The organism is Bacillus spizizenii TU-B-10 (assembly GCF_000227465.1).
Taxonomy (GTDB): Bacteria; Bacillota; Bacilli; order Bacillales; family Bacillaceae; genus Bacillus; species Bacillus spizizenii.
The window spans coordinates 72,532-533,904 of the sequence record NC_016047.1; the positions used below are offsets into that span (position 1 = coordinate 72,532).

General features: G+C 44.1%; 444 protein-coding genes, 26 tRNA genes, 15 rRNA genes, 13 pseudogenes and 3 other annotated features (2 of these 501 cut by a window edge). Of the genes and pseudogenes, 396 read left to right on the forward strand and 102 right to left on the reverse strand.

What is annotated here, in order from left to right; genetic code table 11:
• The 106 genes and pseudogenes from spoIIE to salA all read left to right on the forward strand — a co-directional run.
• A protein-coding gene (gene spoIIE, locus GYO_RS21950) for a stage II sporulation protein E (protein WP_041520825.1) crosses the window boundary here: on the forward strand, nt 1-566 show its 3' end. It extends 1,918 nt beyond the left edge of the window; the window shows 566 of its 2,484 coding nt (coding positions 1,919-2,484); its start codon lies off the left edge, out of view; it ends in the stop codon at nt 564-566.
• Between the two features lie 84 nt (nt 567-650).
• On the forward strand, nt 651-1,388 hold the full coding sequence (locus tag GYO_RS21955) for a vWA domain-containing protein (protein WP_014112311.1): 738 nt from the start codon (nt 651-653) through the stop codon (nt 1,386-1,388).
• On the forward strand, nt 1,354-2,370 hold the full coding sequence (gene prkT / locus GYO_RS21960) for a serine/threonine protein kinase PrkT (RefSeq protein WP_014112312.1): 1,017 nt from the start codon (nt 1,354-1,356) through the stop codon (nt 2,368-2,370). Before GYO_RS21955 ends, prkT begins: the two co-directional genes overlap by 35 nt.
• Nucleotides 2,371-2,473: 103 nt before the next feature.
• Entirely contained in the window at nt 2,474-3,892 is a 1,419-nt protein-coding gene (gene tilS, locus GYO_RS21965) for a tRNA lysidine(34) synthetase TilS (protein ID WP_014112313.1), read from the forward strand.
• Nucleotides 3,889-4,431 carry a hypoxanthine phosphoribosyltransferase gene (gene hpt, locus GYO_RS21970; protein WP_019713025.1) on the forward strand — a complete coding sequence of 181 codons (543 nt, stop codon included), beginning with the start codon at nt 3,889-3,891 and terminating at the stop codon, nt 4,429-4,431. The genes tilS and hpt overlap by 4 nt, the downstream gene beginning before the upstream one ends.
• A 97-nt stretch (nt 4,432-4,528) precedes the next feature.
• On the forward strand, nt 4,529-6,442 hold the full coding sequence (ftsH, locus tag GYO_RS21975; RefSeq protein WP_003218392.1) for an ATP-dependent zinc metalloprotease FtsH: 1,914 nt from the start codon (nt 4,529-4,531) through the stop codon (nt 6,440-6,442).
• Between the two features lie 193 nt (nt 6,443-6,635).
• Entirely contained in the window at nt 6,636-7,412 is a 777-nt protein-coding gene (locus tag GYO_RS21980) for a type III pantothenate kinase (RefSeq protein ID WP_014112315.1), read from the forward strand.
• Nucleotides 7,413-7,423: 11 nt separating this feature from the next.
• Nucleotides 7,424-8,299 carry a redox-regulated molecular chaperone HslO gene (gene hslO, locus GYO_RS21985; protein ID WP_041520828.1) on the forward strand — a complete coding sequence of 292 codons (876 nt, stop codon included), beginning with the start codon at nt 7,424-7,426 and terminating at the stop codon, nt 8,297-8,299.
• Nucleotides 8,300-8,346: 47 nt separating this feature from the next.
• Nucleotides 8,347-9,240 (forward strand): peptidyl-prolyl cis-trans isomerase, encoded by an 894-nt coding sequence (locus tag GYO_RS21990; RefSeq protein ID WP_014112317.1) that lies wholly within the window; start codon nt 8,347-8,349, stop codon nt 9,238-9,240.
• Between the two features lie 75 nt (nt 9,241-9,315).
• Nucleotides 9,316-10,242, forward strand: a complete 927-nt coding sequence (cysK, locus tag GYO_RS21995) for a cysteine synthase A (protein WP_014112318.1) — start codon at nt 9,316-9,318, stop codon at nt 10,240-10,242.
• A gap of 164 nt (nt 10,243-10,406) precedes the next feature.
• A pseudogene (locus tag GYO_RS22000) lies at nt 10,407-11,817 on the forward strand (anthranilate synthase component I family protein).
• A 13-nt stretch (nt 11,818-11,830) separates the two neighbouring features.
• Nucleotides 11,831-12,415, forward strand: coding sequence for an aminodeoxychorismate/anthranilate synthase component II (gene pabA / locus GYO_RS22005; protein ID WP_014112319.1), 585 nt, complete (start codon nt 11,831-11,833; stop codon nt 12,413-12,415).
• Entirely contained in the window at nt 12,415-13,296 is an 882-nt protein-coding gene (gene pabC / locus GYO_RS22010; RefSeq protein WP_014112320.1) for an aminodeoxychorismate lyase, read from the forward strand. Before pabA ends, pabC begins: the two co-directional genes overlap by 1 nt.
• Nucleotides 13,278-14,135, forward strand: coding sequence for a dihydropteroate synthase (folP, locus tag GYO_RS22015; RefSeq protein WP_003218403.1), 858 nt, complete (start codon nt 13,278-13,280; stop codon nt 14,133-14,135). The genes pabC and folP overlap by 19 nt, the downstream gene beginning before the upstream one ends.
• Entirely contained in the window at nt 14,128-14,490 is a 363-nt protein-coding gene (gene folB / locus GYO_RS22020; RefSeq protein ID WP_014112322.1) for a dihydroneopterin aldolase, read from the forward strand. Before folP ends, folB begins: the two co-directional genes overlap by 8 nt.
• Entirely contained in the window at nt 14,487-14,990 is a 504-nt protein-coding gene (gene folK, locus GYO_RS22025) for a 2-amino-4-hydroxy-6-hydroxymethyldihydropteridine diphosphokinase (RefSeq protein WP_014112323.1), read from the forward strand. The genes folB and folK overlap by 4 nt, the downstream gene beginning before the upstream one ends.
• On the forward strand, nt 14,942-15,160 hold the full coding sequence (locus GYO_RS22030; RefSeq protein WP_014112324.1) for a helix-turn-helix domain-containing protein: 219 nt from the start codon (nt 14,942-14,944) through the stop codon (nt 15,158-15,160). Before folK ends, GYO_RS22030 begins: the two co-directional genes overlap by 49 nt.
• Nucleotides 15,161-15,173: 13 nt before the next feature.
• Entirely contained in the window at nt 15,174-16,175 is a 1,002-nt protein-coding gene (dusB, locus tag GYO_RS22035) for a tRNA dihydrouridine synthase DusB (protein ID WP_014112325.1), read from the forward strand.
• Nucleotides 16,176-16,266: 91 nt separating this feature from the next.
• Nucleotides 16,267-17,766 carry a lysine--tRNA ligase gene (lysS, locus tag GYO_RS22040; RefSeq protein ID WP_014112326.1) on the forward strand — a complete coding sequence of 500 codons (1,500 nt, stop codon included), beginning with the start codon at nt 16,267-16,269 and terminating at the stop codon, nt 17,764-17,766.
• A gap of 311 nt (nt 17,767-18,077) precedes the next feature.
• Nucleotides 18,078-19,627: ribosomal RNA gene (locus GYO_RS22045) — 16S ribosomal RNA — on the forward strand.
• Between the two features lie 169 nt (nt 19,628-19,796).
• Nucleotides 19,797-22,724 (forward strand): 23S ribosomal RNA (locus GYO_RS22050).
• A gap of 54 nt (nt 22,725-22,778) precedes the next feature.
• Nucleotides 22,779-22,894, forward strand: a 5S ribosomal RNA gene (gene rrf, locus GYO_RS22055).
• 22 nt (nt 22,895-22,916) lie between these two features.
• A tRNA-Val gene (locus tag GYO_RS22060) sits at nt 22,917-22,992 on the forward strand.
• A gap of 4 nt (nt 22,993-22,996) precedes the next feature.
• Nucleotides 22,997-23,072, forward strand: a tRNA-Thr gene (locus tag GYO_RS22065).
• Nucleotides 23,073-23,109: 37 nt separating this feature from the next.
• Nucleotides 23,110-23,185, forward strand: a tRNA-Lys gene (locus GYO_RS22070).
• 6 nt (nt 23,186-23,191) lie between these two features.
• Nucleotides 23,192-23,274: transfer RNA gene (locus tag GYO_RS22075), tRNA-Leu, on the forward strand.
• 40 nt (nt 23,275-23,314) lie between these two features.
• Nucleotides 23,315-23,389: transfer RNA gene (locus GYO_RS22080), tRNA-Gly, on the forward strand.
• 14 nt (nt 23,390-23,403) lie between these two features.
• Nucleotides 23,404-23,489, forward strand: a tRNA-Leu gene (locus GYO_RS22085).
• Between the two features lie 9 nt (nt 23,490-23,498).
• Nucleotides 23,499-23,575: transfer RNA gene (locus GYO_RS22090), tRNA-Arg, on the forward strand.
• 26 nt (nt 23,576-23,601) lie between these two features.
• Nucleotides 23,602-23,678, forward strand: a tRNA-Pro gene (locus GYO_RS22095).
• Nucleotides 23,679-23,685: 7 nt separating this feature from the next.
• A tRNA-Ala gene (locus tag GYO_RS22100) sits at nt 23,686-23,761 on the forward strand.
• A gap of 173 nt (nt 23,762-23,934) precedes the next feature.
• Nucleotides 23,935-25,484: ribosomal RNA gene (locus tag GYO_RS22105) — 16S ribosomal RNA — on the forward strand.
• Between the two features lie 169 nt (nt 25,485-25,653).
• A 23S ribosomal RNA gene (locus tag GYO_RS22110) occupies nt 25,654-28,581 on the forward strand.
• 54 nt (nt 28,582-28,635) lie between these two features.
• Nucleotides 28,636-28,751 (forward strand): 5S ribosomal RNA (rrf, locus tag GYO_RS22115).
• Together the 16S, 23S and 5S rRNA genes with 9 tRNA genes alongside form the textbook arrangement of a ribosomal RNA operon.
• A 245-nt stretch (nt 28,752-28,996) precedes the next feature.
• Complete coding sequence (gene ctsR, locus GYO_RS22125) at nt 28,997-29,461, forward strand: transcriptional regulator CtsR (protein WP_014112327.1); 465 nt, start codon at nt 28,997-28,999, stop codon at nt 29,459-29,461.
• A 13-nt stretch (nt 29,462-29,474) separates the two neighbouring features.
• Nucleotides 29,475-30,032: a protein-arginine kinase activator protein McsA gene (gene mcsA, locus GYO_RS22130; protein ID WP_014112328.1), complete on the forward strand. Its 558-nt coding sequence runs from the start codon at nt 29,475-29,477 to the stop codon at nt 30,030-30,032.
• Nucleotides 30,032-31,123: a protein-arginine kinase McsB gene (gene mcsB / locus GYO_RS22135; RefSeq protein WP_014112329.1), complete on the forward strand. Its 1,092-nt coding sequence runs from the start codon at nt 30,032-30,034 to the stop codon at nt 31,121-31,123. Before mcsA ends, mcsB begins: the two co-directional genes overlap by 1 nt.
• Nucleotides 31,120-33,552, forward strand: coding sequence for an ATP-dependent protease ATP-binding subunit ClpC (gene clpC / locus GYO_RS22140; protein WP_003225731.1), 2,433 nt, complete (start codon nt 31,120-31,122; stop codon nt 33,550-33,552). Before mcsB ends, clpC begins: the two co-directional genes overlap by 4 nt.
• A 91-nt stretch (nt 33,553-33,643) precedes the next feature.
• On the forward strand, nt 33,644-35,020 hold the full coding sequence (radA, locus tag GYO_RS22145; RefSeq protein WP_014112330.1) for a DNA repair protein RadA: 1,377 nt from the start codon (nt 33,644-33,646) through the stop codon (nt 35,018-35,020).
• 3 nt (nt 35,021-35,023) lie between these two features.
• Nucleotides 35,024-36,106, forward strand: a complete 1,083-nt coding sequence (gene disA, locus GYO_RS22150) for a DNA integrity scanning diadenylate cyclase DisA (RefSeq protein ID WP_014112331.1) — start codon at nt 35,024-35,026, stop codon at nt 36,104-36,106.
• A 114-nt stretch (nt 36,107-36,220) separates the two neighbouring features.
• Nucleotides 36,221-37,321 carry a PIN/TRAM domain-containing protein gene (locus GYO_RS22155; RefSeq protein WP_014112332.1) on the forward strand — a complete coding sequence of 367 codons (1,101 nt, stop codon included), beginning with the start codon at nt 36,221-36,223 and terminating at the stop codon, nt 37,319-37,321.
• 13 nt (nt 37,322-37,334) lie between these two features.
• Entirely contained in the window at nt 37,335-38,033 is a 699-nt protein-coding gene (ispD, locus tag GYO_RS22160; RefSeq protein ID WP_014112333.1) for a 2-C-methyl-D-erythritol 4-phosphate cytidylyltransferase, read from the forward strand.
• Nucleotides 38,026-38,502, forward strand: coding sequence for a 2-C-methyl-D-erythritol 2,4-cyclodiphosphate synthase (gene ispF / locus GYO_RS22165; protein WP_014112334.1), 477 nt, complete (start codon nt 38,026-38,028; stop codon nt 38,500-38,502). The genes ispD and ispF overlap by 8 nt, the downstream gene beginning before the upstream one ends.
• Before the next feature lie 90 nt (nt 38,503-38,592).
• Nucleotides 38,593-40,044, forward strand: coding sequence for a glutamate--tRNA ligase (gene gltX, locus GYO_RS22170; RefSeq protein WP_014112335.1), 1,452 nt, complete (start codon nt 38,593-38,595; stop codon nt 40,042-40,044).
• A 2-nt stretch (nt 40,045-40,046) separates the two neighbouring features.
• Nucleotides 40,047-40,277: a binding site (T-box leader), on the forward strand.
• 70 nt (nt 40,278-40,347) lie between these two features.
• Entirely contained in the window at nt 40,348-41,001 is a 654-nt protein-coding gene (gene cysE / locus GYO_RS22180) for a serine O-acetyltransferase (RefSeq protein WP_014112338.1), read from the forward strand.
• The gene (gene cysS, locus GYO_RS22185; protein ID WP_014112339.1) at nt 40,998-42,398 is read left to right on the forward strand and encodes a cysteine--tRNA ligase; all 1,401 of its coding nucleotides are present in this window, start codon (nt 40,998-41,000) and stop codon (nt 42,396-42,398) included. Before cysE ends, cysS begins: the two co-directional genes overlap by 4 nt.
• Nucleotides 42,399-42,401: 3 nt before the next feature.
• The gene (locus GYO_RS22190) at nt 42,402-42,833 is read left to right on the forward strand and encodes a mini-ribonuclease 3 (RefSeq protein ID WP_003242030.1); all 432 of its coding nucleotides are present in this window, start codon (nt 42,402-42,404) and stop codon (nt 42,831-42,833) included.
• A complete protein-coding gene (gene rlmB, locus GYO_RS22195) occupies nt 42,817-43,566 on the forward strand; it encodes a 23S rRNA (guanosine(2251)-2'-O)-methyltransferase RlmB (protein WP_003225755.1) in 750 nt (249 codons plus the stop codon). Before GYO_RS22190 ends, rlmB begins: the two co-directional genes overlap by 17 nt.
• A gap of 6 nt (nt 43,567-43,572) precedes the next feature.
• Nucleotides 43,573-44,085 carry a ribosome-dependent mRNA decay endonuclease Rae1/YacP gene (gene rae1, locus GYO_RS22200; protein WP_003225756.1) on the forward strand — a complete coding sequence of 171 codons (513 nt, stop codon included), beginning with the start codon at nt 43,573-43,575 and terminating at the stop codon, nt 44,083-44,085.
• Nucleotides 44,086-44,147: 62 nt separating this feature from the next.
• A complete protein-coding gene (sigH, locus tag GYO_RS22205; protein WP_003225758.1) occupies nt 44,148-44,804 on the forward strand; it encodes an RNA polymerase sporulation sigma factor SigH in 657 nt (218 codons plus the stop codon).
• A gap of 92 nt (nt 44,805-44,896) precedes the next feature.
• Entirely contained in the window at nt 44,897-45,046 is a 150-nt protein-coding gene (gene rpmG / locus GYO_RS22210; RefSeq protein WP_003156421.1) for a 50S ribosomal protein L33, read from the forward strand.
• Between the two features lie 33 nt (nt 45,047-45,079).
• Entirely contained in the window at nt 45,080-45,259 is a 180-nt protein-coding gene (gene secE, locus GYO_RS22215; protein ID WP_010327716.1) for a preprotein translocase subunit SecE, read from the forward strand.
• 179 nt (nt 45,260-45,438) lie between these two features.
• Nucleotides 45,439-45,972, forward strand: coding sequence for a transcription termination/antitermination protein NusG (gene nusG / locus GYO_RS22220; protein WP_003225764.1), 534 nt, complete (start codon nt 45,439-45,441; stop codon nt 45,970-45,972).
• 167 nt (nt 45,973-46,139) lie between these two features.
• Nucleotides 46,140-46,565, forward strand: a complete 426-nt coding sequence (rplK, locus tag GYO_RS22225) for a 50S ribosomal protein L11 (protein WP_003156430.1) — start codon at nt 46,140-46,142, stop codon at nt 46,563-46,565.
• 94 nt (nt 46,566-46,659) lie between these two features.
• Nucleotides 46,660-47,358, forward strand: a complete 699-nt coding sequence (rplA, locus tag GYO_RS22230; RefSeq protein ID WP_003235040.1) for a 50S ribosomal protein L1 — start codon at nt 46,660-46,662, stop codon at nt 47,356-47,358.
• A 45-nt stretch (nt 47,359-47,403) separates the two neighbouring features.
• Nucleotides 47,404-47,544: a sequence feature (ribosomal protein L10 leader region), on the forward strand.
• Nucleotides 47,545-47,609: 65 nt separating this feature from the next.
• Nucleotides 47,610-48,110, forward strand: a complete 501-nt coding sequence (rplJ, locus tag GYO_RS22235) for a 50S ribosomal protein L10 (protein WP_014112340.1) — start codon at nt 47,610-47,612, stop codon at nt 48,108-48,110.
• Between the two features lie 45 nt (nt 48,111-48,155).
• Nucleotides 48,156-48,527 (forward strand): 50S ribosomal protein L7/L12, encoded by a 372-nt coding sequence (gene rplL / locus GYO_RS22240; protein ID WP_003156436.1) that lies wholly within the window; start codon nt 48,156-48,158, stop codon nt 48,525-48,527.
• Nucleotides 48,528-48,616: 89 nt separating this feature from the next.
• Nucleotides 48,617-49,222, forward strand: coding sequence for a class I SAM-dependent methyltransferase (locus tag GYO_RS22245; protein WP_014112341.1), 606 nt, complete (start codon nt 48,617-48,619; stop codon nt 49,220-49,222).
• 246 nt (nt 49,223-49,468) lie between these two features.
• On the forward strand, nt 49,469-53,050 hold the full coding sequence (rpoB, locus tag GYO_RS22250; protein ID WP_014112342.1) for a DNA-directed RNA polymerase subunit beta: 3,582 nt from the start codon (nt 49,469-49,471) through the stop codon (nt 53,048-53,050).
• A gap of 62 nt (nt 53,051-53,112) precedes the next feature.
• On the forward strand, nt 53,113-56,712 hold the full coding sequence (rpoC, locus tag GYO_RS22255) for a DNA-directed RNA polymerase subunit beta' (protein WP_014112343.1): 3,600 nt from the start codon (nt 53,113-53,115) through the stop codon (nt 56,710-56,712).
• 175 nt (nt 56,713-56,887) lie between these two features.
• Entirely contained in the window at nt 56,888-57,136 is a 249-nt protein-coding gene (locus GYO_RS22260) for a 50S ribosomal protein L7ae-like protein (protein WP_003225778.1), read from the forward strand.
• A 113-nt stretch (nt 57,137-57,249) separates the two neighbouring features.
• Entirely contained in the window at nt 57,250-57,666 is a 417-nt protein-coding gene (gene rpsL, locus GYO_RS22265) for a 30S ribosomal protein S12 (protein ID WP_003225781.1), read from the forward strand.
• A gap of 41 nt (nt 57,667-57,707) precedes the next feature.
• A complete protein-coding gene (gene rpsG, locus GYO_RS22270) occupies nt 57,708-58,178 on the forward strand; it encodes a 30S ribosomal protein S7 (RefSeq protein WP_003225784.1) in 471 nt (156 codons plus the stop codon).
• Between the two features lie 52 nt (nt 58,179-58,230).
• A complete protein-coding gene (gene fusA, locus GYO_RS22275) occupies nt 58,231-60,309 on the forward strand; it encodes an elongation factor G (protein WP_041520830.1) in 2,079 nt (692 codons plus the stop codon).
• 119 nt (nt 60,310-60,428) lie between these two features.
• Entirely contained in the window at nt 60,429-61,619 is a 1,191-nt protein-coding gene (gene tuf / locus GYO_RS22280; RefSeq protein WP_003225787.1) for an elongation factor Tu, read from the forward strand.
• A gap of 100 nt (nt 61,620-61,719) precedes the next feature.
• On the forward strand, nt 61,720-62,676 hold the full coding sequence (locus GYO_RS22285) for an alpha/beta fold hydrolase (RefSeq protein WP_014112345.1): 957 nt from the start codon (nt 61,720-61,722) through the stop codon (nt 62,674-62,676).
• A 237-nt stretch (nt 62,677-62,913) separates the two neighbouring features.
• On the forward strand, nt 62,914-63,222 hold the full coding sequence (rpsJ, locus tag GYO_RS22290; RefSeq protein WP_003156464.1) for a 30S ribosomal protein S10: 309 nt from the start codon (nt 62,914-62,916) through the stop codon (nt 63,220-63,222).
• 39 nt (nt 63,223-63,261) lie between these two features.
• Nucleotides 63,262-63,891, forward strand: coding sequence for a 50S ribosomal protein L3 (gene rplC / locus GYO_RS22295; RefSeq protein WP_003225791.1), 630 nt, complete (start codon nt 63,262-63,264; stop codon nt 63,889-63,891).
• Nucleotides 63,892-63,918: 27 nt separating this feature from the next.
• Nucleotides 63,919-64,542: a 50S ribosomal protein L4 gene (gene rplD, locus GYO_RS22300; protein WP_003225792.1), complete on the forward strand. Its 624-nt coding sequence runs from the start codon at nt 63,919-63,921 to the stop codon at nt 64,540-64,542.
• Entirely contained in the window at nt 64,542-64,829 is a 288-nt protein-coding gene (rplW, locus tag GYO_RS22305) for a 50S ribosomal protein L23 (protein ID WP_003225793.1), read from the forward strand. Before rplD ends, rplW begins: the two co-directional genes overlap by 1 nt.
• Before the next feature lie 31 nt (nt 64,830-64,860).
• Nucleotides 64,861-65,694 carry a 50S ribosomal protein L2 gene (gene rplB / locus GYO_RS22310; RefSeq protein WP_003225795.1) on the forward strand — a complete coding sequence of 278 codons (834 nt, stop codon included), beginning with the start codon at nt 64,861-64,863 and terminating at the stop codon, nt 65,692-65,694.
• Between the two features lie 57 nt (nt 65,695-65,751).
• Complete coding sequence (gene rpsS, locus GYO_RS22315; protein WP_003156472.1) at nt 65,752-66,030, forward strand: 30S ribosomal protein S19; 279 nt, start codon at nt 65,752-65,754, stop codon at nt 66,028-66,030.
• 16 nt (nt 66,031-66,046) lie between these two features.
• Nucleotides 66,047-66,388, forward strand: coding sequence for a 50S ribosomal protein L22 (gene rplV / locus GYO_RS22320; protein ID WP_003156475.1), 342 nt, complete (start codon nt 66,047-66,049; stop codon nt 66,386-66,388).
• A gap of 3 nt (nt 66,389-66,391) precedes the next feature.
• Nucleotides 66,392-67,048, forward strand: a complete 657-nt coding sequence (rpsC, locus tag GYO_RS22325) for a 30S ribosomal protein S3 (RefSeq protein ID WP_003242001.1) — start codon at nt 66,392-66,394, stop codon at nt 67,046-67,048.
• A gap of 1 nt (nt 67,049) precedes the next feature.
• Nucleotides 67,050-67,484 carry a 50S ribosomal protein L16 gene (gene rplP, locus GYO_RS22330; RefSeq protein WP_003225801.1) on the forward strand — a complete coding sequence of 145 codons (435 nt, stop codon included), beginning with the start codon at nt 67,050-67,052 and terminating at the stop codon, nt 67,482-67,484.
• Entirely contained in the window at nt 67,474-67,674 is a 201-nt protein-coding gene (rpmC, locus tag GYO_RS22335; protein ID WP_003225802.1) for a 50S ribosomal protein L29, read from the forward strand. Before rplP ends, rpmC begins: the two co-directional genes overlap by 11 nt.
• A gap of 22 nt (nt 67,675-67,696) precedes the next feature.
• Nucleotides 67,697-67,960 (forward strand): 30S ribosomal protein S17, encoded by a 264-nt coding sequence (gene rpsQ / locus GYO_RS22340; protein WP_014112346.1) that lies wholly within the window; start codon nt 67,697-67,699, stop codon nt 67,958-67,960.
• A gap of 40 nt (nt 67,961-68,000) precedes the next feature.
• Nucleotides 68,001-68,369, forward strand: a complete 369-nt coding sequence (gene rplN / locus GYO_RS22345; RefSeq protein WP_003225805.1) for a 50S ribosomal protein L14 — start codon at nt 68,001-68,003, stop codon at nt 68,367-68,369.
• A gap of 36 nt (nt 68,370-68,405) precedes the next feature.
• On the forward strand, nt 68,406-68,717 hold the full coding sequence (gene rplX / locus GYO_RS22350; RefSeq protein ID WP_003156486.1) for a 50S ribosomal protein L24: 312 nt from the start codon (nt 68,406-68,408) through the stop codon (nt 68,715-68,717).
• Between the two features lie 26 nt (nt 68,718-68,743).
• Entirely contained in the window at nt 68,744-69,283 is a 540-nt protein-coding gene (gene rplE, locus GYO_RS22355; RefSeq protein ID WP_003225809.1) for a 50S ribosomal protein L5, read from the forward strand.
• A gap of 22 nt (nt 69,284-69,305) precedes the next feature.
• Nucleotides 69,306-69,491 (forward strand): 30S ribosomal protein S14, encoded by a 186-nt coding sequence (rpsN, locus tag GYO_RS22360; RefSeq protein WP_003156488.1) that lies wholly within the window; start codon nt 69,306-69,308, stop codon nt 69,489-69,491.
• Between the two features lie 31 nt (nt 69,492-69,522).
• Nucleotides 69,523-69,921: a 30S ribosomal protein S8 gene (rpsH, locus tag GYO_RS22365; protein ID WP_003241998.1), complete on the forward strand. Its 399-nt coding sequence runs from the start codon at nt 69,523-69,525 to the stop codon at nt 69,919-69,921.
• Between the two features lie 29 nt (nt 69,922-69,950).
• On the forward strand, nt 69,951-70,490 hold the full coding sequence (gene rplF, locus GYO_RS22370; protein ID WP_003225814.1) for a 50S ribosomal protein L6: 540 nt from the start codon (nt 69,951-69,953) through the stop codon (nt 70,488-70,490).
• A 32-nt stretch (nt 70,491-70,522) separates the two neighbouring features.
• Nucleotides 70,523-70,885, forward strand: coding sequence for a 50S ribosomal protein L18 (gene rplR, locus GYO_RS22375; RefSeq protein ID WP_014112347.1), 363 nt, complete (start codon nt 70,523-70,525; stop codon nt 70,883-70,885).
• A 24-nt stretch (nt 70,886-70,909) separates the two neighbouring features.
• Nucleotides 70,910-71,410, forward strand: a complete 501-nt coding sequence (gene rpsE, locus GYO_RS22380) for a 30S ribosomal protein S5 (RefSeq protein ID WP_003156493.1) — start codon at nt 70,910-70,912, stop codon at nt 71,408-71,410.
• 13 nt (nt 71,411-71,423) lie between these two features.
• On the forward strand, nt 71,424-71,603 hold the full coding sequence (gene rpmD, locus GYO_RS22385) for a 50S ribosomal protein L30 (protein ID WP_003156497.1): 180 nt from the start codon (nt 71,424-71,426) through the stop codon (nt 71,601-71,603).
• A 30-nt stretch (nt 71,604-71,633) separates the two neighbouring features.
• Entirely contained in the window at nt 71,634-72,074 is a 441-nt protein-coding gene (gene rplO / locus GYO_RS22390) for a 50S ribosomal protein L15 (RefSeq protein WP_003225819.1), read from the forward strand.
• A 1-nt stretch (nt 72,075) separates the two neighbouring features.
• Nucleotides 72,076-73,371 (forward strand): preprotein translocase subunit SecY, encoded by a 1,296-nt coding sequence (gene secY / locus GYO_RS22395; RefSeq protein ID WP_014112348.1) that lies wholly within the window; start codon nt 72,076-72,078, stop codon nt 73,369-73,371.
• A 54-nt stretch (nt 73,372-73,425) separates the two neighbouring features.
• Nucleotides 73,426-74,079 (forward strand): adenylate kinase, encoded by a 654-nt coding sequence (locus GYO_RS22400; protein ID WP_003225823.1) that lies wholly within the window; start codon nt 73,426-73,428, stop codon nt 74,077-74,079.
• Nucleotides 74,076-74,822: a type I methionyl aminopeptidase gene (gene map, locus GYO_RS22405; protein ID WP_003225828.1), complete on the forward strand. Its 747-nt coding sequence runs from the start codon at nt 74,076-74,078 to the stop codon at nt 74,820-74,822. The genes GYO_RS22400 and map overlap by 4 nt, the downstream gene beginning before the upstream one ends.
• Nucleotides 74,823-75,132: 310 nt before the next feature.
• Complete coding sequence (gene infA, locus GYO_RS22415; RefSeq protein WP_003156508.1) at nt 75,133-75,351, forward strand: translation initiation factor IF-1; 219 nt, start codon at nt 75,133-75,135, stop codon at nt 75,349-75,351.
• 33 nt (nt 75,352-75,384) lie between these two features.
• The gene (rpmJ, locus tag GYO_RS22420) at nt 75,385-75,498 is read left to right on the forward strand and encodes a 50S ribosomal protein L36 (protein ID WP_003156543.1); all 114 of its coding nucleotides are present in this window, start codon (nt 75,385-75,387) and stop codon (nt 75,496-75,498) included.
• A 22-nt stretch (nt 75,499-75,520) separates the two neighbouring features.
• Complete coding sequence (gene rpsM, locus GYO_RS22425; RefSeq protein ID WP_003235095.1) at nt 75,521-75,886, forward strand: 30S ribosomal protein S13; 366 nt, start codon at nt 75,521-75,523, stop codon at nt 75,884-75,886.
• A 20-nt stretch (nt 75,887-75,906) separates the two neighbouring features.
• A complete protein-coding gene (gene rpsK, locus GYO_RS22430) occupies nt 75,907-76,302 on the forward strand; it encodes a 30S ribosomal protein S11 (protein ID WP_009966385.1) in 396 nt (131 codons plus the stop codon).
• A 176-nt stretch (nt 76,303-76,478) separates the two neighbouring features.
• Complete coding sequence (locus GYO_RS22435) at nt 76,479-77,423, forward strand: DNA-directed RNA polymerase subunit alpha (protein ID WP_003225835.1); 945 nt, start codon at nt 76,479-76,481, stop codon at nt 77,421-77,423.
• A gap of 77 nt (nt 77,424-77,500) precedes the next feature.
• Nucleotides 77,501-77,863 (forward strand): 50S ribosomal protein L17, encoded by a 363-nt coding sequence (gene rplQ / locus GYO_RS22440; RefSeq protein WP_003225836.1) that lies wholly within the window; start codon nt 77,501-77,503, stop codon nt 77,861-77,863.
• Between the two features lie 129 nt (nt 77,864-77,992).
• Nucleotides 77,993-78,838 carry an energy-coupling factor ABC transporter ATP-binding protein gene (locus GYO_RS22445; protein ID WP_014112350.1) on the forward strand — a complete coding sequence of 282 codons (846 nt, stop codon included), beginning with the start codon at nt 77,993-77,995 and terminating at the stop codon, nt 78,836-78,838.
• Nucleotides 78,814-79,686, forward strand: a pseudogene (locus GYO_RS22450) (energy-coupling factor ABC transporter ATP-binding protein). The gene GYO_RS22445 and the pseudogene GYO_RS22450 overlap by 25 nt, the downstream one beginning before the upstream one ends.
• Complete coding sequence (locus GYO_RS22455; protein ID WP_014112351.1) at nt 79,683-80,480, forward strand: energy-coupling factor transporter transmembrane component T family protein; 798 nt, start codon at nt 79,683-79,685, stop codon at nt 80,478-80,480. The pseudogene GYO_RS22450 and the gene GYO_RS22455 overlap by 4 nt, the downstream one beginning before the upstream one ends.
• 9 nt (nt 80,481-80,489) lie before the next feature.
• Nucleotides 80,490-81,233: a tRNA pseudouridine(38-40) synthase TruA gene (gene truA / locus GYO_RS22460; protein ID WP_014112352.1), complete on the forward strand. Its 744-nt coding sequence runs from the start codon at nt 80,490-80,492 to the stop codon at nt 81,231-81,233.
• Nucleotides 81,234-81,394: 161 nt separating this feature from the next.
• Nucleotides 81,395-81,832, forward strand: a complete 438-nt coding sequence (gene rplM / locus GYO_RS22465; RefSeq protein WP_003241966.1) for a 50S ribosomal protein L13 — start codon at nt 81,395-81,397, stop codon at nt 81,830-81,832.
• A 20-nt stretch (nt 81,833-81,852) separates the two neighbouring features.
• Nucleotides 81,853-82,245, forward strand: a complete 393-nt coding sequence (gene rpsI / locus GYO_RS22470) for a 30S ribosomal protein S9 (RefSeq protein WP_004399691.1) — start codon at nt 81,853-81,855, stop codon at nt 82,243-82,245.
• Nucleotides 82,246-82,720: 475 nt separating this feature from the next.
• Nucleotides 82,721-83,488, forward strand: a complete 768-nt coding sequence (locus tag GYO_RS22475) for a class I SAM-dependent methyltransferase (protein WP_014112354.1) — start codon at nt 82,721-82,723, stop codon at nt 83,486-83,488.
• 195 nt (nt 83,489-83,683) lie between these two features.
• Nucleotides 83,684-84,127 (forward strand): YbaK family protein, encoded by a 444-nt coding sequence (locus GYO_RS22480; RefSeq protein WP_014112355.1) that lies wholly within the window; start codon nt 83,684-83,686, stop codon nt 84,125-84,127.
• Nucleotides 84,128-84,186: 59 nt separating this feature from the next.
• The gene (gene cwlD / locus GYO_RS22485) at nt 84,187-84,900 is read left to right on the forward strand and encodes an N-acetylmuramoyl-L-alanine amidase CwlD (RefSeq protein ID WP_014112356.1); all 714 of its coding nucleotides are present in this window, start codon (nt 84,187-84,189) and stop codon (nt 84,898-84,900) included.
• A 94-nt stretch (nt 84,901-84,994) separates the two neighbouring features.
• Nucleotides 84,995-86,053, forward strand: coding sequence for an iron-sulfur carrier protein/transcriptional regulator SalA (salA, locus tag GYO_RS22490; RefSeq protein WP_014112357.1), 1,059 nt, complete (start codon nt 84,995-84,997; stop codon nt 86,051-86,053).
• A 37-nt stretch (nt 86,054-86,090) separates the two neighbouring features.
• On the opposite strand, the gene gerD is transcribed toward salA, so the two are convergent.
• Nucleotides 86,091-86,648 (reverse strand): spore germination lipoprotein GerD, encoded by a 558-nt coding sequence (gerD, locus tag GYO_RS22495; RefSeq protein ID WP_014112358.1) that lies wholly within the window; start codon nt 86,646-86,648, stop codon nt 86,091-86,093.
• Nucleotides 86,649-86,757: 109 nt separating this feature from the next.
• Here gerD and kbaA point away from each other — a divergent pair, with 109 nt between their 5' ends.
• Nucleotides 86,758-87,354: a KinB-signaling pathway activation protein gene (kbaA, locus tag GYO_RS22500; protein WP_014112359.1), complete on the forward strand. Its 597-nt coding sequence runs from the start codon at nt 86,758-86,760 to the stop codon at nt 87,352-87,354.
• On the opposite strand, the gene pdaB is transcribed toward kbaA, so the two are convergent.
• Nucleotides 87,355-88,119 (reverse strand): polysaccharide deacetylase family sporulation protein PdaB, encoded by a 765-nt coding sequence (gene pdaB, locus GYO_RS22505; RefSeq protein ID WP_014112360.1) that lies wholly within the window; start codon nt 88,117-88,119, stop codon nt 87,355-87,357.
• 353 nt (nt 88,120-88,472) lie between these two features.
• On the opposite strand from pdaB, the gene GYO_RS22515 reads away from it, so the two are divergent.
• The 5 genes from GYO_RS22515 to GYO_RS22535 all read left to right on the forward strand — a co-directional run bounded on the left by GYO_RS22515 (nt 88,473) and on the right by GYO_RS22535 (nt 93,483).
• Nucleotides 88,473-90,022, forward strand: a 16S ribosomal RNA gene (locus GYO_RS22515).
• 169 nt (nt 90,023-90,191) lie between these two features.
• Nucleotides 90,192-93,119, forward strand: a 23S ribosomal RNA gene (locus GYO_RS22520).
• Between the two features lie 54 nt (nt 93,120-93,173).
• Nucleotides 93,174-93,289, forward strand: a 5S ribosomal RNA gene (gene rrf, locus GYO_RS22525).
• 44 nt (nt 93,290-93,333) lie between these two features.
• Nucleotides 93,334-93,408 (forward strand) — tRNA-Asn (locus tag GYO_RS22530).
• 2 nt (nt 93,409-93,410) lie between these two features.
• Nucleotides 93,411-93,483 (forward strand) — tRNA-Thr (locus GYO_RS22535).
• 106 nt (nt 93,484-93,589) lie between these two features.
• Here GYO_RS22535 and GYO_RS22540 read toward each other — a convergent pair.
• The 4 genes from GYO_RS22540 to GYO_RS22555 all read right to left on the reverse strand — a co-directional run bounded on the left by GYO_RS22540 (nt 93,590) and on the right by GYO_RS22555 (nt 96,621).
• The gene (locus tag GYO_RS22540) at nt 93,590-94,774 is read right to left on the reverse strand and encodes a tyrosine-type recombinase/integrase (RefSeq protein ID WP_014112362.1); all 1,185 of its coding nucleotides are present in this window, start codon (nt 94,772-94,774) and stop codon (nt 93,590-93,592) included.
• Complete coding sequence (locus GYO_RS22545; RefSeq protein ID WP_014112363.1) at nt 94,761-95,294, reverse strand: ImmA/IrrE family metallo-endopeptidase; 534 nt, start codon at nt 95,292-95,294, stop codon at nt 94,761-94,763. The genes GYO_RS22540 and GYO_RS22545 overlap by 14 nt, the downstream gene beginning before the upstream one ends.
• Before the next feature lie 86 nt (nt 95,295-95,380).
• A complete protein-coding gene (locus GYO_RS22550) occupies nt 95,381-96,046 on the reverse strand; it encodes a hypothetical protein (RefSeq protein ID WP_014112364.1) in 666 nt (221 codons plus the stop codon).
• A 245-nt stretch (nt 96,047-96,291) separates the two neighbouring features.
• Complete coding sequence (locus GYO_RS22555; protein ID WP_017696738.1) at nt 96,292-96,621, reverse strand: helix-turn-helix domain-containing protein; 330 nt, start codon at nt 96,619-96,621, stop codon at nt 96,292-96,294.
• 160 nt (nt 96,622-96,781) lie between these two features.
• Here GYO_RS22555 and GYO_RS22560 point away from each other — a divergent pair, with 160 nt between their 5' ends.
• The 20 genes from GYO_RS22560 to GYO_RS22655 all read left to right on the forward strand — a co-directional run bounded on the left by GYO_RS22560 (nt 96,782) and on the right by GYO_RS22655 (nt 109,088).
• A complete protein-coding gene (locus GYO_RS22560) occupies nt 96,782-97,015 on the forward strand; it encodes a helix-turn-helix domain-containing protein (RefSeq protein WP_014112366.1) in 234 nt (77 codons plus the stop codon).
• A 12-nt stretch (nt 97,016-97,027) separates the two neighbouring features.
• Entirely contained in the window at nt 97,028-97,219 is a 192-nt protein-coding gene (locus GYO_RS22565) for a helix-turn-helix domain-containing protein (protein ID WP_017696740.1), read from the forward strand.
• A 64-nt stretch (nt 97,220-97,283) separates the two neighbouring features.
• Nucleotides 97,284-97,817, forward strand: coding sequence for a helix-turn-helix domain-containing protein (locus GYO_RS22570; protein ID WP_014112367.1), 534 nt, complete (start codon nt 97,284-97,286; stop codon nt 97,815-97,817).
• Nucleotides 97,807-98,067, forward strand: a complete 261-nt coding sequence (locus GYO_RS22575) for a hypothetical protein (RefSeq protein ID WP_014112368.1) — start codon at nt 97,807-97,809, stop codon at nt 98,065-98,067. Before GYO_RS22570 ends, GYO_RS22575 begins: the two co-directional genes overlap by 11 nt.
• Complete coding sequence (locus tag GYO_RS43925; protein WP_014112369.1) at nt 98,068-98,232, forward strand: hypothetical protein; 165 nt, start codon at nt 98,068-98,070, stop codon at nt 98,230-98,232.
• A gap of 419 nt (nt 98,233-98,651) precedes the next feature.
• Nucleotides 98,652-98,837, forward strand: coding sequence for a YjzJ family protein (locus GYO_RS22580; protein ID WP_041520831.1), 186 nt, complete (start codon nt 98,652-98,654; stop codon nt 98,835-98,837).
• Nucleotides 98,834-100,807 (forward strand): coiled-coil domain-containing protein, encoded by a 1,974-nt coding sequence (locus GYO_RS22585; RefSeq protein WP_014112370.1) that lies wholly within the window; start codon nt 98,834-98,836, stop codon nt 100,805-100,807. Before GYO_RS22580 ends, GYO_RS22585 begins: the two co-directional genes overlap by 4 nt.
• Nucleotides 100,808-100,849: 42 nt before the next feature.
• Nucleotides 100,850-101,608: a phage recombination protein Bet gene (gene bet / locus GYO_RS22590; protein WP_014112371.1), complete on the forward strand. Its 759-nt coding sequence runs from the start codon at nt 100,850-100,852 to the stop codon at nt 101,606-101,608.
• Nucleotides 101,605-102,306, forward strand: coding sequence for an MBL fold metallo-hydrolase (locus tag GYO_RS22595; RefSeq protein WP_041520832.1), 702 nt, complete (start codon nt 101,605-101,607; stop codon nt 102,304-102,306). Before bet (GYO_RS22590) ends, GYO_RS22595 begins: the two co-directional genes overlap by 4 nt.
• 198 nt (nt 102,307-102,504) lie before the next feature.
• Complete coding sequence (locus GYO_RS22600) at nt 102,505-103,260, forward strand: hypothetical protein (RefSeq protein ID WP_014112373.1); 756 nt, start codon at nt 102,505-102,507, stop codon at nt 103,258-103,260.
• 8 nt (nt 103,261-103,268) lie between these two features.
• Complete coding sequence (locus GYO_RS22605; protein WP_374188608.1) at nt 103,269-103,559, forward strand: replicative helicase loader/inhibitor; 291 nt, start codon at nt 103,269-103,271, stop codon at nt 103,557-103,559.
• Nucleotides 103,534-104,835, forward strand: coding sequence for a replicative DNA helicase (gene dnaB / locus GYO_RS22610; protein WP_014112375.1), 1,302 nt, complete (start codon nt 103,534-103,536; stop codon nt 104,833-104,835). Before GYO_RS22605 ends, dnaB (GYO_RS22610) begins: the two co-directional genes overlap by 26 nt.
• Nucleotides 104,836-105,148: 313 nt before the next feature.
• Nucleotides 105,149-105,604, forward strand: coding sequence for a RusA family crossover junction endodeoxyribonuclease (locus GYO_RS22620; protein ID WP_014112376.1), 456 nt, complete (start codon nt 105,149-105,151; stop codon nt 105,602-105,604).
• A 207-nt stretch (nt 105,605-105,811) separates the two neighbouring features.
• A complete protein-coding gene (locus GYO_RS22625) occupies nt 105,812-105,991 on the forward strand; it encodes a hypothetical protein (protein WP_041520834.1) in 180 nt (59 codons plus the stop codon).
• Nucleotides 105,992-106,060: 69 nt separating this feature from the next.
• On the forward strand, nt 106,061-106,264 hold the full coding sequence (locus GYO_RS22630) for an XtrA/YqaO family protein (RefSeq protein WP_014112378.1): 204 nt from the start codon (nt 106,061-106,063) through the stop codon (nt 106,262-106,264).
• 41 nt (nt 106,265-106,305) lie between these two features.
• Nucleotides 106,306-106,593 carry a hypothetical protein gene (locus GYO_RS22635; protein WP_014112379.1) on the forward strand — a complete coding sequence of 96 codons (288 nt, stop codon included), beginning with the start codon at nt 106,306-106,308 and terminating at the stop codon, nt 106,591-106,593.
• Complete coding sequence (locus GYO_RS22640; protein WP_014112380.1) at nt 106,590-106,811, forward strand: hypothetical protein; 222 nt, start codon at nt 106,590-106,592, stop codon at nt 106,809-106,811. Before GYO_RS22635 ends, GYO_RS22640 begins: the two co-directional genes overlap by 4 nt.
• Nucleotides 106,812-106,887: 76 nt before the next feature.
• Nucleotides 106,888-107,343, forward strand: a complete 456-nt coding sequence (locus GYO_RS22645) for a hypothetical protein (protein WP_014112381.1) — start codon at nt 106,888-106,890, stop codon at nt 107,341-107,343.
• 72 nt (nt 107,344-107,415) lie between these two features.
• A complete protein-coding gene (locus tag GYO_RS22650) occupies nt 107,416-107,802 on the forward strand; it encodes an ArpU family phage packaging/lysis transcriptional regulator (RefSeq protein ID WP_014112382.1) in 387 nt (128 codons plus the stop codon).
• 239 nt (nt 107,803-108,041) lie between these two features.
• A complete protein-coding gene (locus tag GYO_RS22655; protein WP_014112383.1) occupies nt 108,042-109,088 on the forward strand; it encodes an NADH:flavin oxidoreductase/NADH oxidase in 1,047 nt (348 codons plus the stop codon).
• A gap of 77 nt (nt 109,089-109,165) precedes the next feature.
• On the opposite strand, the gene GYO_RS22660 is transcribed toward GYO_RS22655, so the two are convergent.
• Both GYO_RS22660 and GYO_RS22665 read right to left on the reverse strand, forming a co-directional pair.
• Nucleotides 109,166-109,699 (reverse strand): VOC family protein, encoded by a 534-nt coding sequence (locus GYO_RS22660; RefSeq protein ID WP_014112384.1) that lies wholly within the window; start codon nt 109,697-109,699, stop codon nt 109,166-109,168.
• Nucleotides 109,700-109,730: 31 nt separating this feature from the next.
• Nucleotides 109,731-110,135 carry a DoxX family protein gene (locus tag GYO_RS22665; RefSeq protein ID WP_041520835.1) on the reverse strand — a complete coding sequence of 135 codons (405 nt, stop codon included), beginning with the start codon at nt 110,133-110,135 and terminating at the stop codon, nt 109,731-109,733.
• Nucleotides 110,136-110,439: 304 nt separating this feature from the next.
• Here GYO_RS22665 and GYO_RS22670 point away from each other — a divergent pair, with 304 nt between their 5' ends.
• The 39 genes from GYO_RS22670 to GYO_RS22865 all read left to right on the forward strand — a co-directional run bounded on the left by GYO_RS22670 (nt 110,440) and on the right by GYO_RS22865 (nt 142,586).
• Nucleotides 110,440-110,853: a MarR family winged helix-turn-helix transcriptional regulator gene (locus tag GYO_RS22670; RefSeq protein ID WP_044059163.1), complete on the forward strand. Its 414-nt coding sequence runs from the start codon at nt 110,440-110,442 to the stop codon at nt 110,851-110,853.
• A 607-nt stretch (nt 110,854-111,460) separates the two neighbouring features.
• On the forward strand, nt 111,461-111,628 hold the full coding sequence (locus GYO_RS43930) for a hypothetical protein (RefSeq protein WP_014112388.1): 168 nt from the start codon (nt 111,461-111,463) through the stop codon (nt 111,626-111,628).
• A 94-nt stretch (nt 111,629-111,722) separates the two neighbouring features.
• A complete protein-coding gene (locus GYO_RS22685; protein ID WP_014112389.1) occupies nt 111,723-112,067 on the forward strand; it encodes a hypothetical protein in 345 nt (114 codons plus the stop codon).
• Between the two features lie 67 nt (nt 112,068-112,134).
• Entirely contained in the window at nt 112,135-112,593 is a 459-nt protein-coding gene (locus GYO_RS22690) for a hypothetical protein (protein ID WP_014112390.1), read from the forward strand.
• Between the two features lie 55 nt (nt 112,594-112,648).
• Entirely contained in the window at nt 112,649-113,170 is a 522-nt protein-coding gene (locus GYO_RS22695) for a ParB N-terminal domain-containing protein (protein ID WP_014112391.1), read from the forward strand.
• 10 nt (nt 113,171-113,180) lie between these two features.
• Nucleotides 113,181-114,200, forward strand: coding sequence for a DNA cytosine methyltransferase (locus GYO_RS22700; RefSeq protein WP_014112392.1), 1,020 nt, complete (start codon nt 113,181-113,183; stop codon nt 114,198-114,200).
• Nucleotides 114,201-114,346: 146 nt separating this feature from the next.
• On the forward strand, nt 114,347-115,018 hold the full coding sequence (locus GYO_RS22705; protein ID WP_014112393.1) for a DUF4145 domain-containing protein: 672 nt from the start codon (nt 114,347-114,349) through the stop codon (nt 115,016-115,018).
• 154 nt (nt 115,019-115,172) lie between these two features.
• A complete protein-coding gene (locus GYO_RS22710; RefSeq protein ID WP_019712754.1) occupies nt 115,173-115,421 on the forward strand; it encodes a hypothetical protein in 249 nt (82 codons plus the stop codon).
• A gap of 47 nt (nt 115,422-115,468) precedes the next feature.
• Nucleotides 115,469-116,347 carry a phage terminase small subunit gene (gene terS, locus GYO_RS22715; protein WP_014112394.1) on the forward strand — a complete coding sequence of 293 codons (879 nt, stop codon included), beginning with the start codon at nt 115,469-115,471 and terminating at the stop codon, nt 116,345-116,347.
• Entirely contained in the window at nt 116,344-117,669 is a 1,326-nt protein-coding gene (locus GYO_RS22720; RefSeq protein ID WP_014112395.1) for a PBSX family phage terminase large subunit, read from the forward strand. The genes terS (GYO_RS22715) and GYO_RS22720 overlap by 4 nt, the downstream gene beginning before the upstream one ends.
• On the forward strand, nt 117,662-119,194 hold the full coding sequence (locus GYO_RS22725; protein ID WP_014112396.1) for a phage portal protein: 1,533 nt from the start codon (nt 117,662-117,664) through the stop codon (nt 119,192-119,194). Before GYO_RS22720 ends, GYO_RS22725 begins: the two co-directional genes overlap by 8 nt.
• On the forward strand, nt 119,191-120,108 hold the full coding sequence (locus GYO_RS22730) for a phage head morphogenesis protein (RefSeq protein WP_014112397.1): 918 nt from the start codon (nt 119,191-119,193) through the stop codon (nt 120,106-120,108). Before GYO_RS22725 ends, GYO_RS22730 begins: the two co-directional genes overlap by 4 nt.
• Nucleotides 120,109-120,151: 43 nt before the next feature.
• Nucleotides 120,152-120,796 carry a hypothetical protein gene (locus GYO_RS22735; protein WP_014112398.1) on the forward strand — a complete coding sequence of 215 codons (645 nt, stop codon included), beginning with the start codon at nt 120,152-120,154 and terminating at the stop codon, nt 120,794-120,796.
• Nucleotides 120,797-120,824: 28 nt separating this feature from the next.
• Nucleotides 120,825-122,006: an XkdF-like putative serine protease domain-containing protein gene (locus tag GYO_RS22740; protein WP_014112399.1), complete on the forward strand. Its 1,182-nt coding sequence runs from the start codon at nt 120,825-120,827 to the stop codon at nt 122,004-122,006.
• A 31-nt stretch (nt 122,007-122,037) separates the two neighbouring features.
• Complete coding sequence (locus GYO_RS22745; protein WP_014112400.1) at nt 122,038-122,973, forward strand: phage major capsid protein; 936 nt, start codon at nt 122,038-122,040, stop codon at nt 122,971-122,973.
• Nucleotides 122,974-122,983: 10 nt separating this feature from the next.
• A complete protein-coding gene (locus GYO_RS22750; RefSeq protein ID WP_010330132.1) occupies nt 122,984-123,301 on the forward strand; it encodes a YqbF domain-containing protein in 318 nt (105 codons plus the stop codon).
• Between the two features lie 5 nt (nt 123,302-123,306).
• Nucleotides 123,307-123,699, forward strand: coding sequence for a protein YqbG (gene yqbG, locus GYO_RS22755; RefSeq protein WP_010330131.1), 393 nt, complete (start codon nt 123,307-123,309; stop codon nt 123,697-123,699).
• Entirely contained in the window at nt 123,696-124,058 is a 363-nt protein-coding gene (locus tag GYO_RS22760; RefSeq protein ID WP_014112401.1) for a YqbH/XkdH family protein, read from the forward strand. The genes yqbG (GYO_RS22755) and GYO_RS22760 overlap by 4 nt, the downstream gene beginning before the upstream one ends.
• The gene (locus GYO_RS22765) at nt 124,055-124,558 is read left to right on the forward strand and encodes an HK97 gp10 family phage protein (RefSeq protein ID WP_014112402.1); all 504 of its coding nucleotides are present in this window, start codon (nt 124,055-124,057) and stop codon (nt 124,556-124,558) included. The genes GYO_RS22760 and GYO_RS22765 overlap by 4 nt, the downstream gene beginning before the upstream one ends.
• Before the next feature lie 12 nt (nt 124,559-124,570).
• Nucleotides 124,571-125,008: a phage tail terminator family protein gene (locus tag GYO_RS22770; RefSeq protein ID WP_014112403.1), complete on the forward strand. Its 438-nt coding sequence runs from the start codon at nt 124,571-124,573 to the stop codon at nt 125,006-125,008.
• Nucleotides 125,005-125,196, forward strand: a complete 192-nt coding sequence (locus tag GYO_RS22775; protein ID WP_080010045.1) for a YqzN/YkzM domain-containing protein — start codon at nt 125,005-125,007, stop codon at nt 125,194-125,196. The genes GYO_RS22770 and GYO_RS22775 overlap by 4 nt, the downstream gene beginning before the upstream one ends.
• Nucleotides 125,197-126,597, forward strand: a complete 1,401-nt coding sequence (locus GYO_RS22780) for a phage tail sheath family protein (RefSeq protein WP_014112405.1) — start codon at nt 125,197-125,199, stop codon at nt 126,595-126,597.
• A gap of 1 nt (nt 126,598) precedes the next feature.
• Nucleotides 126,599-127,042 carry a phage tail tube protein gene (locus GYO_RS22785; protein ID WP_014112406.1) on the forward strand — a complete coding sequence of 148 codons (444 nt, stop codon included), beginning with the start codon at nt 126,599-126,601 and terminating at the stop codon, nt 127,040-127,042.
• A 622-nt stretch (nt 127,043-127,664) separates the two neighbouring features.
• Nucleotides 127,665-128,114: a phage tail assembly chaperone gene (locus GYO_RS22790; protein WP_014112407.1), complete on the forward strand. Its 450-nt coding sequence runs from the start codon at nt 127,665-127,667 to the stop codon at nt 128,112-128,114.
• A gap of 41 nt (nt 128,115-128,155) precedes the next feature.
• Nucleotides 128,156-128,293 carry a hypothetical protein gene (locus tag GYO_RS22795; RefSeq protein WP_014112408.1) on the forward strand — a complete coding sequence of 46 codons (138 nt, stop codon included), beginning with the start codon at nt 128,156-128,158 and terminating at the stop codon, nt 128,291-128,293.
• Nucleotides 128,294-128,295: 2 nt separating this feature from the next.
• Nucleotides 128,296-133,638 carry a phage tail tape measure protein gene (locus GYO_RS22800; protein ID WP_014112409.1) on the forward strand — a complete coding sequence of 1,781 codons (5,343 nt, stop codon included), beginning with the start codon at nt 128,296-128,298 and terminating at the stop codon, nt 133,636-133,638.
• Nucleotides 133,631-134,290: a LysM peptidoglycan-binding domain-containing protein gene (locus GYO_RS22805; protein WP_014112410.1), complete on the forward strand. Its 660-nt coding sequence runs from the start codon at nt 133,631-133,633 to the stop codon at nt 134,288-134,290. The genes GYO_RS22800 and GYO_RS22805 overlap by 8 nt, the downstream gene beginning before the upstream one ends.
• Before the next feature lie 12 nt (nt 134,291-134,302).
• Nucleotides 134,303-135,283, forward strand: a complete 981-nt coding sequence (locus GYO_RS22810) for an XkdQ/YqbQ family protein (RefSeq protein ID WP_014112411.1) — start codon at nt 134,303-134,305, stop codon at nt 135,281-135,283.
• On the forward strand, nt 135,280-135,546 hold the full coding sequence (locus tag GYO_RS22815) for a DUF2577 family protein (RefSeq protein WP_014112412.1): 267 nt from the start codon (nt 135,280-135,282) through the stop codon (nt 135,544-135,546). Before GYO_RS22810 ends, GYO_RS22815 begins: the two co-directional genes overlap by 4 nt.
• Nucleotides 135,547-135,558: 12 nt before the next feature.
• Nucleotides 135,559-135,984, forward strand: a complete 426-nt coding sequence (locus GYO_RS22820; protein WP_014112413.1) for a DUF2634 domain-containing protein — start codon at nt 135,559-135,561, stop codon at nt 135,982-135,984.
• The gene (locus GYO_RS22825; RefSeq protein WP_014112414.1) at nt 135,977-137,023 is read left to right on the forward strand and encodes a baseplate J/gp47 family protein; all 1,047 of its coding nucleotides are present in this window, start codon (nt 135,977-135,979) and stop codon (nt 137,021-137,023) included. The genes GYO_RS22820 and GYO_RS22825 overlap by 8 nt, the downstream gene beginning before the upstream one ends.
• Complete coding sequence (locus tag GYO_RS22830) at nt 137,007-137,585, forward strand: YmfQ family protein (RefSeq protein ID WP_014112415.1); 579 nt, start codon at nt 137,007-137,009, stop codon at nt 137,583-137,585. The genes GYO_RS22825 and GYO_RS22830 overlap by 17 nt, the downstream gene beginning before the upstream one ends.
• Nucleotides 137,582-137,854 (forward strand): hypothetical protein, encoded by a 273-nt coding sequence (locus tag GYO_RS22835; protein WP_014112416.1) that lies wholly within the window; start codon nt 137,582-137,584, stop codon nt 137,852-137,854. Before GYO_RS22830 ends, GYO_RS22835 begins: the two co-directional genes overlap by 4 nt.
• 3 nt (nt 137,855-137,857) lie before the next feature.
• A complete protein-coding gene (locus GYO_RS22840; protein ID WP_014112417.1) occupies nt 137,858-139,612 on the forward strand; it encodes an XkdV family phage structural protein in 1,755 nt (584 codons plus the stop codon).
• A gap of 11 nt (nt 139,613-139,623) precedes the next feature.
• Nucleotides 139,624-139,953, forward strand: coding sequence for an XkdW family protein (locus GYO_RS22845; protein ID WP_014112418.1), 330 nt, complete (start codon nt 139,624-139,626; stop codon nt 139,951-139,953).
• Entirely contained in the window at nt 139,950-140,114 is a 165-nt protein-coding gene (locus GYO_RS22850; RefSeq protein WP_010330111.1) for an XkdX family protein, read from the forward strand. The genes GYO_RS22845 and GYO_RS22850 overlap by 4 nt, the downstream gene beginning before the upstream one ends.
• Nucleotides 140,115-140,205: 91 nt before the next feature.
• Nucleotides 140,206-141,099 (forward strand): phage-like element PBSX protein XepA, encoded by an 894-nt coding sequence (gene xepA / locus GYO_RS22855; RefSeq protein ID WP_014112419.1) that lies wholly within the window; start codon nt 140,206-140,208, stop codon nt 141,097-141,099.
• Between the two features lie 45 nt (nt 141,100-141,144).
• Nucleotides 141,145-141,567 (forward strand): phage holin family protein, encoded by a 423-nt coding sequence (locus GYO_RS22860; protein WP_041520837.1) that lies wholly within the window; start codon nt 141,145-141,147, stop codon nt 141,565-141,567.
• A gap of 44 nt (nt 141,568-141,611) precedes the next feature.
• Nucleotides 141,612-142,586, forward strand: a complete 975-nt coding sequence (locus GYO_RS22865; protein WP_014112421.1) for an N-acetylmuramoyl-L-alanine amidase — start codon at nt 141,612-141,614, stop codon at nt 142,584-142,586.
• A gap of 38 nt (nt 142,587-142,624) precedes the next feature.
• On the opposite strand, the gene GYO_RS22870 is transcribed toward GYO_RS22865, so the two are convergent.
• Together GYO_RS22870 and GYO_RS22875 are read right to left on the reverse strand one after the other, a co-directional pair.
• On the reverse strand, nt 142,625-142,909 hold the full coding sequence (locus GYO_RS22870) for a hypothetical protein (protein ID WP_014112422.1): 285 nt from the start codon (nt 142,907-142,909) through the stop codon (nt 142,625-142,627).
• A gap of 5 nt (nt 142,910-142,914) precedes the next feature.
• Nucleotides 142,915-144,627, reverse strand: coding sequence for a ribonuclease YeeF family protein (locus GYO_RS22875; RefSeq protein WP_014112423.1), 1,713 nt, complete (start codon nt 144,625-144,627; stop codon nt 142,915-142,917).
• Between the two features lie 266 nt (nt 144,628-144,893).
• Here GYO_RS22875 and GYO_RS22880 point away from each other — a divergent pair, with 266 nt between their 5' ends.
• Together GYO_RS22880 and GYO_RS43855 are read left to right on the forward strand one after the other, a co-directional pair.
• Nucleotides 144,894-145,970, forward strand: coding sequence for a tetratricopeptide repeat protein (locus tag GYO_RS22880; protein WP_371864119.1), 1,077 nt, complete (start codon nt 144,894-144,896; stop codon nt 145,968-145,970).
• Nucleotides 145,960-146,118, forward strand: a complete 159-nt coding sequence (locus GYO_RS43855) for a hypothetical protein (protein ID WP_014112425.1) — start codon at nt 145,960-145,962, stop codon at nt 146,116-146,118. The genes GYO_RS22880 and GYO_RS43855 overlap by 11 nt, the downstream gene beginning before the upstream one ends.
• Nucleotides 146,119-146,149: 31 nt before the next feature.
• Here GYO_RS43855 and GYO_RS43165 read toward each other — a convergent pair whose 3' ends face one another.
• Together GYO_RS43165 and GYO_RS22885 are read right to left on the reverse strand one after the other, a co-directional pair.
• Complete coding sequence (locus GYO_RS43165; protein WP_014112426.1) at nt 146,150-146,323, reverse strand: YolD-like family protein; 174 nt, start codon at nt 146,321-146,323, stop codon at nt 146,150-146,152.
• Nucleotides 146,324-146,544: 221 nt separating this feature from the next.
• Nucleotides 146,545-147,600: a glycoside hydrolase family 113 protein gene (locus GYO_RS22885; protein ID WP_014112427.1), complete on the reverse strand. Its 1,056-nt coding sequence runs from the start codon at nt 147,598-147,600 to the stop codon at nt 146,545-146,547.
• A gap of 399 nt (nt 147,601-147,999) precedes the next feature.
• Between GYO_RS22885 and GYO_RS44015 the strand changes: the two genes are divergently transcribed.
• From GYO_RS44015 to GYO_RS22930, 10 genes are all read left to right on the forward strand, one after another.
• Nucleotides 148,000-148,065: a hypothetical protein gene (locus GYO_RS44015; protein ID WP_238528870.1), complete on the forward strand. Its 66-nt coding sequence runs from the start codon at nt 148,000-148,002 to the stop codon at nt 148,063-148,065.
• Between the two features lie 341 nt (nt 148,066-148,406).
• Nucleotides 148,407-148,481, forward strand: a tRNA-Gly gene (locus GYO_RS22890).
• Nucleotides 148,482-148,513: 32 nt separating this feature from the next.
• Nucleotides 148,514-148,590: transfer RNA gene (locus GYO_RS22895), tRNA-Arg, on the forward strand.
• A 26-nt stretch (nt 148,591-148,616) separates the two neighbouring features.
• A tRNA-Pro gene (locus tag GYO_RS22900) sits at nt 148,617-148,693 on the forward strand.
• Between the two features lie 7 nt (nt 148,694-148,700).
• Nucleotides 148,701-148,776, forward strand: a tRNA-Ala gene (locus GYO_RS22905).
• 173 nt (nt 148,777-148,949) lie between these two features.
• Nucleotides 148,950-150,499 (forward strand): 16S ribosomal RNA (locus tag GYO_RS22910).
• A gap of 169 nt (nt 150,500-150,668) precedes the next feature.
• Nucleotides 150,669-153,596, forward strand: a 23S ribosomal RNA gene (locus GYO_RS22915).
• Nucleotides 153,597-153,650: 54 nt separating this feature from the next.
• Nucleotides 153,651-153,766, forward strand: a 5S ribosomal RNA gene (gene rrf / locus GYO_RS22920).
• A gap of 44 nt (nt 153,767-153,810) precedes the next feature.
• Nucleotides 153,811-153,885, forward strand: a tRNA-Asn gene (locus tag GYO_RS22925).
• Nucleotides 153,886-153,887: 2 nt separating this feature from the next.
• Nucleotides 153,888-153,960 (forward strand) — tRNA-Thr (locus tag GYO_RS22930).
• Between the two features lie 106 nt (nt 153,961-154,066).
• On the opposite strand, the gene GYO_RS22935 is transcribed toward GYO_RS22930, so the two are convergent.
• The 4 genes from GYO_RS22935 to GYO_RS22950 all read right to left on the reverse strand — a co-directional run bounded on the left by GYO_RS22935 (nt 154,067) and on the right by GYO_RS22950 (nt 157,098).
• Nucleotides 154,067-155,251, reverse strand: a complete 1,185-nt coding sequence (locus GYO_RS22935; RefSeq protein WP_014112362.1) for a tyrosine-type recombinase/integrase — start codon at nt 155,249-155,251, stop codon at nt 154,067-154,069.
• Nucleotides 155,238-155,771: an ImmA/IrrE family metallo-endopeptidase gene (locus GYO_RS22940; protein WP_014112363.1), complete on the reverse strand. Its 534-nt coding sequence runs from the start codon at nt 155,769-155,771 to the stop codon at nt 155,238-155,240. Before GYO_RS22940 ends, GYO_RS22935 begins: the two co-directional genes overlap by 14 nt.
• 86 nt (nt 155,772-155,857) lie before the next feature.
• Nucleotides 155,858-156,523: a hypothetical protein gene (locus GYO_RS22945; RefSeq protein WP_014112364.1), complete on the reverse strand. Its 666-nt coding sequence runs from the start codon at nt 156,521-156,523 to the stop codon at nt 155,858-155,860.
• A 245-nt stretch (nt 156,524-156,768) separates the two neighbouring features.
• Complete coding sequence (locus GYO_RS22950) at nt 156,769-157,098, reverse strand: helix-turn-helix domain-containing protein (protein ID WP_017696738.1); 330 nt, start codon at nt 157,096-157,098, stop codon at nt 156,769-156,771.
• Nucleotides 157,099-157,258: 160 nt separating this feature from the next.
• Between GYO_RS22950 and GYO_RS22955 the strand changes: the two genes are divergently transcribed.
• The 20 genes from GYO_RS22955 (at nt 157,259) to GYO_RS23050 (ending at nt 169,565) form a co-directional block, all read left to right on the forward strand.
• A complete protein-coding gene (locus GYO_RS22955; RefSeq protein ID WP_014112366.1) occupies nt 157,259-157,492 on the forward strand; it encodes a helix-turn-helix domain-containing protein in 234 nt (77 codons plus the stop codon).
• Nucleotides 157,493-157,504: 12 nt separating this feature from the next.
• The gene (locus tag GYO_RS22960) at nt 157,505-157,696 is read left to right on the forward strand and encodes a helix-turn-helix domain-containing protein (protein WP_017696740.1); all 192 of its coding nucleotides are present in this window, start codon (nt 157,505-157,507) and stop codon (nt 157,694-157,696) included.
• A gap of 64 nt (nt 157,697-157,760) precedes the next feature.
• A complete protein-coding gene (locus GYO_RS22965) occupies nt 157,761-158,294 on the forward strand; it encodes a helix-turn-helix domain-containing protein (protein WP_014112367.1) in 534 nt (177 codons plus the stop codon).
• Nucleotides 158,284-158,544, forward strand: a complete 261-nt coding sequence (locus GYO_RS22970; protein WP_014112368.1) for a hypothetical protein — start codon at nt 158,284-158,286, stop codon at nt 158,542-158,544. Before GYO_RS22965 ends, GYO_RS22970 begins: the two co-directional genes overlap by 11 nt.
• On the forward strand, nt 158,545-158,709 hold the full coding sequence (locus GYO_RS43935; protein WP_014112369.1) for a hypothetical protein: 165 nt from the start codon (nt 158,545-158,547) through the stop codon (nt 158,707-158,709).
• A gap of 419 nt (nt 158,710-159,128) precedes the next feature.
• On the forward strand, nt 159,129-159,314 hold the full coding sequence (locus tag GYO_RS22975; RefSeq protein ID WP_041520831.1) for a YjzJ family protein: 186 nt from the start codon (nt 159,129-159,131) through the stop codon (nt 159,312-159,314).
• Nucleotides 159,311-161,284: a coiled-coil domain-containing protein gene (locus GYO_RS22980; protein WP_014112370.1), complete on the forward strand. Its 1,974-nt coding sequence runs from the start codon at nt 159,311-159,313 to the stop codon at nt 161,282-161,284. The genes GYO_RS22975 and GYO_RS22980 overlap by 4 nt, the downstream gene beginning before the upstream one ends.
• A 42-nt stretch (nt 161,285-161,326) precedes the next feature.
• On the forward strand, nt 161,327-162,085 hold the full coding sequence (bet, locus tag GYO_RS22985) for a phage recombination protein Bet (protein WP_014112371.1): 759 nt from the start codon (nt 161,327-161,329) through the stop codon (nt 162,083-162,085).
• A complete protein-coding gene (locus GYO_RS22990) occupies nt 162,082-162,783 on the forward strand; it encodes an MBL fold metallo-hydrolase (RefSeq protein WP_041520832.1) in 702 nt (233 codons plus the stop codon). Before bet (GYO_RS22985) ends, GYO_RS22990 begins: the two co-directional genes overlap by 4 nt.
• Nucleotides 162,784-162,981: 198 nt before the next feature.
• The gene (locus GYO_RS22995; RefSeq protein WP_014112373.1) at nt 162,982-163,737 is read left to right on the forward strand and encodes a hypothetical protein; all 756 of its coding nucleotides are present in this window, start codon (nt 162,982-162,984) and stop codon (nt 163,735-163,737) included.
• A gap of 8 nt (nt 163,738-163,745) precedes the next feature.
• Nucleotides 163,746-164,036 (forward strand): replicative helicase loader/inhibitor, encoded by a 291-nt coding sequence (locus GYO_RS23000; protein WP_374188608.1) that lies wholly within the window; start codon nt 163,746-163,748, stop codon nt 164,034-164,036.
• Nucleotides 164,011-165,312 (forward strand): replicative DNA helicase, encoded by a 1,302-nt coding sequence (gene dnaB, locus GYO_RS23005; protein WP_014112375.1) that lies wholly within the window; start codon nt 164,011-164,013, stop codon nt 165,310-165,312. Before GYO_RS23000 ends, dnaB (GYO_RS23005) begins: the two co-directional genes overlap by 26 nt.
• A gap of 313 nt (nt 165,313-165,625) precedes the next feature.
• Nucleotides 165,626-166,081 carry a RusA family crossover junction endodeoxyribonuclease gene (locus tag GYO_RS23015; RefSeq protein WP_014112376.1) on the forward strand — a complete coding sequence of 152 codons (456 nt, stop codon included), beginning with the start codon at nt 165,626-165,628 and terminating at the stop codon, nt 166,079-166,081.
• A 207-nt stretch (nt 166,082-166,288) separates the two neighbouring features.
• The gene (locus tag GYO_RS23020) at nt 166,289-166,468 is read left to right on the forward strand and encodes a hypothetical protein (RefSeq protein ID WP_041520834.1); all 180 of its coding nucleotides are present in this window, start codon (nt 166,289-166,291) and stop codon (nt 166,466-166,468) included.
• 69 nt (nt 166,469-166,537) lie between these two features.
• A complete protein-coding gene (locus tag GYO_RS23025) occupies nt 166,538-166,741 on the forward strand; it encodes an XtrA/YqaO family protein (RefSeq protein ID WP_014112378.1) in 204 nt (67 codons plus the stop codon).
• A gap of 41 nt (nt 166,742-166,782) precedes the next feature.
• Nucleotides 166,783-167,070 carry a hypothetical protein gene (locus GYO_RS23030; RefSeq protein ID WP_014112379.1) on the forward strand — a complete coding sequence of 96 codons (288 nt, stop codon included), beginning with the start codon at nt 166,783-166,785 and terminating at the stop codon, nt 167,068-167,070.
• Complete coding sequence (locus tag GYO_RS23035) at nt 167,067-167,288, forward strand: hypothetical protein (protein WP_014112380.1); 222 nt, start codon at nt 167,067-167,069, stop codon at nt 167,286-167,288. The genes GYO_RS23030 and GYO_RS23035 overlap by 4 nt, the downstream gene beginning before the upstream one ends.
• A 76-nt stretch (nt 167,289-167,364) precedes the next feature.
• Nucleotides 167,365-167,820 (forward strand): hypothetical protein, encoded by a 456-nt coding sequence (locus tag GYO_RS23040; protein WP_014112381.1) that lies wholly within the window; start codon nt 167,365-167,367, stop codon nt 167,818-167,820.
• A gap of 72 nt (nt 167,821-167,892) precedes the next feature.
• On the forward strand, nt 167,893-168,279 hold the full coding sequence (locus GYO_RS23045; protein ID WP_014112382.1) for an ArpU family phage packaging/lysis transcriptional regulator: 387 nt from the start codon (nt 167,893-167,895) through the stop codon (nt 168,277-168,279).
• A 239-nt stretch (nt 168,280-168,518) separates the two neighbouring features.
• The gene (locus GYO_RS23050; RefSeq protein WP_014112383.1) at nt 168,519-169,565 is read left to right on the forward strand and encodes an NADH:flavin oxidoreductase/NADH oxidase; all 1,047 of its coding nucleotides are present in this window, start codon (nt 168,519-168,521) and stop codon (nt 169,563-169,565) included.
• A gap of 77 nt (nt 169,566-169,642) precedes the next feature.
• Here the strand turns inward: GYO_RS23050 and GYO_RS23055 are convergent, their stop codons facing one another.
• Entirely contained in the window at nt 169,643-170,176 is a 534-nt protein-coding gene (locus GYO_RS23055; RefSeq protein ID WP_014112384.1) for a VOC family protein, read from the reverse strand.
• A 31-nt stretch (nt 170,177-170,207) separates the two neighbouring features.
• Nucleotides 170,208-170,612, reverse strand: coding sequence for a DoxX family protein (locus GYO_RS23060; RefSeq protein ID WP_041520835.1), 405 nt, complete (start codon nt 170,610-170,612; stop codon nt 170,208-170,210).
• 304 nt (nt 170,613-170,916) lie between these two features.
• Between GYO_RS23060 and GYO_RS23065 the strand changes: the two genes are divergently transcribed.
• From GYO_RS23065 to GYO_RS23260, 39 genes are all read left to right on the forward strand, one after another.
• Nucleotides 170,917-171,330 (forward strand): MarR family winged helix-turn-helix transcriptional regulator, encoded by a 414-nt coding sequence (locus GYO_RS23065; protein ID WP_044059163.1) that lies wholly within the window; start codon nt 170,917-170,919, stop codon nt 171,328-171,330.
• Between the two features lie 607 nt (nt 171,331-171,937).
• Nucleotides 171,938-172,105, forward strand: a complete 168-nt coding sequence (locus GYO_RS43940; RefSeq protein ID WP_014112388.1) for a hypothetical protein — start codon at nt 171,938-171,940, stop codon at nt 172,103-172,105.
• A 94-nt stretch (nt 172,106-172,199) separates the two neighbouring features.
• Nucleotides 172,200-172,544 (forward strand): hypothetical protein, encoded by a 345-nt coding sequence (locus GYO_RS23080; protein WP_014112389.1) that lies wholly within the window; start codon nt 172,200-172,202, stop codon nt 172,542-172,544.
• A 67-nt stretch (nt 172,545-172,611) separates the two neighbouring features.
• Nucleotides 172,612-173,070: a hypothetical protein gene (locus GYO_RS23085; protein ID WP_014112390.1), complete on the forward strand. Its 459-nt coding sequence runs from the start codon at nt 172,612-172,614 to the stop codon at nt 173,068-173,070.
• Between the two features lie 55 nt (nt 173,071-173,125).
• A complete protein-coding gene (locus GYO_RS23090; RefSeq protein WP_014112391.1) occupies nt 173,126-173,647 on the forward strand; it encodes a ParB N-terminal domain-containing protein in 522 nt (173 codons plus the stop codon).
• A gap of 10 nt (nt 173,648-173,657) precedes the next feature.
• The gene (locus tag GYO_RS23095; protein ID WP_014112392.1) at nt 173,658-174,677 is read left to right on the forward strand and encodes a DNA cytosine methyltransferase; all 1,020 of its coding nucleotides are present in this window, start codon (nt 173,658-173,660) and stop codon (nt 174,675-174,677) included.
• Nucleotides 174,678-174,823: 146 nt separating this feature from the next.
• Entirely contained in the window at nt 174,824-175,495 is a 672-nt protein-coding gene (locus tag GYO_RS23100; RefSeq protein WP_014112393.1) for a DUF4145 domain-containing protein, read from the forward strand.
• A gap of 154 nt (nt 175,496-175,649) precedes the next feature.
• Entirely contained in the window at nt 175,650-175,898 is a 249-nt protein-coding gene (locus GYO_RS23105) for a hypothetical protein (RefSeq protein ID WP_019712754.1), read from the forward strand.
• A gap of 47 nt (nt 175,899-175,945) precedes the next feature.
• Nucleotides 175,946-176,824 carry a phage terminase small subunit gene (gene terS, locus GYO_RS23110; protein ID WP_014112394.1) on the forward strand — a complete coding sequence of 293 codons (879 nt, stop codon included), beginning with the start codon at nt 175,946-175,948 and terminating at the stop codon, nt 176,822-176,824.
• Nucleotides 176,821-178,146, forward strand: a complete 1,326-nt coding sequence (locus GYO_RS23115) for a PBSX family phage terminase large subunit (RefSeq protein WP_014112395.1) — start codon at nt 176,821-176,823, stop codon at nt 178,144-178,146. The genes terS (GYO_RS23110) and GYO_RS23115 overlap by 4 nt, the downstream gene beginning before the upstream one ends.
• Nucleotides 178,139-179,671: a phage portal protein gene (locus tag GYO_RS23120; protein WP_014112396.1), complete on the forward strand. Its 1,533-nt coding sequence runs from the start codon at nt 178,139-178,141 to the stop codon at nt 179,669-179,671. The genes GYO_RS23115 and GYO_RS23120 overlap by 8 nt, the downstream gene beginning before the upstream one ends.
• Nucleotides 179,668-180,585: a phage head morphogenesis protein gene (locus GYO_RS23125; protein WP_014112397.1), complete on the forward strand. Its 918-nt coding sequence runs from the start codon at nt 179,668-179,670 to the stop codon at nt 180,583-180,585. The genes GYO_RS23120 and GYO_RS23125 overlap by 4 nt, the downstream gene beginning before the upstream one ends.
• Nucleotides 180,586-180,628: 43 nt before the next feature.
• Entirely contained in the window at nt 180,629-181,273 is a 645-nt protein-coding gene (locus GYO_RS23130; protein WP_014112398.1) for a hypothetical protein, read from the forward strand.
• Between the two features lie 28 nt (nt 181,274-181,301).
• The gene (locus GYO_RS23135) at nt 181,302-182,483 is read left to right on the forward strand and encodes an XkdF-like putative serine protease domain-containing protein (protein ID WP_014112399.1); all 1,182 of its coding nucleotides are present in this window, start codon (nt 181,302-181,304) and stop codon (nt 182,481-182,483) included.
• A 31-nt stretch (nt 182,484-182,514) separates the two neighbouring features.
• A complete protein-coding gene (locus tag GYO_RS23140; RefSeq protein ID WP_014112400.1) occupies nt 182,515-183,450 on the forward strand; it encodes a phage major capsid protein in 936 nt (311 codons plus the stop codon).
• 10 nt (nt 183,451-183,460) lie between these two features.
• A complete protein-coding gene (locus GYO_RS23145; RefSeq protein ID WP_010330132.1) occupies nt 183,461-183,778 on the forward strand; it encodes a YqbF domain-containing protein in 318 nt (105 codons plus the stop codon).
• Between the two features lie 5 nt (nt 183,779-183,783).
• On the forward strand, nt 183,784-184,176 hold the full coding sequence (gene yqbG, locus GYO_RS23150) for a protein YqbG (RefSeq protein WP_010330131.1): 393 nt from the start codon (nt 183,784-183,786) through the stop codon (nt 184,174-184,176).
• On the forward strand, nt 184,173-184,535 hold the full coding sequence (locus tag GYO_RS23155; RefSeq protein ID WP_014112401.1) for a YqbH/XkdH family protein: 363 nt from the start codon (nt 184,173-184,175) through the stop codon (nt 184,533-184,535). The genes yqbG (GYO_RS23150) and GYO_RS23155 overlap by 4 nt, the downstream gene beginning before the upstream one ends.
• Nucleotides 184,532-185,035 (forward strand): HK97 gp10 family phage protein, encoded by a 504-nt coding sequence (locus GYO_RS23160; RefSeq protein WP_014112402.1) that lies wholly within the window; start codon nt 184,532-184,534, stop codon nt 185,033-185,035. The genes GYO_RS23155 and GYO_RS23160 overlap by 4 nt, the downstream gene beginning before the upstream one ends.
• Nucleotides 185,036-185,047: 12 nt before the next feature.
• Entirely contained in the window at nt 185,048-185,485 is a 438-nt protein-coding gene (locus GYO_RS23165) for a phage tail terminator family protein (RefSeq protein ID WP_014112403.1), read from the forward strand.
• Entirely contained in the window at nt 185,482-185,673 is a 192-nt protein-coding gene (locus GYO_RS23170; protein ID WP_080010045.1) for a YqzN/YkzM domain-containing protein, read from the forward strand. The genes GYO_RS23165 and GYO_RS23170 overlap by 4 nt, the downstream gene beginning before the upstream one ends.
• Nucleotides 185,674-187,074 (forward strand): phage tail sheath family protein, encoded by a 1,401-nt coding sequence (locus GYO_RS23175; RefSeq protein WP_014112405.1) that lies wholly within the window; start codon nt 185,674-185,676, stop codon nt 187,072-187,074. It begins immediately after the preceding gene.
• A 1-nt stretch (nt 187,075) separates the two neighbouring features.
• Nucleotides 187,076-187,519, forward strand: coding sequence for a phage tail tube protein (locus tag GYO_RS23180; RefSeq protein ID WP_014112406.1), 444 nt, complete (start codon nt 187,076-187,078; stop codon nt 187,517-187,519).
• A 622-nt stretch (nt 187,520-188,141) separates the two neighbouring features.
• Entirely contained in the window at nt 188,142-188,591 is a 450-nt protein-coding gene (locus GYO_RS23185; RefSeq protein ID WP_014112407.1) for a phage tail assembly chaperone, read from the forward strand.
• 41 nt (nt 188,592-188,632) lie between these two features.
• The gene (locus tag GYO_RS23190; protein ID WP_014112408.1) at nt 188,633-188,770 is read left to right on the forward strand and encodes a hypothetical protein; all 138 of its coding nucleotides are present in this window, start codon (nt 188,633-188,635) and stop codon (nt 188,768-188,770) included.
• Between the two features lie 2 nt (nt 188,771-188,772).
• On the forward strand, nt 188,773-194,115 hold the full coding sequence (locus GYO_RS23195) for a phage tail tape measure protein (protein WP_014112409.1): 5,343 nt from the start codon (nt 188,773-188,775) through the stop codon (nt 194,113-194,115).
• Nucleotides 194,108-194,767, forward strand: a complete 660-nt coding sequence (locus GYO_RS23200) for a LysM peptidoglycan-binding domain-containing protein (protein WP_014112410.1) — start codon at nt 194,108-194,110, stop codon at nt 194,765-194,767. The genes GYO_RS23195 and GYO_RS23200 overlap by 8 nt, the downstream gene beginning before the upstream one ends.
• A 12-nt stretch (nt 194,768-194,779) precedes the next feature.
• Entirely contained in the window at nt 194,780-195,760 is a 981-nt protein-coding gene (locus GYO_RS23205; RefSeq protein ID WP_014112411.1) for an XkdQ/YqbQ family protein, read from the forward strand.
• Nucleotides 195,757-196,023: a DUF2577 family protein gene (locus GYO_RS23210; protein ID WP_014112412.1), complete on the forward strand. Its 267-nt coding sequence runs from the start codon at nt 195,757-195,759 to the stop codon at nt 196,021-196,023. Before GYO_RS23205 ends, GYO_RS23210 begins: the two co-directional genes overlap by 4 nt.
• Nucleotides 196,024-196,035: 12 nt before the next feature.
• On the forward strand, nt 196,036-196,461 hold the full coding sequence (locus tag GYO_RS23215) for a DUF2634 domain-containing protein (protein ID WP_014112413.1): 426 nt from the start codon (nt 196,036-196,038) through the stop codon (nt 196,459-196,461).
• Entirely contained in the window at nt 196,454-197,500 is a 1,047-nt protein-coding gene (locus tag GYO_RS23220; RefSeq protein ID WP_014112414.1) for a baseplate J/gp47 family protein, read from the forward strand. Before GYO_RS23215 ends, GYO_RS23220 begins: the two co-directional genes overlap by 8 nt.
• A complete protein-coding gene (locus GYO_RS23225; protein WP_014112415.1) occupies nt 197,484-198,062 on the forward strand; it encodes a YmfQ family protein in 579 nt (192 codons plus the stop codon). The genes GYO_RS23220 and GYO_RS23225 overlap by 17 nt, the downstream gene beginning before the upstream one ends.
• Nucleotides 198,059-198,331 (forward strand): hypothetical protein, encoded by a 273-nt coding sequence (locus GYO_RS23230; RefSeq protein WP_014112416.1) that lies wholly within the window; start codon nt 198,059-198,061, stop codon nt 198,329-198,331. The genes GYO_RS23225 and GYO_RS23230 overlap by 4 nt, the downstream gene beginning before the upstream one ends.
• 3 nt (nt 198,332-198,334) lie before the next feature.
• Entirely contained in the window at nt 198,335-200,089 is a 1,755-nt protein-coding gene (locus tag GYO_RS23235; protein WP_014112417.1) for an XkdV family phage structural protein, read from the forward strand.
• A gap of 11 nt (nt 200,090-200,100) precedes the next feature.
• Nucleotides 200,101-200,430: an XkdW family protein gene (locus GYO_RS23240; RefSeq protein WP_014112418.1), complete on the forward strand. Its 330-nt coding sequence runs from the start codon at nt 200,101-200,103 to the stop codon at nt 200,428-200,430.
• Nucleotides 200,427-200,591, forward strand: coding sequence for an XkdX family protein (locus GYO_RS23245; RefSeq protein ID WP_010330111.1), 165 nt, complete (start codon nt 200,427-200,429; stop codon nt 200,589-200,591). The genes GYO_RS23240 and GYO_RS23245 overlap by 4 nt, the downstream gene beginning before the upstream one ends.
• Before the next feature lie 91 nt (nt 200,592-200,682).
• Complete coding sequence (gene xepA / locus GYO_RS23250; RefSeq protein ID WP_014112419.1) at nt 200,683-201,576, forward strand: phage-like element PBSX protein XepA; 894 nt, start codon at nt 200,683-200,685, stop codon at nt 201,574-201,576.
• Nucleotides 201,577-201,621: 45 nt separating this feature from the next.
• Complete coding sequence (locus GYO_RS23255; RefSeq protein WP_041520837.1) at nt 201,622-202,044, forward strand: phage holin family protein; 423 nt, start codon at nt 201,622-201,624, stop codon at nt 202,042-202,044.
• 44 nt (nt 202,045-202,088) lie between these two features.
• Entirely contained in the window at nt 202,089-203,063 is a 975-nt protein-coding gene (locus GYO_RS23260) for an N-acetylmuramoyl-L-alanine amidase (RefSeq protein ID WP_014112421.1), read from the forward strand.
• Nucleotides 203,064-203,101: 38 nt separating this feature from the next.
• On the opposite strand, the gene GYO_RS23265 is transcribed toward GYO_RS23260, so the two are convergent.
• Nucleotides 203,102-203,386, reverse strand: coding sequence for a hypothetical protein (locus GYO_RS23265; protein ID WP_014112422.1), 285 nt, complete (start codon nt 203,384-203,386; stop codon nt 203,102-203,104).
• Between the two features lie 5 nt (nt 203,387-203,391).
• Nucleotides 203,392-205,104: a ribonuclease YeeF family protein gene (locus tag GYO_RS23270; protein ID WP_014112423.1), complete on the reverse strand. Its 1,713-nt coding sequence runs from the start codon at nt 205,102-205,104 to the stop codon at nt 203,392-203,394.
• A gap of 266 nt (nt 205,105-205,370) precedes the next feature.
• Between GYO_RS23270 and GYO_RS23275 the strand changes: the two genes are divergently transcribed.
• Nucleotides 205,371-206,447 carry a tetratricopeptide repeat protein gene (locus GYO_RS23275; protein WP_371864119.1) on the forward strand — a complete coding sequence of 359 codons (1,077 nt, stop codon included), beginning with the start codon at nt 205,371-205,373 and terminating at the stop codon, nt 206,445-206,447.
• Nucleotides 206,437-206,595: a hypothetical protein gene (locus GYO_RS43860; protein ID WP_014112425.1), complete on the forward strand. Its 159-nt coding sequence runs from the start codon at nt 206,437-206,439 to the stop codon at nt 206,593-206,595. Before GYO_RS23275 ends, GYO_RS43860 begins: the two co-directional genes overlap by 11 nt.
• A gap of 31 nt (nt 206,596-206,626) precedes the next feature.
• On the opposite strand, the gene GYO_RS43185 is transcribed toward GYO_RS43860, so the two are convergent.
• Nucleotides 206,627-206,800: a YolD-like family protein gene (locus GYO_RS43185; RefSeq protein ID WP_014112426.1), complete on the reverse strand. Its 174-nt coding sequence runs from the start codon at nt 206,798-206,800 to the stop codon at nt 206,627-206,629.
• 221 nt (nt 206,801-207,021) lie between these two features.
• Complete coding sequence (locus GYO_RS23280) at nt 207,022-208,077, reverse strand: glycoside hydrolase family 113 protein (protein ID WP_014112427.1); 1,056 nt, start codon at nt 208,075-208,077, stop codon at nt 207,022-207,024.
• Nucleotides 208,078-208,476: 399 nt separating this feature from the next.
• Between GYO_RS23280 and GYO_RS44020 the strand changes: the two genes are divergently transcribed.
• The 8 genes from GYO_RS44020 to rrf (GYO_RS23315) all read left to right on the forward strand — a co-directional run bounded on the left by GYO_RS44020 (nt 208,477) and on the right by rrf (GYO_RS23315) (nt 214,243).
• A complete protein-coding gene (locus tag GYO_RS44020; RefSeq protein WP_238528870.1) occupies nt 208,477-208,542 on the forward strand; it encodes a hypothetical protein in 66 nt (21 codons plus the stop codon).
• A gap of 341 nt (nt 208,543-208,883) precedes the next feature.
• Nucleotides 208,884-208,958 (forward strand) — tRNA-Gly (locus GYO_RS23285).
• Nucleotides 208,959-208,990: 32 nt separating this feature from the next.
• Nucleotides 208,991-209,067: transfer RNA gene (locus tag GYO_RS23290), tRNA-Arg, on the forward strand.
• 26 nt (nt 209,068-209,093) lie between these two features.
• Nucleotides 209,094-209,170: transfer RNA gene (locus GYO_RS23295), tRNA-Pro, on the forward strand.
• Nucleotides 209,171-209,177: 7 nt separating this feature from the next.
• Nucleotides 209,178-209,253: transfer RNA gene (locus GYO_RS23300), tRNA-Ala, on the forward strand.
• 173 nt (nt 209,254-209,426) lie between these two features.
• Nucleotides 209,427-210,976, forward strand: a 16S ribosomal RNA gene (locus GYO_RS23305).
• 169 nt (nt 210,977-211,145) lie between these two features.
• Nucleotides 211,146-214,073: ribosomal RNA gene (locus tag GYO_RS23310) — 23S ribosomal RNA — on the forward strand.
• Nucleotides 214,074-214,127: 54 nt separating this feature from the next.
• Nucleotides 214,128-214,243: ribosomal RNA gene (gene rrf, locus GYO_RS23315) — 5S ribosomal RNA — on the forward strand.
• Between the two features lie 88 nt (nt 214,244-214,331).
• Here rrf (GYO_RS23315) and GYO_RS23320 read toward each other — a convergent pair.
• The gene (locus tag GYO_RS23320) at nt 214,332-215,555 is read right to left on the reverse strand and encodes an MFS transporter (RefSeq protein ID WP_014112428.1); all 1,224 of its coding nucleotides are present in this window, start codon (nt 215,553-215,555) and stop codon (nt 214,332-214,334) included.
• 272 nt (nt 215,556-215,827) lie between these two features.
• On the opposite strand from GYO_RS23320, the gene GYO_RS23325 reads away from it, so the two are divergent.
• From GYO_RS23325 to GYO_RS23345, 5 genes are all read left to right on the forward strand, one after another.
• Complete coding sequence (locus tag GYO_RS23325; protein ID WP_014112429.1) at nt 215,828-217,096, forward strand: aspartate aminotransferase family protein; 1,269 nt, start codon at nt 215,828-215,830, stop codon at nt 217,094-217,096.
• A complete protein-coding gene (locus GYO_RS23330) occupies nt 217,093-218,043 on the forward strand; it encodes an inositol monophosphatase family protein (RefSeq protein WP_014112430.1) in 951 nt (316 codons plus the stop codon). Before GYO_RS23325 ends, GYO_RS23330 begins: the two co-directional genes overlap by 4 nt.
• Nucleotides 218,018-219,064: a zinc-dependent alcohol dehydrogenase gene (locus GYO_RS23335; protein ID WP_014112431.1), complete on the forward strand. Its 1,047-nt coding sequence runs from the start codon at nt 218,018-218,020 to the stop codon at nt 219,062-219,064. The genes GYO_RS23330 and GYO_RS23335 overlap by 26 nt, the downstream gene beginning before the upstream one ends.
• Nucleotides 219,065-219,302: 238 nt before the next feature.
• Nucleotides 219,303-220,739 carry a SulP family inorganic anion transporter gene (locus GYO_RS23340; RefSeq protein ID WP_014112432.1) on the forward strand — a complete coding sequence of 479 codons (1,437 nt, stop codon included), beginning with the start codon at nt 219,303-219,305 and terminating at the stop codon, nt 220,737-220,739.
• 143 nt (nt 220,740-220,882) lie between these two features.
• Complete coding sequence (locus GYO_RS23345) at nt 220,883-221,803, forward strand: bile acid:sodium symporter family protein (protein WP_072181801.1); 921 nt, start codon at nt 220,883-220,885, stop codon at nt 221,801-221,803.
• 15 nt (nt 221,804-221,818) lie between these two features.
• On the opposite strand, the gene GYO_RS23350 is transcribed toward GYO_RS23345, so the two are convergent.
• The 13 genes from GYO_RS23350 to GYO_RS23410 all read right to left on the reverse strand — a co-directional run bounded on the left by GYO_RS23350 (nt 221,819) and on the right by GYO_RS23410 (nt 236,243).
• Nucleotides 221,819-222,565, reverse strand: a complete 747-nt coding sequence (locus tag GYO_RS23350; RefSeq protein WP_014112434.1) for an alpha/beta hydrolase — start codon at nt 222,563-222,565, stop codon at nt 221,819-221,821.
• A complete protein-coding gene (feuC, locus tag GYO_RS23355; protein ID WP_014112435.1) occupies nt 222,562-223,572 on the reverse strand; it encodes an iron ABC transporter permease FeuC in 1,011 nt (336 codons plus the stop codon). The genes GYO_RS23350 and feuC overlap by 4 nt, the downstream gene beginning before the upstream one ends.
• Nucleotides 223,565-224,569: a FecCD family ABC transporter permease gene (locus GYO_RS23360; protein ID WP_014112436.1), complete on the reverse strand. Its 1,005-nt coding sequence runs from the start codon at nt 224,567-224,569 to the stop codon at nt 223,565-223,567. Before GYO_RS23360 ends, feuC begins: the two co-directional genes overlap by 8 nt.
• A gap of 18 nt (nt 224,570-224,587) precedes the next feature.
• Nucleotides 224,588-225,541, reverse strand: a complete 954-nt coding sequence (gene feuA, locus GYO_RS23365) for an iron ABC transporter substrate-binding protein FeuA (RefSeq protein ID WP_014112437.1) — start codon at nt 225,539-225,541, stop codon at nt 224,588-224,590.
• Nucleotides 225,542-225,631: 90 nt separating this feature from the next.
• Nucleotides 225,632-227,221: a bacillibactin transport transcriptional regulator Btr gene (gene btr / locus GYO_RS23370; protein ID WP_014112438.1), complete on the reverse strand. Its 1,590-nt coding sequence runs from the start codon at nt 227,219-227,221 to the stop codon at nt 225,632-225,634.
• Nucleotides 227,222-227,410: 189 nt separating this feature from the next.
• Nucleotides 227,411-228,655 carry an exo-beta-N-acetylmuramidase NamZ family protein gene (locus GYO_RS23375; protein WP_014112440.1) on the reverse strand — a complete coding sequence of 415 codons (1,245 nt, stop codon included), beginning with the start codon at nt 228,653-228,655 and terminating at the stop codon, nt 227,411-227,413.
• Nucleotides 228,656-228,668: 13 nt separating this feature from the next.
• Entirely contained in the window at nt 228,669-230,597 is a 1,929-nt protein-coding gene (locus GYO_RS23380; RefSeq protein ID WP_014112441.1) for a glycoside hydrolase family 3 protein, read from the reverse strand.
• Between the two features lie 27 nt (nt 230,598-230,624).
• Nucleotides 230,625-231,950, reverse strand: a complete 1,326-nt coding sequence (gene amiE / locus GYO_RS23385; protein WP_014112442.1) for an N-acetylmuramoyl-L-alanine amidase — start codon at nt 231,948-231,950, stop codon at nt 230,625-230,627.
• 55 nt (nt 231,951-232,005) lie between these two features.
• Nucleotides 232,006-233,373 carry a PTS transporter subunit EIIC gene (locus GYO_RS23390; RefSeq protein WP_014112443.1) on the reverse strand — a complete coding sequence of 456 codons (1,368 nt, stop codon included), beginning with the start codon at nt 233,371-233,373 and terminating at the stop codon, nt 232,006-232,008.
• 25 nt (nt 233,374-233,398) lie between these two features.
• Nucleotides 233,399-234,250, reverse strand: a complete 852-nt coding sequence (locus tag GYO_RS23395) for a MurR/RpiR family transcriptional regulator (RefSeq protein ID WP_014112444.1) — start codon at nt 234,248-234,250, stop codon at nt 233,399-233,401.
• Nucleotides 234,251-234,263: 13 nt separating this feature from the next.
• Nucleotides 234,264-235,181 carry an N-acetylmuramic acid 6-phosphate etherase gene (murQ, locus tag GYO_RS23400; protein ID WP_014112445.1) on the reverse strand — a complete coding sequence of 306 codons (918 nt, stop codon included), beginning with the start codon at nt 235,179-235,181 and terminating at the stop codon, nt 234,264-234,266.
• A 110-nt stretch (nt 235,182-235,291) separates the two neighbouring features.
• On the reverse strand, nt 235,292-235,774 hold the full coding sequence (locus GYO_RS23405) for a GNAT family N-acetyltransferase (RefSeq protein ID WP_003223640.1): 483 nt from the start codon (nt 235,772-235,774) through the stop codon (nt 235,292-235,294).
• Between the two features lie 13 nt (nt 235,775-235,787).
• Entirely contained in the window at nt 235,788-236,243 is a 456-nt protein-coding gene (locus tag GYO_RS23410; RefSeq protein WP_014112446.1) for a 2-thiouracil desulfurase family protein, read from the reverse strand.
• Nucleotides 236,244-236,423: 180 nt separating this feature from the next.
• Here GYO_RS23410 and GYO_RS23415 point away from each other — a divergent pair.
• The 20 genes and pseudogenes from GYO_RS23415 (at nt 236,424) to GYO_RS23505 (ending at nt 254,049) form a co-directional block, all read left to right on the forward strand.
• A tRNA-Glu gene (locus GYO_RS23415) sits at nt 236,424-236,498 on the forward strand.
• A 3-nt stretch (nt 236,499-236,501) separates the two neighbouring features.
• Nucleotides 236,502-236,577 (forward strand) — tRNA-Val (locus GYO_RS23420).
• 4 nt (nt 236,578-236,581) lie between these two features.
• Nucleotides 236,582-236,654, forward strand: a tRNA-Thr gene (locus GYO_RS23425).
• Between the two features lie 20 nt (nt 236,655-236,674).
• Nucleotides 236,675-236,759, forward strand: a tRNA-Tyr gene (locus tag GYO_RS23430).
• Nucleotides 236,760-236,763: 4 nt separating this feature from the next.
• Nucleotides 236,764-236,835, forward strand: a tRNA-Gln gene (locus GYO_RS23435).
• 228 nt (nt 236,836-237,063) lie between these two features.
• Nucleotides 237,064-237,627 carry an RNA polymerase sigma factor SigW gene (sigW, locus tag GYO_RS23440; protein ID WP_003223646.1) on the forward strand — a complete coding sequence of 188 codons (564 nt, stop codon included), beginning with the start codon at nt 237,064-237,066 and terminating at the stop codon, nt 237,625-237,627.
• Nucleotides 237,628-237,640: 13 nt separating this feature from the next.
• Nucleotides 237,641-238,267: an anti-sigma-W factor RsiW gene (gene rsiW, locus GYO_RS23445; protein ID WP_014112447.1), complete on the forward strand. Its 627-nt coding sequence runs from the start codon at nt 237,641-237,643 to the stop codon at nt 238,265-238,267.
• Nucleotides 238,268-238,427: 160 nt separating this feature from the next.
• A complete protein-coding gene (gene cdaA / locus GYO_RS23450; protein WP_003223651.1) occupies nt 238,428-239,249 on the forward strand; it encodes a diadenylate cyclase CdaA in 822 nt (273 codons plus the stop codon).
• Nucleotides 239,242-240,696, forward strand: a complete 1,455-nt coding sequence (gene cdaR / locus GYO_RS23455) for a CdaA regulatory protein CdaR (protein WP_014112448.1) — start codon at nt 239,242-239,244, stop codon at nt 240,694-240,696. The genes cdaA and cdaR overlap by 8 nt, the downstream gene beginning before the upstream one ends.
• Before the next feature lie 18 nt (nt 240,697-240,714).
• Nucleotides 240,715-242,061 carry a phosphoglucosamine mutase gene (glmM, locus tag GYO_RS23460; protein WP_014112449.1) on the forward strand — a complete coding sequence of 449 codons (1,347 nt, stop codon included), beginning with the start codon at nt 240,715-240,717 and terminating at the stop codon, nt 242,059-242,061.
• Between the two features lie 431 nt (nt 242,062-242,492).
• Entirely contained in the window at nt 242,493-244,295 is a 1,803-nt protein-coding gene (gene glmS / locus GYO_RS23465; RefSeq protein ID WP_014112450.1) for a glutamine--fructose-6-phosphate transaminase (isomerizing), read from the forward strand.
• Nucleotides 244,296-245,219: 924 nt separating this feature from the next.
• A complete protein-coding gene (locus GYO_RS23470) occupies nt 245,220-246,737 on the forward strand; it encodes an NADH dehydrogenase subunit 5 (RefSeq protein WP_014112451.1) in 1,518 nt (505 codons plus the stop codon).
• Between the two features lie 14 nt (nt 246,738-246,751).
• Complete coding sequence (locus GYO_RS23475; RefSeq protein ID WP_014112452.1) at nt 246,752-249,376, forward strand: DUF2309 domain-containing protein; 2,625 nt, start codon at nt 246,752-246,754, stop codon at nt 249,374-249,376.
• A gap of 54 nt (nt 249,377-249,430) precedes the next feature.
• A pseudogene (locus tag GYO_RS23480) lies at nt 249,431-249,965 on the forward strand (carbonic anhydrase).
• Nucleotides 249,966-250,019: 54 nt separating this feature from the next.
• A complete protein-coding gene (locus tag GYO_RS23485; protein WP_014112454.1) occupies nt 250,020-250,310 on the forward strand; it encodes a DUF6407 family protein in 291 nt (96 codons plus the stop codon).
• 55 nt (nt 250,311-250,365) lie between these two features.
• Nucleotides 250,366-250,740 (forward strand): Na-translocating system protein MpsC family protein, encoded by a 375-nt coding sequence (locus GYO_RS23490; RefSeq protein ID WP_014112455.1) that lies wholly within the window; start codon nt 250,366-250,368, stop codon nt 250,738-250,740.
• A gap of 568 nt (nt 250,741-251,308) precedes the next feature.
• Nucleotides 251,309-251,611, forward strand: coding sequence for an ArsR/SmtB family transcription factor (locus tag GYO_RS23495; protein WP_014112457.1), 303 nt, complete (start codon nt 251,309-251,311; stop codon nt 251,609-251,611).
• 130 nt (nt 251,612-251,741) lie between these two features.
• A complete protein-coding gene (locus tag GYO_RS23500; RefSeq protein WP_014112458.1) occupies nt 251,742-252,914 on the forward strand; it encodes an MFS transporter in 1,173 nt (390 codons plus the stop codon).
• 218 nt (nt 252,915-253,132) lie between these two features.
• Nucleotides 253,133-253,276: pseudogene (locus GYO_RS44025) on the forward strand (hypothetical protein); the annotation flags it as partial.
• Nucleotides 253,277-253,533: 257 nt separating this feature from the next.
• Nucleotides 253,534-254,049 (forward strand): HEAT repeat domain-containing protein, encoded by a 516-nt coding sequence (locus tag GYO_RS23505; protein WP_014112459.1) that lies wholly within the window; start codon nt 253,534-253,536, stop codon nt 254,047-254,049.
• A gap of 208 nt (nt 254,050-254,257) precedes the next feature.
• Here GYO_RS23505 and GYO_RS23510 read toward each other — a convergent pair whose 3' ends face one another.
• A complete protein-coding gene (locus GYO_RS23510; protein WP_014112460.1) occupies nt 254,258-255,265 on the reverse strand; it encodes a serine hydrolase domain-containing protein in 1,008 nt (335 codons plus the stop codon).
• A 5-nt stretch (nt 255,266-255,270) separates the two neighbouring features.
• Complete coding sequence (locus GYO_RS23515; RefSeq protein WP_014112461.1) at nt 255,271-256,101, reverse strand: MerR family transcriptional regulator; 831 nt, start codon at nt 256,099-256,101, stop codon at nt 255,271-255,273.
• A 135-nt stretch (nt 256,102-256,236) separates the two neighbouring features.
• Between GYO_RS23515 and GYO_RS23520 the strand changes: the two genes are divergently transcribed.
• Genes GYO_RS23520 through GYO_RS23535 form a run of 4 tightly spaced genes read left to right on the forward strand, consistent with a single transcriptional unit; the run spans nt 256,237 to nt 259,192 of the window.
• The gene (locus GYO_RS23520) at nt 256,237-257,214 is read left to right on the forward strand and encodes an alpha/beta hydrolase (RefSeq protein WP_014112462.1); all 978 of its coding nucleotides are present in this window, start codon (nt 256,237-256,239) and stop codon (nt 257,212-257,214) included.
• A gap of 1 nt (nt 257,215) precedes the next feature.
• Entirely contained in the window at nt 257,216-257,887 is a 672-nt protein-coding gene (gene ybdJ / locus GYO_RS23525; RefSeq protein ID WP_014112463.1) for a two-component system response regulator YbdJ, read from the forward strand.
• Nucleotides 257,884-258,870 (forward strand): two-component system sensor histidine kinase YbdK, encoded by a 987-nt coding sequence (gene ybdK, locus GYO_RS23530; protein WP_014112464.1) that lies wholly within the window; start codon nt 257,884-257,886, stop codon nt 258,868-258,870. Before ybdJ ends, ybdK begins: the two co-directional genes overlap by 4 nt.
• 58 nt (nt 258,871-258,928) lie before the next feature.
• Complete coding sequence (locus GYO_RS23535) at nt 258,929-259,192, forward strand: hypothetical protein (RefSeq protein WP_041520838.1); 264 nt, start codon at nt 258,929-258,931, stop codon at nt 259,190-259,192.
• Here GYO_RS23535 and GYO_RS23540 read toward each other — a convergent pair.
• A complete protein-coding gene (locus GYO_RS23540; RefSeq protein ID WP_014112467.1) occupies nt 259,177-259,947 on the reverse strand; it encodes a serine/threonine protein kinase in 771 nt (256 codons plus the stop codon). The genes GYO_RS23535 and GYO_RS23540 overlap by 16 nt on opposite strands.
• 108 nt (nt 259,948-260,055) lie before the next feature.
• The gene (locus tag GYO_RS23545) at nt 260,056-260,913 is read right to left on the reverse strand and encodes a hypothetical protein (protein ID WP_014112468.1); all 858 of its coding nucleotides are present in this window, start codon (nt 260,911-260,913) and stop codon (nt 260,056-260,058) included.
• 131 nt (nt 260,914-261,044) lie between these two features.
• Here GYO_RS23545 and GYO_RS23550 point away from each other — a divergent pair, with 131 nt between their 5' ends.
• From GYO_RS23550 to GYO_RS23565, 4 genes are all read left to right on the forward strand, one after another.
• Nucleotides 261,045-262,229, forward strand: a complete 1,185-nt coding sequence (locus tag GYO_RS23550) for a DUF4885 domain-containing protein (RefSeq protein ID WP_014112469.1) — start codon at nt 261,045-261,047, stop codon at nt 262,227-262,229.
• Nucleotides 262,230-262,552: 323 nt separating this feature from the next.
• The gene (locus GYO_RS23555) at nt 262,553-263,941 is read left to right on the forward strand and encodes an amino acid permease (protein WP_014112470.1); all 1,389 of its coding nucleotides are present in this window, start codon (nt 262,553-262,555) and stop codon (nt 263,939-263,941) included.
• A gap of 112 nt (nt 263,942-264,053) precedes the next feature.
• Nucleotides 264,054-264,302 carry a sigma-G-dependent sporulation-specific acid-soluble spore protein CsgA gene (gene csgA / locus GYO_RS23560; protein WP_014112471.1) on the forward strand — a complete coding sequence of 83 codons (249 nt, stop codon included), beginning with the start codon at nt 264,054-264,056 and terminating at the stop codon, nt 264,300-264,302.
• A 14-nt stretch (nt 264,303-264,316) separates the two neighbouring features.
• Nucleotides 264,317-264,508: a DUF5370 family protein gene (locus GYO_RS23565; protein WP_041521120.1), complete on the forward strand. Its 192-nt coding sequence runs from the start codon at nt 264,317-264,319 to the stop codon at nt 264,506-264,508.
• A 23-nt stretch (nt 264,509-264,531) separates the two neighbouring features.
• On the opposite strand, the gene blaOXA is transcribed toward GYO_RS23565, so the two are convergent.
• The gene (blaOXA, locus tag GYO_RS23570) at nt 264,532-265,335 is read right to left on the reverse strand and encodes a class D beta-lactamase (RefSeq protein ID WP_014112473.1); all 804 of its coding nucleotides are present in this window, start codon (nt 265,333-265,335) and stop codon (nt 264,532-264,534) included.
• Between the two features lie 171 nt (nt 265,336-265,506).
• On the opposite strand from blaOXA, the gene cypC reads away from it, so the two are divergent.
• Complete coding sequence (cypC, locus tag GYO_RS23575) at nt 265,507-266,760, forward strand: CYP152 family fatty-acid peroxygenase CypC (RefSeq protein WP_014112475.1); 1,254 nt, start codon at nt 265,507-265,509, stop codon at nt 266,758-266,760.
• 39 nt (nt 266,761-266,799) lie between these two features.
• Here the strand turns inward: cypC and GYO_RS23580 are convergent, their stop codons facing one another.
• Nucleotides 266,800-267,060, reverse strand: a complete 261-nt coding sequence (locus GYO_RS23580; protein WP_014112476.1) for a YbyB family protein — start codon at nt 267,058-267,060, stop codon at nt 266,800-266,802.
• Nucleotides 267,061-267,432: 372 nt separating this feature from the next.
• Between GYO_RS23580 and GYO_RS23585 the strand changes: the two genes are divergently transcribed.
• Nucleotides 267,433-269,061 (forward strand): Na/Pi cotransporter family protein, encoded by a 1,629-nt coding sequence (locus GYO_RS23585; protein WP_014112477.1) that lies wholly within the window; start codon nt 267,433-267,435, stop codon nt 269,059-269,061.
• Nucleotides 269,062-269,086: 25 nt separating this feature from the next.
• Here GYO_RS23585 and GYO_RS23590 read toward each other — a convergent pair whose 3' ends face one another.
• Together GYO_RS23590 and glpT are read right to left on the reverse strand one after the other, a co-directional pair.
• The gene (locus tag GYO_RS23590; protein ID WP_014112478.1) at nt 269,087-269,977 is read right to left on the reverse strand and encodes a glycerophosphodiester phosphodiesterase; all 891 of its coding nucleotides are present in this window, start codon (nt 269,975-269,977) and stop codon (nt 269,087-269,089) included.
• Nucleotides 269,978-270,075: 98 nt separating this feature from the next.
• Nucleotides 270,076-271,410 carry a glycerol-3-phosphate transporter gene (gene glpT / locus GYO_RS23595; RefSeq protein WP_014112479.1) on the reverse strand — a complete coding sequence of 445 codons (1,335 nt, stop codon included), beginning with the start codon at nt 271,408-271,410 and terminating at the stop codon, nt 270,076-270,078.
• A gap of 294 nt (nt 271,411-271,704) precedes the next feature.
• Between glpT and GYO_RS23600 the strand changes: the two genes are divergently transcribed.
• The 3 genes from GYO_RS23600 to GYO_RS23610 all read left to right on the forward strand — a co-directional run bounded on the left by GYO_RS23600 (nt 271,705) and on the right by GYO_RS23610 (nt 274,213).
• Nucleotides 271,705-271,953, forward strand: coding sequence for a YbeF family protein (locus GYO_RS23600; RefSeq protein ID WP_014112481.1), 249 nt, complete (start codon nt 271,705-271,707; stop codon nt 271,951-271,953).
• 92 nt (nt 271,954-272,045) lie between these two features.
• Nucleotides 272,046-272,963 (forward strand): bifunctional helix-turn-helix transcriptional regulator/GNAT family N-acetyltransferase, encoded by a 918-nt coding sequence (locus tag GYO_RS23605; protein WP_014112482.1) that lies wholly within the window; start codon nt 272,046-272,048, stop codon nt 272,961-272,963.
• Nucleotides 272,960-274,213 (forward strand): MFS transporter, encoded by a 1,254-nt coding sequence (locus GYO_RS23610; protein ID WP_014112483.1) that lies wholly within the window; start codon nt 272,960-272,962, stop codon nt 274,211-274,213. Before GYO_RS23605 ends, GYO_RS23610 begins: the two co-directional genes overlap by 4 nt.
• A 31-nt stretch (nt 274,214-274,244) precedes the next feature.
• Here the strand turns inward: GYO_RS23610 and GYO_RS23615 are convergent, their stop codons facing one another.
• The 5 genes and pseudogenes from GYO_RS23615 to GYO_RS43865 form a co-directional block, all read right to left on the reverse strand.
• Entirely contained in the window at nt 274,245-274,673 is a 429-nt protein-coding gene (locus tag GYO_RS23615; RefSeq protein ID WP_014112484.1) for a hypothetical protein, read from the reverse strand.
• A 63-nt stretch (nt 274,674-274,736) separates the two neighbouring features.
• Entirely contained in the window at nt 274,737-276,917 is a 2,181-nt protein-coding gene (locus GYO_RS23620; protein WP_014112485.1) for a glycoside hydrolase domain-containing protein, read from the reverse strand.
• A 73-nt stretch (nt 276,918-276,990) separates the two neighbouring features.
• A pseudogene (locus GYO_RS23625) lies at nt 276,991-277,910 on the reverse strand (DMT family transporter).
• Entirely contained in the window at nt 277,907-278,734 is an 828-nt protein-coding gene (locus GYO_RS23630; protein WP_014112486.1) for an AraC family ligand binding domain-containing protein, read from the reverse strand. Before GYO_RS23630 ends, GYO_RS23625 begins: the two are co-directional and overlap by 4 nt.
• A gap of 634 nt (nt 278,735-279,368) precedes the next feature.
• A complete protein-coding gene (locus GYO_RS43865) occupies nt 279,369-279,509 on the reverse strand; it encodes a hypothetical protein (RefSeq protein ID WP_014112487.1) in 141 nt (46 codons plus the stop codon).
• A gap of 474 nt (nt 279,510-279,983) precedes the next feature.
• Here GYO_RS43865 and GYO_RS23635 point away from each other — a divergent pair, with 474 nt between their 5' ends.
• From GYO_RS23635 to GYO_RS43100, 3 genes are all read left to right on the forward strand, one after another.
• Nucleotides 279,984-280,415, forward strand: coding sequence for a hypothetical protein (locus tag GYO_RS23635; RefSeq protein ID WP_014112488.1), 432 nt, complete (start codon nt 279,984-279,986; stop codon nt 280,413-280,415).
• A 179-nt stretch (nt 280,416-280,594) separates the two neighbouring features.
• A complete protein-coding gene (locus GYO_RS23640; protein WP_041520842.1) occupies nt 280,595-280,840 on the forward strand; it encodes a phage holin in 246 nt (81 codons plus the stop codon).
• 413 nt (nt 280,841-281,253) lie between these two features.
• Nucleotides 281,254-283,104 carry a LysM peptidoglycan-binding domain-containing protein gene (locus tag GYO_RS43100; protein WP_052303541.1) on the forward strand — a complete coding sequence of 617 codons (1,851 nt, stop codon included), beginning with the start codon at nt 281,254-281,256 and terminating at the stop codon, nt 283,102-283,104.
• A gap of 108 nt (nt 283,105-283,212) precedes the next feature.
• Here GYO_RS43100 and GYO_RS23655 read toward each other — a convergent pair whose 3' ends face one another.
• Nucleotides 283,213-284,034: a YdeJ family lipoprotein gene (locus GYO_RS23655; RefSeq protein ID WP_014112491.1), complete on the reverse strand. Its 822-nt coding sequence runs from the start codon at nt 284,032-284,034 to the stop codon at nt 283,213-283,215.
• Nucleotides 284,035-285,203: 1,169 nt separating this feature from the next.
• Between GYO_RS23655 and purT the strand changes: the two genes are divergently transcribed.
• From purT to trhO, 10 genes are all read left to right on the forward strand, one after another.
• Nucleotides 285,204-286,358 (forward strand): phosphoribosylglycinamide formyltransferase 2, encoded by a 1,155-nt coding sequence (gene purT / locus GYO_RS23660; protein ID WP_014112495.1) that lies wholly within the window; start codon nt 285,204-285,206, stop codon nt 286,356-286,358.
• A 142-nt stretch (nt 286,359-286,500) separates the two neighbouring features.
• Nucleotides 286,501-287,439 (forward strand): extracellular metalloprotease Mpr, encoded by a 939-nt coding sequence (gene mpr / locus GYO_RS23665; RefSeq protein ID WP_014112496.1) that lies wholly within the window; start codon nt 286,501-286,503, stop codon nt 287,437-287,439.
• On the forward strand, nt 287,402-287,800 hold the full coding sequence (locus GYO_RS23670) for a YbfJ family protein (protein WP_014112497.1): 399 nt from the start codon (nt 287,402-287,404) through the stop codon (nt 287,798-287,800). Before mpr ends, GYO_RS23670 begins: the two co-directional genes overlap by 38 nt.
• A gap of 172 nt (nt 287,801-287,972) precedes the next feature.
• Nucleotides 287,973-288,857, forward strand: coding sequence for an enantioselective carboxylesterase CesB (cesB, locus tag GYO_RS23675; RefSeq protein ID WP_014112498.1), 885 nt, complete (start codon nt 287,973-287,975; stop codon nt 288,855-288,857).
• A 198-nt stretch (nt 288,858-289,055) separates the two neighbouring features.
• Entirely contained in the window at nt 289,056-289,589 is a 534-nt protein-coding gene (gene pssA / locus GYO_RS23680) for a CDP-diacylglycerol--serine O-phosphatidyltransferase (protein WP_041520843.1), read from the forward strand.
• Nucleotides 289,580-290,068, forward strand: a complete 489-nt coding sequence (locus tag GYO_RS23685) for a DedA family protein (protein ID WP_041520844.1) — start codon at nt 289,580-289,582, stop codon at nt 290,066-290,068. The genes pssA and GYO_RS23685 overlap by 10 nt, the downstream gene beginning before the upstream one ends.
• Entirely contained in the window at nt 290,061-290,852 is a 792-nt protein-coding gene (locus tag GYO_RS23690; RefSeq protein WP_014112500.1) for a phosphatidylserine decarboxylase, read from the forward strand. The genes GYO_RS23685 and GYO_RS23690 overlap by 8 nt, the downstream gene beginning before the upstream one ends.
• Nucleotides 290,853-290,907: 55 nt before the next feature.
• Nucleotides 290,908-291,186, forward strand: a complete 279-nt coding sequence (locus tag GYO_RS23695) for a hypothetical protein (RefSeq protein ID WP_014112501.1) — start codon at nt 290,908-290,910, stop codon at nt 291,184-291,186.
• A 104-nt stretch (nt 291,187-291,290) separates the two neighbouring features.
• Nucleotides 291,291-292,628 carry an erythromycin esterase family protein gene (locus GYO_RS23700; RefSeq protein ID WP_014112502.1) on the forward strand — a complete coding sequence of 446 codons (1,338 nt, stop codon included), beginning with the start codon at nt 291,291-291,293 and terminating at the stop codon, nt 292,626-292,628.
• A gap of 252 nt (nt 292,629-292,880) precedes the next feature.
• A complete protein-coding gene (trhO, locus tag GYO_RS23705) occupies nt 292,881-293,849 on the forward strand; it encodes an oxygen-dependent tRNA uridine(34) hydroxylase TrhO (protein WP_003223769.1) in 969 nt (322 codons plus the stop codon).
• A 35-nt stretch (nt 293,850-293,884) separates the two neighbouring features.
• Here the strand turns inward: trhO and gltP are convergent, their stop codons facing one another.
• The 3 genes from gltP to nagB all read right to left on the reverse strand — a co-directional run bounded on the left by gltP (nt 293,885) and on the right by nagB (nt 297,937).
• A complete protein-coding gene (gene gltP, locus GYO_RS23710; protein WP_014112503.1) occupies nt 293,885-295,129 on the reverse strand; it encodes a glutamate-aspartate/proton symporter GltP in 1,245 nt (414 codons plus the stop codon).
• Nucleotides 295,130-295,271: 142 nt separating this feature from the next.
• A complete protein-coding gene (gene ptsG / locus GYO_RS23715; protein ID WP_014112504.1) occupies nt 295,272-297,167 on the reverse strand; it encodes a glucose-specific PTS transporter subunit IIBC in 1,896 nt (631 codons plus the stop codon).
• A 20-nt stretch (nt 297,168-297,187) separates the two neighbouring features.
• Nucleotides 297,188-297,937, reverse strand: coding sequence for a glucosamine-6-phosphate deaminase (gene nagB, locus GYO_RS23720; RefSeq protein WP_014112505.1), 750 nt, complete (start codon nt 297,935-297,937; stop codon nt 297,188-297,190).
• A 217-nt stretch (nt 297,938-298,154) separates the two neighbouring features.
• Between nagB and gamR the strand changes: the two genes are divergently transcribed.
• From gamR to GYO_RS23735, 3 genes are all read left to right on the forward strand, one after another.
• The gene (gamR, locus tag GYO_RS23725; RefSeq protein ID WP_014112506.1) at nt 298,155-298,862 is read left to right on the forward strand and encodes a transcriptional regulator GamR; all 708 of its coding nucleotides are present in this window, start codon (nt 298,155-298,157) and stop codon (nt 298,860-298,862) included.
• Nucleotides 298,863-298,895: 33 nt separating this feature from the next.
• Nucleotides 298,896-299,171 carry a DUF1648 domain-containing protein gene (locus GYO_RS23730; RefSeq protein ID WP_014112507.1) on the forward strand — a complete coding sequence of 92 codons (276 nt, stop codon included), beginning with the start codon at nt 298,896-298,898 and terminating at the stop codon, nt 299,169-299,171.
• A gap of 213 nt (nt 299,172-299,384) precedes the next feature.
• A complete protein-coding gene (locus GYO_RS23735) occupies nt 299,385-300,452 on the forward strand; it encodes a branched-chain amino acid aminotransferase (protein WP_041520845.1) in 1,068 nt (355 codons plus the stop codon).
• Between the two features lie 36 nt (nt 300,453-300,488).
• On the opposite strand, the gene mmuP is transcribed toward GYO_RS23735, so the two are convergent.
• The 4 genes from mmuP to GYO_RS23760 form a co-directional block, all read right to left on the reverse strand.
• A complete protein-coding gene (gene mmuP, locus GYO_RS23740) occupies nt 300,489-301,901 on the reverse strand; it encodes an S-methylmethionine permease (RefSeq protein ID WP_014112509.1) in 1,413 nt (470 codons plus the stop codon).
• Nucleotides 301,902-302,021: 120 nt separating this feature from the next.
• Complete coding sequence (gene mmuM, locus GYO_RS23745) at nt 302,022-302,969, reverse strand: homocysteine S-methyltransferase (protein WP_041520846.1); 948 nt, start codon at nt 302,967-302,969, stop codon at nt 302,022-302,024.
• A 127-nt stretch (nt 302,970-303,096) separates the two neighbouring features.
• Complete coding sequence (locus tag GYO_RS23755; RefSeq protein WP_014112511.1) at nt 303,097-304,533, reverse strand: alanine/glycine:cation symporter family protein; 1,437 nt, start codon at nt 304,531-304,533, stop codon at nt 303,097-303,099.
• 21 nt (nt 304,534-304,554) lie between these two features.
• A complete protein-coding gene (locus tag GYO_RS23760) occupies nt 304,555-305,538 on the reverse strand; it encodes a glutaminase (protein ID WP_041520847.1) in 984 nt (327 codons plus the stop codon).
• 300 nt (nt 305,539-305,838) lie between these two features.
• On the opposite strand from GYO_RS23760, the gene glnK reads away from it, so the two are divergent.
• The 15 genes from glnK (at nt 305,839) to GYO_RS23835 (ending at nt 322,081) form a co-directional block, all read left to right on the forward strand.
• Nucleotides 305,839-307,071, forward strand: a complete 1,233-nt coding sequence (glnK, locus tag GYO_RS23765) for a two-component system sensor histidine kinase GlnK (protein ID WP_044059170.1) — start codon at nt 305,839-305,841, stop codon at nt 307,069-307,071.
• 10 nt (nt 307,072-307,081) lie between these two features.
• Complete coding sequence (gene glnL, locus GYO_RS23770) at nt 307,082-308,026, forward strand: glutamine utilization two-component system response regulator GlnL (RefSeq protein ID WP_014112513.1); 945 nt, start codon at nt 307,082-307,084, stop codon at nt 308,024-308,026.
• 228 nt (nt 308,027-308,254) lie between these two features.
• A complete protein-coding gene (gene kdgD / locus GYO_RS23775) occupies nt 308,255-309,181 on the forward strand; it encodes a 5-dehydro-4-deoxyglucarate dehydratase (RefSeq protein WP_014112515.1) in 927 nt (308 codons plus the stop codon).
• A 32-nt stretch (nt 309,182-309,213) separates the two neighbouring features.
• Entirely contained in the window at nt 309,214-310,680 is a 1,467-nt protein-coding gene (gene gucD, locus GYO_RS23780; RefSeq protein ID WP_014112516.1) for an alpha-ketoglutaric semialdehyde dehydrogenase GucD, read from the forward strand.
• Nucleotides 310,681-310,764: 84 nt separating this feature from the next.
• On the forward strand, nt 310,765-312,132 hold the full coding sequence (gene gudP, locus GYO_RS23785) for a glucarate transporter GudP (RefSeq protein WP_014112517.1): 1,368 nt from the start codon (nt 310,765-310,767) through the stop codon (nt 312,130-312,132).
• A 36-nt stretch (nt 312,133-312,168) separates the two neighbouring features.
• A complete protein-coding gene (gene gudD, locus GYO_RS23790; protein WP_014112518.1) occupies nt 312,169-313,536 on the forward strand; it encodes a glucarate dehydratase in 1,368 nt (455 codons plus the stop codon).
• Between the two features lie 69 nt (nt 313,537-313,605).
• Nucleotides 313,606-314,307: a FadR/GntR family transcriptional regulator gene (locus tag GYO_RS23795; RefSeq protein WP_014112519.1), complete on the forward strand. Its 702-nt coding sequence runs from the start codon at nt 313,606-313,608 to the stop codon at nt 314,305-314,307.
• A gap of 91 nt (nt 314,308-314,398) precedes the next feature.
• Nucleotides 314,399-315,931: a galactarate dehydratase gene (gene garD / locus GYO_RS23800; RefSeq protein ID WP_041520848.1), complete on the forward strand. Its 1,533-nt coding sequence runs from the start codon at nt 314,399-314,401 to the stop codon at nt 315,929-315,931.
• Between the two features lie 275 nt (nt 315,932-316,206).
• Nucleotides 316,207-317,127: a macrolide 2'-phosphotransferase MphK gene (gene mphK / locus GYO_RS23805; RefSeq protein WP_014112521.1), complete on the forward strand. Its 921-nt coding sequence runs from the start codon at nt 316,207-316,209 to the stop codon at nt 317,125-317,127.
• A gap of 56 nt (nt 317,128-317,183) precedes the next feature.
• Nucleotides 317,184-317,431, forward strand: a binding site (T-box leader).
• A gap of 95 nt (nt 317,432-317,526) precedes the next feature.
• Complete coding sequence (gene rtpA / locus GYO_RS23810; RefSeq protein WP_014112522.1) at nt 317,527-317,688, forward strand: anti-TRAP regulator; 162 nt, start codon at nt 317,527-317,529, stop codon at nt 317,686-317,688.
• A gap of 20 nt (nt 317,689-317,708) precedes the next feature.
• Nucleotides 317,709-318,647: a DMT family transporter gene (locus GYO_RS23815; RefSeq protein ID WP_014112523.1), complete on the forward strand. Its 939-nt coding sequence runs from the start codon at nt 317,709-317,711 to the stop codon at nt 318,645-318,647.
• A 96-nt stretch (nt 318,648-318,743) separates the two neighbouring features.
• The gene (gene ycbL, locus GYO_RS23820) at nt 318,744-319,424 is read left to right on the forward strand and encodes a two-component system response regulator YcbL (protein WP_079288281.1); all 681 of its coding nucleotides are present in this window, start codon (nt 318,744-318,746) and stop codon (nt 319,422-319,424) included.
• 1 nt (nt 319,425) lies between these two features.
• Nucleotides 319,426-320,358 carry a HAMP domain-containing histidine kinase gene (locus tag GYO_RS23825; protein WP_014112525.1) on the forward strand — a complete coding sequence of 311 codons (933 nt, stop codon included), beginning with the start codon at nt 319,426-319,428 and terminating at the stop codon, nt 320,356-320,358.
• A 94-nt stretch (nt 320,359-320,452) separates the two neighbouring features.
• Nucleotides 320,453-321,376, forward strand: coding sequence for an ABC transporter ATP-binding protein (locus GYO_RS23830; RefSeq protein WP_014112526.1), 924 nt, complete (start codon nt 320,453-320,455; stop codon nt 321,374-321,376).
• Between the two features lie 18 nt (nt 321,377-321,394).
• Nucleotides 321,395-322,081, forward strand: coding sequence for an ABC transporter permease (locus GYO_RS23835; RefSeq protein ID WP_080010112.1), 687 nt, complete (start codon nt 321,395-321,397; stop codon nt 322,079-322,081).
• 20 nt (nt 322,082-322,101) lie between these two features.
• Here GYO_RS23835 and GYO_RS44030 read toward each other — a convergent pair.
• A pseudogene (locus tag GYO_RS44030) lies at nt 322,102-322,164 on the reverse strand (hypothetical protein); the annotation flags it as partial.
• Entirely contained in the window at nt 322,136-322,522 is a 387-nt protein-coding gene (locus GYO_RS23840) for a YndM family protein (protein WP_014112528.1), read from the reverse strand. The pseudogene GYO_RS44030 and the gene GYO_RS23840, both read right to left, overlap by 29 nt.
• Before the next feature lie 112 nt (nt 322,523-322,634).
• Between GYO_RS23840 and GYO_RS23845 the strand changes: the two genes are divergently transcribed.
• The 7 genes from GYO_RS23845 to tatCd all read left to right on the forward strand — a co-directional run bounded on the left by GYO_RS23845 (nt 322,635) and on the right by tatCd (nt 328,258).
• Complete coding sequence (locus GYO_RS23845; protein WP_014112529.1) at nt 322,635-323,870, forward strand: serpin family protein; 1,236 nt, start codon at nt 322,635-322,637, stop codon at nt 323,868-323,870.
• An 83-nt stretch (nt 323,871-323,953) separates the two neighbouring features.
• Nucleotides 323,954-324,382: a cell wall hydrolase CwlJ gene (gene cwlJ / locus GYO_RS23850; RefSeq protein ID WP_014112530.1), complete on the forward strand. Its 429-nt coding sequence runs from the start codon at nt 323,954-323,956 to the stop codon at nt 324,380-324,382.
• Nucleotides 324,383-324,489: 107 nt separating this feature from the next.
• Nucleotides 324,490-325,221: a vWA domain-containing protein gene (locus tag GYO_RS23855; protein WP_014112531.1), complete on the forward strand. Its 732-nt coding sequence runs from the start codon at nt 324,490-324,492 to the stop codon at nt 325,219-325,221.
• Between the two features lie 79 nt (nt 325,222-325,300).
• Nucleotides 325,301-325,477: a hypothetical protein gene (locus GYO_RS23860; RefSeq protein WP_014112532.1), complete on the forward strand. Its 177-nt coding sequence runs from the start codon at nt 325,301-325,303 to the stop codon at nt 325,475-325,477.
• A gap of 18 nt (nt 325,478-325,495) precedes the next feature.
• Entirely contained in the window at nt 325,496-327,247 is a 1,752-nt protein-coding gene (phoD, locus tag GYO_RS23865) for an alkaline phosphatase PhoD (protein WP_014112533.1), read from the forward strand.
• Between the two features lie 13 nt (nt 327,248-327,260).
• A complete protein-coding gene (tatAD, locus tag GYO_RS23870; protein ID WP_003223835.1) occupies nt 327,261-327,473 on the forward strand; it encodes a sec-independent protein translocase protein TatAD in 213 nt (70 codons plus the stop codon).
• A 59-nt stretch (nt 327,474-327,532) separates the two neighbouring features.
• Nucleotides 327,533-328,258 (forward strand): sec-independent protein translocase protein TatCd, encoded by a 726-nt coding sequence (gene tatCd, locus GYO_RS23875; protein WP_014112534.1) that lies wholly within the window; start codon nt 327,533-327,535, stop codon nt 328,256-328,258.
• Here the strand turns inward: tatCd and pcp are convergent.
• On the reverse strand, nt 328,255-328,902 hold the full coding sequence (gene pcp, locus GYO_RS23880) for a pyroglutamyl-peptidase I (RefSeq protein WP_014112535.1): 648 nt from the start codon (nt 328,900-328,902) through the stop codon (nt 328,255-328,257). The two genes, tatCd and pcp, sit on opposite strands and share 4 nt — an antisense overlap.
• Nucleotides 328,903-328,981: 79 nt before the next feature.
• Here pcp and GYO_RS23885 point away from each other — a divergent pair, with 79 nt between their 5' ends.
• A complete protein-coding gene (locus tag GYO_RS23885; RefSeq protein ID WP_014112536.1) occupies nt 328,982-330,094 on the forward strand; it encodes an aminotransferase class V-fold PLP-dependent enzyme in 1,113 nt (370 codons plus the stop codon).
• A gap of 42 nt (nt 330,095-330,136) precedes the next feature.
• Here the strand turns inward: GYO_RS23885 and lmr(B) are convergent, their stop codons facing one another.
• Nucleotides 330,137-331,531 (reverse strand): lincomycin efflux MFS transporter Lmr(B), encoded by a 1,395-nt coding sequence (gene lmr(B), locus GYO_RS23890; RefSeq protein WP_063612834.1) that lies wholly within the window; start codon nt 331,529-331,531, stop codon nt 330,137-330,139.
• Nucleotides 331,532-331,613: 82 nt separating this feature from the next.
• Entirely contained in the window at nt 331,614-332,180 is a 567-nt protein-coding gene (gene lmrA / locus GYO_RS23895; protein ID WP_014112538.1) for a transcriptional regulator LmrA, read from the reverse strand.
• A 213-nt stretch (nt 332,181-332,393) separates the two neighbouring features.
• On the opposite strand from lmrA, the gene GYO_RS23900 reads away from it, so the two are divergent.
• Nucleotides 332,394-333,530 (forward strand): type II asparaginase, encoded by a 1,137-nt coding sequence (locus GYO_RS23900; RefSeq protein WP_014112539.1) that lies wholly within the window; start codon nt 332,394-332,396, stop codon nt 333,528-333,530.
• A gap of 171 nt (nt 333,531-333,701) precedes the next feature.
• Entirely contained in the window at nt 333,702-334,340 is a 639-nt protein-coding gene (gene estA, locus GYO_RS23905; RefSeq protein WP_014112540.1) for a lipase EstA, read from the forward strand.
• A 37-nt stretch (nt 334,341-334,377) separates the two neighbouring features.
• On the opposite strand, the gene GYO_RS23910 is transcribed toward estA, so the two are convergent.
• Nucleotides 334,378-334,761 carry an RDD family protein gene (locus GYO_RS23910; RefSeq protein ID WP_041520850.1) on the reverse strand — a complete coding sequence of 128 codons (384 nt, stop codon included), beginning with the start codon at nt 334,759-334,761 and terminating at the stop codon, nt 334,378-334,380.
• Between the two features lie 234 nt (nt 334,762-334,995).
• Between GYO_RS23910 and GYO_RS23915 the strand changes: the two genes are divergently transcribed.
• Nucleotides 334,996-336,072, forward strand: a complete 1,077-nt coding sequence (locus GYO_RS23915; RefSeq protein WP_014112542.1) for a helix-turn-helix domain-containing protein — start codon at nt 334,996-334,998, stop codon at nt 336,070-336,072.
• A gap of 39 nt (nt 336,073-336,111) precedes the next feature.
• Here the strand turns inward: GYO_RS23915 and natK are convergent, their stop codons facing one another.
• Both natK and natR read right to left on the reverse strand, forming a co-directional pair.
• Nucleotides 336,112-337,068 (reverse strand): two-component system sensor histidine kinase NatK, encoded by a 957-nt coding sequence (gene natK, locus GYO_RS23920; RefSeq protein WP_014112543.1) that lies wholly within the window; start codon nt 337,066-337,068, stop codon nt 336,112-336,114.
• A gap of 12 nt (nt 337,069-337,080) precedes the next feature.
• The gene (natR, locus tag GYO_RS23925) at nt 337,081-337,782 is read right to left on the reverse strand and encodes a two-component system response regulator NatR (RefSeq protein ID WP_014112544.1); all 702 of its coding nucleotides are present in this window, start codon (nt 337,780-337,782) and stop codon (nt 337,081-337,083) included.
• 143 nt (nt 337,783-337,925) lie between these two features.
• Here natR and natA point away from each other — a divergent pair, with 143 nt between their 5' ends.
• From natA to GYO_RS23940, 3 genes are all read left to right on the forward strand, one after another.
• Nucleotides 337,926-338,666: a sodium ABC transporter ATP-binding protein NatA gene (gene natA / locus GYO_RS23930; RefSeq protein ID WP_014112545.1), complete on the forward strand. Its 741-nt coding sequence runs from the start codon at nt 337,926-337,928 to the stop codon at nt 338,664-338,666.
• Nucleotides 338,667-339,827 carry a sodium ABC transporter permease NatB gene (gene natB / locus GYO_RS23935; RefSeq protein WP_014112546.1) on the forward strand — a complete coding sequence of 387 codons (1,161 nt, stop codon included), beginning with the start codon at nt 338,667-338,669 and terminating at the stop codon, nt 339,825-339,827.
• Between the two features lie 135 nt (nt 339,828-339,962).
• On the forward strand, nt 339,963-340,895 hold the full coding sequence (locus GYO_RS23940; RefSeq protein WP_014112547.1) for an aldo/keto reductase: 933 nt from the start codon (nt 339,963-339,965) through the stop codon (nt 340,893-340,895).
• A gap of 38 nt (nt 340,896-340,933) precedes the next feature.
• On the opposite strand, the gene GYO_RS23945 is transcribed toward GYO_RS23940, so the two are convergent.
• Complete coding sequence (locus GYO_RS23945; protein ID WP_014112548.1) at nt 340,934-341,998, reverse strand: DUF4352 domain-containing protein; 1,065 nt, start codon at nt 341,996-341,998, stop codon at nt 340,934-340,936.
• A 22-nt stretch (nt 341,999-342,020) separates the two neighbouring features.
• Nucleotides 342,021-342,152: a hypothetical protein gene (locus GYO_RS43655; protein WP_133058580.1), complete on the reverse strand. Its 132-nt coding sequence runs from the start codon at nt 342,150-342,152 to the stop codon at nt 342,021-342,023.
• Nucleotides 342,153-342,325: 173 nt separating this feature from the next.
• Here GYO_RS43655 and GYO_RS23950 point away from each other — a divergent pair, with 173 nt between their 5' ends.
• Nucleotides 342,326-343,741 carry a YcdB/YcdC domain-containing protein gene (locus GYO_RS23950; RefSeq protein ID WP_014112549.1) on the forward strand — a complete coding sequence of 472 codons (1,416 nt, stop codon included), beginning with the start codon at nt 342,326-342,328 and terminating at the stop codon, nt 343,739-343,741.
• Between the two features lie 185 nt (nt 343,742-343,926).
• On the forward strand, nt 343,927-345,288 hold the full coding sequence (locus GYO_RS23955; RefSeq protein ID WP_014112551.1) for a YcdB/YcdC domain-containing protein: 1,362 nt from the start codon (nt 343,927-343,929) through the stop codon (nt 345,286-345,288).
• 6 nt (nt 345,289-345,294) lie between these two features.
• Here the strand turns inward: GYO_RS23955 and cwlK are convergent, their stop codons facing one another.
• Nucleotides 345,295-345,798: a peptidoglycan L-alanyl-D-glutamate endopeptidase CwlK gene (gene cwlK, locus GYO_RS23960; protein ID WP_014112552.1), complete on the reverse strand. Its 504-nt coding sequence runs from the start codon at nt 345,796-345,798 to the stop codon at nt 345,295-345,297.
• A gap of 120 nt (nt 345,799-345,918) precedes the next feature.
• On the opposite strand from cwlK, the gene rapJ reads away from it, so the two are divergent.
• The 6 genes and pseudogenes from rapJ to GYO_RS23990 all read left to right on the forward strand — a co-directional run bounded on the left by rapJ (nt 345,919) and on the right by GYO_RS23990 (nt 352,350).
• On the forward strand, nt 345,919-347,040 hold the full coding sequence (rapJ, locus tag GYO_RS23965; protein ID WP_014112553.1) for a response regulator aspartate phosphatase RapJ: 1,122 nt from the start codon (nt 345,919-345,921) through the stop codon (nt 347,038-347,040).
• A gap of 110 nt (nt 347,041-347,150) precedes the next feature.
• Nucleotides 347,151-347,927 carry an SDR family oxidoreductase gene (locus GYO_RS23970; RefSeq protein ID WP_014112554.1) on the forward strand — a complete coding sequence of 259 codons (777 nt, stop codon included), beginning with the start codon at nt 347,151-347,153 and terminating at the stop codon, nt 347,925-347,927.
• A gap of 24 nt (nt 347,928-347,951) precedes the next feature.
• A complete protein-coding gene (locus GYO_RS23975; RefSeq protein WP_014112555.1) occupies nt 347,952-349,643 on the forward strand; it encodes a glycoside hydrolase family 13 protein in 1,692 nt (563 codons plus the stop codon).
• 180 nt (nt 349,644-349,823) lie between these two features.
• Nucleotides 349,824-350,801, forward strand: coding sequence for a metal ABC transporter substrate-binding protein (locus GYO_RS23980; protein ID WP_014112556.1), 978 nt, complete (start codon nt 349,824-349,826; stop codon nt 350,799-350,801).
• Between the two features lie 54 nt (nt 350,802-350,855).
• Complete coding sequence (znuC, locus tag GYO_RS23985; RefSeq protein ID WP_014112557.1) at nt 350,856-351,551, forward strand: zinc ABC transporter ATP-binding protein ZnuC; 696 nt, start codon at nt 350,856-350,858, stop codon at nt 351,549-351,551.
• Between the two features lie 20 nt (nt 351,552-351,571).
• Nucleotides 351,572-352,350: pseudogene (locus GYO_RS23990) on the forward strand (metal ABC transporter permease).
• Between the two features lie 37 nt (nt 352,351-352,387).
• On the opposite strand, the gene GYO_RS23995 reads toward GYO_RS23990, so the two are convergent.
• On the reverse strand, nt 352,388-353,383 hold the full coding sequence (locus tag GYO_RS23995; RefSeq protein WP_041520851.1) for an LLM class flavin-dependent oxidoreductase: 996 nt from the start codon (nt 353,381-353,383) through the stop codon (nt 352,388-352,390).
• Between the two features lie 283 nt (nt 353,384-353,666).
• Between GYO_RS23995 and GYO_RS24000 the strand changes: the two genes are divergently transcribed.
• The 7 genes from GYO_RS24000 (at nt 353,667) to niaP (ending at nt 360,425) form a co-directional block, all read left to right on the forward strand.
• Entirely contained in the window at nt 353,667-354,266 is a 600-nt protein-coding gene (locus GYO_RS24000; RefSeq protein WP_014112559.1) for a TerD family protein, read from the forward strand.
• A gap of 21 nt (nt 354,267-354,287) precedes the next feature.
• Entirely contained in the window at nt 354,288-354,869 is a 582-nt protein-coding gene (locus GYO_RS24005) for a TerD family protein (protein ID WP_014112560.1), read from the forward strand.
• A gap of 34 nt (nt 354,870-354,903) precedes the next feature.
• On the forward strand, nt 354,904-355,482 hold the full coding sequence (locus GYO_RS24010) for a TerD family protein (RefSeq protein WP_014112561.1): 579 nt from the start codon (nt 354,904-354,906) through the stop codon (nt 355,480-355,482).
• A gap of 51 nt (nt 355,483-355,533) precedes the next feature.
• Nucleotides 355,534-356,307, forward strand: a complete 774-nt coding sequence (locus GYO_RS24015) for a TerC family protein (RefSeq protein WP_014112562.1) — start codon at nt 355,534-355,536, stop codon at nt 356,305-356,307.
• 83 nt (nt 356,308-356,390) lie between these two features.
• Complete coding sequence (locus tag GYO_RS24020) at nt 356,391-358,004, forward strand: YceG family protein (protein ID WP_014112563.1); 1,614 nt, start codon at nt 356,391-356,393, stop codon at nt 358,002-358,004.
• A 15-nt stretch (nt 358,005-358,019) separates the two neighbouring features.
• Nucleotides 358,020-359,111, forward strand: a complete 1,092-nt coding sequence (locus GYO_RS24025; protein ID WP_014112564.1) for a toxic anion resistance protein — start codon at nt 358,020-358,022, stop codon at nt 359,109-359,111.
• Nucleotides 359,112-359,222: 111 nt separating this feature from the next.
• Nucleotides 359,223-360,425 carry a niacin permease NiaP gene (gene niaP, locus GYO_RS24030; RefSeq protein ID WP_014112565.1) on the forward strand — a complete coding sequence of 401 codons (1,203 nt, stop codon included), beginning with the start codon at nt 359,223-359,225 and terminating at the stop codon, nt 360,423-360,425.
• Between the two features lie 30 nt (nt 360,426-360,455).
• Here niaP and GYO_RS43215 read toward each other — a convergent pair.
• Nucleotides 360,456-360,665, reverse strand: a pseudogene (locus GYO_RS43215) (MFS transporter); the annotation flags it as partial.
• Nucleotides 360,666-360,705: 40 nt separating this feature from the next.
• Nucleotides 360,706-361,008, reverse strand: coding sequence for an ArsR/SmtB family transcription factor (locus GYO_RS24035; RefSeq protein WP_080010049.1), 303 nt, complete (start codon nt 361,006-361,008; stop codon nt 360,706-360,708).
• Between the two features lie 289 nt (nt 361,009-361,297).
• Here GYO_RS24035 and opuAA point away from each other — a divergent pair, with 289 nt between their 5' ends.
• Genes opuAA through opuAC form a run of 3 tightly spaced genes read left to right on the forward strand, consistent with a single transcriptional unit; the run spans nt 361,298 to nt 364,285 of the window.
• Nucleotides 361,298-362,554, forward strand: a complete 1,257-nt coding sequence (opuAA, locus tag GYO_RS24040) for a glycine/proline betaine ABC transporter ATP-binding protein OpuAA (protein WP_014112568.1) — start codon at nt 361,298-361,300, stop codon at nt 362,552-362,554.
• A gap of 1 nt (nt 362,555) precedes the next feature.
• Nucleotides 362,556-363,404: a glycine/proline betaine ABC transporter permease subunit OpuAB gene (opuAB, locus tag GYO_RS24045; protein WP_014112569.1), complete on the forward strand. Its 849-nt coding sequence runs from the start codon at nt 362,556-362,558 to the stop codon at nt 363,402-363,404.
• On the forward strand, nt 363,404-364,285 hold the full coding sequence (opuAC, locus tag GYO_RS24050) for a glycine/proline betaine ABC transporter substrate-binding protein OpuAC (RefSeq protein WP_014112570.1): 882 nt from the start codon (nt 363,404-363,406) through the stop codon (nt 364,283-364,285). The genes opuAB and opuAC overlap by 1 nt, the downstream gene beginning before the upstream one ends.
• Before the next feature lie 37 nt (nt 364,286-364,322).
• Here the strand turns inward: opuAC and GYO_RS24055 are convergent, their stop codons facing one another.
• A complete protein-coding gene (locus tag GYO_RS24055) occupies nt 364,323-365,474 on the reverse strand; it encodes a M20 peptidase aminoacylase family protein (RefSeq protein WP_014112571.1) in 1,152 nt (383 codons plus the stop codon).
• A gap of 148 nt (nt 365,475-365,622) precedes the next feature.
• Between GYO_RS24055 and GYO_RS24060 the strand changes: the two genes are divergently transcribed.
• From GYO_RS24060 to GYO_RS24085, 5 genes and pseudogenes are all read left to right on the forward strand, one after another.
• Nucleotides 365,623-367,056: a YfcC family protein gene (locus GYO_RS24060; protein ID WP_014112572.1), complete on the forward strand. Its 1,434-nt coding sequence runs from the start codon at nt 365,623-365,625 to the stop codon at nt 367,054-367,056.
• A gap of 115 nt (nt 367,057-367,171) precedes the next feature.
• A pseudogene (locus GYO_RS24070) lies at nt 367,172-367,739 on the forward strand (DUF6773 family protein).
• 171 nt (nt 367,740-367,910) lie between these two features.
• On the forward strand, nt 367,911-369,890 hold the full coding sequence (gene amyE / locus GYO_RS24075; protein ID WP_014112574.1) for an alpha-amylase: 1,980 nt from the start codon (nt 367,911-367,913) through the stop codon (nt 369,888-369,890).
• A 173-nt stretch (nt 369,891-370,063) separates the two neighbouring features.
• Nucleotides 370,064-371,029 carry an L-lactate dehydrogenase gene (locus tag GYO_RS24080; RefSeq protein WP_014112575.1) on the forward strand — a complete coding sequence of 322 codons (966 nt, stop codon included), beginning with the start codon at nt 370,064-370,066 and terminating at the stop codon, nt 371,027-371,029.
• Nucleotides 371,030-371,060: 31 nt separating this feature from the next.
• On the forward strand, nt 371,061-372,686 hold the full coding sequence (locus tag GYO_RS24085) for an L-lactate permease (protein WP_014112576.1): 1,626 nt from the start codon (nt 371,061-371,063) through the stop codon (nt 372,684-372,686).
• Nucleotides 372,687-372,728: 42 nt separating this feature from the next.
• Here GYO_RS24085 and bmr3 read toward each other — a convergent pair whose 3' ends face one another.
• Nucleotides 372,729-374,267: a multidrug efflux MFS transporter Bmr3 gene (bmr3, locus tag GYO_RS24090; protein WP_014112577.1), complete on the reverse strand. Its 1,539-nt coding sequence runs from the start codon at nt 374,265-374,267 to the stop codon at nt 372,729-372,731.
• 112 nt (nt 374,268-374,379) lie between these two features.
• Between bmr3 and GYO_RS24095 the strand changes: the two genes are divergently transcribed.
• From GYO_RS24095 to GYO_RS24105, 3 genes are all read left to right on the forward strand, one after another.
• The gene (locus GYO_RS24095) at nt 374,380-374,844 is read left to right on the forward strand and encodes a MarR family transcriptional regulator (RefSeq protein WP_014112578.1); all 465 of its coding nucleotides are present in this window, start codon (nt 374,380-374,382) and stop codon (nt 374,842-374,844) included.
• A gap of 74 nt (nt 374,845-374,918) precedes the next feature.
• Complete coding sequence (locus GYO_RS24100) at nt 374,919-375,548, forward strand: LysE family translocator (protein WP_014112579.1); 630 nt, start codon at nt 374,919-374,921, stop codon at nt 375,546-375,548.
• A 69-nt stretch (nt 375,549-375,617) separates the two neighbouring features.
• Entirely contained in the window at nt 375,618-376,379 is a 762-nt protein-coding gene (locus GYO_RS24105) for a YqcI/YcgG family protein (RefSeq protein WP_014112580.1), read from the forward strand.
• 1 nt (nt 376,380) lies between these two features.
• Here GYO_RS24105 and GYO_RS24110 read toward each other — a convergent pair whose 3' ends face one another.
• Nucleotides 376,381-377,721 (reverse strand): amino acid permease, encoded by a 1,341-nt coding sequence (locus GYO_RS24110; RefSeq protein ID WP_003224799.1) that lies wholly within the window; start codon nt 377,719-377,721, stop codon nt 376,381-376,383.
• Nucleotides 377,722-377,850: 129 nt separating this feature from the next.
• Between GYO_RS24110 and GYO_RS24115 the strand changes: the two genes are divergently transcribed.
• Both GYO_RS24115 and nadE read left to right on the forward strand, forming a co-directional pair.
• Nucleotides 377,851-378,447 carry a DUF1989 domain-containing protein gene (locus GYO_RS24115; protein WP_014112582.1) on the forward strand — a complete coding sequence of 199 codons (597 nt, stop codon included), beginning with the start codon at nt 377,851-377,853 and terminating at the stop codon, nt 378,445-378,447.
• Between the two features lie 132 nt (nt 378,448-378,579).
• A complete protein-coding gene (nadE, locus tag GYO_RS24120) occupies nt 378,580-379,398 on the forward strand; it encodes an NAD(+) synthase (protein ID WP_014112583.1) in 819 nt (272 codons plus the stop codon).
• Between the two features lie 272 nt (nt 379,399-379,670).
• Here the strand turns inward: nadE and tmrB are convergent, their stop codons facing one another.
• Complete coding sequence (gene tmrB / locus GYO_RS24125) at nt 379,671-380,264, reverse strand: tunicamycin resistance ATP-binding TmrB (protein ID WP_014112584.1); 594 nt, start codon at nt 380,262-380,264, stop codon at nt 379,671-379,673.
• Nucleotides 380,265-380,571: 307 nt separating this feature from the next.
• Between tmrB and GYO_RS24130 the strand changes: the two genes are divergently transcribed.
• The gene (locus GYO_RS24130) at nt 380,572-381,132 is read left to right on the forward strand and encodes a shikimate kinase (RefSeq protein WP_003224806.1); all 561 of its coding nucleotides are present in this window, start codon (nt 380,572-380,574) and stop codon (nt 381,130-381,132) included.
• A gap of 26 nt (nt 381,133-381,158) precedes the next feature.
• Here GYO_RS24130 and GYO_RS24135 read toward each other — a convergent pair whose 3' ends face one another.
• On the reverse strand, nt 381,159-381,920 hold the full coding sequence (locus tag GYO_RS24135; protein WP_014112586.1) for a class I SAM-dependent methyltransferase: 762 nt from the start codon (nt 381,918-381,920) through the stop codon (nt 381,159-381,161).
• A 117-nt stretch (nt 381,921-382,037) separates the two neighbouring features.
• Here GYO_RS24135 and GYO_RS24140 point away from each other — a divergent pair, with 117 nt between their 5' ends.
• The 7 genes and pseudogenes from GYO_RS24140 (at nt 382,038) to putR (ending at nt 390,503) form a co-directional block, all read left to right on the forward strand.
• Complete coding sequence (locus GYO_RS24140; protein ID WP_014112587.1) at nt 382,038-383,012, forward strand: LysR family transcriptional regulator; 975 nt, start codon at nt 382,038-382,040, stop codon at nt 383,010-383,012.
• Between the two features lie 71 nt (nt 383,013-383,083).
• Nucleotides 383,084-384,040: a cephalosporin C deacetylase gene (cah, locus tag GYO_RS24145; RefSeq protein WP_014112588.1), complete on the forward strand. Its 957-nt coding sequence runs from the start codon at nt 383,084-383,086 to the stop codon at nt 384,038-384,040.
• An 84-nt stretch (nt 384,041-384,124) separates the two neighbouring features.
• Entirely contained in the window at nt 384,125-384,907 is a 783-nt protein-coding gene (locus tag GYO_RS24150) for a nucleotidyltransferase domain-containing protein (RefSeq protein WP_014112589.1), read from the forward strand.
• A 187-nt stretch (nt 384,908-385,094) separates the two neighbouring features.
• Nucleotides 385,095-386,006, forward strand: a complete 912-nt coding sequence (gene putB, locus GYO_RS24155; RefSeq protein WP_072566805.1) for a proline dehydrogenase PutB — start codon at nt 385,095-385,097, stop codon at nt 386,004-386,006.
• Nucleotides 386,007-386,022: 16 nt separating this feature from the next.
• A pseudogene (gene pruA / locus GYO_RS24160) lies at nt 386,023-387,569 on the forward strand (L-glutamate gamma-semialdehyde dehydrogenase).
• Nucleotides 387,570-387,693: 124 nt separating this feature from the next.
• The gene (gene putP / locus GYO_RS24165; RefSeq protein WP_236827564.1) at nt 387,694-389,115 is read left to right on the forward strand and encodes a sodium/proline symporter PutP; all 1,422 of its coding nucleotides are present in this window, start codon (nt 387,694-387,696) and stop codon (nt 389,113-389,115) included.
• Nucleotides 389,116-389,267: 152 nt separating this feature from the next.
• Nucleotides 389,268-390,503 carry a proline utilization transcriptional regulator PutR gene (gene putR / locus GYO_RS24170; protein WP_003224834.1) on the forward strand — a complete coding sequence of 412 codons (1,236 nt, stop codon included), beginning with the start codon at nt 389,268-389,270 and terminating at the stop codon, nt 390,501-390,503.
• Between the two features lie 36 nt (nt 390,504-390,539).
• Here the strand turns inward: putR and GYO_RS24175 are convergent, their stop codons facing one another.
• The 3 genes from GYO_RS24175 to GYO_RS24185 form a co-directional block, all read right to left on the reverse strand.
• On the reverse strand, nt 390,540-391,397 hold the full coding sequence (locus GYO_RS24175; protein WP_014112592.1) for a TIGR03943 family putative permease subunit: 858 nt from the start codon (nt 391,395-391,397) through the stop codon (nt 390,540-390,542).
• A gap of 4 nt (nt 391,398-391,401) precedes the next feature.
• On the reverse strand, nt 391,402-392,286 hold the full coding sequence (locus GYO_RS24180; RefSeq protein ID WP_072566806.1) for a permease: 885 nt from the start codon (nt 392,284-392,286) through the stop codon (nt 391,402-391,404).
• A 99-nt stretch (nt 392,287-392,385) separates the two neighbouring features.
• Nucleotides 392,386-393,240 carry an alpha/beta fold hydrolase gene (locus GYO_RS24185; RefSeq protein WP_014112594.1) on the reverse strand — a complete coding sequence of 285 codons (855 nt, stop codon included), beginning with the start codon at nt 393,238-393,240 and terminating at the stop codon, nt 392,386-392,388.
• A 162-nt stretch (nt 393,241-393,402) separates the two neighbouring features.
• Between GYO_RS24185 and ffoR the strand changes: the two are divergent.
• Nucleotides 393,403-394,412: pseudogene (gene ffoR / locus GYO_RS24190) on the forward strand (ferredoxin--NADP(+) reductase).
• Nucleotides 394,413-394,439: 27 nt separating this feature from the next.
• On the opposite strand, the gene cobA reads toward ffoR, so the two are convergent.
• From cobA to nirB, 5 genes are all read right to left on the reverse strand, one after another.
• Nucleotides 394,440-395,891 carry a uroporphyrinogen-III C-methyltransferase gene (gene cobA / locus GYO_RS24195; protein ID WP_080010050.1) on the reverse strand — a complete coding sequence of 484 codons (1,452 nt, stop codon included), beginning with the start codon at nt 395,889-395,891 and terminating at the stop codon, nt 394,440-394,442.
• Nucleotides 395,892-395,950: 59 nt separating this feature from the next.
• Complete coding sequence (nirD, locus tag GYO_RS24200) at nt 395,951-396,271, reverse strand: nitrite reductase small subunit NirD (protein ID WP_010332967.1); 321 nt, start codon at nt 396,269-396,271, stop codon at nt 395,951-395,953.
• A gap of 31 nt (nt 396,272-396,302) precedes the next feature.
• Nucleotides 396,303-398,720 carry an NADPH-nitrite reductase gene (gene nasD, locus GYO_RS24205; protein WP_014112596.1) on the reverse strand — a complete coding sequence of 806 codons (2,418 nt, stop codon included), beginning with the start codon at nt 398,718-398,720 and terminating at the stop codon, nt 396,303-396,305.
• A gap of 120 nt (nt 398,721-398,840) precedes the next feature.
• Nucleotides 398,841-400,973, reverse strand: coding sequence for an assimilatory nitrate reductase catalytic subunit NasC (gene nasC, locus GYO_RS24210; RefSeq protein WP_014112597.1), 2,133 nt, complete (start codon nt 400,971-400,973; stop codon nt 398,841-398,843).
• A 6-nt stretch (nt 400,974-400,979) separates the two neighbouring features.
• Complete coding sequence (gene nirB / locus GYO_RS24215; protein ID WP_014112598.1) at nt 400,980-403,295, reverse strand: nitrite reductase large subunit NirB; 2,316 nt, start codon at nt 403,293-403,295, stop codon at nt 400,980-400,982.
• Between the two features lie 165 nt (nt 403,296-403,460).
• Here nirB and GYO_RS24220 point away from each other — a divergent pair, with 165 nt between their 5' ends.
• The 5 genes from GYO_RS24220 (at nt 403,461) to zinU (ending at nt 408,763) form a co-directional block, all read left to right on the forward strand.
• Nucleotides 403,461-404,666 carry an MFS transporter gene (locus tag GYO_RS24220; RefSeq protein ID WP_014112599.1) on the forward strand — a complete coding sequence of 402 codons (1,206 nt, stop codon included), beginning with the start codon at nt 403,461-403,463 and terminating at the stop codon, nt 404,664-404,666.
• Between the two features lie 115 nt (nt 404,667-404,781).
• On the forward strand, nt 404,782-405,696 hold the full coding sequence (gene folE2 / locus GYO_RS24225) for a GTP cyclohydrolase FolE2 (protein ID WP_014112600.1): 915 nt from the start codon (nt 404,782-404,784) through the stop codon (nt 405,694-405,696).
• Complete coding sequence (locus GYO_RS24230) at nt 405,693-406,277, forward strand: L,D-transpeptidase (RefSeq protein WP_014112601.1); 585 nt, start codon at nt 405,693-405,695, stop codon at nt 406,275-406,277. The genes folE2 and GYO_RS24230 overlap by 4 nt, the downstream gene beginning before the upstream one ends.
• 82 nt (nt 406,278-406,359) lie before the next feature.
• On the forward strand, nt 406,360-407,532 hold the full coding sequence (locus tag GYO_RS24235) for an NAD(P)-binding domain-containing protein (RefSeq protein ID WP_014112602.1): 1,173 nt from the start codon (nt 406,360-406,362) through the stop codon (nt 407,530-407,532).
• A 37-nt stretch (nt 407,533-407,569) separates the two neighbouring features.
• Nucleotides 407,570-408,763 carry a zinc metallochaperone ZinU gene (gene zinU, locus GYO_RS24240; RefSeq protein ID WP_014112603.1) on the forward strand — a complete coding sequence of 398 codons (1,194 nt, stop codon included), beginning with the start codon at nt 407,570-407,572 and terminating at the stop codon, nt 408,761-408,763.
• A 46-nt stretch (nt 408,764-408,809) separates the two neighbouring features.
• Here the strand turns inward: zinU and GYO_RS24245 are convergent, their stop codons facing one another.
• Nucleotides 408,810-409,490 carry an amino acid ABC transporter permease gene (locus tag GYO_RS24245; RefSeq protein WP_003224863.1) on the reverse strand — a complete coding sequence of 227 codons (681 nt, stop codon included), beginning with the start codon at nt 409,488-409,490 and terminating at the stop codon, nt 408,810-408,812.
• Between the two features lie 9 nt (nt 409,491-409,499).
• On the reverse strand, nt 409,500-410,363 hold the full coding sequence (locus tag GYO_RS24250) for a transporter substrate-binding domain-containing protein (protein ID WP_072182399.1): 864 nt from the start codon (nt 410,361-410,363) through the stop codon (nt 409,500-409,502).
• Nucleotides 410,364-410,600: 237 nt separating this feature from the next.
• Here GYO_RS24250 and GYO_RS43900 point away from each other — a divergent pair.
• From GYO_RS43900 to bglC, 7 genes and pseudogenes are all read left to right on the forward strand, one after another.
• Nucleotides 410,601-410,780 (forward strand): annotated as a pseudogene (locus GYO_RS43900) (hypothetical protein); the annotation flags it as partial.
• Nucleotides 410,777-411,232, forward strand: coding sequence for an RDD family protein (locus GYO_RS24260; protein ID WP_014112607.1), 456 nt, complete (start codon nt 410,777-410,779; stop codon nt 411,230-411,232). The pseudogene GYO_RS43900 and the gene GYO_RS24260, both read left to right, overlap by 4 nt.
• A gap of 82 nt (nt 411,233-411,314) precedes the next feature.
• The gene (locus GYO_RS24265) at nt 411,315-411,647 is read left to right on the forward strand and encodes a YckD family protein (RefSeq protein ID WP_014112608.1); all 333 of its coding nucleotides are present in this window, start codon (nt 411,315-411,317) and stop codon (nt 411,645-411,647) included.
• A 134-nt stretch (nt 411,648-411,781) separates the two neighbouring features.
• Nucleotides 411,782-412,204, forward strand: a complete 423-nt coding sequence (locus GYO_RS24270; protein ID WP_087941761.1) for a MarR family winged helix-turn-helix transcriptional regulator — start codon at nt 411,782-411,784, stop codon at nt 412,202-412,204.
• Nucleotides 412,192-412,533, forward strand: coding sequence for a DUF3147 family protein (locus tag GYO_RS24275; protein WP_014112610.1), 342 nt, complete (start codon nt 412,192-412,194; stop codon nt 412,531-412,533). Before GYO_RS24270 ends, GYO_RS24275 begins: the two co-directional genes overlap by 13 nt.
• A gap of 19 nt (nt 412,534-412,552) precedes the next feature.
• Entirely contained in the window at nt 412,553-413,281 is a 729-nt protein-coding gene (locus GYO_RS24280) for an AAA family ATPase (RefSeq protein ID WP_014112611.1), read from the forward strand.
• Nucleotides 413,282-413,353: 72 nt separating this feature from the next.
• Complete coding sequence (bglC, locus tag GYO_RS24285) at nt 413,354-414,787, forward strand: 6-phospho-beta-glucosidase (RefSeq protein ID WP_014112612.1); 1,434 nt, start codon at nt 413,354-413,356, stop codon at nt 414,785-414,787.
• Between the two features lie 35 nt (nt 414,788-414,822).
• Here bglC and nin read toward each other — a convergent pair whose 3' ends face one another.
• The 5 genes from nin to hxlA all read right to left on the reverse strand — a co-directional run bounded on the left by nin (nt 414,823) and on the right by hxlA (nt 418,897).
• Nucleotides 414,823-415,221, reverse strand: coding sequence for a DNA-entry nuclease inhibitor (nin, locus tag GYO_RS24290; protein WP_014112613.1), 399 nt, complete (start codon nt 415,219-415,221; stop codon nt 414,823-414,825).
• Nucleotides 415,222-415,243: 22 nt separating this feature from the next.
• Nucleotides 415,244-415,693, reverse strand: a complete 450-nt coding sequence (nucA, locus tag GYO_RS24295; RefSeq protein WP_146881512.1) for a DNA-entry nuclease — start codon at nt 415,691-415,693, stop codon at nt 415,244-415,246.
• A gap of 173 nt (nt 415,694-415,866) precedes the next feature.
• Entirely contained in the window at nt 415,867-417,591 is a 1,725-nt protein-coding gene (gene tlpC, locus GYO_RS24300) for a methyl-accepting chemotaxis protein TlpC (RefSeq protein WP_014112615.1), read from the reverse strand.
• 111 nt (nt 417,592-417,702) lie between these two features.
• Entirely contained in the window at nt 417,703-418,260 is a 558-nt protein-coding gene (hxlB, locus tag GYO_RS24305) for a 6-phospho-3-hexuloisomerase (RefSeq protein ID WP_014112616.1), read from the reverse strand.
• A gap of 4 nt (nt 418,261-418,264) precedes the next feature.
• Nucleotides 418,265-418,897 carry a 3-hexulose-6-phosphate synthase gene (gene hxlA / locus GYO_RS24310; RefSeq protein ID WP_014112617.1) on the reverse strand — a complete coding sequence of 211 codons (633 nt, stop codon included), beginning with the start codon at nt 418,895-418,897 and terminating at the stop codon, nt 418,265-418,267.
• Between the two features lie 231 nt (nt 418,898-419,128).
• On the opposite strand from hxlA, the gene hxlR reads away from it, so the two are divergent.
• The 6 genes from hxlR to GYO_RS24345 all read left to right on the forward strand — a co-directional run bounded on the left by hxlR (nt 419,129) and on the right by GYO_RS24345 (nt 447,536).
• On the forward strand, nt 419,129-419,491 hold the full coding sequence (gene hxlR, locus GYO_RS24315) for a transcriptional activator HxlR (protein ID WP_014112618.1): 363 nt from the start codon (nt 419,129-419,131) through the stop codon (nt 419,489-419,491).
• Nucleotides 419,492-420,062: 571 nt separating this feature from the next.
• Nucleotides 420,063-430,826 carry a surfactin non-ribosomal peptide synthetase SrfAA gene (gene srfAA, locus GYO_RS24325; protein ID WP_041520855.1) on the forward strand — a complete coding sequence of 3,588 codons (10,764 nt, stop codon included), beginning with the start codon at nt 420,063-420,065 and terminating at the stop codon, nt 430,824-430,826.
• 12 nt (nt 430,827-430,838) lie between these two features.
• A complete protein-coding gene (srfAB, locus tag GYO_RS44045) occupies nt 430,839-441,590 on the forward strand; it encodes a surfactin non-ribosomal peptide synthetase SrfAB (protein ID WP_014112619.1) in 10,752 nt (3,583 codons plus the stop codon).
• A gap of 36 nt (nt 441,591-441,626) precedes the next feature.
• Nucleotides 441,627-445,454 carry a surfactin non-ribosomal peptide synthetase SrfAC gene (srfAC, locus tag GYO_RS24335; RefSeq protein WP_014112620.1) on the forward strand — a complete coding sequence of 1,276 codons (3,828 nt, stop codon included), beginning with the start codon at nt 441,627-441,629 and terminating at the stop codon, nt 445,452-445,454.
• Nucleotides 445,455-445,481: 27 nt separating this feature from the next.
• Nucleotides 445,482-446,210, forward strand: coding sequence for a surfactin biosynthesis thioesterase SrfAD (gene srfAD / locus GYO_RS24340; RefSeq protein ID WP_014112621.1), 729 nt, complete (start codon nt 445,482-445,484; stop codon nt 446,208-446,210).
• 99 nt (nt 446,211-446,309) lie between these two features.
• Complete coding sequence (locus GYO_RS24345) at nt 446,310-447,536, forward strand: MFS transporter (RefSeq protein WP_014112622.1); 1,227 nt, start codon at nt 446,310-446,312, stop codon at nt 447,534-447,536.
• A gap of 14 nt (nt 447,537-447,550) precedes the next feature.
• On the opposite strand, the gene GYO_RS24350 is transcribed toward GYO_RS24345, so the two are convergent.
• Both GYO_RS24350 and GYO_RS24355 read right to left on the reverse strand, forming a co-directional pair.
• Nucleotides 447,551-448,108: a YcxB family protein gene (locus tag GYO_RS24350; protein WP_014112623.1), complete on the reverse strand. Its 558-nt coding sequence runs from the start codon at nt 448,106-448,108 to the stop codon at nt 447,551-447,553.
• Between the two features lie 53 nt (nt 448,109-448,161).
• A complete protein-coding gene (locus GYO_RS24355) occupies nt 448,162-449,100 on the reverse strand; it encodes a DMT family transporter (RefSeq protein ID WP_014112624.1) in 939 nt (312 codons plus the stop codon).
• A gap of 123 nt (nt 449,101-449,223) precedes the next feature.
• Here GYO_RS24355 and GYO_RS24360 point away from each other — a divergent pair, with 123 nt between their 5' ends.
• Nucleotides 449,224-450,558, forward strand: a complete 1,335-nt coding sequence (locus GYO_RS24360) for an aminotransferase-like domain-containing protein (RefSeq protein WP_014112625.1) — start codon at nt 449,224-449,226, stop codon at nt 450,556-450,558.
• Here the strand turns inward: GYO_RS24360 and GYO_RS24365 are convergent.
• From GYO_RS24365 to bsdA, 8 genes and pseudogenes are all read right to left on the reverse strand, one after another.
• A complete protein-coding gene (locus GYO_RS24365; RefSeq protein ID WP_014112626.1) occupies nt 450,553-451,227 on the reverse strand; it encodes a 4'-phosphopantetheinyl transferase family protein in 675 nt (224 codons plus the stop codon). The two genes, GYO_RS24360 and GYO_RS24365, sit on opposite strands and share 6 nt — an antisense overlap.
• Before the next feature lie 104 nt (nt 451,228-451,331).
• Complete coding sequence (locus GYO_RS24370; protein ID WP_014112627.1) at nt 451,332-451,979, reverse strand: YczE/YyaS/YitT family protein; 648 nt, start codon at nt 451,977-451,979, stop codon at nt 451,332-451,334.
• A gap of 121 nt (nt 451,980-452,100) precedes the next feature.
• Nucleotides 452,101-452,223, reverse strand: a complete 123-nt coding sequence (locus GYO_RS44225; RefSeq protein WP_014112628.1) for a hypothetical protein — start codon at nt 452,221-452,223, stop codon at nt 452,101-452,103.
• A gap of 52 nt (nt 452,224-452,275) precedes the next feature.
• Nucleotides 452,276-453,110, reverse strand: a pseudogene (locus tag GYO_RS24375) (response regulator aspartate phosphatase).
• A gap of 115 nt (nt 453,111-453,225) precedes the next feature.
• Nucleotides 453,226-453,969 (reverse strand): cystine ABC transporter ATP-binding protein TcyC, encoded by a 744-nt coding sequence (gene tcyC, locus GYO_RS24380; protein WP_014112630.1) that lies wholly within the window; start codon nt 453,967-453,969, stop codon nt 453,226-453,228.
• Between the two features lie 13 nt (nt 453,970-453,982).
• The gene (gene tcyB, locus GYO_RS24385) at nt 453,983-454,687 is read right to left on the reverse strand and encodes a cystine ABC transporter permease TcyB (RefSeq protein WP_014112631.1); all 705 of its coding nucleotides are present in this window, start codon (nt 454,685-454,687) and stop codon (nt 453,983-453,985) included.
• Nucleotides 454,674-455,480, reverse strand: a complete 807-nt coding sequence (gene tcyA, locus GYO_RS24390; RefSeq protein ID WP_014112632.1) for a cystine ABC transporter substrate-binding lipoprotein TcyA — start codon at nt 455,478-455,480, stop codon at nt 454,674-454,676. Before tcyA ends, tcyB begins: the two co-directional genes overlap by 14 nt.
• Before the next feature lie 115 nt (nt 455,481-455,595).
• Nucleotides 455,596-456,468 carry a transcriptional regulator BsdA gene (gene bsdA / locus GYO_RS24395; protein WP_014112633.1) on the reverse strand — a complete coding sequence of 291 codons (873 nt, stop codon included), beginning with the start codon at nt 456,466-456,468 and terminating at the stop codon, nt 455,596-455,598.
• Between the two features lie 89 nt (nt 456,469-456,557).
• On the opposite strand from bsdA, the gene GYO_RS24400 reads away from it, so the two are divergent.
• The 5 genes from GYO_RS24400 (at nt 456,558) to GYO_RS24420 (ending at nt 460,214) form a co-directional block, all read left to right on the forward strand.
• Entirely contained in the window at nt 456,558-457,172 is a 615-nt protein-coding gene (locus tag GYO_RS24400) for a non-oxidative hydroxyarylic acid decarboxylases subunit B (RefSeq protein WP_029316764.1), read from the forward strand.
• A gap of 2 nt (nt 457,173-457,174) precedes the next feature.
• On the forward strand, nt 457,175-458,596 hold the full coding sequence (bsdC, locus tag GYO_RS24405) for a phenolic acid decarboxylase BsdC (protein WP_014112635.1): 1,422 nt from the start codon (nt 457,175-457,177) through the stop codon (nt 458,594-458,596).
• A 16-nt stretch (nt 458,597-458,612) separates the two neighbouring features.
• The gene (bsdD, locus tag GYO_RS24410; protein ID WP_014112636.1) at nt 458,613-458,840 is read left to right on the forward strand and encodes a phenolic acid decarboxylase subunit BsdD; all 228 of its coding nucleotides are present in this window, start codon (nt 458,613-458,615) and stop codon (nt 458,838-458,840) included.
• Nucleotides 458,837-459,301: a pyridoxamine 5'-phosphate oxidase family protein gene (locus GYO_RS24415; RefSeq protein ID WP_080010051.1), complete on the forward strand. Its 465-nt coding sequence runs from the start codon at nt 458,837-458,839 to the stop codon at nt 459,299-459,301. Before bsdD ends, GYO_RS24415 begins: the two co-directional genes overlap by 4 nt.
• A gap of 67 nt (nt 459,302-459,368) precedes the next feature.
• Nucleotides 459,369-460,214, forward strand: a complete 846-nt coding sequence (locus GYO_RS24420) for an alpha/beta fold hydrolase (RefSeq protein ID WP_014112638.1) — start codon at nt 459,369-459,371, stop codon at nt 460,212-460,214.
• A 40-nt stretch (nt 460,215-460,254) separates the two neighbouring features.
• On the opposite strand, the gene GYO_RS24425 is transcribed toward GYO_RS24420, so the two are convergent.
• Nucleotides 460,255-461,373, reverse strand: the 3' portion of a protein-coding gene (locus tag GYO_RS24425) for a peptide MFS transporter (protein WP_014112639.1). 360 nt of this gene lie beyond the right edge of the window; the window shows 1,119 of its 1,479 coding nt (coding positions 361-1,479); its start codon lies beyond the right edge, outside the window; its stop codon occupies nt 460,255-460,257.

Here is a 461,373-nt window from a genome sequence, read left to right on the forward strand (position 1 = left end):
GCAATGAAACGATCAAGCTTCTTGAGAAAATCCTTGAATCCGGCATTGATGAAAAAATAGCAATTAAAACGATCAACAGCATACTGTCCCTAAGGACAACTGATGAGATATATTCCACGCTTGACCTATCTATTATCGATCTACAAGATGCAAGCTGTAAATTTTTGAAGGTCGGATCGACGCCTAGCTTTATCAAACGGGGCGACCAGGTAATGAAAGTTCAAGCGAGCAATCTGCCAATCGGTATTATTAATGAATTCGATGTGGAGGTTGTGAGTGAGCAGTTGAAAGCGGGTGATCTCTTGATTATGATGAGTGACGGCATATTTGAGGGCCCTAAGCATGTAGAAAATCATGATTTATGGATGAAACGCAAAATGAAAGGGTTAAAAACAAATGACCCGCAGGAGATTGCCGATTTGCTCATGGAGGAAGTCATCCGCACGAGATCCGGCCAAATTGAGGACGATATGACAGTTGTTGTCGTCCGGATTGACCACAATACACCGAAGTGGGCATCCATCCCTGTTCCGGCCATCTTTCAAAACAAACAAGAAATTTCATAACGCTTCCGTATAAATCAAATTTCTTCTGGCGAAGATGGGAATATATGAATCTGAGAATCCTCGTATTCTCCAGGAGGAATGAATGTGAATAACGGACATTTAAATCAAATTTTGCTGATAACGGATGGCTGCTCGAACCATGGGGAAGACCCGCTTGCAATGGCTGCTTTTGCTAAAGAGCAGGGGATTACGGTAAATGTCATAGGTATAATGGAAGAAAACCAAATTGACCCTGAAGCAATGAAGGAAGTCGAAGGGATTGCGCTTGCCGGAGGCGGTGTGCATCAGGTGGTTTATGCATCTCAGCTTTCACAAACCGTTCAAATGGTAACAAAAAAAGCAATGACGCAAACCTTACAAGGTGTAGTCAATCAAGAGCTGAAACAAATTCTCGGAAAGAATGTGGAAATGGAGGAGCTTTCTCCCGAAAAACGCGGCGAAGTCATGGAAGTGGTAGACGAGCTTGGAGAAACGGTGCATCTTCAGGTTTTGGTCCTTGTTGATACAAGTGCAAGTATGGCGCCTAAGCTTCCTACAGTAAAAGAGGCGCTGATTGATTTGTCTGTCAGCCTCAATTCCCGAATCGGGAATAACGAATTTGCGATGTGTATATTTCCCGGGAAAAAACAAGAGGTCGAGCTTGTGCTGAACTGGACACCAAAGCTGCAATCTCTTTCCTCACTCTTTGCAAAGCTTTCGACAGGCGGCATCACGCCGACAGGTCCGGCGATACGTGAAGCGACGCAGCAATTTGAAAAAATCCGCTCAAGAAGGAGCATGCTGGCAGATGATGAACGACGCTTTGACGAGTTTGGCATGTAACCTTAAGCCGGGTACGACAATCAAAGGCAAGTGGAACGGAAACTCTTATACATTGCGTAAACAGCTTGGAAAAGGGGCCAATGGAATTGTGTATTTGGCAGAAGCATCAGATGGACATGTTGCCTTAAAGGTGAGCGATGACAGCTTGTCTATTACTTCTGAAGTGAATGTCTTAAAATCTTTCTCAAAGGCCCAGTCCGTTACGATGGGGCCTTCTTTTTTTGATACGGATGATGCCTATATCCCCAGTGCCAATACGAAAGTTTCGTTTTATGCAATGGAATACATAAAAGGCCCGCTGCTTTTGAATTATGTAAATGATAAAGGAGCGGAATGGATACCGGTGTTGATGATTCAATTGTTATCCAGCTTATCGGTGCTTCACCAGCAAGGATGGATATTCGGCGATCTTAAACCTGATAATCTGATTGTAACCGGTCCGCCCGCAAGAATCCGCTGCATTGATGTAGGCGGCACAACAAAGGAAGGCCGTGCGATAAAAGAGTATACCGAGTTTTATGACAGAGGGTATTGGGGGTATGGAACAAGAAAAGCAGAGCCATCCTACGATCTGTTTGCAGTTGCCATGATTATGATCAACAGTGTGCATAAAAAAGAATTCAAGAAAACAAACCAGCCCAAGGAACAGCTTAGGTCTCTAATCGAAGGGCACCCTCTGCTGAAAAAGTATAAAAAAGTGCTTTTTTCAGCATTGAACGGCGATTATCAAACCGCAGATGAAATGAAGAAGGACATGCTCGACGCGGGGCAAAAAGCAGTACAGAGAAAACAAGCTGTAAAAACACCGCCGCAGCCTGTCACAAGACAAAGACAGCAAAAACTGCGCCAAGGAAAAGTAACGAAGACGCGCTATACTCCTAAACAGAAGCCTGCTAAGTCGGGGGGATTATTTGAAACAACGCTTATCGTGATCAGCGTTTTGGCGCTTTATTTCGCCTACATTATCTTCTTCTTAATCTGAATGGCACAATCTGCAAAGCCTATGCTTCTTCTTTGCTTGGAAGGATTGAAAGTGATAGGATATGAATATCTTTAAAAAACCTGCTCATTGTGAGGAGGACATTGTGAAAAGTGTCAAAGATTTTTTAAACAAACACAATCTTACGTTAAAAGGGGCGACAATCATTGTAGGCGTTTCCGGCGGTCCGGACTCAATGGCTCTTCTTCACGCACTGCATACGTTATGCGGCCGTTCAGCAAATATTATTGCAGCTCATGTCGACCATCGGTTCAGGGGCGCGGAATCTGAGGAAGACATGCGTTTTGTCCAAGCTTATTGTAAAGCTGAACAGCTCGCGTGCGAAACGGCTCAAATCAACGTAACAGCATATTCGCAGGAAAAAGGTCTCAATAAGCAGGCTGCGGCACGTGATTGCCGCTATCAGTTTTTTGAGGACATCATGTTGAAGCATCAAGCGGACTATCTGGCGCTTGCGCATCATGGTGATGACCAGGTTGAAACGATGCTTATGAGACTGGCCAAGGGTACGCTTGGAGCGGGACTTGCGGGAATGCAGCCGGTCAGACGTTTTGGGACGGGGCGGATCATCAGGCCGTTCTTAACCATTACAAAGGAAGAGATCCATCACTATTGCCGTGAAAACAGCTTGAGCTACCGGACGGATGAAAGCAACGCCAAAGATGACTACACAAGAAACAGATTCAGAAAAACAGTGCTCCCGTTTTTGAAACAGGAGTCGCCGGATGTGCATAAAAGGTTTCAGAAAGTGAGTGAGGCACTGACGGAAGATGAGCAATTCTTACAGTCATTAACGAAAGATGAAATGAATAAAGTAATCACAAGCCAGTCTAATACATCAGTTGAAATCAAATCCTCTCAATTGCTTGCCCTCCCGATGCCTTTACAAAGAAGAGGAGTTCAACTAATATTAAACTATCTTTATGAAAACGTTCCATCATCCTTTTCAGCTCATCACATTCAGCAGTTTCTCGATTGGGCGGAAAAGGGCGGTCCTTCAGGAGTATTGGACTTTCCGAAAGGGCTGAAGGTGGTCAAATCATATCAGACATGTTTGTTTACATTTGAACAATGGCAGTGCAAAAATGTTCCCTTTGAATACCAAATAAGCGGAGCTGCTGATGAAACGGCAGTGCTCCCCAATGGATTTCTGATAGAGGCAAAGCATTATGCGGATTCGCCTGAAGAACATGGGAATGCTGTTTTTATTACAAGTGAAAAAAAGGTGCGATTTCCCTTAACGATCCGGACGAGAAAAGCTGGAGACCGGATCAAACTAAAAGGGATGAACGGCTCGAAAAAGGTAAAGGATATATTTATTGATAAGAAATTGCCTCTCCGAGAAAGAGACAACTGGCCGATTGTAACGGACGCAAGCGGTGAAATTATCTGGATACCGGGCTTGAAAAAATCAATTTTTGAAGATCTTGTGATTCCAAACAGCGACCGCATTGTATTACAATATAGACAGCATGAAAAGTGTAGGGGGCAAGCAAAATCATGATGAAACATGATATCGAGAAAGTACTGATCTCAGAGGAAGAGATACAAGAGAAAGTAAAAGAGTTAGGCGCAGAATTAACGAGCGAGTATCAAGATACGTTTCCGTTGGCAATCGGTGTGTTAAAAGGAGCACTTCCTTTTATGGCGGATCTTATCAAGCATATTGATACATATTTGGAAATGGATTTCATGGATGTATCAAGCTACGGAAATTCTACGGTTTCTTCTGGAGAAGTAAAAATCATTAAAGATTTGGATACATCTGTAGAGGGCCGGGACATCTTAATTATTGAAGATATCATCGACAGTGGGTTAACCTTAAGTTATCTAGTAGAGCTCTTCCGATACCGTAAAGCAAAATCAATTAAGATTGTTACCCTTTTGGATAAACCGAGCGGAAGAAAAGCGGACATCAAAGCAGACTTTGTAGGCTTTGAAGTTCCTGACGCGTTTGTAGTGGGTTACGGACTTGATTATGCAGAGCGCTATCGCAATTTGCCTTATATCGGAGTGTTAAAACCGGCAGTTTATGAAAGCTGATCGGCAGCCTGCTTCCGAGATGGTTATTGTTTGTATTGGGATGATTTTCTATGGTACTATTGAACATAGTTGTGCTTACTGTGGGAGGAGGTAAGGAATGAATCGGGTCTTCCGTAATACCATTTTTTATTTACTTATTTTATTAGTAGTAATCGGGGTTGTGAGCTACTTCCAGACCTCAAATCCGAAAACAGAAAATATGTCGTACAGTACGTTCATCAAAAACCTGGATGACGGGAAAGTTGATAGCGTATCGGTTCAGCCTGTCAGAGGTGTTTATGAGGTAAAAGGGCAGCTGAAAAACTACGACAAAGATCAATACTTTTTGTCTCATGTTCCTGAAGGAAAGGGAGCAGACCAGATATTTAATGCTTTGAAAAAGACAGACGTAAAGGTTGAGCCCGCTCAAGAAACAAGCGGATGGGTGACATTCCTGACGACCATCATCCCGTTTGTCATTATCTTTATTCTGTTTTTCTTCCTGCTCAATCAGGCTCAAGGCGGCGGCAGCCGTGTCATGAACTTTGGTAAGAGCAAGGCGAAGTTGTATACAGAGGAAAAGAAACGCGTCAAATTTAAAGACGTTGCAGGGGCTGACGAAGAAAAGCAAGAACTCGTTGAAGTTGTTGAGTTTCTGAAAGATCCCCGCAAGTTTGCCGAGCTTGGTGCGAGAATACCAAAAGGCGTGCTTTTAGTCGGACCTCCGGGAACCGGTAAAACATTGCTGGCAAAAGCTTGTGCAGGTGAAGCCGGCGTACCTTTCTTCAGCATCAGCGGATCTGATTTCGTTGAAATGTTTGTAGGTGTCGGTGCTTCCCGTGTGCGTGACTTGTTTGAAAATGCGAAAAAGAATGCGCCTTGTTTGATCTTCATCGATGAAATTGACGCAGTCGGACGCCAGCGTGGAGCAGGTCTCGGCGGAGGACACGATGAACGTGAACAGACGCTTAACCAATTGCTTGTTGAAATGGACGGATTCAGCGCCAATGAAGGAATCATCATCATTGCTGCGACGAACCGTGCGGACATCTTGGACCCAGCCTTACTTCGTCCGGGACGTTTTGACCGTCAAATCACAGTGGACCGCCCAGATGTCATTGGCCGTGAAGCTGTATTGAAAGTCCATGCGAGAAACAAACCGCTGGATGAAACGGTTAACCTGAAATCAATTGCTATGAGAACACCAGGTTTCTCAGGCGCGGACTTAGAAAATCTATTGAATGAAGCTGCACTTGTGGCGGCTCGTCAAAACAAGAAAAAAATCGATGCGCGTGATATTGACGAAGCGACGGACCGTGTAATTGCCGGACCTGCTAAGAAGAGCCGCGTAATCTCCAAGAAAGAACGCAATATCGTGGCTTATCACGAAGGCGGACACACTGTTATCGGACTCGTTTTAGATGAGGCTGATATGGTCCATAAAGTAACGATTGTTCCTCGGGGTCAGGCTGGCGGTTATGCAGTTATGCTTCCAAGAGAAGACCGTTACTTCCAGACAAAGCCGGAGCTGCTTGATAAAATTGTCGGCCTCTTGGGCGGACGTGTAGCTGAAGAAATTATCTTCGGTGAAGTCAGCACAGGAGCGCACAATGACTTCCAGCGTGCGACGAATATTGCAAGACGAATGGTTACAGAATTCGGTATGTCAGAAAAACTGGGACCGTTGCAATTTGGACAGTCTCAGGGCGGTCAGGTATTCTTAGGCCGTGATTTCAACAACGAACAGAACTACAGTGATCAAATCGCTTACGAAATTGATCAGGAAATTCAGCGCATCATCAAAGAATGTTATGAGCGCGCGAAACAAATTCTGACTGAAAATCGTGACAAGCTTGAATTGATTGCTCAAACGCTTCTGAAAGTTGAAACGCTTGACGCTGAACAAATCAAACATCTCGTTGATCATGGAACATTGCCTGAGCGCAATTTCTCTGATGATGAAAAGAACGATGATGTGAAAGTAAACATTCTAACAAAAACAGAAGAAAAGAAAGACGATACAAAAGAGTAATTCGCTTTCTCTCTAAAAAACTGCCGGCTGACGCTGGCAGTTTTTTTATGTAAATCATGGGCTCGGCTGCGTCTTTTACAATCATCCAATTCTGGTATCGATTTGTTTACAAATGAGCCGCTGATCGTGTATGTTATTGTAGAATGTTTGTAAAAAGTAAAGTAGAGAAACTATTCAAAAGTGGTGATAGAGGTTGTTACTGGTTATCGATGTGGGGAACACCAATACTGTACTTGGTGTATATCATGATGGAAAATTAGAATATCACTGGCGTATAGAAACAAGCAGGCATAAAACAGAAGATGAGTTTGGGATGATTTTACGCTCCTTATTTGAGCATTCCGGGCTTATGTTTGAACAGATAGATGGCATTATTATTTCATCGGTAGTGCCGCCAATCATGTTTGCGTTAGAAAGAATGTGCACAAAATACTTTCATATCGAACCGCAAATTGTCGGTCCGGGTGTGAAAACGGGTTTAAATATAAAATATGACAATCCGAAAGAAGTGGGAGCAGACAGAATCGTAAATGCTGTTGCTGCGATACACTTATACGGCAATCCGTTAATTGTTGTTGATTTCGGAACTGCCACAACGTACTGCTATATTGATGAAAACAAACAATACATGGGCGGGGCGATTGCTCCTGGGATTACGATTTCGACAGAGGCGCTTTATTCGCGTGCGGCAAAGCTTCCGCGTATCGAAATCACCCGGCCTGACAATATTATCGGAAAAAACACTGTAAGCGCGATGCAATCTGGAATTTTATTTGGCTATGTCGGTCAAGTGGAAGGAATCGTCAAGCGAATGAAATGGCAGGCAAAACAGGAACCAAAGGTCATTGCGACAGGAGGCCTTGCGCCGCTCATTGCAAACGAATCAGATTGTATAGATATCGTTGATCCATTCTTAACCCTAAAAGGGCTGGAATTGATTTATGAACGAAACCGCGTAGGAAGTGTATAGGAGGTTTTGTAATGGATTATTTAGTAAAAGCACTTGCGTATGATGGAAAAGTTCGCGCTTATGCAGCGAGAACAACTGATATGGTAAATGAAGGGCAAAGACGCCATGGTACGTGGCCGACAGCATCCGCTGCACTGGGCCGTACAATGACAGCCTCACTTATGCTCGGCGCTATGCTGAAGGGCGATGATAAGCTGACGGTGAAAATCGAGGGCGGAGGTCCAATCGGAGCAATTGTAGCTGATGCCAATGCAAAAGGGGAAGTCAGAGCATACGTCTCTAACCCGCAAGTTCATTTTGATTTAAATGAACAAGGCAAGCTTGATGTCAGACGTGCAGTTGGAACTAGCGGAACGTTAAGTGTCGTAAAAGATTTAGGTTTACGCGAGTTCTTCACAGGACAAGTAGAAATTGTTTCAGGAGAATTGGGTGATGATTTCACTTACTATCTTGTGTCATCTGAGCAGGTTCCTTCATCAGTGGGCGTAGGTGTGCTCGTGAATCCTGACAATACCATTCTTGCGGCAGGAGGCTTTATTATTCAGCTGATGCCGGGAACTGATGATGAAACCATCGCAAAAATTGAACAGCGTCTATCTCAAGTAGAGCCGATTTCTAAGCTCATCCAAAAAGGGCTGACACCAGAAGAAATTTTAGAAGAAGTCCTAGGCGAGAAACCTGAGATTTTGGAAACGATGCCTGTCAGATTCCATTGCCCTTGTTCAAAAGAACGGTTCGAAACAGCCATTTTAGGATTAGGCAAAAAAGAAATTCAAGATATGATAGAAGAAGATGGACAAGCCGAAGCAGTATGCCATTTTTGTAATGAAAAGTACTTATTTACAAAAGAAGAGCTGGAAGGGCTTCGTGACCAAACCACCCGCTAAGCTCTTTAGCGGGTTTTTTAATTTGAGAAAAGGGGCTGAAAACAGGTTTGAAATCAAGAACAATCTGGACCATTATTTTAGGGGCGCTGTTGGTTTGCTGTATTGCTGTTGCATATACGCTGACGAAATCCCAGGCAGGCGCATCGCCGTCCGGTGAGTCTATTGCGACGATCGGAGGCAAAAGTGTGACAAGAGAAGAATGGCTGAAAGAAATGGAAGACCGATATGGAAAGTCGACACTTGAAGATATGATCAATGTCCGAGTCGTTGAGCAGCTAGCCAAAAAGAACAACCTCAAAGTTTCTAAAAACGAGATTGATCGTGAGTTTTTGCTGATTAAAGCGGTCAACAATTCCTTTTACGAAGACGAACATACAACTGAGAAAGAGTGGAAAGATCAAATTCGTTATAATATCCTTCTTGAAGCATTGTTAACAAGGGATATTGATATTTCAAACAAAGAACTGAAATCATTCTATAATAAAAATAAAGAACTGTATCAGTTTGATGATTCGTATCGAATTCGGCACATTGTTGTAAAAGATGAAGAAGAAGCGAGAGAAGTCCTGAAAGAACTGAAAGGCGGCTCAAGCTTTGAAGCTGTCGCGGCGGAAAGGTCTACAGACAGATATACATCACCATACGGCGGAGATTTAGGTTTTGTCACAGAAGCATCAGACAACATTCCGTCAGCATACATTGAAGAAGCAAAAACACTCAAAGAGGATGAATGGTCTGACGAACCGATAAAGGTCAGTAACGGATATGCCGTTATTCAGCTGAAAGAAAAACTAAAGGCAAGAACATTCTCGTATGATGAAGTAAAGGATCAGATCAGACGGCAAATCGCAATGGATCAGCTAGGCGATAAAGCGACAGTCAAAACACTTTGGAAAGAAGCCGATGTATCGTGGTTTTATGGGGAAAAAAGTACTAAGTGATTGACAAAAAATTTTGAAATTGATAGATTATATACATAATACCAATACAAATAGTCGGAAATTGAGGTGTCGAGAATGGTACGTGTAGCAAACTCCATTACTGAATTAATTGGGAATACGCCAATCGTGAAATTAAATCGCCTTGCAGATGAAAACAGTGCGGATGTATATCTAAAGCTTGAATACATGAACCCTGGAAGCAGTGTAAAAGACCGTATCGGTTTAGCTATGATTGAAGCCGCTGAAAAAGAAGGGAAATTAAAAGCTGGTGATACAATCATTGAACCGACAAGCGGAAATACTGGAATCGGGCTTGCGATGGTTGCTGCTGCTAAAGGGTTAAAAGCTATTTTGGTTATGCCTGATACAATGAGCATGGAACGTCGCAACCTTCTTCGCGCATACGGTGCTGAGCTTGTGCTGACTCCTGGTGCAGAAGGCATGAAAGGCGCCATTAAGAAAGCTGAAGAGCTTGCTGAGCAGCACGGATACTTTGTGCCGCAACAGTTTAATAACCCCTCTAACCCAGAAATTCACCGCCAAACAACGGGTAAAGAAATCGTTGAGCAATTCGGTGATGATCAGCTTGATGCATTTGTAGCCGGAATCGGTACAGGCGGAACGATTACAGGAGCGGGTGAAGTTCTGAAGGAAGCATACCCTTCCATCAAAATTTACGCTGTTGAACCGTCAGATTCCCCAGTGCTATCAGGAGGAAAACCAGGCCCCCATAAAATTCAGGGAATCGGAGCTGGATTTGTACCGGACATCTTAAATACTGAAGTATATGATGAAATCTTCCCCGTGAAGAATGAAGAAGCATTCGAATATGCACGCAGAGCTGCACGAGAAGAAGGAATTCTCGGAGGCATCTCATCAGGCGCGGCAATTTATGCTGCTCTTCAAGTAGCGAAAAAGCTCGGAAAAGGCAAAAAAGTATTGGCCATCATTCCAAGTAACGGCGAACGTTATCTGAGCACGCCGCTGTATCAATTCGATTAAAAAAGCCAAACTCCCGGTCCGCCGGGAGTTTTTTTATATTTGTGCATCAAATATGCCATGTCTGCGACGAATGTTATTCTTGGAAGAGAAATTCACTTTTTTCACTAACAAGATTGCTTTACAATAAAAAAACAAGCAAAAAAGAAAATAGAGGAATGATATAAATGGCACAACGCAGACCGGCAGGCAAAAAAGTACCTTTTCAAAAAGACTCATTCTTACAACAATTTGAGAAACTTGCGCAATCCAGAAAACAGCATGTACTTCTTGAAAGTGCAAGAGGCGGCAGATACAGTATAGCCGGTCTTGATCCGATTGCGACTGTAAAAGGAAAAGACGGAATTACAACAATTAAGCATAGGGATGAGATGCTGTTTAAGGAAGGTGATCCATTACGTGCCTTCCACAGCTGGTTTAAAACGCTGGAAACAGAAACAGATCACGAGCTTCCCGGATTTTCAAGGCGGGGCAATCGGGTTTCTCAGCTATGATTACGCACGTTACATTGAAAATTTTAAAATGCTCTCATTAGATGATCTGGAAACACCGGATATTTATTTTCTTGTTTTTGATGATATAGCAGTTTATGACCATCAAGATGAGTCTCTGTGGCTGATTACCCATGTTAATGGCACTGATGATTCTGCTGACGTGAAGCTATCCAAGTTGGAGCGGATGTGGCTGACTGAGCTTCCTGCTGTCCCTTCGCGAGAGATGAAGCATGAATCAGACGGTTCCTTCGCGGCACCATTTACCGAGGATGGATTCTCACAAGCTGTAGAGAAAATCAAACAATACATTGCCAGCGGAGATGTATTTCAAGTCAATCTATCAATAAGGCAGTCACAGTCGCTGTCTGTCCACCCATATCAAATTTACAAGACCCTGAGAGAAGTAAATCCTTCGCCGTATATGGCTTATTTAGAAACACCTGATTTCCAAATCATTTGCGGATCGCCTGAACTGCTTGTCAGTAAAAAGGGCAAGCTGTTAGAGACGAGACCGATTGCGGGCACCCGTTCCAGGGGAAAAACGGATGAAGAAGACGAAGCGCTCGCAAACGAATTGATCCACAATGAAAAAGAACGCGCTGAACATGTCATGCTGGTTGATCTTGAGCGAAATGATCTGGGAAGAGTATCACGGTACGGATCTGTGCGCGTGAACGAATTCATGGCGATTGAAAAATACTCGCATGTGATGCATATTGTGTCTAACGTCCAAGGTGAACTGCAAGATGGGTATGATGCCGTAGATATTATTCATGCTGTGTTTCCCGGAGGAACCATTACAGGTGCTCCCAAAGTAAGAACGATGGAAATTATAGAAGAACTTGAGCCGACACGCCGCGGGCTTTATACTGGATCTATAGGATGGTTTGGATATAATCACGATCTGCAGTTTAATATCGTCATTCGAACCATTTATGCAACCGGAGGGCAGGCATTTATGCAGTCCGGCGCAGGAGTTGTGATTGATTCCGTTCCAAAGCACGAGTACAGGGAATCATTCAAAAAAGCTTTTGCGATGCAAAAGGCGTTAGAGCTGAGCAAAGAAGAGACAAAAATTAGATGAGGTGAGCGGAGAAATGATTTTAATGATTGATAACTACGATTCATTCACGTACAACTTGGTGCAGTATTTGGGCGAGCTTGGGGAAGAACTGATTGTGAAACGCAATGACGACATCACGATCGAAGAAATCGAAGAGCTGTCTCCTGATTTTCTGATGATTTCACCAGGACCGTGCAGTCCTGATGAGGCAGGGATTAGCCTTGAAGCAATTAAACATTTTGCAGGGAAAATTCCCGTTTTTGGTGTATGCCTCGGTCATCAGTCCATCGCACAAGTATTTGGCGGGGACGTAATTAGGGCTGAACGGCTTATGCACGGGAAAACCTCGGATATTGAGCATGACGGCAAGACAATCTTCGAAGGCTTGAAAAATCCCCTTGTCGCGACTCGTTATCACTCGCTGATCGTAAAATCTGAGACGCTGCCAAGCTGTTTTACAGTAACAGCACAAACGAAAGAAGGAGAAATCATGGCCATTCGCCACAATGACCTCCCGATAGAGGGCGTGCAATTTCACCCAGAGTCTATTATGACTTCCTTTGGGAAAGAAATGCTCAGAAATTTCATTGAGACATACCGCAAGGAAGTTATTGCGTGATGATATATGTTAACGGCCGGTATATAGAGGAGAAAGATGCAGTTCTTTCTCCTTTTGACCATGGATTTTTATATGGGATCGGTGTTTTCGAAACCTTCAGGCTTTACGAAGGCTGCCCATTTTTGCTTGATTGGCATATAAAAAGGCTTGAACGCGCACTTAAGGATCTGCAAATCGAATATACTGTTTCAAAGCATGAGATCCTTGAGATGCTGGAGAAGCTGCTTCGGCTGAATAAGATCAAGGATGGCAATGCCCGTGTCAGGCTGGACATATCAGCCGGCATCAGCGATAAAGGCTTTGTTGCCCAGACTTACGATAAGCCAACTGTTTTATGCTATGTGAACCAACTGAAACCAGAAAGTCTTCCTTTGCAAAAAGAAGGAAAGGTTTTATCGATACGGAGAAACACACCAGAGGGGCCGTTCCGGTTAAAATCTCATCATTATTTAAATAATATGTATGCGAAGCGAGAAATCGGAAATGATCCGCGTGTCGAAGGGATTTTCCTAACGGAGGATGGAGCTATTGCGGAGGGCATCATATCAAATGTTTTCTGGAGAAAAGACAGCTGCATCTATACCCCATCTCTTGATACCGGTATTCTGGACGGTGTCACGAGACGTTTTGTCATGGAAAATGCGAACAAAATAGGACTGGCACTCAAAACGGGCCGATATGAGCTGGAAGCTCTTTTGACAGCTGACGAAGCGTGGATGACGAACTCGGTTCTTGAGATCATCCCTTTTACGAAAATAGAAGAAGTAAACTACGCGGGCCAAAGCGGAGGAGCAGCCTCTGCTCTTCAAGCGCTATACAAAAAAGAAATAAAGAACATGATTCATGAAAAGGGAGGAAGAGAATGGCGCAGCAAACGATAGACCAAACACAAGTAATCCACACCAAGCCCAGCGCTTTATCATATAAAGAGAAGACACTGGTGATGGGAATTTTAAACGTAACGCCTGACTCTTTCTCGGACGGCGGAAAATATGACAGCTTGGACAAGGCACTCCTGCACGCGAAAGAGATGATCGATGACGGTGCCCATATCATTGACATCGGAGGAGAATCGACAAGGCCTGGCGCTGAATATGTCTCAGAGGATGAGGAGATGTCCAGAGTGATTCCGGTAATTGAGCGGATCACAAAAGAACTGGGCGTGCCGATTTCTGTAGATACGTACAAGGCTTCTGTCGCAGATGAAGCTGTTAAAGCAGGCGCATCCATCATCAATGATATTTGGGGAGCGAAACATGATCCGAAGATGGCTTCCGTTGCAGCAGAACACAATGTTCCGATTGTTCTCATGCATAACCGCCCTGAGAGAAATTACAATGACTTATTACCGGATATGCTGTCGGACTTAATGGAGAGTGTAAAAATCGCTGTTGAGGCCGGAGTAGAGGAAAGGAACATTATCCTTGATCCAGGTATCGGTTTCGCGAAAACCTATCATGATAACTTGGCAGTGATGAACAAACTCGAGATTTTGAGCGGACTGGGGTATCCGGTTCTTCTGGCAACCTCCCGAAAAAGATTCATCGGACGTGTTCTGGATCTTCCGCCTGAGGAGCGGGCTGAGGGCACAGGTGCGACCGTGTGTCTCGGCATTCAAAAAGGCTGTGACATTGTCAGGGTCCATGACGTTAAACAAATTGCCAGAATGGCGAAAATGATGGACGCGATGCTGAATAAGGGAGGGGTGCACCATGGATAAAGTCTTTGTAGAAGGAATGGAGTTTTACGGATACCACGGTGTGTTCAAAGAAGAAAACAAGCTTGGACAGCGATTTAAAGTTGATTTAACCGCTGAGCTGGATTTAAGCAAAGCCGGACAAACAGACGACCTTGAGCAAACGATTAACTATGCTGAGCTCTATCACGTATGTAAAGATATCGTAGAAGGGGAGCCTGTGAAATTGGTGGAAACGCTGGCGGAACGTATTGCCGACAATGTGCTCAAGAAATTTCAGCCGGTGCAGCAATGTACTGTGAAAGTGATTAAGCCAGATCCGCCAATTCCCGGACACTATAAATCAGTAGCAATTGAAATCACGAGAAAAAAGTCATGAACAACATAGCTTATATCGCACTTGGATCAAACATTGGAGATAGAGAAACATATTTAAGGCAAGCAGTGGCATTGCTGCACCAGCATGATGCGGTGACAGTCACTAAAGTGTCGTCCATTTACGAAACTGACCCGGTCGGATACGAAGACCAAGATGAATTTTTGAATATGGCTGTTGAAATCAAGACGTCGCTGAACCCTTTTGAACTCCTTGAGCTGACGCAGCATATAGAAAATGAATTAGGAAGAACAAGGGAAGTAAGATGGGGACCGCGGACGGCAGACCTTGACATTTTGCTGTTTAATCGTGAAAATATTGAAACAGAGCAACTAATTGTTCCGCATCCGAGAATGTATGAGCGTTTGTTTGTCCTTGCGCCGCTTGCGGAGATTTGCCCGCAGGTTGAAAAAGAGGCAACAAGTGCGGAAACAGACCAAGAAGGTGTAAGAGTATGGAAGCAGAAATCTGGGGTAGACGAATTCGTGCATTCAGAAAGCTGAAAGGTTATACTCAAGAAGGATTTGCAAAAGCGTTAGGTATATCAGTTTCTATTCTCGGCGAAATTGAACGCGGAAACCGATTGCCGTCAGCTGCCATCATTCAAGGTGCAGCAGATGTTTTAAATATAAGCGCGGACGAATTAGCGCCGCCAGAAAAAGATAACAAATGAAGGGAGGTCAAAAATGTTTAAAATCGGTGATATTCAATTGAAAAACAGGGTTGTGCTTGCCCCTATGGCTGGTGTCTGCAACTCAGCCTTCAGATTGACTGTAAAGGAATTCGGAGCTGGATTGGTATGTGCTGAAATGGTCAGTGACAAAGCGATCCTTTACAACAATGCAAAAACCATGGGTATGCTTTACATTGATGAACGTGAAAAACCGCTCAGCCTTCAAATTTTCGGAGGGAAAAAGGAAACCCTTGTGGAAGCGGCGAAGTTTGTAGACCAAAACACAACTGCTGATATTATTGATATTAACATGGGGTGTCCTGTGCCAAAGATTACAAAATGCGATGCAGGAGCCAAATGGCTTCTCGATCCTGATAAGATTTACGAAATGGTTTCTGCAGTAGTGGATGCCGTTGATAAACCAGTTACAGTGAAAATGAGAATGGGCTGGGATGAAGACCATATTTTCGCAGTGAAAAATGCACAGGCTGTAGAACGTGCGGGCGGAAAAGCAGTTGCGCTTCACGGCCGTACGAGAGTGCAGATGTACGAAGGAACGGCAAACTGGGACATCATCAAAGAAGTAAAACAATCAGTATCGATTCCGGTTATCGGAAACGGCGATGTTAAGACGCCGCAGGATGCTAAGCGTATGCTCGATGAAACAGGAGTAGACGGTGTCATGATCGGACGCGCTGCATTGGGCAATCCGTGGATGATTTACCGTACGGTTCAGTACCTTGAAACAGGTGAATTAAAAGAAGAGCCGCAAGTACGCGAAAAAATGGCGGTATGCAAACTGCATCTTGACCGCCTGGTTGACTTAAAAGGTGAAAACGTAGCGGTAAGAGAAATGAGAAAGCACGCTGCATGGTATCTGAAAGGTGTAAGAGGCAATGCGAATGTTCGTAATGAAATCAATCATTGCGAGACAAGAGAAGAGTTTGTGCAGCTTTTAGATGCATTTACTGTTGAAGTTGAGGCAAAAGAGCTTCAAAACGCAAAAGTAGGATAATGCTCACCTCTATTTGCTGCTCACTGCCAGTTTTGCGCTGGCAGTTTTTCTGCTTTTTTCATGAAACAATATCTGTAATGGAGTGATAACAATGAGTCAAGAAGAGCATAACCATGAAGAATTGAACGACCAGTTGCAAGTCAGACGCGATAAAATGAATCAGCTGAGAGATAACGGCATCGATCCATTCGGCGCACGTTTTGAAAGAACTCATCAGTCTCAGGAAGTTATTTCAGCATATCAAGATCTAACCAAAGAAGAGTTAGAAGAAAAAGCGATTGAAGTCACAATCGCAGGCCGCATGATGACAAAACGCGGTAAAGGAAAAGCCGGTTTTGCGCATCTTCAGGACTTAGAAGGCCAAATTCAAATCTACGTAAGAAAAGACAGTGTCGGTGACGACCAATATGAAATCTTCAAGTCTTCTGATCTCGGTGATCTTATCGGTGTAACCGGAAAAGTCTTCAAAACAAATGTAGGCGAATTGTCTGTTAAAGCAACTTCTTTTGAATTGCTGACAAAAGCGCTTCGTCCGCTTCCTGACAAATACCATGGTTTGAAAGATGTTGAGCAGCGCTACCGCCAGCGCTACTTGGATCTTATCGTAAATCCAGACAGCAAACATACGTTCATCGCACGGAGCAAGATCATTCAAGCTATGAGAAGATACCTTGATGATCACGGATACTTAGAAGTAGAAACACCAACAATGCACAGCATTCCTGGGGGAGCTTCTGCACGTCCATTTATCACTCACCACAATGCGTTAGATATTCCGCTCTACATGCGTATTGCAATCGAATTGCATCTAAAACGCCTAATTGTCGGCGGTTTAGAAAAAGTATATGAAATCGGCCGTGTTTTCCGTAATGAAGGTGTCTCTACACGCCATAACCCTGAATTCACGATGATTGAGTTATATGAAGCATATGCGGACTATAAAGATATCATGAGCTTAACTGAAAACCTTGTCGCTCATATCGCCCAAGAAGTTCTTGGGACAACTACGATCCAATACGGCGAAGAACAAATCGACCTTAAACCTGAGTGGAAAAGAATCCATATGGTTGACGCGGTCAAAGAAGCGACTGGCGTTGATTTCTGGGAAGAGGTTACTGTTGAGCAGGCGCGTGAATATGCAAAAGAACATGGCGTAGAGATTAAAGATTCTATGACAGTAGGCCATATCATCAACGAATTCTTCGAACAAAAAATTGAAGAAACGCTTATTCAGCCAACGTTTATTTACGGACATCCTGTAGAAATCTCTCCTCTAGCTAAGAAAAACCCAGAGGACCCACGCTTTACAGACCGTTTTGAACTGTTTATCGTTGGCCGTGAACATGCAAACGCGTTTACAGAGCTGAATGATCCTATTGATCAAAGAGAACGCTTTGAAGCGCAATTAAAAGAGCGTGAAGCCGGTAATGATGAAGCTCATCTAATGGATGAAGACTTTGTTGAAGCTCTGGAATACGGTATGCCGCCAACAGGAGGTTTAGGCATCGGTATCGACCGTCTGGTTATGCTGCTGACGAATGCTCCTTCTATTCGCGATGTACTGTTATTCCCGCAGATGAGACAACGCTAATAAAGAAGAGCGGCATCCTTTCTCTATGAAGGGATACCGCTCTTTTTAAATTCCTAAGTATTTCTTCAAAAAAACTATTGCACTATTATTTACAAGGTGGTATATTATTATTCGTTGCCGCTAAACAAGGCGATAACGAAAAAAGAACTTCAAAAAAAGTTGTTGACTTCACTGAGTCAACGAGTTATAATAATAAAGTCGCTTGAACGAAGTGGACAAAATGATCTTTGAAAACTAAACAAGACAAAACGTACCTGTTAATTCATTTTTTACAAAATCGCACAGCGATGTGCGTAGTCAGTCAAACTACTTTATCGGAGAGTTTGATCCTGGCTCAGGACGAACGCTGGCGGCGTGCCTAATACATGCAAGTCGAGCGGACAGATGGGAGCTTGCTCCCTGATGTTAGCGGCGGACGGGTGAGTAACACGTGGGTAACCTGCCTGTAAGACTGGGATAACTCCGGGAAACCGGGGCTAATACCGGATGCTTGTTTGAACCGCATGGTTCAAACATAAAAGGTGGCTTCGGCTACCACTTACAGATGGACCCGCGGCGCATTAGCTAGTTGGTGAGGTAATGGCTCACCAAGGCAACGATGCGTAGCCGACCTGAGAGGGTGATCGGCCACACTGGGACTGAGACACGGCCCAGACTCCTACGGGAGGCAGCAGTAGGGAATCTTCCGCAATGGACGAAAGTCTGACGGAGCAACGCCGCGTGAGTGATGAAGGTTTTCGGATCGTAAAGCTCTGTTGTTAGGGAAGAACAAGTACCGTTCGAATAGGGCGGTACCTTGACGGTACCTAACCAGAAAGCCACGGCTAACTACGTGCCAGCAGCCGCGGTAATACGTAGGTGGCAAGCGTTGTCCGGAATTATTGGGCGTAAAGGGCTCGCAGGCGGTTTCTTAAGTCTGATGTGAAAGCCCCCGGCTCAACCGGGGAGGGTCATTGGAAACTGGGGAACTTGAGTGCAGAAGAGGAGAGTGGAATTCCACGTGTAGCGGTGAAATGCGTAGAGATGTGGAGGAACACCAGTGGCGAAGGCGACTCTCTGGTCTGTAACTGACGCTGAGGAGCGAAAGCGTGGGGAGCGAACAGGATTAGATACCCTGGTAGTCCACGCCGTAAACGATGAGTGCTAAGTGTTAGGGGGTTTCCGCCCCTTAGTGCTGCAGCTAACGCATTAAGCACTCCGCCTGGGGAGTACGGTCGCAAGACTGAAACTCAAAGGAATTGACGGGGGCCCGCACAAGCGGTGGAGCATGTGGTTTAATTCGAAGCAACGCGAAGAACCTTACCAGGTCTTGACATCCTCTGACAATCCTAGAGATAGGACGTCCCCTTCGGGGGCAGAGTGACAGGTGGTGCATGGTTGTCGTCAGCTCGTGTCGTGAGATGTTGGGTTAAGTCCCGCAACGAGCGCAACCCTTGATCTTAGTTGCCAGCATTCAGTTGGGCACTCTAAGGTGACTGCCGGTGACAAACCGGAGGAAGGTGGGGATGACGTCAAATCATCATGCCCCTTATGACCTGGGCTACACACGTGCTACAATGGACAGAACAAAGGGCAGCGAAACCGCGAGGTTAAGCCAATCCCACAAATCTGTTCTCAGTTCGGATCGCAGTCTGCAACTCGACTGCGTGAAGCTGGAATCGCTAGTAATCGCGGATCAGCATGCCGCGGTGAATACGTTCCCGGGCCTTGTACACACCGCCCGTCACACCACGAGAGTTTGTAACACCCGAAGTCGGTGAGGTAACCTTTTAGGAGCCAGCCGCCGAAGGTGGGACAGATGATTGGGGTGAAGTCGTAACAAGGTAGCCGTATCGGAAGGTGCGGCTGGATCACCTCCTTTCTAAGGATATTTACGGAATATAAGACCTTGGGTCTTATAAACAGAACGTTCCCTGTCTTGTTTAGTTTTGAAGGATCATTCCTTCGAAACGTGTTCTTTGAAAACTAGATAACAGTAGACATCACATTCAATTAGTAAGACAAGATATCACATAGTGATTCTTTTTAACGGTTAAGTTAGAAAGGGCGCACGGTGGATGCCTTGGCACTAGGAGCCGATGAAGGACGGGACGAACACCGATATGCTTCGGGGAGCTGTAAGCAAGCTTTGATCCGGAGATTTCCGAATGGGGAAACCCACCACTCGTAATGGAGTGGTATCCATATCTGAATTCATAGGATATGAGAAGGCAGACCCGGGGAACTGAAACATCTAAGTACCCGGAGGAAGAGAAAGCAAATGCGATTCCCTGAGTAGCGGCGAGCGAAACGGGATTAGCCCAAACCAAGAGGCTTGCCTCTTGGGGTTGTAGGACACTCTGTACGGAGTTACAAAAGAACGAGGTAGATGAAGAGGTCTGGAAAGGCCCGCCATAGAAGGTAACAGCCCTGTAGTCAAAACTTCGTTCTCTCCTGAGTGGATCCTGAGTACGGCGGAACACGTGAAATTCCGTCGGAATCCGGGAGGACCATCTCCCAAGGCTAAATACTCCCTAGTGACCGATAGTGAACCAGTACCGTGAGGGAAAGGTGAAAAGCACCCCGGAAGGGGAGTGAAAGAGATCCTGAAACCGTGTGCCTACAAGTAGTCAGAGCCCGTTAACGGGTGATGGCGTGCCTTTTGTAGAATGAACCGGCGAGTTACGATCCCGTGCAAGGTTAAGCAGAAGATGCGGAGCCGCAGCGAAAGCGAGTCTGAATAGGGCGCATGAGTACGTGGTCGTAGACCCGAAACCAGGTGATCTACCCATGTCCAGGGTGAAGTTCAGGTAACACTGAATGGAGGCCCGAACCCACGCACGTTGAAAAGTGCGGGGATGAGGTGTGGGTAGGGGTGAAATGCCAATCGAACCTGGAGATAGCTGGTTCTCTCCGAAATAGCTTTAGGGCTAGCCTCAAGGTAAGAGTCTTGGAGGTAGAGCACTGATTGGACTAGGGGCCCCTACCGGGTTACCGAATTCAGTCAAACTCCGAATGCCAATGACTTATCCTTGGGAGTCAGACTGCGAGTGATAAGATCCGTAGTCGAAAGGGAAACAGCCCAGACCGCCAGCTAAGGTCCCAAAGTATACGTTAAGTGGAAAAGGATGTGGAGTTGCTTAGACAACCAGGATGTTGGCTTAGAAGCAGCCACCATTTAAAGAGTGCGTAATAGCTCACTGGTCGAGTGACTCTGCGCCGAAAATGTACCGGGGCTAAACGTATCACCGAAGCTGCGGACTGTTCTTCGAACAGTGGTAGGAGAGCGTTCTAAGGGCTGTGAAGCCAGACCGGAAGGACTGGTGGAGCGCTTAGAAGTGAGAATGCCGGTATGAGTAGCGAAAGAGGGGTGAGAATCCCCTCCACCGAATGCCTAAGGTTTCCTGAGGAAGGCTCGTCCGCTCAGGGTTAGTCGGGACCTAAGCCGAGGCCGAAAGGCGTAGGCGATGGACAACAGGTTGATATTCCTGTACCACCTCCTCACCATTTGAGCAATGGGGGGACGCAGGAGGATAGGGTAAGCGCGGTATTGGATATCCGCGTCCAAGCAGTTAGGCTGGGAAATAGGCAAATCCGTTTCCCATAAGGCTGAGCTGTGATGGCGAGCGAAATTTAGTAGCGAAGTTCCTGATTCCACACTGCCAAGAAAAGCCTCTAGCGAGGTGAGAGGTGCCCGTACCGCAAACCGACACAGGTAGGCGAGGAGAGAATCCTAAGGTGATCGAGAGAACTCTCGTTAAGGAACTCGGCAAAATGACCCCGTAACTTCGGGAGAAGGGGTGCTCTGTTAGGGTGCAAGCCCGAGAGAGCCGCAGTGAATAGGCCCAGGCGACTGTTTAGCAAAAACACAGGTCTCTGCGAAGCCGTAAGGCGAAGTATAGGGGCTGACGCCTGCCCGGTGCTGGAAGGTTAAGAGGAGCGCTTAGCGTAAGCGAAGGTGCGAATTGAAGCCCCAGTAAACGGCGGCCGTAACTATAACGGTCCTAAGGTAGCGAAATTCCTTGTCGGGTAAGTTCCGACCCGCACGAAAGGCGCAACGATCTGGGCACTGTCTCAACGAGAGACTCGGTGAAATTATAGTACCTGTGAAGATGCAGGTTACCCGCGACAGGACGGAAAGACCCCGTGGAGCTTTACTGCAGCCTGATATTGAATGTTGGTACAGCTTGTACAGGATAGGTAGGAGCCTTGGAAACCGGAGCGCTAGCTTCGGTGGAGGCATCGGTGGGATACTACCCTGGCTGTATTGACCTTCTAACCCGCCGCCCTTATCGGGCGGGGAGACAGTGTCAGGTGGGCAGTTTGACTGGGGCGGTCGCCTCCTAAAAGGTAACGGAGGCGCCCAAAGGTTCCCTCAGAATGGTTGGAAATCATTCGCAGAGTGTAAAGGCACAAGGGAGCTTGACTGCGAGACCTACAAGTCGAGCAGGGACGAAAGTCGGGCTTAGTGATCCGGTGGTTCCGCATGGAAGGGCCATCGCTCAACGGATAAAAGCTACCCCGGGGATAACAGGCTTATCTCCCCCAAGAGTCCACATCGACGGGGAGGTTTGGCACCTCGATGTCGGCTCATCGCATCCTGGGGCTGTAGTCGGTCCCAAGGGTTGGGCTGTTCGCCCATTAAAGCGGTACGCGAGCTGGGTTCAGAACGTCGTGAGACAGTTCGGTCCCTATCCGTCGCGGGCGCAGGAAATTTGAGAGGAGCTGTCCTTAGTACGAGAGGACCGGGATGGACGCACCGCTGGTGTACCAGTTGTTCTGCCAAGGGCATCGCTGGGTAGCTATGTGCGGACGGGATAAGTGCTGAAAGCATCTAAGCATGAAGCCCCCCTCAAGATGAGATTTCCCATTCCGCAAGGAAGTAAGATCCCTGAAAGATGATCAGGTTGATAGGTCTGAGGTGGAAGTGTGGCGACACATGGAGCTGACAGATACTAATCGATCGAGGACTTAACCACATTTTGAATGATGTCACACCTGTTATCTAGTTTTGAGAGAACACTCTCAATTTGTTTGGTGGCGATAGCGAAGAGGTCACACCCGTTCCCATACCGAACACGGAAGTTAAGCTCTTCAGCGCCGATGGTAGTCGGGGGTTTCCCCCTGTGAGAGTAGGACGCCGCCAAGCAATTGCACGCTAGTGCAGTTATGGAGGATTAGCTCAGCTGGGAGAGCATCTGCCTTACAAGCAGAGGGTCGGCGGTTCGAGCCCGTCATCCTCCACCATTTTGCCGGTGTAGCTCAATTGGTAGAGCAACTGACTTGTAATCAGTAGGTTGGGGGTTCAAGTCCTCTTGCCGGCACCACTTTTATATGGTATAATACTCAAGTCTCTTGTAAGAAGAGCCATTAGCTCAGTTGGTAGAGCATCTGACTTTTAATCAGAGGGTCGAAGGTTCGAGTCCTTCATGGCTCACCATTTTACGCGGGTGTGGCGGAATTGGCAGACGCGCTAGACTTAGGATCTAGTGTCTTTATGACGTGGGGGTTCAAGTCCCTTCACCCGCATTATATAGGATAACAGTTATAAAAACTGGACATCCTGTCTGCGGAAGTAGTTCAGTGGTAGAACACCACCTTGCCAAGGTGGGGGTCGCGGGTTCGAATCCCGTCTTCCGCTCCAACCATACCATCCACGCCGGGGTGGTGGAATTGGCAGACACACAGGACTTAAAATCCTGCGGTAGGTGACTACCGTGCCGGTTCAAGTCCGGCCCTCGGCATTAAGTTTTGCGCCCGTAGCTCAATTGGATAGAGCGTTTGACTACGGATCAAAAGGTTAGGGGTTCGACTCCTCTCGGGCGCGCCATTATTCTAATAGAATAGTTAGGAAATCGGGAAGTAGCTCAGCTTGGTAGAGCACATGGTTTGGGACCATGGGGTCGCAGGTTCGAATCCTGTCTTCCCGACCATTTTCATGGGGCCTTAGCTCAGCTGGGAGAGCGCCTGCTTTGCACGCAGGAGGTCAGCGGTTCGATCCCGCTAGGCTCCACCAAAAGTTTTTTAAAAAAGTTGTTGACTTTGAAGAAGCAGCATCGTATACTAATAAAGTTGCTTTAACAAAGCGAACAAACGAAATGATCTTTGAAAACTAAACAAGACAAAACGTACCTGTTAATTCATGTTTTATAAAATCGCACAGCGATGTGCGTAGTCAGTCAAACTACTTTATCGGAGAGTTTGATCCTGGCTCAGGACGAACGCTGGCGGCGTGCCTAATACATGCAAGTCGAGCGGACAGATGGGAGCTTGCTCCCTGATGTTAGCGGCGGACGGGTGAGTAACACGTGGGTAACCTGCCTGTAAGACTGGGATAACTCCGGGAAACCGGGGCTAATACCGGATGCTTGTTTGAACCGCATGGTTCAAACATAAAAGGTGGCTTCGGCTACCACTTACAGATGGACCCGCGGCGCATTAGCTAGTTGGTGAGGTAATGGCTCACCAAGGCAACGATGCGTAGCCGACCTGAGAGGGTGATCGGCCACACTGGGACTGAGACACGGCCCAGACTCCTACGGGAGGCAGCAGTAGGGAATCTTCCGCAATGGACGAAAGTCTGACGGAGCAACGCCGCGTGAGTGATGAAGGTTTTCGGATCGTAAAGCTCTGTTGTTAGGGAAGAACAAGTAGCGTTCGAATAGGGCGGTACCTTGACGGTACCTAACCAGAAAGCCACGGCTAACTACGTGCCAGCAGCCGCGGTAATACGTAGGTGGCAAGCGTTGTCCGGAATTATTGGGCGTAAAGGGCTCGCAGGCGGTTTCTTAAGTCTGATGTGAAAGCCCCCGGCTCAACCGGGGAGGGTCATTGGAAACTGGGGAACTTGAGTGCAGAAGAGGAGAGTGGAATTCCACGTGTAGCGGTGAAATGCGTAGAGATGTGGAGGAACACCAGTGGCGAAGGCGACTCTCTGGTCTGTAACTGACGCTGAGGAGCGAAAGCGTGGGGAGCGAACAGGATTAGATACCCTGGTAGTCCACGCCGTAAACGATGAGTGCTAAGTGTTAGGGGGTTTCCGCCCCTTAGTGCTGCAGCTAACGCATTAAGCACTCCGCCTGGGGAGTACGGTCGCAAGACTGAAACTCAAAGGAATTGACGGGGGCCCGCACAAGCGGTGGAGCATGTGGTTTAATTCGAAGCAACGCGAAGAACCTTACCAGGTATTGACATCCTCTGACAATCCTAGAGATAGGACGTCCCCTTCGGGGGCAGAGTGACAGGTGGTGCATGGTTGTCGTCAGCTCGTGTCGTGAGATGTTGGGTTAAGTCCCGCAACGAGCGCAACCCTTGATCTTAGTTGCCAGCATTCAGTTGGGCACTCTAAGGTGACTGCCGGTGACAAACCGGAGGAAGGTGGGGATGACGTCAAATCATCATGCCCCTTATGACCTGGGCTACACACGTGCTACAATGGACAGAACAAAGGGCAGCGAAACCGCGAGGTTAAGCCAATCCCACAAATCTGTTCTCAGTTCGGATCGCAGTCTGCAACTCGACTGCGTGAAGCTGGAATCGCTAGTAATCGCGGATCAGCATGCCGCGGTGAATACGTTCCCGGGCCTTGTACACACCGCCCGTCACACCACGAGAGTTTGTAACACCCGAAGTCGGTGAGGTAACCTTTTAGGAGCCAGCCGCCGAAGGTGGGACAGATGATTGGGGTGAAGTCGTAACAAGGTAGCCGTATCGGAAGGTGCGGCTGGATCACCTCCTTTCTAAGGATATTTACGGAATATAAGACCTTGGGTCTTATAAACAGAACGTTCCCTGTCTTGTTTAGTTTTGAAGGATCATTCCTTCGAAACGTGTTCTTTGAAAACTAGATAACAGTAGACATCACATTCAATTAGTAAGACAAGATATCACATAGTGATTCTTTTTAACGGTTAAGTTAGAAAGGGCGCACGGTGGATGCCTTGGCACTAGGAGCCGATGAAGGACGGGACGAACACCGATATGCTTCGGGGAGCTGTAAGCAAGCTTTGATCCGGAGATTTCCGAATGGGGAAACCCACCACTCGTAATGGAGTGGTATCCATATCTGAATTCATAGGATATGAGAAGGCAGACCCGGGGAACTGAAACATCTAAGTACCCGGAGGAAGAGAAAGCAAATGCGATTCCCTGAGTAGCGGCGAGCGAAACGGGATTAGCCCAAACCAAGAGGCTTGCCTCTTGGGGTTGTAGGACACTCTGTACGGAGTTACAAAAGAACGAGGTAGATGAAGAGGTCTGGAAAGGCCCGCCATAGAAGGTAACAGCCCTGTAGTCAAAACTTCGTTCTCTCCTGAGTGGATCCTGAGTACGGCGGAACACGTGAAATTCCGTCGGAATCCGGGAGGACCATCTCCCAAGGCTAAATACTCCCTAGTGACCGATAGTGAACCAGTACCGTGAGGGAAAGGTGAAAAGCACCCCGGAAGGGGAGTGAAAGAGATCCTGAAACCGTGTGCCTACAAGTAGTCAGAGCCCGTTAACGGGTGATGGCGTGCCTTTTGTAGAATGAACCGGCGAGTTACGATCCCGTGCAAGGTTAAGCAGAAGATGCGGAGCCGCAGCGAAAGCGAGTCTGAATAGGGCGCATGAGTACGTGGTCGTAGACCCGAAACCAGGTGATCTACCCATGTCCAGGGTGAAGTTCAGGTAACACTGAATGGAGGCCCGAACCCACGCACGTTGAAAAGTGCGGGGATGAGGTGTGGGTAGGGGTGAAATGCCAATCGAACCTGGAGATAGCTGGTTCTCTCCGAAATAGCTTTAGGGCTAGCCTCAAGGTAAGAGTCTTGGAGGTAGAGCACTGATTGGACTAGGGGCCCCTACCGGGTTACCGAATTCAGTCAAACTCCGAATGCCAATGACTTATCCTTGGGAGTCAGACTGCGAGTGATAAGATCCGTAGTCGAAAGGGAAACAGCCCAGACCGCCAGCTAAGGTCCCAAAGTATACGTTAAGTGGAAAAGGATGTGGAGTTGCTTAGACAACCAGGATGTTGGCTTAGAAGCAGCCACCATTTAAAGAGTGCGTAATAGCTCACTGGTCGAGTGACTCTGCGCCGAAAATGTACCGGGGCTAAACGTATCACCGAAGCTGCGGACTGTTCTTCGAACAGTGGTAGGAGAGCGTTCTAAGGGCTGTGAAGCCAGACCGGAAGGACTGGTGGAGCGCTTAGAAGTGAGAATGCCGGTATGAGTAGCGAAAGAGGGGTGAGAATCCCCTCCACCGAATGCCTAAGGTTTCCTGAGGAAGGCTCGTCCGCTCAGGGTTAGTCGGGACCTAAGCCGAGGCCGAAAGGCGTAGGCGATGGACAACAGGTTGATATTCCTGTACCACCTCCTCACCATTTGAGCAATGGGGGGACGCAGGAGGATAGGGTAAGCGCGGTATTGGATATCCGCGTCCAAGCAGTTAGGCTGGGAAATAGGCAAATCCGTTTCCCATAAGGCTGAGCTGTGATGGCGAGCGAAATTTAGTAGCGAAGTTCCTGATTCCACACTGCCAAGAAAAGCCTCTAGCGAGGTGAGAGGTGCCCGTACCGCAAACCGACACAGGTAGGCGAGGAGAGAATCCTAAGGTGATCGAGAGAACTCTCGTTAAGGAACTCGGCAAAATGACCCCGTAACTTCGGGAGAAGGGGTGCTCTGTTAGGGTGCAAGCCCGAGAGAGCCGCAGTGAATAGGCCCAGGCGACTGTTTAGCAAAAACACAGGTCTCTGCGAAGCCGTAAGGCGAAGTATAGGGGCTGACGCCTGCCCGGTGCTGGAAGGTTAAGAGGAGCGCTTAGCGTAAGCGAAGGTGCGAATTGAAGCCCCAGTAAACGGCGGCCGTAACTATAACGGTCCTAAGGTAGCGAAATTCCTTGTCGGGTAAGTTCCGACCCGCACGAAAGGCGCAACGATCTGGGCACTGTCTCAACGAGAGACTCGGTGAAATTATAGTACCTGTGAAGATGCAGGTTACCCGCGACAGGACGGAAAGACCCCGTGGAGCTTTACTGCAGCCTGATATTGAATGTTGGTACAGCTTGTACAGGATAGGTAGGAGCCTTGGAAACCGGAGCGCTAGCTTCGGTGGAGGCATCGGTGGGATACTACCCTGGCTGTATTGACCTTCTAACCCGCCGCCCTTATCGGGCGGGGAGACAGTGTCAGGTGGGCAGTTTGACTGGGGCGGTCGCCTCCTAAAAGGTAACGGAGGCGCCCAAAGGTTCCCTCAGAATGGTTGGAAATCATTCGCAGAGTGTAAAGGCACAAGGGAGCTTGACTGCGAGACCTACAAGTCGAGCAGGGACGAAAGTCGGGCTTAGTGATCCGGTGGTTCCGCATGGAAGGGCCATCGCTCAACGGATAAAAGCTACCCCGGGGATAACAGGCTTATCTCCCCCAAGAGTCCACATCGACGGGGAGGTTTGGCACCTCGATGTCGGCTCATCGCATCCTGGGGCTGTAGTCGGTCCCAAGGGTTGGGCTGTTCGCCCATTAAAGCGGTACGCGAGCTGGGTTCAGAACGTCGTGAGACAGTTCGGTCCCTATCCGTCGCGGGCGCAGGAAATTTGAGAGGAGCTGTCCTTAGTACGAGAGGACCGGGATGGACGCACCGCTGGTGTACCAGTTGTTCTGCCAAGGGCATCGCTGGGTAGCTATGTGCGGACGGGATAAGTGCTGAAAGCATCTAAGCATGAAGCCCCCCTCAAGATGAGATTTCCCATTCCGCAAGGAAGTAAGATCCCTGAAAGATGATCAGGTTGATAGGTCTGAGGTGGAAGTGTGGCGACACATGGAGCTGACAGATACTAATCGATCGAGGACTTAACCACATTTTGAATGATGTCACACCTGTTATCTAGTTTTGAGAGAACACTCTCAATTTGTTTGGTGGCGATAGCGAAGAGGTCACACCCGTTCCCATACCGAACACGGAAGTTAAGCTCTTCAGCGCCGATGGTAGTCGGGGGTTTCCCCCTGTGAGAGTAGGACGCCGCCAAGCAATTGAAAAAAGGGCAGCTCATATGAGCTGCCCTTTTTTGTATTCTGGTTTATTAGTATCATAAAATTTCTTTTAATTGTATAATATAATAATTTTACACTGAATTTTAAATCGCCAATCAGGTTTTATGGGTCGGGAAAATGGAAATAATAAAGGATAGAGCGAGAAAGTTGAAAATTCTCGAGAAACGCCTTATAGTAAGATTAAAGTCAAATATAGTCAAAGTCAGTAAAGGAGGGGGTTGAGTGGGACATAATATTTCTGACATCATTGAACAATATTTAAAACGAGTGTTAGATCAAAATGGCAAGGAAATTTTAGAGATTAAACGAAGTGAAATTGCAGATAAATTTCAATGCGTTCCTTCCCAAATAAATTATGTCATCAACACCAGATTTACAAGCGAAAGAGGATATATTGTTGAGAGCAAACGCGGGGGCGGCGGTTACATCAGAATCATTAAAATTAAAATGAACAATGAAGTTGTCCTGATTAATAATATTATTTCTCAAATTAATACCCATTTGTCTCAAGCAGCCTCTGATGACATTATTTTAAGGCTATTAGAAGACAAGGTGATTTCAGAAAGAGAAGCAAAAATGATGATCAGCGTGATGGACCGCTCGGTTTTACACATTGACTTGCCTGAACGTGATGAATTAAGAGCGAGAATGATGAAGGCTATGCTGACTTCTTTAAAATTAAAATAAGCGGGTGAAAAGATTGATTTGTCAAGAGTGCCACGAGAGACCAGCCACTTTTCACTTTACAAAGGTTGTTAACGGAGAAAAAATAGAAGTTCATATTTGTGAACAATGTGCCAAAGAAAATAGTGATTCATACGGTATAAGTGCAAATCAAGGTTTCTCTATTCATAATTTACTTTCGGGTTTGCTGAACATGGATTCTTCATTCCAGAATGCAGGAACTCAAATGTTCAGTCACTCGGAGCAAATATCAGCTTGTCCAAAATGCGGAATGACTTTTCAGCAATTTAGAAAAATCGGCCGTTTTGGATGTTCTGAATGTTATAAAACATTTCATAGCAACATTACACCTATCTTACGTAAAGTGCACAGCGGAAACACTGTGCATGCTGGGAAAATACCGAAACGTATAGGCGGCAATCTCCATGTCAGACGGCAGATTGACATGCTGAAAAAAGAATTAGAATCCTTAATCCATCAAGAAGAATTTGAGAACGCAGCTCATGTGAGAGATCAAATTCGTTCATTAGAACAATCACTCAAAAGTAAAGATAGTGAGGAGGAACAGGGGTAATGTCGCTAAAGCATTTTATTCAGGACGCACTAAGCAGTTGGATGAAGCAGAAAGGACCTGAAAGTGACATTGTACTCAGCAGCCGCATACGTTTAGCAAGGAACTTTGAACATATAAGGTTCCCTACGCGGTATTCCAATGAAGAAGCCTCATCCATCATACAGCAATTTGAAGATCAGTTTTCAGAACAAGAAATTCCTGGAATCGGAAAATTCGTTTTGATCAGAATGAATGATGCACAGCCTTTAGAAAAGCGTGTACTTGTTGAAAAACATCTCATCAGTCCGAATCTGACAGAGTCTCCTTTTGGCGGCTGTTTGCTTTCTGAAAATGAAGAAGTAAGCGTCATGCTAAATGAAGAGGATCATATTAGAATTCAGTGTCTTTTTCCTGGATTTCAGCTTTTAGAGGCAATGAAAGCCGCAAACCAGATCGATGACTGGATTGAAGAAAAAGTTGATTATGCATTTAATGAGCAAAGAGGGTACTTAACCAGCTGTCCTACAAATGTAGGTACGGGTTTAAGGGCTTCAGTCATGATGCATCTGCCGGCACTGGTTTTAACTAGGCAAATAAATCGAATTATACCGGCAATTAATCAATTAGGCTTAGTTGTTAGAGGAATTTATGGGGAAGGCAGCGAAGCAGTAGGAAATATCTTTCAAATTTCAAATCAGATCACGCTTGGTAAGTCAGAGCAGGATATTGTGGATGACCTTAACAGTGTTGCTGCCCAGCTGATTGAACAAGAACGATCTGCCCGAGAAGCGCTTTACCAAACCTCTAAAATTGAACTTGAGGATAAGGTATATCGGTCTTATGGGGTCTTGTCCAATTGCCGGATGATAGAATCGAAAGAAACTGCAAAGTGCCTTTCAGATGTCCGGTTAGGCATAGATCTAGGCATTATTAAAGGGCTTTCAAGCAACATACTTAATGAACTAATGATTTTGACACAGCCAGGATTTTTACAGCAGTACTCGGGAGGCGCTTTGCGTCCGAACGAAAGGGACATTCGAAGAGCGGCTCTCATCAGAGAACGGCTTCACTTAGAAATGAATGGGAAAAGACAGGAGGATGAATCGATATGATGTTTGGAAGATTTACAGAACGAGCTCAAAAAGTACTGGCGCTTGCACAGGAAGAAGCACTCCGTTTAGGTCATAATAACATTGGCACTGAGCATATTTTATTAGGACTGGTACGAGAAGGAGAAGGGATTGCTGCTAAAGCTCTACAAGCGCTTGGGCTTGGTTCAGATAAAATTCAAAAAGAAGTTGAAAGTTTGATCGGTCGCGGGCAGGAAATGTCTCAAACGATTCATTACACTCCTAGAGCTAAGAAAGTCATTGAGCTTTCAATGGATGAGGCAAGAAAACTCGGGCATTCTTATGTCGGGACAGAACATATTCTTCTTGGTCTGATTCGCGAAGGTGAAGGTGTTGCTGCGAGAGTGCTGAATAACCTCGGTGTCAGCTTAAATAAAGCAAGACAGCAGGTGCTACAGCTTCTTGGAAGCAATGAAACAGGATCATCAGCGACAGGAACAAACAGCAATGCGAATACGCCTACGCTTGACAGCTTGGCAAGAGACTTAACTGCTATTGCGAAGGAAGACAGCCTTGATCCTGTAATCGGAAGAAGCAAGGAAATTCAGCGTGTGATCGAAGTGTTAAGCCGCAGAACGAAAAACAACCCTGTTCTCATTGGTGAACCAGGTGTAGGTAAAACGGCTATCGCAGAAGGTTTGGCACAGCAAATTATCAATAACGAAGTTCCTGAAATCTTGCGCGATAAACGCGTGATGACATTAGACATGGGAACAGTTGTTGCCGGCACAAAATACCGCGGTGAATTTGAGGATCGCCTGAAAAAAGTCATGGATGAAATTCGCCAGGCAGGAAACATCATTCTATTCATCGATGAGCTTCATACATTAATCGGAGCGGGCGGAGCAGAAGGTGCCATTGACGCATCTAACATTTTAAAACCTTCACTTGCTCGCGGTGAACTTCAATGTATTGGAGCGACGACTCTTGATGAGTACCGTAAATATATTGAAAAAGATGCAGCGTTGGAACGCCGTTTTCAGCCGATACAGGTTGATCAGCCGTCTGCAGATGAAAGTATTCAAATTTTAAAAGGCTTGCGTGACCGATATGAAGCTCATCACCGAGTATCAATTACAGATGATGCCATTGAAGCTGCGGTTAAGCTTTCTGACAGATATATTTCTGACCGTTTCCTTCCGGATAAAGCAATTGACTTAATCGATGAAGCGGGTTCAAAGGTGAGACTGCGCTCCTTTACAACGCCTCCTAACTTAAAGGAGCTTGAACAGAAGCTTGATGAGGTTCGTAAAGAGAAGGATGCGGCAGTGCAAAGCCAAGAGTTTGAAAAAGCAGCTTCCTTGCGTGATACTGAGCAGCGCCTGCGCGAGCAAGTAGAGGATACGAAGAAATCATGGAAAGAGAAGCAAGGGCAGGAAAACTCAGAGGTTACTGTTGATGATATTGCGATGGTTGTATCCAGCTGGACTGGGGTGCCTGTATCTAAAATCGCCCAAACTGAAACAGATAAGCTTCTCAATATGGAAAGCATTCTTCACTCCCGTGTCATTGGCCAGGATGAAGCAGTTGTAGCTGTTGCAAAAGCAGTTAGACGTGCAAGAGCAGGATTAAAAGATCCTAAACGCCCAATCGGCTCATTCATTTTCTTAGGCCCTACAGGTGTTGGTAAAACAGAGCTTGCGCGAGCACTTGCTGAATCCATTTTCGGTGATGAGGAAGCCATGATCAGAATTGATATGTCTGAATACATGGAAAAACACTCAACTTCAAGACTTGTCGGTTCACCTCCGGGATATGTGGGATACGATGAAGGCGGCCAATTAACAGAGAAAGTCAGAAGAAAACCTTACTCTGTCGTGCTTCTTGATGAGATTGAGAAAGCGCACCCTGATGTCTTCAATATCCTCCTGCAAGTTCTTGAAGACGGACGATTGACTGATTCTAAGGGACGTACAGTCGATTTCCGTAATACCATTCTGATTATGACGTCAAACGTCGGAGCAAGTGAGCTGAAACGCAATAAATATGTCGGCTTTAACGTTCAGGATGAGACGCAAAATCATAAAGACATGAAAGATAAAGTGATGGGTGAATTGAAACGTGCGTTCAGACCGGAGTTTATCAACCGGATTGATGAAATCATTGTCTTCCATTCACTTGAGAAAAAACATCTCACTGAAATCGTGTCATTGATGTCTGATCAATTAACAAAACGCCTGAAAGAACAGGATCTTTCTATCGAATTGACCGATGCTGCAAAAGCGAAAGTCGCGGAAGAGGGCGTTGACTTGGAATACGGTGCCCGTCCGTTAAGAAGAGCTATCCAAAAACATGTCGAGGACCGTTTATCTGAAGAACTCCTCCGAGGAAATATTCATAAAGGACAGCATATCGTTCTCGATGTAGAAGACGGCGAATTTGTCGTAAAAACGACTGCTAAAACGAATTAATATAGAAGACGAAAATGAGGCATACAGCATGTAAGTGTATGCCTCACTTTCATATCAAGAAATAGAGCAAGGGAGAGGTCTTACACTATATATGGCTAAAACAAAATCGAAATTCATCTGCCAATCCTGCGGTTACGAGTCTCCAAAATGGATGGGGAAATGTCCGGGCTGCGGTGCTTGGAATACTATGGTGGAAGAAATGATAAAAAAAGCGCCGGCCAATCGGAGAGCGGCTTTTTCTCATTCAGTTCAAACTGTACAGAAACCTTCACCTATTACATCAATCGAAACATCAGAAGAACCCCGGGTTAAAACTCAGCTTGGCGAGTTTAACAGGGTGCTCGGCGGGGGCGTCGTCAAAGGCTCACTCGTTTTAATCGGCGGCGATCCTGGTATCGGAAAGTCAACGTTATTACTGCAGGTTTCCGCTCAATTATCAGATTCATCGAACAGTGTGCTGTACATTTCGGGAGAAGAATCGGTAAAGCAAACGAAACTGAGAGCAGATCGTCTTGGCATTAATAGTCCGTCACTGCATGTTTTATCTGAAACCGATATGGAGTATATTTCGTCTGCTATACAAGAGATGAATCCAGCGTTTGTCGTTGTAGACTCTATTCAAACGGTTTACCAAAGTGACATTACATCGGCTCCGGGCAGTGTGTCACAGGTCAGAGAATGTACCGCTGAGCTGATGAAAATTGCAAAAACAAAAGGCATTCCGATTTTTATCGTAGGGCACGTGACGAAAGAAGGGTCTATTGCAGGGCCGAGACTGTTGGAGCATATGGTTGACACTGTTTTATATTTTGAAGGGGAACGTCACCATACTTTCCGTATTTTGCGGGCTGTAAAAAACCGTTTTGGTTCTACAAATGAAATGGGCATTTTCGAAATGCGCGAAGAGGGGCTCACTGAAGTTTTGAACCCTTCAGAAATTTTCTTGGAAGAACGCTCAGCGGGATCCGCAGGCTCAAGCATAACTGCTTCTATGGAGGGCACAAGACCGATTCTCGTTGAAATCCAGGCGCTCATCTCGCCAACAAGCTTTGGCAATCCGCGGCGTATGGCAACAGGAATAGACCATAACAGGGTTTCTCTGTTAATGGCCGTGTTAGAAAAAAGAGTTGGGCTGCTGCTGCAAAATCAGGATGCTTATTTGAAAGTGGCCGGCGGCGTAAAGCTTGATGAACCTGCAATTGATCTTGCCATTGCGATCAGCATCGCGTCCAGCTTTAAAGATACACCTCCAAATCCTGCAGATTGTTTTATAGGAGAAGTGGGATTAACCGGAGAAGTTCGGCGGGTTTCAAGAATTGAACAGCGTGTGAAAGAAGCGGCTAAGCTCGGTTTTAAACGAATGATCATACCCGCGGCAAATCTGGATGGATGGACAAAACCAAAAGGGATTGAGGTTATCGGAGTAGCAAATGTTGCAGAGGCGCTTCGTACTTCATTAGGAGGATAATAGATGGAAAAAGAGAAAAAAGGGGCGAAACAAGAGTTAGACTTGTCATCTATATTGCAGTTTGTTGCTCCGGGTACACCGCTCAGAGCAGGGATGGAAAACGTCTTGAGAGCAAATACAGGCGGTCTGATTGTTGTTGGATATAATGATAAAGTAAAAGAAGTGGTGGACGGCGGCTTTCACATAAACACGGCTTTTTCTCCGGCTCATTTATATGAGCTGGCTAAAATGGATGGAGCGATCATTTTAAGTGATTCAGGTCAAAAGATCCTCTACGCCAATACTCAGCTGATGCCAGATGCCACAATTTCTTCGTCAGAAACAGGAATGCGGCACCGTACTGCCGAAAGAGTAGCTAAGCAAACTGGCTGCCTCGTGATCGCTATTTCTGAAAGAAGAAATGTTATAACGTTATATCAGGAAAACATGAAGTATACACTAAAAGACATAGGATTTATTTTAACCAAAGCGAACCAAGCTATACAAACACTTGAAAAATATAAGACAATCCTCGACAAAACGATTAACGCACTGAATGCATTAGAGTTTGAGGAGCTTGTTACCTTCAGTGATGTCTTGTCTGTCATGCATCGTTATGAAATGGTGCTGAGAATCAAAAACGAAATCAACATGTATATCAAAGAGCTGGGGACAGAAGGACATCTGATTAAGCTGCAAGTCATTGAATTGATTACGGATATGGAAGAAGAGGCTGCTTTATTTATTAAGGATTATGTGAAAGAAAAGATTAAAGATCCGTTTGTTCTCTTGAAAGAGCTGCAGGATATGTCCAGTTATGATCTGCTGGATGATTCCATTGTGTATAAGCTGCTCGGTTATCCGGCTTCTACAAATCTTGACGATTATGTATTGCCTAGAGGATACAGGCTGTTAAATAAGATACCGCGTCTTCCGATGCCGATTGTTGAAAATGTTGTAGAAGCATTTGGAGTCCTACCAAGGATTATTGAGGCGAGTGCAGAAGAATTAGATGAAGTTGAGGGAATCGGTGAAGTACGAGCCCAAAAAATCAAAAAAGGATTAAAACGCCTGCAAGAGAAGCATTATTTAGACAGACAGCTGTGATTTCGGTTAAAACCTTATGAATACGGGTATATTAATGTTGGTTTTTGTTTATTCTGATATTCGTAGGATGCATAAAACTTTGTGAAATAAAATGTTAAAAAAGGAGGTGGGGGTATGTTAAAACGAATAGTTCAGGCGTTCTTCATTATCTTTGGCGGCGTTGTTGGTATATTTTTAATACCTGAATTGTTTGTACTGTTAAGTATACAGGACATACCTTTAATAACAAACGCATATACGTCTGCGGCAATAGGAGCAATTATCTTTTTTCTCATCAGTATATGGGGTACAGAATACGTTGTGAACTGGGTGAAGTGGATAGAGGATTCATTGTTAAAAGCGCCGGTTCCAGATTTGTTATTTGGAAGTCTTGGCCTGGTTTTTGGACTTATAATCGCTTATCTTATCGTAAATGTTATTCCTTTAGACAATATACCTTACCGCATATTCAGCACAATCATCCCTGTGTTTTTAGCGTTCTTCCTTGGTTATCTCGGTTTCCAGGTGGGCTTTAAGAAAAAGGATGAATTGATCAGCCTGTTTTCTATTTCCGCCAGAATGCAAAAGAAAAAAGGAACAGCCGATGAAGAACATGAGGTTCAGGACAAGAAGCTGAAAATTTTGGACACAAGTGTTATTATTGATGGGAGAATAGCAGATATTTGTCAGACTGGGTTTTTAGAGGGAGTTATCGTGATTCCGCAGTTTGTCCTTGAGGAATTGCAGCATATTGCTGATTCTTCAGATGTTTTAAAACGAAACAGAGGACGACGCGGTCTCGATATCCTGAACCGCATTCAGAAAGAATTAGACATTGAAGTTGAAATTTATGAAGGCGACTTTGAAGATATTCAGGAGGTTGACAGCAAGCTCGTCAAACTCGCTAAGCTGACATCCGGGGTCGTCGTGACGAATGATTTTAATTTAAATAAAGTATGCGAGCTTCAGAAGGTAGCAGTACTAAACATTAATGACCTTGCCAATGCGGTCAAGCCTGTTGTGCTTCCTGGCGAGGAAATGAATGTTCAGGTCATTAAGGACGGGAAAGAGCATAATCAGGGAGTTGCCTACTTGGATGACGGTACGATGATTGTTGTTGAAGAAGGACGCAATTATATCGGCAAGCATATTGATGTACTCGTTACAAGTGTGCTGCAAACAGCAGCGGGACGAATGATTTTTGCTAAGCCCAAGCTGTTGGAGAAGGCGCTGTAAAGGGAGAAAAACAATGAGTTATGATGTGGTGATTCCTGCAGCCGGACAGGGAAAACGGATGAAGGCAGGGAGAAATAAGCTGTTCATTGAGCTGAAAGGAGACCCGGTGATCATTCACACGTTAAGAGTGTTTGACAGCCACCGGCCGTGCGAAAAAATCATTTTGGTGATTAATGAGCGCGAGCGGGAGCACTTTCAGCAATTGCTGGCCGATTATCCGTTTCAAACCGCTATTGAGCTTGTGGCTGGCGGAGATGAGCGTCAGCACAGTGTTTATAAAGGGCTGAAAGCCGTGAAACAAGAAAAGATAGTCCTTGTTCACGACGGCGCCCGGCCTTTTATAAAGCATGAACAAATTGACGAACTGATCGCTGAAGCGGAACAGACAGGAGCGGCCATCCTCGCTGTCCCGGTAAAAGATACGATTAAACGCGTTCAAGATTTACAAGTCAGTGAGACGATTGAACGTTCAAGCTTGTGGGCTGTCCAAACGCCACAAGCTTTTCGTCTTTCTTTATTGATGAAGGCCCACGCTGAGGCGGAGTATAAGGGATTTTTAGGGACGGATGACGCCAGCCTCGTTGAAGAGATGGAAGGCGGTTCGGTCCGCGTTGTAGAAGGCAGCTATACAAATATTAAGCTGACGACGCCAGACGATTTAACGTCAGCTGAAGCTATCATGGAATCAGAAAGTAGGAATAATCATGTTTAGAATTGGACAAGGATTTGATGTGCATCAATTAGTGGAGGGGCGCCCTCTTATTATTGGCGGAATTGAAATCCCGTATGAAAAAGGGCTGCTCGGCCATTCTGATGCAGACGTATTGTTGCATACCGTCGCTGACGCCTGCCTCGGAGCTATTGGAGAAGGCGACATCGGCAAGCATTTTCCTGATACTGATCCCGAGTTCAAGGACGCAGATTCTTTCAAATTACTTCAGCATGTCTGGGGGATCGTGAAACAGAAGGGGTATGTTCTTGGAAACATTGACTGCACCATCATTGCACAGAAGCCAAAGATGCTGCCGTACATAGAAGATATGAGACAAAGAATCGCTGAAGGGCTTGAGGCGGACGTTTCTCAAGTAAATGTAAAAGCAACAACAACAGAAAAGCTTGGATTTACAGGCCGAGCGGAAGGAATAGCGGCTCAAGCGACAGTACTGATACAAAAAGGCTAACTTGCTTTGATGCTGGGTCTATTTGGTGGTAGAATAGATTCATACATTTTTGCCTGAGGCCATACATGACATGAAAGGAAGTATTTGAAAATGGGAAACGAAGTACGCGTCCGTTATGCACCGAGTCCAACCGGACATTTGCATATTGGAAATGCCAGAACGGCGCTTTTTAATTATTTATTTGCCCGCAATCAAGGCGGTAAGTTTATTATTCGTGTTGAGGACACTGATAAAAAGCGCAATATTGAGGGCGGAGAACAAAGCCAGCTGAATTATTTGAGATGGCTTGGTATTGACTGGGATGAGAGTGTGGATGTCGGCGGTGAGTACGGCCCATACCGTCAGTCAGAGCGTAACGATATCTATAAAGTGTACTATGAAGAGCTTCTTGAAAAAGGGCTTGCTTATAAATGTTACTGTACGGAAGAAGAGCTTGAAAAAGAGCGTGAAGAACAGATAGCCCGCGGAGAAATGCCGCGTTATTCCGGAAAACACAGAAATCTGTCTCAGGAAGAACAGGAAAAATTTATTGCTGAAGGCAGAAAGCCAAGTATTCGTTTCCGCGTGCCGGAAGGAAAAGTCATTGCCTTCAACGATATCGTAAAAGGCGAAATTTCTTTCGAATCAGATGGCATTGGCGACTTTGTTATTGTGAAAAAGGACGGAACGCCGACTTACAACTTCGCAGTAGCTATTGATGACTATTTAATGAAAATGACACACGTGCTGCGCGGTGAGGATCATATTTCTAACACACCGAAACAGATTATGATTTATCAAGCATTCGGATGGGATATTCCTCAGTTCGGACACATGACGCTGATCGTAAATGAAAGCCGTAAAAAGCTCAGCAAACGCGATGAGTCCATTATTCAATTCATCGAGCAGTATAAAGAGCTTGGCTACTTGCCGGAAGCGCTGTTCAACTTTATCGGCCTGCTTGGCTGGTCACCGGTTGGGGAAGAAGAGCTATTCACAAAAGAACAGTTTATTGACATTTTTGATGTAAACCGTTTATCTAAATCACCAGCTTTGTTTGATATGCATAAGCTAAAATGGGTTAACAATCAATACGTGAAGAAGCTGGATCTTGATCAGGTTATTGAACTGACGCTTCCGCATTTGCAAAAAGCTGGCAAAGTTGGCACTGAGCTTTCTGCTGAAGAACAAGAATGGGTTCGTAAACTGATTTCCCTGTATCATGAGCAATTAAGCTACGGTGCGGAAATTGTTGAGTTGACTGATTTGTTCTTTACGGATGAGATCGAGTATAATCAAGAAGCAAAAGCTGTTCTGGAAGAGGAACAGGTTCCTGAAGTGCTCAGCACATTCGCTGCGAAGCTTGAAGAGCTTGAGGAGTTCACTCCGGATAACATTAAAGCATCAATCAAAGCAGTGCAGAAAGAAACTGGCCATAAAGGGAAAAAACTGTTTATGCCGATCCGTGTTGCCGTAACAGGGCAAACTCACGGTCCGGAACTGCCGCAATCAATTGAATTGATCGGTAAAGAAACTGCAATTCAGCGTTTGAAAAATATCTAAATAAATGATTGTTGACAGGGAAGAGTATAAAGCTTTAGGCCTTTACAGAAAGGATCTTCATTGGCTGAGAGAGATCCATGAGCCGGGTTTTAGAAGTGCGCCCTTAAGACCTTTGAAGAACATTTTTCGAAATCAGTATTCAAAGGCGGCCGCCGCCGTTACAGGCTGAAGTTGGGAGAGCAGAAGTCTGCTTTTCAAACAGAGTGGAACCGCGCGGTTAAAGCGTCTCTGTCATGTTTTCATGCAGAGGCGCTTTTTTTATTGGGTGAAGAGGAAATCAGATAGAGAAGTGGGGGGAAGCATGTGTTTTTTAGAATGCTCAAAGAAGACATTGATACAGTGTTCGATCAAGATCCTGCAGCAAGAAGCTATTTTGAAGTGATTTTAACTTATTCCGGTTTACATGCTATATGGGCGCATCGGATTGCACATGCTTTATATAAACGAAAATTTTATTTCCTTGCACGCCTTATATCTCAGGTAAGCCGATTTTTTACCGGGATCGAAATCCACCCCGGCGCTACTATCGGGAGAAGATTTTTCATAGACCACGGTATGGGGGTTGTCATTGGGGAGACATGTGAAATCGGCAATAACGTAACCGTTTTTCAGGGGGTTACCCTCGGGGGAACGGGGAAAGAAAAGGGAAAAAGGCACCCAACGATTAAAGATGACGCATTGATAGCCACAGGTGCTAAAGTGCTCGGTTCAATTACTGTCGGTGAAGGCTCAAAGATTGGAGCTGGTTCAGTCGTGCTGCACGATGTTCCTGATTTTTCAACAGTTGTCGGCATCCCTGGACGGGTCGTTGTACAAAATGGCAAGAAAGTAAGACGCGATTTAAACCATCAGGATTTGCCCGATCCGGTTGCTGATCGCTTTAAGTCTTTGGAACACCAGATTTTAGAGCTGAAGGCAGAACTTGAAGACAGAAAAGAAAGGATCAATCAAAAATGACAATCACTCTTTATAATACATTGACTAGACAGAAGGAAACATTCGTTCCTCTTGAAGAGGGAAAAGTGAAAATGTACGTGTGCGGACCGACGGTTTACAATTACATTCACATCGGAAACGCTCGTCCGGCTATCGTATACGATACGGTTCGAAACTATCTGGAGTATAAAGGCTATGATGTGCAGTATGTCTCTAACTTTACAGACGTAGACGATAAATTAATTAAAGCGGCAAATGAACTCGGTGAGGACGTACCTACCATTTCAGAGCGTTTTATTAAAGCATACTTTGAAGATGTAGGTGCGCTCGGCTGCCGAAAAGCCGACCTTCATCCGCGAGTGATGGAAAACATGGATGCGATTATCGAATTCGTAGATCAGCTCGTGAAAAAGGGATACGCTTATGAATCAGAAGGTGACGTTTATTTCAAAACAAGAGCATTTGAAGGATACGGAAAGCTTTCTCAGCAATCTATTGATGAACTGAGATCAGGTGCACGCATCCGGGTCGGCGAGAAAAAAGAAGATGCTCTTGATTTCGCGCTGTGGAAAGCGGCGAAAGAAGGAGAAATCTCTTGGGATAGCCCTTGGGGAAAAGGCCGTCCGGGCTGGCACATTGAATGCTCAGCGATGGTGAAAAAGTATCTGGGTGACCAGATTGATATCCATGCGGGCGGACAGGATTTAACATTCCCTCACCATGAAAACGAAATTGCGCAATCTGAGGCACTGACAGGAAAAACGTTTGCGAAGTACTGGCTCCATAATGGCTATATCAATATTGATAATGAAAAAATGTCAAAATCACTGGGCAACTTTGTGCTTGTGCATGACATCATTAAACAGCATGATCCGCAGCTTTTGAGATTCTTTATGCTATCTGTTCATTATCGCCACCCGATTAACTATTCAGAAGAGCTTCTGGAGAATACGAAAAGCGCATTTAATCGTTTGAAAACAGCGTACAGCAACCTTCAGCACCGTCTGAACAGCAGTACGAATTTAACGGAAGATGACGATCAATGGCTTGAGAAAGTTGAAGAACACCGCAAAGCATTCGAAGAGGCGATGGACGATGATTTTAATACGGCGAATGCCATCTCTGTCTTGTTCGACTTAGCGAAGCATGCCAATTATTATCTTCAGAAAGATCATACGGCTGATCATGTGATTACGGCGTTTATCGGCATGTTTGACCGCATTGTATCTGTCCTCGGTTTTTCATTGGGCGAGCAGGAACTTCTCGATCAAGAGATTGAAGACTTAATCGAAAAAAGAAATGAAGCGCGCCGAAATCGCGATTTTGCACTGTCAGATCAGATCCGCGACCAGCTGAAAAGCATGAATATCATTCTTGAAGATACGGCTCAAGGCACTCGCTGGAAACGGGGAGAATAACGGATGCTTGATTTTGAAACGATAAAAGATTCAAAGCAGCTTAACGGTCTTGCGCTTGCTTATATAGGTGATGCCATTTTTGAAGTGTATGTAAGGCATCACCTGCTTAAGCAGGGTTTTACCAAACCAAATGATCTTCATAAGAAATCAAGCCGGATCGTGTCGGCAAAGTCACAGGCTGAGATCCTATTCTTTCTGCAGGATCAATCATTTTTTACGGAAGAAGAGGAAGCGGTGCTGAAAAGAGGCAGAAATGCGAAGTCGGGAACGACACCTAAAAATACAGATGTTCAGACATACCGCTATAGTACAGCATTTGAAGCGCTGCTTGGCTATCTTTTTCTAGAGAAAAAAGAGGAAAGACTTAGTCAGCTCGTTGCCGAAGCTATACAATTCGGAACGTCAGGGAGGAAAACAAATGAGTCAGCAACATGATTACGTCATAGGGAAAAATGCAGTGATCGAGACGTTAAAATCAGATCGTAAGCTGTATAAGCTGTGGATGGCGGAAAACACCGTAAAGGGACAAGCACAGCAGGTGATTGAGCTTGCGAAAAAGCAGGGAATCACGATTCAATATGTCCCGAGAAAAAAACTCGATCAAATGGTGACAGGGCAGCATCAAGGCGTAGTGGCACAGGTTGCAGCGTATGAATATGCAGAACTGGACGATTTATATAAAGCAGCCGAAGAAAGAAATGAACAGCCTTTCTTCCTCATTCTGGACGAGCTTGAAGACCCTCATAATCTCGGTTCCATTATGAGAACGGCTGATGCGGTCGGCGCCCATGGCATCGTGATTCCAAAGCGGAGAGCTGTCGGGCTGACAACAACAGTGGCTAAAGCTTCAACAGGGGCAATTGAGCACATTCCTGTAGCAAGAGTCACCAATTTGGCGCGGACGTTAGAAGAAATGAAAGAGCGGGGTATCTGGGTTGTCGGAACGGATGCATCCGCGCGTGAGGATTACCGCAACATGGACGGCAATATGCCTTTGGCTTTAGTCATTGGAAGTGAAGGAAAAGGGATGGGCCGCCTCGTTAAAGAAAAGTGTGATTTTCTCATTAAACTCCCGATGGCCGGGAAGGTAACTTCACTGAATGCATCTGTCGCGGCTGGTCTTTTGATGTATGAAGTCTACCGGAAACGAAACCCTCTGGGAGAATAAAGACCCATGGATATCCTGTTAGTAGACGGATACAACATGATTGGAGCCTGGCCGCAGCTGAAGGATTTAAAAGCGAACAGTTTTGAAGAGGCGAGAGACGTACTGATTCAGAAAATGGCGGAATATCAATCGTATACAGGAAACAGGGTTATTGTTGTTTTTGACGCACATCTCGTAAAAGGGCTTGAGAAAAAACAGACCAACCACAGAGTTGAAGTGATTTTTACGAAAGAAAATGAGACGGCTGATGAGCGGATAGAAAAGCTTGCTCAGGCTTTAAATAATATTGCGACTCAAATTCATGTTGCAACCTCTGACTATACTGAGCAGTGGGCGATTTTCGGACAGGGGGCATTGCGGAAATCGGCCCGGGAGCTTTTGAGAGAGGTAGAAGCGATTGAAAGGCGAATAGAGAGACGGGTAAGAAAAATCACTTCCGAAAAGCCGGCGGGTAAAATTGCTTTATCGGAAGAGGTTTTGAAAACGTTTGAAAAGTGGAGGCGGGGAGACTTAGATTAAGTTGACGCTTTTTTGCCCAATACTGTATAATATTTCTATCTACGTGCGCCGGGGGGATCGGAGTGAATCTACAGAACAACAAGGGAAAATTCAACAAAGAGCAGTTTTGCCAGTTGGAGGACGAGCAGGTCATTGAAAAGGTTCATGTTGGGGACAGTGATGCGTTAGATTACTTGATTACGAAGTACCGAAACTTTGTTCGGGCAAAAGCAAGATCCTATTTTTTAATAGGAGCGGACAGAGAAGATATTGTTCAGGAAGGTATGATAGGCCTCTATAAGTCTATTCGTGACTTCAAAGAGGACAAGCTTACCTCTTTCAAAGCTTTCGCAGAATTATGTATTACCCGCCAAATTATTACCGCAATAAAGACAGCTACTCGCCAGAAACACATTCCTTTGAATTCCTACGTCTCATTAGATAAACCGATTTTTGATGAAGAATCAGACCGAACGCTGCTTGATGTCATTTCAGGAGCGAAAACCTTAAACCCTGAGGAAATGATCATCAATCAGGAAGAATTTGATGACATTGAAATGAAAATGGGAGAACTATTAAGTGATTTAGAGAGAAAAGTACTCGTCTTATATCTTGACGGAAGAAGTTACCAAGAGATTTCCGATGAACTGAACCGGCATGTGAAATCGATCGACAATGCCCTTCAGCGTGTAAAACGTAAGCTGGAGAAGTACTTGGAAATTCGCGAAATCAGTTTGTAATAGGGATTTATGTTATATTGACAGTATTTTTCTGACTGTGATATGTTACTAAAGATAAGAACAAATGTCTATTTAGAAAAAGGTGTAATGACATGAGAAAAAAGATTACGCTAGCATGCAAGACATGCGGAAACCGTAATTATACGACAATGAAGAGCTCTGCATCAGCGGCTGAGCGATTAGAAGTAAAGAAATACTGCAGTACTTGCAATTCACATACAGCTCATCTTGAAACAAAATAGTTTTTGCGCTTTTAAATTGTGGAGGTCTTTTACATGCGTATTATGAGATTCTTTAAAGATGTTGGGAAAGAAATGAAAAAGGTAAGCTGGCCTAAAGGAAAAGAGTTAACGCGTTATACCATTACGGTGATTTCAACAGTTATCTTTTTTATTATCTTTTTTGCCCTCCTTGACACAGGAATTTCTCAATTAATTCGTTTAATAGTTGAATAATGATCAGCAATACGTGCTATAATAGATCATAATATCACTTGCCAAAACCCGTTCAGCGGGTTTTTTATTGTGGCTTAAAATGAAAGTTATCATAGGTTTGCCGCCTATTTTTTGAAGCGTTATGGTCATTCACTAAAAACCAAATGCGGGGAGGGAAGGACTGGAGAGTCCTGAAGAGAATGGAAAAGAATTGGTATGTTGTTCACACGTACTCTGGTTATGAGAATAAAGTAAAAGCTAACTTGGAAAAACGTGTTGAATCAATGGGGATGCAGGATAAAATTTTCCGTGTAGTCGTACCTGAAGAAGAAGAAACGGATATCAAAAACGGCAAGAAAAAAGTCGTGAAAAAGAAAGTATTCCCTGGTTATGTGCTTGTTGAAATTGTAATGACAGACGACTCTTGGTATGTTGTCCGCAACACGCCAGGCGTTACTGGATTCGTAGGATCTGCCGGCTCTGGCTCAAAACCGACGCCGCTGCTTCCGGGCGAAGCGGAAACCATTCTGAAGAGAATGGGCATGGACGAACGCAAAACGGACATTGACTTTGAACTGAAAGAGACAGTGAAAGTGATAGACGGACCTTTTGCCAACTTTACTGGATCAATTGAAGAGATTGATTATGATAAAAGCAAGGTCAAAGTTTTCGTTAATATGTTCGGCCGTGAAACGCCGGTTGAGCTGGAATTTACCCAAATCGATAAATTGTAATGTGAAAAAACTTGAAATTGCTATATATAAATGATAATATAGCAAAGGTACGTCTTGGACTTATCCAAGGCAACTAGCTTGATATTTCGTCATTCATATAAAGAATGAAACCTTGAGTGGGAGGGTTTACCCTATTACCACATCACGGACTTAAGGAGGTGTGTCTCGTGGCTAAAAAAGTAGTAAAAGTTGTAAAATTGCAAATTCCTGCTGGAAAAGCTAACCCAGCACCACCAGTTGGACCTGCACTTGGTCAAGCCGGTGTTAACATCATGGGATTCTGTAAGGAGTTTAACGCTCGTACAGCTGACCAAGCTGGTTTAATCATTCCTGTTGAAATTTCGGTTTACGAAGACCGTTCATTTACATTTATTACAAAAACTCCGCCTGCTGCAGTATTGCTTAAAAAAGCAGCTGGAATTGAGTCTGGTTCTGGTGAACCAAACCGTAATAAAGTGGCAACTGTTAAGCGCGATAAAGTACGCGAAATCGCTGAAACGAAAATGCCTGACTTAAACGCAGCAGACGTTGAAGCGGCAATGCGCATGGTTGAAGGTACTGCCCGCAGTATGGGTATTGTAATCGAGGATTAATTTGTTTCTTGTCGGGTTGCGAGTTTTAACAAGTTCGCAACCCTTATTCGTGGGAGGTTATTCCGCTATAACCACATAAGGAGGAAATTTTAAAATGGCTAAAAAAGGTAAAAAGTACGTTGAAGCTGCTAAGCTTGTAGATCGTTCAAAAGCTTACGACGTTTCTGAAGCAGTAGCTCTCGTTAAAAAAACAAACACAGCTAAATTCGACGCTACAGTTGAAGTGGCTTTCCGTCTAGGGGTTGACCCTCGTAAAAACGACCAGCAAATCCGTGGAGCAGTCGTGCTTCCAAACGGAACTGGTAAAACTCAGCGCGTTCTCGTTTTCGCAAAAGGCGAAAAAGCGAAAGAAGCTGAAGCTGCTGGTGCAGATTTCGTTGGCGATACTGACTACATCAACAAAATTCAACAAGGCTGGTTCGATTTCGATGTAATCGTAGCTACACCTGACATGATGGGTGAAGTTGGTAAAATCGGTCGTGTACTTGGACCAAAAGGTTTAATGCCAAACCCTAAAACTGGTACAGTTACTTTCGAAGTTGAAAAAGCTATCGGCGAAATCAAAGCTGGTAAAGTTGAATACCGTGTTGATAAAGCTGGAAACATTCATGTTCCTATCGGTAAAGTTTCTTTCGAGGATGAAAAACTTGTTGAGAACTTCACAACAATGTACGATACAATCCTGAAAGCTAAACCTGCTGCAGCAAAAGGCGTTTACGTGAAAAACGTTGCTGTAACTTCTACTATGGGACCTGGTGTCAAAGTAGACTCTTCAACTTTTAACGTAAAATAATATTGACACGACATCAACATTCTGATATGATTCAAAATGTTGTAAAATAGAATATCATTTATACCGTAGACAGTAGGGGCTTAACCGCTTAATGATCCTACCGAGGTGTATATTATCACAGCTATTACGTTACGTATGCTTGTATATACAGCCTCCATGTCTCATGGAGGCTTTTTATATGGAATCCGTCGTCTCAGTCGTGATCACCTAACGGTATAAGTGTTACACAAGAATCTACAGGAGGTGTAACCATGAGCAGCGCAATTGAAACAAAAAAAGTTGTTGTTGAAGAAATTGCTTCTAAACTGAAAGAAAGTAAATCAACGATCATCGTTGACTATCGCGGACTTAACGTTTCTGAAGTAACAGAACTTCGTAAACAGCTTCGCGAAGCTAACGTTGAGTTCAAAGTTTACAAAAATACGATGACTCGCCGTGCGGTTGAACAAGCTGAGCTTAATGGTTTGAATGATTTCTTAACTGGACCGAACGCGATCGCATTCAGCACTGAAGATGCTGTCGCTCCGGCTAAAGTTCTTAATGAGTTCGCTAAAAACCACGAAGCTCTTGAAATCAAAGCTGGCGTTATCGAAGGTAAAGTTTCTACTGTTGAAGAAGTGAAAGCTCTTGCTGAACTTCCATCACGCGAAGGCTTGCTTTCTATGTTGCTTAGCGTACTTCAAGCTCCAGTTCGCAACTTTGCTCTTGCTGCAAAAGCTGTGGCAGAACAAAAGGAAGAACAAGGCGCTTAATCTAATCAGTTTTTCATAAATTAAAACAAAATGGAGGAATTACAAATGGCTTTAAATATCGAAGAAATCATTGCTTCCGTTAAAGAAGCAACTGTACTTGAATTGAACGACCTAGTAAAAGCAATCGAAGAAGAATTTGGCGTAACTGCTGCTGCTCCTGTAGCTGTAGCTGGCGGAGCTGCTGCAGGCGGAGCTGCTGAAGAGCAAAGCGAATTCGACCTTATCCTTGCTGGTGCAGGTTCTCAAAAAATCAAAGTTATCAAAGTTGTACGTGAAATCACTGGTCTTGGCTTGAAAGAAGCTAAAGAACTTGTTGACAACACTCCAAAACCACTTAAAGAAGGTATTGCTAAAGAAGAAGCTGAAGAGCTTAAAGCTAAACTTGAAGAAGTTGGCGCTTCTGTAGAAGTTAAGTAATCTTCACTTACCTGTAGGGGAAGCTCGCTTTTATGAGGCGAGCTTTTTCTTTGCCATTCTTTAAGACATGACAAAAGGAGGTTCTAATAATGAGTGAGCACTATTATTCAGAAAAACCTTCAGTAAAAAGCAACAAGCAAACCTGGTCTTTTAGGCTTCGTAAGAAAGATTTCACGTTTACAAGCGACAGCGGGGTTTTTTCTAAAAAGGAAGTTGATTTCGGATCCCGTCTGCTGATTGATTCTTTTGAAGAGCCAGAAGTTGAGGGCAGCATTCTGGATGTAGGCTGCGGGTATGGCCCGATTGGTCTATCACTGGCCAGCGACTTTAAAGACCGGACCATCCACATGATTGACGTTAATGAGAGAGCTGTAGAGCTATCAAATGAAAATGCGGAACAAAACGGAATAACAAACGTTAAGATTTATCAGAGTGATATGTTTTCAAACGTTGATTCTGCCCAAACATTTGCTTCTATTCTTACAAATCCCCCAATCCGAGCCGGAAAAAAAGTTGTCCATGCTATCTTTGAGAAAAGCGCTGAACACTTAAAAGCTTCAGGTGAGTTGTGGATCGTCATACAGAAAAAGCAAGGCGCGCCTTCTGCCATTGAAAAGCTCGAGGAACTGTTCGCTGAAGTTTCTGTCGTTCAAAAAAAGAAAGGCTATTATATCATAAAAGCAAAAAAAGTTTGACTCAGTATTTTAGCTATGTTAATATTATAAAATGCCAATGTATATATTTTGCTTGATATGATGAATTGTCAATATCTATGTATAAATTATACAAGTATGGAAATGCTAATAAAATCGGTATTTGTTTTTGGATGTGGTTTTCTTAATTAGAAACCCTTTTTTCTTTTGTCTTGTAAAAGTATTTTCTTTCTATGAAAAGAAATGCTTATTACACATATAATACGCATGATTTGAGGGGTGAATCAGTTGACAGGTCAACTAGTTCAGTATGGACGACACCGCCAGCGCAGAAGCTATGCTCGCATTAGCGAAGTGTTAGAATTACCAAATCTCATTGAAATTCAAACCTCTTCTTATCAGTGGTTTCTTGATGAGGGTCTTAGAGAGATGTTTCAAGACATATCGCCAATTGAGGATTTCACTGGTAACCTCTCTCTTGAGTTCATTGATTATAGTTTAGGTGATCCTAAATATCCTGTAGAGGAATCAAAAGAACGTGATGTGACTTACTCAGCTCCGCTAAGAGTGAAGGTTCGTTTAATTAACAAAGAAACTGGAGAGGTAAAAGACCAAGATGTCTTCATGGGTGATTTCCCGATTATGACAGATACAGGTACTTTTATCATTAATGGTGCGGAACGCGTTATCGTTTCCCAGCTTGTTCGGTCTCCAAGTGTATATTTCAGTGGTAAAGTAGACAAGAACGGTAAAAAAGGTTTTACCGCAACTGTCATTCCAAACCGTGGCGCATGGTTAGAATACGAAACTGATGCGAAAGATGTTGTTTATGTCCGCATTGATCGCACACGTAAGTTGCCGGTTACGGTTCTTTTGCGTGCTCTCGGCTTCGGTTCCGATCAAGAGATTCTTGATCTCGTAGGAGAGAACGAATACCTGCGAAATACGCTTGATAAAGATAACACGGAAAACAGCGACAAAGCGCTGCTTGAAATTTACGAACGTCTCCGTCCTGGAGAGCCGCCTACAGTAGAAAATGCGAAAAGCTTGCTTGATTCTCGTTTCTTTGATCCGAAACGATACGATCTTGCCAATGTAGGACGCTATAAAATTAATAAAAAACTTCATATTAAGAATCGCCTCTTTAATCAGAGACTTGCTGAAACGCTTGTGGACCCTGAAACAGGAGAAATCCTGGCTGAAAAAGGTCAGATTCTTGATAGAAGAACACTAGATAAAGTACTGCCATACTTAGAAAACGGAATCGGTTTCAGAAAGCTGTATCCGAATGGCGGTGTTGTTGAAGATGAAGTAACTCTTCAATCGATTAAAATCTTTGCTCCGACTGATCAAGAAGGAGAACAGGTTATTAATGTAATCGGCAATGCTTACATTGAAGAAGAGATTAAAAACATTACGCCTGCTGATATTATTTCTTCCATCAGCTACTTCTTCAACTTGCTGCACGGAGTAGGCGACACAGATGATATCGATCATCTTGGAAACCGCCGTTTGCGTTCTGTAGGTGAGCTTCTCCAAAACCAATTCCGTATCGGTTTAAGCCGTATGGAGCGTGTGGTTCGTGAGAGAATGTCAATTCAAGATACGAATACAATTACACCTCAGCAGCTGATCAATATTCGTCCTGTTATTGCGTCCATTAAAGAGTTCTTTGGAAGCTCTCAGCTTTCTCAATTCATGGACCAGACGAACCCGCTTGCTGAATTAACGCATAAGCGCCGTCTGTCAGCATTAGGACCGGGCGGATTGACACGTGAGCGTGCCGGAATGGAAGTACGTGACGTTCACTACTCCCACTATGGCCGTATGTGTCCGATTGAAACACCTGAGGGTCCGAATATCGGTTTGATCAACTCACTTTCATCATATGCAAAAGTAAACCGTTTTGGCTTTATCGAAACGCCATATCGCCGCGTTGATCCTGAAACAGGGAAGGTAACGGGCAGAATCGATTACTTAACTGCTGATGAAGAGGATAACTATGTTGTCGCTCAAGCGAACGCTCGTCTTGATGACGAAGGCGCATTTATTGATGACAGCATCGTAGCCCGTTTCCGCGGGGAGAACACCGTTGTTTCCAGAAACCGTGTAGACTACATGGATGTATCGCCTAAGCAGGTTGTTTCTGCTGCGACAGCATGTATCCCGTTCCTAGAAAACGATGACTCCAACCGTGCCCTCATGGGAGCGAACATGCAGCGTCAGGCTGTGCCTTTGATGCAGCCGGAAGCGCCATTCGTTGGAACTGGTATGGAATACGTATCAGGTAAAGACTCTGGTGCCGCTGTTATTTGTAAACACCCTGGTATCGTTGAACGCGTAGAAGCGAAAAACGTATGGGTTCGCCGTTATGAAGAAGTCGACGGTCAAAAAGTAAAAGGAAACCTGGATAAATACAGCCTGCTGAAATTTGTCCGCTCTAACCAAGGTACGTGCTACAACCAGCGTCCGATCGTAAGTGTCGGCGATGAAGTGGTAAAAGGAGAAATCCTTGCTGACGGTCCTTCTATGGAGCTTGGTGAACTTGCACTTGGCCGTAACGTAATGGTCGGCTTCATGACATGGGATGGCTACAACTATGAGGATGCCATCATCATGAGTGAACGCCTTGTGAAGGATGATGTTTATACATCTATCCACATCGAAGAATATGAATCAGAAGCACGTGATACGAAACTTGGACCTGAAGAAATCACTCGCGATATTCCAAACGTCGGTGAAGATGCGCTTCGCAATCTTGATGACCGCGGAATCATCCGTATTGGGGCAGAAGTAAAAGACGGAGATCTTCTTGTTGGTAAAGTAACGCCTAAAGGCGTAACTGAACTGACTGCTGAAGAACGCCTGCTTCACGCCATCTTTGGTGAAAAAGCCCGCGAGGTTCGTGATACTTCACTTCGTGTGCCTCACGGCGGCGGTGGAATTATCCATGACGTTAAAGTCTTCAACCGTGAAGATGGAGACGAACTTCCTCCAGGTGTTAACCAGTTGGTACGCGTATATATCGTTCAGAAACGTAAGATTTCTGAAGGGGATAAAATGGCCGGTCGTCACGGTAACAAAGGTGTTATCTCTAAGATTCTTCCTGAAGAGGATATGCCTTACCTTCCTGACGGCACACCAATTGATATCATGCTTAACCCGCTGGGCGTACCATCACGTATGAACATCGGGCAGGTATTGGAGCTTCATATGGGTATGGCCGCTCGTTACCTCGGCATTCACATTGCATCTCCTGTATTTGATGGAGCGCGAGAAGAGGATGTTTGGGAAACGCTTGAAGAAGCCGGCATGTCTCGTGACGCCAAAACTGTGCTTTACGACGGACGTACTGGAGAGCCATTTGATAACCGCGTATCTGTCGGTATCATGTACATGATCAAACTGGCTCACATGGTTGACGATAAACTTCATGCACGTTCTACAGGTCCTTACTCACTTGTTACGCAGCAGCCTCTTGGCGGTAAAGCGCAATTTGGAGGGCAGCGTTTCGGTGAGATGGAGGTATGGGCACTTGAAGCTTACGGTGCGGCTTACACTCTTCAAGAAATTCTGACTGTGAAGTCTGATGACGTGGTTGGACGTGTGAAAACATACGAAGCCATCGTTAAAGGCGACAATGTTCCTGAACCGGGTGTTCCGGAATCATTCAAAGTATTAATCAAAGAACTTCAAAGCTTAGGTATGGATGTCAAAATCCTTTCTGGTGATGAAGAAGAAATAGAAATGAGAGATTTAGAAGACGAAGAAGATGCGAAACAAGCTGACGGCCTGGCATTATCAGGTGATGAAGAGCCGCAAGAAACAGCATCTGCAGACGTTGAACGAGATGTAGTAACGAAAGAATAATCTCTAGTTATAAAGGCAAGTGACATCGGTTTAATCCGAAGATAAAAAGGGAGGTAGGCCCCTTGCTAGATGTGAACAATTTTGAGTATATGAACATCGGTCTTGCTTCACCGGATAAAATCCGTTCATGGTCTTTTGGTGAAGTGAAAAAGCCTGAAACGATAAACTATCGTACGTTAAAACCTGAAAAGGACGGTCTATTCTGCGAACGCATTTTCGGACCGACTAAGGACTGGGAATGTCATTGCGGGAAGTACAAGCGAGTTCGTTATAAAGGCGTAGTTTGTGACCGCTGCGGAGTCGAAGTAACACGGGCAAAAGTCCGTCGTGAGAGAATGGGGCACATTGAACTGGCTGCCCCAGTTTCCCACATTTGGTATTTCAAAGGTATTCCAAGCCGTATGGGTCTTGTGCTGGATATGTCACCTCGTGCTTTAGAAGAAGTCATTTACTTTGCTTCTTACGTTGTAACTGATCCGGCAAACACACCGCTTGAAAAGAAACAGCTTCTGTCTGAAAAAGAATACCGTGCTTATCTTGATAAATACGGTAATAAGTTCCAAGCGTCTATGGGTGCAGAAGCGATTCATAAACTTCTTCAAGATATCGATCTTGTAAAAGAAGTTGATATGTTAAAAGAAGAGCTAAAAACTTCACAAGGACAGCGCCGTACTCGTGCGATCAAACGTCTTGAAGTTTTAGAAGCCTTCCGTAACTCAGGAAACAAGCCTTCTTGGATGATCCTTGATGTGCTTCCTGTTATTCCTCCTGAGCTTAGACCGATGGTTCAGCTAGATGGCGGACGTTTTGCGACTTCTGATTTGAATGATCTTTATCGTCGTGTCATCAACCGTAACAATCGTTTGAAACGCCTTTTGGACCTTGGTGCGCCTAGCATCATTGTTCAAAACGAAAAGCGTATGCTCCAAGAGGCTGTCGATGCTTTAATTGACAACGGCCGCCGCGGACGTCCTGTAACAGGTCCTGGTAACAGACCGTTAAAATCTCTTTCTCACATGTTGAAAGGGAAGCAAGGCCGTTTCCGTCAAAACCTTCTTGGTAAACGTGTCGATTACTCCGGACGTTCTGTAATCGTTGTTGGTCCTCATTTGAAAATGTACCAATGCGGATTACCGAAGGAAATGGCGCTTGAACTTTTCAAACCTTTCGTTATGAAGGAGCTTGTTGAAAAAGGTCTTGCTCACAACATTAAGAGTGCGAAACGTAAAATTGAGCGCGTACAGCCTGAAGTATGGGATGTACTGGAATCAGTTATTAAGGAGCATCCGGTACTTCTGAACCGTGCCCCTACACTTCACAGATTAGGTATCCAAGCGTTTGAACCAACACTTGTTGAAGGACGCGCAATCCGTCTTCACCCGCTCGTATGTACAGCTTACAACGCTGACTTTGACGGTGACCAAATGGCGGTTCACGTACCATTATCTGCTGAAGCTCAAGCTGAAGCACGCATCTTGATGCTTGCTGCTCAAAACATCTTGAACCCTAAAGATGGTAAACCGGTTGTAACACCGTCTCAGGATATGGTACTGGGTAACTATTACCTGACACTTGAGCGTGCCGGTGCTGTCGGTGAAGGTATGGTCTTCAAGAATACAGACGAAGCGCTTCTTGCTTATCAAAACGGATATGTGCATCTTCATACGAGAGTAGCTGTTGCAGCTAACTCCCTTAAGAATGTGACATTTACCGAAGAACAGCGCTCAAAATTGTTAATTACAACTGTTGGTAAGCTTGTCTTCAATGAAATTCTTCCGGAATCATTCCCTTACATGAATGAACCAACGAAGAGCAACATTGAAGAGAAAACACCTGACCGTTTCTTCTTAGAAAAAGGTGCCGATGTAAAAGCTGTCATTGAACAGCAGCCAATCAATGCACCGTTTAAAAAAGGTATTCTGGGTAAAATCATCGCGGAAATCTTTAAACGATTCCATATCACGGAAACGTCTAAAATGCTTGACCGCATGAAAAACCTAGGTTTCAAATATTCAACAAAAGCTGGTATTACAGTTGGGGTTTCTGACATCGTCGTACTCGATGATAAACAAGAAATTCTTGAGGAAGCGCAAAGCAAAGTTGATAACGTCATGAAGCAATTCCGACGTGGTCTAATCACTGAAGAAGAACGCTATGAGAGAGTTATCTCTATCTGGAGTGCTGCAAAAGACGTTATCCAAGGCAAACTGATGAAATCACTTGATGAGCTCAACCCGATCTACATGATGAGTGACTCCGGTGCCCGTGGTAACGCGTCTAACTTTACGCAGCTTGCCGGAATGCGCGGCCTGATGGCCAACCCGGCTGGACGTATCATTGAATTACCGATCAAATCAAGTTTCCGTGAAGGTCTGACAGTATTGGAGTACTTTATCTCCACTCACGGTGCGCGTAAAGGTCTTGCCGATACCGCCCTTAAAACTGCTGATTCAGGTTACCTTACACGCCGTCTCGTTGACGTTGCGCAGGATGTTATCATCCGTGAAACTGATTGCGGAACTGACCGAGGCATCCTTGCTAAGCCTCTTAAAGAAGGAACTGAAACAATTGAGCGCTTAGAAGAACGCTTAATCGGCCGTTTTGCACGAAAACAAGTGAAGCACCCTGAAACAGGTGAAGTGCTTGTAAATGAAAACGAACTGATCGATGAAGATAAAGCACTGGAGATTGTAGAAGCCGGTATTGAAGAAGTGTGGATCCGTTCTGCCTTCACATGTAATACGCCTCATGGTGTATGTAAACGATGCTATGGCCGAAATCTTGCAACTGGCTCCGATGTTGAAGTCGGTGAAGCAGTCGGTATCATTGCTGCCCAATCAATCGGTGAGCCTGGTACACAGTTAACAATGCGTACATTCCATACAGGCGGGGTTGCCGGAGACGATATCACACAGGGTCTTCCGCGTATCCAAGAGCTTTTCGAAGCGCGTAATCCGAAAGGTCAGGCAACAATTACAGAAATCGACGGTACAGTCGTTGAGATCAATGAAGTTCGTGATAAGCAACAGGAAATTGTGGTTCAAGGCGCAGTGGAAACACGTTCTTATACGGCACCTTATAACTCCCGCCTGAAAGTAGCGGAAGGAGATAAAATTACTCGAGGCCAAGTACTGACAGAAGGTTCAATCGATCCGAAAGAGCTTCTTAAAGTGACTGACCTGACTACTGTTCAAGAGTATCTTCTCCATGAGGTTCAAAAGGTTTACCGTATGCAGGGTGTTGAAATCGGTGATAAACACGTAGAAGTAATGGTTCGCCAGATGCTTCGCAAAGTCCGCGTAATTGACGCCGGTGACACTGATGTACTTCCAGGTACATTGCTTGATATTCACCAATTTACTGAAGCGAACAAAAAGGTATTGCTTGAAGGCAATCGTCCTGCTACAGGCCGTCCTGTCTTGCTCGGTATTACAAAAGCATCTCTTGAAACTGATTCATTCTTATCTGCTGCTTCCTTCCAGGAAACAACACGTGTCCTTACAGACGCAGCGATCAAAGGTAAGCGTGATGAGCTTCTTGGCTTGAAAGAGAATGTTATCATCGGTAAGCTTGTTCCAGCTGGTACAGGTATGATGCAATACCGTAAAGTAAAACCAGTTTCAAATGTTCAGCCGACTGAAGACATGGTTCCGGTTGAATAACTGATTTAATGTTGCTGAAAGACTGCCCAAACAGTCTTTCAGCAATATTTAATAAAAAATCACTCTATGAGAAGAACAAAACTAAAAAATGTCATACCTTGTTGACATTCGTCTCCTAGAATGATAATATAACCAAGGTGCTCGAAATAAACCTGTTACTTTGGAGGATATGTTTATGTCTTATGATAAAGTATCACAGGCCAAATCAATTATTATTGGTACGAAGCAAACAGTGAAAGCTCTAAAACGAGGTTCAGTAAAGGAAGTAGTCGTTGCAAAAGACGCAGATCCGATACTCACGTCAAGTGTTGTTTCACTTGCGGAAGATCAAGGTATCTCTGTCTCAATGGTTGAATCCATGAAAAAGCTCGGCAAAGCCTGCGGAATTGAGGTAGGAGCAGCCGCTGTTGCCATTATTTTATAACGTACTTTTGTTTTTGCGTAAGAATTATTCTTGTGTGAAGACATTGTTTTTTGCCTTTTGATGAACCACCTGGGTATGTGGGTTATAAAACGTAATGAAGGGAGGAAAAATTCATGCCTACAATTAATCAGCTAATTCGCAAAGGACGCGTGAGTAAAGTAGAAAACTCAAAGTCTCCTGCACTTAACAAAGGATACAACAGCTTTAAAAAAGAGCACACTAACGTATCTTCTCCACAAAAACGCGGGGTATGTACTCGTGTTGGTACAATGACACCGAAAAAACCGAACTCAGCACTTCGTAAATATGCTCGTGTTCGTTTAACTAACGGAATCGAGGTTACTGCTTACATTCCTGGTATCGGTCACAACCTGCAAGAGCACAGTGTTGTACTTATCCGTGGCGGACGTGTAAAAGACTTACCAGGGGTACGTTACCACATCGTTCGTGGTGCGCTTGACACTGCTGGAGTTGAAAACCGTGCACAAGGCCGTTCTAAATACGGTACGAAAAAGCCTAAAGCAAAATAATAAACGAAAATACGCATAATTGATGAAGGGAGGATATTCAGATGCCACGTAAAGGTCCTGTAGCAAAAAGAGACGTTTTACCTGATCCGATTTACAACTCTAAGCTTGTATCTCGTCTAATTAACAAAATGATGATCGATGGTAAAAAAGGTAAGTCTCAAACAATCCTATACAAGTCATTCGATATCATTAAAGAACGTACTGGCAATGATGCAATGGAGGTTTTCGAACAAGCATTGAAAAACATCATGCCTGTACTTGAAGTAAAAGCACGCCGTGTAGGTGGTGCGAACTACCAAGTTCCTGTAGAAGTTCGTCCTGAACGTCGTACGACTCTTGGGCTTCGCTGGTTAGTAAACTACGCTCGTCTTCGCGGAGAAAAAACGATGGAAGAGCGTTTAGCTAACGAAATCCTTGACGCAGCTAACAACACTGGTGCTGCTGTTAAGAAACGTGAAGATACTCATAAGATGGCTGAAGCAAACAAAGCATTTGCTCACTATCGTTGGTAGGATTTATATACTAAAAAACACAATTTCCCAATAAGGAAGGAGAAATTACCCAATGGCAAGAGAGTTCTCCTTAGACAAAACTCGTAATATCGGGATCATGGCTCACATTGATGCCGGTAAAACGACTACTACAGAACGTATCTTGTTCTATACTGGTCGTATCCACAAAATTGGTGAAACTCATGAAGGAGCTTCACAAATGGACTGGATGGAGCAGGAACAAGAACGTGGTATCACAATCACTTCCGCTGCGACAACTGCACAGTGGAAAGGATACCGCGTAAACATCATCGATACTCCAGGACACGTAGACTTCACAGTTGAAGTTGAACGTTCTCTTCGTGTACTTGATGGTGCTGTTGCTGTACTTGACGCGCAATCAGGCGTTGAGCCTCAAACAGAAACTGTTTGGCGTCAGGCAACAACTTACGGAGTACCGCGTATCGTTTTTGTTAACAAAATGGACAAAATCGGTGCAGACTTCCTTTACTCTGTAGGAACTTTAAGAGACCGTCTTCAAGCAAACGCTCATGCAATTCAATTGCCGATCGGTGCTGAAGACAACTTCGAAGGTATCATCGACCTTGTAGAAAACGTTGCGTATTTCTACGAAGATGACCTCGGAACTCGTTCTGATGCGAAAGAAATCCCTGAAGAGTACAAAGAGCAAGCTGAAGAGCTTCGCAACAGCCTCATTGAAGCTGTTTGTGAACTTGATGAAGAGCTTATGGATAAATACCTCGAGGGTGAAGAAATCACTATTGACGAGTTAAAAGCAGGTATCCGTAAAGGTACATTAAATGTTGAATTCTACCCTGTTCTTGTTGGTTCTGCCTTCAAAAACAAAGGTGTTCAACTAGTACTTGATGCTGTTCTTGACTACCTTCCTGCACCAACTGACGTTGCTGCAATCAAAGGTACACGTCCTGACACAAATGAAGAGATTGAGCGCCATTCTTCTGATGAAGAGCCATTCTCTGCATTAGCATTTAAAGTTATGACTGACCCTTACGTTGGTAAGTTGACGTTCTTCCGTGTGTACTCTGGAACTCTTGATTCCGGTTCATACGTGAAAAACTCTACTAAAGGCAAACGTGAGCGTGTTGGACGTATCCTTCAAATGCACGCTAACAGCCGTGAAGAAATCGCTACTGTATACGCAGGGGATATCGCAGCTGCTGTAGGTCTAAAAGATACAACAACTGGAGATACTCTTTGTGATGAGAAGGATCTTGTTATCCTTGAATCAATGGAATTCCCAGAACCAGTTATCGACGTTGCTATTGAGCCTAAATCAAAAGCTGACCAAGATAAAATGGGTATCGCTTTAGCGAAACTTGCTGAAGAAGATCCTACATTCCGTACTCAAACAAACCCAGAAACTGGCCAAACGATCATCTCTGGTATGGGTGAACTTCACCTTGATATCATTGTTGACCGTATGAAACGCGAATTTAAAGTAGAAGCCAATGTTGGTGCTCCTCAGGTTGCGTACCGTGAAACATTCCGTACCGGTGCAAAAGTTGAAGGTAAATTCGTACGTCAGTCTGGTGGACGCGGTCAGTTCGGACACGTTTGGATCGAATTCGAACCAAACGAAGAAGGCGCTGGCTTTGAATTTGAAAATGCGATTGTCGGTGGGGTAGTTCCACGTGAATACATCCCAGCTGTTCAAGCAGGTCTGGAAGATGCACTTGAAAATGGTGTACTAGCAGGCTTCCCGCTTATCGACATTAAAGCAAAACTTTTCGATGGTTCTTACCATGATGTTGACTCAAACGAAATGGCATTTAAAGTTGCTGCTTCTATGGCATTGAAAAATGCAGTCAGCAAATGTAACCCAGTTCTTCTTGAACCTATCATGAAAGTAGAAGTGGTTATTCCAGAAGAATACATGGGAGATATCATGGGTGATATTACTTCACGTCGCGGACGCGTAGAAGGTATGGAAGCACGCGGTAACGCTCAAGTTGTTCGCGCTATGGTTCCTCTTGCTGAAATGTTCGGTTACGCTACTGCCCTTCGTTCTAATACGCAAGGTCGCGGTACGTTCACTATGTTCATGGATCACTACGAAGAAGTGCCGAAGAGCGTTTCTGAAGAAATTATCAAAAAAAATAAAGGCGAATAATTGATTTTGCCTCTTAACTCAAGTATAACTACTATTGTAAGATGAGGAAGTGAAAGCTTTCTTTCACTTCCTATCACTCTATACATTACTAATTAAAAGCTCTTAAGGAGGATTTTAGAATGGCTAAAGAAAAATTCGACCGTTCCAAATCACATGCCAATATTGGTACAATTGGACACGTTGACCATGGTAAAACAACTTTAACTGCTGCTATCACAACAGTACTTCATAAGAAATCTGGTAAAGGTACAGCTATGGCGTACGATCAAATTGATGGTGCACCAGAAGAACGCGAGCGCGGTATCACAATCTCTACTGCACACGTTGAGTACGAAACTGAAACTCGTCACTATGCACACGTTGACTGCCCAGGACACGCTGACTATGTTAAAAACATGATCACTGGTGCTGCGCAAATGGACGGAGCTATCCTTGTAGTATCTGCTGCTGATGGCCCAATGCCACAAACTCGTGAGCACATCCTTCTTTCTAAAAACGTTGGTGTACCATACATCGTTGTATTCTTAAACAAATGCGACATGGTAGACGACGAAGAGCTTCTTGAACTAGTTGAAATGGAAGTTCGCGATCTTCTTAGCGAATACGATTTCCCTGGTGATGATGTACCAGTAATCAAAGGTTCTGCTCTTAAAGCTCTTGAAGGTGACGCTGATTACGAAGCAAAAATCTTCGAACTTATGGATGCGGTTGATGAGTACATCCCAACTCCAGAGCGTGACACTGAAAAACCATTCATGATGCCAGTTGAGGACGTATTCTCAATCACTGGTCGTGGTACAGTTGCAACTGGACGTGTAGAACGCGGACAAGTTAAAGTCGGTGACGAAGTTGAAATCATCGGTCTTCAAGAAGAAAACAAGAAAACAACTGTTACAGGTGTTGAAATGTTCCGTAAGCTTCTTGATTACGCTGAAGCTGGTGACAACATTGGTGCCCTTCTTCGTGGTGTATCTCGTGAAGAAATCCAACGTGGTCAAGTACTTGCTAAACCAGGTACAATCACTCCACACAGCAAATTCAAAGCTGAAGTTTACGTTCTTTCTAAAGAAGAGGGTGGACGTCATACTCCATTCTTCTCTAACTACCGTCCTCAGTTCTACTTCCGTACAACTGACGTAACTGGTATCATCCATCTTCCAGAAGGCGTAGAAATGGTTATGCCTGGAGATAACACTGAAATGAACGTAGAACTTATCTCTACAATCGCTATCGAAGAAGGAACTCGTTTCTCTATTCGTGAAGGCGGACGTACTGTTGGTTCAGGCGTTGTTTCTACAATCACTGAGTAATAGTATGATTATAAACGAGACCCACAGTGGGTCTCGTTTTTTGTTTGCATATCTTTTTCTTGTATAATAGGATGTATCATATTCGAGGGGCTAATTTTTTATGATTCCTGAAAAGAGATCAATCGCTATCATGAAAGAACTGAGCATTGAAAATACAAAGCAAATGCTAATGATTAATGGGTCTGATGTAAAAAATCCATTGCTGCTTTTTTTACATGGGGGGCCGGGGACGCCACAAATCGGATATGTTAGACATTATCAAAAAGACCTAGAGCAGCATTTCACGGTAGTACATTGGGATCAAAGGGGTTCCGGGCTTTCGTATTCAAAACGAATTCCTCATCACTCCATGACAATCAGTCATTTCATTAAAGACACAATTCAAGTCACTCAATGGCTCCTAGATCATTTTTCAAAAACAAAAGTATATCTTGCCGGTCATTCGTGGGGCTCACTGCTGGCACTTCAAGTACTGCAACAGCGTCCGGATTTGTTTTACGCGTATTTTGGAATCAGTCAGGTTGTTAACCCTAACTATGAAGAATCAGCTTCTTATCAATATATACGTAAAATCTCAGATGCAAAAAGAGCCGGTATAGTATTCCCTCTCATACGTTTCCTTGGCGCTCCGCCTTGGAAGAAGGATATCCAGCATTTTATCTATCGGTTCTGTGTCGAAATGAGCAGGGGAGGATTCACTCACCATCATCGTCAATCCTTTGCTGTATTATTTCAAATGCTTACCGGTAAGGAATATGGAATAAGAAATATGCACAGCTTCCTCAATGGTTTGCACTTCAGTAAAAAACATTTAACTGATGAGTTGTACCGTTTTAATGCATTTAGATCAGTTCCTTCTATTAAAGTACCGTGCTTTTTTATTTCGGGGAGACATGATTTAATTGTTCCTGCTGAAATATCGAAACAATATTATCATGAGCTTGTAGCACCTGAAAAGCGCTGGTTTCAATTTGAGAAATCCGCTCACACCCCGCATATCGAGGAGCCGTCATTATTCGCGGATACACTGAGCCGCCACGCGCTGTACCACTTATGATAGGTCCTTGATAAATGAGAAAAACACCTGTATAATAAAAAAAGTGTGCAAACCATGCATATTTTAAATAAGTCTTGCAACATGCGTCTATTTTCTGTATAATGGTGTATGTTGGTCTTTGACTGCGATGAAGTGAGAGGTTGCTGACACACCCGGCCGCTTTGCCATGGCAAAGGTGTTCAGGTTTTTCTCACGGAGAACTGTCTAACTTGATGTAGGCGAAAAGGAGGGAAAATAATGGCAAAACAAAAAATTCGTATTCGTTTGAAAGCATATGATCATAGAATCCTTGATCAATCTGCAGAGAAGATTGTTGAAACGGCAAAACGTTCTGGTGCTAGTGTATCTGGTCCGATTCCGTTACCAACTGAAAAATCAGTTTACACAATCCTTCGTGCGGTGCACAAATACAAAGATTCTCGTGAGCAATTTGAAATGCGTACACATAAACGTTTAATCGATATTGTGAACCCAACACCACAAACTGTTGATGCTCTCATGCGATTAGACTTACCATCTGGTGTCGATATCGAAATCAAACTTTAATTCTAAAATATAGAATGATCTTAATAGGAGGTGTGACGAATGACCAAAGGAATCTTAGGAAGAAAAATTGGTATGACGCAAGTATTCGCTGAAAATGGTGATCTTATTCCGGTAACTGTTATCGAGGCTGCTCCAAACGTTGTTCTTCAAAAGAAATCAACTGAAAACGACGGTTACGAAGCAATCCAGCTTGGTTTTGACGACAAGCGTGAAAAGCTTTCTAACAAACCTGAAAAAGGGCACGTTGCAAAAGCGGAAACTGCTCCTAAGCGCTTCGTTAAAGAATTACGCGGAGTGGAAATGGATGCGTATGAAGTTGGTCAGGAAGTCAAGGTTGAAATTTTCTCTGCTGGAGAAATCGTAGATGTAACAGGAGTATCTAAAGGTAAAGGTTTCCAAGGTGCAATCAAGCGCCACGGACAATCTCGCGGACCTATGTCTCACGGTTCACGCTACCACCGTCGTCCTGGTTCAATGGGACCTGTAGATCCTAACCGTGTATTCAAAGGTAAATTATTACCTGGACGTATGGGCGGAGAGCAAATCACTGTTCAAAACCTTGAAATCGTAAAAGTTGATGCAGAACGCAATCTTCTTTTGATCAAAGGTAACGTACCTGGTGCGAAGAAATCTTTAATCACTGTTAAAAGTGCTGTTAAATCTAAATAACTCTCTTAGGAAAGGAGGAAATTGATCATGCCAAAAGTAGCATTATACAACCAAAACGGTTCTACTGCTGGTGACATCGAATTAAACGCTTCTGTATTTGGTATCGAGCCAAATGAGAGTGTTGTATTCGACGCTATTCTTATGCAAAGAGCTTCCTTACGTCAAGGAACTCATAAAGTAAAAAATCGTTCTGAAGTACGCGGCGGAGGTCGTAAACCATGGCGTCAAAAAGGTACTGGACGTGCCCGTCAAGGTTCTATCCGTTCACCGCAATGGCGCGGAGGTGGTGTCGTATTCGGCCCAACACCACGCAGCTATTCTTATAAATTACCTAAAAAAGTTCGCCGCTTGGCAATCAAATCAGTATTGTCTTCTAAAGTAAACGACAACAACATCATCGTTCTTGAAGATCTTACTCTTGATACGGCTAAAACAAAAGAAATGGCAGCTATCCTTAAAGGATTATCTGTTGAGAAAAAAGCTTTAATCGTAACTGCGGATGCTAACGAAGCAGTGGCTTTATCTGCTCGCAACATTCCTGGAGTTACTGTAGTTGAAGCTAACGGAATCAACGTTTTAGACGTTGTCAACCACGAGAAGCTTCTGATTACAAAAGCAGCGGTTGAAAAAGTAGAGGAGGTGCTTGCATAATGAAAGATCCTCGTGATGTTCTAAAGCGCCCCGTCATTACTGAACGTTCTGCTGATTTAATGGCTGAAAAGAAATATACTTTTGAAGTTGATGTAAGAGCTAACAAAACAGAAGTGAAAGACGCGGTTGAAAGCATCTTTGGAGTGAAAGTTGACAAAGTCAACATCATGAACTACAAAGGTAAATCAAAACGTGTTGGACGCTACACTGGTATGACTAGCCGTCGCAGAAAAGCGATCGTAAAACTTACTGCAGACAGCAAAGAAATCGAAATTTTTGAAGCTTAATTATCTGTAAAAAGAAGGAGGGAAATTCAAAATGGCGATTAAAAAGTATAAACCGACCTCTAATGGACGTCGTGGTATGACAACTTCAGATTTTGCTGAAATCACGACTGACAAGCCGGAAAAATCCTTGCTTGCTCCCCTTCACAAAAAAGGCGGACGTAACAACCAAGGTAAACTGACTGTACGTCACCAAGGTGGCGGACATAAACGCCAATACCGTGTTATCGACTTCAAACGCGATAAAGATGGTATACCTGGACGCGTTGCTACAGTTGAATACGATCCAAACCGTTCAGCTAACATCGCTCTAATCAACTATGCAGACGGAGAAAAACGTTACATTCTTGCTCCTAAAGGAATTCAAGTGGGTACTGAAATTATGTCAGGTCCTGAAGCTGACATTAAAGTAGGTAATGCACTTCCACTTATCAACATCCCTGTTGGTACAGTTGTGCATAACATTGAATTAAAACCTGGTAAAGGCGGACAGCTTGTACGTTCAGCTGGTACATCTGCTCAGGTTCTTGGTAAAGAAGGTAAATACGTTCTTGTACGTCTTAATTCTGGAGAAGTTCGCATGATTCTTTCTGCTTGCCGTGCTTCTATCGGTCAAGTAGGTAACGAACAGCACGAACTTATCAACATCGGTAAAGCTGGACGTTCTCGCTGGAAAGGCATCCGTCCTACAGTTCGTGGTTCTGTAATGAACCCTAACGATCACCCACACGGTGGTGGTGAAGGACGTGCGCCAATCGGACGTAAATCACCAATGTCTCCATGGGGCAAACCGACTCTTGGATTCAAGACTCGTAAGAAAAAGAACAAATCCGATAAATTTATCGTACGTCGTCGTAAAAATAAATAACGGGGTTGTCTACGGTTCACTTCGGACCGTAGTGCAATCACGAAGGGAGGTTCCAAAATGGCTCGCAGCTTGAAAAAAGGACCATTTGTCGATGGACACTTGATGACAAAAATCGAGAAATTAAATGAAACAGACAAGAAACAAGTCGTAAAAACTTGGTCTCGTCGTTCTACTATTTTCCCACAGTTTATTGGTCACACAATCGCAGTCTATGACGGACGTAAACACGTGCCTGTATTCATCTCTGAAGATATGGTAGGGCATAAGTTGGGTGAATTCGCTCCAACTCGTACGTACAAAGGTCATGCTAGTGATGACAAAAAAACAAGACGCTAAGAGAGGAGGCTTTTAAATGCAAGCTAAAGCTGTTGCAAGAACAGTCCGTATTGCTCCTCGTAAAGCACGTCTAGTAATGGACCTGATTCGAGGCAAGCAAGTAGGTGAGGCAGTATCAATCTTGAACCTTACACCAAGAGCTGCTTCTCCAATTATCGAGAAAGTATTAAAATCCGCTATTGCAAATGCTGAGCATAACTATGAAATGGACGCTAACAACCTGGTTATTTCTCAAGCATTCGTTGACGAAGGCCCTACGTTAAAAAGATTCCGCCCACGTGCTATGGGACGTGCGAGCCAAATCAACAAACGTACGAGCCACATTACAATCGTTGTATCAGAAAAGAAGGAGGGATAAGTAGTGGGTCAAAAGGTAAATCCAGTCGGTCTTCGTATCGGAGTCATTCGTGATTGGGAATCTAAGTGGTACGCTGGTAAAGATTACGCTGACTTCCTGCACGAAGATTTAAAAATTCGTGAATACATTAGCAAACGCCTTTCTGACGCTTCTGTTTCTAAAGTGGAAATCGAGCGTGCAGCAAATCGCGTTAACATTACGATCCACACAGCTAAGCCTGGTATGGTTATCGGTAAAGGCGGTTCTGAAGTTGAAGCACTTCGTAAAGCCCTTAACAGCCTTACTGGCAAGCGTGTACACATTAACATTCTTGAAATCAAAAGAGCAGATCTTGATGCACAGCTAGTTGCTGACAACATCGCTCGTCAATTAGAAAACCGTGTTTCTTTCCGCCGTGCACAGAAACAACAAATCCAACGTACTATGCGCGCTGGAGCACAAGGTGTGAAAACAATGGTTTCTGGTCGTCTTGGCGGTGCAGATATCGCTCGTTCTGAATACTACAGTGAAGGAACTGTTCCATTGCACACATTACGTGCGGACATTGACTATGCAACATCTGAAGCTGACACTACTTACGGTAAGCTTGGTGTGAAAGTCTGGATCTATCGTGGAGAGGTTCTTCCTACTAAGAAGAAAACTGAGGAAGGAGGAAAATAATATGTTATTACCAAAACGCGTTAAATATCGCAGAGAGCATCGCGGAAAAATGCGTGGCCGTGCGAAAGGCGGTACTGAAGTACATTTCGGTGAATTCGGTATCCAAGCTCTTGAAGCTTCTTGGATCACTAACCGTCAAATCGAAGCTGCACGTATTGCGATGACTCGTTACATGAAACGTGGCGGTAAAGTTTGGATCAAAATTTTCCCTTCTAAACCTTACACTGCTAAACCACTTGAGGTACGTATGGGATCCGGTAAAGGGGCTCCAGAAGGTTGGGTAGCTGTTGTAAAACCGGGCAAAGTTTTATTTGAAATTTCTGGTGTATCTGAAGAGGTTGCTCGTGAAGCACTTCGTCTTGCATCTCACAAATTGCCAATTAAAACGAAGTTCGTAAAACGTGAAGAAATTGGTGGTGAATCAAATGAAAGCTAATGAAATTCGTGACCTTACCACTGCTGAAATTGAACAAAAAGTAAAGTCTCTTAAAGAAGAACTTTTCAATCTTCGCTTTCAATTAGCGACAGGACAACTTGAAAATACTGCTCGCATTCGTGAAGTGCGCAAAGCTATCGCGCGCATGAAAACTGTGATTCGTGAAAGAGAAATTGCTTCTAATAAATAATCACTGAGGGGAGGTCGTGAGCATGAGCGAACGTAACCAGCGCAAAGTTTACCAAGGCCGTGTTGTTTCTGACAAAATGGATAAAACCATCACTGTTATTGTTGAAACATACAAAAAACATACACTTTACGGTAAACGCGTAAAATACTCAAAAAAATTCAAAGCACATGATGAAAATAATCAAGCTAAAATTGGCGACATCGTAAAGATCATGGAAACTCGTCCATTGTCTGCAACTAAGCGTTTCCGTCTAGTTGAAGTTGTCGAAGAAGCTGTTATTATCTAATAAAGTTCGGAATTCTTTTTCCGAAGGGAGGTAACAAATAATGATTCAACAAGAGACTCGTTTAAAAGTAGCTGACAACTCTGGCGCACGTGAAGTACTTACTATTAAAGTTCTTGGTGGTTCTGGACGTAAAACAGCTAACATTGGTGATGTAATTGTTTGCACGGTTAAACAAGCAACACCAGGAGGCGTTGTCAAAAAAGGTGAAGTCGTAAAAGCTGTTATCGTTCGCACTAAAAGCGGAGCGCGCAGAAGTGACGGTTCATACATCAGCTTCGATGAGAATGCATGTGTTATCATCCGTGACGACAAGAGCCCACGCGGAACTCGTATCTTCGGACCAGTTGCTCGTGAATTGCGTGAAAACAACTTTATGAAAATTGTTTCTCTAGCTCCAGAAGTTATCTAATGAAATAAATGCCTTAGTCAAGGAGGTGCGATCAGGATGCATGTTAAAAAAGGCGATAAAGTAATGGTTATCTCTGGTAAAGATAAAGGCAAACAAGGAACAATCCTTGCTGCTTTCCCTAAAAAGGACCGCGTTTTAGTTGAAGGTGTGAACATGGTGAAGAAACACTCTAAACCAACTCAAGCTAACCCTCAAGGCGGTATTTCTAATCAAGAGGCGCCAATTCATGTATCAAACGTTATGCCGCTCGATCCTAAAACAGGTGAAGTGACTCGCGTAGGATACAAAGTGGAAGATGGCAAAAAAGTTCGTGTAGCAAAAAAATCTGGGCAAGTTCTAGATAAATAGTATTAAAAGGAAGGGAGGTCTATCTCATGAACCGCCTTAAAGAAAAGTACAATAAAGAAATTGCACCTGCTTTAATGACAAAGTTCAACTATGATTCTGTCATGCAAGTGCCTAAAATCGAAAAAATCGTAATCAACATGGGTGTTGGTGACGCTGTTCAAAACGCGAAAGCAATCGACAGTGCTGTTGAAGAATTAACGTTTATCGCAGGTCAAAAACCTGTCGTTACTCGTGCGAAGAAATCAATTGCTGGATTCCGTCTTCGTGAGGGAATGCCTATCGGTGCGAAAGTAACTCTTCGCGGAGAGCGCATGTATGATTTCCTTGATAAACTTATTTCTGTATCTTTACCGCGTGTACGTGACTTCCGCGGGGTTTCTAAAAAATCTTTCGACGGTCGCGGTAACTACACACTTGGTATCAAAGAACAGTTAATCTTCCCTGAAATTGACTACGATAAAGTAACAAAGGTTCGCGGAATGGACATCGTTATCGTAACAACTGCTAATACTGACGAAGAAGCTCGTGAGCTATTAACTCAAGTAGGTATGCCGTTCCAGAAATAATCAATGAAAGGGAGGCGAAATCGTGGCTAAAAAGTCTATGATTGCGAAACAACAACGTACACCAAAGTTTAAAGTACAAGAGTACACACGCTGTGAACGCTGCGGACGTCCGCATTCAGTCATTCGTAAATTTAAACTTTGCCGTATTTGTTTCCGTGAGCTTGCATATAAAGGACAAATTCCTGGCGTGAAAAAAGCCAGCTGGTAATCCCCAAGAAAGGGAAGGAGGTAATTATATAATGGTTATGACAGATCCAATTGCAGATATGCTAACTCGTATTCGCAATGCAAACATGGTACGTCATGAGAAGCTTGAAATTCCTGCTTCTAAATTGAAAAGAGAAATTGCTGAAATTTTAAAGCGTGAAGGTTTCATTCGTGACGTTGAGTTCGTAGAAGACAGCAAACAAGGTATCATCCGCGTTTTCTTGAAATACGGACAAAACAACGAGCGCGTTATCACTGGTCTTAAAAGAATCAGCAAACCTGGTTTGCGTGTTTATGCTAAATCTAATGAAGTACCTCGCGTACTTAACGGTCTTGGAATCGCGATTATTTCTACATCACAAGGTGTTTTAACGGACAAAGAAGCCCGTGCAAAACAAGCTGGTGGAGAAGTTCTAGCATACGTTTGGTAAGAAGTTTAACATGAATGGAGGTGTTTGGTATGTCTCGTGTAGGTAAGAAGTTACTTGAGATTCCTTCTGATGTTACAGTAACGTTAAATGATGACAACACTGTAGCTGTGAAAGGACCAAAAGGAGAATTAACTCGTACGTTTCACCCTGATATGGAGATTAAAGTAGAGGACAATGTGCTTACAGTCACTCGTCCTTCTGATCAAAAAGAGCACCGTGCCTTGCATGGTACTACTCGCAGTCTGCTTGGCAACATGGTTGAAGGTGTATCTAAAGGATTTGAAAGAGGTTTGGAATTAGTCGGTGTCGGTTACCGTGCGTCTAAATCCGGAAATAAACTTGTTTTAAATGTTGGATACTCTCACCCTGTTGAGATCGTTCCTGAAGAAGGCATCGAAATCGAAGTCCCTTCTCAAACTAAAGTAGTTGTAAAAGGTACAGACAAAGAACGTGTAGGAGCTATTGCTGCTAACATCCGCGCTGTCCGTTCTCCAGAGCCTTACAAAGGTAAAGGAATCCGCTACGAAGGTGAAGTTGTTCGCCGCAAAGAAGGTAAATCTGCTAAGTAAGATCGCTTAAAGTGAAGAAAGGAGTGACCTAGATGATTACGAAAACTAGCAAAAATGCTGCTCGTCTTAAAAGACACGCTCGTGTTCGCGCTAAACTTTCCGGTACTGCTGAAAGACCGCGCCTGAACGTTTTCCGTTCTAACAAGCACATTTACGCTCAAATCATCGATGATGTAAATGGTGTTACACTTGCTAGTGCATCTACTCTCGATAAAGACTTGAACGTTGAAAGCACTGGAGATTCTTCTGCTGCTACTAAAGTTGGAGAATTAGTTGCAAAACGCGCTGCTGAAAAAGGCATTTCTGACGTAGTATTTGACCGTGGCGGATACTTATACCATGGACGTGTAAAAGCTTTGGCTGATGCCGCTCGTGAAGCTGGACTTAAATTTTAATAAAAGAAGGAGGGACACATGATTATGCGTCGTATTGACCCAAGCAAATTAGAGTTAGAAGAACGCTTAGTTACGGTTAACCGCGTAGCGAAAGTTGTTAAAGGTGGTCGTCGTTTCCGCTTCGCAGCTCTAGTCGTTGTCGGTGACAAAAACGGACACGTAGGATTCGGTACTGGTAAAGCACAAGAAGTACCAGAAGCGATCCGCAAAGCTGTTGAAGATGCGAAAAAGAATTTGATTGAAGTACCAATGGTTGGAACTACAATTCCACACGAAATCATCGGACGTTTCGGTGCAGGTAACATCTTGTTAAAACCTGCTTCTGAAGGTACTGGAGTTATCGCTGGAGGCCCTGTACGTGCGGTACTTGAGCTTGCTGGTGTAGCTGATATCCTTTCTAAGTCTTTAGGTTCTAACACACCGATCAACATGATTCGTGCAACACTTCAAGGCTTAAGTGAACTTAAGCGTGCTGAAGAGGTTGCGAAGCTTCGTGGAAAATCTGTAGAAGAACTGTTAGGATAAGGAGGGAATATTAATGGCTAAATTAGAAATTACCCTCAAACGAAGTGTAATCGGTCGCCCGGAAGATCAACGCGTTACTGTCAGAACACTTGGTTTAAAGAAAACAAACCAAACTGTTGTTCATGAAGACAACGCTGCGATTCGTGGTATGATTAATAAAGTATCTCATTTAGTTTCTGTTAAAGAACAATAAAAATAATTGATCGGATAAGGAGGTGTCCTAATGAAACTTCATGAATTAAAACCTTCAGAAGGTTCACGCAAAACGCGTAATCGCGTAGGTCGTGGTATTGGTTCTGGCAACGGTAAAACAGCTGGTAAAGGTCACAAAGGTCAAAACGCTCGTTCTGGCGGCGGTGTACGCCCTGGATTCGAGGGGGGACAAATGCCTTTATTCCAACGTCTTCCTAAACGCGGTTTCACTAACATTAACCGCAAGGAATACGCTGTAGTCAACCTAGACAAATTGAACGGTTTTGCAGAAGGAACGGAAGTCACTCCTGAACTTCTTCTTGAGACTGGTGTTATTAGCAAACTTAATGCAGGAGTAAAGATTCTTGGCAACGGTAAATTAGAGAAAAAATTAACTGTAAAAGCCAATAAATTCTCTGCTTCTGCGAAAGAAGCTGTTGAAGCTGCTGGCGGTACAGCTGAGGTGATCTAACTTGTTTAAAACAATCTCCAACTTTATGCGTGTGAGTGATATCAGGAATAAAATCATATTCACTTTACTCATGCTTATCGTCTTTCGCATAGGTGCGTTTATTCCTGTGCCTTATGTTAACGCTGAAGTGTTACAGGCACAGTCTCAAATGGGTGTTTTTGATCTCCTTAATACATTTGGCGGCGGTGCGCTTTACCAATTTTCCATTTTCGCAATGGGAATTACTCCTTATATCACAGCTTCGATCATCATTCAGCTGCTTCAGATGGATGTTGTGCCGAAGTTTACCGAGTGGTCTAAGCAAGGTGAAGTTGGCCGCCGTAAATTAGCTCAGTTCACAAGGTACTTTACGATTGTGCTTGGTTTCATCCAGGCGTTAGGTATGTCTTACGGATTCAACAATCTGGCAAACGGTATGCTGATCGAAAAATCCGGTATATCGACATATCTTATCATTGCTTTAGTACTCACTGGCGGAACTGCCTTTTTAATGTGGCTTGGAGAACAAATTACGTCTCATGGAGTAGGCAACGGAATATCGATCATTATCTTCGCGGGGATTGTGGCTAGTATTCCAAAAACAATTGGACAAATATATGAGACTCAATTTGTCGGCAGCAACGATCAGTTGTTTATTCATATTGTGAAAGTCGGACTTCTTGTGATTGCGATTTTAGCAGTTATTGTTGGAGTTATTTTCATTCAGCAAGCCGTACGGAAAATTGCGATTCAATATGCTAAAGGCACAGGTCGTTCACCTGCTGGCGGAGGTCAGTCTACACACCTTCCATTGAAAGTGAACCCTGCAGGGGTTATTCCGGTAATCTTTGCGGTTGCGTTTTTGATAACGCCGCGGACGATCGCGTCATTCTTTGGAACAAACGATGTGACAAAGTGGATTCAAAACTACTTTGATAATACGCATCCGGTGGGTATGGCGATATATGTTGCGTTGATTATTGCCTTTACGTACTTTTATGCTTTTGTACAGGTCAATCCTGAACAAATGGCTGATAACCTTAAAAAACAGGGTGGCTATATCCCGGGGGTTCGTCCAGGGAAAATGACTCAAGATAGAATTACGAGCATTTTGTATCGACTTACGTTTGTGGGTTCTATATTCTTAGCCGTGATTTCCATTCTTCCTATCTTTTTCATTCAATTCGCTGGATTGCCTCAAAGTGCACAAATTGGCGGAACATCTTTGTTAATTGTTGTCGGGGTAGCCTTGGAGACAATGAAACAACTAGAAAGCCAGTTGGTGAAACGAAACTACCGTGGATTTATGAAAAACTAGAGGAAATGGATTTATCCATTCCCTCTTAATAAAGAGAGGACGGGGGAAATCCGAATGAACTTAGTCTTAATGGGGCTTCCTGGTGCCGGTAAGGGCACACAGGGCGAACGAATTGTTGAGGATTATGGGATTCCTCATATCTCAACAGGAGATATGTTCCGTGCTGCTATGAAAGAAGAAACACCACTCGGACTCGAAGCAAAATCTTATATTGATAAGGGAGAGCTCGTTCCTGATGAAGTCACAATCGGAATTGTAAAAGAAAGACTTGGCAAAGACGATTGTGAAAGAGGTTTTCTTCTGGACGGATTTCCGCGAACAGTCGCTCAAGCCGAAGCTCTTGAAGAAATTCTTGAGGAATACGGCAAGCCGATTGATTATGTCATTAACATTGAAGTCGACAAAGATGTTCTGATGGAACGTCTGACTGGACGCAGAATTTGCAGTGTTTGCGGAACAACCTATCATTTAGTCTTTAATCCGCCGAAAACGCCGGGTGTTTGTGATAAAGACGGAGGCGAACTCTATCAACGGGCAGATGATAATGAGGAAACCGTCTCTAAACGGCTTGAGGTAAACATGAAGCAAACTCAGCCTTTACTCGATTTCTATTCTGAGAAAGGTTATCTTGCAAACGTGAATGGCCAACAGGACATTCAAGACGTTTATGCAGATGTGAAGGATCTTCTTGGAGGATTAAAAAAATGATTATCTGTAAAACCCCACGTGAACTTGGTATCATGCGGGAAGCAGGGCGAATCGTGGCTTTAACTCATGAAGAGTTAAAAAAGCATATTAAACCAGGAATCTCGACAAAAGAATTGGATCAAATTGCCGAACGTTTTATTAAGAAGCAGGGTGCAATCCCATCTTTTAAGGGGTATAATGGGTTTCGCGGGAGCATTTGCGTATCAGTTAATGAAGAACTCGTTCACGGCATTCCTGGCAGCAGGGTGCTGAAGGACGGTGACATCATCAGTATTGATATCGGTGCTAAATTAAATGGTTATCATGGTGACTCTGCATGGACATATCCGGTAGGAAACATCAGCGATGATGACAAAAAACTTCTGGAAGTGACAGAGGAGTCTTTATATAAAGGCTTGCAGGAAGCAAAACCAGGTGAACGTTTGTCGAATATTTCCCACGCAATACAAACGTATGTCGAAAATGAGCAGTTTTCAGTTGTTAGGGAGTATGTCGGACATGGTGTTGGTCAAGACTTGCATGAGGACCCGCAAATTCCTCATTACGGTCCGCCCAACAAAGGACCACGGCTCAAACCTGGCATGGTTCTCGCTATTGAACCTATGGTGAACGCTGGCAGCCGCTACGTGAAAACATTGGCTGATAACTGGACGGTTGTAACGGTAGATGGGAAAAAGTGTGCTCATTTTGAACATACGATTGCGATTACGGAAACGGGTTTTGATATACTGACGAGAGTCTAGGTGATGAAATAATTCCGAAGACAGATGTTTTTCCGGCTTGATAGGGCAGAAAGTTTGGATGAACATTGGCAGGACCGAATTCATCTTGTCGTTGTCATTGGGGTTGTTGACCATCATCAATGTACTAACAGCAGACGGAGAAAAGCGTACATTACATTCTCCTAAGAAAAAGAATATCAATCATTTAACCCTTTATGATTGCGTATCTCCGGAAGTTCAGAACAGTATAAACGAAACAGGGCGTGTGACAAACTTCTTTTGAAATTTGTCAGAAAGCAAGTTACTGATTTGAAGAAGGGAGAACACTTGAATGGCGAAAGACGATGTAATTGAAGTGGAAGGTACTATAGTCGAAACACTGCCAAACGCGATGTTCAAAGTTGAACTTGAAAATGGCCACACTGTTTTGGCTCATGTATCTGGTAAAATCCGCATGCACTTCATTCGCATTTTACCTGGAGACAAAGTTACGGTAGAATTATCTCCATATGACTTAACTCGTGGCAGGATTACGTACCGTTACAAATAAAGCACTCCGGAAACTGAAGGAGGTTGGAAACACATGAAAGTGAGACCATCAGTTAAACCAATCTGCGAAAAATGTAAAGTTATTCGCAGAAAAGGAAAAGTAATGGTGATCTGTGAAAATCCAAAGCATAAACAAAAACAAGGATAATTTATAAGGAGGTGCCCAGAGAATGGCTCGTATTGCTGGTGTAGATATCCCACGTGACAAACGTGTTGTTATTTCTTTAACATACATCTTCGGAATTGGCCGCACAACGGCTCAGCAAGTTTTAAAAGAAGCTGGAGTTTCAGAAGATACTCGTGTGCGCGATCTTACTGAAGAAGAACTTGGTAAAATCCGTGATATTATTGACAAACTGAAAGTAGAAGGTGACCTTCGACGTGAAGTTTCTCTTAATATCAAACGTCTGATTGAAATCGGAAGCTACCGCGGAATCCGTCATCGCAGAGGATTACCTGTTCGCGGACAAAACTCTAAAAACAATGCGCGTACTCGTAAAGGTCCGCGTCGTACTGTAGCTAACAAGAAAAAATAAGTAAGGGAGGTTCTTAAACAATGGCTGCTGCTCGTAAATCTAACACGCGTAAACGTCGCGTGAAAAAGAATATTGAGTCTGGAATTGCTCATATTCGTTCAACTTTCAATAACACGATCGTTACGATCACTGACACTCATGGTAATGCTATTTCTTGGTCAAGTGCCGGAGCTTTAGGATTCAGAGGTTCTCGTAAATCTACTCCTTTTGCTGCGCAAATGGCTGCAGAAACAGCTGCTAAAGGTTCAATCGAACATGGTCTTAAAACTCTTGAGGTTACTGTTAAAGGCCCTGGTTCAGGTCGTGAAGCTGCAATCCGTGCGCTTCAAGCTGCTGGACTAGAAGTCACTGCTATCAGAGACGTAACTCCTGTTCCTCATAACGGATGCCGTCCACCAAAACGTCGCCGCGTGTAATTTGTTTGTATAGATTTTGTGTCCCTGTCAATAATGGGTTATGATACAGTTATTTATGAAACGAATGCACCGACTCGTTGCCTGAGCACATACGGGACTAAACAATGGGGAATTTCGGATGGAATCTCATATGATTCTATTCGAGGTTTCGACGTTTTGAAGGAGGGTTTTAAGTAATGATCGAGATTGAAAAACCAAAAATCGAAACGGTTGAAATCAGCGACGATGCCAAATTTGGTAAGTTTGTCGTAGAGCCACTTGAGCGTGGATATGGTACAACTCTGGGTAACTCCTTACGTCGTATCCTCTTATCCTCACTCCCTGGTGCCGCTGTAACATCAATCCAGATAGATGGTGTACTGCACGAATTCTCGACAATTGAAGGCGTTGTGGAAGATGTTACAACGATTATCTTACACATTAAAAAGCTTGCATTGAAAATCTACTCTGATGAAGAGAAGACGCTAGAAATTGATGTACAGGGTGAAGGAACTGTAACGGCAGCTGATATTACACACGATAGTGATGTAGAGATCTTAAATCCTGATCTTCATATCGCGACTCTTGGTGAGAATGCGAGTTTCCGAGTTCGCCTTACTGCTCAAAGAGGACGTGGGTATACGCCTGCTGACGCAAACAAGAGAGACGATCAGCCAATCGGCGTGATTCCGATCGATTCTATCTATACGCCAGTTTCTCGTGTATCTTATCAGGTAGAGAACACTCGTGTAGGCCAAGTTGCAAACTATGATAAACTTACACTTGATGTTTGGACTGATGGAAGCACTGGACCGAAAGAAGCCATTGCGCTTGGTTCAAAGATTTTAACTGAACACCTTAATATATTCGTTGGTTTAACTGACGAAGCTCAGCATGCTGAAATCATGGTTGAAAAAGAAGAAGATCAAAAAGAGAAAGTTCTTGAAATGACAATTGAAGAATTGGATCTTTCTGTTCGCTCTTACAACTGCTTAAAGCGTGCGGGTATTAACACGGTTCAAGAGCTTGCGAACAAGACGGAAGAAGATATGATGAAAGTTCGTAATCTAGGACGCAAATCACTTGAAGAAGTGAAAGCGAAACTAGAAGAACTTGGACTCGGACTTCGCAAAGACGATTGACTAGTTTCCCTTGTGAACTAGGATTTTCGTGTGTTTATTATTCAGAAACAGCATTTCAATAAAGGAGGGGACATCACATGTCATACAGAAAACTAGGACGTACGAGTGCACAGCGTAAAGCTATGCTTCGTGATCTTACAACTGATTTGATCATCAACGAAAGAATCGAAACAACTGAAACACGTGCGAAAGAACTTCGCTCTGTAGTTGAAAAAATGATCACGCTTGGCAAACGCGGTGATCTTCACGCTCGCCGTCAAGCTGCTGCATACATCCGCAACGAGGTTGCTAACGAAGAAAATAACCAAGATGCACTTCAAAAATTATTCTCTGACATTGCAACTCGTTACGAGGAGCGCCAAGGTGGATACACACGTATTATGAAGCTTGGTCCTCGCCGTGGTGACGGAGCACCAATGGCAATTATCGAATTGGTTTAATCACATATTTTTGTGTATCTAAAGAAGGGCGGGACAGTTTCTAACTGGATCTATGCCCTTTTTTTAGATACTGCAACTTTTTATATAGAGAGAAAAGCAGAGCATTAGCTGAGAGGAGGCCGGTTTTCCATGAATCAAAATCAGTTGATATCGGTAGAGGATATCGTTTTTCGATATCGGAAAGACGCAGAAAGACGAGCACTAGACGGCGTCTCCCTGCAGGTGTATGAGGGTGAATGGCTTGCAATTGTAGGTCATAACGGTTCAGGGAAATCAACACTGGCCCGGGCATTGAATGGTTTAATCCTTCCTGAATCAGGCGACATCGAGGTTGCCGGGATTCAATTGACAGAGGAATCGGTTTGGGAAGTGCGTAAAAAGATAGGTATGGTCTTTCAAAATCCGGATAACCAATTTGTCGGAACGACTGTTCGCGATGATGTGGCTTTTGGTTTAGAAAACAATGGTGTACCGCGGGAAGAAATGATTGAGAGAGTAGACTGGGCAGTAAAACAGGTGAACATGCAAGATTTTCTCGATCAAGAGCCGCACCATCTCTCCGGAGGCCAAAAGCAGAGAGTTGCGATTGCGGGTGTTATTGCCGCACGTCCTGATATTATTATCTTAGATGAAGCAACATCCATGCTTGACCCGATTGGGCGAGAAGAAGTGCTTGAAACGGTAAGACATTTAAAGGAGCAAGGCATGGCGACTGTCATTTCCATCACACATGATCTGAATGAGGCAGCAAAAGCAGACAGGATCATTGTGATGAATGGCGGTAAGAAATATGCCGAAGGGCTGCCTGAAGAGATTTTTAAATTGAATAAAGAACTTGTTCGAATTGGGCTTGATTTACCCTTCTCATTCCAGCTTAGCCAGCTTTTAAGAGAAAATGGACTGGCTTTGGAAGAAAATCATTTGACTCAGGAAGGGCTGGTGAAAGAGCTATGGACATTACAATCAAAGATGTAGAACATCGTTATCAGATGAAGACGCCGTTTGAGCGCCTTTGCACTGTATGATATCAATGCATCGATTAAAGAAGGCAGCTACGTAGCCGTTATTGGGCATACAGGCTCTGGCAAGTCCACTCTTCTTCAGCACCTGAATGGTCTTCTGAAGCCGACGAAGGGACAGATATCACTAGGCAGCACAGTCATTCAGGCAGGGGAAAAAGAATAAAGAGCTGAAAACCCTTTCGTAAAAAAGTCGGAATCGTTTTCCAATTTCCTGAGCATCAATTATTCGAAGAGACAGTTCTCAAAGATATTTCATTCGGACCGATGAACTTTGGTGTGAAAAAAGAAGATGCTGAACAAAAAGCGAGAGAGATGCTGAAGCTTGTAGGTTTATCAGAAGAGCTTTTGGACAGGTCGCCTTTTGAATTAAGCGGGGGGCAAATGCGCAGAGTTGCAATTGCCGGCGTACTTGCAATGGACCCTGAAGTGCTTGTTCTTGATGAACCGACTGCAGGATTGGACCCAAGAGGGCGAAAAGAGATTATGGACATGTTTTATGAGCTTCATCAACGGGGAAACCTGACGACGATCCTTGTGACACACAGCATGGAGGATGCGGCTGAATACGCTGATGAAATGATCGTTATGCATAAAGGAACGATACAAGCATCAGGCAGTCCGCGTGATTTGTTTTTAAAAGGTGAAGAGATGGCTGGCTGGGGGCTGGATCTTCCGGAAACGATAAAATTTCAAAGACAGCTGGAAGCTGCACTTGGCGTCAGATTTAAAGAGCCTATGCTCACAATTGAAGATGCGGCTGCTGAAATCCGTGCTCTTTTTCAGGGGGAGAAGACCTTATGATGGACAGCATGATTATCGGCAAGTATGTACCGGGCTCTTCACTTGTACATCGGCTTGATCCCAGAACAAAACTCATTACGATCTTTTTATTTGTCTGCATCGTATTTCTAGCCAATAATGTACAGACATATGCGCTTCTTGGATTATTTACTGTAGGCGTCGTTTCTTTAACAAGAGTTCCTTTCTCTTTTTTAATGAAAGGGCTAAAGCCAATCATCTGGATTGTCCTCTTTACGTTCCTTCTTCACATTTTAATGACACATGAAGGACCGGTTATTTTTCAATTAGGTGTTTTCAAAGTCTATGAGGGCGGTTTGGTCCAAGGGATATTCATTTCTCTTAGATTCGTCTATTTGATTTTAATTACAACCTTATTAACGCTGACGACAACACCGATTGAGATTACCGATGGAATGGAGCAGCTGCTGAATCCATTGAAAAAAATAAAGCTTCCTGTTCACGAGCTTGCTCTTATGATGTCAATTTCTTTGCGGTTTATTCCGACCTTGATGGAGGAGACAGATAAGATCATGAAGGCTCAGATGGCGCGAGGCGTTGATTTTACAAGCGGACCTGTCAAAGACAGAGTGAAGGCTATTGTCCCGCTTCTTGTCCCTCTCTTCGTCAGTGCATTCAAACGCGCCGAAGAGCTTGCTGTGGCAATGGAAGCCAGGGGATATCAAGGCGGAGAGGGACGTACGAAATACAGAAAGCTTGTATGGACAGGAAAAGACACTTCTGTCATTGTGAGCTTGATGATTTTGGCTGCTTTGTTATTTTTCTTAAGGACATAGAGGTGCTGTATGAGACTGAAATGCACGATTTCTTATGACGGACATTTGTTTAATGGATATCAGGTGCAGCCGGGAAAAAGAACGGTTCAGAATGAACTTGAGAAGGCTTTGGCTGTCCTGCATAAGTCGAAAGACAGAATTCCGGTCGTTTCGTCAGGAAGAACAGATAGCGGGGTTCACGCAGCCGGACAGGTGATTCATTTTGATACTCCGCTGTCTATCCCGGCGGAGAGATGGCCGTATGCTTTAAATGCACTGCTTCCGGACGATATCGCAGTCAAACAGGCAGAAATTGCGGATGATGGGTTCCATGCACGATTTAGCGCAGTCAAAAAAGAATATCGCTATTTTGTATACACGGAGAAACACCCGGACGTATTTAAACGGCATTACGCTTACCATTTTTCATATCACCTTAATGTGCAGAACATGAGAGAAGCGGCAAAGCATCTTATAGGGACACATGATTTTACGAGCTTTTGCGCGGTTAAAACAGAAGTGCAGGACAAGGTAAGAACGATTTACGAACTTGATTGGACTGAGACGGATGACGGCCTGCAAATGCGGATCACAGGCAGCGGTTTCTTATATAATATGGTCAGAATTATTGTGGGTACTTTGCTTGATGCAGGTATTGGAAAAATTTCTCCCGATGATGTGAAATCCATGCTGGCAGCGAAGGATCGCGAAGCAGCAGGGCGTACAGCACCGGGGCATGGGCTATATTTATGGAACGTTTACTATGACAACTAAACCAGGTGTATAATATTTTCTTGACAGAGTCTGCATAAAGTTATAAGATATCATATGGTATGTATTTCAACCCCACGATAAGCCCCGGAACTTATTGTGTTGTGAAATAGAACGTAATCGAAGTTTATTGAAAATGACAGATCATTTAGGAGGGAAATTCAATGCGTACAACACCTATGGCTAACGCAAGTACTATTGAACGCAAGTGGTTAGTTGTTGATGCTGCTGGCAAGACTTTAGGTCGTCTTTCTTCAGAAGTTGCAGCTATCCTTCGCGGAAAACACAAACCAACTTACACACCACACGTTGATACTGGAGATCATGTGATCATCATCAACGCTGAAAAAATCGAGTTAACTGGTAAAAAGTTAACTGACAAAATCTACTACCGTCACACTCAACATCCAGGCGGATTAAAATCAAGAACTGCTCTTGAAATGCGTACAAACTACCCTGAGAAAATGCTTGAGCTTGCTATCAAAGGCATGCTTCCAAAAGGTTCTCTAGGTCGTCAAATGTTCAAAAAATTGAACGTATACCGTGGTTCTGAGCATCCACACGAAGCACAAAAACCTGAAGTTTACGAACTTCGCGGTTAATTAAAAAGGAGGTTACCAATTTGGCACAGGTTCAATATTACGGTACTGGCCGTCGTAAAAGCTCTGTAGCGCGTGTGCGTTTAGTTCCAGGAGAAGGTCGTATCGTCGTTAATAATCGTGAAATCAGCGAACACATCCCATCTGCAGCTCTAATCGAAGATATCAAACAACCATTAACTTTGACTGAAACAGCTGGCACTTATGATGTTTTAGTAAACGTACATGGAGGCGGCTTATCTGGTCAAGCTGGAGCAATCCGTCACGGTATCGCTCGTGCTTTGCTTGAAGCAGATCCAGAATACCGTACAACTCTTAAACGTGCAGGTCTTCTGACTCGTGACGCTCGTATGAAAGAACGTAAAAAATACGGTCTTAAAGGCGCTCGTCGTGCACCTCAGTTCTCAAAACGTTAATTTTACGTTTTCAAAGCTCTCGACCTTGTGTTGGGAGCTTTTTTATATTAATAAAATGCTCATACCTCCGCATACAGTAAGATAACTAAATGAACGCTTGACGGACTAAGCAAAATGCTTGCTTATAAACGGTCTCACTGTAATAATCATGATAGCTTTCATGTCATTACTACGTTTGGAATCTGGTCAAAGTTCTTAATGGTTATGTCGTCAGTCCAGCTCATTCTAACCACTGGTCTCAACCTGTTAAATCTCCCTGCTGATTCTTCCACTGTATCATAGCCCGGAGGAACACTAGCTTTTTGCTAATGACACCATTTGACGAAATAAGTGTAAATCTGATGACGTAAATCACATATCTCCTTTGTGATTTTTTTGCGTTTTTATGAACTTTTTTCTAAATATACAAAGGGAAAGCGATAACAATCTAGAAATATTTGTTATACTCTATACATTAAAGTAAGGAGAACGATTCATGAATGCGTTAGTAGACCATAATAGCAAAGCCTGGGATCAAAAAGTAGAAACAGGCAATGAATGGACTGTTGCTGTTGAGCAGCATGTCATCGAACAAGCGAAAACAGGCAATTGGGATATAAGGGTAACACCAATGAAAGATGTACCGAGGGATTGGTTTCCCCCTGTCAACGGGCTGAAAGTACTCTGTTTAGCATCAGGTGGCGGCCAGCAAGGCCCGATTTTGGCAGCTGCAGGAGCGGATGTCACTGTATTAGATAACTCGGAAAAACAGCTGGATCAGGATAGAATGGTTGCTGAGCGCGATGATCTCAAGATACATACTGTCAAAGGAAGCATGGACGACCTCAGTCAATTTAAGGATGAATCATTTGATGTCATTGTACATCCTGTTGCCAATGTTTTTGTTGAGAACGTCCTCCCAGTCTGGAAGGAAGCGCACCGTGTGCTGAAAAGAAACGGTGTTCTAATCTCAGGCTTTGTAAATCCAGTCGTATTTCTGTTTGATGTAGAATTAGAACAGCAAGGGATTTTAAAAGTAAAACACTCCATTCCATATGCCGACTCAGAAGATCTTCCAAAGCATAAAGTGAAAAAACTGATTGAAAAAAATGAGGCTCTGGAATTCGGCCATTCCTTAGAAGACCAAATCAAGGGCCAGATTGATGCCGGTTTTATCGTCACTGGATTTTACGAAGATAAAGGCGGGTTTGTATTGGACCAATATATTCATACATATTCTGCAACAAGAAGCGTGAAAGTATGAAAAGCAGCGACCTATTAAAGGGGCTGTTTTTTTAATAATCACTAACAGAACATTTGTTCCGACCTCGTGGAAAGCTGCTACATCCTCTTCTTTTTATCGATTCGGCACCTTCATTTGGGCGAATTTCCAATCGAATTCGGGCATTGTTTCACTATCCAATCCTCAAAATAACCGGTAAAAGGAGAGTGAATTTATATGGCAGAAGTACTGTCTTTTATGGATGTGAAACGCCAAAAGGATTTTGAATTAGAAAAGAACTTGCTCAAAGAACTCTCTCTGAGACAAATTATCCAGTCTGTTAAGGACTGTTTGGAACCATTATTTCCATTTTTTCATGATGAAAGAGATATTATTACCGAAGGCTGTATTGATTTTGCGATAGAAGCTTATTTGTTAGGCGGGCGTTTTGGGATATTCGGCTATTACGGAGAATCCATGCAGAGCATCAGTGCTCGCTCTGCAAGAGAAGAAGAAGAGCTTCGTATGGAGTTTTTTGATTATCTCTATAATTGGACACACGAGCAATACACAACATTTGATAAAAATACGGTTTATGAAGCAGCACGCAAGTTCATTAAAGACTGGTGGACAGAGGGGTTTGTCCAAAGAGAAAAACAGTGTAAGCTTCGCATGCGTTAATCATATTTCCCGGCCCTGTCCCATAGTTATGTAGTAACGGACAAGCGGGAGGGGAAGGGATGAGGAAAAAGCTTAAATGGCTTGGTTTTTTGCTAGGCTTTATCGTATTACTATTTCTATTCAAGTATCAGTTCAGCAATAACGATTCTTGGAAGCCATGGAGTCTGCCCTTGAGCGGGAAAATTATTTATCTGGATCCAGGTCATGGCGGGCCTGACGGCGGAGCAGTCGGCGGAAAGCTGTTAGAGAAGGATGTAACCCTGGAAGTGGCCTTTAGAGTCAGGGATTACCTTCAGGAACAAGGAGCGCTTGTCATCATGACCAGAGAAAGTGATACCGATCTCGCTCCAGAAGGAACGAAGGGCTACAGCAGACGAAAAGCAGAAGACTTAAGGCAGCGAGTTAAATTAATAAACCATTCAGAGGCTGAACTTTATATCAGCATTCATCTCAATGCGATTCCGTCACAAAAATGGAGCGGAGCCCAAAGCTTTTATTTCGGAAAATATGCGGAAAATGAGAAAGTCGCGAAATACATTCAGGATGAGTTGAGAAGAAACCTGGAAAACACAACCCGGAAAGCAAAGCGGATTCATGGTATCTACTTAATGCAAAACGTCACCAAACCGGGGGCGCTTGTAGAAGTTGGATTTTTATCCAATCCAAATGAAGCAAGGCTGCTCGGGAAGTCGAAATACCAGGACAAGGTGGCATCTTCCATATATAAAGGCATTTTGCGATATTTCACAGAAAAAGGAGACCCTCCGGAGTAAAGAGGGTTTTCTTATGGTTCTAAGCATAAGACACCCGCCATTTATGTATGATATAATAATGCTTGTAAACGAATACACAAAAGGGTGAGGTTCGATGATAAGAGAAGATGAAGTAAGAAAACTAGTCGGTGAAATGCGCGAACCTTTTCTTCAAAGACCTCTGGGAGAATTGGATGCCGTTAAGGAAATTAAAATAAAGCCTGAAAAACAGCATGTCAGTGTAAAAGTCGCTCTTGCCAAAACCGGAACTGCAGAACAAATGCAGATTCAGCAAGAGATCGTAAACGTCTTAAAAGGGGCAGGCGCTGAGACGGTCGGCCTTCGATTTGAAGAGCTGCCTGAAGAAACGGTTGCAAAATTCCGGGCGCCGTCAGCTGAGAAAAAAACATTGTTAAATATGGATAACCCACCAGTCTTTCTTGCTGTAGCAAGCGGAAAAGGCGGCGTAGGCAAATCAACTGTGTCAGTAAACCTTGCTATTTCTCTGGCTCGACTTGGGAAAAAGGTCGGTTTAATTGATGCGGATATTTATGGCTTCAGTGTGCCGGATATGATGGGTATCACTGTGCGTCCTACTGTTGAAGGAGAGAAACTGCTTCCTGTTGAACGCTTTGGGGTAAAGGTGATGTCAATGGGCTTCTTCGTAGAAGAAAATGCTCCGGTCGTATGGAGGGGGCCAATGCTTGGCAAAATGCTAAACAACTTTTTCCACGAAGTAGAGTGGGGAGAAGTAGACTATATCGTTCTTGATCTTCCGCCTGGGACGGGGGACGTTGCTCTCGATGTACATACTATGCTTCCGAGCTGCAAAGAAGTCATTGTATCGACACCGCATCCAACAGCTGCTTTTGTCGCAGCGAGAGCGGGTTCTATGGCAATTAAAACCGATCATGAGGTCGTTGGTGTCATAGAAAACATGGCTTATTATGAAAGTGCAAAGACAGGGGAAAGAGAATATGTCTTTGGAAAAGGCGGGGGAGATAAACTAGCTGAGGAACTAAACGTGCCTTTGCTCGGCAGAATCCCGTTGAAACAGCCTGATTGGGATCAGGACCAATTTGCGCCGTCTGTTTATGATGAAAATCATCCAATCGGAGAAATTTATCAGGACATTGCAAAAAAAATAGTTGCAAAAATGTCAGTGCAAGTATAAAAAAGGTGAACCGGGATTCTAGATCCCGGCTTTCCCTTTATTCACTTTCTTTGGCAGTATCTTTTGCTGCTTTTTTTAGCTCATCTTCGAACTGTTTTTTGTAAAGCGGACTAGAAAGTGTTTCGTTAATAACCTCTTCTAAATAACTGCGGAATTCTTGGCTTTTTGCCAGTTCGCTGTACTTTTTATTCATGCCCGGATCCTGCATAACGCCCATCAGCATCTTCTGGTAATCCGGATCCTTCATCAGTTTTTTAATCACTTTTTCATGCTCTGTCTGAAGAGTTTTGGCAAAGCCTTGAGCAAAATCAGTGTCTTCAAAGATGTTTTTCCAGAATTCTTCACCTTTTTTAGAGGTAAGTGTTTTTTCTATTGTTCCTTTAATCGCATCTTGGTCAATCACCAGCGCTTCATTCATCGCATCATCGTTTAATAATTCCTTAATTGCTTTCTTTCCATCATCAGTTTTTAATATATCAACAACCATTTTTTTGGTCTGATCATAGTCCATATCCGCTGCTTGGTCTTTTGGAGCGCAAGCTGTTACAGATAATAACAAAAAACAGCTCATCAATAGCATTTTGGCTTTTGACATGCTTAAGCTCCTTTCACATACTTGTCTTACTTTTAATATGATTCATCTGTTTGGAATTATACATAACAAAATATCGCGGTTTGCGATTTTTGAGGGGATGAATAAAGAAATGAAAAGCCGTGGTTTGGTTCGTTTTTTCTTTTCTATTTTAGCTGTCGGAGCGGTTATCACGAGTATTGTGGGTTTTGCTTTAAAATGGGGAGAATATAAGGGACTGTTTCTTGCTTTTGAAGCGGGACAGATTTTCTCTGTTTTATTTTGGTTTATCGGTGTAGGCATGATTTTCAGTGTGATCAGCCAAATGGGTTTTTTCGTGTTTTTAACAGTTCACCGGTTTGCGCTTGAGATATTAAGGTCCTCGTCTTTGTGGAATTTGCTTCAGCTGTTTTTCATCCTGTTTGTTGCTTTTGATTTAATGTACGTGCGTTTTTTATTTTTTGGAGAGAGCGGAGAGTCGCTGGCTGGCTATGCGTGGTTACCGGTGTTTTTATTGATATTTGGAGTGATTACAGCTTATATAAAGCAAAAGCAGTCCTCTAAGAAAACGTTTGTGTCATCGTTGTTTTTAATGGTTGTGATTACCGCATTAGAATGGTTCCCTGCGCTAAGAGTAAATGATGAGGACTGGCTTTATTTAATGCTTTTCCCGTTAATGGCGTGTAATGCTTTCCAATTGCTGATGCTGCCGAAGTTTGCAGCAAAGTAATTACTTTACCTCTGCGGATTTGGCATCTGAATTTGCGATGAGATCACCTACGGTTACATTTTTTAATCCTTTTTCTTTAAGATGGTGGATGATATCGGGCAACGCTTCTTCTGTTTGTTTTGCCGAGTCGGAGGCGTGTAAAAGAATAATGTCTCCTCCGGAAACTTGCTTGGTCACATTGTCGATGATTTTTTCAACTCCGGGATTTGTCCAATCTTGAGAGTTCACACTGTAATGAACAACTGTATAATTGTATTGCTTTGCGACCGTTAGAACATTCTTATTGAATTGTCCGGTAGGGGGTCTTAATAGCTGTATGTTTTTGATCCCTAACTTTTCAAAGGCAGTTTGTGCACGGTTAATGTCTTTTTTTATTTCGCTGCTTTCTAAATTGGCATAGTTTTTATAGGCGTACCCCATGCTCCCAATTTGATGGCCATCCTTCACTATACGTGCCACTGTGTCAGGGTGGCGTTCGGCCCAAGAAGCGGAAAGGAAAAATGTCGCATTTTTAATCCCGTTCGCTTTCAAGGTGTCAAGAATGGGTTCTGCTTTCTCATCCCCCCAGCTGATATCAAACGTAAGTGCGATGTCTTTTGAATCTGTTTCTCCTTTATAAATGGCTTTAGGTCCGGTGTCAGTTGAAAACACGGGAAGCGGGACAGTTCTTTGAATGTAAAAAAAGCTGGCTGCTGCAAATGCGGCGATAAGTATAATAATAAATTGTTTCACTCGTTTAATGTGCCACACATAGAAGTGATTCACTGATGAGTCCTCCTTATCTTGTCCATCATTCTTGTTTTTACATTTTATGAGCATGGCCAATTGAATATAACCGATAAAATGTCGCTTTACATTCAGCTTAAATTAGGTGTTGACCTATTGATAATATCCGTGATATATTATTATTCGTCGCTGATAAACAGCCGACGTCAACTAAAAGCTTCATTAAATACTTTGAAAAAAGTTGTTGACTTAAAAGAAGCTGAATGTTATAGTAATAAAGCTGCTTCGTTAAGCGGCAGTAATGATCTTTGAAAACTAAACAAGACAAAACGTACCTGTTAATTCATGTTTTATAAAATCGCACAGCGATGTGCGTAGTCAGTCAAACTACTTTATCGGAGAGTTTGATCCTGGCTCAGGACGAACGCTGGCGGCGTGCCTAATACATGCAAGTCGAGCGGACAGATGGGAGCTTGCTCCCTGATGTTAGCGGCGGACGGGTGAGTAACACGTGGGTAACCTGCCTGTAAGACTGGGATAACTCCGGGAAACCGGGGCTAATACCGGATGCTTGTTTGAACCGCATGGTTCAAACATAAAAGGTGGCTTCGGCTACCACTTACAGATGGACCCGCGGCGCATTAGCTAGTTGGTGAGGTAATGGCTCACCAAGGCAACGATGCGTAGCCGACCTGAGAGGGTGATCGGCCACACTGGGACTGAGACACGGCCCAGACTCCTACGGGAGGCAGCAGTAGGGAATCTTCCGCAATGGACGAAAGTCTGACGGAGCAACGCCGCGTGAGTGATGAAGGTTTTCGGATCGTAAAGCTCTGTTGTTAGGGAAGAACAAGTACCGTTCGAATAGGGCGGTACCTTGACGGTACCTAACCAGAAAGCCACGGCTAACTACGTGCCAGCAGCCGCGGTAATACGTAGGTGGCAAGCGTTGTCCGGAATTATTGGGCGTAAAGGGCTCGCAGGCGGTTTCTTAAGTCTGATGTGAAAGCCCCCGGCTCAACCGGGGAGGGTCATTGGAAACTGGGGAACTTGAGTGCAGAAGAGGAGAGTGGAATTCCACGTGTAGCGGTGAAATGCGTAGAGATGTGGAGGAACACCAGTGGCGAAGGCGACTCTCTGGTCTGTAACTGACGCTGAGGAGCGAAAGCGTGGGGAGCGAACAGGATTAGATACCCTGGTAGTCCACGCCGTAAACGATGAGTGCTAAGTGTTAGGGGGTTTCCGCCCCTTAGTGCTGCAGCTAACGCATTAAGCACTCCGCCTGGGGAGTACGGTCGCAAGACTGAAACTCAAAGGAATTGACGGGGGCCCGCACAAGCGGTGGAGCATGTGGTTTAATTCGAAGCAACGCGAAGAACCTTACCAGGTCTTGACATCCTCTGACAATCCTAGAGATAGGACGTCCCCTTCGGGGGCAGAGTGACAGGTGGTGCATGGTTGTCGTCAGCTCGTGTCGTGAGATGTTGGGTTAAGTCCCGCAACGAGCGCAACCCTTGATCTTAGTTGCCAGCATTCAGTTGGGCACTCTAAGGTGACTGCCGGTGACAAACCGGAGGAAGGTGGGGATGACGTCAAATCATCATGCCCCTTATGACCTGGGCTACACACGTGCTACAATGGACAGAACAAAGGGCAGCGAAACCGCGAGGTTAAGCCAATCCCACAAATCTGTTCTCAGTTCGGATCGCAGTCTGCAACTCGACTGCGTGAAGCTGGAATCGCTAGTAATCGCGGATCAGCATGCCGCGGTGAATACGTTCCCGGGCCTTGTACACACCGCCCGTCACACCACGAGAGTTTGTAACACCCGAAGTCGGTGAGGTAACCTTTTAGGAGCCAGCCGCCGAAGGTGGGACAGATGATTGGGGTGAAGTCGTAACAAGGTAGCCGTATCGGAAGGTGCGGCTGGATCACCTCCTTTCTAAGGATATTTATGGAATATAAGACCTTGGGTCTTATAAACAGAACGTTCCCTGTCTTGTTTAGTTTTGAAGGATCATTCCTTCGAAACGTGTTCTTTGAAAACTAGATAACAGTAGACATCACATTCAATTAGTAAGACAAGATATCACATAGTGATTCTTTTTAACGGTTAAGTTAGAAAGGGCGCACGGTGGATGCCTTGGCACTAGGAGCCGATGAAGGACGGGACGAACACCGATATGCTTCGGGGAGCTGTAAGCAAGCTTTGATCCGGAGATTTCCGAATGGGGAAACCCACCACTCGTAATGGAGTGGTATCCATATCTGAATTCATAGGATATGAGAAGGCAGACCCGGGGAACTGAAACATCTAAGTACCCGGAGGAAGAGAAAGCAAATGCGATTCCCTGAGTAGCGGCGAGCGAAACGGGATTAGCCCAAACCAAGAGGCTTGCCTCTTGGGGTTGTAGGACACTCTGTACGGAGTTACAAAAGAACGAGGTAGATGAAGAGGTCTGGAAAGGCCCGCCATAGAAGGTAACAGCCCTGTAGTCAAAACTTCGTTCTCTCCTGAGTGGATCCTGAGTACGGCGGAACACGTGAAATTCCGTCGGAATCCGGGAGGACCATCTCCCAAGGCTAAATACTCCCTAGTGACCGATAGTGAACCAGTACCGTGAGGGAAAGGTGAAAAGCACCCCGGAAGGGGAGTGAAAGAGATCCTGAAACCGTGTGCCTACAAGTAGTCAGAGCCCGTTAACGGGTGATGGCGTGCCTTTTGTAGAATGAACCGGCGAGTTACGATCCCGTGCAAGGTTAAGCAGAAGATGCGGAGCCGCAGCGAAAGCGAGTCTGAATAGGGCGCATGAGTACGTGGTCGTAGACCCGAAACCAGGTGATCTACCCATGTCCAGGGTGAAGTTCAGGTAACACTGAATGGAGGCCCGAACCCACGCACGTTGAAAAGTGCGGGGATGAGGTGTGGGTAGGGGTGAAATGCCAATCGAACCTGGAGATAGCTGGTTCTCTCCGAAATAGCTTTAGGGCTAGCCTCAAGGTAAGAGTCTTGGAGGTAGAGCACTGATTGGACTAGGGGCCCCTACCGGGTTACCGAATTCAGTCAAACTCCGAATGCCAATGACTTATCCTTGGGAGTCAGACTGCGAGTGATAAGATCCGTAGTCGAAAGGGAAACAGCCCAGACCGCCAGCTAAGGTCCCAAAGTATACGTTAAGTGGAAAAGGATGTGGAGTTGCTTAGACAACCAGGATGTTGGCTTAGAAGCAGCCACCATTTAAAGAGTGCGTAATAGCTCACTGGTCGAGTGACTCTGCGCCGAAAATGTACCGGGGCTAAACGTATCACCGAAGCTGCGGACTGTTCTTCGAACAGTGGTAGGAGAGCGTTCTAAGGGCTGTGAAGCCAGACCGGAAGGACTGGTGGAGCGCTTAGAAGTGAGAATGCCGGTATGAGTAGCGAAAGAGGGGTGAGAATCCCCTCCACCGAATGCCTAAGGTTTCCTGAGGAAGGCTCGTCCGCTCAGGGTTAGTCGGGACCTAAGCCGAGGCCGAAAGGCGTAGGCGATGGACAACAGGTTGATATTCCTGTACCACCTCCTCACCATTTGAGCAATGGGGGGACGCAGGAGGATAGGGTAAGCGCGGTATTGGATATCCGCGTCCAAGCAGTTAGGCTGGGAAATAGGCAAATCCGTTTCCCATAAGGCTGAGCTGTGATGGCGAGCGAAATTTAGTAGCGAAGTTCCTGATTCCACACTGCCAAGAAAAGCCTCTAGCGAGGTGAGAGGTGCCCGTACCGCAAACCGACACAGGTAGGCGAGGAGAGAATCCTAAGGTGATCGAGAGAACTCTCGTTAAGGAACTCGGCAAAATGACCCCGTAACTTCGGGAGAAGGGGTGCTCTGTTAGGGTGCAAGCCCGAGAGAGCCGCAGTGAATAGGCCCAGGCGACTGTTTAGCAAAAACACAGGTCTCTGCGAAGCCGTAAGGCGAAGTATAGGGGCTGACGCCTGCCCGGTGCTGGAAGGTTAAGAGGAGCGCTTAGCGTAAGCGAAGGTGCGAATTGAAGCCCCAGTAAACGGCGGCCGTAACTATAACGGTCCTAAGGTAGCGAAATTCCTTGTCGGGTAAGTTCCGACCCGCACGAAAGGCGCAACGATCTGGGCACTGTCTCAACGAGAGACTCGGTGAAATTATAGTACCTGTGAAGATGCAGGTTACCCGCGACAGGACGGAAAGACCCCGTGGAGCTTTACTGCAGCCTGATATTGAATGTTGGTACAGCTTGTACAGGATAGGTAGGAGCCTTGGAAACCGGAGCGCCAGCTTCGGTGGAGGCATCGGTGGGATACTACCCTGGCTGTATTGACCTTCTAACCCGCCGCCCTTATCGGGCGGGGAGACAGTGTCAGGTGGGCAGTTTGACTGGGGCGGTCGCCTCCTAAAAGGTAACGGAGGCGCCCAAAGGTTCCCTCAGAATGGTTGGAAATCATTCGCAGAGTGTAAAGGCACAAGGGAGCTTGACTGCGAGACCTACAAGTCGAGCAGGGACGAAAGTCGGGCTTAGTGATCCGGTGGTTCCGCATGGAAGGGCCATCGCTCAACGGATAAAAGCTACCCCGGGGATAACAGGCTTATCTCCCCCAAGAGTCCACATCGACGGGGAGGTTTGGCACCTCGATGTCGGCTCATCGCATCCTGGGGCTGTAGTCGGTCCCAAGGGTTGGGCTGTTCGCCCATTAAAGCGGTACGCGAGCTGGGTTCAGAACGTCGTGAGACAGTTCGGTCCCTATCCGTCGCGGGCGCAGGAAATTTGAGAGGAGCTGTCCTTAGTACGAGAGGACCGGGATGGACGCACCGCTGGTGTACCAGTTGTTCTGCCAAGGGCATCGCTGGGTAGCTATGTGCGGACGGGATAAGTGCTGAAAGCATCTAAGCATGAAGCCCCCCTCAAGATGAGATTTCCCATTCCGCAAGGAAGTAAGATCCCTGAAAGATGATCAGGTTGATAGGTCTGAGGTGGAAGTGTGGCGACACATGGAGCTGACAGATACTAATCGATCGAGGACTTAACCACATTTTGAATGATGTCACACCTGTTATCTAGTTTTGAGAGAACACTCTCAATTTGTTTGGTGGCGATAGCGAAGAGGTCACACCCGTTCCCATACCGAACACGGAAGTTAAGCTCTTCAGCGCCGATGGTAGTCGGGGGTTTCCCCCTGTGAGAGTAGGACGCCGCCAAGCAGATTTTTTATTTCTACCATGTTTGTTTATGAAGCTTATATTATTCCGCAGTAGCTCAGTGGTAGAGCTATCGGCTGTTAACCGATCGGTCGTAGGTTCGAATCCTACCTGCGGAGCCATTGCTTCCATAGCTCAGCAGGTAGAGCACTTCCATGGTAAGGAAGAGGTCAGCGGTTCGAGCCCGCTTGGAAGCTTATTTAAAATACGTTGATCTTATGCAGTTTCCGCGAAATATGGAACTGTTATTTTTTTTGTCTAAAATAGTTGGGTGTCATACGGGTGGCAAATTAGAGAATTTCTCTAAAATGTCCCCGTTTTTAATATATTATTGATTGCATCAGCAACTAAAATATCTGATTCACGGTTAGCGTGAGTGTAAATATTCAAAGTGGTTTGGACGTTAGCATGGCCAAGCCTCTGAGAAATAGCTTTAATGTTTAATCCAGGTACTTTCCCAATTTGATTTATTAACATCGTTGCGTGTGAGTGTCTCATATCATGAAGACGTCCTGGCTTGATATTGTGTCTCTTAGTGAATCTCTGCCACCAAGTATTAGGTGAGGTTGGATACTGGGGTTGCCCCATATCCCCACCAAATAACAAAAGCTTATCTGTTCCTCTCCACAGTTCACCCAACAGTAATTTATTCTTCTTGATCTCTCGTAGCAAAATAGCTGCTTCTTGCATAATATCAGGCGGCATCGTAACTTTTCGGAAAGAGTTACTTTTAGGATCTTTAAACCGATAACCTTTCTTCTTTGTATATTGTAAAGACTCATCAATTCTGACTTCATTAGTATCAAAAAATAAATCTGTTTCATCGATTGCTAATAGTTCACCTCTACGAAATCCTCCAGTAAAAGCAAATTTAATCATAACTCTGTTCCTCAATGGAGCGTGTTCATCTAATAGCATAAAAATTTCCTTTATTTCTTCTTCAGTATAAATTTCATATTCATTGTATTTTTGTTTTGGCCGCTTTACGTTTTCTGCAGGGTTTTCTTTTATAATTTTCCACTCAGCTGCTCTTCCTAAGATATCTCTAATGATTCGATATCTTGCATGAATGCTTGACGTTGAGACATCATTTTCCCTTTGGTATTCTTCTAGGAAATTTAATATGTGAATAGGCTGAATCTCGTCTAAGTACATGTCTCCAAAATAGGGCTGTATTTCTTTCCCCATAATATATTCATAAGTTTCACGAGTTTTATCATCGAGATGATCCAGGGCATATTTTTTCTCCCAGTCCTCTATGAACATATTGAATGTTCGTTTGTGTGGTGTGATATAAGCGCCGGCTTCAACTTCTGTTTTGAATTTATACCATTCACTCTCCAGGTAATTGCGCAGTTTTTTAGTGGTTTTTAATAAAGCTGGATCCTCTATTCTAATTGTTTTGACCTTTCTTTTTCGCTTGCTCTTCGTACCGATATCAACAACTAATCGAAATGACTTTTCGCCTCTTTTTTCAATTGTTGGCATATAAAATTTTCTCCCTTTCTTTATTCTTTTGAATCATGAATGATTGGTACTTAAAGCTGAATAACTTACGGAAGTACATATCCAATCTTTTTTCCGCAAAAGGATGTGTAACCTGAAAAAGATCAGATATGAGACTTATAGATTCCCGCTTGGTTGCCGGTAATTTGATGTTTTTCAGCATAAAGCTAGGTACAGCAAAGTGATACATAAATGCATTTGCTTGATTCTCCTGTAATTCTCTAAAGAGTGGGGGTAATTTGTATTGAACACCTACATGATTTATGTGATGGCACAGTTCATGGGAAAAGTCTTCCCACTGCTTTTTTTTAGATAATCGCGAATCAAGAATAATACAAGCCATTCCCAGCAGTTTTACTGCTACAGATGAACGGTTTTTGTAATGGACTATTATTTTTAACCTATCTGCAATTAGTTCCAAGTCCCATGTACCCGGATCAGCAATTCCAATACCTGTATATATTGTCTTGATTCGATCTTCAAGAAGTGATAATTGATACAAGATAAAGCCTCCTACTAACGTAACGCAAACCTATGTTCGGTTTTGTGTTGAAAAGAAAAGCTCCCTAAAGAGCTTAAATACTAAATTTAGTTTATATCTAATTTAATAGTCTTTTCGTTTGTTATAGTTTTATATGATTCGCTATCATAAGTATCTCCCAGAACAAGAGTCAAAGAATTTATCTCTTCTGGATCCCCGTCATATATAACTCCTATTGTGTACTCATCTTTAGCGTTCCCGTAGATATCATGTGGTCCATTCTCCATAAGGTTATTTTTATCTACTTCTATTTGTTCCTTTGTGTTTGGGATGACCATAGAAATCCCTTTCCATTTTACAAGCGCATCTCCTGTATTTTCAGCTGTAACAGTTATTTGAATGTAACTTAAAGGTTCATCAAGCTGTTTGGCGACTTTCAGTTCATACATCTGCAGAGTGTCGCTAGGAATATTTGTGCGAGTTAACACTTTTATATCGTCTATTGTCACTTTAAGAGGTGAAATATCAATATGTTTATCTGGATTCGTTATTTTATTTAATTCAACAATCTCCCCGGTATCTTCTTTGTACTTTTGACCGGGTTCAGTTAAAGAACGGTTGTTTCCTGTTTGATATGTATCTTCCTGATTTTCGCTCGCTGTGTCCTCTTTATTGTTTGCCTCGTTTGACGAATCAGAAGAGCTGCAAGCAGTTAAGTATAAACTCATCATAAACAATAAAAGTAATAAGATTCTTTTTTTGTAAAGCTGCAAGTAATTGTCCCCCTCAATATGAATACACTCTTTGATGATTTAACTTTTCTTTATCTTTCGTTTAACTTAATGAATGTTAAACAGTTTGTTTTACAGCATGCACCCATGATAAACCCTTGATATATCTATGTTTTCAGGGAGTGCAAAAAGTTTTATTTAACACTTAGGTTTCTTTTTATTAAACAAATGTTTAACAAATGTTTTACCAGAAGAAGAATTAAAGAATTAAGAATAAAGAATAGCTGCTACTGTTCATCGAACCCTTTTTTCAAAAGATAATCCAAAAGTTCTTTTGCTTGTTCTTTAGTAATTTTTCCATCACGACCAGCAATTAGGGTTTCAGGATCATTTAAAAGTTCATCTATTTGAGAGTCGTTTGAATTTCCCTTTAACAGATAGTCTGTTGTGACATCCAAGACCTCAGCTAACTTGATTATTTCTGAATCAGTAATAGGTCGAGTGCCTTTTTCTATACGGTTCATAACAGCATAATTTAGGTCTACACGGCGGGCTAATTCCCTTTGGGACCAACCTTTTCTTTCTCTTAATAAAACTATCCGATCACCTATATTCATTGTTTTCACCACTTTCTAAGTAAGACAAATGATAACATGTTTCCGTTATGGAAATAAAAAAAGTTTCTAAATCGTAAACAAAACTTGTTGACATTTCTGTTTTAGAACTGTATTATGTGGTTACAAAGTTTCTGAAACAGAAACGAAAGGAGCGAAAGATATGCAGAAACTCGATTTAGTTTTTATCAAGAATAGACGAATCGAATTAAAAATTTCTCAGCGAGATCTAGCAATAAAGCTAGGATTAAAAACTGGCTCAAGTTATTTAAAGTATGAGCAGGGTGTTTATGCATTTAAAGCAGATCAATTGCCGACCTTAGCGCAACATTTAAAATGCAAAATCACAGATTTTTTTGCTGAAAACGTTTCTGATTTAGAAACAAACAGTGCTTAGGAGGATTTCATTATGAGCAACAAACCATTAAGCCCTCAGGAAGCTGCTAGTTTACTGAGGGTTCATAAAGAAACCATTTATTCCTTGGTTAGAAATAAGGAAATTCCGCATTTCAGAATTGGAAAGAAAATATTTTTCCGACCAGAAACCCTAAATGCTTGGATAAGCCAATTAGAACAGAACAGTGTTGATGATTCTGCTTAATATCTTTTAACTAAAGTTTACCAATATACGGTTAAAAATTTGGTAGAAAAAGGAGAGGGTCAAAGTGAAATTTGGTAGAGCACCGAAAGCATTAAAAAGCGCTCGTAAAGAGGCGGAACTTACACAACAGCAATTATCTATGGACGATGAATTATTTCTTTCACGTGAATCTGTATCTCATCAGGAATGCGGCCGCCACAAAGTTCAGCCGGAGGTGGCTCAGTATTTTGCTGAGAAACATAATGATCCACGGCCTGCCCTTGAAGCTGCTTCTGATTATACAGGCTGGGGACCTTTAATCCTGGACGGGGAAACAGCCGATTTGCATAGGGTGAACCTTCTTGTTCAATCCAAAATACAAATGACAGAAGCGCTGGATGCCTTACAAAATTCAGTCGAGCATATTTCAGTTAATCCCAAAACATTGTCAGATACAAAAATGATTGAAAAATCGATTCAGGAATGTTTAGACGTCATAACAGCTTTAACTCAACTAATCGTTGTTCTCTGTAAGGAATACTCGATTTCATGGGTGAAGATGTGGGGCAAGCATAAAATGAAGCTTTTAACGAGGGGGTTAATCAAAGGTGCTTCTTGAGGACAAGGTTTTGAAAAAACACTTTAATTCAGCAAGGCGAGAACAAATTTTTATAGAGGAATACTCAAAGCTCTTGATCAAAGCTGTTGCTAACGGAGATATGAAAAAGGCGAATGAAACGGTTAATGAACTTCGCAAATCTGTAAAACAACTAGATCAGTACATAAAATCCAAGCGAGACTTCGATCGCATTGTTGAAGTTATTCCGTCAAAAGATTTTTTTGAAAAAAAGTTAGAGGGGATGATTTGAATGAAATTTGTATTATCTGCAAGCCGGTTAATGAAAGCTTCTGAGGTTGTGAATCATTGTCGGGAAGTAAAGAGGAATCCAGCACAGATTCTTCTGGTGAATGCCGAGGCGAAGAAGGCTATTGAAAATATAAAAAAGCAGCAAGCTCCTACACTCACTGCTTAAGGAAAATATAAAACGTTATGAAGGTATTATATCGCTCTTTATTGAGCACGGCAAGCTTGTTCTTGTCGTCAGGCCAGGGGGAGATCTTTTTTATCCATCCTAAACCCCCTTTATTTTACCACTATCCTCTCTCTGGTCTGACGATGCGTACAAGCATCAGAAAGGAGGATTTTCGGTGTTTTACCTGGTTATTCCGCCAAGGAAGTGCCCTAATTGCGGAAAGGTCGAAGAACGATCTTACAAAATTTATTGCAGCAAATGTGAACACAAAGTTCCTGATAGTGTTCAGGAACTACTTCAAAAAGTGAAATAAAAAAAGCTCGCTTTGCAGAGCGAGCCGTAGAAGGTGTTACAAACTTTGGTATTGATAGTGTACTGTATCACCTTCCAAAAATCAAATCTTTGGAGGTCTTTGACAAATGAATGAAGTTTTTTACACTGAGCCGTTTAGTGATCATCGTCGCGATCAAATTAATCTTACCACTGTAGGTGGATCAATTTCCTATGATCTTAAGGGGAATCCATGTTTTCACTTCCCGACAGCTGAGGCGCGAAATGAGTATCTTTCTCGCAAGTTTAAAGAGAAAGGACGTGAAGACAAATGAAAAAGGAAATTAAACTGCTCAAATTAGAACTGCGTAATTTTAAGGGGATTAAACATTTTACTCTTGATACTCAAGGCGAGAACGTCAAGGTCTTCGGTGATAATGCAACAGGAAAAACAACATTGTTTGATGCTTTTATTTGGCTCTTATTCGATAAGGACAGCCAAAACAAAAAAGATTTTCAGATTAAAACTCTAACAAAAGAAAACAAGCCTATTAGCGGACTGGATCATGAAGTCAGCGGCTTGTTTTTGATCGATGGAGCTGAATTGTCTCTGAAAAAGGTGTACTCCGAGAAGTGGACAAGAAAGCGGAGTAGTGCTGAAGCAGTATTCTCTGGACATACCACTGACTATTTTATTAACGAAGTGCCATCAAAGAAAAAAGAGTTTAATGATCGAGTCAGCTCAATTATTGCAGAAGACAAATTTAAACTCATTACTTCTCCATCATTCTTCAATGAGCAATTGAAATGGCAAGACAGACGGAAGATTCTACTTGAGATTAGCGGCGATGTAACAGCCGAGGAAGTATTCAGTAAAAACCCTTCTGTGGCTGCCCTGGAAAGCATCTTAAAGAAACGGTCGCTTGAAGAGCATAGAAAGGTGATCGCGGGAAAACAGCGTGAAATAAATAAAAGGCTCGATGCAATACCGGTAAGAATCGATGAAGTCCAGCGCACAGTCGAAGATACATCTGGTCTAGATGAACAAGAATTACATGACGAGATAAATTTTCTTCAAAAAGAAGTTGAGTCATTGGAGGAGAAACTTCGTTCAGCTCGTAATGGTGAAGCTATTTCTGAGAAGAGGAAAGTAATTCTCCAGCTGCAGAATGATCTTCAGGAAATCAAAAATGATCATCAGGAAAAAGAATACAAAAAGATCAATGAGATTAAAGAGCAGCTATACCCTGTGAAAAGCAAGATTGATGAAATTTCAATGGAGATTAAGTCGAATCAGCGGCAGTTATCACTTGAAAAAGACAATTTGGATCGATTAAATACGGAAATCGAGTCGCTGCGCCAGAGTTGGTGCGACAAGAATGAGGAGACGTTTGATCAACATCAAACTGAATGCCCTACATGCGGCCAAGAATTACCGAAAGAAAAAATTGATCAAGCCATTGAAAAATTCAATTTTCATAAAAGCCAAGCTTTAGCTGAAATCAATGAAAAAGGCAAGTCGGTTAAGAGTCAAAAAGAAAAGTCTGAGGATGCTATTCAGGAATTAGAAGCTGCAATATCTAATTTGCAGGATGCCTATAAGAGTGAAGAAGAGACTTTATTATCACTTGAAAAAGAATTAGAGGGCGCGCAAAGCAATAGATCAGATATTTCAGCGGATCCAATTTATCAAAACAAACAAGCTGAAATTGAGGCCGTTCGGAATGAAATTCAGCATTTAGAATCTTCCACAGATCAAGCCGTTCAATTGATTAAGGATGATATCAACAGTAGAAAACAAGAGATTTTGCTGCTTCAAAAAGATCAAGCGAAAATTGATCACGCAAGGCATGTTAATGATCGGGTAAGGCAGCTTGAGCAGGAACAAAAAGAGTTAGCAGAACAATATGAACAGCTACAACATCAACTCTTTTTGACTGAAGAATTTGTTCGCACTAAGGTGAATCTCCTCGAAGAGAAGATAAACAGTAAGTTTAAATATGCTCGTTTCAAGCTCTTCAAGGACCAGATCAACGGGGGACTGGAAGAGACATGTGAAACCCTTTATGAAGGTGTGCCGTATTCGTCCGGCTTAAACAATGCAGCACGTATTAACGTTGGGTTAGACATCATTAATACCCTTAATGATTACTACGGAATCACTGCTCCTATTTTCGTTGATAACTCTGAAGCGGTGACGAAATTGATCAACACAAAATCACAGATCCTCAGTCTGATTGTTTCCGAGAAAGATAAACAGCTTCGTGTCGAGTTTCAAGACGAACTAGTTCAGGAGGCAATCTAATGGGGGCCTATTACATTGTTCAACATAAAAAGGAGGATTCAAATGAGCGAACAAAATGAATTAATGACTAAGTCCGTTGAGTTTTCAGTACACGGTGAACCCGTCAAGCTTACAGGAAAAACTGTAAAGAATTTTTTGGTTCGTGGAAACTCTGATGTAACTGATCAAGAAGCGGCAATGTTTATAAATCTTTGCAAGTATCAAAAACTCAATCCATTTTTAAATGAAGCTTACCTAGTGAAATTTAAAGGATCGCCAGCTCAAATGATCGTTGGGAAAGAAGCGTTTATGAAACGCGCAGAGAACAACGAACAATTTCAAGGCTTTAAGGCTGGAATTATCGTTGAGCGTGAAGGCAAAATGGTTGATTTGGAAGGCGCAATCAAGCTTTCTAACGACAAACTAATTGGTGGATGGGCAGAAGTTTACCGTGCGGATAGACAGCAACCAATATCAGTACGTATTAGCTTAGAAGAATTTAGCAAAGGACAGTCCACGTGGAAGTCAATGCCCTTGAATATGATTCGAAAAACAGCAATAGTAAACGCCTTACGAGAAGCTTTTCCAAATAGTCTAGGCAACCTATACACAGAGGAAGAGGAGCAGGCTAATGATGACATCCTAGCTGAAGATAGAGTACGGCGTGAAGTAAATGAGAATGCAAATACAGAGATTATTGATGTAAATCCGATTCTCGAACCAGAACCAGAAACAACACAAGCAGGACAGCCTGAACCTCAGCCAATAAAAAGAGAAAGTCAAGATAAGCCTTCAATTTTTGAAAGTGGGCCAGACTTTTGATTGAAGTAACCGCTTTGTCATCTAGCAGTAAGGGAAATTGCTACCGGGTTACCGATGGCAAGACCCCGCTTCTTTTAGAATGTGGGGTCAGTTTTAAGAGGATGCAGGAGGGCTTCGAGTATAGGATGTCACAGTTTGCTGGCTGCCTGATCTCTCATGAGCATGGGGATCACTGCAAAGCAATTAAGGATGTTCTGAAAGCCGGCATTGATTGTTATATGTCTCCTGGGACGGCTGGAGCAATTGGCATTTTTCATCACAGAATAAAGCCTGTGCGCGCTAAACAGCCGTTTAAAATTGGTTCTTGGTCTATTATGCCCTTTGACGTGCAGCACGATGTGGCAGAGCCGTATGGCTTCCTGTTGGCTAATGAGGACGGTGACAAGCTTCTGTTTGCCACTGATACCTATTACATCAAATACAAGTTTCCAGGACTCACTCACATTATGGTGGAATGCAATTACTCGAATGAAATACTGAACGAAAACATCGAAAGCGGCCGTACTCCGCTATTTATGAAAAAACGACTCTTACAGTCGCACTTCAGTTTAGAAAACGTAAAAGAATTTTTGAAGGCAAATGACTTGAGCAGGGTTCAGGAAATTTGGCTGCTGCATCTTTCTGAATCAAACAGCGACGAGAAGCTTTTTAAAGAAGACATCATGAAATTGACTGGAAAGGTTGTTTATATACCATGACTGACTTAATTGCGGTTCCTTACCCTTATTGTTACGTGTCATTGGCCAAGACAGTGGCCCCAGATATGCGTAAGGACACTCTATTAATGTACGTTTCAACCTATTTTCGAAAATATGAACCCGATCTTACTCTTGTGACAATCAAAGGGTTAAAAGCTATCTGCAGAAAGAAATAGTGATGGAAAGGAGGCGGGACCCTTGGCTGGATGGGTGAGGCTATATAAGTCAATGGTCGATCATGAGATTTTTACAGATAATGTCGGCTTTAGGTTGTTCACTTTTTTAATTACCAAAGCTGCGTTTCAGGACGGTATGAAGATTAATGATTATGAGTTGAAAAAAGGCCAGTTTATCCGCTCATATTCAAAATTATGTGATGACTTAGCGATTAAAAAGGGCAGAGGTTTAACCAAATTCACAAGAGCAGCAGTAAAGGCTGCAGCTGAAAGGCTTCAGGCAAAAGGAATGATTACTGCAGAGGAAACTGAATACGGAATGCTTTGGACTGTATTAAATTATTCAAAATTCCAAGGTGCTGCTGAAGAACCTGCATATGAAAATAAGGCTAAAGAAAAGCCGAAAGCACCTCAGCCGAAGGACGAGGGCTCGACTTCTTTCCAAAAAATCGAAGAGAAATTCACTTCGAGAAAAGGCTCTCTATTTTTATCTGCTGTAGATACAGCGGCAATCAAAAGAGTCATAGAGGCAGAAATACCTATCGACGATGTTTTGAATTGGATAGATGAAATTTTTGAGCAATATAAACCTAAATATCCAGGAGACAAGATAAATTCTTTTTCTTACTGTGAACCAATTATTCGTGATAGATGGGCTGCTAAACAAAGCGAAAAACAGCCTTCTAATGTCTCAGAATTTAGGCCGCGCGGATCGGTACAAGAAAATAGCTTTGCTGCTCTTGAAGCATACGCCAAAGAGAATGGCATCGGCATTTAAGGTAGGTGATGATTACTTTGGAAAAAGCAGAAGCAATGACACTATTAAAACGGCTTGCAGCAGCCTATACACGTTTTGATTTGAGTGGAGAAGTTGGGAAAGAACGTATTGCATTGTGGATGGATCATCTTCTGAAAATGCCGTTCGAAGCGGTAAAAGCAAAGATTGATGATCATATTGCAAATAAACCATTCCCTCCCTCTATTGCAGAGGTAAATGTCAAACATCGTGAAGAAAACAGTTTTTTAGAGCAACAGAAAGAGTGGGAACAAAATGCAAAATATGGTCCTAAACACTGAAGCAGAACAAGCGGTCCTCGGTTGTATTTTAGTTGAAGGCGACCTGATAAAAGAGACATCCCTTCAACCTGAACAGTTCGGAGTGAAAAAACATAGTGTCATTTTTTCAGCTATGAAAGAAGCAGATAAATTCGGTATCCCTGTTGATATAGTTTCTGTCACAACTCAACTTGGCAACGCTATTGAAGAAGTTGGGGGGACCGGTTATTTGATGGGGCTAGCTGGAGCGATTGCAAGTACAGCCAGTTTTCTACACTATCAAACGATGATTCTTGAATCTTATAGGCTGAGAGAAATGCAGAAAGAGTGTGCTTCGTTTGTAAAAGAGCCTACAGACGAGGGCATGAATAGAATATACAAGCGGTCTTCTGAGCTTCAAGACTTTGGAATTGAAAGAAAAAGAACTAAGCAAGATGTCCTTGTAGAGATTTATAACGATATGCACGAGGAAAAAGGCGACATTACAGGTATTCCTACAGGATTGAATGACCTAAATGCTATGACTGGTGGTTGGCAGGATGGTGACCTAATTATCTTGGCAGCACGGCCTTCTATGGGGAAAACCGCTTTTTCTTTAGGACTTGGGAAAGCAAATTGTGAAAGTAATTCAGGTGTTACTGATATTTTCTCGCTTGAAATGCCAGACAAACAGTTAACACAGCGGATGTTAAGTAATATTGGCTCAATTAACGGAGCTAAATGGAAGAACCCTAAAAAGTTCTTTAGTGATAAGGATTATGAGAACGCGACAAATGCAATTGGGCAATATGAAACTTGGAATATAAATATACATGATCAACCGTCCCAAACGTTGGCGTATATAAGATCTAAAATTCGACAAACCAAAAAAGAAAACCCAGGTAAAAAGCATTTGGTTATTATCGATTATTTGCAATTAATTACACCTGTCGGGAATTTCGATAGAAAAGATTTAGAAATAGGGGCAATAACTCGAGAACTAAAAGAAATGGCATTGAGTTTTAAACTTCCAATAATTCTTTTATCGCAATTATCTCGTGCAGTTGAACAGCGTCAAGATAAACGTCCAATGATGTCTGATTTAAGGGAGTCCGGCAGCATAGAACAAGATGCTGATATCATTGCTTTCTTATATCGAGATGAATATTACAACAAGCAAAGTGAACTGAAAAATATTGTTGAAATCGACATAGCAAAACAAAGGAATGGCCCGACCGGAGTTGTTCAGGCGGCATTTATTAAGGAGTATGGACGATTTATTAATCTTGATCGCCAGATGGAAGCGAAGCTTGCTTAATAGAAAGGAGCACTTATTATGTCTTCAGATATAACGCAGCCGGTTACAGACGAACGGCGGGATTACGTAATGAATGAACTTATCAAGTATGGCCAATATGAATCGGAGGACGGAAGAGAGTTGGACGAACTATCTTTACCGGACCTGGAGTGGCTACATATTAACGTTAAATGTAAGTTTGGCCGTGAAATGTCCTTCGAGGAGGGAGATTGATGCTCGGCACGCTCCGCTCCTTAACATTTATAATCATGAACGCGGATTTAATAATGACTGAAATAGAGCAGCTGGAAGCAGCTGACGGGAGGTAACAGCATTGATTAGTTTTACGGTTTACGGTGAGCCAGTAGCCCAAGGGAGACCGAGAGCCACCACGGTTAATGGGATGACCAGGCTATACGATCCAAAAAAATCTAGAGACTTTAAGCAATATGTGAAGCTGGCCGCTTCAGATTATCGTCCAGCAAAATTGCTAGAAGGACCACTTGAATTATCTGTAAAGGTTTATAAATCCACTTTGAAAAGCTTCAGTAAGAAAAAAGCTGCAGAAGCAGAACAAGGGTTGTTGAGGCCGAGCAAAAAGCCAGATGTTGATAACTATATAAAGGGCATCAAAGACGGTTTAAATAAGGTCATCTGGCATGACGATAGCCAAATAGTAGACCTTCATGTCAGCAAGTTTTATAGCCAAAAACCAAGAATTGAAATACAAGTAAAACCACTATCACAAGAGGAGGAGCAGTTATGTCTTTTGTTAATTTCAAAGGATTAGTAAAAAGGTGAATCACCAAAAGGTATCACTGAAGTTGTTGTGGAGGTTTCATCTAATGAGGGCGAACATAGAGCGGTTTAATGGTTAATAGGCTGCGGCGTTGGTATTTGCTGTTTCGTATGGAGGATGGACGAGCAGTCCACCTCTATGAGCCTTTAAGAAAATACGAGCTGTTCCAGCGGTTTAAAAATGGATGGAGGGTTATTGGTGGCCTCAAGGAGAGAGTATCTTATAAAACGTCTTACGGAAGATTTCAGGATGGTTCCAGGACACGGACCTGACTTTTCCCAGATGACAGATGAAGAACTTGAAAAGCAATTAATATTTTTAGAATCTGCTTTTGAGATGGCTTGGGAAGAAGAGGGCGAGGAGGAAGAGGATATATAAAAAACCGCAGCACAAGGCCCCGGTTTAGTTAATCTCGACAATTAATTATAACACGGGGAGTGCTGCAAAATGAACCGACCAATTGAACTTGAAAACTTACACCAACTTTCCGTTGGAGACTTGATTGAACGAAACAAAATAAAGCTAGTTATTCTTGACGGTAAGGATGGCTGCGCATATTTAGCAGATACACCTGAGTACGGCATTACAAACGTGCATACCAGAGACAATGAATATACAAGAATCCATTTTGACTATGGATTTAAGAAGTAAAGCGGAGGGTAAACCCTCTGCTGTTATTGGGAGGAGCCAATATGAAAGATACGATTCAGAGAATCGAAAATGAATGCAGGCAGCATATGGGGCTATCCCTGGCCTCAACGGAGTGGCTGATTGAAACGGTTAAGCAACAGCTGGCCGTAATTGAGGAAAACAAACGGCAGGAAGAAATAGCTGTTAATCAGTTCAAACAGGTCCAGCAAGATATCAAGCGCCTGAGCGGGGAAAGTAGCAGATATAAAAAGGCTTTACAGCAAGTTATCAAGAATCTGCAATTCGTAATAACAGCTGCTAAAAATGAATTAGAAAGTGAGAATAGTTGATACGAATTTATGAAAAAAGTGATTCGCAGTTTAATAACCTGGCTGCTGCCTGGTCTAAAATGACTCGCTATGATAAAAGTCTGTTTAAACCGAGTTTCATTATTCTAGCATCTGATCATCAAGAGGAAGAAGTAGAGAAAATAGCTGCCGCACTCAATATAGATTTTATAGAAAAATTTTTCATCAATAATACCTTGTCGTATAGTCTGTTTAATTAAAAGAGATTAGTGTTTGATTTTTCCGTTTTTTAGTACATTATATAATTAATAGAAAAGATATATGAGGTGGGAAGTAATGACTTGGACTCAATTTTTCGTTATTCTTTTAACAGCTCTAATTACAGCAATAATGTCAAACCTTTTTAGCTTTATTAAAGAAAAAATGATTGCATCCTCTAATACATCATCCAAGTATACAGAGGAAACTCTTTCAAAACTATATGTTCCTCTATACCGATTGATAACCAAAGAAAACTATACCTTAAAAGGTTATGATGGATTAACTCCTAAAACTATTTTCGAAATGAAAAAAATAATTGACCAAAAACCAGAGTTGTGTGAACCAGGTTTAGAAAGGTTAATTGCTGAAATGTATGAGGAGGCTCTTAAATTAGATGGCCACTACGGCACTGTCCATATGAAGCAAGGAAAAAAAGTAGACGAAAATGGAGAGCTGTATATTTATATAATTAATGGATTTAATACTATCAGAAGGAACTTAGGTCTTCCTTCAGAAAGAAAAAAAAGATAAATTGCATGGACACTTTTTCTTAGCTGAAAGCTAATTATAAGTGTCCTTTCATATGTATATAGGGGGATCGGTATGACAGCAGTAGAGCAATTGTCATTTCTTCCAGAAGTGAATGAAAAGGAAGTTCGGAATATTGTCATTAAAGAACTGAAAACGTATAGATCACTAAAAATTCAAGCAGAGAATAGGAAAGAGCAAAAGGAAAAGGGGGTCATTGGTTTATTTCCGCAGCTTCGTAAAAACACCGAATATAATGAGCTGAAGGTCAAGCAGATGGATAGGGCGCTAAAGCACTGCCTTGATCAAGACGAATACAGCATCATAGAAAAGAAATATTTGTCTCCGCAAAAAGTAAAGGATCTTGAAATCATGATTGAACTGGGTATAAAAAGAGATAAGTTTTATCAGGTGAAAAGACAAGCTATTTACAATATCGCAACTGCGCTCGGAATAATCTGAGCGCTGTTTTTTTATAGAGGGTTTGAATTTGAAGGCCGTATACCAATTTTAATTAATATTGAACTTTTTTTAAAACGATTTGAACTGCATTCTGTTTTGATTTCCATATATGTCATACAAATATCAATTGCATGGCTATGTATAAAATCTCTCTGAGATAGAAATATTGACATAATGAGACGGGTATTATATTTTATTTGCATGCGCAAGCAAATAATAGAAAGTGAGGTATACTTATAATGGCAACTATTTCTACACCATTTAGCATTAAAAATCTTCAGCTAAAAAACAGGATTGTAATGGCACCAATGTGCCAATACTCCGTCGAGAAAGAAGACGGTATTCCTAACGAGTGGCATTTTGTCCACTATGTTTCACGAGCTATTGGTGGTACCGGATTAATCATTATGGAAATGACAAGTGTTACTCCGGAAGGTAGGATCACAAATGGCGATTTAGGGTTATGGTCTGATGATTCAATACCTGCATATAAACGAATCATTACCGAAATTCACAAACATGGAGCAAAGGCAGCTATACAAATTGCTCATGCTGGTCGAAAAGCAGAGGATGCTGAACAGCCTGTTGGCCCATCAGATATACCTGTAGAAGTATTACCTGAGGAGACAAAGAATGGTACTCTCAAGCCACCCAGAGCTTTGGAGACTGACGAAATCCAGACTATAATTAAGCAATTCAAAGATGCGGCAAGTCGAGCAGTTAAAGCTGGATTTGATACTATAGAATTGCATGGAGCTCATGGTTATTTGTTACATCAATTTATGTCTCCTGCCATTAATAACAGACAGGACGCTTACGGTAAGGACCTTGCTCTATTTGGAGAAGAAGTTGTTAAAGCTGTTCGGTCAGTAATACCAGAAGATATGCCTCTTATCATGAGAATGTCTGCGATTGAATATATTGATGGTGGTTATGAAATAGATCATGCAATAAAGATGGCCAAACGTTTTAGAGATGCTGGGGTAGATATGTTCCACGTATCAAGTGGAGGAGAAGGTCTTCCTGGAAAGAAAAAGCCCGGCAACTACCCTGCATACCAGGTTCCTTTTGCTCGCGCATTTAAAGAAGCTTTGCAAACTCCGGTTATAGCCGTTGGCAAATTGAGTACTCCTCAAGTCGCAGAGGCGACATTAGCAAATGGAGATGCTGATCTTGTAGCAATCGCCAGAGGTATGTTAAACGATCCTTACTGGGGATTACATGCTATAAAAGCTATCACACATAAGGTCACACCTCCAGAACAGTATAGTAGAGGTATACGATAGTTATTGTTTTTATTTTTGATAACGCAACATATTAAAACAACCAATCCAAACTGGATTGGTTGTTTTTCTTATAATTTTTATCTCTTTGGAGGAGTAAATCTTTTTGCATTACTATTATTCGGATAATCTATCCCATTAGGATAAGTTATAAGCTCAATTACCATCCCCCACGGGGTTGTGCCATAGACAAATTGATTTGCCTCGTCATTTCCCTCTATCTCATTGAGAATTTTTGTAGGTTGGGTATTTAATTGACCACCAGCTTGTTCAAACTTTGTAACAGCTTCCTTCATATTATCTACATAAACAGCAAAATGCTGAATACCCAAATCATCTGGATTACTCGGTTTTCTTTGTTCTATACCTTGATATTGGAATAGCTCCAGACTAATACTTTCTCCTATAGACACTACTCTCATGTGAACAACTTCTGAGCCTTTTTTCAATCCAAGAATTTTCTCGATTTCTTCACCGCCCATAGCTCCTTCCTCAGGTTTCTTAGAATCATAAGCTACTTTAGCGCCAAATGCTTTTTGTAGAAAATCAGTTGCTTCTTCCATATCCGGAACTGTAATACCGATGTGATCAATACCTCTAATGATATTACTCATAGTGACACACTACCTTTCTATTATATAAAGTCTAAAATAATAAATAATCTAATGAATATTTACCTGGTCCAACAATTATTATGGCGATTGCAACAAAAATAATAAGTATGTTATATTCAGCGCCATTATTGGTAATCCAATACCCGTTTCTTCCTGTTACCGTAATGATAGCTGCTACCATGGCAGCTATAATCATAATGGATGCAAGTGGTGTTAGAAGACCCAAGGCTAATAGCAAACCTCCTCCGATTTCAGACAGTGCTGCAAAGAAAGCCATTAACTTAGGAGGCTTTAATCTCATATGGCCGAAACTTTCTACAGTCTTATTCCATCCATTTCCCCCAAACCACCCTATGGTTTTTTGTAATCCATGTCCAATGAAAGTAAGTCCTAATAGGATACGGATTAGGAAAATAGCTATACTCAATACCGTCACCTCTTTCTGACTATCAACACTATAAATAGTACTTTTAAGTTAATCTAAAGTAGAGAACGGTAACTAACCAGGTCGACTCTGCACGTATTCCCACATTGCATCTGGTGATTAGTCTTAATTTCTGTACGGATCAACGATTCCTCTCCAATGCTTACTTTTTCCCCCCCTCCTTTATTTGTTTGCGCAAACAATTTTATAGAAATATATTATCCCTTCATGCATTTCTTAAACATATTTTTATGTTTGCAGCCCTTAATTCATTAAGTTATTCTAGAAAGTAAGATACTATAAATAGGAGTACACTATGAAAACTGAGAGCTTAATTGAAACTTGGTTCAATTTTTCCAAATACTACAATAGAATTACAAACGCGATTAACTATACCTTAAAAGATCAATTTGAATTAGACATAAAAGAGTTTACTTTACTCTATACTCTTTCGGAAGCCGATGAAAAAAAACTACGATTACAGGAGCTACATTCCAAAATTGATTTAAGCTTGAGTGCTTTGTCGAGAATGGTATCCAGACTTCAAAATTATAAAGATGGAGAACTTGTATCACGAATAACTTATCCGGAGGATAAAAGAAGTGCCTATATAGTCTTGTCAGAAACAGGAGAGGAATTACTTAAATCCATGTTAAAGACTATTGATGAAGCATTACACAAATCTTTATTACCAAAAGATATATCAAATATAGTGGAATTGCTCAAATAAGGAAGGGGAATTATCCCCCCTTCCTTTTGTATTGTGCAATTTGAAAGCATTCATGATTTAGAAAGAAGAATGATAGTTACAACAAAGCCTCACCGAGGAGCATTCAATTTAATGAATGCTCTTTTTTGTTTGGCGATAAAACACCGATAAATAACCGACAAAAAGCTGACAAAATGGGGGATAAAATAGGTACTTTTTTAAATCGTGTTTTGTCATACGATAGAGACAAGAAAACGAACGTGAATAACAGTCCAAAAAGGAGATACCTACGGACGCTGATCTTTTGTACATGGAAATTTGTACAGCTGATTAGTGGCCGTTTTTTTTATGGCCATACCAGGAGACGCACCTTTCCTTTATCAAGTGTGCACTCGGATGTATCGAATGACTATGAAGGTCGTTAGCTTCACAGGAGGAGCGACTGGAGTCTATGCAGTATTGCGCGCGATAGTCACGGGGAACGCAAGCGGTGAGATCCCGCTTGCAAGGAAAGTCTTAAACCGGCTCTCCATTTTCTTTGCTTACCTCCTGGGGGAAATCGGCGGGCCACAAATAAATAAAAGCGAATAGCGTAAGGCGGTGCTTATTCGGCAAGGAGAAATGAAAGATGAAGATGAGAGACGTTTTATCTGCTGACACGAAACAGCAGCTTAAAAAAGTGTTAAGTCCCTCATCAAAGGCAGAAGAACCTTTGACGAGAAGGGATTGGGAAGAAATCATGGGAACGAGACGTGACACCTTCAGACGTGTAGGCGGCCGGATCCGGAGAAAGTGAAATGATGGGAACAGCCGTCATGTATTGGGAGTATGGCTGCCGGTGCTTTGGAGAGGGATAGGAGCACAAAAACAAAATAAGGGAGGAAATCGGAATGGCTTCATTAAAGGGAGTAAGCGCCAATCCAACAAAACAGAATCACATTTTAGGAGAGGACAAGATCGTTAGAGTTGCAGTCAAAAATGACAATGACTATATTGCAGGTCCTAACCTTATTCCTCAGCGGAAAGAGAGCGGGAAGTGGAAGACTCTTAACTCGAATTCTCCAAACCCGCTTAAGCCCGATCAGAAGGATTATGATGATTGGGGCATCAAGGAGATGTTCGACAACAAAAAAGGCACATATCGCTTTAAAGTTGAAGTTGAGCGCTATGATTCCAAAGGAGATCCCGTCAAAACAGAAGGAACATTCTATACTGACGAATTTTATATTAAGTAAGCATTCTAACTTAAATTGCTAAATATTGAAAAATCGCTTCCGATATAGTTTTAGGAGGCGATTTTTTATGAGTGAAACCAAAGAAATAATTGAATTTGGTGATATCAAAGACGCAGAAATTTATTTGCAACGAGTTGAAAAGGACATACATAAAAAAAGCTTCTCTGATCAAATTGCATTTAGAGAAGAAATCAAAAAGCGTCATGATAAAAAGCAAATTCAAATGCTCTTGGGCAGGCTGGAAGATATGATCGATAATAAAAAGGCTTTAAGTCACTTTACTACAGCTTTTTTTGCAATTCTTTCTTTTATTTTGGGCGGTACTTTAAATTATGGACTTGGTCTTGCAGAAGTAAGTTTTGCTTCTACAATTATCATATTGGTTTTTTATACTGCGGTAGCGATTTGGTTTGCGCTATCATTTGGAGAATCAAGAAGACTAAAAAAATTAACCGGTTATAAAAGATTATTACAAGAGTGTTTAGAAGAAATTCCAGATAAAAGACATTTTAGAAGAAGAGTATAAACAAGCATCAGACACCTTAGTGTATAAGGTGTTTTTTTATTGGAGGCGAAACATCATGGATATTAGAACTATACCAGTAGAAAAGATTAACCCCGCTGCATACAACCCTCGTATTGATCTTCAGCCAGGCGATCCCGATTATGAAAGAATAAAAGCATCTATTGAACGGTTCGGTAATGTCGAGCCGCTTGTTTGGAACGAAAGAACAGGAAACCTTGTAGGTGGCCATCAGCGGTTCAAAATCTATATGGAGAATAACCCTTCAGAGCTTACTGTTTCGGTGGTAGATCTCGATGATAACGAGGAAAGAGCCTTAAATATTGCACTTAACAAAACAGGCGGCGATTGGGATGAGTACAAACTCGAACAAGTTTTAAGAGAGCTTGAAGAAAATAATTTTGATCTGTCCTTCACCGGCTTTTCAGAAGGCGAACTAGAAAGTATTTTAGAAGATCTGACAGAACATGCAGGGAACGGCGGGAAAGTTACCGATAATCATGAGATTGATCTTGATTATTATGAGGCGGACCAATTTGAACATACCTGTCCTAAATGCGGGTTCTCTTTTAATGAGTAGGTGTTGAACAATGAACAGTTATAGATGGTATCTGTCTGATCTCAAAAATGTTGAGCAGAACGGATTGAAGGTTTTTAGTACTTTTTCATGTGGCGGCGGTTCCTCCATGGGTTATAAGCTTGCTGGCTATAATCTCCTTGGAAACTGTGAAATTGATCCGCAAATGATGAAAATCTACAGAAAGAATCACAATCCCAAATACTCGTTTTTAATGGATATCAGGAAATTCAACAAGTTGGACGATCTGCCAGAGGAATTATTCGATTTGGATATTTTCGATGGATCTCCTCCCTGTAGCGTGTTTTCAATCTCGGGTGAAAGAGAAGAGGTATGGGGAAAAGAAAAAGCTTTTAGGGAAGGCCAGGCAAAACAATCACTGGATGATTTATTTTTTGAGTACCTGGATGCAGTAAACAGGCTTAGGCCAAAAACTTTTGTTGCTGAGAATGTAAAAGGCATGATTATTGGAAATGCAAAGGGGTACGTAAAGCTTATAATTGAAAAGGCAAAAGAAATAGGCTATGATGTACAGCTATTTGTGCTGAATGCTGCCACAATGGGGGTCCCGCAAAGAAGAGAGCGGGTCTTTTTTATTGGGCGACGAAAAGATTTAAAGTTACCACCGCTAAAGCTCCATTTTAATGAGCGCCCTATTCTGTACAAAGAAATCAGGAGCGGGCGAGGTTCCAGATTGAAGGAAAACACAAAAACGTATAAAAGATGGGTGAAGAGAAAGCCATCAGATACTGATATCGGTCAAATTACAAGAAGGCTTGAAGGTAAAGAGACCGGCTTTAATACTGTTTTGATTAAGAATAGTCTTGTACCGCCTACGTTGGCAAGCGGGTCTATATTTCTCCGATACGATGAACCCTATTATATTTCAAGACAAGATGTGATTTTGATTCAGTCATTTCCTCTCGACTATGACTTTATGGACGCTTCAGTGCAGTATGTTTGTGGTATGAGCGTGCCGCCTTTGATGATGAAGAAGATTGCGGAGCAGATTCATAAGCAATGGTTTTTATAATTGCATATTTTTAGAAAAATGATATTATTTTTCTAAAAAGGGTGGAAAGTATGACCATAGTCCCCGAGAAATTATATTGTAAGGCCTGTAAAAGAAAAACAAATCATCATATAGTTACTAATAAGCACGGTCATGAGTTAAAGTTAGTGGAAAGTTATTTAGATTATGAAGAATCAGATTTTCAATTCTATGATGAACACTCCATAGTTCAATGTAGAGGTTGTGATACTATTGCCTTTTTAAGAATTTATAACGATGAGGGAATGTTTAATTTAACAGGGCCAGATTATCATAGCGATAGAGAATACTATAGTGAATATACAGTCTATCCTGAAGAGCCAAAAAAGCAGGATACTTTAGAGCATTTATTGCAATTTAAAGAAAAGTTTGATTTCAATCATTTACCGGATCTAATAAATGAAATTAGAGATGAAACAATAAATGCTTATAAACACCGAATGAACTTATTATGTAATACAGGTATAAGAATGATAATCGAAGCGATATGTAAAGTGAATGGGATTGATAAAAGGCCAAAGATGAAAAAAGGGGTCGCAGTATTAGATAAAGAGAACAAGCCCGTAATGGTGAATTTAAACTTGTTTGAAAAAATTGAGAAACTTTATGAGGAAGACTTAATTGATGATAAGCAGAAAAAGATACTGAATCAAATTAGAGACATTGGGAATGAGACAGTTCATGAAATTGTGAGACCTACTAATAGGGAGCTCCTCCAATATATAAATATTATAGATTTTATTCTTTATCATATGTATGAATTGCCTGAATTGAATTTTGAAAAAAAGAAGAAGTCCTAAACAGGACTTCTTTTTGTATAAAAAAAGAGGGTGCTGCTAACACCCTCCCTTTCTAAACAGAGAGAAACTCCCTGTCAAAGAGCGTGATCAGACGCGGCCGCGTTGTGGGAAAATATCACGCTCTCATCTCATATTGTAATGGAGGACAGGGAGGATGGCAATAGAAAATAGAAACATATGTTCCCTTTCTGACGATGAAAAAGAAAATCTCCTTCTACTGCATAGTGCCGAGTTGTTAGAGAACATCAGTCAATCAAAAGAGAAATACCGAAAGATAATACAAGCAGGTATGGCACAGTGGGTCAAGGGACTCCAAGAAGGACGTATAAAATTGGACACTGTAGCAGACTTGAAATTGCTCATAGAGCTTGATATACAGCTTCAGAAGGATGAGGAAATTTAAAAACAAACACAAACTCAAATATGAGATTCGGAGGTGGGTGAGATGTAATGCCAAGACCACGAGATCCACGCAGAGACAAAGCTTTTCATTTGTGGGAAGAGAGCGGCGGAAGCAAGAAGTTAAAAGACATTGCTGAGGAATTAGGTGTCACAAGCAACACTGTCCGCAAATGGAAGGCAAACGATAAATGGGAAGAAAAAAAGAAAGGGAGCGCTCCTAAATCGAAAGGGAGCGCTCCTTTTCGTCAAGGTGCTCCGAAAGGTAACCAAAACGCCAAAGGGAATAAGGGAGGAAAAGCGCCGCCTGGCAATCAAAACGCCAAAGGTAATAGAGGCGGTGCAGCTCCAAAAGGAAATAAAAACTCTGTGCGAACTGGTGAGTATGAATCAATCTTATTTGATTTCATGGATGATACAGAAAAAGAGCTGTTTGGCCAGATCGAAACAGACCCGCTCTATCAAATTGATCTAACAATAAGGGAGCTGAGCCTTCGGGAGCGGCGGATGATGCAGAGAATAAGCAAAATAGAAAACGGCTTGAATGAAACGCAACGCCGCGTCCTTCAGCAATTGCGAAAGGTAAAAGACATCGTGCCGACCAAGGACCAGAAAACCGGTTTAGTGAAGCACCAGGCACTTATGAATGAGCGCCTTGTCGTTACTGAAATTGAAGAGGTATCTGAGCCGAGTGTAGATAAGATTCTTCGTTTGGAAGAAGCGATGACACGCGTCACTGATAAGCGGTTAAAAGCAATCCGCCAGAAATACGAAATGATACGATCCATGGATGAGCACGAGCTGAAGCTGCGTGGTATTTATCTTACAAATGAGACCAAACAGGCAGAACTTGAACGACTCACCGCTCGCCCGGTTGACAATTCAGTTCACATTACGATAAAGCGCAAGCGTAAGGATGAGGACAAATGATTGAAAAGGTAAAGCCAGTAAATCCGCACTTTGAGGATTTTCTTTTTGATTGGAATCAAAAGTTTCAGTTTCTAGTCGGCGGTTATGGATCCTCGAAGAGTTATCATGTGGCGCTCAAGATTGTTCTTAAATTACTGGAAGAGAAGCGGACCGTTCTTGTCGTAAGGGAAGTATACGACACGCATAGGGACTCAACCTTTTCCCTCTTTGATGAAATTATCAATGACCTTGAGATCGATCATATTGTTAGATGCGTGTCTTCACCAATGCAGATCCGCTTTCCGAACGGCGGCCGGATCATATTTAAAGGGCTGGACAAGCCGGCTAAGCTAAAATCGATCAATAACGTTTCTCTCATATGGATTGAGGAATGTTCTGAGGTGAAATATGAGGGGTTCAAGGAGCTGCTTGGACGTCTTCGTCACCCAACATTGCCGCTTCATATGATTCTTTCAACAAACCCGGTCGGAGAAGATAACTGGACATATAAGCATTTCTTCAAAGATGACCGCCAAAAACGGTTTGTGCTCGATGATAAAGAGCTATACGAAAAGCGGACTTTCGTAATTAATGACACTTATTATCACCACTCAACAGCGGACGATAATTTATTTCTTCCAGGAAGCTACGTGAAGCAGCTTGATGAAATGAAAGAATACGACCCAGACCTTTACCGAATTGCGCGGCAAGGTCATTTTGGCGTGAATGGGGTTCGTGTGTTGCCGCAATTTGAAGAGAGGCCACATGAAGAGGTTATGACAGCAATCGCTAATATTAACCGTCCGCTTAAGCGGGTAGGCATGGACTTTGGTTTTGAGGAGTCATATAACGCCGTTGTCCGGCTCGCTGTGGACCACGAAAAGAAATACCTTTATATCTATTGGGAGTATTACAAAAATGGAATGACGGACGACCAGACGGCTGAAGAACTAAGTGAATTTGCTGAGACCAAGGAGTTAATTAAAGCGGACTCAGCGGAGCCCAAAACAATCCGGTATTTTCAGCAGCAAGGATTCAATATGGTGGGCGCCCACAAATATAAAGGATCCCGCCTTCAATATACAAAGAAGATCAAGCGGTTCAAGAAAATCATTTGTTCGGATCGATGTGAGAATACGATCTATGAACTGAAGCCGCTCACCTACGCTAAAGATAAGCTGGGCCACATCATAGAAGACGAGTTCACCATAGACCCGCATACACTTTCAGCGATCTGGTACGCCCTTGATGATTACGAGGTAACCGATCTGAAAGAAGAATCAAAAGGAAGACCTAAACGGTCAAGACCACGAAGCAGAGAGAGGGGGGAAGTGAATGGGTAAATCTACAGTTAAAGCGCGAGTATTTAAAGCTGCTCCGCCTAATGAAACAACAAAGCAGATTTATGAAGATGAATTTGCGGAAATGTACGGAGAGAATATCATACCCCCGCCGTATAACCTGAAAGAGCTTAAACACATCGCAGAGTATTCGACGATCTTACAGCAGTGTGTGGATGCGTACAAGACCAATATAGTAGGCTTCGGCTTCGAGATGAAATACTCAAAGGATATCAATTCTGATGAAGTGGATTCTGCAGAAAAAACGGCAGCGGATAAAGAATGGCAGCAGCTTGAAGAATTCATCAAGTATATTCATTTTGATGAATCAGCTGAAACATTACTCGGCTTTAGCATAGAAGACCGGGAAAAGACCGGCAACGGATATATAGAAGTGATCCGAGACGGAGCCGGGAAACCGGCTGGCATTGAACATATGGCATCTGAGTATGTCCGAGTTTGCTCATTATCAGAACCTATAGAGGTCCCATACAATTATTTTGAGTCAGGTAAATTAAAGAAGATGCAGCGTCAAAAACGCTTCCGAAAATATGTGCAGATCATCAATGGGAAAAGGGTGTTTTTCAAAGAATACGGAGACCCTCGAATCTTGAATTCCGAAACAGGAGAATATGATGAAAAGACTCCTTTTGAAAAGCAGGCCAATGAGGTTGTGCATTTTAAAATAGGGAGCGGAGCATACGGGAAGCCGCGGTGGATTGGCCACATTGTCAATTTATACGGCGCGCGTAAGGCTGAAGAGTTGAATTTCATGTACTTTAAACAGGGCCGGCACGTTCCCGCTGCTATAACCATTGAAAATGGAATGCTCTCTGAAGACTCATATAAGCAGCTGCAGGACTATATGAACGGTCTTGAGGGTGTGGAAAACGCTCATAAGTTTCTTTTGCTCGAAGCGGAAGGGATAGCCAAGGGGAAAAACATTCAAGGCGATGAGGAAATCACACCAGTTAAAGTGGAAATTAAGTCATTGGCTGAAATCCTTCAGCAAGATGCGTTATTCCTGGAATATGACCAAAAAAGTAGGGACAAGCTCCGCTCTGCCTTTCGTCTGCCGCCGCTCTATACCGGGGAAGCTCAGGACTATAACAAGGCGACAGCTGACACGGCCAGAAAGATTACTGAGGAACAAGTATTTCAGCCGGAAAGAAAATTAATCACAGGTAAGCTGAACGCTTTATTCTTAAATGATCTTGAAATTCATAAGGTCGAGCTGCAGTTAAAAGGACCGGATTTCCGGGATCCTATTGAGATTGCAAAGGTTCTGACTCCTTTTATTAATGCCGGCGCAGTCTCGCCGAATGATCTGCGTGATCTTGCTGGACGTATTCTTGGTAAGACGCTTGAAGAATGGCCAGAAGAAGAGTACAGCAGGCCGATAGGGAAAAATAACGCGGCGCCCGCCTCGGATCCTTTGGCTGCGCTCTTTAAGTCAAAAAACGGCACTCCTAATGTAATCGGCATACTAAAAGATATGCGGGATGTTCTGGAGGATATGAAGCGATGAACAAAACGGATAAGCTGCTGGAAAGCTTAACTGCTTTTATTCAAAAAGCCGATGAAGATGAGAGAGAGAAGCTCGTGGAGGTCGTACCTGACTTCCCCGGCCTTTCTAAGATACCCGGCTTTGTAGAAGAATATGAAAAAGGCATTGCCAGATTGCTCAGACGCCAGCGTAAGAAGTTTTTAGATGGTCTGAATGGCTTTATACGCAAAGACTCAAAAGAGACGCTTGAAGCCCTTCTAGTGTTTTTTACGCAAAACCTATTTGCCGAGGACGACTTCGAGGAAGAATTTCAGGAGCTTACCGAGGGATTTCTGCAGCAGACTGTTGAGGAGCTCGCTGAAGTGATCATGGATTCATTGGATCCAGATGTCCCATTTGAAGCTTTATCTACCAGGGCAGCGGATTGGATCAAAGGTTGGTCTGAAAAGCTGGCCGAGATCATGAAGCTGAATACTCATGAAGCAGTGGAAAACGTACTGACAGAAGCCATTGAGAACGGTTCGTCCATACAGGACATAGAATTGACTCTCAAAGATATGCCGCAGTTTGATAGGGACCGGGCACGTACCACGGCACTAACTGAAGTGCTTGCCGCTTCCTCTGCCGCTCAGCATGAATCATATGCACAATCGCCGGCAGTAAAGAAAAAGAAATGGCGGCACAGCGGAAGTAAGAAAAACAATCCGCGTGAGAATCACATCGATCTTGACGGCACAGTCATTGGAGTAGATGAAGAATTTCAGATACCAGGTAGTAGCGAGACCTGCATGTTTCCGAGGGATCCTAAACTCTCAGCAGGCGAGCGGGTGCATTGCCATTGTGTTCTATCGCCTGTGGTAGATAACGAGATCTTAGGGTTGTCAGCTGAGGAAAAAGAAAAGATTAGAAGAGAAGCCTTAGCAAACATGGAATAAAATAGTATAATTTCCTCATTACTTTAAGGAATGAGGGAGATTTATGAGCTGGTTGGAGTTTATTTCATCAATTATTAAATCAGTTGCTTGGCCAATTATTGTTTTAGTGGCGGTTTTGGCATTAAGAAAACCAGTAAGCCAATTAATTTTGAAATTAGCAGAGTTAAAGTTGAAGTCAGTTAGGTATGGGGAGTTTGAAGCAACGTTTGAAGACAAGTTGGAAGACGCTGAATCGAATGTAAACCCTAATGGTGAAGATGATAATTCGCTTAATAATGATACTGTTTCTGCTAAAGATACAATTAACGATCAATCCTTCGCTAGTATAGCAGAAGAGAAGCCTTTTTTGGGAGTTATTCTTTCGTGGCAAGAATTGGAACATCAAATGATTGAAACTATGACTGAATTTGGTTTATATGAATCCAGTTACTCTGGTGCTGAAATGAAAAGACCACCAACGATGTCTCAATGTATTAAGGATCTAAATAAACGAGGATATTTAAGCAAAAGATTTATAAAGACTTTTTCAGACCTTCAACAATTAAGAAATATTGCTGTGCATAGTGCTCCTCATGATTATTCAATAACTTTTGAGGAGTCTGTAAGGTATAGAAAACTAATTAAAAGGTTAATAAAAGAACTTCAAGCTATCACTCCTCAAACACATGATACTTACGTACATGAGTGATAACAGCTTTTGAAAGGAGGTGAACAACATGCCAAGAGAATTGGTAAACGCAAAAATCACACATGTTTCTTACGTGGATAAGGCTGCTAATCAAAAGCAGTTCTTTTTTATGAAATCAGAAAAACAGCCGGACTTTCAAAAGGAAGTCAAGGTCATTGCAAAAGAAGCGGACGAGCAAAAACTCGTTTACGGTATCGTATATGAACCTGATACAGTGGACGCGCACGGTGATTTCATGACAGCTGCAGAAATCGAAAAAGCCGCTCATGGATTTCTGAAAGATGCCCGTGAAATTGATAAGCAGCATGACTTTCAGGGTGGCGTTGGCGCGGTGGTTGAATCCTACGTCGCACCTGCAGACTTTGAAATGAATGGGGAAACCATCAAAAAAGGATCATGGGTCCTTGTGACAAAAGCCTCCGAGGAAATATGGGAGGAAATCAAGAAAGGCGAGATCACCGGTTATTCAATGGCCGGCATCGCAGATATTGCAAAACAAGAAGAAAAGCCTGTTTCTCAAGAAAAACACGACGAGAAAGGGCTTTTTAATTTGCTCAAAAACTTTTTTACTGGCAATGCTCATCTTGCCAAGGGCGCTGTACAGGAGAAATATGATGAAGGGCGTAAACGCCGTGAATTTTGGGCGGCTCAGGATGCATTAAACTCTGCTTTGTTCAAATGGGATTATTCTGAAGGTATGGAGACAGATCCTGAAAAAATCAGAGAAGCCCTGCAAGACTTTGTGAATATCGCCCAGGAAGTGTTGATCTCAAATGACATTTTAAAAGCTATCGGATCAAAGCCTGAAGAATTGCAAAAAGCCGGCCGGAAATTCTCGGCTTCAAACTTACAAGAAATTAAAAGCGCTCATACTGCTCTCGGCAACTTGCTGAGTCAGGTGGAGACGGAAGGAGAAGAAGAAATGAACTCAGAGGATGTAGCAAAATCCATCGAAGAAGCATTAGAGCCAATTCAGAAGCGGCTCACGGAATTAGAAAAGGAAGAAGATCCTAAAAAGAAGAAAGACGAAGAAAAAACGGCTGAGGAAGAAGCTGAGAAGAAGTTGAAAAAAGCTATTACTGACGCTGTTCAACCGCTCGCTGATCGTATTGAAGCGATTGAAAAAAGCCGCGGAATTTCTAAACAAGATGAAACAAATTCCGAAACTGAAACACAAGTTAATAAATCAATCTGGTCAGGGCTTCTTTAAACCCTGACTCTTTTCATAAGGAGGAAATGAAGTGACAAACCAAGAGGCAATTAGAAAAGCAGAAATGACGCTGTCCAGCTTAAAAAGCGGCGGTTTAATGAATCCTACACAGGCAAGTGCATTTATTCGAATGGTTCAAGATACACCAACTATCCTGAAGGATTCTCGTGTTATTCAAATGGATCACGACACTCAGAAAATCGAAAAAATCGGGTTTGGCCAACGTATCTTAAGAGCAGCCCAAGAAGGAAAGGCTCTGGCTGATGATCAAAAGGCAGTACCGACAACAAGTACCGTCAACCTCAGCACAAAAGAAGTAATTGCAGAGATTGATATCACTTATGACACTCTCGAAAATAACATTGAAGGAGAAGGTCTCCAGGATACAATCATGCAAATTCTAGCGGAGCGGGCCGCTGTTGATATTGAAGAGTTGATTGTTAATGGAGATACATCTTCATCAGATCCGTTTCTGGCTCAGATAAACGGTATCCGTAAACAAGCCGCTTCCCATATTGTTGACGCGGCGGGCGAAGAACTGTCACGTCAGATATTTAAACGTGGATACAAAGCTGTTCCGCCTAAATATTTGCGTATTCCGCAGGAGTTCCGCTTCTATACTTCTCCTGGTATTGAAGTTGAGTGGAAAGATCGTGTTGCTGATCGACAAACGAGCTTAGGGGATGCAGCTGTTCAAGGTGGTCTTTCTTCAGCTTTTGGTGTTCCGGTCAAGGGAATTGCGAACATGCAGCCTTATACGATTGGTGAAGCGGATGTGACTACTGACGTTTCTGACATTATCCTAACCCATCCGAAGAATATCATTCTCGGCTTCTCTCGTAATATCAGAATTGAAGTAGACAAAGATATTAGAGCACGTAAATTTATCATTGTCCTGACAGCTAAGCTGGACAGCAAATTCGAAGAGGAAGATGCTGTGGCTAAAATCGTGAAAGTGAAAGAGTAGGTGAGGAGCTATGTATAAAGCTAAACTCATTAAAGGCAAGAACTATCACGTGATGGACAAAGTCTTTAAAATCGGAGAAGAACAGCCGGTTTCAAGAAAATTGTATCTTTACTTGAAGCAAAACGAAGCCTTTGAAGTAAATGAGGTGCAAGACAAGAAAAATGGCGGAGAAGAGCCGACACATTATACAGAAGATCAATTGAAAGGTATGCACAAACCGGATCATGAAACCATTATTTCTAATCTTGGTGGCAATCCGTCTCACTTCAAAAACGCAGACGAAAGAATTGCCTTCATCCTTAATCAGCAAGAAAACAGCGGGGAGTGAGCGGCGTGTTAATCACTCCTGCTGACCTTAAGAATTACACTGTTTTTGATTCTGTAAAGGATCGGTCTGATTCCCTTCTTACTCAGGACATCATAGAAGGTATAGCTGAAATAACCTATCAAGTTGGCCATGATTTTTCTGGCCCAGAATATGATCCGCTCCCTGAAACGGTTCGGCTGGCTTTATTAAAAATGGCGCAGTATTTCGCGTTAATTAATTCTGATGAGTCAATCACCAAAGGATATACAACCGAGAAGATCGGAGACTATTCATATTCTCTTGGAAACGGCAGCTCTATTCAAAAACCAGACGTCTACACACTCATTAAAGATTATGTTGTATCATCTGAGCCAAGTTTGGAAGGTACAGAAGTAAAAATGCGGATGAGGTCCATATGAGCTATCGATCTTTATTAACTCATCGATGCGATGTTTATCACCTGCAGGAGAAAGCGGAAAACAAAAAACAATCCTTTGGGGTGCCGGTTGAAGATGTTCAGCCGGCTTTTTCATATCCTGAAGTTCCAGATATAGCGGGACTGCCGTGTTACTTCACAGAAAAGAACCAATCCATTGTGCAGCAGGAACCGAACACGGCCATATATCAATCATTTCTGGTCCATTTCCCAGCTTCTGCAGATATTCGCTTGAACGACAGGGTTATTTGGGAAGGTACAGCTTATAAATTACAAAAGCCGCGCAAGATCAAGAATCATCATTGGGAAGTGACGGCAGTCCGGGAGGTGGACTACTTATGAAAATTAGGGGTCTCGATCAGTTCATACAATCATTAGACCGGGCTTCTCGAGGGGGAATGAAGAGGAAATATGAGCAGTGGCTTGAAGCAATGGGTTTTGAGTTCTTAGATACCATCCAAGATGAGATTATCAGGACAAAGACCGTGGACACCCGCCGCTTGCTCAATTCCTATCAGAAAGGTGACCAGGATAATATTTTTTCAATGATATCAGGCAGCTTAAAACTGGATGTCGGAACAAATCTGGAATACGCCTCATACGTGAATGACGGGCACTTTACAATTGATCCATCTAAAAATCAGGATCGCCGGTGGGTCCCCGGACGCTGGAAGGGTGAACGGTTCGAATATGATCCCGCCGAAAGAAGTTCTGGAATGCTGCTTAAATTCCAATGGGTGGACGGGTCCGGCTTTTGGGATAATGCTATGGCCATCTTTGAACTAATGTTTGAGAGAAGTCTTGAGCGGAAGCTGCAGCAGTGGATCGATGAAGAATTTTAAGGCGGTGCTGCCATGAATCAAGAAGTGGGCTCAATTATGGGCTACCTATACAAACTGTATCCTGTGCAAGTGTATGAAAAAGAAATACCGCAGGACTTTGTTGTCCCATCTCTTTACATTCCGCCGGCTTCCACAGTCGATGGGGTGGACACAGTATCTACGTTTCAAAAATCCTATGTTTTAAACGTGAAACTCTTTCATAAGAACGCGCAGGAGGCTCATAACGAAGCAGAAAGGATCGCGGATACACTTAGGAGTAAGAGGGGGTTAATTCCGCTCATGCGGGAATCTGGCGAAGATACGGGGGATTTTATTCGCTTATCACGTATAGAAACCCGGATCTCAGATGATTATGCGAGCATCGTTCTAAATTGGACGAGTCGCTATTGGTATGAACGAGAACAGCATCCTTCTCTTGAAAACTTTGAATTTACAAGCGGGGTGAAATGATGGCCACGAAAAAGGAAAGAACAGAAAATGCTTTTTATATTAAGGATTTGCGAGAGCACAGTCGAGAGCTCTTTGGGGTAAGGCCCGAGGTGTTTGACGGTGCTCTTTTTCATACAGAAAAAAACAGAATCACTAAATCGGAAGCGAAGAAGCTGATTGATCAGTTTCTTCAGAAGGAGGTCAAATAAATGAACGGCGGAACATTTACAGTCGGCAAGGAAAAAGAGCGTGCTGGTATTTATTTTAACTTTAAAACGACCGCAGAAGATCGGGTATCAGTAGGCGAACGCGGAACAGTTGCGCTGCCGATAGCATCCAGCTGGGGAGAGGTTAAGAAATTCATTTCTATCTCTTCAATCGAGGACTTGAATAAAAAAGTGGGATTAAACATTGATGATCCTTCATTGTTGCTTCTTCGTGAGGCAATGAAGAAGGCAAGTACAGTCTTACTTTACCGTTTGACGGAGGGGCTGCGTGCTCAAGCAGACATTAGTGAAGGCGTAAAGGCAACCGCTCTTTATGGCGGAACTAAAGGAAATGACATCATTATCAGAATTACAGAAAACGTTATTGATTCTTCAAAATTGGATGTCACAACCTATCTTGATCAGTCAGAAGTCGATAAGCAAACGGTAACTAAAGCCGAGGAACTGAAAGCAAATAAACTTGTTGAATTTACAGGCAAAGGGGATCTAACAGTTTCGATTCCCCTAACAGGAACAGCTCCGGAGGACGTCAGCGGGGACCTTCCGGCATCTTCTGGAATCCGCTTGTCAGGTGGAACAGACAAGACACCGACAAATGCTGATTACACAGCTTTCTTGGAAGCGGCTGAAACTGAATACTTTGACACAATCGCGCTGCCTGTTGAGGATAACGAGCAATTGAAAGCGACGTTTGTCGCATTCATCAAACGGCTGAGAGACAATCAAGGCTTAAAGGTTCAAGGCGTACTCTCTAATTACAAAGGCGATCACGAAGGTATTATTAATGTCACAGGCGGAGTTCTGCTTGAAGACGGAACGGAGATCACTCCGGAAAAAGCTACTGCTTGGGTTGCCGGCGCCAGCGCGGGTGCAACGTTCAATCAGTCGCTTACGTTCGTAGAATATGCGGGAGCGGTGGACGTCCTTACTCGACTGGATAACGACCAGGTAATTCAGCGGCTGGCGAACGGGGAATTCCTGTTTACTTATGATTCTCGAGACAAATCTGTTTCTGTTGAGAAGGATATTAATTCTCTCACAAGTCTTACAGCTGAGAAGAATAAGATGTTCCAGAAAAATAAAATTGTCCGAGTGTTGGATGCAATCAACAATGATCTGACATCTCAATTGAAAGCTCTGATTAAGTCACGTAAAGCGAGCGGAAGCGACGTTCCTGCTACAAATGACGGCCTTCAATTCGTGAAAACGTTGATTACTCAATACTTGAGTGTTCTTCAAGATAACGGGGGCATTACCAATTTTGATTCAGAGAATGACATCACAATTGCTCTGAATAGCGATCGTGACGGTTTCCTGATTGATCTTGCTGTGCAGCCGGTTGATGTTGCTGAGAAATTCTACTTTAACGTGGAGGTGAAGTAAGGTGGCTTTTAAAGCGCAGAATACGATATCTGGTAAAGAGGGACGCCTTTTCTTGGACGGTGAGGAACTGGCGTTTATCAAAACATTCGAAGCGAATGTGGAGAAAAATAAATCGGAAGTCAACGTTATGGGGCGCCGCATGACCGGTCATAAAACGACAGGCGCAAACGGAACAGGCACAGCGACATTTTATAAAGTCACATCCCGCTTTGTGCAGCTGATGCTAAACTATGTGAAGAAAGGTGAAGATCCTTATTTCACGCTTCAAGCAGTTCTGGATGATGCGTCTTCCGGCCGTGGAACTGAGCGTGTCACGCTGTATGATGTGAATTTTGACTCTGCGAAAATTGCAGGGCTTGACGTTGATTCTGAAGCATTGGAAGAAGAAGTGCCGTTTACCTTTGAGGACTTTGATCTTCCTGAAAAGCTGAAGGATACGTTTTAATAAATTGAATTCGTTTTGACGTCCTTAGGAATTTTGTTACTTTTTTTATCCATTTTACGTTTGATAACTGTAAAATGGAGTGGAAATAATGTATACTGAATATACATTGATTAAATCAAATTAACCACGCAACAACATTATAGAATTAACATCTAAGATTTTGCGTAAAATAAAAATACCGGAGTGCGCCAACACTCCGGTCTGTACACAAGCTGTCCTTAAGGGAGCTTGCTCGCATATTTTTCATGATAGACTTATCCCTTTAAGTTTCCAACGCTCAAGGGAGAGTCTATTTTTTGTTTTTATAAGTCAACAAGGCAACAATTAAAGAACCCAAACTAAATAATGATGATTGGAAACCAATCAATACCATTAGAGCTTGGTAAGCTTCAGTTGACATTATATCACCCCCTTTCTAACGGGGATGCAAACTTCCCTTATGGCGCTTTATGTACGATTTTCATTATACTGGTAAGCGCATCTTTTTGTAAATTCGAATCCTTGTGATTTTTAATCAAGCACATCCTTTTTGCGAATTCGAATCCTTGTGATTTTTATTCGAAGAGAATGTGCTTTTTTTATATCCAAAAAATTTAATTGTAAATAGAAGGAGCTAATTAACATGAGCGAAAAACAAAACGAAAAAGTATATGATCTTTCATTCTTTATGCCAGGACAAACAATTGAAGCGGAAGAAGTAGAAGTGCCTATTTCAAAGCGATTTGTTGACAAGCAAGGAAAGGTGATTCCGTTTGTATTCAAAGCTATTACCACAGAACGCATTGACGAGCTGGAAAAAGAAAACACCACTTACAAAAATGTAAAAGGCCGCGGCCGCGTGAAAGAGTTGGACAGCCAACGCTTCTATGCTCGTATTGCCGTTGAAACAACTGTTTACCCGAACTTTAAGTCTAAAGAGCTACGCGAAGCTTACAAAACAGAGGATCCGGTGGAAGTTGCAAAGCGTGTTCTGTCTGTCGGCGGTGAATATGCAAACTGGTTGAACAAAGCTATTGAGATCAATGGCTTTGAGGATGATCCCGAAGACCTTGAAGAAGCAGCAAAAAACTAATAGAAGGCGGGGATAAAGAGACAGTGTATCTTTATTACGCTATGCACGAGCTCAAATATTCCCCGTCAGAATTACAAGAACTATATGAGGCGCCGAGAGAATTCAAGGCACTCTTATACGGTTTGATCAGTTACAAGCTTGAGCTGTTAGAAAAGGAAGCGAAGAAGGGAGGTAATTAACTATGGCTAAACTAACAGCTACGTTTGATTTACAAGATAAGATCACCCGAAAGCTTCGAAAGATACAAGGGAATGCAGAGAGACTTCAGAGGGCCGCTAATGGCCCTCTTATTTTTGATGCTGAAGATCGAACAGAGCGGGTTATGAGACGAATTGACCGATCAGCAAGCCGCTTGACTGGGCGGGCTCGATCAATTGAAGTCGGTTTAGATGATCGGGTTTCAAATGGTTTGCGTTCTATACGCCAGCAAACAGAGGATCTTACTGAGGGTAACCATGAGGTGACGGTTTCCGTTAATGATCAAGCTACACCACGGTTTCGCTTAATTCGTGGAGGTCTCTCTGATTTGAATCGCTCGCATGCTGAACCTACTGTTTCAGTTCGTGATCGTGCTTCAAGCCAATTAGATGAGATCCGGCGCCATGTGTCTGATGTAGACAGCGAACATGCAGAGCCTACTGTTTCTATTAAGGACAAGGCTTCAGCGGTTCTGGATGCAATTGAAGCAAAGTTAGACGGTCTGAAAAACGCTGCTGTCACCCTGGCAGTTGGCGGCGGACTGTCGGCTGGTGCGATTATGGGCAGCGGGAAAAGTGCTATGTCCCAAGACGCTTATGTTTCAGCGACTTCGAAAGTCAGCAAAAAAGACGCTGCTAGAATGACAGACCAGATCTATTATGACAACAAAGCGGGAGGATCCCGGGAAGAAGTCAGCTTATCTCTGAGAACCTTGTCTCAACAGACAGGAGCATCTAAAAAAGCCCTGGCTGAATTGACAGAGTCATCTAGCAAGATCGCACAGCTCATGAATGCTGATCAGGCGGAAGTGGACCGGGCCTTCAGCTCAATGTATAACAACTTGAAAATGTCCGGGAAAGACAGCGGGGATTTAATCGCGTATGTGTACCGGAATGCCGGTGACCAGGCCGACGATTTGCTGGACACGATGAATGAATACAGTTCCACTTTTAAAGACATGAAACTCACAGGCGGCCAGATCGCTAACGCCATGATTAAAGGGACAAAAGGCGGGGCCAGAAACTTCGACAACCTTGCTGACAGTATGCGTGAATTTAACATTCGCCGTACTGAAATGTCTGATAGTCAAGTAGACGCGTTCAAATCGCTATTCGGTGCCAAAGAAACAGAGAAGATGTTCAAAGGGTTTAAAGACGGTTCTATTAGTGGTCAAGAAAGCTTATTTAAGGTTGCTGATGCCTTATCAAAAGTCAAAGACAAGACTAAGCGGGCATCTATCGCCACGGAGCTAATAGGAACGCAATATGAAGACCTGAAGCAGCCGATTTTAGATATGGCTGAAGGCATTGGGACAAGTGCAAAAACAACAGGCGAACTGGAACGCAGCTTTTCTCAGCTTCGGGATAATAACCCGATGACACCGATTAATGACGCCATGCGGGATTTTGAAAGCATATCTAAGGATATGGGAACTTCACTGCTTACCGGTTTAGGCCCAGCCTTTGACAAGATCGACTCGTTCCTAAACAGCAAGGAAGGTCAAGAAAAACTCAAAGAGATCAAAAAGGATATTACTGATCTTGGCGAGGCCATAGGTGACAAGCTGAATGTGGCCATTGAGTGGACGGTGAATCATTGGGACGATTTAAAAACAGCCTTTAAAGTTGTGATTCCTTCTTTAATTGGATTGATTGCATATTTGAAAATCCTACGGCCGCTCTTAAAAGGAATTGGAACTGTGGGAAGTGATGCAGCGGGAGTAATTCGGAAGTTGATTCCCAACCGTACTCCCGGCGGTGACCCTAATACACGAAGCGGCAGACGTAATGGAAAGGCTGCTCGTGGTTCAGGGAGAAGGGGCGGAAGTTCCGGATCTGCTTCGAGTCCAACAAGTCTACCACGGAGCGGTAGCTTAACATGTTGTTGCTGTAGCGGTATCGGCGGAAGTGACCGCAGCCGTAAAGGAAGAGGGAAAAATGCTTCTGGCCGACGTGGTAATCCAACCAGTGTGAACCCTTCTAATAGATCTATCACTGTATCATCCGAACAGCTGGAAAGACGTCGTTCAGGAAGAACCGCAGCTGATCCTGTTAGAGGCACAGGTTCAAGAGCTTCAGTAAATACTACCAGATCAGAACTCCGTGCAGCAGGCCGAGCGACGGGCGGTGCCTCGAAGTTCGGGAAAGTTTTAAGTCCGCTGAAAAGTGTCGGTAAATTTGCGAAAGGTATCCCTCTTTTGGGAACTGCATTAGCTGCAACCGACTTACTCGGGATGAACAAAGATAATGCAGGTGAGAAAGTTGGTTCTTTTGCTGGGAATCTTGGCGGAGCTGCTGCAGGAGGAGCCGCAGGTGCAGCCATTGGTTCTGTCGTCCCTGTTGTCGGCACTGCTGTCGGCGGAGTTGTCGGTAGTATTGCAGGCGGCATCGGGGGTTCAGATTTAGGATCATCCATTGGCAAATGGTTTGATGATGGCGGCGCTTCTAAAGCATGGGATGGAATTCAGGACGGTGCAGGAAACGCCGTTGATTGGATCAAGGATACTTGGTCTGATTTCTCAGATTGGTTTATGGATAACGTCTGGAACCCAGTTAGTGATTGGGCCGGAGACAAGATTGATAAGATCACCGATAAATTTGAGGATGCTAAGAAATGGCTGACTGATACTTGGAATGACGTGTCATCCTGGTTTGTGGATAACGTGTGGACACCTATTTATAACACTGCAGTTCCGATCATAAATTTAGTAGTAGGTGCCTTTTTATTTGCCTGGGATGGTATCCAAGCTCTTTGGAAGATTGTTTCAACTTGGTTCATGGATAATGTCTGGAATCCATTAGTTGACGGTGTCACTGATGCTGCTGATTGGATTTGGACAAAAATAAATGACGCTTGGACTTGGATCTCAGACACTTGGTCCACTGTCTCCACTTGGTTCATGGATAATGTCTGGAATCCTATTAGTAATACAGTTGCAACTGTTGCCGGATGGATCCAAGCACATATTGATTATGCGCGAATCTGGATCCAATTAAAATGGCTTCAGGTGGCAACTTGGTTTTATGACAATGTCTGGAACCCAATCAGTACAGCTGTTAGTAACGTAGCAAATTGGATTTGGACGAAGATCAACGAAGCATGGACTTTTATTTCAGAATTATGGTCTACAGTTTCAACTTGGTTCATGGATAATGTTTGGACGCCAGTAAGTGATGCTGTCACTAATGCAGCGAACTGGATCTGGACAAAGCTTAACGAAGCGTGGACATGGATTTCTGACAAGTGGAGTGCAGTTTCGGCTTGGTTCAGTGAAAATGTTTGGAATCCGATTGTCTCAAAAGTAGAAGATGCCAAAAAATCCATTTCGGAAAAATTTGAGTCAGCGAAAAAAGCTGTTAAAGATGCTTGGAATGGTATTTCTGAATGGTTTAGTGAAAATGTAGGGGATCCCCTTGAAAAGATAGCTGACGGAATTAAGAAGAAGTTTGAAGATACCTTCTGGTGGGTCATTAAGCTAAAAGGGTTAGCTGACGCTGGAGGGGAGATCATAGGCAATATCATAGGGAGAGGTGAAGAAGCTACTGGATTACCGACAAAGAAATCCGGTAAGTCTTCTCCTGGTAAAAATACTAGCGGTGGCAGAGGAATTGCTGATCTTGCTCAGTCTCAGCCATCAGCACCAACAAGTATTTTCCCTAAACAAAAAAGCGTTCTTGAAAGGAATGCGACGGGTGGCTATATTACGAAACCAACTATTTCTTGGATTGGCGAAGCAGGTAAGGAGTTTGTGATCCCTGTTGATAACAACAAGGGGCGCGGTAAAATGCTTCTTTCTCAGGCCGCTTCTAAACTAGGGATGAGCGTTGTTGACGATATGGCTTCTGCTTCATCTGCAGGTGGAGAAACTGCTGTTTCACCATTAGCCGGCGGAGCATCAGTCTCAACGACGGTAGCTCCTACTGTTGATACGTCGAGCCTAAATGAACAGGCGGCTTCTTTCGGCCAACAGTTCACACAAGGCTTCGATCAAGGTATTGGCGATAACATCGTTTCAATGGATGCTTGGAAACAGAAAAACGTTGGCCAACCTATGAAAAATTTGATCTCCTACTCTCCGAATTACGGAAAACAAGTGGTCAATGGTTATGCTAACGGCCAGAACAGTACGGCAACCGGAACAGATGGCTTCTTGCAGACGAAAGTCAAAACACCATTCCAGAACACTGTGAATAAATCTTCTTCATGGGGAACTGGTACGATCAAAGGGTTTGCTTCCGGTCAAAATAGTTCACAAACTGGCACTGATCAGTATGTAAATACTCATGTGAATAAGCCGTTTTTGAAGTCTAAAGAATCATCAAACGGCTGGGGAACCGGAATGATCGGGAATTTTGTTTCAGGTATGAATTCAAAGGGCAGTGAGGTCCATGAGGCAGCCAAGGAACTAGCAAAAAAAGTAGAGAAAGCTTTCCGTGAAGAGTTAGATATCCATTCACCTTCTCGTGTCATGATGAGCTTGGGGCGTTTTGCCTCTGTCGGTGTTGTAAAAGGACTGGATTCTGTCGATGTGAAAAAATACGCTGAAAAACAAGCAGGTTCACTGGAAGCTGCTTATTCCGGAATGGGTGCAGTAGGCGGAAATGTGAAACAGTGGCTTATGGCTGCAATGATGGCCACAAAAACACCATTAAGCTGGCTTCCAGGACTGATGACAATTGCTAAGTTTGAATCAGGAGGCAACCCTAACGCCATTAACCTGTGGGATAGTAACGCGAAGGCAGGCAATCCATCTCAAGGGCTCATGCAGACAGTACCGACCACTTTTAACGCACATAAAGCACCAGGCATGGATAACATTAGAAACCCGATTCACAACGCTGCTGCTGCGATCGGCTACATCAAAAGCAGATACGGCTCTATTGACAATGTACCTGGTATTAAAAGCTTGAGACGCGGTGGACCGTATGTTGGTTACGCTAACGGCGGCCTGATCACAAGAGAACAAATTGCTCGTGTGGGTGAAGGAAATAAACGTGAATGGATCATTCCGGAGGAGCGGGGCATCCGTGGCCGCTATCTTTTGGCTCAAGCAGCTAAAGCTCTCGGAATGGAAGTCACGGATCCTACACAAACAGGCCAAGCTGAATTATCATCTGGCCAGGTAACTGCTGCTACAACAGGCAGCCAACAAACAACTGTTACCGCTGCAAGAGGTAAAGAGGTCGTTATTCAGTTTAACGGCGATCAGCATTTTTACAATGATCAAGATGTGAACAGTCTGGTCTCAAAAATTAAACAGGTCCTTGTCGATGAACTTGAACAAGATATCAACATTGGAACGAAGGGAGTCGTCGCGTTTGACTAGATCTGTTTATGAATTCTGGATTTCACAAGGGAAGGACAAGCTACGGCTTCCCGTCCTTCCTGAACAAATTGATATATCCAACACAATTCAAAATGAGTCTGTAAAAGTGGCCAGTTTTGGGGAGATCACTTTTATAGATAAACCGGGAACGAAAGAGATTTCGTTCTCATCTTTTTTTCCGAAGAAACACAGCCCGCTTGCCGAATATAAAGGTTTTCCTTCTCCGGAAAATGCCATCGCTAAGATTGAGAAATGGGCGAAAGCGAAAAAACCTGTTCAGTTTCTGATTACTGGCACGAAAATCAACTTTACCTGCAGTATTGAGGATTTTTCTTATAGCGAGGGTCAAAAAGATATAGGTGACCGTGATTTTGAAATCAAACTGAAGGAATACAAAACCGCTTCCCCGCGGAAGATCAAGCAGAAGAAAAAGACGAAGAAGAAACGGCCGTCTAAATCAGCTCCTAAAACATATACGGTTAAAAAAGGCGATACACTGTGGGATCTTGCCGGTAAATTTTATGGAGACAGCACAAAGTGGCGCAAAATATGGAACGTCAATAAAAAGGCTATGATCAAACGAAGTAAACGGAATATCAGGCAGCCAGGACACTGGATCTTTCCTGGCCAAAAATTAAAGATACCGCAATAAGCAGGTGATGACATGATAGAACTTTTCGTCATTAAAGAAACGGAATGGCTTGAGCTGGTAACTGAAAGTGTTTCACTCGAAGGACAACGGTATCAGGCACCGCGGTCGATCACGGCCAGGATTATTACGAAACAGGGAACCCATTCATATTACAGCGTATCTGAAGGGGATACGGTTTTATTTAAGTGGAAAGGGAAAGAGCTGTTTCGAGGTATAGTGTTTTCGCGCAATCCGGAAGAACACGGGCTGACCTTTACGGCTTATGACATGCTGCAATATCTGGTCAAAAACAAAGATGTTTATGTTTTCTCTAATCAGCGTGCAGACGAGATCATAAAACGCTTGGCAAGAGACTTTCAGATTCCCACAACGTCTATTGCAAACACAGGTCATACAATTAAATCCCTTGTGTTCAAAGACGATACGAGCCTTTATGACATGATTCTAAAAGCCTTGAAACAAACGAAAAGCCAAACCGGAAGGAATTATCAATTATATTCGGCGAAGGGGAAGCTTGGCCTTCGTGCTTGGCCAGATCCGTCAGAAGTATGGGTGCTGGAGACGGGTGTAAACATCACCGGCTATCAATACAGCACTTCAATTAATGACACGGCCACAAAAGTAAAGCTCCGCCGGCAGAAAGACAATAAAACATACACAGCCACCGCAAGTGACAACTCAGGGATCTGTAAATATGGTGTGCTTCAGTATGTCGAAACGGTTTCTGATAACATTAACCAGGCGCAGCTTCAGGAGCGTGCGAAAGTCAAACAGGCACAGAAAAAAGGTGTTAAAAAAGAACTCAAGAGTATTCAAGCGATTGGCATTCCGGATCTTCAGAGCGGCTTGCCCGTTTATATCTCAATTCCGGAAGTCGGGGTTAAGAAAACATACTGGATCGATACAGACAAACACGAATTTAAAGGATCTACGCACACGATGACCATTGATGTTGTGGAGAAAAACTCTATTCCTGATGGTGTTTCCTCATGAGACTAAGTGAAGCGATCAAGCATTTGGCTGTCGGTGCCGTTGATTCAGAGTCGCCGGTGGATATCCTGCCGGCTGAAGTGGTTTCCGTTTCTCCTGTTGAAATTAAACTCAATGAAAATGAAAAGCTAATTATTCCGTCTGATTTGATTATTATTCCTAAGCGGCTGCAGGCTGGAGAAGATGAAGAACTAAAGATGGGTGAGAATGTGATGGTTGTCTCCTTAAAAGGCGGACAATCATTTTTTATTCTCGACAAAATATAGGGGGTGCCCGGGTTGGCCCTTTCGCCAGAAATTGAATTTGATGATATTGAAGATGGCAGCGAAGTCATAGAGACCTCGCAAACCTACAAAATAGATTTTGAAAATGGCCGTATCACAAATGAAATGATCACAGGCCTTGAAGCCATCAAGCAGTTTGTATATTTATCCCTCCATACTGAGCGATACGCCTATTCTGTTTTCAGTCATGACATTGGAAATGAGCTTCAAGACGTCCTAGCAGATAATGAAACAACAGACGCATATAAGAAAATGGAGATTCCGCGACTGATAGAGGAGGCACTGATCTATGACGATCGTGTTTCTTCTGTGTCAGATTTTGAAATAGAAAAACAAGGCGATTCGTTCCATGTTTCCTTTACAGTCGAAACTGACGAGGGAACATTAGAGATCGAGGAGGTGCTCGGTGAAGATGTTTGAAGATCAAACTTTTGAAGAAATTATGGACCGGATGCTGAACAGAATTTCAGCTGACATTGATACAAGGGAAGGAAGCGTGATTTATAACGCGTTAGCTCCTGCAGCTGCAGAATTGGCCAAGTCTTATATTTGGCTCGATACGGTGCTGGAACTTGTCTTCTCGGACACAGCACAAGGGGAATTTTTAGATCGTCGGGCTACTGAAGCCGGCATCGAGCGAACGGCTGCCACGAAAGCAGTCAGGGCAGCGGAGTTTACTGAAGGAATAACCATTCCAGTGGGTTCCCGCTTTTTTGTTGATAATCTGTATTTTCAATACACAGCTGACGGGACGTTGGAATGTGAAACAGCCGGAGAAGCGGGGAACGCGAATATTTCCGGCCAGAATCTATTGTCATTGGATACCATTCCAGGACTTCAAAAAGCAATTGTGAAAGAGATCCTGATTCCTGGACGTGAAGAAGAGGATGATGACAGTTTAAGAGCGAGATATTTTACCCGCGTACGCCGGGAAGCTGTTAGTGCAAATAAAGAGCATTATAAGCAGTGGGCGGAAGAAGTTGACGGAGTCGGTAAGGCAAAAATCTTTCCGCTTTGGAATGGGGACGGAACGGTCAAAATTGTCGTGACCAACGCCAACTTGGAACCTGCATCCGATATTTTAATATCCAAGGTCAAGAACTATATTGATCCTGAACCGGGACAAGGAGAAGGACAGGCGCCTATTGGCGCCTTTGTCACGGTGGAGAGTGCGGTTTGGAAAGAGATTGAGATATCAGCTGAGGTGCTTCCCGAGGTCAATAGCTCTATTGAGCAGGTGAAGAAAGAAATCGAATCAGGTGTATTAAACCTCTTTAAAAAGATGGCGTTCGAAGATAATGTCATCCGCTTATCGCAGATCAATAATATTGTCTATAATTCACCCTCAGTAAGTGATTATGCAGATATTAAAATAAACGGTTTGGCTGAAAATTTGGTTCTGAGTGACGTCGAAATCCCTAAATTGGGGCAGGTGAACATCATTGAGCAAACTCGATGAAATGACTGCTTACCTGCCGCCGTTCCTTACCAAGTTAAAGGAAATGGCTGAACTTCTTAAAGCGGAATCTCCAGAATTTGAAAAGCAAAATAATAGCATTTTTGATCTGACAGATCAGCTGTTTGTCACAACAGCAACCTGGGGACTTGAACGGTGGGAAAAAATATTGAACGTGCCTCGAGAGTCCGGTGATACGTACGAGATCCGCCGGCTGCGGCTGATCTCGAAAATGTCCAATATACCGCCCGCAACATATATGGCCATTGAACAGGCATTGAATCGGTTCTTGAAGAATCCGTCCGCTCAGGTCCGGCTACTTCCTGGAGAGTACCGTTTTAATGTTGATATTGATATAGATGATATGCAGCACATGAGCGAGCTCATAGAAACATTAGAAAATATGAAGCCGGCTCACTTGGCGTATACCTTGCGAGCTGCTTTAAATGAGCCACTCAAGATAAAAGATACTGTCATTCTGAATAACAGAAGGTATCGAAAAGCAAGTGAGCTGATGGTGGGTTATTCCGTCACGCTCAATAATAACGAGGTGGTTTTACCATGATTACGAAAGTTTATAGAGAGCGTACAGCTGCAGATCTTAAAAGTAGAATATCGAAAGTGCTGCTGAATGGAAATGAAACAAAGATTGTGGAAATAACCATTCAGGGCGCAGTTGTCACGGTACTTACTCATCGAGAAGAAGATATCAAACATATTAAGAGTGTTCAGGTCCTTGATGAGCAAAACAACGTGATTACGGAAAGAACAACAGATTTAGATGTAAGTAACAACAGAACGCTGGACTTTAGATTTACTTTTGAGGTGGTGTAACAAATGGCATATGAAGCAAAAACAGACTGGCTGCCGGATGATCCAATCAATGAGGATGATGTGAACCGTTGGGAGAAAGGTATTGAAGAAGCGCATAAAGGTTTAGCCGCACATAAAAATGACATGAACAACCCTCACAAGGTGACAAAGGAACAGCTGGATCTGGGGAATGTTGATAACGTACAGCAGGCGGCGAAGAAAGATTTTGATCTGCACAATCAAGATCAGGAACGGCATGTTACGAATGAAGAGCGAGCTAAATGGAATGGGGCACAGCTTTCGAAAATGACGAAAGACGATGGATCCATTCTTATTAACATCGGTCAAGGCTATGACTTTCATAGTGTTGCGATAGGGCAGAAAAAGACTTTTACTTTTTACATGTCGAGTGATGCTATTAATGCACCGCCCCAAGCGGTTCGCGGTATTTACTTGTGCTCCTCTTCGACGAGTGGAGAAGCAATGGCCATGGCCGCAGATGGAGGCTTTTGGAGAAAGTCATTAGTTAACGGAACCTGGTCAGATTGGATAAAGTACGAAACAGAAGAAGGATCAATAGAAAGATTGGCTGTTCACACGGATAATAAAGATATCCATGTTACTAAAAGTGATAAGGATAAATGGAATGCTGCTCAACTATCTAAAATTACAAATGATGTTGGAGGGGTATCTTTTGCAGTGAATGAAGGCGAAGATATGCTTCAGGCAATTATAAATAGAGGTAGGAGTATGGGGACCTTTTATGCAAATGGAAAAGCAGTAAATTCTCCTTCTACCGCCTCTACGAGAGGGTTTTATCAAATGACAAGCCAATCATCTGATGGTAAAGGCAGCTATGGTTGGGTTTATGCCATGGACTACAGAAATAATGTCTTTACGAATTATTGGGACGGTAATACTGTCGGATGGCAGGGGTGGAAGAAGATCGAAACAGAAACTGCATCACAAGAGAAAGCTGACAAGGCTCTTTCAGATGCAAAAGCCTTTGTTCAAGAAAACTTTACTAATCAAAAACTGACCGTTCTTACAGGAACAAACGCAATTCAGGACGCGAGAACAAGTGGAGAATCATATCCACTCGGCCTTACTCTTATGGATATTGGCCAAGGTAACACGACCGGGTACCCTTTGCGATATGGAATTGTGAAAAATGAAAAGTATAATAACTCCCGCTTCACACAATATTTTTACGGTACAGGCAATGAATCAGGAACCTATATTGACAGTACAGGGGTATGGGTTCGCCATTGGTGGAGTGGTTCCGGCTGGACTCCTTGGGAAAAAATATCTGGATTTGCACATACCAATGTTGGTACAACTGGAAAACAGCTTCTTATCAAAGGTGAACAGCAGAAAGTTCGTTTTAATAGAAAGATAAAAGACAGTCATAATGCTTTTGACGTCACTAATAACCGTTTTATCTGCCCCAATAGCGGTATGTTTTTAGTCAATGCAGGTTTATATATCGAGAACGTTCAAAGATATGCTAACTATGAGATGGAAATTTATCTTAACGGAAAGATTTATAAAAATATAGCGCATTACAGAAATAGTCCAGCAAATCCTTCTGATACAACACAATTCAATGTAGGGGTTTATGGAGCCGCCACTGTTCCGGCTAATGCAGGCGATTATATAGAGATTTATCTCTATGTTGGATATGACGGGGATGTTCAGCGTTATATTACTGACAACTCAGGATGGTATAACTATTTTGATATTACTGAAATGGGTGGAAGAAATTATCCGAGATTTTAGGAGGTGCATTTATGATTTTGTATGATGCAATTATGTACAAGTATCCTAATGCAGTACCGAGAAATGACTTTGAACTGCGGAACGACGGTAACGGTTCATATATTGAGAAATGGAATCTCCGGGCGCCGTTACCTACTCAGGAGGAATTGCAAGCCTGGTGGGAAGAATCGAAAAGCAATCCAGCATATGAGCCTCCTGATCAGGTAGAGTTGCTTGCACAAGAATTGTCACAAGAGAAGCTGGCCCGCAAAAAGCTTGAAGAATTAAACCAAACATTAGGAAATGCGCTGTCTGAAATAAAGCTACAGCTGCTTTCCTTACAAGGAGAGAATAACGTATGAATTATTGGGTATTGGCTTTGTATTATAACTGGGCTACCGCTGAAATGGTGAAGCAGGCAATCCATTACAAAGATTGCTCGCCCGAAGATTTACAGGAAGGAATAGAAAAAAATCTAATTACTGCAGAACAGTATAAGGAGATTACAGGAGAAGCCATTTAGGGCTTTTTTATTTTGCCTGAAAGGGGGTGGGTACGATGTAACGCCTATGATTGACCGTGTAAAGATCAACAATAGCAAGGAGGATTTTTAAATGGTGAAGTATAGTTTTCAATTTCCAACAGATGCAGCTGGTAAGCCTGGAGCAGCCAAACCATACAGAGAAGGAAACAGAGATTTTGTGGTGCCGGTGGCTGCCATTTCGGGTAATGCAGAGCTGCTGACAAACAAAGCCTTAAAAGCAACTGAAGTGTATACACAGTATGGCCAAGATCGCTTAGGTCAGGTTTTAATTTCAAAAGTAAAAGGTCATGCTTATTCTGATCGTGAAGGAACCTTATTCATCGAAGAAAGTAATGATGCGAATACGTGGACCACAGTTTCTTCATTAGTGGTAAAAGCGGGAACGCTCGGCGAGACTGAATGGATTCAATTAACCCAGCGATATTTCCGCTTCAGGTATGCAAACGGTAATCTGCAACAGTCTGAATTCTTGCTTTATCAGTCGCTTGGCGCTGGGGAAGAAGATATAAATATTAAACAAGCTGTTCCAATTACGACAGCTGCTCCGCTAACTATGCAAATAGATAAGAGCAACTTAACCGATAATGGCCGCTTAAAAGTTCAGACTGAAGGTTTGAATCTCAGCTCATTAGACACTCAAGCAAAAACAATGGATGTTGTTTTTCATGATAAAACAGAAACAGTCGGGGAAGGTAATCCATTCACTGTTGGATCATTTAAAACGTTGCTCATTGAGGTTTATGGGACAGCTGAGACAAGTGAATTAATATTCTGGGGTAAATCTTTATCTGGAACAAAACGAGCCCTGAGAGGGCAAAAAGTGGACGATGGCACGTTTGCCACTAGCACAAAAGGTAAATCAGAAGCCTGGTCTTTTGATATTACTGGTTTTAAAGAAATTGTGATGGAACTAAAATCTTTGACGAATGGAAACTTTTCAGTAAGAGGGACAGCCGTCTCATAAAGTCAGGCTGTCCTTTTATTTTGCCTCTAAGGAGGTGATAAAGAAATGGAGGAAACGAGTGTGTTTATTAACTTTGAAACGTTGGATTTAGCGAGAATTTATTTGTTTGGTGGTGTGAAGTACCTTGATTTATTGTTAGTTCTCAGCATCCTTGACGTTATAACAGGCGTAATTAAGGCGTGGAAATTCAAGAAGTTACGTAGCCGGAGTGCTTGGTTTGGTTATGTCCGAAAAATGCTTAGTTTTCTAGTGGTCATCTTGGCAAATATCGTCGATACTATTCTCAATCTGAACGGTGTTCTAACATTTGGAACCGTTCTTTTTTATATTGCAAATGAGGGGCTTTCAATTACTGAGAACCTGGCACAGATCGGCGTTAAGATTCCGGCTGCTATCACGGACCGGCTTCATGTAATTGAAGAAGACAACGAAAAAATAACTAAAAACAAAGAACAAGCTGCTGGGTAACTGGCAGCTTTTTTTATCTAAAAAAAGAATAGGAGAGGAAACATATGACAATCTCAGTTAAAAAGAATCTTGTATCAGAAGCTAAATATGCTTTGAAATGTCCAAACCCCATGACGGCGGAATACATTACCATCCATAACACGGCAAATGATGCGTCAGCCGCTAACGAGATCAGTTACATGATTGGAAACACTAGTTCCACTAGTTTTCACTTTGCCGTTGATGACAAAGAGGTTATTCAAGGACTACCGTTAAATCGCAATGCATGGCACACAGGTGACGGAACAAACGGTACCGGGAATCGTAAGTCGATTGGTGTCGAAATCTGTTATAGCGAGTCTGGAGGCGCTAAATACTACGCTGCTGAAAAGCTGGCGATCAAGTTTGTGGCACAGCTGCTTAAAGAACGCGGCTGGGGTGTTGATCGAGTTCGCAAACATCAAGACTGGAACGGGAAATATTGCCCTCACCGGATTTTGTCAGAGGGTCGATGGGATGAAGTAAAAGCCGCTATCGCTGATGAATTAAGAAAAATCGGAGGCAAAAGCTCAGTGTCTTCAGGCGGCTCTTCAGGATCCGGAACAACATATACAGTGAAAAAAGGTGATACTCTTTCTGCAATAGCAAAAGAGCACGGAGTGAGTGTGGCAAATCTTCAGAGTTGGAATAACATTAAAGACCCGAATAAAATTACAGTTGGCCAAAAGTTGAAACTAAAAGGATCTAGTTCATCCAGCAGCACTAAAACAAGCGGCCAAAAGACATCATATCCGCTTCCTTCCGGAATTATTAAAGTGACAAGTCCGATGACGAAAGGGACAAATGTCAGACAAGTTCAAAATGCTCTTGCTGCTCTTTATTTTTACCCGGATAAAGGGGCGAAAAATAACGGCATTGATGGCGTTTATGGGCCGAAAACAGCAAATGCAGTCAAACGATTCCAGTCAGTAAGTGGTCTGACGGCTGATGGCGTTTATGGACCTAAGACAAAAGCGAAAATTGAAGAGAAATTGAAATGAAAAAGGCCCTGCCTCTTTATGAGGGGGCCTTTTTGTTTTTATCTCCATCTCCAGTTTATTTCGTTATCTTCTTCGTAGATTCCTGGTAAAGAAATCCCTACTTTTTTTTGCTCATCATCGATGATAAACCAATTATCATCATCTAGTAGAGCATCATCAAACTTCTCGATTGCAGAGGGATCATCTTCATCCACCACTGCTCTAAAAAAATCTTTGAATTTTTCCATATTGTCATTAGGTTTGATTTTTCCATAAGCCCAAGGCCCTTCTATTGTTGCTCCATCTATTTCACCTAAGCATTCATTTTGATAATAAAGAAACATACTCTTCACTCCTTAGGAAACATTTTGAAGTATTCTTTTGGTATCTCACCCTTAACAAAATACTCTGTATCTCTACTAGTCCATTTTAGAGCTTTTTTCTTCCAGTTTTCTGTTTGTCTCGTGTCGTTTTTTATAAGTCTCTCAATTTGTTTTGGATTTAGGATAGCAACTCCTTTTAGTTCTCCAGAACGTATGGCTTTTCGTAGAGCTGATATATTTAATTCAATAGTATATTCCCCGTAACCTTTTGCTATCTTTTTGTTAATTGTAAAACTGGTATATGGACTATTGGATTTTCCACCTTTCCTATACCCTCCTAAAATATGTTCCGTAACAGTTACCTGACGGCCTTGATACATTCCACTTTTGTTTGCGGGGACAAGGTTCCCGGTCTCAGGTGAAATATGAGATTTACCGATACCATTTGGTCTTTTTGTTGCATAAGGGAAATCTTCTCCTCTGAATAAGTTGGAAGGTTTACCTGCGCCAGAATTTATTTTTAATACTTTACCTGCACCAATCATTCCTATCGGAGCAATTGAGGCAAGCGCGCTGTTTAAGCTGTTTTCACGTCTCTCCTCGGAAATCTTATTCCCAAACATATCGCGGCCGGTTATTGCTTCACTAAAACCATTCGCTGACGCAAGACCGTAGAGTCCTTTACTGGAGTTTTGAAGGGCAGGGAATGTCTTAGTAGTTTTATAGATATCAAGCGCTTTGTCTGCCCTATAGATGGCTTTGCTCGTTGAGTAAACAGCCTTTCCGCCTTTGGCTAATTTCCCGGCCCAGCCAACTATAGGGATGTATCCTGCCGCAGCCATTGCGCCAGCTGCCACCCGTTGCCCATCAGTTAATTTTTCACCGGTGACTGGATCGACGCCATCAGCAGCTCTCTTATAATCATAATATCCGGAGACTTCCCCCGTAAAATTACAAACGACATCCCAGGTCTTTTCATACCATGGCCTATTTGCGAGCTCTTCTTGTTCCATCGCAATTCTTCTTTGTTCCGCCTGCTGATCTTTAAAGGAAATATAGTCAGTAGTTTGTTTTTTTACATCTTCGGTCATCTTATGAATTTCACTGTCTCTATAAGCTTTTGCATTATAGTGGATAGGGGAGGCGTTTTTACCTTTTGCTGTAGCGTTCATGAGTGCTTGATAATCAGCCTGAATCATTTGTTCATTTGCTTCTGAGAGTGCATATTCAGATGTTAAATTTTCATCGACTTCATGAATTTTTTTGATGGTCTTGGTACGTTTGTTGTCGGCTGAAGAGAGTTCGTCTTTAAAAGTTTCTGTGGAGAATAAATCTAGTGGTAGTATGTCGTTGATGTCATTTAGAATGTCTTTTATTGCTTTTTTCTGTTCTGACATGATGGATTTTGATTTAGTATAAGCGTTGGCCAGCTCGTGTTCTAAAAAAGATTCTTCTATGTAGGCATCGGATAAGCTTGCGTCTTCCAGGATTCCAATAACACTCGTGAGAAATGCGATTTTCATGTCGATCAAATCAATCCACTGGTCAGCGATTCCTGCTTGATCCTCATAAAATGCCTTTATGTTATTGGCGCCTTTACCTGAAAATTCACTGTCATCAAGATCAGCCACTGATTTGAAGGCATTCTTTAATTTGACCATTTGATTCCTTGTATCTTTGTATTCCTTTGCGCGGTTTTCAGCTTCAGAAAGCAATGATTTAGCTTCAAATACCTTCATGATCATATCCTTTCTTGTTAAGCTTTGTGGTTCAATAACTAACAAAATTTTACCATAAAAAGAAAGTTAGAAATACAAAATATCCTTTTATTTGAAATGTGATCAATCAACGAAATGAGCCGAAGAAAAAGTTTGCGGTTTTTTTGCGGTTCAACACTTTTTGGAAATGTTAGAATATTACATAAAAAGAAACAAAAAGGAGGGATCCTGTGAATCCGGTTTTACCTTCCTCACATGTAGGGGTTAAGATTACCGAATGGTATAAGATGATACGTCAGTTTAGTGTTCCGGATGCTGAAATTTTAAAAGCAGAAGTTGAAAGAGAAATTAAACAAATGGAAGAGGATGAGTATTTACTAATTTATTACTCACTAATGAGCTTTCGACACCAACTTATGCTCGACTACTTAGAGCCAGAAAAAAAGTATAGAACAGCACGTCCAACCATCTCAGAATTACTTGAAAAAATTGAAGCTCCCCAAAAGAAATTAACCGGTCTCCTGAAATATTACTCACTATTCTTCCGCGGTATGTATGAATTTGATCAGCAAGAATTCGTGGAAGCTATTAACTATTACCGTAAAGCTGAAAAAGAACTTTATGCTGTTACCGATGAAATTGAACAAGCTGAATTCCATTTTAAGGTAGCAGAAGCTTATTACAACATGAAACAAACTCACGTTTCCATGCATCACATTTTGAGGGCATTAGAGATTTATGATCAGAATCCGCTGTATACTGTAAGAAAAATTCAAAGCTTGTTTGTAATCGTAGGTAACTATCTCGATTTTAAACATTATGAAAAAGGGTTAAAACATCTTGAAGAAGCCCTGAAGCTTTCTAAGGAATTAGGGCACGACAGACTAATAAGTTCTGCTTTGTATAATTTAGGTGAATGTTATCATTACATGGGACAACCAAGTAAAGCCGAAGGATATTTGAAAGAAGCAGCTGAGGTTGCAGAAAAAGCAAATTTAAGGACACTTCCTCATACGCTCCATTCGTTGGCCACAGTTTTATTCAAGCAAGAAAAGTTTAATGAAGGACAGAAGGTTTTGCAGCAAGGGATCGAAACAGCACAAAAATTTAATGATGAACTTTTCTTATCGATGAATCAGTTTCTTAATGCCCTATATATTGAGTCTGTTGATAAACAGGGTATCCTCAATATATTGAATAATCTTAATGAAAGTCACATGTTCTCATTTACGGAACACATAACGCTGCTAACTGCAGAATATTATAGAGAAGGCGGAGAATTTGAAGAATCCAGTTTTTTCTATGATAAAATGGTTGAAGCGCAGCTTCAAATTCAGCGAGGTGACTGTTTATATGAGTATTAAAAAAGGTGTTTGCGTATTTCTCTCTGCTGTTATTGTAACCACTGGTTTATTTGCGTTTACTGCAGCCCCTGAGCAATCCGGCCAGCATATTGAGGCCCATACGACTAATACTGAAATGCAAATGGCAGGAATCAGATTACAGACTTGACCTATATTAGACCCTCTCTTACATGAGAGGGTTATTCTGTTTTAACAGATGTTAGTGAGTCGAACGCGATAATATTAGTATCCCCTTTTAAATCTTTCACATGTAACTGTTGTTTAATTTCATTTATGTAATGAACATGTCCAACTACGTCCTCAATAAAGCCATTTCTATAAAAACTAATGGTTATAGCCGCATTGTCCTCCATTGCTTCATTTGTCCATTTCCATATTTTTAATTTGAGATAGGTTAAGAACTGACGCTTTCAAACGAAGCGGTTCCAGCTGATGATATTCGGGGCTTCCTGACGATAGATTTTACGCGCTAAAGACGGAATCGAACCTGAAAACATTATTTAAATGAAAAAATCCCCCGCTTTAGGGGATTTAAAGAGAAAAATCTCTTTATCTTCACTGAGGAAAAACACCGTTAGCGGTGCTTTGAGAACTCTCGAAAAATCTGTGCGACTCGAAAGAAGGCCTCCTTTGGTTCCCACGGTGGCAATGACTGTGATCGAGGGTCGTCATGGCCAAAAGTCTTGACCAGAGAGAAGGAAGCCAGGTCGTGATCCTTTGCCCCTTCGCCGAATCGTAGCGCTGGTTTGGAGAACTCGAATACAAAGACAGCATCCACATTTGCTCCATTGAGAAGTTCCAGTTGTGTTCCGATGTAGTCTGCTTGTTCTCGCTCGCTGCGTTTCGGGACCACGCCGTCCTTAAAGATTCCCGTTCCGTCTGGATTTACCCCCTGTAAAACGGTGAAGCCGCCGTCACCCAGCTTACCTGCTCCTTCGTATGTACAAGATCCGACTTCCATTATAGCGATCGGAAGGCCTTTCCGACGGTAGCGTTCTAGACCTGCGACATACTCTTCGTCTGTTTCTGCGTGTCGGTAGTAGTCGACTCCGACAATGTCGAAGATGCTCCAATCAACGTCTTCCCACACGCCGGCTGAGTAAGTCAGCTGTCCTCCGAAGACTGGGCGAACCGTTTCGACGAAGGAACGAAGTGCTTGGTTGAGGAGGACTGCCTTCTCTGCCAAAACATCTGAACTAGCAGAGGTGGATTTAAGACTCTCCAACTGCTTGCTAAGCCACATGCCGCGGTCCGCCCATGAGTTTCCTGGGAAGATGCCGTCACTAAAAATCGTCAACTCGCAGCCGATGACGAATACGATATTAACACCTTCGAGTCTCAGTCGTTCGGCCTCTTTTGCAGCCTCAGCAAGGTAGGAACGCGTCTCCTCGATCGTCGCACCCATTTTCCAAGGGTTGAAGAAGACGGTGAGCCCAGCTGCATAGGCGGTTTGTGCAGCGACCACGAGACGACTAATTTCTTCACCTTCAATGCGTATTGCATTCGCGTGCAAGTTGTGGGCGATCGTGTTGATATCGTACTTCACGAGTGAGGGGTCAAAAGGTTCGACAGATACCGCGTCTGGAGAAAATCTTAAGCCGACATCATAAACAACTCCGTAGTATTTCAAGATAAACCCGCTCCCTTCTATCTAATATAATGCTTGTAGTCGAGGTCAGACCAATACCAGTATATATCCAACCTGAAATGATGATCTGAGTATTTTTGCTTGGAGTTCTTGTCATACATTCTCTCCTTTCTGAAGAGTAATTTTAAGTAACTTTCCTTCATTCCTAATAAAATGTATTCGATTCTTGTTATTCTAATTCTTTACAAATTGTAAAGGCATCTTCGCTACTCTTGTTCAAAAGGGAATTCTACAGCAGACAAAGCAGCCTTATATATGATTTACATGAAAAATCATGGCTCAAAAAGATCAATCATTGTTCATCAAATAAATCAAGACTATATCCGAGCATTTTGTTTTAGGAGCAAGGGGTTTGCTCCTACTTATAGAGAACTAATGAATATGTTAGGGTTAACCTCACCGAGTACATTGAAAGGACTGTTAGATGCTCTGAAAAGAAATACGTAACTTGGGAAGCGGGTTCATCAAGAACATTGAAAGTGTTTAAGCAAATACTATCTTATAATAGATGGTTTATTGTCGGGTTTAATTTCAGGTGTCCGCCACCCAGGGTGGCAGAAAGGTGGCAAACACGATTATTCGCCACCTTTCTAAATTTGTCTAAACCGTATTGACATTTATCAAAACCCTGCTATAATTACCTTTGTCCTAAGAAACCGGATATAAACTTTCAAGATGCTCTTCCATGGTAAGGAAGAGGTCAGCGGTTCGAGCCCGCTTGGAAGCTTTATTAAATGTATTATTACCAAGGTTTCTCGAAAAGGAGAAAGCTTTTTTTATTGCGATATGCGGAAGTAGTTCAGTGGTAGAACACCACCTTGCCAAGGTGGGGGTCGCGGGTTCGAATCCCGTCTTCCGCTCCATTTTATCCCAACGGGATATTGTAAAATTGATTGCGCCCGTAGCTCAATTGGATAGAGCGTTTGACTACGGATCAAAAGGTTAGGGGTTCGACTCCTCTCGGGCGCGCCATTATTCTAATAGAATAGCTAGGAAATCGGGAAGTAGCTCAGCTTGGTAGAGCACATGGTTTGGGACCATGGGGTCGCAGGTTCGAATCCTGTCTTCCCGACCATTTTCATGGGGCCTTAGCTCAGCTGGGAGAGCGCCTGCTTTGCACGCAGGAGGTCAGCGGTTCGATCCCGCTAGGCTCCACCAAAAGTTTTTTAAAAAAGTTGTTGACTTTGAAGAAGCAGCATCGTATACTAATAAAGTTGCTTTAACAAAGCGAACAAACGAAATGATCTTTGAAAACTAAACAAGACAAAACGTACCTGTTAATTCATGTTTTATAAAATCGCACAGCGATGTGCGTAGTCAGTCAAACTACTTTATCGGAGAGTTTGATCCTGGCTCAGGACGAACGCTGGCGGCGTGCCTAATACATGCAAGTCGAGCGGACAGATGGGAGCTTGCTCCCTGATGTTAGCGGCGGACGGGTGAGTAACACGTGGGTAACCTGCCTGTAAGACTGGGATAACTCCGGGAAACCGGGGCTAATACCGGATGCTTGTTTGAACCGCATGGTTCAAACATAAAAGGTGGCTTTGGCTACCACTTACAGATGGACCCGCGGCGCATTAGCTAGTTGGTGAGGTAATGGCTCACCAAGGCAACGATGCGTAGCCGACCTGAGAGGGTGATCGGCCACACTGGGACTGAGACACGGCCCAGACTCCTACGGGAGGCAGCAGTAGGGAATCTTCCGCAATGGACGAAAGTCTGACGGAGCAACGCCGCGTGAGTGATGAAGGTTTTCGGATCGTAAAGCTCTGTTGTTAGGGAAGAACAAGTACCGTTCGAATAGGGCGGTACCTTGACGGTACCTAACCAGAAAGCCACGGCTAACTACGTGCCAGCAGCCGCGGTAATACGTAGGTGGCAAGCGTTGTCCGGAATTATTGGGCGTAAAGGGCTCGCAGGCGGTTTCTTAAGTCTGATGTGAAAGCCCCCGGCTCAACCGGGGAGGGTCATTGGAAACTGGGGAACTTGAGTGCAGAAGAGGAGAGTGGAATTCCACGTGTAGCGGTGAAATGCGTAGAGATGTGGAGGAACACCAGTGGCGAAGGCGACTCTCTGGTCTGTAACTGACGCTGAGGAGCGAAAGCGTGGGGAGCGAACAGGATTAGATACCCTGGTAGTCCACGCCGTAAACGATGAGTGCTAAGTGTTAGGGGGTTTCCGCCCCTTAGTGCTGCAGCTAACGCATTAAGCACTCCGCCTGGGGAGTACGGTCGCAAGACTGAAACTCAAAGGAATTGACGGGGGCCCGCACAAGCGGTGGAGCATGTGGTTTAATTCGAAGCAACGCGAAGAACCTTACCAGGTCTTGACATCCTCTGACAATCCTAGAGATAGGACGTCCCCTTCGGGGGCAGAGTGACAGGTGGTGCATGGTTGTCGTCAGCTCGTGTCGTGAGATGTTGGGTTAAGTCCCGCAACGAGCGCAACCCTTGATCTTAGTTGCCAGCATTCAGTTGGGCACTCTAAGGTGACTGCCGGTGACAAACCGGAGGAAGGTGGGGATGACGTCAAATCATCATGCCCCTTATGACCTGGGCTACACACGTGCTACAATGGACAGAACAAAGGGCAGCGAAACCGCGAGGTTAAGCCAATCCCACAAATCTGTTCTCAGTTCGGATCGCAGTCTGCAACTCGACTGCGTGAAGCTGGAATCGCTAGTAATCGCGGATCAGCATGCCGCGGTGAATACGTTCCCGGGCCTTGTACACACCGCCCGTCACACCACGAGAGTTTGTAACACCCGAAGTCGGTGAGGTAACCTTTTAGGAGCCAGCCGCCGAAGGTGGGACAGATGATTGGGGTGAAGTCGTAACAAGGTAGCCGTATCGGAAGGTGCGGCTGGATCACCTCCTTTCTAAGGATATTTACGGAATATAAGACCTTGGGTCTTATAAACAGAACGTTCCCTGTCTTGTTTAGTTTTGAAGGATCATTCCTTCGAAACGTGTTCTTTGAAAACTAGATAACAGTAGACATCACATTCAATTAGTAAGACAAGATATCACATAGTGATTCTTTTTAACGGTTAAGTTAGAAAGGGCGCACGGTGGATGCCTTGGCACTAGGAGCCGATGAAGGACGGGACGAACACCGATATGCTTCGGGGAGCTGTAAGCAAGCTTTGATCCGGAGATTTCCGAATGGGGAAACCCACCACTCGTAATGGAGTGGTATCCATATCTGAATTCATAGGATATGAGAAGGCAGACCCGGGGAACTGAAACATCTAAGTACCCGGAGGAAGAGAAAGCAAATGCGATTCCCTGAGTAGCGGCGAGCGAAACGGGATTAGCCCAAACCAAGAGGCTTGCCTCTTGGGGTTGTAGGACACTCTGTACGGAGTTACAAAAGAACGAGGTAGATGAAGAGGTCTGGAAAGGCCCGCCATAGAAGGTAACAGCCCTGTAGTCAAAACTTCGTTCTCTCCTGAGTGGATCCTGAGTACGGCGGAACACGTGAAATTCCGTCGGAATCCGGGAGGACCATCTCCCAAGGCTAAATACTCCCTAGTGACCGATAGTGAACCAGTACCGTGAGGGAAAGGTGAAAAGCACCCCGGAAGGGGAGTGAAAGAGATCCTGAAACCGTGTGCCTACAAGTAGTCAGAGCCCGTTAACGGGTGATGGCGTGCCTTTTGTAGAATGAACCGGCGAGTTACGATCCCGTGCAAGGTTAAGCAGAAGATGCGGAGCCGCAGCGAAAGCGAGTCTGAATAGGGCGCATGAGTACGTGGTCGTAGACCCGAAACCAGGTGATCTACCCATGTCCAGGGTGAAGTTCAGGTAACACTGAATGGAGGCCCGAACCCACGCACGTTGAAAAGTGCGGGGATGAGGTGTGGGTAGGGGTGAAATGCCAATCGAACCTGGAGATAGCTGGTTCTCTCCGAAATAGCTTTAGGGCTAGCCTCAAGGTAAGAGTCTTGGAGGTAGAGCACTGATTGGACTAGGGGCCCCTACCGGGTTACCGAATTCAGTCAAACTCCGAATGCCAATGACTTATCCTTGGGAGTCAGACTGCGAGTGATAAGATCCGTAGTCGAAAGGGAAACAGCCCAGACCGCCAGCTAAGGTCCCAAAGTATACGTTAAGTGGAAAAGGATGTGGAGTTGCTTAGACAACCAGGATGTTGGCTTAGAAGCAGCCACCATTTAAAGAGTGCGTAATAGCTCACTGGTCGAGTGACTCTGCGCCGAAAATGTACCGGGGCTAAACGTATCACCGAAGCTGCGGACTGTTCTTCGAACAGTGGTAGGAGAGCGTTCTAAGGGCTGTGAAGCCAGACCGGAAGGACTGGTGGAGCGCTTAGAAGTGAGAATGCCGGTATGAGTAGCGAAAGAGGGGTGAGAATCCCCTCCACCGAATGCCTAAGGTTTCCTGAGGAAGGCTCGTCCGCTCAGGGTTAGTCGGGACCTAAGCCGAGGCCGAAAGGCGTAGGCGATGGACAACAGGTTGATATTCCTGTACCACCTCCTCACCATTTGAGCAATGGGGGGACGCAGGAGGATAGGGTAAGCGCGGTATTGGATATCCGCGTCCAAGCAGTTAGGCTGGGAAATAGGCAAATCCGTTTCCCATAAGGCTGAGCTGTGATGGCGAGCGAAATTTAGTAGCGAAGTTCCTGATTCCACACTGCCAAGAAAAGCCTCTAGCGAGGTGAGAGGTGCCCGTACCGCAAACCGACACAGGTAGGCGAGGAGAGAATCCTAAGGTGATCGAGAGAACTCTCGTTAAGGAACTCGGCAAAATGACCCCGTAACTTCGGGAGAAGGGGTGCTCTGTTAGGGTGCAAGCCCGAGAGAGCCGCAGTGAATAGGCCCAGGCGACTGTTTAGCAAAAACACAGGTCTCTGCGAAGCCGTAAGGCGAAGTATAGGGGCTGACGCCTGCCCGGTGCTGGAAGGTTAAGAGGAGCGCTTAGCGTAAGCGAAGGTGCGAATTGAAGCCCCAGTAAACGGCGGCCGTAACTATAACGGTCCTAAGGTAGCGAAATTCCTTGTCGGGTAAGTTCCGACCCGCACGAAAGGCGCAACGATCTGGGCACTGTCTCAACGAGAGACTCGGTGAAATTATAGTACCTGTGAAGATGCAGGTTACCCGCGACAGGACGGAAAGACCCCGTGGAGCTTTACTGCAGCCTGATATTGAATGTTGGTACAGCTTGTACAGGATAGGTAGGAGCCTTGGAAACCGGAGCGCCAGCTTCGGTGGAGGCATCGGTGGGATACTACCCTGGCTGTATTGACCTTCTAACCCGCCGCCCTTATCGGGCGGGGAGACAGTGTCAGGTGGGCAGTTTGACTGGGGCGGTCGCCTCCTAAAAGGTAACGGAGGCGCCCAAAGGTTCCCTCAGAATGGTTGGAAATCATTCGCAGAGTGTAAAGGCACAAGGGAGCTTGACTGCGAGACCTACAAGTCGAGCAGGGACGAAAGTCGGGCTTAGTGATCCGGTGGTTCCGCATGGAAGGGCCATCGCTCAACGGATAAAAGCTACCCCGGGGATAACAGGCTTATCTCCCCCAAGAGTCCACATCGACGGGGAGGTTTGGCACCTCGATGTCGGCTCATCGCATCCTGGGGCTGTAGTCGGTCCCAAGGGTTGGGCTGTTCGCCCATTAAAGCGGTACGCGAGCTGGGTTCAGAACGTCGTGAGACAGTTCGGTCCCTATCCGTCGCGGGCGCAGGAAATTTGAGAGGAGCTGTCCTTAGTACGAGAGGACCGGGATGGACGCACCGCTGGTGTACCAGTTGTTCTGCCAAGGGCATCGCTGGGTAGCTATGTGCGGACGGGATAAGTGCTGAAAGCATCTAAGCATGAAGCCCCCCTCAAGATGAGATTTCCCATTCCGCAAGGAAGTAAGATCCCTGAAAGATGATCAGGTTGATAGGTCTGAGGTGGAAGTGTGGCGACACATGGAGCTGACAGATACTAATCGATCGAGGACTTAACCACATTTTGAATGATGTCACACCTGTTATCTAGTTTTGAGAGAACACTCTCAATTTGTTTGGTGGCGATAGCGAAGAGGTCACACCCGTTCCCATACCGAACACGGAAGTTAAGCTCTTCAGCGCCGATGGTAGTCGGGGGTTTCCCCCTGTGAGAGTAGGACGCCGCCAAGCAGATTTTTTATTTCTACCATGTTTGTTTATGAAGCTTATATTATTCCGCAGTAGCTCAGTGGTAGAGCTATCGGCTGTTAACCGATCGGTCGTAGGTTCGAATCCTACCTGCGGAGCCATTGCTTCCATAGCTCAGCAGGTAGAGCACTTCCATGGTAAGGAAGAGGTCAGCGGTTCGAGCCCGCTTGGAAGCTTATTTAAAATACGTTGATCTTATGCAGTTTCCGCGAAATATGGAACTGTTATTTTTTTTGTCTAAAATAGTTGGGTGTCATACGGGTGGCAAATTAGAGAATTTCTCTAAAATGTCCCCGTTTTTAATATATTATTGATTGCATCAGCAACTAAAATATCTGATTCACGGTTAGCGTGAGTGTAAATATTCAAAGTGGTTTGGACGTTAGCATGGCCAAGCCTCTGAGAAATAGCTTTAATGTTTAATCCAGGTACTTTCCCAATTTGATTTATTAACATCGTTGCGTGTGAGTGTCTCATATCATGAAGACGTCCTGGCTTGATATTGTGTCTCTTAGTGAATCTCTGCCACCAAGTATTAGGTGAGGTTGGATACTGGGGTTGCCCCATATCCCCACCAAATAACAAAAGCTTATCTGTTCCTCTCCACAGTTCACCCAACAGTAATTTATTCTTCTTGATCTCTCGTAGCAAAATAGCTGCTTCTTGCATAATATCAGGCGGCATCGTAACTTTTCGGAAAGAGTTACTTTTAGGATCTTTAAACCGATAACCTTTCTTCTTTGTATATTGTAAAGACTCATCAATTCTGACTTCATTAGTATCAAAAAATAAATCTGTTTCATCGATTGCTAATAGTTCACCTCTACGAAATCCTCCAGTAAAAGCAAATTTAATCATAACTCTGTTCCTCAATGGAGCGTGTTCATCTAATAGCATAAAAATTTCCTTTATTTCTTCTTCAGTATAAATTTCATATTCATTGTATTTTTGTTTTGGCCGCTTTACGTTTTCTGCAGGGTTTTCTTTTATAATTTTCCACTCAGCTGCTCTTCCTAAGATATCTCTAATGATTCGATATCTTGCATGAATGCTTGACGTTGAGACATCATTTTCCCTTTGGTATTCTTCTAGGAAATTTAATATGTGAATAGGCTGAATCTCGTCTAAGTACATGTCTCCAAAATAGGGCTGTATTTCTTTCCCCATAATATATTCATAAGTTTCACGAGTTTTATCATCGAGATGATCCAGGGCATATTTTTTCTCCCAGTCCTCTATGAACATATTGAATGTTCGTTTGTGTGGTGTGATATAAGCGCCGGCTTCAACTTCTGTTTTGAATTTATACCATTCACTCTCCAGGTAATTGCGCAGTTTTTTAGTGGTTTTTAATAAAGCTGGATCCTCTATTCTAATTGTTTTGACCTTTCTTTTTCGCTTGCTCTTCGTACCGATATCAACAACTAATCGAAATGACTTTTCGCCTCTTTTTTCAATTGTTGGCATATAAAATTTTCTCCCTTTCTTTATTCTTTTGAATCATGAATGATTGGTACTTAAAGCTGAATAACTTACGGAAGTACATATCCAATCTTTTTTCCGCAAAAGGATGTGTAACCTGAAAAAGATCAGATATGAGACTTATAGATTCCCGCTTGGTTGCCGGTAATTTGATGTTTTTCAGCATAAAGCTAGGTACAGCAAAGTGATACATAAATGCATTTGCTTGATTCTCCTGTAATTCTCTAAAGAGTGGGGGTAATTTGTATTGAACACCTACATGATTTATGTGATGGCACAGTTCATGGGAAAAGTCTTCCCACTGCTTTTTTTTAGATAATCGCGAATCAAGAATAATACAAGCCATTCCCAGCAGTTTTACTGCTACAGATGAACGGTTTTTGTAATGGACTATTATTTTTAACCTATCTGCAATTAGTTCCAAGTCCCATGTACCCGGATCAGCAATTCCAATACCTGTATATATTGTCTTGATTCGATCTTCAAGAAGTGATAATTGATACAAGATAAAGCCTCCTACTAACGTAACGCAAACCTATGTTCGGTTTTGTGTTGAAAAGAAAAGCTCCCTAAAGAGCTTAAATACTAAATTTAGTTTATATCTAATTTAATAGTCTTTTCGTTTGTTATAGTTTTATATGATTCGCTATCATAAGTATCTCCCAGAACAAGAGTCAAAGAATTTATCTCTTCTGGATCCCCGTCATATATAACTCCTATTGTGTACTCATCTTTAGCGTTCCCGTAGATATCATGTGGTCCATTCTCCATAAGGTTATTTTTATCTACTTCTATTTGTTCCTTTGTGTTTGGGATGACCATAGAAATCCCTTTCCATTTTACAAGCGCATCTCCTGTATTTTCAGCTGTAACAGTTATTTGAATGTAACTTAAAGGTTCATCAAGCTGTTTGGCGACTTTCAGTTCATACATCTGCAGAGTGTCGCTAGGAATATTTGTGCGAGTTAACACTTTTATATCGTCTATTGTCACTTTAAGAGGTGAAATATCAATATGTTTATCTGGATTCGTTATTTTATTTAATTCAACAATCTCCCCGGTATCTTCTTTGTACTTTTGACCGGGTTCAGTTAAAGAACGGTTGTTTCCTGTTTGATATGTATCTTCCTGATTTTCGCTCGCTGTGTCCTCTTTATTGTTTGCCTCGTTTGACGAATCAGAAGAGCTGCAAGCAGTTAAGTATAAACTCATCATAAACAATAAAAGTAATAAGATTCTTTTTTTGTAAAGCTGCAAGTAATTGTCCCCCTCAATATGAATACACTCTTTGATGATTTAACTTTTCTTTATCTTTCGTTTAACTTAATGAATGTTAAACAGTTTGTTTTACAGCATGCACCCATGATAAACCCTTGATATATCTATGTTTTCAGGGAGTGCAAAAAGTTTTATTTAACACTTAGGTTTCTTTTTATTAAACAAATGTTTAACAAATGTTTTACCAGAAGAAGAATTAAAGAATTAAGAATAAAGAATAGCTGCTACTGTTCATCGAACCCTTTTTTCAAAAGATAATCCAAAAGTTCTTTTGCTTGTTCTTTAGTAATTTTTCCATCACGACCAGCAATTAGGGTTTCAGGATCATTTAAAAGTTCATCTATTTGAGAGTCGTTTGAATTTCCCTTTAACAGATAGTCTGTTGTGACATCCAAGACCTCAGCTAACTTGATTATTTCTGAATCAGTAATAGGTCGAGTGCCTTTTTCTATACGGTTCATAACAGCATAATTTAGGTCTACACGGCGGGCTAATTCCCTTTGGGACCAACCTTTTCTTTCTCTTAATAAAACTATCCGATCACCTATATTCATTGTTTTCACCACTTTCTAAGTAAGACAAATGATAACATGTTTCCGTTATGGAAATAAAAAAAGTTTCTAAATCGTAAACAAAACTTGTTGACATTTCTGTTTTAGAACTGTATTATGTGGTTACAAAGTTTCTGAAACAGAAACGAAAGGAGCGAAAGATATGCAGAAACTCGATTTAGTTTTTATCAAGAATAGACGAATCGAATTAAAAATTTCTCAGCGAGATCTAGCAATAAAGCTAGGATTAAAAACTGGCTCAAGTTATTTAAAGTATGAGCAGGGTGTTTATGCATTTAAAGCAGATCAATTGCCGACCTTAGCGCAACATTTAAAATGCAAAATCACAGATTTTTTTGCTGAAAACGTTTCTGATTTAGAAACAAACAGTGCTTAGGAGGATTTCATTATGAGCAACAAACCATTAAGCCCTCAGGAAGCTGCTAGTTTACTGAGGGTTCATAAAGAAACCATTTATTCCTTGGTTAGAAATAAGGAAATTCCGCATTTCAGAATTGGAAAGAAAATATTTTTCCGACCAGAAACCCTAAATGCTTGGATAAGCCAATTAGAACAGAACAGTGTTGATGATTCTGCTTAATATCTTTTAACTAAAGTTTACCAATATACGGTTAAAAATTTGGTAGAAAAAGGAGAGGGTCAAAGTGAAATTTGGTAGAGCACCGAAAGCATTAAAAAGCGCTCGTAAAGAGGCGGAACTTACACAACAGCAATTATCTATGGACGATGAATTATTTCTTTCACGTGAATCTGTATCTCATCAGGAATGCGGCCGCCACAAAGTTCAGCCGGAGGTGGCTCAGTATTTTGCTGAGAAACATAATGATCCACGGCCTGCCCTTGAAGCTGCTTCTGATTATACAGGCTGGGGACCTTTAATCCTGGACGGGGAAACAGCCGATTTGCATAGGGTGAACCTTCTTGTTCAATCCAAAATACAAATGACAGAAGCGCTGGATGCCTTACAAAATTCAGTCGAGCATATTTCAGTTAATCCCAAAACATTGTCAGATACAAAAATGATTGAAAAATCGATTCAGGAATGTTTAGACGTCATAACAGCTTTAACTCAACTAATCGTTGTTCTCTGTAAGGAATACTCGATTTCATGGGTGAAGATGTGGGGCAAGCATAAAATGAAGCTTTTAACGAGGGGGTTAATCAAAGGTGCTTCTTGAGGACAAGGTTTTGAAAAAACACTTTAATTCAGCAAGGCGAGAACAAATTTTTATAGAGGAATACTCAAAGCTCTTGATCAAAGCTGTTGCTAACGGAGATATGAAAAAGGCGAATGAAACGGTTAATGAACTTCGCAAATCTGTAAAACAACTAGATCAGTACATAAAATCCAAGCGAGACTTCGATCGCATTGTTGAAGTTATTCCGTCAAAAGATTTTTTTGAAAAAAAGTTAGAGGGGATGATTTGAATGAAATTTGTATTATCTGCAAGCCGGTTAATGAAAGCTTCTGAGGTTGTGAATCATTGTCGGGAAGTAAAGAGGAATCCAGCACAGATTCTTCTGGTGAATGCCGAGGCGAAGAAGGCTATTGAAAATATAAAAAAGCAGCAAGCTCCTACACTCACTGCTTAAGGAAAATATAAAACGTTATGAAGGTATTATATCGCTCTTTATTGAGCACGGCAAGCTTGTTCTTGTCGTCAGGCCAGGGGGAGATCTTTTTTATCCATCCTAAACCCCCTTTATTTTACCACTATCCTCTCTCTGGTCTGACGATGCGTACAAGCATCAGAAAGGAGGATTTTCGGTGTTTTACCTGGTTATTCCGCCAAGGAAGTGCCCTAATTGCGGAAAGGTCGAAGAACGATCTTACAAAATTTATTGCAGCAAATGTGAACACAAAGTTCCTGATAGTGTTCAGGAACTACTTCAAAAAGTGAAATAAAAAAAGCTCGCTTTGCAGAGCGAGCCGTAGAAGGTGTTACAAACTTTGGTATTGATAGTGTACTGTATCACCTTCCAAAAATCAAATCTTTGGAGGTCTTTGACAAATGAATGAAGTTTTTTACACTGAGCCGTTTAGTGATCATCGTCGCGATCAAATTAATCTTACCACTGTAGGTGGATCAATTTCCTATGATCTTAAGGGGAATCCATGTTTTCACTTCCCGACAGCTGAGGCGCGAAATGAGTATCTTTCTCGCAAGTTTAAAGAGAAAGGACGTGAAGACAAATGAAAAAGGAAATTAAACTGCTCAAATTAGAACTGCGTAATTTTAAGGGGATTAAACATTTTACTCTTGATACTCAAGGCGAGAACGTCAAGGTCTTCGGTGATAATGCAACAGGAAAAACAACATTGTTTGATGCTTTTATTTGGCTCTTATTCGATAAGGACAGCCAAAACAAAAAAGATTTTCAGATTAAAACTCTAACAAAAGAAAACAAGCCTATTAGCGGACTGGATCATGAAGTCAGCGGCTTGTTTTTGATCGATGGAGCTGAATTGTCTCTGAAAAAGGTGTACTCCGAGAAGTGGACAAGAAAGCGGAGTAGTGCTGAAGCAGTATTCTCTGGACATACCACTGACTATTTTATTAACGAAGTGCCATCAAAGAAAAAAGAGTTTAATGATCGAGTCAGCTCAATTATTGCAGAAGACAAATTTAAACTCATTACTTCTCCATCATTCTTCAATGAGCAATTGAAATGGCAAGACAGACGGAAGATTCTACTTGAGATTAGCGGCGATGTAACAGCCGAGGAAGTATTCAGTAAAAACCCTTCTGTGGCTGCCCTGGAAAGCATCTTAAAGAAACGGTCGCTTGAAGAGCATAGAAAGGTGATCGCGGGAAAACAGCGTGAAATAAATAAAAGGCTCGATGCAATACCGGTAAGAATCGATGAAGTCCAGCGCACAGTCGAAGATACATCTGGTCTAGATGAACAAGAATTACATGACGAGATAAATTTTCTTCAAAAAGAAGTTGAGTCATTGGAGGAGAAACTTCGTTCAGCTCGTAATGGTGAAGCTATTTCTGAGAAGAGGAAAGTAATTCTCCAGCTGCAGAATGATCTTCAGGAAATCAAAAATGATCATCAGGAAAAAGAATACAAAAAGATCAATGAGATTAAAGAGCAGCTATACCCTGTGAAAAGCAAGATTGATGAAATTTCAATGGAGATTAAGTCGAATCAGCGGCAGTTATCACTTGAAAAAGACAATTTGGATCGATTAAATACGGAAATCGAGTCGCTGCGCCAGAGTTGGTGCGACAAGAATGAGGAGACGTTTGATCAACATCAAACTGAATGCCCTACATGCGGCCAAGAATTACCGAAAGAAAAAATTGATCAAGCCATTGAAAAATTCAATTTTCATAAAAGCCAAGCTTTAGCTGAAATCAATGAAAAAGGCAAGTCGGTTAAGAGTCAAAAAGAAAAGTCTGAGGATGCTATTCAGGAATTAGAAGCTGCAATATCTAATTTGCAGGATGCCTATAAGAGTGAAGAAGAGACTTTATTATCACTTGAAAAAGAATTAGAGGGCGCGCAAAGCAATAGATCAGATATTTCAGCGGATCCAATTTATCAAAACAAACAAGCTGAAATTGAGGCCGTTCGGAATGAAATTCAGCATTTAGAATCTTCCACAGATCAAGCCGTTCAATTGATTAAGGATGATATCAACAGTAGAAAACAAGAGATTTTGCTGCTTCAAAAAGATCAAGCGAAAATTGATCACGCAAGGCATGTTAATGATCGGGTAAGGCAGCTTGAGCAGGAACAAAAAGAGTTAGCAGAACAATATGAACAGCTACAACATCAACTCTTTTTGACTGAAGAATTTGTTCGCACTAAGGTGAATCTCCTCGAAGAGAAGATAAACAGTAAGTTTAAATATGCTCGTTTCAAGCTCTTCAAGGACCAGATCAACGGGGGACTGGAAGAGACATGTGAAACCCTTTATGAAGGTGTGCCGTATTCGTCCGGCTTAAACAATGCAGCACGTATTAACGTTGGGTTAGACATCATTAATACCCTTAATGATTACTACGGAATCACTGCTCCTATTTTCGTTGATAACTCTGAAGCGGTGACGAAATTGATCAACACAAAATCACAGATCCTCAGTCTGATTGTTTCCGAGAAAGATAAACAGCTTCGTGTCGAGTTTCAAGACGAACTAGTTCAGGAGGCAATCTAATGGGGGCCTATTACATTGTTCAACATAAAAAGGAGGATTCAAATGAGCGAACAAAATGAATTAATGACTAAGTCCGTTGAGTTTTCAGTACACGGTGAACCCGTCAAGCTTACAGGAAAAACTGTAAAGAATTTTTTGGTTCGTGGAAACTCTGATGTAACTGATCAAGAAGCGGCAATGTTTATAAATCTTTGCAAGTATCAAAAACTCAATCCATTTTTAAATGAAGCTTACCTAGTGAAATTTAAAGGATCGCCAGCTCAAATGATCGTTGGGAAAGAAGCGTTTATGAAACGCGCAGAGAACAACGAACAATTTCAAGGCTTTAAGGCTGGAATTATCGTTGAGCGTGAAGGCAAAATGGTTGATTTGGAAGGCGCAATCAAGCTTTCTAACGACAAACTAATTGGTGGATGGGCAGAAGTTTACCGTGCGGATAGACAGCAACCAATATCAGTACGTATTAGCTTAGAAGAATTTAGCAAAGGACAGTCCACGTGGAAGTCAATGCCCTTGAATATGATTCGAAAAACAGCAATAGTAAACGCCTTACGAGAAGCTTTTCCAAATAGTCTAGGCAACCTATACACAGAGGAAGAGGAGCAGGCTAATGATGACATCCTAGCTGAAGATAGAGTACGGCGTGAAGTAAATGAGAATGCAAATACAGAGATTATTGATGTAAATCCGATTCTCGAACCAGAACCAGAAACAACACAAGCAGGACAGCCTGAACCTCAGCCAATAAAAAGAGAAAGTCAAGATAAGCCTTCAATTTTTGAAAGTGGGCCAGACTTTTGATTGAAGTAACCGCTTTGTCATCTAGCAGTAAGGGAAATTGCTACCGGGTTACCGATGGCAAGACCCCGCTTCTTTTAGAATGTGGGGTCAGTTTTAAGAGGATGCAGGAGGGCTTCGAGTATAGGATGTCACAGTTTGCTGGCTGCCTGATCTCTCATGAGCATGGGGATCACTGCAAAGCAATTAAGGATGTTCTGAAAGCCGGCATTGATTGTTATATGTCTCCTGGGACGGCTGGAGCAATTGGCATTTTTCATCACAGAATAAAGCCTGTGCGCGCTAAACAGCCGTTTAAAATTGGTTCTTGGTCTATTATGCCCTTTGACGTGCAGCACGATGTGGCAGAGCCGTATGGCTTCCTGTTGGCTAATGAGGACGGTGACAAGCTTCTGTTTGCCACTGATACCTATTACATCAAATACAAGTTTCCAGGACTCACTCACATTATGGTGGAATGCAATTACTCGAATGAAATACTGAACGAAAACATCGAAAGCGGCCGTACTCCGCTATTTATGAAAAAACGACTCTTACAGTCGCACTTCAGTTTAGAAAACGTAAAAGAATTTTTGAAGGCAAATGACTTGAGCAGGGTTCAGGAAATTTGGCTGCTGCATCTTTCTGAATCAAACAGCGACGAGAAGCTTTTTAAAGAAGACATCATGAAATTGACTGGAAAGGTTGTTTATATACCATGACTGACTTAATTGCGGTTCCTTACCCTTATTGTTACGTGTCATTGGCCAAGACAGTGGCCCCAGATATGCGTAAGGACACTCTATTAATGTACGTTTCAACCTATTTTCGAAAATATGAACCCGATCTTACTCTTGTGACAATCAAAGGGTTAAAAGCTATCTGCAGAAAGAAATAGTGATGGAAAGGAGGCGGGACCCTTGGCTGGATGGGTGAGGCTATATAAGTCAATGGTCGATCATGAGATTTTTACAGATAATGTCGGCTTTAGGTTGTTCACTTTTTTAATTACCAAAGCTGCGTTTCAGGACGGTATGAAGATTAATGATTATGAGTTGAAAAAAGGCCAGTTTATCCGCTCATATTCAAAATTATGTGATGACTTAGCGATTAAAAAGGGCAGAGGTTTAACCAAATTCACAAGAGCAGCAGTAAAGGCTGCAGCTGAAAGGCTTCAGGCAAAAGGAATGATTACTGCAGAGGAAACTGAATACGGAATGCTTTGGACTGTATTAAATTATTCAAAATTCCAAGGTGCTGCTGAAGAACCTGCATATGAAAATAAGGCTAAAGAAAAGCCGAAAGCACCTCAGCCGAAGGACGAGGGCTCGACTTCTTTCCAAAAAATCGAAGAGAAATTCACTTCGAGAAAAGGCTCTCTATTTTTATCTGCTGTAGATACAGCGGCAATCAAAAGAGTCATAGAGGCAGAAATACCTATCGACGATGTTTTGAATTGGATAGATGAAATTTTTGAGCAATATAAACCTAAATATCCAGGAGACAAGATAAATTCTTTTTCTTACTGTGAACCAATTATTCGTGATAGATGGGCTGCTAAACAAAGCGAAAAACAGCCTTCTAATGTCTCAGAATTTAGGCCGCGCGGATCGGTACAAGAAAATAGCTTTGCTGCTCTTGAAGCATACGCCAAAGAGAATGGCATCGGCATTTAAGGTAGGTGATGATTACTTTGGAAAAAGCAGAAGCAATGACACTATTAAAACGGCTTGCAGCAGCCTATACACGTTTTGATTTGAGTGGAGAAGTTGGGAAAGAACGTATTGCATTGTGGATGGATCATCTTCTGAAAATGCCGTTCGAAGCGGTAAAAGCAAAGATTGATGATCATATTGCAAATAAACCATTCCCTCCCTCTATTGCAGAGGTAAATGTCAAACATCGTGAAGAAAACAGTTTTTTAGAGCAACAGAAAGAGTGGGAACAAAATGCAAAATATGGTCCTAAACACTGAAGCAGAACAAGCGGTCCTCGGTTGTATTTTAGTTGAAGGCGACCTGATAAAAGAGACATCCCTTCAACCTGAACAGTTCGGAGTGAAAAAACATAGTGTCATTTTTTCAGCTATGAAAGAAGCAGATAAATTCGGTATCCCTGTTGATATAGTTTCTGTCACAACTCAACTTGGCAACGCTATTGAAGAAGTTGGGGGGACCGGTTATTTGATGGGGCTAGCTGGAGCGATTGCAAGTACAGCCAGTTTTCTACACTATCAAACGATGATTCTTGAATCTTATAGGCTGAGAGAAATGCAGAAAGAGTGTGCTTCGTTTGTAAAAGAGCCTACAGACGAGGGCATGAATAGAATATACAAGCGGTCTTCTGAGCTTCAAGACTTTGGAATTGAAAGAAAAAGAACTAAGCAAGATGTCCTTGTAGAGATTTATAACGATATGCACGAGGAAAAAGGCGACATTACAGGTATTCCTACAGGATTGAATGACCTAAATGCTATGACTGGTGGTTGGCAGGATGGTGACCTAATTATCTTGGCAGCACGGCCTTCTATGGGGAAAACCGCTTTTTCTTTAGGACTTGGGAAAGCAAATTGTGAAAGTAATTCAGGTGTTACTGATATTTTCTCGCTTGAAATGCCAGACAAACAGTTAACACAGCGGATGTTAAGTAATATTGGCTCAATTAACGGAGCTAAATGGAAGAACCCTAAAAAGTTCTTTAGTGATAAGGATTATGAGAACGCGACAAATGCAATTGGGCAATATGAAACTTGGAATATAAATATACATGATCAACCGTCCCAAACGTTGGCGTATATAAGATCTAAAATTCGACAAACCAAAAAAGAAAACCCAGGTAAAAAGCATTTGGTTATTATCGATTATTTGCAATTAATTACACCTGTCGGGAATTTCGATAGAAAAGATTTAGAAATAGGGGCAATAACTCGAGAACTAAAAGAAATGGCATTGAGTTTTAAACTTCCAATAATTCTTTTATCGCAATTATCTCGTGCAGTTGAACAGCGTCAAGATAAACGTCCAATGATGTCTGATTTAAGGGAGTCCGGCAGCATAGAACAAGATGCTGATATCATTGCTTTCTTATATCGAGATGAATATTACAACAAGCAAAGTGAACTGAAAAATATTGTTGAAATCGACATAGCAAAACAAAGGAATGGCCCGACCGGAGTTGTTCAGGCGGCATTTATTAAGGAGTATGGACGATTTATTAATCTTGATCGCCAGATGGAAGCGAAGCTTGCTTAATAGAAAGGAGCACTTATTATGTCTTCAGATATAACGCAGCCGGTTACAGACGAACGGCGGGATTACGTAATGAATGAACTTATCAAGTATGGCCAATATGAATCGGAGGACGGAAGAGAGTTGGACGAACTATCTTTACCGGACCTGGAGTGGCTACATATTAACGTTAAATGTAAGTTTGGCCGTGAAATGTCCTTCGAGGAGGGAGATTGATGCTCGGCACGCTCCGCTCCTTAACATTTATAATCATGAACGCGGATTTAATAATGACTGAAATAGAGCAGCTGGAAGCAGCTGACGGGAGGTAACAGCATTGATTAGTTTTACGGTTTACGGTGAGCCAGTAGCCCAAGGGAGACCGAGAGCCACCACGGTTAATGGGATGACCAGGCTATACGATCCAAAAAAATCTAGAGACTTTAAGCAATATGTGAAGCTGGCCGCTTCAGATTATCGTCCAGCAAAATTGCTAGAAGGACCACTTGAATTATCTGTAAAGGTTTATAAATCCACTTTGAAAAGCTTCAGTAAGAAAAAAGCTGCAGAAGCAGAACAAGGGTTGTTGAGGCCGAGCAAAAAGCCAGATGTTGATAACTATATAAAGGGCATCAAAGACGGTTTAAATAAGGTCATCTGGCATGACGATAGCCAAATAGTAGACCTTCATGTCAGCAAGTTTTATAGCCAAAAACCAAGAATTGAAATACAAGTAAAACCACTATCACAAGAGGAGGAGCAGTTATGTCTTTTGTTAATTTCAAAGGATTAGTAAAAAGGTGAATCACCAAAAGGTATCACTGAAGTTGTTGTGGAGGTTTCATCTAATGAGGGCGAACATAGAGCGGTTTAATGGTTAATAGGCTGCGGCGTTGGTATTTGCTGTTTCGTATGGAGGATGGACGAGCAGTCCACCTCTATGAGCCTTTAAGAAAATACGAGCTGTTCCAGCGGTTTAAAAATGGATGGAGGGTTATTGGTGGCCTCAAGGAGAGAGTATCTTATAAAACGTCTTACGGAAGATTTCAGGATGGTTCCAGGACACGGACCTGACTTTTCCCAGATGACAGATGAAGAACTTGAAAAGCAATTAATATTTTTAGAATCTGCTTTTGAGATGGCTTGGGAAGAAGAGGGCGAGGAGGAAGAGGATATATAAAAAACCGCAGCACAAGGCCCCGGTTTAGTTAATCTCGACAATTAATTATAACACGGGGAGTGCTGCAAAATGAACCGACCAATTGAACTTGAAAACTTACACCAACTTTCCGTTGGAGACTTGATTGAACGAAACAAAATAAAGCTAGTTATTCTTGACGGTAAGGATGGCTGCGCATATTTAGCAGATACACCTGAGTACGGCATTACAAACGTGCATACCAGAGACAATGAATATACAAGAATCCATTTTGACTATGGATTTAAGAAGTAAAGCGGAGGGTAAACCCTCTGCTGTTATTGGGAGGAGCCAATATGAAAGATACGATTCAGAGAATCGAAAATGAATGCAGGCAGCATATGGGGCTATCCCTGGCCTCAACGGAGTGGCTGATTGAAACGGTTAAGCAACAGCTGGCCGTAATTGAGGAAAACAAACGGCAGGAAGAAATAGCTGTTAATCAGTTCAAACAGGTCCAGCAAGATATCAAGCGCCTGAGCGGGGAAAGTAGCAGATATAAAAAGGCTTTACAGCAAGTTATCAAGAATCTGCAATTCGTAATAACAGCTGCTAAAAATGAATTAGAAAGTGAGAATAGTTGATACGAATTTATGAAAAAAGTGATTCGCAGTTTAATAACCTGGCTGCTGCCTGGTCTAAAATGACTCGCTATGATAAAAGTCTGTTTAAACCGAGTTTCATTATTCTAGCATCTGATCATCAAGAGGAAGAAGTAGAGAAAATAGCTGCCGCACTCAATATAGATTTTATAGAAAAATTTTTCATCAATAATACCTTGTCGTATAGTCTGTTTAATTAAAAGAGATTAGTGTTTGATTTTTCCGTTTTTTAGTACATTATATAATTAATAGAAAAGATATATGAGGTGGGAAGTAATGACTTGGACTCAATTTTTCGTTATTCTTTTAACAGCTCTAATTACAGCAATAATGTCAAACCTTTTTAGCTTTATTAAAGAAAAAATGATTGCATCCTCTAATACATCATCCAAGTATACAGAGGAAACTCTTTCAAAACTATATGTTCCTCTATACCGATTGATAACCAAAGAAAACTATACCTTAAAAGGTTATGATGGATTAACTCCTAAAACTATTTTCGAAATGAAAAAAATAATTGACCAAAAACCAGAGTTGTGTGAACCAGGTTTAGAAAGGTTAATTGCTGAAATGTATGAGGAGGCTCTTAAATTAGATGGCCACTACGGCACTGTCCATATGAAGCAAGGAAAAAAAGTAGACGAAAATGGAGAGCTGTATATTTATATAATTAATGGATTTAATACTATCAGAAGGAACTTAGGTCTTCCTTCAGAAAGAAAAAAAAGATAAATTGCATGGACACTTTTTCTTAGCTGAAAGCTAATTATAAGTGTCCTTTCATATGTATATAGGGGGATCGGTATGACAGCAGTAGAGCAATTGTCATTTCTTCCAGAAGTGAATGAAAAGGAAGTTCGGAATATTGTCATTAAAGAACTGAAAACGTATAGATCACTAAAAATTCAAGCAGAGAATAGGAAAGAGCAAAAGGAAAAGGGGGTCATTGGTTTATTTCCGCAGCTTCGTAAAAACACCGAATATAATGAGCTGAAGGTCAAGCAGATGGATAGGGCGCTAAAGCACTGCCTTGATCAAGACGAATACAGCATCATAGAAAAGAAATATTTGTCTCCGCAAAAAGTAAAGGATCTTGAAATCATGATTGAACTGGGTATAAAAAGAGATAAGTTTTATCAGGTGAAAAGACAAGCTATTTACAATATCGCAACTGCGCTCGGAATAATCTGAGCGCTGTTTTTTTATAGAGGGTTTGAATTTGAAGGCCGTATACCAATTTTAATTAATATTGAACTTTTTTTAAAACGATTTGAACTGCATTCTGTTTTGATTTCCATATATGTCATACAAATATCAATTGCATGGCTATGTATAAAATCTCTCTGAGATAGAAATATTGACATAATGAGACGGGTATTATATTTTATTTGCATGCGCAAGCAAATAATAGAAAGTGAGGTATACTTATAATGGCAACTATTTCTACACCATTTAGCATTAAAAATCTTCAGCTAAAAAACAGGATTGTAATGGCACCAATGTGCCAATACTCCGTCGAGAAAGAAGACGGTATTCCTAACGAGTGGCATTTTGTCCACTATGTTTCACGAGCTATTGGTGGTACCGGATTAATCATTATGGAAATGACAAGTGTTACTCCGGAAGGTAGGATCACAAATGGCGATTTAGGGTTATGGTCTGATGATTCAATACCTGCATATAAACGAATCATTACCGAAATTCACAAACATGGAGCAAAGGCAGCTATACAAATTGCTCATGCTGGTCGAAAAGCAGAGGATGCTGAACAGCCTGTTGGCCCATCAGATATACCTGTAGAAGTATTACCTGAGGAGACAAAGAATGGTACTCTCAAGCCACCCAGAGCTTTGGAGACTGACGAAATCCAGACTATAATTAAGCAATTCAAAGATGCGGCAAGTCGAGCAGTTAAAGCTGGATTTGATACTATAGAATTGCATGGAGCTCATGGTTATTTGTTACATCAATTTATGTCTCCTGCCATTAATAACAGACAGGACGCTTACGGTAAGGACCTTGCTCTATTTGGAGAAGAAGTTGTTAAAGCTGTTCGGTCAGTAATACCAGAAGATATGCCTCTTATCATGAGAATGTCTGCGATTGAATATATTGATGGTGGTTATGAAATAGATCATGCAATAAAGATGGCCAAACGTTTTAGAGATGCTGGGGTAGATATGTTCCACGTATCAAGTGGAGGAGAAGGTCTTCCTGGAAAGAAAAAGCCCGGCAACTACCCTGCATACCAGGTTCCTTTTGCTCGCGCATTTAAAGAAGCTTTGCAAACTCCGGTTATAGCCGTTGGCAAATTGAGTACTCCTCAAGTCGCAGAGGCGACATTAGCAAATGGAGATGCTGATCTTGTAGCAATCGCCAGAGGTATGTTAAACGATCCTTACTGGGGATTACATGCTATAAAAGCTATCACACATAAGGTCACACCTCCAGAACAGTATAGTAGAGGTATACGATAGTTATTGTTTTTATTTTTGATAACGCAACATATTAAAACAACCAATCCAAACTGGATTGGTTGTTTTTCTTATAATTTTTATCTCTTTGGAGGAGTAAATCTTTTTGCATTACTATTATTCGGATAATCTATCCCATTAGGATAAGTTATAAGCTCAATTACCATCCCCCACGGGGTTGTGCCATAGACAAATTGATTTGCCTCGTCATTTCCCTCTATCTCATTGAGAATTTTTGTAGGTTGGGTATTTAATTGACCACCAGCTTGTTCAAACTTTGTAACAGCTTCCTTCATATTATCTACATAAACAGCAAAATGCTGAATACCCAAATCATCTGGATTACTCGGTTTTCTTTGTTCTATACCTTGATATTGGAATAGCTCCAGACTAATACTTTCTCCTATAGACACTACTCTCATGTGAACAACTTCTGAGCCTTTTTTCAATCCAAGAATTTTCTCGATTTCTTCACCGCCCATAGCTCCTTCCTCAGGTTTCTTAGAATCATAAGCTACTTTAGCGCCAAATGCTTTTTGTAGAAAATCAGTTGCTTCTTCCATATCCGGAACTGTAATACCGATGTGATCAATACCTCTAATGATATTACTCATAGTGACACACTACCTTTCTATTATATAAAGTCTAAAATAATAAATAATCTAATGAATATTTACCTGGTCCAACAATTATTATGGCGATTGCAACAAAAATAATAAGTATGTTATATTCAGCGCCATTATTGGTAATCCAATACCCGTTTCTTCCTGTTACCGTAATGATAGCTGCTACCATGGCAGCTATAATCATAATGGATGCAAGTGGTGTTAGAAGACCCAAGGCTAATAGCAAACCTCCTCCGATTTCAGACAGTGCTGCAAAGAAAGCCATTAACTTAGGAGGCTTTAATCTCATATGGCCGAAACTTTCTACAGTCTTATTCCATCCATTTCCCCCAAACCACCCTATGGTTTTTTGTAATCCATGTCCAATGAAAGTAAGTCCTAATAGGATACGGATTAGGAAAATAGCTATACTCAATACCGTCACCTCTTTCTGACTATCAACACTATAAATAGTACTTTTAAGTTAATCTAAAGTAGAGAACGGTAACTAACCAGGTCGACTCTGCACGTATTCCCACATTGCATCTGGTGATTAGTCTTAATTTCTGTACGGATCAACGATTCCTCTCCAATGCTTACTTTTTCCCCCCCTCCTTTATTTGTTTGCGCAAACAATTTTATAGAAATATATTATCCCTTCATGCATTTCTTAAACATATTTTTATGTTTGCAGCCCTTAATTCATTAAGTTATTCTAGAAAGTAAGATACTATAAATAGGAGTACACTATGAAAACTGAGAGCTTAATTGAAACTTGGTTCAATTTTTCCAAATACTACAATAGAATTACAAACGCGATTAACTATACCTTAAAAGATCAATTTGAATTAGACATAAAAGAGTTTACTTTACTCTATACTCTTTCGGAAGCCGATGAAAAAAAACTACGATTACAGGAGCTACATTCCAAAATTGATTTAAGCTTGAGTGCTTTGTCGAGAATGGTATCCAGACTTCAAAATTATAAAGATGGAGAACTTGTATCACGAATAACTTATCCGGAGGATAAAAGAAGTGCCTATATAGTCTTGTCAGAAACAGGAGAGGAATTACTTAAATCCATGTTAAAGACTATTGATGAAGCATTACACAAATCTTTATTACCAAAAGATATATCAAATATAGTGGAATTGCTCAAATAAGGAAGGGGAATTATCCCCCCTTCCTTTTGTATTGTGCAATTTGAAAGCATTCATGATTTAGAAAGAAGAATGATAGTTACAACAAAGCCTCACCGAGGAGCATTCAATTTAATGAATGCTCTTTTTTGTTTGGCGATAAAACACCGATAAATAACCGACAAAAAGCTGACAAAATGGGGGATAAAATAGGTACTTTTTTAAATCGTGTTTTGTCATACGATAGAGACAAGAAAACGAACGTGAATAACAGTCCAAAAAGGAGATACCTACGGACGCTGATCTTTTGTACATGGAAATTTGTACAGCTGATTAGTGGCCGTTTTTTTTATGGCCATACCAGGAGACGCACCTTTCCTTTATCAAGTGTGCACTCGGATGTATCGAATGACTATGAAGGTCGTTAGCTTCACAGGAGGAGCGACTGGAGTCTATGCAGTATTGCGCGCGATAGTCACGGGGAACGCAAGCGGTGAGATCCCGCTTGCAAGGAAAGTCTTAAACCGGCTCTCCATTTTCTTTGCTTACCTCCTGGGGGAAATCGGCGGGCCACAAATAAATAAAAGCGAATAGCGTAAGGCGGTGCTTATTCGGCAAGGAGAAATGAAAGATGAAGATGAGAGACGTTTTATCTGCTGACACGAAACAGCAGCTTAAAAAAGTGTTAAGTCCCTCATCAAAGGCAGAAGAACCTTTGACGAGAAGGGATTGGGAAGAAATCATGGGAACGAGACGTGACACCTTCAGACGTGTAGGCGGCCGGATCCGGAGAAAGTGAAATGATGGGAACAGCCGTCATGTATTGGGAGTATGGCTGCCGGTGCTTTGGAGAGGGATAGGAGCACAAAAACAAAATAAGGGAGGAAATCGGAATGGCTTCATTAAAGGGAGTAAGCGCCAATCCAACAAAACAGAATCACATTTTAGGAGAGGACAAGATCGTTAGAGTTGCAGTCAAAAATGACAATGACTATATTGCAGGTCCTAACCTTATTCCTCAGCGGAAAGAGAGCGGGAAGTGGAAGACTCTTAACTCGAATTCTCCAAACCCGCTTAAGCCCGATCAGAAGGATTATGATGATTGGGGCATCAAGGAGATGTTCGACAACAAAAAAGGCACATATCGCTTTAAAGTTGAAGTTGAGCGCTATGATTCCAAAGGAGATCCCGTCAAAACAGAAGGAACATTCTATACTGACGAATTTTATATTAAGTAAGCATTCTAACTTAAATTGCTAAATATTGAAAAATCGCTTCCGATATAGTTTTAGGAGGCGATTTTTTATGAGTGAAACCAAAGAAATAATTGAATTTGGTGATATCAAAGACGCAGAAATTTATTTGCAACGAGTTGAAAAGGACATACATAAAAAAAGCTTCTCTGATCAAATTGCATTTAGAGAAGAAATCAAAAAGCGTCATGATAAAAAGCAAATTCAAATGCTCTTGGGCAGGCTGGAAGATATGATCGATAATAAAAAGGCTTTAAGTCACTTTACTACAGCTTTTTTTGCAATTCTTTCTTTTATTTTGGGCGGTACTTTAAATTATGGACTTGGTCTTGCAGAAGTAAGTTTTGCTTCTACAATTATCATATTGGTTTTTTATACTGCGGTAGCGATTTGGTTTGCGCTATCATTTGGAGAATCAAGAAGACTAAAAAAATTAACCGGTTATAAAAGATTATTACAAGAGTGTTTAGAAGAAATTCCAGATAAAAGACATTTTAGAAGAAGAGTATAAACAAGCATCAGACACCTTAGTGTATAAGGTGTTTTTTTATTGGAGGCGAAACATCATGGATATTAGAACTATACCAGTAGAAAAGATTAACCCCGCTGCATACAACCCTCGTATTGATCTTCAGCCAGGCGATCCCGATTATGAAAGAATAAAAGCATCTATTGAACGGTTCGGTAATGTCGAGCCGCTTGTTTGGAACGAAAGAACAGGAAACCTTGTAGGTGGCCATCAGCGGTTCAAAATCTATATGGAGAATAACCCTTCAGAGCTTACTGTTTCGGTGGTAGATCTCGATGATAACGAGGAAAGAGCCTTAAATATTGCACTTAACAAAACAGGCGGCGATTGGGATGAGTACAAACTCGAACAAGTTTTAAGAGAGCTTGAAGAAAATAATTTTGATCTGTCCTTCACCGGCTTTTCAGAAGGCGAACTAGAAAGTATTTTAGAAGATCTGACAGAACATGCAGGGAACGGCGGGAAAGTTACCGATAATCATGAGATTGATCTTGATTATTATGAGGCGGACCAATTTGAACATACCTGTCCTAAATGCGGGTTCTCTTTTAATGAGTAGGTGTTGAACAATGAACAGTTATAGATGGTATCTGTCTGATCTCAAAAATGTTGAGCAGAACGGATTGAAGGTTTTTAGTACTTTTTCATGTGGCGGCGGTTCCTCCATGGGTTATAAGCTTGCTGGCTATAATCTCCTTGGAAACTGTGAAATTGATCCGCAAATGATGAAAATCTACAGAAAGAATCACAATCCCAAATACTCGTTTTTAATGGATATCAGGAAATTCAACAAGTTGGACGATCTGCCAGAGGAATTATTCGATTTGGATATTTTCGATGGATCTCCTCCCTGTAGCGTGTTTTCAATCTCGGGTGAAAGAGAAGAGGTATGGGGAAAAGAAAAAGCTTTTAGGGAAGGCCAGGCAAAACAATCACTGGATGATTTATTTTTTGAGTACCTGGATGCAGTAAACAGGCTTAGGCCAAAAACTTTTGTTGCTGAGAATGTAAAAGGCATGATTATTGGAAATGCAAAGGGGTACGTAAAGCTTATAATTGAAAAGGCAAAAGAAATAGGCTATGATGTACAGCTATTTGTGCTGAATGCTGCCACAATGGGGGTCCCGCAAAGAAGAGAGCGGGTCTTTTTTATTGGGCGACGAAAAGATTTAAAGTTACCACCGCTAAAGCTCCATTTTAATGAGCGCCCTATTCTGTACAAAGAAATCAGGAGCGGGCGAGGTTCCAGATTGAAGGAAAACACAAAAACGTATAAAAGATGGGTGAAGAGAAAGCCATCAGATACTGATATCGGTCAAATTACAAGAAGGCTTGAAGGTAAAGAGACCGGCTTTAATACTGTTTTGATTAAGAATAGTCTTGTACCGCCTACGTTGGCAAGCGGGTCTATATTTCTCCGATACGATGAACCCTATTATATTTCAAGACAAGATGTGATTTTGATTCAGTCATTTCCTCTCGACTATGACTTTATGGACGCTTCAGTGCAGTATGTTTGTGGTATGAGCGTGCCGCCTTTGATGATGAAGAAGATTGCGGAGCAGATTCATAAGCAATGGTTTTTATAATTGCATATTTTTAGAAAAATGATATTATTTTTCTAAAAAGGGTGGAAAGTATGACCATAGTCCCCGAGAAATTATATTGTAAGGCCTGTAAAAGAAAAACAAATCATCATATAGTTACTAATAAGCACGGTCATGAGTTAAAGTTAGTGGAAAGTTATTTAGATTATGAAGAATCAGATTTTCAATTCTATGATGAACACTCCATAGTTCAATGTAGAGGTTGTGATACTATTGCCTTTTTAAGAATTTATAACGATGAGGGAATGTTTAATTTAACAGGGCCAGATTATCATAGCGATAGAGAATACTATAGTGAATATACAGTCTATCCTGAAGAGCCAAAAAAGCAGGATACTTTAGAGCATTTATTGCAATTTAAAGAAAAGTTTGATTTCAATCATTTACCGGATCTAATAAATGAAATTAGAGATGAAACAATAAATGCTTATAAACACCGAATGAACTTATTATGTAATACAGGTATAAGAATGATAATCGAAGCGATATGTAAAGTGAATGGGATTGATAAAAGGCCAAAGATGAAAAAAGGGGTCGCAGTATTAGATAAAGAGAACAAGCCCGTAATGGTGAATTTAAACTTGTTTGAAAAAATTGAGAAACTTTATGAGGAAGACTTAATTGATGATAAGCAGAAAAAGATACTGAATCAAATTAGAGACATTGGGAATGAGACAGTTCATGAAATTGTGAGACCTACTAATAGGGAGCTCCTCCAATATATAAATATTATAGATTTTATTCTTTATCATATGTATGAATTGCCTGAATTGAATTTTGAAAAAAAGAAGAAGTCCTAAACAGGACTTCTTTTTGTATAAAAAAAGAGGGTGCTGCTAACACCCTCCCTTTCTAAACAGAGAGAAACTCCCTGTCAAAGAGCGTGATCAGACGCGGCCGCGTTGTGGGAAAATATCACGCTCTCATCTCATATTGTAATGGAGGACAGGGAGGATGGCAATAGAAAATAGAAACATATGTTCCCTTTCTGACGATGAAAAAGAAAATCTCCTTCTACTGCATAGTGCCGAGTTGTTAGAGAACATCAGTCAATCAAAAGAGAAATACCGAAAGATAATACAAGCAGGTATGGCACAGTGGGTCAAGGGACTCCAAGAAGGACGTATAAAATTGGACACTGTAGCAGACTTGAAATTGCTCATAGAGCTTGATATACAGCTTCAGAAGGATGAGGAAATTTAAAAACAAACACAAACTCAAATATGAGATTCGGAGGTGGGTGAGATGTAATGCCAAGACCACGAGATCCACGCAGAGACAAAGCTTTTCATTTGTGGGAAGAGAGCGGCGGAAGCAAGAAGTTAAAAGACATTGCTGAGGAATTAGGTGTCACAAGCAACACTGTCCGCAAATGGAAGGCAAACGATAAATGGGAAGAAAAAAAGAAAGGGAGCGCTCCTAAATCGAAAGGGAGCGCTCCTTTTCGTCAAGGTGCTCCGAAAGGTAACCAAAACGCCAAAGGGAATAAGGGAGGAAAAGCGCCGCCTGGCAATCAAAACGCCAAAGGTAATAGAGGCGGTGCAGCTCCAAAAGGAAATAAAAACTCTGTGCGAACTGGTGAGTATGAATCAATCTTATTTGATTTCATGGATGATACAGAAAAAGAGCTGTTTGGCCAGATCGAAACAGACCCGCTCTATCAAATTGATCTAACAATAAGGGAGCTGAGCCTTCGGGAGCGGCGGATGATGCAGAGAATAAGCAAAATAGAAAACGGCTTGAATGAAACGCAACGCCGCGTCCTTCAGCAATTGCGAAAGGTAAAAGACATCGTGCCGACCAAGGACCAGAAAACCGGTTTAGTGAAGCACCAGGCACTTATGAATGAGCGCCTTGTCGTTACTGAAATTGAAGAGGTATCTGAGCCGAGTGTAGATAAGATTCTTCGTTTGGAAGAAGCGATGACACGCGTCACTGATAAGCGGTTAAAAGCAATCCGCCAGAAATACGAAATGATACGATCCATGGATGAGCACGAGCTGAAGCTGCGTGGTATTTATCTTACAAATGAGACCAAACAGGCAGAACTTGAACGACTCACCGCTCGCCCGGTTGACAATTCAGTTCACATTACGATAAAGCGCAAGCGTAAGGATGAGGACAAATGATTGAAAAGGTAAAGCCAGTAAATCCGCACTTTGAGGATTTTCTTTTTGATTGGAATCAAAAGTTTCAGTTTCTAGTCGGCGGTTATGGATCCTCGAAGAGTTATCATGTGGCGCTCAAGATTGTTCTTAAATTACTGGAAGAGAAGCGGACCGTTCTTGTCGTAAGGGAAGTATACGACACGCATAGGGACTCAACCTTTTCCCTCTTTGATGAAATTATCAATGACCTTGAGATCGATCATATTGTTAGATGCGTGTCTTCACCAATGCAGATCCGCTTTCCGAACGGCGGCCGGATCATATTTAAAGGGCTGGACAAGCCGGCTAAGCTAAAATCGATCAATAACGTTTCTCTCATATGGATTGAGGAATGTTCTGAGGTGAAATATGAGGGGTTCAAGGAGCTGCTTGGACGTCTTCGTCACCCAACATTGCCGCTTCATATGATTCTTTCAACAAACCCGGTCGGAGAAGATAACTGGACATATAAGCATTTCTTCAAAGATGACCGCCAAAAACGGTTTGTGCTCGATGATAAAGAGCTATACGAAAAGCGGACTTTCGTAATTAATGACACTTATTATCACCACTCAACAGCGGACGATAATTTATTTCTTCCAGGAAGCTACGTGAAGCAGCTTGATGAAATGAAAGAATACGACCCAGACCTTTACCGAATTGCGCGGCAAGGTCATTTTGGCGTGAATGGGGTTCGTGTGTTGCCGCAATTTGAAGAGAGGCCACATGAAGAGGTTATGACAGCAATCGCTAATATTAACCGTCCGCTTAAGCGGGTAGGCATGGACTTTGGTTTTGAGGAGTCATATAACGCCGTTGTCCGGCTCGCTGTGGACCACGAAAAGAAATACCTTTATATCTATTGGGAGTATTACAAAAATGGAATGACGGACGACCAGACGGCTGAAGAACTAAGTGAATTTGCTGAGACCAAGGAGTTAATTAAAGCGGACTCAGCGGAGCCCAAAACAATCCGGTATTTTCAGCAGCAAGGATTCAATATGGTGGGCGCCCACAAATATAAAGGATCCCGCCTTCAATATACAAAGAAGATCAAGCGGTTCAAGAAAATCATTTGTTCGGATCGATGTGAGAATACGATCTATGAACTGAAGCCGCTCACCTACGCTAAAGATAAGCTGGGCCACATCATAGAAGACGAGTTCACCATAGACCCGCATACACTTTCAGCGATCTGGTACGCCCTTGATGATTACGAGGTAACCGATCTGAAAGAAGAATCAAAAGGAAGACCTAAACGGTCAAGACCACGAAGCAGAGAGAGGGGGGAAGTGAATGGGTAAATCTACAGTTAAAGCGCGAGTATTTAAAGCTGCTCCGCCTAATGAAACAACAAAGCAGATTTATGAAGATGAATTTGCGGAAATGTACGGAGAGAATATCATACCCCCGCCGTATAACCTGAAAGAGCTTAAACACATCGCAGAGTATTCGACGATCTTACAGCAGTGTGTGGATGCGTACAAGACCAATATAGTAGGCTTCGGCTTCGAGATGAAATACTCAAAGGATATCAATTCTGATGAAGTGGATTCTGCAGAAAAAACGGCAGCGGATAAAGAATGGCAGCAGCTTGAAGAATTCATCAAGTATATTCATTTTGATGAATCAGCTGAAACATTACTCGGCTTTAGCATAGAAGACCGGGAAAAGACCGGCAACGGATATATAGAAGTGATCCGAGACGGAGCCGGGAAACCGGCTGGCATTGAACATATGGCATCTGAGTATGTCCGAGTTTGCTCATTATCAGAACCTATAGAGGTCCCATACAATTATTTTGAGTCAGGTAAATTAAAGAAGATGCAGCGTCAAAAACGCTTCCGAAAATATGTGCAGATCATCAATGGGAAAAGGGTGTTTTTCAAAGAATACGGAGACCCTCGAATCTTGAATTCCGAAACAGGAGAATATGATGAAAAGACTCCTTTTGAAAAGCAGGCCAATGAGGTTGTGCATTTTAAAATAGGGAGCGGAGCATACGGGAAGCCGCGGTGGATTGGCCACATTGTCAATTTATACGGCGCGCGTAAGGCTGAAGAGTTGAATTTCATGTACTTTAAACAGGGCCGGCACGTTCCCGCTGCTATAACCATTGAAAATGGAATGCTCTCTGAAGACTCATATAAGCAGCTGCAGGACTATATGAACGGTCTTGAGGGTGTGGAAAACGCTCATAAGTTTCTTTTGCTCGAAGCGGAAGGGATAGCCAAGGGGAAAAACATTCAAGGCGATGAGGAAATCACACCAGTTAAAGTGGAAATTAAGTCATTGGCTGAAATCCTTCAGCAAGATGCGTTATTCCTGGAATATGACCAAAAAAGTAGGGACAAGCTCCGCTCTGCCTTTCGTCTGCCGCCGCTCTATACCGGGGAAGCTCAGGACTATAACAAGGCGACAGCTGACACGGCCAGAAAGATTACTGAGGAACAAGTATTTCAGCCGGAAAGAAAATTAATCACAGGTAAGCTGAACGCTTTATTCTTAAATGATCTTGAAATTCATAAGGTCGAGCTGCAGTTAAAAGGACCGGATTTCCGGGATCCTATTGAGATTGCAAAGGTTCTGACTCCTTTTATTAATGCCGGCGCAGTCTCGCCGAATGATCTGCGTGATCTTGCTGGACGTATTCTTGGTAAGACGCTTGAAGAATGGCCAGAAGAAGAGTACAGCAGGCCGATAGGGAAAAATAACGCGGCGCCCGCCTCGGATCCTTTGGCTGCGCTCTTTAAGTCAAAAAACGGCACTCCTAATGTAATCGGCATACTAAAAGATATGCGGGATGTTCTGGAGGATATGAAGCGATGAACAAAACGGATAAGCTGCTGGAAAGCTTAACTGCTTTTATTCAAAAAGCCGATGAAGATGAGAGAGAGAAGCTCGTGGAGGTCGTACCTGACTTCCCCGGCCTTTCTAAGATACCCGGCTTTGTAGAAGAATATGAAAAAGGCATTGCCAGATTGCTCAGACGCCAGCGTAAGAAGTTTTTAGATGGTCTGAATGGCTTTATACGCAAAGACTCAAAAGAGACGCTTGAAGCCCTTCTAGTGTTTTTTACGCAAAACCTATTTGCCGAGGACGACTTCGAGGAAGAATTTCAGGAGCTTACCGAGGGATTTCTGCAGCAGACTGTTGAGGAGCTCGCTGAAGTGATCATGGATTCATTGGATCCAGATGTCCCATTTGAAGCTTTATCTACCAGGGCAGCGGATTGGATCAAAGGTTGGTCTGAAAAGCTGGCCGAGATCATGAAGCTGAATACTCATGAAGCAGTGGAAAACGTACTGACAGAAGCCATTGAGAACGGTTCGTCCATACAGGACATAGAATTGACTCTCAAAGATATGCCGCAGTTTGATAGGGACCGGGCACGTACCACGGCACTAACTGAAGTGCTTGCCGCTTCCTCTGCCGCTCAGCATGAATCATATGCACAATCGCCGGCAGTAAAGAAAAAGAAATGGCGGCACAGCGGAAGTAAGAAAAACAATCCGCGTGAGAATCACATCGATCTTGACGGCACAGTCATTGGAGTAGATGAAGAATTTCAGATACCAGGTAGTAGCGAGACCTGCATGTTTCCGAGGGATCCTAAACTCTCAGCAGGCGAGCGGGTGCATTGCCATTGTGTTCTATCGCCTGTGGTAGATAACGAGATCTTAGGGTTGTCAGCTGAGGAAAAAGAAAAGATTAGAAGAGAAGCCTTAGCAAACATGGAATAAAATAGTATAATTTCCTCATTACTTTAAGGAATGAGGGAGATTTATGAGCTGGTTGGAGTTTATTTCATCAATTATTAAATCAGTTGCTTGGCCAATTATTGTTTTAGTGGCGGTTTTGGCATTAAGAAAACCAGTAAGCCAATTAATTTTGAAATTAGCAGAGTTAAAGTTGAAGTCAGTTAGGTATGGGGAGTTTGAAGCAACGTTTGAAGACAAGTTGGAAGACGCTGAATCGAATGTAAACCCTAATGGTGAAGATGATAATTCGCTTAATAATGATACTGTTTCTGCTAAAGATACAATTAACGATCAATCCTTCGCTAGTATAGCAGAAGAGAAGCCTTTTTTGGGAGTTATTCTTTCGTGGCAAGAATTGGAACATCAAATGATTGAAACTATGACTGAATTTGGTTTATATGAATCCAGTTACTCTGGTGCTGAAATGAAAAGACCACCAACGATGTCTCAATGTATTAAGGATCTAAATAAACGAGGATATTTAAGCAAAAGATTTATAAAGACTTTTTCAGACCTTCAACAATTAAGAAATATTGCTGTGCATAGTGCTCCTCATGATTATTCAATAACTTTTGAGGAGTCTGTAAGGTATAGAAAACTAATTAAAAGGTTAATAAAAGAACTTCAAGCTATCACTCCTCAAACACATGATACTTACGTACATGAGTGATAACAGCTTTTGAAAGGAGGTGAACAACATGCCAAGAGAATTGGTAAACGCAAAAATCACACATGTTTCTTACGTGGATAAGGCTGCTAATCAAAAGCAGTTCTTTTTTATGAAATCAGAAAAACAGCCGGACTTTCAAAAGGAAGTCAAGGTCATTGCAAAAGAAGCGGACGAGCAAAAACTCGTTTACGGTATCGTATATGAACCTGATACAGTGGACGCGCACGGTGATTTCATGACAGCTGCAGAAATCGAAAAAGCCGCTCATGGATTTCTGAAAGATGCCCGTGAAATTGATAAGCAGCATGACTTTCAGGGTGGCGTTGGCGCGGTGGTTGAATCCTACGTCGCACCTGCAGACTTTGAAATGAATGGGGAAACCATCAAAAAAGGATCATGGGTCCTTGTGACAAAAGCCTCCGAGGAAATATGGGAGGAAATCAAGAAAGGCGAGATCACCGGTTATTCAATGGCCGGCATCGCAGATATTGCAAAACAAGAAGAAAAGCCTGTTTCTCAAGAAAAACACGACGAGAAAGGGCTTTTTAATTTGCTCAAAAACTTTTTTACTGGCAATGCTCATCTTGCCAAGGGCGCTGTACAGGAGAAATATGATGAAGGGCGTAAACGCCGTGAATTTTGGGCGGCTCAGGATGCATTAAACTCTGCTTTGTTCAAATGGGATTATTCTGAAGGTATGGAGACAGATCCTGAAAAAATCAGAGAAGCCCTGCAAGACTTTGTGAATATCGCCCAGGAAGTGTTGATCTCAAATGACATTTTAAAAGCTATCGGATCAAAGCCTGAAGAATTGCAAAAAGCCGGCCGGAAATTCTCGGCTTCAAACTTACAAGAAATTAAAAGCGCTCATACTGCTCTCGGCAACTTGCTGAGTCAGGTGGAGACGGAAGGAGAAGAAGAAATGAACTCAGAGGATGTAGCAAAATCCATCGAAGAAGCATTAGAGCCAATTCAGAAGCGGCTCACGGAATTAGAAAAGGAAGAAGATCCTAAAAAGAAGAAAGACGAAGAAAAAACGGCTGAGGAAGAAGCTGAGAAGAAGTTGAAAAAAGCTATTACTGACGCTGTTCAACCGCTCGCTGATCGTATTGAAGCGATTGAAAAAAGCCGCGGAATTTCTAAACAAGATGAAACAAATTCCGAAACTGAAACACAAGTTAATAAATCAATCTGGTCAGGGCTTCTTTAAACCCTGACTCTTTTCATAAGGAGGAAATGAAGTGACAAACCAAGAGGCAATTAGAAAAGCAGAAATGACGCTGTCCAGCTTAAAAAGCGGCGGTTTAATGAATCCTACACAGGCAAGTGCATTTATTCGAATGGTTCAAGATACACCAACTATCCTGAAGGATTCTCGTGTTATTCAAATGGATCACGACACTCAGAAAATCGAAAAAATCGGGTTTGGCCAACGTATCTTAAGAGCAGCCCAAGAAGGAAAGGCTCTGGCTGATGATCAAAAGGCAGTACCGACAACAAGTACCGTCAACCTCAGCACAAAAGAAGTAATTGCAGAGATTGATATCACTTATGACACTCTCGAAAATAACATTGAAGGAGAAGGTCTCCAGGATACAATCATGCAAATTCTAGCGGAGCGGGCCGCTGTTGATATTGAAGAGTTGATTGTTAATGGAGATACATCTTCATCAGATCCGTTTCTGGCTCAGATAAACGGTATCCGTAAACAAGCCGCTTCCCATATTGTTGACGCGGCGGGCGAAGAACTGTCACGTCAGATATTTAAACGTGGATACAAAGCTGTTCCGCCTAAATATTTGCGTATTCCGCAGGAGTTCCGCTTCTATACTTCTCCTGGTATTGAAGTTGAGTGGAAAGATCGTGTTGCTGATCGACAAACGAGCTTAGGGGATGCAGCTGTTCAAGGTGGTCTTTCTTCAGCTTTTGGTGTTCCGGTCAAGGGAATTGCGAACATGCAGCCTTATACGATTGGTGAAGCGGATGTGACTACTGACGTTTCTGACATTATCCTAACCCATCCGAAGAATATCATTCTCGGCTTCTCTCGTAATATCAGAATTGAAGTAGACAAAGATATTAGAGCACGTAAATTTATCATTGTCCTGACAGCTAAGCTGGACAGCAAATTCGAAGAGGAAGATGCTGTGGCTAAAATCGTGAAAGTGAAAGAGTAGGTGAGGAGCTATGTATAAAGCTAAACTCATTAAAGGCAAGAACTATCACGTGATGGACAAAGTCTTTAAAATCGGAGAAGAACAGCCGGTTTCAAGAAAATTGTATCTTTACTTGAAGCAAAACGAAGCCTTTGAAGTAAATGAGGTGCAAGACAAGAAAAATGGCGGAGAAGAGCCGACACATTATACAGAAGATCAATTGAAAGGTATGCACAAACCGGATCATGAAACCATTATTTCTAATCTTGGTGGCAATCCGTCTCACTTCAAAAACGCAGACGAAAGAATTGCCTTCATCCTTAATCAGCAAGAAAACAGCGGGGAGTGAGCGGCGTGTTAATCACTCCTGCTGACCTTAAGAATTACACTGTTTTTGATTCTGTAAAGGATCGGTCTGATTCCCTTCTTACTCAGGACATCATAGAAGGTATAGCTGAAATAACCTATCAAGTTGGCCATGATTTTTCTGGCCCAGAATATGATCCGCTCCCTGAAACGGTTCGGCTGGCTTTATTAAAAATGGCGCAGTATTTCGCGTTAATTAATTCTGATGAGTCAATCACCAAAGGATATACAACCGAGAAGATCGGAGACTATTCATATTCTCTTGGAAACGGCAGCTCTATTCAAAAACCAGACGTCTACACACTCATTAAAGATTATGTTGTATCATCTGAGCCAAGTTTGGAAGGTACAGAAGTAAAAATGCGGATGAGGTCCATATGAGCTATCGATCTTTATTAACTCATCGATGCGATGTTTATCACCTGCAGGAGAAAGCGGAAAACAAAAAACAATCCTTTGGGGTGCCGGTTGAAGATGTTCAGCCGGCTTTTTCATATCCTGAAGTTCCAGATATAGCGGGACTGCCGTGTTACTTCACAGAAAAGAACCAATCCATTGTGCAGCAGGAACCGAACACGGCCATATATCAATCATTTCTGGTCCATTTCCCAGCTTCTGCAGATATTCGCTTGAACGACAGGGTTATTTGGGAAGGTACAGCTTATAAATTACAAAAGCCGCGCAAGATCAAGAATCATCATTGGGAAGTGACGGCAGTCCGGGAGGTGGACTACTTATGAAAATTAGGGGTCTCGATCAGTTCATACAATCATTAGACCGGGCTTCTCGAGGGGGAATGAAGAGGAAATATGAGCAGTGGCTTGAAGCAATGGGTTTTGAGTTCTTAGATACCATCCAAGATGAGATTATCAGGACAAAGACCGTGGACACCCGCCGCTTGCTCAATTCCTATCAGAAAGGTGACCAGGATAATATTTTTTCAATGATATCAGGCAGCTTAAAACTGGATGTCGGAACAAATCTGGAATACGCCTCATACGTGAATGACGGGCACTTTACAATTGATCCATCTAAAAATCAGGATCGCCGGTGGGTCCCCGGACGCTGGAAGGGTGAACGGTTCGAATATGATCCCGCCGAAAGAAGTTCTGGAATGCTGCTTAAATTCCAATGGGTGGACGGGTCCGGCTTTTGGGATAATGCTATGGCCATCTTTGAACTAATGTTTGAGAGAAGTCTTGAGCGGAAGCTGCAGCAGTGGATCGATGAAGAATTTTAAGGCGGTGCTGCCATGAATCAAGAAGTGGGCTCAATTATGGGCTACCTATACAAACTGTATCCTGTGCAAGTGTATGAAAAAGAAATACCGCAGGACTTTGTTGTCCCATCTCTTTACATTCCGCCGGCTTCCACAGTCGATGGGGTGGACACAGTATCTACGTTTCAAAAATCCTATGTTTTAAACGTGAAACTCTTTCATAAGAACGCGCAGGAGGCTCATAACGAAGCAGAAAGGATCGCGGATACACTTAGGAGTAAGAGGGGGTTAATTCCGCTCATGCGGGAATCTGGCGAAGATACGGGGGATTTTATTCGCTTATCACGTATAGAAACCCGGATCTCAGATGATTATGCGAGCATCGTTCTAAATTGGACGAGTCGCTATTGGTATGAACGAGAACAGCATCCTTCTCTTGAAAACTTTGAATTTACAAGCGGGGTGAAATGATGGCCACGAAAAAGGAAAGAACAGAAAATGCTTTTTATATTAAGGATTTGCGAGAGCACAGTCGAGAGCTCTTTGGGGTAAGGCCCGAGGTGTTTGACGGTGCTCTTTTTCATACAGAAAAAAACAGAATCACTAAATCGGAAGCGAAGAAGCTGATTGATCAGTTTCTTCAGAAGGAGGTCAAATAAATGAACGGCGGAACATTTACAGTCGGCAAGGAAAAAGAGCGTGCTGGTATTTATTTTAACTTTAAAACGACCGCAGAAGATCGGGTATCAGTAGGCGAACGCGGAACAGTTGCGCTGCCGATAGCATCCAGCTGGGGAGAGGTTAAGAAATTCATTTCTATCTCTTCAATCGAGGACTTGAATAAAAAAGTGGGATTAAACATTGATGATCCTTCATTGTTGCTTCTTCGTGAGGCAATGAAGAAGGCAAGTACAGTCTTACTTTACCGTTTGACGGAGGGGCTGCGTGCTCAAGCAGACATTAGTGAAGGCGTAAAGGCAACCGCTCTTTATGGCGGAACTAAAGGAAATGACATCATTATCAGAATTACAGAAAACGTTATTGATTCTTCAAAATTGGATGTCACAACCTATCTTGATCAGTCAGAAGTCGATAAGCAAACGGTAACTAAAGCCGAGGAACTGAAAGCAAATAAACTTGTTGAATTTACAGGCAAAGGGGATCTAACAGTTTCGATTCCCCTAACAGGAACAGCTCCGGAGGACGTCAGCGGGGACCTTCCGGCATCTTCTGGAATCCGCTTGTCAGGTGGAACAGACAAGACACCGACAAATGCTGATTACACAGCTTTCTTGGAAGCGGCTGAAACTGAATACTTTGACACAATCGCGCTGCCTGTTGAGGATAACGAGCAATTGAAAGCGACGTTTGTCGCATTCATCAAACGGCTGAGAGACAATCAAGGCTTAAAGGTTCAAGGCGTACTCTCTAATTACAAAGGCGATCACGAAGGTATTATTAATGTCACAGGCGGAGTTCTGCTTGAAGACGGAACGGAGATCACTCCGGAAAAAGCTACTGCTTGGGTTGCCGGCGCCAGCGCGGGTGCAACGTTCAATCAGTCGCTTACGTTCGTAGAATATGCGGGAGCGGTGGACGTCCTTACTCGACTGGATAACGACCAGGTAATTCAGCGGCTGGCGAACGGGGAATTCCTGTTTACTTATGATTCTCGAGACAAATCTGTTTCTGTTGAGAAGGATATTAATTCTCTCACAAGTCTTACAGCTGAGAAGAATAAGATGTTCCAGAAAAATAAAATTGTCCGAGTGTTGGATGCAATCAACAATGATCTGACATCTCAATTGAAAGCTCTGATTAAGTCACGTAAAGCGAGCGGAAGCGACGTTCCTGCTACAAATGACGGCCTTCAATTCGTGAAAACGTTGATTACTCAATACTTGAGTGTTCTTCAAGATAACGGGGGCATTACCAATTTTGATTCAGAGAATGACATCACAATTGCTCTGAATAGCGATCGTGACGGTTTCCTGATTGATCTTGCTGTGCAGCCGGTTGATGTTGCTGAGAAATTCTACTTTAACGTGGAGGTGAAGTAAGGTGGCTTTTAAAGCGCAGAATACGATATCTGGTAAAGAGGGACGCCTTTTCTTGGACGGTGAGGAACTGGCGTTTATCAAAACATTCGAAGCGAATGTGGAGAAAAATAAATCGGAAGTCAACGTTATGGGGCGCCGCATGACCGGTCATAAAACGACAGGCGCAAACGGAACAGGCACAGCGACATTTTATAAAGTCACATCCCGCTTTGTGCAGCTGATGCTAAACTATGTGAAGAAAGGTGAAGATCCTTATTTCACGCTTCAAGCAGTTCTGGATGATGCGTCTTCCGGCCGTGGAACTGAGCGTGTCACGCTGTATGATGTGAATTTTGACTCTGCGAAAATTGCAGGGCTTGACGTTGATTCTGAAGCATTGGAAGAAGAAGTGCCGTTTACCTTTGAGGACTTTGATCTTCCTGAAAAGCTGAAGGATACGTTTTAATAAATTGAATTCGTTTTGACGTCCTTAGGAATTTTGTTACTTTTTTTATCCATTTTACGTTTGATAACTGTAAAATGGAGTGGAAATAATGTATACTGAATATACATTGATTAAATCAAATTAACCACGCAACAACATTATAGAATTAACATCTAAGATTTTGCGTAAAATAAAAATACCGGAGTGCGCCAACACTCCGGTCTGTACACAAGCTGTCCTTAAGGGAGCTTGCTCGCATATTTTTCATGATAGACTTATCCCTTTAAGTTTCCAACGCTCAAGGGAGAGTCTATTTTTTGTTTTTATAAGTCAACAAGGCAACAATTAAAGAACCCAAACTAAATAATGATGATTGGAAACCAATCAATACCATTAGAGCTTGGTAAGCTTCAGTTGACATTATATCACCCCCTTTCTAACGGGGATGCAAACTTCCCTTATGGCGCTTTATGTACGATTTTCATTATACTGGTAAGCGCATCTTTTTGTAAATTCGAATCCTTGTGATTTTTAATCAAGCACATCCTTTTTGCGAATTCGAATCCTTGTGATTTTTATTCGAAGAGAATGTGCTTTTTTTATATCCAAAAAATTTAATTGTAAATAGAAGGAGCTAATTAACATGAGCGAAAAACAAAACGAAAAAGTATATGATCTTTCATTCTTTATGCCAGGACAAACAATTGAAGCGGAAGAAGTAGAAGTGCCTATTTCAAAGCGATTTGTTGACAAGCAAGGAAAGGTGATTCCGTTTGTATTCAAAGCTATTACCACAGAACGCATTGACGAGCTGGAAAAAGAAAACACCACTTACAAAAATGTAAAAGGCCGCGGCCGCGTGAAAGAGTTGGACAGCCAACGCTTCTATGCTCGTATTGCCGTTGAAACAACTGTTTACCCGAACTTTAAGTCTAAAGAGCTACGCGAAGCTTACAAAACAGAGGATCCGGTGGAAGTTGCAAAGCGTGTTCTGTCTGTCGGCGGTGAATATGCAAACTGGTTGAACAAAGCTATTGAGATCAATGGCTTTGAGGATGATCCCGAAGACCTTGAAGAAGCAGCAAAAAACTAATAGAAGGCGGGGATAAAGAGACAGTGTATCTTTATTACGCTATGCACGAGCTCAAATATTCCCCGTCAGAATTACAAGAACTATATGAGGCGCCGAGAGAATTCAAGGCACTCTTATACGGTTTGATCAGTTACAAGCTTGAGCTGTTAGAAAAGGAAGCGAAGAAGGGAGGTAATTAACTATGGCTAAACTAACAGCTACGTTTGATTTACAAGATAAGATCACCCGAAAGCTTCGAAAGATACAAGGGAATGCAGAGAGACTTCAGAGGGCCGCTAATGGCCCTCTTATTTTTGATGCTGAAGATCGAACAGAGCGGGTTATGAGACGAATTGACCGATCAGCAAGCCGCTTGACTGGGCGGGCTCGATCAATTGAAGTCGGTTTAGATGATCGGGTTTCAAATGGTTTGCGTTCTATACGCCAGCAAACAGAGGATCTTACTGAGGGTAACCATGAGGTGACGGTTTCCGTTAATGATCAAGCTACACCACGGTTTCGCTTAATTCGTGGAGGTCTCTCTGATTTGAATCGCTCGCATGCTGAACCTACTGTTTCAGTTCGTGATCGTGCTTCAAGCCAATTAGATGAGATCCGGCGCCATGTGTCTGATGTAGACAGCGAACATGCAGAGCCTACTGTTTCTATTAAGGACAAGGCTTCAGCGGTTCTGGATGCAATTGAAGCAAAGTTAGACGGTCTGAAAAACGCTGCTGTCACCCTGGCAGTTGGCGGCGGACTGTCGGCTGGTGCGATTATGGGCAGCGGGAAAAGTGCTATGTCCCAAGACGCTTATGTTTCAGCGACTTCGAAAGTCAGCAAAAAAGACGCTGCTAGAATGACAGACCAGATCTATTATGACAACAAAGCGGGAGGATCCCGGGAAGAAGTCAGCTTATCTCTGAGAACCTTGTCTCAACAGACAGGAGCATCTAAAAAAGCCCTGGCTGAATTGACAGAGTCATCTAGCAAGATCGCACAGCTCATGAATGCTGATCAGGCGGAAGTGGACCGGGCCTTCAGCTCAATGTATAACAACTTGAAAATGTCCGGGAAAGACAGCGGGGATTTAATCGCGTATGTGTACCGGAATGCCGGTGACCAGGCCGACGATTTGCTGGACACGATGAATGAATACAGTTCCACTTTTAAAGACATGAAACTCACAGGCGGCCAGATCGCTAACGCCATGATTAAAGGGACAAAAGGCGGGGCCAGAAACTTCGACAACCTTGCTGACAGTATGCGTGAATTTAACATTCGCCGTACTGAAATGTCTGATAGTCAAGTAGACGCGTTCAAATCGCTATTCGGTGCCAAAGAAACAGAGAAGATGTTCAAAGGGTTTAAAGACGGTTCTATTAGTGGTCAAGAAAGCTTATTTAAGGTTGCTGATGCCTTATCAAAAGTCAAAGACAAGACTAAGCGGGCATCTATCGCCACGGAGCTAATAGGAACGCAATATGAAGACCTGAAGCAGCCGATTTTAGATATGGCTGAAGGCATTGGGACAAGTGCAAAAACAACAGGCGAACTGGAACGCAGCTTTTCTCAGCTTCGGGATAATAACCCGATGACACCGATTAATGACGCCATGCGGGATTTTGAAAGCATATCTAAGGATATGGGAACTTCACTGCTTACCGGTTTAGGCCCAGCCTTTGACAAGATCGACTCGTTCCTAAACAGCAAGGAAGGTCAAGAAAAACTCAAAGAGATCAAAAAGGATATTACTGATCTTGGCGAGGCCATAGGTGACAAGCTGAATGTGGCCATTGAGTGGACGGTGAATCATTGGGACGATTTAAAAACAGCCTTTAAAGTTGTGATTCCTTCTTTAATTGGATTGATTGCATATTTGAAAATCCTACGGCCGCTCTTAAAAGGAATTGGAACTGTGGGAAGTGATGCAGCGGGAGTAATTCGGAAGTTGATTCCCAACCGTACTCCCGGCGGTGACCCTAATACACGAAGCGGCAGACGTAATGGAAAGGCTGCTCGTGGTTCAGGGAGAAGGGGCGGAAGTTCCGGATCTGCTTCGAGTCCAACAAGTCTACCACGGAGCGGTAGCTTAACATGTTGTTGCTGTAGCGGTATCGGCGGAAGTGACCGCAGCCGTAAAGGAAGAGGGAAAAATGCTTCTGGCCGACGTGGTAATCCAACCAGTGTGAACCCTTCTAATAGATCTATCACTGTATCATCCGAACAGCTGGAAAGACGTCGTTCAGGAAGAACCGCAGCTGATCCTGTTAGAGGCACAGGTTCAAGAGCTTCAGTAAATACTACCAGATCAGAACTCCGTGCAGCAGGCCGAGCGACGGGCGGTGCCTCGAAGTTCGGGAAAGTTTTAAGTCCGCTGAAAAGTGTCGGTAAATTTGCGAAAGGTATCCCTCTTTTGGGAACTGCATTAGCTGCAACCGACTTACTCGGGATGAACAAAGATAATGCAGGTGAGAAAGTTGGTTCTTTTGCTGGGAATCTTGGCGGAGCTGCTGCAGGAGGAGCCGCAGGTGCAGCCATTGGTTCTGTCGTCCCTGTTGTCGGCACTGCTGTCGGCGGAGTTGTCGGTAGTATTGCAGGCGGCATCGGGGGTTCAGATTTAGGATCATCCATTGGCAAATGGTTTGATGATGGCGGCGCTTCTAAAGCATGGGATGGAATTCAGGACGGTGCAGGAAACGCCGTTGATTGGATCAAGGATACTTGGTCTGATTTCTCAGATTGGTTTATGGATAACGTCTGGAACCCAGTTAGTGATTGGGCCGGAGACAAGATTGATAAGATCACCGATAAATTTGAGGATGCTAAGAAATGGCTGACTGATACTTGGAATGACGTGTCATCCTGGTTTGTGGATAACGTGTGGACACCTATTTATAACACTGCAGTTCCGATCATAAATTTAGTAGTAGGTGCCTTTTTATTTGCCTGGGATGGTATCCAAGCTCTTTGGAAGATTGTTTCAACTTGGTTCATGGATAATGTCTGGAATCCATTAGTTGACGGTGTCACTGATGCTGCTGATTGGATTTGGACAAAAATAAATGACGCTTGGACTTGGATCTCAGACACTTGGTCCACTGTCTCCACTTGGTTCATGGATAATGTCTGGAATCCTATTAGTAATACAGTTGCAACTGTTGCCGGATGGATCCAAGCACATATTGATTATGCGCGAATCTGGATCCAATTAAAATGGCTTCAGGTGGCAACTTGGTTTTATGACAATGTCTGGAACCCAATCAGTACAGCTGTTAGTAACGTAGCAAATTGGATTTGGACGAAGATCAACGAAGCATGGACTTTTATTTCAGAATTATGGTCTACAGTTTCAACTTGGTTCATGGATAATGTTTGGACGCCAGTAAGTGATGCTGTCACTAATGCAGCGAACTGGATCTGGACAAAGCTTAACGAAGCGTGGACATGGATTTCTGACAAGTGGAGTGCAGTTTCGGCTTGGTTCAGTGAAAATGTTTGGAATCCGATTGTCTCAAAAGTAGAAGATGCCAAAAAATCCATTTCGGAAAAATTTGAGTCAGCGAAAAAAGCTGTTAAAGATGCTTGGAATGGTATTTCTGAATGGTTTAGTGAAAATGTAGGGGATCCCCTTGAAAAGATAGCTGACGGAATTAAGAAGAAGTTTGAAGATACCTTCTGGTGGGTCATTAAGCTAAAAGGGTTAGCTGACGCTGGAGGGGAGATCATAGGCAATATCATAGGGAGAGGTGAAGAAGCTACTGGATTACCGACAAAGAAATCCGGTAAGTCTTCTCCTGGTAAAAATACTAGCGGTGGCAGAGGAATTGCTGATCTTGCTCAGTCTCAGCCATCAGCACCAACAAGTATTTTCCCTAAACAAAAAAGCGTTCTTGAAAGGAATGCGACGGGTGGCTATATTACGAAACCAACTATTTCTTGGATTGGCGAAGCAGGTAAGGAGTTTGTGATCCCTGTTGATAACAACAAGGGGCGCGGTAAAATGCTTCTTTCTCAGGCCGCTTCTAAACTAGGGATGAGCGTTGTTGACGATATGGCTTCTGCTTCATCTGCAGGTGGAGAAACTGCTGTTTCACCATTAGCCGGCGGAGCATCAGTCTCAACGACGGTAGCTCCTACTGTTGATACGTCGAGCCTAAATGAACAGGCGGCTTCTTTCGGCCAACAGTTCACACAAGGCTTCGATCAAGGTATTGGCGATAACATCGTTTCAATGGATGCTTGGAAACAGAAAAACGTTGGCCAACCTATGAAAAATTTGATCTCCTACTCTCCGAATTACGGAAAACAAGTGGTCAATGGTTATGCTAACGGCCAGAACAGTACGGCAACCGGAACAGATGGCTTCTTGCAGACGAAAGTCAAAACACCATTCCAGAACACTGTGAATAAATCTTCTTCATGGGGAACTGGTACGATCAAAGGGTTTGCTTCCGGTCAAAATAGTTCACAAACTGGCACTGATCAGTATGTAAATACTCATGTGAATAAGCCGTTTTTGAAGTCTAAAGAATCATCAAACGGCTGGGGAACCGGAATGATCGGGAATTTTGTTTCAGGTATGAATTCAAAGGGCAGTGAGGTCCATGAGGCAGCCAAGGAACTAGCAAAAAAAGTAGAGAAAGCTTTCCGTGAAGAGTTAGATATCCATTCACCTTCTCGTGTCATGATGAGCTTGGGGCGTTTTGCCTCTGTCGGTGTTGTAAAAGGACTGGATTCTGTCGATGTGAAAAAATACGCTGAAAAACAAGCAGGTTCACTGGAAGCTGCTTATTCCGGAATGGGTGCAGTAGGCGGAAATGTGAAACAGTGGCTTATGGCTGCAATGATGGCCACAAAAACACCATTAAGCTGGCTTCCAGGACTGATGACAATTGCTAAGTTTGAATCAGGAGGCAACCCTAACGCCATTAACCTGTGGGATAGTAACGCGAAGGCAGGCAATCCATCTCAAGGGCTCATGCAGACAGTACCGACCACTTTTAACGCACATAAAGCACCAGGCATGGATAACATTAGAAACCCGATTCACAACGCTGCTGCTGCGATCGGCTACATCAAAAGCAGATACGGCTCTATTGACAATGTACCTGGTATTAAAAGCTTGAGACGCGGTGGACCGTATGTTGGTTACGCTAACGGCGGCCTGATCACAAGAGAACAAATTGCTCGTGTGGGTGAAGGAAATAAACGTGAATGGATCATTCCGGAGGAGCGGGGCATCCGTGGCCGCTATCTTTTGGCTCAAGCAGCTAAAGCTCTCGGAATGGAAGTCACGGATCCTACACAAACAGGCCAAGCTGAATTATCATCTGGCCAGGTAACTGCTGCTACAACAGGCAGCCAACAAACAACTGTTACCGCTGCAAGAGGTAAAGAGGTCGTTATTCAGTTTAACGGCGATCAGCATTTTTACAATGATCAAGATGTGAACAGTCTGGTCTCAAAAATTAAACAGGTCCTTGTCGATGAACTTGAACAAGATATCAACATTGGAACGAAGGGAGTCGTCGCGTTTGACTAGATCTGTTTATGAATTCTGGATTTCACAAGGGAAGGACAAGCTACGGCTTCCCGTCCTTCCTGAACAAATTGATATATCCAACACAATTCAAAATGAGTCTGTAAAAGTGGCCAGTTTTGGGGAGATCACTTTTATAGATAAACCGGGAACGAAAGAGATTTCGTTCTCATCTTTTTTTCCGAAGAAACACAGCCCGCTTGCCGAATATAAAGGTTTTCCTTCTCCGGAAAATGCCATCGCTAAGATTGAGAAATGGGCGAAAGCGAAAAAACCTGTTCAGTTTCTGATTACTGGCACGAAAATCAACTTTACCTGCAGTATTGAGGATTTTTCTTATAGCGAGGGTCAAAAAGATATAGGTGACCGTGATTTTGAAATCAAACTGAAGGAATACAAAACCGCTTCCCCGCGGAAGATCAAGCAGAAGAAAAAGACGAAGAAGAAACGGCCGTCTAAATCAGCTCCTAAAACATATACGGTTAAAAAAGGCGATACACTGTGGGATCTTGCCGGTAAATTTTATGGAGACAGCACAAAGTGGCGCAAAATATGGAACGTCAATAAAAAGGCTATGATCAAACGAAGTAAACGGAATATCAGGCAGCCAGGACACTGGATCTTTCCTGGCCAAAAATTAAAGATACCGCAATAAGCAGGTGATGACATGATAGAACTTTTCGTCATTAAAGAAACGGAATGGCTTGAGCTGGTAACTGAAAGTGTTTCACTCGAAGGACAACGGTATCAGGCACCGCGGTCGATCACGGCCAGGATTATTACGAAACAGGGAACCCATTCATATTACAGCGTATCTGAAGGGGATACGGTTTTATTTAAGTGGAAAGGGAAAGAGCTGTTTCGAGGTATAGTGTTTTCGCGCAATCCGGAAGAACACGGGCTGACCTTTACGGCTTATGACATGCTGCAATATCTGGTCAAAAACAAAGATGTTTATGTTTTCTCTAATCAGCGTGCAGACGAGATCATAAAACGCTTGGCAAGAGACTTTCAGATTCCCACAACGTCTATTGCAAACACAGGTCATACAATTAAATCCCTTGTGTTCAAAGACGATACGAGCCTTTATGACATGATTCTAAAAGCCTTGAAACAAACGAAAAGCCAAACCGGAAGGAATTATCAATTATATTCGGCGAAGGGGAAGCTTGGCCTTCGTGCTTGGCCAGATCCGTCAGAAGTATGGGTGCTGGAGACGGGTGTAAACATCACCGGCTATCAATACAGCACTTCAATTAATGACACGGCCACAAAAGTAAAGCTCCGCCGGCAGAAAGACAATAAAACATACACAGCCACCGCAAGTGACAACTCAGGGATCTGTAAATATGGTGTGCTTCAGTATGTCGAAACGGTTTCTGATAACATTAACCAGGCGCAGCTTCAGGAGCGTGCGAAAGTCAAACAGGCACAGAAAAAAGGTGTTAAAAAAGAACTCAAGAGTATTCAAGCGATTGGCATTCCGGATCTTCAGAGCGGCTTGCCCGTTTATATCTCAATTCCGGAAGTCGGGGTTAAGAAAACATACTGGATCGATACAGACAAACACGAATTTAAAGGATCTACGCACACGATGACCATTGATGTTGTGGAGAAAAACTCTATTCCTGATGGTGTTTCCTCATGAGACTAAGTGAAGCGATCAAGCATTTGGCTGTCGGTGCCGTTGATTCAGAGTCGCCGGTGGATATCCTGCCGGCTGAAGTGGTTTCCGTTTCTCCTGTTGAAATTAAACTCAATGAAAATGAAAAGCTAATTATTCCGTCTGATTTGATTATTATTCCTAAGCGGCTGCAGGCTGGAGAAGATGAAGAACTAAAGATGGGTGAGAATGTGATGGTTGTCTCCTTAAAAGGCGGACAATCATTTTTTATTCTCGACAAAATATAGGGGGTGCCCGGGTTGGCCCTTTCGCCAGAAATTGAATTTGATGATATTGAAGATGGCAGCGAAGTCATAGAGACCTCGCAAACCTACAAAATAGATTTTGAAAATGGCCGTATCACAAATGAAATGATCACAGGCCTTGAAGCCATCAAGCAGTTTGTATATTTATCCCTCCATACTGAGCGATACGCCTATTCTGTTTTCAGTCATGACATTGGAAATGAGCTTCAAGACGTCCTAGCAGATAATGAAACAACAGACGCATATAAGAAAATGGAGATTCCGCGACTGATAGAGGAGGCACTGATCTATGACGATCGTGTTTCTTCTGTGTCAGATTTTGAAATAGAAAAACAAGGCGATTCGTTCCATGTTTCCTTTACAGTCGAAACTGACGAGGGAACATTAGAGATCGAGGAGGTGCTCGGTGAAGATGTTTGAAGATCAAACTTTTGAAGAAATTATGGACCGGATGCTGAACAGAATTTCAGCTGACATTGATACAAGGGAAGGAAGCGTGATTTATAACGCGTTAGCTCCTGCAGCTGCAGAATTGGCCAAGTCTTATATTTGGCTCGATACGGTGCTGGAACTTGTCTTCTCGGACACAGCACAAGGGGAATTTTTAGATCGTCGGGCTACTGAAGCCGGCATCGAGCGAACGGCTGCCACGAAAGCAGTCAGGGCAGCGGAGTTTACTGAAGGAATAACCATTCCAGTGGGTTCCCGCTTTTTTGTTGATAATCTGTATTTTCAATACACAGCTGACGGGACGTTGGAATGTGAAACAGCCGGAGAAGCGGGGAACGCGAATATTTCCGGCCAGAATCTATTGTCATTGGATACCATTCCAGGACTTCAAAAAGCAATTGTGAAAGAGATCCTGATTCCTGGACGTGAAGAAGAGGATGATGACAGTTTAAGAGCGAGATATTTTACCCGCGTACGCCGGGAAGCTGTTAGTGCAAATAAAGAGCATTATAAGCAGTGGGCGGAAGAAGTTGACGGAGTCGGTAAGGCAAAAATCTTTCCGCTTTGGAATGGGGACGGAACGGTCAAAATTGTCGTGACCAACGCCAACTTGGAACCTGCATCCGATATTTTAATATCCAAGGTCAAGAACTATATTGATCCTGAACCGGGACAAGGAGAAGGACAGGCGCCTATTGGCGCCTTTGTCACGGTGGAGAGTGCGGTTTGGAAAGAGATTGAGATATCAGCTGAGGTGCTTCCCGAGGTCAATAGCTCTATTGAGCAGGTGAAGAAAGAAATCGAATCAGGTGTATTAAACCTCTTTAAAAAGATGGCGTTCGAAGATAATGTCATCCGCTTATCGCAGATCAATAATATTGTCTATAATTCACCCTCAGTAAGTGATTATGCAGATATTAAAATAAACGGTTTGGCTGAAAATTTGGTTCTGAGTGACGTCGAAATCCCTAAATTGGGGCAGGTGAACATCATTGAGCAAACTCGATGAAATGACTGCTTACCTGCCGCCGTTCCTTACCAAGTTAAAGGAAATGGCTGAACTTCTTAAAGCGGAATCTCCAGAATTTGAAAAGCAAAATAATAGCATTTTTGATCTGACAGATCAGCTGTTTGTCACAACAGCAACCTGGGGACTTGAACGGTGGGAAAAAATATTGAACGTGCCTCGAGAGTCCGGTGATACGTACGAGATCCGCCGGCTGCGGCTGATCTCGAAAATGTCCAATATACCGCCCGCAACATATATGGCCATTGAACAGGCATTGAATCGGTTCTTGAAGAATCCGTCCGCTCAGGTCCGGCTACTTCCTGGAGAGTACCGTTTTAATGTTGATATTGATATAGATGATATGCAGCACATGAGCGAGCTCATAGAAACATTAGAAAATATGAAGCCGGCTCACTTGGCGTATACCTTGCGAGCTGCTTTAAATGAGCCACTCAAGATAAAAGATACTGTCATTCTGAATAACAGAAGGTATCGAAAAGCAAGTGAGCTGATGGTGGGTTATTCCGTCACGCTCAATAATAACGAGGTGGTTTTACCATGATTACGAAAGTTTATAGAGAGCGTACAGCTGCAGATCTTAAAAGTAGAATATCGAAAGTGCTGCTGAATGGAAATGAAACAAAGATTGTGGAAATAACCATTCAGGGCGCAGTTGTCACGGTACTTACTCATCGAGAAGAAGATATCAAACATATTAAGAGTGTTCAGGTCCTTGATGAGCAAAACAACGTGATTACGGAAAGAACAACAGATTTAGATGTAAGTAACAACAGAACGCTGGACTTTAGATTTACTTTTGAGGTGGTGTAACAAATGGCATATGAAGCAAAAACAGACTGGCTGCCGGATGATCCAATCAATGAGGATGATGTGAACCGTTGGGAGAAAGGTATTGAAGAAGCGCATAAAGGTTTAGCCGCACATAAAAATGACATGAACAACCCTCACAAGGTGACAAAGGAACAGCTGGATCTGGGGAATGTTGATAACGTACAGCAGGCGGCGAAGAAAGATTTTGATCTGCACAATCAAGATCAGGAACGGCATGTTACGAATGAAGAGCGAGCTAAATGGAATGGGGCACAGCTTTCGAAAATGACGAAAGACGATGGATCCATTCTTATTAACATCGGTCAAGGCTATGACTTTCATAGTGTTGCGATAGGGCAGAAAAAGACTTTTACTTTTTACATGTCGAGTGATGCTATTAATGCACCGCCCCAAGCGGTTCGCGGTATTTACTTGTGCTCCTCTTCGACGAGTGGAGAAGCAATGGCCATGGCCGCAGATGGAGGCTTTTGGAGAAAGTCATTAGTTAACGGAACCTGGTCAGATTGGATAAAGTACGAAACAGAAGAAGGATCAATAGAAAGATTGGCTGTTCACACGGATAATAAAGATATCCATGTTACTAAAAGTGATAAGGATAAATGGAATGCTGCTCAACTATCTAAAATTACAAATGATGTTGGAGGGGTATCTTTTGCAGTGAATGAAGGCGAAGATATGCTTCAGGCAATTATAAATAGAGGTAGGAGTATGGGGACCTTTTATGCAAATGGAAAAGCAGTAAATTCTCCTTCTACCGCCTCTACGAGAGGGTTTTATCAAATGACAAGCCAATCATCTGATGGTAAAGGCAGCTATGGTTGGGTTTATGCCATGGACTACAGAAATAATGTCTTTACGAATTATTGGGACGGTAATACTGTCGGATGGCAGGGGTGGAAGAAGATCGAAACAGAAACTGCATCACAAGAGAAAGCTGACAAGGCTCTTTCAGATGCAAAAGCCTTTGTTCAAGAAAACTTTACTAATCAAAAACTGACCGTTCTTACAGGAACAAACGCAATTCAGGACGCGAGAACAAGTGGAGAATCATATCCACTCGGCCTTACTCTTATGGATATTGGCCAAGGTAACACGACCGGGTACCCTTTGCGATATGGAATTGTGAAAAATGAAAAGTATAATAACTCCCGCTTCACACAATATTTTTACGGTACAGGCAATGAATCAGGAACCTATATTGACAGTACAGGGGTATGGGTTCGCCATTGGTGGAGTGGTTCCGGCTGGACTCCTTGGGAAAAAATATCTGGATTTGCACATACCAATGTTGGTACAACTGGAAAACAGCTTCTTATCAAAGGTGAACAGCAGAAAGTTCGTTTTAATAGAAAGATAAAAGACAGTCATAATGCTTTTGACGTCACTAATAACCGTTTTATCTGCCCCAATAGCGGTATGTTTTTAGTCAATGCAGGTTTATATATCGAGAACGTTCAAAGATATGCTAACTATGAGATGGAAATTTATCTTAACGGAAAGATTTATAAAAATATAGCGCATTACAGAAATAGTCCAGCAAATCCTTCTGATACAACACAATTCAATGTAGGGGTTTATGGAGCCGCCACTGTTCCGGCTAATGCAGGCGATTATATAGAGATTTATCTCTATGTTGGATATGACGGGGATGTTCAGCGTTATATTACTGACAACTCAGGATGGTATAACTATTTTGATATTACTGAAATGGGTGGAAGAAATTATCCGAGATTTTAGGAGGTGCATTTATGATTTTGTATGATGCAATTATGTACAAGTATCCTAATGCAGTACCGAGAAATGACTTTGAACTGCGGAACGACGGTAACGGTTCATATATTGAGAAATGGAATCTCCGGGCGCCGTTACCTACTCAGGAGGAATTGCAAGCCTGGTGGGAAGAATCGAAAAGCAATCCAGCATATGAGCCTCCTGATCAGGTAGAGTTGCTTGCACAAGAATTGTCACAAGAGAAGCTGGCCCGCAAAAAGCTTGAAGAATTAAACCAAACATTAGGAAATGCGCTGTCTGAAATAAAGCTACAGCTGCTTTCCTTACAAGGAGAGAATAACGTATGAATTATTGGGTATTGGCTTTGTATTATAACTGGGCTACCGCTGAAATGGTGAAGCAGGCAATCCATTACAAAGATTGCTCGCCCGAAGATTTACAGGAAGGAATAGAAAAAAATCTAATTACTGCAGAACAGTATAAGGAGATTACAGGAGAAGCCATTTAGGGCTTTTTTATTTTGCCTGAAAGGGGGTGGGTACGATGTAACGCCTATGATTGACCGTGTAAAGATCAACAATAGCAAGGAGGATTTTTAAATGGTGAAGTATAGTTTTCAATTTCCAACAGATGCAGCTGGTAAGCCTGGAGCAGCCAAACCATACAGAGAAGGAAACAGAGATTTTGTGGTGCCGGTGGCTGCCATTTCGGGTAATGCAGAGCTGCTGACAAACAAAGCCTTAAAAGCAACTGAAGTGTATACACAGTATGGCCAAGATCGCTTAGGTCAGGTTTTAATTTCAAAAGTAAAAGGTCATGCTTATTCTGATCGTGAAGGAACCTTATTCATCGAAGAAAGTAATGATGCGAATACGTGGACCACAGTTTCTTCATTAGTGGTAAAAGCGGGAACGCTCGGCGAGACTGAATGGATTCAATTAACCCAGCGATATTTCCGCTTCAGGTATGCAAACGGTAATCTGCAACAGTCTGAATTCTTGCTTTATCAGTCGCTTGGCGCTGGGGAAGAAGATATAAATATTAAACAAGCTGTTCCAATTACGACAGCTGCTCCGCTAACTATGCAAATAGATAAGAGCAACTTAACCGATAATGGCCGCTTAAAAGTTCAGACTGAAGGTTTGAATCTCAGCTCATTAGACACTCAAGCAAAAACAATGGATGTTGTTTTTCATGATAAAACAGAAACAGTCGGGGAAGGTAATCCATTCACTGTTGGATCATTTAAAACGTTGCTCATTGAGGTTTATGGGACAGCTGAGACAAGTGAATTAATATTCTGGGGTAAATCTTTATCTGGAACAAAACGAGCCCTGAGAGGGCAAAAAGTGGACGATGGCACGTTTGCCACTAGCACAAAAGGTAAATCAGAAGCCTGGTCTTTTGATATTACTGGTTTTAAAGAAATTGTGATGGAACTAAAATCTTTGACGAATGGAAACTTTTCAGTAAGAGGGACAGCCGTCTCATAAAGTCAGGCTGTCCTTTTATTTTGCCTCTAAGGAGGTGATAAAGAAATGGAGGAAACGAGTGTGTTTATTAACTTTGAAACGTTGGATTTAGCGAGAATTTATTTGTTTGGTGGTGTGAAGTACCTTGATTTATTGTTAGTTCTCAGCATCCTTGACGTTATAACAGGCGTAATTAAGGCGTGGAAATTCAAGAAGTTACGTAGCCGGAGTGCTTGGTTTGGTTATGTCCGAAAAATGCTTAGTTTTCTAGTGGTCATCTTGGCAAATATCGTCGATACTATTCTCAATCTGAACGGTGTTCTAACATTTGGAACCGTTCTTTTTTATATTGCAAATGAGGGGCTTTCAATTACTGAGAACCTGGCACAGATCGGCGTTAAGATTCCGGCTGCTATCACGGACCGGCTTCATGTAATTGAAGAAGACAACGAAAAAATAACTAAAAACAAAGAACAAGCTGCTGGGTAACTGGCAGCTTTTTTTATCTAAAAAAAGAATAGGAGAGGAAACATATGACAATCTCAGTTAAAAAGAATCTTGTATCAGAAGCTAAATATGCTTTGAAATGTCCAAACCCCATGACGGCGGAATACATTACCATCCATAACACGGCAAATGATGCGTCAGCCGCTAACGAGATCAGTTACATGATTGGAAACACTAGTTCCACTAGTTTTCACTTTGCCGTTGATGACAAAGAGGTTATTCAAGGACTACCGTTAAATCGCAATGCATGGCACACAGGTGACGGAACAAACGGTACCGGGAATCGTAAGTCGATTGGTGTCGAAATCTGTTATAGCGAGTCTGGAGGCGCTAAATACTACGCTGCTGAAAAGCTGGCGATCAAGTTTGTGGCACAGCTGCTTAAAGAACGCGGCTGGGGTGTTGATCGAGTTCGCAAACATCAAGACTGGAACGGGAAATATTGCCCTCACCGGATTTTGTCAGAGGGTCGATGGGATGAAGTAAAAGCCGCTATCGCTGATGAATTAAGAAAAATCGGAGGCAAAAGCTCAGTGTCTTCAGGCGGCTCTTCAGGATCCGGAACAACATATACAGTGAAAAAAGGTGATACTCTTTCTGCAATAGCAAAAGAGCACGGAGTGAGTGTGGCAAATCTTCAGAGTTGGAATAACATTAAAGACCCGAATAAAATTACAGTTGGCCAAAAGTTGAAACTAAAAGGATCTAGTTCATCCAGCAGCACTAAAACAAGCGGCCAAAAGACATCATATCCGCTTCCTTCCGGAATTATTAAAGTGACAAGTCCGATGACGAAAGGGACAAATGTCAGACAAGTTCAAAATGCTCTTGCTGCTCTTTATTTTTACCCGGATAAAGGGGCGAAAAATAACGGCATTGATGGCGTTTATGGGCCGAAAACAGCAAATGCAGTCAAACGATTCCAGTCAGTAAGTGGTCTGACGGCTGATGGCGTTTATGGACCTAAGACAAAAGCGAAAATTGAAGAGAAATTGAAATGAAAAAGGCCCTGCCTCTTTATGAGGGGGCCTTTTTGTTTTTATCTCCATCTCCAGTTTATTTCGTTATCTTCTTCGTAGATTCCTGGTAAAGAAATCCCTACTTTTTTTTGCTCATCATCGATGATAAACCAATTATCATCATCTAGTAGAGCATCATCAAACTTCTCGATTGCAGAGGGATCATCTTCATCCACCACTGCTCTAAAAAAATCTTTGAATTTTTCCATATTGTCATTAGGTTTGATTTTTCCATAAGCCCAAGGCCCTTCTATTGTTGCTCCATCTATTTCACCTAAGCATTCATTTTGATAATAAAGAAACATACTCTTCACTCCTTAGGAAACATTTTGAAGTATTCTTTTGGTATCTCACCCTTAACAAAATACTCTGTATCTCTACTAGTCCATTTTAGAGCTTTTTTCTTCCAGTTTTCTGTTTGTCTCGTGTCGTTTTTTATAAGTCTCTCAATTTGTTTTGGATTTAGGATAGCAACTCCTTTTAGTTCTCCAGAACGTATGGCTTTTCGTAGAGCTGATATATTTAATTCAATAGTATATTCCCCGTAACCTTTTGCTATCTTTTTGTTAATTGTAAAACTGGTATATGGACTATTGGATTTTCCACCTTTCCTATACCCTCCTAAAATATGTTCCGTAACAGTTACCTGACGGCCTTGATACATTCCACTTTTGTTTGCGGGGACAAGGTTCCCGGTCTCAGGTGAAATATGAGATTTACCGATACCATTTGGTCTTTTTGTTGCATAAGGGAAATCTTCTCCTCTGAATAAGTTGGAAGGTTTACCTGCGCCAGAATTTATTTTTAATACTTTACCTGCACCAATCATTCCTATCGGAGCAATTGAGGCAAGCGCGCTGTTTAAGCTGTTTTCACGTCTCTCCTCGGAAATCTTATTCCCAAACATATCGCGGCCGGTTATTGCTTCACTAAAACCATTCGCTGACGCAAGACCGTAGAGTCCTTTACTGGAGTTTTGAAGGGCAGGGAATGTCTTAGTAGTTTTATAGATATCAAGCGCTTTGTCTGCCCTATAGATGGCTTTGCTCGTTGAGTAAACAGCCTTTCCGCCTTTGGCTAATTTCCCGGCCCAGCCAACTATAGGGATGTATCCTGCCGCAGCCATTGCGCCAGCTGCCACCCGTTGCCCATCAGTTAATTTTTCACCGGTGACTGGATCGACGCCATCAGCAGCTCTCTTATAATCATAATATCCGGAGACTTCCCCCGTAAAATTACAAACGACATCCCAGGTCTTTTCATACCATGGCCTATTTGCGAGCTCTTCTTGTTCCATCGCAATTCTTCTTTGTTCCGCCTGCTGATCTTTAAAGGAAATATAGTCAGTAGTTTGTTTTTTTACATCTTCGGTCATCTTATGAATTTCACTGTCTCTATAAGCTTTTGCATTATAGTGGATAGGGGAGGCGTTTTTACCTTTTGCTGTAGCGTTCATGAGTGCTTGATAATCAGCCTGAATCATTTGTTCATTTGCTTCTGAGAGTGCATATTCAGATGTTAAATTTTCATCGACTTCATGAATTTTTTTGATGGTCTTGGTACGTTTGTTGTCGGCTGAAGAGAGTTCGTCTTTAAAAGTTTCTGTGGAGAATAAATCTAGTGGTAGTATGTCGTTGATGTCATTTAGAATGTCTTTTATTGCTTTTTTCTGTTCTGACATGATGGATTTTGATTTAGTATAAGCGTTGGCCAGCTCGTGTTCTAAAAAAGATTCTTCTATGTAGGCATCGGATAAGCTTGCGTCTTCCAGGATTCCAATAACACTCGTGAGAAATGCGATTTTCATGTCGATCAAATCAATCCACTGGTCAGCGATTCCTGCTTGATCCTCATAAAATGCCTTTATGTTATTGGCGCCTTTACCTGAAAATTCACTGTCATCAAGATCAGCCACTGATTTGAAGGCATTCTTTAATTTGACCATTTGATTCCTTGTATCTTTGTATTCCTTTGCGCGGTTTTCAGCTTCAGAAAGCAATGATTTAGCTTCAAATACCTTCATGATCATATCCTTTCTTGTTAAGCTTTGTGGTTCAATAACTAACAAAATTTTACCATAAAAAGAAAGTTAGAAATACAAAATATCCTTTTATTTGAAATGTGATCAATCAACGAAATGAGCCGAAGAAAAAGTTTGCGGTTTTTTTGCGGTTCAACACTTTTTGGAAATGTTAGAATATTACATAAAAAGAAACAAAAAGGAGGGATCCTGTGAATCCGGTTTTACCTTCCTCACATGTAGGGGTTAAGATTACCGAATGGTATAAGATGATACGTCAGTTTAGTGTTCCGGATGCTGAAATTTTAAAAGCAGAAGTTGAAAGAGAAATTAAACAAATGGAAGAGGATGAGTATTTACTAATTTATTACTCACTAATGAGCTTTCGACACCAACTTATGCTCGACTACTTAGAGCCAGAAAAAAAGTATAGAACAGCACGTCCAACCATCTCAGAATTACTTGAAAAAATTGAAGCTCCCCAAAAGAAATTAACCGGTCTCCTGAAATATTACTCACTATTCTTCCGCGGTATGTATGAATTTGATCAGCAAGAATTCGTGGAAGCTATTAACTATTACCGTAAAGCTGAAAAAGAACTTTATGCTGTTACCGATGAAATTGAACAAGCTGAATTCCATTTTAAGGTAGCAGAAGCTTATTACAACATGAAACAAACTCACGTTTCCATGCATCACATTTTGAGGGCATTAGAGATTTATGATCAGAATCCGCTGTATACTGTAAGAAAAATTCAAAGCTTGTTTGTAATCGTAGGTAACTATCTCGATTTTAAACATTATGAAAAAGGGTTAAAACATCTTGAAGAAGCCCTGAAGCTTTCTAAGGAATTAGGGCACGACAGACTAATAAGTTCTGCTTTGTATAATTTAGGTGAATGTTATCATTACATGGGACAACCAAGTAAAGCCGAAGGATATTTGAAAGAAGCAGCTGAGGTTGCAGAAAAAGCAAATTTAAGGACACTTCCTCATACGCTCCATTCGTTGGCCACAGTTTTATTCAAGCAAGAAAAGTTTAATGAAGGACAGAAGGTTTTGCAGCAAGGGATCGAAACAGCACAAAAATTTAATGATGAACTTTTCTTATCGATGAATCAGTTTCTTAATGCCCTATATATTGAGTCTGTTGATAAACAGGGTATCCTCAATATATTGAATAATCTTAATGAAAGTCACATGTTCTCATTTACGGAACACATAACGCTGCTAACTGCAGAATATTATAGAGAAGGCGGAGAATTTGAAGAATCCAGTTTTTTCTATGATAAAATGGTTGAAGCGCAGCTTCAAATTCAGCGAGGTGACTGTTTATATGAGTATTAAAAAAGGTGTTTGCGTATTTCTCTCTGCTGTTATTGTAACCACTGGTTTATTTGCGTTTACTGCAGCCCCTGAGCAATCCGGCCAGCATATTGAGGCCCATACGACTAATACTGAAATGCAAATGGCAGGAATCAGATTACAGACTTGACCTATATTAGACCCTCTCTTACATGAGAGGGTTATTCTGTTTTAACAGATGTTAGTGAGTCGAACGCGATAATATTAGTATCCCCTTTTAAATCTTTCACATGTAACTGTTGTTTAATTTCATTTATGTAATGAACATGTCCAACTACGTCCTCAATAAAGCCATTTCTATAAAAACTAATGGTTATAGCCGCATTGTCCTCCATTGCTTCATTTGTCCATTTCCATATTTTTAATTTGAGATAGGTTAAGAACTGACGCTTTCAAACGAAGCGGTTCCAGCTGATGATATTCGGGGCTTCCTGACGATAGATTTTACGCGCTAAAGACGGAATCGAACCTGAAAACATTATTTAAATGAAAAAATCCCCCGCTTTAGGGGATTTAAAGAGAAAAATCTCTTTATCTTCACTGAGGAAAAACACCGTTAGCGGTGCTTTGAGAACTCTCGAAAAATCTGTGCGACTCGAAAGAAGGCCTCCTTTGGTTCCCACGGTGGCAATGACTGTGATCGAGGGTCGTCATGGCCAAAAGTCTTGACCAGAGAGAAGGAAGCCAGGTCGTGATCCTTTGCCCCTTCGCCGAATCGTAGCGCTGGTTTGGAGAACTCGAATACAAAGACAGCATCCACATTTGCTCCATTGAGAAGTTCCAGTTGTGTTCCGATGTAGTCTGCTTGTTCTCGCTCGCTGCGTTTCGGGACCACGCCGTCCTTAAAGATTCCCGTTCCGTCTGGATTTACCCCCTGTAAAACGGTGAAGCCGCCGTCACCCAGCTTACCTGCTCCTTCGTATGTACAAGATCCGACTTCCATTATAGCGATCGGAAGGCCTTTCCGACGGTAGCGTTCTAGACCTGCGACATACTCTTCGTCTGTTTCTGCGTGTCGGTAGTAGTCGACTCCGACAATGTCGAAGATGCTCCAATCAACGTCTTCCCACACGCCGGCTGAGTAAGTCAGCTGTCCTCCGAAGACTGGGCGAACCGTTTCGACGAAGGAACGAAGTGCTTGGTTGAGGAGGACTGCCTTCTCTGCCAAAACATCTGAACTAGCAGAGGTGGATTTAAGACTCTCCAACTGCTTGCTAAGCCACATGCCGCGGTCCGCCCATGAGTTTCCTGGGAAGATGCCGTCACTAAAAATCGTCAACTCGCAGCCGATGACGAATACGATATTAACACCTTCGAGTCTCAGTCGTTCGGCCTCTTTTGCAGCCTCAGCAAGGTAGGAACGCGTCTCCTCGATCGTCGCACCCATTTTCCAAGGGTTGAAGAAGACGGTGAGCCCAGCTGCATAGGCGGTTTGTGCAGCGACCACGAGACGACTAATTTCTTCACCTTCAATGCGTATTGCATTCGCGTGCAAGTTGTGGGCGATCGTGTTGATATCGTACTTCACGAGTGAGGGGTCAAAAGGTTCGACAGATACCGCGTCTGGAGAAAATCTTAAGCCGACATCATAAACAACTCCGTAGTATTTCAAGATAAACCCGCTCCCTTCTATCTAATATAATGCTTGTAGTCGAGGTCAGACCAATACCAGTATATATCCAACCTGAAATGATGATCTGAGTATTTTTGCTTGGAGTTCTTGTCATACATTCTCTCCTTTCTGAAGAGTAATTTTAAGTAACTTTCCTTCATTCCTAATAAAATGTATTCGATTCTTGTTATTCTAATTCTTTACAAATTGTAAAGGCATCTTCGCTACTCTTGTTCAAAAGGGAATTCTACAGCAGACAAAGCAGCCTTATATATGATTTACATGAAAAATCATGGCTCAAAAAGATCAATCATTGTTCATCAAATAAATCAAGACTATATCCGAGCATTTTGTTTTAGGAGCAAGGGGTTTGCTCCTACTTATAGAGAACTAATGAATATGTTAGGGTTAACCTCACCGAGTACATTGAAAGGACTGTTAGATGCTCTGAAAAGAAATACGTAACTTGGGAAGCGGGTTCATCAAGAACATTGAAAGTGTTTAAGCAAATACTATCTTATAATAGATGGTTTATTGTCGGGTTTAATTTCAGGTGTCCGCCACCCAGGGTGGCAGAAAGGTGGCAAACACGATTATTCGCCACCTTTCTAAATTTGTCTAAACCGTATTGACATTTATCAAAACCCTGCTATAATTACCTTTGTCCTAAGAAACCGGATATAAACTTTCAAGATGCTCTTCCATGGTAAGGAAGAGGTCAGCGGTTCGAGCCCGCTTGGAAGCTTTATTAAATGTATTATTACCAAGGTTTCTCGAAAAGGAGAAAGCTTTTTTTATTGCGATATGCGGAAGTAGTTCAGTGGTAGAACACCACCTTGCCAAGGTGGGGGTCGCGGGTTCGAATCCCGTCTTCCGCTCCATTTTATCCCAACGGGATATTGTAAAATTGATTGCGCCCGTAGCTCAATTGGATAGAGCGTTTGACTACGGATCAAAAGGTTAGGGGTTCGACTCCTCTCGGGCGCGCCATTATTCTAATAGAATAGCTAGGAAATCGGGAAGTAGCTCAGCTTGGTAGAGCACATGGTTTGGGACCATGGGGTCGCAGGTTCGAATCCTGTCTTCCCGACCATTTTCATGGGGCCTTAGCTCAGCTGGGAGAGCGCCTGCTTTGCACGCAGGAGGTCAGCGGTTCGATCCCGCTAGGCTCCACCAAAAGTTTTTTAAAAAAGTTGTTGACTTTGAAGAAGCAGCATCGTATACTAATAAAGTTGCTTTAACAAAGCGAACAAACGAAATGATCTTTGAAAACTAAACAAGACAAAACGTACCTGTTAATTCATGTTTTATAAAATCGCACAGCGATGTGCGTAGTCAGTCAAACTACTTTATCGGAGAGTTTGATCCTGGCTCAGGACGAACGCTGGCGGCGTGCCTAATACATGCAAGTCGAGCGGACAGATGGGAGCTTGCTCCCTGATGTTAGCGGCGGACGGGTGAGTAACACGTGGGTAACCTGCCTGTAAGACTGGGATAACTCCGGGAAACCGGGGCTAATACCGGATGCTTGTTTGAACCGCATGGTTCAAACATAAAAGGTGGCTTCGGCTACCACTTACAGATGGACCCGCGGCGCATTAGCTAGTTGGTGAGGTAATGGCTCACCAAGGCAACGATGCGTAGCCGACCTGAGAGGGTGATCGGCCACACTGGGACTGAGACACGGCCCAGACTCCTACGGGAGGCAGCAGTAGGGAATCTTCCGCAATGGACGAAAGTCTGACGGAGCAACGCCGCGTGAGTGATGAAGGTTTTCGGATCGTAAAGCTCTGTTGTTAGGGAAGAACAAGTACCGTTCGAATAGGGCGGTACCTTGACGGTACCTAACCAGAAAGCCACGGCTAACTACGTGCCAGCAGCCGCGGTAATACGTAGGTGGCAAGCGTTGTCCGGAATTATTGGGCGTAAAGGGCTCGCAGGCGGTTTCTTAAGTCTGATGTGAAAGCCCCCGGCTCAACCGGGGAGGGTCATTGGAAACTGGGGAACTTGAGTGCAGAAGAGGAGAGTGGAATTCCACGTGTAGCGGTGAAATGCGTAGAGATGTGGAGGAACACCAGTGGCGAAGGCGACTCTCTGGTCTGTAACTGACGCTGAGGAGCGAAAGCGTGGGGAGCGAACAGGATTAGATACCCTGGTAGTCCACGCCGTAAACGATGAGTGCTAAGTGTTAGGGGGTTTCCGCCCCTTAGTGCTGCAGCTAACGCATTAAGCACTCCGCCTGGGGAGTACGGTCGCAAGACTGAAACTCAAAGGAATTGACGGGGGCCCGCACAAGCGGTGGAGCATGTGGTTTAATTCGAAGCAACGCGAAGAACCTTACCAGGTCTTGACATCCTCTGACAATCCTAGAGATAGGACGTCCCCTTCGGGGGCAGAGTGACAGGTGGTGCATGGTTGTCGTCAGCTCGTGTCGTGAGATGTTGGGTTAAGTCCCGCAACGAGCGCAACCCTTGATCTTAGTTGCCAGCATTCAGTTGGGCACTCTAAGGTGACTGCCGGTGACAAACCGGAGGAAGGTGGGGATGACGTCAAATCATCATGCCCCTTATGACCTGGGCTACACACGTGCTACAATGGACAGAACAAAGGGCAGCGAAACCGCGAGGTTAAGCCAATCCCACAAATCTGTTCTCAGTTCGGATCGCAGTCTGCAACTCGACTGCGTGAAGCTGGAATCGCTAGTAATCGCGGATCAGCATGCCGCGGTGAATACGTTCCCGGGCCTTGTACACACCGCCCGTCACACCACGAGAGTTTGTAACACCCGAAGTCGGTGAGGTAACCTTTTAGGAGCCAGCCGCCGAAGGTGGGACAGATGATTGGGGTGAAGTCGTAACAAGGTAGCCGTATCGGAAGGTGCGGCTGGATCACCTCCTTTCTAAGGATATTTACGGAATATAAGACCTTGGGTCTTATAAACAGAACGTTCCCTGTCTTGTTTAGTTTTGAAGGATCATTCCTTCGAAACGTGTTCTTTGAAAACTAGATAACAGTAGACATCACATTCAATTAGTAAGACAAGATATCACATAGTGATTCTTTTTAACGGTTAAGTTAGAAAGGGCGCACGGTGGATGCCTTGGCACTAGGAGCCGATGAAGGACGGGACGAACACCGATATGCTTCGGGGAGCTGTAAGCAAGCTTTGATCCGGAGATTTCCGAATGGGGAAACCCACCACTCGTAATGGAGTGGTATCCATATCTGAATTCATAGGATATGAGAAGGCAGACCCGGGGAACTGAAACATCTAAGTACCCGGAGGAAGAGAAAGCAAATGCGATTCCCTGAGTAGCGGCGAGCGAAACGGGATTAGCCCAAACCAAGAGGCTTGCCTCTTGGGGTTGTAGGACACTCTGTACGGAGTTACAAAAGAACGAGGTAGATGAAGAGGTCTGGAAAGGCCCGCCATAGAAGGTAACAGCCCTGTAGTCAAAACTTCGTTCTCTCCTGAGTGGATCCTGAGTACGGCGGAACACGTGAAATTCCGTCGGAATCCGGGAGGACCATCTCCCAAGGCTAAATACTCCCTAGTGACCGATAGTGAACCAGTACCGTGAGGGAAAGGTGAAAAGCACCCCGGAAGGGGAGTGAAAGAGATCCTGAAACCGTGTGCCTACAAGTAGTCAGAGCCCGTTAACGGGTGATGGCGTGCCTTTTGTAGAATGAACCGGCGAGTTACGATCCCGTGCAAGGTTAAGCAGAAGATGCGGAGCCGCAGCGAAAGCGAGTCTGAATAGGGCGCATGAGTACGTGGTCGTAGACCCGAAACCAGGTGATCTACCCATGTCCAGGGTGAAGTTCAGGTAACACTGAATGGAGGCCCGAACCCACGCACGTTGAAAAGTGCGGGGATGAGGTGTGGGTAGGGGTGAAATGCCAATCGAACCTGGAGATAGCTGGTTCTCTCCGAAATAGCTTTAGGGCTAGCCTCAAGGTAAGAGTCTTGGAGGTAGAGCACTGATTGGACTAGGGGCCCCTACCGGGTTACCGAATTCAGTCAAACTCCGAATGCCAATGACTTATCCTTGGGAGTCAGACTGCGAGTGATAAGATCCGTAGTCGAAAGGGAAACAGCCCAGACCGCCAGCTAAGGTCCCAAAGTATACGTTAAGTGGAAAAGGATGTGGAGTTGCTTAGACAACCAGGATGTTGGCTTAGAAGCAGCCACCATTTAAAGAGTGCGTAATAGCTCACTGGTCGAGTGACTCTGCGCCGAAAATGTACCGGGGCTAAACGTATCACCGAAGCTGCGGACTGTTCTTCGAACAGTGGTAGGAGAGCGTTCTAAGGGCTGTGAAGCCAGACCGGAAGGACTGGTGGAGCGCTTAGAAGTGAGAATGCCGGTATGAGTAGCGAAAGAGGGGTGAGAATCCCCTCCACCGAATGCCTAAGGTTTCCTGAGGAAGGCTCGTCCGCTCAGGGTTAGTCGGGACCTAAGCCGAGGCCGAAAGGCGTAGGCGATGGACAACAGGTTGATATTCCTGTACCACCTCCTCACCATTTGAGCAATGGGGGGACGCAGGAGGATAGGGTAAGCGCGGTATTGGATATCCGCGTCCAAGCAGTTAGGCTGGGAAATAGGCAAATCCGTTTCCCATAAGGCTGAGCTGTGATGGCGAGCGAAATTTAGTAGCGAAGTTCCTGATTCCACACTGCCAAGAAAAGCCTCTAGCGAGGTGAGAGGTGCCCGTACCGCAAACCGACACAGGTAGGCGAGGAGAGAATCCTAAGGTGATCGAGAGAACTCTCGTTAAGGAACTCGGCAAAATGACCCCGTAACTTCGGGAGAAGGGGTGCTCTGTTAGGGTGCAAGCCCGAGAGAGCCGCAGTGAATAGGCCCAGGCGACTGTTTAGCAAAAACACAGGTCTCTGCGAAGCCGTAAGGCGAAGTATAGGGGCTGACGCCTGCCCGGTGCTGGAAGGTTAAGAGGAGCGCTTAGCGTAAGCGAAGGTGCGAATTGAAGCCCCAGTAAACGGCGGCCGTAACTATAACGGTCCTAAGGTAGCGAAATTCCTTGTCGGGTAAGTTCCGACCCGCACGAAAGGCGCAACGATCTGGGCACTGTCTCAACGAGAGACTCGGTGAAATTATAGTACCTGTGAAGATGCAGGTTACCCGCGACAGGACGGAAAGACCCCGTGGAGCTTTACTGCAGCCTGATATTGAATGTTGGTACAGCTTGTACAGGATAGGTAGGAGCCTTGGAAACCGGAGCGCTAGCTTCGGTGGAGGCATCGGTGGGATACTACCCTGGCTGTATTGACCTTCTAACCCGCCGCCCTTATCGGGCGGGGAGACAGTGTCAGGTGGGCAGTTTGACTGGGGCGGTCGCCTCCTAAAAGGTAACGGAGGCGCCCAAAGGTTCCCTCAGAATGGTTGGAAATCATTCGCAGAGTGTAAAGGCACAAGGGAGCTTGACTGCGAGACCTACAAGTCGAGCAGGGACGAAAGTCGGGCTTAGTGATCCGGTGGTTCCGCATGGAAGGGCCATCGCTCAACGGATAAAAGCTACCCCGGGGATAACAGGCTTATCTCCCCCAAGAGTCCACATCGACGGGGAGGTTTGGCACCTCGATGTCGGCTCATCGCATCCTGGGGCTGTAGTCGGTCCCAAGGGTTGGGCTGTTCGCCCATTAAAGCGGTACGCGAGCTGGGTTCAGAACGTCGTGAGACAGTTCGGTCCCTATCCGTCGCGGGCGCAGGAAATTTGAGAGGAGCTGTCCTTAGTACGAGAGGACCGGGATGGACGCACCGCTGGTGTACCAGTTGTTCTGCCAAGGGCATCGCTGGGTAGCTATGTGCGGACGGGATAAGTGCTGAAAGCATCTAAGCATGAAGCCCCCCTCAAGATGAGATTTCCCATTCCGCAAGGAAGTAAGATCCCTGAAAGATGATCAGGTTGATAGGTCTGAGGTGGAAGTGTGGCGACACATGGAGCTGACAGATACTAATCGATCGAGGACTTAACCACATTTTGAATGATGTCACACCTGTTATCTAGTTTTGAGAGAACACTCTCAATTTGTTTGGTGGCGATAGCGAAGAGGTCACACCCGTTCCCATACCGAACACGGAAGTTAAGCTCTTCAGCGCCGATGGTAGTCGGGGGTTTCCCCCTGTGAGAGTAGGACGCCGCCAAGCAATTGAAAAAAGGGCAGCTCATATGAGCTGCCCTTTTTGTATTCTGGTTTAAAGGTAAAACCCAGCTCAATGAGCTGGGTTTTTTGTTTTATATCTGTATTGATTTGCTTTCTTCGGTATCCATTTTTTCGAGCTTCCTGCTTTTCAGGTTCTCTAATATTTTTAATACCAATACAATCCCCAGCATGATCAACATAAGAGTCGTAAATAACCAAAATGCAGTTTGTACGGGGAACTCATCTAGACTCCATCCGACTGCGATTGGCAGGATAGAACCGCCTAATCCATTGGCAGCGAGCAACATGCTTGTCGTTTGTTCTGTTTTTCCAGGATAGAATTGATTGGTGATAATTAACGCAATGGCGAACATGCCAGCCATAAATAATCCTAAGAAGAAACAAAGAACAAACCCTGCAAAAACTGTTTTACTGATTGCTAAAATACAAAGTGAGATGAGGCCGCCGATATTAATCAGCCTGAGATAACGATGATAGGTTAGTTTTTCGGAAACCGGCCCAGTCAGTAAACGCCCAATGATCATACCGATCCAATATATTGTTACCGTTATTGTTGCTAAGGAGTTAGAGATCTCCCACTTCTCCGCGAAGATGGAAGGGATAAAGTGAACAATTGATACTTCACTTCCTCCATAAAAAAAGAAGTAAGCAGCGGCTAAAGAAATAAACAGTAAGCCATGTTTTCGAAAGCTTATAGGTGCTTGTTGTTTTCCATTGCCCGAAGTGTTTGTTTGACGGATGAGCAAATCGTCTAAACTGCCAAAACTCAGTCGGCTCCAAACAAGCATCAAAAGAAATGAACTTAGTCCCAAAACAAGAAAGGCTAATGTCCATACATTATTGCTGATTAAAAAACCAGATAGCAATGGCATGAAAAGGGCTCCTAAACCGTATGCTACTTCCATCTTACTCATGGCGATTGCTTGTTTTTCTTTAATTGCTGTTAGGATAATTGTTCCTACACAAGATTCAACCAGTCCGGCTCCAAGTCCAGCCATACTGACAAGAAGAAAGAGCAACGGCCACGGAGGGAGGAAATAAATAAATAACTCGCAGCTGATCATGGCTAATCCTATAACAACTACTTTTCTTCGTCCCATTCTCTTCACAGCATAAGGCATCCCTAGTACACCGATTAAAAACCCCATAAATTGCGAAAATACTAATACTCCGCCGTTACTGTAGCTTTGGGCGTAATGGGAAAGCAATTCCGGGAGGACAGCTCCAAGTATAACGAGAGTAAAGGCGATCGATCCGTAAGATAAACATCCAATCCACAGTAAACGAGTTTTCATTCATTAATCTCCTTTGATAAAAATAGTACTCCTCTAGAATTTACATGATAGGACTGGTAGTAAAAATAAGCTATTTATGTTGTTTGTATTTAGTTTTTTTACATTAAATCCATTTATTTCTATGATAACATACGAAGTTTGAATAAAAACCCCTAATGCAAACGTTAACAAATAGTTAACAAATTTTACTATTTATCTAGTTGACATTAATTTCTAGAATTTATACGATGATTAACGAGTTTTACATATTTTATTGAATAGGGGTGTTGTTAGTGGGGACTAAAGAAATTACGAATCCAGACAGTTTGTATTACAAAGTAGATGACGTTGTAATGGAAAGAGGTGAAGGCATCTATTTGTACGATTCAGAGGGCAATGAGTATATTGATTGTGCCTCTGCTACTTTCAACTTGAATTTGGGTTATACCAATAAGGAAGTTATTGATACAGTCAAAGAACAGGCTGACCAGCTTATACATGTCACTTCTTCCTACCAAACCAATGCCGTTAATAAACTAGCTGAAAAACTTGTAGAAATCTCCCCCGACAATCTCACTAAAGTTCACCCTAAAGTCAGCAGCGGCTCTGCCGCAAATGAAGGAGCTATTAAAATGGCTCAGAATTATTCTGGAAAAACAGATGTCATTTCTTTATTCCGAAGCCACCTTGGCCAAACGTACATGATGTCTGCGTTATCCGGAAATTCATTTCGAAGAGAGCCCTTCCCCCCTCAGTTTTCTTTTGGCTTGCAGGTGCCTGACCCCTATTGCAACCGTTGTTTTTACAATCAGAAACCAGATTCATGCGGAATGCTTTGTGTAGAAAGAATTAATGATTTTATCGAATATGCAAGTAACGGAAAAATTGCTGCGATGATTATTGAACCGATCTCCGGTAACGGAGGGAATATCGTTCCGCCTAAGGAGTACTTTAAGCAATTACGAAAGCTCTGTGATGAGCATGATATCGCACTTATTTTTGATGAAATTCAAACTGGATTCGGCAGGACAGGCAAGATGTTTGCCGCTGATTACTTTGATGTGAAACCGAATATGATGACTGTCGCGAAAGGGTTGGGCGGCACGGGATTCCAGGTTGCAGCCACCCTGACAGAGGAAAAATACACGGGATTAGCCGGCCACAATCACTCATTTACTTATGGCTCGAATGTGATGGCTTCTGCAGCTGCTTGTAAGACAATCGAAATTATGCAGAGGCCGGGCTTCTTAGAAAATGTAACAATTGTCGGGAAGTACATTATGGATTCCTTAGAGCATATGAAGAAAGAATTTACATTTATTGCTGACGTCAGAGGCGTAGGTTTGATGATCGGTGTTGAAATTGTAAAAGAGAATAATGAGCCTGATGTAGAGCTGACCAATTATATTGCCAAGCGGGCTATGGATTATGGATTAATTTTACGGACTTCCCGTTACGGATTCGGAAATGTATTTAAAATCCGTCCGCCTCTCACGATTACGCTAAGTGAGGCTGAGGTGCTTTGTTTTAAACTTCGTAAGCTATTGGAGGATATCAAGTGAAAGAATATATTATAGAGCTCGGAAAATTTGTTTATGAAGAAGTGAAGGGACAGAAAGGAACACTGAAAAACCGGTTAGTTAATGGATATTCCCCCGGTGGTGATGCACAGTTTAACATTGATGCCGCCGCTGAGAACGCTGTACTGGAATATGTGAAAAGCAAAGAGGAGTCAGTCGCGTTTTATACTGAAGATGGCGGTCTGAAGATATTTGGAGACAACCCTCAATATATTTTGATCGTTGATCCGATTGATGGCACCCGTCCGGCAGCTGCGGGACTTGAAATGTCTTGTATTTCTATCGCATTAGCAGGATACAAGCCTGATGCAAAAATTAAGGATATTGAATTTGCTTTTCTGCTGGAGCTGAAAACAGGTGCCTATATGTACGCGGATGTTTATTCTGAGGGAATCTATTATGAAGGCTATCGCGGCACCCTGCCGAATCTAAGCAAAGTAAGAGACATTAAACATATGTTCTGGAGCCTTGAGTTTAATGGGCACCCCGCACACCTGATGATTAATGCGTACGGTCATTTGATTGATCAGTCAGCCAATAATGGCGGCGTATTTGTTTTCAATAGCGCTTCTTATTCTATCTCCAGAATTATTACAGGGCAGATGGATGCCTATGTGGATATCGGTAATCGTTTATTAAAGGATGATCCTGCACTGCTGAAAGATTTTCAGGATGTGGGGAATGGACAGGTTCTGCATCTGTTTCCTTATGATATTGCCGCAAGTGTGTTTTTGGCGAAAAAAGCAGGAGTTGTCATTACTGATGCGTATGGAAAGTCCTTAGATGATACACTTCTGACGGATCTTAGCTACAATAACCAGCAGTCATGCATTGCTGCGTCAACGAAGGAGCTGCATCAAAAACTGCTGGATCAAATTCGCTGGGACAGAAAGGAAGAGACATATGAAAGCGTTGGTCTGGACTCCTAATGATCGGCTTGAATTGCAAGAAGTAGAAGAACCTCAAATCAAAAAAATGAACGATGTGAAAGTTAGAATATACGGGACAGGCATCTGCGGAACGGATTTAAATGTTCTAAAAGGAAAGATGCAAGCGACTCACAATATGATCCTGGGTCACGAATCTGTTGGAGTAGTGACAGAAACGGGGCCTGAGGTTAAAAACGTTAAGCCTGGTGATCGCGTGGTAATCGATCCGACTCAGTTTTGCGGGAAGTGTTATTATTGCCGGAAAGGTTTAACTTGTTATTGTGAGACGTTTGAAGACTGGCAGCTGGGATTAGGGGCGCATGGCACTTTTGCCGATTATTACGTAGGCGAGGACCGTTTTATGTATAAAATCCCGGAGGATATGGAATGGGAACGAGCCACTTTAATTGAGCCGCTTTCCTGTGTATTAAATGTGATAGAGCGGGCTGCAATAAAACCTGACGATTCTGTATTGGTGTTAGGGTCGGGGCCGATCGGGCTGCTTGTTCAAATGATGGTGAAAAAACTATCAAGGCTGACCGTTGCGACTGAGGTTGGTGATTACCGAACTGAAGCGGCAGGCCTGATATCCGATTATGTTTATCATCCGCAGGATTTAACGGTGTACGAGGTCAGACGCATTAATCAAGGGAGAAAATTTGATGTGGTTTTTGACGCGATCGGCAATCAGCTTGATTGGGCGTATCCATTAATAGACAAGGGCGGAAGGCTTGTGCCCATGGGATTTGATGATACGTATGAGATGAAAATCAGGCCTTTTCAGCTGCTTTCTAATGGCGTAACGATCGTTGGAACCGGAGAGGCTCGCCAGATTATGGAGGATGCGGTATCATGTGCCGCGGACATGCCTCAGCTTTCTGAACTGATTACAGTGAAAGCCCCGCTTGAGAACTATGAGGCTGCCATCCATGAATTGATGGGCATAGATCCGTTGTCAAATGAGAGAAAAGATATTACTGCAGTTAAAACGATTCTTGTTTCTCATCCGGATATGATATAATGCAGCGATGGCTCAAACTAAGTTTGAGCCATTATTTTCTTCAACATTCATCTTGCGTATTTGATCAAAATTTAATATGATACTCTTTGTATAATAACTCCTTGCCTCAATACAATATACTCAACGTTTCCCCTTTTTCTCCGATCGTTTTCCTTTTCATTTTCTCCCATAAAATAAAGATAGCTCCCAATACAACAGATACGGTGCGGATTTATTTTTTAAAAAGGAGTCGTTATATTTGAATAATAGTTTTACATTAAAGCAGCAATGGTTCGGGAATATCCGAAAAGACATTCTTGCTGGCATTTTAGTTGCGTTAGCATTAATACCTGAAGCAATTGGCTTTTCTATTATAGCCGGTGTTGATCCGATGGTCGGTCTTTATGCGTCATTTTGTATAGCCATTATTATTTCTATTTTTGGCGGCAGACCGGGCATGATTTCAGCTGCGACTGGCTCAATGGCGGTCGTTATGGTGTCGCTGGTTGCTGATCATGGGCTTCAGTATTTATTTGCGGCTACGATTTTGACAGGAATTATTCAGGTGATTTTAGGTATCAGTAAAATTGCGAGATTAATGAAATTCATCCCGCGTTCTGTGATGATCGGGTTTGTGAATGCGCTGGCGATCCTTATCTTCTCTGCGCAGCTTCCTCAGTTTGAAGGTGCTTCTTGGAGCATGTATGCGATGCTTGCCGGGTCGTTGGTTATTATTTATGTGCTGCCGAGGTTTACGACTGTGGTTCCGTCTCCGCTTGTCGCGATTATTGTGATGACGATTATTGCGGTCACTTTCCATGTGGATGTGCGGACGGTCGGGGATATGGGCAATATCTCTAGTTCATTGCCTCATTTCTTGATCCCTGATGTTCCGTTTACCTTTGAAACGCTGCAAATCATTTTTCCTTATTCGATTGCTTTAGCGTTTGTTGGATTGCTGGAATCTTTGCTGACAGCACAGATTATTGATGAAATGACGGATACAGACAGTGACAAAAATAAAGAGAGCCGCGGGCAGGGAATTGCGAATATCGTGACTGGGTTCTTTGGCGGTATGGCTGGCTGCGCTATGATTGGACAATCTGTCATTAATACAAAAGCGGGCGGACGCGGACGCTTGTCAGCATTTGTTGCCGGTGCTTTTCTGATGTTTTTAATTGCGGTGTTAAGTCATGTCGTAGTGAAGATTCCGATGGCTGCGTTAGTGGCTGTTATGGTTATGGTTTCTGTCGGCACATTTGATTGGACTTCTTTAAAAGGCCTCAAAAAAGCGCCGCTCACAGACTCGATTGTCATGGTTGTGACTGTGATGACGGTTGTTGTAACGGATGATTTATCTAAAGGCGTATTCGTCGGAGTTCTCTTAAGTGCCGTGTTCTTTGTGGCAAAAATCTCTAAGCTGAAAATTGTTTCTCATGCAGAGGATCAAAAGCTGAGAACGTATCAAGTGAAGGGACAAATCTTTTTTGCGTCAGTGACTGATCTTATGAATGCATTTATTTATCAAGAGGATATTGAGCGAGTCGTGATTGACTTAACTGAGGCCCACGTATGGGATGATTCAGGAGCGGCAGCGCTTGATAAGATTGTTGCGAAGTTTAAAGAACAGGGCATTGAAGCTGAATTAAAAGGTTTAAACAATGCGAGTAAATCTCTTATGAAACAGATGGCATAGTAGAGAAGCCCAGATTAACGTGATCTGGGCTTTTTTATATAACATACGGTTGAACAGCATTGATATAATAGAGAGAACAGAATTTTTAAATAGGGGACTTGCATATGATGCTTCAGAAGCTGAACCGTATATTGGGGAGGGTGATGCCGCTTTTAACGCCAACTAGTGTGGTGCTGGGTGTGCTGCTGTCTCAGTTTTTAAATGGATATGAAAGCGCTGTGCCTTGGATCTTTGCTTTTATTACGTTTGCAGGCAGTTTGAGCGCTAACTTTCAATCTTTGAGACATGCATTGTCTCATCCTCTCCCTATGATTCTTGCATTATTTGTTCTTCATATTTTTATGCCGCTTTTTGCTTGGGGCAGCGGCCACCTTATCTTTAAAGGCGATCCTTTGACTATCACTGGCCTAACATTGGCTGTTGTGATTCCTACTGGGATTACAAGCTTGATTTGGGCAGCGATGTACAAAGGGAATGTGGGTTTGACGCTTTCGATTATTTTAGTTGATACGGTGCTGTCGCCGTTGATCGTTCCGCTGAGCCTTTCATTGCTCGCCGGCGCTCAGGTTCATATGGATGTGTGGGGAATGATGAAGGGGCTGATTGTGATGGTTGTGATTCCTTCTTTCCTGGGTATGCTGTTTAACCAGATGTCATCTCCAGAAAGAACCGCATCTGTGAGTAGTGCGCTGTCTCCTTTTTCAAAGCTTTGCCTGATGGCAGTGATTGCAATTAACAGTTCTGCGATTGCCCCTTATTTCAAAGCCGTTGATTTGAGATTCGTAGGAATAGCGGCGACGGTTTTCTTTATCGCGTTAACAGGCTATGCCGCTGCTTGGCTCATCGGAAAAATGATGAAAAGGCGCCAGGAGGAAATTGTATCTCTTATTTTTACAGGAGGCATGAGAAATATCAGTGCCGGCGCAGTTCTTGCCGTTACGTTCTTTCCGTCTCAGGTTGCCGTTCCGGTAGTGATCGGCATGCTGTTTCAGCAGATACTGGCTGCTTTGTTTGGCTATATGCTGAATCGTTTTGAATTAAAACCTGTATTGCAGAAAGCATGAAAAAACCGCTCAATTCTATGAGCGGTTTTTTCCGTATAGCCATTCGAGCGCGATGATGAACTGTTGGCAGAAGTACTTGTGGTGGTGCACCGCCCCTTTTTCAATTGAAAGACATAGCTGATCTTCAGTGAAGCCTTTTTCTTTTAAGCTTTGATGCACTTGCTTTGTATTCTGCAGCATATGTCGCTGAATGGATTGTTTTTCACGGCCTTCTTCACTGCCGACAGACATAAAAACACATGCAGTACCGGGCTCTAAAGAAGATAAATGAATGGTTTCCAGTGCGTTCTCATACCAGTAGGAGCCTGAGATAGAGCCTATTTTTCCAAAAACAGATGGATACTTTAATAAGGAAAACAATGAAATGAGGCCGCCTAATGAGGCACCTATCATTCCTCTTAATTGCGGTTCTCTGGTGACGTTCCAATTTTCTTCGATAAACGGAATGAACCGGTTTGTTATGTCAGACAGATAGTCATATCCTATGCCTCCGAAGTCCGGGAACCGATCACTGAGTGATGCAGCCGGCCAAGGGGTGTATTCATCCAGCCGGTTTTCGGATTCTATACCAATCAGTACGAGCTCAGGGAGCCTTCGCTGTTGGAATGTGCTTTCTAATAATTCGATTTGGCCGTGAAACAAAGAACTGCCATCTTGCACGTAAACAGCAGGAAATCTCCTGCTGTCTGGGCTGTAGGAAGGAGGGAGGTACAGCGTGAACTTCCTTTTGCCGGCTTTATGCTCTGAAAGAGATCCGTTCAAGCATTCTCCCCCTTTTTTTGCTTGAAAAGCAGATATAAGAAATAAGGAACACCGAGGATCGCTAATATGATGCCTGCGGGCACTTCCGCGGGCTGGAAAAACAGTTTTCCGGCAAAGTCTGCGCCTATCACAAGCAGCATGCCGATTAAACCGCTCAGTGGCAGGATGTCACGGTGTTCGACACCAGCCAGTCTCCGTGAAATATGGGGAGCGATTAAGCCGACAAACGCCATGCTGCCTGCTACGGAGACACATGCGCTGATGATTGCTACGCAAGCGACGAGCAGGATGGTTTTTTCTTTATTTGATGAAATACCCAGGCTTCTGACTGTATCTTCATCAAAACGAATGGTGTCGAGCAAGCGGGATTTTGCGATAAGAATGGGTATAAACAGCAGCATCCATGGGAGAACGGCTGTGATATACGTCCAGTTGGCAGACCAGATGCTTCCGTTTTTCCACACCATGGCCATTTGATAGTCTTGCGGGTCCATTTTTAATGATAAAAACAAAGACAGGGCGCTGAATCCTGAATTGATTGCGATTCCTACCAGAATAATTCTTCCTGAATCTAAATTGCCTCTGTGCCATGCAAATATGTATATCAGGATCGCCGCAATCAGTCCGCCTATCAATCCGAAGATCGGCATTCCCATCGCCGCAGCTATGGATGTTACTTCTTTCTGGCCTTGGAACAATAGCATAAACGCGACAATCCCGGCTCCCGCTCCTGCGTTAATTCCGAGAATTCCCGGGTCTGCAAGTCCGTTACGTGTGATGGCTTGGATGACGGCGCCTGCAATGCCAAGACCGAGTCCGATAATAGCTGCCATGACAACCCGCGGCAGTCTTAAATCGAACAGCAAAATTTCATACTGCGGATTCGGATCAATCTGAAAAAGAGTGGAGAGCAGCTCAGCCGGACGAACAGAAAATGATCCGCTCGTTAAGCTGAAATAGCTGACAACGAGAATCAAAGCGATGAACACGGCATATTTTTTAGCCATTTTGCTCCCCTCCTTTTCGTTTAATCAAATAAAGGAAGAAAGGCACGCCGATAATGGATGTCACGACTTCAATCGGTGTTTCAAACGGGTAATTGATAAATCTGCTTGCCAGATCACATAGGGTTAAAAAGACTCCGCCCAAGATGCAGGAACACGGAATCAGCCTGCTGTAATCAGAGCCGACGAGAAATCGCGTGATATGCGGAACAACCAATCCGACAAACGCAATTTTTCCGGCCAGCGCTACTGCACTGCCAGTTAAAATGATGACTGAAAGCATCGCCATGATTTTAATGGTCTTTTTCTTTTGCCCCAGACTTTTAGAAATGTCGTCGCCTAATGATACAGCGGTCACCTTTTTGCTGAGACAAATGGCCATTACAATGCCAATTAGGAAAAACGGAGCGGCTAGCTTCAGGAAATCCGGACTCATTTGGTGAAGTCTGGCGCTGTACCAGAAACTGAGATCCTGTGAAATTTGAAAATATATCGACATGGCCGCTGATAAACTGCTGAGCAGCATGCTTGTGACTGTGCCGATGATGGCAAGCTGTACGGGGGAAAACCCGTTAGGCATCATGGCGGCAAGGCTGAATACTAACACAGCTCCTAATGCTGAGCCGATAAAAGAGTAAATGATCATTTCAAACGAAGACGATTGCGGAAGCAGAACCATACAAAGCGTGATGATAAACGCGGAACCATCCGAAACGCCCATAATGGAGGGCGAAGCTAAATAATTACGCGTAATGCCTTGCATAAGCGCTCCAGAAACAGCAAGGGCTGCCCCTATGAGCAGAGCGCCGGCAGCCCTTGGAATCCGGGAATGCCATATAATTTGATGGTCTGTATTTCCCGGATCAAAATGAATAAGAGATGTAAAAACAATATCTGTGCTTAGATGCTTTGCGCCATATAGGATCGAAAGCAGCAGCGACAGTGCAATAGCAAATGGAGAAGTAATCAATATGATACGTGTCCACTGTTTTGAATACATACAAAAACCTACTCTGAATTAGTTTTGTGTCAATTTTTCAGTAGCCGCTTTCAGGAAGCGGACTTTGCTCCAAGCTGTGCCGCCTTGTGCGAGAGGATCCACTGAGTTGACGTACACATGATCTTCCTTGACTGCTTTAAGGCTTTTCCAGATTGGATTTTTCTCTAAATCTTTTAAGGCATCAGGTTTGTCTGCATTTTCATCATCAGAAAATTGGACGAAGATATGGTCCGGATTCATTTCACTCAATTTTTCTAATGAAATCAGCTCTTGAGCTTTTGCAGCTTTTACTTCGTCCGGCGCTTTAAGGCCTAAATCACCATATAGTGTGGAGTTGAAGTACACCTGTTCAGGGTAAATGTAAATGTTGCCTTGTCTGATTCTAATGACAAGCGCTTTTGAATCTTTTGCTTTTTCGTTGATTTTTGTTTTTGTTTCTTTTAGATCCTGTTCATAGTCTGCAATGATTTTTTTCGCCTTTTTCTCTTTTCCAGTCAGCTGGGCAAGCAGCATCATGTTTTCCTTCCAGTTTGAAGAGATATGAGAAACTGGGATTGTCGTGCCGGCTGTGCTGATTTTTTGCAGCGTTTTTTCCGGAAACTTTGTTGAAGCAAGGATTACATCTGGCTTCATTTCAAGAATCTTTTCAATGTTTGGCTCCATTTTTTCTCCGGTTGCTTCGGCTTTATCAGTGATGTCTTTGAACATATCAGGGAATTTGCCGGAGAATGAAATCGCGCCTTGCGGATGAACGTCAAGCAGTTTCGCGTCTTCCATTGATTCTACGCTTCCCGTAATGGCAATTTTGTCTGTCGGTACAGTTACTTCATATGTTTTATCCAGGTATTCAATTTTCTTCTTCTCAGACGCTGTGCCGCTTGCCTTGCTGGCAGTCGAATCATTTTTGCTGCCGCAAGCTGCCGCCGTCAGCGCGAGAAGCAAGATTAATAAGGTAAGAGATATCTTTTTCATCTATAAAGCCTCCTGTTCAATTGATAACTATTATCAATTGGAATTATAGAGAATGAACAGATATAACACCATGGACAAATTCCAAATTTATCATGGACAATCACCGGATAGTAAAGAAATGGTTTGCTGAACGATCCGTTCGTGCCCGCAAGCTGAGTATTCATTCCAAGGGTCAAAGGATAGAAGATAAACACGGTTATTCCGTACCGCGCTTAGGTTTTGCCACGCCTCTGTCTGTAGCAATTGCTGGTAATAAGCAATGGTTTCAGGCTCTTTAAATAGAAAAAGCATTATGCAGTCAGCTTGGTAATTTGCGATATTTTCTAACGAAATGGCTTGATCTGAAGACTTGTCTTCCATTTTTGCCGAACAAAATCCTAAATCTCCGAAGAAGACTTCACGGACGCTTCGAGTATGTGCCAGATAGAAGTTTTGCTTATGCAGCCTCAGAAAGAGAAAACGCAGCTCTTGGGTGTGCTGAAGTGTTTTTTTGGCGGCCGCCGCCTGCTGGTCATAAGCTGTGAGCCACTTTTCTGCTTCAGACTCTTCCTTTAAGAATGAGGCAGTTTGCAGAAAGTGAGTTCTCCAGCTTTCTTCTGAAGGAAGGTAAATGACTTCTGCGATGCGATTCAGGCAATTTTGTTCTTCTGGAGAAATAGAATCCATGCTGAAAATCACATCTGGTTCAGTCTGAGATAACGTGTTCAGGTTTTCTTCCCACTTTTCATTAAACCGGTATGCGCTGAGCTGGACGGGTATATCTGTCGAATAATGCTGATAGTAGTAGGACGTCCATTTTGGATGCAGCGCGGCCGCAAACGGTATGTGATTCAGAGGGATGAGATGGCCCATTGTGCCCCTTCCGTATGCAGCAATTTTTTTTCGGCGTTTTTTCATATAGCTTGTAGGTGAACAGCCTGTATGCTTTTTAAAGATTCTGCTGAAATAAAATTCATCTTGATAGCCTGTTTGGTGGGCAATTTCCTTCAATTTGCAGTTTGATCTTGCCATGAGCCGTTTTGCTCGGGTGATTCGCGTTTTTGTGATGAACTCTGTTACGCTCTGACCTGTCCATTTTTTAAAACTTTCGCTGTAGTGTTTAGCGCTGATTCCTGCCATTTGCGACAGCTGAGCAAGTGTAATTTTTGTATCGGCATGGGTTTCGATGTATTGTTTTGTTTTTTCGATTGCTGAATGTGTATCCGTCTGGTCAGATAAACTGGCAGTAAAGAGGTCATAAATCAGGCTTTGTACTTCAATCACACATTTTAGCTGAGAAAGCTGAGACGATTCATTCCATAGCACTGCAAGCTCTTGAAGCCGGACTGCAAGATTTTCTATATGTGAAATATTCACAAGCTTCAGTTTGGCTAATTCCGTTTCTGTACAAGGTGTTAAGATATCTTGCCCGGTTTCCTTGACATAGCTTTGAAGCCTGATCAGACAGGCATCTATATGACCTTCGGCTGCAGGCGTAAAGCCAAAGGTCTCGTTAGGCGGACAAACATAAAGTGTCTTTTTTTGCAGAGGGCTGATGTTTGTTCCGATTGAAATATGGCCGTTTCCTTTTAAATGAAAGATCAGCACGAATGAATCGGCTAATTGCTGCTCTGAGAAGAGATCACTTGATGTTTTTAGATATTCAATTTGTATGGGATGATAAATCACTGTATGTTGCAAGAGTAGACCACCTTTTCAGAAACATTCAATTGATAATCATTTTCAATAAAATTGTACCAAATAAATGAAAGTTTTCCTATATAAAGCGGGTGGGTTTTTGTCATGAAAAAACCCCTTACTCAGATATAAAAGTAAGGGTCTTTTGTTCGGTAAGAAAATGTTACACGTGTAACATACGATGCTTACGTCTTAATAGATAAGATATTTCTTTCTTGTTTTGCTGAATTGTTGGAGTGGTTTTTCATAGCTATCTATGATGTCTTCAATAGATGCACCGTTTTCTATTTTTGTCCTGATCCAGCCGTTGCCTGCCAGTTTATCAAATGAACCTGTTGATAGGAACTCAAAATGTTCAGGATAGAGGTCGTGTATTGTTTTAATGAGTGACAGTCCTGTTTTAACCGCTTCAAACTTTTCTCTGTCTGTCACATAGAGCTGCACACCGTGGCAAAGCGTTCCTTGATGTTTAGAAAATGTCGGCGTAAAGGAAGCTGCCCTGAATGTCACGCCCGGCAGATTGAGGCTGTTTAATGTTTCTTCAAGCTCTGTACTTTTGATAAAGGGAGCCCCAATCAATTCGAATGGCTTTGTTGTACCTCGCCCTTCGGATAGATTTGTTCCTTCAATCAGCCCGGTTGCAGGATAAACAAATGTGCTCTCCACCGTCGGCATGTTAGGTGAAGGGAGGACGAAAGGCAGTCGGGTATCGTTAAAATCCATTTTTCGTTTCCAGTGTTTCATTTTCACCACTTTCAGATCGGCATCGATGTCAAATTCCTTGTTGAACAGTAAAGCCAATTCGCCTATGGTCATTCCATGCTTTAACGGAATGGGATACAGTCCGACAAATGAGGCGTATTCAGGTTCTAAGACTGGTCCTTCAATATGACTCCCGCCTTGAGGATTCGGGCGGTCCAGCACCATAAAAGGAATGCCGTTTTCTTTAGCGGCTTCCATTGCGTATGCCATTGTATAAATGTACGTGTAGTAACGGGTCCCGACATCCTGAATGTCAAACATAAGAACATCGACATTTTTCAGCATCTCTGGAGTCGGTTTCTTCGTTTTTCCGTAAAGGCTATATACGGGAATCCCGGTTTTTTCATCAATGTAAGAGCCGACTTCGTCTCCCGCCTGAGCGTCGCCGCGGACGCCGTGTTCAGGACCGAATAAAGCTGTTAGTTTGATATCAGGGTTCTCGTAAAGAATATCGACACTGCTTTTCAGAGATGCGTTTACGCCGGTTGGATTGGTGATCAATCCGATTCGTTTTCCCTTGAGCTGTTTTTTATAATCCGGGAAAAGCGTGTCTATGCCGGTCTGGACTTTAGGTTTTTTAGCCGTTTGATTTTTAGAATCGGGTGATGCTGAGGCAGCTGTTATCGTTCCAATCATCATGAGCCCTGTGAGAAAAGCGAATGTTGTTTTTCTCATGTGTCCCTCCTTATTAGAGCGGTTTTCCCGTTTTGATATTTAATCCGTAGCCATATGGATAAAGGATGTCTCCCGGTTTCGTGACTGACGGAATGTCAACTGGAAGTGTGCCTTTAGGTTTTGCCTGGCCGAATATCGCCATAACTCCGGCGGGAATATTTGGTTGTAGATAACGGCCATTCGCGTATCCTTTAAAGCCATAGACAGCAATGAGTGCCTTAGCTTCTTCAAAATTGGCGGCATCATATGGGTTGCGAAGGCTCATTAAGACAAATGGTTTGTTGTGCTGCAGTGCGGCTTTCATCACAGCTCTCGGAAATACGGTGGCCCACTTGCTTGAATCTGATATGGTATCGTCGATGACACCGTCGTTGACGACAGGGTCATTTTTCACGACATAGGAGCCGGTAATGATATAATCAGCCTCTTTTACTTGTTTTTCATGCTCGGCATTAAATACTTGGTTGGCAAAATTCATTTTGCTGAGGGACACGGGTTTGATTTTCTTTCGCTTGACGAGATCGCGAATGGTTTGTTCAATTGAAGCAGTTTGTTCTTCGTAGGGCGCGACAATTAAGATTCGGCTGTCTTTTTTAGGCTTGAACGGCAAGGTGTGCTGTTCATTTTTTAATACCGTCACTGCTTTTTCAGCTATTTTTTTCTCCGCTTTCAGGTGACGCTTGCTTCCTACGATTTTCTGGGCTTTGGCTATTTTTTCTTTTATGCTGTCGTCGTTTCGATCTGGATACATACCGCGTTTTATTTTCAGGGAAATGATTCTTTCAACCGATTTGTTGATTTGATGTTCAGGAATGTCTCCGTTTTTCACTGCTTCTTTTAAAGCTTGAATAACACGTGCGTATTTCTGTTCTTCTTTCAGAGAAGTAACTGAGGCAGGCATTAATGCAATATCGACACCGGCTTTTATAGCCATGACTACAGCCTCTTCCTGGCCGAAATGATCTGCGATTGCTTTCATATTGAGAGCGTCAGTAATGATGACGCCATTAAAGCCCATTTCCTGACGAAGAAGACCTGTCATCACTTTTTTCGAGAGTGTAGCCGGCACCAGAATGTCCGATCCATCGAGTTTGCTTTTGTATGTGGTGTCGTCAAAGGCAGGAAATTGAACGTGTGCTGTCATCACCATATCAGCACCGTCATCGATTGCTCTTTGAAAAGGATAGAGCTCGACCTCACGAAGCCGTTCTTGGCTATGGGAAACAAGCGGCAATCCGTAATGGCTGTCAACGTCAGTGTCTCCATGTCCCGGGAAATGTTTGAGGGCAGAGGCGATATCTTGCCGCTGCAAACCCTTCATCGTATATAAACCGAGTCGTGCTGTCAGTTCTCGATTAGAGCTGAATGACCGTACGCCGATTACCGGATTATCAGGATTATTATTAATGTCCATTACAGGGCTAAAATCTGTATTAATGCCTAAGGCAGAGAGCTCCTTTCCAATAAGGGTGCCGGTCTGATAGGCATTGATTCTGCTTCTGGCTGCGCCTAGCGCCATATTCCCTGGGAAATTAGTGCCCTCCCCTAATCTCGTTACGATGCCGCCTTCCTGATCAATACTCAGCATGAGCGGGATTTTAGGGCTCGCCTTTTGGTAAGCGTCTGTCAGCTGTACAGTTTGCCTCGTTGTTTTTACATTTTCTGCAAAAAGGATGACGCCGCCGAATTGATACTTCTTGATAAGGCCGGCGACTTCCTCATTCATTTCTGTAAGGGCTTGCGGAGAGGACTCGCCTTCCTTTTGCCAATTTCTGAAATCTGGCATCAGCATCTGGCCGAGTTTTTCATCTAACGTCATGTGATTGACAATCTGCTTGGCGTCGGCTGAGCCGCTGGATGAAGCGGCTTTTGTCTGACTGGTGCCAAAAAAACATGAAAGAAAGAGAACGGCTGAAAGGATAAGCGGAAATACAGGTTTCATATAAACTTCCTCCTATCGTCGAATCATTCATTCCATCGCTTCATAGATCGCGGTAATGACGCTCCCATAACTGCCTGTTGGAAATTGATCCCCCTCAAACACATTTGGATTTTCCTCTGGATCAGCAACTGGTGAATGCTTTTTGTTTGTTAATAAGGCAATGCCTAAATTGTATGTTGGATCAATGATAGTAACTGTCCCTGTCCAGCCGGTATGTCCGTAAGCATTTTCGCTGGCATAAGGGCCAAACATCCATTCCATGCTTTTACTTCCGTTTCGACGCCAGCCAAGAGCGAATGTCGGATCTGTTGCTGAAGGTGCTGTAAATAGGTCGGTTGTTTTCTGATCAAATAAAGAAACGTTTCGGTATGATCCTTTGTTTAACATGACCTGCAGCAGAATGGCCATATCATCTGCATTTGAGAACAATCCGGCATGGCCAGACACGCCATCCATTGAGTAAAACGCTTTTTCGTCATGCACTTCTCCTTGCAGCGTGTTTGTACGGATGCTAGGGAAATGAATAACGCCGTCCCGTGTATTGCCCATACGTTCAGTAGCTGCGAACTGCTTTGGTTTAAAGCCTTTTTGCAGCGGATTGTACAAGGTATGCTTCAGCTTCAACGGCTTGTAGAGCTCTTGCTCCGCGTAGACATCAAGCGGTTTGCCTGTGAGTTTTTCGACAATACAGCCGAGGAGCATATATCCAATGTCACTGTATACGTGTTTTGTTCCTGTTTGATAATCGAGCGGAATTTTCGTTAAATATTCAATCGTTTTGTCCCGCTCCTGAGAATAGTACATCCCGGCTTTTTCCGGCGTGTAAAAGTAAAAGCTTGAGGGGAGTCCTGATTGGTGCTGGAGGACATCAATGACTCGAATCTTGTCTTTTCCTTTAATAAGGTCTCCCGGCTGATCCTTGAAATCTGGCAAATATGCAGAAACCTTTTCATGAACATCGAGTTTTCCTTGGCTGACTAAGCGCTGCAATGCAAAATTAGTTGCGTACATTTTTGTATTTGAGGCCAAGTCAAACATCGTGCGGGTTTTCATTTTTGCCGGACGGCTCAGCAGTTCTGATCCTTCGTACTTTTTACTGTAGCCGTATGCTTCTTTTTTTATGATGCGGCCATCCTTCACGACGACAAGAACGGCGCCTGGAAATCCTGCTGCAATATCCCGTTCTATCATCTGATCAACCTTCCTTAGTTTCTTCGACGAGAATTGTGCAGTTTCTGCATTTATGGTTTTCGGCTCAACCAAGTTGTCTGCTGTTTGCGCGAAGGTTTCATTTGGCGTCAATATAGATAGGGTGAAAATGGCACTGAATAAGAACAGTATCTTTGTTTTCACTGGCTTGCTCCTTTCCGTGCTTCTATCCGTTTACTATCCCTGAAACAGAAACCATTTAATCGAACTGAGAAGCCATTTCTTCTTTATATCCGAATGCATAGGTCAATAAAAAGCCGGCCGCATAGGAAATAAAGAGTCCGATAATATATAGGATGATTTGCGAAGACAGGACGAGAAAGGAAAGCGGCAGCCCGGAAACACCAATGGCAATGGTGGCTACCTGAAAATAAGCTTGAAAGGCGCCGCCGATTCCAGCACCTAAGCACGCTGTTAAAAACGGACGGCCAAGTGGCAGCGTGACTCCGAAAATAAGCGGTTCACCAATACCAAGCAGCCCCGACGGAAGCCCACCGGCGATTGCTTTCCTCAATGTTGATTTTTTTGTTTTCACAAAGATGGCAAAGGCGGCGCCTACCTGTCCCGCGCCTCCCATAGCCAAAATAGGAAGCAGAGGATCATTGCCGATTGAATTGATCAGTTCCATGTGCACAGGCGTCAAGCCTTGATGCAGTCCGGTCACGACGAGAGGTAGGAAGGTAGCGCCCAGAATAAAGCCTGCAGCGATGCCGCCGATGTCCAGGATGGACAGAAGGCCGGATGTAATAGCATCAGAAATGAAGCCGCCTAAAGGCATAAATATGACATACGTTACGATTCCGGTGATTAACAGTGAAACGGTTGGGGTGACAATGATATCAAGTGATTGAGGAATAAAACGGCGGATAAATTGTTCGGTGTAAGCAATGAATATGGCTGCGAAAAGAACTCCGATCAGACCTCCCCTGCCCGGAAGAAGCTGTTCTCCGAATAAACTGATCTTTGCGATCTCCGGATTCATAATCAAGATCCCCGCCAGAGCTCCAAGAGCGGGTGTCCCGCCAAATTCTTTCGATGCATTAATGCCGACGAGAATGCCGAGATAAGTGAACAATCCTGATCCGATGACTGTCAGGATAACAGCGGTTTGTGATTCTGCAGAGAGCCAGCCGGCTTGAATGATTGCTTTGGTAATCCCAGTGATTAAACCGGAAGCGACGAGTGCGGGAATAAGAGGGATAAAGATGCTGGCAATTTTACGCAAGAAAAGTTTAAAAGGAGTGGCGTTTTTTCGGTTTATGTCGGCTTTCTTTTTGGCCGCAGCTTCTTTGACGTCGACACCTTCTTCAGCTGAAACAAGTTTTGAGAAAGCGGCTGTGACATGGTTGACGACTCCTGTGCCGAGGATGATTTGTATGGTTTCAGCTTCGACGACCCCCAATACGCCGTCAAGCTCTCTTAAAGCCTGAGCATCTGCTTTGCTTTCATCGTAAGGCGTAATACGCAGGCGTGTCATGCAATGCGTATACGAGGAAATATTGGATTTTCCTCCGCATAGTTCAAGGATTTTCTTTGCGAGATGATCGTAGTTATTTTCTTTGCTCATCAAAACCCCTCCTCTTCCAGATGCCTTATTTTTTTCTCATAGATTGTATGGCTGCTCTCGTTTTATCGATATAGCCGGTTGTTTCTTCATACTGCTCAGCCGCCATGCCTAAAAACAAAACATCAATCATAAAAAGCTGGGCGAGGCGGGAGGAAGTGGCTGCACTTCGAATCAGGGCTTCGTTGGAGTGCGCTGTGTACAACGGGACATCAGCCAGCGCGGAGACGGATGTCTGGCTGAATTGTGTCAGACTGATCGTTGTGATGCCTTTTTCCTTAGCCATCGTGAGCAGTTCAATGATTTCCTGCGTCTCTCCCGAAAACGAAATAGCGAATACGATGTCATCCTTATCTGCATTTGCGATTAATGATGCCACAAGATGAGTGTCTGTGAACGCGGTTGCTTGTTTATGAATGCGAAGCCACTTTTGCTGGGCGTCCTTGGCGACAATGCCGGAAGCCCCGACCCCGATAAAATGCACGGTTTGAGCTTTGAGAAGCAGAGAAACCGCTCGTTCAAGCTCTTTGTAGTCCATCAGGTCTGAAGTATCCTGAATGGCTTGAATGGCATTGCCGGCCGCTTTTTCAGAAATGGAGGACAGCGGTTCGTGAGGCGCAATGTCCCGATAGCCTTGTACAGCTGGCTTTGCCAGATCGCCTGCCACTCTCATTTTTAAATCTTGAAATCCCTTTAGTCCGAGTGATTTGCAGAGCCTGATGACGGCAGCGTCACTTGAATTGGCTAAGGCACTGATTTCACTGACAGTGCTTTCTATAGCTTTGTGGGGATGAGTTAGGATGTAATCTGCAAGTTTACGCTCGGATGGAGGGAGCTTGTGCTTCATTGATTGGATGATCGCTAAACCGCCTGTTGCCATTCTTGGTCTCTCCTTATCTTGAATGGTAATTTTCGATTGCTTTGTCTATAAAACCGTTTGTTTCATCAAGCAATGTTTTAGCTTGTTCCTGATCTGTGCTTGTTTTGAGCATGACGATTGCTGTTTTGACGTGATGATTGGCTTGTTCCAGAGTGTGTCTGGCTGTGTCGTATGAAGCGTTTGTGAGGCTTTGGATAATGCTGATGGCCCGTTCTTTTAGTTTTTTGTTGCTGACATTGACGTCTACCATCAAGTTTTCGTAAACCTTGCCGATTTTGACCATGACTGCCGTGGATATCATGTTTAGAATCATTTTATGAGCAGTTGCGGCTTTCATACGTGTTGATCCTGTAATGGCCTCAGGTCCGACGACAACCTCGATGCTGTGATCCGCCTCCTTGCTGATGGCGGAATTTTCATTACAGGTAAGGGCGAAGGTGTGGGCTCCGACTTTACGGGCGTATGTTAGGGCGCCTGCGGCATAAGGTGTACGGCCGCTTGCTGCGATGGCAATGACGGTGTCGTTTGAAGTGAGTTGTATGTTTTTTAAATCTTCGGCTCCTGCTTTTTCACTGTCTTCAATGCCCTCTGCTGCCTGCAAAAATGCTTTAGGTCCGCCAGCCATGATTCCGATAACCTGATCTGGGCTTACGCTGTAGGTGGGAGGACATTCAACAGCATCCATGACACCGAGTCTGCCGCTTGTACCGGCGCCTGTGTATATAAGCCGGCCTCCATTTTGAAACGAGTCGTAGGCGCAGTCTACAGCTGTTTTGATATCGGGGAGAACCTGCTGAACGGCGGCTGCGACTTTCAAATCTTCGTTGTTGATCATTTTGAGGATACCGAGTGTGTTTGCTTTGTGGATTTCAGCTGTTTGGCTATTGCGTGATTCCGTTGTAAGACGGTGAAGGTTTAATGATTTTGACATGAGGAGGCCCCCTGTTTAAATATAATATATCTCAATATTCAGTATATTCATTTCTGTTATGATATTTCAACTATGTTTTAAAATTTTTGAAATTTTATTTCACCCAAAGACTATAAGAAGTAATGAAGGATCAGCTGCTCTCCAAGCGGTCCGATTCTTCGCCGTCCTTTATCAAGGAACCCACTTTTCATATAAAGGTGCTTTGCGCGTGTGTTGAGATGATTGACGGCCAAAATAATTTCATCGCACCATGGAAAATAACCGCTCACAAAAGAGGGAAGCTGAAGCATTGCTTTTTTTGCATAGCCTTTTCCGTGATGCACTGCGTGTAAGGACAGGGAGCTGAGCAGTAAAGCAAATGGATTGTTAGAATACGGAGCAAGCGTTTCTTTTGATGTATGTAAAATGAAAAAACCGACTGGCAAATCGTCTTTTAAGATGACAACCGGATACCGGTCCCGTATGCTCAGGGCCTGAGTCAGCACCTCTTTGGGGAGAGAGGTAAAGCGTTTGTCATCGTTTTTTAGCGTAAATGATTGGAGCTCCGGCAAATGTTCAGGCTTATAGAAGGATAAAGAAATGTCTTGAGTCATGTGGTTGCCCTCCTTACAATATGTCGTCTAACTGGTTTTCCGAAATGACATGGTAGCCCGCTCGTTTTAACAGTGCGGCGGTCACTCCGCTGCCGGCGATTTTTTGGCCGGAGAAAGTGCCGTTATAGATAAAACTGCTTCCGCACGACGGACTGTTTTCTTTTAATATGACGGCAGAGGCATTGATTTCTTTTGCGTAAGCTAATGTTTTAGCGGCGCCTTCCATATATAATTCTGTTACATCTTCTCCTGAAGCTGTCACGATTTTTGCGGTTCCATTGAGAACATCTTCGCCGGTGCCTCCGATGATTTCTGCAGGTTCACGAGGAGTTGAAAAGCCGCCGAGAAGCTCAGGACAAGCCATGACTGCTTCATTTTCATCGATGAGTTTTCTGATTTTCTCTGATGCGGCGTGAGAGCCGTTATATCTGCATTCGATGCCGCCAAGGCAAGAGCTGACTAGTATCATATTGTTTTCTCCTCTCTTGATTCGCTTGTCTCTATCATAAAAGAAATGATAAATGTTGGGAGGCTTTTTCAGTTAAAAAAGGAGTTAAAAAGTTTGAAAATAAAAAATTTAATTTTTCTCTTTACAAAGGGGGTGTAACCTGTATATAATAACTTTTGTCAGCTCGACGAGAACACAAACGGCCCGTTGGTCAAGCGGTTAAGACACCGCCCTTTCACGGCGGTAACACGGGTTCGAATCCCGTACGGGTCACCATTTGGAGGATTAGCTCAGCTGGGAGAGCATCTGCCTTACAAGCAGAGGGTCGGCGGTTCGAGCCCGTCATCCTCCACCATCTTGCCGGTGTAGCTCAATTGGTAGAGCAACTGACTTGTAATCAGTAGGTTGGGGGTTCAAGTCCTCTTGCCGGCACTCTTTTCTTACATTAATATGGAGGGGTAGCGAAGTGGCTAAACGCGGCGGACTGTAAATCCGCTCCCTCAGGGTTCGGCAGTTCGAATCTGCCCCCCTCCACCATTATTGGGCTATAGCCAAGCGGTAAGGCAACGGACTTTGACTCCGTCATGCGTTGGTTCGAATCCAGCTAGCCCAGTCACAGACACCTTTGACCAAAAGGTGTCTTTTTTTCTTTTTAAAATCATTCCAACTTCTAACTGTTCAGTCTGTATAATAATTTTAAAAATATGTTAAGGTAGTTTATTCACGAATTACCATCTACACCCTGCCAAAAATTTGATAAACTTATTTTATAAAAAAATTGAAACCTTTTGAAACGAAGCTCGTATACATACAGACCGGTGAAGGCAGAGGTTAGATAAATATGGAAATGATGATTAAAAAGAGAATTAAACAAGTCAAAAAAGGCGACCAAGATGCATTTGCGGACATCGTAGATATTTACAAGGATAAAATTTATCAGCTTTGCTACCGTATGCTTGGCAATGTGCATGAGGCAGAGGATATTGCACAGGAGGCTTTCATCAGAGCGTACGTTAATATCGACAGTTTTGATATTAACCGGAAATTTTCAACTTGGCTTTATCGAATCGCGACCAATTTGACTATTGACCGCATTCGCAAAAAGAAGCCGGATTATTACCTCGATGCAGAGGTGGCTGGTACGGAAGGCTTGACCATGTATTCACAAATCGCCGCAGATGGGGTTTTGCCTGAAGATGCAGTTGTGTCGCTGGAGCTCTCAAACACGATTCAGCAGAAAATTTTAAAGCTTCCTGACAAATACAGAACAGTTATCGTATTAAAGTATATTGACGAACTCTCATTAATTGAAATCGGCGAGATTCTGAACATTCCTGTGGGGACTGTGAAAACGCGGATTCACAGAGGCAGAGAGGCTCTCAGAAAACAATTAAGGGATCTTTAAGTGGGGTGATGAAATGAGCTGTCCTGAACAAATTGTGCAGCTTATGCATATGCATCTTGATGGAGATATCCTTCCAAAAGATGAACACGTATTAAATGAACATCTGGAGACATGCGAGAAATGCAGAAAGCATTTTTATGAGATGGAAAAATCTATAGCGCTCGTCCGGAGCACATCGCATGTCGAAGCCCCCGCGGATTTTACCGCTAATGTCATGGCAAAATTGCCTAAGGAGAAGAAAAGAGCTTCTGTGAAAAGATGGTTCAGAACCCATCCCGTTATCGCAGCTGCTGCGGTATTCATCATTTTGATGGGCGGAGGATTTTTTAACAGCTGGCATAATGACCAAAATTTCAGCGTGTCCAAGCAACCGAATCTTGTGGTGCATAACCACACTGTGATCGTGCCAGAAGGTGAGACGGTCAAAGGCGATGTGACTGTCAAAAACGGCAAGCTGATCATTAAAGGCAAAATAGACGGGGATGTAACTGTCGTAAACGGCGAAAAGTATATGGCCTCTGCTGGACAAGTCACCGGTCAGATTGAAGAAATCAATCAATTATTCGATTGGACATGGTACAAGATGAAGTCTGCGGGGAAAAGTGTAGTCAATGCATTAAATCCGAAAGGAAAAGAGTAAAGCGCGTCAGTCGCTTTGCTCTTTTTTTACGGGCTGAGAGGGCTGGCACATTTCACTTGCCAAATCGAAATGTGGTATAATGGGCTCGCTATGTAAAGTACATATGCGTAACACGTACAACACAAAATACGAAATGACTGAAATCTTGGAGGACGAGGAAATGGCTTTTGAGGATATCCCTTTTTTGCAGTACCTCGGCAATGCCGTTGATATTCTCCTTGTTTGGTATGTGATATATAAATTGATTATGGTGATACGCGGCACGAAAGCGGTTCAGCTGTTAAAAGGAATTGTAGTGATCGTGCTTGTTCGTATGGCCAGCCAATATTTGGGCCTCAGCACGCTTCAATGGCTGATGGACCAAGCGATAACATGGGGATTTTTAGCAATTATTATTATTTTTCAGCCTGAGCTGAGAAGAGCGCTTGAACAGCTTGGCCGCGGCCGCTTTTTTTCAAGGAGCGGCACGCCTGTGGAGGAAGCGCAGCAGAAAACAATTGAGGCCATCACAAAAGCAATCAATTATATGGCGAAACGCCGTATAGGCGCCCTGCTGACCATTGAGCGGGATACCGGAATGGGAGATTATATTGAGACTGGCATACCTTTGAATGCCAAAGTCAGCTCTGAGCTGTTGATCAATATTTTTATTCCAAACACTCCGCTTCATGATGGTGCAGTGATTATGAAGAATAATGAAATAGCCGCGGCCGCCTGTTATCTGCCGCTTTCAGAAAGCCCGTTTATTTCAAAAGAACTGGGGACGCGGCATAGAGCGGCTGTCGGCATCAGTGAAGTAACAGACAGTTTGACGATTATTGTGTCTGAAGAGACCGGCGGCGTCAGTGTGGCGAAGAACGGAGACCTTCACAGAGAGCTGACGGAAGAAGCGCTGAAAGAAATGCTTGAAGCCGAGTTTAAGAAAAACACCAGAGACACTTCTTCTAATCGCTGGTATTGGAGGGGCAAGAAAAATGGATAAATTCTTAAACAACCGCTGGGCTGTGAAAATTATTGCTCTGCTTTTCGCGCTCTTGCTTTATGTGGCGGTTAACAGCAATCAAGCACCGACTCCGAAAAAACCGGGTGAATCTTTCTTTCCGACATCAACAATTGATGAAGCAACACTGACCGATATTCCGGTCAAAGCGTATTATGATGATGAAAATTACGTCGTGACAGGTGTTCCGCAAACGGTTAATGTCACGATAAAAGGCTCAACAAGCGCCGTGAAAAAGGCTAGACAGACCAAGAATTTTGAAATATATGCCGACATGGAAAATTTAAAAACCGGCACACATAAGGTGGAGCTAAAGGCCAAAAACGTGTCAGACGGGCTGACAATCTCAATCAACCCGTCTGTTACGACAGTGACCATTCAAGAACGGACGACCAAAAGCTTTCCTGTAGAAGTGGAGTACTACAATAAAAGCAAGATGAAAAAAGGCTATTCTCCAGAGCAGCCGATTGTCAGTCCGAAAAATGTGCAGATTACCGGATCTAAAAATGTGATTGATAATATTTCTCTTGTAAAAGCTTCAGTGAATTTGGAAAACGCAGATGAAACGATTGAAAAGGAAGCGAAAGTGACTGTCTATGATAAAGACGGAAACGCGCTTCCTGTCGACGTAGAGCCTTCGGTCATCAAGATTACCGTTCCGGTAACAAGCCCGAGTAAAAAAGTGCCCTTTAAAATTGAACGGACAGGAAGCCTTCCTGACGGTGTCAGCATAGCGAACATTGAATCAAGTCCCAGTGAGGTAACGGTTTACGGCTCACAGGATGTGTTGGATTCTCTTGAATTTATTGACGGCGTCAGCTTAGATTTAAGCAAAATTAACAAGGATTCCGATATCGAGGCAGATATTCCGCTTCCTGACGGCGTCAAAAAAATCTCGCCGTCAAAGGTGACTTTGCATATAGAAGTAGATAGTGAAGCGGATCAGAAGTTTGAGAATGTCTCTATTAAGACTGTAGGGCTGAGCAGCTCGCAAAACATTGAATTTCTAGATCCTGAATCGCAAGCGATAGACGTGACGGCTAAAGGCTCTCCCGCCAATATAAAAAAACTGGAGAAATCAGATATTGAATTGTATGTGAATGTTTCAGATTTAGATGACGGGGAGCATAGCGTGAAGCTTGAAGTCAACGGGCCTCAGAATGTAACCTGGTCCTTGGGGCAGAAAAACGCCAAAATCAAGCTGACATCTAAAAAAAGCAATACATCAACTAATGACAACAGCAGCAATACATCAGGAAACCAGGATGACACAGATAAGCAAACGAATGATCAAAAGAACAACCAGCAAGAAGATACAACGAACACTGATAAAAACAGCAATGATCAAAAACAAGACGAAAATAAAGATCAAAACCAAGATCAGGATGAGGACGAATCCACTGCGGATTCGCAATCCTCATCAGAATAAAAAAGGAGCGATTATAAAATGGGCAAGTATTTTGGAACAGACGGTGTAAGAGGTGTCGCCAATAGTGAGCTTACACCTGAGCTGGCCTTCAAAGTCGGACGCTTCGGCGGATATGTGCTGACAAAAGACAAACAACGTCCGAAAGTGTTGATAGGCCGCGATACACGCATCTCCGGTCATATGCTGGAGGGAGCCCTTGTCGCCGGACTTTTATCCATTGGCGCAGAAGTCATGCGTCTGGGTGTCATTTCTACACCTGGTGTATCTTATTTAACAAAAGCGATGGATGCAGAGGCAGGTGTCATGATTTCTGCTTCTCACAACCCAGTGCAGGATAACGGCATCAAGTTCTTCGGGGGAGACGGCTTTAAGCTTTCTGACGAACAGGAGGCTGAAATTGAGCGCCTGATGGACGAACCGGAGGATAAGCTGCCAAGGCCAGTCGGAGCCGATCTTGGGCTTGTAAACGACTATTTTGAAGGCGGGCAAAAATATCTGCAATTCTTAAAACAGACTGCTGATGAAGATTTCACAGGCATTCATGTGGCACTTGACTGCGCACATGGTGCAACGTCGTCCTTGGCGACACACCTGTTTGCTGATTTAGATGCAGATGTTTCAACAATGGGGACTTCGCCGAATGGATTAAACATTAATGACGGCGTCGGATCGACTCATCCTGAAGCGCTCAGCGCGTTTGTCAAAGAGAAAAATGCCGATCTCGGCCTTGCGTTCGACGGTGATGGCGACCGCCTGATTGCTGTCGATGAAAAAGGAAATATCGTTGACGGCGACCAAATCATGTACATATGCTCAAAACACCTGAAATCAGAAGGCCGTTTAAAGGATGATACAGTGGTTTCGACTGTAATGAGCAACCTCGGCTTCTATAAGGCGCTCGAAAAAGAAGGCATCAAAAGCGTACAGACGGCTGTCGGTGACCGTTACGTAGTAGAAGCGATGAAAAAAGACGGCTACAATGTCGGCGGTGAGCAGTCAGGACATCTTATTTTCCTTGATTACAACACGACAGGGGACGGATTATTGTCTGCTATTATGCTGATGAACACTTTGAAAGCAACAGGCAAGCCGCTGTCAGAGCTTGCAGCTGAAATGCAGAAGTTCCCGCAGCTGTTAGTCAATGTGAGAGTAACTGATAAATATAAAGTCGAAGAAAACGAAAAAGTAAAAGCTGTTATTTCTGAAGTTGAAAAAGAAATGAACGGAGACGGCCGGATTTTGGTCCGCCCTTCAGGCACTGAACCGCTAGTCCGTGTTATGGCTGAAGCGAAGACGAAAGAGCTGTGCGATGAGTATGTCAATCGCATTGTTGAAGTCGTCCGGTCAGAAATGGGATTAGAGTAACGAAGTCTATGATCAGAGAGCGAACAAGACGAGCAAGATTTACATATGATAATTGTGAGACATACGGCAAAGTTGTTTAAAAAACAATTGACCGTTTATGCCACATGCTGTAAAATCAAGCTTGTCTTGTTCTTATTTTCTCTACAGGAAAGAAGACAGGATTATTGTTTCACCTATAATTATAGCGCCCGAACTAAGCGCCCGAAAAAAGGCTTAGTTGACGAGGATGGAGGTTATCGAATTTTCGGCGGATGCCTCCCGGCTGAGTGTACAGATCACAGCCGTAAGGATTTCTTCAAACCAAGGGGGTGACTCCTTGAACAAAGAGAAATCACATGATCTTCCAAAAACATGTAGGAGGGGACGATTGAAAGTCCCCTTGAAATTGGACTTTCTTCGTCTCCTTTTACAATCTTAGGAGGAAGAAAAATATGTGTGGAATCGTAGGTTATATCGGTCAGCTTGATGCGAAGGAAATTTTACTGAAAGGGTTAGAAAAGCTTGAGTACCGCGGCTATGATTCTGCTGGTATCGCTGTTGCCAACGAACAGGGAATTCATGTGTTCAAAGAAAAAGGACGCATTGCGGATCTTCGTGAAGTTGTGGATACCAATATAGAAGCGAAAGCTGGAATTGGCCATACTCGCTGGGCAACACACGGCGAACCAAGCTATCTAAACGCTCACCCGCATCAAAGCGCACTTGGCCGCTTTACACTTGTTCATAACGGCGTGATCGAGAACTATGTTCAGCTGAAACAAGAGTATTTACAAGATGTAGAGCTCAAAAGTGACACCGATACAGAGGTAGTTGTTCAAGTAATCGAGCAATTTGTCAACGGAGGTCTTGATACAGAAGAAGCGTTCCGCAAAACACTTACACTGTTAAAAGGCTCTTATGCAATTGCTTTATTCGACAACGAAAACAGAGAAACGATTTTTGTAGCGAAAAACAAAAGCCCTCTATTAGTCGGTCTTGGAGATACATTCAACGTCGTAGCATCTGATGCGATGGCAATGCTTCAAGTAACCAACGAATACGTAGAGCTGATGGATAAAGAAATGGTCATCGTCACTGATGATCAAGTTGTCATCAAAAACCTTGATGGTGACGTGATTTCACGTGCTTCTTATATTGCTGAGCTGGATGCCAGCGATATCGAAAAAGGTACGTACCCTCACTACATGTTGAAAGAAACGGATGAGCAGCCTGTTGTGATGCGCAAAATCATCCAAACGTATCAAGACGAAAACGGCAAGCTGTCTGTGCCTGGCGATATCGCTGCCGCTGTAGCGGGAGCGGACCGCATCTATATCATTGGCTGCGGAACAAGCTACCATGCAGGACTTGTCGGTAAACAATATATTGAAATGTGGGCAAACGTGCCGGTTGAAGTGCATGTAGCGAGTGAATTCTCTTACAACATGCCGCTTCTGTCTAAGAAACCGCTCTTCATTTTCCTTTCTCAAAGCGGAGAAACAGCAGACAGCCGCGCGGTTCTTGTTCAAGTCAAAGCGCTCGGACACAAAGCACTGACAATCACAAACGTACCGGGATCAACGCTTTCTCGTGAAGCTGACTACACATTGCTGCTTCATGCAGGCCCTGAAATTGCTGTTGCGTCAACGAAAGCATACACTGCACAGATTGCGGTTCTTGCGGTTCTTGCATCTGTAGCTGCTGACAAAAACGGCATTGATATCGGATTTGACCTCGTCAAAGAACTCGGTATCGCTGCGAACGCAATGGAAGCTCTTTGTGACCAGAAAGACGAAATGGAAATGATCGCCCGTGAATACCTGACTGTATCCAGAAATGCTTTCTTCATTGGACGCGGCCTTGACTACTTCGTATGTGTCGAAGGCGCACTGAAGCTGAAAGAGATTTCTTACATCCAGGCAGAAGGTTTTGCCGGCGGCGAACTGAAGCACGGCACGATTGCCTTGATCGAACAAGGTACACCAGTATTCGCACTGGCAACGCAAGAGCACGTAAACTTAAGCATCCGCGGAAACGTCAAGGAAGTTGCCGCTCGCGGAGCAAACACTTGCATCATCTCACTGAAAGGCCTAGATGATGCGGATGACAGATTCGTACTGCCGGAAGTAAACCCAGCGCTTGCTCCGTTGGTATCTGTTGTTCCATTGCAGCTGATCGCTTACTATGCTGCACTGCATCGCGGCTGTGATGTTGATAAACCGCGTAACCTTGCGAAGAGTGTTACTGTGGAGTAAGTTGTTTAACCCCTTTGGTTATTTTAGCCAAAGGGGTTTTTATTTTAGAGGTGATTTTTTGTACGGATCTCATTTATCAAAGATGAGGACAGGCGCCTTATAATGGTGCAGCAACGAGACATTTATCAACGTCAAGATTCATAAAAATGATGTATCGTGCGTGTCTTCTTTTTTCACAAGCAAATATGTGGGTTCAGTTAAGACATCGATGCAAGAATTACCTTCTTATGTAATTTCTCTAGCTAACAAAAATGTAGTAGATCAAGAGAAACAGTATGAGAAGAGACTGGTGATTGATAAGTTCCGATAAAAAAGGTTTTAAAGGAAGTGACATCTACGGGGAGTTTGGGCAAATTGTAAGCGGTGAATATTGTCATATTAAAGATAGATCGTCAAACTCCGTATTCCAACATCAAATTATACTCTACTGAATTAGAAAATGAGTTTTTGTTGACAATGTTTAAAATTTAGCATATCTTATACTTAACTTAATAATCGGTTCAGATGTTTATTTTCGTTTGTTAAATTATTAGGTCTTTAGCATTCTTTCAACTACTCTTGACAGGATGAAAAAGTATCCTAATTTAAATGAAAGAGAAACATAAGTCGATTCGTTTGATAATCAGGCACTATATTAAAATGGAACGATGATTTCATTCTTTTAGAAGGAAGTTAAAACATAGCATAAAGTAAAATGACCAATAATAAGGTAGCTCTTCAAAAAACTTCGCAGAAGTTAGTTGAAGTGAAGCCGACAATTTTCAAGATTCAATGATCTAAAATCATCATTGAAATTTTGAAGTTGTCGGTTTTTTTGTTGGGAAAAAATAGAGATACTTAAAATTTGTATTAAATTATAGAAAAATAGGATCTGGTTTAAAGGTCTTTTGAGCAATAACGACATTTAAAAAGGGAGAATTTGAAATGTTAGTTTCACTGAATTTGTCATCATTGTTAACATTATTTTTTATTATGCTGATTGCTTCTGGGATAAGTGGATTATTGTTTTTACATCCACGCGTACCCTTGCGTTTTGTTCGCATTCATATTGGGATCTTGGCTTTACCACTTTTGGTTTCCTTGGTGATTCTTGCCAATAGGAGTGTGAATGGAAATATTGGCCCTTGGCACTTAGATTCCTTAGCTTGGTTAATGACTTTCTTTGTTTTGGCAATTGGTCTCATCATTCAGCGTTTTTCTGTACGGTACTTAATGGGTGATCGATCTTATCGCAAATATTTTACGCTTTTTACTTTCACTACAGGTGCTGCTTCACTTGCATGGTTAAGTGGTGATCTCCGCTTGATGGTTATATTTTGGGGAGCAACTCTTGCCGGTTTAACCTTACTTATAAGATTAAACAGTGCTTGGCAAGTGGCTAGTGAAGCAGCCAAGGTTTCTGGCCGATTATTTTTGTTAAGTTGGTTTTCTTTGTTTTTGGCGATAATGTGGCTTTTTTATGCCACAGGTCAATGGCAGTTATCATCGGTTTTAACAAATGAAAGTTTAGCTGAGCTGGGGGAATGGAAGAGAACAGGGATTCAGCTATTGATTGTATTAGCAGTAATCATTCCCGCAGCTCAATGGCCATTCCAGAGATGGTTAATTGAGTCTATTGTTGCTCCAACTCCTGTTTCTGCGATTATGCACGCAGGTTTAGTAAATGCAGGCGGGATTATACTAGCTCGATTTTCACCTCTATTTAATGGTGGTATAGCTTCGATTATTTTACTTCTGCTTGCTAGCATGTCTGTATTGATTGGAACTGGTATTAGTTTAGTCCAGGTTGACTATAAACGCCAGTTAGTAGGCTCCACGATTGGACAAATGGGGTTTATGCTCATTCAGTGTGCATTAGGAGCCTATATAGCAGCCATTATTCATCTTATTTTACATGGTTTATTCAAAGCTACGTTGTTTTTACAAGCTGGTTCAGCAGTAGGGCGTCATGAAGGATTGACTCGCGCTAATAAAGGAACATCCTATTTATGGATCATGGCTGGTTGGATTTTATCCTTAGCTATAGGTGTTGCTTTTTGGCTCGTTGCTCCTGGAGAAGGGTATCAATTCATTAGTGCGCTAATTTTAGGGTGGTCATTGTCCGTTTCTTGGACTCAGCTCGTAGCTTTTGGTGAGGGAAGAATTGGCCGAATTGCTGGCTTAACATTTTTAGGAGGAGCAGCCTTTGTATATTTTATCATTCATAACCTCTTCTATAAGTGGCTGCATACAACCGTTTTTCAAAGTGTTCAACCTCCAATGCCAGCTGTCATGATTGTCGTATGTCTCTTGCTATTTGGTAGTGCTTTAGGTACGTGGGTTGCTCGTCATCGTTCTTCCGTTTTTTTCGCGGTACTCTATCTTTGGTTAGTTCGATTAGGTGAAGCAAAACCAAAGTCAGTAGAGAGTCACCCAGACTACCTTAAACAATATATATCATAAGGAGCTAATCTGAGATGGGCATTACATCCGTATTAACGAAAGAAAATGTAAAAAAGAAAGATACAGATATTGATGTTCAAGAAAGTGATCTTAACGTTTTCATTGAATCTGCCAGCCGAGTGATTGCACCACTTTGGCCTATTTCTACATTTGCTGCACGTAATCCGTGGATGGGACTTGAAAACCAACCTTTTGATCAGGTTGCAAATTGGTTGAAACATACTCGTGATGTTGATATATACCCTAGTGTGTCTATGATCCGTTCAGCAAAGAATAAAGGTGAGATAGATGAAGATTTTGTAAAAATGGGGCTGCAGCGTTGGCTTGATTCACATTCCTTTAACATCCCGCGGGACGTGGCAGAGCGATTTTGTCATGCTGGATTAAAATTAGATCCACTGCCTTCCACCCTTTTATCATCACATCAGCTGGAGAAATTGGTAAATGAATGTAGTGGACTGAAGACGGATCATATCGAGAATTTTTTTATGCAACCAATAAGTTCGTATATAGAGAATCAAGACGGAGAAAGGTTAGTTAATATACTTGATCATCATGTTATCAAGTGGTGTAAATTATATCTGGATGACTCTCAAGCAGGTTGGACAATGCCTAATCGTGAGGAAGGTTTCTATCGTGCCTGGCAGCATCTCATTCAATATGATCCAGCACTTAGTAAAAAGCAGCGTAAAAGGTTAAAAGGTTGGCCACAAGAGGCGCATTTGGCTTTACAAGAAGCCTTATTCGCACTAGAAATCCCAGAATCAAAAATCCAGACTTATCTTGAAGGTCATTTACTTTCCTTACCTGGATGGGCAGGGATGATGCTTTGGCGCTCCCAACAATCGAGCCATGAACATGCACTCCTAACAGAATATTTAGCGGTTCGAATATCCATGGAGTGGGCTCTTATAAAGCCATATTTACCTTTGAATAATCAACGGTCTGAGAAAAAAATTTCGATTACTCCCCTTTTAGCAGCTTGGATTCATTGGGGGGGCCTTACATTAGAGGAATGGTCACAGATGTCGGCCAATGAACAAAACGAATATTTATCATTTGCCTATAGTTTTGATGAGAAACTTCGCAGGAAACTTTGGCTAGAAGCTTGGGAACAAACACACACAGATCGATTAAGTCAAAAGATCGTCTCGAAACAACGTGAAACCAACGGTAAAAAATCTGCATTAGCTCAATTAGCATTCTGCATCGATGTACGATCAGAACCTTTTCGTCGTCAACTAGAAAAAGAAGGCCCGTTTGAAACGATTGGTATTGCTGGTTTCTTCGGGGTGCCGATTGCAACTTGTGAACTTGGCAGTAAACATAGTCATGCCTCCTTGCCGGTCATACAAAAACCACAACATAAAATAAAAGAGTTCGTAGATGACGAGGTACTCGAAAAATACAACCAACGCAAGCAAGCAGTTCATTCCGTAAGCTATACATTTAAAACGATGAAACAAAATGTACTTACGAGCTTGCTTCTACCTGAGCTAAGTGGACCTTGGCTTAGTCTGCAAATGGTAGCACGCAGCTTTGTACCAAGAAAAACGGATCGTTTCATTCGTAATCTCCGTGAGACTTGGTTACGTAAACCTGATACAAAACTCTCGCTTCATCATGATTATGACACAGAGGCAAAAATACCTGTGGGTTTTACTGAAGAAGAAAAAGTGAACTATGCTCGGCAAGCACTAAAAATGATGGGATTAACAGAGAATTTTGCACCCTTAGTCGTGATTTGCGGGCATGGTAGTCAAAGTACCAATAATCCTTATGCTGCGGCTCTTGATTGTGGTGCCTGCGGTGGAGCGGCCGGTGGATTCAATGCAAGAGTTTTAGCTGCTTTATGTAATCTTTCAGAGGTAAGAGAAGCTCTTTTAACTGAAGGAATTAAAATCCCTGAAGATACGGTTTTTGCTGCCGCTGAACATAATACAACGGTGGATGAATTACATTGGCTTTATGTACCAGAACTTTCCGAAACTGCACAGGAAGCATTTGACCGTATCGAAGCTATTATGCCGAAAGTGAGGCATAACGTAAATGCAGAACGTCTAGCCCAATTACCGAATTTCCAATCGAAACTTAAAAATCCGAAGGCAGAGGCACACCGATTTGCGGGAGATTGGAGTGAGATACGTCCGGAATGGGGATTGGCTCGTAATGCCGCTTTTATTATCGGCCAACGTGAACTAACTAAGGATTGTGATTTGGAAGGTAGAGCCTTTCTTCATAATTATGATTGGAAGCAGGATGAAAGCGGTGAACTCCTAGCAAATATTATTGCAGGGCCTGGAACTGTGGCCCAGTGGATTAATTTACAATATTACGCATCAACGGTAGCACCTCATTATTATGGCAGCGGAAATAAAGCAACTCAAACCGTTACTGCAGGTCTCGGAGTTATGCAAGGGAATGCAAGTGACTTGTTAGCCGGACTGCCTTGGCAATCCGTCATGCAATCAGACCATGAGGCTTATCATTCTCCTCTACGTTTGTTGATCGTCATCCAAGCACCTAGAGAACATGTAGAACGATTATTAAATAAAGACTCAGTATTTCTGCAAAAAGTTCAAAATGGATGGGTTCGACTGGCTAGTGTTGATCCAGAAGGACATTGGGAAAACTGGTAACTGCTAAAATGATTTCAAATATATTTGTTACTAAATCAAAAAGAGGTGGGCAATATGAGTGTAGATAAAAATAAAAAAGTATTATTTTTGACGGACATGGAAAACGGGCTGGAGCCCATTCTACAAGAAGTGACTCATACTCCAGCAGAAAATATGTTGACGATACAAAGCTATGGTGCCGATATCTCACATCCTTACGGAGAAATCATGAGGTCTGTTATTATTGCAATTTATCAGGAAGATGTTGAGGAGGTTTTTGTTGTAGGAACAAAAGATAAGAGGACTTCCACAGGTCATGTACGAACTCAACTTGAAACAATGAAAGATAAACTACAAACATTGGATTATCTTTTTCAAAATTGCAGGCCTGAATTTTCAGGCGGTACATTCGATAAATGGCTAAATGGAAATGAAAATAGCAGTGACGCTATTGAAAAAAGTGTTGATATCATTCGTCATCATCCATTAGTGCCGTCATATGTTAAAGTTCGAGGTTTAATCGTTAATCAAAAGGATGGACAATCCTCAATTGAGGAGGTCCCTGCTATTAAAACAGCGTCAAGCGTTACCTGATCATTGCTTGTCATGATGAAATGATAGATGTGCACCCATGTATTGAAAAAAGCAGTTCTAAGGAGAATGTATGGACTCTAATTTAACTGATTTTGTAATGAAAACAATAGAGGAAATGAATCCGTTTGATCGTGAAAATATAGAATGTATGAAAAAAGTAATTAGAAAAGCAATTGATTTTTATCATTTAAAATCGTATGAAGAAGTTGAGGAAACTCATGTAGGAAGCGTTCGATTTTTGCATGTACACTCTATGATGGAAGAAAATATGTTATCCAAAATTGTAGTGGTCACAAGAAACGGTAAAACTGATTTGGATATTGAAGGTGTATATGAAGGACATGTTGTAAGAGAATATTAATGAGACGAAATAACAATAGAAGATGCCAATTTTTTTGCCAGGAGATGTTTTATATATGAAAAAGTCGAAGGGTTCTTTTGAATCAGAGATCAGTAAGTCCATTACTCAATGGGAGAAGGATTATCTTGGGCGTGGGTCTGTATCTGTTAAGACTGATATACTGCGGGATATGATCATCGTTAATTTAAAAGGAATTTTAACACCAGCTGAATATGCAGTTTGTGGATCAAAAGAGGGTATGTTATCTATCAAACAAACGCGTTCGGAGTTAGTTGAATCAGGTATAGAAGGTCTTAAGGATATTATCCTAACGATAACTGGAGAAGAAGTGAAAAGTTTTCATACTGATTTAAGCTCTCGGACAGGTGAACGAGTGATGGTATTTAAATTATGTAATGATCTAGAGAAAAATTTGGAAAAGATCTTATAATATAAAAAAGGGAAATGTTTATGAACACTACTATTCAAGCCTGATAGAGGGCTGAAACATTCTGGTTATTCATATGTTGTAATATTTTACTTTTTTAAACAAGACGGAATTTATTGTGAATTGAATATTACCTGCCGCTTCTTTTGTTTTACAGTTATGGCATCATTGATGATTTTTTATTCATAACCTAAGCGGACGTGAAGAGATATCAATTAATAATACACTGTCTTGTTATTCCTGTCGAAAGATCTAACATCCGCCTTTGTTACGAGCGGATGTTTTTTTACATCTATTTAAAATACATGAATTTGATGCTGGTGATTAGTCACTTGAACATATTAAATTCATTTAACTGAAAAACATCCTTGTCACCTGACGGGTTCCCCCAATAGTTTAATGATATGATTATGAGACCAATTTCGTAAAGCTTGATGATAAATTTAAGCGGGGAACAAAATTGATATGCTGTCTTCAGTTTCATTTCATGGAATTAGTCAGAGATAAAGCTTTAATTATGTATATCCAAAAAACGTATTGACGTATCGGAATTTAACGATATAATAATCGTATGGAACCAATTGAAGTATTCAAAGCCTTATCAAATGAATCAAGGCTGCAAATTTTGCAATGGCTGAAGGAACCTGATCGTCATTTTGCACCCCATGAAGGGATTGATATGAACACAATCGGGGTATGTGTCAGTCAAATAACAGACAAATTGAAAATGACGCAATCGACGGCTTCCCAATATCTCACCATCCTTTTAAGAGCCGGCCTTATTAAGGCGGAACGAATCGGAAAGTACACGTATTACAAAAGAGATGAAGAAGCCATTGGGAAACTTGCTGACCTTCTTAAAACAGAGATATAAAAATAAACATCAAGAGATGTTTATTTTTACACCATACATATCGACATATTGCGATGTGTTTATTTTTTGAACTAACATATCGATATTTCGTGATATGTTGTTTTACTAATGATTAAGGAGTGAATGTTTTATGTCTAACACTTGGAAAATTTATATTTTAGCCATTGTCAGTTTTTTAGTCGGAACTTCAGAGTACATCATTTCCGGAATTTTGGATCACATTGCTCATACACTCGGGATAACCTTGGCTGCCGCGGGCCAGCTCATTACAATTTTTTCACTTGTATATGCTCTTTCCACACCCGTACTTATGGCGTTGACAGCAAGTATGGATAGACGCAAATTGATGATGTATGCCCTCGGTTTGTTTGTGTTCGGCAATGTCCTGGCTTTTGTACTGCCTGGTTATGGATGGTTTATTGCAGCGCGGATCATTATGGCGATGGGAGCAGGTGTGGTTGTTGTCACCGCATTAACGATTGCCGCTAAGATTGCATCGGAAGGGAAGCAGGGCAGTGCCATCGCTACGGTCGTGATGGGATTTACCGCTTCTTTAATCATTGGTGTTCCGCTTGGAAGAATGATAGCAGTAGCATTAGGCTGGAAGTCTGTATTTGGTGCAATTGCTTTGTTGGGGTTGATCGCAATGGCCGTTATTTTCTTTACTCTTCCGCATACTGGAGGAGATAAACCTGTACCTTTGCTTCAACAGCTTGCTCTTTTCAAAAAACGGAAAGTGGCTATGGGATTATCAATCACTTTCTTCTGGCTCGGGGGATATTCTGTTGCTTATACCTATCTGTCACCGTATCTCTTGAACATCTCAGGTATAAACGGCAAGCTGCTTAGCGGTGTTTTGCTTATATTTGGAATTGCCAGTTTGGTTGGATCGAAGTTTGGGGGATATAGCACCGATAAATGGGGAGTTCCCTTTACACTCATTGGCGGGATGACATTGCATATCGTCACACTGATTCTGCTGTCATTTGTCACTCATTCCTATATCGGAGTGTTGGTGATTCTCATATTATGGTCGTTTGCCGCATGGTCCACCGGTCCGACACAGCAATTTCATCTAGCTACAATAGAACCGGAAATGTCAGGTGTTTTGCTTAGCATTAATCAGTCAATGATGCAATTCGCCATGGCGGTCGGCGCAGGAATAGGAGGGGTTTTTGTGGAAAACGTATCATTAGCCTCGATTACCTGGATTGGTGCGTTAGGGGTTATGATTGCAATTATTGCATCATTGATGATTTTTCATTCACAACCGAAACAGACGCTAAAAGATATCAATCAATAACACACTGCTTTGTTTTACTTCATAAAATTCAATGGGCTCATTTTAAAAAATCTAACATCCGCTCGTAAATACAAGCGGGTGTTTTTTACAAGCTGTTCAAAGTCCATCCATATGCCTTCCAAGGGCAGACATCGTTCTGTATGTGTCGAAGGCGCACAAAGAGATTTCTTAAGGCTTTGCTGGCGGATAGGTGAAGCACGGCACGATTTGATCGAACACTGGCAACACAAGAGCACGTAAACCTAAGCATCCGGGGAAATGGCAGAGAAGTTGCCGCTCGCGGAGCAAACACTTGCACCATCTCACTGAAAGGCCTAGACGATGCGGATGACAGATTTGTATTGCCGGAAGTAAATCCAGCACACAGCAGATGCGAGATTACATTTAAAATGGCAGCCGAGTTTCTTATAGTAGTAGGACTGATACTAACTGATAAACTAGTTAACACTAGTATATGATGTCATTATGTTCAGTTTGTTAGGCGTTTTATTAGCTCCTCACAGGAATATTTACAGTGTTTGTGGTATTTATACGTTAATTGGAAGTTAATGCGCTTACTGATATATCTTTGTGGAAAATATGCTGAGTGTCTGTTATCAAACGAGAGAGGGGCTCTTTTATGAAATCAAATGGGGATGAATTGTCGCTGTCTGTTCAGAATTTAGAGAACACAAATGAGATCACGATTGTTCAAGCGATAGGGGAGTTAAAGAAATCAGGAAAAGATGCAATACCTGTTTTGGTTGAGGCCTTAAAAGAGGAAGGCTCTTTGCGTAATATCGCTGCGGCTGTTTTAGGTGAGTTTGGGGAAGATGCGGGTGAAGCAGCGGAGGAGCTGTCATATTTATTAAAAAGTCATGCTGAAGATACAAGAATGGCTGCGGCCATTTCACTCATGAGAATTGGGAAACCTAGTCTGCCGTTTGTCATCAAAATCGCTCAAGAAAGTGAAGGGCAATCAAGCTTTTGGGCATCCTGGTGTATTGCATGGATCGATCCGTCTTGCATTGAACCGAAGATGTATGAATGCCTAAAACGCGAGCATGAACATCCTTCAGGAATGGTTGCTCCGTTTGCAGCTGAAGAGGCATTAGGAAAGCTGATTGCTTTTAAGTTGAAAGATACGGAGGATTGAAATTAGGATAGTAGGTGTTGTAGTTTTGTATCGATAAGCGGTAAAAATGAGAATGAGGAACTGTTATCTCTATTTAGTTCCCGTGAAATTAGGGGAAATGAAAGGACGATAAATTCTTATTGGAGGTTGGCAGCCTTTTCTAAGAGAAAGATATGGAGAGAATTTCGAGGCTGCCGCTTATTTTTATTCTTATTTTTCCTAAAAAAGTTTAATCTTTCACTGACAGGACAATACATTCCTTAATGAGCTCCCACCTATCAAGAGCATTTATGGTGAATTCTGATGCGATCACTACGACTAGATCTTTCTCCGGAACACAGCAAATCACATTACCGCCATCTCCTAGTGCTGAGTATGAGAAAACACCTTCCTCTTCACGCAGCCACCATAGATAGCCGTAGTTATTAGCGTTCATCACTGTTGATTCGTCAATCCATGATGCGGGAACAATCTGCTGATTGTCCCAACAGCCGCGGTTTATATACAAAAGACCAAAACGTGCCATATCCCGCGGAGTCAGCGTCAGCCCCCATCCTCCGGTTGAGTTTCCATCCGGGTCGTTCACCCACCCCCTCACATGTTTACCGAATAAATCGTCAAAGCCGAATGATTTCATTTCATAATTCGGGATTTCTTTCATGCCACTTGGTTTAAACAAGTGTTCGTTGGCAAATTCGCGGGCGTTTTTGCCTGTGCTGCGGGTGACGATGGCTGACAGCAGATGCGCGCCTGCGGTGGAGTATTTAAATGTGCCGATTGTGCCTTCTTGACCCAGCATATTCAGCGTATAGGTGATCCAATCAGGCTGCATGCACATCTTGTCGAGTGGTTCGTGCCAGTCTTCAAATGGATAGGGAGCTGTCATCGTGAGAAGGTGGCGTATGGTGATATCTTGTATTTGTTTATTAGGAGGACCCGGGACATATTCCGGGAAAAAGTCGAGTGCGTTTTGGTCGACACTTTTGATGTATCCTCCATGTATCGCAATTCCAATGAGAGCCGATAAGATACTTTTGGTTACTGATGCTACATGATGCGTATCAGTCGGTCCATAGCCATGATAATAGCGCTCATAAGCGATGTATCCATTTTTCACAACTACAATACCGTTAATATTGCTGTATCGGGACTTTATTTTAGGGTCAAGCTCAGACAGTTTTTTGGCGTCCATCCCCAAGGCTTGCGGGTCTGCAGTTGGCCAGTCGTTTCTTTTCATGACAGTTACCTCTCTTTTTTCTTTATTGGAAAATACACTTCAGTCACGATATCCTCTGGCACACCAGCTTGCTGGTGATCGGTTACATACACTTCATACGGTGATTGGGCCAAATCATAGCCTTCATCATCGACCCATTCCCTCAGCTTAGCGTATACCGAGGTCAATTCTGCATATGGGCCCTTTAAAACAGACTTTGCGCAAAGGCTGCCGTGCAGATATCTTGTCTCCCTTACCGTCTCCTCTATTGGAATCGCAAACTCTGTATCATTGCCGGCAGGGTTGTACTCAGGGCTGTGATAAATGGTCATGGGCGTACCGAGCAAGGTAAGTTTATTAACCGCAATTCTTTCATATAGCCTGCTAAAATACTTCTCATACCCTAAGGCGTAGTCATCACTGCTCATCATTTGGCGTATATAAAGGATGTTCATTGGCTGGGTTTCGGAAAGCTCTACTTCTATATCGTCAAGCCATGACATCATTGATTTGCCCATATCTGCACGCAGAATGTCTTGGTTCAATTGTGTAAGCGTATATTCATAAGCATGGATCTTTGCCTGTACTTCTTTTCTTTTTCTCTGAAGGCCGAAAATTAGTTTTTCTTCTGCCTGGTTCTCTTCTACATTGATCATGGTTTTAATTTCTTCCAGAGAAAAATGATACGACTTTAAACGGTTAATCAAGAGCATTTCCTTCAGCTGCCTGATAGAATAATATCGATATCCATTTTCAGGATTAATATCTTCGGGGTGAATGAGCCCGATTTCATCATAGTATCGCAGTGTTTTTGTTGATACTTTGCATATCTTTGAAAATTCACCGATCGATAGCAAGTGATCACCTCCATGCTCCAAATGTACACCTTTCCGTAAGGGCAAAGTCAAATGTCAAAATAAAATCTTTCCAAAGTTAATCAGAAATTTATTTTCATATCGTATCCTTTCCGTATCACGTGAAAGGAGCATCATATGAAAACATTATGGAAAGTCTTAAAAGTCTTTTTTGGCAGCTTGGCTGCTTTGGTTTTGCTTGTATCCGTCTCCGTTTTTATTTACCACCATTATCAATTAAATAAGGAAGCAGCACTGTTAAAAGGCAAAGGCACAGTAGTCGATGTTGATGGTAAAAAGATAAATGTATATGAAGAGGGAAGCGGGAAGGATACGTTTGTGTTTATGTCCGGTTCGGGGATCGCTGCGCCTGCTTATGAGATGAAAGGTTTGTACAGCAAGTTTTCAAAAGAAAATAAGATTGCTGTTGTTGATCGGGCTGGTTATGGATACAGTGATGTGTCTCATGATGACAGAGATATTGATACGGTACTGGAACAGACGAGGAAAGCGCTTATGAAAAGCGGAAATAAGCCTCCTTATATTTTAATGCCTCATTCCATATCCGGGATTGAAGCCATTTATTGGGCTCAGAAATATCCTAAGGAAATCAAGGCCATTATTGCGATGGACATTGGATTGCCCCAGCAGTATGTCACGTATAAATTGAGCAGGATCGACAGACTGAAAGTGAGAGGGTTCCACCTGTTAACCTCGATTGGTTTTCATCGGTTTATGCCTTCCGCTGTATATAATCCTGAGGTGATTCGGCAGTCGTTTTTAACTGATGAAGAAAAAGAAATCTATAAAGCCATTAACTTTAAGCAATTTTTTAATGCAGATATGGAGCATGAGCTTTTACAGTCTTATCAAAATGGCAGCAAATCTGTGAATCTGCCGGCGCCAAAAGAAACTCCCGTCTTGATTTTAGATGCGGTCTCTGACCAAAATAGAAATTCAAAGTATGCCATACAAAACCGAAAAGATTATGAAGCGTTTGCGGCTCAATTCAATACAGCCGAAATAAAGGAACTAAGAGGAACACACAGTATTTATTTATATCAGCCTGATCAAATATATAAACTTTCCATGGAGTTTATGAGAAAGGTTCGCTAGGATGAAGGGTTATCATATTTTAATCGTGGAAGATGATGTGACGATTGGTGATCTACTGCAAAAGATTTTGCAGCGTGAGGGATATCATGTGATGTGGAAAACAGATGGAGCGGATGTGCTTTCGGTGATTCAGAAGGTGGATTTGGTCATTATGGATGTGATGCTGCCGGGTGAAGACGGATATCAAATGTCTGCTAAAATCAAAAAGCTGGGGCTGCGCATTCCAGTCATTTTTCTCTCGGCCCGCAATGATATGGACAGCAAGCTCCAAGGTTTGCAGATCGGTGAGGATTATATGGTAAAGCCTTTTGACCCGCGAGAGCTGCTATTAAGAATGCAGAATATGCTTGAGCACTATTATGGCACTTTTACGCAAATCAAACATTTGTATATTGATGCGGAAACCAAAAAAGTGTTCAATGAAAGCCTGCATGATGAGGTGCTGTTTACTGCGATTGAGCGGAAAATTTTCTTTTATTTATATGAAAATAGAGACAGCACCCTGACAAAGGAACATTTCTTTGAATATCTGTGGCAGCTCGAAGACAGAAACCCGAATATCGTCAATGTGCACATTAAAAAAATCAGAGGCAAAATCAAGGATCAAGCGGGTGAGATTATTGAAAATATATACGGAGAAGGGTATCGGCTGAATACCGTTGTGAAGAAATGAAGCTAAAGACAAAATATCAGTTGTTATTGTTTACAGCCGTCATTAGTGTTCCGGTACTGTTGCTGGCGGTTAGTATTTTGATGTCGGTGATTTATGACAGCATGTTTAAACCGATGAATCATGGTATGCCTTTTCACAGGTCGTTTGCGTATCCCGCAATGATCGTTGTATTTTTGCTATCACTCTTATTGTTAGCTTTTTTATTTTCAAAGTCGATTCATTCTCTGCTGCATAAAATCAATCTGTTAAATCAAACCATTCGACACCTGGCGAGTGATCAAAAGGTGCCAGATAAAATAGAAGTGAAACGTGCTGATGAAATCGGGGAACTGATCAAGTCGTTCAATTTGTTAATTGAACGAACGACATACCGTGAACTGGAACTAAGGCAGCAGGAGGAAATTAAAAAGGAGCTTTTGCAAAAACTGCGGCATGACATTAATACACCTTTAACCGCTCTCAGGCTGCAGTTATTTTATTTGGAAAGCCAATGTCATGATCAGGCCGTATTTGAATCATTGTATCAGCAAATCCACTATATCGCGGAATTAACAAATGAATTCAACCTATATTCCGCTGAGACGTTAGAAAGTTCTTATATCATAAATGAAGAAGTGAGTCTAAACGAGCTGTTAGAAACAGCAGTTAAAAAGTGGGATTATTTATACAGTATGAATGGAATTGGGCTGCACTATAAGCCGGCAGATCAAGATGTGATATGGATGAGCAACCGGTTATGGATGCAAAGGCTGTTCGATAATATTTTTCAAAACACGTTAAAGCATTCAAAAGCTAAAAAAATGGAAGTCACGATTGAACATGGGACTGTTTCTATTTGCGATGACGGTATTGGATTTGATCGGAATGAGAACAGTGAGGGGCTTGGATTAAAGATTATTGATGATATATGCAGGCTGCTTGCGATTACTTATGAGTTGCAGACAAATGAGAATGGAACGAGGTTCTTGCTTTCAAAAGAGTGACCCCGCTGATGTTTTTCTTTCTCCTATAAACTCTATATAATAGGAAGAAAGAAATGGGGTGATCAGCGTATGTTTAAAAAAATCATTAAAACGATCAAGCACCTCTCAAGCAGCTCGAGTGATCGCTATCGCAAACACCGGCATTACAGCAGCAGCCGGCGCCGGCATTACCGAAGCTACAGCAGCAGCTCAGGCAAAAGAAGGAACTACGACCGTTATGGCGGCAGTCATCGCTACAAGCGCCGGAGCTACAGCAGCAGTTAATCTCAAAAAAGTTCTTGTTCCGTCTTGGGACAAGGGTTTTTTTTATGTGACTGATTGAATCGCGCGGTTCAGGTCTTCGCGAATCAATGCGGTGTGCTGGTACTCTTCATCGATGCCCAATAATTTTTTCAGCAGCAAGGTTACTTCTTTCGTCAGCGTTAATTCCTCCAGCCAAGTGCCGTTTTTCTTCTTTTTTCCTTTATATTGAGAGTACAGCAGGAATAACAGTGTTTCTCCGAGATCGAAGAAGTCATCCTGTTTCCTCACCTTTACTTCCTCCGTTTCTTCAGGAGTCAATTGCTTTGCAAGGCCGAAATCGATGAGGCAGAGCCTGCCGTTATTGATAATCATATTAGGCGTTCTGATGTCGCTGTGAAAAATCAGGCGTTCATGCAGGTATTCTACAATCTCAAGCAGCTGTGAAATCAGCTGTAACGCCATAAGCTCTGTAAACGGCTGTTTTCGAAAAAATAATAATTCTTCTATATTATTTCCCTCAACCAGCTGCATGACATAATAAGCCTGTCCGTCTATGATGAAATCTTCTATGAAGGCCGGGATTTGCGGGTGGTGAATACTTTTGAGCAGTTTTATTTCCTGCTGGAACCGGACTCTTTCTTTTTCCTTTTTCGCTTTTGTCGGCCGGAGCTGTTTTAAGACATAAGATGTTTGAGTATGGACATCGGTGCACAAATAAACCAAGCCATAGCCGCCCATTCCGAGGCATTCTTCGATTCTGTATTGATGATTTAGGATAACGCCGTCCTTTAGAGGGCGGTCAAAAAGTAGCTTTTTGAGCTGTTTTAATGCCATGTCTGCACTTCCCTTGGTTGTACTGATTACAGTTTATCAAAACAATTGTATTCTAGGCTAAAAATAAAAAAGAGCCGGCTCATGGAATTTGAACCAGCTCAGTATGAATTAAAACTGCTTTGTGACATCGTATTCATAATCTATTTTTGCTTTTACATTACTCATCGTCGATTTAGCAGTTGCTAATGTATTATATTTAAAACTCCATACCTTAGCGACACTGAGTTGATCTGACAATGATATATCATAAGACCCTGACGTCGAGCTATTCACAAGTGCACGGCGCCATTCGTTATTTTCACTCGTCATGATGAAGTGGCGTGTATTTCCCTGGCTTGGTGTTTGAGTGGCGGTTGTTTGGACTCTAGTTACAATGGCATCGCGCGGTATTCCAGATTGGTTTGTTAAATCAGCCTTGATCACGCTGGAGTCAGAACCTGAGGGGCTAAGGGTAGTATTTCCTTTATTTTCAGCAACGCCGCTGAATTGGAACGTTCCGCTGCCGGATTTGATTCGGTCTTCAATTGAAAGTGTGAAATACATGTTCCCGGTATAGGTGCCGCGTGACACTTTCACATAGAAGGTATCCGTCGTGTTTTGGGCGTCAGCATTGGCATAAATAAAAGAAGAGAACGTATTAGGATTAATCACTTCTGTGCCTTGTGAAACAGGTGCTCTGTTCTTATCGTAAATTTCAATTTTCATCCCTGTGTACGCGCTCTGGTGTGTACTTCTCACGTATACTTTTTCTCCCTTATAAGCTGTAAAAGTGAAATAGGCTTCATCTTGTCCGGCTTCCAGTATCGTTGTATCGATATTCTTATATTTCCAATATCCGATTGGTGCTGCGGTATCAAATGAATTGTTTCCTGTAATAGCAGTGACTCCGGCAGCTGATGCCGAATAAGTAAAGGTGAATAAGACAGCCAGCATAATAGCGAATGGAAAGAGCCATTTTTTCATCATGTAAACAACCTCCTTTTATTTCCATCATACATAATAATATTTTAAGTGTAAATAAATGTTTTTTGAGGTTAATATATACATTGGTGTTGCCGATAAAAAGAGTAAGAGAGAATTGTTCAGGAGGGAACCCAATGCGTCTGAATCGGCTATTTATCCGTACCCAGCTGATGGCACAGAACATATTCAATAGGAATGCGGCTGTTACACGCGAGAATACGTCTGAAAATACAGCAGCGGTGCTGGAAAAGGCATACAGCAGGCTTGAGTCACGATCTTCAAATGAGGGAATCAAACAGTTCAATTATTCTAAAACCAGCGTGGCGGGAAACAGCGGGACTTTCAGCAAAGTGTATCAATCTGCGAATGATCGAACAGTGATAGATACAGGGGAGGAAACAGTGATTCAATCCAAGAACCCCTATGTATCTGAGAGTGATATCAGAATCAAAATACTAAATGAAAAATACAGCAGGATGAATGCGATTAACAAAACGAAGTCTGATCCATTAGGCTATATAAAGGATAAGTATCAAAATGCAAAGTCTCCTTATTACAGAAGTGATCTGTCAGCTGCAGAAAGACAGGCTGCTTACGATAATGAAACAGAATGGCTATTCAAAGGTAAGGCCCAAAACTATAATCTGCAGGATGCCGCATTTCGCAATGTCACGTTTAATGGGGAAGTGGAGGCTGAGAATGCTAAGGTGTATCAGCGAAGCCAGGTTAACCAGCAGCTGCAAGTGCTGTTGAACCGAAACCATATTCACATTCCGCAGGGGACAGAGCTGACGTTTACGATTACGCCGATTGACTATAAGGTACAGGTGAGCGGGACAGGCGATCAGGCACTGATTGAGCAAATTGAGCAAGTGCTGCAATCTGGAGACAACAGCAAAGAGCTATTTTTACATATCATGAAAAGCCTAAGCGGTGATTCAACACAATTTTCCGAAGAGGCATATCAAAAGTATCAAGCTGCTCGTGAGATGTATGAAGTCACAGGCTATCATTTGAAGGATTTAGAAGTGATTGATGGGCGGTACGTAACGCCTGATGGACGTGACTTATTAGACGTATATAAAGAAGAGCTTGAAAAAGATCCTGTGCAAAAACAAACGGCTTCTTATGCTATATCCCACTATCGTTCAGAGCTCAGTAAAATGGCGAAAGCCGGGTATGATGCCATTCCGGATTTTATCCTATCAATTGATTACAGCAATGGATCTCTGAGAGATGTGGGGCAAAGCAAGAGCTATGGCACCGGAGATACCGATTGGCTTAAGACATTAAGGCACCAAACGGGTGTGAATGATTAGAAAGCTGTTCATTGTGAACAGCTTATTTTTTATGAGAATTTAAGGTAGAAATATGATATTCATATTTAAATCATTTCATTATATTTATATAAAATATTTTAAGCGAAGTTTTAATTAAAAACTCTGAATAATGTGTTTGCCTGAAAAAAACAATTGTATTTTCTAGAGAAATTTATTATGATGAAATAAGTAATTTTGGAGATTATATAACAATTTTAAGTTTGAATTTTCTGATTGTTATAACTGATTGGTGAGAAAGATGTGGAGGCAAGCAGGCCTGCTGTTTTCTCATTTTCGAGTATTTTGTAAGAGGGGGAAGAGGAATGGCAAATAAAGAATTAAAGAGGGGCCTGGGCGCGCGTCATATTCAGATGATCGCCTTGGGCGGTACGATCGGTGTCGGCTTGTTTATGGGCTCAGCCAGCACCATTTCATGGACTGGCCCGTCTGTCCTTCTGGCTTATGCAATATGCGGAATTTTTATCTTTTTTATTATGCGTGCGATGGGTGAAATGCTGTATGTCGAACCGAGTACGGGTTCTTTTGCGACATTCGGCCATCAATATATTCATCCGCTGGCAGGTTATATGACAGCATGGAGCAACTGGTTCCAGTGGATTATCGTCGGCATGTCAGAAATTATCGCTGTCGGTTCATATATGAAGTATTGGTTCCCGGATTTGCCTGCTTGGATACCTGGTATCGTGGCAATGGTGATTCTTGGTGCGGCGAACTTAATTTCTGTTAAGTCGTTTGGCGAGTTTGAATTTTGGTTTGCGATGATTAAAATCGTGACGATTATCTTGATGATTATTGCGGGATTCGGGATTATTTTCTTCGGGTTTGGCAACGGCGGAGATGCGATCGGCTTGTCGAACCTGTGGTCTCATGGAGGATTCTTTGCAGGCGGTTTCTCTGGATTCTTCTTTGCGCTGTCTCTCGTCATTGCGGCCTATCAAGGGGTTGAGCTGATCGGGATTACAGCCGGTGAAGCGAAGGACCCGCAAAACACGCTAAGAAGTGCGATTCAAAGTATTATCTGGCGTATTTTGATTTTCTACATTGGCGCTATTTTTGTAATCGTGACCGTGTATCCTTGGGATGAGCTCAACTCACTCGGAAGTCCGTTCGTGTCTACGTTCTCGAAAATCGGAATTACGGCAGCGGCCGGCATTATTAACTTTGTCGTCATTACTGCGGCAATGTCCGGCTGTAACAGCGGTATTTTCAGTGCAGGACGCATGCTTTATACACTGGGTGTAAATGGACAAGCACCGAAACTCTTTAAGAAGATTTCACGCAATGGTGTGCCGTTGTATGGGACAATTGCGGTGCTGATCGGTTTGGCTGTCGGTGTTGTGCTGAACTATATCGCGCCTCCGAAGATCTTTGTCTATGTATACAGTGCAAGTGTGCTGCCGGGCATGATTCCTTGGTTTATCATTTTGATCAGCCACATCGGATTCAGAAAAGCGAAGGGTGCTGCATTAGATAAACATCCATTCAAAATGCCGTTTGCACCTTTCGCAAACTATGTGACGATTGCTTTCTTGCTGATGGTTCTGGTCGGTATGTGGTTTAATGATGATACTCGTATCTCTCTGATTGTAGGCGTGATTTTCTTAGCGCTTGTGGTCATTAGTTATTATGTGTTTGGGATTGGCAAACGTACGCAGGCCAATTTGACCAAAAGCGGCCGAGCGGCTGAATAACCATAGAAAAAGAGACATTCACGGATGTCTCTTTTTTTATTTTTCGTGTATGGATTTTCCCCATTTTAGCAAGCTATAGGATAAAGATAGCAGAAGGAAAGGTGTGCATAAAATGGATGTTACACTCGGTTATTTGCGCGAATCACTTTCAAATCATCTTGAAAATGAAGTCTGCCAGCAGATTTGCAAGAAGATGCTGGCGAAGCGGTATGTGAATGAAGAGGAATTTGTAAAAGACTTAGATGACAATGAAATGTCTTTTTTGAACCATGTATTAGAAAAAGAAATTAAGTATGCGCAGAATGAACAGGATCAAAAACGGGCTAAGGAATTAAACGAGGTGTATGAATTACTGCTTTGAAAGGCGGGGAAGAAATGGGAGCAATTGAACGAAGCGGATATACATTTCAGCCGGAGTTTAGCGTCGTCCGACAAAATGGAGCCATCCATGTGTACCATCACGGAGAGTTTGTGGAAGAAATCGAATTTGAATTTAATGGGGAATATCCTGATCATGATTTGATTGAAGAGCTTGTGAATCATTATTGTTTCGAGCATGACATTTAGAGCCCTGCCTTGGGCTCCTTCATTTATGATGTGATCAGGCCATACTTTTTCAGGATATTCACTGTGATGTTTTTGGCTTTTGTACCGGAATCATCGACATTGGTGACAAAAATATACGAGCCATGCTCTGTTTTGATGAATCCGACAAACCAGCCTAATCCCATATCTGTCAGGCGGGTTCCGGTTTTTCCGTAGAGCGTGTAGTGATCTCCTTCCTCTTGAATCATCATGCGCTTGACGGTTTTCATCACCGATTTGTCAAATGGAAGCTCCTCTTTTACAAGCTTCTCCAAAAAGGCCTCTTGTTCCAGCGGAGATATTGTTAGCGAGCTTTGCAGCCAAAACTGGTCGATCCCCCCGCTGATATCCTTATTGCCGTATGACAGAGTATGAAGCCATGTTTTCATCCTTTCATCACCGATATCTCTCGCTAATGCTTGATAATACCAGATGGCGGATTCCCGCATGGCCGAGCCTAGCGTATGGTCGCGGTTCCATGATTCGAATTCGCGCTTGACCCCGTCCCACCGTTTGACATCGTATTCATCCCGAACAGCTTTTACCTGTAACCCGATTAAGGCGTTCACGACTTTAAAGGTGGACTGCGGAGTTTGTCTTTTGTTTGCCCGTTCTCTGTTGTAGACAAAGGTCTTGTCCTTTTGCACATCGTGAAGAATGAAGGTTCCGTCCGTATCCTTGAATTCGTCATCGACATTCATTTGGCCGACATTCAGATGTTTTTCATGGGCAGACGATGATGCGTGAACGGAAAAGCCGCCGATCCCTGCAATACTCAACACAAGCACAACATATATCCATTTCTTCATTTTGTTCCCCCTTTGTTTTGATCAACTACCTTTTCTCTATTTCTTTTGTTCTTCCTTTGAAAAATAAGAAAAAAGCGCTTAAATTTGGTTTTGTAAACAAATACTGTTACTGGGTTTATATTCGGAAGATAACGTGAAAATAGAGGGTAAAAAGGAAGGCAGGGTAATCATATGAATGAGCAGATTCCACATGACAAAAGTCTTGATAACAGCCTGACGCTGATGCAGGAAGGATATTTGTTTATTAAAAACAGAACAGAGCGCTATCACTCAGACCTGTTTCAGGCTCGTTTATTGGGAAAAACCTTTATTTGCATGACCGGTGCTGAGGCAGCGAAGCTGTTTTATGATACGGAGCGGTTTCAGCGGCAGAATGCTTTGCCGAAGCGGGTGCAGAAAACGCTGTTTGGCGTAAATGCGATTCAGACGATGGATGGCGACGCGCATATCCATCGGAAGCTGCTTTTTCTGTCATTAATGACACCGCCGCATCAAAAGCGTTTGGCTGAGCTGATGACAGAGGAGTGGGAAGCGGCAGTCACGAGATGGGAGAAGGCGGATCAGGTTGTGTTATTTGAGGAAGCAAAAGAAATCCTATGCAGGGTGGCGTGCTATTGGGCTGGCGTTCCGCTGAAGGAAACGGAAGTCAAAGAGAGAGCGGATGACTTCATTGATATGGTCGACGCGTTCGGTGCTGTGGGGCCGCGGCATTGGAAGGGAAGAAGAGCAAGGCCGCGTGCGGAAGAGTGGATTGAAAGAATGATTGAAGATGTTCGTGCCGGCTTGCTGAAAATACCTGCCGGAACAGCACTGCATGAAATGGCGTTTCACACACAAGAAGATGGCAACCAGCTGGATTCCCGGATGGCCGCCATTGAGCTGATTAATGTCCTGCGGCCTATCGTCGCCATTTCTTACTTTCTTGTGTTTTCAGCTTTGGCGCTTCATAAGCATCCGAAGTATAAGGAATGGCTGCGTTCTGGAAGCAACCGGGAAAGAGAAATGTTTGTGCAGGAGGTTCGCAGATATTATCCGTTCGGCCCGTTTTTAGGGGCGCTTGTTAAAAAGGATTTTGAATGGAATACCTGTGAGTTTAAGAAGGGCACGTCGGTACTGCTTGATGTTTATGGAACGAATCACGACCCTCGCTTATGGGACAACCCTGATGAATTTCGGCCTGAACGATTTGAGGAGCGGGAGGAAAATCCGTTTGATTTGATTCCTCAAGGCGGAGGTCACGCGGAGAAAGGGCATCGCTGTCCAGGGGAAGGCATTACTATTGAAGTCATGAAAGCAAGCCTGGATTTTCTCGTCAATCAGATTGAATACGACGTTCCGGAACAATCGCTGCATTACAGTCTCGCGAGAATGCCGTCATTGCCTGAAAGCGGTTTTGTGATGAGCGGAATCAGACGGAAAAGTTAAATATAAAAGCTCTCTTCCTTATCGAAGAGAGCTTTTTCATTACTTCTTTTTTTCATCGTAATATTGCACGGGATACATAGAGCCTTCGGATACCATTTTGTTGTCCTCAATATCTTGCGGGTGCGGATGTCCTGCTTTATCGACTGGGAACGTTTCCATATCCGGCTGTTTGGTCATTTTCATTTTCATGCTGTGAATGAATTCTCTAGCTTTTTGGCGATTTGACGGGTCTTTTAATAGATAAGAAGTGATGCCGACGGTTGAAACAGCGAGACCTGAAAGTAACAGTTTTTGTTTCATGGTGATACTCCTTTCTATTTTAAGAGTAGTGTTTCCTGTATCATTCCCGTTTTGGGTATGGCTAAACCTTTGCCAATTTTCTTAGGGAAGCCGTTCAGCGGCTGTGCCTGCTATTCTTTGGGCAGGTATACTGAAAGCTCTGTGGGAAAGAATAACTGTGATGAGAAAACCTTGCGCTATCACGCAAGGTTTTTTGTAGTCGATTGGTCATGTTCATCGCAAAAATGTTACACCAATGTAAACGTTTAATAGGACCATAAGGCTTATTGTTAAGTTATTGTAAATTAAGCGGATGTTTTATTTACAATCATCTGAACTTGAAACATAATCGAAGAGAGTTTGCTGAATAATGTCTAAACAGAGGTGAACATGTTGGCGATTGACATACAAACATTACTGTTCGAATTTCTCGGGGGTCTCGGTATTTTCCTGATTGGGATTAAGTTCATGGGAGACGGACTTCAGAAATCGGCTGGAGATAGATTAAGAAATATTTTAGACCGTTTTACAAGCAATCCGCTAATGGGCGTATTGGCTGGGATTATTGTGACGGTTTTGATTCAGAGCAGTTCCGGAACCACGGTTATCACCGTTGGGCTTGTCAGTGCGGGCTTTATGACGCTTCGCCAGGCCATTGGCGTCATTATGGGAGCCAATATTGGAACAACGGTTACCGCGTTTATTATCGGAATCGATATAGGGGCCTATGCGTTGCCGATTATTGCTGTCGGCGGATTTTTACTGTTTTTCTTTAAACATAAAAATGTACAAAACGCGGGTCAGATAGTGTTTGGGTTCGGGGCTCTGTTTTATGGGCTGGAGTTAATGAGCGGCGGCATGAAACCGCTCCGTTCACTTGAGGCCTTTCATGATTTAACGGTTAGTATGAGCTCCAATCCGGTTCTAGGTGTTGCCATTGGGACTTTGTTTACGGTTCTCGTGCAAAGCTCCAGCGCCACGATTGGTATCCTGCAAGGTTTATTTTCAGATGGTCTAATTGATATTAACGGTGCGCTGCCGGTGTTATTCGGTGACAATATCGGAACGACGATCACCGCGGTTCTTGCGTCTTTAGGTGCATCTGTCGCAGCGAGACGTGCTGCGGCCACTCATGTGCTGTTTAACCTTATCGGGACAACGATTTTCCTGATTTTGCTTAAACCATTCACAGCATTGATCTTATCGCTTCAGACATCGATTGGGCTTGATCCGAAGATGACGATTGCATTCGCACACGGAATCTTTAATACGACCAATACGATTATACAGCTTCCTTTTGTCGGGATATTGGCTTTGATCGTAACAAAACTGATTCCGGGCAAGGATTCAATGGTCGAATACAAGTCGCATCTTGATCCGATTTTTATCGAGCAATCCCCATCTATTGCTCTTGGACAAGCAAAAGAAGAAGTGCTGCAAATGGGGAATTTTGCGGTGCAGGGGCTGGAAGTTACAAAACAGTTTTTAGTGACAAAACAGCCAAAATACGCGGCAAATGCTTATCAGATAGAGGATGCGGTTAACAATCTTGATCGGAAAATTACCGATTATTTGATCGAGCTTTCTTCAAGTTCTCTTTCAGAGCACGAGTCTGAGGAGCATCATATGCTGATGGATACCGTCAGAGACATTGAAAGAATCGGCGACCACTTCGAAAATGTAATTGAACTGATTGAATATCAGCAGGCGCATCGTGTGGTTATCACTGAATCTGCCATGGCGGATTTAACGGAAATGATGGATTTGACGATTTCTACTGTGAAAGCGTCCATGGAAGCATTGCACCACAATGATGTGAAGATAGCTGAGCAAGTCATTGAAAAAGAAGATGAAATTGACAAAATGGAACGGAAGCTTCGCAAAAAGCATATTATCCGTCTGAATGAAGGGCTGTGCACCGGACAAGCGGGCATCGTCTTTGTCGATATGATCAGCAACCTTGAGCGTATCGGCGATCATGCGGTGAATATTGCAGAAGCTGTTATTGGTGAAAATCGATAAGAAAAAGCTGAGAATCCTAAGATTCTCAGCTTTTTTTGTAGTCTTTTTTAACGTGCTGGAAGACATCGGGGTAGTTTGTAAACACTCCTGTCACTCCCCAGTCAAGCAGGCGGCGCATATCTGCTTCTGTATTGACCGTGTAAGGATGAAGCAGGAGGCCATGGCTGCGGATCATACTGACGTTTTCTGCATTTAGCGCTTTATAATCTGGACCCGCGCCGACAGCGTATGTTTTGATTTCGTCCAGGTCAGCATCTGTCATTGACGCCATTTGTTTGGCTTCCAGCAATTGAACGGTTGGCAGGTTTGGCTGTAATTGATGGACTTTTACCAGGCTTTCTTTGCTGAACGATTGAATCATCACTTGACCGCGCTTAGCATGTTTGCCTAGTAATTTATGTTTCTGTAAAGAAGCGATCAGTTTTTCTTCCATGCCTGGGTAGGTGTCAGGCGATTTTGTTTCAATGTAGTAGTTCGCGTGTTTTCCAAAACGGTCTAATACCTCGTCTAATGTAGGAACTTTAAGGCCGGCGTACTGCGGCTTTGCTTTTTCCGGATAGGCTTTATTAAACCAAGAACCGGCGTCAAGTTTCTTAATGTCTGCGAGCGTATGGTCTTTCACCCAGCCCGTTCCGTTTGTGGTGCGGTCCAGTTTTTCATCGTGCATGACAATCAGTTTGCCGTCTTTTGTCATTTGCAGATCCAACTCAATATAATCTGCTTTCATTTTCTGAGCGGTTTCGTAAGAAAGGATCGTGTGCTCAGGCACATATCCGGAAGCCCCTCTGTGCGCGACCGTCAGGATACGGTCAGGTGACAGCAGGTTTCCTTTTGACGCTGCCGACACTGGTGTTACCATAAATGAGAGTAAGCCCAGCGACAGAAGAACCAAGGCTAGTATTCTATTTTTTCGCATGATTTCTCCTCCTTATAGATAAACAGTACCTGTCTTTCATATTAAAAAAATGATGTAAACGGCGTGTTAGAAAATGATTAATCTTTTATGTTTCTTTCTTAAACGTGCTCCGCCCGTTTTCCTGTATTCCATGTCAGAGCCAAGAAGACGATAGCAAGAATGCAGGAAGAAATCAGCATGATAAAGCCGCCGTTCCAATCAAACTGGTCAACGACAAAGCCCATAATGGCGTTTGCGAAGGCAGATCCGCCAATGTATCCGAAAAATCCGGTCAAACCGGCTGCAGTTCCTGCCGCTTTTTTCGGCGCGAGATCAATTGCTTGCAGGCCGATCAGCATAACAGGTCCGTAGATTAAGAAGCCAATGCTGATCAGGGCGATGTTGTCTACGAGCGGATGGCCCGCGGGATTCAGCCAATACACCAATACGGCAATGAATACGCCCGCCATAAACAAGACGCCTGCCGGTGCCCGGCGGCTTTTGAAGAATCGGTCACTGATCCAACCGCACAGGATCGTTCCCGGTATGCCGGCGTATTCGTAGAGAAAATACGACCAGCGCGAATCTTCAGGAGAAAAGCCTTTTGCTTCTGTTAAGTAAGTAGGCGCCCAGTCAACCACGCCGTACCGCACAAAATAAACAAATACATTGGCAAACGCGATGTACCAAAGAAATTTATTGTTCAGCACATATTGAAAAAGAATTTCTTTTGTTGTTAATTCTTTTTCCTGATTTTTAAAAGCGTGTTTTGGATAGTCATTCCGATACTCTTCAATTGGCGGGAGTCCGCAGGATTGAGGCGTATCGCGAACCAATAAAACAATCAAAAATGAAATGATAATGGCGATGATGGCAGGGAAGAAAAACACGCTTTTCCAGGTCACGAACATCGCGATGCCAAGAGTAACAAGCGGTGCAAGAATCCCGCCACCTATGTTATGGGCGACATTCCAGATCGACATTTTGGTGCCCCGTTCACTAATGGAAAACCAATGGGCCATCGTCCTTCCGCACGGCGGCCAGCCCATTCCTTGAAACCATCCGTTGATAAACATAAAGATAAACATGATGGTGACGCTCGAAGTCACCCAAGGCATTGAAACAAATAGGATATTAACAATTGCTGATAAAAATAGGCCTGTCGCGAGAAAATACCTCGGATTACAGCGGTCAGACACCATGCCCATGATGAATTTGCTGAAGCCGTATGCAATGGACACAGCGGCCAGCACCAATCCCAGTTCCGTTTTTGAAAACCCTTGTTCCTGCAGATAAGGAATGGCGAAGGCAAAGTTTTTCCGCAGCAGGTAGTAGCCTGCATAGCCAATGAAAATACCAATGAATACTTGCAGCCTGAGCCGTTTGTAAGCCGCATCCATCTTTGAATCGTCCAGTCTCTCAATGTGAGGAGCCGGTTTAAATATATTAAGCATCAAAATCATCCCCCTTTGCTGTTAGTGCTGGATGTGTGGCGTGCCTCCTTTCTGAAAAACAAAAAGAGCCAGAAAACACCCCTTGTCAAAAAGGGGTTTGATTCCTGGCTCTCCTCATCTCCATCCAAGCTATTAACTTATCATGATAGCGCTTTCTTAAATTATCATAGTCCGGGGTGAATGTAAACGGGTAATTTTCAAATTGGATCTTGAAAAAAGTGAATATTATCCTTTTCATATTGCAGTTATGTTTTTTTACGAGCCGCATAAAAATCTGGAGGGAGGCTGTTGCAGGTGGATGAATTAGATATCGCATTTGGTATTTTGCCTTTAGGGATTATATTGTTATCGGTAGCCGGGACTTGTGTTTGTAAAAACGTGTATCTGATGCCGGTGCTTAGTTTGATCATTTCGCTAGTGTTCACTTTTACTATTTTTAACGAATCATTTTTAGGGTGGGCTGTTGTCTATAGCTTGGTTTCACTGGCTTTATCCTCTATCACATTGATTGTGATCAGGAAAAGGAAAGCATCAGGAAAATAAAAAATGCCCCACTTTCCAACATATCGTTGACTAAGGCAACTATCATTGATTATAATTGGCTTAATCGACGATATAAGAAAGTGGGGATGAGTTTGAAAACCAGTGAATCAACTGTCGGATTAAAATTCAGAAAGTTCAATCGATTTTACACGAATGTCCTTGGTTTCCTTAATGAGCACATTTACGACAGCCCGTTTTCCTTAACGGAAACACGGATCTTATTTGAAATTTATAATACGCCTAATTGTACGGCAAAAGCCCTTCAGGATAAGCTAGGGCTTGATCGGGGATATGTCAGCAGGATTTTGAAGCAGTTTGAAAAAGAAGATTTGATCTATAAACAGAAGAGCAAAGATGACGCTCGCCACCACTATATTTATGTCACGGAAACGGGGAAAACGATTTATAAAAAGCTGGAGGAGAAAGCCAACGAACAAGTAGAACTGATGCTGAAGGAAATTGACCAAAAGGATCAGCACAAGCTTGCGGAGGCGATGGCAGAAATTGAGGCGATCCTTTCACAGTCGCTTTCTTCCAGAACGTCAGACATATCGATTAGAGATTATTTTCTTTCGGATGATCTTCAGCTTCTCATTGAAAAACAGAGACACTTTTATGAGGAGGCTCATGGCTGGGACGACACGTTTTTAGCTTATCTTCATGAGACATTTGATGCTGAAATCGAAAAAATATGGATTGCAGAAAGCGGAGGGAAATTTGCCGGCTCTGTCGGGTTGGTCAAACATGATGAAAAGACAGTGCAGCTCAGATGGTTTCTTGTTGATGCCGCTTTTCGAGGAAGGGGGCTCGGCACTCAATTGCTGGAGCATCTGGTTGCATACTGCCGGGACATGAGATTTGAACGCATTTTTCTTTGGACGGTGAGCACCATGGCTGAGGCCCGTCCGCTCTACGAAAAATTTGGATTCAGGGTAAGTGAAGTGAAAAAAGAAGCGCCATTATGGGGACAGCGTCTGACAGAAGAACGGTGGGATCTGGAGTTGTCATGAAAAGACTGCACTATGCTTGGATCATCGTTTCCATCACCTTTTTGATCTTATTGGCCGTTCAGGGGGTGCGCCTGTCGTTTGGTGCATTTGTGGAGCCATGGGAACGGCAGTTTTCAATGGATAGAGGCACCATCTCGCTGATTTCAACGATAAGCTTTATTGTCTACGGCATATCACAGCCTGTGATTGGGCGGCTTGTGGACAAATGGGGTGCTCGGGCTGTTTTGTCATGGAGTTCGTTACTGACAGGGGTCAGCATTTTCTTAACATGCTTTGTCACCTCGCCTTGGCAGCTGTTTCTGCTTTACGGGCTGGGCGTCTCGCTTGGAGTGGGCGGAGCATCGAATGTGGCAGCAAGTGTGTTGGTTGTCAATTGGTTTAGCAAAAAGAGGGGACTAGCCTTTGGAATCATGGAAGCAGGCTTTGGGGCTGGGCAAATGCTTCTCGTTCCCGGCTCACTCATGCTGATCCATTGGTTTAGCTGGAAGCTGACGGTGGTGGTGTTGGGCTTGCTGTTAATCGTGATTGTCTTTCCAGCTGCACTGCTGATGCTGCGGAACAATCCTTCAGAAAAGAATGCAGAGCCGATCGGCGGGCTGGCTGCTGTGGAAAAAGAAACAGCGCCTAATACAACTGCTCTTTCAGTGACCGGAATGTTTCGGATGAGGCAATTCTGGTTTTTGATTTTGCCGTTTTTGATCTGCGGATTTACGACCGTGGGGCTGATGGATACCCATTTGATTCCCTTTTCTCACGATCACGGCTTTTCAACGACAGTCACAAGTGCCGCTGTCAGTCTGCTTGCCGGCTTTAATATCGCTGGCATCTTACTGTCTGGAATTGTAGCGGACCGGTGGAGCAGCCGGAAAATCCTGTGCTTTTTATATGCGGTACGCGCGCTGTCGATCGTGATTCTGATTTACAGCCACGAGCCCTACTTGCTTTTAGCCTTTGCGATTCTGTTTGGATTAGTGGACTTCGCCACGGTAGCGCCGACTCAAATGCTCGCTACCCAGTACTTTCAAAACTACTCGATCGGCCTCATGATCGGCTGGCTGTCGCTTGCCCATCAAATCGGATCGGCACTCGGCGCGTATGTGCCTGGCGTCATCTATACTGTAACGGGTGAGTATACAATGGCTTTTTATGTGTCGATTGGAATGCTCGTGCTGGCGAGTGTGATGAATGTGTTGCTGAGGGAGCCCGCAGCGGCCACGCGTGACAGTGTGGCTGTGATAGAGAAGGGATGAGGGCAGAGATTGAGCATCTCTGATTTCGGGATTATTCAGAGATGCTTTTTTTGTATTTTTGTTCTAATACGAAGTCAATCATTCCGACAATGCGGGCGTTTTCTGATTTTTGTTTGAAGCGCTCAGAAATTTGAACTTTTCTTGAAAATGGGAAAACACCAAATACCCAGATAAGGCCAATTAACACAAAAAACATTTGTACACCCATCTCTATTAAATCATTATAATGAGAACTGAAAAAATAAATATATAACGTTATTAATGTCACTGTAAATACGATTTTGACAGTGTGTTTGAATGTGAGCTGTGGTTCAATTAAACACACTTTCATTTGGTTGAGTGTGAAAGAGTCTTGTTTCATTAGGTAAGAAAGTAAATCATTGTCGTTTTGACTGATAGGGTACAAGTCGGTTTCTATTTTTTTTGTGATCTCCTGATACTTATGTATATTACTTTTCATACAGTATCCCCCCTTTTTTAGAAGAACTCCATGAATCCCTAAAGGACTCATGGAGAAACAATATTATTTAAAAAGTGCTAAAAATGTACGGAAGAGTACTGCAGCAGCTCCCATTTCAGGGCCTACCGTTAATACTAATGCACCAATACCAGCAACAATCAAGATACCTGTACCTGCCACAACCATGTTGTTGACAATAGTATCCCAATTCGGTGAGTATACTTCCTCAGTATCTGGTAAAGTAAAGTGCTTCTGTTTTATTTTAAACGTAATCGTAGTCGTAAGTCCAGTTGTAGTACTGTCACCTACTGGAATATCAGGGGTATAGATTTTAATTTGAATGTTTAACGATTCAGCAGTTGGATTAATATAAATCTCCAAATATCCATTGCGCACTGATAAGCTAAGACTGTTTAGTAGGTTTTGATAAGAGTCGATTTGTGACGCAGTGAGAGACGTTTGTGTGTCGCCCAATAAACCTGTGATATAGGCACCTGGTTTACCATTTGTAATGGTAATCGTATTTGGTGATCCTTCACTTGGTATGGTTGCCAGTAGTGAAGTGGATAGAATGATATCCAACTCAGGTGATGTAAAAATGGTTTCTGTCGTATCAAATTCAAACATCGCGTTTGCAAGATTTGATAGATTTTCTAAAGCCGGAATGGTAGATAAAATGTCTGTCAGTGTACGCAGTCTTGCATCATATACCGGATCAGACGGCGGATTCACGTGGCTTACGCCTGAGTCTCTTCCTGAAAAGCCGTCTTTATCAATCCCGATGCTTCCAGAGCCGCTTCCGATTGTTCCTTCATAAAATTGATCAAAGGCCCAGTTGTTTGGCATCGGATAGCCGAGATTGCCGCTAAATCCAGTTGACATATTTGCCACAAAACTATATTTTGTCAGTCCTGCTTCTGAAGTACGGATACAAATGTTTCTGGGTCCGTAAACTCCAATTTCATATTTAGGTGCGGTTGAAAATGTCTGCATTTTTGTAAACGCTGACTTGATCTCTTGAAAATAAGGGATGATTTTATCGGTTACTTCATAATCGTATGCATCAAAGTCGACGGCAAAATAAATGGTCGTGCCTGACGGGAATCCTAATCTTCGAGCCGCTGAAGCAGCACTGTATGCATCTCTTGTGCCTTGGTCTTTTACAAAATAAGAAGATTCATAACCGCCGTCTTGATAAATTGGAAAGACCTTTAATCCGGCATCAAGAATAACTGCAAGTTCTTTAGATGTCAGGGCTTTTGATGTGAGGCCATTGCTTGTCCGCACATTTCCGGTCAAATATCTGCCAACCGTTTTATAACCGCTATTCCGCAGTGTTTGAGCTTTTTCTGCCGTTATAATTGTTGCAGTGTCACAAGCTGAAGCGGCGCGTGCTGTGTCTCCTGAGCTTGATAATAAAGCTTTAATGGTCGGCATATCTGCATAACCTGTTTGCGGCAGGCACATGAACTCTTGAAATGCTTTAATGGCTGAAACAACACCGACACCATATTTGCCGTCAAACTCACCAGGGTTGAATGATTTTCCGTTGCAATAAAGGGCGTACTGAACAATTAAAACAAAGCCTGTTCTTGAATCGCCGGGAGTTAAAGTAGGGCATAAACTTGTTGTGCCGTTTCCGAAAAATCCATTGGCAACACTTGTGCTCATGCCTTCTTCTTTTTGTAGGGCATAAATAAGAGCTTTGTTTGTATCGCGGCCATATAGTCCGTCACAAGGCATTAACCCGATGTAGTCATTGTAGTCCCGGTTTAAGTTTTGTTGAATCTGGCGGATTCTTGAATCGCCCCCAGACACCAGCTTAAAAGCGCTCATGTCCAATAAGGCTTTCATAATCAACGTGGTGACTATCCCATCCTGTGTTGTCAGTCCGGCAGCTTTCTGAAATTCCTTCACCGCATTTTCTGTTTTTTCATAAAAGACGCCTGTAAAACCGCCGGGATTAAAGCCTTTGCACCATAAAGCTCCCTGTAAAATAAAATTCATGTTGCTTGGTTCTGAATCTGGAGCTTGGCGTTTAAGAGGCTTAAATAAGCGCTGTGTTGTCGGCCCGAAGTTATCAGCTGGTTCTGAGATACCCAGTTCAATTTGAAGAGCCCGAGTCAGACCGTAGATCGTATCCCACCCAGTTTTCCCGCTCTCTTCTACTGGGTTATACCCATGCTTTCCGCTGTACGTTTCGTTCAGCCATTGCTGTGTGATTAAGACCATTTCATCAACCATTTTGATTCCTCCTTTATTAGATCGCGTTCATTTATAGGTGGCAAACGTAGGACAAAATAAAAAATGGATGCCGTTAAGCATCCATAGTACTTCCGTTCTCCATCAGCTTCGCTTTCGGTTTCAGCTCTGAAATGTAGAGCCCTAAAAGCGTAAGTGTACCTCCTAGAAGAGCGATCCATGTCATGTTTTCGTGCAGGATCAGGATGGAAGCTGTGATTGTGATGACCGGGACCATGTAAATATACGCGCTAGATTTTACGGCACCGAGCACACCGACTGAGTAATTCCATGTTGCGAAACACAGGGCGGAAGCACCGATGCCGAGGAAGAGCATGTTGAGTACATTTGAAGCGGATGAAAATCGGCTCAGGTCAAAATGGAAGTCGAACAAAAATAAAGGGGGAACCATAAACAACAAACCGTATAAAAACACTCTCTGTGTCAGCTCGATGATGTGATAATCGTAAGCGCTTAATTTTTTCATGAAAATCGAGTAGCCTCCGAACACGAGAGCGGCCCCGACTGCCATGATGTCTCCGAACGGATTCAGACGCAGTACGACATTGCCGTTGAACGTAATCAATAAAAGCCCGATCAGTGCTGCCCAAATCCAATGAAAAAAGTCAGCCGCAGTTTTTCGCCTTCAAGCAGAAAATGGGCCAGCACCGCAGTGATCATCGGAATAACGGATACGATCATGCCGACATTGGATGCATATGTATAGGTGAGAGCTATATTTTCTAATAGAAAGTATAAGGTTACGCCAAATAAACCTGCCCCGGCAAATAACAGCTCCTGCCGCCAATTTTTGAACGGAATTATTTTGGGGCGTACGAGAATAAGCGCAATAAAGCCCATCAAAAACCGATAAAATAATATTTCCATTGGAGTGAAGTCAGCCAGAAGAACCTTTGTCGAAATAAAGGTCGTCCCCCAAATCAGAATGGTCACAATGGCTGCGATATGCCCGGAAGTTTCTCTTTGTATGCTCATCTTTGAAGCTCCTTTTCAAAAATCTTCATGTATTGCTTCGGCGTCAGCCCCACCTGCCGTTTGAAAAACTTCGTCATATGGCTCTGATCGCTGAATCCTGTCTGAAATGCCGCATCAATTGGTCTAACCCCTTGTTCCAGGAGTTTTTTCGCTTGATTAATCCGGATTGTCTCCAGGTAGCTATTAGGCGTAATTCCTTTTTGTTTTGTAAATGAACGCAATAAATGATACTTGCTCCAGCCTGTTAGTTCACTCAAATCGTTGAGCGTAACGTTCTCGGTATAATGCTCTTCTAAAAATTCGCAAACCATTTTGACTTCGTCGGACGGTTCGGGAATGCTGCTGAGGAATGTGACGTCAGAATAATGGCGGATCAGCTCTTCAAGAAGATGAAGAAACAGCTCCTCTTTGCGCAAAGCCTGTTTTTCCTTGGATATCAAAATATGCAATTCCTGCAGGCTGGTTGTCAGCTCGTGGCGGAATAACACATGCTGGGAGAAATATGGGAGATGCCCGGCACCAGTAATCTCTTTCACCGCCTTCTCCATGACATCCGGCATCACATTGATACACCGATAATCAAGCGTCCGCCCGTCAATCTGCTCACAGCTATGCGTGTCACGGGGGTTAAAGAGGAGAAGATCACCTGGATTGATGATATATTCTTGATCCTGACAGGCCAGATACCGCTGTCCTTTTTCAATAAAGCCAATCACATAATAATCGTGAAAGTGATTCGGGAATTTTTGCATAATCCCTTTGAAACGGTAGGCTTCTATATTAAGGTGCGGATCAAGCTGCAGTGTTCGGGTTTCGTTTTGCATGGGATGCCTCCTGTCGGTGTGGTGTCTTGGGTTAAGTGTAGCATGATTTTTGGGGATTTCTTGTATGATGTTGCTGTTTGGAAAAGAGAAAGCAGACCTTTACTGGTCTGCTTTCTTTTCCATCAGTAGGGCTTGTGATGTCCATCTCAACTAATGTCAACGTAGCCATATTGCGCCGCTAATAGGCGGGCATCTGGATTCTTCCAACTCAACAGGGCTTTAAAATTTAAACTGTATTTCTATGAGAACGAATTCTGTCAACGGTTAGAAGAAAACAGGAGGTCATAAAATATTCTCTTATGTGCATTGATTTCACCTACGGCGTTATAACTCTGTATTTTAAGCATCTGGTAAAGAAGGAAATCAACACAAATTTCCAAGAAGGTTTTAATGATGAATGATTCAAATTTGTTGTGAACGCACTATGTCACGGAGGACAAGATATTAGTCGTTCACATTTGCTGCTAGCCACCAGCCGCTAGGAAACCCGATTAAATCCTTTAGAAAGTCAGTAAGTCAATTGATGCCCCTTTTCTACAAAATCACTGCCGCGTCGTAGGCATATTATCAGTAAGCGCCCGTGTCTCTAATACCTTACCCTACCTTGGCTGACAGGATGACTTTTGTTACTATGTCAATCGTCCATTTTGAATGAGCCACCGTCTTTTTCTCTTTTTCTTACTCTTCTGCTATTAAAGTCCATGAGATCATTTGTGTCAGCAATATTAATCAATTCAGCAAAATTGACTTCTAGAAGAAGTATATATTCATTCATGATTTTTGCCCTTAGAAAGAGATGAACTAGAAAAGTTCCGTATGTTTGATTACTGTTTTTCCTCTTCAACGGTTTGTCGAAAGTCCGGATAGTAACCGAGTTTTCAGTTTTCATAAGGAGTGAGTGCAGGCTGTTCGACGCACTATAAATAAAAAGTCCTGATGTAATAGATTAAGACTCGTGAAAGCCTTTATAAGCTTTTTCCAATTCTATTAGGTCTTTTGTTTATGAGAAATAAACATTTGGATTATTTTTAGAGTTTTCAGCCAGAAAGAGGTTACAAATATTAGAGATGAAAGAATTTTTTACAATTAAAATAGGTATATAGGGATAAATCTAAAAACAAATGAAAGGATGAAAGTAGGTTTCTTTTAACAAAAATTCCTTGTTTTTTACACCACATATTTTCGGGTACAATTAATCAAAATATGGAACTCATGTTCGATTTTTCTAGGAAAAGAAAGGTGATTGCATATGTATACACTTCAAGAAATTAGTAAATCTAAAAGAAAAAAACTAGTGAAGAATATCGAGAAGCACTTAAAGAACTACAATAATTACAAAGTTGCCATCCTTAATCTAAGTAAACAGCTTGAATTCATAGCTACAAATGATAATTTGGAAATCTTTAAAGAAAGCGTCGATGATGACTGTGAGTTTCAGGAATCTGTAGATAAACTCGCCAGCGAGTTACAGCATATCAAACTTGTTAAAGATTCAATCGATATTTCATTATCAGAATTAACAGAACTAGAGTACAAATTCGTTCAATACCGGTATTTCAAGAATTGGACTATCGAAAAAAGTGCGCTAGAGATCGGTTATAGTGATAAAGCCCTGTTTGTAATACGTAACCAGGTAATGGATAAATTATTGATCAGCTTAGGAAGCGTTGTTTACATGTAAAACTTGATAGGGTTGTGCGAAACCAGATTTGTACATAAAGTCTTTGAAGTTGAAGATAGAAGTATAACTAAATATAAAAAAATACTTCTACCTTTTTCTTTAAAGTAATCTATTATTACTTTTAAAAATATAGCTCGAAAACTAATAGCGATAGATTTCATAATAAAGGAGATTTGATGATGGATAAAGGGACATTTGTTAGAACGTTCGTCTTGATCATAGCACTTATAAACCAACTGCTTACAATATATAACAAGTCACCTCTTCCTCTAGACAATGAACAATTGGAACAATTCGTATCCGTGGTATTCACCACAGTAGCAGCATTGGTAGCATGGTATAAAAACAATTATGTTACAAAAAAAGGGCACTCACAAAAACAATTATTGGAGGAGAAGAATTTAACTAAAGTCAAAAAAAAATAATCATAAGATCTGAAGCTCTCCTAAATAGGGGAGCTTTTTATTTATTACCTAGAATGAGGTACAGAAAAAATACAAAACTGAGGATTTAAAGACTGGGTTTCCAAAATATTATTACTGCCCATTGGTAAGGAATACACATCATCTTTGACAGAGCCTACCAAAGAGAGTAAGTCTATTATCTATCTAAAGGTATGAACTTCATAAAATGAATGAGAAGGAACACAAAAGTCAATTAGAGCATACTGCTTTTTTAACCTGTGCCTAAGAACCCAAGGTCAAATACTTTTTAGGTTCTTTTTTTTATTTTTATAGGATTTTTAGCTTACTTAATGAGTACTCTCAAACCTCATTTTAGTTTTAAGATAATTATGTACTCTTCCTCATGGGGACAAATAAAAAATTGGAGGTTTATTATGGCAACAACATATTCTACAACTACTTATACTGTTAAATCTGGTGACAATTTGGGAAGTATTGCCCAACGCTTTGGGATGACATTGTCAGAGATCCAATCACTGAATAACATTAGCAACCCAGATAAAATTCAAGTTGGTCAAGTATTGAAAGTTTACGCTAGTAGCAATGATTCTGGTAGTGGTGGCTCCACGCGAAAAACGATGACTTATACTATTAAATCTGGTGACAATTTGGGAAGTATTGCCCAACGCTTTGGGATGACATTGTCAGAGATCCAATCACTGAATAACATTAGCAACCCAGATAAAATTCAGGTTGGTCAAGTATTGAAAGTTTACACTAGTGGAAATGATTCTGATAGTGGTGGTTCCTCACGTAAAACAACCACTTATACTGTTAAATCTGGTGACAATTTGGGAAGTATTGCCCAACGCTTTGGGATGACATTGTCAGAGATCCAATCACTGAATAACATTAGCAACCCAGATAAAATTCAAGTTGGTCAAGTATTGAAAGTTTACGCTAGTAGCAATTCTGGTAGTGGTGGTTCCACACGAAAAACGACCACTTATACTATTAAATCTGGTGACAATTTGGGAAGTATTGCCCAACGCTTTGGGATGACATTGTCAGAGATTCAATCACTGAATAACATTAGCAACCCAGATAAAATTCAGGTTGGTCAAGTATTGAAAGTTTACACTAGTGGAAATGATTCTGATAGTGGTGGTTCCACACGAAAAACAACCACTTATACTGTTAAATCTGGTGACAATTTGGGAAGTATTGCCCAACGCTTTGGGATGACATTGTCAGAGATCCAATCACTGAATAACATTAGCAACCCAGATAAAATTCAGGTTGGTCAAGTATTGAAAGTTTACACTAGTGGAAATGATTCTGATAGTGGTGGTTCCTCACGTAAAACAACCACTTATACTGTTAAATCTGGTGACAATTTGGGAAGTATTGCCCAACGCTTTGGGATGACATTGTCAGAGATCCAATCACTGAATAACATTAGCAACCCAGATAAAATTCAAGTTGGTCAAGTATTGAAAGTTTACACTAGTGGAAATGATTCTGATAGTGGTGGTTCCTCACGTAAAACAACCACTTATACTGTTAAATCTGGTGACTATTTAGGAAGTATCGCTCAACGCTTTGGGATGACATTGTCAGAGATCCAATCACTGAATAACATTAGCAACCCAGATAAAATTCAAGTTGGTCAAATATTAAAAGTTTATGATAATGGTAGCGACGATGAGACTAAAGATAATGGTTCGACTCCAGATAAAGGAGATGGTGGTAAATCTGTATCTTATGTAACCGAGAGCCAGTTAAATCAAATCGGATGGTCAAGCTCGTTTATTTCAAAAGCTATGTTGGAAGATTTGAATAGTTGCTTAGAAAGATACAACATTACAACTAGATCGAGACTTTGCCATTTTATTAGCCAGTGTAGTCATGAATCCGGAGCTGGTCGATGGAGAAAAGAATTAGCATCTGGCAGAGCGTATGAGGGACGCAAAGATTTAGGTAATACTCAACCAGGTGATGGGCCAAAATATAAAGGAGCAGGTTATATTCAATTAACAGGGCGTTATAACTACTCACGATTCTCCAATGCAATTGGTGATCCTAAAGTTATAAGTCTAGGTGTTGATTATGTAGCTGATAATTATCCATGGAGTAGTGCTGGATTTTGGTGGCATTCAAACAATATGAATGCATTGTGTGACACTAATCCATCAGTTGAAGCAGTAACACGAAGAGTTAATGGCGGTTACAATGGATTAGAAGATCGTAGAATGTATTATAACAGATGTATTAAAGTATTCTAATTAATAGTATAAAATAGGACTTAACAGAGGGGCTGTTCAATGTATTGATGAACTGCCCCTTCTTTTGAGAAATGTTTGGCATTTTGATTTCATTAGTAGCGATTCCGATTAATGAATAACCATTATGTCAATAAGTCGCTTAATTTTTTTATCGTCGCCTGTATCAACGTACACTTTTTTTGTATTTTTAATAATATTCTCAGTCACTTTCTTCATTACGCCTTGATCTAAATTATCAGAGGAATCCCAGCGTAAAGGAACATTGTATACATTAATCGTACCATCCCCATTGCCACTATAAGTTACTGATCCATCCACTAATCGAGAACCTGCTAACTGGATAACATCTTCTGGATAGCTGGCACTCTTATCATCGTTAGGATTTATTGGTTCACCAGCCGAAATATGTCGAACATTTAATTCATCTATCTTCTGGTTTGCTCCAAGTTGCAGCCAAACTCGGGCATATTCGACTTTTTCAGAAGAGTATTCTGCCAGTATATTGTCACTTTCGCCTTTTGTCTCATGTCTCCCTTCAGAGGTTTCATTCGATTCCTCCGTTGAGGATTCTTTTGAAGAATTTTTATCCGAGTCTTTTGTTACAGACTCTTTAGTAGAATTTTCATCCGCACCTTTTGTTACAGGTTCTTTTGAAGAATTTTTCTCTGAACCCTTTGTTACAGATTCTTTTGAAGAATTTTCATCTGAATCTTTTGTTACAGATTCTTTTGCTCCTGTTGACTCCGATTCATTCTTGCCTATTTGGTTGCTATCTTCAGTCTCATCATTATTTTCTTCAGATTGTAAAGTAGATTCATTATCTGAAGGATTGTTTGTTTCTTCTTTCTTACTACCCGTACATCCAACGAGCATTAAGATGAGCAGCAGTAGGATAACATTACAATAAAAAATCTTTCTAAGTTTCTTCATTATCTCAATCCTCTCCTTCAACCAACAACATACCATATAGGAAAAACATGTCAAGTATCATCAAACCTAAAAGAGTATACTTTAGGGTTTGATACTGGGTATAATGACCTAATAACCTCCATTATTAAATAAAAAATAACAATAGTCGTTAAGTTAGTTGGCTACAAATAGCCTCTAGCTGTTATTTAAATGGGTGCCTTTACCTTTCTATGTTTGATACTTATAAATCACCATTCGAGACTTTTTTCATTTAACTCTTATTGGGGTATTTTCCTTTTGGCCTACCATATCATGTTGAAGTAGCTCCATTGCCGTTTCTGTGTACCTGAAAATAAAAAATTGAGTGAAGGTTTATATGCTTAAAACTCTCTATAATGCATAGTTTGCATTTGTTTAAATCCCGCTGACAAATTTCTATCATTTAATTACTTGATTACTGCTTATTAAAACAGTCTTCTGTAATTAAGTATAAATCCTTTAAAAACGTCTGAAAGGGGATTTTTTGGTCTTTGGAAGCAACAAAAAATCTTAAGCAGGGAGTCGGATAGAACATTCATCCTTACCTCCATGTACTGCTGTGTGTGCTGACGTTCACCAATTCTAGCCGGCTTGCTTTCGAGGAGAGATAGGGCTGTCCGTGGATTGTAATCGCCGTTTTATTTGTTCGTGCTTTCGTGCTGACTGCGATAATCGGTTTTAGGCAGTATATCTTCGTTTATACTTTGCTATTCACGCAGGGCGATTAGCCAATGCTGGGCAGGCGGTTAAAGGAAATGATGTCAAGTATGTTTAAAACACATAGCAGGTCAGTTGGAAAAAGCGGAGCGCCTTTTTTGCTGGCTTCAAATGGAGGAACTGCTAACAGAATCGGGGTTTACAGGTAAAGCGCGGTTCTTCAATGCTTATGCGATTGGCGGATGATTTGCAGTAAAGGATGGAGATTCATGTTGAAGAGCATATTGTCATTATTAGCGGTTATGGACATGTTGGCTCCCTCGTTATGTTTGATGAGGTCTTTTTTGTAAGCAGATGTCGCTACGGCAATTGATGTATTAGAATCTTCAAGGGATGAGACAAAATAAGAAATTCTTATTTTGTCTTTTTTAATAAAAATTTATTTTTCAAATATTTCAGTTATAATGGTTGGGAAACAGATAGGAGGGGCAAAGATGTATCAATCAAAGAAGGTTTTGTTGTTAGGTTCAGGTGAGTTAGGAAAAGAGGTAGTGATTGAAGCCCAGCGTCTTGGGGTACAGACGGTGGCAGTTGACAGTTACGAGCATGCTCCGGCGATGCAGGTCGCGCATAACAGTTATGTCGTTGATATGCTGGACCGCGAGCAGATCAGAACCATCATTGAGAAAGAAAAGCCGGATTTGATTGTGCCTGAGGTTGAGGCGATTGCGACAGATGAATTGCTGAAGCTTGAAGAGGAAGGGTTTCACGTCATCCCGAATGCGCGTGCGGCGAAGCTGACGATGGATCGGGAAGGCATCAGACGGCTGGCGGCAGAAACGCTCGGACTTGCGACGGCTGGCTATGAATTTGCGAATACATATGATGAATTTGTACAAGCGGCAGCTCAGATTGGCTTTCCTTGTGTCGTTAAACCTTTAATGAGTTCATCTGGAAAAGGCCAAAGCGTATGCCGCTCTGAAGCGGATTTAGAGAGCTGCTGGGAGACGGCGATGGAAGGCGGACGTGTGAAAAACGGACGCGTAATCGTTGAGGAGTTTATCCCATTCGAATCAGAAATTACGCTCTTAACTGTACGTGCGGTGAATGGCACGACATTTTGCGAGCCGATCGGTCATGTGCAAAAGGACGGAGACTATATCGAATCATGGCAGCCGCATGATATGACAGTGCAGCAAATGGAAGAAGCGAAGCATATTGCGAAAGCCATTACGGATGAGCTTGGCGGATACGGTCTATTTGGCGTTGAGCTGTTCCTTACGAAAGATAAAGTGTATTTCAGTGAGGTATCTCCTCGTCCTCATGATACGGGCCTTGTCACACTGGTGACGCAAAATTTGTCAGAATTCGCGCTGCATGTCCGGGCGATTCTCGGCTTTCCGATTACAGAAATCACACAGCTTTCTCCTGGCGCCAGCCGTCCCCTCAAAGCACCGGAAGAATTAGCGGATTACACTGTTGGAGGACTGGAAAACGCACTGGAAGTTCCAAAGACACAAGTTCGCGTCTTTGGTAAACCGATAACGAAAGCCGGACGCCGTATGGCGGTTGCGCTTTCTGCGGCGGATACAGTTGAAACAGCGAGAGAGAATGCAAAGAAAGCATTGGATCAGCTATCTATAAAATAGAGTTTAAGCGGGCCTTGTGTTGGACAAGGCCTGTTTTTTTCATTCCCGATAAAAGTTTTATCATAAGAATCGGAAACGTGATTATAATGTAAAAGTCTTCCATCGGTTAGGGTGGTTGACACAAAAGGAGGGAGATGACAAAATGAAATTAGTTCCAACATTCAGAAAACGATGGTTCTCTTACTTAACGGTTTTGTGCTTGGCATTGGCAGCGGCGGTATCTTTTGGCGTACCGGCAAAAGCGGCAGAGAACCCACAAATTTCTGTATCGAATACCGGTAAAGAAGCTGATGCCACGAAAAACCAAACGTCAAAAGAAGAACAGGTTTCCGCCCCTTATGAGGGAACCGGGAAAACAAGTAAATCGCTTTACGGCCAAACGGAACTGGAAAAAAACATTCAAACCTTACAGCCTTCAAGTATCATCGGAACCGATGAACGCACCAGAATCTCCAGTACAACGTCTTTTCCTTACAGAGCAACTGTTCAACTGTCAATCAAGTATCCCAACACCTCAAGCACTTATGGATGCACCGGATTTTTAGTCAATCCGAATACAGTCGTAACGGCTGGACATTGTGTGTACAGCCAGGATCATGGATGGGCTTCGTCGATAACCGCTGCACCAGGGCGCAATGATTCCTCATATCCTTACGGAACTTATTCAGGCACGATGTTTTACTCCGTCAAAGGATGGACGGAAAGCAAAAACACCAATTATGATTACGGAGCTGTTAAATTAAACGGTTCTCCGGGAAACACGGTTGGCTGGTACGGCTATAGGACAACAAACAGCAGCAGTCCCGTGGGCCTTTCCTCGTCAGTGACAGGATACCCGTGTGACAAGGTATTTGGCACGATGTGGTCTGATACAAAGCCGATTCGCTCTGCTGAAACGTATAAGCTGACCTATACAACCGATACGTACGGCTGCCAAAGCGGCTCGCCTGTGTATCGAAACTACAGTGATACAGGGCAGACAGCTATTGCGATTCACACGAACGGGGGATCGTCATATAACTTGGGAACAAGGGTGACGAACGATGTATTCAACAATATTCAATATTGGGCAAATCAATAAATACAGCAAACTAGCTATTTTCATGTCTATTTTGTTTTTATGCGGATGCAGTTCACAGACGCATTCTGCTCAGAAAGAAACGGCTATTCCTGTCACTCTTCATGTGGAGGATGCCAAGGGGCTGCCCGTCGAAGCGGTTCAAGTGACGATTGTCAAAGCACCGGCCTCAGACCAGGAGCCGAGTACAGAGATTGGCGAGATACTCGGTAAAACAGATAAAAACGGAGACATCAAATGGGATACAGGCAAAAAAGGTGACTACTCAGTCGCATTGACGAAGGGGGAAACATCAGTAACACATCACATCTCAATAACAGAGGATAAAAAAGATAAGATCATTCCTTTAGTTTTCAAAGAATAGGCGGTTTTCCTGATTTTATGGGAAATTGCCTTTTTTTATTTTCACAGGAAGACAAGCTATATACTGGAAATTTATAATATGAGATAATAAGAAATAGGTATTTTTTCTTACGAGACAAAAGGGGCATTATCCTTTATTTTATATCAATCAAACCCGGAGGAAAAAGAAGAAGATGACACAAGATTCGATGCAGCTTGCCGCGGCTGAAAGCGGTCTTCGCTTTTACCAGGCATATGATCAAAGCCTTTCTTTGTGGCCGATTGAGTCGGAAGCATTCTATGTTTCTACTCGTTTTGGAAAAACACATATTATTGCAAGTGGGCCAAAGGATGCACCTTCGCTCATTTTGCTTCACGGGGGCCTCTTCAGCTCTGCTATGTGGTATCCGAATATCGCGGAGTGGAGCAGTCAATATCGTACATATGCGGTCGATATAATAGGAGACAAAAATAAAAGTATCCCATCAGCTGCTTTGGATACGAGAGCTGATTGCGCAGAATGGCTGAAAGACGTCTTTGATTCTCTTAGACTTGAGACGGCACACCTGGCAGGCCTTTCGCTTGGCGGATCCCATATCGTGAATTTCTTGCTCCAAGCGCCTGAAAGAGTAGAGCGGGCGGTTGTTATGAGTCCCGCTGAAGCATTTATTTCATTTCATCCGGATGTCTATAAATACGCTGCAGGGCTTACGGGATCAAGAGGAGCTAATGCATATATTAAGTGGATTACCGATAGCCGTTATGATCTGCATCCTGTGCTGCAAAGACAAATTGTAACGGGCGTGGAATGGCAGGATGAACAAAGAAGCCTGAAGCCGACAGAAAATGGCTTTCCGTACGTGTTCACAGACCGGGAATTAAAATCGATAACGGTCCCGATACTTCTGATGTTCGGTGAGTACGATGTCATGTACCATCAGCAAATGGCTTTAGAACGGGCTTCAGTATTGGTGCCGGGAATTCAGGCTGAAATCGTGAAGAACGCCGGACATCTGTTATCTCTGGAGCAGCCAGAGTACGTCAATCAACGCGTCTTGTCCTTTTTAAGCGGGGAATAATATAGTAAGAAACATGAAAAGATTGGCATTCATTGTTCAAAAGGTAACAAATGTTGTATAATAATAGAATTTGAGTGCTGCTTTTTTGGGGGCATTCTATGTTATCATGCTTAGTAGAGAAAATTTTTCCTGTAACGCTATTCGATCCATATCGTCGAATGAGATAGATGGTTTTACAATTGGAGGTTTGGTTACACTGTGAATTATATCCCCTGTATGATTACGATAGGAAACTTTACTTGCGGACTGCTGGCGATTCATTCCTTGTTATATCACAACATCCATTCAGCAGTGCTTTTCATTTTTACCGGCATGTTTCTCGATTTCTTTGACGGGATGGCGGCACGTAAGCTGAATGCCGTTTCTGATATGGGAAAAGAACTGGATTCATTTGCTGATCTGGTGACATTTGGTGTGGCTCCTTCTATGCTTGCGTACAGTGTCTCATTATACGCCCTTCCGTTTATCGGGATTTTATGCGCATTGACGTACAGCATTTGCGGAATGCTTCGCCTCTCTAAATTTAACATTGAGCAAAGCAAGCTCCCGACCTTTATCGGAATGCCGATTCCATTTGCGGGCATGTGTCTCGTGATTCTAAGCTTTGTCTATAACCCGATCCTGCTGGCAATCGGCACTTGCGGACTTTCATATTTAATGGTGAGTAAAATAAAATTCCCTCACTTTAAAAAACATGCGGCAGAAAACCTGGAGTCTGAGAGATGGAATTAGTTCAGCAGCTCATAGCGGATTACGGTTATATCGCTATTTTTTTGATGCTGGTTCTAGGGATTGTTGGACTGCCGATTCCAGATGAAGTAATGATGACCGTCGTTGGTTACTTCACGCATACTGACGTACTGAATTATGAGCTTTCGGTTTTGATCAGCTTTGTCGGGGCTTTGTTAGGTATGCTGATCAGCTACATGATCGGCAGAAAAGCCGGGCGCCCGTTTATCGACAAGTACGGCAAGTGGGTCGGATTAAAAGAAAAGAGAATGATGAAAGTAGAAAAATGGATGAATAAATACGGCCCATATTCTCTTATATTTGGTTATTTCATTCCCGGCGTCAGACATGTAACGTGTTATTTTTCGGGAATCGGCAAAATGAACTTAAAAACGTATATTACGTTTGCGGCAATCGGCGCCTTTTTATGGTGCTTTATTTTTATTACAATCGGAAGGGTTATAGGGATTATTCATGTTTAATACGGCTGTAAAGATTCTGTATCGATCATTGATAGAGCTGACGAATCATCGTCTGTCATCCTATCTGATTAAAGGATTTTGCGAGTCTAAAATCAGCAAACCGGTCATTCCACTTTTCTCAAAACATTTTCGGCTGAATTGGGATGATGTGGACGGTACGGCCGCTGATTACGGTTCGCTGTCCGAATTGTTCATTCGACAGATTAATCTGGAGCGCCGCCCGGTGTCAAAAGAGGCTCATGCGGTAGTCAGCCCTGTTGACGGGGTGGTTCAGACAGTGGGAAAAATCAACCCGAATCAAACCTTTACGGTAAAGGGAAAAGATTACTCATTCGCTGAGCTGACCGGCTGTAAAAGCGCAGACCATCAATACAACGGCGGATACTTCATCGTGCTGTATCTAAGCCCGCGGCATTATCACCGTTTCCATTCTCCGATCAGCTGCAGGTATCAAAAGCTGGCCGAGCTTGGAAATCGCTCATATCCAGTAAATCAATTAGGGTTAAAATACGGAAAAGATGTGCTGTCGAAAAATTACCGGTTTGTGTACGAGCTGAATGGCGGTACTCGAAATGTCCTGATGATTCCTGTCGGCGCGATGAATATTAATTCTATCGTACAGACGAGTACACGGGACGAGCTGGAGATCGGCGAGGAGCTTGGATACTTTTCATTCGGCTCAACCGTCATTTTGATTTTTGAAAAAGACGCGTTCCAGCCGTCCGCCAATTTAACAGAAGGCCAGGAAGTCCAAGTCGGAGAACTGATAGGTTACGAAGAATAAAAAGAGGAGCTTGCATAAACTGCAGCGCCTCTTTTTTTGAAGAAAGGTGAAACTCATGGAGAAACAAATCATCAGCTGGATCACAGATTATCAGAACACGGGAGATGAAGCCGTCCTGCGGCAAGTGCGGGAAGCGTGCTGGCCAATTGTTGAAGCGGTTCTGCAAGAAAAGGCAACAGATGAAGAGCAAGCGAGTGATTTGCGCGAGAAAGGAATCGAGCGTTTTCCGTTCATCATCAGCAAATACCAAGCGGATGTGCAGCTTCCGGTTGAAACATTTTTACGAAATACGTATCGGTTTTACTTTCATCAGGTGATGAGAGGATCCAGCTAAAGCTTCTTTCAATAGAGAAGCTTTTTTTGTTGGTGAAAAAAGGAAACTTTTTCTGTATCAATCTCGTAACTACTAGAGAACTTTGCAGAAAAGGAGAGATAGAATTGAAACGAATGATAGTGAAAACGGCTCTGCCGCTGCTGATTGTCTGTCTGGTGTTTACTTCTTTTTCAGCCTCCGCCCGAGCTGCTTCTGAAGAAAAACATTGGAATCGCTGGATTGAACGACATGCACATCCGCTGGATTCTTCCGATGCCTCAAACAAAGACCTTCGCTTTCTAAAGAAGGTGCTGAAAGGAAAACGAATCGTTCAGTTAGGAGAAACCACACACGGCGCTGGCGAAATCAATGCAACAAAGGTCCGGTTGATCAAATACCTCCACGAAGAATTGGGATACGATGTATTGGCCTTTGAGTCTGGCTTTACCGATACAAATGCATCCTACCTTAATATGGACCAACTTACCTCTAAAAGCACGATGAAAAAATCCATTTATCCCGTTTGGCACACAGAAGATGTTGTTGAGCTGTTTGCTTACATGAAAGAGCAAAAAGAGAAAGGCGATCCGCTTATCCTTACTGGTTTTGATATTCAAAGCATGAAGAATTCATTCAATGATGCTGCAACCCAATGGGTAAAAGCTGTGGACCCTGAAAAAGCAGAGCTGCTCACCCAATCAGAAAATGACTTTTCAACATTGGTGACTAACAGCAACACGTTTGATGAATTTGCGCAAAAGAAAGAAACGCTCGTGAAAAACTATCAGGAGCTGATCAAGTTCGCTGAAACACATGCTTCAGAGCTAAAAGCACACCTTCCGAAAGAGCCGAAAGCTTATGAGATGTTTATGCATTCCCTTCAGCTAAGAATTGACGTAATGGAAACGTATATGCTGGAAGAAATGAAAGAAAAACTAAAGGATTATCCCGATAATATTGAGGATTTTTCATTCTATATGAGAGACCGCATGATGGCTGAACAATTTCAGTGGGTTGCGGAAACCCTTTATCCGAAAAAGAAGATCATTGTCTGGGGCCACAATTACCATCTTCGCAAACAGAATACCAAAATGATAAAGGACTGGGTACAGCTAAACGGCCCTAACATGGGTGATTATTTGCCGGAGCGGCTGAAAGAACAAACATATACGATTGGCATTTATGCATATTCAGGCGCCAGTCTCGATAGCGATAATAAGACCGTTACGCCGGTCACAAGCCCGCCGCCGTCTGGAAGTCTTGAAGCTTTGCTGAAAGCTGCGAACCATCCAGCTGTCTTTGTTGATTTTCTCCATACAAAAAACAAGAAAGGCACTTCGTGGATGTACACCACGCGGACAGTACTCTATTGGGGGATTACGGAAGAGCAGATGATCCTGAAGGAACAATATGACGGTGTCATTTGGCTGGAGCATATCACGCCATCAGTCATTATCAAGTGAGCAGCATCCCTCCTGTTATACTACAGGAGGCAGTTCAACTTATCATTTGATAGTTTTCAGATAACTACTTTTATTAGTAAGTTAATGGAAAATACCGTTGGTTATTAATAAATCCTTGTGCCGCTTGGGTTTGTAAGAGCTTGGATATTTTTATCAGTCTGTGCGGATATGTTCATCTTTGTGGCATTTTCCTGTATGATATAGTAAGAGTGTGCATAGCAACTAACTATAATCGAACAGGGTGTTTAAATCATGGAAAAACAATACAGAGTATTACTTTACTATAAATATGTTCCGATTGAAGATCCAGAGGCGTTTAGAGAGCAGCATCTGGCTTTTTGTAAGGAGCTTGGTTTGTTAGGCCGTATCCTTGTTTCTTCTGAAGGAATTAACGGTACGGTATCAGGTACGGTTGAGCAGACTGAAAAATATATGGAAACAATGAAAGCTGACCCTCGTTTTGCGGACATGGTATTTAAAATTGATGAAGCAGAAGACCATGCGTTCAAAAAAATCTTTGTCCGTCATAAAAAAGAGCTTGTAACGCTTCGTCTTGAAGATGATGTGGATCCGAACGAAACAACAGGTCAGCATTTGAAGCCTGCAGAATTTTATGAGAAAATGCAGGATCCAAACACAATTGTAATCGACGCGCGTAATGATTACGAGTATGATCTTGGCCATTTCAGAGGAGCAGTCCGTCCTGACATCGAGGCATTCCGTGAATTGCCTGAATGGATCGAAGAACACAAAGACATGCTTGAAGGCAAACAGATTTTAACGTACTGCACAGGCGGCGTGCGTTGTGAAAAATTCTCAGGCTGGCTGGTGAAGCAAGGCTTTGAAGATGTAGCACAGCTTGACGGCGGAATCGTGACATACGGAAAAGATCCTGAGGTTCAAGGCAAGCTGTGGGACGGCCAGTGCTACGTCTTCGATGAAAGAATCAGCGTGCCTGTCAACCGTGTCGAGCATGTGATTGTCGGAAAAGACTACTTTACAGGTGAACCGTGTGAGCGTTATGTGAACTGCGCAAATCCATCTTGCAACAAAAAAATGATATGCACACCGGAAAATGAGTATAAATATATGCGCAGCTGCAGCCACGAATGCCGCACGAACCCAAGAAACCTGTATGTTTCAGAGCACAATATGACAGAAGAAGAAGTGAACGCAAGACTGGCAGCGATTGAAAAAGAAGAGCACGCTGCTGCTGAATAATCGAAAGAACACCTCGGGAATGAGGTGTTCTTTTTTTATACGCTCTCGGTTTGTCCGTTTGCAGAGGCCCATTCTTTTTCGCGGAAGGCCTTTTCCCATTTTGACACCACGATGCAGGCCATCGCATGCCCCGGTACGTTCACGCCTGTTCTCGCCATGTCCATGACACGGTCAACGCCCGCAATAATGGCGACGCCTTCAGCAGGAAGCCCTACAGCATTGGCAGTTGCCAGAAGAACAACAAGCGAGCCGGACGGAACAGCTGCAATGCCTTTACTTGTCATGACAAGCACAAGCATCATCAGCAGCTGCTGAGACAATGTCATGTCTACATGAAAGGCCTGCGCCAGAAAAATACAGGAAACCGATAAATATAAGCTGGAGCCGTCACAGTTCAGTGACAAGCCGGAGGGAACGACAAATGATACCACTCGTTTCGGGCAGCCGTATTTCTCCATTCTGTCCATCAGCTGGGGGAGAATGGTTTCGGTGCTGGTGGTGGAAAACGCGATCAAAAACAGATCCCATATCATTTTTAACACTTCGAAATACTTAATATGAAAGATGAGACCGACAAGCGGAAAGAGGACAAAGAGGATCAGGAACAGACCAAGGAATACCGTGCCAACCAGTTTAAACATAGGGAGGAGGAGTTCGATGCCATATTGGCCTACAGAGGCTGCCATCAGGGCTAACACGCCAATAGGAGCAGTCACCATAACGATTTGCGTGAGTTTGAACATAATTTGAGCGGTGGATTCAAAGAAATTCATCACTGGTTCAGAGGCTTTGCCAATGCCGGCCGCGGCGACACCAAACAAAATCGCAAAGAAAATAACGGCAAGCAAATCATTTCTGGCCATGACATCAATAATGTTTGTAGGAATAATATCGAGGATCATTTGTTTGAAATTAACAACTTTGTCTGTGTAGCCGGAAAGTTCATTGATATCTTTTTTCGCCAAATGGGAGAGGTCAAGCCCGACACCCGGTTTTAAGACATTCGCTAATACAAGTCCAAGCCCCAATACCAATGTGGTAATCACTTCAAACCAAATGATCGTCTTGATGCCGAGACTGCCCATTTTTTTCATGCTTCCGCTTCCTGCAGCTCCGATGACAATGGTAGAAAACACAATCGGCACGACAATCATTTTAATTAAACGAATAAACCCATCTCCGACAGGCCTCAGCGCCATCCCGAAATCAGGAAAAAAATGGCCGACCACTGCGCCGACAGCCAAAGCGATTAAAATTTGGAACGCGATCAATTTTTTCAAATGAATCCCCCTTTTCATGATGATAGGATGAGGCATATTCATATCATTCGTAAATCAAATGAAAACACCTTATTTCAAATTTTATTTTGATAGCGCTTTCATTATGTTGGCGAAAAAGTCCCCCGCATCAGGGGGGACTTTCTTACTTCATTTGAATGTGCTTCATATCTTCTTCAGATACATTTGTGAAAATAACCGGTGTCACAGCGGATGCGGCATGCTGCTTGATGTAATCGAGATCAAATGTAAGAAGCAGTTCGCCTTGTTTGACGGCTTGTCCGCTCGTCACATGTGCTTCAAAGCCTTCCCCGCTCAATTTGACGGTATCAATGCCGACATGAATCAGAATTTCGGTGCCTCCGGCGCTCATAAAGCCGATGGCGTGCTTCGTCGGGAAAATGGAGACGATTTCGCCGTCCGCAGGGGCGACGACTTTTCCTTCTGATGGATCAATCGCAAACCCCTCGCCCATCATTTTTTCTGAAAAGACTTGATCAGGCACGTCCGTCAGAGAGACCGTTTCTCCCTCGAGCGGATAAATAAAGGTCTCACCGGAAGCAGGCTTCTGCTGTTTATCGGTCTCTGTTTCAAGCGTGGCGGCGGTGTCGGGGACGCCTCCGGCAATGATCGTTTTGATGTCGTCTTTTAAGGCATCGGATTTTGTTCCGAATATCGCCTGGAAGTTGTTGTTGACTTCCAGCACACCTACTGCACCAAGCCGTTTTAACTCATCCTTGCTGACTTGGCTCGGCTGATGAACGGTCACACGAAGTCTTGTAATACACGCATCCAGGTTGGTGATATTTTGCTGTCCGCCCAAGGCCTGCAGCACGTGAAAGGCAAGCTGGTCTTTTGCGACAGGAGCTTTTGCCTCAGTCTGATCGGCTTCATCTGTTTCACGGCCGGGTGTTTTCAAGTTCCATTTCAAAATTGCAAATCGGAACAAATAATAATAAATGAATGCAAACACGATCCCGACAGGAATGACAACCCAGCCGTTTGTCGACAGCCCGTAGTTCAAGACGTAGTCAATGCCGCCGCCTGAGAACGTATAGCCGTGGCGGACATGGAATAAATCACAAACGACAAAGATGACGCCGGCGAGAATAGAGTTAATTAAATAAAGCACGGGCGCAACGAACAAGAAAGAAAACTCAACCGGCTCTGTAATGCCTGTCAGCATAGATGTGAGCGCCGCAGAAATCATCACGCCGGAGATCATTTTCTTCTTTGCTGGACGCGCGGTATGGATAATGGCAAGAGCAATTGCCGGCAGACAGAAAATCATATAAGGGAAATCTCCCATCATAAAGCGCCCAGCTGTCGGGTCTCCTGCGAAAAACCTTGTCAGGTCGCCGGTTACGGTGCTGCCTGTTGTCGGGTCTGTGTATTCTCCCATCATAAAATAGAAAGGTGTATAAAAAATATGATGCAGGCCAAAAGGAATCAGCAAACGATAGATCGTTGCATAGAAGAACAGGCCGACTGTTGAATCGGCAATTAAACTGCTGGCTGCGTTAATTCCGTTTTGGATCAGCGGCCAAACAAATGAGAAAATCACGCCGATTACCAATGAACTGATGGAAGTAATAATCGGGACAAACCGTTTGCCTGAGAAAAATCCAAGGACCGGATGCAGCTCGATGGATGAAAAACGCTTATATAAATATGCGGCAAGAAGCCCGATGATGATGCCTCCGAATACCCCCATATCAATGAGGTGCTCGGCTCCTTCATAAGGAGGCTGAAGGCCGAGTAATTTTCCCATGTTGTCGAGGGTGACGGTCAAAATTAAATATCCAATGACAGCGGCAAGTCCGGCTACACCTTCGCCGCCGGCTAAACCGATCGCGACCCCCACGGCGAAAATCAGCGGCAGGTTATCGAATACAACGCCGCCGGCATCCTTTATAATAGGGATGTTCAGTAAATCCTTGTCACCGAAACGGAGCAAAAGACCGGCTGCCGGCAGGACGGCAACCGGAGTCATCAACGCGCGGCCAAGCTGCTGCAGAATTTGAAATGCCTTTTTAAACATGACAGTCTCCTTTTATTGTTTTATGAGTATGATGTATTCTTTAATTTTTGAGCTGCTTTTTGATCGGCGATAACGGTTACATGATTGTGTTTTTGAAGAATTGAGGCTGGTACATCTGTCGTGACAGGACCTTCAGCCATCTTTTGAATGGCATCTGCTTTTTCTTCGCCGCTGGCTAAAAGCACAATATGTTTGCTGAATTCCATGATGGTTTTAATGCCCATAGAAATCGCGAGTCTCGGCACCAGCACAGGATCACCGCCGAAGAATCTGGCATTTGCCTGTATCGTGCTTTCTGACAGCTTAACAACTCGTGTCCGATCCTCAAAATCAGATCCCGGTTCATTAAAACCGATGTGGCCATTGGCGCCGATGCCGAGAATTTGAGCATCAATGCCTCCCGCCTGACGAATGAGATCCTCGTATACCTTGCATTCAGCCTCGAGCTGCGGATTGTCTCCTTGCGGGATATGGATATGGCCAGGCTGCATATTAATATGCTGAAAAAGATGCTCATGCATAAAATGGTTATAACTTTGCGGATGAGATGGAGAGAGACCAGCGTATTCATCCAAATTAAATGTAGTAACCTTTGAAAAATCGATTTCACCTGCCTGATAGTCTGAAATCAGCTGCTTGTATAAGCCGACCGGCGTGCTTCCTGTTGCAAGGCCGAGAACGGCATCTTTCTTAGCCTGTACCTGTTCTTTAATAATGTTAGCGCTTAACTTACAGAGTTCTTCATAGTGCTCGGCGATCAGAATCTTCATGTGACACCCCCTCAAAGAGATAGACAAGCACCATATTTGTTATGTCAATTTATGATACTTGTCATTACGAATTTAGCACCACCGTTATCAAACTGTCAATATTAATTTCTGAAAATTTGTTATAAAAGAAGGATACAAATCTTTCATATTGGGCTGGCAAATGGTATTATGGTCTCAATCAAAAAGAACGGTTTGCATACAGAATGGGGAGAATGAAATGACAGCTTTATATTCTGTTATCAAGTTTAAAATCATTGAATTAATTAAGTCGGGCAAGTATCAGGCGAATGATCAGCTGCCGACGGAGAGCGAATTTTGCGAACAATATGATGTCAGCAGAACAACTGTGAGACTGGCCCTGCAGCAGCTTGAGCTTGAGGGATATATTAAGAGAATTCAAGGAAAAGGAACATTTGTATCGGCAGCAAAAATACAAACGCCGATTCCGCATAAGATTACGAGCTTTGCAGAACAAATGAGGGGCCTGCGTTCTGAATCAAAAGTGCTTGAGCTTGTGGTGATTCCGGCTGATCACTCCATTGCCGAGCTTTTGAAAATGAAAGAGAATGACCCTGTCAACAAGCTTGTCAGGGTCAGATACGCCGAGGGGGAGCCCTTGCAATATCATACCTCATATATTCCCTGGAAGGCTGCACCGGGGCTGGCACAGGAGGAATGCACCGGCTCGCTGTTTGAATTGTTAAGGACAAAATACAATATTGAAATCAGCAGAGGCACGGAATCAATCGAGCCAATTCTAACCGATGAAACGATCAGCGGCCACTTGTTAACCAATGTCGGAGCGCCTGCGTTTTTATCAGAATCCCTTACCTATGATAAAAATGAAGAAGTGGTGGAATATGCGCAAATTATTACGCGGGGAGACCGAACGAAATTCACCGTAGAACAGTCATATCATTCATAAAGTGATGCGTGATCAGAAAAGAATGGTGGTTCTATGTTTCTATTGATAAATGGAAAGGCGCTGTGGGGGGCTGTGATTGCTGCATTCATCCTTTCAATCGTGTTTTACCCTTTTCTTCCGGCTGAGATGCCGATTCATTATGATGGAACGAACAGTCCGGATCGGACGGTTAACAAGCTGGCGGGGACTATGATGCTGCCTGTTTTGATGGTGGTGTTTGCATGGGCGCGGAAGATCAATTGGCAGTTTGTGTTCGCAGTGTATATTTTGCTGATTTGCCATATCGTCGTCCTGTATTTAGCAGTCTAAATTCAGACAGCCGGAATGAATCTGGCTGTTTTTCTTTAATTTCAGCTTCATCTGACAATGAATGTGGTGTATAATAGCTGATGATCCTAAAGAATATTCTGAAATTTATAGGTGTGGAGCGGCGTATGATAAAAGGAGAAGCTGTATACTTTTTGCAGCTTTAAAAAGACTGAATATTTAAACAATTATATTGTGAAAGGTGTGCTGATCAGATTGAATAAGCTTATCGAACGAGAAAAAATTGCATTCCATAAGGAAAAGCCCGACCCGTCATCCTTGGAATTCGGGAAATATTTTACAGATTATATGTTTGTGATGGATTATGAAGAGGGAATAGGCTGGCACCACCCGAGAATTGCACCGTACGCGCCGCTTACACTTGATCCGTCTTCATCTGTTTTTCATTACGGCCAGGCCGTCTTTGAAGGATTAAAAGCGTACAGAACAGAAGATGGCAGAGTGCTGCTGTTCCGGCCGGATCAAAATATCAAAAGGCTGAACAGATCGTGTGAACGCATGAGTATGCCACCTTTAGATGAAGAGCTGGTGCTTGAGGCATTGACGCAATTAGTTGAGCTGGAGAAAGATTGGGTTCCAAAGGAAAAGGGAACGTCACTGTATATTCGTCCGTTTGTCATTGCCACAGAACCGAGTCTCGGTGTGAAGGCATCCAAAAGCTATACATTTATGATCGTGCTTTCTCCTGTCGGCTCCTACTATGGCGATCAGCTGAAGCCGGTTAGAATCTACGTCGAAGATGAGTACGTGCGGGCGGTGAACGGCGGAGTCGGAAGTGCAAAAACGTCCGGAAATTACGCGGCCAGCCTTCAGGCGCAGCGGAAAGCGAATGAGCTGGGCTATGACCAGGTGCTGTGGCTGGACGCCATTGAAAAGAAATACGTGGAAGAAGTAGGGAGCATGAACATCTTTTTCGTCATTAACGGTGAAGCTGTCACACCGGCTTTAAGCGGAAGTATTTTAAGCGGAGTTACACGTGCGTCTGCGATTGAACTGATTCGCAGCTGGGGCATTCCGGTACGAGAAGAGAGAGTTTCAATTGATGAGATTTATGCGGCTTCTGCACGCGGGGAATTGACAGAGGTCTTCGGCACGGGCACGGCAGCAGTCGTTACGCCTGTCGGTGAACTCAATATTCATGGAAAAATGGTGATTGTAGGCGACGGGCAAATCGGGGATATCTCGAAAAAGCTGTATGAAACGATAACAAATATTCAGCTTGGTAAAGTAAAAGGGCCGTTCAACTGGACGGTGGAAGTTTGAAGATCGAAAAAGAACCTGCTCGGAGGCAGGTTCTTTTTATTTTGAATGAGTGATATCAGCAGTCGGCTGGCTTTTGCGGTTTTTCGCATAATACACTGCATAACAGATGGCCATAAACGGAATGCCGCAATACAGTGCGATTCTTTGATTCGGATCAAAGGCTATGCCGATGACGGAAGCCAGGCATAACAGGAACGCGGCAATCGGCACGAACGGATACAAAGGGGTCCGGTATGTCAAATCGGCGACCTTGTTTCCCGCTTCGACATAACGTTTTCTGAACATGAATTGAGAAGCGGCGATTCCCATCCACACGACAACGACAGCAAAACCGGAAATCGACACGAGCACAACGTATACAGTGTCTGGCGCGATTACGCTGGATAGCAATGACAGAATGCCGCCGATCATACTGAATACCAGCGCGTTAAACGGGGTTCCTTTTGACGTCAGCTTTGCAAATGTCGGATGAAGCGTTTTTTCTTTTGATAAAGACCACAGCATCCGGGAAGAAGCGTAAAGACCGGAATTAGCAGCTGACAGGATCGCTGTTAGGATGACAAAGTTCATGATATCGGCTGCATACGGGACACCGACTCTGTCAAAGACAGCGACAAACGGGCTTTTGATAACGCCTGCATCTTGAATCGGAATCAGCCCTGACAGCACAAAAATCGTTCCGACAAAAAAGAGTGAAAGACGCCAGACCGTTGTTTTAATCGCTTTTGGTATCGTCTTGTCGGGATCAACGCTTTCTCCGGCTGCGATTCCGATCAGTTCAGTTCCCGAGAAGGCAAAATTGACGGACAGCATTGTCATCAAAATCGGGACAAATCCATTTGGAAAGAGCCCGCCTTCCGCTGTGAAGTTGGACAGCATCGGAGCGGCTTCTCCGCCTTGAATCGGGATGATGCCGAACATGGCAGAGCCGCCTAAAAGAATAAACAATATAATGGCTAATACTTTAATGCTGGAAAACCAAAATTCTGATTCAGCGAAAAACTTGACTGAAAATGCGTTCAGCAAGAAAATGAACAGCGCGAAGATGGCACTCCACATCCAAACAGACGTATGGGGGAACCAGCGCTGCATTAACAGGCCGGCTGCAGTGAATTCTGATCCCAATGCCACGGTCCATGTCAGCCAGTACAGCCAAGCGACCGTAAACCCTGTGCCCGGACCTATGTATTTGGCTGCATAGGTGTGAAAGGCGCCCGTGACAGGCATGGCCACTGACAGCTCACCGAGGCACAGCATGACCAAATAGACGATTCCGGCGCCGACTAAGTAAGCGAGTATCGTTCCCGCCGGGCCTGCCTGCTGAATGGTATAGCCAGAGCTTAAAAACAGCCCGGTTCCGATGACACCCCCTAAGGAAAGCATAAAGAGGTGCCGGCTTTTCATACTTCTCTGAAAGTTTGTCTCATTCTTGTTGTGAGCAGATTTCATCTTTTTCCAACTTTCTATCGGCAATTTATTTCCTTCCTAATAAAAAATCTCATGTCAGCGAGTGACACGAGACTCCGGCGAACCGGCTTTTAGATAGAATATACAAACAATTCCGATAAGTCAAGTTGTTTTTAAAGAGCGCGCCCAAGCCGCAATTTCTTTGATATCTTCAGGTTTTGTCCGACAGCAGCCGCCAATCAGCTTCGCGCCTTTTTCATGCCACATGCGGGCGCTTTGTCCGTAAGGTTCTGCGCATGCTGCGCCGTTCCACGTTTTTGTCTCCGGATCATATTGCTCGCCAGAATTCGGGTAGGCGATGATCGGTTTTGATGTGTGCTTTTTTAACTCTTCTATTAAAGAAGGGATATGCTGAAGCGGTGTGCAGTTGATACCGAGCGCTGCAATTTGGCGGTGCTCATCGAGCCATGACGCGCAGCCAGCGGCAGGTGTTCCGTCACTGATATGCAGGCCGTCTTTGGCACTGAAGCTGATCCACGCATACGTTTCAGGAAATTCCTTCAACAGCCGCACAATCGCTTTTGCTTCGGTCAGACACGGAATCGTCTCGCATGCCAAAACATCAGCTCCGGCTTCGATCAGCGCTTTCATGCGGGGGCGATGAAATTCAACAAGTTCATCCTCTGAGATTCCGTAGTGACCGCGATACTCAGACCCGTCTGCAAGATATGCGCCATAAGGGCCTATAGAAGCCGCAATGATTGGTTTTGGCCGATTCAGACGGTTCTCTTCAAGTGCCCAAAATTCATCACGTGCTTCAGCTGCGATGCTGACGGACATCTCGATGAGCCGGCGTGCTTTCGCTTCGCTCAGCCCGCGTGCGGCAAAGCCTTCAAACGTAGACTGGTAGCTGGCGGTGATCGCACAGTCAGCGCCTGCCGCGAAATAATCAGTATGAACTTGTTTAATCAGGTCTGGCTCTTCCATCAGGATTTTTGCCGACCAAAGACTGTCGTTCAAATCACAGCCCTTGCGTTCCAGCTCGGTCGCCATGGCGCCGTCTAGCACAATAAGCGGGTATGTATCTAGTATGTGTTGGATAGGATTCATAGAATGTACCGATGCCTTCTTTCAGATTTTTTTGAAAAAGATATGAAAATCGTAATGGAGGCTTACGTGTTTGTCAATAAACGCAAAAGGGAAAGGTGCTCAGCCCGTATGTCTGAACACCCTTTTTTTACGATATTTGTTTGTTGTGTGTGTCAGTCTGTGTCTCAGAAAGCGGCCAGCATTCAATGCCATTGTGGTTTTTGAGCACACTTTTATAAAAAACCGGATCTTTGCCTGCTTTTTTCTGGCGTGTATAGTCTTGCAGTGCCGCAAAAACGACCTTTGATAATAAGAAAATCGCAATTAAATTCACGACGACCATCAAGCCCATGAACAAATCAGCCAGATCCCAGACGAGCTGGACTTTGGCAACACAGCCAAACACAATCATAGCCAGTACGCCGATACGGTAGATAAAAATTAGTTTTTTGCTTTTGTTCAAAAAGCCGATATTGGTTTCGCCATAGTAATAGTTTCCGATTAAAGCACAGAATCCGAATAACAAAATCAGAATAGCGAGAAAGCCTGATGCCCACGATCCGACATGGGAGCTGAGAGAGGCTTGTGTCAACGCGATTCCGCTTAGTCCCGGAGTATGGTAGGCATCCGAAAACAGGATGATAAAGGCGGTGCTTGTACAAATGACTAGTGTATCTGACAGCACACCAAGCGCTTGAATCAGTCCCTGTTTGACAGGATGGCTTGTCGTTGCGGTGGCAGCGGCATTCGGTGCGCTTCCCATTCCTGCTTCGTTTGAAAAGATTCCACGTCTGACACCCTGCATTAACGCTGCACCCAAAGCGCCGCCGGCGGCCTGGTCAACACCAAATGCATTTTTCACGATAAGTGCAATCACGTCCGGCAGCTGCGTAATGTTGGTGAAAATCACGAAAAACGCAACTCCGATATACAGGACAGCCAATACGACGACAATGGATTCAGCCAGCTTCGCAATGCGCTTTACACCGCCGAAAATAATCGTGCCGAACACAGCAATTAAAATGAGTCCCAGAGTCAGGCGGTTTGTACCGAACGCATTTTCAAAGGCGAGACTGACTGTATTTGATTGGACCGAGTTAAAGACAATACCGAACGACAAGGTAATTAACACAGCGAAAAGCGCGCCCATCCACCTTTTGTTCAGCCCTTTTTCCATATAATAAGCCGGCCCGCCGCGGAAGCCGTTTGCATCTTTTACTTTATAAATCTGTGCCAGTGTGCTTTCCACAAAGCTTGATGCTGATCCGATAATGGCGATAATCCACATCCAGAAGATTGCACCTGGCCCGCCGAGTGCAATGGCGATGGCAATGCCCGTAATATTTCCCGTTCCGACACGGGCCGCCATGCTGATGCAAAAGGCTTGAAACGGAGAAATGGTGTTTTTCGACCGGGAAGCAGCACCTTCTCTTAACACTCTCACCATTTCTTTCAGCATGCGAACCTGTAAAAATTTAAGCCTGAACGTAAAATAAATTCCCAGAGAAAGGAGCAATACAATTAATAGCTTTGACCATAAAAGATCATTTGCGATACCGACGATATGTTCCAGGATTTGCTGCATACAATCACCTCTTTTTTATGTTTAAAAAATGCTGAGCTCCCACTCCTGCGCCATATGCTTCAGCAGCATACCACCAGTGAGGCTGTTGCCGTATTCGTCAATGGCAGGCCCGTAAATGCCGATACCGCATCCAGATTGAAAAGGCTGTTCTCTTCTGGCACTTGGAGGAACGAGAGCCATGATGCCGCCGGAGACGCCGCTTTTGGCCGGCACGCCGACAAACGCCGCATATTTGCCTGAAGCGTTGTACATGCCGCACGTCAGCATTAACGCCTTGGCCAACTTTGCCACGTCCTTTGGAATCACTTGCTGACGGCGAATCGGATGATAGCCGTCATGGGCAAGGATCATGCCGATCAATGCAATGTCTTCAGTGGTGCTCTCCATAGCGCATTGCTTCAAGTACACCTCAAGTGTTTCTTCTACTTCAGCTTCTAAAAAGTTTGTTTCTTTTAAATAGTAGGCCAGCGCTCTGTTGCGGTGGGCGGTTTCCCATTCAGAACGGAACACTTCCTCATGAATTCGCGGCCGTTTTCCTATCAAGGTTTCCATCACCGAGTAAAGAAACTCGAGCTTTTCGTATGCCGATTCTCCGGGAAGAATCGAAGCGATGGTGAGGGCACCCGCGTTGATCATAGGGTTAAACGGCTTTCCCGGCTTGTTGATTTCGAGCCGAATGATTGAATTAAAGGCGTCACCTGTCGGCTCGACATCTACACGGTCCAGCACATAGGGAATGCCGCGGCTCATGCAGGCGGCGATAAAGCTGATCACTTTTGAAATGCTTTGCAGGGTAAAAGGGACGTTCCAATCGCCGGCATGTATCATCGTTCCGTCAGGCTCCAATATACAAATGCCAAGCTGTGAGTCATTGACTTTTCCTAAAGCGGGGATATAGTTTGCACTTTGTCCATTGGCGGCAAAGGGGCGATAGTGCTCCACCCAATCATGCAGTTGAGACGCCGGATCTATTTCTATTTGGGGCTCTTTTATCAATTCTTTCATCAAATTCCTCCTCACTGTTTTTCTTCTTTAAGGACTGAGGTTTATCAAAACGAAGGCTGAAGGGGCATTAAACGCTTTCATAAAAGCGGAAGGTATATTTACTGTATAATGGCGACTACAGAATCATACAAAATACGACAAAAACATTTTGAAAATAAGCCGTAAGATTTATAAAAACCTCATGTTCTGGGTCAAAAGAAATTTGCAGGTTTTCTGCCATTTCCCCAAAATAGAAGCGAGGATGTGATCATCATAAAACTGGAACGTTTCTTTGAAAAAGACGGATATATACTGGCTCTCATGCTGATTACGGTGCCGCTGGCCGGTGAACTGAAATTTTATCCCCTCAATGAAGAATTCCGGGTCAGCTTTGGCGCACCGGTTTTTTTCTTCTTTTTATCGTTGCTGCGGCATGTGCCCGCTGTGCTGCCGGGTTTTCTGACTGGAGCGGCTGTTTTCGTCTTTCGCGTCTTGCTGGAATTATGGGGCGGGGGACACAGTGGACTGACTCCGATTCTGTATGACCAAGCGTCTGGCTTTTTCTTTTATATGACTTACGACTGTCTGTTTTCCGTATTAAAGGCTAATCGTTTCCGCGAGCGGCCGGTTATGCTCGGTTTTATCGGCTTTATGATTGAAATTGTGTCAGATTGTGTCGAGCTGGCTGTGCAGTTTCTCATTTTTCATACGGTTGTCACGCCTGAGAAAATCACGGATATCGCAGTGATTGCGATTTCTCACACATTTATCGTCATGAGCTTTTATACTGTGCTGAAGCTGTATGAAACGCAGTCTAGAGAAAAACAGACAAGACAACAGCATGAGCACATGCTGATGATCGTTTCCAATTTATATGAAGAAACGGTGCATTTAAAAAAGACATTGAAAACGACAGAGAAAGTGACGAACGATTCGTATCAGCTCTATCGGGAAGTGAAGGGCGAGGATGATCAGCTCAGCGGAAGAATCCTGAGGCTGGCCGGAGAAATTCATGAAGTGAAAAAGGACAACCAGCGGATATTCGCAGGGCTTTCAAAACTGATTTCTAATGAGAGCTTAAGAGATTATATGAGGGCTTCTGATTTGCTGCAGCTTGTGATTCGAATGAATGAAAAGTACGCTGAAGCACTGGAAAAGCAGATTGATTTTCACTGCTCGATAGAGGGAGAACATGACGAATATCACGTATTTATCGTGCTTTCGATCATTAATAATCTAACGGCAAATGCGGTAGAGGCCATGGGAGAAGAGGGGATGATCAGCCTGAGGCTCCGTAGGCCAAATGAGAGTATGGTAGAATTCCAGGTGGAAGACAATGGTCCCGGTATTTCTGAAAAAATAGGAGACATAGTGTTTGACCCGGGCTTTACTTCAAAATATGACGAATTTGGCACGCCTTCTACGGGAATCGGACTTTCCTACGTGAAGGAAATAGTGACTGAACTAGATGGGGATATTACGTTTGATAATCAGCAGCGGGGAGTGGTGTTTGCCATCAGGCTGCCTGTCCGGCATTTGATTCAGAAAGGATGAACCGAAAGCTATGCGTTTTTTTATCGCTGATGATGACCGTGCAGTACGGTCAATTTTAAGGCAGATCATTGAAGATGAGGATCTCGGGGAAGCTGTTGGTGAAGCGGACGACGGGAGCCAGGTAGAAGGGCATTTGCTGCATTTCAAGCAGATTGATATTTTATTAATCGATCTGTTAATGCCCGGAAGAGACGGCATTGAGACGATTCGCCAGCTCCAGCATACGTACTCCGGCAAAATCGTGATGATCTCTCAAGTGGAAGCGAAGGAAATGGTCGGGGAAGCGTACTCGCTCGGCATCGAATATTTTATCCATAAGCCAATTAACCGCATTGAAATTGTCACGGTCCTTCAAAAGGTGAAGGAGCGGATCGAGCTTGAGCAATCGATTGGGGCTATTCAGCACTCTCTAAGCCGGCTTGTCAATCGAACTGAACAGAAAGCGCGTCCTCAGCAGCAAAGTGACAGCGGCTTAAAAGAAGCAGGAACATTCCTGTTGTCTGAGCTGGGCATGATGGGGGAAGGCGGCGCACATGATCTCATGGCGGTGCTACAGTATTTAGCAGAACATGAGCAATCTGAGCCGTACGAAAAACATATCCCTTCGCTCAAACAGATCTTCACCCAAGTAGCGGAACGGAAGCTGGGGGCAGGGGCATCCGAAACGGAAGTCAATCGAGAAATGAAAGCCTCGGAGCAGCGCATCCGCAGAGCGATTATCCATTCACTGCACCATTTTGCTTCATTGGGCACAACTGATTTTTCTAATCCGAAATTTGAAACCTATGCATCGAAATTCTTTGATTTTCCGGTTGTCAGCCTGAAAATGAAAGAACTCCAATCCAAGGATGCAAAACCTCTCGCCCCTGCAAGAGTAAATATGAAAAAATTCATCCACGTGTTCTTTTTGGAAGCGAAGCTTTTGCACGAGACGATGAAACAAAGAAGGATGTAACCCAAAACAGCCGGCTGTTCCGGCTGTTTTTTTGTTGTGCCGGAACCACGGCGGGACAGCGATTTCCTGTTTTTTTATAAAATATCAGAAAATAAAGTTATTGACTTATTGTTTATTTGTCTTACAATTAAACAAAAGGATGGAGGGAAGGAGCGGATGTGAAACCAAAAAACAATAAAAGCGCTTTCAGTCAGGGGCTGTATACACAAATAACAGGAGGTTATGTTGATGAGCCGTATTAGAAAAGCACCCGCTGGAATTTTAGGTTTTCCGGTTGCACCTTTTAACACACAAGGAAAACTGGAGGAAGAAGCTCTTTTTCAAAATATCGAGTTTTTGCTGGAAGAAGGCTTGGAAGCGATTTTTATCGCTTGCGGGTCTGGTGAATTTCAATCTCTCAGCCAGAAAGAATACGAGCAAATGGTGGAAGTCGCAATCTCTGCAGCCGGAGGAAAGGTGCCGGTTTACACGGGGGTGGGCGGCAACCTCAGCACAGCGCTTGAATGGGCGCAGCTGTCGGAGAAAAAAGGCGCCGACGGCTACTTGATCCTGCCTCCGTATTTGGTGCATGGCGAACAGGAGGGGCTGTATCAGTATGCGAAAACGATTATTGAAAGCACCGATCTGAATGCGATTCTGTATCAGCGCGATAATGCCGTTCTCTCTGTTGAACAGATCAAGCGGCTGACCGAGTTTGAACAGCTTGTCGGTGTGAAGGACGGGGTGGGGAATATGGATTTGAATATTAACCTCGTCTATACGCTCGGCGACCGTTTAGGATGGCTTAACGGAATGCCGATGGCTGAAGTGACGATGCCGGCTTACCTGCCGATCGGGTTTCACTCCTATTCTTCAGCGATTTCAAATTATATCCCGCATATTTCCCGGATGTTCTATGATGCATTGAAGAACGGAGATGACGAGCTGGTGAAGGAGCTCTATCAGCATGTGATTCTTCCGATCAACGACATTCGCAAACAACGAAAAGGATATGCCGTATCTTTGATTAAAGCGGGCATGGAGATCATGGGATTGAATGTGAGAAACACAGCCAGACCGCCTGTCGGCCCAGTTGAAAAAGATCATTATCAGCAATTGGAAGCGATTTTGAAGCAGGCGGCAGACCGTTTTCCGAAAAAAGCCGCGACGGTTTGATGAACAGAAAAAATATGAAAGGGGCAATGGGCATGTCTGTGATCACGGAACAAAACACGTATCTCAACTTTATTAATGGAGAGTGGGTTAAGTCTCAATCAGGCGATATGGTCAAGGTCGAAAACCCTGCGGATGTGAATGATATTGTCGGCTATGTACAGAATTCAACAGCTGATGATGTGGAACGGGCAGTCGCCGCCGCCAATGAAGCCAAAACGGCTTGGAGAAAGCTGACGGGTGCCGAGCGGGGCCAATACTTATACAAAACGGCGGATATTATGGAGCAGCGCTTGGAGGAAATCGCCGCCTGCGCGACGCGTGAGATGGGAAAAACACTGCCGGAAGCGAAAGGGGAAACAGCTCGCGGAATTGCGATTCTGCGCTATTACGCCGGAGAGGGCATGCGCAAAACGGGTGACGTCATTCCATCTACTGACAAAGATGCGCTCATGTTCACCACCCGTGTTCCGCTCGGTGTGGTTGGCGTGATTTCTCCGTGGAATTTCCCGGTGGCGATTCCGATTTGGAAAATGGCCCCGGCATTGGTGTACGGCAATACCGTTGTCATCAAACCGGCGACTGAAACAGCCGTTACATGCGCGAAGATCATTGCCTGCTTTGAAGAAGCGGGGCTCCCGGCAGGAGTCATCAATTTGGTGACAGGCCCGGGTTCTGTTGTCGGGCAGGGACTTGCTGAGCATGAAGGTGTAAACGCCATTACGTTTACCGGTTCAAATCAAGTCGGGAAAATCATTGGGCAAGCCGCTTTAGCGAGAGGAGCCAAATATCAGCTGGAAATGGGCGGAAAAAATCCAGTCATCGTAGCTGATGACGCTGACCTTGAAGCTGCAGCAGAGGCTGTTATTACGGGTGCCTTCCGTTCAACCGGCCAGAAGTGCACTGCGACAAGCCGCGTCATCGTGCAAAGTGGAATTTACGACCGTTTTAAAGAAAAACTGCTCCAGCGCACAAAGGATATTAAGATCGGAGATAGCTTAAAAGAGGATGTCTGGATGGGGCCAATTGCCAGCAAGAATCAGCTGGATAACTGCCTGTCGTACATTGAGAAAGGCAAACAGGAGGGCGCTTCCCTTTTGATTGGAGGAGAAAAGCTGGAGGACGGAAAGTATCAAAACGGCTATTATGTTCAGCCTGCCATTTTTGACAATGTGACATCTGAGATGACGATTGCCCAAGAAGAAATTTTCGGTCCGGTGATCGCCCTGATCAAGGTTGACTCGATGGAGGAGGCACTGGACATCGCCAATGATGTGAAGTTCGGCTTAAGCGCATCCATTTTCACGCAAAACATCGGCCGAATGCTTTCATTCGTTGATGAAATTGACGCCGGGCTTGTCCGGATTAACGCGGAAAGCGCGGGTGTTGAGCTTCAGGCGCCTTTTGGCGGCATGAAGCAGTCGAGCTCGCACTCCCGCGAACAGGGTGAGGCAGCGAAAGACTTTTTCACGGCGATCAAAACCGTTTTTGTGAAGCCGTAATGATGCTGGAAAGAGGCGGACGTCTCTTTCCCAGCTTTATCACAACCAGCATATGATTCTCTACTTTGAAAAGGAGAAGATACTATGAAAAAAGACTATGCGAATGTTTCGCCGGCGGACAAAAAAACGTCTGTGCGCTGGTTCATCGTGTTTATGCTGTTTCTTGTGACCTCTATTAACTACGCGGATCGGGCGACGCTTTCCATCACCGGAGATTCCGTCCAGCATGATTTGGGATTGGACTCGGTCGCCATGGGATATGTCTTTTCTGCTTTTGGCTGGGCCTATGTCATCGGGCAGCTTCCGGGCGGCTGGCTGCTGGACCGGTTTGGTTCAAAGACTGTCATTGCGTTAAGCATCTTTTTCTGGTCGTTTTTTACGCTGCTGCAAGGGGCGATTGGTTTTTTCTCCGCCGGCACAGCGATTATCCTGCTGTTTGCACTGCGTTTTCTGGTCGGCTTGTCCGAAGCGCCTTCATTTCCCGGAAACGGCAGAGTTGTTGCCTCATGGTTCCCAAGCTCCGAGCGCGGGACAGCTTCAGCCTTTTTTAATTCAGCTCAATACTTCGCAATCGTCATTTTTTCTCCTTTAATGGGCTGGCTCACCCACTCTTTCGGCTGGCATTCTGTCTTTGTTGTCATGGGTGCCGCGGGTATTCTTCTGGCTGTTATCTGGCTGAAAACGGTGTATGAACCGAAAAAACATCCAAAGGTCAATGAAGCCGAGCTTGCGTACATCGAACAGGGCGGCGGGCTGATTTCCATGGATGACAACAAAAGCAAGAAAGAAACAGAATCGAACTGGCCGTATATCAAGCAGCTGTTAACGAACCGCATGCTGATTGGCGTGTACATCGCGCAATATTGCATTACGACTCTCACCTATTTCTTTCTCACATGGTTTCCGGTATATTTGGTTCAGGCCCGCGGCATGTCTATTCTTGAAGCTGGGTTTGTCGCTTCTCTTCCGGCGCTGTGCGGATTTGCCGGCGGCGTGCTTGGGGGCATTGTGTCAGACATTTTACTCAAAAAAGGCCGTTCGCTGACCTTTGCAAGAAAAGCGCCGATCATTGTCGGCATGCTGCTGTCTTGCAGTATGATCATCTGCAACTACACGGATTCAGCGTGGCTCGTCGTTGTCATTATGTCACTTGCGTTTTTCGGAAAAGGCTTCGGCGCATTGGGATGGGCTGTCGTGTCGGACACGTCTCCGAAAGAGTGTGCAGGGTTAAGCGGCGGTTTGTTCAACACGTTCGGAAATATTGCCTCGATTACAACACCGATTATTATCGGCTACATCGTGAATGCCACAGGATCTTTTAATGGCGCGCTCGTGTTTGTCGGCGCTAACGCGGTTGCGGCGATCCTTAGCTATTTGCTGCTGGTCGGGCCGATCAAACGGGTCGTGTTAAAGAAACAAGAGCAGGACCCTGATCAATCACTGCCTGTCTAACATTTATGAAAGCGCTTTATAAGAGGAGGAAAATAGATGAGTTCACCAATACAAGAGCAGGTTCAAAAAGAAAAGAGATCGAATATTCCCTCAATTTGTGAGATGAAGGTGATCCCTGTTGCGGGACATGACAGCATGCTGCTGAATCTGAGCGGCGCGCATAGCCCATTTTTCACCCGGAATATCGTGATCTTAACTGACAGCAGCGGAAATCAGGGTGTCGGCGAGGTGCCTGGCGGAGAACAGATACGCCGCACACTCGAGCTGGCAGAGCCGCTTGTTGTCGGAAAATCCATTGGTGCGTACCAGTCGATATTGCAAACGGTCAGAAAGCAGTTTGCCGATCAGGACAGGGGAGGACGCGGCATACAGACGTTTGACTTGCGCACCACGGTACATGCCGTCACAGCGCTGGAAGCGGCTTTGTTAGATTTGCTTGGAAAGTTTCTTCAGGAACCGGTCGCGGCTTTGCTTGGCGAAGGGAAGCAGCGTGATGAAGTGAAAATGCTCGGCTACCTCTTTTACATCGGCGATCGAAAGCAGACGACCCTGCCGTATCAAAGCGATGAGCAGTCAGATTGTGGGTGGTTCCGTCTCCGCCATGAGGAAGCACTGACCCCAGAGGCCATTGTACGTCTTGCTGAATCCGCGCAGGAGCGCTACGGCTTTCAGGATTTTAAGCTGAAAGGCGGGGTGCTGCGGGGAGAGGATGAAATCGAAGCTGTCACCGCATTAGCGAAACGTTTTCCGGAGGCAAGGATCACTCTTGATCCGAACGGGGCATGGTCATTAGAGGAAGCTATTGCATTATGCAAAGGTAAGCATGATGTGCTCGCGTATGCGGAAGATCCGTGCGGGGATGAGAACGGCTACTCCGCCCGAGAAGTAATGGCTGAATTCCGCCGCGCGACAGGCCTTCCAACTGCGACAAATATGATTGCGACCGACTGGCGGGAAATGGGTCACGCGATCCAGCTTCATGCGGTGGATATTCCGCTGGCTGATCCTCATTTCTGGACGATGCAGGGTTCGGTGCGGGTTGCGCAAATGTGCCATGATTGGGGTTTGACATGGGGCTCCCACTCCAACAACCACTTTGATATCTCCCTTGCGATGTTTACCCATGTGGCAGCAGCGGCTCCGGGACGCATCACGGCGATTGATACCCATTGGATCTGGCAGGACGGGCAGCGTTTAACGAAACAGCCTTTTGAGATTTCTGAGGGTTGTGTCAAGGTGCCGAATAAGCCCGGTCTTGGTATTGACATTGATATGGAACAAGTGGAAAAAGCCCATGAACTCTATCGAAAAATGAATTTAGGCGCGCGGAATGATGCGGTCCCTATGCAGTTTCTGATCAGCAACTGGGAGTTCGACCGGAAACGCCCGTGTCTTGTGAGATAAGTTTGATTGTAAATATTGTCATATCAACTATTTTGTCTTACAATTGAACAACTGAAGGGAGAGTTGTTCGTGTACGAAGGTTTAGAAGATCTGAAAGTCGATACAGTCAATCGGAAAACATTAGCCAAGCAGGTCATTGAACGGATTGTCCATTTATTGTCGAGCGGACAGTTAAAGGCCGGAGACAAATTGCCGACAGAAATGGAACTGATGGACATTTTGCATGTCAGCAGGCCGGTGCTTCGGGAGGCGCTGAGTTCACTTGAAACACTAGGCGTCATTACGAGAAAAACCCGCGGCGGCACGTATTTCAACGATAAAATCGGCATGCAGCCATTTTCCGTCATGCTTGCCTTGGCCACTGATAATCTTCCGGCTATCATTGAAGCGCGGATGGCGTTAGAACTCGGACTTGTGACGATTGCCGCGGAAAAAATCAATGAGGATGAGCTTCAGCGTTTGCAGAAGACAATCGACGACATCGCCAACAGCACTGACAATCTTTATGGTGAAGCAGATAAAGAATTCCATCGAATTATTGCGTTAAGTGCCAATAATCCCGTTGTCGAAGGGATGATTCAATCCCTGCTGATCACCCATGCGAAAATTGACAGCCAGATTCCGTACAGGGAGAGGGATATAACGGTCGAATATCATAAAAAAATCTACGACGCTCTTGCCAAAAGAGACCCTTACAAAGCGCATTACCACATGTATGAGCATCTGAAATTTGTCCGTGACAAAATTCTGAAGGGCATGGATGAGAAATAATTGTAGAGAAGCCGCAGTTGAACCGAAAGAGCTGCGGTTTTTTTGAACCGATTTAGAAAACGCTTACTATGATATGAGGAGTGATTTTTATATGGCGATGAACCTCAGGCAAAACCAAGCGCCCCTTTACATCAAAGTGAATGAAAAAGATAACACGGCGATTATTGTTAATGACGGAGGACTGCCAAAGGGCACTGTTTTTTCATGCGGGCTCGTACTTAAAGAGGATGTCCCTCAAGGCCATAAGGTGGCCTTAACCGACCTGAATCAAGGAGATGAAATCGTGCGTTACGGGGAGGTGATCGGATTTGCCGATGAGACGATCAAACGCGGGAGCTGGATAAGGGAAGCCCTCCTAAGAATGCCCGCTCCTCCGGCTTTAGACGATCTTCCTCTCGCAAACAGAGTGCCCAAATCGCTGCCGCCTCTTGAAGGCTACACGTTTGAAGGGTATCGAAATGCGGACGGTAGTGCGGGGACGAAAAATATCCTCGGTATCACCACAAGTGTTCAATGTGTCGTTGGCGTTTTGGATTATGCAGTCAAACGGATAAAAGAAGAGCTGCTGCCGAAATATCCAAATGTCGATGATGTTGTACCGCTGCATCATCAATATGGATGCGGTGTGGCGATCAATGCGCCGGATGCCATCATTCCGATTCGCACGATTCAAAATCTGGCGAAGCATCCGAACTTTGGCGGAGAAGTGATGGTGATCGGATTAGGATGTGAAAAGCTCCTCCCGACAAGAATTGCCTCTGAGAATCAGGATGACATTCTATCACTTCAGGATCACCAAGGTTTTGCGGCAATGATTCAATCCATTTTGGAAATGGCGGAGGAACGGTTAATCAGGTTGAACAGCAGAACCCGTGTGACCTGCCCTGTTTCTGATCTTGTCATTGGTCTGCAATGCGGCGGCAGTGATGCGTTTTCAGGCGTGACGGCAAACCCTGCGGTGGGGTATGCAGCTGATTTATTGGTTCGCGCAGGTGCGACGGTTTTATTTTCTGAAGTGACAGAGGTGCGGGATGCGATTCATTTATTAACGCCGCGGGCTGTGAGTGAAGAGGTCGGACATTCGCTGATCGAAGAGATGAAGTGGTATGACAGCTATCTCCGGCGGGGGGAAGCGGACCGAAGCGCGAACCCGTCACCAGGCAATAAAAAAGGCGGGTTATCCAATGTGGTGGAAAAAGCGTTAGGCTCGGTAGCGAAATCAGGCACAAGCCCCATCTCCGGCGTGCTCGGCCCAGGTGAAAAGGCGGAGCAAAAAGGCCTGCTGTTCGCGGCGACACCGGCAAGCGATTTCGTGTGCGGTACCCTTCAGCTGGCGGCAGGCATGAATCTGCAGGTTTTTACGACAGGAAGGGGAACACCGTACGGCCTGGCCGCTGCCCCGGTGCTGAAAGTATCGACACGGCATTCATTATCAGAGCATTGGGCGGATTTAATCGATATTAATGCCGGGCGAATCGCGACAGGTGAGGCAAGTATTGAAGACGTAGGCTGGGAGATATTCAGGACGATTTTGGATGTGGCAAGCGGCCGCAAACAAACGTGGGCGGACCGTTGGGGCCTTCATAATGATTTGTGCTTGTTTAATCCTGCCCCAGTGACTTGATTTATTGTTCTAGCAGATTGAAATTGGAATATGATGTAAAATGATAATCAGCATCAAAGAACGGAGGGGTTCCGACATGGCATTCATTAGATTCCGATTGACACGAATTCAATAGTGAGCGACTCTCGCCTGAGTGCAGAGAATCGGGATGAATCTGCCTATGTATGAGCCCTTATATTGTCAAAAAAAGAGGGAGGCGATGCTGCCCTCTTTTTTGTGCCTTCAAAACATCCCTTCACTCTACGACAGGCAGAGTATGAGAAAGGGGAAAAGAGATGACAAACCAGAACGAGAAAAAGCTTATCACTGAAATTGTCGGACTCGCACGTAACCAAGGTTTGGCGGTTCACTCCGAAAACGCGCAATTGAATGAGACTGGAATGGATTTTCAAGTTGTATTTGCCGAGGACGATACAGGTATGTCATGGGTGCTGCGAAAACCGCGGCGAAGTGATGTTGTGGATAGAGCAGCTTCAGAAGGCAGAACGCTTGCCTTTCTCCGCGCGAATCTTACAGCTGATGTGCCGGATTGGAACATTCACACACCGGAATTGATCGCTTACCCAATGTTGGAAGGAACGCCAGCCGCTGGGATTGATTTGGAACAGAAACAGTATGTATGGAATATGAATCATCAGCCGCCATCAGACGGCTTTGTTCATACACTTGCCGAGATACTGGCAGAATTACATGGCATGGATCAAACATCTGCCGGCCAATCCGGAATAGAAGTGATTATGCCAGAGAATTTCAGGAAAATGACAGCTGAATCGATGGTTGATGTAAAGAATAAGCTAGGCGTATCTAAGCAGCTGTGGGAAAGATGGCAAACGTGGATAAATGATGATGCATACTGGCCGGGTTTCTCCGCGCTGATACACGGCGATCTCCACCCGCCGCATATTTTGATTGGCCAAAACGAACATGTAACAGGTCTTCTGGATTGGACAGAAGCCAAAGTCGCCGATCCCGCAAAAGATTTTATCTTTTTTCAAATGCTGTTCGGGGAAGAGGAAACCGCCCGTTTGCTTGAATACTATGATCGAGCAGGCGGCCGCATATGGGCGAAAATGCAGGAACACATCTCAGAGATGCAGGCGGCATACCCGCTGGAAGTTGCCAAGTTTGCTCTGCAGACACAGCAGGAGGGGCACATCAAAATGGCGCTGGAAGCACTTGGCGTAAAATCGGATTAAGAATTGACTTCTTTAAATGAACCGAGTATTATAATTTTTACTAACAAAAGAACGGATCAACAATCGTGAGGAAGAGTAAGTACGCAGCAGTGTGGAGGTTCAGAGAGTCGGTGGCAGGTGTGAACCGGCCCTCCCCTGATGCCGAATGGGCTTCTGAATTGCTTTGCTGAACGGATAGTAGGCGAAGCCGGGATTCTCTCCCCGTTACCAAGAGAGGAGTATCGAAACGGATGTTTTCTGTACTGAGAGTGAACAGCTGTATAGCTGTTAATAAAGGTGGTACCGCGAGACCCTCGTCCTTTGTATAGGACGGGGGTTTTTTGTGTTTCTTAAAGGAGGTGACGGCCAATGGATGATGGCTGGTGGTGCATAACAGATCAATAGGAAAGGAGAATTCAAATGGTCATAGCAACTGATGATTTAGAGGTCGCGTGTCCTGAATGTGATAGAACAGGAGAAAGCGAAGGGAAACCTTGTCCCGCATGCGGCGGGAAGGGTGTTATTCTGACTGCTCAAGGAAATACGCTTCTGCATTTTATACAAAAGCATTTGAACAAGTAAAGGAGAAAAGCTGAGCTGAGATGAGAGTAGAAGAGCAGAGTAAGATTCACAAAGCCGCAGCAGGTACGGTTTTTTTGCTGATCGGAACGGCCTGTTTTGCGTCTAAATCGATTTGGATTAAATGGGGATATGAAATGGGTGCTGAGCCAGACGCGGTATTGTTATACAGGCAGCTGTTTGCTGTTCCGCTGTTTTGGCTGATTTTTTGGTTATACCGTCCTCCAATGCCAGACGGTATGAAAAAAGGAGACCGATGGAGAGCGTGTGTCGCGGGAGTGTTTTGTTTTTTTCTGTCTCCCTTGCTTGATTTTATCGGGCTGAACCATGTATCCGCAATGGTTGAACGTATATTGCTGATGAGCTATCCGTTGTTTGTATTCGGATTCACCGCGTGTCGTGACCGGAAAATGGGTTCAATTCAGGACCTTTTCGCAGTGCTGGCGGTCATGTTCGGTCTTTTCCTTGCGCTGGGCGGCTGGAATGCTGAGCTTTTTCAGACGAATAGGATTGGAGCTGTATTTATTTTGTTGTCCTCGGCCGTCTATGCTGGTTTTCTTGTCCTTTCTGGGCATCTCGTCCATCAAATCGGCGGCATCCGTCTCAATGCATATGGGATGACAGCAGCCGGAGCGGCCATGATGCTTTACACAGGCATAAAGGCGGCGGTCGGCATGAATACGCCAATGGCAGCATATTCGCTTGATGTGTACGGTTTGTTTGTGTTAATCGCAGTCGTCTCCACTGTGATTCCATTTGTGCTGATGCTTGAGGGCATAAAACGGATCGGGGCACTGCGAGCCGCCGCCATTTCAATGGCAGGGCCTGTCCTGACGATTTTCTTTGGAGCTTTATTTCTCGGCGAGCGGCTCCAGCTTATTCAAGCCATTGGATGTGCCGCCGTATTCATTGTCATAACGGGCATGGAATATAGAAAACTGAAATTAGGAAAAAATGAATAATTTTTGTAAAACACACACGTTTTTCAATTACAATAAGTGTAATCACGTGTGTGTTTTTTGATTTTACAAAGGTTAGGTGAGAAGATGCAGCGCATATTGCTTGTGGAGGACGACCATTCAATCAGTGAAATGGTGGATCATTATTTAGCAAAAGAAGGCTTTGAGATGGTGCATGCTTTCGACGGAGAAGAAGGTATCCGGCTGTTTAAGCAGGATTCATACGATTTGATTCTCCTTGATATCATGCTCCCGAAGCTGAACGGCATGGATTTTCTGAAAATCATCCGGGAACAAAGCAATATTCCGGTTTTGATGATTTCAGCAAAAGACGGGGATGTGGACAAGGCATTGGGACTGGGGTTTGGGGCGGATGATTATATCGCCAAACCGTTTTCAATGATTGAGCTGACAGCCAGGGTAAAAGCCGCGATACGACGGGCGACGCAATATTCGGCGGAGGAACCGGCTGAGAATAAGGTGGTCCGGATTCATCAGCTTACGATAGATATAGACAATGTCTCGGTTATGAAAAACGGAGAACCGCTTCAGCTGACGTCAACAGAATGGCAGCTGCTATGCCTATTTGCGGCAAATCCTAAAAAAGTGTTTACGAAAGAACAAATCTACCGTTCCGTGTGGAATGAAGAGTACTTTGGCGATCAAAACATCATTAACGTACATATGCGGCGGCTTAGAGAAAAGATTGAAGATGATCCCTCTTCACCTCAATATATTAAAACGTTATGGGGCATCGGTTATAAATTAGGAGAGTTTTAGAATGGCAGTGTTATGGATCGCTGTCATCGTTCTGGTGTGTCTGAATGTGATTCAATTCATGATGAAAAAGAAGCGGGACAGGAATCTGGCATACACGGCAGAACAGCTTGGCGCCATGCTCAATCGGGATTCGGCAGGGCAAATTTTGCTTCATACAGACAATCAGGCACTCAAAGACTTGCTTGTCAACATCAATCTACTCGTTGAGAATCGTCAGCAGCTCAGCGCCCAGTTTGCCAAAACAGAGCAATCCATGAAGCGGATGCTGACCAATATGTCGCACGATCTTAAAACGCCGTTAACGGTCATTCTCGGTTATATCGAAACCATTCAAAGTGACCCGGACATGCCGGACGAAGAGTGGGAAAGATTGCTGGGGAAGCTCCGCCAGAAAACAAATGAACTCATTCAGATGATCAACTCCTTTTTTGATTTGGCCAAATTAGAATCTGAAGATAAAGACATTCCAATCGCTAAAATACATATGAACGACATATGCAAACGAAATATCCTGCACTATTATGACGCTGTTCAGTCAAAAGGCTTTCAAGCTGCCATCGATATCCCGGATACGCCGGTGTATGCGCAGGCGAATGAAGAGGCACTGGACAGAATCCTGCAAAACCTATTATCCAATGCGATTCAATATGGCGCGGCCGGCAAGTTTATCGGCATGACGCTGTCCTATGATGAGACGAACATTGCCGTCACTGTATGGGATCGGGGAAAAGGGATCAGTGAGACCGATCAGCAGCGTGTGTTTGAGAGGCTGTACACACTTGAAGAATCAAGAAATAAAGCATTTCAAGGAAGCGGTCTCGGTTTAACCATCACGAAACGGCTTACAGAAAAAATGGGAGGCGCCATCTCCGTTCAAAGCAAACCGTACGAACGGACTGCATTTACGATTACATTGAAACGAATGACATATTAACAAACGTAAGAGTTTCTTAAGATTTGAGAAATAAAAATGACAGGGCTCGCCGCTACAATAGGAAACAGGAAAAGAGAGGGAAGGAGAAACAAAGTTGGCTTATATCGTACAAACAAACGGACTGACCAAAACGTATCAGGGCAAAGAAGTTGTCTCCAATGTCAGCATGCATATTAAAAAAGGCGAAATTTATGGCTTTCTCGGCCCAAACGGAGCGGGTAAAACAACCATTATGAAAATGCTGACGAGCCTTGTCAAACCGACAAGCGGTGAAATCAGCATCCTAGGGAACAAGCTCACCCACACGTCATACGAGGTGCTGGGGAACATTGGCAGCATGATTGAATATCCGATTTTTTATGAAAACCTGTCAGCTGCAGAAAATTTAGATCTGCATTGTGAATACATGGGATACCACAATAAAAAAGCCATTCAAGAAGTGCTGGATATGGTGAATTTAAAACAAATCGACAAGAAGCCCGTCAAAACATTTTCGCTCGGGATGAAGCAGCGCCTTGGGATTGCGCGTGCGATCCTCACGAAGCCTGATCTGCTTATTTTGGATGAGCCGGTGAATGGTCTTGACCCTATCGGCATCAAAAAGATCAGGCAATTGTTTCAAGTGCTGAGCAAAGAGTACGGTATGACGCTGCTGATCTCAAGCCACTTGCTGAGTGAAATCGAACAAATTGCGGACACGATTGGCGTCATTCGGGACGGCAGGCTGCTTGAAGAAGTGTCAATGGAAGATGTAAGAGGCCAGAACACTGAATACATCGAGCTTGTCACACCGAATCAGACAAGGGCCTGCTTTGTGCTGGAGAAGGAACTGCATGTAACTAACTTTAAAATCTTAAATGAGAAAACGATTCGAATTTACGAGGCTGAAGTCTCTCAGTCTGCCATATCCAAAGCGTTGATTTTGAATGATGTAGACATTGAATCAATGAACAAAAAGTATACGTCCCTGGAGGATTATTTTATCAACTTGATCAACGGCAATAGCATCGGTGCGTAAAGGAGGAGAGACACGTTGATGAATTTGATCAGAATCGAATTAAGAAAAATGAAGATGGGCTGGTATGTCAGAGGTGCCCTCATTGCCAACTTGATCATCATGGGCTTTTTGTGGCTGATCTGCTATTCCGAAAAAGCCGAAAGCGGGGTTTCGTTCCAAAGCACGGAGGAAGCGTTTCTCATCATAGGCACTTTCGTCAGAGCGGTATTTATCGTTTTTGGCGCAGTGCTGATCGCAAAACTGGTGATTTCGGAATATAAAAACAAAACCATTCTTGTGATGTTCACGTACCCAATCAGCCGGAAAAAGCTGCTCACTGCTAAGCTCATGATCGCGGGCGGACTGACGTTTATCACGATTTTACTATCAAATATATTCATAGCCGCCGGTTTCTTTTGGCTGAACTCGATCTACCATTTCATACCGGGAGAGCTTACTTCCGAGATCATTTCTCAGCAGGCCATAAAAATGGCGGTTTTCGCTTTTGGCGCCGCTGGAACCAGTTTAGTTCCCATCTTTTTTGGGATGCGTAAACACTCGGTTCCGGCAACCATCATTTCGTCTGTAGTGATTGTTATGCTCATCAGTTCAACAAGCCCGGGTTTCTCCATTTCGTCTGTTGTTTATATCCCATTATCTTTGGCGGCTTTCGGTTTAGTTTTTTCCTATATGGCGATCAGGAACGCAGACAAGCAGGATGCGTAAACAAAGGCGCCCATTATTCATAAAAGGCCGATGCTGCCAGCACCGGCCTTTCTACTATGAATCTGTTCTTGTTTCAAGATAATGCTTCTTGCCAATCTCTTTGCTCATCATATAGAAGTGGAAGCAATATTCACCGATTGCCATGGCGATCGCGCCGAATAAAGCCGCCAATGCTACTTCACCGCCAGTCATCCCCATAGAAAGCGGCATGCCCATCAGCCAAATGACGAGAAAGGCCAGACCGAAATCAGCTAAAGTCGCAATCATATTATTCCATCTCGGCAATACATAAAGATCGCCCAGCAAATAAGAAATAACTCCTAACACAATCGTCATTAAGAGCGTATCACCAAACGTGAAACCAAAGCCCAGACCAAGCACTAGATACAACACAATAATCGTCATAATACCTTTAATCGCGAGCGCTTTCACATGTGTCATTCCAAAGTACCTCCTTCTGTGATTCGATTTGTTATGTATGATTCCTCAAATGCAGAAAGTTAAACCTTATATTGTGTTTTTACAGTCCATGTAAAGGGAGTGAATCGTTTGTATGAAAGGAAAGGTGTTCACAGTGATGCTGCTATTTATGCTTTGCGGAGGCGGCTGCAAACCTGTTGAAGAACCAGCATCATCTGCTCAATCGCCTGCTTCATCTGATTCTGCAAAAAACAAAGCTTACGACATTCATGAGGGTTTTATTGACGCTGAGCGTATATTCGGAACCGAATTGTTTCAAAACATGTCAGATAAAGACGGATTAACGGATAATCTGCTGATCTCCCCATATAGCTTGCAGCAAATGCTGATAATGACTGCAAATGGAGCGGAGGGAGATACATTAAAAGAAATCAAAGCTGCTTTATATTTGTCGGGCCTTCGTGACAGCATGATAAATGAGTCATCGCTCGCGCTCATGAAAAGGTTTGAATCTTTGTCTGAAGGTGATCTGCTGACTGCCAATGCTGTATGGACAAGGCTTGAGGCAAAGCCTGGCTTTAAACAAACGATTAAACAATTCTTCTCAGGCAGTGTCTTTAAAATGGATGCCAATATTCAGACCGCAAAGAACTTGATCAATCAGTGGACGGCTCACCAAACGAAAGGGCATATTGACGACATCGCAGATCATCTTTCGCCGGAAGCTGTTTCCCTTTTGGTAAACACCGTCTATTTTCAAGAAAAGTGGGCGCTGCCGTTTGACCAGCATGTGACCGATGAGGAGCATTTTTTTCTGCCTGACGGCTCGGCCAAAAAACTGCTGATGATGAAGCAGACTGCACGCCTTGCTTATTTAGAAAATGAATTGTTCCAAGCAGTCAAGCTTCCATATGAAGATCAACAACTTTCTTTTACTTTATTTCTGCCGAAGAAAAAGCAGGCTTCTTTCATGTCTCTTTTTACAAATCAAAACATAAAAGCATGGGACAGCGCATTTCAGCCAAAAACAGTGAAGCTGAGCATGCCCCGTTTTACACTGAAAGGGCAGTATAACGTAAAACGCGCTCTTTACGATATGGGGATGAAACCCTTCTTTTCCGATGCTGACTTTTCCAGAATGTTTACTGAAGGCCGAGGTGTTTCAATCGATGATGTAAATCACCACACATTTATCAAGGTGGATGAATCAGGAACCGAGGCTGCGGCTGCCTCGTCAGCGGAAATCGTTGAGTCCGCTCTCGCGCCAGACGCTACCTTGACGGCCGACCGCCCATTTTTCTTTGTCATCACAGATGAACAAACAAAGAGCCTTTTGTTTTTAGGTTTTGTCGCAAATCCGAATGAATAAATTTAAAAACTTCTCCTGTCCCTCCGTCATCACTTTTGAAGTCATGAAATATGATGAAAGGAGATCAAGGGGGAGGTGACGTGATGGCGGTCGTAAAAGCAACGAGTGCGGATGTCGATTTGATGGCAAGGCTGCTCAGAGCGGAAGCGGAAGGCGAAGGCAAGCAGGGGATGCTGCTTGTCGGCAACGTAGGAATTAATCGGCTGCGGGCGAATTGCTCAGATTTTAAAGGCCTCCGCACCATCAGGCAGATGATTTATCAGCCGCACGCGTTTGAGGCTGTGACTCATGGATATTTTTATCAAAGGGCGCGAGATAGCGAGCGTGCCCTTGCACGCCGGTCGATTAATGGTGAAAGGCGCTGGCCTGCAAAATTTAGTTTGTGGTACTTCAGGCCGGAGGGAGACTGTCCATCCCAGTGGTATAACCAGCCGTTTGTGGCCAGATACAAGTCACACTGTTTTTATCAGCCGACGGCTGAAACGTGTGAAAATGTATATAACACATTTTAGAGACAGGACGCCGTTCAAATTGAACGGTGTTTTTCTTTGAAAAGAGATGCAATGAAAAATATTCCTGTGAGATAATCTTAGAAAAAAGAGCTGACGGAGATGACAGAATGGCAACAATCGACCTACAAAAGAAAAGCGTAAAGATCGTACTGGAGAAAAAGCAATTAACGAAGGTGACGGCTCGTGTCGGCCTGGTGCTTGATATTACGGGTTCAATGAGAACGCTCTACAAAAACGGAACGGTTCAAAACGTGGTGGAGCGGATTTTGGTTGTGGCTGATCAATTTGATGACAACGGCTTGCTGGATATATGGGTGTATGATAACGAATTCTCCCGATTAAAGCCAGTCTCTGAAAAAGATTTTTCGGGCTATGTCGATCGTGAAATTTTGAATAATGACCGCTTGCATAAATTCGGTAGAAATGATGAGCCGCCGGTCATGAAAGACGTGCTGCGTAAATATATTGTGGAGGAACCGAGCTCATATCCCGCTTTCGTCGTTTTTATCAATGACGGAGGCTGTAAAAAGTCGATCAAACCGATCATTGAAGCTTCCTCTGATAAGCCTGTGTTTTGGCAGTTTGTCGGCGTTGGAAACGGAAACTTCGATTTTCTCAATAAACTGGATACGTTAGAAGGACGTGCTGTTGATAACACGAGCTTCCTGCATATCGAAGAGATTGACCGCATTTCTGATGATGAGCTTTATGACGCTCTGCTAACTGAATTTCCATTTTGGCTAAAAGAAGCGAAGGAAAAAGGGATTGTAAGAGAACAAGAGCCTCCTGCTGAAAAGCCGAAAAAGAAGGGCTTTTTCAGCAGATTATTTTCGAAATAACTGATACGGCACTGAGTCATTCTGCGAAATGGCTCGGTGTTTTTGTTTTTTTAAGATCGTGTGAAGAAAAATAGTCCGAATGGGCGGCTTGCAAACGACAGGATATGCAGAAAACGCGCCATTTAGCCAGCTTTCGGCACGTTTCAGCGTCAGGCTTGTGAGTGAAGACCTGTTTCTGATGTTCAGCGCTTACAATCGGTTCACACTTCTTCACAGCCATTTAACAATGATTTTCTATAATGGAGGCGATCAATGAGAAGAGAGGGGATCTTGAATGGCATACGACAGTCGTTTTGATGAATGGGTACAGAAACTGAAAGAGGAAAGCTTTCAAAACAATACGTTTGACCGCCGCAAATTTATTCAAGGAGCGGGGAAGATTGCAGGACTTTCTCTTGGACTGACCATTGCTCAGTCAGTTGGTGCATTTGAAGTAAATGCCGCGCCTAAGTTCTCGAGCTATCCGTTTACGTTAGGGGTTGCGTCTGGAGATCCGCTTTCTGACAGTGTCGTGCTGTGGACGCGCTTGGCACCAGATCCGCTGAACGGCGGGGGAATGCCGAATCAGGCGGTGCCTGTCAAATGGGAAGTCGCAAAGGATGAGCATTTCCGCAAGATTGTGAGAAAGGGCACTGAAATGGCCAAACCTAATCTCGCTCACTCAGTTCACGTGGAAGCGGACGGGCTTGAGCCGAACAAAGTGTACTATTACCGTTTCAAAACCGGACATGAACTAAGCCCTGTCGGAAAAACAAAAACGCTGCCTGCCCCTGGCGCCAATGTGCCGCAAATGACCTTTGCATTCGCTTCCTGCCAGCAATATGAGCATGGATATTATACGGCCTACAAACATATGGCGAAGGAAAAGCTTGATCTTGTCTTCCATCTCGGTGATTACATATATGAATACGGTCCAAATGAATATGTATCAAAAACAGGCAATGTCCGCACGCACAACAGCGCAGAAATCATTACGCTGCAAGACTATCGGAACCGACATGCCCAATACCGTTCTGACGCCAATCTAAAAGCTGCACATGCGGCGTTCCCTTGGGTTGTGACGTGGGATGACCATGAAGTCGAAAACAACTATGCCAATAAAATACCGGAAAAAGGACAATCGATTGAAGCATTTGTACTCCGCCGCGCGGCTGCTTACCAGGCGTACTATGAACATATGCCGCTCCGCATCTCCTCTCTGCCGAATGGTCCGGATATGCAGCTGTACCGGCACTTTACGTATGGGAACCTGGCGTCCTTCAATGTCCTTGATACACGCCAGTACAGGGACGACCAAGCCAATAACGACGGCAATAAGCCACCTTCTGATGAATCGCGCAATCCAAATCGGACCCTGTTAGGAAAAGAACAGGAACAGTGGCTTTTCAGCAATTTGAGCAACTCGACAGCCCACTGGAATGTGCTGGCACAGCAGATTTTCTTTGCGAAGTGGAATTTCGGGACAAGCGCAAGCCCGATCTACAGCATGGATTCGTGGGACGGCTACCCTGCTCAGCGCGAACGGGTTGTCAATTTCATTAAAAGTAAAAATCTGAATAACGTTGTCGTGCTGACAGGAGATGTACACGCAAGCTGGGCATCGAATTTGCATGTCGACTTTGAGAAGACAAGTTCAAAAATTTTCGGGGCTGAATTTGTCGGCACCTCGATCACATCCGGAGGAAACGGCGCGGATAAGCGGGCGGATACAGACCAAATTTTAAAGGAAAATCCGCATATCAAGTTCTTTAACGATTATCGCGGATATGTCCGCTGTACAGTGACGCCTCACCAGTGGAAAGCCGATTACCGGGTGATGCCGTTTGTGACAGAGCCGGGCGCAGCCATTTCAACACGGGCTTCATTCGTTTACCAAAAGGACCAAACTGGACTGAGAAAGGTATCATCCACAACGATCCAAGGCGGGGTGAAGCAATCCGATGAGGTCGAAGAGGATCGTTTCTTTGCACACAACAAAGCCCACGAAAAACAAATGATTAAGAAACGGGCAAAAATCACGAATTAAGGAGTGAAAAAACATGTTTTCAAACATTGGTATACCGGGCTTGATTCTGATCTTTGTCATTGCCCTCATTATTTTTGGCCCTTCAAAGCTGCCGGAAATCGGGCGTGCCGCCGGACGGACCCTGCTTGAATTTAAAAGCGCCACAAAATCACTAGTGTCTGGTGATGAAAAAGAAGAAAAATCAGCTGAGCTGACAGCGGTAAAGCAGGACAAAAACGCGGGCTGAGTGCTGATGAGGCAGACACCGGGTCTGCCTCTTTTTTATGAAAGGGAGGGCTTTTTTGAATGGATAAAAAAGAAACCCATTTGATCGGGCATTTAGAAGAGCTTCGCCGCCGGATTATCGTGACTCTCGCGGCATTTCTTCTATTTCTCATCACGGCTTTTTTGTTCGTGCAGGACATTTATGACTGGCTGATCAGGGATTTGGACGGAAAGCTGGCTGTGCTTGGCCCGAGTGAAATCCTCTGGGTGTATATGATGCTTGCCGGCATTTGTGCCATTGCGGCTTCCATCCCTGTTGCCGCGTACCAGCTGTGGCGTTTCGTTGCCCCGGCGCTCACGAAAACGGAGCGCAAGGTGACGCTCATGTACATACCCGGGTTATTTGCATTGTTTTTGGCGGGCATCTCTTTCGGATACTTTGTCTTGTTTCCGATCGTGCTCAGCTTTTTGACTCATTTGTCTTCCGGCCATTTTGAAACAATGTTTACGGCTGACCGATATTTCAGGTTTATGGTGAATTTGAGCCTGCCGTTTGGCTTTCTGTTTGAAATGCCTTTAGTGGTGATGTTTTTAACAAGGCTGGGTGTCCTAAATCCCTATCGGCTGGCCAAAGCGAGAAAGCTGTCCTATTTTTTGCTGATCGTCGTGTCTGTATTGATTACACCGCCTGATTTCATTTCTGATTTTCTCGTCATGATCCCGCTGCTTGTCCTGTTTGAAGTAAGTGTCACCCTATCGGCGTTTGTCTACAAAAAGAGACTGACAAGCGAAACGGCGGCCGCTTAGTGCAGCGTACCGCCCGGTGACTTCAAATCCTCATCATATTGTGCGGCCGTAACAGCGGCGATTCTCAATGCTCGGACAATCGTGTCCAGGCTGAGGCTCGGCGCTGTTTTGTCGATTGTTTGCTCTGGAATGAAAGGGATATGAATAAACCCGCCGCGAATGTGCGGGGATGTCCGGCTAATGTGATCCATTAACCCGTAGAACAAATAGTTGCATACAAATGTACCCGCTGTATAAGAAACCGCAGCTGGAATCCCGTTTTCCTTCATCTTCGCAGTCATTCGTTTCACGGGAAGTCCCGTCCAGTAAGCGGCGGGCCCTCTTGGAGAAATCTCTTCATCAATCGGCTGATGTCCTTCATTATCGGGGATGCGCGCGTCTGCAAGATTGATTGCCACCCGTTCCGGGGTGATCTGCATCCGCCCTCCGGCTTGGCCGACACAGATCACGATATCCGGCTGATGCTTCTGAATGGCTTTCCGCAGTGTGTCCAGAGCGGTTCTAAAGACAGTGGGAATTTGTTCTGCTGTGATGATTGCTTCATCCGTCTCTAAGCCATTCAGCTGTTTCGCCGCTTCCCATGACGGATTGACGGTTTCTTTGTCAAAAGGGTCAAAGCCTGTGATCAGCACTTTTTTTCTCATCTTCCCATCTCCTTTTTACTTTTATTCTATTGTATATTTTTGGGTTTTTCATCAAAATAATGAAAAGGAGTGAATCACAATGGAGCATTTGCCGCAGAAGTATCGCCAGCTGTTCCCAACCGTGCAGACACATACGATGCTTGCCAGCTGTTCTCAGAGCGCGTTGGCAGAGCCTGTATCAAGGGCGATCAAAGACTATCATGACAGCCTGCTGCATATGGGGACGAACTGGAATGAAGCAATCGAAAAAACAGAGAGTGCGAGAAATGAGTTTGCAAAGCTGATAGGGGCTGAACCGGATGAAATTGCGATTGTGCCGTCAGTTTCTGATGCGCTGGTTTCCGCAGCATCGTCCTTATCTGTTTTTGGAAAGAAGCATGTTGTGTATACAGAGATGGATTTTCCGTCGGTATCTCATGTTTGGCAGGCACAATCCGATTATACCGTATCCGTCATTCCATCAATAGACGGTGAGCTGCCGCTCGAACAATATGAAACATATATTATGGATGAAACAGTGCTGACATGTGTTCCGCACGTTCACTATCGTGACGGCTTTGTTCAGGATGTAAAAGCAATCGCTGAGATTACTCAGAGAAAGGGTTCTTTGTTATTTGTGGATGCTTATCAATCAGCGGGGCACATTCCCATTGATGTAAAAGCGTGGGGTGTTGATATGCTGGCGGCAGGCACCCGAAAGTATTTGCTTGGCATACCGGGAATGGCGTTTCTTTATGTGAGAAAGGAGCTGGCGGATGCACTGAAGCCGAAAACATCAGCTTGGTTCGGCTGGGAGAGCGGGTTTGAAGCGGCTTATGCGAAAGGCGCGCGGCGATTTCAAACAGGCACTCCTGCTTTTATCAGCGTATACGCAGCGGCAGCGGCTTTATCACTGCTGAATCATATCGGGGTTTCTCATATCCGGGATCATGTGAAAACGATCTGTGCCGATGCATGTCAATATGCTGCTGAAAAAGGCCTGCAGCTGGCGGCGGCACCATCGGGAGAGCAGCCGGGCATGGTTGCGATCCGGGATGAGCGGGCATTGGAAACAGCGGCGCTGCTGAAGAAGAAAAAAGTGATTTGCGCGCCGCGGGACGCTGTCATCCGCCTCGCTCCTCATTTTTATAACACGAAGGATGAATTGCGTCATGCGATTGATGAAATCGCGGCAAAAACGATCCACATGTAAACATAAAAAAGCCCCTGATTTGAAGATCAGGGGCTTTTCATATTAATGATCGACTTTAACACGCTTCAAAAAGAACGCGCCAATTAGTCCGATAACAGCAACAATCATTGCAAACACAAACGCGTGCTGCACGCCCGCTGTCAAAGCCTGCGGGATGACTGCCGGATCGGCAGGGTTTTTGACTGTGCTCATATAATCGTGCTGGCCTGCAGCCATAATGCTGACCGCAACCGCTGTTCCGATAGCGCCCGCCATTTGCTGCAGCGTGTTCATGATGGCGGTGCCGTCTGGATAAAACTCGCGAGGCAGCTGGTTTAAACCATTTGTCTGCGCAGGCATCATAATCATAGAGATCCCGATCATCAAGCAGGTATGCAGGATGATAATCAGCACAGCCGTAGAAGTGGTCGTGATGTTTGAGAAGAGCCAAAGGACAACAGTAACAATCACAAATCCCGGAATAACAAGCCATTTCGGTCCGTATTTGTCGAACAGACGGCCTGTAACGGGGGACATAAATCCGTTTAAAATGCCGCCCGGCAAGAGAATAAGACCAGAAGCAAATGCCGTCAGGACTAAGCCGCCTTGCAGATACATCGGCAGAAGCAGCATAGATGACAGGATGACCATCATGCAAATGAACACCATAATAACACCCAAAATAAACATCGGGTATTTGAACGCACGTAGGTTCATCATCGGCTGCTTCATCGTCAGCTGGCGGATTGAAAATAGGATAAGACCGACAACCCCGACAATCAGTGAGACGATCACAGTCGGACTGGACCATCCGCCGGAGCCTTCACCCGCGTTGCTGAATCCGAACACAATGCCGCCAAAGCCAATCGTCGACAGAATGATAGATAATACATCGATTTTCGGTTTTGTAATGTCAGATACATTTTGCATGTATGCCATACCGAAAACAAGTGCCAGCACAAGGAACGGAAGAGAGATCCAGAAAATCCAGTGCCAGTTGAGATGCTCCAGTACCAACCCGGAGAATGTCGGGCCGATGGCGGGCGCGAACATAATGACAAGCCCGATCGTTCCCATCGCCGCGCCCCGTTTATGAGGCGGGAAAATCACCAAGATCGTGTTAAACATCAGAGGCAGTAAAAGACCCGTTCCGAGTGCTTGAACGACCCTCGCTGCTAATAAAAACGGGAAGCTCGGCGCAAGCGCCGCAATCAAGGTGCCTAAAATTGAAAAGATAAGTGACACGGTAAAAAGCTGTCTTGTTGTGAACCACTGCAATAGCAGTCCTGATACAGGAACAAGGATACCGAGCACAAGCAGGTAGCCCGTCGTTAACCATTGAACGGTTGCTGCTGTAATGTTCAATTCCTTCATAAGATCGGTTAAAGCGATATTCAGCGCTGTTTCACTGAACATGCCGATAAAACCGGCCAACAGCAAGGAAATCATAATCGGCATCACTTTGTATTGCTGAGATGCTTTAGCTGCTGTTTCCAAAAATCATTTCCCCTCTCTATTCGAACGTAAGTATGTCTTATTTTTATCTCTTCAGCAGGTCAGGAATGCAGTTGGAGATATGAAGGAGCGGTGTGCTGTTTTTTGCCGTCAAAGATAAAAGAATACCGCCTTCAATCATGGCGTTAATCACAGTGCTGACTTCCTTAGCATGGCTCTCGCTGCAGCCTGCAAGCCGCAGTTTTTCCTCATACACAGAGGCCCACTCTTTGTAGGCTTCATGGCAGGCTTCCCGCAACGGTTCGCTTTCCAATGACGTCTCAGCCGCAAGCAAGCCGACAGGCAAGCCTTCAATGTCTTCCGTACATGAAAATTGGCAGGAGAGCTCCTTCAAAAAGGCTTGAATGCCTTCCGCTGGATCGGTACAGGCTTCCATGCAGTCCGTGATTTTCTGCCGGATATATTCCTTCATCTCATTCACCGCTTCGATCGCCAGCTGTTCTTTACCGCCGGGAAAGTGGTAATAAAGAGAGCCTTTAGGCGCGCCGCTTTCCTTAATAATCTGGTTCAGCCCCGTGCCGTAATATCCCTGCAGCTGAAATAGCCTGGTTGCAGCTGAAAGGATTTTCTCACGGGAATCTCCATAACTCATAACATTCCCACCTTACTGAATTGCAATCAAAATATAGTGACTGGTCTATTATCTTGATTCGACCATCAATTGTCAAGAAAAATTCGTTGTATGAAAAGACAAAAAAAAGTATATTACAACGAAAAAAGCCGAGAGAAAAGCTGACGCACATTTTGACTGAATAAATAAAATGTTCGATCATTAGACATCATAAGGATGTAAGGAGAGAAACAGATGAAAAAACAAAGACTGCTCGTACTCACTCTTTTTACCGCACTATTATTTCTTGCCTTTACCGGATGCTCACAATCTCCTGAAACAAAAGAATCCTCGATAGAAAAGTCGCAGACACAAAAAGTCTCTTCGGCTTCCGTCTCTGAAAAAAATGATCTGCCAAACATTAAAATTTTAGCGACAGGAGGCACGATTGCAGGGGCCGATAAATCGAAAACCTCAACCACTGAATATAAAGCAGGTGTCGTCGGCGTTGAATCACTGATCGAGGCAGTTCCGGAGATGAAGGACATTGCGAACGTCAGCGGCGAGCAGATTGTCAACGTTGGCAGCACAAACATTGATAATAAAATATTGCTGAAGCTGGCGAAACGCATAAACAAATTGCTCGCTTCAGATGATGTAGACGGAATCGTCGTGACCCATGGAACCGACACATTGGAAGAAACAGCTTATTTTTTGAACCTCACTGTGAAAAGCGATAAGCCGGTAGTTGTCGTCGGTTCTATGAGACCGTCCACAGCCATCAGCGCTGATGGGCCGTCTAACCTGTACAATGCAGTTAAAGTGGCAAGCGCACCTGGGGCAAAAGGAAAAGGAGCGCTCGTCGTTCTTAACGACCGCATTGCATCAGCCCGCTATGTTACCAAAACAAACACAACCGCAACGGATACATTTAAATCAGAAGAAATGGGATACGTCGGAACGATTGCTGATGATATTTATTTTAATAATGAAATCACCCTCAAGCATACGAAGGATACAGAATTCTCAGTTTCTCATCTTAATCAGCTGCCGCAAGTAGACATTATCTACGGGTACCAAAATGACGGAGGCTACCTGTTTGACGCGGCTGTGAAAGCCGGAGCAAAAGGGATTGTCTACGCTGGTTCAGGAAACGGGTCTTTATCTGACGCAGCCGAAAAAGGAGCGGTCAGCGCAGCTAAAAAAGGCGTCACTGTGGTGCGCTCAACCCGTACGGGAAATGGTGTCGTGACACCAAACCAAGACTATGCGGAAAAAGATTTGCTGGCATCGAACTCTTTAAACCCCCAAAAAGCACGGATATTGCTGATGCTTGCGCTCACCAAAACAGACAATCCTCAAAAAATCCAAGCTTATTTCAATGAGTATTAAAGAAAAGAAGGCGAAAAGGCCTTCTTTTTTTAGGTATTTCAGGCTCAAAAGACAGCAAAATTTCCTCTGAACCTTAAAATCTCTTTAAAAATAAGCCAAAATTACCCTTTACTTAATTAATTTGGTAACGTAATATAATTGAAGAATTTGTTACAAAAAAAGGAGGATATTATGAAATTTGTAAAAAGTAAGTTCATTGCACTTGTAACAATTTTGTTGCTGTCAGTCACATCGCTGTTTGCGATGCAGCCGTCAGCAAAAGCTGCTGAACACAATCCAGTTGTTATGGTTCACGGTATTGGAGGAGCGTCATACAATTTTGCGGGAATTAAGAGCTATCTCGTATCTCAGGGCTGGTCGCGGGACAAGCTGTATGCAGTTGATTTTTGGGACAAGACAGGCACGAATTATAACAATGGCCCGGTATTATCACGATTTGTGCAAAAGGTTTTAGATGAAACAGGTGCGAAAAAAGTGGACATTGTCGCTCACAGCATGGGTGGCGCGAACACACTTTACTACATAAAAAATCTGGACGGCGGAAATAAAATTGAAAACGTCGTAACGCTTGGCGGAGCGAACCGTTTGGTGACAAGCAAGGCGCTTCCAGGAACAGATCCAAATCAAAAGATTTTATACACATCCGTTTACAGCAGTGCCGATATGATTGTCATGAATTATTTATCAAGATTAGACGGTGCTAAAAACGTTCAAATTCATGGTGTTGGGCACATCGGTTTATTGATGAACAGCCAAGTCAACAGCCTGATTAAAGAAGGACTGAACGGCGGAGGCCAAAATACGAACTAACGAGAAACATAACCTTGAAGAATTCTATTCTTCAAGGTTATTCTGCTTTCAGCACAATTGTTTTCGCAGCCATATCATGAACGGCTTGTTTTTTCTTCGTAAATGCGGCTGTCAAATAGATCAAACGAGAGAACACGTGCACCCACGCTATCATGTAACGGACAATGGCCTGTGGGAGGGATATTTTTTCGTATGTTTCGTCTCTCACGATTTGCAGCCCGATGATTTTTTTGCCCAGTGTACCTCTCCAATTTGTCAGTGGCATCAGCAAAGGATACACAAGCAGCATCAATATGGCCACAATAATGACGCCGGCGGACCCGTCACCCAACGTAAATCCGGCTGCGAAAATCACTGCTGCGGCAATGATCACATCAAGTACTAGAGCGCAAGCGCGCAGCATAAAACCAGCTAGTTCCAACATATACACTCCTTAAAATTTTAGATAAATACCTAATGATTGTAAAAAAGAAGGGCCTTAAGTGGGAATAGGTTATAAGCCTTAAATCACAAAAGTTGGTGAAAATGTCATAGGTAAATTGGCATAATCAGCCAGCTTATCATATTACCAAATTCTTTTTTAGCCCGAAACCAAGCCCTCAGAAGTTATTTTTGTTAAAATAGAAAAGTTACAACAGAATTCGGAGGGTTTATTGTGGGAAAAGTGAAACGAAATGCCCCTTGCCCATGCGGCAGCGGCAAGAAATATAAAAAATGCTGCGGAAGCAAAGTTGTCGACTTCCCGACAGAACTAGCGGCAAAAGAAGCAAAACAAATTCAGGAAGACTTAGTGGAGTATGCCTTCACAGTACATAGAGAAAGCATTTCAGGCTTTATCAACCAGCATGATTTTCTTTCTGCTATGGACAGACAGACGAAAGACATCAGCGTATTTAACTTAGGGATCTGGGGAATCTTCTTCCATCCGCTTGCTGGTGAAAAGACAATCTTCGAAGAGTACCTTCAGAAAAAAGGCGATTCGATCACTCGTCCGAAAACGCGTGAGATCGTTGAATCATGGAAGAGCATGACGCCTGCTTTATTGTTGCTGCAAGACCTGAAGGAAGGTGTCATTCACTTTGAGGATGTCATTACGACAAAACAATTCGAAGTGGAAATGGACGCCAACAATCAAGACCTCCCGCCAGTGGGAAGCCTGATTCTCGGATATCCAATCCACGAAGCAGAAAAAGCAGAATTCTTCATGCAGTTCACGATCTTCCCGGTGAAGAGAACGGAAGCGCTGATCAGCAAAGTGAAGAAATATGCGGATGCCGCTGTGAAGAATGGCAAAACGCCGGAAGACTTCATGAAGCAGGAATTCAACAACGTTCTGTTCGCGCTGTTAGCGGAGAAAGATGAAGAGCCGCAAGCAGAGGCAGCGGAAGAAAGCAGTATTGAGTGGGCAAACGACATGGAGAAAGAAACAGCTGCGGCTATCGAAGAAGGCATGAGCGGAGATGAGTATCCGACTGAATTGATTCCGGCTGTCATTGACATCTGGAAAACATTCTGTGAGAAAAAATCACCTGTCATCAGAAAGCCGGAAGCTTTTGCGGCGGCAGTTGAATATTATGTGAATGCGATTTCTCTTAACGGCGCGTCCGTTTCTCAAGCCAAACTGGCGAAAAAATACGGCGTAAGCGCATCAACGATTTCCAGCCGTTACAAAGAAATTGAAAGCACGCTGCAAGACGAAGCAGATCGTTTTGCACAAGCACTATCCTCATAATGAAAAAAACCTTGAAAAGCCGGGCTTTTCAAGGTTTTTTTATTTCTGAAATGGAATTTTGATTTCTAACCGGAAGACGGGGTCGCGGTAGGTAAAATCCAGCCTCCCAAAAGCGCTCTTCACCAGTTTTTGAATAATATACGTGCCCATGCCTTCATGAGCGCCGCTTTTTGTTGAACGGCCAAACGATTGATACAGTGTATCGAGCACTTTTGGGTCCATGCCGGGCGTGCTGTTTTCACAAATCAGCACATAAAGCCCGCTGCGCAGCGAAGTTTCCAGCTTAATCTCCGCTTTTTCTCGGGCCTCAGCCGCGCTGTCGAGCGCATTTTCTAATATGTTGCCGACCAAGCTGACCTGATCAGCGGGTGAAAACGGAAGTGAAGAAAGCGGTGTATGCATATGCAGCGAAACCTTCACACCTGAAGTATGTGCTTTTTCAAGAAAATCATAAAGCACTCCTGCAACGTACGCATTCTCTCCCTTCAAAAAACGGTCATATTGACTGTACTGATCCGCCCAGTTTTGAATATATGCTTGTGTATCTGCCTTTGACTGTGCTGAATGGATCGCTGTTATATGCTTCATTGTATCGTGATTCCGGCTTCTAACGTCCATCAGCATTCGATTGGCGTGCTGTTCAGCTTGAGCCAGCTTATCAATTTGATCAGAGAGCCTTGCCTGCAAGGCAGACTGTCCGATACGGAGCCGTTCACACGCTGCAAATATCAAGATCGCAAACAATGCCGGCAGTATGTCAGAGCCAACCAGCACCGCCGCCGCTGATATCACTTGAATCACGGCAATCCATGTACAAAGCTGGAGGGAACAGCGGTCCCACACCCGCTTCGTTTTCCATAGGTACAGCCCTGCTGCTGCCGCGCCTAAAGCAGCGGCCAGCAAAGAGACAGCTGTACTGTGCCAAAGAGCAGCAGCCCCCTGATAAAATATGAAACTAAATAAAAACAGACAAAGACATTGAAAAAGGGTAATCACGTTCCGAACTCCTCAAAAATAGTAGTTTTGAAAAAAATCAAGCTGCTGCTTGGTGATCATCGCTTTTTTAGGCGTTCCCTCAAAGGAAACCGTAAACGAATGCTTTGTATAAGCGGAAAAATGCTTTATGTAATGAATGTTGATAATAAAGGAACGGTGCGAACGGAGAAAATCCTTCTCAGGCAGGTCGCCTTTAATATCATTTAATGTTTGATACGTCTGCACCTCTTCGTCGGTTGTCACAATCGTCGTCGAACGTCCCGTCCGTTCTGCGAAAATGATATCCTTCTTTTGCAGCACGTGCATTTCAGATTTTTGCTTAATCAATATCCGCCCATTCAAACTCGTTTCCGTTTTCTTTTTCAAATAACGGTCGAAGGAAGCGTTCAGCCGGTCGGCATGGTACGGCTTCATAATATAATCATGGACATTCAGGTCAAAGGCGTGAACGGCATATCCGCCGTTGCCGGTGACGAAAATCACGTCCACATCAAGCGAATGGGATCTGATCAAATCAGCAAGCTCGTAACCAGACATATGAGGCATCTCGATATCGGCAAGCAGCAGATCAATGTCACCGTTCTTCACCCGGCTGTAGGCTTCCTCCGCTGAATCGGTGGAAAAGACAATTTCGACATCCTGCATTCTGGACACGATCGCTTCCAATTTCTCTAAATCTACTCGATAATCATCGACAAGTCCGACTTTTACCATTATCATTCCCCTAGTTACATAGAATCATCTTTATTCTATCCCATTTCGCGACATAAAAAGAACTCTTCGCGACAACTTTATCCAACAAATCCAGCATTTCGTATATAGTCATTACTAGAAATAACGAAAAGGGAGATTATGACATGATTACACTGACCGATTGCAGCCGCAGGTTTCATGATAAGAAAAAAGTAGTCAAAGCGGTGCGAGATGTAAGCTTAACAATTCAAAAAGGAGAAGTCGTCGGCATTCTCGGAGAAAATGGTGCCGGCAAAACCACGATGCTTAGAATGATTGCTGCCTTGCTTGAACCGTCAGAGGGCGCAATCAGAGTTGCCGGCTTTGACACGGTCAAGCAGCCGGCTGAGGTCAAAAAAAGAATCGGTGTCTTATTCGGAGGAGAAACCGGGCTTTACGACAGGATGACCGCTAAAGAAAATCTGCAATATTTCGGCCGGCTGTATGGGCTAAACCGCCACGAGATCAAAGCAAGAATAGAAGATTTATCGAAACGGTTCGGAATGCGCGATTATATGAACCGGAGAGTGGGCGGGTTTTCGAAAGGCATGAGGCAGAAAGTCGCCATTGCCAGAGCGCTGATTCACGATCCGGACATCATTTTATTTGATGAGCCGACAACTGGGCTTGATATTACGTCAAGCAACATCTTCCGCGAATTCATCCAGCAGCTGAAAAGAGAACAAAAAACGATTCTTTTCTCCAGCCACATTATGGAGGAAGTGCAGGCGCTCTGTGACAGTGTCATCATGATTCACAGCGGAGAGGTGATTTACCGAGGGGCGCTTGAATCACTATACGAGAGCGAGCGCAGTGAGGATTTGAATTACATCTTTATGTCTAAGCTTGTCAGGGGGATTTCTTAAATGCTGAGCCATATTTATAAAAAAGAAATGATCGACGCTTTGCGAGACAGAAAAACGATATTACTCACAATCTTAGTGCCGATGATTATGATGCTTGGGCTTGTATTCTTTTATGAAAGCATGCTGTCCGACAAAGGGGAGCAGTACACGCTGGCAGTCGGCCATTCGCTGCCGCCCGCACTGGAAAGCAAGCTTAATGGGATTGACGAAATCAGCGTAAAAACATTTGCAAAGCCTGAAGAGGCAGTTGATGAAGGAAAAGCAGATGCCTATCTGAACGTCCCGAAAGAGTTCGACTCATATGTCAACAGCATGACACCTTTTAAGGTTGATGTTTACGGCAATTCAATCGATCAAGGGTCGTCAAATGCCATGCAGCTTGTGCAGTCTGCCTTAGATCAGTACAAAAATAAAATTGTGCAGGAACGTTTAACAAATAAGCACATTGATCAATCGGTAATCCAGCCGTTTACGATTCAGCAAAAGGAAGCGGCTGAGGAGAAAGGGGCCTCCGCTATTATGCTTTCTGCCATTCTGCCCATGCTGATTCTGACATCCATTGTTTCCGGCGCAATGCCGATTGCTCTTGATATCATGGCCGGGGAAAAGGACCGGAAATCAATCGAGGCGCTGCTGTTGACGCCAGTCAGCAGAAACAAAGTGCTGGTCGGCAAGTGGCTTGCGGTTTCTACTTTTGGAGTTGCTTCGGGTGTATTGGCTTTGGTGTTTTTGATTTTGTCCACCGTGTTATTTACCGAGAATTTAAAAACGGCCTTCCAGCTGGGAGATCATATGTGGAGTGTAATCGGCGCTTCAGCCTTAATCATCGTGCTTTCTGCATTGCTGATCTCTGCGATGGAGCTTTTCATCAGCATTATTTCCAGCTCGGTAAAAGAAGCGCAAAGTTATATGTCTTTCATCGTCTTTCTGCCTATGCTCCCGATGTTTTTCATCCTCAGCAAGGCACCGAATCAATTTGACTTGTCGTACTTTCTCATCCCGTTTTTGAACCTGCATGCGTTATTTAAACAGCTTTTATTCGGGATGGTTGAGCCGGCTGCCATTTTGTACACGTCAGGAACCATCGCCGTGCTCATCGCCATTTTCTTTTTACTGGCCAGAGCCTGTTTTTTGAAAGACAAATGGGTCCTGCCAAAATAAACTTGCAAAAGGAGAAATACACTTTCTCCTTTTTGTATATCCTGAAAAAAGAAGGAAAATAGAAAAAGGATATCTAATACAGAAAGTGACCCTGCACTATTTTTCATCAAAATTGGTTTCAAAGGAGAAGGAACAATGGATCAAACACGTACACTTGGCAAGACGAAGCTGCAGGTGAAGCGGATCGGGTTCGGCGCGAATGCGGTCGGCGGGCATAATCTATTTCCGAATCTGAATGATGAAACAGGGAAAGATTTGGTGCGGACGGCATTGGATGGCGGCGTGAACTTTATTGATACCGCCTTTATATACGGACTGGGGCGTTCTGAGGAATTAATCGGCGAAGTTGTGCAAGAACGAGGCGTGCGGAATGAGCTCATTATTGCCACCAAAGGGGCTCATAAAGAAGTGAACGGCAGCATTGAATTAGACAACAGCCGGGAGTTTCTTCGCGGCGAGGTGGAAAAGAGCCTGAAGCGGCTGAAAACAGATTACATTGATTTGTATTATGTTCATTTCCCGGATGGGAAAACGCCTCTCGCTGAAGTGGCGGGCACACTGAAGGAGCTGAAGGATGAGGGTAAAATCAAAGCGATCGGCGCTTCGAACCTCGATTATCAGCAATTGCAGGAATTTAATGCCGACGGTTATTTGGAGGTCTTCCAAGCTGAATACTCTCTCATTCAGCGTGATGCCGAGAAGGAGCTGCTTCCGTACTGTGAAAAACACGGCATTTCCTTTATTCCTTATTTTCCGCTCGCGTCCGGGCTGCTGACAGGAAAATTCACGAAAGACACGGCCTTTGATGACTTCAGAAAGGATAAGCCGCAATTTCAGGGAGAAGCGTTTATTCACAATCTCAAAAAAGTAGATAAGCTGAAAGCGGTAGCGGAGGAAAAACAAGCGGAGACGGCACATGTCGCCTTGGCGTGGCTGTTAACAAGACCGGCGATAGACGCTATCATTCCAGGCGCTAAACGTCCTGAACAATTGAAAGATAACCTGAAAACCTTGAACATTGAATTAACCGAAGATGAAGTGAACTTCATCAGCGGAATCTTCACATAAAAAAGGAAATAGCTTGGAGGCTATTTCCTTTTGGTGTTTTATTCTTTGATGAATGCTTCGACTAATTCTGCTGCTCTGTAATCGTCCATATCAAGCTGCCATTGGTCGATGTCATTTTTCTTCATTTTCACTTCAACCGTTTTTTCAGATGAAGCTGGTCCGAGCTTCTTGAATTCTTCAGGATAGACTTGAAGCGCATATTTCACAGCATCCTCATAGCTGGCGCCAGAATTTTTGCTGTAGTAGTCTTTCACTCTGTCTTCGATTCGGTCTGAGAGTGAAGATGCATCTACCGGTTTAATTGTGGCTTCAACAATTGCTTCGTCTTTTGAGATCGAAGTTGTTTTCGCCTGGATGGAAGAGTTTTTGCTTAATCCCTCTTTAATGCCGTTCACGATATTATCAAGCGCTTTGCTGTCGGCATATGTGCTGGAAAGGCCCGAAGCTGAGAGATAGCCGTCTTTCGCTGATTCGTTGAAATCACTTACAATTTTATTTTTGTTGTCCCCGGTGATTTTTTCGAAATCAGCGTTGTCTTTACCGAAAAGAAGGACATCAACATAAGCTGATAATGCTTTTGCAGAGTCTTGGAGCTGGTCTGCTGTCGCAAGGATCTTTTTGTCTTTTCCGTCAATTTTGAAAGTAACTGATTTTGGCTTTTTATCACCGTAAGATTCCGGCGTATAGTTAAGCTCGTATTTCTCGCCTTTATCTACAACATAGAAGAGGCTACCTTCAACCGATTTGTCAGCGTTAATCGTGCTGCTGCGCAGCTTTTCGTTATAATCCTCGGGATCTGTGTCAGACATCTTAGTATCATCTTGATACAAAGTGAAATCCATACTGTCTACATTCAGCGGTTCTTTTCCTGTGTTTTTCACAGCGACATTGACTTTTAACACAAGCTGGTCATCTGAAGTGGATTTATCATATTTGGACGGCAGTGTATAAGAGACATCCTTGATTTTGACTTGAGCTATATCTGAGCTTTTTTCTGTTTCTGAATTTTTCTTCTCCGCGCTTGTTTTGCTTCCGGAACAAGCAGCTGTAAACATCATCAGCAGAAGAATTAGGAAAACAGCGTACGTTTTTTTCTGAAACATTCATTTTTCCTCCTCAAATGGTTTAGGAAAGGGGAGTCTTTTGTCTTTGAGAAATAGATCTTTTTGAATGGATTAGCATCATATAACCAAAAAAATCAGTTCTTTTCTCACGGTTTTCACCGGATTTTCTGGAAACTCCGCCCTTCTTTGTCATGAATGGACCTATAAAAAGTTACAACGGATTTAATTTTAAGATTATTAGCTTTTATATTGAATAGGTTCATCATACTATTTTTGGTGAAAAATGTTCTGGAAAAACTGGTAAACTCAGAAATTTGTGTATTTTAGACTACTACTTTTTGATTAGTTGAAGGGGACATAAGAACGATGAAAGGGGCCACCTTGGTGAAGAAAAAGGAACTGAAACAAAAAGCACTGGAAATCGGCCGGGTGCCGACACACTTAAAACTGGAAATTGAAGATTATGGCGATGATGAGAAAAGCGCACATTTTATTTGGACAGATCCTCAGGATGAACACATCGGCATTATCGTGGAACTTGGGCCGGATGGACAGCTGAAATCTCTTTCCCGAGATATTGAGCCTGAAAGCGGAGAAAGGCTGTCTGAGGAGAAATTAGAGGATATCATGCGCCAATTTGTAGAGACTCATTTTCCCGGGGCGCTGTCTGTCTTTGTGCGTGAAGAAAATGACCGTACATACGACGATAAAGTGAGATTTTCATATGTTCAAATAGAAGCCGGGCTTCCTCTTCCCATGAGCGGATTTATGGCTGAAGTTTCCTTATCAGGTGAGATCATTTACTTTCGCTATTACGGCAAAGCGGGCAGCATCATTAAGCCAATGAGGGTCGCGGATTATGAAGAGGCATTTGCCTTCATCAAGAAGGACGTGGAGTTCAACCTTTTGTTTGAGGTTCTCCATCGTTCTGTTTACAAAAACGGGGACGATCAGCCGCACTTGGTGTATGAGCCTGAATGTAGGGCTGTTACCGTGCCTGCCGATTTAGTGAAAGAAGAACAAGCATTTGATGATGACGATGACAGGGAGCCGGAAAGCTTTCCTCTCCCTTTATTCGAAGGGATTCACGAAAAGGCTGATCTTGGCAGTATGATCGGAATCGAAAAAGGGTTTGTCAAGGAGCGGGAAACGGATTTGGGAGACGGGAGAATAAGGACCGTTTGGCGGAATCCGGCTGATCCCGTGTATCAGCCGGCGGATAAAAGCATGGACAGCTGGTTTAGAGGACGGGTTCATCAAGTGCTGAAAACCATTCATAACAAAGAAACCGGAAAACTCGAAGGCGTCATGTCATTTATGGAGAAAAAAGAGCCGTTGACAGTAACTGAGGCAGAGTGCGAAAAAATTGCGCTTCGTTTTCTGTTTGCTTTATTCCCGAATGCCGATCAATATTTTAAGATCAAATATGATGAACCCGATGAAGAAGAAAACGCAGTCGCTGGTTTTACATTTGAAGCTCATTGTCACGGGGTTCCGCTCCGGTTTGGGCAGATCAGAATCTGCGTCAGCCGCCAGACAGGGCACATTACCGTTTATATGGCACCGGATATTGACCCGAAGGAGCTGGAAGCCATTCATCCCGTTCCGGCCATTTCAGCAGAACAAGCCAAGTCTATCTTTTGGCAGCATTTTAAAGTTGAGCTTGGTTGGGAGAGAGAATACCGCGATGATGAAGAACAGAGCTACCGGCTCGTATATAAGCCGGTGTATCCGCGTTTTATCGAAGCCCATACAGGAGAGCCCGTTTTCAGTTCATGGTAAGATAGCCAAAAGTCACACAAATGCCGCGGATATATAAGGTGAGATGTGATGAAAGTAACAGGAAGAATATCAGAAAACAACGACAATAATAGAAAAGGACCTTTCTTCACTTTAAATGAAGAAAGGTCTTTTTATATAATAAACAGGATTCTCTTTGTCGTAGACTCTTTGAAAGGATGACTTCATTGGTTAATAAACAGCTGAAAAAGAAGGCGCAAGAGATCGGGAATGTACCTCCGCATTATGAGCTTGAGATAGAAGATTACGACCAAAAGCAAAAGAAGAAGGGGCAGGCATACTTCATCTGGAAGGACCCTGAAGATCCGGAAAAGCACATTACAGTTGAACTCCGACATGACGGTGCTTTGCTCACCTTTTCAACAACCGTCCGCTCCGAGACAGACAAAAAACTTCCAGATGCCGAGTTGAAGCTGATGGCTCTTCAGTTTGCTGCTGCCAATCATCCCGGCACATTTATGAAATTTCACTTTCAAGGTAAGGAAGAACGGGGACAGCATATCCGTTTTATCTATACCAAAATGGAACTGGGGCTTCCGCTTTCCAATTCAGGCTTTTTAATTGATATGACACGCAGCGGACAGATTGTCCATTTCTTATATTACGGAGAAGGGCATAAAGCCGAAGTTCCAAAGGAATTTGTAGCAAAAGAGAGGGTTGTGTCCCATTACTTAAATACAATGTCTTTGCAGCTGATGTACGATGTCATTGATGGCGAACAGGCACCCAGGCTTGTATATGAACCGATTTTGCCGGGATACAGCTACCCCGCGGATGTAGACGAAATCGTGCCTGACCAGCATATCGCAGATGAAAGAATAGAAAACGGGGCGCCCCTGCCGCCGCTTCAAAACACGAAAGAAATCAATATATATGCCATGCTGGGCCTCACCTCTGATATGCAGAAAGTCAGTGAAAAGGACTTTGGAGAAGAAATAGGAAGCACGTGGCGAAAAGGCACTGCGCCGGAGCGTAAAGATTTAAGCATTGGAAGTTATTTTGAAACGAGAAATAAAAACACAATCAAAATGAAGACGGATAAAAAAACCGGAAAATTAAAAGCAGCGCTTTCTTTTATGGACCAGCGGAACAACCGCCAATGCTCAACGGAAGAATGCCAAAGGATAGCGCTTCAATTTTTGTATGCCCTCTATCCGAGAGCAGCTGAGTTTTTCAGAGCGAATCCCGTCCGAATTGATGAAAGAGGGAGGGTCCGCAATCATTTTTCTGTCTGGTATAAAGGAGTGCCGCTGCGGTTCGGCGCTGCCCGCATCATTGTCAATCCGGAAACGGGAATGATTGACGCTTTTATGGCGCCGGATATTGATCCAGAACGATTGGAAACAATCAATCACAGGCCGGATGTTTCAGCTGAAGAAGCGAAAGAAACGTTTTTGGCCGCATTTGATGTGAAGCTGGAGTGGCAGCCTGATTTTACAGCAGGCAGCGATCAGCATTACAAACTTGTCTATAAGCCGGTTTATCCTTCCTATATTGATGCGCACATAAGGAAAAAGAAAAGGCTGTGAGGGTGTCTAGTCAGGAATCATCTCCAAGTGGGGGTAGTCCTTGAATCGTTTCCAGTCCCCGCCCCACTCAAAGCCGAGTTTCTTAGCGATCTCGACAACCTCCAGCCAATCTGATTTTCCGTTTTGATTGCCGTCATATTCCATATCCCATATGATGCTGCCATCCTTTTTTTGAAGGGCGAAATCAATAGCTAAACCATAGTTATGATACGATTCCCCTCCTCTTGCATAGGTGACAATATTCCCTTTTTTTGTACGTCCCTGTTTATATAATTCGTCTTGTTCCTTAAAGGACCGGAATCCTTCTGTAATGACGACGGTAATGCCTTTATTCGCTGCTGCGGCCTTGAGGGCATCGGCATTCTGCTTCACAACCGGATGAAGATCCGAAGGGACAGGCATATCCTGCAGGGCATTTTGAGAATGCCATTCGTGCCGTATATAACTAAAACACAGATCAAGAAGAAACAGAATACATAAGATAACAGATGTTTTTGCGGATAATTTCATATCGGTCTCACTTTCTCATGATGTGCTAAATGTTAACGCTTATACGATTGACTCTCTCTAAAAGCGAACAGCTATGATAAAATATAACATAAATAGTAGCAGGAGGAAGGAGGCAGACCGATGAGAGCAAAGATTCCATCTGAGGAAGTGGCAGTAAAACTAAACGAATGGTACAAGCTCATTCGCGCATTTGAAGCAGATCAAGCAGAAGCGTTAAAGCAGGAGATCGAATACGATTTAGAAGACATGGAAGAAAATCAGGACTTGCTTTTATATTTTTCTTTGATGGAATTCCGTCATCGTATCATGCTTGATAAGCTGATGCCGGTGAAAGACAGCGACACCAAGCCTCCGTTCTCAGATATGCTGAACGAAATTGAAAGCAATCAGCAAAAACTCACAGGCTTATTGGAATACTACTTTTATTATTTCAGAGGGATGTACGAATTTAAGCAGAAAAATTTCATATTAGCGATTGACCATTATAAACATGCCGAGGAAAAGCTCGAGTATGTCGAGGATGAGATCGAAAAAGCTGAGTTTCTTTTTAAGGTTGCAGAAGTGTATTATCACATCAAACAAACGTATTTTTCAATGAATTATGCGAGCCAGGCGCTTGATATCTATACGAAATATGAATTGTACGGGCGCCGCCGCGTGCAGTGTGAATTTATCATCGCCGGAAACTTGACCGATGTTTATCATCATGAAAAAGCGCTGACACACTTGTGCAGCGCCTTAGATCATGCCAGGCAGCTTGAAGAAGCGTACATGATCGCCGCTGCCCATTATAATGTCGGACACTGTAAGTACAGTCTGGGCGATTACAGTGAAGCGGAGGGCTATTTCAAAACAGCCGCCGCCATTTTTGAGGAGCACAATTTTCAGCAGGCCGTTCAAGCCGTTTTTTCACTGACCCATATCTACTGTAAAGAGGGAAAATACGACAAAGCGGCAGAGACGTATGGCCGCGGGGTAAAGAGCGCCGCTGAATGGGAAGATGACATGTATTTGACGAAATTCCGCCTCATTCATGAGCTGTATCTTGGAAGCGGCGACCGGAGTGTGCTTAAAGAATGCTTTGATCTGCTGGAATCCCGCCAGCTTCTTGCAGATGCTGAGGATCTGTTGCATGATACAGCGGAACGTTTCAATCAGCAGGAACGTTACGAGTCCGCCGCTTTCTTTTACCGCAGGCTGATGAATATTAAAAAGAAGCTTGCTGAGCAGCGTTTTCAATAGGTGGTGGCAGAGAACATAATCGGTTCTCTGCTTTTTTTTATGCTGTTTTCAACCCGAAAAAATAGGGTATTTTCCACTGCATAATGGAAAATCAGAGGAGGATATCGTTTATGTATAAAGATTTAACCGGAAAAACAGCGATTGTGACAGGTTCTTCAAAAGGAATCGGGAAAGCCATTGCGGAACGATTTGGACAGGAGAAAATGAATGTTGTTGTGAATTACCACAGCGATCCATCTGGAGCCGATGAAACTGTGGACATCATTAAGCGTAACGGAGGGAAAGCTGTCGCAGTTGAGGCGGATGTGTCCAAAGAAGCAGGGATTCAGGCGCTCTTGGACACCGCTTTAGAGCATTTTGGCACGCTCGATGTCATGGTGAACAACTCCGGCTTTAACGGCACGGAAGCCATGCCGCATGAGATGAGTCTAGAAGATTGGCAGAGAGTCATTGATGTCAACGTCACCGGAACCTTTATGGGAGCCAAAGCAGCGCTTAACCACATGATGAAAAACAACATCAAAGGCAATGTGCTGAATATCTCTAGCGTTCACCAGCAGATCCCGCGCCCCGTCAACGTCCAGTATTCCACGTCCAAAGGCGGCATCAAGATGATGACAGAAACGCTGGCGCTCAACTATGCGGATAAGGGAATCCGTGTCAACGCGATAGCGCCCGGCACCATTGCAACAGAATCAAATGTTGATACGAAAAAGGAAGAGAACAAACAAAAACAATTGAAGAAAATCCCGATGAAAGCTTTCGGAAAGCCGGAAGAAGTGGCAGCAGCAGCGGCTTGGCTCGTATCTGAGGAAGCGAGCTATGTGACCGGCACAACACTATTCATCGACGGCGGAATGACACTTTATCCATCTCAGCTTGAATAGAACACTAAACAGGGGGATTGCGGGATGAAAACAGACTGGTGGAAGGATGCGGTGGTGTATCAAATTTATCCGAGAAGCTTTCAGGACAGCAATGGAGATGGAATGGGAGACCTGCGGGGGATCATTTCCCGCCTTGATTACATAAAGGAGCTCGGGGCAGATGTGATTTGGATTTGCCCGATTTATCCTTCTCCGAATGTTGATTACGGCTATGATGTGACGGACCATAAGATGATTATGGATTCATACGGAACGATGGATGATTTTCACGAGCTGCTTGACGAGGTGCATCAGCGCGGATTAAAGCTGGTGATGGATTTTGTGTTAAATCACACCTCGGTCGAACATCCGTGGTTTAAAGAAGCGGAGCTGGACAAAAACAGCAAATACCGCAGCTATTACTTTTGGCGCCCCGGCACAAAGAACGGCCCTCCGACGGACTGGGTGTCTGACTACGGATGCCCGGTCTGGCAATACGAGGAGCACACGGGAGAATATTATCTCCACATGAATGCCGTCAAACAAGCTGATTTAAATTGGGAACATCCTGAGGTGCGCCAAGCAGTGTTTGACATGATGAGGTTTTGGCTCGATAAAGGGGTAGACGGCTTGCGCATTGATCAGCTCCATCTCATTTCTAAGAAAGAATATCTTCCTTCGTATGAGGACTATATCAATCAGCAGGCAGAGCCGAAGCCTTTCCAGCCAAATGGCGAACGAATTCATGACTATTTAAAAGAAATGACAGATGAAGTATTTTCCCGGTACGATGTGATGTCTGTCGGAGAGGTTGGCTCTGTTACACCGGAGGAAGGGCTAAAGTATACGGGAACCGATAAGCATGAGCTGAATATGATTTTTCACTTTCAGCATATGGAGCTTGACCAGCAGCCGGGAAAAGAACATTGGGATGTAAAGCCCCTTGAGCTTTCTGATTTAAAATCGGTTTTGACATCATGGCAAAAGCAGCTGGAACATCAAGGGTGGAATACATTGTATTGGTGTAACCACGACCAGCCCCGGATTGTGTCCAGGTTCGGAGACGATGGGGAATACCGCAAAGCATCTGCGAAAATGCTGGCCACCGTTCTTTATCTCATGAAGGGAACGCCATATATTTATCAGGGAGAAGAAATCGGGATGACAAACGCGCCGTTTACCCGGATTGAGGACTACAAAGATATCCAAACGATCAATATGTATCATAAACGGGTATTTGAAAAAGGCTATGATCCAGAAGACGTGATGAGATCGATCTTAGCCAAAAGCCGGGATCATGCCCGGACGCCGATGCAGTGGAGCAACGGCAAAAATGCCGGATTTACTGACGGCACGCCTTGGTTGAAGGTCAACCCGAACTTCACGGCCATCAATGTGGAAGAGGCACAGACAGACCCTGATTCGATCCTAACCTATTATAAAAAGCTGATCAGCCTGAGAAAGCAGTACGCTGATCTCATCAAAGGAAGCTATGAACTTTTGCTTCCGGATGATCCGCAGCTGTTTGTGTACGTGAGAGAAAATGGTAAACAACAGCTTTTGTCGGTGAATAACTTTTCAAAAGAGCAAGCTGTTTTCAGGTGGCCTAAGAACTGTGGCAAGGCTCAGGCATCCCTGCTTCTCAGCAATTATAAAAACAACGGTGACCTTGCTGATGAAATGGTGTTTCAGCCTTATGAGAGCAGGGTGTATCTTCTGGACAATTCAATCAAATGACTCAGCCCGGCATTTTCAGCCGGGTTTTTAAGTACATATATTCGCGCCATAGACGGGAAGAATAACATCAAAATGAAAATTACTCTTGCAAAACGTAATGACTTCGGTTTATTATGATATAGGATTACAAAATCGTTATCATTTTGATTTAAAGTTACTGAAAAAGAGGGGATATAAGATATGTTTAAAAAATGGAGCGGCTTGTTTGTGATTGCAGCATGCTTTTTATTGGTTGCAGCATGCGGCAACTCATCAACAAAAGGGTCGGCGGACTCAAAGAGTGATAAACTGCATGTTGTCACAACGTTCTACCCGATGTATGAATTTACAAAACAAATTGTAAAAGACAAAGGCGATGTGGATCTGTTAATCCCATCTTCCGTTGAACCGCATGATTGGGAACCGACGCCGAAAGACATTGCCAACATTCAGGATGCTGATTTGTTCGTTTATAATAGTGAATACATGGAGACGTGGGTTCCGTCAACTGAAAAAAGCATGGGCCAAGGGCATGCCGTTTTCGTCAATGCGAGCAAAGGCATTGATTTAATGAAAGGCTCTGAAGAAGAACATGAGGAGCACGGAGAGCACGAGGAGCATGAGCATGGGGAGCATGAGCACAGCCATGAAATGGACCCTCACGTATGGCTCAGCCCTGTTCTGGCGCAAAAGGAAGTTAAAAATATAACGGCCCAAATCGTAAAGCAGGACCCGGATAATAAAGAATACTACGAGAAAAATAGTGCAGAATATATTGCAAAACTGCAGGATCTTGATAAACTATATCGTACAACCGTAAAAAAAGCGGCGAAGAAAGAATTCATCACGCAGCATACAGCTTTTGGCTATTTGGCAAAAGAATACGGCCTGACTCAGGTTCCGATTGCAGGGATTTCTCCTAACCAAGAGCCAAGCGCAGCCGACTTGGCAAAGCTGAAAACATATGCCAAAGAACATAACGTAAAAGTGATTTACTTTGAAGAAATTGCATCCTCAAAGGTCGCAGAAACGCTTGCCAATGAAATCGGCGCGAAGACAGAAGTGCTCGATACACTGGAAGGCTTAAGCAAAGAAGAACAAGATAAAGGCTTAGGGTATATCGACATTATGAAACAAAACCTCGATGCCCTGAAAGATTCACTATTGGATAAATCATAAGATAGTGTGCGCCGGAGGGTGCACACTATTTCTTTGTGAGAAAGGAAGATTGACATGAATCTCGTCTCATTGAAAGATATCGTTTTCGGCTATTCCCACACGCCTGTGTTGGATAAAGTATCACTTGATATTGAAAGCGGTGAGTTTGTCGGCATCACAGGACCAAACGGGGCCTCTAAATCGACGCTCATGAAAGTAATGCTCGGCATGCTGAAACCGTGGGAAGGCACGGTGACGATCAGTAAAAGGAATACAGAAGGAAAACGCCTGACGATAGGGTACGTTCCGCAGCAAATTTCTTCATTTAATGCCGGCTTTCCGAGCACGGTGCTGGAGCTTGTTCAGTCAGGCCGCTACACAAAAGGGAAATGGTTTAAACGTTTAAATGAAGAAGATCATCTTGAAGTGGAAAAAGCGCTGAAAATGGTGGAAATGTGGGAGCTCCGCTACCGGAAAATCGGCGATTTATCAGGCGGACAGAAGCAGAAAATCTGTATCGCCAGAATGCTTGCCAGCAACCCGGATCTCTTAATGCTGGACGAACCGACAACAGCCGTTGACCACGACAGCAGAAAAGGATTTTACGAATTTATGCATCACCTCGTGAAAAATCACAACCGAACAGTTGTGATGGTCACTCATGAACAAAATGAAGTACAGCAATTTTTAGATAAAGTGATTCGATTAGAGAGAGGAGAAAAAGGCGGATGGAAATGTTTGACTTGGAATTCATGCGACGAGCTTTTCTAGCAGGCGGCATGATTGCCATCATGGCTCCGATACTAGGAGTGTATCTCGTTCTCAGAAGACAGGCCTTAATGGCTGACACACTTTCACATATTTCATTGTCAGGTGTTGCCATCGGCTTTTTCCTCAGCACCAATATTACCGCGGCGAGCATAGTCGTCGTGACCGTCGGCGCAATTGGGATTGAATACATGCGGCGGGCATATCGGACGTATTCAGAGGTGTCCATTGCCATCTTAATGGCGGCTGGTTTGTCCTTCGCGATGTTTTTAATCAGCTTTTCAAAAGGCACCGCCAATATGAGCATCGATCAATACCTTTTTGGATCGCTCGTGACAGTAAATCAGCAGCAGGTGTATATTATTGGCATCATTACATTGCTGATCCTGCTTTACTTTATCGTACTGAAAAGACCGCTCTACCTGCTGACGTTTGATGAAGCAACAGCAAAAACATCAGGAATCAATACAAACTTCCTGTCGATGTCCTTCAGTATCGTCACAGGCCTTGCGATCTCAGTTATTATCCCGATCATCGGAGTTCTTCTTGTATCAGCCCTGCTCGTATTGCCGGCAGCATTCGCTATCAGAATTGCAAAAGTTTTAACATGGTATTTATTACAGCCATACTCATTTCGTTATTCAGCGTATTTATGGGGCTGACATCGTCCTATCAGCTCGGAACGCCGCCAGGGCCGTCCATTACCCTGCTTTTGATCGTTCTGCTTTTGATCGGATTTGCAGTTCAGGGAGTTTGGACATTTATCAAAAAAGAAGCCCTGCGTAAAAAAGGGCGCCGGTAACATGAAAAGCAGTTTTCCATAGGGAAAACTGCTTTTTTTATAGAAACATCCCGGCAAGACGCTCATATGATTCCTTTTTCGCCTCAAAATCAAACACATTGCATAGAACCATGATTTCATTTGTTTCATAGCGGTCTGTCAGCTCTAAAAGCTGCTGTTTGACAGTGTTTGGAGAACCGATCACCATCCGCTTTCTGTTCTCTTCTATAAGTTTTTTATCGGACTCTGTGTAGGGATGCGCTTTTGCCTCCTCGATGCTCGGCACTCGGCTGTCCAAGCCTTTTCCGACACGAAGAAGCCATAAATCCTGGCTTAGGGCGAGCTCTTCTGCCTCTTCATCTGTTTTTGCGCAAATGACAAAAATCGTAAACAGTGCCGTCGCAGACGAGAAATGAGCTGATGGCCGAAAGCTTTCCCGGTAAACGCGAAATGCATTTTCTCCTCGCTCAGGATTAATGAAATGCCCAAATACATATCCAATGCCCTGATGCGCCGCGCGTCTTGCGCTGTTTTCACCGAGACCGAGCACCCATAGCTCCGGTACAGTGTCAATTAGGGGCGCCGCTTTGATTCCGGCATACGGATGCCCGGGAGGAAGCGAATCTGTGAGAAAATAAGAGACATCCTGCAGCTGTCTGTTAAATTCGGTTAAGCTCTTTTTTACCCCGTCTGTTAGCGCAAGACGGGTTTTTGTCGTGCCGCCGGGAGAACGCCCGACGCCGAGGTCAATCCGGTTCGGATACAGTGCTTCAAGCTGGCGAAAGGTTTCTGCTACCTTAAACGGGCTGTACTGGGGCAGCAGCACACCGCCTGACCCGACACGAATCGTGCTCGTGTGTGCTGCGATGTGAGCGATCATGATTTCAGGCGCTGTGCTTGCCAGTCCTTTCGTGCTGTGATGTTCGGCAAACCAATAACGCTTATATCCCCACTGTTCGCTTAATTGGGCAAGCTCAACCGAATGCTGAAGAGTTGCCACAGGGCTTTCTCCTTTAGAAACAGGTGCCTGGTCAAGTATGCTTAAATGAATCAAAAGGCCGCTTCCTTTCTGTCTGTTTTTAGAATGTGACACAAGAATAGGCAAAATGACTCGCTCACGTCAAATGGTTTGTTTAAGATGCGTACTTCATAGCATTTGCAAAACATATATCAAATATGGAAGTTTTTTTTCGAGGATTTTCGTCAATTATTCTTAACTTTTACGAAACTTTGATATAATAACAAACGTATATATTAATAATTTACGGCTTATTTTCCTTGTGAGCGTAAAAATAAATGTGACTATCTTCACATTTCGATGAGTAGGAGTGAATCGTGTGGCAATTTCTTTAGAAAAAGGTCAGCGAATTGATTTAACAAAAGGAAAAGCCGGTCTGTCAAAATTGATGGTCGGTCTCGGCTGGGACCCGGTGTCCTCAGGCGGAGGATTCTTCAGCAAACTGCTTGGCGGAGGCGGTCCGAATATAGACTGTGACGCTTCAGTGCTGATGCTGGAAAACGGAAAATTCACCGATAAGAAAAATATAATTTATTTCGGCAACCTGAAAAGCCGCTGCGGCAGTGTAAAGCACACAGGCGACAACCTGACAGGCGATGGTGCGGGCGATGACGAGCAAATTATGATAGATTTGGGAAAAGTGCCTGCAAACATCGATAAGCTTGTATTTGTTGTAAATATTTATGATTGTGTCAGAAGAAAACAAGATTTCGGCATGATTCAAAATGCGTTTATCCGTGTAGTCGATCAATCTAATCATGAAGAAATGCTCAAATACAATTTGAGAGACAATTATGCAGGCAGAACAAGCCTGATTACAGCAGAAATCTACCGCAGCGGCAGCGAGTGGAAGTTTGCGGCGATTGGTGAAGGCACAAACGATACGAGATTAGAAGATATTATCAGCCGGTACGTATAAAAGAAAAGGAGTGGATGAAACATGGCAATTTCATTGGCAAAAGGACAAAAGGTAGATTTAACAAAAACAAATCCGGGTCTTTCAAAGGTTGTTGTCGGTTTAGGCTGGGATACGAATAAGTATGACGGCGGGCACGACTTTGACCTTGACTCAAGTGTGTTTCTGTTAGACGCAGCAGGCAAATGCGCGTCTCCAAACGATTTTATTTTCTACAACCAGCTTGAAGGCGGCAACGGTTCAGTCGTTCATTCAGGCGATAACCTGACTGGTGCTGGCGAAGGCGACGATGAGAATGTCAAAGTGAATCTCAGCGCAGTGCCTGCCAATATTGATAAAATCTCATTTGTTATCACCATTCACGACGCTGAAGCACGCAGCCAAAACTTCGGACAAGTATCAAACGCGTTCGTGCGCATCGTAAATGAAGAAACAAATGAAGAGCTCATCCGTTACGACCTTGCCGAAGATTTCTCTATTGAAACGGCAATTATTGCAGGGGAGCTTTACAGACATAACGGCGAGTGGAAATTCTCAGCTATCGGCTCAGGCTACCAAGGCGGCCTTGCCCGCATCGCAACGGACTACGGTTTACAAGTCGGTTAAGACAAATACGAAGAGCAGAAAGGAGAGAGGCAGTATGGCCATTCAATTATCAAAAGGACAGCGCATTGATTTAACGAAAACAAATCCGGGACTCGCAAAAGCGGTGATCGGCTTAGGCTGGGATACAAACAAGTACTCCGGCGGACACGATTTTGACCTGGATGCTTCAGCCTTTTTAGTTGATGCGCATGATAACTGCGTGAATGATCTCGATTTCGTCTTCTATAATAACCTTGAACATCCGAGCGGCGGTGTCATCCATACGGGTGACAACCGCACGGGTGAGGGTGACGGAGATGATGAGCAGATTATCGTTGATTTCTCAAAGATCCCTGCTCACATTGAGAAAATCGGCATCACAGTGACCATTCACGACGCTGAAGCACGCAGCCAAAACTTTGGACAAGTTTCCAATGCGTTTGTGCGTGTTGTGGACGAAGAGACGCAGAATGAGCTTCTTCGCTTCGACTTGGGAGAAGATTTCTCCATTGAAACAGCTGTTGTCGTTTGTGAGCTTTACAGACACGGCGGCGAATGGAAATTCAATGCGATCGGCAGCGGTTTTTCCGGCGGGCTGGCTGCATTGTGCCGGAACTACGGTTTGCAAGTGTAAGCGAGTGACAAATAGAGAAGTCACCGTTTCAAATTAATAGGAGGAAAAAACTTGGACTTTTTACATCATATCATGTCTACGTATGCTTCATTTTTCGATTGGAAAATGTGGGGGGAAGTGCTTTCTGATCCTGTTTCATGGGGTCTGATCGGTTCCCTTGTTGTTCTGGAAGGCCTTTTATCGGCCGATAACGCGCTTGTTCTTGCGGTGATGGTCAAACACCTGCCGGAAAAACAGCGGAAAAAAGCGTTAACGTATGGTTTGTTTGGAGCTTATATTTTTAGGTTTATTTTCATCGGGCTCGGTATGCTCCTCATTAAGTTTTGGTGGATCAAGGTGCTTGGCGCGCTTTACTTGGCTTGGCTCGTCATTAAGCACTTCTGGATTGGCGAAAAAGAAGAGGACACAGACGGCATGAAGAAAAATTCTTGGATGGTCCGCACGTTCGGTATCTTCTGGGCGACTGTTATTTCAGTTGAATTAATGGATCTTGCCTTCTCTGTGGACAGCATCCTTGCCGCATTTGCGGTATCTGAAAAAGTATGGGTGCTTCTGATCGGCGGTATGCTTGGTATTCTAATGATGCGTACAGTGGCAAAAGTATTCCTTGTGCTGATTGATAAAATTCCTGAGCTGGAAAACACAGCATTCGTGTTAATCGGAATTATCGCTCTGAAAATGGCAGCGAGCGCTTTCCATTACGAAATGCCGCACTCTGTATTCTTCATTATCATTATTGCTGCATTTGCGGTAACATTCATCATTCACTATATCAACAAACAAAAGCAGGTGCGCGAACAAACAGCCGCTTCAAAAGAAGAATAAAACAAAACAAGGAGGGAGGTTCAATGTCCTTCCTTTTTTGTTACAGAAATATCGTGCAATGACAAACCGGAAAGGAGGATATGATGAGACAAGAAGAACTAACCATTCATAAAGCACTTCCGGCTGATGGGAATTGGAAAGACCTGCTGTTTCAGCCATTGCCCGAGCGGGACCACTATGAAACAGAACAAGGCATTTCTTTTTCTCGTCTTGCCGGGCAGATATTAGGCACGCCTATTGATGAAACGGACTACTATAACGAGCTGTATGAGCTGTCTATAAACGATCGCATTACCATTCTGAGTGAAACGCTTGATAAAACAATCAAGCCGGAGACTTTTCAAAAGCTCCAGCATATTCATTCCATCAATCAGAAAGAAAAAGGGCTGTCAGTCAGCCGCTTTGTTGCCTTTCTGGATGGGGAAAAACTGATTGCGAAGCACTCGAATCCCTTGATGCACCGCCATTTAAGAAAAGCGCTGATGACGCTTTTACATACCTTTGCAGATAATCATGAGCAGGGGCTGAATCATCCTGATTTTCGCAGAGTGCTGCTTGATGTCTCGAAGTTTTCGTTGAATCACCTGAATCCTTGGCTGGAAAAAACCGATATAGAGCGGGAGATGCCAAAGGTAGTTTGGTATGGAGACGCGACGAAAAGCCAGCTCTATTTCTTATATTATCTCATGTTAGTCGGCTGCGATGTTCTGCTGTTCCATCCGGCGGGAAACGATCAGCTGGCGCTTGTCGATCCGAAGCAGGAGCTCAGTTTTACGGAAAAGCTTCCGGATGTTTCGGAGCTTCAGCCGTTTCCGAAAGAAAAACCGGACCGGAAATCAACAGTCGCCTACCGCTCAACAAAGGAATTTGAACATGTGCTGAATCACGAGGAATCCATGCTGTACAAGCCATGGCAGTTCAGAGATCACACACCGGTGTCTGTTACGCTCAAAACAACCTATGATGAATTGTTTTTAATCACGAAAGAGCGCGCCTTTATTCGCCCGAATTTCAAAGCTGATAAACATTCCATCGAGATTCCCAATGTATTCGCCAAAATTATGGGCGTGTCAAAAGACAATAAAGAATATTGGAACAGGCTTCATACATTAGCAGATTATCAGGAAACAGAAATGGTAAGAAGCTTTCCGTTTACAGAAGAAATAAAATCGAACTATCAATTTCATTACAGCCACGCGCTTGACCACGAAGGGAACATTGATCCGGACAAGCTGATGGCAAGCAATGTGTGGCAGTACAAGCAGCTTCCGGCGGGCGTTCAGACTGCCATTGCCAAAACGATTTCGAGAATGTGCAGGCACCCGCGGCTTAAGGCTTTGCATCAGGAACAAGTCAAGGATGTTCAAATCTACTTGTTTAAACAAACAACAAATCTGCCTGCTAATCTGCTGAAATTGATTCAAATGTTCGACTATGCGCAAACGGTTCCGAAACTCGTTTTATATCATACAGAAATGAGCGGCGGACTCACGCGTTCGGATGCTGCTTCCCTGCTGTTCCTGAATGAAATCGGAATCGACATCATCATTTATAACCCTCCCGGCCATCAAGATATTGAGCAGTTTATTGAAGAGGATCAGTATGATATCCACTGGCTGGACGACATGGTGTTTCAGCAGGACTATAAGGAGCCTTCGATTGTCAGAAGGCTGTTCAGAACGATTACCCAAAAGTAAGGAGAGAAGAAAAGCATGACAACAGAAAATCAAAACCCGCTTGTTCTCGATAAAAACGAAGAAATATCCCAGCAAAAAGCTGACGATATCCGTCTCCAGCTCCGTCAGGAACCAGAGGTAAAGCGGCTTGCGCAACAAATTGACGTCAAAAACCAAATGGAGCTGCTTGAGTACGGCAAGGAGCCGGCCGTTGAAATTTCCAAGTTCTCTGACCGCATCTTGGGGATGATGAAAACAACAAGCGTGACAGACTCCGGCACAATGCTGACTCAGCTTGGGAAAATCATGGACCGCTTCGATAAAAATGATTTTGATGAGCCAAAGGGATTGATGGCGAAAATTTTCAAACGCGGCGGCAGCATGATTGAAAAAATCTTTAAAAAGTATCAGACGCTTGGCGGAGAGATTGAAAAAATCAATGTTGAGATTTCGAAATACAAAGATGAGATGACGAAGACGAACTACACGCTCGATGAAATGTATGAAAACAACATCAAATATTATATGGAGCTTGAAAAATACGTCGTTGCCGGACAAATGAAGCTGGAAGAGATGCAGTCGATCCTTCCTTCATATGAAGAAAAAGCGGCAAGCGGAAATCAGCTGGCGCAAATGCAGCTCGATACACTGCGCAACGGCATTCAGGCGCTTGAGGAACGGGTGTATGATCTGGATATGGCGCGGATGGTGGCTCTTCAAACGGCACCTCAAATCCGTCTCTTGCAGCGCGGAAATGCAAAGCTGATCGGGAAAATCAACTCCGCGTTCATCATCACCATTCCGATTTTCAAAAACGGCATTATTCAGGCCGTTACCGTGAAACGCCAAAAGCTTGTGGCTGATTCCATGAGCGAGCTTGACCGCCGGACAAATGAGATGCTGAGACGAAATGCTGAAAATATCTCGAGCCAAAGTGTTGAAATTGCCAGAATGGCCGGCAGACCAAGCATAGATATTGAAACGATCGAATCGTCTTGGAATACGATCGTAAGCGGCATGCAGGAAACAAAACAAATCGAAGAAGAAAACAAACGCCTCCGTGAAGACGGCGCAAGACGAATTGCCCAGCTGCAGGAAAATATTAAAAAAGCAGCATTGCAGCAATAAAAAACCCCCGCTTAGCGGGGGTTTTTCTTTTACATCATTTAGTTAATGACAATGTGTAAAGACAGGTGTAAACTTAAACGGTAATCATTTTGCATATCAGAGGTGTTGGCAATGGGAAAACAACAGCCTATATCCCAGCGAAAACTGCTGGGTGTCGCCGGTTTGGGGTGGCTGTTTGATGCAATGGATGTCGGAATATTATCGTTTATTATCGCCGCGCTCCATGTGGAGTGGAATCTGTCGCCCGAAGAAATGAAATGGATCGGAAGCGTCAATTCCATCGGCATGGCTGTGGGTGCGTTTTTGTTTGGTCTGCTGGCTGATCGAATCGGCCGCAAAAAAGTGTTTATCATTACCCTTTTGTGCTTTTCGATCGGAAGCGGCATTTCCGCTTTTGTGACGAGCTTATCGGCATTCCTCATTCTGCGTTTCGTCATCGGGATGGGACTTGGCGGCGAGCTTCCAGTCGCTTCAACACTTGTTTCGGAAGCGGTTGTGCCTGAAAAGCGGGGCAGAGTGATTGTGCTTTTAGAAAGCTTTTGGGCTGTAGGCTGGCTCGTAGCGGCACTGATTTCTTACTTTGTGATACCGAACTTCGGCTGGCAGGCTGCCCTGCTGTTAACTGCGCTGACTGCTTTTTACGCTTTGTACTTGCGGACGAGTCTGCCTGATTCGCCGAAATATGAGTCGCTTTCTGCCAAAAAGAAATCGGTGTGGGAGAATGTAAAAAGCGTCTGGGCAAGACAGTATATACGGCCGACAGTCATGCTATCGATCGTTTGGTTCTGCGTGGTGTTTTCTTATTATGGCATGTTCCTATGGCTGCCGAGTGTCATGCTGCTGAAAGGCTTCAGTATGATTCAAAGCTTTGAGTATGTCCTGCTGATGACACTTGCTCAGCTTCCGGGCTATTTTTCTGCTGCGTGGCTGATCGAAAAAGCCGGCCGAAAGTGGATACTCGTCATTTACCTGATAGGTACAGCAGGAAGCGCCTATTTCTTCGGAACGGCGGATTCCTTAGGCCTTCTGCTTACGGCTGGAATGCTGTTATCGTTTTTCAATCTTGGCGCGTGGGGTGTTCTGTATGCCTATACACCGGAGCAATACCCGACAGCGATTCGCGCAACAGGTTCAGGAACGACAGCAGCGTTTGGAAGAATCGGCGGCATCTTCGGGCCGCTGCTCGTCGGAACGCTCGCAGCCCGTCATATTTCGTTTTCGGTCATCTTCTCGATCTTTTGCATTGCAATCTTACTCGCGGTTGTTTGTATATTGATTATGGGAAAAGAAACGAAACAAACTGAACTTGAATAGGAAAAGCACCTCTTGAATGAGGTGCTTCTTTTACATTTGTGCTCGGGCTGTAGATCGGCGTTTCCCGGTTTTACTGATTGTCTGGTAGAGCGCCATGGACAGTATGAACAGAATGGCAGTAAATCCTGTGACGGCTCCGAAATGCTGTGAGTTTTGATATAAAAAGCCTGCAACACATGTGCCGACAGTGGTTCCTGCATACATAGCGGCATTGGAAAGGGAAGTGATGGTTCCTCGCGCGATATGAAACAGATATGTATAGAGAAAACAAAACCCTTTGTTAGAGGGTTTCCAAAAAGCCAGGCAGGTATGTTTGAAATGTGTCTTCACACAGGCTGACATATTTTGTCCGTGAATCTTTCCGGGTTGCCGTCAACCCCGCTTCACGCAGCGTTTTAAAATGATAAGATGCTGTGGTTTTGACAATATTGCACTTTTCACCTACTTCACCGCAGCTGAGTTCTTTTCCGCTGTAATAAAGCGTACGAATAATAGCAAGCCTCGATTCATCAGACAGTGCTTTAAAAATTTGGGCTCTGATTTGATCATCCAATTGTTTCATAGTCATGAAACTATAATACATAATAGGAGTTGGTATAGCAACTTATTTTTCCAGTAAAGGAGCAGCAAGTCATAAGAGAAAGAAGGATTTCAGTATTAGTAAAAGCGTTTTCATCTAAAGGAGGGATAAATATTACCCGTAAAATACAACCATAAAGGAGGATTACAGAGCATTTAGAAGCATAAATAAGGTCATGTGTTCACATGGATGTTTATAAAGAAATGGTATAGAATAAAAGAGTATATGCTGTTTGTGTGGAATGTTACATAAGTGTTACGGTAATAAGGATTGTTTAATATGGAGGGAAAATATGAGTGTAGATGAGAAACCAATTAAGATAAAAGTCGAAAAAGTATCTAAAATTTTTGGGAAACAAACAAAGAAAGCAGTTCAAATGCTTGCCAACGGAAAGACAAAAAAAGAGATCCTGAAAGCGACCGGATCAACCGTTGGGGTAAATCAAGCAGATTTTGATGTATATGATGGTGAGATATTTGTCATCATGGGTCTATCAGGGAGCGGTAAATCAACTTTAGTACGGCTGTTAAACCGGCTTATTGAACCGACTGCCGGAAATATTTACATTGATGGTGACATGATAACAAATATGTCTAAAGACCAGCTCCGGGAAGTCCGCCGGAAGAAAATCAGCATGGTCTTCCAAAAGTTCGCTCTGTTCCCGCACAGAACGATACTTGAAAACACAGAATACGGGCTGGAGCTTCAAGGTGTAGACAAACAAGAGCGTCAGCAAAAAGCGCTTGAGTCCCTTAAGCTTGTCGGCCTTGAAGGATTTGAACAGCAATATCCTGACCAGCTTTCCGGCGGGATGCAGCAGCGTGTCGGCCTTGCCCGCGCGTTGACGAATAACCCGGACATCCTTCTCATGGACGAAGCGTTCAGTGCGCTCGATCCTTTGATTCGGAAAGATATGCAGGATGAGCTTCTTGATCTTCACGAAAATGTCGGAAAAACGATTATCTTCATTACGCATGACCTTGACGAAGCATTGCGCATCGGTGACAGAATCGCCTTGATGAAGGATGGTAACATCGTTCAGATCGGCACACCGGAGGAAATCCTTATGAGTCCATCTAACGAATATGTTGAGAAATTCGTTGAGGATGTTGATTTATCTAAAGTCCTCACAGCAGGACACATTATGAAACGCGCTGAAACAGTGCGGATTGATAAAGGGCCTCGTGTGGCATTAACATTGATGAAAAACCTAGGGATTTCGTCTATTTACGCAGTCGATAAGCAAAAGCAATTGTTAGGTGTCATCCACGCGGCTGATGCGAAAAAAGCGGCTGAGTCTGATTTGTCACTTCAAGATATCTTAAATACAGAATTCACGACTGTACCAGAGAATACGTATCTGACAGAGATTTTTGACGTTGTTTCTGATGCGAATATTCCAATTGCGGTTGTAGATGAGAAGCAGAGAATGAAAGGGATTGTCGTAAAAGGCGCGCTGATTGGCGCACTTGCCGGCAATAACGATTACATTAATGTTGAAGTCACTGATGAACAAACACAAGATCCTTCTGTACAGGAGGTGAAGTAAGATGGATAGACTGCCTAGAATACCTTTAGCAGATATCATTGACCGTTTTGTTGACTGGATTACAATAACGTTTGGCGGATTCTTCGACGGAATCGCAAACGGATTGGCCGCTTTTGTAAATGGAATTGTCAGCGGACTTGGATTTATCCCATCTATTTTGTTAACGATTATTTTTGCCGCACTTGCGTGGTGGATCAGTACGAGGGGAATTGCGTTATTTACATTGGTTGGATTCCTCCTGATCGATTATTTAGGATATTGGGACCCAATGCTGCAAACATTGGCGCTTGTTTTGACATCTGTGATTATTTCGATTGTGGTCGGGGTTCCGATCGGAATTTGGGCGTCCCAGAAAGAAACGGTTCGCCGTATTGTAACGCCTATTCTTGATTTAATGCAGACAATGCCTGCTTTCGTATATCTATTGCCGGCGATTTTCTTCTTCAACATCGGTGTTGTGCCGGGTGTTGTTGCATCTGTTATCTTCGCGATGCCGCCGACAATCCGCATGACTGTTCTCGGTATTAAACAAGTGCCGGCGGATCTGATTGAAGCGACTGAAGCGTTCGGTTCTACAACAGCTCAGCGTTTGTTTAAAGTTCAGCTTCCGCTTGCGACAAAAACCATTCTGGCCGGAATCAACCAAAGCATCATGCTTGCGTTATCAATGGTTGTTATCGCCGCAATGGTCGGTGCACCGGGACTTGGTTCTGAAGTATACAGCGCCGTTACACAGCTGAAAACCGGGGTCGGCGTAGAGGCTGGTATCGCCATCGTTATCGTTGCCATTACGCTGGACCGTATTACTCAAAATATTAAAGTGAAGAAGAAAAGCAGGGGGAATGCCTGATGCTTAAAAAAATCATCGGTATCGGTGTTTCCGCCATGCTGGCGCTCTCACTTGCGGCTTGCGGTTCAGAAAGCGATGAAAATGCAACCGCGGCTGAACAGGTGAATAAGACCATCATCGGGATTGACCCCGGTTCAGGGATTATGGCCCTGACCGACAAAGCGATGAAGGATTATGACTTGAATGACTGGACGTTGATTTCGGCGTCAAGCGCCGCGATGACTGCAACGCTTAAAAAGTCATACGACCGTAAGAAACCGATTATCATTACAGGATGGACACCGCACTGGATGTTCTCCAGATATAAGCTGAAATATCTTGATGATCCGAAACAATCTTATGGCAGCGCAGAGGAAATCCATACGATCACACGCAAAGGCTTCAGCAAAGAACAGCCGAATGCCGCTAAGCTTCTGAGCCAGTTTAAATGGACGCAAGACGACATGGGCGAAGTCATGATCAAGGTGGAAGAAGGCGAGAAACCTGCCAAAGCCGCTACTGAGTATGTGAAGAAACACAAAGATCAGATTGCGGAGTGGACGAAAGGCGTTCAAAAGGTGAAGGGAGACAAAATCAACCTTGCCTATGTGGCGTGGGACAGTGAGATTGCAAGTACAAACGTGGTTGGCAAAGTCTTAGAAGACTTGGGCTATGACGTGACGTATACTCAGGTAGAAGCTGGTCCGATGTGGACCGCGATTGCGACGGGAAGCGCGGATGCATCCCTTTCCGCATGGCTGCCGAATACCCATAAAGCATACGCCGCAAAATACAAAGGCAAATATGACGATATAGGCGCCAGTATGACTGGCGTGAAGATGGGTCTTGTTGTGCCTCAATATATGAAAAACGTCAACTCAATTGAAGATTTGAAGAAGTAATGAAGAAAGCAGCCTGTAGCCAGGCTGCTTTCTTGTGTTAAGAAGCATTAGCAGAAGCTAGTGCTTCCGCCTTTTGAAAGGTTTTTAATACGGCGTTTGCCAAAATGTGAATGCCATTGAACATCGCGTTTCTGTCAAAGGTCATGTGGGGATGATGGAGTCCTGGCTGTAGTCCGCATCCCAGTCCAAGCATAGTTGTTTTGAGGTTCGGCACTTTTACGGCGTAAAAATGAAAATCCTCACCGCCAGTTGTGACAAGCGGTTCATCAAGCTGCTCAGCCCCGATGATTTCTGTAATGGCTTCTGCCATGATCGCTTCAGCTTCTTTGTTTTGTGTTGCCGCAGGAAGGCTGTGCTCCTTTTGCAGCTCGATCTTCGCGCCGAATGCCGCGGCAGCCGCTTCACAGGCTCTTTCTGTTTCGGCGATTAACGTCTCCATGGCTTCATTGGTCTGAGCGCGCAAATCAAGGCTGAACGACGCTTTTCCCGGAATGATGTTAGAGCTTTCTCCGCCGGCTTGAAGTTTTGTCATTTTGACGGTATGCGGGATTTGCGGGTCAATATGAATGAGTCCGAGCTTATGTACGAGAAATGCCGCAATTTCAATGCTGTTTTTCCCGAGATGCGGGCGGGCGCCATGGGCTTCCTCTCCGATTATCGTTCCCTCAATATGCTGGCTTGATCCGTGCAGAATAGATGGGGCACAACGCCCGTTCTGTGTCTCCTGAATCGGACGGACGTGAACGCCGTACAAATAGTTGACATCGTCAAGCACGCCTTCTTCTATCATTTTCAAGGCGCCGCCGCCTTTTTCCTCAGCCGGCTGAAAGATAAAACGGATCGTGCCCTTCGGAAGCTCGGGCTGTTTTTTCAGCAGCATTAACGTGCCCAGCGCCATTGTCATATGTGAATCGTGTCCGCAGGAATGGTTGGCGCAGAATGTGCCGTTGACCTCCTGCCATAGCGCATCAATGTCAGCGCGAACGGCTACAACCGGCGAGCCCGATCCGATCTCGCCGACAACCCCGGTGCAGTCTGAAAAAGTGCGCGTCCGGCATCCTAAATCCTCAAGCTTTTGTTTGAGAAATGCAGTTGTCTCATATTCCTTCCAGCTGACTTCAGGGTTCGCGTGCAGATGTTCGAAGATATCTATAACAGTTTGTTTCATGTCTTCGGAAAGTTTTTGCATGGGAAGAAGTACCTCCTTCTATTAAAATGAATTTTACCTTCTTTACTTCATTTATATTGAAACAGGAAGATAGGCTGTATATAATATAGCACATATTGCTACTTTTCAGAATAATGAATATTTTCAAACAGAGGGGATGGATCGAAATATGAGTATGCCAGCAGCCGAAACACAGTCTAAGAAAAAACGAACGACATTTAAAATGCCTGACGCCTATGTCCTCTTATTTATTATTGCTTTCATTTGCGCCATTGCCTCATATATTGTGCCGGCGGGTGAATTTGACCGCGTGACAAAGGGGGATGTCACCACTGCTGTTCCGGGAAGCTATCATTCTATTGAACAGTCTCCGGTCAGCCTGATCAGCTTTTTTACGTCTCTTCAGGATGGAATGGTCGGATCAGCACCAATCATCTTTCTGATTTTATTCACAGGCGGCACCATTGCCATTTTAGAAAAAACGGGTGCCATCAACGGCCTGATTTACAACGTCATCAGCAAATTCCGCACAAAGCAATTATTATTTATTTGTATTGTGGGCGCGTTGTTCTCCATTCTCGGAACAACCGGAATTGTCGTGAATTCAGTAATCGGATTTATCCCCATCGGCCTCATTGTCGCACGATCCTTAAAATGGGACGCGGTCGCGGGCGCCGCTGTTATTTACATCGGCTGCTACGCTGGATTTAACTCTACTATTTTATCACCGTCCCCGCTCGGTTTATCGCAATCAATCGCGGAGCTGCCGCTCTTTTCGGGGATCGGCCTGCGAGTTGTGATATACATATGCTTTTTGCTGTCTTCTATTATTTATATCTATTTGTATACGAGAAAATTAAAAAAATCAAAAGATGCCAGTGTGTTAGGAACAGATTGGTTCCCTGCGGCAGGAATGGGCGAAGCCGGTAAAGAAGAAGATCAGTCAGTGCTGTTTACTGTTCGCCATAAGCTCATTTTGGCTGTAGCGGGACTGTCGCTGATTGGATTTTTATACGGCGCTTTAAAGCTGGGCTGGTCTGATTCCCAAATGGCTGCTACGTTTATTTTTATTTCTGTCCTTGCCGGTTTAATAGGCGGGCTTGCGGCAAACGATATTGCCAAAACCTTCATTACGGGCTGCCAAAGCCTCGTGTACGGGGCACTGATTGTCGGGATGGCACGAAGCATTTCCGTCATTCTTGAAAATGGCAAGCTCCTCGATACAGTCGTCAATGCTTTGGCTTCGCTTTTGGATGGATTCAGCCCGATTGCCGGCGCGATCGGCATGTATATCGCCAGTGCGCTGCTTCATTTTCTCATCTCTTCAGGGTCTGGGGAAGCCGTTGTATTTATTCCAATCCTGGCGCCGCTCGCTGATTTGATGGGAATTACGAGACAGGTTGCGGTGGAAGCGGTTATGCTTGGAGAAGGAGTCGTCAACTGTGTGAACCCGACATCCGGCGTTCTCATGGCGGTGCTTGCCGCCAGCGGCATTCCGTACGTCAAGTGGCTTCGGTTTATGGTGCCGCTTGCTCTGATTTGGTTCTTGATCGGACTTGTATTTATTGTGATCGGTGTCATGATCAATTGGGGGCCGTTTTAACGATTGCTGCCCGCCGGCTTGTACGGCGGGCTTTTAAGTTATCCATTGCAGAAGCGCAGGCTGTTATTGTAACATGTAAGCCATAAGCCATTCGTAAAAGTGCGGGAGGAAGGTCATGAATAATCTGCGTAATAGACTTTCAGGCGTGAATGGGGAAAATAAGAGAGTAAAAAAAGAACAAAAAATCTGGTCGGAGATTGGGATGATAGCGGGAGCTTTTGCGTTGCTTGATGTGATCATCCGCGGCATTATGTTTGAATTTCCGTTTGAAGAATGGGCTGCAAGCCTTGTGTTTTTGTTCATCATTATCTTATATTACTGCATCAGGGCAGCAGCATGTGGAATGCTCATGCCGAGAATAGACACCGAAGAAGAACTGCAAAAACGGGTGAAGCAGCAGCGAATAGAATCAATTGCGGTCGCCTTTGCGGTAGTGGTGCTTACGATGTACGACAGGGGGATTCCCCATACATTCTTCGCTTGGCTGAAAATGATCCTTCTTTTTATCGTCTGCGGCGGCGTTCTGTTCCTGCTTCGGTACGTGATTGTGAAGCTGGCTTACAGAAGAGCGGTAAAAGAAGAAGTAAAGAAGAAATCATCTTGATAGATGGTTTCTTTTTTTGTTTAGTGAGGGAAAACGCTCACAGTTCCGTTCAGCTTTTTCTATAGGAATATTGATTTGAATTCACTCTATCAAGTTGTTTTGATAGAGTGATTGTGATAATTTAACATGTAAGCGTTAACAAAATTCTCCAGTCTTCACATTAGTTTGAAAGGAGGAAGCGGAAGAATAAAGTAAGAGGGATTTTTGACTCCGCAGTAAGTCTTCAAAAATCAAATAAGGAGTGTCAAGAATGTTTGAAAAACGATTCAAAACCTCTTTACTGCCGTTATTCGCTGGTTTTTTATTGCTGTTTCATTTGGTTCTGGGAGGACCGGCGGCTGCGAATGCTGAAACACAGAACACATCGAATGAGCTGACAGCGCCATCGATCAAAAGCGGGACCATTCTTCATGCTTGGAATTGGTCGTTCAATACGTTAAAACATAATATGAAGGATATTCATGATGCAGGATATACAGCGATTCAGACGTCTCCGATTAACCAAGTAAAGGAAGGGAACCAAGGAAATAAAAGCATGTCGAACTGGTACTGGTTGTATCAGCCGACATCATATCAAATTGGCAACCGTTACTTAGGTACTGAACAAGAATTTAAAGAAATGTGCGCAGCCGCTGAAGAATATGGCGTGAAGGTCATTGTTGACGCGGTTATCAATCATACCACCAGTGACTATGCCGCGATTTCCAATGAGATTAAGAGTATTCCAAATTGGACACATGGAAACACACAAATTAAAAACTGGTCCGATCGATGGGATGTCACGCAGAATTCATTGCTGGGGCTATATGATTGGAATACACAAAATACACAAGTACAGTCCTATCTGAAACGTTTCTTAGAAAGAGCATTGAATGACGGCGCAGACGGATTTCGATATGATGCGGCCAAACATATAGAGCTTCCGGATGACGGGAATTACGGCAGTCAATTTTGGCCGAATATCACAAATACATCTGCGGAGTTCCAATACGGAGAAATCCTGCAAGATAGTGCCTCCAGAGATGCTGCATATGCGAATTATATGAATGTGACAGCATCTAATTATGGACATTCCATAAGGTCCGCGTTAAAGAATCGCAATCTTAGCGTGTCGAATATCTCCCATTATGCATCAGAGGTGTCTGCCGACAAGTTAGTCACATGGGTGGAATCGCATGATACGTATGCCAATGATGAGGAAGAGTCTACATGGATGAGCGATGACGATATTCGCTTAGGCTGGGCAGTGATTGCTTCTCGCTCAGGCAGTACGCCTCTCTTCTTTTCCAGACCTGAGGGCGGCGGAAATGGTGTCAGATTCCCGGGGAAAAGCCAAATAGGCGATCGTGGGAGTGCTTTATTTGAAGATCAGGCTATCACTGCGGTCAATAGATTTCACAATGTGATGGATGGACAGCCTGAGGAACTCTCGAATCCGAATGGAAACAACCAGATATTCATGAATCAGCGTGGCTCGCACGGCGTTGTGCTGGCAAATGCAGGTTCATCTTCTGTCACCATCAATACGTCAACGAAATTACCTGATGGCAGGTATGATAATAAAGCTGGGAACGGTTCATTTCAAGTAACAGACGGCAAATTGACAGGCACGATCAATGCCAGATCTGTGGCTGTTCTTTATTCTGATGATATTGCAAATGCGCCTCATGTCTTCCTTGAGAATGTCAAAACAGGTGTAACACATTCTTTCAACGATCAACTGACGATCACTCTGCGTGCAGATGCGAATACAACAAAAGCCGTTTATCAAATAAATAATGGGCAAGAGACAGTGTTTAAGGATGGAGACCAATTAACGATCGGAAAAGGAGATCCGTTTGGCACAACATACACCATCACGTTAACAGGAACGAACAGTGATGGTGTAACGAGGACCCAGGAATACAGCTTTGTAAAAAGAGAGCCTTCTGCGGCCAAAACCATTGGCTATCAAAATCCAAATCATTGGGGCCAAGTAAATGCTTATATCTATAAACATGATGGGGGCCGGGCATTAGAATTGACCGGATCCTGGCCGGGAAAAGCAATGATTAAGAATGCAGATGGAATTTACACGCTGACGCTGCCTGCGGATACGGATACAACGAACGCCAAAGTGATTTTTAATAATGGCAGCGCCCAAGTGCCCGGACAGAACCAGCCTGGCTTTGATTACGTGCAAAATGGCTTATATAACGACTCTGGCTTAAGCGGTTCTCTTCCTCATTGAGGGCAAGGTTAGACGGGACTTACCGGTAGAAACCATCCTTGATGGTTTCTTTTTTTGTTCATAAATCAGACAAAACTTTTCTCTTGCAATAGTTTGTGAAATGTTGCACAATATAAATGTGAAATACTTCACAAACAAACATCAAAGAAAAACATACCCTGGAAGGATGATTAATGATGAACAAACATGTAAATAAAGTAGCTTTAATCGGAGCGGGTTTTGTTGGAAGCAGTTATGCATTTGCGTTAATAAACCAAGGGATCACAGATGAGCTTGTGGTCATTGATTTAAATAAAGAAAAAGCAATGGGCGATGTGATGGACTTAAACCACGGAAAGGCGTTTGCGCCGCAACCGGTCAAAACATCTTACGGAACATATGAAGACTGCAAGGATGCTGATATTGTCTGCATCTGCGCCGGAGCAAACCAAAAACCTGGAGAGACACGCCTTGAATTAGTAGAAAAGAACTTAAAGATTTTCAAAGGTATCGTCAGTGAAGTCATGGCGAGCGGATTTGACGGCATTTTCTTAATCGCGACAAATCCGGTTGATATTCTGACTTACGCTACATGGAAATTCAGCGGCCTGCCAAAAGAGCGGGTGATCGGAAGCGGCACAACATTAGATTCTGCGAGATTCCGTTACATGCTGAGCGAATACTTTGGCGCAGCGCCTCAAAATGTGCACGCGCATATTATCGGAGAGCACGGCGACACAGAGCTTCCTGTCTGGAGCCACGCGAATGTCGGTGGTGTGCCGGTCAGTGAACTCGTTGAGAAAAACGATGCGTATAAACAAGAGGAGCTTGACCAGATCGTAGATGACGTGAAAAACGCCGCTTACCATATCATTGAGAAAAAAGGTGCGACTTATTATGGTGTTGCGATGAGCCTTGCCCGCATTACAAAAGCCATTCTTCATAATGAAAACAGCATTTTAACTGTCAGCACATATTTAGACGGACAATACGGCGCAGACGACGTGTACATCGGCGTTCCGGCTGTCGTAAACCGCGGAGGTATTGCAGGCATCACTGAGCTGAACTTAAATGAGAAAGAAAAAGAACAGTTCCTTCACAGCGCAGGTGTCCTTAAAAACATTTTAAAACCTCATTTTGCAGAACAAAAGGTCAACTAATCGCAACTATAGAGTAAAGGGCTGATTGTCAATGTGGGAGCAGTTGTATGATCCGTTTGGAAACGAGTATGTGAGCGCACTTGTGGCGCTCACTCCGATTCTCTTTTTTCTCTTGGCTTTAACTGTTTTTAAAATGAAAGGCATTCTTGCGGCATTTCTTACCTTAGCCGTCAGTTTCTTCGTCTCCGTTTTGGCATTTCATATGCCGGTTGAAAAAGCAATTTCTTCTGTTTTGCTAGGAATCGGGAGCGGACTGTGGCCGATTGGCTACATCGTTCTGATGGCGGTGTGGCTGTATAAAATCGCAGTGAAAACCGGGAAATTTACCATTATTCGTTCCAGCATTGCCGGCATTTCGCCTGACCAACGATTACAGCTATTATTAATAGGTTTTTGTTTTAACGCGTTTTTAGAAGGCGCGGCCGGTTTTGGTGTTCCGATTGCGATTAGTGCGGCGCTGCTCGTCGAACTTGGTTTTAAACCGTTAAAAGCGGCGGCTCTCTGCTTGATTGCGAACGCAGCCTCTGGAGCCTTTGGGGCGATCGGGATTCCTGTAATCACAGGGGCGCAGATTGGTGATTTGTCTGCTCTTGAGCTGTCACGGACATTGATGTGGACATTGCCGATGATCTCATTTTTGATTCCGTTTCTGCTTGTATTCCTATTAGACCGAATGAAAGGAATCAAACAGACATGGCCTGCCCTGTTGGTTGTGAGCGGTGTGTATACAGCGGTTCAGACACTGACAATGGCGGTGCTCGGACCGGAATTAGCAAACATTTTGGCGGCCTTATTCAGTATGGGCGGGCTTGCGCTCTTCCTCCGCAAATGGCAGCCGAAAGAGATTTACCGGGAGGAAGGAGCCGGCGAGACTGGTGAGAAAAAAGCATACAGTGCCGCAGACATTGCAAAAGCGTGGTCTCCTTTCTACATTTTAACTGCAGCGATCACAATCTGGAGCCTTCCTGCCTTCAAAGCGCTTTTCCAAGAAGGCGGATTGTTATATCAAACAACGCTCCTATTGAAAATGCCTTTCCTGCATCAGCAAATTATGAAAATGCCGCCGATTGCGCCATCTGCCATGCCGTTAGATGCAGTCTTTAAAGTCGACCTGCTGTCAGCGACTGGTACAGCGATTTTAGCGGCGGTCATCGTGACAGGGCTGTTCAGCAAAAATTTCTCTTATCGGGATGCCTTTGCTTCCTTGAAGGAGACAGGAAAAGAGCTGTGGGTGCCGATTATGACGATCTGCTTCGTGATGGGATTTGCCAATCTGGCCAACTTCGCAGGGCTCAGCTCTTCAATTGGATTAGCACTGGCGAAAACAGGAGACTTGTTCCCGTTTGTCAGTCCCGTTCTCGGCTGGATCGGCGTGTTCATTACCGGTTCAGTTGTCAGCAATAACGCTTTATTCGGACATTTACAGGTTGTCACCGGAGCGCAGATCGGTGCGGGATCTGATTTGCTGTTAGCTGCAAATACGGCGGGCGGGGTGATGGCAAAACTTGTTTCTCCTCAGTCCATCGCCATCGCTGCCGCAGCGGTTGGCCAGATAGGCAAGGAATCTAAACTGTTTAAACGAACAGTGGCGTATAGCCTGATTCTGTTATTAATCATTTGTATATGGACGTTTATTCTTGCAAGATTAGGATTGTAATAGAAAAAGCAGTACATGCCAGCCATGTACTGCTTTTTTCTATTAATTTGCTTTCTTCGCCATTTCTGCTGTTGTTTTCACTCTGGCTTTTCCCATAAACAAAACGGTAACCGCCGCGAGGACAATTGGAATCAAAGCGAGCAAAAAGACATATGTGATGCTTGATGACATCGCGTCAATAATGCGATTCAGGATTGCCTCAGGAATCTGGGAACGTGTTCCTGCTTGAAAAATCTCCTGCGGGTCGCCGATATTTTGCGCAGCGCCTGAGCCTGCTGAGCCTTTCATGCCGCTGAAGGCGTCGCTCAGCTTGTTCGTGAATACGTTTGTTTGCACCGTTCCGAAAATGGTGACGCCCAGGGTCATGCCGAATGACCGCAAAAATGAATTTGTAGAGTTGGCCGTTCCCCGAAAACGAGGTTCAAGATCATTCATCGATGCCGCCGGCAGCAGGGAGAAGTTAAAGCCTACGCCAAATCCTGAAATCATCATAAAGACTGTCAGCCATACCCGTGCTGTGTCAGGCGTCATATTAGAAAGAAGCAGCATGCCGATAAAGAAAGCGATAACAGATATCAGCATCAAATTGCGGAAGCTTGCCTTCGTTTGGAAGATCCCGCCGATCATGCTTCCGATGACTGACCCAATCATCATCGGCGTCAAAATGAAGCCCGCGCTTGTCGCTGAGCTGCCGTATACTGCCTGAACGAAAATCGGAATAAATACCGCTAAAATAATGAATGTTCCGCCATACAGGAAAGCGAGAATCTGTGCTGTGGCAAACAGCCTGTTTTTAAACATCCAGAAAGAAATAATCGGTTCTTCCGCTTTTCTCTCCACAATAAAAAAGGCAATGAAGAAAACGGCGAATACAATAAACAGGCCAATGATCTGAATGGAATTCCAATCGTAAGTTTTGCCGCCAAGCTCAAGAGCGAACATCAGGCATACAATTGATACGACTAAAGTAATCGCGCCGCCCCAGTCAATCTTCTGCTTTCTGTGCTCCAAAGATTCTTTGTAGTAGCGAATAATGAAAAACAATGACAATGCGCCGATCGGTACATTGATGTAAAACACCCAGTGCCAGCTGATTGAATCTGTAATGATCGCGCCTAACAGCGGCCCAAGAACACTGGATAATCCGAATACAGCACCGAACATGCCGGACATTTTTCCGCGTTTTTCCGGCGGAAACAAATCAAAGATAATGGTAAAGGCAATCGGCAGAAGCGCGCCGCCTCCAATCCCTTGAATGGCCCGGTAGATGATCAGCTGATTCATCGTCTGTGCAATTCCGCATAAAGCCGACCCGATTAAGAAAAAAATAAGTCCAAACAGGAAAAAACGTTTTCGGCCGTACATATCGGAAAGCTTGCCGTAAATCGGCATTCCAGCCATGACCGCCACCATATAAGACGCCGTCACCCAAGCAAATTTATCGAAGCTTCCAAGATCCGCTACGATGCTGCCCATCGCGGTGGCAACAATCGTATTGTCCATCGCCGACATCAAGATGCCCAGCAGGAGACCGAGGACCACAAATTTGGTGGAAGCCTGTTTTGCTGATGTTGTGTCCATTTGTTCTACCTCCTCTTACTTTTCTATGTAAGTTCTGATATCATGATAATAGTTTGATTATTAAATATCTCGATTATCAAGATAAATTCGATTTTATAGGGAGGACTGTCAGTTGTCAACAAGAAATTCCAGAAGTGAGTTGGAAAAGACTGCCGTTCAGCTTTTTCGGAAATTGGGCACAAGAACGGTTCTGTTTCATCAGGCAGCCGCTCAAGCTCTCGGTCTGTTTCCCACCGATTTAAAATCAGCTGACATCTTAAATGAAGCAGGGCCGATGACTGCCGGAGAGCTGGGGAAAAAGACGGGCCTCAGCACAGGTTCGGTCACGGCGCTTGTTGACCGGCTAGAAAAAGCGGGGTATGTGGCTCGTGAAAAGGATCCGAACGACCGCAGAAGAGTCATAATCGTCCCATTGACCGCTTCAAAGAAACATGTCAAGGGTTTGTTCCGTTCTCTGTCAGAGTCGACGATGGATTTGTGCCGTGAGTATACAGAAGAAGAACTAGAACTCATTTTCAGTTTCGTAGGCAAAGCCGCCGATATTGTGGAGGAAGAACTTAAACGTCTGAAACAGTAAGCGAATTTTGTGCATAGCTTGGCCCGTTCCCGAATAAATTGTACAAGTTACGTAAGAGAAGGGAGTACGGGCCGGTGAACATTTTTTTGAGCTATATTGTGCTGGGACTGTCCTTGTCTGCGCCTGTGGGACCAGTGAATGCGGCGCAAATAGACAAAGGAATTAAAAACGGTTTTTGGCATGCGTGGATTTTTGGTTTAGGCGCCATGACAGCGGACGGACTGTACATGCTTTTTATCTATTTCGGGCTTTCACAGTTTTTGACCGCTCCATTTGTGAAAACGTTTTTGTGGCTCTTCGGCTTTTTTGTTCTGACCTATACCGGAATTGAAACGCTGAAAAATGTCAGAGAACCGATGGATGTGCGAAGCTCGCGAGGAAAAGTGTCATATAGGAAAACATTCGCTTCGGGTTTTCTCATTTCACTGTCAAATCCATTGAGCATCCTTTTTTGGCTCGGAATTTATGGGAGCATACTTGCGAAAACAGCAGAGGCCTACAATATGAATCAGCTTCTGATCTATAGCTCCGGCATCATGATCGGCATTTTAATCTGGGATTTTTGCATGGCGATCACAGCCAGCATGTTCAGAAATCTGCTTCATGAAAAGCTGTTGAGAGGATTGACCGGAATCGCTGGTGTATCCCTCCTTATATTTGGCTTTTACTTCGGTTATCAAGGCATCAGACAGTTATTGGGCTGATTCATGAAGGACAGTCACCTGCCGTCTCCAGTTTTAATATAGTATCCAGATGATACTGGAGGTGGATCAATGGTGAATGGGATTTACACCAAAAGTTTTCTGGAACGTAATCAAGCTGAACTCCCTGAATGGCAAAGAATCGCTTTTGAGCTTTTGGCAGAAACTGTGGCGGATGACGCGGATACGTTTCCGTGCATTCCCGGACGCCAGGCGTTTCTGACAGATCAGCTTCGCATTACTTTTGCTGGAGATCCGCGGGAAAACCGTACAGCGGAGGAACTGGCACCACTGCTTGCGGAGTACGGCAAGATATCGCGGGACACGGGAAAGTACGCATCCCTCGTTGTGTTGTTTGATACACCGGAAGATTTGGCTGAGCACTATTCGATTGAAGCGTATGAAGAGCTGTTTTGGAGCTTTTTAAATAGACTGAGTCACCAGGACGAAAAAGAGTGGCCGGAAGACATTCCGGCCGATCCCGAGCATTATAAATGGGAGTTTTGTTTTGACGGCGAGCCGTACTTTATTTTGTGCGCTACACCGGGGCACGAAGCGAGAAGAAGCCGGAGCTTTCCCTATTTTATGATCACGTTTCAGCCAAGATGGGTGTTTGAAGAGTTAAATGGATCAACCGCTTTTGGCCGCAACATGAGCAGGCTGATCCGATCCCGTTTAAAGGCCTACGATCAAGCTCCGGTTCACCCGCAATTAGGCTGGTACGGAGGAAAGAATAATCGCGAATGGAAACAGTATTTCCTCCGTGACGACGAAAAACAGGTATCGAAGTGCCCGTTTTCTTATTTAAAGAACATGTTCAACAAAATGAAATAAATCACGAGCTGGCAGGGCGGTCTTTATGTCCCTGCTTTTTTTGATAGATCATCGTAACGATGGCAATGATCACGAGAAAACCTATGCTTACAAAAAAACCGGGCCGGCTTGATTTTTCAAACAGTGTGCCGGACACAGCCGCAGCAATCAGAATCATCGCTAAATAAATTTGCGTTTTCCCCATTCCCTCGGGATCAGTCAGCTTTTTGCTGGAGAACAGGATAAACAGCCAAGTGTATAAAAGCATTAGCCCCGCTGCTGTCGTCATGTGCTCATAAATGTTTTTGGGCAGCACTAAAGACAGAATGATGGATAGAACAAGCCCCGCAAACGTCAGTCCTAGCGCCGGCCAGCATATTTTTTTGCCTTCCTTTAAAGTAAAGCATTTCGGCGCGTCTCCGTCATCAGCCATCGTACATAGCAATGTCGTAACCGCAAACAGGGAAGCGACGAGGGTCGAGAACCCGGCAATAATGAAAATCCCGTTAAAAATATCGAGGATGATCTTAAGGTTATATCCTTTTAACGACGTAATGAACGGGCTGTCCTGCTCAGTAAACATGTCTAATGGAACCAGCAGCAAGGCCAGTCCGATCGAAATAATATAAATAATCGCCAGCGTCGCCAGCATTAGTTTCCCTGATTTAGACGCTTCCTCTGGTTTTTTTAAGTGAACCGCCATCAGCCCCATGACCTCAATTCCGCCAAAGGCGTAAAACGCGTAGATTAAACCTGTCCAAAGCCCCATGGCGCCATATGGGAAAAACTCACTCGTCTTATTTGGAACCTGTACATCGTGCTTTCCGCCAGACAGGATACCGCATAATGCCAGGATGGCAATCACAATAAACATAAAAATAGCGGCTGTTTTGATGACTGCCAGTACGTTTTCAGTCTTCTCAAAAACAGACAGTCCGGTGAAAATAATCAGTAGCCCAAGTACCGCGTAGATTGAAGCAAACACCCATAACGGCACTTGAGGAAACCAGTGCTTCGTAAATAGCGAAATGGCTGTCAGCTGGCTTCCGGTAATCAGCATTTCTGATGACCAGTACACCCAGCCGTTGCTGAAGCCGGCCCATCTGCCAAACGCTTTTCGCGCATATGCACAAAACGAGCCTTTTTCGGGCTGTTTTGCCGATAGCTTGGCAAGCTGCTCGAATACAAAATACGTGCCGATCGCCCCGATCAGAAATGACAGCAGAACGGAAAAACCGCTTTTCACTATTGCAATGCTGGAACCGAGAAAAAATCCTGTTCCGATCGTGCATCCTATACCGATTAATGATAGCTGCCACCAGGCCAAATTTCCTTTTTGCTGGTCTTTTTTTGTTTGACTCATAATCATTTCAACCCCTTTTATCTAAGGTTAGATTGCGACCCGCCCGAAGCTTATATACATCGGATTTTTGCCTCTTTTTACATGGGGAAGGCGGAGAACGCTCATACTAATGAAAAAAGGAGCGAAGCAATGACACAGCAATATATCGTGGAGCCGAAAAAAGGGCTTGGGCTGAAGCTGAAAAAGGGGCAGATTTTAAAGGTGGTTGATGTAGAAGGGCAGCAAGTTGCTGATTTTGTTGCGTACCATGCCAAGGATTTTTATGAGCATCTTGATCAGGGAGCAACGATTGATGCCAATCATTCCATTCATGTGAAAGTCAACGATCATATCTACTCGAATCTATACAAACCGATGCTGACGCTGATTGAAGATACGGTCGGCAAGCATGATTTGCTGCTTCCCGCCTGCCGTCCTGATATGAACAGACTCTTATATGGGAAGCAAAAGGATGAGTTTCAGGATACGTGCTATGACAATATGAACCGTGCGCTTGAGCAATTTGGCGTACCGAAGCCTCACATGCATTACCCGTTTGCGATTTTTATGAATACTGTCCTTGATGAGAAAGGGAACCTGTCTGTAGAAACGCCGCTTTCGAATGCCGGGGATTATGTAAGGCTGCGGGCGGAAATGGATTTGGTTGTCGCGTTTTCTTCCTGCCCGATAGAAAAAGGTAAGTGCAATGGCGATAGCGTAACGTCTATACGGGTGGAAGTCAGCTGATCTCTCTTGTTCACTGTGAATCAAGACCTGTGCTATATTTAATAGGGATACATAATTGTCATGATTCATTTTCATTAAATTGGGGAAATGATCAAATAAGAAACAGCGAATTGTACAGGAGGAATGATTGGGATGAGCATGCAGGAAAAGATTATGCGTGAATTACATGTGAAGCCCTCAATTGATCCAAAGCAAGAAATTGAGGACCGAATCAATTTTTTAAAACAATATCTGAAAAAAACCGGCGCTAAAGGCTTTGTGTTAGGAATCAGCGGTGGACAGGATTCAACTCTCGCGGGGCGCCTGGCCCAGCTTGCGGTGGAAAGTATTCGTGAGGAGGGCGGAGACGCTCAATTTATCGCGGTCCGTCTTCCGCATGGTACACAGCAGGATGAAGACGATGCCCAGCTTGCTTTGAAGTTCATTAAGCCGGATAAATCATGGAAGTTCGACATTAAGTCCACAGTCAGCGCGTTTTCTGATCAGTATCAGCAGGAAACCGGTGATCAGCTGACTGACTTTAATAAAGGAAATGTAAAAGCGAGAACAAGAATGATCGCTCAATACGCGATCGGCGGCCAAGAAGGCCTTCTTGTCATCGGTACGGACCATGCCGCTGAGGCTGTGACTGGTTTCTTTACGAAGTATGGTGACGGCGGAGCGGACCTCCTGCCGCTGACTGGATTGACGAAGCGTCAAGGAAAAAGCCTGCTGAAAGAGCTGGGTGCATCGGAACGCTTATACTTAAAAGAACCAACTGCCGATCTGCTCGACGAAAAACCGCAGCAGGCGGATGAAACAGAGCTAGGCATTTCTTACGAGGAAATTGACGATTATCTCGAAGGAAAAGAAGTATCAGCGAAAGTGTCAGAAGCGCTGGAAAATCGCTACAGCATAACTGAGCATAAACGTCAGGTTCCGGCGTCTATGTTTGATGACTGGTGGAAATAGGATAAAGAAAGCCCGCTCTCGGAGCGGGCTTTTCAGCGTGTCGGCAATCCTCGCATTCGTTGTCAGTCCTGCGCGTTGGTGCTCACGGGTTAAGAAAGGAACGGCGGCTAATCGCTCAGGCGTCCTGCCTAAACGCCGCCATCATCACATCCTGTGAAAGTCTGCCCCAATGCTCGTCCTTCCTAGACTTCAAGGGTTTTCAATCACGCTGAAAAAAGATGATAAAATCCTAAAACGTAAACCGTTTTAGGATTTTATCATGTGCGGGATCTTTATTTGATGCGGATATGATTCAGCTTTACCATCAATCTGTCGGTGAACCTTCGGAGGCTGCCTCTCGTATCAGGGGCTAATGTAAGATTGGCTCTTGCGGCAATGGTTTCTGCCGCATCCTGAATTGACATGTTGTCTGTTTGGAGGTGATCCGCAAAGATTGGTGATGCCAATCCTTCAATGCAGCGGTCGATTTGTTTGGCGGCCCATGAATTTTTTCCTTCTGCTCTTGTTCGCAGCCGTTTTAACACGGTTTCTTTTGAAGCCATTAGTGTAAAGTGGTGAACTGTCCTGCCATCATGTCTAAGCCTGCCGATGATCTCATAAAAGTATTCAGGATGTACAATCGTCATAGGCACAATGATGATGCCGCGGTATGTATCGGTCAGGGAGGCCAGCAAGCTGTAATTGAACGCCCGCCATAAGGGGTAGCTTTGAAAATCGTCCTCCGCGATCTCCGGCGGTATCATGGAGCGCAGTGCAAAACCCATTTTCTCAGGATCATACACGTAAGATGGTTTCAGCCTTCTGCTCAGTTCGAAAGCTGTTTGTGTTTTTCCGGAACCAAAAGCCCCGTTTATCCATATGATCAATCGACATTTCTCCCTTCTTATTTATCATACAAAAAAAGACCCTTCGATCGAAGAGTCAGCGGGAAAAACAATCAAGGCAGGAGATTGAAAGGTTTTAGTGCTTTTTTGCGTCGAAGTATTAAAATATATGCGGAAATGTTGTACAATGAATGTTATTCAGGCAAAAACGTTTGAACAACCAAGAGCAGGCTATCCCGGGTAAAGCTTGAACGGAAAAGGACGGGCAAGCCGGTATCTATATAAATATTCGTAAAATAAGCATATAATGAATATAAAAATTTCATTCCTTAGGAGGATTTCGCCGAAGATGAACGCTAAACGAGCCATCCCAGTAAGAGAAAGAAATATCGTCCTGATCGGATTCATGGGTGTAGGAAAAACGACAATCGGCCAATTGGTCGCTAAAAAATTATATAGAGATTTTATCGATATTGACCAAGAGATCGAAAAGGATTTCAACATGTCAATCCCTGAGATGTTTGAGGAAAAGGGAGAAGACTTTTTCCGGAAAACGGAGAAGGAATATATTTTAGACATCTGCCGTCATAAACGATTCAAAATCGTCTCTCTGGGCGGCGGGTCTTTTAAACAAGAGGAAATCAGAAAGTGCTGTCTGGAAAACTGTCTCGTGCTCCATCTGGACCTGTCATGGGAGAACTGGAAGCAGCGAGCGGACTTATTAATCGAGAGCCGCCCTGTGCTGCATAACCGTTCAATGGATGAAATGGAACAGCTGTTTAACGAAAGAAAAGTCATTTACGACAAACACAATTCAAAAGTTGCAACAGACAACCTTTCTCCGGAAGAGGTTGCTGATTACATTGTAGAGACATTAAAAATCGGCTGGGATCTTTATCAGCCAATGTAAAAGCCGTGCCGTGCGCACGGCTTTTTTTATCGTTTTATGCCCTGTATCAAAATCGCTTTTAAACAAAAGGAGCCGGGCTGTCCGTTTTGATTCAATTTGATGTGGAACATGTCACGCGCTTCGTCTGATGCGTCATTCAGATGGGCGGTGATTTGCTTTTCCCGGTCGGCGGGAGTTCCGCCCCGTTTGATCCAGCTTTCGTATTGAATCGGCAAATTCCACTTTTGGATTTCTTGGTACTCAAGCTGATTAGTAGTGAACATCGACTGCCATTCTGATAATGAGCTTTCCCGGACATGGGAAGGGTCTCGAAGCTGGTTCAAATGATTAACAAACTCATCAAGAACGGGATCTTCAGGCGCGTAATGATCGACTAAGAGAAAACGTCCGTCCTTTTTCAGCACGCGTGCAACTTCGCTGACGGCTTTGCGGACATCTGAAAAATGGTGGGCCGCGTATCGGCAGGTGACGATATCAAATGAATCGTCGGGGAAGGGGAGTGACTCTGCCGTTCCTTGCTGAAAGCGTACGCTTCCCGCTCCTTTGTCTTGCGCAAAGGAGGAGGCAACCTCTACCATCTCTTTCGTCGCATCAACACCGATGCACTCCTGTACATATGGGGAAAATGCCAGCGCTGTATGGCCAGCACCCGCTCCGATATCCAGCACCCGCTGCTCAGCCCGGCATTCCGCCGTTTTGATCATGAACCCTAAATCTTCCCCCTCGGCAAATACCTTCTCATCCCGGTACATCTCGGCGTTTTTAGAAAACGGTGTTTCATTTCTCATGTGAACCAGCTCCTTTTTTTTGTAAATGATGATATGGATTATGTTAGCAATTTCTGTTATGATTCGTCCAAGATATAAAAATGATAAAAACGATAGGTTCAACCTATGGAGGCTGAAATGGATATTAAAGTGATGGAATATGCAGCGGAAATCGCCCGGCGCCAAAGCTTTACAAAGGCGGCAGAGCATCTTCATATCGCTCAGCCATCTCTTAGCCAGCAAATCAAAAAGCTTGAGGCTGAGCTGGGTCTTACCCTTTTTCACAGAACCCACGGCTCTGTTACGCTGACACCCCACGGCCGGCGTTTCATTGAAAAAGCCGAGGACATCATTCGTTCAAAAGATGACTTGCTCCGGGAGATGCAGGAGCGGTCGCAAGGACTGGGGCACAAGCTTTCCATTGGGATTCCTGCTGTAACAGGAAGATATCTCTTTCCGCCTCTGCTAAAGCAGTTTTTGGCGCGTTATCCTCATGTGGAGGTTCAGCTTGTTGAAAAAGATCCGGTTTCTTTAGAGGAGATGACGGCAAAGGGAGAGGTTGACCTTTCTGTCTTATCCTTGCCGATCGAGGATGAACGGCTCTCCATTACACACTTGCTCACGGAACCGATTGTTCTCGCAGTGCCGAAGGAAAAACAAAGGTGGATGCCGCCGGAAATGGCCGCGCTGATTGAGAAAGCGCTGGAAGGTGAGAAGGGCCGCCAGCCGTGCGTGCCGCTTGAAATGGTAAGGCACGTGCCGTTTATTCTGTTAAAAGAAGGTTTCGGATTTCGCAGGACAGTTCTCGATCTCTGTGCGGAAAGCGGCTTTAAGCCGAATACTGCCTTTAAAACGAGCCATATTGAAACCGCCCAATCTCTTGTGGCCAACGGCTTAGGTGTGACAATGGCGCCGAATATGGTCAGAAGGGATAAAGATCCGGGTGTGATCTATTTATCCATTCAATCCGCGCCATCACGAACCCTCGTCTTTGTGTTTTTAAAGAACCGCTATGTCAGTCTGACAGCCCAGGCCTTTATGGAACTGAGCCGGGAAAGTCTTAAACAAACGTTTGATGAAGGCTGTCTGGAAAACAAAAGTGAAAATATTTAGAAAACAAATCCGAAACGTGGTAGTATAGGAATACAAACTAAATCTTATAAAACAAAGGGGAATAATCGGAAATGCAACTATTCGATCTGCCGCTCGACCAATTGCAAACGTATAAGCCTGAAAAAACAACACCGAACGATTTTTCTGAGTTTTGGAAATCGTCTTTGGACGAACTTGCGAAAGTCCAAGCAGCACCTGATTTACAGCCGGTTGATTATCCTGCTGATGGAGTTAAGGTGTACCGCCTCACATATAAAAGCTTCGGAAACGCCCGCATTGCCGGATGGTACGCAGTGCCTGACAAGGAAGGCCCGCATCCAGCGATCGTCAAATATCATGGCTACAACGCTAGCTATGACGGTGAGATTCATGAAATGGTAAACTGGGCGCTCCACGGTTACGCCGCATTCGGCATGCTTGTCCGCGGCCAGCAGAGCAGCGAGGATACGACTATTTCTCCGCATGGTCATGCTTTGGGCTGGATGACGAAAGGAATCCTTGATAAAGATACATACTATTACCGGGGCGTTTATTTGGACGCTGTCCGCGCGCTTGAAGTCATAAGCAGCTTTGACGAAGTTGACGAAGCAAGAATCGGTGTGACAGGCGGAAGCCAAGGAGGCGGCTTAACCATTGCCGCAGCAGCTCTGTCAGACATTCCGAAAGCCGCGGTTGCCGATTATCCTTATTTAAGCAACTTTGAACGGGCCATTGATGTGGCGCTTGAACAGCCGTACCTTGAAATCAATTCCTTCTTTAGAAGAAATGGCAGCCCGGAAACGGAAGAGAAGGCGATGAAGACACTTTCATATTTCGATATTATGAATCTCGCTGACCGAGTGAAGGTCCCTGTTCTGATGTCGATCGGTCTGATTGACAAGGTCACGCCGCCGTCCACCGTGTTTGCCGCATACAACCACTTGGAGACAGAGAAAGAGCTCAAGGTGTACCGCTACTTCGGGCATGAGTATATCCCTGCCTTTCAAACAGAAAAACTTGCTTTCTTTAAGCAGCATCTTAAAGGCTGATAAACGTGAAAAGCCGCCGCACAACATCAGGCGGTTTTTTTTCTGCAAACTGCCGGAATGAGAACAGACTGGAGACGAATAGATATGAAACAGAGGATCATTGATGAATTAAAACGAATCGAGCAGTCATACGGAGTCAAAATCGTATATGCCGTTGAGTCAGGAAGCCGCGCATGGGGATTCCCGTCGCAGGACAGTGATTACGATGTCCGCTTTATTTATGTGCCGAAAAAGGAATGGTATTTTTCAATTGAGCAGGAGCGTGATGTCATTGAGGAACCGATTCACGATTTGCTGGATATCAGCGGCTGGGAGCTGAGAAAGACGCTGCGCCTCTTCAAAAAGTCAAACCCGCCGCTCCTTGAATGGCTGTCCTCAGACATTGTGTACTACGAAGCATTTACGACTGCAGAGCAGTTAAGAAAACTGCGGACGGAGGCATTTAAGCCTGAAGCAAGCGTGTATCACTATATCAATATGGCGAGAAGGAACGTCAAAGATTACCTTCAAGGGCAAGAGGTCAAAATCAAAAAGTATTTCTACGTGCTTCGGCCTATTTTGGCTTGCAAATGGATTGAAGAGCACGGAACGATTCCGCCAATGGATTTTACTGTTTTGATGAATGAACTTGTGACTGACCCTGAGCTGAAGGCAGAAATGGAAACCTTGCTTGAACGGAAAAGAAGAGGCGAAGAGCTTGATCTCGAAGCAAGAATTCAAGTCATTCACGAATTCATTGAAACGGAAATCGAAAGAATCATGGAAGCAGCAAAAACGCTGAAAGCAAAACAAAAGGATATGACACCTGAATTGAATCGTTTGCTTTTGAATACGGTTGAAGAAGTGTGGAAGGATGGAGGAAGCTGATGTTTTTTGTCGCTTCCTTTTCTCCTTTGTTCGACAGAATTCCCCGACTTTCTAACTATCTGATTGTGGCAAACCCACAAAAATAATCAGAATCTTTGTATTTTGAGAATATTGTGAACGTCGGTTTTGTCCATTTACAATAAACTCATACAAATACTTCTTAGATTGCGGGGTGTTGAGGTTGGAAGTGATCACAAGAGATTTTTTCTTATTTTTATCCAAAAGCGGCTTTCTCAATAAAATGGCAAAGAACTGGGGAAGCAGAGTAGCAGCGGGTAAAATTATTGGCGGGAATGATTTTAACAGTTCAATCCCGACCATTCGACAGCTGAACAGCCAAGGTTTGTCAGTTACTGTCGATCATTTAGGCGAGTTTGTGAACAGCGCCGAGGTCGCACGGGAGCGTACGGAAGAGTGCATTCAAACCATTGCAACCATTGCGGATCAGCAGCTGAACTCACACGTTTCTTTAAAAATGACGTCTTTAGGTCTGGATATAGATATGGATCTGGTGTATGAAAATATGACGAAAATCCTTCAGACGGCCGAGAAGCATAAAATCATGGTCACCATTGACATGGAAGATGAAGTCAGATGCCAGAAAACGCTTGATATTTTCAAAGATTTCAGAAGGAAATACGAGTATGTAAGCACAGTGCTGCAAGCCTATCTGTACCGGACGGAAAAAGATATTGACGATTTGGATTCTTTAAACCCGTTCCTTCGCCTTGTAAAAGGAGCTTATAAAGAATCAGAAAAAGTAGCTTACCCGGAGAAAAGCGATGTCGATGAAAATTACAAAAAAATCATCCGAAAGCAGCTCTTAAACGGTCACTATACAGCGATTGCCACACATGACGACAAAATGATCGACTATACAAAGCAGCTTGCCAAGGAAAATGGCATTGCCAATGACAAGTTTGAATTTCAGATGCTGTACGGCATGCGGTCGCAAACCCAGCTCAACCTCGTAAAAGAAGGTTATAACATGAGAGTCTACCTGCCATACGGCGAAGATTGGTACGGCTACTTTATGAGACGCCTTGCAGAACGTCCGTCAAACATTGCATTTGCTTTCAAAGGAATGACAAAGAAGTAAAAAAGGAGAGATTATCATGACAACACCTTACAAACACGAACCATTCACAAATTTCCAAGATCAAAACAACGTGGAAGCGTTTAAAAAAGCGCTTGCGACGGTAAGCGAATATTTAGGAAAAGACTATCCGCTAGTCATTAACGGCGAGAGAGTGGAAACAGAAGCGAAAATCGTTTCGATCAACCCGGCTGATAAAGAAGAAGTCGTCGGCCGAGTGTCAAAGCTTCTCAAGAGCACGCTGAGCAAGCGATTGAAGCGGCTGCGAAGGCATTCGAAGAGTGGAGATACACGTCTCCGGAAGAAAGAGCGGCTGTCCTGTTCCGCGCTGCTGCCAAAGTCCGCAGAAGAAAACATGAATTCTCCGCTTTGCTTGTAAAAGAAGCAGGAAAGCCTTGGAACGAGGCAGATGCTGATACAGCTGAAGCGATTGACTTCATGGAGTATTATGCGCGCCAAATGATCGAACTGGCAAAAGGCAAACCGGTCAACAGCCGTGAAGGCGAGAAAAACCAATATGTGTACACACCAACTGGTGTAACAGTTGTTATTCCGCCTTGGAACTTCTTGTTTGCGATCATGGCAGGAACAACAGTGGCGCCGATCGTTACTGGAAACACAGTAGTTCTAAAACCTGCGAGTGCTACACCTGTCATTGCTGCAAAATTCGTTGAGGTCCTTGAAGAGTCCGGATTGCCAAAAGGCGTAGTCAACTTTGTTCCAGGCAGCGGAGCGGAAGTCGGTGACTACCTTGTTGACCATCCAAAAACAAGCCTTATCACATTTACGGGATCAAGAGAAGTGGGTACGAGAATTTTCGAACGCGCGGCGAAGGTTCAGCCAGGCCAGCAGCACTTAAAGCGTGTTATCGCTGAAATGGGCGGTAAGGATACGGTTGTTGTCGATGAGGATGCGGACATTGAATTGGCAGCTCAATCCATCTTTACATCAGCGTTCGGCTTTGCGGGACAAAAATGTTCTGCAGGTTCACGTGCAGTAGTCCATGAAAAAGTGTATGATCAGGTATTGAAGCGTGTCATTGAAATTACAGAATCTAAAGTAACAGCAAAACCTGACAGTGCGGATGTTTATATGGGACCTGTCATTGACCAAGGTTCTTATGATAAAATTATGAGCTATATCGAGATCGGAAAACAGGAAGGGCGTTTAGTAAGCGGCGGCACTGGTGACGATTCGAAAGGATACTTCATCAAACCGACGATCTTCGCTGACCTTGATCCGAAAGCAAGACTCATGCAGGAAGAAATTTTCGGACCTGTCGTTGCATTTTCTAAAGTGTCAAACTTTGATGAAGCTTTAGAAGTCGCAAACAATACTGAATACGGTTTGACAGGCGCAGTTATCACAAACAACCGCAAGCACATTGAGCGTGCGAAACAGGAATTCCATGTCGGAAATCTGTACTTCAACCGCAACTGTACAGGCGCTATCGTCGGGTACCATCCGTTTGGCGGCTTCAAAATGTCCGGAACGGATTCAAAAGCAGGCGGACCGGATTACTTGGCACTGCACATGCAGGCTAAAACAATCAGTGAAATGTTCTAAAGCGGGACTAAATGGGCATCCTCCCTGCGGGGATGTCCATTTCATCCATATACCATAAAAAAGAGGAGGAAGTGCCATAGAAAACACACAGCTGATTATTTCGATTTGTATTTATATGGCGGGGATGCTGCTGATCGGCTACTTTGCTTACAAGCGTACGTCGAATCTGACGGATTACATGCTTGGAGGACGCTCTTTGGGTCCGGCGGTAACCGCTCTCAGTGCCGGTGCTGCCGATATGAGCGGCTGGCTGCTGATGGGGCTCCCGGGTGCCATGTTTTCAACAGGTCTGAGCGGTATTTGGATTGTGTTCGGACTTTGCCTTGGAGCATGGGCGAACTGGCTCTACGTTGCGCCTCGGCTGAGAACCTACACTGAACAAGCGGGGAATTCCATCACAATTCCCGGGTTCCTTGAGAATCGCTTCGGAGACCATTCGAAGCTGCTGAGACTGTTTTCAGGGATTGTGATTTTAGTCTTCTTCACATTTTATGTTTCGTCTGGAATGGTATCCGGCGGCGTTTTATTCAACAGTATTTTGGGGATGGAATATCATACAGGCTTGTGGGTTGTGACTGGTGTTGTTGTGGTATATACCCTGTTTGGCGGCTTTTTGGCAGTCAGCTGGACAGATTTTGTTCAGGGGATCATTATGTTTGCCGCACTCATCCTTGTTCCGATCGTTACGTTTTTCCACACGGGAGGAGCAAGTGAAACAGTTACTGAAATCCGCTCTGTTGATCCAGATATGTTTAATATTTTCAAAGGAACAAGCGTCCTTGGCATTATTTCTTTGTTTGCCTGGGGTTTGGGATACTTTGGACAGCCGCATATCATTGTGCGTTTTATGGCGATAACGTCTGTCAAAGAGATCAAAAGAGCGCGCAGAATCGGAATGGGCTGGATGATTTTGTCGGCAGTTGGCGCTGTGCTGACCGGTTTGGGCGGAATCGCTTATTACCATCAGAATGGCATGACACTGAAGGACCCTGAGACGATTTTTATTCAATTAGGGAATATTTTGTTCCATCCGATTATCACAGGTTTTCTGATTTCAGCTATTTTGGCCGCGATTATGAGTACAATTTCTTCCCAGCTGCTTGTAACATCAAGCTCTCTGGTAGAAGATTTGTATAAGTCGATGTTCAGACGCTCAGCTTCTGATAAAGAGCTGGTGTTTTTGGGCCGTATGGCTGTGCTTGTGATTTCTGTCATCGCATTATTCCTTGCTTGGGAGAAAAATAATACAATCCTTGGATTGGTAAGCTACGCTTGGGCGGGCTTCGGTGCATCATTCGGGCCGGTCGTACTGCTCAGTCTGTTTTGGAAACGAATGACCAAATGGGGGGCACTCGCCGGCATGATTGTGGGAGCAGCAACTGTAATCATTTGGGCGAATGCCGGTCTTTCGGACTTTCTGTATGAAATCATACCTGGTTTTGCTGCGAGTCTATTATCTGTCTTTATCGTCAGTGTATTGACGCAGGCTCCGTCACAAGCTGTCGAAGACCAGTTTAAAGACTACCAAGACACAATGTCACAATAAAGATCGAAAGGAGGAGGAAGGGGCTGTCCCTTTTTCCTCTTTTCTCCTTTTAAACGGCCGTTTTTTTCTTTTGGAAACAAACGTATTTTTTTCTATACAAAAAGCCCCCGTATGGATATGATTAAAGTAAAAAAAGTATAGGAGAAAAAGGTATGGAAGAGCTTTTAGAGAGAGTTTTTTCATTTTCAGATGTTGATAAGCTGATTGACTTTATCAGTTATGAACTGCAAAAACCAGTCATACTGGAAAGCGCGGATTTCTTTTTGTTAGCCTATAATTCTTACTATATTAACCATTTTGATTCTGCCAACCAGCAGACTATTTTTTCGAAAAAATGTCCTGTTCAGATTTTTGAGAGGTTTTTGAAGGACGGAATCATTGAAAAACTGAAAACCGAACCTGAGCCTTTTCGCGTCAATAAAATTGAAAGCATTGGGTTAAACCAAAGGGTAGTCGTGAGTGCGAAGCACAAAGGGGAAGTCATGGGCTACATCTGGGTTCAGGAGCTGGACCAAAATCTGACGGAAGAAGAACTCGACTTTTTGTATGAGACCTCTTTCCATGTCGGGAAAATCATTTATAAAACGAACAAGCTGAAACAGGAAAAGGAAGAAAAAGCAGAAGATCTCATCAAACGGGCGATCTATCAGCAATTTACCACTGAGAAGGAACTCAGACGGGAAGCCGAAAGAATCAACACCGTGCTGCCTTCCATGTTTTCAGTTGTCATCCTGCACGCCGCGAATGGGGATGGGGAAGCGGTTGAGGATTTAAAGGAAAATATCAGGTCGTACCTGAATTTACGGGATAAAGTCAGTCATGTCTTAACGATCGAATCAAATATTGTCATCGTCGTAGCGAGTTTTTCCCAAAAAAGCTCCGTCTCCTCGGCAGCTTCAGAATTTATTAATAAGCTGTTAACACATTTTCACTTTCAGAAAATACCTACCCCTATTTATATCGGTATCGGAAACGAATATGATCACCTTTTAAAACTCGGCAAGAGCTATACAGAAGCACTTGAAGTCATCAAAGCCGCAGAAATCACCGGCAATCAGGAAAACATTCCATATGAATATGCCAAACTCGGCATTTACCGCTATTTAGAAAGCATTGAACAGAAAAATGAATTTTTAGAATATGAGAATAAGGATTTGGCTTTATTAAAAGCGAAAGACCAAGAAAGCAGCACCGAGCTGCTTAAAACCTTGGAAATCTATCTCCTCAACAACTGCAAAACAAAACCAGCAGCAGAACAGCTGTTTATTCACCAAAATACATTGAATTACCGCATCAAACAGATTACTGAAATGACGTCGATCGATTTAAGCGATTTCAGGACACGATGCCAGCTTTATCTTGATTTGATGCTGATGAAAAAGAAATAAAAAAGAAACCAGTACTTGTACTGGTTTCGTCTTCACTTAAAATCCTCTGTAAACATACGGATCATCAGGTTTTTTAATGGTGTTCCAGTCAGTCACTTTCACAACAGGGAGAGTTGATTTGAATGGCTGATAATATTCAGAGGCCAGAGTGCCTTTTATATGAATCCATTCATCATCCTTGATGTTCATGTCCTTCGGAAACTCCACAAGCATCCCGTACACACCGGAATCAGCGATACAGTGAATGATGCCAAACCTCAACACGAACAGCTGATTTTTGTTAATCGCGTTTCCTTTGTAAGCAAATCCATGAAATTCAATCGTCCGTCCGAGAAATTCACCCGGATAGTTATAAATGGTTTCCATTCCTTTTAGGAAATCATCATCGGTCAGAGAAATCTCTTTCTTGCTGGAATACTTATTAAACAGCTGTTTCATTTGTTTGTCATAGCTGTCTTGCGCATAATAAAGGCTGGCATCAGGCCGCAAATACTGTGTTTGGGAGTAATGATCTCCGCTTTCCATCGCCTTAAACGAGAACCCTTTTGTTTTGACAATGGATGAGTCAAGCGTCGCAATCGGAAAGAAGATGCCCGACACCAAAGGAAAAAGAAAAACAAGATAAATCAAATAACGCTGATAAAATGGCTTGTTTTGTTCATGATCATGCTCGTGATCATGGCCGCACCCGCAATCATGATCATGGTGATGCCCGCCTTTTTCTGGCGACTTGATAAATACATATGCTTGAACGGCTGTCAGAATGGCCAGCAGGAAGATCGCAATAAAGGAAAGATAGGAATATTTCATATTGATATATTTTGTTAGATTTCCTGAGGCATGCAGATGGAAAAAGAAAAACGTAAATCCCATCAGCACCAATAGACGAAACATCCAATCACCCCTTTACCAGTAGTGATCCCGCTAAGACAATTACGACAATGTACGTAATCAGCAGGAAAACAAATCGTTTTTTGAAGGCCGCAAGCATCATCAATAGGTTTTTAATGTCCACCATCGCACCAAAGACGAGAAAGGCGATTAACGATCCTAATGAAAATGTGCTGCTGAAGGAAGACGCGATGAACGCATCAACTTCTGAACAAAGCGACAAGACAAACGCTAGACCCATCATCACGAGGGAAGAGGATACATCATTCTGCCCAATCGCAAGCAGAGTGGATGTTTTGACGTACGTCTGCATAGCGGCTGCGATAAAGGCGCCGATGATTAAGTATTTCCCCACGGAGAAAAATTCATCAATGGCATGACGCAAGGTCCCTCCCAGCTTTTGAAGCAGGCTATGGTGATGATGATGGTGATGTCCGGGTTCATCAGGCTTTAACAGCTGGTTATCCTTAAATTGATAGGATAAGATGATCCCAATGATCACCGAAACGGCGAGCGCCAGTCCGCCCCGGTAAAAGACAACGCTCCATCTATTCCCGAACGCAATAAAAGTAGAAAATAAAACGATAGGATTAATGATAGGCGCTGTCAGCATGAAAGCAACGCCCGCATGCAAAGGAACCCCCTTTAACAGGAGACGCCTCGTAATCGGGATAATGCCGCATTCACAGGCAGGAAATAAAACCCCGGCCAGCGCACCGAATAAAACGGCGAGAAAGCGGTTCTTCGGCATGATCCTCGCAATCATTTCTTCAGAAACAAACATTTGAATGATTCCGGAAAGTATGACGCCAATCAGAATAAACGGAATGGCTTCTATTAAAATGCTGATAAAAATAGAATTCAGCTGAAGAAAAGATGATTGTGCTGTCACAATAAAACCTCCGCTCATGGTAAGCTGCCTCTCTTATGATACCAGAAAAAAAGGCACTGCTTGTTTGACGGAGGAGGGGGAAGGATCGTTTCACTTTGTTTAGGATTCCAAAAAGCCGAGTATGACTCTATCTGTTTCAGCAGCTTCTTTCCCGAGCCAAATCAGGTGCCCCCATGAGTGAAGCAAACAGAGAACAGCGTCAGGAATATGTTCTTTTGCATAATGTGCATGTGACTTGTCGATAAACCCATCATAAACACTTTGCATAATCAGTACGGGGCATGAGATGGCCTGCAGCTCTTTTGAAGAGATAGCGGCTGTTTGTGACAAGTCAAGCAGAAATCCTTCACCTGAGCGCTGCCGGCTGTTCATTTTCCGAAATGCTTCTATGTCTTTTTCATCCATCAGGGACTTGATCCGCTGAAACGAAAGTGTGCTGAATTGCGGGCTCATGGCTTGAAACATGAAACGCGGGAAGGCGTTATTCAGATGAGAAACCAGCTTCCATATCCACTTTTCCACCGGCGGGCGGAAGAGGATTCTCCCCATTTTATATTCAGTATCTTTGGGGGTGAGCCATTCCTTGGTGACCGCGGATTGCAGGGTTAGAGTGTTTACCCTTTCCGGATAATGTGAGGCAAAGCATATGCCGCTCGGCCCTCCTGCTGAGATGGCCACCACATGGACACTGTCGATTTGTAAATGATCTAATAACTTCACATAGAAACGGCAGGCGTCGGCAAGACTTTTTCCAATCTCTTTTGACGTTCGTCCATAGCCGGGCCTTGAAGGCGTGATAATGGAATACCCATGCTCAATCAGCGCCGTGTACCCGAATTCCTCGTAACAATTTGAATGCCCGCCATGCATGACAAAAATGGGGGCTCCCTTGCCTGTTACAGAATATTCTAGTGTATGTCCTTCGATAGTGATCATTTCGACTCGTCTTTTCATCTGTTTCTCCCATTTGTTTTCTGCCTATTATAGAGTTTTCAACAATTTACCACAAGGAGAAGAAATGAATAAACAAAGGCTCGGGAAATATGATATACTTTGTATTGATATTCATTCTCAATTAAAGTGGTTTTGATATAGATGTGAACGGAGGCAGGACGGATGGCTGAGAATCAAGAGATATATGACGTTACGATTATAGGCGGGGGGCCGATCGGGCTGTTTACGGCTTTTTACTGCGGGATGCGGGAGCTGAAAACGAAAGTAATCGAATTTTTGCCACGGCTCGGAGGGAAGGTGTCTTTATTCTTCCTAAGAAAATCATTCGCGATATTGGCGGAATACCGGGGATTGCGGGAAAACAGCTGATCGAGCAGCTGAAGGAGCAGGCGGCGACGTTTGATCCTGACATCGTGCTGAATCAGCGAGTGACCGGATTTGAACGCTTGGAAGACGGCACCATTGTGCTGACAGGTTCTGAAGGAGAAAAGCATTATACACGTACCGTGATTTTAGCTGTCGGCATGGGAACGCTTGAGGTCAATGAGTTTGACAGTGAGGATGCGACCCGGTATGCGGGCAAAAACCTTCATTATGGAGTGGAGAAGCTTGATGCGTTTAAAGGGAAGCGGGTCGTGATATCAGGCGGCGGTGATACTGCGGTCGATTGGGCCAATGAGCTGGAACCGATTGCGGCGTCTGTGACTGTCGTTCACCGGCGCGAGGAATTCGGTGGAATGGAAAGCAGCGTGACGAAGATGAAGCAATCATCGGTGCGGGTGCTCACTCCTTATCGTCTGGGGCAGCTGAGCGGCGATGAAGAGCGCATCCAGAGTGTGACTGTTTGTCATACTGCGTCTGGCCAGAGGGAAGACATAGAGGTTGACGAGCTGATCATTAATCATGGGTTCAAAATTGATCTCGGACCGATGAAGGAGTGGGGGCTTGAGATTGAAGAAGGCAGGGTGAAAGCTGACAGACATATGCGGACGAATCTTCCGGGTGTGTTTGTGGCGGGTGACGCGGCTTTTTATGAAAGTAAACTGAGATTGATTGCCGGCGGCTTTACGGAAGGGCCGACAGCGGTCAACAGCGCAAAGGCTTATTTGGACCCTAAGGCCGAAAATATGGCGATGTATTCAACCCATCACAAAAAATTGGTGCATAAATAAAACAGCCCTTAAAGAGGGCTGCCGCAATCAGCTATGAAGAAGCTTTTTTTCCGCCTGTTGATTTTGAATAAAAGCCAACAATTCATCCTGCTTTTGGACCGCTGTGAATCCATAAGCGCCGGCAACTGAGTCATCGCCTATGCAGACGATGGGAGGTCGGCTTGCTGCGGGTTCCGGCGAAATGCCAATTTGTTCGCCTGTGCTGATCAATTGCTGAACGGACGGTTTGCTCGGGCATACAATCATGTGCAGCGGAGATTCACTGATGGTTCGCTGAATCATGTGGGTGAACCGATCATCTATGACGTTTTCATGGGTGATATAAAACGAACAGGAGTCATGCTTCTGCATGTTTTCCACTGTATGCCGGCTCCCGACAACAAGACGTTTTTCTGAATCAGGCTGAATGGCGGAGACGAGAAAACCCCGTTTTTCAACCTCCGTCTTTGCTTGCTCAGATGCTGCACTCAGTCGGGCTGTCAGCTGGCGGATGTCGATTTTCTTGGAAGCCAGCGCTTGGAAAAATTCACAAACTGCATGGCGCGATGTGAAAAAAATGTCTTCAAAGGTGCCGATCTTTCGAAGAATCTCTTCATTGACAGGCATGCTCTCAGTCCGCCATTTCGGCCATTCGATGACATCAGCACCGGAGGCACGCAGCTTGTCTGCAAGCGGATCTTCATCTTCGCCATGAGTGACAACCATCAAGTGCTGGCCGATGAGTGGTTTGCTTTCAAACCAGCTGTGTGTTTGAAAATTGACGATATCTCCGATGACGATAATCGCAGGGTTTGTGATCTGGTGTTCCTGTACTTTTTGCTGAATGTTCTCTAGCGATCCTTTCACACTCCGCTGGCGGCCCCACGTACCCCATTGGACCACAATGACAGGGACAGAAGGCGATTTTCCGTATGCGATGAGCTGCTGGCAAATATAAGATAAATTCTTGACGCCCATGTAAAAGACTAGGGTTTGAACGCTTCGGGCAAGCCCTTCCCAGTCGAGATTCGGCGTGCCTTTTAATGATGTATCATGCGCAGTAATCATGGCAAAAGACGATGCGAAATCCCGATGCGTAACGGGGATGCCCGCATATAGCGGCGCTGCAATTCCGGAAGTGATCCCCGGCACCATTTCATAACGGATGCCGTGCTCATGGAGAGCATCTGCTTCCTCGCCGACTCTGCCGAATACACTTGGATCTCCGCCTTTTAAACGGACGACGGTTAACCCCTTTGATGCTTTTTCAACCAGCAGGGCATTGATTTCTCTTTGTTTCATAAAATGGCGGTCTGGCAGTTTTCCACAATAAATAAACTGGCAGTCCGGTGATGCGAATTCGAGGAGCTTCGGGTTGGCGAGCCGGTCATATAAAATAACATCTGCTTCCTCCAGCGCCTGTTTTCCTTTGATGGTGAGCAGTCCTGGATCTCCGGGGCCCGCTCCCACGAAATATACGATTCCGTTCTTCATGATCATGTCATCCTTCCGTCACTGTAAAAAATGAAGGATCACTTAAAAGTGATCCGGTCTTTTGATCAATATACGAGATAAACATGTTCTCCCTCGATCAGCGTTTCGTATGTTTTGACGCATCCGTGATCTGGTTCTTGGACGATTCCGTCTTCTAAGGAGATTTTCCAATCGTGCATCGGGCAGAAAACATATTCTCCGCTGACGATCCCTTCTGCCAGGACGCCGCCCTTATGCGGACAGCGGTTTTCGATGGCGCGGATGCTTCCGTTTGAAAGCTTGAAAACTGCGAGCTCCTTATCTTCAATATACACTGTTTTGCCTAATTGTTCAGGCAATTCTTCAATTTTTCCGATACATACTTTTGTTACGTCTTTGTTTACCATGTCCATTCCTCCTTAATGTTTGTTTTTGTCATTACGATGTGGTTACGACATTTTCAAATAACTCTTTAGAGGTTTGTTTATTATCCAAAAAGCCCTTCCACGGATCCTTGTGGACAGAGAGTGTTTCATTCATTCGGTCGTTCAGCTCCTGCCGTTTTTCCGGATCATTTAACACGGATTGGACATGGGATAAACCGACGCGCTCAAGCCAAGCGGAAGTACGCTCCAGATAGTTCGCGGTTTCCCGGTAATATTGCAGGTAAGCGCCTGCGTATTCTAAGACTTCTTCATTTGTTTTCACCTTCATCAGCAAATCACCGGCACGTAAATGAGTTCCGCCGTTTCCGCCGACATAAAGCTCCCAGCCTCCGTCAATGCCGACAACGCCAAGGTCCTTAATGCCGGATTCCGCACAGTTCCGCGGGCAGGCAGACACGGCCATTTTCACTTTATGAGGCGTGTTCAGCCCTTCGAATTTTTTCTCAAGCGCAATGCCCAGTGCCATGGAGTCTTGGGTGCCGAAGCGGCAGAATTGCTCGCCTACGCATGTTTTTACTGTGCGCAGTGTCTTTCCGTACGCGTAGCCTGACGGCATATCAAGATCTTCCCATACCTTCGGAAGGTCTTCTTTTTTCACGCCGATGAGATCAATTCGCTGACCGCCAGTCATTTTAACGAGCGGGATCTCATATTTGTCGACGACATCTGCGATCTTGCGCAAATCTGTGGAGTTGGTCACGCCTCCGTACATCCGAGGCACGACTGAATATGTTCCGTCTTTTTGAATATTGGCGTGCATTCGTTCGTTAACAAAGCGGGATGTCCGGTCATCCTCGTATTTGGTTGGATTGATCATGCCTAAGTAGTAGTTCAGGGCCGGCCGGCATTTTGAACAGCCTTCTGGCGTTTTCCAGCCGAGCACGTTCATGATTTCTCTTGTATGTGACAGCCCTTTGGCTTTGATTTCTTCTACGACTTCATCTCTCGACAATGTGGTACAGCCGCAAATCGCTTCTTTTTGCGCTGAAGCATCAAAGTCTGATCCGAGCGTATGCTGGAGGATTTCTTCTACGAGCGGCTTACAGCCTCCGCATGAGCGGGATGCACCGGTGCATGCTTTGATCTCGTCTGTTGACGAGCAGCCTTTTTCCTGTATGGCTTGAATAATCACACCTTTTGACACGCCGTTACAGCCGCAGATGATTTCATCGTCGCTCATCGCTGCGGTAATGCTTGTGCCTGCTTCTTGGTTGAGAGGCTGTAAGATTGATATTTTAGAGGTTTCAGTGATATCGGCTTCTTTTTGAATCATAGAAAACAGGCGATTGCCCTCGCTGCTGTCGCCGAATAAAACAGCACCGACAATTTGATTGCCTCTCAGGACGATTTTTTTATAGATGCCGTCCTGTTCATCGAAAACCTTAATTGCTTTTTTCTCATCTGATTCGTTAAAGTCACCGGCAGAGAAGACCTCGACGCCTGATACTTTTAACTGAGTGGAGAGAACGGAGCCTTCATACGGTTTTGTTTCGATGCCGCAAATATGCTTCGCCAGCACTTTTGCCTGTTCATAGAGCGGCGCCACGAGCCCGTATGCGATTCCGCGGTGCTCAGCGCATTCGCCGACCGCATAAATGTGCGGGATTTCAGTTTGCATATAATCGTTGACAATGATTCCTCGGTTGACCGAAATGCCGCTTTCTGCGCCAAGCTGTGTATTCGGGCGGATGCCGACAGCCATGACGACTAAATCAGCTTCAATACTTGTTCCGTCTTTGAAGCGGACGCCTTCGACGCGGTCATCACCGACAATTTCTTCGGTTTGCTTTTCAAGTAAAAAGGTCATTCCTTGTTTTTCTAACTCGTTTTGCAGCAGGCGTCCTGCCGTTGCATCAAGCTGGCGTTCCATCAGGAATGGGGCGAGGTGGATGACGGACACGTCCATGCCGAGATTCAACAGTCCGCGTGCGGCTTCCAAACCAAGCAGGCCTCCGCCGATGACGGCTGCTTTTTTATATTGTTTTGACGCGGCAAGCATCGTGTCTGTATCTTTTATGTCCCGGAAAGCTGTGACGCCTTTTTTGTCTGCGCCCGGAATCGGAAGGATAAAAGGGACAGAGCCTGTCGCCAGGATCAATTCGTCGTAAGGCTGGATTCTGTCTGCATCTGTGATGATGGTTTTGTTTTCCGTGTCCACTTTGATAACTGTTTCATTTGTATATAATTGAATATGGTTTTCTTCGTACCAGTCCCAATCGTTTAACGTAATATCTTTAATATCTGTATCGCCTTGAAGCACTTTTGACAAAAGGATTCGGTTGTAGTTGGGATGCGGTTCGGCACCGAAAATTGTGATCTGAAACTCGTCTTTTGCAACACTCAGTATCTCTTCAATGGCCCTTACCCCGGCCATTCCATTTCCAACAAGAACTAGCTGTTTTTTTCCCATCAGATGATCCGCTCCTTATCAATGTTTTTTCCAGCGTAGCACAGCAAAAAGGAATATTTAAGATACATGTTATAAAATGTAACAAAATATACGAAAAGTTCTAAAAATTTTATGAAAAATTTAAATAGGTCTGATTCGGACGGCGCATACCTTAAAACCGGGCATTTTGCAGGCTGGATCTAAGGCTTCGCCGATTAAATCATTCACATTTTGAGCATCTGCCCAGTGGATAGGAACAAAAACGGTGTCTTTTCTGATTTGTTCTGATAATTTGCTGCGGACGGTGATGCTTCCCCGCGGCGATTCTATTTTTACGAGAACACGGTCTTCAATATGGAAGGACGCCGCTGTTTGCGGGTGGATTTCCATAAAAGATTCAAAGTGTCTCGCGGTAAGGGCGGCGCTTTTTCTCGTTTGGACGCCTGTTAAGTAATGAGACATGACTCGGCCTGTCGTTAAATACAGCGGATAATCGGCTGTCGGCTTCTCTTTTGGAACAGCCGGTTCGTTTGGGATCACACTTAATGCTGCTTTTTGATCCGGATGTGCAAATGAGTCTGTAAACAAGCGCTCGGTTCCGGGATGATCAGGTTCTGGACACGGCCAGTGAATGCCGCCTTCATGTCTGAGCCTGTCGTATGTGATGCCTGAATAATCAGCAATCCCGCCTCGGCTTGCTTCTCTCAATTCATTAAAAATATCCTCTGCTGACGTGTAAGAAAAATAACGGCCCTTCCCGAGAGCGGATGCGATCTCACAAATGATCTGCCAATCATGCTTTGCCTCACCGGGACACGGCCTGCTTGCTTCTCTTAATGTCACGCGGCCTTCGACATTTGTCATGGTGCCCTCATCTTCTAAATAAGAGGAGGCGGGCAAAATCACATCAGCGTATTTCGCAGTCTCAGAAATAAACAAATCGATCGCGACAAAGAATGTCAGTTTCCTCAGAGCTTTTTTCACGAGATTTGCATTTGGGCTGGAGACAGCGGGATTTGAGCACATGAGGAACAGCCCTTTGATGTCACCGTCATTGATTTTTTCCATCATTTCATAAGCTGAGACACCTTTTCGCGGCAAATCATCCTGATGGATTCCCCACACTTTCGCAATATGCGACCGATGTTCTTCATTTTCAATAGAACGGTAGCCCGGGAGCTGATCGGCTTTTTGGCCGTGCTCTCTGGCGCCTTGCCCGTTGCCTTGTCCGGTGATCGCCCCATAGCCCGAATAAGGTTTGCCGATTTTTCCTGTGATGAGCACCATGTTTAAGAAGCCTTTCACAGCCGCTGTTCCATCGGTTTGCTGTTCAATCCCGCGGGCTGTAAACAGCATGCCGGATGTTTCCTTGGCAAACTTCACAGCGGCTTTTCGCATGTGCGCCAGCGGAACACTCGTCTGTTCGGAGATATCATTCAAGCTCAACGCGTCAGTATGCTGTTTCAACTCTGCGAATCCATTTGTTCGTGATCGAATGAAATCTTCGTTTACGAGCTGTTCGTCGATCATGATTTTGACGAGAGCGTTGGCAAGGGCGGCGTCTGTGCCGGGTTTGATTTTCAGATGAAGATCGGCGATTTTCGTTGTCGCTGTTTCGCGCGGATCAATGGCAATGATGTAAGCACCGTTTTCTTTCGCTTTTTCAAAATACGGCATAATTGTAGGCTGGCATTCAGCAATATTGGTGCCGGCCAGAATGATCACACGGGTGTGGGGAATGTCTGATAAGGGATTCGTTAAGCCTCTGTCCGCGCCGAATGTTTGGTTGGCTGCGGTTGCTGCGGCGGACATACAAAGTCTCCCGTTGTAGTCGATGTATTTTGTCTGTAAGCCCACCCGCGCGAATTTCCCTAACAAATACGCCTCTTCATTCGTAATCGAGGCGCTTCCGTATACAGCCATGGCGTCATGGCCGTATTCTTGTTGAATCATAGTCACTTGGTCTTTGATATGCTTCAGTGCTTCTTCCCAGGAAACAGGCATAAATTCACCGTTTTTCTTCAGCAGCGGCCGGGTGATGCGGGAGGAGTTCAGGGCATGCTGGTGAGCGTTCATACCCTTCATGCATAATCGGCCCTGTGTCGTAGGATTATCAATCCCGATCGCTGTGTACTTTTTGCGTGTGACGATGGTTTGTTCCACGAGCTGCATTTTGCACTGCATGCTGCAAAACGGGCATTGGGTGTCATACGTTTTTTCTGATTGGATGTCTTGCTGTTTATCACGGAAATATCTAAGCAGTCGTTCAGTCAAAATGCCTCATCCTTTCTTATGTGCGCCAGCCTGTACAGGCGGGTTTTGAATCAGTGACAGGTCTGTTTGGAGGCTTTCCAGCAGCTGTGTCTTAAGGTCCTCTTCAAATAGCACTTCTCTGATATGCACGATCCCGAGACGGTCCATCCACTGATGAACGGCTTCTAAGTAATGAGCCGTTTCACGGTAATACTGGATCAGTCCTTTGATCATGCTGGCAGTGCTGTCTGCGTTGTCAGTAACGCAAAACAGAGCTCCGGAACGGGCATGAGTTCCCCGGACGCCGCCGATGTAAATGTCCCAGCCAGCTTGCGTTCGAATCGCGCCGACATCTTGTATGGCGGCATCGGTGCAGTCTGTTTCACATGATAAGCTGATAGAAATATAAGCGGGCATGGAAAGCATCTCAAGATGTCTCTCGATCTGGGCTGCCAGCTGTTGAATCGATCGGTTTTGTCCGCATGTACATGCTTTGACACTTTGCAGCGTGCGGTGGTGTTCGTTTGAGCGTACGGGCATTTTCAGGTCTTTTTTGATGTTTGGGAGATCCGCGGGTTTGATCCCGGAAAGCTTCAGTCTTTGGCCGTGAGTGATGGATACGTCGGAGATGCTGTACGCCTCGATGATATTGGCGATGTTTCTTAGCTGCTCCGCGTTCGTTCGCCCGCCGTACATTTGCGGAATCAGGATGTATGTATCTTCGGCAGCTGATTCAGGCTGAACAAAACCGGGATAAAGCATTTCCAGGTAGTATTGAATCGCCGGAACACATTTGCGGCATCCATTATTCGTTTTCCAGCCAAGCTGGCTCATCGCTTCTCCCGGATTAGTGAATGGCCTGCGCTGAAGCTCGGCAATGATGTCGTCTTCTGTAAAATCAGTACAGCCGCAAAACGAAGGAGTGACGGCGGGCTCTGTATATTCGCTGCTGGTCATGTGCCTCAAAAGGTCTTTAACGAGCGGCTTGCATCCTCCGCAGGAACCGGATGCTTTGGTGCAGTGCTTGACTTCCTCAACAGTTGTTAGGCCTTTCGTGTGCACCGCTTCTTCAATCGCGCCTTTCGTCACTGAGTTGCATTGGCAAATCGTTTCACTGGAAGACATGGAATCAAATAAAGTGCCGGTATTCTCGGGTTCGATGATCTGTTTTTTGACAATGGAGATGTCTCTTTGTTTGAGCAGGCTGTCGAGAAACCGCTGCTTGTCACGTGTATCTCCGAATAAAATAACACCGGCCAGTTTGTCATCCTCAAAGAGTGCTTTTTTATAAATGCCTGTTTGTTCATCGTAGATTTTAATACTCGTCGTGCGTTCATCTTCGTGAACCTTTCCAGCTGACCACACATCAATTCCAGCTATTTTTAAAGCTGCAGATGGTGCTGACCCTTGATACCCCTCACATGGAGCACCGCAAATATGTTTGGCGAGAGCTTTTCCCTGTTCATAAAGCGGGGCTGCCAAACCATACAACGTTCCGTTATGCTCGGCGCATTCGCCGACGGCATACACATTCGGTTCACTCGTCTGCATGTAGTCATTCACGATGATCCCGCGGTTCACTGCGATTCCGGCTGACACAGCCAATTGAATATTCGGCCTCACGCCAGCCGCCATCACAATCAAGTCAGCTTTCAATGAAGAGCCGTCTTTAAAACAGATGCCGTCTGCCCGCGAGGTGCCAGAAATGGATACGGTGTCTTTTTCCAAAAGAAAGGTTAAGCCTTTCCGTTCCAGCTCTGTCTGCAGCAGCCTCGACGCCGTTTGATCCAGCTGTTTTTGCATAATGCCGGCAGAGTGATGAATGACGCTGACATCCATGCCGAGATGCTGTAAACCGACTGCTGCTTCCAGTCCTAATAAGCCGGCTCCGATCACCGCTGCCTTTTGATAGTGTTTGGCCATGCTCATCAACGCTTGGCAGTCTTCTATTGTTCGAAATCCGTAGACGCCTTCTTTGTCCGCCCCGGGGATGGGGAGAATATGAGGGGAGGAGCCTGTTGCCACTATTAATTTGTCATAAGAATGGGTGCGTTTCCGGTCCGTGATAACCCGCTGCTGAACTGTATCAATGTGAACAACCGTTTCGCCTGTGTAAAGCGTAATCCCGTGCTTGTCGTACCAATCCTTGTTGTTCAGTGTAATGTCATCGAGTGACGCCTCACCCTGCAATACAGAGGATAAGAGAATGCGATTATAGTTGGGATGCGGTTCGCTTCCGAAAATGACAATTTCGAACATTTGGCGATTCAGCTTTAAAACTTCTTCAATACAGTGGATTCCGGCCATGCCGTTCCCTGCTAACACCAATCTTTGTTTCTTCATGTGCCAGACCTCCTTTGATTCTCCTATTAAAAATTATGTCACAATGCATTGTTAACGCATTAAACGTGTCACAAAAACTTACACATGTCTTTTCCAGAAAAAAATGGTCATATATTCTTGATTCAGAAAATTTAAAATAATTAAGGGTCAAGAAAGGGGAATCTTATGAAGCTGTCGGAACTGAAAACTAGCGGTCATCCACTCACTTTGCTCTGTTCCTTTTTATACTTTGATGTGAGTTTTATGATATGGGTTATGCTTGGGGCGCTGGGTGTTTATATTTCTCAGGATTTTGGCCTGTCCCCATTTGAGAAAGGGCTTATCGTGGCTGTGCCGATTTTATCAGGATCTGTGTTTCGTATCATTTTAGGTGTTTTAACGGACAGAATCGGACCGAAAAAAACGGCAATGATCGGGATGCTGGTGACAATGATTCCGCTGCTGTGGGGGACATTTGGCGGCCGCTCGCTGCCTGAGCTGTATGCCATCGGGATTCTGCTTGGCGTGGCGGGGGCAAGCTTTGCCGTTGCTCTGCCTATGGCAAGCCGATGGTATCCGCCTCATTTGCAGGGGCTTGCGATGGGGATCGCCGGCGCGGGGAACAGCGGCACTTTGTTTGCAACCCTGTTTGGCCCGCGTCTTGCAGAGCAATTCGGCTGGCACATTGTTATGGGAATTGCGCTTATTCCTTTGCTGATCGTCTTTATTCTTTTTGTGTCCATGGCAAAGGATTCTCCTGCACAGCCGGCGCCGCAGCCGCTCAAAAGCTATCTGCATGTGTTCGGGCAAAAGGAAACATGGTTTTTCTGCCTGCTGTACAGTGTCACATTCGGGGGATTTGTCGGGCTATCAAGCTTTTTATCTATTTTCTTTGTCGATCAATACCAGCTGTCAAAAATTCACGCGGGCGATTTCGTTACATTATGTGTGGCGGCGGGAAGCTTTTTCCGGCCTGTCGGGGGCTGGATTTCAGATCGTGTCGGCGGCACAAAAGTGCTTTCTGTATTGTTTGTCATCGTGGCCCTGTGTATGGCTGGGGTCAGCAGCCTGCCGTCTCTCTCAATGGTCATCGTTCTTTTGTTTGTCGGAATGATGGGGCTCGGAATGGGCAACGGAGCCGTATTCCAGCTCGTACCGCAGCGCTTCCGCAAAGAAATCGGCATGGTGACAGGAATTGTCGGTGCGGCCGGCGGCATAGGAGGGTTTTTCCTGCCGAACATCTTAGGATCGTTAAAACAGATGACAGGCACATATGCTATCGGTTTTATCACGTTTTCCTGTATCGCGCTGCTGGCGTTTGCGCTCGTGCTTGCCGCAGGCTATTACTGGAGAAAAAGCTGGAGCGCGGAAAGCAGCCCCGCTGATATTTAGGTTTTGACGGACACGCATTTGTGCGTGTCTTTTTTATTTTCTCTTGATTTTAATCAGTGAACCCATCAAAATAAATAGTAATTATTACGGTTTGTTAATGAGAGGAGTTTTCTGATTGAATCAACACATGCCGCTTCCGGGAAAACCGGAACGTCTTCAATACTTTGGGTCGGTCAGTCCGATAAAAGGCGAGAAACCTGTAGAAAAAGAAAAAATGAAGGATCTGCAAAATATCAGGAAGGATTATTTTTTTGACATTCAGCATGTAGGTGTCGCTAATGTGTCCCATCCGGTCACAATCACTTCTGCCATGACGCCTGCTGAGCAAACAACGACTGCGAACTTTACAATGACTTGTGATTTGCGGAGGAATCAGAAGGGGATTAATATGAGCCGGTTAACAGAGCTGCTCCAAATCTATCATCAAAACGGCTGGATTCTCTCATTTTCCTCTCTACAGCAATTTACGAAAGAGCTTGCAGAAAACATGGACCAGTCATCAGCTTCAGTCGAAGTGCGGTTTCCATGGTTTTTCGAACGGAAAAGTCCGAAGCTTGAGAAAGCGGGTTTGATGCATGCTGACATATTGATGTCTGTCACCTATCGCGAAGATCAGCCGTTTGAACAGCGTGCCGGCATCTCAGCGAAAGTAACGACACTATGCCCTTGCTCCAAGGAAATCAGTGAATACAGCGCTCATAATCAGAGGGGGACGGTCAGCATTTGGGCTGATATTCATCCGGCAGTATCGCTTCCAAGCGATTTTAAAGCTGATTTGCTTGACGCCGCAGAATCAAATGCTTCTGCGAGACTGCATCCGGTTCTTAAGCGCCCGGATGAAAAAGCCGTGACGGAAACAGCATATGAAAATCCAAGATTTGTTGAGGATCTCGCCCGGCTGATTGCCGCGGATTTGTATGAGCTTGAATGGGTGTCAGCCTTTGAGATTGAATGCCGCAATGAAGAATCAATCCATCTCCACGATGCCTATGCGAAGCTGCGTTTTTCGAAACAGGAGGATAGAATATGAAACTCTTATTATTATTTGTTGCTGTTCTTGTGCCGGCCAGCCTGCTGTCAGCCTGCTCTGATCATGCGGAAGAACACGCAAGCGCTGATACAAAGAAAACGGCAGAGCACGTAACGTCCGACCAAAAGACAGAAAAAACTAGCATCGATTGGACCAAACCATCAGGCGGTGAATACCCGAATATCAAGCAGAAACATGTCTGGATTGATGTGGACGTGAAAGAACAGAAGGCTTACATCAAAGAAGGAAGTAAAACCTTATATACAATGATTGTCTCGTCAGGACTGGATCAAACAAAAGATGGCGCTACGCCAAAGGGCACCTTTTATATAGAGCCTGAACGAGGAGAATGGTTTTTCTCCGAAGGATATCAGGAAGGTGCGGAATACTGGGTCTCATGGAAAAACCATGGCGAATTTCTATTTCACAGTGTGCCGATGACAAAGGATAAAAAAGTCATCGAAAAAGAAGCAAAAAAACTAGGGGTGAAGGCATCTCATGGATGTATCAGGCTGGCCATCCCAGATGCGAAATGGATATATGAAAACATCCCTGAACATACAAAAGTTGTGATCGGCTGAATGGAAAGCGGTTGACAAAAAGGAAAAAAAGCCATACGATTTAAATCGTAATAATTACGTTTTGCAGAGAGGAGATTCTCCCATGTATAAATGGCTGATCATTGGCGGCGGCATCCAAGGCACAACCTTGGCTGTGCATCTGGTGAAAAGCGGAAGGGCATCGATTGAGGATCTTGCTGTCATTGATCCCCATGAACGGCCTCTTGAATGCTGGAAACGAAACACAAGCCGCATTCAGATGAAATACTTGCGCTCTCCATCGGTTCATCATGTAGACACAGAGCCGTTCAGCTTGCAAACGTATGCGGATAAAAGCCAATGGCCGGAAGTATTCTTTGGAAGATATAAGAGGCCCTCGCTGTCGCTCTTCAATCAGCACTGCGAGACTGTGCTGGATGAGATACATATTGATCAAGCATGGAAAACAGGCATGGTGACAAATTTGAGAAGGAAAAACGGGTTGTGGGAAGCGGAGACAGATACCGCTGGAACTCTCACGGGGGAACGAGTGGTTTTAGCCATGAGTTTTTCTCATCAGCCTTCTTGGCCGGAGTGGACAAAACCATATCAGAATGACGGCATTTATCATGTGTTTGACAGAGAGGTGCACGATGTAAGCAATGAAAGTGTGCAAATGGCAGTTGTGGGCGGAGGGATAACGGCGGCTCATTACGCCATAAAGCTCGCAGATGACGGCCATGATGTGACGATGCTGGTGAGGCATCCGTTCCGGATCTATGACTTCGATAGTGATCCAGGATGGCTTGGTCCGAAATATATGAAAGCATTCAGTAAAACGTCTGACTATCAAAAGCGAAGGCAATGGATTACAAGCGCCAGACATCGTGGCTCTTTTCCAAAGGACATTTCAAGAACACTTGCTGTCTATAAGGAGGAGGGCAGAATAAAAGTCATTCAGGATGACATTGATTTTTGCCAAAAAACAGATGACGGCAAGATACAGATACACTGTAAAACCAGCGAATCGCGATACGAATACGAGCGTGTCGCATTGGCAACAGGTTTTACCTCGGACATCAGCCGGTTCGATTGGGTACAGAGAGCAGCGCAAGCGGAGCAATTGCCTTATGCAGGCTGCGGTTTTCCGATTGTTGGCAAGGATTTGCAATGGGGAAAAGGCTTATATGTGATGGGAGCCTTTGCTGAATTAGAAATCGGGCCGACAGCGAGAAATATTTCCGGAGCACGAAAAGCTGCTTACACCATTGCCTATACGGCGAAGCATACGAATTAAATCGTAATGATTCTATTTTATAAGGGAGGACATTAGTATGAAAAAAATTCCGGTTACCGTACTGAGCGGTTATCTTGGCGCTGGAAAAACAACATTGCTGAACAGCATTCTGCAAAATCGTGAAGGCTTAAAAATAGCGGTCATCGTCAACGATATGAGTGAGGTGAACATTGACGCAGGCTTGGTTAAGCAGGAAGGAGGCCTTTCCAGAACAGATGAAAAGCTTGTGGAAATGTCAAACGGCTGCATTTGCTGTACGCTTCGCGAAGACTTATTAATTGAAGTCGAGAAGCTGGCAAAAGACGGGCGGTTTGATTATATCGTGATTGAATCGACAGGAATTAGTGAACCGATCCCGGTGGCTCAGACTTTTTCTTATATCGATGAAGAGATGGGGATCGACCTTACAAAATTCTGTCAGCTGGATACGATGGTGACAGTGGTTGATGCCAACCGTTTTTGGCATGATTATCAGTCAGGCGATAGCCTTCTGGATCGCAAAGAAGCGCTGGGGGAAGAGGATGAAAGAGACATTGCCGACCTCTTGATCGATCAAATAGAGTTTTGTGATGTTCTGATCTTGAATAAATGTGACCTGGTCAGCGAGCAAGAGCTCGAACAGCTTGAAAAAGTGCTTCGCACACTGCAGCCAAGAGCCAAATTCATTCGTTCCGTCAAAGGAAATGTAAAACCGCAGGAGATTTTGCATACAGGGTTATTTAACTTCGAGGAAGCGAGCGGGTCAGCCGGCTGGATTCAAGAGCTGACAGCAGGCCATGCGGAACACACCCCGGAAACAGAAGAATACGGCATCTCTTCATTTGTGTATAAAAGACGTTTGCCGTTTCATTCTACACGGTTTTATCGCTGGATGGATCAAATGCCAAAGAACGTGGTTCGTGCCAAAGGAATCGTCTGGTGCGCCTCGCATAACAATCTCGCTTTGCTGATGTCGCAAGCAGGACCGTCGGTTACGCTTGAGCCAGTATCGTATTGGGTGGCGGCGTTGCCAAAGCTTGAGCAGGAGCAAGTCAAACAGCAGGAGCCAGAAATTTTGGAGGACTGGGATCCGGAATTCGGCGACCGCTTGACGCAGCTTGTGTTTATCGGAACAGATTTGGATGAAGAAGCGATCACGAAAGAGCTTGATCAATGCCTGCTGACTGAGTACGAATTTGATTCCGACTGGTCGCTGTTTGAGGACCCGTTCAAGTGGAAGCTGAATCAATAGAAAAAAGCCGTCTCCTGAGGAGCGGCTTTTTTAATAAAACGTTTGTTTAAACATAATGAGCGTATTTTTTCTCAAGGATATTCTGAAAAGCTGCCGCTGCTGAGCAGATGGCCCAATAAATGAGAGCGGTCAAAATATACATGGTCATGTAATCAAACTCTCTGCCGCCGATGATTTTCGCATGCTGGAGCAATTCCGGCACTGTAATCATTGCAGCGAGAGAGGACGCTTTGATTAAGTCGAGCAATACATTAGCAAGCGGAGGCAGCGCAATACGGATCGATTGCGGCAAAATGATACCCCTCATCGTCTGCCAATAGGAAAGGCCGAGAGAGGATGCGGCTTCCCACTGTCCTTTTTCAACGGATGAAATGGCTGAACGGTTAATTTCTGCAATGTAGGCGGCGCTGTTAAGACTAAAGCCAATTAAAGCGGCTGTGACAGCGGAAAATTCAATGCCGATATAAGGAAATCCGAAATAAAGGATAAACAAGATCACTAAAATCGGAACGCCTCGCATAAATGAGATATAGAGCTTCGCCGGCCACCTTAACAAGGCAAGCTGAGACATTCTGGCGAGTGATATGAACAGGCCGATCACCGTTCCCGCAAACATGCTCACAAAAGAGATGAGCAGCGTATATCCAATGCCTTTTATGACATAAGGGAACGATTCAATGGCCAGCTTTGTGTTGAAAATATATTCCCACTGAATGCTATTTATCATGGCGTCCGATTACAAATCAACGTCCTGAACGTCGACATCCAGTTTCTTTGATACATCTGCTTTATTGAAGAATTGTTTCGACAGCTTTGTCAAAGTGCCATCCTTGCTCATTTCTTTCAATGTTTCGTTCATCTTTTTCTGAAGTGCTGCATTGCTTTTTTTCATGACAAGCGCCTGTTTGTTCGGCATGTACTTGATGTCAGGATGGATCGTAATGTTAAGATCCGGGAATGCTGCGAGCGCAAGTGTCTGCAGGTAATAGTCGTTTAAAATGACATCAGTGCGTCCGTTGGCGACATCTTTTAAATACTGTTCATTGGTCGCATTATCATAAATCACTTCTTGAGCGCCGTATTTTCTCGCTACATCCATGTAGACTGTCGTAGCTGCGCCAGCGGCTTTCTTCCCTTCTAAATCCTTAAGCGTTTTAATCCCTGATAAATCGTCTTTTCGGACGATTGCCGTGCCGTATGAATATTTATATGGAGTGGAAAACGCGAACTTCTTCTCGCGGTCCTTCGTCACATCGATGTCATTTGCGGCTGCGTCAACCTGGCCGCTGTTCACCGCTGTCAGCATTCCGTCAATGCCCATCTCCTTGAACTCAACCTTCAGACCCAGGCGTTTTGCCGCTTCACGAACGACTTCAACCTCATAGCCCGTCAGCTTATCGGAACCAGAATCGGTATCGTGATAAGAAGTGGGATAAAGCGTGCCTGATGTAGCGACAACAATTTTCCCTTTGTCTTTGATCTGCTCCCAGCCTGTATCCTTGGAATCGGCTTCATTTTTGCCGGAACAGGCTGCCAATATAAGAAAGAAAGCCATTGTGAAACTGAATATAACGGCTTTGGATTGCATGAATGATTTCACCTATGTTTCCCCCAATCTGTTAATCAACTAAAAAGATAGCACTGAACATAAGGGGTTGCAATATGTTGATGACGTTTTCAAAAAGTTCGAATTGTGTATACAAAAGCGTGTGAGCGTTTAAAAGCGGCTATACAGGGAACCAGTGACAATAAAGGAGTTGTCCAAGGATGAAAGCACTGACATATCAAGGAAAAGAGCATGTTGAGCTGATCCCAGATCCAGGATGCCATTACACCAGTGGGCCGGGCACTCGTTATTCATCTAATGCCAATGCTGTATGAAATGGTCAAGAAGCATGAAATCGATCTTTTGCATAAATTAAGTCTTGCTGATGGCCCTAAGGCATATGATATATTCGATAAGAAAGAAGATGGAAACATCAAAGTCATATTGAAGACATATGGGGGAGTCAAATGAATATTTACAAACCAGCCGGATTCTGGATCAGACTAGGAGCTTCATTGCTGGATTACATTATTGTCTCGGTGCCTCTTTTGCTGATCTATTGGCTGATTACAGGAAAAGACCCGAACGACAGCATGTTCATCAGTCTGATTGTTCTGCTGTACTCTATTTTGTTGCCGGTGTTTTGGAACGGCTACCTTATCGGAAAAAGAATCTGCGGTATCAGAATCGTAAAAAAAGACGGATCACAGGTCAGCCTGTTAACGATGTTTTTGCGGGTTATTGTTGCGGGTCTGGTTTACGGCATAACTTTCGGACTCGGCTTGATCGCCAGCCTGATTCTGATCGGTGTCCGAGAAGACAAACGGACACTGCATGATTTAATCGCGGGAACGTATGTCACTTACGCGCCCCCGGGTGAAGAAGAACTTTATACTGATGAACAGATCAGAAAGAGCGAATAATGGTTCGCTCTTTTTCTTTTGCATGTATAAAAAATGCAATGCAGCAAAACATATGAAAAATAGGATTGGAGGAATAAATTGGATGAAACGGATAAAAATCAATATCATCACAATGTTCATAACCGCAGCTGTCATTTCTCTGACCGGCACAGCTGAAGCCGCTGAAAAACAGCAGCAGCCTCCCGCAAATGTCACACTGACAGATCAGCAAAAGAAAGAAATTGAACAGCTGGAAGCAGACATATTAAAAAAGCGCAAAGACGTAATCTCAAAGTATGTGCAATACGGTGTCCTGCCTAAAGAAAGAGGAGAACACATCAAAAATCACATGGACAAACACTTTGAAATGATGAAACAAAACGGCTTTGTTCCAAAGCCCCATCCTCATCAGCATAAATTTGAAAAAAGACATTAAGACGGTAAGCATCCAATGGGAATTGGGTGCTTTTTTATTGTGAAAAAGTTCCTGTAATAAATGAGTAAAGTTTTAGAAAATAATGTCGCAGTAGTCAGTTATATCGTATAATAAGATATAAAGGGGTGTGTATGATGGAAATGAATTTCATAGCTAAACTAAATCAGCAATGGACAGATATTTATTATTTATTACATTACAAACATAAAGATAATATTTCTCACCAGGCAATACGGCTCATGCAGCATATTGAAAAGCAAGGTGAAGCAACAATAGGGGCTTTGGCTGAATACTTGTCTGTCTCTCACAATACTGCGTCAGAGCATACTAAACGTTTAATTCAAAAGGGATTAGTAGCTAAACGGCGAAGTCAGCAAGATGAACGTAAGGTTTTAGTTTTCTTAACGCAAGAAGGAAGAGCTGTTCTTGAACAGCACACGCAGCTAGATAAAGAAAAATTAAAAGAAATAATTAAACGAATGAGCACTTCAGAAAAGGAATTACTTGAACAGGCCTTTGAACTTTTAAGTAAGGAAGCTAAACAATGGCCGTTTTAAGCAAAGTGATCATCTCAGCGTTGATTATCGGTTTTGTTACTGAAATATCAAAAAGGCATCCGACCTATGGGGGGATTATTGCCGCTTTACCCTTGGTCAGCTTATTAAGCCTTTTTTGGATGCAAATACAGGGTGAAAAAACAGCTCAATTAAGTCAATTTGCATCAGGTGTGCTTACAGGAATCCCTGCTACAGTTTGTTTACTTGCTATTTTGGCGTTTTTGCTGAAAATTCATGTGCCGTTCTGGTTAGCATTATGCGTTGGAATACTAGGATGGGTTGTATTTTTATGGATGCAGAAGATTTTTCTCAATATATTATGTAACTGAGTGATAGAAAGGAGATACTATGTTTTTAAAAAAGGTTACTCTTCTTCGAGATAAGATTGCGGACTTTAACAGATTTCCTTTTTCTATCCCGGCTATCAATCAATTAAATGAAATTTTATTTACTAGCCAAGTGACTTTTTTTGTAGGAGAAAATGGATCTGGCAAATCTACTTTGCTTGAAGCAATAGCAAATAAGTGTGAATTCAATCCAGCGGGCGGAAGCCGAAATAATGTCTATGAATTACAGGAGTCAGATTCTCATTTAGGTGATTACATACGTTTATCTTGGCTGCCAAAGGTAACAAATGGCTTCTTTTTAAGAGCTGAATCGTTTTATCATCTTTCTCTTCATCTGGATGAGATGGAATTAGAAGCTCCGCAGCCATACCGTTCTTATGGAGGGAGGCCGCTGCACAAGCAATCACATGGAGAGTCCTTTATGTCTCTATTCTGTCATCGTTTTAAAGAAAAAGCGATTTATCTTTTAGATGAGCCAGAAGCGGCCCTTTCTCCAGCTAGGCAGCTGGCTTTTTTGAGAGTAATACATGATTTGGTGAAGGGCGGAAATGTCCAGATGATCATTGCGACTCACTCCCCGATCCTGCTGGGCTATCCTAATGCTAATATTTTAAGCTTTGATGGTGGAAGAATACATCCTACAGAATATGAGAATACAGAACATGTTCAATTAACACGATATTTTCTTGGACAAAGAGAAAAAATATTGGCTGAGCTGTTCCGCGATTAATATCGAGTTGATATGAAACGCGTTTCATAACCTATGATAGGTTTATCAAATATTTCAGGAGTGATAAACACTATGATCCACCAGCATCCAGAATCTTTTCCGAAACATTTTTTGTGGGGCTCTGCTTCAGCAGCGTACCAGATTGAAGGCGCTTGGAACGAAGATGGCAAAGGTCCTTCTGTATGGGACGTATTTACGAAAATACCGGGCAAAACGTTTAAAGGGACCAATGGCGATATTGCGGTTGACCATTATCACCGTTTTAAAGAAGATGTCGCTTTGATGGCTGAGATGGGCTTAAAAGCGTATCGATTTTCCGTCAGCTGGCCGCGGATTTTTCCAAAAGGAAAAGGGGAGATCAATGAAGCAGGCCTAGCTTTTTACGATAACCTGATTGACGAGTTGCTTTCTCATAACATCGAGCCGGTTCTGACTTTATATCATTGGGATTTGCCTCAGGCGCTTATGGACGAGTACAGCGGTTTTGAATCAAGAAATATCATAGAGGATTTTAATAACTACTGTGTTACTCTTTATAAACGTTTTGGAGACAGAGTGAAATATTGGGTTACGTTAAACGAACAGAACTACAATTTTAATCACGGCTTTATTACAGCCATGCACCCGCCTGGAGTGAAAGACAGAAAACGATTTTACGAAGCAAACCATATTGCGTTTCTGGCTAATGCGAAAGCCATTGAATCTTTTAGAGAATATGTGCCTGATGGCAAAATCGGTCCAAGCTTTGCTTATTCTCCGGCTTACCCTTTATCCAGCCATCCAGAGGATATACTGGCATTTGAAAACGCTGAAGAATTTATGAACAATTGGTGGCTGGACATGTATTGCTGGGGAACCTACCCGCAAATTCCTTTCCGCTATTTAGAAAAACAAGGCTGGGCGCCGACAATCGAAGCAGGAGATGTGGAGCTGCTTGCCAAAGGAAAGCCTGATTTTGTAGGTGTCAATTATTATCAGACCATCACCTACGAACGAAATCCGCTTAATGGTGTGTCGGAAGGGAAAATGAATACGACAGGCCAAAAGGGGACCAACCAGGAAACAGGGATACCCGGAGTGTTTAAAACGAAAAAAAATCCGCACCTGACAACGAGCAACTGGGATTGGACAATTGACCCAATCGGATTGCGTATCGGTCTTCGCCGAATTACAAGCCGCTATCAGCTTCCAGTGTTTATCACAGAGAATGGTTTGGGTGAATTTGATAAAGTTGAGGATGGCACTGTACAGGATGATTATCGAATTGATTATTTGCATTCGCATCTTGAGCAATGCAGACAGGCCATCAGCGACGGTGTCGATTTGATCGGCTATTGCAGCTGGTCGTTTACTGATCTATTAAGCTGGCTGAATGGCTACCAAAAAAGATACGGATTCGTTTATGTTCATCGCGATGAAGAAAATACACATGATTTAAAACGCTTGAAGAAAAAAAGCTTTTATTGGTATCAGGATGTAATCAAGACGAACGGAGAAAGTTTATAAAGAGTCCCTGAGAGTCTTCTCTCAGGGCTTTTTCATTACACAGAAACAGCATCAATAATATAAGTGTCGGCGTGCAGATCTGACATCTCAGCCGGCACAGTCCAGCATGTCAATTGATATTCTCCTTTAGGAAGATCAAAGGACAGCCTTTTAGACATAATGCTTTCAATTTCAATTCCGTTTTCTGTGACATGAAAAGGAACAGTCACTTTCTTTTCGTAGGAGTTTACAGTTTCTGAACTGTTCAGGCGCAAAAGAATAAAGGCCTTTGTATTTCTCTGTGCCTCAAACGAAATCGCTCCGTCCGCCGCCGCAAATCCTTTTTCGATCGCTTCGTCAGTCCAATCCATAACAGGAGGTGCAGAATCCTTTTGAAATACAGTAAATTGATGATATGAAATCGACAGTTCTTGAGGTTTCCATGACTTGATCAATGTGCTGTTCCTCCTCTATTGTTTACTGAATCGTGAATAAAACCTTTGTGCCGTCTGGATAATCGGTAAGCTGATGCCCAACCCAAGAGCCTGCACCGCGGTTGTCAGCAGGAGAAATGTATTCTACAGAAGCTCCCTCACCGCCTTCTTTGCACATGGCCATTGGCCATTCATCTCTGTCATACCCCGTTTTTGGCGGTACGTCTTTTAATGATTGCTCGCGGCGTTCCTCAGCTCCGTCTCTGTCGATGGTGCACACATCTGAGTGCCCCTCATTTATCGCATCCTTAATATGTTTGGCCGTTTCGGGATAACGGTCAGAAGGGAGGGCGATCGTTTCGTCATATTCTTTCGTTTGAGACGTTTTTTGATCAGCTGAGAAAAAGTCTCCCTTTATCAGGCCGACAGCTGCAGCTGCTATGACCACGATGACGAGAAGTATTGTTTTTAAGATGTCCATCGTGATGTTCACCTCCCGCTTTAAGCAACTTTAAAACTGCTCCAAGAGTAATCCAGAAAGCGTTTGGTGTAAAGGTTAAAATTTTTAGTTTTACAATCAGTTTATTGCTGAAAACGTAATTTTAGCAGGTCGAAATATTTGTTTTCAGTAAAATACCGTTGCCAATTTACATTAATGATAGTAAGTCATCGGCCGTTTTTGGGTTGATCAATCATTTTAAATTGGCTTATGATACCGGTAAGCTCCTCAGCTAATTGAGATAGCGTTTCAGAAGCTGCAGTTATCTCTTCCATTGCAGCAAATTGTTCTTCTGTTAATGCAGCCGCCTGCCGAGTATTTTCTGTAGAATCTTTAATACCAGCCGTATTGGCTGCAAAGGATTCGTTTATGTTATGTGCACTGGCTGAAATGTTTGATACAGATGCTGATAGATCACTGATCTCAGCGCTGATTTCGCCTGTTGCAGCTGCAATTTCCTTAAATGCATCTCTCGTGCGCTGGATCATGGTGACACCTTCTGCAGCCTCTGTTTTCACATGCTCAACAGATCTTGCAGATTGGTTCATATCATTTTGGATTTCTGTGATCAGTTTTGAAATCTGCCCCGCAGACTGTTGAGACTCTTCCGCTAATTTACGTACTTCATCGGCAACAACAGCAAAACCTTTGCCATGTTCACCGGCTCTGGCAGCTTCAATCGCTGCATTCAGCGCAAGCAGGTTTGTCTGATCGGCAATTTGGGTGATGACGGATAAAATTTGCTCAATTTGTTTAGAGCGGCTGTCCAGCTGATGTATGATTTCTCCGCTTTTCTGGATCGAATCGTGAATCGCATCCATTTGTGCCTGTACATTAGAAATTTCCTTTTGTCCAATGGCGGCTTTTGATTGCGCAAGCTGCCCTTTGTCAGCAATAGCAGCAGTATTTGAAGAAATATCCCGGATGTCTGCTGAAGCTTGTTTTAATGAACTTTCACTGTTTTCAATTCGCGTGATCTGATCCTGGGCTCCATTTGCAATCTGCTGTACAGCTTCTGTAATCTTTTCTGAAGCTTGATTTGTTTCCTCTGCTCCGGCTGAGAGCTGCTGAGAGGCAGACGCAAGCTGAAGGGCTGATTGCTGTACGGTTTGGATGGTATCGTTCAGTTTCATTCTCATCTTATTGTAATAGACGCTCAGTTCTGATAGCTCGTCACCGGATTTGTCTGACACCTCTATTGTCATATCTCCGTTTCCGGCACTTTCAAAGGCGCATTTTAAAGCGTTCAGCCGCTTATTGATTCTTCTTGTGAAAAGCAGGACAAGGATGACTGATACAATAATGACGATAACAAGAACGATAGCGAATTGAGTGAAAAGTGATTGCGTAAGTGATGCTAAAATGCTTTGATTGGCTCCGGTATACAGCATGCCGATGATGTTTCCGTTTTGATCTTTTAAAGGCATGTATGCCGTCTGATAAGAAGAGCCCGCCACGTCTGCTTGCCCGTTGAATGGTTTTCCGTTCTTTAAAACAGCGTCAGTAACTTCAGAAGAAGCCTGAGTGCCAACAGCTCTTTCGCCATTTTTCATGACATTGGTTGCTACACGAGTATCTCCTTGGAAAATGGTAACGGTATCACCTGTTTTTTCGCCAAGCAGATCAACGATATCTTCATTTCCGTTGATTTGTGTTTGGCCTTTATAAAGCTTATTGTTTTTTACCTGCCATTCCCCTGAAATGACATCATCAATATAAGCACTGCTTAGAGCCAGATCGCCTTTCGCTTTTTCAGTCGCCATTTGTTTCATGCTGTCTGTAATTTCCTTAAGCATCAAAGTGCCAACTGACAGTGAAAACAAAAGAATAATCACGAAAACCAGGCAGAGAATTTTTGTTCCTAGCTTAAGCTTTAGTTGTTTTATCACCATAATTCCTCCTTTTTATGATTTGTAGGTCATATTACTTATCGGGTTTTTGAGTTTAAAGTTTGATTTTAGAAATAATAAAACCGGCCTGATCTCCAGGCCGGTTGTGTGACGCTATTCAAGGTTTGCGTGGTGGGTGAACATGGTATCAGAATCGAGCCCTTGTTTCTCCATGAGTTTTAAAATTACTGCATCATAGAACAGCAGCAAAGTTTGCTCAAATAATGACCCCATTGGCTGTATGGTTTTATAGCTTCCATTTGACTGGTCTTTAGGAGAACCGGGCATTTTGACGATGAGATCGGCTTGTTTTCCGATGCTTGATTCTGGATTGATGGTTAAAGCGGCAACAACCCCGTGTAAGCTTTTTGCTTTTGCTGCTGTATGGATCAGGCTCTTTGTCTCGCCTGATCCTGAGCCGATGATGACGAGATCTCCTTCGCTGAGCGGCGGAGTGAGAATCTCACCGACAATATGAGCGTTGAAGCCCATGTGCATCAATCGCATCGCGAAGGATTTTGCCATCAGGCCAGAACGCCCCGCACCCGCAGTGAAAATTTGATTGGATGAAAGAATGTGATCGGCAAGCTGATCAGCTTCTTCATCAGAAATATAAGCCGCTGAACGGTGTAACTCATTGAGAATTTCCGTTACGTATTCAGTCGTTTTCATAACGTTATCCTTGGGCAATAAGCTGTTTCATTTTTGAAGCCGTTTCTGCTTTATCGGCTGCGCTTGTAATTCCGCCCCCAACAATGACAAGGTCAGGCTTTTGTTTGATCACTTCAGGAAGTGTATCAAGTTTGATGCCCCCCGCAATTGCGGTTTTTGCGTTTTTTACGGTATTTTTGATTGTCGTTAATTCTTCGAAAGAGTTTTTGCCCTCTGCTTGAAGATCATATCCAGTGTGGACGCAGATGTAGTCAACACCGAGTGCGTCAATTTCTTTCGCACGGGATTCAATATCTTTTACGTTAATCATATCAACTAAGATTTTCTTCTTCTGTTTTTTGGCTTCTTCTACTGCGCCTTTAATCGTTGCGTCGTCTGTAGCGCCTAAAACGGTGATGATGTCAGCGCCCGCTTCCGACGCTTTCATGATTTCGTATCCGCCGGCATCCATGATTTTCAGGTCTGCTAGAACCTTCAATTGCGGAAATGTTTCTTTTATTTCTTTAACGGCTCTGAGGCCTTCATTAATGACAACCGGTGTTCCGATCTCAACCACGTCGATATATTGTTCCACTTCTTTGACGAGCTCGATGGCTTCCGGGATGTTTACGAGGTCTAATGCTAGCTGTAATTCCATTGTTGATCCACTCCCTTTTTCGAATTATTTTTCATTCTATAGGTTCCCTCTTTTGATGAGAAGTAGGCACTTTGAAGTCAACTAGTTACTTGGAGGATACTGTGAGGAGAGGCAATCAGATTTCTTTCGCTTGGTTTTATGAGTGAGTATAATAAAAAGGAGTCTGCAAAAAAGTAAGTAAGTGATGATACGTATTTAACATACAAAAAGTATACTAAGGGGGGATTTCTTTTGAGCCGGATGGACGACAAAAGGTTTAATTGTGAGAAGGAATTAACGCTTGCAGTGATCGGCGGTAAATGGAAAATGCTCATTTTGTGGCATTTAGGAAAAGAAGGCACAAAACGGTTCAATGAATTAAAAACTTTGATTCCTGATATAACGCAGAAGATCCTCGTGAACCAGCTGAGAGAGCTTGAACAGGATATGATTGTTCACAGAGAAGTGTATCCGGTTGTCCCGCCGAAGGTTGAATATTCCTTGACCCCGCAAGGAGAAAGCCTCATGCCTATTCTTGATGCCATGTATGAGTGGGGGAAAGGCTATATGGAATTGATTGATATTGACAGAAATGTCATAAAGGAATCGTTGTAAGGCGCTCTTCGCAAGGGTGTCTTTTTTTTGCTTGTTTTTCGGTTTTTGCGCGGTAAATAGATGTCATGTAAAGATTGTAAATGGCTTCAACAATAAAGAGGATTAACTAGGTTGGACTGATTTGAAAATTTTTATTTTTCTGTAAATAATGTTTAGTGGAAATTATTGCGGCATCCCGCAAAAATATCCCAGTAAATAAACTGGAATCTTTCGGTATCCCGCATGAAACTTTTCACCCATTTTTCGGTGATAAAAACATTTTTTTCATTTAAAGTGAACGGTAGCAAGGTAAAAAATATTGAAAACAATGAATAAATAGCCAAATTTGTTTCCTGTTGGGATGAGGGATCTTGCGGTCTTTATCCGCTTATGTTAAACGCCGCAATGATGATGGTAGCCCGTTTTGATAGCGGCAATCTGTTTTTTTTATTTGGATGCACTGGTTTTTAAGTGTAGTACTTTGGGCTTTTTTGGCTTTTAGTTCATAAGGATTAAAAGTTTTATGGATAAGAAAGGGAAAACACGCTGCACATGTTCACTGCTTATTGAAGATTAGGGGAGGTATGACAATATGGAAATAACTTTTTATCCTTTAACGGATGCACAAAAACGAATTTGGTATACAGAAAAATTTTATCCTCACACTAGTATTTCGAATCTTGCGGGGATTGGTAAGCTGGTTTCAACTGATAAGGTTGACTGGGTGCTTGTTGAGCAGGCGATTCAAGAGTTTATCCGCAGAAATGACGCCATGCGCCTTCGTTTGCGGCTCGATGAAAACGGGGAGCCTGTTCAATATATAAGCGAGTATCGGCCTGTTGATATAAAACATACTGACACCACTGAAGATCCGAATGCGATTGAGTCTATTTCACAATGGAGCCGGGAGGAAACGAAAAAACCTTTACCGCTGTACGATTGTGACTTATTCCGTTTTTCCATATTCACCATAAAGGAAAATGAAGTGTGGTTTTACGCAAATGTTCATCACGTGATTTCTGATGGAATCTCTATGAATATTCTCGGAAATGCGATTATGCACATTTATTTAGAATTAGCCGGCGGCTCAGAAACAAAAGAAGGAATCTCGCATTCATTTATCGATCATGTTTTATCTGAACAGGACTATGCTCAATCGAAGCGGTTTGAAAAGGATAAGGCGTTTTGGAACAAGCAATTCGAATCGGTGCCTGAACTTGTTTCCCTGAAACGAAATACTTCCGCAGGAGGAAGTTTAGATGCTGAGAGGTTCTCTAAGGATGTGCCTGAAGCGCTTCATCAGCAGATCCTATCGTTTTGTGAGGCGAACAAGGTCAGTGTTCTTTCAGTGTTTCAATCGGTGCTTGCTGCCTATTTGTACAGAATCAGTGGCCAGAATGATGTCGTGACGGGAACCTTTATGGGCAACCGGACAAATGCGAAAGAGAAGCAGATGTTTGGCATGTTTGTTTCGACAGTGCCGCTTCGTACAAACGTAGACGGCGGCCAGTCGTTTTTAGATTTTGTCAAAGACCGGATGAAGGATCTCATGAAGACGCTTCGTCACCAAAAGTATCCGTATAACCTCCTGATCAACGATTTACGTGAAACAAAGAGCTCTCTGACCAAGCTGTTTACGGTTTCTCTTGAATATCAGGTGATGCAGTGGCAGAAAGAAGAGGATCTTGCCTTTTTGACTGAGCCGATTTTCAGCGGCAGCGGATTAAATGATGTCTCGATTCATGTAAAGGATCGATGGGATACTGGAAAACTCACCATTGATTTTGATTACCGAACTGATTTATTTTCACGTGAAGAAATCAAAATTGTTTGTGAACGCATGATTACGATGCTGGAGAACGCGTTATCGCATCCAGATGATGCAATTGATGAATTGACGCTGATTGCTGAAGCGGAGAAAGAGAAGCTGCTTGCGAGGGCCGGCGGTGAATCTGTCAGCTATCGTAAGGATATGACGATTCCAGAGCTGTTCCAAGAACAGGCTGAGCAACTTTCTGATTATCCAGCGGTTGTATTTGAAGATCGCACATTGTCCTATCAAACGTTACATGAACAATCTGCACGCATCGCCAATGTGCTGAAACAGAAAGGAGTTGGCCCGGACAGTCCTGTCGCGGTTCTAATCGAACGCTCTGAACGGATGATTACGTCTATCATGGGGATTTTAAAAGCCGGCGGGGCATATGTGCCGATTGATCCCGCTTTTCCGGCGGAGCGCATTCAATATATTTTAGAGGACTGCGGTGCGGACTTCATCCTGACTGAATCGAAGGTTGCGGCTCCTGCAGCCGATGCGGAACTGATTGATTTTGATCAGGCGATTGCGGAAGGTGCAGACGAAAGCCTGAATGCAGGTGTGAACGCACGGAACCTTGCCTACATTATTTACACATCGGGAACAACCGGGCGTCCGAAAGGTGTTATGATCGAGCATCGCCAGGTTCAACACTTGGTTGAATCTTTGCAGCAGACGATTTATCAAAGCAGCAGCCAAACACTGCGGATGGCATTGCTTGCGCCGTTCCACTTTGATGCGTCAGTGAAGCAGATTTTCGCGTCGCTTCTTTTGGGACAAACCCTTTATATCGTACCTAAGAAAACAGTGACAAACGGATCTGCCCTTGCTGCATATTATCGCAGGCACAGCATTGAAGCGACGGACGGAACACCTGCCCATCTGCAAATGCTGATCGCGGCGGGCGATTTTGAAGGCCTTAAGCTGAAGCATATGCTGATCGGAGGAGAGGGCCTATCATCTGTTGTTGCGGACAAGCTGCTGAAGCTGTTTAAAGAAGCAGGCACAGCACCGCGTTTGACCAATGTATACGGGCCGACTGAAACGTGTGTTGACGCGTCCGTTCATCCGGTTATCCCAGAGAGTGCCGTTCAATCAGCATATGTGCCAATCGGGAAAGCGCTGGGGAATAACCGCTTATATATTTTGGATCAAAAAGGCAGGCTGCAGCCGGAAGGCGTGGCTGGCGAGCTTTATATCGCAGGTGACGGTGTTGGCCGAGGCTATTTACATTTGCCTGAATTGACGGCTGAGAAGTTTTTACAAGATCCATTTGTGCCAAGCGATCGCATGTACCGGACCGGAGACGTGGTGCGCTGGCTGCCAGATGGAACAATCGAATATTTAGGCAGAGAGGATGACCAGGTCAAAGTCCGCGGATACCGGATTGAGCTTGGAGAAATTGAAGCCGTGATTCAGCAGGCGCCAGACGTTATGAAAGCCGTTGTTTTGGCACGTCCTGATGAACAGGGAAATCTTGAGGTTTGCGCATATGTTGTGCAGAAGACTGGCAGTGAATTTACTCCGGCCAGCCTGCGGGAGCATGCGGCCAGACAGCTTCCTGACTATATGGTGCCGGCTTACTTCACAGAAGTGACCGAAATTCCGCTCACGCCAAGCGGTAAAGTGGACCGCCGCAAGCTGTTTGCATTAGAAGTGAAGGCGGTCAGCGGAACGGCCTATACCGCGCCGCGCAATGATACGGAAAAAGCAATCGCAGCCATTTGGCAGGACGTGCTGAATGTTGAGAAGGCGGGGATCTTTGACAATTTCTTTGAAACGGGCGGACACTCATTGAAGGCCATGACGCTTTTAACAAAGATTCATAAGGAAACAGGCGCTGACATTCCGCTTCAATACTTGTTTGAGCATCCGACGATTGCGGCTCTTGCGGAGGAAGCCAAACACAGAGAAATCCGGGAATTTGCAGCGATTGAACCTGCTGAAAAACAGGAGCATTACCCGCTTTCCTTAGCACAGCAGCGAACATATATCGTCAGCCAGTTCGAGGATGCGGGTGTTGGGTACAACATGCCAGCGGCAGCGATTTTGGAAGGGCCTTTAGAGATTCAAAAGCTGGAGCACGCATTTCAAGGGTTAATCCGCCGCCACGAGTCTTTGAGAACGTCATTTATTCTTGAAAACAGTACGCCGAGACAGAAAATTCATGACAGCGTCGATTTCAACATCGAGATGATTGAAAGAGGCGGCCGCTCAGATGAGGCAATTATGACTTCATTCGTCCGGAGATTTGATTTGGCGAAAGCACCGCTGTTCAGAATCGGCTTGATGGAGCTTGAAGAGAACCGTCATATGCTTCTGTTTGACATGCATCATTTGATTTCTGACGGTGTGTCCATCGGCATTATTTTGGAGGAGTTAGCACGGATATACAAAGGCGAACAGCTTCCTGAGCTTCGTCTTCAATATAAGGATTACGCTGTGTGGCAAAGCGGCCAGGCTGCTGAAGGGTACCAGAAGGACCGGGCGTATTGGAAGGAAGCCTTTGCGGGTGAGCTTCCGGTGCTTCAGCTTCTGTCCGATTACCCGAGACCGCCTGTTCAAAGTTTTGATGGAGATCGGGTATCAATCAAGCTGGATGCGGGATTAAAGGATCGTTTAAATCGTTTGGCTGAACAAAATGGCGCCACGCTGTATATGGTGATGCTGTCCGCTTACTATACGCTTTTGTCAAAGTATACGGGACAGGATGACATCATTGTCGGCACACCGTCTGCGGGCAGAAACCACTCCGATACAGAGGGTATTGTCGGGATGTTCGTCAATACGCTCGCGATTCGCAGTGAAGTGAAGCAGGACGAGACGTTTACCCATTTGATCACCCGTGTCCGCAAACAGGTGCTGGATGCCTTTTCTCATCAGGACTATCCGTTTGAGTGGCTTGTTGAAGATTTGAACATTCCGCGTGATGTAAGCAGACATCCGCTGTTTGACACGATGTTTAGTCTTCAAAATGCGACAGAGGGTATTCCGGCTGTCGGCGATCTGTCCGTGTCTGTTCATGAGACCAACTTCAAGATTGCCAAATTTGATTTAACGATACAGGCGAGAGAGACCGATGTAGGCATTGAACTTGATTTGGACTACAGCACGAAGCTGTTTAAACAAAGCACGGCTGACAGGCTGCTCAACCATTTTGCGTGTTTGCTTGAAGATGCTGCGGCTGAGCCTGAAAAACAGATTTCTGAGTACAAGCTTCTTTCTGAAGAGGAGGCTGCATCGCAAATTCAGCAGTTTAACCCGGGCAGAACTCCTTATCCGAAAGATAAAACGATTGTTCAGCTGTTTGAAGAGCAAGCGGCGAAAACGCCAGACCATCCGGCACTTCAATATGAAGGCAAATCACTTACCTATCGAGAGCTGAATGAACGGGCCAATCGTTTAGCGCGCGGCATTCTTTCTCTCGGGGCAGGCGAAGGCAGAACAGCGGCAGTCTTGTGCGAGCGGTCAATGGACATGATTGTGTCGATCCTCGCAGTTTTAAAAGCTGGCTCGGCTTATGTTCCGATTGATCCGGAACATCCGACTCAGCGGATGCAGCATTTCTTCCGTGACAGCGGAGCAAAGGTGCTTCTCACGCAGAAAAAATTAAAGGCCTTAGCAGAAAAAGCAGAATTCGACGGCATTATCGTGCTTGCAGATGAGGAAGAAAGCTATCATGCCGATGCGCAAAATCTCGCACTGCCTCTTCATTCAGCGGCGATGGCCAACCTGACGTATACTTCCGGAACGACAGGAACACCAAAGGGAAATATCGTGACACATGCCAATATTCTGCGCACGGTGAAGGAAACGAATTATCTCAACATTACAGAACAGGATACGATTCTCGGACTTTCCAATTACGTGTTTGACGCGTTTATGTTTGATATGTTCGGTTCTTTGTTAAACGGTGCCAAGCTTGTACTGATACCGAAAGAAACAGTTTTGGATATGGCTCGCCTGTCTCGCGTTATTGAGCGGGAGAACATCAGCATTCTTATGATTACAACTGCTTTGTTCCACCTGCTTGTGGACTTGAATCCGGCGTGCTTGTCAACGCTGCGCAAGATTATGTTCGGTGGGGAGCGGGCTTCGGTCGAGCATGTAAGAAAAGCTTTGCAAATTGTCGGAAAAGGCAAGCTCCTTCACATGTATGGGCCGTCTGAAAGCACGGTTTTCGCGACGTATCATCCGGTTGATGAGTTGGAGGAGGACACACTGTCTGTTCCGATTGGAAAACCGGTCAGCAATACGGAAGTATACATCCTTGACCGGGCGGGACACGTGCAGCCTGCCGGGATCGCCGGGGAGCTTTGCGTTAGCGGCGAAGGACTCGTGAAAGGCTATTACAACCGTCCAGAACTGACTGAGGAGAAGTTCGTTCCGCATCCGTTTACGTCCGGCGAACGCATGTATAAAACGGGTGACCTCGCCAGATGGCTGCCGAGTGGCGATATCGAATTTATCGGGCGGATCGACCATCAGGTGAAAATCCGCGGACAGCGCATCGAGCTTGGAGAAATCGAACATCAGCTGCAAACCCATGACCGCGTGCAGGAGACTGTTGTGCTTGCTGTTGATCAAGGAGCGGGAGACAAGCTGCTCTGCGCGTACTTTGTCGGAGAGGGAGAAATCTCATCTCAAGAGCTGAGAGAACATGCGGCAAAGGACCTGCCCGCTTATATGGTTCCTGCGGTGTTTATCCAAATGGACGAGCTGCCGCTGACCGGGAACGGAAAAATCGACCGGAGAGCGCTGCCGCTTCCTGATGCCAGCGTCTCAAGAGGTGTTTCATATGTTGCGCCTCGCAATGAAACGGAACAAAAACTCGCAGACATTTGGGCGCAGGTGCTTCAGGTTCAACAGGTCGGCGTTTATGACCACTTCTTTGACATCGGCGGACATTCATTAGCAGGGATGAAGATGCTTGCCTTAGTTCATCAGGAACTGGGTGTTGAGCTGTCACTCAAAGATCTCTTCCAGTCACCTACGGTTGAGGGCCTAGCACAGGTAATTGCCTCTGCTGAAAAAGGGACAGCCATCAGCATCAGCCCGGCTAAGAAACAAGATTCGTATCCTGTTTCCTCACCGCAAAAACGGATGTACGTGCTCCAGCAGCTTGAAGGAGCGCAAACGAGCTATAACATGCCGGCGGTTCTGCGCCTGACAGGTGAGCTTGATGTTGAAAGGCTTAACAGCGTCATGCAGCAGTTAATGCAGCGCCATGAAGCCTTTAGAACCACGTTTGAAATAAAAGATGGAGAAACGGTGCAGCGGATCTGGGAAGAAGCTGATTGTGAGATGGCATATTTCGAAGCCGCAGAAGAAGAGACAGAGCGGATCGTTTCTGAGTTTATCAGGCCTTTCAAAATTGATCGGCTCCCGCTGTTCAGAATGGGTCTGATCAAGCATTCAGACACTGAGCATGTGCTGCTGTTCGATATGCATCATATTATTTCTGATGGTGCGTCTGTCGGTGTGCTGATTGAGGAACTTTCGAAGCTGTACGACGGAGAAACCCTTGAGCCGCTCCGCATTCAATATAAGGATTATGCCGTGTGGCAGCAGCAGTTCATTCAGTCTGAGCTTTACAAGAAACAAGAGGAGCATTGGCTGAAGGAGCTGGACGGAGAGTTGCCGGTGCTGACGCTACCGACTGACTATAGCCGGCCTGCGGTTCAAACATTTGAGGGAGACCGCATTGCATTTTCATTAGAAGCAGGAAAAGCTGATGCTCTGCGCAGACTAGCAAAAGAAACGGATTCAACACTGTACATGGTGCTTCTGGCTTCATACAGTGCGTTTTTATCAAAACTGAGCGGACAACACGATATCATCGTCGGTTCACCGGTAGCCGGACGATCCCAAGCTGACGTCAGCCGCGTCATCGGAATGTTCGTCAATACGTTGGCGCTGCGAACGTATCCGAAAGGTGAAAAGACGTTTGCTGACTATCTTAGCGAAGTGAAAGAAACCGCGCTCAATGCTTTTGAAGCGCAGGATTATCCGCTTGAGGACCTGATCGGAAACGTACAGGTTCAGCGTGACACGAGCAGAAATCCGTTATTCGACGCAGTATTTTCGATGCAAAATGCGAATATCAAGGATCTAACGATGAAAGGGATTCAGCTGGAGCCGCATCCGTTTGAACGGAAAACGGCCAAGTTTGACATCACACTGACGGCTGACGAAACGGACGGAGGGCTTACGTTCGTACTTGAATACAATACAGCGCTGTTTAAACCTGAAACAATCGAACGATGGAAGCAATACTGGATGCAGCTTCTAGATGCAGTCACCGGCAATCCGAACCAGCCGCTTTCCAGCCTATCACTTGTCACTGAAACAGAAAAACAAACGCTTCTAGACGCATGGAAGGGCAAAACGCTGCCTGTGCCGACAGACAAAACCGTTCATCAGCTAATCGAAGAGACTGCCCAGCACCACAAAGACCGCCCGGCTGTTACATATAACGGCCAGTCGTGGACGTACGGGGAGCTGAATGCGAAGGCGAATCGTCTTGCCCGGATTCTGATCGACTGCGGTATCAGCCCGGATGAGCGCGTCGGCGTTCTCACGAAGCCGTCGCTGGAAATGTCCGCCGCGGTGCTCGGCGTCTTAAAGGCGGGAGCGGCGTTTGTGCCGATTGATCCTGCCTATCCGGATCAGCGGATTGACTATATTTTACAAGACAGCGGTGCGAAGCTTCTCTTGAAACAGGAAGGCATCGCAGTGCCGGACAGCTATACGGGAGAGGTCATTCTTCTTGATGGCAACCGTACGATTCTGAGCCTGCCGCTTGATGAAAACGATGAGGAAAATCCAGAGACGGATACAAACGCGGAGAACCTGGCGTACATGATTTACACGTCTGGAACGACCGGACAGCCGAAGGGTGTCATGGTTGAGCACCATGCGCTTGTGAACCTGTGTTTCTGGCACCACGACGCGTTCAGCATGACAGCGGAGGACCGCAGTGCGAAGTACGCGGGCTTCGGATTCGACGCCTCCATTTGGGAGATGTTCCCGACCTGGACAATCGGCGCCGAGCTTCACGTCATAGATGAAGCCATCCGGCTTGATATCGTTCGCCTGAACGACTATTTCGAAACGAACGGCGTAACGATCACCTTCCTGCCGACACAGCTTGCGGAACAGTTCATGGAGCTTGAGAACACATCACTCCGCGTATTGCTGACAGGCGGAGACAAACTGAAGCGTGCCGTGAAACAGCCGTACACGCTCATTAACAACTACGGGCCGACTGAAAATACGGTCGTTGCCACAAGTACAGAGATCAATCCGGAGGAAGGCTCGCTTTCCATCGGGCAGGCAATCGCCAATACGAGAGTGTACATTCTTGGCGAGGGCAATCAGGTACAGCCGGAAGGCGTAGCCGGAGAGCTTTGCGTGGCGGGACGCGGATTGGCGCGAGGCTATCTGAATAAAGAAGACGAAACCGCGAAGCGGTTTGTCGCTGATCCGTTTGTGCCGGGTGAACGCATGTACCGCACCGGCGATTTGGTGAAATGGGTGAACGGCGGCATCGAATACATCGGCCGGATCGACCAGCAGGTCAAGGTCCGCGGCTACCGGATCGAGCTCTCAGAAATCGAAGTCCAGCTCGCCCAGCTTTCTGAGGTGCAGGATGCGGCGGTAACAGCTGTCAAAGATAAAGGCGGCAATACAGCGATCGCGGCGTACGTCACACCGGAAACAGCTGACATAGAAGCATTAAAGTCTTCGTTGAAAGAAACCCTGCCGGACTACATGATTCCGGCGTTCTGGGTGACGCTGAACGAGCTTCCAGTTACGGCAAACGGAAAGGTTGACCGCAAAGCCTTGCCTGAGCCGGACATCGAAGCGGGAAGCGGAGAATACAAAGCGCCGACAACGGATATGGAAGAGCTGCTTGCCGGCATCTGGCAGGACGTGCTCGGCATTTCGGAGATCGGTGTCAGCGACAATTTCTTCTCACTCGGCGGAGATTCCATCAAAGGAATCCAAATGGCGAGCCGCTTGAACCAGCACGGCTGGAAGCTGGAGATGAAAGATCTCTTCCAGCACCCGACGATCGAGGAGCTGACCCAATACGTGGAGCGTGCCGAAGGCAAACAGGCAGACCAAGGGCCTGTGGAGGGCGAAGTCATTCTGACGCCGATTCAGCGCTGGTTCTTTGAAAAGAACTTCACGAACAAGCACCACTGGAACCAATCAGTGATGCTTCACGCCGCGAAGGGCTTTGATCCTGAACGGGTGGAGAAAACATTGCAGGCACTGATCGAGCACCATGACGCGCTCCGCATGGTTTATCGTGAGGGAACGAAAGAGGTCGTTCAATACAACAGAGGACTTGAAGCTGCTTCAGCTCAATTGGAGATCATCCAAATCGAGGGCCAAGCAAAAGATCATGAAGACCGCATAGAGAGAGAAGCGGAACGGCTGCAGAGCAGCATCGACTTGCAGGAAGGCGGCTTGTTAAAAGCAGGCTTGTTCCAAGCGGAAGACGGAGACCATTTGCTTCTTGCCATTCACCACTTAGTGGTTGACGGCGTGTCGTGGCGGATTTTACTGGAGGATTTCGCCGCGGTATATACACAGCTTGAGCAAAGCAATGAACCGGTTCTCCCGCAGAAAACACATTCATTTGCGGAGTATGCAGAGAGATTACAAGACTTCGCGAATTCCAAAGCCTTTTTGAAAGAAAAAGAGTATTGGAGACAGCTTGAAGAACAAACTGTCGCGGCGAAGCTTCCGAAGGATCGCGAATCTGGTGATCAGCGAATGAAACATACAAAGACAATCGAATTTTCGCTGACTGCTGAAGAAACAGAACAGCTCACCACAAAGGTGCATGAGGCATATCACACAGAAATGAATGATATTTTACTGACAGCATTCGGATTGGCGATGAAGGAGTGGACAGGTCAGGATCAAGTAAGTGTTCATTTAGAGGGGCATGGACGTGAAGAAATCATAGAAGACCTGACCATTTCCCGGACAGTCGGCTGGTTTACGAGTATGTACCCGATGGTGCTCGATATGAAGCATACGGATGATCTGGGCTACCAGCTGAAGCAAATGAAAGAAGATATCAGACATGTACCGAATAAGGGAGTCGGGTACGGCATTCTCCGCTATTTGACGGCGCCGGAACATAAAGAAGATGTGGCGTTCTCGATTCAGCCGGATGTCAGCTTTAACTACTTAGGACAGTTCGATGACATGTCGGATGCAGGCTTGTTCAAGAGATCAGAGCTGCCGTCAGGACAGTCGTTAAGCCCGGAAACAGAAAAACCGAATGCGCTCGATGTTGTCGGATACATTGAAAACGGAAAACTGACGATGTCAATGGCCTATCATTCTCTTGAATTTCATGAAAAAACGATAAAGACATTCAGCGACAGCTTTAAAGCCCATCTTCTCAGAATCATTGAACATTGCCTATCTCAAGATGGAACGGAACTGACGCCGAGTGACCTTGGCGACGACGATTTGACGCTGGATGAACTGGATAAATTAATGGAAATTTTCTAATAGAGGTGGCATATGAGCAAAAAATCGATTCAAAAGGTGTACGCACTGACACCGATGCAGGAGGGAATGCTGTATCATGCGATGCTTGATCCGCATTCATCCTCGTATTTTACACAATTAGAGCTTGGAATTCACGGTGCTTTTGATCTTGAAATCTTTGAGAAAAGCGTCAATGAACTGATTCGGTCATACGATATTCTCCGTACGGTATTTGTGCATCAGCAGCTGCAAAAACCGCGTCAGGTCGTGTTAGCGGAACGCAAAACAAAGGTGCACTATGAAGATATTAGTCATGCGGACCAAAACCGCCAGAAAGAGCATATTGAGCGTTATAAACAAGACGTGCAGCGCCAAGGTTTTAACCTGGCAAAAGACATGCTGTTCAAGGTGGCGGTTTTCCGTCTTGATGCAGATCAGCTGTATCTTGTCTGGAGTAATCATCATATTATGATGGACGGCTGGAGCATGGGCGTACTCATGAAAAGCCTGTTCCAAAATTACGAAGCGCTCAGAGCAGGCCGAACACCGGCAAACGGTCAGGGAAAGCCTTATTCCGACTACATCAAGTGGCTTGGAAAACAGGACAATGAAGAAGCGGAGAGCTACTGGAGCGAACGCTTGGCTGGTTTTGAACAGCCGAGCGTGCTCCCGGGCCGCCTGCTTGAGAAAAAAGACGAATACGTTAACAAAGAATATTCATTTACATGGGACGAAAAACTGGTTGCCCGCATTCAGCAAACCGCAAACCGCCATCAAGTGACAGGACCTAACCTGTTTCAGGCCGTTTGGGGCATTGTTCTCAGCAAATACAACTTTACGAATGACGTTGTCTTCGGCACGGTCGTATCAGGCCGGCCATCTGAAATCAACGGGATTGAAACGATGGCAGGACTGTTTATCAACACCATTCCGGTGCGGGTAAAAGTTGATCGTGATGCTGCTTTCGCTGATATTTTCTCAGCTGTTCAGCAGCATGCAGTTGAGGCGGAGCGCTACGATTACGTGCCGCTCTATGAGATTCAAAAACGCTCAGCTCTTGATGGCAATCTCTTGAACCATCTGGTCGCGTTTGAAAATTATCCGCTTGACCAAGAGCTTGAAAACGGCAGCATGGAAGACCGCCTCGGATTTTCTATCAAGGTAGAAAGCGCATTTGAGCAAACGAGCTTCGATTTCAATCTGATTGTGTATCCAGGCAAAACGTGGACTGTCAAAATCAAATATAACGGTGCCGCCTTTGATTCTGCTTTTATCGAACGGGCAGCGGAGCACCTTACCCGCATGATGGAAGCGGCTGTCGATCAGCCGGACGCTTTTGTCCGTGAGTACGGGCTTGTGGGAGACGAAGAGCAGCGACAAATTGTCGAGGTGTTTAACCAGACGAAAGCCGAATTTCCAGAAGGAATGGCCGTTCATCAAGTGTTTGAAGAGCAAGCGCAGCGAACACCGGCAAGCACTGCCGTCGTATATGAAGGAGCCGAGCTGACATACCGTCAGCTGAATACAGCGGCAAACCGTCTGGCGAGAAAGCTTGTCGAACAAGGTCTTCAAAAAGGGGAAACAGCCGCGATTATGAACGACCGCTCAGCAGAAACCGTTGTCGGCATGCTGGCTGTTTTAAAAACAGGCGCCGCCTATGTGCCGCTTGATCCCGCACTTCCTGTGGATCGTCTTCGTTTCATGGCGGAGGACAGCTCGATTCGGATGGTATTGGCCGGAAAGTCTTATACAGAGCAGGCGCATCAGCTGCAAGTGCCGGTTCTTACACTGGACATCGGCTTTGAAGAGTGCGAAGCTGCTGACAATCTCAATCTGCCTTCCGCACCGTCTGATTTGGGATACATCATGTATACATCTGGTTCGACGGGCAAACCGAAAGGCGTCATGATTGAACATAAAAGTATTCTTCGTCTCGTCAAAAATGCCGGTTACGTTCCTGTTCATGAGGAGGACCGCATGGCGCAAACGGGAGCTGTCAGCTTTGATGCCGGCACGTTTGAGGTATTCGGCGCACTGCTGAATGGCGCAGCGCTTTATCCGGTCAAAAAAGAGACGCTGCTTGATGCAAAACAATTTGCGGCATTCCTGCGTGAGCAGAGAATCACGACCATGTGGCTGACATCACCTTTATTCAACCAGCTTGCTGCAAAGGATGCCGGCATGTTCGGCACACTCCGCCATTTAATCATCGGCGGAGATGCGCTCGTGCCGCATATTGTCAGCAAAGTGAAGCAGGCATCGCCGTCGCTTTCGTTGTGGAACGGATACGGCCCGACAGAAAACACGACATTTTCAACAAGTTTTCTGATCGACCGTGAGTTTAGCGGCTCTATTCCAATCGGGAAGCCTATCGGAAATTCGACTGCCTACATCATGGATGAGCAGCAGCGTCTGCAGCCAATTGGCGCGCCTGGCGAGCTGTGCGTCGGAGGAATCGGGGTAGCGCGAGGATATGTCAATCTTCCTGAGCTGACGGAGAAGCAATTTCTTGAAGATCCGTTCAGACCGGATGAAAGGATTTATCGCACTGGCGACTTGGCGAGATGGCTGCCGGACGGCAATATCGAATTTTTAGGAAGAATCGACAATCAAGTGAAGGTGCGCGGCTTCCGAATTGAGCTTGGCGAAATTGAAACAAAACTGAACATGGCAGAGCATGTGACAGAGGCTGCGGTGATCATCCGCAAGAACAAAGCAGATGAAAATGAAATTTGCGCGTACTTTACGGCGGACCGTGAAGTGTCTGTGAGCTGGCTAAGAAAAACGCTGTCTCAGTCTTTGCCTGACTATATGGTTCCTGCCCATTTGATTCAGATGGACAGCCTGCCGCTCACGCCAAACGGAAAAATCAACAAAAAAGAACTGCCTGCGCCTCAATCAGAAGCCGTGCAGCCGGAGTACGCAGCACCAGAAACAGAGAGTGAAAAGAAATTAGCGGAGATCTGGGAAGGGATACTCGGCGTCAAAGCAGGCGTTACCGATAACTTCTTTATGATCGGCGGTCATTCTTTGAAAGCGATGATGATGACGGCGAAAATCCAGGAGCATTTTCATAAGGAAGTACCGATTAAAGTGCTCTTTGAAAAGCCGACCATTCAAGAACTGGCGCTGTATTTGGACGAGAATGAAAGCAAGGAGGAGCAGACGTTTGAACCGATCAGGCAAGCACCTTATCAGCAGCATTATCCTGTATCCCCGGCCCAGCGGAGAATGTATATCCTCAATCAGCTTGGACAAGCAAACACAAGCTACAATGTCCCCGCTGTACTTTTGCTGGAGGGAGAAGTAGATAAAGACCGGCTTGAAAAAGCGATTCAGCAATTAATCAACCGGCACGAAATCCTTCGTACATCGTTTGACATGATCGACGGAGAAGTTATACAAACCGTTCATAAAAACATATCGTTCCAGCTGGAGGCTGCCAAGGGACGGGAAGAAGACGCGGAGGAAATGATCAAAGCGTTCATTCAGCCGTTTGAATTAAACCGCGCGCCGCTCGTCCGTTCGAAGCTTGTCCAGCTTGAAGAAGAACGCCACCTGCTGCTGATTGATATGCACCATATCATTACTGACGGCAGTTCAACAGGCATTCTGATCGGTGATCTCGCCAAAATGTATCAAGGCGCTGATCTTGAGCAGCCGCAAATTCACTATAAAGATTACGCTGTTTGGCATAAAGAACATGCTGATCATCAAAAGGATGAGGCATACTGGCTCGATACCTTTAAAGGGGAGCTGCCGATTCTTGATCTTCCGACGGATTTCGAGCGGCCTGCTGAACGGAGCTTTGCTGGAGAGCGCGTGATGTTTGGGCTTGATAAACAGATGTCGGCTCAAATCAAGTCACTCTTGGCAGAAACGGATACGACAATGTATATGTTTTTGCTGGCGGCGTTCAATGTACTCCTTTCTAAGTACGCGTCACAGGACGATATCATTGTCGGCTCGCCGACTGCGGGAAGAACACATCCTGATCTGCAAGGTGTGCCGGGGATGTTTGTCAACACGGTCGCACTAAGAACGGCGCCTGCGGGAGATAAAACCTTTGCGCAATTCCTTGAAGAAGTCAAAACAGCAAGCCTTCAAGCATTCGAGCACCAGAGCTATCCCCTTGAGGAGCTGATTGAAAAGCTTCCGCTTACAAGGGATACAAGCCGAAGTCCGCTGTTCAGCGTGATGTTCAATATGCAGAACATGGAGATTCCATCATTGAGATTAGGAGATTTGAAGATTTCTTCATACTCCATGCTTCATCACGTGGCGAAATTTGATCTCTCCTTGGAAGCGGTCGAGCGAGAAGAGGATATCGGCCTGAGCTTTGACTATGCGACTGCCCTGTTTAAGGACGAGACGATTCGGCGCTGGAGCAGCCACTTTGTCAATATCATCAAAGCGGCCGCAGCTAATCCGAACGTTCGGCTGTCTGATGTAGACCTGCTTTCCCCAGCAGAAACGGCTGCTTTGCTTGAAGAAAGACATATGACTCAAATTACTGAAGCAACCTTTGCAGCTCTTTTCGAAGAACAGGCCCAGCAAACACCTGATCATTCTGCGGTGAGGTCTGGGGGAAATCTGCTGACCTATCGCGAGCTTGATGAACAGGCGAACCAGCTGGCGCATCATCTTCGTGCGCAAGGGGCAGGAAGTGAAGACATCGTCGCAATTGTCATGGATCGGTCAGCTGAGGTTATGGTATCGATTCTTGGTGTCATGAAAGCGGGGGCGGCTTTCCTGCCGATTGATCCTGATACGCCTGAGGAACGAATCCGTTATTCATTAGAGGACAGCGGTGCAAGAATTGCGGTCGTGAACGAAAGAAACATGACGGCCATTGGGCAATATGAAGGGACAATCATCAACCTTGATGATGCAAAATGGAGAAATGAGAGTAAGGAGCGCCCCTCTCCGATCTCCGGATCTCGCAATCTTGCATACGTCATTTATACGTCCGGTACGACCGGGAAGCCGAAGGGCGTGCAGATCGAGCATCGCAATCTGACAAACTATGTTTCTTGGTTTAGTGAAGAGGCGGGCCTGAAGGAAACCGATAAAACTGTATTGCTTTCGTCTTACGCATTCGACCTAGGCTATACGAGCATGTTCCCTGTGCTTCTGGCAGGGGGCGAGCTCCACATCGTGCCGAAGGAAACCTATACGGCGCCGGATGAAATGGGGCGTTATATCAAGGAACACGGGATCACATATATCAAACTGACACCGTCTCTGTTCCATACGGTGGTGAACACGGCCAGCTTTACAAAAGGGCCAAACTTTGAATCCTTGCGCTTGATCGTCTTGGGAGGAGAAAAAATCATCCCGAATGATGTTCTGGCCTTCCGCAAGATGTATGGACATACCGAATTTATCAATCATTACGGCCCGACTGAAGCAACAATCGGCGCCATCGCCGGACGGGTTAATCTGTCTGAACCGGATGCATTCGCGCAACGCCCGACAATCGGGCAGCCGATTGCGAATGCCGGTGCGCTTGTCTTAAATGAGGCGTTAAAGCTTGTGCCTCCGGGGACGAGCGGCCAGCTCTATATCACGGGACAGGGGCTTGCTAGAGGATATCTCAACAGGCCTCAGCTGACAGCCGAGAGATTTGTTGAAAATCCATATTCGCCGGGCAGTCTCATGTACAAAACCGGTGATGTCGTACGGAGACTTTCTAACGGTACGCTTGAATTTATCGGCCGGGCTGATGATCAGGTGAAAATCCGCGGCTATCGCATTGAGCCGAAAGAAATTGAAACGGTCATGCTCAGCCTCAGCGGAATTCAAGAAGCGGTTGTACTAGCAGTTTCCGAGGGCGGGCTTCAAGAGCTTTGTGCGTATTATACGGCGGATCAAGCCATTGAAAAAGCAGTGCTCCGCAACCAGCTTTCACAAACACTGCCGTCTCATATGATTCCTGCTTTCTTTGTGCAGGTGGACGCCATTCCGCTGACGGCAAACGGGAAAACCGACAGAAACGCATTGCCGAAGCCGAACACGGAACAATCCGGACGCAGGACCTCAGCCGCACCGGAAACAGAGCTTGAAGAGAGCCTATGCCGCATTTGGAAGAAAACGCTTGGCATAGAAGCGATCGGCATCGACGACAATTTCTTTGATTTAGGCGGCCATTCATTAAAAGGGATGATGCTCATTGCCAACATTCAGGCTGAATTGGAGAAAACCGTACCGCTTAAAGCGCTGTTCGAGCAGCCGACTGTTCGCCAGCTTGCGGCTTGCATGGAGGTATCGTCAGTTTCAGGCGGCCATCACGTGCTCAAACCGGCTGACAAACAGGAGATGTACCCACTGTCATCCGCGCAGAAACGGATGTATGTACTGAATCAGCTTGACCGGCAGACGATCAGCTACAATATGCCATCTGTTCTTCTGATGGAAGGCGAGCTTGATATTTCACGTCTGCGCGACTCACTCAATCAGCTTGTAAACCGCCACGAGCCATTGCGGACATCATTTATGGAAGCAAACGGTGAGCCTGTTCAGCGCATTATTGAGAAGGCGGCGATTGATCTTCATGTGTTTGAAGCGAAAGAAGATGAAGCGGAACAAAAGATCAAGGACTTTATCCGGCCATTCGACTTAAACGGCGCACCGCTCATTCGAGCAGCATTGCTTCGCATAGAAGCGAAAAAACATTTGCTGCTTTTAGATATGCATCACATCATCGCAGACGGGGTATCAAGAGGCATTTTTGTAAAAGAATTGGCGCTGCTTTACAAAGGAGAGCAGCTTCCAGAGCCGGCGCTTCATTATAAGGATTTCGCCGTTTGGCAAAATGAAGCTGAGCAAAAGGAACGGATGAAGGAGCATGAGGCGTACTGGCTCTCGGTTCTTTCAGGCGAGCTGCCGGAGCTTGATCTTCCGCTCGATTACGCCCGTCCGCCTGTGCAAAGCTTTAAAGGGGACACGGTCCGTTTCCGTACGGGAAGCGAGACGGCAAAGGCGGTAGAAAAACTGCTCGCAGAAACCGGAACGACCTTGCACATGGTGCTTCACGCTGTTTTCCACGTCTTTTTAAGCAAAATTTCCGGACAGCGGGATATCGTCATCGGCTCCGTTACTGCCGGCCGGATGAATGCTGATGTCCAAGACATGCCGGGAATGTTCGTCAATACGCTTGCCTTAAGAATGGAAGCGGAAGAACAGCAAACATTTGCAGAGCTCTTGGAGCAAGCGAAGCAGACGAACCTGTCAGCGCTGGAGCATCAGGAATATCCGTTTGAGGACTTAGTCAATCAGCTTGATCTCCCTCGGGATATGAGCCGAAATCCATTGTTTAACGTGATGGTGACGACAGAAAATCCTGATAAAGAACAGCTTACATTGCAGAATCTAAGCATTTCACCTTACGAGTCCCATCAGGGAACGTCTAAGTTTGATCTGACATTAGGCGGATTCACTGATGAAAACGGCATCGGTCTGCAGCTCGAATATGCGACTGATCTGTTCTCAAAAGAAACGGCTGAGAAATGGAGCGAATACGTTCTGCGTTTACTAAAAGCTGTCGCGGAAAATCCGAACCAGCCGCTTTCCAGCCTGTCACTCGTCACTGAACCAGAAAAACAAACGCTTCTCGAGGCATGGACGGGCAAAACGCTGCCTGTGCCGACAGACAAAACCGTTCATCAGCTATTCGAAGAGACTGCCCAGCGCCACAAAGACCGCCCGGCTGTTACATATAACGGCCAGTCGTGGACGTACGGCGAGCTGAATGCGAAGGCGAACCGTCTTGCCCGGATTCTGATCGACTGCGGTATCAGCCCGGATGAGCGCGTCGGCGTTCTCACGAAGCCGTCGCTGGAAATGTCCGCCGCGGTGCTCGGCGTCTTAAAGGCGGGAGCGGCGCTTGTACCGATTGATCCTGACTATCCGGATCAGCGGATTGACTATATTTTACAAGACAGCGGTGCGAAGCTTCTCTTGAAACAGGAAGGCATCGCAGTGCCGGACAGCTATACGGGAGAGGTCATTCTTCTTGATGGCAACCGTACGATTCTGAGCCTGCCGCTTGATGAAAACGATGAGGAAAATCCAGAGACGGATACAAACGCCGAGAACCTGGCGTACATGATTTACACGTCTGGAACGACCGGACAGCCGAAGGGTGTCATGGTCGAGCACCATGCGCTTGTGAACCTGTGCTTCTGGCACCACGACGCGTTCAGCATGACAGCGGAGGACCGCAGTGCGAAGTACGCGGGCTTCGGATTCGACGCCTCCATTTGGGAGATGTTCCCGACCTGGACGATCGGCGCCGAGCTTCACGTCATAGATGAAGCCATCCGACTTGATATCGTTCGCCTGAACGACTATTTCGAAACGAACGGCGTAACGATCACCTTCCTGCCGACACAGCTGGCGGAACAGTTCATGGAGCTTGAGAACACATCACTCCGCGTATTGCTGACAGGCGGAGACAAACTGAAGCGTGCCGTGAAACAGCCGTACACGCTCGTTAACAACTACGGGCCGACTGAAAATACGGTCGTTGCCACAAGTACAGAGATCAATCCGGAGGAAGGCTCGCTTTCCATCGGGCAGGCGATCGCCAATACGAGAGTGTACATTCTTGGCGAGGGCAATCAGGTACAGCCGGAAGGTGTAGCCGGAGAGCTTTGCGTGGCGGGACGCGGATTGGCGCGAGGCTATCTGAATAAAGAAGACGAAACCGCGAAGCGGTTTGTCGCTGATCCGTTTGTGCCGGGTGAACGCATGTACCGCACCGGCGATTTGGTGAAATGGGTGAACGGCGGCATCGAATACATCGGCCGGATCGACCAGCAGGTCAAGGTCCGCGGCTACCGGATCGAGCTCTCAGAAATCGAAGTCCAGCTCGCCCAGCTTTCTGAGGTGCAGGATGCGGCGGTAACAGCTGTCAAAGATAAAGGCGGCAATACAGCGATCGCGGCGTACGTCACACCGGAAACAGCTGACATAGAAGCATTAAAGTCTTCGTTGAAAGAAACCCTGCCGTACTACATGATTCCGGCGTTCTGGGTGACGCTGAACGAGCTTCCAGTTACGGCAAATGGAAAGGTTGACCGCAAAGCCTTGCCTGAGCCGGACATCGAAGCGGGAAGCGGAGAATACAAAGCGCCGACAACGGATATGGAAGAGCTGCTTGCCGGCATCTGGCAGGACGTGCTCGGCATTTCGGAGATCGGTGTCAGCGACAATTTCTTCTCACTCGGCGGAGATTCCATCAAAGGAATCCAAATGGCGAGCCGCTTGAACCAGCACGGCTGGAAGCTGGAAATGAAAGATCTCTTCCAGCATCCGACGATCGAGGAGCTGACCCAATACGTGGAGCGTGCCGAAGGCAAACAGGCAGACCAAGGGCCTGTGGAGGGCGAAGTCATTCTGACGCCGATTCAGCGCTGGTTCTTTGAAAAGAACTTCACGAACAAGCACCACTGGAACCAATCAGTGATGCTTCACGCCGCGAAGGGCTTTGATCCTGAACGGGTGGAGAAAACGTTGCAGGCGCTGATCGAACATCATGACGCGCTCCGTATGGTCTACCGTGAGGAAGACGGAGAGATCATTCAAGCATACAAACCAATCGGCGAAAGCAAGGTCAGCTTCGAAATCGTGGATCTGTACGGCACTGATGAAGAGATGCTGAAAAGCCAGATCAAGATTCTTGCGGAAAGGCTGCAAAGCAGTCTCGATCTGCAAAACGGACCGCTTCTGAAGGCGGAGCAATACCGTACGGAAGCTGGCGATCACCTGCTCATCGCTGTACACCATCTCGTGGTCGACGGCGTATCATGGCGGATTTTGCTTGAAGATTTTGCTTCAGGCTACGTGCAGGCTGAAAAGGAAGGGAGCGTTGTCTTCCCGCAAAAAACAAATTCCTTCAAGGATTGGGCGGAAGAACTGGCGGCATTCAGCCAATCAGCAGAACTTTTACAGCAGGCTGAATACTGGTCGCAAATTGACGCTGAACAGGTTTCTCCTGTGCCGAAGGACTACGAAACAGAGCAGCGGATCGTCAAGCATACATCATCTGTAATTTGTGAATTAACGGAAGAGGACACTAAACATCTCTTAACGGATGTTCATCAGCCATATGGAACCGAGATCAATGATATTCTTCTCAGCGCGCTCGGTTTAACGATGAAAGAATGGACAGACGGTGCCAAAATCGGCATTAACCTGGAGGGACACGGACGGGAGGACATCATCCCGAATGTGAATATCTCCAGAACGGTCGGCTGGTTTACGGCACAATATCCTGTTGTGCTCGACATGTCTGAAGCAGATGCCTCAGCCGTGATCAAAACAGTCAAAGAAAACCTGCGCCGCATTCCGGACAAAGGTGTTGGCTACGGCATTCTCCGTTATGTCACAGAAACAGCGGAAACAAAGGGCTTCACGCCAGAGATCAGCTTCAACTATTTAGGCCAATTCGACAGTGAGGTAAAAACCGACTTCTTTGAGCCGTCCGCTTTCGATATGGGGCGCCAAGTAAGCGAGGAATCAGAAGCACTGTACGCTTTAAGCTTCAGCGGCATGGTCAGAAACAGCCGGTTTGTGCTTTCTTGCTCCTACAATGAGAAGGAGTTTGAAAGAGCTACAGTCGAGGAGCAAATGGAACGGTTTAAAGAAAATCTTCTGATGCTGATCCGCCATTGTACGGAAAAAGAAGAGAAGGAATTCACGCCAAGCGACTTCAGTGCTGAAGACCTTGGAATGGACGAGATGGGCGATATCTTTGACATGCTTGAGGAGAATTTAAAATAAAACGCAAGGGAATTACAGAAGGCGGGAGCGAAGCATATGAGTCAATTTAGCAAGGATCAGGTTCAAGATATGTATTACCTATCGCCGATGCAGGAAGGGATGCTGTTTCATACCATCCTGAATCCCGGCCAGAGCTTTTACCTTGAACAAATCACGATGAAAGTAAAAGGCAGCTTGAATATCAAATGTCTTGAAGAAGGCATGAATGTGATCATGGACCGGTACGATGTATTTCGTACCGTGTTCATTCACGAAAAAGTAAAAAGACCTGTCCAAGTCGTATTGAAAAAACGGCAGTTTCATATAGAAGAAATCGATTTGACACACTTAACGGACAGCGAGCAAACAGCCAAAATCAATAAATACAAAGAACAGGATAAGATCAAGGGTTTTGATTTGACGCGGGATATTCCCATGCGGGCAGCCATTTTCAAAAAAGCTGAAGAAAGCTTTGAATGGGTGTGGAGCTACCACCACATTATTTTGGACGGCTGGTGCTTCGGCATCGTCGTGCAGGATCTGTTCAAGGTATACAATGCCCTGCGTGAACAAAAGCCGTACAGTTTGCCGCCTGTCAAACCGTATAAAGACTATATCAAGTGGCTTGAAAAGCAGGATAAACAAGCATCACTGCGTTACTGGCGAGAGTACTTAGAGGATTTTGAAGGACAGACGACGTTCGCGGAGCAAAGAAAGAAACAAACAGACGGCTACGAGCCGAAAGAACTGCTCTTCTCACTGCCGGAGGCGGAAACAAAGGCCTTTACCGAGCTTGCTAAATCGCAGCATACCACTTTGAGTACAGCACTTCAGGCAGTCTGGAGCGTATTGATCAGCCGTTATCAGCAGTCTGATGATTTGACCTTCGGCACAGTCGTTTCTGGGCGTCCCGCGGAAATCAAAGGTGTTGAACATATGGTCGGGCTGTTTATCAACGTTGTCCCAAGACGTGTGAAACTGTCTGAGGATATCACATTTAACGGTTTGCTCAAGCAGCTGCAGGAGCAATCGCTTCAGTCTGAGCCGCATCAATATGTGCCGCTCTATGACATCCAAACACAGGCCGATCAGCCAAAACTGATTGACCATATCATTGTCTTTGAAAATTATCCGCTACAGGATGCAAAAAATGAAGAAAACAGTGAAAACGGCTTTGATATGGAGGATGTACATGTTTTTGAGAAGTCGAATTATGATCTTAACCTGATGGCTTCCCCGGGGGATGAGATGCTGATTAAGCTAGCCTATAACGAGAATGTGTTTGATGAGGCGTTTATCCTGCGCCTGAAATCTCAGCTTCTCACATCGATTCAGCAGCTTATCGAAAAGCCGGATCAGCCTGTCAGCACGATCAATCTCGTTGACGACAAGGAGAGAGCGTTTCTGCTTACTGGCTTAAACCCGCCGGCTCAAACTCATGAGGCAAAGCCTCTGACGGAGTGGTTCAAGGAAGCGGTGAACGTCAATCCGGATGCACCGGCGCTTGCGTATTCCGGCCAGACGCTTTCCTATCGCGAATTAGATGAGGAAGCAAACCGCCTTGCACGCCGATTGCAAAAGCAAGGCGTGGGCAAAGGCTCCGTTGTAGCGTTGTACACGAAGCGTTCACTTGAACTGGTGATCGGCATTCTCGGCGTATTAAAGGCAGGAGCGGCTTATCTGCCGGTTGATCCAAAGCTGCCTGAGGACCGAATTTCATATATGCTGACTGACAGTGCGGCAGCCTGTCTGCTGACACATCAGGAGATGAAAGAAAAAGCGGCTCAGCTGCCGTATACAGGAACAACGCTCTTCATCGATGATCAAACACGATTTGCAGAACAGGAAAGCGACCCAGCAATCGCGATTGAACCCGATGATCCGGCATATATCATGTACACGTCCGGCACAACCGGAGAGCCGAAGGGCAATATCACCACTCATGCCAATATTCAAGGATTGGTCAAGCACGTAGACTACATGGCATTTTCTGAAAAAGATACGTTCTTATCTGTTTCGAATTATGCCTTTGACGCGTTTACCTTTGATTTCTACGCTTCAATATTAAATGCGGCAAGGCTCATTATCGCAGATGAACATACGCTGCTTGATACAGAACGGCTCACAGATTTGATCCAGCAGGAGAATGTCAATGTCATGTTTGCGACAACTGCTCTATTTAATCTTCTCATAGATGCGGGAGAGGATTGGATGAGAGGGCTTCGCTGCGTGTTATTTGGCGGAGAGCGTGCGTCTGTGCCTCACGTCAGAAAAGCGCTGCGAATCATGGGGCCGGGCAAGCTGATTAACTGCTACGGGCCGACTGAGGGAACGGTGTTTGCGACCGCTCACATCGTGCATGATATACCGGATTCCATCTCCTCATTGCCGATCGGAAAGCCGATCAGCAATGCCAGTGTTTATATTCTCAACGAGCAAAACCAGCTCCAGCCATTCGGGGCGGTCGGTGAACTGTGCATCAGCGGAATGGGCGTATCTAAAGGGTATGTAAACCGTCATGACCTGACGAAGCAAAAGTTTATCACGAACCCTTTCAAACCGGGAGAAATGCTTTACCGCACAGGGGACTTAGCACGCTGGCTGCCGGACGGAACGATTGAATATGCTGGCCGGATTGACGACCAGGTCAAAATACGCGGACACCGGATTGAGCTTGAAGAAATCGAAAAGCAGCTGCAGGAATATCCAGGTGTGAAAGATGCGGTCGTGGTGGCAGATCGCCATGAGTCTGGCGATGCATCAATCAACGCCTACCTCGTGAGCCGGACGCAGCTTTCAGCTGAAGGTGTAAAGGCGCACCTGAAAAAACAGCTTCCTGCTTACATGGTGCCGCAAACTTTTACTTTCTTGGACGAGCTTCCTTTAACGACAAACGGGAAGGTCAATAAACGTCTGCTGCCAAAACCGGATCAGGATCAGCTGGCGGAAGAATGGATCGGGCCACGAGATGAGACGGAAGAAACGATCGCACAAATCTGGTCTGAGGTTCTTGGCAGACAGCAGGTCGGCATTCATGATGATTTCTTTGTGCTTGGTGGGCACTCCTTGAAGGCAATGACCGCCGCTTCCCGCATCAAGAAAGAGCTCGGGATTGATCTCCCGGTAAAGGTTTTGTTTGAAGCGCCGACGATCGCCAGTATTTCAGCGTATTTGAAAAACGGGGGCTCAGATGGATTGCAGGATGTAACAATAATGAATCCCGATCAGGATCAGATCATTTTCGCATTCCCGCCGGTCTTGGGCTATGGCCTTATGTACCAAAATCTGTCCAGCCGCCTGCCGTCATACAAGCTGTACGCCTTTGATTTTATTGAGGAGGAAGACCGGCTTGACCGCTATGCGGATTTGATTCAGAAGCTTCAGCCGGAAGGGCCTTTGACACTGTTCGGGTATTCAGCGGGGTGCAGCCTGGCGTTTGAAGCTGCCAAAAGGCTTGAGGAACAAGGACGCATTGTTCAGCGGATCATCATGGTGGATTCCTATAAAAAACAAGGTGTCAGTGATCTGGACGGACGCACGGTTGAGAGTGATGTTGAAGCGTTGATGAATGTCAACCGGGACAATGAAGCGCTCAACAGCGAAGCCGTCAAACAAGGCCTCAAGCAAAAAACACACGCTTTCTACTCTTACTACGTCAACCTGATCAGCACAGGCCAGGTGAAAGCGGATATTGATCTGCTGACTTCTGGCGCTGATTTTGACATGCCGGAATGGCTTACATCGTGGGAAGAGGCAACAACAGGTGCTTATCGTGTGAAAAGAGGCTTCGGAACACACGCTGAAATGCTGCAGGGCGAAACTTTAGATAGGAATGCAGGGATTTTGCTCGAATTTCTTAATACACAAACCATAACGGTTTCCTAAATGAAGTGTGAAAGGAGGAGACGGCCAATGAGCCAACTCTTCAAATCATTTGATGCGTCGGAACAAACGCAGCTCATCTGTTTTCCATTTGCCGGCGGCTACTCGGCATCGTTTCGCCCTCTCCATGCTTTTTTGCAAGGGGAATGTGAGATGCTTGCTGCCGAGCCGCCGGGACACGGAACGAATCAAACGTCAGCTATTGAGGATCTCGAAGAGCTGACCGATTTGTACAAACAAGAATTGAACCTTCGTCCTGATCGGCCGTTTGTGCTGTTTGGACACAGTATGGGCGGAATGATCACCTTCAGGCTGGCGCAAAAGCTGGAGCGGGAAGGCATCTTTCCGCAGGCGGTTATCATTTCTGCGATACAGCCGCCGCATATTCAGCGGAAGAAAGTGTCCCATCTGCCTGATGATCAGTTTCTCGATCATATTATCAAATTAGGAGGGATGCCTGCGGAGCTTGTGGAAAATAAGGAGGTCATGTCCTTTTTCTTGCCTTCCTTCAGATCAGATTACCGGGCCCTTGAACAATTTGAGCTTCACGATCTGAGCCCGATCCAATCACCTGTTCATGTCTTTAACGGGCTTGATGATGAAAAATGCATACGGGATGCGGAAGGCTGGAAGAAGTGGGCGAAAGACATCACATTTCATGAATTTGACGGCGGGCACATGTTTCTGCTGTCACATACGGAAGAAGTGGCAGAACGGATTTTTGCGATATTGAATCAGCATCCGATCATTCAATCGTGATCAAAAGCGGACAGCGCTGGCTGTTCCGCTTTTTTGTATGGAATGTCAATTTTTACATGATATAATAGTCGCAATACTCAAATAAAGGCAGGTCGAAACATGCACGCGTCTCCCAAGATGAAATGGTTTGTATTGCTGTTTACGTTTGTTTTCGCCATCGGAATGAACTCATTCAGAAATTCCTTTCAATTTTTTATGCTGCCGATGGCGGATACCTTCCATGCCGATAGGTCGCTGATCTCGGTTTCAGTCAGCATTTTTATGATTACAACGGGCATCGTTCAGTTTTTTGTCGGTTTTTTTATTGACCGGTTCAGCGTCAGAAAAATTATGGCGCTCGGAGCTGTTTGTATCAGCGCAAGCTTTTTGGTGCTTCCGTATTCACCGAATGTTCATGTGTTTTCTGCCATTTACGGAGTGCTCGGCGGAATTGGCTATTCGTGTGCAGTCGGCGTGACGACCCAGTATTTCATCAGCCGCTGGTTTGACACACACAAAGGCCTGGCGCTCGCTATTTTGACCAATGCCAACTCAGCGGGCCTGCTGTTGCTCTCGCCCATTTGGGCCGCGGCTCCGTATCATGCCGGCTGGCAAAACACCTATACCCTATTGGGCATCGTCATGGCGGCAGTTCTGCTGCCGCTCCTTGCCTTCGGGATGAAACACCCGCCACATGTGCAAGCGCCGTCAGTGAAAAAATCTTATGACTGGCGGGGATTTTGGAACGTGGTAAAGCAGTCTCGTCTTATTCATATCCTTTACTTCGGCGTGTTTACATGCGGATTTACAATGGGAATCATTGATGCTCATCTCGTTCCGATGCTGAAGGATGCACATGTCTCTCATGTCAACGGAATGATGGCCGCGTTCGGGGCGTTTATTATCATTGGCGGATTACTGGCAGGCTGGCTGTCAGATCTCCTCGGCAGCAGAAGCATGATGTTATCCATCTTATTTTTCATTCGGCTGCTCAGCCTGATTTGCCTGCTCATTCCCATTCTCGGAATCCATCACAGCGAACTTTGGTACTTCAGTTTTATCCTGTTATTCGGGCTCAGTTACACAGGTGTGATCCCGCTGACGGCGGCGTCTATTTCAGAAAGCTATCAAACAGGATTGATCGGCTCGCTGTTAGGCATCAATTTCTTTATTCATCAGATCGCCGGGGCTCTCAGCGTGTATGCTGGCGGGTTGTTTTTTGACATGACCCATGATTATCTGCTGATTGTTGTTGTGTGCATCGTGTTTGTAGGTGTATCGGCTGGAATGGAGCTGGTGCCGTTTTTAGATAAACAGAAGGCAAAAGAAACGCATCAATCAATATAAAAGGATCAGCACTGTCAGCGCTGATCCTTTTTGAATTTTACTTTTTTTGTTTCGGTATGATTAAGGATAATTCCTCGGAATCTGTTCATCTCCTCTTTGGAATGAAAAAAATGTTTTGGTATCGCAATATATTGGCTGCTGGATGTATTGATCCGGAAAATATTCTTATATTCGAAAACAGCCGTGATTTCATTCCAATTAAAAATAAGGTCATACTTTTTAGAACATATACGGATTCCTTCTTGATTGAGGGTATACGTTCTTTTGGATTTGATCCGTTCGTTCTTCTTGTATGCTCTGAAAAACTTTACATATAGAAGAAGGAGGAGCAGCAGTGTAAACAAAACAGACATCACGATAATGAAAATACTATTCATAAACAAGTTAAGCGCTTCGCTGCCATAAACAATACGGGGCCATCCGTTAATGAAATGAACTGCAGCAAAAATGGCGCAAAACAATATAAAGTAAAAGAATGAGATTTTTCCGAGTTGATAAAAAAAGATTTCTCTTACGTCTTTAAAAGTAATCTCTCCTGGAAGATTAATACTTTCACTAGCATATTGAGTCATACGGTAACCTTACACCTCAAACCATGTTTTTCCTACCAGTCTAGCATAATTTCTCATTTTTTTGCAGGGGCCCTATGGCGATTTGTCTTTTTCTGCAGATTGGTATTGCTCCCCAGCACGCCAATAATAATACAAACCGCTCCGGCAAGATGATACCAGGCCAGGCTTTCGTTTAGAATCACCACTCCTGCAATCATCGTCACGATGGTAGACATATGATTAAAAGCGCTCATTTTAAACGCCTCAATCCGCGATAGCGTATAGTTGGACAAAAACGAAGTGACGAGTGAAGACAGCACGCCCAAATATACAATCGCGAGAACAAAATCGGGCTCCCGGAATGGCTGAACATAAGTGCCGACAGTTCCAGCCGCTCCGTGGCGCACAAGGGCGATGGCGTTGAAGGCGACAAAGCCGATCGCTGACATGATGTAAGTGAGCTCGGTCAGCTTGAACCGCTGCGTCATTTTTCTGGCAGCGGTATTGTACATCGCGGAGGACAAAGCGGACAGCAGGATCAGCAGAGATCCTTTTAAGCTGGCTGATTCCACGTCAACGCCTTTCATCACAAAAATAAACATGACGCCGGCAACGGATAAAACCGTAAAGCCCTTCTGCGTCCATGTCGAGCGTTCCTTTAAAACATAGGCGGCAAGGACCATCGTGAAAATCGGAATCGCTGCCTGAATAATCCCCGCTTCAGAGGAGGAGGAGTACACAAGGCCGAATGCCTGAAAGCTGAAAAACAATGCCGGATACAGCAGGGCGAGCGGCAAAATGGCAATGACGTCCTTTACACGGATTGATAGCTTTACCCAGCCGAATAAGACCGGTACAGTGGCAGCGGCAAACGCAATGGTGAACCGGTGTGCCAGAATATCAAACGGTTCAGCTGTTTGCAGTGCGATTTTTACGAATAGAAAGGATAAACCGATAATGAACGAATATAAGATAGCCGCCATATAAGCGGATGCTTGCTGATTTTTAACCATAATGGGAGGTGCTCCTTTATCTGAATTGCAGCGCCGGTCGCTTTATTTTATTGTATGGCTGTGACCAGAACGGTACAATGAGAAAAACAATGAACTGTACCGGTACAAAACAGGGGGAGAAGCATGGAGAAATATATGAGTCTTTTAACGAGGATAGAGGAGATGATGCAAAGCAGCGCCTATCAAGAAGGAGACAGGCTCCCGTCCATCCGTCAGCTGTCCGCCCGCTGCCAAGTCAGCAAAAGCACAGTGATCCGCGCGCTGCAGGAGCTGGAAAAGCGCCACCTCATCTACTCGGTTCCGAAAAGCGGCTATTATATTGTGAAAAAGACGGGAAAATCAAAAAGCGGGCAGCCGGGCCCCATCGACTTTGCCACTTCTGCACCGGACCCCGAGGTGTTTCCATATCTTGATTTTCAGCACTGCATCAACAAAGCGATTGATACATACAAAAATGATTTGTTTATTTATGGAACGCCAAAGGGGCTTCCATCACTCATCCGCGTACTCCGAAAGCTGCTGGCCAATCAGCAGGTATTTGCGGATGAACGGCATATTTTCATCACATCAGGTGTTCAGCAGGCGTTGTCCCTGCTTTGTGCAATGCCGTTTCCAAATGGGAAAGAGAAGATCGCCATTGAACAGCCGGGCTATCATTTGATGATTGAACAGCTTGAGACGCTTGGGATTCCTGCTATCGGAGTGAGAAGAACAGAAGAGGGGCTAGATATAGCCGAGGTCGAGCGGCTGTTTCAGACAGAATCGATCAAATTTTTTTATACGATGCCGCGCTTCCATAACCCGCTTGGCTGCTCTTTGTCAGAGCGAGATAAACAAGAGCTTGTGAGACTGGCAGAAATGTATGATGTCTATCTCGTTGAGGATGATTATCTCGGTGATTTGGAGGAAAATAAAAAGGCAGATCCGCTGTACGCATATGATCTGTCCTCGCATGTCATTTATTTGAAAAGCTTCTCGAAAATGATGTTCCCCGGCCTTCGCGTGGGGGCCGCTGTTTTGCCGGATGCGCTGGCTGACACGTTTCACACGTACAAAAAGCTGAACGACATCGACTGCTCGATGATTTCTCAAGCAGCGTTGGAGATTTATCTGAAAAGCGGCATGTACGGCAGGCATAAGGAGAAGATCCGCGCTTCCTATAAGGAACGGTCACTGAGGCTTCATCAAGCCATCCAAACACATAGGCAGCTTGGAAGCGGCCGCTTTACGTTCTCCAGCGGGCAGGCACCCTGCATGCACACCCATCTGGTGCTTCCTCGGGATCTGCCAGCCTCAAGGGTGATTCAAAGGCTGAAAAAACAAGGGGTTCTCCTTGAGGCGATAGACCGTCATTATTTATCAGATTATCCGAAAGAAAATCTATTAAAAATCAGTATTTCCAATGTGAAAACGGAAGATATTGAGCATGGCGTCAAGCTGCTGATGAGCCACTTATAAAAGCGCTTCGTACGAGACCATTGTGATATCCTCGGGGAAATCGTGGTGCGCGGCGCACACAGCCATTTTGTAGGCGGGATCCACCTCATAGGTTTTGATATAGCACGGTGTATGGCTGTCCGGAAGCTCAATGGATACTTGCCCGTCCTGGTGCAGGCGCACTGAAAAGGAATCAAGCGGAAGCGATAAGCCTTTGCCTTCCTGTTTGATAAAGCTTTCTTTCATTGACCATAGATGATAAAAATAGTCTGTCTGCTCGTCCTTATTTTTTGCCAAAAGGTCGCTGTACTCTGTTTTTGAAAAGAAGCGTTTGGCGATCTCAAGGCTGATCGGTTTCATTTTTTCAATATCGATGCCAATCGGCTGTGAATCAAACGCACAAACGACCCAGCGGCCAGAGTGAGAAATGTTGAAATGGGCGTTAGGAAGATCAGGGATGCAGGGCTTCCCGTATTCCTGCGCGCCGAAGCGGATGTCGGCTTTGTCCAGCTGATACTGTCCGCTGATGACTGAGCGAACGAGCACATCTCCCAGCAGGGTGCGGTGAGCATCTTCTTTATGATAAAATCTCCGGCATTTCTCCCGTTTTTCAGGCGATATGAAAGACATTAACCGTTCAGTCTCTTCCTGTGAAAGCGGGCGGTCCATATACATTCCGTAAATCTTCATTCTAGATCCTCCGTCTGCAAAAGATTGTCAAAACCATCCTATCATACTTCAACAAGACTCATATAGAGGAGAAAATAAAAAAACAAAGCCGAGGCGGCTTTGTTTTAGTGTATAGGCGGAGATGCTTTCACAGCGGCTGTCCGCCTTGCCACAGCATAATTCAGCAGCTGGATTGACTGGGGCAATGAAAAGCGCAAAATGAGTCCGGTGAGGATGGCGGTCAAAATAGTGCCAAAACCGATCGGGCCGCCCATGCCCCATGCCGCAAATAAAATTGTTATTTCCATGCCGTTCCGCACCCATTGCACATTCCAGCCGGTTTTTTCTGTAATCAGCATCATCAGTGAATCACGCGGCCCCGCGCCAAGGCCTGCTGATACATAAACACCGACGCCGTAGCCGATCAGGAGCACACCGAGAGAGAAGACGATGACGGAGCCCGTGTAGGTCGAGGGGGCAGGCAGAATGAAATTGAAAAAATCTATAAATATACCAATGAGCACCATATTCAGGATCGCCCCAATTTTTGGCCAAGCCCTCGTAAACAATGACGTTAATCCGACGATGAGCGCTCCAATAATGATGGACCACTGGCCGACGGTAAGCCCGAAGTGCTGAAACAGGCTGTAATGAAATGCATCCCACGGACTAATGCCGAGTGCTTTTCCTTCTATCGTCAGGGATACACCAAAAGCCAAAATGATCAAACCGGCAAAATAAAATGTCCAGCGCAGAACAAGTTCTTGCTTCACGTGAGGTCCCTTCTTTCGTAAAAATCAGTCGATTGTCATTGTAGCACATCTGACAGAAGGGCGGAATAGGCGAAAGGGGCTCAACAAAAAAACAGGGCGCCTGTGGCAGCCCTGTTTTGGTTTAAATATTTATTGCCTTTTCTGCTACTTGAAATGAGTCTGACTCGTTAGCGTATGATCCTGCATTTAATAAACCAGCAAAAAGGAAACCAATCAAAGCGGTGCTGATAATAAGTTCTTTCATTATAGCGACTCCGTAACTTTTAGTATTTGAGTTTGGGCATTTATAGTCCTCTTTAAGAAATTCCTTCCTTCGGTAAATTTCCTGTTTCAAAATGAAAGTCACCTATTTTTTCTGTTAATTCTGCATATTCAGACCATAGACGTTTCTTTTCCAAATATTTAAGGCTGCGCTCCACTTCTTTCTCATTATACTCTTCATAAATTGAATAAATGATTGTTAATTTTGCTTTATATTCTTCTTCATTACAATGCAAGGCTAGTTTTAATGCTTTTTCATAAAATAAATGTGCTTCATCCAGTTTAGAAGATTGATAAAGCACATTTGCCATCATATATAATGTCCTAATACTATTAGCTGTGTTCATGTGATCTTTCATTTCTAATGCTCTTCTGAAAAAATACTCAGCATCTGTAAGATTTCCACCTCTTGTTGATACCAGTCCTAAGTTATGGTGGATTACCCCGATAATCCTATTTGCTTGTTTTCCTTTCAAATGTTCAGCCTTGTGTAAAGCTTCTCGATAATAATGGATTGCCTCTACATATTCTTTTTGATCAAATTCATACATTCCACGGAAAAATAATGAATAATATTTAAGAAGACCAGTAAGCCTTTTTTGGTGGTTTTCAATTTTCTCAAGCAGTTCTGAGATGCTTGGTCGCTCATATTTTTTCTCTGGCGGTTCTAAGGAGTCTAACATCAATTGGTGACCGAAAACACATAAGAGAATAATAGAGAAGTAAATCTTGATCCTCTTCCATTGCCTTTATTTCTAGCTCAACCTCTGCCTTTAAAACTTCGGCATCAGGTACACTAAATTGACGAATCATCTTATACCATTCGTTAATTTTAACGCCTACGTGTGATGATGGTACTGCTGACCCCATATCATTTGCAATATGATGCTTGTCCGCAAAAAAACCGCAAACTTCTAGGAGTTATTACTAGATCTTATAAAAGAAAAAACCCAAAACGGCATTCGTTTTGGGTTTTTTTAAGATTTTACAGCGGGTTCAAAATCCGGTTCAAGAACCGCTGCGTCCGTTCTTCCTTTGGTGCGGAGAAAATTTGCTCCGGCGGTCCCTGTTCCACGATGACGCCGCCGTCGATGAAGATGACTTCATCCGCCACATCCTGGGCGAATTTGATTTCGTGAGTTACGACGACCATGGTCCAGCCTTCGTTGGCCAAATCCTTGATAACCTTCAGCACCTCTCCGACAAGCTCGGGATCAAGCGCTGAGGTCGGTTCGTCAAACAGCATGAGCTCAGGCTGAATCGCCAATGCACGGGCGATGCCGACGCGCTGCTGCTGGCCGCCGGAGAGCTGGAACGGATATAAATCCATTTTGTCCTTCAATCCGACTTTTTCAAGAAGCTGAATCGCTTCTTTTCTGACTTCCTCTTTGTTCCGTTTTTGCACCTGAACAGGACCCTCCATCACGTTTTCAAGGGCTGTGCGGTGCGGGAACAGGTGATACGCCTGGAATACCATTCCGGATTTCCGGCGCAGCTTTAGGATATCTGCCTGTTTCACTTTTTTGGAGAAATCGATGGAGAAATCATCAAATGCAAGCTCCCCGCGATTCGGAATCTCCAGCGCGTTCAGGCAGCGGAGCAGCGTCGTTTTCCCTGAACCTGAAGGCCCAAGTATGGCGATGACTTTCCCTTTTTCAATCTTCATATCTATCTTTTTTAAAATTTCATTTTCACCGAATGATTTGTTTAATCCTTTAACGGTAAGCATACTCGGAACCTCCTTATTTGGCCACGTAGCGGTCAAGACGCCGTTCGATGACATGCTGGACGAGTGAAAGCAGGAAGCAGATAATCCAATAAATAAAGGCTGCTTCAATATAGATCACTAAAATCTGATCAAGATTCCGCGCGCCGATTTCCTGAGCTTTTCTGAACAGCTCAGCGACCAAAATCTGAGAGGCAAGGGATGTATCTTTGATCAGGCTGATAAAGGTATTGGATAATGGCGGGATCGACACACGAAACGCCTGCGGCAAAATGACGCGGAACAGCGTTTTCTGATGTGTCATGCCAATTGTGTAGCCGGCTTCCCATTGCCCTTTCGGCACGGATAAAATAGATGCCCGAATGATTTCAGATGCATAGGCGCCGACGTTTAATGAAAAGGCGATAACTGCGCTTGGAAATGGATCTAATGTGATGTTAAAGGCCGGGAACAGATAGAAAATGATGAACAATTGAACGAGAAGAGGAGTGCCCCGTATCGCGGATACGTATATGCTGAACACCCATCTCAAAGGTCTCACTTTCGACATTCTGGCAAGCGCCGTAATCAGCGCCAGTATCATTCCGAATATAAAGGAAAGAATGGTAAGGGGAATCGTATAGTAGATTCCCCCTGAAAGTATCGGCCAGAATGACTGCTGCACCAGATCCCACGGGATCGCCGTGCCAAGCGTCAATGCCGGCAGATTATTTAGAAACATCTTCGTCGAACCATTTTTTAGAAATTTTAGAAAGAGTCCCGTCCTCTTTCATTTCTTTTAAAGCTTTGTTGACTTGATCAACAACCTCGCCGCTTCCTTTGCGGAACGTGAAGTACGTTTCCTGAGGATCGCCTGTTTCAAACGCGATTTTCACGTTTTTGTTGCCTGATGTTTTTAAGTAGTTCAATACGGCAAGCTTATCGTTGTATGTCATATCGACGCGGCCTTGCTGGATCAATTGAAGGGATTGTGCCAAGCCTTCAACACCTTCTACTTTCGCGCCGGCATCTGTAGCTAATTTGTTGTAGTTGCTTGTCAGTGATTGAGCTGATGTTTTTCCTTTTACATCTGCTTCGGACTTAATATCGTTGTTGTCTTTTTTCGTCACGACAACGGCTCTTGATGTTGTGTATTTATCTGAGAAATCATATTTGTCTTCACGATCTGTTTTTCCGACTTGGTTGGCAATGACGTCAAACCGTTTGGAATTCAGGCCGGCAAACATGCTGTCCCATTGCGTTTCCTTAAAGTCGACTTTCAGTCCCAGGCGTTTTGCGACTTCTGTGATGACTTCCACATCATAGCCAGTCAGCTTGTCAGTGTCTTTGTCGTGGTAAGTGAACGGTTCATATGTTCCTTCCGTACCGACTGTCAGCACACCTTTTTTCTTAATAGAAGCCCAAAGATCGCCATCTTTGGCGTTATCTTTTGACTGATTGTCATTTCCTGCTCCGCAAGCTGCGAGAACGGCAATGCTTACGACCATGAATAAAGCCAATAATGCTTTTTTCATCTTATTCCCCACTTTTCTGGTTGATTTTATTGAAATAAAAAATTAGCTTACAAATCTAAAGGATAACTTTTTTTTAGTATGAGTCAAGTATTTGGTTTTCATAAGGCAAAATCTTTTAAAACAAATCCAAAAATTGCTGTACCGGTTTTGGCAAATAACTGTCTGTTCTCCACATGACTGCTGGTGTCATAATGAAGGGATTGTTTTCGATATGGACGGTGTGAACGTGGTTTCTCATATGGACGGGAATCATCGTGACGGGCAGAATGGACGCGCCGAATCCGGATGAGACGAGACTGAGCAAAGTTGCGGAATCGTGGCATTCGCAAACAATGCGCGGCTCCAGATTCAAACGATGAAATTCATTCATGACCTGATTATAGACGCCTTTTCCGTTGACAGGCCGCAGCAGAATCAGCGGAAAGGAAGGAATGTCCTCCATTTTAATGGTGTCACCGCACGGATACCCGGCTTCTTCTGAAAGCACGAGCACACATGGAATGTCATCAAGCTGTTTGAATTGAACTGTATCGCTTTTGATCAGTGTCGTCGTGACCGCAGCATCGATTTGACGGCTTTCCAGCAGCTCTAACAGTGTCGCAGGCTCATTCTCCCAAATATTAAAGGTGAGGTGCGGGTATCTCTCTTTGATCTGTGTTACTTTTTCAAGCATCAGAGCCGCGCAATAAATCGTTGAACCCACTGCCAGCGTGCCGGCTACCTCCTCCTTCAGCTCTTGTACCTCGATGACGGCATCCTCAAACCTATGCAGAATCTCCTTGGCTCTTTTCAGAAAAACAGTTCCTTCATATGTAAGCGTCATTTGTTTTTTCTTATTCCGGTCAAACAGAACAACACCTAGCTCATCCTCCAGCTGTTTCAGCTGCCTGCTTAAAGGCGGCTGCGCCATGTGGAGTTTTTTGGCGGCGGACGTGATTTTCTGTTCTTGGGCAATGGTAATGAAATATCGAAGCTGGCGAATGTCCAAAAGAAAGTGCCTCCTAACTATACCTTTTAGGTATTAAATATAGATTTAACAGATATTTTTCATATGGATATATCAGGAGTATGATGGAAATGAAAGCAGAATTCAAGCGTAAAGGAGGGGGCAAAGTGAAACTCGTTGTCGGAATGACAGGGGCAACAGGGGCTATTTTCGGGGTCAGGCTGCTGGAGTGGCTGAAGGCGGCCGAAGTAGAAACCCATCTCGTCGTGTCTCCTTGGGCTAACGTCACGATCAAACACGAAACAGGCTATACCTTAAAAGAAGTAGAACAACTTGCCACATACACGTATTCGCATAAGGACCAGGCGGCAGCCATTTCAAGCGGGTCGTTTGATACCGATGGCATGATTGTTGCGCCATGCAGCATGAAATCTCTCGCAAGCATTCGCACCGGGATGGCGGATAATCTGCTGACGCGTGCGGCGGATGTCATGCTCAAGGAGAGAAAAAAACTCGTCCTCTTAACGAGAGAGACGCCTTTGAACCAGATTCATCTCGAAAATATGCTAGCGCTTACGAAAATGGGTACCATCATTCTTCCTCCGATGCCGGCATTTTATAATCAGCCGAGCAGCTTAGAGGAAATGGTTGACCATATTGTATTCAGAACGTTGGACCAATTCGGCATTCGCCTTCCTGAAGCGAAACGCTGGAATGGGATTGAAAAACAAAAAGGAGGAGCTTGATCATGGCTTATCAAGATTTCAGAGAATTTCTCGCTGCCCTTGAAAAAGAAGGACAGCTGCTAACAGTGAATGAAGAGGTAAAGCCGGAGCCGGATATAGGGGCTGCAGCACGCGCAGCCAGCAATCTTGGCGATAAAAGCCCCGCGCTCTTATTTAATAACATTTATGGCTATCACAACGCGCAAATTGCGATGAATGTGATCGGCTCCTGGCCGAACCATGCAATGATGCTGGGCATGCCGAAAGACACGCCGGTGAAAGAACAGTTTTTTGAATTTGCGAAACGTTATGACCAGTTTCCGATGCCAGTCAAACGTGAGGAATCAGCGCCGTTTCATGAAAATGAAATCACAGAAGATATCAATTTGTTCGATATACTGCCTCTTTTCAGAATTAACCAAGGAGACGGCGGTTACTATCTAGACAAAGCATGTGTCATTTCCCGCGATCTTGAAGATCCTGAGAATTTCGGCAAACAAAACGTCGGGATTTACAGAATGCAGGTCAAAGGAAAAGACCGCCTTGGCATTCAGCCTGTGCCGCAGCACGATATTGCGATCCATCTGCGTCAAGCTGAAGAACGCGGCATCAATCTTCCGGTCACCATTGCGCTCGGCTGTGAGCCGGTCATAACAACGGCGGCATCGACTCCGCTTCTTTATGATCAATCAGAATACGAAATGGCAGGCGCAATTCAAGGTGAACCATATCGCATCGTGAAATCTAAGCTGTCTGATCTTGATGTTCCATGGGGCGCTGAAGTAGTGCTTGAAGGTGAAATCATTGCCGGAGAGCGTGAATATGAAGGCCCGTTCGGTGAGTTCACAGGCCATTATTCCGGCGGACGCAGCATGCCGATTATTAAAATTAAACGAGTGTATCATAGAAACAATCCGATTTTTGAACATTTATACTTAGGCATGCCTTGGACAGAATGCGATTACATGATTGGCATTAACACTTGTGTGCCGCTTTATCAGCAGTTAAAAGAAGCGTATCCGAATGAAATTGTGGCTGTGAACGCCATGTACACACACGGTTTGATCGCGATTGTTTCCACAAAAACACGCTATGGCGGATTTGCGAAAGCAGTCGGCATGCGCGCGCTCACAACACCGCACGGACTCGGCTACTGCAAAATGGTCATTGTCGTTGACGAGGATGTCGATCCATTCAATCTGCCGCAGGTCATGTGGGCGCTTTCGACCAAAATGCATCCGAAGCACGATGCGGTCATCATTCCAGACTTATCTGTCCTGCCGCTTGACCCGGGATCTAATCCATCAGGAATCACTCACAAAATGATTCTTGACGCCACTACACCGGTTGCGCCGGAAACAAGAGGCCATTATTCACAGCCGCTTGATTCACCATTAACAACGAAAGAATGGGAACAAAAACTAATGGACTTAATGAATAAATAAGAAAAGGATGATCGAAATGCATATATGTCCTCGTTGCGATTCGAAAAAGGGAGAAGTCATGAGCAAATCGCCTGTAGAAGGCGCATGGGAAGTTTATCAGTGTCAAACATGTTTTTTCACATGGAGATCCTGTGAGCCGGAAAGTATTACAAATCCGGCGAAATACAATCCAGCGTTTAAAATTGATCCGAAGGAAACAGAAACAGCAATTGAAGTTCCGGCTGTGCCGGAACGAAAGGCTTGATCAGCGTGAACTGTATGTCAGACCGCCTCTTTGAGCTGCTTGACGGGAATCGCTTGAATGAGAAGCAGCATGAGGCTTTCGTTCTGCAAACGGTAGCGGAGGACGGCTGGCCGCACGCCGCTATGATCAGCGCGGGAGAAATCATCGCTCTGAGCCGAACAGATATCCGAATCGCTCTGTGGAAAAACACAGCGACTGCAGCCAACATCCTTCGCACAGGAAAAGCGCAGTTCACGGCATGGTGGAAGGGAGCCGCTCATTATGTGAAGCTGCAATGCGAGCCTTTGCCGCCTCTGAAAGAAGCCGAATATGACAGAGACCGTTTTGCCTGCCGCATCGTTTCAATGAAGGAGGATGTGGCGAAATATGCTGGTTTGACTTCTGGTGTCCGTATCCAGCTTCACAGCCCTGAAGAGGTGCTGAACAGATGGGAAAAGACGCTTGAGGAATTAAAACGGTAATATCGAAAGCCTGACGCCATGCGTCAGGCTTTTATTTTATATAATGAAAACAAAGGGGGCGTGAGAAATGGAACGTACGGGAATCTGTCACTCAGACGGTTTTGATTTATCTTATCGAATCGAGGGAGAGGGCGCACCCATTCTTGTGATCGGAAGTGCGGTTTACTACCCGCGTCTTTTTTCCTCAGATATCAAACAGAAATATCAATGGATATTTGCTGATCACAGAGGATTTGCCAAGCCAAAGCGGGAATTGCGGACAGAAGATCTGAGGCTTGAAGCCGTTTTGGCCGATATTGAAAGGCTGAGAACGTCTCTTCAGCTTGAGGATGTGGTCATCTTGGGTCATTCTGGACACGCATTTATGGCTTTAGAATATGCCAGGACATATCCTGAACATGTCCGGAAGGTTGCGCTTTTCAACACTGCACCTGATAACAGTGAAGCAAGACAGCGAAAAAGTGAATCGTTTTTCATGGAGACAGCCAGTCTTGAGAGAAAAAAACGCTTTGAAAAAGATATCGTGAATTTGCCGCTGGACATCAAAAAAGATCCCGAGAGACGCTTTGTGCACATGTGTATTCGCGCTGAAGCGAAAAGCTTTTATCAAGAGCGGCCGCATGCTGCTGCTTTATGGGACGGTGTTTTCACGAATATGCCGATTATTGATGAATTATGGGGGCATACATTTGCCCAGCTTGATCTTATTCAGAGGTTAGCTGATGTTCAAGTGCCGGTTTACATCGGCTTAGGAAGATATGATTATCTAGTTGCGCCTGTTACACTCTGGGATGCTGTTGCCGGTTTATATCCCCATGTGGAGAAGGTTATTTTTGAGAAGAGCGGCCATCAGCCGATGCTGGAAGAACCGCAAGCCTTTGATCAAAGCTTCAGCAAATGGATGGACAAATAAAAAAACAGCCCGCAGATCAAAATCCGCGGGCTGTTTCTTATTATAAGACCCCTTTCATCGCGCGTTTGATAATCGGCGAAAGCAGCAGGAGAATGCCGCCAAGTACGATAGATATCAAACCGATGGTACCGAAGTAGGTTGTTTCAGGAATTTTATCAAATAATCCGGCTACTTGGGCATTGATCGCTTGGGCTGCTGCGTTAGTCAGAAACCACATACTCATTGTCTGTGCAGAGAATGCAGCTGGCGCCAGTTTCGTTGTTACGGATAAACCGACTGGAGACAGACACAGCTCTCCAAGCACGACAAGCAGGAAGCTGAGAACGAGCCAAAGCGGGCTTACGAGTGCTTCTTTTCCTTGCATTGCAGGGAAAACCATAATGATAAATGACAAGCCAGCTAGAATAATTCCGATTGAGAATTTCACTGGCGTGGACGGCTGGCGTTTGCCAAGCTTCATCCATAGCCACGCAAAAATTGGCGCAAAAATGACAACAAACAATGGATTTAATGATTGGAACCAAGATGACTGAAGTTCTAATCCACCCAATGAAAGCCTTATGCGTTCATCAGCGTAAACCGCAAGAATGGTCGCTCCCTGTTCCTGAATGGCCCAGAACATGACAGCACCGATAAACAAAGGGATGTAAGCGGCAAGACGAGATTTTTCTGTTTTGTCCGCTTTTTTGCTTGTAAACATGATGATGAAATAAACAATAGGAATCAAAATACCGAGAATACTTACAAGGTTGATGAAACCATTGATCGTCAGCATGCCTGTTTGTACAGAGAAAATCACTGCGATTGCCACAATGATAACACCGATTCCAGTACCAATCGCAGATTTTTTAGACAGCGGATTCGGCACATTTGAGCCTGCAAGCCCGAGGTTATTCTTTCTTGTCAGAGCAAATACGATAAGTCCGAGAAGCATTCCAACAGCGGCAGCTCCGAAGCCGAGATGATAGTTGTACTTCTGTCCGAGTGTTCCGACAATTAACGGCGCAAGTAAACCGCCAAGGTTAATCCCCATGTAGAAAATACTAAAACCTGAGTCGCGGCGCGGGTCTTCTTTCGTGTAAAGATCTCCAACCACGCTTGAAACGTTTGGTTTTAATAAGCCTGTTCCGATAATGATAAGCACCATGCTGATATAGAA

Excerpts from the sequence above, each read along its gene's own strand:
- GYO_RS23545 (WP_014112468.1), bottom strand. The coding sequence starts at position 260,913 with ATGATGAAAAAATGGCTCTTTCCATTCGCTATTATGCTGGCTGTCTTA.
- GYO_RS23220 (WP_014112414.1), top strand. The coding sequence starts at position 196,454 with ATGTTTGAAGATCAAACTTTTGAAGAAATTATGGACCGGATGCTGAAC.
- GYO_RS23135 (WP_014112399.1), top strand. The coding sequence starts at position 181,302 with ATGCCAAGAGAATTGGTAAACGCAAAAATCACACATGTTTCTTACGTG.
- cdaR (WP_014112448.1), top strand. The coding sequence starts at position 239,242 with ATGGATAAATTCTTAAACAACCGCTGGGCTGTGAAAATTATTGCTCTG.
- rpsJ (WP_003156464.1), top strand. The coding sequence starts at position 62,914 with ATGGCAAAACAAAAAATTCGTATTCGTTTGAAAGCATATGATCATAGA.
- GYO_RS22955 (WP_014112366.1), top strand. The coding sequence starts at position 157,259 with ATGCAGAAACTCGATTTAGTTTTTATCAAGAATAGACGAATCGAATTA.
- rapJ (WP_014112553.1), top strand. The coding sequence starts at position 345,919 with ATGAGAGCAAAGATTCCATCTGAGGAAGTGGCAGTAAAACTAAACGAA.
- GYO_RS24245 (WP_003224863.1), bottom strand. The coding sequence starts at position 409,490 with ATGATAAATAGCATTCAGTGGGAATATATTTTCAACACAAAGCTGGCC.
- ispD (WP_014112333.1), top strand. The coding sequence starts at position 37,335 with ATGAGTTATGATGTGGTGATTCCTGCAGCCGGACAGGGAAAACGGATG.
- GYO_RS22850 (WP_010330111.1), top strand. The coding sequence starts at position 139,950 with ATGAATTATTGGGTATTGGCTTTGTATTATAACTGGGCTACCGCTGAA.
- GYO_RS23165 (WP_014112403.1), top strand. The coding sequence starts at position 185,048 with ATGAATCAAGAAGTGGGCTCAATTATGGGCTACCTATACAAACTGTAT.
- GYO_RS22735 (WP_014112398.1), top strand. The coding sequence starts at position 120,152 with ATGAGCTGGTTGGAGTTTATTTCATCAATTATTAAATCAGTTGCTTGG.
- GYO_RS23685 (WP_041520844.1), top strand. The coding sequence starts at position 289,580 with ATGGAATTAGTTCAGCAGCTCATAGCGGATTACGGTTATATCGCTATT.
- GYO_RS22455 (WP_014112351.1), top strand. The coding sequence starts at position 79,683 with ATGATGGACAGCATGATTATCGGCAAGTATGTACCGGGCTCTTCACTT.
- kdgD (WP_014112515.1), top strand. The coding sequence starts at position 308,255 with ATGAGCCGTATTAGAAAAGCACCCGCTGGAATTTTAGGTTTTCCGGTT.
- rpmG (WP_003156421.1), top strand. The coding sequence starts at position 44,897 with ATGAGAAAAAAGATTACGCTAGCATGCAAGACATGCGGAAACCGTAAT.
- GYO_RS22685 (WP_014112389.1), top strand. The coding sequence starts at position 111,723 with ATGGCTTCATTAAAGGGAGTAAGCGCCAATCCAACAAAACAGAATCAC.
- GYO_RS23270 (WP_014112423.1), bottom strand. The coding sequence starts at position 205,104 with ATGAAGGTATTTGAAGCTAAATCATTGCTTTCTGAAGCTGAAAACCGC.
- GYO_RS22870 (WP_014112422.1), bottom strand. The coding sequence starts at position 142,909 with ATGTTTCTTTATTATCAAAATGAATGCTTAGGTGAAATAGATGGAGCA.
- GYO_RS23160 (WP_014112402.1), top strand. The coding sequence starts at position 184,532 with ATGAAAATTAGGGGTCTCGATCAGTTCATACAATCATTAGACCGGGCT.
- GYO_RS24150 (WP_014112589.1), top strand. The coding sequence starts at position 384,125 with ATGAAACAGAGGATCATTGATGAATTAAAACGAATCGAGCAGTCATAC.
- feuC (WP_014112435.1), bottom strand. The coding sequence starts at position 223,572 with ATGGCTAAAAAATATGCCGTGTTCATCGCTTTGATTCTCGTTGTCAGC.
- GYO_RS23630 (WP_014112486.1), bottom strand. The coding sequence starts at position 278,734 with ATGCAAAACGAAACCCGAACACTGCAGCTTGATCCGCACCTTAATATA.
- GYO_RS44225 (WP_014112628.1), bottom strand. The coding sequence starts at position 452,223 with ATGAAAGAACTTATTATCAGCACCGCTTTGATTGGTTTCCTTTTTGCT.
- GYO_RS23235 (WP_014112417.1), top strand. The coding sequence starts at position 198,335 with ATGGCATATGAAGCAAAAACAGACTGGCTGCCGGATGATCCAATCAAT.
- GYO_RS23840 (WP_014112528.1), bottom strand. The coding sequence starts at position 322,522 with ATGACACATGTGAAAGCGCTCGCGATTAAAGGTATTATGACGATTATT.
- rplR (WP_014112347.1), top strand. The coding sequence starts at position 70,523 with ATGATTACGAAAACTAGCAAAAATGCTGCTCGTCTTAAAAGACACGCT.
- clpC (WP_003225731.1), top strand. The coding sequence starts at position 31,120 with ATGATGTTTGGAAGATTTACAGAACGAGCTCAAAAAGTACTGGCGCTT.
- GYO_RS22540 (WP_014112362.1), bottom strand. The coding sequence starts at position 94,774 with ATGCCAACAATTGAAAAAAGAGGCGAAAAGTCATTTCGATTAGTTGTT.
- mphK (WP_014112521.1), top strand. The coding sequence starts at position 316,207 with ATGACAAACCAGAACGAGAAAAAGCTTATCACTGAAATTGTCGGACTC.
- gltX (WP_014112335.1), top strand. The coding sequence starts at position 38,593 with ATGGGAAACGAAGTACGCGTCCGTTATGCACCGAGTCCAACCGGACAT.
- gucD (WP_014112516.1), top strand. The coding sequence starts at position 309,214 with ATGTCTGTGATCACGGAACAAAACACGTATCTCAACTTTATTAATGGA.
- GYO_RS22245 (WP_014112341.1), top strand. The coding sequence starts at position 48,617 with ATGAGTGAGCACTATTATTCAGAAAAACCTTCAGTAAAAAGCAACAAG.
- GYO_RS23265 (WP_014112422.1), bottom strand. The coding sequence starts at position 203,386 with ATGTTTCTTTATTATCAAAATGAATGCTTAGGTGAAATAGATGGAGCA.
- GYO_RS23975 (WP_014112555.1), top strand. The coding sequence starts at position 347,952 with ATGAAAACAGACTGGTGGAAGGATGCGGTGGTGTATCAAATTTATCCG.
- rplQ (WP_003225836.1), top strand. The coding sequence starts at position 77,501 with ATGTCATACAGAAAACTAGGACGTACGAGTGCACAGCGTAAAGCTATG.
- znuC (WP_014112557.1), top strand. The coding sequence starts at position 350,856 with ATGAATCTCGTCTCATTGAAAGATATCGTTTTCGGCTATTCCCACACG.
- GYO_RS22190 (WP_003242030.1), top strand. The coding sequence starts at position 42,402 with ATGCTTGATTTTGAAACGATAAAAGATTCAAAGCAGCTTAACGGTCTT.
- GYO_RS23690 (WP_014112500.1), top strand. The coding sequence starts at position 290,061 with ATGTTTAATACGGCTGTAAAGATTCTGTATCGATCATTGATAGAGCTG.
- GYO_RS23565 (WP_041521120.1), top strand. The coding sequence starts at position 264,317 with ATGGGAGCAATTGAACGAAGCGGATATACATTTCAGCCGGAGTTTAGC.
- GYO_RS23115 (WP_014112395.1), top strand. The coding sequence starts at position 176,821 with ATGATTGAAAAGGTAAAGCCAGTAAATCCGCACTTTGAGGATTTTCTT.
- terS (WP_014112394.1), top strand. The coding sequence starts at position 115,469 with ATGCCAAGACCACGAGATCCACGCAGAGACAAAGCTTTTCATTTGTGG.
- GYO_RS24270 (WP_087941761.1), top strand. The coding sequence starts at position 411,782 with ATGGAAATGAATTTCATAGCTAAACTAAATCAGCAATGGACAGATATT.
- fusA (WP_041520830.1), top strand. The coding sequence starts at position 58,231 with ATGGCAAGAGAGTTCTCCTTAGACAAAACTCGTAATATCGGGATCATG.
- GYO_RS22585 (WP_014112370.1), top strand. The coding sequence starts at position 98,834 with ATGAAAAAGGAAATTAAACTGCTCAAATTAGAACTGCGTAATTTTAAG.
- rplW (WP_003225793.1), top strand. The coding sequence starts at position 64,542 with ATGAAAGATCCTCGTGATGTTCTAAAGCGCCCCGTCATTACTGAACGT.
- rpsM (WP_003235095.1), top strand. The coding sequence starts at position 75,521 with ATGGCTCGTATTGCTGGTGTAGATATCCCACGTGACAAACGTGTTGTT.
- GYO_RS22400 (WP_003225823.1), top strand. The coding sequence starts at position 73,426 with ATGAACTTAGTCTTAATGGGGCTTCCTGGTGCCGGTAAGGGCACACAG.
- GYO_RS23275 (WP_371864119.1), top strand. The coding sequence starts at position 205,371 with ATGATACGTCAGTTTAGTGTTCCGGATGCTGAAATTTTAAAAGCAGAA.
- GYO_RS43185 (WP_014112426.1), bottom strand. The coding sequence starts at position 206,800 with ATGGAGGACAATGCGGCTATAACCATTAGTTTTTATAGAAATGGCTTT.
- GYO_RS22780 (WP_014112405.1), top strand. The coding sequence starts at position 125,197 with ATGAACGGCGGAACATTTACAGTCGGCAAGGAAAAAGAGCGTGCTGGT.
- GYO_RS24235 (WP_014112602.1), top strand. The coding sequence starts at position 406,360 with ATGTATAAATGGCTGATCATTGGCGGCGGCATCCAAGGCACAACCTTG.
- sigW (WP_003223646.1), top strand. The coding sequence starts at position 237,064 with ATGGAAATGATGATTAAAAAGAGAATTAAACAAGTCAAAAAAGGCGAC.
- GYO_RS23505 (WP_014112459.1), top strand. The coding sequence starts at position 253,534 with ATGAAATCAAATGGGGATGAATTGTCGCTGTCTGTTCAGAATTTAGAG.
- GYO_RS23000 (WP_374188608.1), top strand. The coding sequence starts at position 163,746 with ATGATTACTTTGGAAAAAGCAGAAGCAATGACACTATTAAAACGGCTT.
- cwlK (WP_014112552.1), bottom strand. The coding sequence starts at position 345,798 with ATGAAATTATCCGCAAAAACATCTGTTATCTTATGTATTCTGTTTCTT.
- GYO_RS22800 (WP_014112409.1), top strand. The coding sequence starts at position 128,296 with ATGGCTAAACTAACAGCTACGTTTGATTTACAAGATAAGATCACCCGA.
- GYO_RS22560 (WP_014112366.1), top strand. The coding sequence starts at position 96,782 with ATGCAGAAACTCGATTTAGTTTTTATCAAGAATAGACGAATCGAATTA.
- GYO_RS23670 (WP_014112497.1), top strand. The coding sequence starts at position 287,402 with ATGTATTCAACAATATTCAATATTGGGCAAATCAATAAATACAGCAAA.
- GYO_RS23940 (WP_014112547.1), top strand. The coding sequence starts at position 339,963 with ATGGATCAAACACGTACACTTGGCAAGACGAAGCTGCAGGTGAAGCGG.
- GYO_RS23640 (WP_041520842.1), top strand. The coding sequence starts at position 280,595 with ATGGATAAAGGGACATTTGTTAGAACGTTCGTCTTGATCATAGCACTT.
- pcp (WP_014112535.1), bottom strand. The coding sequence starts at position 328,902 with ATGAGAAAAAAAGTGCTGATCACAGGCTTTGACCCTTTTGACAAAGAA.
- nirB (WP_014112598.1), bottom strand. The coding sequence starts at position 403,295 with ATGAAGAAACAAAGATTGGTGTTAGCAGGGAACGGCATGGCCGGAATC.
- GYO_RS23255 (WP_041520837.1), top strand. The coding sequence starts at position 201,622 with ATGGAGGAAACGAGTGTGTTTATTAACTTTGAAACGTTGGATTTAGCG.
- GYO_RS23580 (WP_014112476.1), bottom strand. The coding sequence starts at position 267,060 with ATGAAACAAAAACTGTTACTTTCAGGTCTCGCTGTTTCAACCGTCGGC.
- ispF (WP_014112334.1), top strand. The coding sequence starts at position 38,026 with ATGTTTAGAATTGGACAAGGATTTGATGTGCATCAATTAGTGGAGGGG.
- xepA (WP_014112419.1), top strand. The coding sequence starts at position 200,683 with ATGGTGAAGTATAGTTTTCAATTTCCAACAGATGCAGCTGGTAAGCCT.
- GYO_RS23945 (WP_014112548.1), bottom strand. The coding sequence starts at position 341,998 with ATGTTTCAGAAAAAAACGTACGCTGTTTTCCTAATTCTTCTGCTGATG.
- GYO_RS22750 (WP_010330132.1), top strand. The coding sequence starts at position 122,984 with ATGTATAAAGCTAAACTCATTAAAGGCAAGAACTATCACGTGATGGAC.
- hslO (WP_041520828.1), top strand. The coding sequence starts at position 7,424 with ATGGATTATTTAGTAAAAGCACTTGCGTATGATGGAAAAGTTCGCGCT.
- GYO_RS22840 (WP_014112417.1), top strand. The coding sequence starts at position 137,858 with ATGGCATATGAAGCAAAAACAGACTGGCTGCCGGATGATCCAATCAAT.
- GYO_RS24135 (WP_014112586.1), bottom strand. The coding sequence starts at position 381,920 with ATGAGAAATGAAACACCGTTTTCTAAAAACGCCGAGATGTACCGGGAT.
- GYO_RS22435 (WP_003225835.1), top strand. The coding sequence starts at position 76,479 with ATGATCGAGATTGAAAAACCAAAAATCGAAACGGTTGAAATCAGCGAC.
- GYO_RS23125 (WP_014112397.1), top strand. The coding sequence starts at position 179,668 with ATGAACAAAACGGATAAGCTGCTGGAAAGCTTAACTGCTTTTATTCAA.
- GYO_RS23825 (WP_014112525.1), top strand. The coding sequence starts at position 319,426 with ATGGCAGTGTTATGGATCGCTGTCATCGTTCTGGTGTGTCTGAATGTG.
- GYO_RS22825 (WP_014112414.1), top strand. The coding sequence starts at position 135,977 with ATGTTTGAAGATCAAACTTTTGAAGAAATTATGGACCGGATGCTGAAC.
- dnaB (WP_014112375.1), top strand. The coding sequence starts at position 103,534 with ATGCAAAATATGGTCCTAAACACTGAAGCAGAACAAGCGGTCCTCGGT.
- GYO_RS24230 (WP_014112601.1), top strand. The coding sequence starts at position 405,693 with ATGAAACTCTTATTATTATTTGTTGCTGTTCTTGTGCCGGCCAGCCTG.
- GYO_RS22835 (WP_014112416.1), top strand. The coding sequence starts at position 137,582 with ATGATTACGAAAGTTTATAGAGAGCGTACAGCTGCAGATCTTAAAAGT.
- nasD (WP_014112596.1), bottom strand. The coding sequence starts at position 398,720 with ATGGGAAAAAAACAGCTAGTTCTTGTTGGAAATGGAATGGCCGGGGTA.
- purT (WP_014112495.1), top strand. The coding sequence starts at position 285,204 with ATGTATCAATCAAAGAAGGTTTTGTTGTTAGGTTCAGGTGAGTTAGGA.
- GYO_RS23375 (WP_014112440.1), bottom strand. The coding sequence starts at position 228,655 with ATGAGAAAAACAACATTCGCTTTTCTCACAGGGCTCATGATGATTGGA.
- GYO_RS22725 (WP_014112396.1), top strand. The coding sequence starts at position 117,662 with ATGGGTAAATCTACAGTTAAAGCGCGAGTATTTAAAGCTGCTCCGCCT.
- ybdJ (WP_014112463.1), top strand. The coding sequence starts at position 257,216 with ATGAAGGGTTATCATATTTTAATCGTGGAAGATGATGTGACGATTGGT.
- GYO_RS23175 (WP_014112405.1), top strand. The coding sequence starts at position 185,674 with ATGAACGGCGGAACATTTACAGTCGGCAAGGAAAAAGAGCGTGCTGGT.
- mmuM (WP_041520846.1), bottom strand. The coding sequence starts at position 302,969 with ATGAATCCTATCCAACACATACTAGATACATACCCGCTTATTGTGCTA.
- GYO_RS23485 (WP_014112454.1), top strand. The coding sequence starts at position 250,020 with ATGGACTCTAATTTAACTGATTTTGTAATGAAAACAATAGAGGAAATG.
- GYO_RS43930 (WP_014112388.1), top strand. The coding sequence starts at position 111,461 with ATGAAGATGAGAGACGTTTTATCTGCTGACACGAAACAGCAGCTTAAA.
- kbaA (WP_014112359.1), top strand. The coding sequence starts at position 86,758 with ATGAAAAGCCGTGGTTTGGTTCGTTTTTTCTTTTCTATTTTAGCTGTC.
- GYO_RS23185 (WP_014112407.1), top strand. The coding sequence starts at position 188,142 with ATGAGCGAAAAACAAAACGAAAAAGTATATGATCTTTCATTCTTTATG.
- xepA (WP_014112419.1), top strand. The coding sequence starts at position 140,206 with ATGGTGAAGTATAGTTTTCAATTTCCAACAGATGCAGCTGGTAAGCCT.
- cysS (WP_014112339.1), top strand. The coding sequence starts at position 40,998 with ATGACAATCACTCTTTATAATACATTGACTAGACAGAAGGAAACATTC.
- tuf (WP_003225787.1), top strand. The coding sequence starts at position 60,429 with ATGGCTAAAGAAAAATTCGACCGTTCCAAATCACATGCCAATATTGGT.
- GYO_RS22720 (WP_014112395.1), top strand. The coding sequence starts at position 116,344 with ATGATTGAAAAGGTAAAGCCAGTAAATCCGCACTTTGAGGATTTTCTT.
- GYO_RS23155 (WP_014112401.1), top strand. The coding sequence starts at position 184,173 with ATGAGCTATCGATCTTTATTAACTCATCGATGCGATGTTTATCACCTG.
- rsiW (WP_014112447.1), top strand. The coding sequence starts at position 237,641 with ATGAGCTGTCCTGAACAAATTGTGCAGCTTATGCATATGCATCTTGAT.
- estA (WP_014112540.1), top strand. The coding sequence starts at position 333,702 with ATGAAATTTGTAAAAAGTAAGTTCATTGCACTTGTAACAATTTTGTTG.
- GYO_RS23540 (WP_014112467.1), bottom strand. The coding sequence starts at position 259,947 with ATGGCATTAAAACAGCTCAAAAAGCTACTTTTTGACCGCCCTCTAAAG.
- GYO_RS23405 (WP_003223640.1), bottom strand. The coding sequence starts at position 235,774 with ATGACTCAAGACATTTCTTTATCCTTCTATAAGCCTGAACATTTGCCG.
- rpsE (WP_003156493.1), top strand. The coding sequence starts at position 70,910 with ATGCGTCGTATTGACCCAAGCAAATTAGAGTTAGAAGAACGCTTAGTT.
- lysS (WP_014112326.1), top strand. The coding sequence starts at position 16,267 with ATGAGTCAAGAAGAGCATAACCATGAAGAATTGAACGACCAGTTGCAA.
- GYO_RS22975 (WP_041520831.1), top strand. The coding sequence starts at position 159,129 with ATGAATGAAGTTTTTTACACTGAGCCGTTTAGTGATCATCGTCGCGAT.
- GYO_RS22030 (WP_014112324.1), top strand. The coding sequence starts at position 14,942 with ATGGAAGCAGAAATCTGGGGTAGACGAATTCGTGCATTCAGAAAGCTG.
- rlmB (WP_003225755.1), top strand. The coding sequence starts at position 42,817 with ATGAGTCAGCAACATGATTACGTCATAGGGAAAAATGCAGTGATCGAG.
- cysK (WP_014112318.1), top strand. The coding sequence starts at position 9,316 with ATGGTACGTGTAGCAAACTCCATTACTGAATTAATTGGGAATACGCCA.
- rpmD (WP_003156497.1), top strand. The coding sequence starts at position 71,424 with ATGGCTAAATTAGAAATTACCCTCAAACGAAGTGTAATCGGTCGCCCG.
- rpsL (WP_003225781.1), top strand. The coding sequence starts at position 57,250 with ATGCCTACAATTAATCAGCTAATTCGCAAAGGACGCGTGAGTAAAGTA.
- GYO_RS22980 (WP_014112370.1), top strand. The coding sequence starts at position 159,311 with ATGAAAAAGGAAATTAAACTGCTCAAATTAGAACTGCGTAATTTTAAG.
- GYO_RS24140 (WP_014112587.1), top strand. The coding sequence starts at position 382,038 with ATGGATATTAAAGTGATGGAATATGCAGCGGAAATCGCCCGGCGCCAA.
- bglC (WP_014112612.1), top strand. The coding sequence starts at position 413,354 with ATGATCCACCAGCATCCAGAATCTTTTCCGAAACATTTTTTGTGGGGC.
- GYO_RS23360 (WP_014112436.1), bottom strand. The coding sequence starts at position 224,569 with ATGTATTCAAAACAGTGGACACGTATCATATTGATTACTTCTCCATTT.
- GYO_RS22650 (WP_014112382.1), top strand. The coding sequence starts at position 107,416 with ATGACAGCAGTAGAGCAATTGTCATTTCTTCCAGAAGTGAATGAAAAG.
- folB (WP_014112322.1), top strand. The coding sequence starts at position 14,128 with ATGGATAAAGTCTTTGTAGAAGGAATGGAGTTTTACGGATACCACGGT.
- GYO_RS23410 (WP_014112446.1), bottom strand. The coding sequence starts at position 236,243 with ATGATACTAGTCAGCTCTTGCCTTGGCGGCATCGAATGCAGATATAAC.
- GYO_RS24400 (WP_029316764.1), top strand. The coding sequence starts at position 456,558 with ATGAAAGCAGAATTCAAGCGTAAAGGAGGGGGCAAAGTGAAACTCGTT.
- rplD (WP_003225792.1), top strand. The coding sequence starts at position 63,919 with ATGCCAAAAGTAGCATTATACAACCAAAACGGTTCTACTGCTGGTGAC.
- bsdD (WP_014112636.1), top strand. The coding sequence starts at position 458,613 with ATGCATATATGTCCTCGTTGCGATTCGAAAAAGGGAGAAGTCATGAGC.
- GYO_RS22860 (WP_041520837.1), top strand. The coding sequence starts at position 141,145 with ATGGAGGAAACGAGTGTGTTTATTAACTTTGAAACGTTGGATTTAGCG.
- GYO_RS23320 (WP_014112428.1), bottom strand. The coding sequence starts at position 215,555 with ATGAAAACTCGTTTACTGTGGATTGGATGTTTATCTTACGGATCGATC.
- GYO_RS23760 (WP_041520847.1), bottom strand. The coding sequence starts at position 305,538 with ATGAAAGAATTGATAAAAGAGCCCCAAATAGAAATAGATCCGGCGTCT.
- GYO_RS23145 (WP_010330132.1), top strand. The coding sequence starts at position 183,461 with ATGTATAAAGCTAAACTCATTAAAGGCAAGAACTATCACGTGATGGAC.
- cesB (WP_014112498.1), top strand. The coding sequence starts at position 287,973 with ATGACACAAGATTCGATGCAGCTTGCCGCGGCTGAAAGCGGTCTTCGC.
- GYO_RS23260 (WP_014112421.1), top strand. The coding sequence starts at position 202,089 with ATGACAATCTCAGTTAAAAAGAATCTTGTATCAGAAGCTAAATATGCT.
- GYO_RS22880 (WP_371864119.1), top strand. The coding sequence starts at position 144,894 with ATGATACGTCAGTTTAGTGTTCCGGATGCTGAAATTTTAAAAGCAGAA.
- GYO_RS24010 (WP_014112561.1), top strand. The coding sequence starts at position 354,904 with ATGGCCATTCAATTATCAAAAGGACAGCGCATTGATTTAACGAAAACA.
- GYO_RS23855 (WP_014112531.1), top strand. The coding sequence starts at position 324,490 with ATGGCAACAATCGACCTACAAAAGAAAAGCGTAAAGATCGTACTGGAG.
- GYO_RS22670 (WP_044059163.1), top strand. The coding sequence starts at position 110,440 with ATGAAAACTGAGAGCTTAATTGAAACTTGGTTCAATTTTTCCAAATAC.
- GYO_RS24265 (WP_014112608.1), top strand. The coding sequence starts at position 411,315 with ATGAAACGGATAAAAATCAATATCATCACAATGTTCATAACCGCAGCT.
- GYO_RS22865 (WP_014112421.1), top strand. The coding sequence starts at position 141,612 with ATGACAATCTCAGTTAAAAAGAATCTTGTATCAGAAGCTAAATATGCT.
- rtpA (WP_014112522.1), top strand. The coding sequence starts at position 317,527 with ATGGTCATAGCAACTGATGATTTAGAGGTCGCGTGTCCTGAATGTGAT.
- GYO_RS22635 (WP_014112379.1), top strand. The coding sequence starts at position 106,306 with ATGAAAGATACGATTCAGAGAATCGAAAATGAATGCAGGCAGCATATG.
- phoD (WP_014112533.1), top strand. The coding sequence starts at position 325,496 with ATGGCATACGACAGTCGTTTTGATGAATGGGTACAGAAACTGAAAGAG.
- mcsB (WP_014112329.1), top strand. The coding sequence starts at position 30,032 with ATGTCGCTAAAGCATTTTATTCAGGACGCACTAAGCAGTTGGATGAAG.
- GYO_RS23510 (WP_014112460.1), bottom strand. The coding sequence starts at position 255,265 with ATGAAAAGAAACGACTGGCCAACTGCAGACCCGCAAGCCTTGGGGATG.
- GYO_RS24035 (WP_080010049.1), bottom strand. The coding sequence starts at position 361,008 with ATGTATTATAGTTTCATGACTATGAAACAATTGGATGATCAAATCAGA.
- GYO_RS22815 (WP_014112412.1), top strand. The coding sequence starts at position 135,280 with ATGAGACTAAGTGAAGCGATCAAGCATTTGGCTGTCGGTGCCGTTGAT.
- GYO_RS23170 (WP_080010045.1), top strand. The coding sequence starts at position 185,482 with ATGATGGCCACGAAAAAGGAAAGAACAGAAAATGCTTTTTATATTAAG.
- GYO_RS23730 (WP_014112507.1), top strand. The coding sequence starts at position 298,896 with ATGTTTCTATTGATAAATGGAAAGGCGCTGTGGGGGGCTGTGATTGCT.
- srfAB (WP_014112619.1), top strand. The coding sequence starts at position 430,839 with ATGAGCAAAAAATCGATTCAAAAGGTGTACGCACTGACACCGATGCAG.
- GYO_RS22480 (WP_014112355.1), top strand. The coding sequence starts at position 83,684 with ATGGCAGAAGTACTGTCTTTTATGGATGTGAAACGCCAAAAGGATTTT.
- rplV (WP_003156475.1), top strand. The coding sequence starts at position 66,047 with ATGCAAGCTAAAGCTGTTGCAAGAACAGTCCGTATTGCTCCTCGTAAA.
- GYO_RS22960 (WP_017696740.1), top strand. The coding sequence starts at position 157,505 with ATGAGCAACAAACCATTAAGCCCTCAGGAAGCTGCTAGTTTACTGAGG.
- rplJ (WP_014112340.1), top strand. The coding sequence starts at position 47,610 with ATGAGCAGCGCAATTGAAACAAAAAAAGTTGTTGTTGAAGAAATTGCT.
- GYO_RS43935 (WP_014112369.1), top strand. The coding sequence starts at position 158,545 with ATGAAATTTGTATTATCTGCAAGCCGGTTAATGAAAGCTTCTGAGGTT.
- GYO_RS24350 (WP_014112623.1), bottom strand. The coding sequence starts at position 448,108 with ATGACTCAATATGCTAGTGAAAGTATTAATCTTCCAGGAGAGATTACT.
- GYO_RS22445 (WP_014112350.1), top strand. The coding sequence starts at position 77,993 with ATGAATCAAAATCAGTTGATATCGGTAGAGGATATCGTTTTTCGATAT.
- GYO_RS24280 (WP_014112611.1), top strand. The coding sequence starts at position 412,553 with ATGTTTTTAAAAAAGGTTACTCTTCTTCGAGATAAGATTGCGGACTTT.
- GYO_RS43855 (WP_014112425.1), top strand. The coding sequence starts at position 145,960 with ATGAGTATTAAAAAAGGTGTTTGCGTATTTCTCTCTGCTGTTATTGTA.
- GYO_RS43655 (WP_133058580.1), bottom strand. The coding sequence starts at position 342,152 with ATGACAAAGAAGGGCGGAGTTTCCAGAAAATCCGGTGAAAACCGTGAG.
- rplO (WP_003225819.1), top strand. The coding sequence starts at position 71,634 with ATGAAACTTCATGAATTAAAACCTTCAGAAGGTTCACGCAAAACGCGT.
- cah (WP_014112588.1), top strand. The coding sequence starts at position 383,084 with ATGCAACTATTCGATCTGCCGCTCGACCAATTGCAAACGTATAAGCCT.
- GYO_RS24105 (WP_014112580.1), top strand. The coding sequence starts at position 375,618 with ATGGTGAATGGGATTTACACCAAAAGTTTTCTGGAACGTAATCAAGCT.
- GYO_RS23970 (WP_014112554.1), top strand. The coding sequence starts at position 347,151 with ATGTATAAAGATTTAACCGGAAAAACAGCGATTGTGACAGGTTCTTCA.
- GYO_RS23390 (WP_014112443.1), bottom strand. The coding sequence starts at position 233,373 with ATGAGCAAAGAAAATAACTACGATCATCTCGCAAAGAAAATCCTTGAA.
- GYO_RS23040 (WP_014112381.1), top strand. The coding sequence starts at position 167,365 with ATGACTTGGACTCAATTTTTCGTTATTCTTTTAACAGCTCTAATTACA.
- GYO_RS24055 (WP_014112571.1), bottom strand. The coding sequence starts at position 365,474 with ATGCAAAAACTTTCCGAAGACATGAAACAAACTGTTATAGATATCTTC.
- rpmJ (WP_003156543.1), top strand. The coding sequence starts at position 75,385 with ATGAAAGTGAGACCATCAGTTAAACCAATCTGCGAAAAATGTAAAGTT.
- nirD (WP_010332967.1), bottom strand. The coding sequence starts at position 396,271 with ATGGTAAACAAAGACGTAACAAAAGTATGTATCGGAAAAATTGAAGAA.
- GYO_RS23615 (WP_014112484.1), bottom strand. The coding sequence starts at position 274,673 with ATGAAAAGTAATATACATAAGTATCAGGAGATCACAAAAAAAATAGAA.
- GYO_RS22475 (WP_014112354.1), top strand. The coding sequence starts at position 82,721 with ATGAATGCGTTAGTAGACCATAATAGCAAAGCCTGGGATCAAAAAGTA.
- GYO_RS23045 (WP_014112382.1), top strand. The coding sequence starts at position 167,893 with ATGACAGCAGTAGAGCAATTGTCATTTCTTCCAGAAGTGAATGAAAAG.
- ptsG (WP_014112504.1), bottom strand. The coding sequence starts at position 297,167 with ATGTTTAAAAAGGCATTTCAAATTCTGCAGCAGCTTGGCCGCGCGTTG.
- GYO_RS22935 (WP_014112362.1), bottom strand. The coding sequence starts at position 155,251 with ATGCCAACAATTGAAAAAAGAGGCGAAAAGTCATTTCGATTAGTTGTT.
- GYO_RS23090 (WP_014112391.1), top strand. The coding sequence starts at position 173,126 with ATGGATATTAGAACTATACCAGTAGAAAAGATTAACCCCGCTGCATAC.
- GYO_RS23195 (WP_014112409.1), top strand. The coding sequence starts at position 188,773 with ATGGCTAAACTAACAGCTACGTTTGATTTACAAGATAAGATCACCCGA.
- GYO_RS22655 (WP_014112383.1), top strand. The coding sequence starts at position 108,042 with ATGGCAACTATTTCTACACCATTTAGCATTAAAAATCTTCAGCTAAAA.
- GYO_RS43100 (WP_052303541.1), top strand. The coding sequence starts at position 281,254 with ATGGCAACAACATATTCTACAACTACTTATACTGTTAAATCTGGTGAC.
- dusB (WP_014112325.1), top strand. The coding sequence starts at position 15,174 with ATGTTTAAAATCGGTGATATTCAATTGAAAAACAGGGTTGTGCTTGCC.
- GYO_RS23490 (WP_014112455.1), top strand. The coding sequence starts at position 250,366 with ATGAAAAAGTCGAAGGGTTCTTTTGAATCAGAGATCAGTAAGTCCATT.
- tcyB (WP_014112631.1), bottom strand. The coding sequence starts at position 454,687 with ATGTTTCTAAATAATCTGCCGGCATTGACGCTTGGCACGGCGATCCCG.
- bet (WP_014112371.1), top strand. The coding sequence starts at position 161,327 with ATGAGCGAACAAAATGAATTAATGACTAAGTCCGTTGAGTTTTCAGTA.
- cwlJ (WP_014112530.1), top strand. The coding sequence starts at position 323,954 with ATGGCGGTCGTAAAAGCAACGAGTGCGGATGTCGATTTGATGGCAAGG.
- GYO_RS43165 (WP_014112426.1), bottom strand. The coding sequence starts at position 146,323 with ATGGAGGACAATGCGGCTATAACCATTAGTTTTTATAGAAATGGCTTT.
- GYO_RS23025 (WP_014112378.1), top strand. The coding sequence starts at position 166,538 with ATGAACCGACCAATTGAACTTGAAAACTTACACCAACTTTCCGTTGGA.
- GYO_RS24420 (WP_014112638.1), top strand. The coding sequence starts at position 459,369 with ATGGAACGTACGGGAATCTGTCACTCAGACGGTTTTGATTTATCTTAT.
- GYO_RS23520 (WP_014112462.1), top strand. The coding sequence starts at position 256,237 with ATGAAAACATTATGGAAAGTCTTAAAAGTCTTTTTTGGCAGCTTGGCT.
- GYO_RS23395 (WP_014112444.1), bottom strand. The coding sequence starts at position 234,250 with ATGGCAACAGGCGGTTTAGCGATCATCCAATCAATGAAGCACAAGCTC.
- GYO_RS23085 (WP_014112390.1), top strand. The coding sequence starts at position 172,612 with ATGAGTGAAACCAAAGAAATAATTGAATTTGGTGATATCAAAGACGCA.
- ybdK (WP_014112464.1), top strand. The coding sequence starts at position 257,884 with ATGAAGCTAAAGACAAAATATCAGTTGTTATTGTTTACAGCCGTCATT.
- nusG (WP_003225764.1), top strand. The coding sequence starts at position 45,439 with ATGGAAAAGAATTGGTATGTTGTTCACACGTACTCTGGTTATGAGAAT.
- GYO_RS24085 (WP_014112576.1), top strand. The coding sequence starts at position 371,061 with ATGTGGGAGCAGTTGTATGATCCGTTTGGAAACGAGTATGTGAGCGCA.
- GYO_RS23590 (WP_014112478.1), bottom strand. The coding sequence starts at position 269,977 with ATGCGAAAAAATAGAATACTAGCCTTGGTTCTTCTGTCGCTGGGCTTA.
- tatAD (WP_003223835.1), top strand. The coding sequence starts at position 327,261 with ATGTTTTCAAACATTGGTATACCGGGCTTGATTCTGATCTTTGTCATT.
- glpT (WP_014112479.1), bottom strand. The coding sequence starts at position 271,410 with ATGCTTAATATATTTAAACCGGCTCCTCACATTGAGAGACTGGACGAT.
- GYO_RS23470 (WP_014112451.1), top strand. The coding sequence starts at position 245,220 with ATGTTAGTTTCACTGAATTTGTCATCATTGTTAACATTATTTTTTATT.
- gudD (WP_014112518.1), top strand. The coding sequence starts at position 312,169 with ATGAGTTCACCAATACAAGAGCAGGTTCAAAAAGAAAAGAGATCGAAT.
- nadE (WP_014112583.1), top strand. The coding sequence starts at position 378,580 with ATGAGCATGCAGGAAAAGATTATGCGTGAATTACATGTGAAGCCCTCA.
- garD (WP_041520848.1), top strand. The coding sequence starts at position 314,399 with ATGGCGATGAACCTCAGGCAAAACCAAGCGCCCCTTTACATCAAAGTG.
- cwlD (WP_014112356.1), top strand. The coding sequence starts at position 84,187 with ATGAGGAAAAAGCTTAAATGGCTTGGTTTTTTGCTAGGCTTTATCGTA.
- cobA (WP_080010050.1), bottom strand. The coding sequence starts at position 395,891 with ATGATCATGAAGAACGGAATCGTATATTTCGTGGGAGCGGGCCCCGGA.
- GYO_RS23550 (WP_014112469.1), top strand. The coding sequence starts at position 261,045 with ATGCGTCTGAATCGGCTATTTATCCGTACCCAGCTGATGGCACAGAAC.
- GYO_RS22565 (WP_017696740.1), top strand. The coding sequence starts at position 97,028 with ATGAGCAACAAACCATTAAGCCCTCAGGAAGCTGCTAGTTTACTGAGG.
- rplE (WP_003225809.1), top strand. The coding sequence starts at position 68,744 with ATGAACCGCCTTAAAGAAAAGTACAATAAAGAAATTGCACCTGCTTTA.
- GYO_RS22845 (WP_014112418.1), top strand. The coding sequence starts at position 139,624 with ATGATTTTGTATGATGCAATTATGTACAAGTATCCTAATGCAGTACCG.
- GYO_RS23475 (WP_014112452.1), top strand. The coding sequence starts at position 246,752 with ATGGGCATTACATCCGTATTAACGAAAGAAAATGTAAAAAAGAAAGAT.
- bsdC (WP_014112635.1), top strand. The coding sequence starts at position 457,175 with ATGGCTTATCAAGATTTCAGAGAATTTCTCGCTGCCCTTGAAAAAGAA.
- GYO_RS23130 (WP_014112398.1), top strand. The coding sequence starts at position 180,629 with ATGAGCTGGTTGGAGTTTATTTCATCAATTATTAAATCAGTTGCTTGG.
- GYO_RS23380 (WP_014112441.1), bottom strand. The coding sequence starts at position 230,597 with ATGAAACCTGTATTTCCGCTTATCCTTTCAGCCGTTCTCTTTCTTTCA.
- rplM (WP_003241966.1), top strand. The coding sequence starts at position 81,395 with ATGCGTACAACACCTATGGCTAACGCAAGTACTATTGAACGCAAGTGG.
- rplA (WP_003235040.1), top strand. The coding sequence starts at position 46,660 with ATGGCTAAAAAAGGTAAAAAGTACGTTGAAGCTGCTAAGCTTGTAGAT.
- GYO_RS23205 (WP_014112411.1), top strand. The coding sequence starts at position 194,780 with ATGATAGAACTTTTCGTCATTAAAGAAACGGAATGGCTTGAGCTGGTA.
- opuAC (WP_014112570.1), top strand. The coding sequence starts at position 363,404 with ATGCTTAAAAAAATCATCGGTATCGGTGTTTCCGCCATGCTGGCGCTC.
- GYO_RS22790 (WP_014112407.1), top strand. The coding sequence starts at position 127,665 with ATGAGCGAAAAACAAAACGAAAAAGTATATGATCTTTCATTCTTTATG.
- salA (WP_014112357.1), top strand. The coding sequence starts at position 84,995 with ATGATAAGAGAAGATGAAGTAAGAAAACTAGTCGGTGAAATGCGCGAA.
- ftsH (WP_003218392.1), top strand. The coding sequence starts at position 4,529 with ATGAATCGGGTCTTCCGTAATACCATTTTTTATTTACTTATTTTATTA.
- GYO_RS23950 (WP_014112549.1), top strand. The coding sequence starts at position 342,326 with ATGAAAGGGGCCACCTTGGTGAAGAAAAAGGAACTGAAACAAAAAGCA.
- truA (WP_014112352.1), top strand. The coding sequence starts at position 80,490 with ATGAGACTGAAATGCACGATTTCTTATGACGGACATTTGTTTAATGGA.
- GYO_RS23900 (WP_014112539.1), top strand. The coding sequence starts at position 332,394 with ATGAAAAAACAAAGACTGCTCGTACTCACTCTTTTTACCGCACTATTA.
- GYO_RS22285 (WP_014112345.1), top strand. The coding sequence starts at position 61,720 with ATGATTCCTGAAAAGAGATCAATCGCTATCATGAAAGAACTGAGCATT.
- infA (WP_003156508.1), top strand. The coding sequence starts at position 75,133 with ATGGCGAAAGACGATGTAATTGAAGTGGAAGGTACTATAGTCGAAACA.
- GYO_RS23655 (WP_014112491.1), bottom strand. The coding sequence starts at position 284,034 with ATGAAGAAACTTAGAAAGATTTTTTATTGTAATGTTATCCTACTGCTG.
- GYO_RS23105 (WP_019712754.1), top strand. The coding sequence starts at position 175,650 with ATGGCAATAGAAAATAGAAACATATGTTCCCTTTCTGACGATGAAAAA.
- srfAA (WP_041520855.1), top strand. The coding sequence starts at position 420,063 with ATGGAAATAACTTTTTATCCTTTAACGGATGCACAAAAACGAATTTGG.
- rplN (WP_003225805.1), top strand. The coding sequence starts at position 68,001 with ATGATTCAACAAGAGACTCGTTTAAAAGTAGCTGACAACTCTGGCGCA.
- GYO_RS23860 (WP_014112532.1), top strand. The coding sequence starts at position 325,301 with ATGGGCGGCTTGCAAACGACAGGATATGCAGAAAACGCGCCATTTAGC.
- GYO_RS43940 (WP_014112388.1), top strand. The coding sequence starts at position 171,938 with ATGAAGATGAGAGACGTTTTATCTGCTGACACGAAACAGCAGCTTAAA.
- GYO_RS23555 (WP_014112470.1), top strand. The coding sequence starts at position 262,553 with ATGGCAAATAAAGAATTAAAGAGGGGCCTGGGCGCGCGTCATATTCAG.
- GYO_RS24025 (WP_014112564.1), top strand. The coding sequence starts at position 358,020 with ATGACAACAGAAAATCAAAACCCGCTTGTTCTCGATAAAAACGAAGAA.
- GYO_RS23345 (WP_072181801.1), top strand. The coding sequence starts at position 220,883 with ATGCCGCTTTTAACGCCAACTAGTGTGGTGCTGGGTGTGCTGCTGTCT.
- GYO_RS23050 (WP_014112383.1), top strand. The coding sequence starts at position 168,519 with ATGGCAACTATTTCTACACCATTTAGCATTAAAAATCTTCAGCTAAAA.
- gamR (WP_014112506.1), top strand. The coding sequence starts at position 298,155 with ATGACAGCTTTATATTCTGTTATCAAGTTTAAAATCATTGAATTAATT.
- srfAC (WP_014112620.1), top strand. The coding sequence starts at position 441,627 with ATGAGTCAATTTAGCAAGGATCAGGTTCAAGATATGTATTACCTATCG.
- pabC (WP_014112320.1), top strand. The coding sequence starts at position 12,415 with ATGATATATGTTAACGGCCGGTATATAGAGGAGAAAGATGCAGTTCTT.
- GYO_RS24110 (WP_003224799.1), bottom strand. The coding sequence starts at position 377,721 with ATGAGTCAAACAAAAAAAGACCAGCAAAAAGGAAATTTGGCCTGGTGG.
- GYO_RS22605 (WP_374188608.1), top strand. The coding sequence starts at position 103,269 with ATGATTACTTTGGAAAAAGCAGAAGCAATGACACTATTAAAACGGCTT.
- GYO_RS24365 (WP_014112626.1), bottom strand. The coding sequence starts at position 451,227 with ATGAAGATTTACGGAATGTATATGGACCGCCCGCTTTCACAGGAAGAG.
- glnK (WP_044059170.1), top strand. The coding sequence starts at position 305,839 with ATGCTGATTACGGTGCCGCTGGCCGGTGAACTGAAATTTTATCCCCTC.
- rpsH (WP_003241998.1), top strand. The coding sequence starts at position 69,523 with ATGGTTATGACAGATCCAATTGCAGATATGCTAACTCGTATTCGCAAT.
- niaP (WP_014112565.1), top strand. The coding sequence starts at position 359,223 with ATGGGAAAACAACAGCCTATATCCCAGCGAAAACTGCTGGGTGTCGCC.
- GYO_RS23755 (WP_014112511.1), bottom strand. The coding sequence starts at position 304,533 with ATGCAGCAAATCCTGGAACATATCGTCGGTATCGCAAATGATCTTTTA.
- GYO_RS24130 (WP_003224806.1), top strand. The coding sequence starts at position 380,572 with ATGAACGCTAAACGAGCCATCCCAGTAAGAGAAAGAAATATCGTCCTG.
- natR (WP_014112544.1), bottom strand. The coding sequence starts at position 337,782 with ATGGTAAAAGTCGGACTTGTCGATGATTATCGAGTAGATTTAGAGAAA.
- dnaB (WP_014112375.1), top strand. The coding sequence starts at position 164,011 with ATGCAAAATATGGTCCTAAACACTGAAGCAGAACAAGCGGTCCTCGGT.
- murQ (WP_014112445.1), bottom strand. The coding sequence starts at position 235,181 with ATGTCAAAATCATTAAACCTTCACCGTCTTACAACGGAATCACGCAAT.
- hxlA (WP_014112617.1), bottom strand. The coding sequence starts at position 418,897 with ATGGAATTACAGCTAGCATTAGACCTCGTAAACATCCCGGAAGCCATC.
- GYO_RS24020 (WP_014112563.1), top strand. The coding sequence starts at position 356,391 with ATGAGACAAGAAGAACTAACCATTCATAAAGCACTTCCGGCTGATGGG.
- rpsG (WP_003225784.1), top strand. The coding sequence starts at position 57,708 with ATGCCACGTAAAGGTCCTGTAGCAAAAAGAGACGTTTTACCTGATCCG.
- cypC (WP_014112475.1), top strand. The coding sequence starts at position 265,507 with ATGAATGAGCAGATTCCACATGACAAAAGTCTTGATAACAGCCTGACG.
- GYO_RS23065 (WP_044059163.1), top strand. The coding sequence starts at position 170,917 with ATGAAAACTGAGAGCTTAATTGAAACTTGGTTCAATTTTTCCAAATAC.
- GYO_RS23095 (WP_014112392.1), top strand. The coding sequence starts at position 173,658 with ATGAACAGTTATAGATGGTATCTGTCTGATCTCAAAAATGTTGAGCAG.
- amyE (WP_014112574.1), top strand. The coding sequence starts at position 367,911 with ATGTTTGAAAAACGATTCAAAACCTCTTTACTGCCGTTATTCGCTGGT.
- GYO_RS23620 (WP_014112485.1), bottom strand. The coding sequence starts at position 276,917 with ATGGTTGATGAAATGGTCTTAATCACACAGCAATGGCTGAACGAAACG.
- GYO_RS23635 (WP_014112488.1), top strand. The coding sequence starts at position 279,984 with ATGTATACACTTCAAGAAATTAGTAAATCTAAAAGAAAAAAACTAGTG.
- gerD (WP_014112358.1), bottom strand. The coding sequence starts at position 86,648 with ATGTCAAAAGCCAAAATGCTATTGATGAGCTGTTTTTTGTTATTATCT.
- GYO_RS23190 (WP_014112408.1), top strand. The coding sequence starts at position 188,633 with ATGCACGAGCTCAAATATTCCCCGTCAGAATTACAAGAACTATATGAG.
- GYO_RS22695 (WP_014112391.1), top strand. The coding sequence starts at position 112,649 with ATGGATATTAGAACTATACCAGTAGAAAAGATTAACCCCGCTGCATAC.
- GYO_RS23845 (WP_014112529.1), top strand. The coding sequence starts at position 322,635 with ATGAAAGGAAAGGTGTTCACAGTGATGCTGCTATTTATGCTTTGCGGA.
- putP (WP_236827564.1), top strand. The coding sequence starts at position 387,694 with ATGCTGCTGATCGGCTACTTTGCTTACAAGCGTACGTCGAATCTGACG.
- GYO_RS24175 (WP_014112592.1), bottom strand. The coding sequence starts at position 391,397 with ATGTTTCGTCTATTGGTGCTGATGGGATTTACGTTTTTCTTTTTCCAT.
- bmr3 (WP_014112577.1), bottom strand. The coding sequence starts at position 374,267 with ATGGACACAACATCAGCAAAACAGGCTTCCACCAAATTTGTGGTCCTC.
- rplL (WP_003156436.1), top strand. The coding sequence starts at position 48,156 with ATGGCTTTAAATATCGAAGAAATCATTGCTTCCGTTAAAGAAGCAACT.
- tlpC (WP_014112615.1), bottom strand. The coding sequence starts at position 417,591 with ATGGTGATAAAACAACTAAAGCTTAAGCTAGGAACAAAAATTCTCTGC.
- GYO_RS43925 (WP_014112369.1), top strand. The coding sequence starts at position 98,068 with ATGAAATTTGTATTATCTGCAAGCCGGTTAATGAAAGCTTCTGAGGTT.
- GYO_RS24360 (WP_014112625.1), top strand. The coding sequence starts at position 449,224 with ATGGAGAAATATATGAGTCTTTTAACGAGGATAGAGGAGATGATGCAA.
- GYO_RS43860 (WP_014112425.1), top strand. The coding sequence starts at position 206,437 with ATGAGTATTAAAAAAGGTGTTTGCGTATTTCTCTCTGCTGTTATTGTA.
- rplF (WP_003225814.1), top strand. The coding sequence starts at position 69,951 with ATGTCTCGTGTAGGTAAGAAGTTACTTGAGATTCCTTCTGATGTTACA.
- mmuP (WP_014112509.1), bottom strand. The coding sequence starts at position 301,901 with ATGAAATCTGCTCACAACAAGAATGAGACAAACTTTCAGAGAAGTATG.
- GYO_RS22260 (WP_003225778.1), top strand. The coding sequence starts at position 56,888 with ATGTCTTATGATAAAGTATCACAGGCCAAATCAATTATTATTGGTACG.
- csgA (WP_014112471.1), top strand. The coding sequence starts at position 264,054 with ATGGATGTTACACTCGGTTATTTGCGCGAATCACTTTCAAATCATCTT.
- terS (WP_014112394.1), top strand. The coding sequence starts at position 175,946 with ATGCCAAGACCACGAGATCCACGCAGAGACAAAGCTTTTCATTTGTGG.
- rpsK (WP_009966385.1), top strand. The coding sequence starts at position 75,907 with ATGGCTGCTGCTCGTAAATCTAACACGCGTAAACGTCGCGTGAAAAAG.
- GYO_RS22730 (WP_014112397.1), top strand. The coding sequence starts at position 119,191 with ATGAACAAAACGGATAAGCTGCTGGAAAGCTTAACTGCTTTTATTCAA.
- rpmC (WP_003225802.1), top strand. The coding sequence starts at position 67,474 with ATGAAAGCTAATGAAATTCGTGACCTTACCACTGCTGAAATTGAACAA.
- secE (WP_010327716.1), top strand. The coding sequence starts at position 45,080 with ATGCGTATTATGAGATTCTTTAAAGATGTTGGGAAAGAAATGAAAAAG.
- GYO_RS24345 (WP_014112622.1), top strand. The coding sequence starts at position 446,310 with ATGCACGCGTCTCCCAAGATGAAATGGTTTGTATTGCTGTTTACGTTT.
- GYO_RS24080 (WP_014112575.1), top strand. The coding sequence starts at position 370,064 with ATGATGAACAAACATGTAAATAAAGTAGCTTTAATCGGAGCGGGTTTT.
- lmrA (WP_014112538.1), bottom strand. The coding sequence starts at position 332,180 with ATGAGTTATGGAGATTCCCGTGAGAAAATCCTTTCAGCTGCAACCAGG.
- GYO_RS23610 (WP_014112483.1), top strand. The coding sequence starts at position 272,960 with ATGAAAAGACTGCACTATGCTTGGATCATCGTTTCCATCACCTTTTTG.
- GYO_RS24060 (WP_014112572.1), top strand. The coding sequence starts at position 365,623 with ATGAGTATGCCAGCAGCCGAAACACAGTCTAAGAAAAAACGAACGACA.
- GYO_RS22765 (WP_014112402.1), top strand. The coding sequence starts at position 124,055 with ATGAAAATTAGGGGTCTCGATCAGTTCATACAATCATTAGACCGGGCT.
- GYO_RS23120 (WP_014112396.1), top strand. The coding sequence starts at position 178,139 with ATGGGTAAATCTACAGTTAAAGCGCGAGTATTTAAAGCTGCTCCGCCT.
- map (WP_003225828.1), top strand. The coding sequence starts at position 74,076 with ATGATTATCTGTAAAACCCCACGTGAACTTGGTATCATGCGGGAAGCA.
- disA (WP_014112331.1), top strand. The coding sequence starts at position 35,024 with ATGGAAAAAGAGAAAAAAGGGGCGAAACAAGAGTTAGACTTGTCATCT.
- hpt (WP_019713025.1), top strand. The coding sequence starts at position 3,889 with ATGATGAAACATGATATCGAGAAAGTACTGATCTCAGAGGAAGAGATA.
- GYO_RS23055 (WP_014112384.1), bottom strand. The coding sequence starts at position 170,176 with ATGAGTAATATCATTAGAGGTATTGATCACATCGGTATTACAGTTCCG.
- GYO_RS23080 (WP_014112389.1), top strand. The coding sequence starts at position 172,200 with ATGGCTTCATTAAAGGGAGTAAGCGCCAATCCAACAAAACAGAATCAC.
- GYO_RS22875 (WP_014112423.1), bottom strand. The coding sequence starts at position 144,627 with ATGAAGGTATTTGAAGCTAAATCATTGCTTTCTGAAGCTGAAAACCGC.
- GYO_RS23815 (WP_014112523.1), top strand. The coding sequence starts at position 317,709 with ATGAGAGTAGAAGAGCAGAGTAAGATTCACAAAGCCGCAGCAGGTACG.
- tcyA (WP_014112632.1), bottom strand. The coding sequence starts at position 455,480 with ATGAAAAAAGCATTATTGGCTTTATTCATGGTCGTAAGCATTGCCGTT.
- srfAD (WP_014112621.1), top strand. The coding sequence starts at position 445,482 with ATGAGCCAACTCTTCAAATCATTTGATGCGTCGGAACAAACGCAGCTC.
- GYO_RS23500 (WP_014112458.1), top strand. The coding sequence starts at position 251,742 with ATGTCTAACACTTGGAAAATTTATATTTTAGCCATTGTCAGTTTTTTA.
- GYO_RS24355 (WP_014112624.1), bottom strand. The coding sequence starts at position 449,100 with ATGGTTAAAAATCAGCAAGCATCCGCTTATATGGCGGCTATCTTATAT.
- rpsS (WP_003156472.1), top strand. The coding sequence starts at position 65,752 with ATGGCTCGCAGCTTGAAAAAAGGACCATTTGTCGATGGACACTTGATG.
- glmS (WP_014112450.1), top strand. The coding sequence starts at position 242,493 with ATGTGTGGAATCGTAGGTTATATCGGTCAGCTTGATGCGAAGGAAATT.
- GYO_RS22770 (WP_014112403.1), top strand. The coding sequence starts at position 124,571 with ATGAATCAAGAAGTGGGCTCAATTATGGGCTACCTATACAAACTGTAT.
- cdaA (WP_003223651.1), top strand. The coding sequence starts at position 238,428 with ATGGCTTTTGAGGATATCCCTTTTTTGCAGTACCTCGGCAATGCCGTT.
- GYO_RS22155 (WP_014112332.1), top strand. The coding sequence starts at position 36,221 with ATGTTAAAACGAATAGTTCAGGCGTTCTTCATTATCTTTGGCGGCGTT.
- hxlB (WP_014112616.1), bottom strand. The coding sequence starts at position 418,260 with ATGAAAACGACTGAATACGTAACGGAAATTCTCAATGAGTTACACCGT.
- GYO_RS22810 (WP_014112411.1), top strand. The coding sequence starts at position 134,303 with ATGATAGAACTTTTCGTCATTAAAGAAACGGAATGGCTTGAGCTGGTA.
- rplB (WP_003225795.1), top strand. The coding sequence starts at position 64,861 with ATGGCGATTAAAAAGTATAAACCGACCTCTAATGGACGTCGTGGTATG.
- GYO_RS22690 (WP_014112390.1), top strand. The coding sequence starts at position 112,135 with ATGAGTGAAACCAAAGAAATAATTGAATTTGGTGATATCAAAGACGCA.
- bet (WP_014112371.1), top strand. The coding sequence starts at position 100,850 with ATGAGCGAACAAAATGAATTAATGACTAAGTCCGTTGAGTTTTCAGTA.
- GYO_RS23245 (WP_010330111.1), top strand. The coding sequence starts at position 200,427 with ATGAATTATTGGGTATTGGCTTTGTATTATAACTGGGCTACCGCTGAA.
- GYO_RS23495 (WP_014112457.1), top strand. The coding sequence starts at position 251,309 with ATGGAACCAATTGAAGTATTCAAAGCCTTATCAAATGAATCAAGGCTG.
- tatCd (WP_014112534.1), top strand. The coding sequence starts at position 327,533 with ATGGATAAAAAAGAAACCCATTTGATCGGGCATTTAGAAGAGCTTCGC.
- natA (WP_014112545.1), top strand. The coding sequence starts at position 337,926 with ATGATTACACTGACCGATTGCAGCCGCAGGTTTCATGATAAGAAAAAA.
- feuA (WP_014112437.1), bottom strand. The coding sequence starts at position 225,541 with ATGAAAAAGATATCTCTTACCTTATTAATCTTGCTTCTCGCGCTGACG.
- GYO_RS22760 (WP_014112401.1), top strand. The coding sequence starts at position 123,696 with ATGAGCTATCGATCTTTATTAACTCATCGATGCGATGTTTATCACCTG.
- GYO_RS24005 (WP_014112560.1), top strand. The coding sequence starts at position 354,288 with ATGGCAATTTCATTGGCAAAAGGACAAAAGGTAGATTTAACAAAAACA.
- putR (WP_003224834.1), top strand. The coding sequence starts at position 389,268 with ATGGAAGAGCTTTTAGAGAGAGTTTTTTCATTTTCAGATGTTGATAAG.
- GYO_RS23835 (WP_080010112.1), top strand. The coding sequence starts at position 321,395 with ATGAATTTGATCAGAATCGAATTAAGAAAAATGAAGATGGGCTGGTAT.
- GYO_RS22555 (WP_017696738.1), bottom strand. The coding sequence starts at position 96,621 with ATGAATATAGGTGATCGGATAGTTTTATTAAGAGAAAGAAAAGGTTGG.
- rplX (WP_003156486.1), top strand. The coding sequence starts at position 68,406 with ATGCATGTTAAAAAAGGCGATAAAGTAATGGTTATCTCTGGTAAAGAT.
- GYO_RS43865 (WP_014112487.1), bottom strand. The coding sequence starts at position 279,509 with ATGAATGAATATATACTTCTTCTAGAAGTCAATTTTGCTGAATTGATT.
- folP (WP_003218403.1), top strand. The coding sequence starts at position 13,278 with ATGGCGCAGCAAACGATAGACCAAACACAAGTAATCCACACCAAGCCC.
- GYO_RS22740 (WP_014112399.1), top strand. The coding sequence starts at position 120,825 with ATGCCAAGAGAATTGGTAAACGCAAAAATCACACATGTTTCTTACGTG.
- glnL (WP_014112513.1), top strand. The coding sequence starts at position 307,082 with ATGCGTTTTTTTATCGCTGATGATGACCGTGCAGTACGGTCAATTTTA.
- GYO_RS24185 (WP_014112594.1), bottom strand. The coding sequence starts at position 393,240 with ATGAAAAGACGAGTCGAAATGATCACTATCGAAGGACATACACTAGAA.
- folK (WP_014112323.1), top strand. The coding sequence starts at position 14,487 with ATGAACAACATAGCTTATATCGCACTTGGATCAAACATTGGAGATAGA.
- GYO_RS23335 (WP_014112431.1), top strand. The coding sequence starts at position 218,018 with ATGAAAGCGTTGGTCTGGACTCCTAATGATCGGCTTGAATTGCAAGAA.
- blaOXA (WP_014112473.1), bottom strand. The coding sequence starts at position 265,335 with ATGAAGAAATGGATATATGTTGTGCTTGTGTTGAGTATTGCAGGGATC.
- GYO_RS22950 (WP_017696738.1), bottom strand. The coding sequence starts at position 157,098 with ATGAATATAGGTGATCGGATAGTTTTATTAAGAGAAAGAAAAGGTTGG.
- nagB (WP_014112505.1), bottom strand. The coding sequence starts at position 297,937 with ATGAAGATTCTGATCGCCGAGCACTATGAAGAACTCTGTAAGTTAAGC.
- rplC (WP_003225791.1), top strand. The coding sequence starts at position 63,262 with ATGACCAAAGGAATCTTAGGAAGAAAAATTGGTATGACGCAAGTATTC.
- opuAB (WP_014112569.1), top strand. The coding sequence starts at position 362,556 with ATGGATAGACTGCCTAGAATACCTTTAGCAGATATCATTGACCGTTTT.
- GYO_RS24260 (WP_014112607.1), top strand. The coding sequence starts at position 410,777 with ATGAATATTTACAAACCAGCCGGATTCTGGATCAGACTAGGAGCTTCA.
- GYO_RS23240 (WP_014112418.1), top strand. The coding sequence starts at position 200,101 with ATGATTTTGTATGATGCAATTATGTACAAGTATCCTAATGCAGTACCG.
- GYO_RS23980 (WP_014112556.1), top strand. The coding sequence starts at position 349,824 with ATGTTTAAAAAATGGAGCGGCTTGTTTGTGATTGCAGCATGCTTTTTA.
- GYO_RS22645 (WP_014112381.1), top strand. The coding sequence starts at position 106,888 with ATGACTTGGACTCAATTTTTCGTTATTCTTTTAACAGCTCTAATTACA.
- GYO_RS22700 (WP_014112392.1), top strand. The coding sequence starts at position 113,181 with ATGAACAGTTATAGATGGTATCTGTCTGATCTCAAAAATGTTGAGCAG.
- radA (WP_014112330.1), top strand. The coding sequence starts at position 33,644 with ATGGCTAAAACAAAATCGAAATTCATCTGCCAATCCTGCGGTTACGAG.
- GYO_RS23210 (WP_014112412.1), top strand. The coding sequence starts at position 195,757 with ATGAGACTAAGTGAAGCGATCAAGCATTTGGCTGTCGGTGCCGTTGAT.
- GYO_RS22710 (WP_019712754.1), top strand. The coding sequence starts at position 115,173 with ATGGCAATAGAAAATAGAAACATATGTTCCCTTTCTGACGATGAAAAA.
- GYO_RS22630 (WP_014112378.1), top strand. The coding sequence starts at position 106,061 with ATGAACCGACCAATTGAACTTGAAAACTTACACCAACTTTCCGTTGGA.
- opuAA (WP_014112568.1), top strand. The coding sequence starts at position 361,298 with ATGAGTGTAGATGAGAAACCAATTAAGATAAAAGTCGAAAAAGTATCT.
- trhO (WP_003223769.1), top strand. The coding sequence starts at position 292,881 with ATGGAAAAACAATACAGAGTATTACTTTACTATAAATATGTTCCGATT.
- glmM (WP_014112449.1), top strand. The coding sequence starts at position 240,715 with ATGGGCAAGTATTTTGGAACAGACGGTGTAAGAGGTGTCGCCAATAGT.
- GYO_RS23695 (WP_014112501.1), top strand. The coding sequence starts at position 290,908 with ATGGAGAAACAAATCATCAGCTGGATCACAGATTATCAGAACACGGGA.
- GYO_RS24275 (WP_014112610.1), top strand. The coding sequence starts at position 412,192 with ATGGCCGTTTTAAGCAAAGTGATCATCTCAGCGTTGATTATCGGTTTT.
- rpsQ (WP_014112346.1), top strand. The coding sequence starts at position 67,697 with ATGAGCGAACGTAACCAGCGCAAAGTTTACCAAGGCCGTGTTGTTTCT.
- GYO_RS23885 (WP_014112536.1), top strand. The coding sequence starts at position 328,982 with ATGGAGCATTTGCCGCAGAAGTATCGCCAGCTGTTCCCAACCGTGCAG.
- GYO_RS22775 (WP_080010045.1), top strand. The coding sequence starts at position 125,005 with ATGATGGCCACGAAAAAGGAAAGAACAGAAAATGCTTTTTATATTAAG.
- rplP (WP_003225801.1), top strand. The coding sequence starts at position 67,050 with ATGTTATTACCAAAACGCGTTAAATATCGCAGAGAGCATCGCGGAAAA.
- mpr (WP_014112496.1), top strand. The coding sequence starts at position 286,501 with ATGAAATTAGTTCCAACATTCAGAAAACGATGGTTCTCTTACTTAACG.
- zinU (WP_014112603.1), top strand. The coding sequence starts at position 407,570 with ATGAAAAAAATTCCGGTTACCGTACTGAGCGGTTATCTTGGCGCTGGA.
- natB (WP_014112546.1), top strand. The coding sequence starts at position 338,667 with ATGCTGAGCCATATTTATAAAAAAGAAATGATCGACGCTTTGCGAGAC.
- GYO_RS24220 (WP_014112599.1), top strand. The coding sequence starts at position 403,461 with ATGAAGCTGTCGGAACTGAAAACTAGCGGTCATCCACTCACTTTGCTC.
- tcyC (WP_014112630.1), bottom strand. The coding sequence starts at position 453,969 with ATGCTTACCGTTAAAGGATTAAACAAATCATTCGGTGAAAATGAAATT.
- pabA (WP_014112319.1), top strand. The coding sequence starts at position 11,831 with ATGATTTTAATGATTGATAACTACGATTCATTCACGTACAACTTGGTG.
- GYO_RS22580 (WP_041520831.1), top strand. The coding sequence starts at position 98,652 with ATGAATGAAGTTTTTTACACTGAGCCGTTTAGTGATCATCGTCGCGAT.
- GYO_RS23230 (WP_014112416.1), top strand. The coding sequence starts at position 198,059 with ATGATTACGAAAGTTTATAGAGAGCGTACAGCTGCAGATCTTAAAAGT.
- prkT (WP_014112312.1), top strand. The coding sequence starts at position 1,354 with ATGATGAACGACGCTTTGACGAGTTTGGCATGTAACCTTAAGCCGGGT.
- GYO_RS22795 (WP_014112408.1), top strand. The coding sequence starts at position 128,156 with ATGCACGAGCTCAAATATTCCCCGTCAGAATTACAAGAACTATATGAG.
- GYO_RS23030 (WP_014112379.1), top strand. The coding sequence starts at position 166,783 with ATGAAAGATACGATTCAGAGAATCGAAAATGAATGCAGGCAGCATATG.
- rae1 (WP_003225756.1), top strand. The coding sequence starts at position 43,573 with ATGGATATCCTGTTAGTAGACGGATACAACATGATTGGAGCCTGGCCG.
- GYO_RS24115 (WP_014112582.1), top strand. The coding sequence starts at position 377,851 with ATGACACAGCAATATATCGTGGAGCCGAAAAAAGGGCTTGGGCTGAAG.
- gudP (WP_014112517.1), top strand. The coding sequence starts at position 310,765 with ATGAAAAAAGACTATGCGAATGTTTCGCCGGCGGACAAAAAAACGTCT.
- GYO_RS22660 (WP_014112384.1), bottom strand. The coding sequence starts at position 109,699 with ATGAGTAATATCATTAGAGGTATTGATCACATCGGTATTACAGTTCCG.